We start from the raw sequence: 461373 nt of genomic DNA, 5'->3' as shown, positions 1-461373 counted from the left end.
CCGAAGAGATCAAACCACTCGCCAAAGAGAAGAAAGAAGGCGTAGTGCAGTACGCGCTGCGCGAACTTGATTTTGGCGAAACCATCACGAGCCTGACCACGCGCGAGACCGTCGTGAAGATGAACTTTGAAGCGGAAGTCATGATGATCAAGTACCTGTTCTTCGGCAACCGGGGCGGCAGCATGACCGATTTTGTGGTGCGCGACCTGGGCATGGTCAATTTCGAACGGCACGACGAAAGTAAGATGACGGCCCGCTTCCGCACCCGTAAAGAGGTGGAAGACAAACTGCTGATCTCGCTCACGAACGAGGAATTTTACCACCTCAAAGAAAGTGAGATCCCGGCCGAAGATGTGTATAACTGGTTTCTGAACTGGAACGAAACCCTGCCCGACCTCGCCCCTATTGCCCAGCCGGGGTACCAGAAACTGGTTTGCAAAGTAGGAGCCTATCTGGAGCGGCAAAAACTGCCTGAGCAGGCGCTGACGGTTTATGAACTCTCGGATCAGGTACCGGCGCGGGAACGGCGGGTGCGGCTGCTGTTTAAAAACGGCTCGGTCGATGAAGCGCTGGCCCTGTGTGATGAAATTGCGATGAGTCCCCTCAACGCCGAGGAGCGGTACTTTGCGAAAGATTTCCGCGACAAGATTCTGGGAATTGGCGAAAAAAAACGTACTCGCAAAGCCACGACCCGCTTTCTCTCCGACGCCGACAGCGTCGACATTCCGGCGGCCTACCGGCACCATGTTGAAGCGGGTGTCATGAATTACTATCTGGAGCGCGGCTACGACGCAGCTTTTACCGAGAATTATCCGTGGCGCGGCCTGTTTGGCCTGGTTTTCTGGGACATCATTTACGACACAACCGTATCAGCGATTCATCATCCGCTGCAACGGGCTCCGTCGGACTTTTACCTGCCCGATTTTTACCTCAAGCGCGAAGAACTGTTTAAAAAGCGGCTGGCCGAACTCCAGACGAAAGACGACTGGCGACGCCATACCGGACGCATGTTCAACGCGAAACACGGTATTACGAATGTGCTGGTCGACTGGTCAGATGAACTGCTGGCGCTGGTGCAGCGCATGATCGAACTGCTCGACGCGGAGCAACTCGGCCTGATCTTACTGGAAATGGCACGTAACGTTCGCGAACACAGCCGGGGTTTCCCTGATCTGCTGGTCTGGAACGAACAGGGCGATTATGATTTTGTCGAGGTCAAATCCCCTACGGATCACCTCGGCCCGCAGCAACTGCACTGGCTGGAGTTTTTCCAGACCATCGGCGTGCGCGGTAAAGTTGTGCGGGTTATCTGGGAGGCCTGAATCCCTACCTGGCGGTAGAAAATAAGGCGCTATTTCTTCGATACGTACGATTTTGGGTCCGTTGCGGTTGGCGACCATTGCTGCAGAAACTCAGCAACCAGCTTGGGGCTATGGCCTTTTCCTTCTTCCAGGTAGGCTGAGTTCTGGGTATGAATCCGGTTTCCTTTTCCGTCGAGCACCACAAACACCGGAAAGCCAAACCGCTGGGGGTAGCCGAGCTGTGCCAGCGTAGCTTCATTTTTGTTCTCGGGGCTATAGTTCACGTGCACTACTTCGTAGTTCTGCTTCAGCAACCGATTCAAAGTCGTATCCGTCGTGGTCAGGTTGTTGAACCGGATGCACCAGACACACCAGTTACCGCCCAGTTGAAGCAGGACGTGCTTACCCTCCTTATTGGCTTTGCTGACGGCATTTTTGATGTCCTGCTGGGCATCAGCCTGCGGGTTATAAATGTGGGGCGCGGGCACTTTGGCGGATTCCTGGGCCTGACTAACGCCGAATGAGGCCACCAGCAATGTAACGGCTAAGAATAGTGATTTCATTTGTCAGATAGGTTGATAGTGAAGTAATTAGTAACCCTGCAAATTAATCGCTTCCGATTCTAAGATTTCCACGCGCCTGCCCATTTTTTTCTGAATAATCTTAAAATGGTGTTCGTCGTCCGGTGTGATCAGCGAGATAGCATCGCCCGTGGCGTCGGCCCGACCCGTGCGTCCAATGCGGTGCACGTAATCTTTGGGCGAGCGGGGCAACTCGAAATTGATTACGTAAGGCAACAACTGAATATCGATTCCCCGGGCAATCAGATCGGTTGCCACCAGTACCGTCAGCCGGCCGGCTTTGAACCGGGCCAGCGCGTCGGTACGGGCTCCCTGCGTTTTGCCGCTGTGGATGGCTGCCGCCTGAATGCCGTTCTTGTTGAGTTTGACAACCAGATTGTCGGCGGTGCGGGTCGATGAAACGAACACCAAAACCTGTTTCATTTCGCCCGATTTAATCAGGTAACGTAACAATGGCCCTTTGCGCTCGGCTTCGACCCGGTAAGCACGCTGTGTAATCAGGTCCAGGTTCTCTTCCGGCTCGGCGATTTCTATTTTGACGGGATTTTTCAACAGGTTCTCGCGGATCGTCTGAATGGCGTCGCCCAGCGTTGCCGAAAACAGGATTGTTTGCCGATGGCGGGACACCTGCGCCAGTACGTTGTCCATCTCCTCCGCAAAGCCCAGTTCCAGCATCTTATCGGCTTCGTCCAAAACCAGGGTTTCTACCGATAGCAAATCAGTAGCATTCGACGCCAGCAGATCGAGCAGTCGGCCCGGCGTGGCCACCAGAATCTCCGCATCACGTAGCGCAATCATCTGCGGATTGATCGATACCCCACCAAACACGGCCACCGTTTTAGGCGGCTTCGGCAGGCGTTCACTGAACGTCAGGAATACCTCGGCTACTTGTCCGGCCAGTTCGCGGGTGGGCACCAGCACCAGTACCCGAACTTCTGGCCGGGAAGCAATTTTCCGGTTCAGAAACTGCTGGAGAATGGGCAACACAAAACTCGCCGTTTTTCCCGAGCCGGTTTTCGCAATGCCCAATACGTCCTTACCGGCCAGAATTGCCGGTATAGCCTGCTGCTGAATGGGGTACGGCTGTGGGTACTGCTGTCTGGCGACGGCATCGGTCAGGGCGCGGGACAGCCCGAGTTCACCAAAAGGGTTGGTCGTTGTAGTCAATGAAAAGAGTCGATAATCTATTTTCCTAAACGGTTTTAAAAGAAAATCGTGCGCAACTGGCGGGTAGAAGTTACCGGCATGCTGTTCTGAATGAGCATTCAGGTAGTCGAACGTGTTAACGCCTGAAGAACCATACCCGGATAAACCAATAGAGCATTACAAGGCCAAAACAAATCCAGGCAGCCACGCGGCCGTATAACCGTTGTCGAAACTGCGGAAATCGGGTACGTAACGAACTGTATTCTACCACGAAGCCAACGAGTAGATAAGGCAGCGACAACACCAGCAAAGGATTCAGCGCAAATGCCTCATCAACATGACCGTGCAGCAACTGATGCAGACAGCGCTGTGAACCACAACCAGGACACGGCAGACCCGTTAGTAAGCGAAACGGGCATGGAGGAAAGAAGGTTGCCACTGCCGGATTGACTTGATAATACAGCACCAGTGCGGCCCCAACTCCCGTCAAAATCAACAGGCGCTTCACCAGCATGTCGTTACTAATACTGATTGCTACCAATGCCCGCTACGATACCCAGGAAGATAAGCGCCATGTAGATAATCCAGCCGCCTATTGCCACAAAAAAGCCAATTTTGGTCCAGCGGCCAGCTTCATCGGACGCATGTCTGGCTCCCTGCATATCGCCCATCCGGAACCGGCTCTCTACTTTTGACGCATTAATGATCCCCACAATTCCGAAGGGCAGGCAGCAAAACAACGTAACCAGAATAGACTCGACCAGCCAGGTTTTGGGTGGTATATGCCCCATCGGCATACTGCCATAGCCCTGCTGCGGATAAGGCTGTTGATACCCCTGCGTCGGATATCCCCCTTGTTGTAGCGGATAGGCTGGTGGCGTAGTAGGCTGCTGCCCTAGAAACAAGGCATTTATTTCCGGCACATCGGTCCGGCGTTTCCAGTCAGGTAAGCCGTCGGCCCAGACGAGCGTATCAGGCCCAACGGGTTGTTTACTAAACTCTTCGGCCGGAAAAGGACCAATTTGCTGATTACCGTTCAGGTAATAATAGTTTTTCATGTATGGGTGGTAAATGAACGGATGCAAAGTAGTAAAAAGCCAATACCAACCTATTGACCGAGCTGAAGTTTTCAGGGAAAAATAAATTCCTGCTGAATTACCGTTGATACGCTGAAAAGGATTCATTCTCAGCGTATCAACGGCGGTCCGACAGGAATTTATTTTGTGCCTTTACTTCTCGCCCGTACTACTGTGCCAGCCAACCGCCGGTAAAACCGGCTTTAGTCAGTCCGCGACGGATGTGCGGATTTTTCTGCATCAGTTGCCAGATAAAGCCCGACCGCAGGTTCTCCGCCATCAGCAGGATTGGCCCCTGGTCGATACCCAGATAATCGACATCAAACCAGCCATTCGCTGTCGTTCCATTTGAAACGCGGGCCGGGTAGTGATACGTTGGGTTAAAGGCGTCGCGGAAACCGTACTCACCGTAGAGTTTTGCGCCGTATTTGCTTTTCATAGCCCGCAACGCGGGTACGCAAATCTCCGGGGCAAAGGCCATCGATCCACCGGCCGCCGTGGGTGCAATCGTGCCATCATCCACGATCTGCGTACTGGCAGCGCCACGGGCGCGGTAGGAAAAGAACTGTCGTCCATTGGCTAATGTATCACTCGGCCCATCGCAGGCGGTCAGGCCCCAGATCGTTGGGCCATAGTCCTGCCAGTTGGACGGATTAGCCACGCAGTAGGCCCGGTTGGCGTAAGTAGCCCGGCGCGAATTTTCGAAGTAGTCGATGCCCTTGCCGCGCATATACTCGTCTTTTATTCCCCGAAAATCAATCCAGACATGGGAATACTGATGACCGAACAGCGGATCGAAGTTCACGTGCGTCTGGTCGTAGAACGTAGCCCAGTGATATGATTTCGTCCAGGCGCTCCAGACGTCATTGCTGACCGGGTGCGTTGGCGAGCCAAGCGCCAGGACGTAGAGCAGCATCCCCTCGTTATAACCGGTCCAGTCGCTTTTAATAAAGCCGGATTCGGGATGCCAGCCCATTGACACAAATGGCTTGTGATTGGTGATCCATGCCCAGTCGACCCGTTCGTAGATCCGATCGGCCAGTTGGCGGATTTCGGCTTCGGTCGTGTTGTTCTGATCGAAATAACTTTGCGCGCTCAAAATACCACCTAGCAGCAGCGCCGTATCAATCGTCGATAATTCGACCTGCTTGAAGCGCTCACCGGTTTTCATATCCAGAAAATGGTAGAAAAAACCCTTATAGCCCGCTACACCCGTCGCCTTGTCGGACTGGGGCGCACTGGCGAAAAAGCGAAGCGTATTCAGCGTACGATCGGCGGCCTGTGCCCGAATGATGTAGCCCCGTTCAACACCCACCAGATACGACGTCAGGCCAAAACCAACAGCGGCAATACTCGCAAACGAGTTCGATGGCGCGCGATCGGGAACCAGGCCGTTCTCGGGGTTAGTCGTTTCCCAGAAATATCGGAACGTATCGCGTTGCAAACTATCCAGAAACGTCTGATCAGATCCCGACAGAGAGTAGGCTGCTGGAGCGGGTGTTACGGCCTGTTTTTTCGGCTGGCAGCGAACCGTGGTCAGACTGGCGACTAGCAGCGTTATGCCTAGTAAATATTTCATACGTTAAAGCGAGAAAAGGAGAAAGATGTGAGACGAAAGACACACAGTAGGTTGATCTTTCGTCTCACATCTTTCTCCTTCGTTTGATGAAATCAATTAATACCCCGGATTCTGGGTCAGTTGGCCACCGCTCAACTGAATCTGTGGCTGCGGAATCGGGAACAGTTCATGTTTGTCCGTTACGAAGTTTTTACCCAGCGCCTGGAACACGGCGGCTGCCCGGCCCTGACGAACCAGATCGAAATACCGATCGTGCTCAAACGCCATTTCAACCCGGCGCTCTTTCCAGATCGCCTGCCGTAGATCGGCCTGGGCGGTGGTCGTTACGTTCGGTAAAACGCCCGTTACGCCACCGCGCGCCCGCGCCCGAACCAGATTCAGCGACGTTAGCGCTTTGGTTGACTGGCCCAGTTCGTTGGCGGCTTCGGCGTTCATGAGCAGTACTTCGCCGTAGCGTAAAATCCGAACGTTTTTGTTCGTTTCCCAGGTGCTGCCGTTGTTGGTTTCCCGCGTCAGGCTCACATACGCTTTGTAATTGTAGTACGGATTTTCGGCGTTCGCGCTAACAACCCGGCCATCCCAAAGCGTCATTCCTTTGCGGATAATCGTGCCATCACGCCGGGTGTCACCGGTTTCGTAGGCATCGAACAGGTTCTGCGAGGGCGTATTGAAGCCCCAGCCCCAGCCGTTTTCACCCCGGGCACCCTGCGACTCGAAGTACCCCTGCACCCCTTTGTTCGGCGTTACACCCCGGCCCTGAATCTCGAAAATCGACTCGACGCCGTTCTCCGACGATTCGCGCCAGAGTTCGCCGTAGTTCGGCAGCAGCGAGTACTGACCCGACGCGATAATTTCGTCGGTAAGCTGCTGCACTACGTTCCATTTTTTCTGGTACATTGATACCTTCGCCAGTAGTGCTTTGGCAGCGCCTTTGGTTGCCCGGCCCAGATCGGCCGAGTTGTACTGCGATTTCTCGGGCAGATTATTGACCGCCGTTGCCAGATCGCTTTCAATCTGGGTATATACCTGTGCGGCCGTAGCGCGTACCCGACCGTTCTGGATGTCGTTCTGGTTCGTCGGATCAGCTACTTTAGTGATCAGGGGTACACCACCAAACGAGCGAACGAGGTTGAAATAACAGTAAGCCCGCAGGAAACTGGCTTCGCCAATGAGTCGATTTTTCAACGTATCGTTGATCGTGAGCGCGGGCAGGTTGTCCAGCGCCTGGTTAGCCCGGGCAATGGCTTCGTACTGCCCACCCCACACCTCGTTGAACGAAATACTGGAAGCCGAGAATGTGAAATTGTCCAGCTGGTCTTTGTCCGTACCTGTATCCCCCGGCGAACTGCCTTTATCAGCATCATCCGAGATTATACTGGTAACCCCATTCCAGGAAAAGGAGTGAAAATTCCAGTCAAGCATCTTCGAGTAAATGGCGTTTACCAGACTCGTTGCGGCATCGGCATTGCTGGAGAAGAAATCTGTTGGCGTCTGCTGCCCCTGGGGCGGTACATCCAGAAAGGATGTCGAGCAGCCACCGGCAGCAATCAGTCCGCTAACACACGTATAGGTGAGAAGTTTCTGTAAAGTTTTCATCTGCGTTGTTTACTTAAAAGCCAATATTCAGACCTGCCAGATACGAGGAAGCAACCGGATAGGTGCTCAGTTCGATACCGGCGTTGAGTGGGTTTGAACCCGGCAGTTCTGGTGTATAGCCCGAGAACGCCTTAATCGTCAATGCGTTCTGCGCCGTTACGTAGAACCGTACCCGACTCACTTTCAGACTCGACACGGCTGATTTTGGGAGTGTGTAGCCTAGCGTGATGTTATTCACCCGGAAGAACGAACCCGACTCGACGTAGTACGTCGACGAAATAGGCACGGCATTGCTGGCGCGGGGCTCTGTGTTACTGGGGTTTGTTGTTGTCCAGCGATCAGCGCGCGAGGCTTCGATGTTCTCATTCCCGAAGCGTTGCGCCTTCTTCCCGTTATAGACCTTGTTACCAAAATTGGCGTACCAGTCGGTCGAGAAATCGAAGTTGTGCACCGTAAAGCCACCGTTTATACCGAAGTAGAGTTTCGGCTGGTACGAGCCGACAAATACGCGGTCGTTGTCGTCAATGACGCCGTCGCCGTTTTGGTCCACGTAGCGGAAATCACCCGGCTTACTACCCTGAATTTTGGCCTGCGTGCTATTCACCTCTTCCTGCGTCTGGAAAATTCCGTTGGTCTGCCATACCCAGAAACTACCTACAGGCTGACCTACGGCCGTCCGGGTGGTATACTGACCGTTTCCGATACCGCCCTCGTTGATCGGCAAGCCGCCCTGTACGTCTTCCAGCCGGTTCCGGTTGATGGTCGCGTTAGCCCCTACGTTGTACTGGAATCCACTTTTCGAGCTGTTCCGCCAGTTCAGCGCAAATTCAAAACCCTGGTTCCGAACACTGGCGGCATTGGTCAGGTAGGCACCGTCAACGTCACCGAAAATGGCGTCGATGGGGCGGGTGAACAGGGCGTCGCTCGTGCGTTTGTTGTAGTATGTAAATTCCCCCGTCAGTCGGTTCTTGGCCAGGGCAAACTCCAGGCCGATGTCCGTCCCGGTCGTTACTTCCCAATGCAGATTGGGGTCGATCAGATTTGTGATGGTACGTCCCTGCTGCAGCGTCTGGTTTGGTCCAAACGCGTAATCCAGGCCGCTGGCGATGGTGTACAGGAAAGCACTCGGATCGATCCGGTCGTTCCCGGTTTTCCCCCAGCTCACCCGTGCTTTCAGTTGATCGAATGGCGTTTTACCGCGCAGGAACGGCTCTTCGCTCAGCACCCAGCCCGCCCCCAACGATGGAAAGAAGCCCCAGCGATTGTTGGCCGGAAATTTACTGGAACCATCGTAACGGGCCGTAGCCGTGAACAGGTAGCGATCCGAGTAATTGTAGTTTACCCGGCCGATGTATGACTGCCGCGTCTGGATGCTTCCTGACTCGCTATTAGTTGCCGTTGAGGCATTCCCCGTGTTTAGATAAAAATAATTGGACTGGGGCGGTACGTCCTGGCGGGTAGCCTGTAAAATATTGTTCTGGAACCGTTCGGCCACGTAACCGGCCAGCACTTTCAGGGTGTGTTTCTCGGCGAACGTGTTGCTGTACTCCGCCGTGTTGGTCCAGAGCCAGCGCGAGCTGAACGAGCGCCCTACGGATAGCTCGCTTGTCAGATTACGCTGGTTGGCAGATACCTGATAAACCGGATTGTAATTATACGCCCGGTTGGTGTTGCTTTCAATCCCAAAATTCGACAGCAGGATGATTTTCTTCAATACGGTCAGATTACCGTAGAACGATCCCTGCAGCCGCAGTCCTTTGGCGTTGTAGTTGGTGTAATCCAGTTGAGCAACCGGGTTCGCTACGTTATTGCGGGCCGTATAGCCGTACGAACCATCCGCATTACGAACGGGCACCAGGGGCGCCTGTTTGTACGCATTCGTGAACGCGCTATAGGCGGTTGTGCTCGGCAGCGCCGGATCAGTCGTGCTCGACAGGTTCGAGTTGTCGTTTGCCAGACTCAGATTATGACCCAGTTTCAGGACGGGCGACAGGATGTATTCGTTGTTCAGCCGCAGCGTCAGCCGGTTGTAGTCGGTACCTTTCAGAATCCCTTTTTCGGTGAAGTAACCGGCGCTGAACAGATACGTCGTTTTTTCGGTACCACCACTCACCGAGAGTGAGTGATTCTGCTGGAATCCCGTGCGGGTAATTTCCTTGAACCAGTCGGTGTTGGCCGTGTTCGCGGATGCCGCATCGAACGGCAGCGCACCCGTCGGGTTGTCGTACCGGAACGCTTCGTTGTTGTACTCGGCAAACAGCTGCGAATCCGCCATCCTGACCCGGTAGGCGGGCGTACGAATACCGAAGTAAGCATCGTAGGAAACGCTGGGAGCTCCCGTTTTACCCCGTTTCGTCGTAATCAGGACAACGCCGTTAGCCGCCCGAACCCCATAAATTGCCGTGGCCGACGCGTCTTTCAGGACATCAACCGACGTAATATCCGAGGTGTTGATGTTCCGGATGTCTTCGGTAATGATTCCATCCACTACGTACAGCGGATCGGCTCCCCCCAGCAGCGTACCCGTTCCGCGAATCCGAACAGTAGGCGCCTGACCAGGCGCTCCCGAGTTGATGATCTGCACCCCAGCCATTTTGCTTTGCAGGGCCTGCGTAGCAGATAGTACGGGTTGGCGAACCAGCTCTTCGCCCTTGATTTGCGCCACCGAGCCGGTTACGTCGATTTTGCGTTGGGTACCGTAGCCCACAACAACAACCTCTTCCAGCGCCCGGGCATCGTCGCCGAGTTCAACGTTGATCGTGGTTTGATTACCAACCGGCACCTCCTGACTGGTCATCCCGATCATACTGAATTGCAGCACCGATCCACTGGGAACGTTCAGCTGGTAGTTTCCTTCAACATCGGTAGCGGTTCCGGTCGTTGTTCCCTTCACCAGAACGCTAACCCCTGGCAGCCCCTGTTTGTCAGATTTGCTGACGACTCGGCCTGTAATCTGCTGATTTTGGGCGTAAACACTCCCGTAAAGACACAGCCATAAAATAGTTAGTAGGTAACTCAGTTTTCTCATAGTTGAGTTAAAATTTAATTTGGCGCACCAAAAATAAGAAGACTTACCCTAATACTATTTAAACCTTTTTTGATAACATTTTAATTAAAAATCTAATTATACAACTTTGTTCAGAATATTGTTTGCCGTTATTTATCATATAGTGTCACTTTTAAATCCAAAATCGAATTTTCTCTACTCTAAAATTATTTTCAGCCCGGCAAAAATTAATGAGGCTGAAAAGTTTTCTTGGCATTTGATTAAACGATTTTAAGAAACAATTGTCCAACAAGTGTTTTACTAGGAAAAAGCCGGGTTATCATTGGCTTATCGTGGGAAGAATCTATTTTTGTGCTTTTCGCCCGCATCCTGTTGTGTAACATTTACCAATTATTGCTTACCCGATTTCTCATGAAAAAAACATTCGGATTTCTGTTTGCTACAGCTACCCTAGCTTTGGCATCTTTTGACTCGAACGCTCAGGCGCCTACGGCTGATATTCCAGCTGACATGAATGCGTTGATGAGCAAATACACCTGTATTGCCTGTCACCGCCCAAATCAGCGACTGGTTGGTCCGGCTTACGCAGACGTTGCCAAGAAAAATTACTCGAACGAGGAGATCGTTAACCTGATCTACAATCCAGTTCCAAGCCACTGGCCGGGTTACCCACCAATGGCGCCGATGAAGCAGGTTCCTAAAGAAGATGCGATGAAGCTGGCCGTTTGGATCAACTCGCTGGATGGTGGCGCTAAGAAATCGTCAACCACGAAGAAATCAAGTACTACTACGAAGAAAACGACCACGAAAAAATCGTAAGGTCATCTTGTTGTTAAAAAAAAGCCCTTCTACACAGAAGGGCTTTTTTGTTGGGGTTAGGCACTAAGCTGGCCCTGTACTGTAGGGCGACTATCTTTCGTGTCCGGGTTGAGAATGGCCAGACTTTTCTTAAACTCGACCTGAACGGTGTCACCCTGGAAGGTACACGTAACACGCTCGTAGTGGGCGGTTTCAATGAATCGCCAGATCATACTGAACGTCTGGTCATCGAGCCAGGCTCCGGTTGCATAAAGCGTTGTCGTTTTCTCATTGGGTACGCTGGTCGGTACCAGTTTGAGCGGCAGTGGTGACAGGCCCGTCGTACTTTCCCGCCACTCGCCCAGCCCGCACAGTACGTCCCGGGGCCCTTGTTCATCTTGCATTGTAAACCGCACTTCGTTTGGTTTGAACTTCAGCAGTACACTTTTGATGTTTAGACTGTTGTCAGCAATCCGGTACGTTTTCCCGCTCACCCTGTCGACGGTCGCTTTCGGTTCCAGCGTAGTCGGGGGAATAAACGAAAGCGTCGCTAACTCCTGCTTTAGCTTTGCCTGTACGGCTTTTTTGTCGCTATCTATACCTTTCCCGTTTAGAGCGGGCAGAATATGGTTCCAGACCTGATCCAGAATCCCCTGCATGTCAGCAGTTTCGGACGTAATAGCAACCACAGCATCCTGATCAGGCATCACAATGCAGTACTGACCGAACGCACCGTCGCCCCGGTAGGCATTGTTCCGGCACCGCCAGAACTGATACCCGTAGCCTTGTAGCCAGTCGTTTTCTTCCGCCTTCCGCGATCCGCCTTTCGATTGAATGTGGGATTTGGTTGCGTCGGCAATCCAGGATTCGGCCAATAGTCGTTTGCCCTGCCAGACACCTTTCTGTAAATACAACTGACCGAACTTAGCGATGTCTTCGGTTTTTACCCGCAGTCCCCAGCCGCCCGTATCAACACCAGTTGGATCAACTTCCCAGTCGGCTCCTTTGATGTCGAGTGGATCGAACAAGCGTGGCTTCAGGTAATCCAGCACCGGCTGGCCGGTCTTTTTCTGCACGATAGCCGACAGCATATACGTAGCCCCGCTGTTGTACAGGAAGAACGTACCGGGCTTGTGGTCGACGGGTTGGGCCAGAAACGCTTTTGCCCAGTTGCCGTCCTTTGTGGTCAGCATACCCGACGTCGTATCCTTGTCGTGGCCGGTTGACATGGTCAGCAGATCCTGTACGGTCATGGCTGCCAGATTCGAGCTGACCGTAGCTGGTACGTCCTCCGGGAAGAAAGAAACGACTTTATCATTCAGCGTGAACTTGCCTTCACCGATCGCCATTCCGACGGCTGTTGACGTAAAGCTTTTACTGAGCGAGTAGAGCGTGTGTTTGTACTGAGCCGCGTAGGGTGCCCACCAGCCTTCGGCCACGACATGGCCGTGACGTAATACCATCAGGCTATGCAGATTAAGTTTGGCTTTCTCTACGGCATCGACAAAGTCAAGTAGCCCCTGCGAGGCCACGCCCTGCGTTTCGGGCAAACTACGGGGCAGACCAGCCGTTCGCGCGAACAGCAACGGATTAGCAGTTGTATATCCGGTCGACAGGCTCAGGCCCGCTGCACCCAGGCCAAGCTGTAAGATGAAGTCTCTACGAGTGATGCTCATGTCCAGCAAAGCGCCCTTCTGAGTAATTCTACCGTATCTCCAGCCTGGCCTAACAAAGATGGACGTATTAGTCGGCGAAAATCATTTTTTTGTTAACAAAACCTATAGACAAAGAGATTAATTAATAGCGTTTGCAAAGACGCTTCATTCAACGTTAACCGTTAATCAAATGTCACAGACAGAATCTCGTCCGACAGCCGAAGAGCTGAAAAGTGAAGTCCAGGAATTTCCGGCTATTCAGGCCAAAATGACCCCAGAACCCGATAGTGATTTATCCAATTATAAAGCAGCGGGTAAGTTAGCGGGAAAAGTAGCCATCGTTACGGGTGGTGATTCAGGAATCGGTCGCGCCGTTGCGATTGCCTTCGCCAAAGAAGGAGCTAATGTAACAATCATGTACCTGCCCGAAGAGGAAGAAGATGCGCAGGAGACCAAACGGCTGGCTGAACAATTCGGCACGACCTGTTTGACCATTGCGTCCGATGTACGGGTGAAAGCCAACTGCCAGGACGTTGTTGACAAAACCGTGAGTCAGTTTGGCCAGCTTGATATTCTGGTCAATAATGCGGCTTACCAGCACATCGAGAAAAAGATTCAGGATATTTCTGAGGAGCAGCTCCGGCGTACGTTCGACACCAATATTTTAGGTTATTTCTTCATGGTGCAGGCTGCCTTACCTCAGTTGAAAGAAGGCGCTTCGATTATCAACACCGGTAGCATTGTTGGTAAGCAAGGAGAGCCTCAGCTGGTCGATTATGCATCGACGAAAGGGGCCATTCATGCGTTCACAAAATCGCTCGCGACACAACTAGGCGAACAGAAAATTCGGGTAAACGCTGTACTACCAGGTCCTATTTACACGCCGTTTCTACCCGGCGCTGGTATGGGTCCGGACGGCGTTAAGCAGGCTGCTTCGAAAACAATTCTGCAACGCCCCGGCCAGCCCGAAGAACTCGCCCCTGCCTACGTCCTACTGGCGTCGGAAGACGGTAGCTACATTACTGGTAGCCTGCTTGACGTGAACGGTGGTAATGCCTAAATGAACCAACGTATCTTCTGAAGGCTATAGACCGTTCAGAAAGCCGCTCCTCTTGCTTGGGGAGCGGCTTTTGTTATTATGACCTGGATTCGCCCAAGTGAGATAGACCGGGTATTTCTTTTTGCTGATCGCTACGTTAGATCAGGCTTTCTTTTTGAATGTCCCTTATTGCAACGTCAGTACAAAAAAGATGAACTGCGTATTGTTTTTCCGTCATGTCTGCAACACAGCTGTATTCCAACTGGGGCGTTTGGTCCAAAGGAGGAGTCTTCAGTATACAAAGAAAGCCGACGATTTCTTGCAGGCTTATAATGGCAAAAATTTGACAAAGAAAATGACATGTTGCAAACAGCGACCAACGCATCATCCGCCCTCGATGGACTAAATCTGACTGTTTCTCCCGGCGAAATTTTTTGCCTGCTGGGGCAGAACGGCGCCGAATACCCACAGGAAACCAAAAATTTCTAGCTTACCCGCCCGAAACGATGCTGTTGTACCCGACCCTGAGTGGCTTGGAGAACCTGAATTTCTTTGCCTCGCAGGCAGGGTATTACCCCTGTCAACAGATGCTGCTCAGCCGTGTTAGCTTACAAGCCGACGCGTACACGCGCCTACTGGGAGGCTATTCTCCCCTGCCCACCGCCAATCTGACGGCCAACGAACTCGAAGCGATCTACCTGCAAACCGTCAAAAACGAGACAGGCACTCCGACAACGAATTGTATCAGAGTGCCTGCTTGATAGTCTCATCTTGGAAGTAGTTAACTAAAAAATTGGACCTATCGTCAATCTTTTTAATCAACTACAATTCCTCGCTTTTCCAGATAGGCCCCAACATTAAAATGCTGGCCATCCATCAATGTTATGTCCCGCATCCAGTCGATCGTTTCGATACGTTCTGTCGTGGCAACAATCACTACTTTAGCGTCGGTTAATACCCAGAAGACCGTTTCAACACCAAAGTCGAGCAGCTTACGGGTCTTTCGGTAAATGTAACTCGTCTCGCCGGTATCGGCCGCGTCAATGCTGATGTCTACTTCGATTGCGATGCGGGGTGGCACGTCGGCGTATTTCTTTGAAATGCTTGACGGTGGCAACACATCCTGACTATAGATCGCAATATCATTGGCTAAATTGCTGCGATGGTCAATATGCACACCCGGTTCGCTAACTAGCACGAAGAACTGCTCCTCGTCAATGAATTTGCCAATGAAGACAGTTAGGTAATATACGATTACCGGTTGCAGTGTGCTAGCACCCATGATCTCTTCCAGCGTTTTTTTCCCAGCTATAACTTCCCGATACCCTTTACGATACAAGGGTTTTCCATCGAGCGTCTCATAAACAAGCGCTTCAGGAATTTTTTTAGCCTTCGTGCGCGTCGTTGCCGGACGCGACTGGACTGTTTGCGAGATTGTAGCCATACTGCTGTTTACTGGTCAGGGCTTCCTATTCGTCTACTGATTGGCTCCGCTGCCGAACGGCTTCGTAAAGCACGACTCCCGTTGCGACCGATACGTTCAGCGAACCTACTTCACCCAACAGCGGAATTTTTACGTGCGTATCGACCATACGAAGCAGCTCGGGCGAGATACCATCCTCCTCTGAGCCCATAATCACGGCGATGGGTCCACGCAGATCTGTACTACGTTCGTAGAGATCCCGGCTCGATTTTTCGGTACAGGCGACAACGCTGATACCCGATTCCTGTAGGTACTTTACCGTCTCGGTCAGGTCAGGTTCCCGGCAAACGGAGATGTGATTCAGCGCTCCCGACGAAGTTTTCATGGCGTCAGAATTGATGGCAGCTGCGCCCCGTCCCGGAATGACGATGCACTGAACACCCGTACACTCAGCCGTCCGGGCAATGGCCCCAAAGTTCCGAACGTCGGTGATACGGTCGAGCAGCAAGAAAAACGGCGTTTCGCCCCGTTCGTACACATCAGCGATGACGTTCGAGAGCTTGACGTATTGTACCTGCGCAATCAGACAAACAACCCCCTGGTGATTCTTGCGGGTCAGGCGGTCAAGCCGTTCGGGCGGTACCCGCTGAATGGTTACCCGTTTTTGAAAAGCCAGATTCTGGATATCGGGGTTACTTAGCCCCTTCTCCATATACAGCTTATCAATCTGCTGATCGGAACGCAACGTTTCAAGAACCGACTGAATCCCAAACACCATTTCATCGGGTCCGGGACCGGTCTGTGCGGGACGGTTGTAATTTCTATGCTGATTGGGGCGATTTACTCGCGAATTGCGCCGGTTCTCCATGCTTCGACAATCGGGTACCAAACCGGCTGATACTCCATGTAGCGTACCAACTCGTAATGATCCTCGACAAATTGATTTTGTTTTCTGGTAAACGTAAAATTCACTTCCGAGGCATTAGCCCGGCGGTTATAAACCCAAACCTCGCGTTCGCGGTTCCGCTGCACCCGGTCTGGCGCTCCCAGAATGATATAAATCATGCCTTTATCGGTCTTCCAGCCTTCCTTGTAGGTTGTAAACAGGCGATTCGCTTCTTCAACCCGGTCAAAATACGCCCGAATCGTATTCTTTGCTACGTCCTGGTTACCCGCCATCAGGCTCAGCCAGTAGCGGTCGAACGCTTTTTTCGTATCCCGCGCCTGGCCTAATTCATTTATTTCCGAACTGGTGCTCATATACAGCACGGGCTTGATAAGTTTCTCCGGACGGGTCAGTTTGGGAAACCGTTTGTCGGTCACAACCAGACCAATACCCGAAGAAGCTGTCGTGTCTTCAACGAAGTAATAGAGTCCTTCCACGGGCAAGACAAAAGGTTGATTTGTTGTAATAGTCAGCGTTGAATCAACCGACAGGGAGCGGGCAACGGGGCGGGCACCGGTATTCATCGGCGACGAGGCCGCTTCAAAATCGTGTCTGTACCGAATGCCATACAGCTGCTTCCGGCTGTTGCTGGCGTCACCGATCACCACCGTATCGCCCGTGCTGACGTAGTGCCGGAGTTTGGGCTGTTGTCCGTCACGGTCAAACAGCGAGTACCGATCGCTCAATTGATTGTTTCCGAACCGGATCGTCAGGTCGTTACGGGCTTTGGTTCCACTGCCAATTTCGGTTACCTCCGTTAGCAGCACCGCCGTAGACAGGTCTTTGGGCCGTTTTATATCAAAAATCAGGCGTAGGTGGTCGCCCTGCCGACGTACCGACTGTTCATTGAGTGTAATATTACCGTACCCCAGCCGATCCCGGTTATTGTAGTCAGGATACATGATGTACGCGACCTGAAAGTGCTGCGCAAAGTCAGTTGTGCTGATCACGCTGCTGCCCGCTGGCGACTGAAAAGTCAGATCCATATACACCCGGGCATTGGTTGAATCCACAGCCAAAAACTTGCTTTTGATCGACGTAACGGCCCAGTCGCTGGCCGATTGCACGGGCATAGTCGCCTTATCAGCCGCCTGTACCGGCGCTGTTGTGCGTACCTGCGCAGGGGTTCCAGCGGGCTGATTTGGCAGATTGCCCGTTGGGGTGACCGAACCGCGCTGGGGACTATTGCGCTGTGCTTCCGTGCGGGCGTCGTAGGCGGCATTGACCCGCTCCTGCATTTCACGCCGACGGGTTTGTGGTGTCTGCTTACCTGTCGAACAGGCCGCCAGTAACGTAATGAGTAGTAGAGGAGATACTATCCGCATAAACAACAGATTTCTTGCGTTTTTTGGCTGAAGTCTACCTGATAGCAGGCTTGAGCTTCCTTACCAGATACTCGTTTTGGTTGCTTACTCATAACGAAAAAACGTCGGTGTTCTGCTTACCAGCGCTCTTCATTTTTCTTTACTTCTGCAAAAGACTAATTTTACTGTCCGAATTGCACACATAATGTGGCGAACGCATGTACAAAACCACTGAAATTACCTCCGCTGAAATTGCATCCGACAACCCGGTTCACCAGCGGTTATTGTTTCCCTATGTCGAAGCTGCCCAGATCGTTAGCGGCAACGTACTCGAAATTGGCTGCGGCTGGGGTCGGGGCCTCGAACTGCTGACCAAAGCGGCCAGTCATTACACCGGCATCGACAAAAACGAAGAACTTATTGCCGCACTAAGCGCCGAATATCCGAAATCGACATTCATTGCCGCCAATATCCCCCCACTGAGCAAACTAGCCGATAATACGTTCGATTACATCGTTACGTTTCAGGTAATTGAGCATATTCAGAACGACGACCTGTTCATCAAAGAAGCCCACCGCGTGTTGAAACCAGGCGGCAAACTACTGTTAACGACTGTAAATAAAACGTTTTCGCTGACCCGCAACCCCTGGCATGTCCGCGAATATTACGCCGATGGCCTGAAAGCGCTGATAGGAAACTATTTTCCAACGGTACATACACGCGGCATTCACGGCAACGGCAAAGTAATGACGTATTACGAACAGAATAAAGAATCGGTAAAAAAACTGACCCGTTTCGATATTTTCAACCTACAGTATCGCCTGCCCCGTCGTTTGCTCCAGGTTCCTTACGATCTGATGAACCGGCTGAACCGAAACCGGCTGCTGCAGGCCGACGGGATTGCTGCCGAAATCAATTACACCGATTATCTAGTAAGCAATGATCCGGCCGGTAGCCTGGATTTCTTCTATATCGCGACAAAGTAAACCAAATCACCTATATTTATAGTAGTTAACGCATTCAACCACACACAGCAGTTCTACTATGAAAAAATGGATGATTGTCCCTGCCCTGGCGTTTCTATCCGGGCTCTCCGGTTGTCAGCACAAGGATACAGGTTTCGCTTTTACGACCCAGCACCAATATCGCCATCGGCTGTTTACGGGTGGCTATGAATTCATCAAGTTCAAGCCAGACGGTACGGTGTATGTGGAGATGCGGCATGATGGTATTAACGTCAGAACCAACGGCACCTACGCTTTATTTAAGACGCAGCATGGTCCCTTCTATCGGGTCAATGTTGCCCTGGAAAGCGGTCCTCGCCGGAATATTGAGTTTTCCGGAATACCCGATAATACGCTGGTAGATGATCAAAAAAGCCAGGCATGGAAGCTACACCGGGTACTTAGTCCTACTTCTAACGAGTTGATGTAGCAGGTGCCGGTTAAGAACAGTTTATACGTTTTTCTGTCATCCCGGCCGGTCCGCCGGCGCGGCCGGGATGACAGAAAAATAAAACCAGAGACAGGTATTCCATTGACTATGTTGTAGCCGGGGTTACCGTAATAACGATTGATTTCGACGTGGGAGTCCGGCTTTTCTCGGCGATGGAATCGATTGGAATCAGTACGTTTGTTTCGGGGAAATAGGCGGCAGCACAACTCCGGGGAATGTTATAAGGCACAACGATAAACCGGTGGGCGGTACGTCGTTTGCCGTCGTAGTCGCTGTGCAGGTCAACAACCTGATTTTCCTGCAGGCCCTGGTTCTTCATGTCCTCTTCGTTCATGAATATGACCCGACGTTCGTTGTAAACGCCCCGGTAGCGGTCGTCGTTGGCGTAGATCGTTGTGTTGAACTGGTCGTGGCTCCGGACAGTCATCAGCAGCAGCTCACCGGTTTGTAGTTCGTGCTGCGTCGGCGCGTTGATCGTGAAGTGCGCTTTCCCGTCTGACGTCTTGAATTTCCGTTCGCGCGGTCCGTTCGGAATGTAAAACCCACCCGGCTGGCGTACTTTCTCGTTATAGTTCTCATGGCCTGGTACGGTTCGGGCAATCAGCGCCCGAATCTCGTCGTAGTTTGCCACCAGACGATCCCAGTCAACAACTGATTTATTACCGAGTGTCGCCTTGGCCAACCCGCCCAGAATGGCGACTTCACTTTTTAGCGAATCAGAAACAGCGTCGACGATTCCGTGCGACTGGGCTACTACGCCCGTGGTACTTTCGCAACTGACAAACTGTTCCCCACTGGCCTGCCTATCCCGGTCCGTCCGGCCGAGACAGGGAAGAATCAGCGCTGTCTCGCCATGAGTGAGATGACTGCGATTAAGCTTAGTCGATACGTGCACCGTCAGCTTACAGTTCCGCAGGGCCTCAGTGGTATAATCGGTATCAGAAACCGCCATCGCAAAGTTGCCACCCAGGCCAAAGAATACTTTGGCTTTTCCTTCGTGCATGGCTTTCACGGCAGAAACCGCGTCGTAGCCATGTTCGCGGGGTGGCTCAAAACCGAACTCTCGTTTCAGGGCATCCAGAAACTCCGGTTTGGGTTTTTCCCAGATACCCATCGTCCGGTCGCCCTGCACGTTACTGTGTCCACGAATCGGGCTGGCCCCTCCCCCTTCAATGCCAATGCTTCCTTTCAGGAGCAGCAGATTGATTATTTCGTTGATCGTATCGACCGAGTTCCGGTGCTGCGTCAGGCCCATCGCCCAGCAGATAACCAGCTTTGGCGTGTATTTGAACAGGTCGACTGCTTCCTGAATCTGAGCAATGGTCAGGCCGCACTGGGCCGCCAGGTCGTTCAGGTCAAACTGGTCGAGACTTTTGGTATACGCTTCATAGCCGCTGGTGTACGTCCTGACGAAGTCATGATCAACTACGCGACCAGGCTGTCCGGCGGCCGCGCTTTTGGCTTCTTCTGCCAGCAGCAGTTTGGCCATTGCTTTCAGCAGGGCCATGTCGGCATTGATACGTATCTGGAGAAAAATATCCGTCAGTTTTTCGCCCCCGAACAGCATATCACGCGGACTCTGCGGGTTTTTGAACGACAGCAGCCCCGCTTCGTGGAGCGGATTCACCGAAATGATCTTGGCCCCGTTCCGTTTGGCGGTTTCGAGGGGTGTCATCATCCGGGGCGCATTCGTCCCCGGGTTCTGGCCCATGATCATGATCACGTCGGCTTTTTCGTAGTCTTCGTATTTCACCGACGCCTTACCCAGCCCGAGCGTCTCAGCCAGTGCTACGCTGGTCGACTCGTGGCACATATTCGAGCAGTCGGGCATGTTGTTCGTGCCGTACTGCCGAACAAACAGCTGGTACAGAAAAGCGGCTTCGTTGCTGGTCCGGCCGGAAGTATAAAAAATGGCCTCATCGGGCGAATCGAGCGCATTCAACTGATCGGCAATGAGTTGGAAAGCATCCTCCCATGAAATGGCTTCGTAATGCGTAGCACCCGGCCGCAGAACCATAGGCTGTGTCAGCCGCCCCTGCTGTCCCAGCCAGAGATCGGGCTTCTGCAGCAGTTCGGCGACGGAATAACGCTGGAATAGTACCGGCGAGGCTGTGTGCTTGGTCATCACCTCATCGGCAACGGCTTTTGCCCCACTTTCGCAGTACTCGGCAATAACGGACCGGTGCCCGTCGGGATCGGGCCAGGCGCAGGACGGGCAGTCGAAGCCGTCCTTCTGATTCATGTTCACCAGCGCTTTCCAGCCGCGGGCGGGCCCCGTACCGTGCAGGACGTGCTCGAACGATTTAACGATAGCAATCATACCGGCAGCCTCGGTATAAGGTTTGCCGACTTCCAGATCGCCGGTCAGTTCTTCGGGTGGGGTATTCGGGTTCATAGTATGTTGATTTACCGGTCTATTTGATCAAGAGGCAACCAGGCCTGCCTGCAGAGAATGTTCGCGGGCGGTGCTGCTCTTTTCAAAGTAACAACAAGTTACACCCGCCTGTTGAATTTTATTCACGAGTTCCTCGGTAGCCGAATGATTGGCTTTATTGATCTGCCGAATATACACGCAGCGGATCTGCTTTGGGTAATGCCGCACCACTGTTTCGTAGATAGTCGGGTCCTGTTGAGAGTCGTCACCGAGCAGAATAAACTGCATGTCGGGATACGCTTCCAGAATATCGGCGATGCGGTCAAACTTGGTCAGGTGTTTGCTTTTCCCCGTCTGTAGCACCTGCGAGAGCCGTTTGATCTGATTCAGCAGATAAATTCCCTCCGGCAGGCCGTTTTTCTCCGAGAACTCCAGGATGTAGTCGTACAGATTCCATTCACTGCTCGATACGTAGAAAAATGGATTTCGCTGGTGGGGGCCGCTGTTGGCTTCGGCCAGCAGTTGATAATGTGCGACGACGCCCTCAAACGGCTCCCGGCTATGGGCATTTTCTGTCAGCAATACGAGCAGCCGTTTCGTAATGGTGGACGAGTGGGAAATCAGAAACGTATCATCAATATCTGAGATACAGCCGTAGGTTGTCGGCGACGGAATATACACCTGCCCGCTCCCCGTTCCCAGGATCGTTTCGGGGGTCAGGGTCTGGCTTAAAAACTCGGCCCGAACCGGATACTCTCCCGGCGGCAGTGGTTCATCAAGTTTAATTTCAATCCGAAAAAAACCATCCGCTTCGGCCTGCGTTTCCACTACGTGTCCAACGCAACGAATCCGAACGGACGCATGAGGCTGTGGCTTAACCAGAAATAATCGGATCACAGCCAGTACGTTTACCAGACCGTTGTCGCGGTAGCGTTTACGCGGCAGAGCGCTCCGGCGCAGCACATGCCCGAAAACAACCAGCTTGTTGGCATTGCCGAAACCGCGGTATAATTTAATAGTGGGCCGATTGGTAAGCCTCAGCCACGTCATGACGTAGTGTATCAGCTTACCTTTCAGACTCAGTGTTTGTTTTTTAGCGTATTTAGGTGGTGCCGTATCCATATATTGACCAGTACGATCTGCTACATAAAACTTATAATCAGCTAAGAAGTTGACCTTTTTATTCGCAATTAATCCCGCGTCCGGGGGCAAGACCAAAGACGACTGGATAACCGGGATCAAAAACTACTTTGCCAGCCTCCCCCACCAAGTTGAACTATTTGAGCTGGACGGTCAGACCGACGCTGACCAACTACCAAAAAAGATAAACGAAATTAAACCCGACCGGGTAGTCGCCGTGGGGGGCGATGGCACTATTAAATCGGTGGGCGAAGCGATTCTCAACACGGATCTGCCGCTGGGGATATTACCCGCGGGTTCGGCCAATGGCATGGCGCGGGAGTTGGGGATTCCAGCTGATCTGGCCACCAGCCTGGACGTATTGGTCAACGGCGACTTGAAGCCGATTGATCTGATTGAAGTCAACGACGGTGACTACTGCCTGCATCTGAGCGACATTGGGATGAATGCCCAGTTAGTCAAAAACTACCAGCAGAACAACCTGCGGGGCATGTCGGGTTACCTGCGCGGGGTGGTCAAAGTGTTGCGCAAACACCGGATGTTACGGGTCGAGATTAACCTAGGCGACGAATGTATTCAGCGGGCGGCTTTTATGATCGTGCTGGCCAACGCCCGCATGTACGGTACCGGAGCGGTAATTAATCCGGACGGTGATATGTCGGACGGGCAGTTTGAAGTAGTGGTGTTCCGGCGGTTGACGATTTGGGAGATCCTTAAAATGTTCTGGCATTTCAAACCCTTCGACCCCAAGAAAATCGAGATTTTCCCCGCTACATCAATTAGCATCGGTACGCACCGTAAAGCCTATTTTCAGGTAGACGGCGAATATCGGGGGCAGTTGACCGAGCTAAAAGCCCGGATTCGGCCCAGCGCCCTGACGGTCCTGGTTCCTAAGCCTGCTACAGCTTAAGCAGTAACGGCCTGTGTCGATTGAACACGGAAAAATTCGCTGTAAAGATTGAAACGATCATTTCGGACAAAACCAGCCAGCGTCATGCCTGCTTCCTGCGCCATCTGGACCGCCAGGCTAGATGGCGCACCTACAGCTGCCAGCAACGGAACACCCGCCAGCCAGCTTTTCTGGACCAGTTCAACCCCGATCCGGCCACTCAGGAAAATACCATGCTGACTCAGGGGCAGCCAGCCGTTCCAGAAAGCGGCTCCAATCACTTTGTCAAGCGCGTTGTGCCGGCCAATATCCTCCCGAACGAGCAGCAGTTTTCCCGTAGCGTCGAACAGGGCGGCCGCGTGAATGCCACCCGTATACGCAAAAGCCCGCTGTGTGTCGCGTACCCGCTCGGGCAGACTGTGCAGTATGTTCACACTCAGCGCAAAATCAGACGTAACGGGGCCGGGGGCCAATGCCTGAACGGCCTCGATCGTGGCCTTGCCGCACAAGCCGCAACTGGATGAGGTAAACGTGTTTCGCTCCAACCGCGCCCAGTCGACCCGCACATCGGGGTGCAGTTCAACGCGGATCACATTACCGTCCTTATCTGCTTCCTGTACGCAGTGGCGACAGGACACAATATCAGCCGGGTGCTGGATGATGCCTTCAGTGAACAAAAACCCCATCGCCAGTTCCTGGTCGTGGCCGGGCGTTCGCATAGTGACCGATACTGAGCGTTGCTGACGATCGTCAGCCGGGCCAAAGCCCAGCCGTATTTCCAGCGGTTCTTCAACCGCCAGTAGGTCCGGTGATTCGGCAGATGTCTCACCGGAAAATTTTCGAACCGTAACAGGAGCAACGAGCGACGTAGCCATAATCGATGGAGAACGCCCCGGAAACGAAAGCGGGGCTGTTTTAACACTAAACCAACCCCGTTCCGAAAAGATTAGCCAATCGGCTAAAAACTAAAGTTCGCTGAGCCTTTAATGACAAACTTGTCGACTGGAACTCCATTCCGGTTCGGCTCCAGATACGTCAGTCGGTGAATGGCCTGAATCCGGAAGAGTTTGAAAATATTATCGATACCGTAGCCTAGTTCCAGATACGGCCTAGCGCCGTTGAGCGCGCCAAAGTGCGTAGGTTTGAATCCGCTCGCCAGTGGTTTACCCGTTTCGAACGACCGGTTGTTTTTTGACAGGTTACCCCAGAGCGCATCGGCATTAGCAACCAGCCGCCAGTTCAGCTTGCGAATCAAGGGAATCCGGTTAAAGAAGAGTCCTTCAAACTTGTGCTGCATATGAATGGCCACAAACCGATCGCTCACAAACTCGTAGAACTGCATCCGGTTGAATGTATTAATTGTCAGCAGCGGGGTTGGATTCCCGATGTGCGGAAAGAGCAGGGGCATCGGTAACTGAGAAGGTGTGTACCCCGCCGACAGCAGGTACGACATGCGCCCCAGTACACCCAGCCGCAACGTCTGCTGTGCCCGCATGGTAATGCGTCCGTACGTATAATCACTGCCCAGCGCCTGTGTACCGTGCGTGTACCGGATCGTTAAAATGGGCGCGCGTTTGGTGCCCAGCGTAATACGCTCATTACCATCGATAATGTATTTCTCTTTCCGCGCAAACCGGGCTTCGACGGCCCAGTAGGCATCAGTAATGTCAGACCGTAAGGGAGATTGGTCATCCAGTTCGGGCTGCGTCCGAAAATGGAACGGGAAAATCGGATCGAAGGTCCGACTGCCCATCGTTGTTGTGATGACCACACCTTTAACGGGTTCGATACGAAAAAATAGTTCTTTCTGGTGACTGGCATACGCTCCCCGGTACTTACCAAACCGGCTCAGCGCGTAGAAAAGCCGATTGCCACCGATCAACTCGGGTGTTAGCCCCAGTCGCTCCAGGTCGTACGACATTCGCACCCCTACCATCGACCAGTACCGGCGCGAGAGGATGTAGTCAATTTCACCACCGTATTTATAACGCTTGTCCAGCGTACCGTACGCCAGGTATCCACGCAGAATCCAGTTTCGGCTGAAGTCCTCGTTTGTGCGGAAACCAATGCGAGTTCGTAGCCCTTCGACGGTATTATACGCAAACAGATAAGGATACGGCCCAATATCCACCGGCCCCGCTTTGTAGAAACCCGTAATGGCGACCTGACCAATAGCCTCTACCGCTTTGATGGCCGGCACCTGCCGCAACGTATCAATGAGCTGACGGGTTTTGAGATCTTCCCGGCTCAGCGAATCGTCGCCCGCCAGCGTTCGCTGCACGGTCTGCCAGTACGCTTTGTTATCTGTATTGGTCGAATCGTTTGGTTCCAGCGGTTGATCGAAAAAGGCAACCGGCAGCGGTCGATTTACCATGATATTGCTGTTGTGCAGGGTTACCTGCGCCCGAACGCCCACGGCATGTTTGCCGACGGTTGTCAGATCGGCGGTCAGGCGAACGCTGATCGGCAGCCAGCCCGTCGTAGCCAGCGATCCCGACGCCGAATCGACAGTAGGTTCTAACTCCTGCTCGATGGTCAGGTTGCGGACGTAGTTTAGATTAGCCCCCTTGCCGATACGGGCTTCAATTTCGCAGAGTGCAAACGAGGTTGTATCGATCCAGGCTTTTCCTGTGAACGCCAGATCTTCGGGGCGCTTGGGCTCGAACTCGATTACGTAACAGGTCCGCCCGCCCACCTGCGTGGTGTCGGCCAGGAAAAACTCGTACCAGCTTTTCCAGTTTTCGCCAACGGGCGACGCAAAGTCTTTGCCTAGAATAGGAATGTAGCTATCGAAGAAATTATGATTAACCAGGGTTGAGCCGCCCAGCAGTTGCGAGCTGATTTCGGTATCAACGACATCAATGCCTTTGATCCGGGTTTTCCGCACCTCCTCCCGCGTCCGTCTGGGATTAGCCCGGTAGTAATAACGCGACACTGACTCCGACGCCAGGATGGGCACCAGTCGGTTTCCCTCATCGTCCGTTGGCAGATCCTGCTTGCTCATGCCATCGCTGATCCGGCGAAACAATGGATTGGCGCGTACTTTATCCGACATCCGGCTCAGCGCAATATCGGTTTTTACGTAGCTGTCGCACTCATAACCGGCCAGACGACCGCGGTCGTTGAGCAGGCGATTTTTACGGAGCTGCCGCAGAATACCAAAAGCCGGATTTTCGCCCGCCCGAACGGTAATTTCCTGCAGTGCCGTGCCCGCTGGTATGAGCCGGAAATTGAAGGTTTGATTTAGGCGCTCTGGATCAATTTTCTGGCGCATCGTTGTGTAACCCAACGAGCTGACGGCTAGTGAGTCGGACAACGTTTTGGTAACGAGCGAAAACTGTCCTTTTTCGTCGCTCAATGTTCCTACCCGCCGACCTACCAGCGCTACGCTGGCAAACGGAATGGGTTCGCCTGTTTGTAAGTCGGTAACCTGGCCAGATAGGGTATAGCCAACCTGCGCCAGCGTTTCACCAGCGAGAAGAACAAACGTAAAAAGGATAAACGAGTGTAGATATTTCTTCATAGGCAAATTACGGACCACTAATTACCAAAATTATTTTAAGTAATTTCTACACCTACCAGCAAATTAATTTCCTTATAATAACACAGGAAGCCCAGCCTTACAAGCATCACTCTATCCTAACTCATCTGCTGATTAACAGAGCAGTAGTAGGCACTAGATCTATCTCTATTACAAAAAGATCAGACAGCGTATTTTTACCCTATGCGTATAGGCAAAAAAAAGGTCTGTCTCTAAAGCGAAACAGCCCCCAATTCTTTACTTATATTTTTGCAGAAATTTAACCGACCAGCCAGATACGGTCTTCGTCGGCTCCCTGCTCAGTCCATTCGACCAATACCCGCTGCGACTCCAGCGTATTTACCCGCCGACCGGTATAGTCGGGTTTGATGGGTAAATCACGGTTATAACGCCGGTCAACCAGCACCAGCAGTTCGACTTTGCGGGGGCGTCCGAAAGCCGTCATGGCATCCAGAGCCGCCCGGACCATCCGGCCCGTAGCCAGTACATCGTCGATGAGGATAACGCGTTTATCCTCGATCACAAACGGTACGTTCGTTGTATTAGGCCGAAGGGGCGTATCACGTCGGCGGAAATCATCGCGGTAAAAGGTCGCATCAAGCTGGCCAAATGGCACCTGAAACCCCAGAATACGGTCCAGCTCATTGGCAATACGAGCGGCAAAAAATACACCGCGCGGCTGCATGCCCAGAATAACCGTGTCGGCAAAGTCCTGATAATTTTCAATCAGTTGCTGCGCCAGGCGGCTAATGACAATTTCGAGCAGCGGACTGGACAGGATCAGTCGTTGTTGATTCATGGCGTAAACTTACGAAACACACCGGTTAACCCCTCATTCCGTTGGCAGATACCAACTTTGGAGGTGGGTAGCCGCAAAATAATTCCGAGTTTTGCCAGCAGATTCGATTACAAATCACCATGAACAAATTTTTGATTGTTGGACTGGGTAACATCGGTCCCGAATACGCACTCACGCGCCACAACGCGGGCTTTATGGTTCTTGACCGGCTGGCGGCCCAGCACGGCTTCACGTTTTCGCTAACCCGGCTGGCCTACACGGCCAAATGGCAGTACAAGGGTAAACAGTTTTTTTTCGTGAAACCTACTACGTATATGAACCTCAGCGGCAAGGCGGTGCTCTATTATATGAAGCAGGAAAACATTCCGGTTGAGAACATTCTGGTCCTCACCGACGATAAAGATCTGCCTTTTGGCAAACTGCGGATGAAACCCAAAGGGTCGCCGGGCGGGCACAACGGCCTGCGAAACATCGACGAGCTCCTTAACACTCAGGCTTATACCCGGCTACGGATTGGGATTGGCAACGATTTCGCCAAGGGGAAGCAGGTTGACTTCGTTCTCGGGCAGTTTTCGGAGGATGAAATGATTCAATTACCGGACTATCTGGACCGGCTTGGTGAGGTTGTGCTGGCTTTTTGCACTATGGGAATACAATTTGCCATGAACAATTACAACCAATGATATAACATTTTAAAGAATATTCAAATATAACTCAACCATATAAAACACAATATTGGACGAAATAAAGCCATATTTTATTCGGAATCAAATCCACAAAAACAGCTAAGAATCTGATTTAAAAAACTAATCCGTATTAAATTCGGAACATTATTTCGTTCAGTGCCTAAAAGAACACTTGTACTTTAAAAACTTCTACGGATATTTGTGTGTTCTTTAACTGAAACAAAAATAGAACAATACTATGAAATCGCGTGTTATATTTGCGTCGTTGATTCTTGCACTTGGAATGACGACATTGCAGGCAACCGCGGCTACCACCACCAACACTGATGATAGCCCGGCAGCCAAAAAGCCGGCAAGCGCTATGCTGGTTAACGGTTCGGAAAAGCAGTTCGCTGCTTATATTGAACGGAACGCTAGCCAATTTTCGCGTAACACCAACTGGCAAACTTATATGCGTGTTGTCTCGCTGTACAACCAGCATCCTGTAGCGGTTCTGTCCATCAGCCCCGCCGATCGGATCAAGTTCAACGAAGCCAGCACTCAGATCAATACATTACTGGCTAAACAGAAAAATGTTGATGCCAGCCGCTGGACGAACCAGGCCGATCTGACCACCCGGATGATTAATTTCCTCTGGAACTCGGATCAAGCTCCCAGCGAACCACTTGTCATTCAATAGATTAAAACAATCTATTAATTACTCGGGTTTTTGGAACAGAAAAGGGTAAAAGTTAGTTTTTCATGTAGAAAAGGTTAAGGGTTTAGGAATAGTCAGTATAGGGTTCTTCGCTTCGATCGAGGAACCTTATCTTTTTTTAGGGCAATCCCAGATAGTCAGGTGCATTATCAGATGTTTTCTTGATAGTGGTAACGCACAAAAAAGTCGTCCCTCAAAGCGGAGACGACTTTTTCCTTTTTTCTTAACCTAAACTACATTTAGTTTCCTCCTTTCATCCGGCCCTGTTCGGCCGAGGTTGCAGAGCTGCGATTGCGGGCACCTTTTACGTTCTGGTTACCGAAACGGTAAGTAAACGTCAGCATGATTCGGCGGCTCTCCCAGCGGGAATTCACCCGGAAATCAATATCCTGTACCATAGCCCGGCCTCTGAATCTGTTCATCCAGAACGGGTCGTTGATGTTTACTTTCAGATTGCCTTTGCCGTCCATTACTTTCTTCTGCACACCAAGGCTGAATGCCCCCTGCGGACGGGCCCGGTAGAAGCCATACTGCGACGCCGAGTTGTACCAGGCCGAGAGCTCGGCCGAGAGCGTTTTGCTCAGTGTAAAATTATTCGACGAATACAGGTTATACGCTACCAGTTTCACTTCGTAGGGAGTACCCGAATAGAATGTCTGATAGTGGCTGTAGTACGTACTGATGTTCGTCTGCATCTGCCACCACTTCGTGACGGGCAGCGGGAAGCTAACCCCCAGATTAATGTTATCCTGCATACCCTGGTTTTCGGGCGTTACGTAGGTAATGTTCTTCTCCGGGATTTGTCGTGGCGTTTCGTCGTTAATGAAATCAGTGGTTCGGCTGACACCCAGTGTAGTGATGATTGCGTTTTTATGCGTGTACGATAGTTCAACTGAATTCGTGTACTGCGGCCGCAGGAACGGGTTCCCCTGCTGATACGTGTACGGATCCAAGTAGAATACAAATGGGTTCAGATTCTGATAGTCTGGTCGCTGAATCCGGCGGCTGTACGACAGGTTCAGTACGTTATTGCTATCCAGTTGCCGCGACAGGAACAGCGTTGGAAAGAAATTCAGGTATTCCCGCTCCACACGTTGATCCAGGGTGATTGAGTGACCAATTGAATGCGTGTGTTCAGCCCGCAATCCCGCCTGTACCTTTGTTTTACTCCCTAGCTTACCGGCGTAGTTTACATAACCCGCGTTGATGTTCTCGTCGTATTTGAAGTGGTTGCTCCGGCTGGCATCGAATACCCATTGGCTTCCCTCCTGCCGCAGTGTATCGTAAATCGTGTTGTTGTCGGCGTTGACGAAGCTACTTTTCAGACCGGCCTCCCACTTACCATTTTTAGTCGGGTGCACATAATCCGTTTTGAACGCCATGATACTGATCGTCGATGGCATGCTGTTACGGACATCCTGGTTGGGACGGGTTACACCGTTGTCGGGGGTGTAGTAGATTGTGTTCAAATTGTTGCTGTTACGGCCGTTGTAGTGTACATAATCGGCATCGACCGTCCATTCCCGTCCTTTTCCGTCGAACTCATACTTGTAGTTCAGGTTTGAGGTTACGTTCGACAGCAGTTCCTGAGCATCCGTTTTTGTAACGGGTCTGCTAGTCAGTTGATAAGCATCGTTGCGGATAAACGTCTCGTTGACGCCCGCTGATCGCCAGTCGTTCCGGAAGCCATTGACCAATACGCCTACCGTACTTTTCTTGCTGACGAAGTAATCGAGACCTGCTTTGTAGGAATGACCAACAAATTCGCTGGGGCGGAATGACCGCTGATCGAAGTAGGTCGTTTTACCGTTGTAGGGAATCGAGCGGCCAATCTCGTTGCTGTTGTTGCTGTATCGATCCGCGTAGCTGTAGTTCCCGAATACGTTGAGTTTGCCTTCGCGGTGGTTCAGGTTCAGCGTTGTACCGTATTTTGGCCGGTTCAGCAGGTTGCCGTTCAGATCGCGCACCCAGCCGTAACCCGTGTTCAGAATTACCGAGCCATTCGTGCCGAAATTCTTATTCTTCTTCATCTTGATATTGATGATCCCCGAATTACCGGCCGCATCGTATTTGGAGCCAGGGTTTGAGATGATCTCGATCGACGCAATGTTATCGTTGGGTGTGTTCTTGAGCAGGTTAGAAATTTCCTGCTGCGACAGATACGTCTGTTTACCATCGATATACACAACCACGCCCGATTTTCCTTTCAGCTGAATCTGATCATTCTGGCGATCAATAGTTATGCCAGGCGCTTTTTCCAGCACTTCCAGGGCGGTATTACCGCTCGAAACAATACTGTTCTCCACATTGACAACTGTACGATCCACCTGCTGCTCAATGAATGGCTTTTTAGCAACGACGTTTACCTCAGCCAGACTTTTCGATTCATCGATCATCACCAGTTTTGGTACTTCTACCGCTGGCTGCACTTCGCTGATGACAAAAGAATTACTATATGTTTTGCGGAAACCCATCTGCTGGGCGATTACCCGGTAGTTTCCGGCGCCTACGTTTTCGAAGATGTATTTACCAGCGTCGTCGCTGATGGCGCCTTTCACCAGCGTGGAGTCGGCTGCTTTCACCAGCATCATCGTGGTGAATTCCAATGGTTTACCCGTTTCGGCTCCTACTTGCCCGCGGACGGTACCGCGGTCTATTGGCTGAGCAACGGCCGTTACCAGCGTTGTCAGCAACAGGATGATGGAAAAGAAGGTCGTATTCATGAGTGGTATATGTCTGACTAGTGTATTACCGTGTGCATTAACAAGTACTAAACAAAGGTAGGTAGTATGCATAACAAAGTACCTTATCTTACACAAGCGGTCTGATCGGAAGGATAAACGGATTCAAGGGGGAACTCTTTGGCGGAGAGCTTAACTGCCAGAAAGATGCAAGCCGGAGGTGTTACGTTGCACGAAGCCGAAAATTTTCTTTTGTTTACGGCTCAACCTTCCACTCTATGACTTTTCTTCACGCTGCCTGGGCTTTATTGAACCTGATTCTCATCGTAGGCGCTTTTGTTATTTCCTACCGAAATTACCGCGATTTCTCGGAGCGATTCGGCTGCCTGGCAAGCGCTTTACTTATTCTGGCCGTTGTCAGCACCTGCAATGGCGGACGTAACAAAGCCGTTACTAGTCCTACTAATTTTTTCTACGCCGATACGGTGTATTCAGCTGACAAAGGGCCACACAAGGAGCGCCGGATTGTCGTGTATGGCGATGACTTGTATAAAATCACCCAGTCAGTTGGTGTTAGCCCCGTACATAATACCGATTCGTTACGGCTAGAAAGCACAGTAACTGTGAGCGGTCTTACGTTAGGAACCCGCTGAGAACCCGAGCAAACAACTGCCAGCTTATTGTCCGGTCGACGGGCGTTTTACCAATCGACCGGAAGCCTGACGTGGTACCTCCTGGGAGTGCCCGTTTACACTCAATGGAAGCACTTCGAAGGGGAAACACCCCTGGATGAGCTATAACTTGATACCCACAGACCAGACGCTGGCGTCGGGTCCCAGACCGGGCCGGAAGATGCTTTGCGGCTCGTAACGGCCAAACAGTTTGGTGTGTCCACGGAAGCCCAGTTCAGCTGTTAATCCCCAGCGGAAGGGTTTCAGGTTGTAATCGCCATGATCGCGAACAGCTTTACCACCTTCAGGTTTCACTTTGGTGTAGCTGTCCAGCCGCATCCCGGCATAGGCCCCCGCGCTGAACGAAAACCCAGACCGCAGCGAGAGGTTGAGCAGGAGCGGTAGGTTAAGCTGCGTTGTCACGAGCTTCGAGCGGTGCAGATCAACGGCAGCGGATTCTATAACTAGTTGATTGTCGCGCTCGGTCAGTACGTTACGTCCTTCAAACATGAAGTTGTTCCAGGCGACTTCGGGGCCGGTAATCAACCGAAGTTTGGTTTTACCTCCGGAGATCAACGGAATTCGTTGCTGCCAGGCCAGCGCGATATACCGCGAGCCCAGGGGTTTCAGGTCGTAACCATCAGCCAGGTTACTCCCGAAGTTGTTCAGTCCCAGGTAGACAGTGAAGTTACTGGCTACCCGCTCAATGGCCTTTTTGGGTCTCGCACTGGTCGTTGTCGTGGTCGTCGTATCGCCGTTAGTTGACACGGTAATCGTAGTGGTTGTGGTTTGGGCAAACGTAGCGGTTGTTGTAGTGAACAAGCCAGCGATCAGGAAGTGTTTGAACGTTTTCATCTGATTAGTAGGATAAGGGTTCAGGAATAAACCTAATTGTTAATAGCCTGGGGCGTTTCCTGTGCTATTTGACCAGAAGATGACAGATTCGCCCCGGCGGGTTGCACGACGGATGAAAAAATTCTGCTTTTTCTTCTGATTGCCCCGAATCTAGGAATGATTACTACTATATCGGGGAGAAAATAGATAGCGTTCAGATGTATGAATGGCACAAATTATTTGTTCTCGAACAACCGTAAAATATCATCAGCATTGGTGTGACGTTCACTGGACGCTCGGGCATAAATCGACCTAACTATCTGATGATTAGAAAGCAACTGAACCTCATTTTCATGAAGAATACTTTTTAAAGTAGCCAGTGTATCGTTCCGATTGAGTAACCGAACAAACAGAGCCTCTAATTGTGAGAGGGCGTGCGGCATAAGAACGTCGGCTGATCCGAAAAGCGCTAGTATGTATTTACGGATGTCCACCTTGACGAAACTCTCAATGAGTGAAAACAGCTCCTCGACCGGTTCCATATTTCCATATACCGGATTATCGTCGATCAAACCATAACAAAGAGTTCGGATTACTGAGAAATCATTACCCTCGCCATATATGAGATGAATGGTTTCAAGATATTCCTCTTGCATATCATCGCTTAGTTGACGCAGGTGAATTAGTTTTCTTTGTTGCTCTTCGAGTTCCATAGTTTATAAATCAATGGTCTCAAATATAATGGACGCAACGTCCAGCAAGACACGATTGCTACTTAGTATAGCTATTCAACTCGTACACCGTCACGCCGGGCAGGGTACGTAGTATATCGACCATGATTTTGCGGTGATTGGCACCAACACCCACAACTACCCGTTTGGCCCCGGCGGCACGAGCGCGGTTAACTACATTATGTGCCATATCATCGTTACGTAGCTGCCACTGATGAAGCATTTCGTTAAGTGCAGCCTCGGGAAAGCCAGCCGTACCAAATAGCCGGCGAGCACCGTAGAAATTCACAATATTCAAATATTCATCCCCCTCAGGACTATTATAGGCAACAGTAGCCATGCCTGCTTTTTCCGCCTTGTCTCCGGCCAATGATAGTTCGTTTATTCGCTTATTCAGGGCCGCATATCGTTTTCCGTCAACCGACGTAGAGTCTAATCCTTTTTCCCAGTTACGGAATAGTGAATCTGCTTTGCTCCAGGCCGCGCTCCAGGCTCTATCATGCCGTTGGCTGTCCATGGGCAGTATTTTATCCTGTCCTAGCTGGTCGATCAGCGGAAAAAGAATGTTGTGGTACTCGCTCGAACGGCTGCGATACAGCGAGTCGGGCACACCCAGAATGGCGCTATAAGCCGCTTTCTCCTCGTTACCGAATGCAGGCCGGGCGATGTCGAGCCGGTACAGTTGATACGCAGCATTACCGAAATCGCGATTCAGATAGAGTGCCCGCGCCAGCTTCATGCGATCCTGGTGGAAATTAGGGTGTTGGCGCAGCAGTTGATACGTTTGCTTGATGAACTTGGTCGTGTTTTTAGGCGCGGGATAATTCAGTTTCTTCAGATAGGCCAGTCGTTTCTCAACATTAGCTTTGTTCCAGTAGGCAGGAATGGCGTCGTAATCTTCGCCGGAAAGCCATTCGCCAAACACGGCATCGGGTTTAAAGGCCACCCCCTTATTAATGATTTCATCGAAGTGCTCGACCGGTTTTTTGCCGTAGCTGTGCGATGTACCGATCATCAATACCTCGACGGGTTGCGTAGCGGTCGATTGGGCGAAACTTGCGGCAATCGTAAACAGGAAGAAAAGGAGGGCAGCGAGCGTTTTCATGAATCTGAATGTGTTTTGTGGTGATTGATGGGTCAAAGTTGCAGGCTGCTTCTACCCGCCAACGACTCAATTCGACCAACACGCGAGACATCTCGGCCAACGCCTTCACCGCCCGACCAACGCTTTCTCAGCCTCCGATTCTGGTTCGTCGGCCGAATTCGGGCGTTGGTCGAACAAAGTTGCGCCAGCAACAGCGTCTTCCGTATTTCGGCCAACTATTAACCTCTCCTGTTATGGCAATTCAACTCCCCTCCTTTGTCAACTCCCGCACCCGAGTACGCAGCGCTCTTTACGTACTGGTCTGGCTGGGTATTGTGCTGAGTAACGCGTACGATACCAAGAGTAATTCAATGATAGTCCCGGACTTTTCCATATCCTTCAACACGGCCTTCTGGCTCACAGTCTGGTTCGAGCATACGGTTGTACTCAACCGGTTTTTGACCCGGCAGCAATGGTTTTTGGCCGTACTGGGGTCAATGGTTGCCGTGCTGGTATTTATTGTCACCCGGTACGTTATCGAACAGGAACTGTACTGGCATCTGTTTGGCATTTCGAATTATCCCATCACTGTGTCGAAGCTGTATTTTGCCTACGACAATCTGTATTTCGGGATTCCCGCCATTTTGATTGGAGCGGCATTCAAATTGATTGAAGACTGGCTGGTCTACCAGCGGGAGCGCGAGGCACTGGTCAGCGAGCGGAACCAGGCCGAACTGGCATTTCTTAAATCGCAGGTCAATCCGCATTTTCTATTCAATACGCTCAACAACATTTATGCACTAACCTACGCCAAATCAGATGCGGCCCCCGGCGCGATTCTGAAACTATCGGAGTTGATGCGGTATATGCTGTACGACAGCGCCACGGGCCCCGACCGGGTTTCGCTTGCTAAGGAAGTAACGTACCTGAAAAACTTTATTGAACTCGAAAAGCTCCGGCTCACCCAGGCCCATGTTGAATTTATGGTTGACGGGAATATTGATCTGTTCCAGATTGAGCCTATGTTGCTGGTGTCGTTCGTCGAAAACGCGTTCAAGCATGGTGACCTGACCGACCCAAATCACCCGCTCGTGCTTGATTTAAGCGTTCAGAACGGTAGATTGCGCTTTGATACGTTAAATAAAAAAGCGATCCGGCAGACCGACGCGGTGGGTGGTATCGGGCTGGCAAATGTCCGGCGACGGCTGCAACTACTCTACCCAAATCGGCATACCCTTCGCATCACCGATGAGCCGGGCAGCTACGCCTGTTCGCTGGAGTTGAGTGTGTAGTCCTTACCCTTATGATGAGATTTTATGCGCTGCCTGATTGTTGACGACGAACCCTTAGCTCACACGATTCTGAGTGATTACGTCCAAAAAGTGCCGTTTCTCACCCTCGTTGGCGCAACAACCAGCCCCATCGAAGCGCTGACGCAGGTACAGCGGGGGGAGGTCGATCTGCTGTTTCTGGACATTCAGATGCCCGAGCTCACCGGCCTGCAGTTCCTGAATCTGTTACGTCGGGGCGTCGCTGGTCATAATTGCCGGGTGATCCTGACAACAGCGTATTCTGAATACGCCCTGGATGGTTATGAGCACGACGTAGTCGATTACCTGCTCAAGCCAATTTCGTTCGAGCGGTTTTACCGGGCTGTGCAGAAAGTTATGCCGTCGGCATCTGCACCCATTCTACCTACCGCCGACAGTCCGGTTTTGGCTTCTCCAGCTCCCCCAGCGGACATCGCCCGGGATTTTATTTTCGTCAAGACGGAGTATCGTCTGCAGCGGGTTAATCTCGGTGAGATTCTCTACGTTGAAGGGCTAAAAGACTACGTATCGATTTACACGACAAGCGAGCGGATTCTTGCCTTGCAGACCATGAAAACGATGGAGGAGAAACTACCGACGAGCCAGTTTGTGCGGGTGCACAAGTCGTACATCGTTGCCGTAAGCCATATCGAATCCGTTGAGCGGAACCGTATTTACATCGGCAAAACCGTTATTCCCATTGGCGATACGTACCGCGACGCTTTCTTCCGGCACATCGACGGATAAATTTCTTACCAGCGCGATAATGCCGTACGTCGGGCGTCCAGTTTCAAGAAGATGAACAGCAGAATGGAGAACGACCAGAGCGACGAGCCCCCATAGCTGAAAAATGGCAGTGGGATCCCGATGACAGGCATAAGCCCGATGGTCATCCCGATATTGACCATGACGTGAAAAAAGATGATCCCCGCTACGCAGTAGCCATAGACGCGGGCGAATTTACTTCGCTGCTTCTCGGCCAGAATAACGATTCGGGAGAGTAAGCCAATGAACAGCGCAATCACGATGGTGCTACCAATAAAGCCGTGTTCCTCGCCGATGGTGCAGAAAATAAAGTCGGTACTTTGTTCGGGTACGAAGTCGAATTTGGTCTGCGTGCCTTCTAGAAAACCTTTTCCTTCCAGCCGCCCCGACCCAATGGCAATCTTGGCCTGCGTTACGTTCCAGCCCACGCCCAATGGGTCAATCGTTGGGTCGACCAAGACTTTGATTCGGTTCCGCTGGTGTTTCTGCAATACGTCGTTCACGAAGAAATCGACGCCCGTTACCAGCAGCATCATGCCCACCCCTAGCAGACTCATGGACAGGATTGTACTCATGTTCCGGTTGTAGCGGGGCATCAGTAACACGATTAGTACCAACAGGACAACGATACCGATGAAGATGTAGAGTTTGGGAAAAACCAGCGCCAGCACAAACAGAATAATGACCGCAATGCCCAGCGACGGAATCCAGCCCGGCAGGCCCTCCCGATATAACATAATGGCAAATGACGCAAACACCAGTGTTGAGCCTGTTTCGTTCGACGCCAGAATCAGGATACAGGGCAGCAGGATAATGCCACCGATGTAGAGTAAGTCCTTTCCTTTCGAGAGGTTGATTCCCGGCACGTCCATGTATTTCGCCAGAGCCAGTGCCGTAGCTACTTTAGAAAACTCTGCCGGTTGTATCAGAAACGACCCGAGCTTAAACCAGGAACGCGATCCTTTTACGTTCGACCCTGCTACCAGTACCAGCAGCAGCATGAGAATCATAAAGGCGTAAATCAGGTACGCGAAGGAGTCGAAAAACTTATGATTGATTACCAGAATACAAATGATCAGGACAGCCGCTGTGCCAATCCACATCATTTGCTTGCCAGCATTGGTTGACATGTCAAACAGGCTGGTATGATCTTCCGGGCTGTACACAGCCGCATAGACATTGAGCCAGCCCAGCGTTACGCAGCCGAAGTACAAAATCAGGGTTATCCAGTCAATCGGCTGCTGTAGGGGATCGTTATTACGCGACATGGGCACTAGTTTCCCTGACTACTACCGCAGCCAGGCTTGATGAGGTACTGAAGAAAAAGAGCGTCTCCTAATTTCCGGTCGCGCCAACGGCAGGGTTCGCCTTGGCTGGCGTAACGGTCATATAAGGTTTTGGCGCGACTGGTTTCTGAGCCGAGTCGTTTTTAGGTGCCACGGGTTTTGGCTTCGCTGCGGGCTTCACCGCCATCATATAGTTTTTCGACTTCACGTACGTATCCAGTGCTTTGGCTTCGGTCTTACGTTTCAGGTAACGCTCGGCAACCAGGGCCGCCACTGATGCTGCCGCATCACCGCCCCAGCCCGCGTTTTCCACGAATACCGCTACGGCGATTTTAGGATCGTTCATCGGCGCAAACCCAACGAAGATAGAATGGTCAAACTTATGGCCAAACTTGGCGTTCTGAGCCGTACCAGTTTTACCACACAGGTCGATACCGTTGATGTTAGCCAGGGCTTTTACTGTTCCGCCCATAACGGCCCGACGCATGCCGTCAATGACCGGCAGGTAGTACTGCCGGTCAATGTCTGTTTCGTGCCGTTCCATATATTGGTTCGGTATGCCAACTCCAGATTTACCGAACCCTTTGATGTAATGAGGGGTAATGTACCAGCCCCGGTTCGCAATCGTAGCGGCCAGATTCACTAGTTTCAGTGGGCTAATCAGCAACTCGCCTTCACCAATACTCAACGACGCTACTGTTGAAAACTTCCAGGTATACTGGCCCTTGTAACGCTTATCATAATCTTCTGTTTCCGGTAGATTCCCTTTCAGTTCGCTAGGTAAATCAATACCCAGTTTGGACCCAATGCCAAACTTCTCTACCATATTATGCCATTCCTTCAAACCAACCGCAGACGCCTTGAACGTATTGGGGTGGCCATTGTGGTACACGAACTTCCGGAAAACCTGGTAGAAATACGGGTTACAGGAGTTCTGAATGGCTCCCCGCAGGTCATTTCCTCCGCGGCAGTGGCACCGCATAGGCGAACCGGCATGACCGTAATGCGTCTGGGGCAGCAACGTGCCCTGCTGCTGGGCAATCAGGGCCTGAATCAGTTTGAAGGTCGATCCGGGCCGATAGCTCGCCATGACCGGACGATTGATCAGCGGTTTATACGGATTCTTCAGCAGCATCCGGTAGTTCTTCGAAAAGCTCCGGCTCGACAGCAGGTTTGGATCGTAGGTAGGCGCCGATACCGACACGAGGATTTCCCCCGTCGATGGTTCAACCGCAATGACCGAGCCCACTTTGTTCTGCATCAGACTATCGGCGTATTTCTGCACCTCTACGTCGATGCCCGTAACCAGGTTCTGCCCGGATATGGCCAGCGTATCGAACTCGCCGTTTTTCCAGGATCCTTTGTTAACGCCGTGAACGTCATGCATCACGAATTTGACCCCGCGCCGGCCGCGTAGCTGTTCTTCGTATTGTTCTTCCAAACCGTTATGGCCAACGTAATCACCCTGTCGGTAGTAGGGAAATTCCTGGTTGTCCAGTTGCTTCTTGGTAATTTCACTGACGTAGCCAAGGGCATTGGCCATCGTATGTGCCGGATACGTCCGCATCGAGCTGATGACCGGCTCAAAGCCGTGGTAATCGACCAGAGCGTCCTGAATACGGGCAAAATCTTCTTTGGAAAGCTGCCGCACGAATAGTGACGGCTTGTTGACCGAGTAATTCTTGGCCAGCCCCATAATGCTGTCAAAATCCGACTGCGTAATGTTCAGCATTCGGCAGAAGGCCATTGTGTCGCCAACAACGGCTTTCTTGGGTGTTACGTACAGATCATAAACCGGTGTATTGTAGACCATGAGCTGATTATTGCGATCATAGATCTGCCCCCGGTATGGTATTTCGACGACCCGTTTAATGGAGTTTTTGGACGCACCCAGCGAGTAAGTATCATCCAGCACTTGTAGATAAAACAGCCGGGACAGATAAATCAGCCCGATCAGACAAAAGAAACCAATAATTGCGTACTTCCGATTCTCTAACATGAGAATATTCCTATAACCAAGCTACATAGCCTTCTCTACAAAGTTAACGATTTGTATTTAACCAAGTTCCTCGTCAGGGAATGGATGTAAATTTTTTATTCGGTTTATCTCGCTGACTTTACGGTCATTTGACATTCCCGACGATTAAAACTTGCCGGTAGTCGTCGTCCTGAGCCGGCACAGGTACATATCAGCGGTAATGTACAGCGTAGATCCATCGTCACCCCAGGCGCAATTAGCTGTAGCGCCCCCCAGGTTTATGTGTCCCAGAAACTCACCCGCTGGCGACAGAACCAACACCCCACCGCCCCCCGTAACCCAGAAGTTACCAGCCCGGTCTAGCTTCAGCCCATCAAAACCACCCGCCAGTCCCTGCTTTTTCATACCCTCCGCCCCGAACACGACCCGACCCTTTCCAACCGAACCGTCGGCCTGTACAGGATACGCCATCACTACGGGCTTATCAGGGTCTGACTGCGCTACGTAGAGCGTTTTTTCGTCGGGAGAGAACGCAATCCCGTTTGGTCGGGTCAGATCATTAACAATCAACGAAACAGCCCCTTTGCCGCTTTTGTCTCCTTTTGCCACCGGTGCAATACGATATACACCAAACACGCCCGTTTCCTGCGAGGGATCATTCTCCTTTTTAGGCATGCCATACGGCGGGTCAGTGAAATAATAACTGCCATTTGAATGGGCCACAACGTCGTTGGGACTGTTGAACCGTTTTCCTTCGTAGTTGTCGGCCAGGGTCATTTTGCCACCACTCCCGTCGAGGGGCAGGGCCGATATGCGCCGGTCACCGTGTTCGGCAGCAATTAGCCGCCCGGCTGCATCCAGGGTTAGTCCATTGGAACCCGGTTCATCGCTATAAGCACCCAGTCCCGTATAGCCGGAAGGCTTCAGAAACGGCGTTACGCCATCCTGGGCCGTCCACTTAAAGATAGTATTCTGTGGTACGTCCGAAAACAGTAGATAGCCTTGTTTCTCGTTCTTCGTCGGTTTGATCCAGAGCGGACCTTCGGTCCAGGTAAATCCGCTGGCCAGCACTTCAACACGGGCATCTTTGGGAATGAGTTTGTCGAGTCTGGGATCGGCCCGAACAATGGTTCCAATCGTTGGATAAGCCGGCATCTGAGCGTACATAACAGGACTACGTAATAGCTGATAAACAATACAAATCCAGAAGAGAGATGACCTCATGGCGGGTAACAGGTGATCACTGCTTTTATAGGAGCGCACTTTCATAAGATAAAATTTGTCTATATCCGATTTTGTTTAACTAGACTTCCTCTAACTTGCGCAACTCCCTACCCGCAAGCCGTATGATGACATCCACCAATAAAACAGCATTACTGATTGGCGCTACTGGCCTGATCGGCAACCTCCTGGCCCGTCAACTGGTTGATTCGCCTATCTACGAGAAAGTAAAAGTATTAGTTCGTAAGTCCTTACCCTGGCAACACCCCCGTTTGCAGGAAGTTCAGTTCGATTTTGATCATCCGAATGGTCTGGTAACGCAGGCTGATGATATTTTCTGCTGTTTGGGCACTACCATAAAAAAAGCCGGTTCGCAGGAAGCGTTCAGGAAAGTGGATTATCAGTATCCGCTCGATATTGCCCGGCTTGGGCTCGCCAACGGAGCCAAACAGTTTGCCATTGTTACGGCGATGGGGGCCGACTCAAAGTCGATGTTCTTTTACAGTCGGGTCAAGGGTGACGTAGAGCGTGACCTGGCCGCGCTTAACTACCCCACTTTATTGATTTTCCGCCCGTCGCTGCTTATGGGCAACCGACGCCAGGAAGACAGCCGCCTGGGAGAACGCATAGCCGAAAGCGTTATGGGTTTGCTGAATCCGCTGGTACCGGATAAATACAAAGGGGTTCAGGCGAGTAAGGTCGCGAATGCTATGCTCACAACGGCCCAGCAGGGGCTGACGGGTAAGCACGTTTTTGAATCCGACGCCTTACAGAAGTTTTAGTAATGGAGCACACCCCGTCCGGCCCGCTCACGATCCGCCCCGCAACAAGCGATGACCAGGACGTAGTATACGCGTTTCTCTGCGACCTGGAAGATGAAACGCTCAACCGGCCTCGGTTCGACGCCTGTTTCGCCTGTAATCTGGCCAATCCCATGGTTCACTACCTGATCGCTGAGTTGCCCGACGGACCGGTGGGTTTTGTCAGCTGTCACATACAATACTTATTGCACCATACCGGCAAGGTGGGCGAAATTCAGGAGTTGTTCGTCAAACCAGCATACCGAAGCCAGCAGATTGGGCGTCAGTTGGTGAACGCTCTTGTGGCACTGGCACGACAAGAGGAACTGGTTAATCTGGAAGTAACAACGAATCAGAAACGTAACGACGCCATTCGATTTTACGAACGAGAATCGTTTATCGCTACCCACCAGAAACTGGTTCGGATAATCAACTAGCCATAAAAAAAGCCGCTTCCTTTGGAGGAAGCGGCTTTCGTATGTTTACGTCTATTCCTAGTTCAGGAATTGAAGACGAATCTCATTCAGCTGATTCCGGATCGAACCATCGATTTGCTGATCGCCCAAGCGGAGAACATAACCTCCGATAAGTTTCGGATCGATTTTTTCGTCCAGTTCGACTTGCTTACCATTCGTATAGTCAAGCACAATCTGTTTGAACTTCTCCCGTTGGTCATCAGTCAGCGGAACGGTCGTAACCACCGTAGCGCGTTTAACGCCTTTGATTCGGTCGTACTGACTGATAAACTCGTCAGCAATGGCATCTACGATACCTTCCCGATTTTTCTTGCCGACAATATCAAGGAACGTCATCGTCAGCGTATCAACCCGGCCGCTGAAGATCTGCCGGACAACGGCGGTCTTTTTCTCAGCCCGGACAATCGGGTTCTTCAGCATGAGTCGCAGGGGACGGCTTTGCGTCAGCGTCTCCCGGAACATCAGCATGTCTTTGTAAATTGTCTCTGTCAGGCCTTTCTCCTGCGCCAAATCCAGCAGCGACTTGGCGTAGCGGGCCGCAACCGTAGCAACTGCCATAGTCGGTTAGTTTAAGCGTGAATTTGAGACCAGATCCGTAACCAGCTTCTCCTGGGTAGCTTTGTCACTCAGTTCTTTACGCAGTACTTTTTCGGCAATTTCCAGCGACAGCGTAACAACTTCTTTTTTCATCTGCATTACCAGAGCCTGCCGTTCGTTCTGCATGGCTTCCCGGTTCTGCTCCAGAATCCGGCGTCCTTCGCTTTCGGCCTTGTCGCGGGCTTCGGCCAGCATTTTATCCGCCGTTTCTTTAGCACCTCTCAGGATAACTTCACGTTCGGCGCGGGCTTCGGCCTGCAGTTTTTCGTTATTGGCTTTCAGCGCCGTCATTTCCGACCGGGTTTTTTCGGCCAGATCCAGTGCGCTCTGGATATTATCTTCCCGCTCGTGCAGGCTTTCGGTAATGGGTTTCCAGGCGAAGGCGCGGAGCAGCAGAAATAGAACTAGGAATACAACTACCTGCCAGAAGAGCAGTCCAAGGTCGGGAGTAAGTAAGTCCATATGTGTGTAATTATCAGAAAGTCGATGGAATCAATCTTTTGTTGATTGAAAAGCGCCCACCCGGCGGCAAACCCGACCGGACAGGCGATTCTCGAACATTAGCGAGCAGGGATGCCGATACCTAATGTACTCAGCCTGCTCAAAACGTACTACTGCGGGATGCGGGCGACTTAGGCAGCCGTTGCAACCAGCAGACAAATAACAGCTGCGAACAGCGCAACGGCCTCAATCAGAGCCGCGATAACCAGCATGGCCGTCTGGATACGAGCAGCCGCTTCTGGCTGACGAGCAATAGCTTCCATAGCGCTACCACCGATACGACCGATACCCATACCAGCACCGATAGCGGCCAGACCAGCGCCTAGAGCAGCACCGAATACAGAAATGCTACCCGTAGCTTCCAGCAGAAGAGCAAACAACATTGCGAACATGATATTCAAACAGATTTATTAAGTGAAACAAACAAAAGATTGCAAATCAACAATTGGACTAACTACCTACATTTTCCGATTAGCCCAGTTCGGAAACGGTACCGTGTGCTTCGTCGTGGTGGTGATGTTCCTCCACGGCGCTGCCGATATACATGGCGGTCAGCAGGGTAAAGATGAACGCCTGCAGGAACGCTACGATTAATTCAATGAAATTCAGAAACAGCGTAAAGAACATAACCACTGGGCTGATCGCCACACTCGTAGTTGCTCCCGCCAGGGCGTTAGCCATAAAAATCAGACCCAGCAAGCTCAAGATGATGATGTGGCCAGCGGTGATGTTGGCAAACAACCGGACCATCAGCGAAATAGGCTTCATGAATACGCCAACGATCTCAACCGGAATCATAATAGGCAGTACAAACCAGGGGACACCCGGGGGGCTGATGATGTGCATCCAGTAGTTTTTATTCCCGCTGAACGTAACGATCAGGAACGTCAGCACCGCCAGCGACAACGTAACGGCAATGTTTCCAGTCAGGTTGGCAGCCCCCGGCAGCAGACCCAGCAGGTTGTTGATCAGGATAAAGAAGAACAACGTCAGTAGGTAAGGCAGATACCGGCCGTGGTGGTGACCGATGCTTGGCTTGGCAATATCGTCCCGAACAAAAAGGATGATCGGCTCCAGCAACGACTGAACGCCTTTCGGAGCCTTGCCTTTGTTTTTTGCATACCCCCGGCTCACCGACGTGAACAGCAGCAGCATGATAACAGCACTCAGCAACAGCGATGCCGTGTTTTTAGTGATCGAGAAGTCATACAGTTTGACCCCTTCCTCCACCTCTCCGGCTTGGTTGACGCGATGGATTTTACCATGCTCCTGTTTGTAGCCATTGTAAACAGCATCGTGAGCCAGCCGTGCGGATGAGAATACTTCTACCCCCCGATCGTCTGAATACAGAATAACCGGAAGCGGAATTGTCAGGCCATGAGCCAGCTCCCAGCCGTGCTCATCTTTAATGTGGTGCATAATCATTTCACCCACATTAAATCCTTCTTTCTTGTGTGGCGCTTCGCCCTCATGTCCGTGCTCCTGCGCCTGAACAGACGCTAACGAACTAAAAACGAGACCAATAGCCAGTAAAAATTTATTTAAAACCGAACGCATCATATGATGAGAATGACCTTTATTTCGAATCGCGTCGCAAGTTACGATTAAGCCCCCAAATCTCAAAGCTTGTGTAACATATATATAGTACAAGAAATGTAACAACGAAAAGTAGGCGCTGCGTTACGTTCTGATAAAGGAAAAAGCCGACAAAGAGGAAGCTTAGTATCAGACGGACAACGGTAGCCGCCAGATACAGGGTAATAAACCGTTCTGAATTACTCTGTAAACCAGCCTCAACTAACCGGTGCAGCAGAAACGAAACGCTCAGAAAAAAGAGCAACAGCACTTTCCAGTGGTGGTGAACCCAGTTGGCGGCCAAATATCGTTCGGCTACGAAAAATACAATCGCCAGCAGGAGTGTAAATAGAAAGGTACGCAGCATAACTACTGTTGAACGGATCAGCCTCGATCAACACCATCGGTGAATGGTCACGATCGGGTCGAAATATTATTTTTGGGTGATTTGCCGAATGAACAAATACAGGGAGGCACCAATAGCCGTTAGAGCCAGTACGATAGTCCAGATGGGACGCTGGTTTTGCTGCCATTCGTCGAGTTTCATCCCGCCCCAGACGCCCAGTCCGATGGTGCCCAGCATCTGAAACGCAATGCCGCTGTATTGGGCAATCGACCGGCTTTTATCAGTAGCGTTCTCCAGTGAAGTTTTTTTTCCAGCCTCCCTGGAACGGTTTTTGTCGAATTGGTCAGACGAGTTTTCCATCGAATTGAGTTGGTATACACGCTAGAAAAATGCAAAATTCGTTAATTTGGCCTAACGTTCCATAATGCCAGCACAGCCTGGGTCGTTTTAATGCAAATGCCTACGCATTCTTTTCGCATGTCCCGCTTGCTTTTTTATCATATCCCGTCAATAGCAGCGGTTTTCGTGCTGGCTGTGGGCGGGTTAATTTCCTGCTCTCAGCATAGCTCAAAACCACTTAGCAAAGGCTATCACAATCTGAATGCGCATTATAACGCGTACGTCATTGCCCGTGAGCAGATTGATGGTGCCGAGCAGATCCTGTTCAAATCCCGGCAGGAAAATTACAATCAGCTGCTCCCGGTGCTGCTACCGGTCGATTCTATGCTGGCCCAACCGGTCAAGCCCCAGTTGGACGATGCCATAAAAAAAGCCTCGCTGATTCCCGAACGCCATCAGAACAGCAAATGGCTCGATAACGCCTATATTCTTATTGGCCGGGCGCGTTTGCTGAAGCAGGACCTGCCTAATGCCATCGAAGTATTCAAATACGTAAACACAAAAGGAACCAGCGAAGAAGATAAACACACCGCGCTGGTATACCTGATGCGAGCCTATACCGAAGCCGGTGATTATGCCAACGCCCAAAACGTGGGCGAATACCTTCGTACCCAGCCGTTAAACAAAATTAATACCCGCGACTTCTACCTGACCAAAGCGTACATGCATGAACGGGCAGGTGAATATCTGATCGCCGTTGGGGTGCTGGAAGCGACGTTCCCCCTACTGAAAAAAGGTGAGTCGACGGCTCGGTTGCACCTGATTGCGGGCCAGCTGTATGATTTACTGGGACAGCCCCGGAAAGCGCTTGAACAGTACACGAAGGTATCGAAGTCCCGCCCCAATTACGATCAGTCGTTTTACGCCAACCTGTACTCGATTCAGAGCAATGGCTTGCTAGGCGATTCGAAACGGACTTCAGAGTCGGCAGCTTTATTCAACCAGATGCTGAACGACCGCAAAAACGCCGATCTGAAAGATAAGATCTATTATACGATGGGCCTGCTCGAAGCCCGGAGCGGACGTATCGACCAGGCCATCAACTTTTACAAACTGTCCATTCAGGCAGCGGCTGGCAACACCACACAGGTGCCACAGACCTACGCCGAAATTGGCCGGCTGTATTTCGAGAAGAAATCGGATTACGTCCGGGCAAAAGCCTATTACGACAGTGCGATGGCGCTGTTGCCTCAGCAGTCGCCGAACTATGCGGCCCTGGCTGCCCGGAAGAAAATATTGGATGAGTTTGTGCTTTATAGCACAACAGTTCGCACCGACGATAGTCTGATTGCGTTGGCGGGTATGAAGTCCTCGGAACTGAACCGCATGCTGGATAACGTACTTGACAAGCAGGAAAAAGAAGAAAAGGAACAGCAGGCCATTGCCCAGCAGATTACGGATCAGGCAGCCAGCGGTACCATATCGAACGTACCGGGGGCTACCAACTCAAACCTGCCCCCCGCCGAACGATGGGTTCTTTATAACCCCATTGCCATGAGCCAGGGACGGCAGGAATTTTCAGTACGCTGGGGCAATCGACCGCTGGAAGACGACTGGCGCCGGAGCAACAAAGACGCATCGGCATCAGTGCCGGGCGTCAACAGCCCCCTGAACAACAACCCGGCGGCCAATGCGATCAACCCGAATGCGCCGTTGCAGCAGCCCGATGCGCCTAATGCTGTTGCCAACGTTGATAATTCGTCGGCGGCCCGGCAGGCCAAGAAAAAGGCAATGCTGGCAAAGATTCCGTTTTCGCCAGCCGCCCAGATCCAGGCCAGCCAGCGCATCGAAAATGCCCTCTATCAGTTAGGCAAACTTTATAAGTTTGAACTCGACAAACCCGCTGAAGCCATTACAAGCTTTGAGCAGCTACTTAGTCGCTACCCGAATACGTTACAAAAACCGGAGATTTACTACCTGCTCCACCTTTCGAACGAGCAACTGGGCAAAACGTCGGATTGGAAGGATAAATTGCTGCTTGAATTTCCCAATACGTCCTACGCCCGACTGGTTGGTCGGGGTGCCGGTCAGACCAGTGGGTCAGAAACGCAGGCAGTAGCAGCATACACGCAGATTTACGACCTTTACAAAGCGAACAACCCCACCGAAGCACTGGCCCGGGCAGACAACGCATTAAGTACTTTTGTAGGTACTCAGTTGGAAGATAAACTGGCGTTATTACGGATTATTCTGATTGGAAAGGTTCAGGGCGTCGATCCGTACCGGCAGGCGCTGAACGAATTTGTCCGCGATTATCCCGGTAGCCAGTTGCTGCCCCGCGTGAAAGAAATGCAAACGCTGGCCAATCAGTCTAACCAGTTGCCACCAAAATAAGTCCTGACGTACTGGTCAGCAGCCCATTGGCCAGGTAGTATTATTCGCGGGAAACCGCATCTGAATTATGTCTATATTCTCGCCCGGTACCTACCGGCCTTTTATTAAAACGCTCTGGCAACTCACGCTGACTGGCATTGTCATGCTGGTTCTGTATGTTCTCGCCGTCAGCTATAATTTTCTATGGTTGTTTGGCGGAATGCCCAGCCTGAAAGCACTCGAAAACCCGAAAAGCGAAGAAGCATCGGAAGTGTACACGGCCGATAATCAGTTATTGGGCAAATACTACGTCGAAAACCGAACTCCCATCGATATCTCGCAGGTATCGCCCAACGTTACGTCGGCGCTGCTGGCTACAGAAGATGCTCGTTTTATTAAACATGCTGGGATCGACCCCCGGTCGCTGTTCCGGGCGGTTGGCGGTCTCGTTACGTTTAAAGATGCATCCAGTTCGGGTGGTGGCAGTACGCTGACCCAACAGACGGCTAAGAACCTGTTCGATACCCGCCGGGAGGAACTACGGGGGCCCCTGGGCAATGTCCCCTTGCTGGGCCTGGTTATTGCCAAGACCAAAGAATGGATTCTAGCAGTGCGGCTGGAACGAAACTACACCAAGCAGGAGGTCATGATGATGTACCTCAACACAGTGTCATTTGGAAACAATACGTACGGAATCAAGACTGCGGCCAAGACTTATTTCAGTAAAGAACCCTGGCAACTATCGGTTGAAGAAGCGGCTCTACTGGTGGGATTGCTCAAAAACCCGACGCTTTATAACCCGCGTCTCTTTGAAGAACGGGCCAGGGAACGCCGGAATGTTGTTTTGAGTCAGATGCGGAAATACGGCTTCCTGACCGAAGACCAGTTCGTGGCGTACAAGAGCAAACCACTCAAACTCGATTTCAGCATTGAGAACCAGAACACGGGAATGGCGGCTTATTTCCGGTCGGTGATCCGGGATGATATCAAGCAGTGGATTCGGCAGTATAACGAAGAGAATCCGGGTGCTGACCTCGACCTTTACACCAGCGGTCTGAAAATATACACGACCATAGACTCACGCATGCAGGCCTACGCCGAGGAGGCTGTTATGGCTAACATGCGCGATCAGCAGAAGAAATTCTACGAACACTGGCGCGGCCGGAATCCCTGGGTCAAGCAGGACGACCGGACGAAGAAGTACGTCGAAATTCCTGGATTTATTGAGGAACGGGCGAAACGGACAACTCGGTACAAGCAACTCAAGGCGGGGTACGGTGACGACGAAGCCGCTATCTGGCGGGAGATGCGTCGCCCGATCAAGATGAAAGTCTTTGTCTACGGCGGCCGTCGAAACGAGAAAGATACCACCATGAGTCCGCTGGACTCAATCAAGTACTACAAACGATTGCTGAACACCGGCTTTATGTCCATGGACCCCCGTTCCGGCCACGTCAAAGCCTGGGTGGGTGGGATCAATTTTAAACACATGAAGTTCGATCACGTCCGGCAGAGTCGTCGGCAGCCGGGCTCGACCTTCAAGCCGTTTGTGTATCTAACGGCAATGGACCAGGGCTTTGTGACGCCCTGTAGCCATATTACTGATCAGCCAACAACCTTTGCCCACGGTGAGGACAACAACAATGGTCCGGCCTGGACGCCTAAAAACTCGACGGGGCGCTATAGCTTCCGGAGTTTGTCGTTACGGGAAGCACTAGGTCAGTCGATCAATACCGTTAGTGCTCAGTTGATAAAGAAGACCCGGGCGGGGGCGGTTATCAAATACGCCCACGAAATGGGCATTCAAAGTAATGACCTGCGTGAAGACCCGACGCTCTGCTTAGGAACCAGCGACGTATCGGTCTACGAAATGGTATCCGCTTACTGCGCCTTTGCCAACGGTGGTACCCGGGTTCGCCCGATGGTGATCTGGCGGATTGAGGACAAGAACGGCAACGTACTGAAGAAGTTTACGCCCGATGCCAACCAGGTTATCAGCGCCAACCGGGCCTATGAAATGCTTCACCTGATGCGGGGTGCCGTGGAAGAACCCGGCGGTACTGCCCAGCGGCTAAAATCGCAATACAAACTGCTGGAAGGCGGGAACGAAATTGCGGCCAAAACGGGAACGACTTCGAACTACTCCGACGCCTGGTTCATGGGTATGACGCAGAACCTGGTATCTGGACTATGGGTGGGTGGTGATGACCGATCTATTCACTTCCGGTCGATTGAACTGGGGCAGGGCGGTCGGATGGCCATGCCCGCCTGGGCGATGTATATGCAAAAAGTGTACAAAGACCCGACGCTGACGAATTACCGGCCCGAGCCTTTCCGCAAGCCGAACAACTTCAAGATCGACTGTGGCGGAGTTTATATCGATTCGGCCCAACGGTATATTCCACCCAAAGTAGCTCCTGAAGTTGAAGACGAAATGCTACAATAAGTTCATTTCATTGAAAAAGCAGAAAGGCGGCAAAACTCAGTGTAGAGTTTTGCCGCCTTTCTGCTACAAGAGAACCGGCAACCTTTAGCCCATAACTCTTGTTATTTTATTGGATAGACCAATGCCTTTTTTACGACATTTTCACGGTCTGTTCTCCCATTCATTTCGACTCATACCCTCGCTCCTGTGGCCGATTTTGATTACAAAAAAGAACTGGCGAAAGTGCCTCACGAACCGGGCGTCTATCGGTATTTCGACGCGACGGGTGAGGTGATTTATGTTGGTAAAGCCAAAGACCTAAAAAACCGGGTTAGCAGCTATTTCACCAATTCCCGGCAGCATGACCGCAAGACGCTACGGTTGGTCAGTCAGATTCGGAAGCTGGAATTTACTATTGTCCATACCGAATTTGACGCGTTATTACTGGAAAACCAGTTAATCAAACGCTATCAGCCCAAGTACAACATCCTGTTGCGGGATGACAAAACGTATCCGTTCGTTTGCGTAATGAACGAGCATTTCCCCCGCGTTATCACCACGCGCAGTGTCGACCGCAAGCTGGGTACGTTCTACGGGCCGTTTGCGAATCTGAAACCTATGTATACGGTGCTGGATATGTTCAGCCAGTTGTTCACGATTCGTACCTGTAATTACAACCTCGCTCCCGAGAATATTCAGGCGGGCAAGTACAAGGTTTGTCTGGAATACCATATTGGCAACTGCAAAGGTCCTTGTGAAGGCAAGCAGGAGGAAGCTGATTACAACAAAGACATTGAGCAGGTTCATCATATTCTGAAAGGAAATCTCAAACCGGCGCAGGAATATTTCAAAGGCCGCATGGTAGAAGCGGCCAACGACCTGGCTTTTGAGCAGGCACAGCAATACAAGGAACGAATCGATGTCCTACAGCGATTCCAGAGCAAATCGACCGTTGTCAACCCCAAAATTGCCGACGCTGACGTATTCTCTATTGCGTCTGACGAGACCTCGGCCTACATCAACTTCATGAAGGTGGTAAACGGGACAATTGTGCAGGCTCAGACGGTTGAGGTGAAAAAGAAACTCGACGAAACCGATACGGATTTGCTGGCCATGATGATTGTTGAGTTTCGAAGCCAGTACGGTAGCCAAGCGAAAGAAATCATTTCCAGTATTCCGCTCGACGTTGATCTACAGGCCGAAATTACGGTACCACAGATTGGCGATAAGAAGAAACTACTGGACATGTCGCTTAAGAACGTCCTATATTTCCGGCGCGAACGGCAGGAACGAGCCGCAGCTGAAGCAACAGCTAATGCCAGCAAGAAGGACCGGGTGCTTATCCGACTGAAGCAGGATTTGCAGCTAAAAACGCTACCGAACCGTATTGAGTGTTTCGATAACTCAAATATCCAGGGTACGAATCCCGTTTCGGCCATGGTCTGCTTCATCGGTGGCAAACCGGCCAATAAGGAATATCGACATTTTTCGATCAAGACCGTTATCGGCCCGAACGACTTTGCCAGTATGTACGAGGTTGTTACGCGTCGCTATACCCGAGTTCTGGAAGAAGCCACCGGCCTGCCCGATCTGATTGTTATTGACGGGGGCAAAGGCCAGCTTAGCGCTGCCTGCGATGCGCTAAAAGCGCTTGACCTATACGGTAAGGTCCCTATTATTGGTATCGCTAAACGACTGGAGGAAATCTACTTCCCCGAAGATACGTTACCCTTATACATCGATAAAAAGTCGGAATCGCTTAAGCTGATTCAACGCATCCGGGACGAAGCCCACCGCTTTGCCATTACGTATCACCGCGATAAACGGAGTCGAAACAGTCTGATCAGCGAACTGGAAAATGTGGATGGTATCGGTAAGAAAACAGCAGCTAAGCTGCTTAAGCACTTTAAAGGTGTCAACAAGATCCGCGAAGCACCGTTTGATGAGGTCGCTGAACTGGTCGGTAAGGACCGCGCGAACAAGCTGAAAACCTACTTCGAGACGCTACAGAGCGCATAAAAAAAGGAACTCTTCCATCGAAGAGTCCCTTTTTTTATGTTTATCGTTAGTACTCCCAAAGGCTGTGCTCGGTTTCCATCAGCTCATATTCGGTCTGGTATGACTTCATCAGACCTTCCCGATCGCCGTACATACCAACCAGATCCGTATCACCGGGGTTGGCCACTTTCGTAATCCGGCCGTAGAACAAACGGAGGTCAAACGCATCGGCCAGGTTTTTGTGCTGAGCCTGGTTTTGTGGGTTATACCAGATGAATTTCTTTGGATCGCTGCGGAACAGTTGGTCCAGATCTTTGTATTTGAACGTCGCCAGGGGCGTTTCAACACCAGCCGTATTCTTATCGGAAGGCAGGAAAATTGTCACCGTCTGAATATCGTAATACAGACGCGAACGCTTCCGGTCGAAAATCCAGTCTTCCTTTATTTCAAGAATATTAAATTCCTTCGCGAAGTACTCATCCCCCTGAAACGAAGGCGCTTTAGCTACCGTATCAACTTTAGGCGCTTCTTCAACTACGGGAGCCGCCTTAGCGCCTTTTTTACCTTTAGCGTTCTTCGCTACCGTTTTCTTTTTGGGCGCAGGTGCTCCCCAACCGTCATCAGCAGGCTGCGCTTTCTTAGCTGCGGGAGCACCCCAGCCATCTTCAGCGGCTTTTTTATCAGCAGGTTTTTTGGCATCGCCCCAGCCATCACCAGTTGCGTTTCCAGCGGCATCATTACCAAATCCTGCTGCAATCTCTTCCGCCGATAAGCCCCCGCCCGCGTTTGGAATCAAGAGCCGCTCGTGAAATTTCTCCGGTGTCAACTTAGTCGTAACCGAATCATTAACATAAGCATCAATCAAACCCGCTTTTACTGCGTCGATTAGATACTTTGTAATTTCGTTATTTTTGGAAAACATCGACTGATTCTGCTTTTCCTTCAGGTCGATCCGACGCCAAAGGGTCTTCTTCATCATGATGTCATTCTCGTCGACGGCACGAACAGACAGCGAATTTTTGCCGGTGCTCGCCTTTTCCTGCGCTATTGCTCCTCCGGCCACTGCCAACATCACAGTTGCGATAGCTGCCGTTCTAAACTGTATCATGTTATCTCTTTGTGTTTAACTATGACTCTACAACGACTTATCACTCAGTTTAGTGTCTTTGCGGTGAAATTACAGATTACATTTTAATCTCGTTTACCGCTAAGGACCAACTAGTTAAGTGGGATAATAAACGTTGGGCGTCCCATAGGAACATCACTAACGTTGCCTTGGAAGTTACGCCGTTGAACACCTTCTACTTCCACTACGTAACGATCACCGGGCTGAGCATCAGCAGCTAATGCCCCGACAGAACCACCACCCGCACCTAATGATACAGGACTGCCTACCCGCCGGCTACCACGGGCCAGTGATACAGTAATACCCGACACCCGGAAATTTGCGTCGTCCGGTGAATAGTTACGGAAACTTTCGTCCGCTACGGCATTAACACGAATGCTACGTACTGCCGATACAGACATTCCCCGACGCTCATCCACTTTGGATCCGCCTGCATACACTTCCAGTGTTGGTTTTGGTACCCGATTCACCCGAAAGTCGTTTTTACCCAACAAGCTGCCCGCGTTACTAACGTTCAGCGTTACACGGGCTGCATTTGGCACAATCGTAATCTTACCTTTTTCACCCGACTGAATAACTGACGCGCCGTCAGCTGAGAAACTTGGGCTCCAGAGGGCACCCAGCTGAGGGCTCTGAACACTCAGTTTGTTAGCGCAACCCAGGTACAGCGGAGGGAATGAACCCGATTCGATTTCGTACGATGGCTTGGCAACAAAATACTCACGGTTGAACGTAACGGTTTTGTTTTCACCATTTGGCTGCATATACGAGATCGAGCCATTCAGCGTACGTTTCGACAAACCATTTTTGTCATACGAACCACCTTGTGCTGTAAACTCAATGATGCCCTGTCCGTCCTGAACCCGCACCGGGCCACCGTTCAGGCTCATTCGTGGCTGAATACCCGATGAAGAGGCTGCCAGGAACATCTCACCTTTGAATTTCGTACCAGCAACGACCACTTTCGAGTCCATACTCAGCATGGCCAGAATCTTGTCGAACTTAACATCCTGCGCCCCTACTTTGCTGGCCAATGCGTCGAGTACTTCACCTTCAATCCGACGAACGTCCGTTTGGCGCTGGCTAAGTACGGCCAGGGCCGCTGGTACTGGCGTCTGGGCAAAGTTTAGTTCACTAAAGTCCTTAAGACGCTGGTCCGGAGACCGGTTTGTTATTGGATCGTCTTTACCATCCAGTGCCAGCGATGGATATTTCGCGTTGGTATATTTCGTCAAACCGCTCGTATAGTTATCCAGCTTGGTTTTGAGTGCATAAGCCTCGCCATTGCGGTTGCCACCGATCATGATCTGCGCGACTTTCTCTTCTTCGCTCATGTTCCGAATAACACCCGCTTCATCAACGCCCCCACCGGCTTCAGTGATGATACGTTCCTTCAGCGCGTCAATATCCGCAATCAGTTTCGAGGTCTGGTCACGAACCTGTGTGGCTTGTTGAACGATAGCCAGATCAGCAGCCCGGTTACCCGATTTTTCAACCGTCCCCCGAATATTATCAAGTGTAGCCTGGTTTACCCGGTTTGCGGCTCCGGTCGACTGCTCCAGGCTGTTATTTAAAAGGATGAATTTTTCCAGAATAGCGGAGGTGACCTGCAATGCCAGCAGAGCGGTCAATACCAGATACATCATCCCGATCATCTTCTGACGGGGTGACTCTTTTGTGCCTGCCATAAACTATGGTGGTGCTATGTAAAAATATGAGGTTAGTTCTTCTACAGAAGTAATAGCGTTCAGTCGCAACAGCAATGCTGCGACCGAACAGGAATTACAGACTGCTTATTTCGTGACGCTGCCACGCATGGCTGTCAGCATGCTACCGTATACGGTATTCAGCGAAGCCAGGTTACCTGTCAGCTTAGCCATTTCGTTTTTGAACTGCTGCGCATCACGGCTGGCATCGGCCATATTTTCCATTGCCGAAGTCAAGTTACCGTAGAAAGCGTTCATGGCTTTCAGGTGTTTGTTTGTATCCTGCAGTTCCAGTTCATAAACGGCGTTCAGCGCGCCCATGTTTTTGGTTACTTTCTGGAACTGATCGCGGTAATCTTTCGCGTCCGTCGTGGCGTCGGCCATTGAGTTCATGGCCGTAATTGCTGTACCGTACGACTTGTTCATTTCGCTAATTGACGAAGACGCTGATTTCACGTTACGGGCGTAATCATTTGTTGCCACCGTAGCGTCGGTCAGATCACCTAGTTTTGATACGGTATCATTCAGGTTACGGAAGCCCGAACCCAGTTTTTCGAAAACGTCAGGCGTAACTTTTGCCTGTGCCAGCATCTGATCCATGTTACCGGTCAGACCGTTTGCCTGTGGAGCCGGTTTGCGGGCTTCACCTTTATAATCGTCAGCCAGTTCTGGATAAACACGTTCCCAGGCGTAGCCTTCGCCCGATGCCGAAACAGGGAACAGGAAGCTCTGCATGGCGTAGAGTCCAAAAATAACAGCTTCGGTAATCAGACCGGCCGTAAGCAGCCAGCCCAGAGAATTGATGTGTTGAATTTTAGCCATTGCCCCCAATACGACGACGGCGGCCCCGGCACTATAAATGGTTGGTACTAAACGATCCCAAAAGAAATTCGTGGACTTTGCTGCTGCCATGATTAGCGATTATTGGATGGAACAGGAACTGATTGTGAAAGGGTTAACAAAAAATTACTGGACGCCAGACGCATACGAAGGCGGGCCAACGTCCAGTATCACTAACGTAACAGATTAAACTTTTTTCTCTTTGGCGGCTTTCTTACTGCCTTTGCTCTTAGAGCTGGCCGAACGACCACCACGTCCCGAAGCAGCCCGACCTTCCAGGTTATCCATTACGCAACGGAAACCGATGTACGAACGCTTCTGATTTTCGTCTTCGTAGTAACGCGTGCCTGTTTCGAGGTAATACGCAATGTCTTTCCAGGAACCACCCCGAACAACTTTACGTGGTTCGTCGGCATTCTGGTTGTCGGGGTTCATATCCCAGACAATAGCGTTGGCGTTGTCAGAATAGGCATCACGGCACCATTCAGCGACGTTACCGGCCATATTGTAGAGACCGTAATCGTTCGGGCTGTAGGCATTACCCGGTGCCGTGTATGGATAGCCATCGGCATCGAAGTTACCACGCTGTGGTTTAAAGTTAGCCAGGTAGCAACCTTTGCCGTTCGCTACGTAGGGGTTACCCCAAGGATATTTTGCGCCGTTCTTGCCACCACGAGCGGCCCATTCCCACTCAGCTTCCGATGGCAACCGGAAACCAAACGAGCGGTAACCACCTTCCTGCGTCCGGTAATCGTTGAGCGTGTTCGTACGCCATTGGCAGAAATGCCGGGCAGCAATCCAGCTCACCCCTACTACCGGATACGTATCGAAAGCAGGATGCCCATAGTAATGCTCCAGCATGGGGTCACCGTTGTGATAGGTGAAGTCGTTTTTCCAGACGGTGGTATCCGGATAATACTTTGCCATGATTTCTTCTTCACCCAGCGTCGAAACAGAATCCGCCAGCAGTGCATTTACGTACTGCCGGTATTCGTGGTTCGAGATTTCCGTATCGTCCATGTAGAATGAACTGATCGTCACCTGCCGGTTCATGTTGATCTGCGTAGCAGCAATATCTTCGTCGGCCTGACCCATGATGAACGAACCTGAAGGAACGAGTACCATGCCGTAAGGAGTTGGCTGTTTCCAGCCTTTACGACCGGTAGCCGTAATTTCCCCGTTTGTCACGCCTACTTCACCACCTTTGCCGCCACCACCAAATTTTGACTTCACAAATCCGCACCCCTGCATTAGCAGAACCACTGCCGCGACCATCACTCCACGGGTTGCATTGATTGTAAACCAGTTATACTTCATCATTATCGGCTATTTTACCTTCTTCTTGTGCGAAACCAGACTAAAAACGAAAATCTGTTTGGTTATTGTATGTTCCCGCAACTTCAAACAAAATTTCTACTGTATTGCGGCTTTTACTTAGTTTCTGGTTTAGCTTATTACCTTAACTGACCAGCTTATCTGGTCAAAAATAGGACTCTGCTAGCACACTGCCTAACAAGAATATTGCCAAAACAGAGCAATTAAGCCATATATGGTGCAAAACCTGCCCCTGCTACGCAATTAATAACGGAAACGTGGCGTGCGCACGATTGGCTTCTTACGGGAATCGAGAGCCGGGAAGGCGTATGCCAGTAGTATTTCGTACGACGTAGCGCTCTTAATCTGCGTACCGCCAATCACGAAATCAAAGGCCCCACCAAGCCGCAGCGAATTGTCACGTAGCAGGTTTATACCGGCTGTGGCCGTTAGCGCATCCTGCCACCGATAGCCAACACCTGCCCAGATGCGATTAGCATACGTACCGACCAGATTGAGCGATACGTTCGAGCTGGTTACGCCCCCTACCGTACTGTACTGTACCAGTACCGACGGTTGTACATCGATGTCATAGCCGATGCCCAGTCGGTAACCAGCCGTCAGGAAAGCGTTTCGGCTGAGCGGATTGACCGAACGATCCGTACCCAATACATAGCTCGCCTGGTTGATATGCTTCATGCTGACACCGATCCAGTAGTCGGTGGTATTATAATAAACTCCAGCGCCAAAATCAGGTCGGGCCTGGCTGATCTGTCCTGTAGGGATGAGTGGATCGGCTGGTTCACCGGGCCTCAGCTGCCCGTAATCGTAACCTTTGCTATAGAAGCCAGCCTGTACCCCCAGCGCCAATGTACCACTCTTAAGCGCTAGCCGGTACGCATAAGCCGCCTGAACCGTCTGGTTCGTTATAGGGCCGATACGGTCATTAAAGGCGTAGATACCGATACCACTTTTAATGCCTGCCAGGGGCATATTGAAGGAAATCAGCTGCGTACTCTGTGCCCCGCCATCACTGGTTATGGTAGGTGTGTATCCAACGTACTGAGTCCGCTGCACAAGCTGCAGCCTCGACACCCCTTCCGACCCGGCAGCCGCCGGATTGTAGTATACCGGATTGTACATGTACATGCTTAACTGAGGATCCTCGACCTGCGCTACAGCAGTTCGAACGCCAGTTAATAGTACCACCAAAGCAAATGCGTAAAATGTGCGAATCATACGGACTAAGCAATGAAAACAGGCATCGCCCCCGGAAAATAAGTGCCCGTTGATGGAGCTTCTTCTTCCGAATGGCTGCAGTTTACAATTAAACGCGCACAGCGGCAAAAATATTGGCCCAAAACAAAGGCTGAACACCAGAATTGAGGGTAAATCTCTTTCCTGGCATTCAGCCTTTCCAACTGGTCAACACTTACTGGTTGTTGGCCTTTTTAATGTATAAATCCAGCGCGCCAGTCATGGACGGAGCATTGGGTAGCGGTGCTTCAATATCAAGCATCAGACCGGCTTCGGTGATAGCTTTGGCCGTAGTTGGGCCGAAGGCAGCCATCCGTGCCCCATTCTGTTTATAATCCGGGAAGTTATGGAACAGCGACGTTACGCCCGACGGACTGAAGAACGCAATAATATCATACGATTGAATATCCAGATCCGACAGATCGGTAGGTAAGGTTTCGTACATCACGGCTTCCGTCAGATGAAGACTGCTGGTATCCATGAACTCCGGAATGTCGTTGCTCCGGATGTTGGAGCAGGGAAACAGAAACTTCTCGGTCTTGTGCTTTTTGATCAGATCGAACAGCTCGGTTGCCGTTTTATTGCCGTTGAAAATCTTACGTTTCCGGATAACGATGTATTTCTGCAGGTAGTTGGCCGTCTGCTCAGAGATACAGAAGTACTTCATATCGGTAGGTACCTCGATCCGACCTTCCTGACAAATCCGGAAGAAATGGTCGATGGCATTCCGACTAGTAAAGATAATAGCCGTGTGCGCCAGAATGTTAATTTTCTGCTTACGGAAATCTTTGAAGGATACGCCCTGTATTTCAATAAACGGTCGGAAGTCAATGTGCAGATTGTACTTGCTAACTAAATCGAAGTAAGGGGATTTTTCGTCGACAGGTCGGGATTGAGTCACTAACAGCCGGCTTACTTTCGTTTGCCGATCCTCGATCGATTGCATGCTGGTCTCGTTCATTGAATCTCTACTCATTTCAAGAACCGATTTTCGACTGGCAGGCATGTACCGTACGGCAACACAAATCCTGACGGGAAGCTGCTGGAGGTCTTATGGGCTACCGAATCGACTCATCACAGCACATAGCGCAGGCCAATGATAAGCGGGATCAATTCTACGAGGCAAAGGTAAGAAAATAAATAAAGATTCTTGATAGGTTCCACTGTCCGGATAACCAAATACAACAGAGCCAGCCGCAGCAGGTAAAAGCCGATCAGTGGAAACAACAGTACATTCTGGGACCAGCTCGCTGCGGACGTGTTATAGGCAATGACAGCCAGCAGCAGAGTCAGCAATGTAAAGAAGAGCAGCGACGACTGCTGAATTTTGAAAAAGTGAATGGCAACTGTATCCTGAAGTTTATATAATCCGCCAACAACCTCCAGCGCTACGTACTTACTCATTATCACCAGAAAGGCCCCTACGCCCAGCAGTAGAAATTCGCTGCTCAGCCACCAGAACCGCGGTTCGCCGGGTAAAACAAGCTGTGATGATACCAAATCGATGCCCTGGTGCTGGACAAACAAAGCCAGGTAGGCAATAACAAAACCCAGATTCAGGGTAAACAGGATGTTCGTGCCGCTCAGGGGGCGATTGATGAGAAACGATTCTTCCTGCGCTCGCAGTGATAGCAAATCACGCAGACTGTAGAACCGCTGAAAGGCGCGCCGGGAGAAGGCGTACAGAAAGGCATGGGTAGCCAGCAGAAACAGCAGACCAGCGCTCAGAAAACTCTCGTACGTGGTGCCGGGACGGGGCCGTACGCTCAGGTTGTCATCCCGTAGCACAACGAGTTTCTGCGTTGAAGCAGACTTTGAATACGCAACAAACAGCTGTTTGTCTTTTATGCCCGCGGCTCCGTAGAGGGTAAGGAAAATTTCCGGACGAACACCCAGCCCCTTTCGTCGGTTGGCACTTCGATAGACCTGGTAGAGACTGTCAATGCTCAGCACCTGCCACTGTCCCCCTATCAATTTCCGCTTGAGGGCGGCATTAATGAACAGGTAACCATCCTGTTTGGTCGATACCAGCAGATTGTAATGCCGGTTACTTTCAAGATCGACATACGTACTAAGCGCCGTCTCGGCGGCATGCTGTTCAGCAATGTAAGGCACGTAAGCCTGAGCGCCTTCGTCATAGACCAGAAAATCGTCTTGAAAATTATGGACGGGATAGTAGCGTCCTTCCGGACCGACCCCGTTGGTTTTTCGCTCCTGCTGGGCCGAAGCGGAAAAGACAAAAAGAAAGAGCGAAAGAATGAAAGAGCGAAAGAGTGGTACTGATGAGCGAACAACCCGTTGCAATAGCGTTGACGTTACGTCATTTACTACATCTATTCCGGCTCTTCGTCTCAGCAACGCTCTTTCACTCATTCGCTCTTTCGCTCTTTAATTTTTCCCCAGTGCTTTCAGCATGGTATCACCGATCAGCGCTGGCGATTCAACAACGTGAATACCACACTCACGCATGATAGCCATTTTAGCCGCAGCGGTATCGTCGGCACCACCCACGATAGCACCCGCGTGGCCCATCCGACGGCCTTTTGGCGCGGTCTGACCAGCGATAAACCCAACAACGGGCTTCCGGTTACCGTCGGCTTTGATCCAGCGAGCGGCTTCGGCTTCCATACCGCCACCGATTTCACCGATCATGACGATTGCTTCAGTATCCGGATCGTTCATCAGAAGTTCAACCGCCTGTTTCGTAGTGGTGCCAATGATTGGGTCACCACCGATACCGATAGCGGTGCTCTGACCCAGCCCAGCCTTACTTAGCTGATCAACCGCTTCGTACGTCAGGGTGCCGGATTTGGAAACAATACCAATGGTACCTTTTTTGAAGATGAAACCAGGCATGATACCTACTTTACATTCTTCGGCCGTCATTACGCCAGGGCAGTTTGGTCCGATCAGGCGGACGTCTTTGTCGGCAATGTAATTTTTAACGGCAACCATATCTTCCGTCGGAATACCTTCGGTAATACAGATAATCACGCCAATGCCTGCATCAGCAGATTCCATGATGGCGTCGGCAGCAAAAGCCGGTGGTACAAAAATGATGGATACGTTAGCACCTGCCTTATCGACAGCTTCCTGAACGGTGTTGAACACCGGCCGGTCGAGGTGCATCTGACCACCTTTGCCGGGCGTTACTCCGCCGACAACGTTGGTGCCGTATTCGATCATTTGCTGGGCGTGAAAACTGCCCTCCGAGCCGGTAAAGCCCTGGACGATAACTTTGGAGTCTTTGTTAACTAAAACAGACATGTCAGTTTGTAAATCGTTGGCAATTTGATAATTACACGAGCAGCCAACTGAGCCGATTCAGGCCGTTTTTGCGAAATAAAAAAACAGCAATTTTCGGCCATTCAGCTGACTGATACGCTTAATAAGTTGGGCAAAAGTAGCCGAATCTTCGTAAATTACGTGATGATTTTTTCACACATTCTATCTGGCTCAATTTTAGCCGGGGCCGGAATTGGTGTATTCTGGCATTTTTTCGGCCGTATTTCCTTATTCAATCAACTCCTCTGGGGATTTTTTCTGCTCACAAACTCGCTGGTGGCGCTTATTGGTGTTGTGCACTATGCCGGTAATGAGTCGCTGGAACCGCTGCACCAGTCCATGATGGTTCTATCCGACAGCCTGGGGGTCGTCTGCGTTGTAACGGCCGTATATGCCCTGCTGAATCAGCGTACATTATCTCTTTTTACGTTTGTAACCGCGGTCATTTTTGGCCTGTTTCTGTTCATCAGCCTGATGTTGCCGGAAGTTCGTGTCTTCACGCCTATCGTACCCTCAATGGGTATTCTGGTGCTGATGCTGCTGGCCGTATTTTCGCTGCTGCAACGTAATAAACGGGGGCTTTGGGTTGTTTTAGCTGCTATGATGATGGGGCTGGCGACCAAGGCGCGGGCTTTTGACGGCATTATGCACCCGACGGATTTTTACCACTATGCCAACGCGCTGGCGCTGTGGTTCTTTGGCAAGGCTGCCCAGCGCCGATAACGCATTACGGTGGGCTGGTGATAACTTATCGCCTTCCATTCCGGTTACTCACTCACTCAACGCTTAACGAACGTGAATTTACTGGAACTGGCCCACGACCCGGTCAAAGCCGCCCGGGCAGCCCGACTCATTTATACGAACGACACTATGCCCGGCATCCATCGGAAGCGCACGGGTGATACGTTCAGTTACGTCGATGAAAAAGGCGATCGCATCGACGACGAAACGACGCTGACCCGCATCCACAGCATGGCTCTCCCACCCGCCTGGGAAAACGTCTGGATCAGTGCCAGGCCAAACGGGCATTTACAGGCAACGGGAGTCGACACCAAAAACAGAAAGCAGTACCGTTATCACGCGAACTGGAACAAACTCCGCAGCGAAACTAAATTCTTCCGGATGGCTGCTTTTGGCAAGGCGCTGCCCAAACTGCGCGCCCGGCTTCATAAAGACCTCAACGGACGCGAGCTGACTCAGCAGAAGGTAACTGCGCTGGCGCTGAGCGTGATGGAGCAGACGCTTATTCGCGTGGGAAATGCGGCTTACGAGAAAGAGTACGGTTCGTACGGTCTAACGACGCTCAAAAACCGGCATGTCAAAGCGCAGGGCAGTACTGTTCGGTTCAGTTTCAAAGGGAAAAAAGGCATTTATCACGACATTACGCTGCAGGACCGACGACTGTCCAGACTGGTTAAAGCCTGCCGCGATATTCCAGGGAAAGAGCTGTTTCAGTACTACGACGACAGCGGCAACCGCCATGCCATCGATTCGAGCATGGTAAACGACTATTTGCATGAAACAATGGGGGATGATTTTTCGGCCAAAGATTTTCGAACCTGGGCCGGTACGGTCAATGCTTTGCGATTACTCATTGAGTTGGGCCCCTGCGATTCGGAAAAGGAGCGAAAAAAGAACGTCAATACGGTGCTGGACGAAGTATCGCACCAACTGGGTAACACCCGGACCGTCTGCCGAAAACACTACGTCCACCCGCAGGTGCTGGAGTCCTACGAATGCGAAGACCTCAACGCTTACATCAACCATCAAAACCGCTTCCGGCAGACGAGCCCACACGGGCTGGATGGCGTTGAAAAATTGCTGCTGAAATTTTTAAATGACCAGGTTAAGCAGGTTATCAAGAACCCGGCGGCCAGGAAAGCGGTTGCCTGATCGCTAGGACACGGCCTTGATCCACCCTTTCTGAAGGCAGTTGTCGCAGACTGGTTCGGGAACGGGATGAGTGAATGGCTGTACGCTACCGCAGGTACAACACGCATAATTGCCGGCTTCGTCGATGTTTATTGCTTTTTTGCTCAGTTCCCGTGGCAGAATTGACAACCCTGGTTTTGCATCGTCTGCCCCGAACTGAAAAACACTCAGCTGCCCGTTCGCTTCCAGGATAGCAATTCGCACCTGACCCAGTTGTTCAATACCTGCTACGCGCAGATCGGAGAACAATTCCTCCTGGCTCAAGTCCTCGTTACTAAAGTTGCGGATCAGAATACGCCCCTGCTCCACCACGTAGACCGCCTTGCCTTCTATTTTTTTACGGATAGATTCATTATGGTCACTAATGCGCGTTGCCAGCTTGTAACAAACCATCATGACGATAAACACAACTACCGCAGAACTGATCGGCACGTCATCGTAGAACATTGGATCGCCAGCGGCCGAGCCCAGTCCGATTACCAGTACCAGTTCATAGATTGAGAGTTGGCGCACTTCCCGCTTACCCGACACAGTCAGCGCCGTCAGCAGGATAATGAACATGCAGAGCGTGCGGAGGGCTACCTCACCCAGATACAACCAGGGGAACTGATCGATCAGAATTCGTTCCCAATCGAAGGGATCAACGGATGGGGCAGGCATAGCGGCTAGCGTAAATTTATCGGCAGCATCTATCCATTACCCAGTTCCTGCGTAATGGTACTACTGAGTCGAAACAGTTCAATTTCTGCCGCCTTGGCGTTAAACTCAGCATCAATCAGGCGGGTTTGTGCGTTGATGGCGTTACGTTGTACGTCGCGAAACTCCACAAATGTTGAATTCCCGATCCGGTAGCGGTCATACGCGATATCAACGTTCTGAACGGCCAGTTGATTGTTCAGTACTTCCAGATTGAGCAACTTCAGGCTATTCTGGTAGCTCTGATACGTTTGCGTCAGAGCCAGTTCCAGCTGAAGCCGCTGATCGTTCTCCTGATCTTTAGCGATGATGGTATTAACCCGCGCATTTTGAATCTGACGACGCAGGTTATAGCCGTTGAAGATAGGTATCGAAGCCGCTATGTTATAGGTCAGTCCACCCGCCCGGCCGGTACGAATACCGAAACCGCCCTGGTTATCGATTAACTGATAGTTATAGCCGGCGTTAGCCGTAACCAGTGGCAACTGAGCCGCCGACGCGACCCGTACAGACGCATCAGCCAGGGTACGGTTGAGTACCGCTGCTGACAACAGCGGGTTATTTGCGGCTAATGACTCCTGTAAAGGAGCCATCTGTAGATTCGCTCGTACAAGAATGGTATCACGAATGGCAAACTCCGTGGCCGCATCCCGGATCAGGAACGTATTGAGTTGGATTTTTGCATTTCGGAGTAATTGTTCCTGCGACAGTAAGGCAGCACTGTCGGTATTGTAATCAACCTGAGCGCTCAGGAAGTCCACTTTCGACCGGGTTCCTACCTCGTAATTGGCCCTGGCAAGTTCGAGCCGCTCCCGTGATACGTCGAGCGCCTGACTGAAGGCAATCAGTCGCTGCAACTGCCGGATTACGTCGTAATAACTGGTCGCTACGTTCGCTACCGTAGCTTCAATATTGGCGCGGGTGTTGCTCGAACTGATCTTGACCAATTGCTGCAGTTGTAAGTACAAGGCCGAGCGGGTGTAGCCGTTATAAACGACGTAGTTGATCGAGGCTCCTAGATTGGTCGTTCGGTTGAAGACGCCTTTGGCTTCCTGTGGAGGGCGCAGACCATCCAAGTAGGTTTGCCGAAAATTCTGCAGGTTCCCAGTCGTCGTTCCGTTGGCCGTTACCGTTGGTAAATAGCCCGCGTTCCCTCTTGTGTAGTTATTGCGGGCAATCTGCTCCTGCGACTGGTTAATTTTTATCTGGTAGTTTTTTTCTACGGCCTGCGAAATAGCCTGTGGCAAGGTTAACAACTCACCTGGCTGCGGCAGCGTAGCCAGCGTAAAGGCGCGTTGTTGAGCGCGTTGAACGGCATTAGGGGCTTGTTGAGCAAAGGTTGAAAAAGAAGAAAAAGCCAGAATAAGCCAGCAAAAATGTCTCATTGGTTCAGGGTTGACCACGAAGGGTTAGCAAAAATACGAGAAACTATGATTTACCCATTGCCGGGTTAAGTTTGGCTTTATTCGTATAATCGCCAAACTTTCTGCTATGAAGCGGTATTTTCACCTGCTGACCGCCTGTTTAGCCATGCTGGGCGGCTGCACCCAAAAAGAAAAAGTTGACCTGCTCGTCACCAACGCACGCGTGTACACGGCAGATTCAAGCTTTTCAATGGCCGATGCTTTTATGGTAAAAGACGGCAAATTTCTGGCCGTTGGCCCGGCTGATGAGCTGCTAAAAACCTACGAAGCGGACTCGACAGCCGACCTGAACGGGCAACCTGTCTACCCCGGCTTCTTCGACCCCCATTCGCATTTTTTGGGACTGGGTCAGATGCTCGATCAGGCCGATCTGGTCGGAACTGGGTCGTACGACGAGATCATTAATCGACTCAAGCAGTTTGCTCAGAAACATCCCGATGCGCTCTGGGTCATTGGTCGCGGGTGGGACCAGAACGACTGGACCGACAAGCAATTCCCGACCAAAGAAAAACTGGATGCGGCTTTCCCAAACACTCCGGTAGCGCTGACACGTATTGACGGTCATGCGCTGTTGGTTAACTCAAAAGCCTTACGGTTGGCGCAGGTAACAGCCGGATCAAAACTGGCCGGTGGCGAAGTCGTTCTTTCGGGGGGGCAGCCGACTGGCGTTTTAGTGGACAATGCCATGCAGTTGGTCAAACGAGTACTTCCCCGTCCGGATAACGCCGACAAAGCCCGGATGCTGCAGAACGCCGAAAAAGCCTGCGTGGCGCTTGGCCTAACCAGTGTTTCGGACGCGGGCATCAGCCCCGACGAGATCAATCTGATTGACAGCTTACACCAAAGCGGGAAACTGAAGATTCGGGACTACGCAATGGTTAGCCTCGGCGAACCTAACCTGAACTACTTTCTCAAACGAGGTCCTTTTCAAACTGACCGGCTGACAGTGCGTTCGTTCAAGCTCTACGCCGACGGAGCACTGGGCTCTCGGGGTGCCTGCCTGCGCAAGCCGTACAGCGACCGTCCTGAAACAGGTGGTTTTCTTTTGCTCAGCCCCGACGAGCTGAACCGCGTATCTACGTTGTTGTACAAGTCAGGTTTTCAGGCAAATACGCACTGCATCGGTGATTCGGCGAATCATCTCATGCTGGATATTTATGGCAAACTGCTAAAATCCAAAAACAACCGGCGCTGGCGGATTGAGCACGCGCAGGTTGTTTCAACAGCTGATTTCTGGAAGTTTGGCCGCTACTCAATCATCCCTTCGGTGCAACCCACTCACGCTACGTCGGATATGTACTGGGCTGCCGACCGGCTTGGACCTGTCCGCGTAAAAGGCGCTTATGCTTTCAAGGATCTGATGAAACAAAACGGCCTAATTGCTTTTGGCAGCGATTTTCCCGTAGAGTACGTCAACCCCTTGTTCGGCTTTCACGCGGCTGTAGCCCGGCAGGACAGCAAAAATTTCCCCAAAGGAGGCTTTCAGCCCGAAAACGCCGTTGATCGCAAATCAGCTTTGCTGGCCATGACGCGCTGGGCTGCTTACGCCAACTTTGAAGATCATCTGCGTGGCTGCATTGCGCCGGGCAAACAGGCCGACTTTGTTATCCTCGACCGGGACATTATGACCGTACCCAACGAGCAGCTCCGGGATACGAAGGTTCGACAGACCTGGATTGGCGGTGAGCGAGTATTTTAATCACGAAACGTTCTGCACCTGGTAGGTCATTCGGTTGAACGTGGCAGATTCACCAGCCCGTTTTCCGGCTAGTGCCAATCCGATTGGGGCAACTGATGAAATAGCGAAATAATCGATTCCATCGAGCGTCAGTTTACCGACGCTGGTACTGATGAAAAAAGTGCCCCGATCTGTTGTGACCAGACTGCCGGGCTGCACTGTTTCGTACGTCTTCTCTACGTTAATTTTTGCCAAATCCTGACTCAATTTGAGCGCTTCGGCGAGAAGCTGGGCGTGGCGATCCCGTTCCAATTGAGCCATTGCCCGGCCAGTTTCGTATTTGTCCCCCGCGCTACTTTTCTCTTCCATATTGGCGGACTCCTGGGCGGCCTGCATGGCCTGTTGAGCAGTATCGATACGTTGCTGAACGTAGTTTTGACAACGGTCAAACAAGCTTTCTTTAATCTGTAACTCTGTCACGCTATAAATTTCCTTTCTTCATTTCAGAAACGGCATAATTTGCCGCTCGCGCCGTTAGTGCCATAAAGGTGATAGACGGATTCTGGGTGCCGGTCGAGGTCATAGCGGCACCATCCGTAACGAATACATTCTTGACGGCATGTAATTGATTATGGGCGTTAAGCAAAGACGTTTTTGGATCTCGTCCCATCCGAACCCCACCCACTTCGTGAATATCCAGTCCCGGATTGCGGTGATCGTCGTAGGGATTGATGTTTTTGCACCCCGCTTTGTCTAGCATCTCGGCCCCCTGCTCCAGAAAGTCGTTCATTATTTTCAGATCGTTGTCGGTGTACCCAATAGACGTAACGAGCTGGGGGATACCCCAGGGGTCTTTCTGATCGGTACTGAGTCGAACGTGGTTTTCATAACGCGGAACGGTCTCCGCCTGCATCATCATAAAAACGCTCCAATTGCCGGGATCACTCAGCTTGTCTTTGAAATCAGCGCCAAAGCCTTCCTGCCCCGCCCCCCGCTGCCACCCCGCCCGACTCGCGCTGAACGCGACCATGTAGCCCCGCTGAAACCGGGACGCCGGGCCGCTCGTTTCCTGCTTGTTGACGTTCCGAAAGTTGGGCATAAAGGCCGTCGTCGGGCGACGGCCGTAGTAGTAGCCGTCTGCAAATCCTTCGTACGACGCCGAAATATTACCCCGGTAGTTATGAAACGCGACGTAACGACCCAGCAAACCGTTATCATTACCTAGTCCGTTCGGGAAACGACGCGATGTTGAGTTGAGCAGCACCAGATTCGTGTTCAGGCAGGCAGCATTAACGAAAATAATCCGGGCGAAGTAGTCGGTCATTTGCTTTGTATGCGTGTCGATTACCCGAACGCCCGTCGCTTTACCTTTTGCCTCATCGTAAATAATCGAGTGGACGACCGAGTCCGGACGTAACGTTAGTTTACCCGTTTTGGCAGCCCAGGGAATGGTGGATGAGTTACTACTAAAATAGCCGCCGTACGGACAGCCCCGATAGCATAAGTGCCGCGCCTGACAGGCCGCCCGGCCCTGATCGTAATGAATCTGTTGAGGTTCGGTCAGGTGAGCGCACCGGCCAATAATAACGTGCCGGTCTTTGTATGATTCAGCCACACGTTTCTGAATGTGTTTCTCCACGCAGTTCAGCTCCCAGGGCTTCAAAAACTCGCCGTCGGGCAAGGTTTCTAACCCATCCTTGTTGCCGCTGATACCCACAAATTTCTCAACGTGGCTATACCAGGGGGCGATGTCTTCGTAGCGGATGGGCCAGTCGACAGCTGCGCCATCGCGGGCGTTGGCTTCGAAATCAAATCGGCTCCAGCGCTGGGTTTGCCTTGCCCAGAGCAATGACTTTCCACCAACCTGATAGCCCCGAATCCAGTCGAACGGTTTTTCCTGCACGTACGGATGCTGGGCATCTTTCACGAAAAACTGCTGCGTTGCTTCGTCCAAGGCGTAACACTTGGTCGCGACGGGATTTTCCTTCCGAAATGTATCGGGCAATTTGTTCCGGTGCTGAAACTCCCACGGATTTAACGTAGCCGTCGGGTAATCGACAATGTGTTTAACGTCGCGGCCCCGTTCGAGCACCAGCGTCCGTATCCCTTTTTCGCAGAGCTCCTTTGCCGCCCAACCTCCACTGATCCCCGAGCCGATCACGATAGCATCGTAGGTATTCTGTTTAGCCGCGTCGCCGTTGATGTTCATACCCAATCTATTTGCACGAAGTAATAAAGGCGAATTTAACGCTATTATCACTCTTGACGCGTTCACATGTTTAACAATAAAAGTATTGCTAAAAAACTTAGCAATACTTTTATTGTTATTATATTTAACAAAAATTCTGTTGTCACATGAGAAACATCATTGGTCAGGCAGTTTCGGGAAACGATTTCTTTGAACGTCCCCAGATAGTACGCAAAATACGTCGCTCGATACGCGCTGGCAACTGGATATACCTGTCTGCGCCTAGACGAGTGGGGAAAACATCGATTATGAACCATCTTCAGGAAAATCCGGAAGATAATCAGCAATTCGTCTACGCAATTACTCAATCGATTGACTCAGTCGATGGCTTTTACAAAGAGCTAGCCAAGCAAGTGATTGACAGTCCGGCTTTCCGTACTATGTCGAAAGTATCGGACACGCTAAAAAAAGTGGCCGGTGGATTGCTCCAACGTATCAACTTGAAAGTCTCTGTTCCTTTCCTGGAAATTTCATTGGACAAAGGCGAGCCTATCAACTTTCAGACTGATTTTGAGAAGCTGCTGGAAGAGATTGATCTCAACGGTGACAGACTGATCATCATGGTCGATGAATTCACAGAGACGGTCGATAACATCCTACATAAACACGGCAACCAAGAAGCCAGACGCTTTCTACAACTATTTCGGGAATTAACCCACAATCGAAAGCTGACTGGCAAAGTGCAGTTCTTGCTGACCGGTTCAATTGGTTTGCAACCGCTGGTAAAGAAACTCGACGCTAGCGATCTTGTCAATCAATTACAGTATATAGACATTCCAGCCCTGACTGTTGATGAAGCTTGTCAACTCTTCCGGCAACTCATTAAACAGGAAGGAATCGACATTGATGACGAAACAATTCTTTTTATCATCCAGAAAATTGATTGGCTGATGCCTTTCCATGTTCAGTTACTCGTGCAGGAAGTCATTGATGTTTTCGAAAGTTCGGGCAATCCAATTGATCAAGCCAAAGCAAATAAAGCCTATGAACAGGTGTTTCATCAGCGTAATAAAATATACTTCGAGCAGTACTACGAACGTCTGAAAAAACGACTTGAGCCTGGAGCGGAATATCAATTTGTACACGACATACTGAATCGGTCTACAGCTGATGAACCCTTGGAAAAAGCTGTTGTGCATGACTTAGCCGTCAAACACGAGATTACCGATAGGTACAAAGCCATCGTCGAGTCATTGGAATACGATGGTTACTTACATCAAACAGCCGATAACACCGCCTACCGCTTCAACTCATCCATACTCAAAACCTGGTGGAAAAAATATGTCTGCTAATACTCAACCCCTCATAGCTACCATTTACAATCCACAGAATCAGAGCAAGGAAGCGCTGATTGCCGGATTTATTGCACGTAAGCAAAAATTTGAACGGATTTTCCGCGACATACGCGACGCCCCGATGATCAAGCCTGAACAGCATTATCTGATTCAGGGTATCCGAGGTATGGGCAAAACGACGTTGCTGTTACGTATAGCCTACGAAATCGATAATACCCCCGAACTACGTCAACGGCTTATCCCTATCATATTCAATGAGGAGGAATATGGTATCGGCACACTTTCCGATGTATGGGAACGAACAGCGCAATATCTTGGAGAAACAGACGCAACATTCGCTGATCTATATGAGGCTATAACGAAGCAATACGGAGAAGACGATTACGAACAGATAGCTTTCCAGACGCTCATCAATAGTCTCCAACAAAAGGGCAAAAAATTATTATTATTGATTGACAATATCGGCGACGTACTGAAAAAGCTGGATGATCAAGAGGGTAAACGTTTACGAGAAATTCTACTCACAACGCCCGAATTACGGCTCATTGGTGCCACATCGGTTGTCATTGAGCAAGTGCATGATTACACCAAGCCTTTCTACGAATTTTTTAAAATTATTCATCTAAACGGCCTTTCACGAGAAGAAGCTACTGAACTTTTTTTAAACCTGGGAGAGACATACCATACCGACGCCGTCAGAGAGCTGATTGAGCGGCAACCGGGCCGAATCGAAGCTATCCGGCGATTAACAGGCGGAGTAATTCGCACGATGGTACTCTTGTTCGAGATTTTGGTCGAGAATGATTCAGGCTCCGTTTTTCGGGACCTCAATGTTTTGCTCGATCGCGTTACCCCCCTCTATAAACACCGACTTGATGACCTACCGGCTCAACAGCAGAAAATTGTAGCCGCACTTGCCCAATCCTGGGACGCAGCTAGCGCTAAAGAGATTGCCCAAGTGGTACGTCTGGAAAGTAAAGTCGTATCAGCCCAACTAAAGCAGTTGATTAATAACGGCTTAGTTGAGAAAATAGAAACAAACACTAAGAACCACCTTTACCGGCTTGAGGAACGCTTTTTCAACATCTGGTACTTAATGCGTTTCGGCCGCCGTACCGATCAGCGAGTTTTGTGGTTGATCCGCTTCTTTGAAACGATGTTTGATGGTGACAACGAATGGATGCAAGAACGGATTGATGGACACTTGAAAGCAATGGAGATAGGCAAGATAGATCCTGAAGCAGCACTATATCTAACAACTGCGTTTGCTGGACTATTAAAGGATGAAGAGATAGAAGACTTATTAAAAAGAAAAACAGTAGTACTACTAACTCAACTAGATAGAAAAGATTTATTGAAAGATATATCCTCTAAATATGGAGATGTAGATGATTTAATCAAGAATAAGGAATACGATCGAGCTATTTCTTTACTAGAAGGTTTTAACAAGCGTAGTACAAGAGTAATACTGGATATTATCTCATGCTATATTAGCTTGAATAATTTTAGTAAAGCCAAAGAAGCACTAGTTGAATTATTTATTAGCCATAAATTTGACTATAGAGAATACTTGAAGCCAGGAACAGCCAATGTAGACAGTTCAAAAATAACTAAAATAAAGATACTTGTACCATTGCTTATATTTAGGGGGATATCTCTCATTCTCATCGTACCTAATCCTAAGTATTTGTCCGAAAACACTCTTGATATTGATACTGCAAAGGTCATATTTCCATCTAAAAATTTTAACAGTGACTTATTGAGTGAGGTTCTATTGAGGTATTTTGTAGCTATAGATAACAATAGAAAGGAATTTTGTTTGCAAATTTCAAATAACATTGTTGATCAAATTGAAAACTCAGAATCTTTTTCTATAAAAGCGTTATTATCAAAAAAAATCATACAAATGTGGAATAATATCTTCATGGGAGACAACTTAATTCCTCTAAATGAATCCACTTTGACAACATTTTCCCCTAAAGATGACAACGGTGTTGATGTAACAACGATATTTTTATATTTCCTCCTCGCAAAAAAACAATATCATACTGCTTACAACTATTTTCAGCAGGAGGAATGGCAATTGAAAGATAGATTTAAACCTCTTTACTACGCTACGTTGTATTTCTTAAAAGATGAGTACCCAACGGAGTACTTACGTATGGGGCCGGAGCTTAAAGAAACAGTCGATGACGTTTTGGCTGAAGTAGCGCAAATGGCTATTGACTACGCATAATATCACTTCCTCACAAACCCACTATCTTACTAGATTTCTCCAAACAACCGCCTTTGTTTTCGGCTTATTACAGCAGTTACAATCAAGAGCAACATTATGGAAACCAAGATTCCGCCCCAGCATCAGGATCTTCAGCCAGGCATTGAAGCCGAGCTGGACCCACAACCGAAAGTGATTCGGTATCTGTACAAAGGAGCGAACAAATTGAAAGACAAGGTCGCCTTGATCACCGGTGGCGATAGTGGCATTGGCCGATCAGTAGCCGTTCATTTTGCGCGCGAAGGAGCCGATGTAGCCATTTCGTATACCGACCGCGAAGAGGTTGACGCACAGAAGACAAAAGAATTGGTCGAAGCCGAAGGACGTCGGTGCTTACTGCTCCCAGGCGATATTCGTCAGGAAACGTACTGCCAGCAAATCGTTGATGATACGGTTCAGGAGTATGGCAAGCTGAATATCGTTGTCAACAACGCCGGTCTTCAATTGCAGCACAAGACGCTTGAATCTATTCCCGACGAAGCGCTGCTGGCAACCTACGAGACGAATATTTATTCCTTCTTTCGAGTAACGAAGGCGGCCATTCCACACCTGCACGAAGGCGACAGTATTATCAATACAACGTCGATTACGGCATACCAGGGTCGCGCTGATTTGCTTGAATACTCCTCGACAAAAGGCGCTATCATGACTTTCACACGGGCTCTCTCGACCAATTTGATTGAGAAAGGAATTCGTGTGAATGCCGTAGCCCCTGGCCCCATCTGGACCCCACTAAACCCAGCATCGGTGAGTGCCGAAGAAGTCGCCCAGTTTGGGCAGGACGTACCGATGAAACGCCCCGGTCAGCCCAGTGAGGTGGCTCCTGCTTACGTTTTTCTGGCGTCGGAGGATGCCTCATACATCACCGGCCAGGTTTTACACCCGAACGGCGGTACCATCGTCAACGCTTAAAAAAGACTCAACCGTTATGGATCAAATGGAACTAGAAACCAAGCCCCAGCATCAGAACGCACAGCCCGGGCTTGAGTATGAAATGGACCCGCAGCCGATTTATATTCGAGATAACTACCAGGGAGCCGATAAATTGAAAGATAAGATCGCCGTCATTACCGGCGGTGATTCGGGCATTGGCCGGGCAGTCTCCGTTCACTTCGCCCGCGAGGGTGCCGATCTGGCTATTATTTACCATCCCCGCGAGGAAGAGGATGCGCAAAAAACTAAATCGCTGGTCGAAGTCGAAGGACGCCGGTGCCTGCTTATACCCGGTGATCTGAAAAGTATTTCATTTATTCGGGAAGCCGTTGGCAAAATTATCAGTACGTACAACCACGTTAACGTATTGGTCAATAACGCGGCCAACCACGTTGAGCAGAAGGAATTTACCGATATGCCCGACGAGCAGATGCGTCAAACCTTCGAACTGAACATCCTGGCGATGTTCCGCCTGACGAAAAACCTGCTGCCACACATGCAGGCCTACGACTGTATTATCAACACTACGTCGGTGGTTTCATACCGGGGCAGCAAAGCCCTGATCGACTATGCCTCCACGAAAGGAGCCGTTACCGCCTTTACGCGGTCACTGTCGCAAAATCTGGTCGACCGTCAGATTCGGGTAAATGCTGTCGCTCCTGGCCCCATCTGGACGCCGTTAATCGTAGCGACAAAAACGCCCGAGGAGGTGGAGAAGTTTGGTTCTGACGTACCCATGAAGCGGCCTGGCCAACCAGCAGAACTTGCGCCCGCTTACGTTTTTCTGGCGTCGGAAGATGCGTCTTATTTCACCGGGCAGGTCATCCACGTGAACGGGGGCGAAGTAGTCAATTCGTAGGCTTCCTGCTACGTTCTTAGTATATTTATTGCCGTTCCAGCCCAACATCTGGAACGGTTTTTTTTATGAATACAGTCAGCCCAGTTACCCGCCCCATTCCCGTTCATCCCGGCCTGCCCCTGGTCGGTAACTCTCTGGAATACCTTCGTGATCCGCTGGCGTTTATGCGCCGGTTACTTCACCAGTACAGCGATGAACGTATTGTACAGATTAATGTAGGTGGTCGCGTAACGCACCTGATGCTTAAACCAGAAGAAACGAAGCAGGTGCTGCAGGAGAATAACCGGAACTACGGTCGTGGAAAATCATTTGCCATCCTTCGTGCCTTTCTGGGAGAAGGCTTACTAACGAGTGAGGGCGATTTCTGGCGTCGGCAACGGCGTCTGGCACAACCGGCTTTTCACCGGCAGAAGCTGGCTCTGCTGGCCAATACCATGATCGACGAGGCCGTTACCTGGGTTGATCGACTAGCGAAACTGGACCGGACAAAACCGGTTAACATCTCCGCAGCAACCACCGATGCGACCTTACGTATCGTCACGAAAACGTTATTTGGTGCCGGGCTTGGTCCCGAGCTGGATCAGATTTCAACGGCGCTCAACAACCTGAATTTTATCGCGAACCGGCGCGTTCTGAATCCGTTTAAACTGCCAAAGTGGATTCCTTCGCCCGATAACCAGGCTTTTGACAAAGCATACCAAACTGTCGATTCACTTATTTACGGCATTGTTGATGAGCGACGCCAAACAGGAGCAAATCACGACGACCTGCTGGATATGTACCTGCGAGCAACGGATGAAGAAACCGGCGAAGGCATGTCCAATAAGCAGCTTCGGGACGAGATGGTAACGCTGTTTGTCGCAGGCTATGAAACCACAGCGACCTCACTGGCGTGGACGCTACATTTATTGTCTCTTCACCCCGACATACTAACCAAAGCAAAGGTCGAAATCAAGCAGGTACTGGACGGACGAGATCGTCCCTCTCCCGACGATCTACGGTCACTTCCTTATCTATCGCAGATTATCAACGAATCTCTACGGCTTTATCCACCAGCCTGGATCATGAGTCGGCTCTCGTTTGGTCCTGACCAACTGGGGGACCACCGGTTGAATAGCGATCAGGGAGTATTACTCTGTCCTTATGTATTGCACCATGATCCGGCTAGTTGGCCGAACCCCGAACAGTTCAACCCGGACCGATTTGCGGGCGACTGGAGCAAAGATAAACATCCGTACGCCTTTCTACCCTTCGGAGCAGGTCCCCGACTTTGCATCGGTAATCAGTTCGCATTAATGGAAATGCATGCTATCCTGGCGACGTTGTTATCGCGCTTTAGTGTTCGCCCAGCGTCAACGACGTCTGTTGGGACCCGCCCCCTTATTACGTTGCGCTCCAAACGGCCAATTCAACTCTTTCTCGAGGGTAATTAACTTCAATTAGATTTTACGAAGAAGTTATGCAGGTGGCCGTTCCACGCTTTTCTGCAAATCGCTCTCGTTGTGTCCCCATCACCTTTTGAAAACAGTGACCCGTGAAACAAGGTTGTATCTTTCGTAGCCTGTATTGACTTTTTGGTCTATGTTACCAAACTTAGTCAATCCATTGATGTTCTGTTTCATTTCACTTAAAAGGCGACACAATGAGATTACAAATTAATGCCGTGCGATTCACGGCCGACCAGAGCCTGTTAGATTTTATCCAGGCAAAACTGAACAAGTTGGACACTTTTCACGACCGCATCATTGGCGGAGAAGTGTTTCTCAGGCTTGACGGAGCTGATTCCAACAAGGTTAAAGAGAAGATTGTTGAAGTTCGCGTCACGATTCCAGGGAAGGAGTTGTTCGTTAAAGAACATGACGACAAAAGCTTCGAATGCGCCATTGACAAAGTCATGGACGTATTGAAAGACAAGCTTGTCCGGATCAAACAAAAACGTAATGATATATCCAGTCCAACTATCTCCCAAGCCAAAACTCGCGTGGACGAAGAGGACGAAGTACTGGAAGATGAGTTATAAATCCTGATTTAGTCAAAAACGCGAAAGCCATTCCTCTGGGAATGGCTTTCGCGTTTTTCATATGCCTTGGCACTACAGGCTGAACGCCGATTTGATCTGATCAACGAAATCCAGCTTCTCCCAGGTAAACAGTTCAACTTCAACTTCCTTTACGTTGCCGTTCGAGCCGAAGGTTTTCTTAACGACTTCATTCTTCCGACCCATGTGTCCGTAGGCAGCCGTTTCCGAGTAAATCGGATTACGCAGTTTCAGGCGTTGTTCGATGGCATAGGGACGCATGTCGAAAATCTCCGACACTCTTTCCGCGATGGCACCATCGTGCATATCTACTTTCGATGTGCCATACGTATTGACATACAGACCGCAGGGCTTGGCAACGCCAATGGCATACGAAATCTGCACCAGTGCCTGGTCGCACAGACCAGCTGCTACCAGGTTTTTCGCAATGTGGCGCGTCGCGTAGGCCGCCGACCGGTCTACTTTCGAAGGATCTTTGCCCGAGAAAGCACCACCGCCGTGGGCACCCTTACCGCCGTACGTATCAACAATAATTTTCCGCCCCGTCAGACCTGTATCGCCGTGTGGCCCGCCAATAACGAACTTACCCGTTGGGTTGATGTAGTACGTAATATCGTCAGTGAATAGGCTATGCAGTTCTGCTTTCTGAGCTGCCTTAACCCGTGGAACTACAATGTTGATAATGTCTTCCTTGATCTTCGCCAGCATCGTTTCGTCATCGGCGAAATCGTCGTGCTGCGTCGATACCACGATGGTATCGATGCGAATTGGCTGATGATCGTCAGAGTATTCAATCGTTACCTGCGATTTAGCGTCGGGCCGCAGATAGGGAATCAGGTCACTTTCGTTATTACGGATATAGGACAGTTCGCGCAGGATGGCGTGAGCCAGATCCAGCGGCAACGGCATGTAGTTGTCGGTTTCGTTGGTCGCGTAGCCAAACATCATCCCCTGGTCACCAGCGCCCTGTGCTTCGGCTTTAGCCTCAAAGTCTTCATTGTCAACCTTCCGGTCAACACCCTGGTTGATGTCGGCCGACTGATCGTGCAGTGCTGAGAAGATACCGCAGGAGTTGGCTTCGAACATGTATTCACTTTTCGTGTAACCAATCTTCCGGATGACGTCACGCGTGATCTTCTGTACATCCAGGTACGTATCGGTCTTGATCTCACCAGCCAGCACAACCTGTCCGGTCGTTACCAGGGTTTCACAGGCAACTTTACTGGATGGATCGAAAGCCAGGAAATTATCAATTAAGGCGTCGGAGATCTGATCGGCGACTTTATCAGGGTGTCCTTCAGAAACGGACTCAGAGGTGAAAAGATATGGCATTACGCGATCGTATACTTATATTCTATACTTTGAGAATCGCAAAGCTACAGTTTTCCGAGCAGAGGTCAAGAGACAAAACCGTTAAGTTAGGTTGCGACTACTCCCTTGATTCCCAAGTCAGCGCCTGTTTCTGTTATCCAAACCATTTACGGCGCATAACAGCGAAAAAAGCGGACGTAAATGGCCACCAGGGCATGGTTGTAAAGAGCTTCAGCTCATCGAGAAAATGGGTATCCTCATCCAGAAACCGGAACACTCGCTCGGGATTCTTGACGTAGACACGGGTGAACACATCATCGGCCGGGTGGCGATGCTGTTCCAGTACGTTCAGGAAGATACTATCATACAGTTTGAACCGATGATCGAACCAGCCCGTCTGGCGGAAGGGTGTTCCCGACTGGGCCATGTTCTGGACCATCTCGCGCAGATAACGCTGGGTTCGCTGAAAGGTATAGCCCGTTGATGCTTTCGTAGCTCCCCCCGACGTACCGATCCGGACAATGTGCTTGGCTGGCTTTTCTTCTGTCCTGACGTCCGACATAGGGATGATGCCAAACTCCGTTTCTCGGATGATGTACCCGCCCGTTTCCAGGTACTGATCGACGTAGTGGCGAAGGACACGATCGTACTGGTCATCTGCCAGCAGTTGCTCGTTGAAGAGCGTAAATTCGATCAGCGCCGTTTTTTCGTCAAATGGTAGAACGTACACGAACCGGCAGTCACCGTGCTGTTCGATTCGAAAGTCCATAATTTCGGCTTTGTCAGGATCGAAACAGGGCTTTTCGGCCTCGATAATCCACCCTTTAAAATGCTGAAGTAAATTATGGTTCTTCCGATCATCCAGCGACAACTGAAACGTACTGTCGAACACATAATCCGCTTCGTATATTACCCCGTCTGCCTTAACTTGTCCACCCGTTGGCGTGTCACTGATCTGCTCGATCGTTACCTGTTTTCGCTCAATGGTTGGCCATTTTGCCAGTTCGTCCAGCACAAAGCGGTAAAAATCAATACCCCGTAACATCTTGTATTGATACGCTCCCATGCCTAATGGTCCGGCATAGGTAGTACCGTGAAACGTAACGGTTTCCCACTGGCGGAAAATGATCGACTCAAAGGGCCCGGCGGCATCACGATGTTCCCAGAAACACCAGGTCCGATCGTTGCGATTTTTGGGCTCCCGATCCAGAATCAGCACCGATTTATGGCGTAGTGAGGATTGCGTCAGGTAATACGCCAGACTTAGTCCCGCCATGCCCCCGCCCGCAATAATGAAGTCGTATCGTTTCATTCGTCAATAAAAAAGTCCGGGCGACTCGTCCGGACTTTCCTAGGTTAAGAAATAATGCTGTCAGTTTGTTTGCAAATTCTGACCAGACCTAGACGTTAACGTGTTTTTCGGCGTGGTAACTCGACCGAACCAGCGGTCCCGACTCCACGTATTTCAGGCCGCGTTGCAGACCTTCTTCCTTGTACATGGCAAACGTCTCTGGATGAATCCACTCGATTACTTCGTGGTGCATCTTGGTCGGCTGCAGGTATTGACCCAGTGTTAACACATCGAGGCCATTCTGCGCCAGGTCATCCATCGCTTTGAATACTTCGTCGTGGGTTTCGCCCAGTCCCAGCATGATACCGGATTTAGTCCGTTGACCATATTCTTTCGTCCGGCGAATCTGTTCCAGACTCCGTTCGTAACGCGCCTGCGGCCGAACCCGGCGATACAGACGCCCCACGGTTTCCATATTATGTGATACGACTTCCTGCCCGGCCGAGATCATTCGCTCAAGCGCTGGCCAGTTGCCTTTCGTATCAGGAATCAGGGTTTCGATCGTCGTTGTAGGCGAAGCTTCTTTGATCAAACGTACCGTCTGGTACCAGATCTCGGCTCCGCGGTCTTTCAGTTCATCCCGGTTCACCGACGTGATGACGGCGTGTTTCACCTTCATCAGCAAGATGGCTTCGGCCACACGCCGGGGTTCGTCGGTGTCATATTCGTTCGGGCGGCCCGTTGCTACGGCACAGAACGTACAACTCCGCGTACAGACATTGCCCAGAATCATGAACGTGGCAGTACCAGCCCCCCAGCATTCACCCATATTCGGGCAGTTTCCGCTTTCGCAGATGGTATGCAGTTTATGTTCGTCGACCAGCTTACGAACTTTAGCGTATTCAGGGCCAATCGGCAATTTAACGCGAAGCCAATCGGGACGTTTCGGGGCGCCCGCCCGGTTACGTTGTTGTTCGGAGGGTATTACAGGTAATTCAATCATGGCTCCTCGATCCTTTTCAACAGAATTCGTTTTTCGGGCGTAAAGTTCATCAGAAAGGAGGAAGGAGAAAAGGAAGAAAGGCGGAGAGTCAACTTCCTTTTCTCCTTCTTTATCTTATTTCTTGCTGCCAAAAAACAACGTAATGTAGCCCGACGTAAAGAAGCTGCGATTACCGTCAGACCGGCTTCCGCCCGCTACGGTGTTAGGAATGATAATGACCTTCTGAGGAAATATTTCGGACAGAAACCCAATCTCTACGCCCGTTGTGTTGTTCCGAAAAGCGCTCAGTTCAAAACTCAGGGCCGCTTTAACGTTCAGGCCAACCGTTAGTTTCGATTGTCCCAGCCCCTGAAAGAAGCCGCCGGCACCGATAACTGATTCGCCCGTAGCCGTAGCGAAGCCGTTCACCTGCGACGCGGGCACCGTCCGCGACGAGTTGCCGTACTGAACTTCAAGGTAGTATGGCTTGATGATTCCCAATGATGGACCAGCCGCCAGAATTCCGTTGACGGCAACCCCTTCGTCGGCCCCCCGCTGAAATAGCTTCACTTCGCGGCCGTACTGCGGACGCAGCACAAACAGATAGTTTTCTTTACCAGCAATGAATCGGGAACCTACCGAACTCACCGACGACTGAAGTTCTTTAGGATGTTTTACGTTAACAAGTTCAACGCTGATATAACGGTACTGGGGAAGTCCAAACAACGTACCACTCAACAGCCGGGCCTGCCGAAACACCAGCCCGCCAATAATGCCGGAGTTTGTGTTGGTCGTAATTCCATAGGTCGTCATCGACTGATAGCGGTCATCCTCATCGTCGTCAGTCACTCGCTGTCCGTAAACCTGCTGCCCTGCCAGCAGCCCACTGCACAAGGCAATGGTCAATAACCTGTATAGCGTTTGCATTTCGTCTAATTTGCTGACTTAAAATTACTTGTTTTACTGATTCGAGCAAAGTTATCCGGGCCACTAGCGTAACCAACCCATTATGCATAAGTTTGGGTTAACGGCAGGCGCTTGACCCTGGGTTCGCGCTCTGTTCTATAAACGACAAATTTCACGTTCACTTATAAGCAGTTTCCAAACAGTTTGCATGCTATGGCAACGATTCACATTGATTATCTGGGCGACTTACGTACCGACTGTACGCACCTCCAATCCGGCACGCACATTAACACGGATGCACCAACCGACAACCAGGGCCGGGGCGAAGCTTTTTCACCGACCGATCTGGTCGCCAACGCCCTGGGGTCCTGTATTCTGACGACGATGGCCATTTTTGCCCGTCGCGATGGTATTGAACTCAAAGGCAGTGAAATGGACGTAACGAAGGTCATGTCCAGTCAGTCACCCCGACGTATTGTCCGAATTGACGTTAACCTGACGTTACGTGCCGATCCGATGCCAAGTGCCGAAGCACGAGCGAACCTGGAAAAAATTGCGCATACCTGCCCAGTGGCCATTAGTCTCCACCCTGATCTTGAACAGGCTGTACAGATCAAATGGGCTGCTCCGGTTCTTAGCGCATAAAATATTGGTTTCTACTGATCCGATGGTTTCAAACTGTCGGATCAGGGAGATAATCCGGCTTTAGTTTGCTTTCCTGGCCTTACGTTGCTGGTGGCGCTTCCGCCAGCGTTTTATATCAGCCGTCATATTCTCGAGAAAGAAGGATGGGCCAACCGACACATAAAATCCGTTGTAGTTAATCTGACTTTCGGGAATGTCTTTCTTAAGAATATAGCGGTACCCGATCAGCATATTCAGGCCAAACCAGTGTATGGGAGTAAACCAGCGGATCGATGGAAATTGATAGGCAGCTGTTATACCCACTCCCACCGGAACAAAATTTCCACGGGCCAGAATGTAATCATTTGATTCGACGTCATTTCGTTCATATTTCGACGTACCGAAGCCGATCTCCAGCGGCATACTGATTTCAAACGACTTCCGACGCAGAAAATAGCGTTCGTAATAAACCGTCCCGTACCGTAGCCGGCGAGTGATCGACGCACGGGTGTTGGGCAGAAGTCCCGGCTGATCGATGTCCTGATTTAGAAAGTAAAAGCCAACACCGGCCTTAAAACTGGCCGTGCGTCCCCCCTTAAATCCTGCCCGTTCGTGCCGGGGCGGAAACAGAAAACCCGCCCGGACTCCGTATACGCTAATAGGTGTCAGTCGGTCGCGTTCGTTCCTGGTGTCGTTAAAAAAAAAGAAGCGCTGGTCGGTCGATGCTGTAAACGTCAGCGAACTCGGACTGCCTACCTCCGTCGTATCAATCAATCCCTTGCGGGGAATCTTCGTTGGTTTTTCAACCGACGCTCGCGTCTGCGCCAGTCCACGTTGACTCGCCAGGCATATTGTTAATAAAGTGATTAGCCAGAGCTGGCCCATAGTCATCCATTAGTAGTGATGACATAACAGGAAACCACCGCAATGGTTACAAAGACCGCCTGAGTGACCCGTACAGGGTTCAGGCGGCTCATCTTTTGTCAATAAAATGCAACTTATGACAGCCTTTAGCAGCAGTAAAAGCAAAAAGAAGCGTAACAAAGTCAGGGGGGCGTACTGTTATACCCGTACCGTGCGTTACTTTTTTTAGAGTTTTATCTAAATTCGTGTTGATACAATTAATTTTTCTTCTGATCGGTCTTCAAGTTGCAGATACACATCACCTTGTGACATATGAGCGACTTCTTAATCTCAAAACTGAATAAGTAGAAACCCTTACTCCCTTCTCTTTCCCCTCTAGTTAACAAACTAAATCGTGCTTCGTAAGCCTTACACCGTCTATACCGCGGAGGAGTTTGCCCTCGACGACCTCTTTGTACGCTGGGTGCAACACCCCGACGACGAAGAGGTAGCGGCTTTCTGGCACAGTTGGCTAACGAACAACCCGGGCAGTACAGACACGATTGATACCGCCCGAACCATCATCCTGGAAGCGGGTCGGCTACGCCTGACAGATGATGAGTTAGAACCTGACGAAATCTCGTCCGTCTGGGGGCGCATTCGCGTCTCACTGGAAACGATGGAAGATGTTCGCCCGCTGCAACCCGACGTGCGAACGGTAGTAGGCTGGTGGTACCTCTTCCGAACAGTAGCTGCCGTAGTTGGTATCATTGGTTTTATCAGCTGGGCCGTCTGGATGCAGTACGTCAATGGCGACTCGCTTCGAATGGTCAGTACCGGTCCGGCGCAGACTCGTCAACTGGAGCTACCTGACCAGTCCAAGGTGACGCTGTATGCCAACAGCTTGCTGAAGTACGCGCCAAACTGGTACGGCGACTCACCCAGAGCAGTCTGGCTGGAAGGCACAGCCGACTTTTCGGTTGTTCACCGGTCTGACACGTCCTCATCGCGTCTGTTCCGGGTCCATACCAATGGCCTGACGATTGAGGCTCTGGGTACGTCCTTTCAGGTACAGCAACGGCCACAAGGCGTTCGAGTCGGCCTACGATCTGGCCGGGTCAATCTGTTACTTGACCAGCAGCAGACGAGACAGCTAATGCCCGGCGACTCGGTCGACGTGGTCAATGGCTCTATTCAAGCATTACCCTGATTTCATATATTCCTATACCTTAATCTTTACAGACGATGTTTTCCACGATTACCCATCCTCCGGGGCGGCCCTGGCTGTCTCTGCTTGGGCTTACTGCGCTCACACTTTTGAGCCAACCAAGCCTTAGCTCTTCATTACCAATCACTTCTACAATCACCCAAGCTCAGGAACGTATTGTCACGGGGCGGGTTTTATCAGCCGAAGACAACAGCCCGCTGCCGGGGGTGAACGTAGCGATCAAAGGTAGTACGCGCGGTACAACCACCGATGCCGAAGGGCGGTATCGCATCCCAATTGTTGACGCGAAGACCGTTCTGGTGTTCTCCTCAGTGGGCGCACTTTCGCAGGAAATGGAAGTTGGTAACCAGTCTACCATCGATATTCGGCTGATAGCTGACGACAAAACCTTGAATGAAGTTATTGTCGTTGGGTACGGTACGCAGAAAAAGAGTCAGGTGACTGGTGCTATTTCGTCGGTAGGTGCCAAAGAGATCGCTGAGCTCCCTATTACCAATGCCCGCCAGGCCCTGCAAGGACGCGCGGCCGGGGTCGATGTAGTGCAGAACAGCAGTAAGCCAGGAGCGGGTCCTACGGTTCGAATCCGGGGACGGCGCTCGATCAACGCTAGTAATGATCCGCTTTACGTTGTCGACGGTATTCCGCAGGCAGGCAATATCGACGACATCAACCCAAACGATATTGCGTCGATGGAAGTCCTGAAAGATGCTTCAGCTACCGCTATTTACGGATCACGGGGATCGAACGGGGTCGTTCTTATTACAACCAAACGGGGTAAGCCCGGTAAATCAGTAGTGTCCTACGATGGCTATTACGGTCTGTCAGATCGACTGGGACAGATTGATGTATTCAACGGTCCTGAATTCGCCGAGTACAAACGCGAGTCACGACGAGCAGTCAATGAATACACGACCGATGCGCAACTTTTTGAACCAATCGAACTGGACGGTATTGCCCAGAATCGCACTACGGATTACCAGTCGTACCTACTTCGGCAGGGTTCTATCCAGAGTCATCAGATTGGCATACAGGGTGGTAGTGAAAAAACGCAGTTTGCCGTGTCAGGCAACTATTTTAAGGATGTTGGTATCGTCAAAAACCAGGACTTTACGCGCTATACCTTCCGTGTCAACCTCGACCACCAGATCAACAAACACATTCGGGTAGGTACGTCGACATTGGGCGTAATGAGCTTCCGAAACGGGGAAAACTTCAACCCACTGGGGGGAGCTTATAACGAAAATCCGCTGGGTAAACCTTACGACGATAACGGTAATCTGATCTTCCTGCCAACCGCCGACGGCTTACGTACAAATCCAATTGCAGAGATCACGCCTGGTGCCCAGGTTGACCTGACTAAACGGATGCGGATCTTCAATAGCATATACGGCGAGTGGAACATCATTGACGGCCTTAAATACCGAGTTAACTTCGGCCCTGATCTGAGTAATCGCCGAATTGGCCGATTTGTGGGTAGCCTTACTAACGCCCGCCGTTTTGCCGATCCGACTGCTTATTCCTTCAATGAATACCAGTTCAACTGGACACTGGAGAATATTCTGACTTACGTTAAAACGTTCAAACAGGTACACAACCTGAATCTCACGGCCTTGCACTCAGTGCAGAAAGACGATTACGAAACCAATGAAATCAGTGTAACGGGCGTCCCCGCCGAAACCCAGTTGTTCTACAATCTGGGCCAGGCCTCGCTCATCAACAGCGTTGGCAGTAATGTACGCCGGTGGGTATTGAACTCCTATATGGCCCGCGTCAACTACGATTATAACGACAAGTACTTACTCACGCTGACGGGGCGCTACGACGGCTCCTCCCGTTTCGGAGAAAACACCAAATACGGTTTTTTCCCATCGGCGGCTATCGGCTGGAACCTCAGTAATGAGTCGTTCATAAAATCCGCTACCTGGGTTGATCTATTAAAACTGCGGGCCAGCTACGGTACCATCGGCAGCACGGCTATTGACCCCTATCAGACACAGGCTCAGCTGGCTCGTACGACCTACGCCTTTGGTAACCTGGGTGCTTTTGGCTACCGTCCGTTTACCATCAGCAATCCTGACCTGCGCTGGGAAACCACTACGTCGGCTAACATCGGTCTTGATTTTAGTCTGTTCAAAGGCCGTCTGTCCGGTACGCTGGAATACTATCAGGCCGATACACGCGATCTGCTGCTGTTTGACCAGTTACCAGGTACTAATGGCTTCGACCGGGTACTACGTAACGTCGGCAAAACCCGGAACCAGGGGCTTGAAGTCACGCTCTCCGGCGTCAACATTGATGCACAAAGTGGCTTTCGTTGGACTACCGATCTACAGTTTACCCGTAACCGAGAATCGATTCTGGAGCTCTTCAATGGTAAAGTTGACGACGTTGGAAACTCCCGCTTCATTGGGCAGCCACTGACGGCCTATTTCGATTACAAGAAGATTGGTATCTGGCAGACCAGCGAAGCCGAAGAAGCCCGGAAATACCAGAGTGCACCGGGCCAGATCAAGATTCAGGACACGAACGGCAACGGCAGCATCGACGCAGCTGACCGGGTTATTCTGGGCTCGCAGGTACCGAAATGGAGCGCTGGTATTACCAACCGTTTTGAGTATAAAGGTTTTGATCTGTCGGTCTTTGTATTTGCCCGGGTAGGCTATATGTTCCGGAGTATTTTCCATCAGGATTTCCTGACGCTGGCGGGCCGGTATAACAGTCTGGACGTTGACTACTGGACTCCAAACAATCCGACCAACGAATTTCCCCGGCCGAACAAAAACCAGGAGTTCCCACCTTATCGCTCAACTCTCCTGTATTTCGATGGTACGTTCGTGAAGATCCGGAATATCAATTTTGGCTACAACGTCCCCAGCAAATTCACGCAGAAGCTAAAAATCAGCTCATTACGTCTCTTTGCCAGTGTCCAGCAGCCGTTCATTTTCTCAACTTACCGGAGCAAATACAAAGGTATTGACAGCGAAACCGATGGTGACGTGAATGCCGACCAATCGCCCGCTGTTCGCCAGACCACTTTTGGTATTAACCTGAAATTCTAGCATCTCTATTCAGGCGATCGACGTATCGATTTGCTTGTTCAAGACCGATATAATTATGAAAAAAACTCTTATTCTTCCCCTCTCCCGTTCGATGTTGGCCGTCAGTGCGCTTCTGTTTAGCACAACGGGTTGTAAAGATCTATTGCAGGAGGTACCTGTCTCGCAGGTAAGCAGTCAGTATGCGAACACTGCCACCGGTTTTGAAGCCGTTGTTAAGGCCGCTTATGCCTCACTCCGGGAGTATTACGGCCGTGAGTCGGCTATGACGCTGACCGTCTTTGGTACGGATACATATACCATGGGCGCCGATGGGGCCTATAAGTTCGTCAATCAATATACCTCGCAGATCAACCCTCAACTGGACATAACCCGCGACACCTGGAACGCTTTGTACCGGGCTATCAATACCATCAACGTCGGTTTGGAGGCAGCACCCAGTATTACGGGACTTGACGAGACGCTCAAAAAGCGACGGATTGCTGAGTTGAAGTTTCTGCGTGCCCACCACTATTTTTTGCTGGTGCAGACGTTCGGTTCAGTATCGCTGCTAACCAAGGGCAACCTCGTTCCTAGTAAGGAATACAGCCGGGCACCGATCAAGGACATTTATGCGCAAATCGTTTCAGACCTGGAGTCATCTCTGACAGATCTGACCCCGCCAACAACCGACTACGGCCGTGTGACGAAAGGGGCTGCCGAACACCTGCTAGCCCGCGTTTACTTGACTAAGGCAACAGACAAAGATGCCGCAGCTGCCGATGATTTTGTGAAAGCGGGAACATATGCCCAGAACGTGATAAAAAATTACTCCTACAGCCTTCTGCCCGATTTCGCGAGCGTGTTTGCGCAGGGTGGGGGCGAAATCAACAGCGAAGTAATTTTTGCTACGCAGTATACATCCGAACCACTGACCGACATAGGTAACGGATTCAACAGCACAACGACCAACACAGTTACGATTAACGGTAATCAGACGCACCTGTATTTCGGAATGGAGTACGATGTTCAGGCCGGTATGCAGCGTGACATTGCCAATGGGCGTCCTTTCAAACGGTTCCGCCCAACGGATTACATGCTGAACGTCGTTTTTGCTCAGAAAGACCGGGATAATGATTCACGGTATAAAAAGACGTTCAAGGATACGTGGCTATCAAACAACCCTAGTAAGACGACTCCTATCTTCGACAATTCGAAAACTTCTTTGAAGTTCACGGCTGGCGATACGGCGATCTTCATTCCGGGTTACGAAATGTCAGTGGCCGATCGGGCCAAACGCCGGTATCAGGTACTGGTACCCAGCTTATACCGGCCGAACCTGTTCCCAACGCTGCAGAAGTTCCTTGATCCATTACGGCCCAACGTCAGTTATGAGCCAGGCAGCCGCGACTTTATTATGTTCCGTCTAGCCGAAACGTATCTAATTGCAGCCGAAGCGCTGATTAAACAGGGTAAAGCCGCTGATGCAGTACCGTTTATCAATGCCGTTCGACGCCGGGCCGCCTGGCCGGGCAAAACAACAGCAATGGAGATCACAGCCGCACAAGCCACTATGGAGTTCATTATGGAAGAGCGGGAACGCGAAATGGCCGGTGAAATGCATCGCTGGTTTGACCTTAAACGCTGGGGTATCCTCATAGAGCGGGTAAAGGCTTACAACCCTGACGGCGCGCCGAACATCAAAGATTTCCATGTTCTGCGACCAATCCCACAGGATCAGATCGACCGCACAGCCGGTGGCCCTACCGCTTACCCGCAAAACCCAGGTTATTAATTTCGTTGACTTATCGCAAGGCTCTTTTCCGACAACAGGCTGGGAAAGAGCCTTGTGAATTTTACAGGTGAATAAGTAGAAGCGCCTTTTGAGTGTCTTCTTGTCCTGTCGACCAACCTTTCACGCTCAGTACTACGCGCGCCGTCTACTGACTAGTTATCTACCTTATGAACGAGCCCGTCAACAGACGACAGTTTCTTACCACAGCTGGTCTATCAACGCTGGCCTTGTCAGTCGGAGCGAATCAGCTGTTTGCGCAGTCCACCCAACGACAAAAAGCAGCGGGCCTCAAGATTGCCTATTCATCCATTACCTGGAATGGTAACGATGCGCAGGCCATTGCCGATCTGGCATCGCTGGGCTACAAAGGCATTCAGATTCGGGCCAATACGTTCGGGCCATATAAAGCTAAACCATCCGAATTAAAGGCGCTGCTTGATCAGCACAAGCTAAAGTTAGCGATGTTCTCGAGCGGTAACGTCGAAATCGACCCAGCCAAGGAACAAAGCACCATCGACATGCACGTAGCGCACGCCAGCTTTGTGAAGGCGCTGGGCGGCTCGGCTATTCAGTTGACGAACTCAGCTCGCCCAAAAGATCGTCAGCCTACAACCGAGGAGCTGAAACGTTTAGCTACGGTCATGAACGAGATTGGCAGGCAGACCGCAGACATGGGTATTCAGGCTACGTATCATAACCACATGCATCAGCTCGGCGAAACGCCCGAAGAGGTGGATGTAATTGTGCAGGCCATGAACCCGAAATACGTCAAACTTCTGCTCGACATTGCCCACTATAAACAGGGTGGTGGCGATCCGGCAAAAGCCGTAAAGCAGTACAAAGACATGCTCTACGCGCTGCACCTGAAAGACACTATGTCACCCCTGCCCGATAAACCGAATGATCCGAAAGCATATAAATTTGTTGAATTGGGCCGGGGTAATGTCGATGTAGCCGCCGTAGTCAAAGCGCTGGATGACATTAATTTCAAAGGCTGGGGCATCATTGAACTGGACCGGGTGCCGGAAGACAGCAAGACGCCCGCTGAGTGCGCCAAAATCAATAAAGACTATTTAACTCAATCGCTCAAAGTGGCCGTATAGCCATCTATTTCTTTATTCAACTACCCATGAAAGCATTATTTCTTAGCGGCTTTTTATTAACTATTTTGCTGGCTGCAGAAAAACCGCAAACACCAAACACGCTGACCGCCAAAGAAAAAAGTGAAGGCTGGCAGCTGCTTTTCGACGGTAAAACGACCAAAGGCTGGCGGGGTGCCTACAAAGAAACCTTCCCGCAGAAAGGCTGGGAGGTCGAGAACGGCATGCTGACTATTCAGAAATCGGATGGATCAGAATCACAGAGTTTTGGCGACATTGTCACCGACGGTGAATACAGCGATTTCGACCTGATGTTCGACTTCAAACTAACCGAAGGCGCGAACAGTGGCGTGAAGTATTTTGTCGTAGAGAACTATCCTAAACCCAAAGGATCGGCGTTCGGCCTTGAATTTCAGGTGCTGGACGACGACAAACACCCCGACGCAAAACTGGGACGTAACGGCAACCGCACAGTTGGTTCGCTCTACGATCTGATTCCGGCAAGCGGAAAAAAAGCTAACCCCATTGGTGAGTGGAATACCGGTCGCGTGTTGTCGAAAGGTAAACACGTTGAACACTGGCTCAACGGCAAAAAAGTGGTTGAGTACGAACGGGGCAGCGATGCTTTCCGCGAAGACGTTGCCATGAGCAAATACAAAGCGCCCGATTACAACACCAATGGCCGATTCGGTGAAGCACCCAAAGGGCATATTCTCCTGCAGGACCACGGCGACCGGGTGTATTACCGCAATATCAAAATCAAGGCGTTGTAGCCCTATTTCCTTATACTGACTCCCCTACTCCTTTCTTATTCTCATGGAAAATCGTCGCGATTTCATTAAAAAAACGGCTGCGGCCAGCTTTAGCCTGGCGGGTCTGGGCATGGGCTTTTCGGCGAGCAGTTACGCCCGGATTCTTGGCTCCAACGACCGGGTTCGGGTAGGTATCATTGGGTTTTCCGATCGGTTCCGGCAATCACTGGCCCCGTCGTTTATGAACCACGCCAAAGACCAGAACTTCGCGTTTGTAGGCGTATCTGACCTCTGGAACCGTCGTCGCGACGAAGCCGAATCATACCTGAAGGGCAAAGGCTGGAACGACAGTAGCTTCTTCAAAGCACGTAATAACGATGAACTGCTCGACCGCAAAGATGTTGACGCCGTGATTATCAGTACCGCCGATTTTCAGCACGCGTTGCATTGCGTCGATGCTGTAGAATCGGGACGTGACGTATACGTTGAAAAGCCATTCGCAGAATCGCTTGACGATGCTCGCAAAGCTGTCAAAGCCGTTGAGAAATCGAAACGTATCGTACAGGTTGGTTCACAGCGCCGGTCGGCCCCAAACTACCACGCGGCCAACGATTTCATTCGGTCTGGCAAATTCGGGGACATCTCTATGGTCGAAATGACCTGGAACGTTAACCAGCCTGGTCGCTGGCGCCGTCCTAAACTCGTCGCTGAAATACGTCAGGAAGATACCGACTGGACGCGCTACCAGCTCAACCGTCCAAAGACAGACTGGGACCCACGCAAATATTTAGAGTACCGGCTTTTTTATCCTTACTCATCGGGCATCCCCGGTCAGTGGATGTCACACCAGATCGACACGGTTCACTGGTTCAGCGGACTGGATCATCCCCGCAGTGTTGTGGCAAACGGCGGTGTGTATGTCTGGAAAGACGGCCGCGTCAACCCTGATACGTTCACTGCCGTATTTGATTACGGCCCGGACAACGATAAAAACAAAGGATTTCAGGTGCTTTATTCGTCCAGAATGCACAACGAAGCAGGCGGCACCAAAGAGTATTATTACTCAAATGGCGGCATGATCAACCTGGACACCAACAAGATCACTCCAGAGGGCGGCCTGACTGCCAGATTTGCTCAGGAAATGGACATGAAAGCGAATCTCTTACCGGAAATGTCGCTGGCCAGTGGTCCGAAACAAGAAACCAGCGCCAATACCGGTGCCGATCCGATGACGTCACTGCACATGCTGAACTGGATGAGTTGCGTACGTAGCCGCAAAGAACCTAACGCGCCCGCTCGTGTCGGCTTCAACCATTCCGTCGCTAACATCATGGCGACGATGGCCCTGCACACCGGCAAACGCGTGACTTGGGATTCAACGAAACAGGATGTGGTGGTAAGTTAGGAACAAGGTATAAACGGAACAAGGAGAAAGGATTAGGAAGGGGCTCACGTGAAGGTCCATCTGTTCCTTTCTCCTTGTTTCGTTTTAGCGTTCTCTTCTATCTCAACAGCCCCACCCCAATCTGGCAGTTGAGGCATTTTTTGTGGGCGCAGAACTCATTATGGAGTTCAATAGCAGCCTGCGAGTCGAAGGCCGTTTTGATGCCAAGTCCCAAAGCACTCCAGGCATCGGTCAGATGGTTTTTTTCGGCGGGAAGTTGTTCCAGTAAGGAAATGGCCCGGTCGATGTAAGCCGGTTGCCCCCGGTGATGGGCGTAGGCCGCCAGCAGGGGGACAACCGTATTGATTATGATAGTCACGGCCGACGTTTCACCCAGCGACGAAACTGTTTTCTGCGCTGACTTTCCAAATCGGTAATGCGTCTGCCAGTAAGCGGACGGTGTTATCTGCAATCCTTTCAGCAATAAGTCTGCATCTGTCGTACCAACAAAGAGTGAGAATAAACTGGCGTGCTGCGTAACCAGCCGGGCAAACTGCGCCAGCCGAAGCGTTGGAAAATTCGCAGGACGCAGTCGTCCCCATTTCCAGGCGTGAGCCGCCACTTCTTTGTCGCTTAGTTGATACTTGGCAGCCAGAAACCGATACTCTCGCTGCAGAATCCGAACGTAGTCGTCTGTGGTGTCCGTCTCTAGTAAACCGGCCGTTCCATACAGCATGGCCTCGACCTGCGCCATTACGTCCCGGTGTTTAAGTAAGGCTTTGAGCGGGACCGTCCGGGCGAGTTGTTCCATTGGAACGGCATTGATTCTAAAGCCCATATTTATCGCCAGCAGTCGATAGGCCACTTCCTCCCAGTCACCATTTGTCTGCTCGACAATAACCTGTACACCAGCCGCTTTTCGTTCCAACCGCTGTAACATGGCTTTGTCCAGCATGGACGTAATACGAAGCGGCTGCACGGTTCTGAACTGTCCGGCGCAGGGGATTGACTCCCGCGATTCGCTCAACGTAGCATAGCGGCTCAGTAAATCGGCCGTGGTGCGGGCATGAAGTTCCAGCGTAGGAATGGGCGTTCCATTGGTGCGGTTTATGCGTTTGCCGCTGCTCACCTGATCATCCTGCCAGACAACGTGCAGAATGACATTGTCATACGCTTTATCCTGCTGATGCCGGTGGGCCAGCCAGTCGGATGTTTTCAGGTGCATCTCGACGGTGCCGCCCCAGTCCACGTCATTTATCAATAAGCGCGCGTTGAAAAAATCTGGTCCTGCTTCGTGGTTTCGAAAACCAGGATGTACGATCTGCACCGATTCACCATCGGTAGTTGTCAGATGTATTCTATCAAAATACTGGTATTGCCAGAGAAAGTAGAGAAAAGCCTCGGTCACGACGGCAGAGAGAATAGAATTCCATTAAGGAAGTTTTTCGCGTCGTGAGTCAAGTGCCAACATACAGAAAATAGTTTACAAAGAGTTGATTGTCAACTTTGCGGTAGGATAAATGGGGGTCAACAGGATTTCCAAGATTTATTATATCCTGAAAATCCTGTAATCCTATCAATACAATTATCGCGTCAAGGCAGCGAGGTAGCCAGCCATTTCGGTTTGCAGCGCCTGTGCTTCAGCGCGGGCTTTTTCGGCGAAGTCCGTTCCGTTCGACGCGTACAGAATACTGCGGGATGCATTAATCAAAAGGCCACCATCGGATGTAAGTCCGTTCTTGGAGACCTCGGCCAGACTCCCCCCCTGGGCACCAACGCCCGGTACAAGCAAGAAATTGGTGGACGTAATTTCGCGGATGTGAGCAATTTCAGCGGCCTGCGTAGCGCCTACCACAAACATAAGCTGCTCTGGGCTGGCCCAGGTCTGCGCCGTTTGCATGACAACCTCGTATAACTCCTGTTCATCGGTGGGTTGTCGCTGAAAATCAGCACTGCCGGGATTGGACGTCAGGGCCAGCAAGATCACCCATTTTCCAGGGTAATCCAGAAACGGTATTACGGAGTCGCGGCCCATATAAGGTGCCACCGTAACTGAATCAAAGTTCAGCCCGGCTGCGTCGGGTTCGAAAAAGGTACGGGCATACAAGCCCGAGGTGTTACCAATATCACCCCGTTTGGCGTCGGCAATTGTGAAGCAATCCTTAGGAATATAATCCAGCGTTTTCTGAAGGCTCTCCCAACCACGCGGCCCCATCGCTTCGTAAAAAGCAATGTTAGGTTTGTAGGCTACCGCCAGATCGGCAGTCGCGTCAATAATGGCTTTATTGAAAGCAAAAACCGGATCTGTTTCACCGAGAAGATGCGGGGGGATTTTACGAAGATCGGTGTCCAGACCAACGCAGAGATAGGACTGCTTTCGGAAAATCTGATCGGCTAATTCGTTGTATGTCATGCCAGAAAATAAAGCCCATTTAGTAAGGATGGGTAAATAGGCTGGCCCCAAAGTTACGAACTCCAGTTCCGCTTTCGTAAATTTGCCGGCAAACTCCGGCTACACGCAGTAAAATCTATTTCCGTTTATGCAAGTTCGTAAAACCTCCATTGAGGGCCTCGTTGAGCTGATTCCACGCCTGTTCGAAGATGAGCGCGGCTATTTCTTTGAGTCGTATAACAAACCCCTTTTCACCTCGCTGGGCCTGCCAATGGATTTTGTTCAGGACAACCAGTCATTTTCCGTAAAAGGCGTACTACGGGGCCTGCATATGCAGCACGAGCCGTTTGCGCAGGGAAAACTGGTGCGGGTCATTACGGGTCAGGTACTCGATATCGCCGTCGACGTTCGGCCCGACTCACCTACCTTCGGGCAATACGAGACGTTTCTGCTGGATGCGTCGATTGCGAACATGGCTTATATTCCAGAAGGCTTTGCGCATGGTTTCGTAGCCTTGCAGGACAGCATTTTCAGCTATAAATGCACAAACGTGTATAACAAAGCGTCGGAGTCCGGCATCCGCTGGGACGATCCCGACCTGAATATCGACTGGGGCATCAACGACCCGATTGTTTCGGAGAAAGATCAGGAACTGAAGTTTCTCCGCGAAGTTTTCCCGGACGTAGCAGTCTAGTTCTCTCTGACGTCGGCAGAATCCAGGAAGGTTCTGCCGATTTATTTTTCGTACATCTCCTCCAGTACTTTCCGGCCTACCTTTCGGGCTGACAATGGGTTCTGACCTGTCACCAGGCGTTCGTCCATTTCAATATACGTAACGAACGGCAGCAACCCTTTGCTGTATAGCGCATTCTTTCCTTTCAGCGCATCTTCCAGCAGAAACGGGATCTCTTCTGCGACTCGGAGCAGTTTTTCTTCCATATTCGAGAATCCAGTCAGCTGACGGTTGCCAATTAATGGCGTTCCGTCCGATAACGTTACGTTCACCAGACCGCAGACTCCGTGTCCCACGGCTGCTATCATGCCTCCATTTTCGTAAACGTAACGCGCAATTCGGTGCACATCCGGGTTGTCCGGAAAATCCCATAGCGCGCCGTGACCACCTGAGAAAAAGACAATTTGATAGGCTGATGGATCGACGTCGCTCAGCGGTGTCGATTGCTCCAGTTTCTGCCGGAACGCCGGGTTATGGTACCATTTTTCGTTGGTTGTATCGCGCCGGTCGAAACTCTTCTCGTCGATAGGAACCGCTCCACCTTTCGGACTCGCAATGTCGTAGGGCAGATTACGGCTTGACAGTTCATCGTAGAAATGCGTTGCTTCGCTCAGCCATAAACCGGTCTTCTGCGATCTTCCCGGAAAATCGGCGTGGCTGGTACAGACGATAAGCGAGCGATAAATGGGATCCATACGGCAAAGCAATAACGTTGGTGATAGCCTACCAGACAAGGACCGGCCAGCTTCCGAACAACTGATGTTCAGTCACTCAATATTCGGTATTCAACCGTATTTTTTCAACTGTCAACTCATCGGTCTTGAGCAGCAAGACCGACTGAAGGCTTAAAAAGCTTACCGGTATATTTTTTATCAACAGAAAAAGTATTGGCAATACCCTGCAAACTCAGATTAAAATTTAACAGAAATTTATCTCTATCACTAGAATCATTGGCAGAAAAGGTATATTTGTTATAAACCGTTATGTACTAATCGTCATGAAAATTGCCACGTATGAATCGCTTCGGGCCGAGCACGCCTGGTACATTGTGTCAGATCAGCTCCAGCAACGTAACAATATTCTCGCTAAGGGAATCACGCACATGGAGCGCAATCCAGCCGAGCTGGAAATGGCCAGCCGGCTGATCATGTTGCGCTACCACCTTAAAATGAGCCTTCGTCAGCTAACCAAAGAGATTCGTCAGTACGATCCTGCTACCGAAAGCCAGACCCAGCTACACCGCCAGTGGCTGCACGTTCATCAGTTATTTTTCCTGCTCCGGCAGATCGATGCGGAAATGACGCGGGCGGCCTATGAGAACGATACGTTACGGACCTGGGTCGACTCGCTCGATGGACGGGTGTACCGCTCCGCACTGGTCCATTTAAACTAGTACTCACTTACTCAGCATAAACGGGTTTTCTGGAGAATCATAAAATCATCCAGAAAACCCGTTCTTTGTTTTGGACAATTCTCACCGCAACTGCGAGAATCGTTCTGCCTGCTCATTGAGCGCCTGTTTGGGCGACTCACCCGACTGAACAATGAGTTGGTACCGGAACGTGACCGACTGCCCGGCGGGAAGCTTGTAGTTCATGGGCATTTCTTTCCCATTACTGAAGACCGATGGAGCCATCGGATTGGCTGCAAACAACCCATACCCACGCGCGTGCCAGTACGTTGGATACCCTATGTTCTTCGGATGGTCCAGTAACGTAACGGCCAGCGGTTCGCCGTTAATTGTGCCGGTCAGGTTGACCCAGCGGGCGCGGGTTCCCCAAACAGCATCGCCTTCGACGCCTTCGCTGCTGTGATACATGCCTGTGATACCCGTGTTGTCCAGCGTTGGTACCTTCGTAGCCACGCCCTGTGCGTCGGTAAACACTTCGGGTTTTGTCGACGGATGCTCCAGTTGCCGGGCTAGCCGCAGGGCAATCATGCCTTCTTTATTGTCTTTGAACGTAACGTCGTTGGCCAGCGCTTTCAGAACCGCAGCCCGCTCGATTGTCCGTTTATTCCCCTCAGTCCGGAACGTATAGGTGGTCGTTTCCTGCAACATCGGTTTGTTGTCCTTATCCAGCCAGTCGGCCGTTACAACCAGTTCGGCCTTGCCTTTGCCGCTTTTCATGGACTTGACGCCGGTATGCACAATCGTACCGAAGGGACCTTTGTGCTCGGGGCCAACTTCGTTGGAATTATTCCAGAAGTCATGCCCGTTTACGTCGCCGTAGTTGAACCACATGCCCACGTGGTGTGGATGATCAACCCGCTCACCGGGCCGCGGATCCATAGGCCAGCCTCGGGTTATGGCATTTCCTCCCGCCGAAACGATGGGGTACAGCACCGGCTTTTTCAGAACGGTCGGGCCGGGGTAGATATACGCCGTAAAAGGCTTACCATCCACCGTCACGGAAACTTGCTTTCCGGCTTCATCGTGAGCTAGCTGGATTTGCTGCGCCCGGGTCAGCGTTGCAGTCAGGAGAAGAAACAGGCAAGAGAGCAGTTGGCGCATAAATCTAGTTAAGGTTGGTCATGAATTATCGACGGTAGGGCCATAAAAAAGCCCCGATCGTAAAAAGCCGGGGCATGTACAATGCTACTGTATTCACGAAGAAGTTACCCCTGGTCAGGTACTACTTACCGAGCAGGATCTTGTTCGTTACGTCCTGATCGATGGTGATGTAGCCGGGATAATTCACCTGACCACCAGCCAGATCCAGGGTTGGTTTGATTTTAATCGTCAGCTTGGACGGGCTTGTGTTAGCCGACCCCGACAGGTTCTGCACCAGTTGGGTAAAGGCGTCGCGGGTTTTGGCATCAGTCAGTAACTGGAAGGCATTAGTATTCAGCCGAACGGGTACCCGCGTTTTGCCGCCCCCCGGCTGCACTTCGATTCGCTGATTCAGGAAACCGTTAAACAACTCCTGTCCGGCCAGCAGAATCCGGTATTCCAGCTGGTTAATTCCCGCCAGTTTGTTGGTCGGATTCGTAATATCGAGATTGATCCGGGCATCCAGCGGTACGTTCCGGGTTAGCAGACCAGCGGCCAGACGGGGATACCGGGCGGGATTGATGTCTTCCAGTTTACGAAACTCCCGGATATCGACGCCGGCCAGAAACACGCTGTCGGCCGATGCAATAGAATACCGACAGTCGCCCAGCGCTTTTGCCTGCGAGATCTGTTTATTGATGCTGCACTGGCTAAATAGCAGCGGCAGGGCCAGGACAAGTACTAACAAGCTTTTCTTCATAGGTGAATCGAATTTATTGATACGTCTTCGGTATCAGTAGTCGTTTAATTTTTCAGATACGTCTTCTGCTGGCAGAACAACCGTTTTGCTAACCGAATCGTTTGACAACGCAAAAAGTGTTTCGTTTAACGGGCATTGGCATACCTTCTGCTCGGGATAAAGCAATCCTTTGGGTCAGGTTCGGTACGTATTCACCAAAACCCATATCTTTGCTTAGCTTCGGTTCTCACTTACACTCGCTCATGCTTACCGCCGACGACCTGATTTACGGGTATATTAACGGGATTTTCCCGATGGCCGACGCTGATGGAACCTTGTATTGGTACGCCCCCGATCCACGCGCTATCATCCCGCTTGATACCTACCAGCCAGCCCGTTCGCTTCGGCCAGTCCTGAATCAGAATCAGTTCGAAATACGGTTCAATACGGCCTTTACACAGGTGATGCGATACTGTTCAGAACCCCGCAACGATGAAGACAGCGTCTGGATTTCGGAAGAAATTATCGAGGCCTACACTGAACTGCATCATATGGGGTTGGCCCACAGCGTCGAAGCGTACCAAAACAATGAACTAGTCGGGGGGCTTTACGGCGTTTCACTGGGTTCGGCTTTCTTTGGCGAATCCATGTTTCACCGGGTCAGCAACGCATCGAAGGTGGCGTTTCACTACCTGATTATGCAGCTTCGGAAGCAGCGCTTTACCCTGCTTGATACGCAATTCATCAACGATAACGTCCGGCGGTATGGCGCTATAGAGATTCCGAAGGCCGATTACCTAAAGCAGCTCAAGGCCGCGCTGGTCAACGAAGCTCGTTTCGTGCCTACTACGCTTATTGATTAAAGCCGGCTTTACGGGGATTGCTCTATCTTTGCGGCCATGACAAAACCTGTTCTTGTCCTCAAATTCGGTACAGCTTCGATCACCAAGCCATCCGGCGAACCCAACGAGCCGGTCATGGTCGACATTGCCCGGCAGGTGGCCGCTCTGCACGCCCACTACCACATTGTCCTGGTTTCCTCTGGCGCCGTTGGTGCCGGGAAGGCGTTGATCAGCGATTATCGGGGTGACATTACGCAGCGAAAAGCCGCAGCGGCTGTGGGCAACTTACTGTTACTCAATCAGTATTCCCGGTTCTTCGCGATTTACGGCATCTCGATTGCGCAGAGTCTGTGCGAACGCCATCATTTTGCTAGCCGGGACCAGTTTCTGCAATTGAAGCAAACGTACGAAGAACTGTGGCATAATGGGCTTATTCCAATTGCCAACGAGAACGACGTGGTCAGCAACCGCGAGCTGAAGTTTTCGGATAACGACGAACTAGCCACCCTGATGGCTGTGGGTTTCGGCGCCAAAGCGCTTATGCTGTGCACGTCGGTTGGTGGCTTGCTGGACAATAACGGGCAGATTATTCGGCAGGTTGCTGCGTTCGACGAGCAGATTTTTGGGGTTGTTCGCACCGATAAATCCTCGCTGGGCCTGGGCGGCATGGCCTCTAAACTAACCTTTGCCAAGCTGGCTACGCGCATGGGTATTCGGGTGCTAATTTTCGGTTTGAACGAACCGGATAACATTAGCCGGGCGCTGAACGGCGAAACTGGTACCGAGTTTCTAGCGCAGCCCAGTTCGCTATCGGCCCGCAATCGCTGGCTGGGAAGCGGTAGTTTGGCCGTTGGACAGATACAGATTGATGCAGGGGCGGTGCGTGCCCTGCAACAGCGCCGGAGCCTGCTGGCCGTAGGAATCCAAAATGTTATCGGTGACTTTGCGGCTGGCGAGATGATTGAAATTTTGGACGAGCAACAATCGGCGGTTGCCGTGGCCCGCGTCCGGATCTCGTCGAATACGCTGGCACAACAGCTTAGCCATCAAAACGTTGAGGTGGCGAATGCGAATGATATTGTACTTTTGTAACCCGAATTAGCTGGGCGTTTGTCTGGCTAGCTAACGCATTCGACTATGGTGCAAGTAACGAAACAGGCGGTGCAACAATGGATGCTGCTGGACTATCTGGCGCAGAAGCATCGATTTCAAGAAAACGTTCGACTTTTTGAGCGTAAGTACGACATGCCTTTTGACGCGTTCGAGAAGTATGTCGCATCGGCACCAAAAGAGTTAATTAACGAATGGGATGATTATGTTGAATGGAAAGCAGACAACGAATTTCTGCACATGACTGAACAAAAAATTCGGGACGTCCAGGCAGGCAACATTGAATACATCGGCTAGCTATCACCACTCACTTGCCAGATGGAATACCTTGTTTGGTTGAATACACACCCGTTTGTGAGCCAGTACGACGTGCTACGGCTGGACCATATGGAGGATACATTTTTTGCTAAACTTCGCATCACACTTATCGACGGGTCAGTACTGCATACGAAAGAGTATTCCGACAGCACTACAAGAAAATACGCTTTTCATTGGCAAAAAACAGACCAACAATGGTTGGTTCGCTGGGATAATGCACCGCACTTTCCACAGTTGATTTCCTTCCCGAATCATCGACACGACTACCGACAAGCAACAGAAGTAATAACTGAAAGTTTTGACATTACGCTACCCGATGTACTCCGGTATATTCAGGAACAGCTAACTAATACAAAGTAATGACTCCAATCACTCCTCTTCTCCAAGCTACGCAACAGGCGGCTGCTGTGGTACGCCAACTAAACTCGGCGCAGAAAACCGACCTGCTCAACCGAATGGCTGACGTACTAACGGCTCACGTCGGCGAGATTGTAACGGAGAATCAGAAAGATCTCGACCGGATGTCGGCTGATGATCCGAAGTATGATCGGCTGAAACTGACAGAAGCGCGTGTTGCTGACCTGGCCAAAAGCCTGCGTGACGTAGCGGTACTGCCTGATCCGGCGGGCGAAGTGATTTTCGAACGAACGATTGAGCAGGGGTTACAACTCAAAAAAATCGCGGTACCGCTGGGCGTTGTGGGGGTCATCTACGAATCGCGCCCGAACGTAACGGTCGACGTTGCCTCACTCTGCCTTCGGTCGGGGAATGCCTGTGTGCTCAAGGGCGGGAAAGAAGCTGACTTTTCAAACCGGTATCTGGTTAATCTGATTCAGTCCGTATTGACCGAGTTTGGCGTACCCAAAGCAGCCGTATCACTGCTTCCCCCCGACCGTGCAGTTGTCAACGAACTATTGACCGCTACGCGTTACGTGGACATTATCATTCCGCGCGGCTCAGAGTCACTGATTCAGTTTGTGAGGAAAAACTCACTCGTACCGACGATCGAAACCGGAGCCGGCGTGTGCCACGCCTACATTGAAGCATCTGCTGACCTGACTAAAGCCGCGGCCATTGTGGTAAACGGCCGGGTATCCCGCCCGTCGGTCTGCAACTCGCTGGACTGCGCGCTGGTGGATGAAGCCATCGCCGAAAAATTCCTGCCAATGCTGATCGATGAGTTTCGGAAATGGAACGTCGATGTATTTGCCGATGAAACGGCGTACGGTATTTTCCAGCAGGCTGGTTACGAGCAATTACAGCACGCTCGTCCGGAAGATTTCGGCCGTGAGTTTCTGGATTATAAAATTGCGGTGAAAGTGGTAACCAACCCCGACGAAGCCCTGTCGCACATCCAGGCCTATTCATCGAAGCATTCCGAAGCGATCGTTTCGCAAAATCAGCCTCTCATTGATCGCTTTTTGCAGGAAGTAGATGCAGCGGCTGTGTACGCTAATGCGTCAACTCGCTTTACCGATGGTGGTGTTTTTGGGCTGGGTGCCGAGATCGGCATTTCCACCCAGAAGCTCCACGCACGCGGTCCCTTTGCGCTGGAAAAACTGGTGACCGAAAAATGGATCGTCACCGGCGATGGGCAGGTACGCTGGTAGGTAACGTTCTAATCACGAATATTAAGTATACTTACAAGTGCAAAAAGTGAATTTACCAGTATTCCAGCAACAAAGAAATTGCCCCCAAGAGACAGGATTTGAAAGGTCTCTGCTTCGGCAATAAGGCGAATTCCTCGATTAAATAATTGTACCCTATTAAGCAGCTTCTAGCCGACAGCAGAAACGCCCTAACAGGGTACGAAGAGCTTAGCCTTATGAGTAGCTGGCCTAATTTTTGTACTTTTGGCCACAAATAATGACCCATATTTGTTAACCTCACATGCCCGAACAAGATAAAGAAACTATTAATCTACAGGTAAGCGGAGAAGTTGGCAAATACAACTCTCTTCCGGTTGATTATTTGGTTGAAATAGCCAAAAACCTTCAAACGCTACTTCAAACGCTTGCCAAAGTCAATGTATCAGAAGGCTCTACAATTGATTTAAATAATTTCAAAATAGAACTTACTGGCTTTAAGTCCGGCAGTGCCGTTCCTCAATTTTCATTCACCCCTCGCCGGCAATTGACTCTAAATGGCAATATTGACAACCAACGAGAATTAGTTCGGGAAAAATTTGATGAATTAGTTGAGGCTTCTGGAAAAGGAAATTTTGGGAAAGTTAGAGAGTTATATCCAGATGCTTACCGGCGTAGTGAAGTTGTTGATGGTTTGTTCAATTTTGTTAATAGTTTTGGTGGCTCACCTGTTAACGTTGTTGACATAAAACAAAAGGAAGGTAGGGATAGTATCGTCCCGCTTTATCCTATTCGACCGTTTGCAAAAGAGGTTCGTGACCGGCTAGTAGTACATGTCATCGAAAACAAAGAATTAGAAACTGTTCAGGAAGTTAGTTTTAAAAAGGTAGTTACAACTTATCGGGGCGATAAAAAAGTCAATTCAAAAACCGTTGAAGAATATTCTGACAAGCAAGCCTCTTTATCACTTGCTCCTGACATAATTATATCTGCTACGCATGCTTATAAGCTGTTTGGCCCACTTCGGTGCTTACTCGAAAAAGAGGATGATTACTTTGTTATGACCTGTGAAATTCTTGATTTGGTTGGGACTGGCTCAACAATAGAAGAAGCAGAACAAAGTTTCGCACAGGAATTTGAGTATATCTACAATCGTTACAACTCACTGCCCGATGTTGAACTAACAAGACGGCTTCAGTCCATAAAAACAATCCTGAATGCCTTAGTTAAACAAGTTGATGACTATGCCCACGCTTGATGCAAAACTGACATACAAAAATTTGAAGAAGAAAGGTTTCGCGGATTCTTTAAACAGAAGTGATGACCATAAGTATTTGGAGTTTCGTCATAATGGAAAGGTCGTGCTATATACAAAAATAAGTCACGGCGAGAAGGAATTAGGCGACTCGTTAATTGGGCAGATGAAAAGACAGTGTAAGTTAGAAAAGTCTGATTTCATGGATTTGGCAAACTGTCCGTTGTCATTAGAAGATTATACTGCCAAATTGAGAGAGCAAGGGCTTCTTGACGCGGATGAGTAAGCAAATTATGTATCCGGCGATAGGTAGCTAGCTTCATCTATTATATACGGCTATACTTATATTCTTTTTCTACGTATATTCGTTCTACGTAGCTCATGGCTCTATTTCCTGTAAGCAGTTCGATTGTGTCCGCGACCGCGCTCGCCCCGTTTCTTGCCGAACAATATGGCTTGCGCAGTGAGGCAACATGCAAGTTACTAAAAGCGGGGATCAGCCATACGTATTTGCTCACCAACGGACCAACGCGATTCATTTTCCGGCTCTACACGCTGAATTGGCGTAGTCGGACAGAAATTCTGGAGGAAGTTCGGTTACTCTATCTACTTCAGGAAAAGGACATTCCGGTGTCGTACGCCATTCCGGACCAGACCGGCGAATACATTCAGGAAATAACGGCAGCCGAGGGGCTACGTTACGGGGTTATGTTCTCATACGCAACCGGCGAAAAGCTCTTCACCTTTACGACCGAGGTACACGCCCATATCGGCGAGGTTATGGCCCGTATGCACCAGCTAACGCATAAGCTGCACCTGAACCGGGAAACCTACACCCCTGAGCGGCTTCTGGTCGATTCGTTTGTGTACCTGCAGCAACGCCTGCCTGCCGATACCGATGAGATGCGGTTTATGCAGCGCGCGCAGACCTATTTGCTGCACGAACTTCAGCACGCCGATACCGCTCAACTCCGGCAGGGGATCGTGCACCTGGACATTTGGTTCGACAACCTGCATATTGATCGTGATCACCGCGTCACATTGTTCGATTTCGATTTTTGCGGGAATGGCTGGCTTTGCCTGGATGTCGCCTATTACATCCTGCAAATCCACAGTACCGAAAAAGTTGAGCAGGAGCGGGATCAAAAAGTCGCTTCCTTTTTGGCTGGCTACGAATCCGTTACGCCACTTACAGGCGAAGAAAAGCGGCTCCTGCCGATGCTGGGCGTTACGCTGTATTTCTTCTATTTAGGCATTCAATGTCAGCGGTACGAAAACTGGTCGAACGTCTTTCTGACAGAAACCCACCTCAAGCGTTACGTTAATTTCCTCGTTAAGAAGTATTTTGACGACCATGGACTAGGGTAACCCCTTCCCGTAAACCTGACAGTCTACCGAAGGACTTATTAAAACTTCGTCAAACCCGCTTCCCACTTTGCAAACGCCGTGCGGTAGATTTTGTACTGATCTGAGTTGGGTTCGTAGGTTTTTCCGAACGCAACTTTCTCGGCGGCTTCGTCCAGCGTTTTTACCATACCAATCGCTTTCATAGTCAGCAGAATACCCCCCATCGAGCCGCTTTCATTGCTGGCGTTGAGCCGGACGGGCCGGCCGGTCATGTCGGCCAGCATCTGCACCCAGAAATCGGACTGCGCGAAACCGCCGTTGGCGTGAATTACCCGCGCCGGTCCGGTGTGTTTTGTTAGCAGATTATTGATGCTGAGCAAATTGAACAAAACACCTTCCAGCGACGCCCGGACAAAGTGCGCCTGCGTGTGCAGCCAGTCGACGTGCATGTAAGCCCCTCGTACGTGGGCATCCCAGAGTGGAGCGCGCTCGCCCTGCAGGTACGGATAGAACAACAAGCCATCGGCACCGGCAGGCACCGTCTTCGCTTCGGCCAGGACAGCTTCGGTTTCTTTGTTCAAGAATTTCTCACTAAGCCATTCCAGTACGTTTCCGCCATTGTTTGTTGGACCACCAACAACGTAATGATTATCGTCAAGAATATAGCAGAACAGGCGTCCCTTTTCGTCGCGGAGCGGTTTGCGTACCGTCTGGCGGATGGCGCCACTCGTTCCAATCGTCAGCGTAGCTGTCCCGGCTTTGATGGCTCCCGCGCCTAAGTTGGCTAAGCAACCATCCGACGCGCCGATTACCAGCATTGTCTCGTTGGTCAGGCCAAGAATCGTTACGTCGGGGCGGGGGGTATAAGGACGAATGAACGTCGTGGGGACCGGCTTAGATAGTTGATCGGACCGGACACCGGCATAGTCCATGGCCAGTTCACTCCATTGCCGTTTGGCCTCATCAAACAGACCGGTTGCCGTTGCAATCGAATAGTCAACCTCAAACTGGCCCGTCAGGCGAAACCAGAGAAACTCTTTGATCGAGCCGAAATGAGCCGTCCGGTTTAGCAGCCGGGAATCATGTTCACGCAGCCAGGCCAGCTTGCACAACGGAATCATGGGGTGGATGGGCGTTCCAGTCTGCTCATAGATGGCTTTCCCCAGGTCAGCCTGTTCGGAACGTAACGTATTGGCCTGCGCTTCGGCCCGGTTATCCGACCAAAGAATCAAGTTACTCATGGGTTTGCCATTGCCATCCATCGCCACCAGACTGTGCATAGCCGTACTGAACGCGATATGTGTAATGACATGACCGGCTTTGGTTAGTTCGTCGTGAACTTCGCTCAGCACCTGGACAAGCGCGTTCCAGACCTCCACCGGATCCTGTTCCGCGTAGCCGGGTTCGGGATTAAGTGTTGTTACGGAAGCCGACGCATGGGCCAGGATCTCGCTCAGATCAGCGGGCATTGCCAGCGCTTTTACGTTAGTTGTACCGACATCAAGGCCAACAAAGCAGTTCATCAGGAATAGGGGCAACCGGTTACCCACGTCCGGTTCAATGAATGGTGACAGCCGAGTGTGGGCACTCGGGCTACAAATCTAAGCCAGTTCGTGACTTAATTGTTTTGAATCGTCTTTACCTGTTTCCAGCTCAACAGCTGGTTGAAGACATGGCTATCATCACCGATTTCGGTATCTTTGCCAAAAGAGCAAAGTATGTATTTTTTACGTTTGACTGTTATTTTTTTCAGTAGCGCTCTACTAGCGCTCGCCTGCAAAAATAAGTCATCCACTACCGAAGCTGCCCTGCCCGAGCCGACTCAATTAACTGGTCAACAACTTAGTCAGACGTATTGTGGGAGCTGCCACCTCACCCCCAGCCCCTCGCTGCTGAACAAAGATACCTGGAAACGTAGTGTGCTGCCTCAGATGGCCTTGTACATGGGTCAGTCCGGGAATCCGCTGTCTGAACTGACGCAATACACAGACCCAGAAGAACTGGCCCGTATTATCAAGGCCAACATTTTTCCGTCGACGCCCACGGTACATCCCACCGACTGGGAAAAGATTGTTACATACTACACCACCCAGGCTCCGGATTCTGTTTTGCCGCAACTGCCTCACCTCGCCGTGCGGGTTGGGTTGCCGCTGTTTCAAGTTCAGCAATCCGAGCGAGCCATTGACGGAGCTGTTACATTGCTTCAGTATGATACGCTGACAAAACGCATCTGGGCGGGCGATCAGCGGGGGCAATTGTTCGCGCTCGATCAGAATCTGCGCCGTACGGATTCGCTACGGCTGAAAAGCGCTCCGTCCGATCTGCGGGTTAACCACGATGGTAGTCTTGATATTTTAACGCTGGGTATGCTGAATCCCAATGACCTGACGGCTGGCGCCTGGAGCCGGTATATAAATCGGGCAGCAGCACCCATTCCACTAATTCTTAACCTGCAGCGCCCCGTTCAGGCAACGCTGACCGATATAAATCGGGACGGCCGCGAAGACGCCATTATCTCGCAGTTTGGCAATCATACCGGTAAATTGAGCTGGTATCAGGGCTTGAAACAGGGTTTTGCCGAGCACGAGCTGGACCCGGTGCCCGGCGCGCGACAAACACTGATTGCCGATGTAAACAATGATCAATGGCCGGATATTGTCGCTTTACTGGCGCAGGGCAACGAGCAGATTGCGGTTTACTATAACCAGCAGAACGGCTCCTTTCACAAAGAAATCCTGATGCAGTTTCCGTCAGTCTACGGCTCCAGCTTTCTGGAAATGGCTGATATTGACAAAGATGGCGATCAGGACCTGATTTACACCAACGGCGATAACGCCGACTACTCGACCGTTCTGAAACGTTACCACGGCATCCGAATTTTCCTGAACGACGGCAAATTTCATTTCCGGCAGGCGTTGTTTTACCCGCTGCACGGCGCTACGCAAACCGCCGTACGCGATTTCGATCAGGACGGTGACCTGGACATAGCGACAATTTCTTTCTACCCGGACTTTACGGAACGACCCAATAAAGGCTTTGTCTATTTTGAAAACCGGGGGGGACTTCGCTTTACGCCCCGCACCTTTCCGAACGCCGAACGGGGCCGGTGGTTGCGCATGGCAGTCGGTGATGTCGACCAGGATGGTGACGATGACATTTTGCTCGGCTCCTTCTTTCGGGCAACGGGCGCGCAGTCAGGTGACATGATGGACCAGTGGCGCAAACCGGGAACGGGTGTTACGTTGCTCCGTAATCAGCTCAGGCAGAACAAGCCGGTTCAGTGAGTTACAGCCCGTAAAACGAAACGGCGTTAGCGCCAAATATCTTCTCGCGGACTTCGTTTCCCCAAGGGTTGACGTACTCCTCAATCAGCGTTTTCACCTGGGTGTAGTTAGCCGCAACTAGGCAAACAGGCCAGTCGGAGCCAAACAGCAGCCGATCCGGGCCGAAATGCTCGAACGCTACGTTCAGATAGGGGAAAAAATCTTTTTTACTCCAGTTCTGCCAGTCAGCTTCTGTCACCATGCCCGACAGTTTGCAGGACACATTTGAACTTTTGGCAATCTGGGTCAGGAAGTTCGACCAGCGGTTGATTTCCTGTGTTTTGATGTAGGGTTTGGCCAGATGATCGATGACAAAGTTCACCTCTGGCACGGCCCGAACCAGTTGCAGAGCGGCTTTCAGCTGGCTGGGGTAGATCAGAATGTCATACGTCATGCCAAACTCCGCCAGTTGCCGAATTCCCTCAATCACCGCCGGACGCGCCAGAAAATCGTCGGGTTCGGCCTGGGCAATGTGCCGGAATCCTTTCAGATGTTTATACTGCGTCAGGTGTTCCAATCGCTGTGGCAGCGCTTCCGACTGCAAATCGACCCAGCCTACCACGCCTTTCACGATGTCGTACGTCTTCGCCATATTGACCAGAAACACCGTTTCTTCTTCCGACTGGGCGGCCTGTACCGCTACGCAGCCATCAATTCCGTTCTCCGCCAGGACAGGCTCCAGATCAGCGGGCAGGAAATCACGGCGAAGTACCGCCATATCATCGGTTATCCACGTATTGCGGTCTGCGTCAAAATACCAGAAATGTTGATGGGCGTCGATGGTCATGGGATTGTAAGGAGGAAAGGGAGGATGGAGAGAAAGGAACTACCGTAGTGCTATAAAAAGGGGGAGGCAGACGTTACCACCTCTCCCCCAATCAATTACTTTTTATCCGTGTAAGCGACGGCTTCCTGTCGCTGTTCGCCCAGGCCTTCGATACCTAGTTCTACTACATCGCCGGGTTTCAGGTAACGCTGTGGATTCAGGCCCAGTCCGACGCCGGCGGGTGTTCCCGTCGAAATAACATCGCCGGGGAGCAGCGTCATAAACTGGCTGATGTAGCTAACCAGGGTCGGCACGTTGAAAATCATGTCATCCGTGTTTGAATCCTGGAGCATTTCGCCATTCAGTTTCAACCATAAATGCAGATTATTCGGATCGGCAATCTCGTCTTTCGTGACGAGGTAAGGCCCCAGTGGGGCATAGGTATCAGCACTTTTTCCTTTCACCCATTGACCGCCCCGTTCCAGTTGCCAGGCGCGTTCGCTGTAATCGTTATGCAGAGCATAGCCAGCAATATAGTCCATGGCTTCGTCCAGTTCGACGTACGACGCCTTTTTGCCAATCACGATCGCCAGTTCAACTTCCCAGTCCGTTTTCTCCGACCGTTTTGGAATCACTACGTTGTCGTTAGGGCCAACAATGGCCGTTGTCGATTTATAGAACAGGATCGGTTCAGCGGGGATAGCCGCGTTGGTCTCGGCGGCATGTTTGGCGTAATTCAGGCCAACACACATGATCTTGGAGGGCCGCTTCACGCAGGGACCAAACCGGGCATCGGCCGGAACCTCCGGACAATTGGGCGCGTGCGATTCAAGCCAGTGCGCCAGTCGGTCAAGGCCGCCGGTGGCAAAAAAAGACTCGTCAAAATCTTCACCGAAATGAGTAACATCAATGGATTGACCGGTTGGCAATACCACACCGGGGCGTTCATGGTCGGCCGGGCCGAAGCGGAAAAGTTTCATGCGACAGAATAAGCTTTTGCCTCAAAAGTAAGGGTTGTTGCTGCTTTACACTACTTACCGACCAATCTTAATCCACCTGCTACTCTCTTTTCGCTCCCCAAACGGAAGCCTGAAAGTCTTTTCTGATCCAATAGTAACGGTAAACGCGTCTCTAGTAAGTTCATCAAAATGGCTTTTACACCAAAGGGCAGCCTGAAATTTCAGGCTGCCCTTTGGTGTAAAAGCTGACGTACTAACAGCAACTAGTTATTCAACCGAATGAAACCGCCGTCTAGTGGGTAGTCACAGCCCGTCACGAAGCCTGCTTCGTCGGAACAGAGATACAGCGCCAGTGCGCCAACTTCCTGCGGCTCGGCCATGCGGCCAATGGGTTGCGTTTTCGATAATTTCTCGAACATTTCGGCCTCCTGACCCGGATAGCTTTTCGCCAGAAATCCATCTACGAAAGGCGTGTGAACGCGCGCGGGTGAAATACAGTTGCAGCGGATATTATCGGCCAGGTAATCTTTCGCCACCGACAGCGTCATCGTCAGCACGGCCCCTTTACTCATCGAGTAGGCAAACCGGTCGGGAATGCCCACCGACGACGCCACCGATGCCATATTCAGGATAACGCCCCCACCATTTGCTTTCAGGTGCGGAATCGTCGCATACAGACAGTTGTAGACACCTTTCACGTTAATCCGAACGATCCGGTCGAAATCGGCTTCGCTGGTGGTATCGGCTTTCCCAACATGGGCCACACCGGCGTTGTTAACCAGAATATGAATCGGTCCCTGTGCCGCAATCTGACCGATTACCTCGACCACCTGCGCCTGGTTTGATACGTCCACGGCATGCGCCTGGGCTTTTCCTCCCGTTGCCGTAATCTCATCGGCAACTTGCTGCGCCTGATCAGCATTAATTTCCAGAATGTGAACACTTGCCCCCGACTGAGCAAACGTCCGGGTTATAGCCAGGCCAATACCGCTGGCCCCACCCGTAATTAATGCGGTTTTGTTTTGAAGAGAGAACATAGAATTGAAGGAGAAAGGAGGAGAGGGAAGAAAGGGAGAAAGGATGGAAGTACTATTCCTTTCCTCCTTCCTCCCTTTCCTCCTTTCTCCTCTTACAAAGATACCCCCCGCTTCCAGGGGATGAAGTCATCCTGGCCAAGTTGTTCGGCCTTGGTTATTTCGTTGCCGGACGCCAATTGGATAATGTATTCCAGCAGGGCATCAGCGTTTTGTTCAATACTTTGTTCACCGTCGATGATCGGGCCACTGTCAAAATCGATCACGTCGGGCATCCGATTTTTGAGCTTTGTGTTGGTCGAGACTTTCACAACCGGGCAAACTGGGTTTCCCGTTGGGGTACCCAGTCCCGTTGTGAACAGGATTACGTTCGTACCCGAACCGGCCATACCCGTCGTGGCTTCCACATCATTACCGGGGGTACAGAGCAGGTTAAGGCCAGGCTGTTTCGCCGGCTCGGCATAATCCAATACGTCGGTAACGGGAGCCGAACCGCCTTTCTTGGCAGCTCCGGCCGATTTGATAGCATCCGTAATCAGACCGTCCTTGATGTTTCCCGGCGATGGGTTCATGTCGAAACCCGACCCGGCGGCCTGCGCCTGCGCCGAGTAATCGCCCATCAGGTCGATAAACTTCTGCGCTTTGGCCTCATCGGCAGTGCGGTTGATGAGTTCCTGCTCCACGCCATTCAGTTCAGGAAATTCTGCCAGGACGGTTTTTCCGCCCAGCGCACCCACGACGTCCGACAGGTGCCCGAGCACGGGGTTGGCTGAAATACCCGAGAAACCATCCGAACCACCACATTTCAACCCCACAGTCAGCGCGCTCAGCGGAGCTGGTTTGCGCTCCAGTTTATTGATTTCCACCAGCCCCAGGAAAGTTTCTTTGACCGCCTGCGACATCAGTTGGTATTCCGTACCAGCCTGCTGCTCGTATACCAGTATTGGTTTATCGAACTTGGGATTCTGACGCTTGATATCCGCGACGATCATGTCGGCCTGCAGGTGCTGACAGCCCAGACTCAGGATTGTGGCGCCCGCTACGTTCGGGTTGTTGATGAAACCAGCCAGCAGCGACGACAGGTAATTTGAATCCTGCCGGGTGCCACCGCAGCCCATTTCGTGGGTCAGAAACTTGATGCCGTCGATGTTCTTAAACGGCCGTTTCTGCGCCGGGGCGTGGTGCAGCGTTTGATTCTGCGATTCGTCGACGAAGGGTTGAATTTTCCTGATCGTTTCCATTTCGCCTGCTTTGTACAAGCTCAGCAGTTCGTGCACCTGCTCGCGGTAGGTTTCCGGCTGTGCATAGCCAAGCTCGCGCTCAAAGGCATCTTTCAGAATCAGTACGTTCCGATTCTCGCAGAAAACCAGCGGGACTACCAGCCAGTAATTCCGCGTACCGACGCTGCCATCGGCCCGGTGGTAACCCATAAAACTCCGGCCCTGCCAGGTCGATACGTCGGGTGGCTGCCAGCTATAGGGTTGTTTTTTGTCCAGACCGTAGCGATCCGAATCGTGCTTGAGATTGAAGGTCGTTATCGGCTCTCCGCGACGAATAGGTTTCGTTGCTTTGCCAACCAGCACGCCATACATAGTAATTGACTCACCGGGCTGCCGGTCTTCGGTCACGAATTTATGCTTGGCAGCTACTGCGTAGGGTAGCTGGTAGGTCTCATTTTCAAACTCAATTTGCTCTCCTGCGGCTAAATCACGTAATGCAACGATGACATTATCGGCAGGATGCACTTTTAACACGCGGGCTGGCATCACTAGACTGTTTTTACGAGGTTCTGTCACTTCGGTCCGAAATATACCCCTTTGCCAAAAACTTTGTCCAATTTTAAGCCGAATACCATCCCAAACCTATCCCTTTTTCACCCTATGCCTGACTCGTTTTCTAACCCTTCCAGCAGTTTTCCGGTCGGTCGCTTGATGTCAATGGATGCTTATCGGGGCTTCGTTATGACCCTGATGGTAGCCGAATTGCTTCAGTTTCACCGGCTGCACGAAGCGTTTCCCGACAATCCCATCTGGGCGTTTCTGGCTTATCAGCAAAGCCATGTCGAATGGGCGGGTTGCTCACTGCATGACCTTATTCAACCGTCGTTTTCATTTCTGGTAGGCGTCGCACTCCCCTACTCGCTGGCCAGCCGGGAAGGTTTAGGGAAATCGTTCGGCGCTCAGTTTGGCCGGGCATTACGTCGATCACTTGTTCTGATTCTACTGGGCATTTTTCTCCGGTCTATTCATTCGGATCAAACCAACTTTACGTTCGAGGATACGTTAACCCAGATTGGTCTGGGTTACCCATTCCTCTTTCTACTTGGCAACGCCAGTTCCCGCACGACCTGGGTAGCGTTTACCGCCATTCTGGTTGGCTACTGGCTCGCCTTTATTCTCTACCCCGCCCCCGGTCCGGCTTTCGATTACGCAGCCGTGGGCGTCCCTGCAGATTGGCCTGAACACTACACCGGCTTGATGGCGCATTTCAATAAAAACAGCAACCTGGCTTGGGCTTTCGATACGTGGTTTCTAAACCTGTTCCCCCGCGAAACACCGTTTCTGTTCAATGGGGGCGGTTATGCCACACTGAGTTTCATTCCCACCCTCGGTACAATGCTGCTGGGCTTGCAGGCGGGGCGCTGGCTCCGTTCTAGCCTCACAACCAGCAACATGCTAAAGCGTCTTCTCATCGCGGGCGTTATTGGCTTAGCAGCCGGTGTCCTGCTGCATGTGCTAGGCATCTGTCCCGTCGTCAAGCGTATCTGGACGCCCGCCTGGGTGCTGTTCAGCGGGGGCTGGTGTTTTTGGCTGCTGGCCTTCTTCTATGGCATTATCGACGTAGCGGGGCACCGGCAATGGGCGTTTCCGCTGGTTGTGGTTGGCATGAACTCCATCGCGATCTACTGCCTGGTTCACCTGATCGACCGGTTCATTATCGATTCCCTGTACACCCATTTCGGTCACGGGCCTTTTCAATTCCTGGGTGCCAGCTACGAACCATTACTGGTAGGCATCGTTACAATGAGTATTTTCTATCTAATTCTTTGGTGGATGTACCGCCGGAAACTGTTTATTCGAATTTAACCTATGCCGACTGCTAACATTGTCAATCTCTTCGACGAAACCATTTTTTACGGAACAATAACGGTTGAGGACGGTCGTATCAGCCAGATCGAACACCTGGGGCCCGAGCGTACGGGTGAACCTTATATTTTACCGGGTTTCGTCGACGCGCACGTCCACGTTGAAAGTTCATTGCTGACTCCTCCTCAGTTTGCCCGGCTGGCGGTCGTTCATGGCACCGTTGCAACTGTTTCCGATCCCCACGAAATTGGAAACGTACTGGGCGTAGCGGGCGTCGAATACATGATTCAGGAAGGCAAGCGTGTGCCGTTCAAATTCATGTTTGGGGCACCCTCCTGCGTCCCGGCTACTGCGTTTGAAACAGCTGGAGCTGTCATTGGTGTTGAGGGGGTTGAGCATTTGCTTGGTCTGGAAGACGTGGGTTATCTGGCCGAAATGATGAACTATTCGGGCGTACTGAACCAGGATGCCGACGTACTGGCAAAGCTCGCGCTAGCAAAAGCCTTCAACAAACCAATTGACGGACACGCGCCTGCCCTAACCGGCGACGCGGCCCAGCAGTACATCGACGCGGGTATTACAACCGACCACGAGTGTTTTACCTACGAAGAAGGGTTGGACAAAGCCCGGCGGGGTATGCACATCCTGATTCGGGAAGGGAGTGCCGCCCGAAATTTTGACGCGCTGATTCCGTTATTGGCCGAATTTCCGGCGCAGATTATGTTCTGCTCCGACGATAAACACCCCGATACGCTGGCCGAAGGACACATTAACCAACTGGTGGTTCGGGCGCTGGAGCAGGGTCATACCCTATGGCACGTCCTACGGGCAGCCTGTCTGAATCCAGTTCTTCATTACCGGATGCCCGTAGGACTTCTCCGCCAGGGCGATCCAGCGGATTACATTGTTGTCGAAGATCTACAGCGTTTTACCGTTCAACAGACGGTTATCAACGGCGAAACGGTTGCCGATGGGGGTAAGTCAGCCATCCCGGACCTACGTAGCGACCACGTCAACCAATTCAAGTGTTCCCCGAAGAAACCCGAAGACTTCGCCGTTCCGGCCGAGCCTGGGCTCGCACAAATTCGTGTGATTGGCGCACTCGATGGGCAGCTCATTACCAACGAGCTACACTTGGAGCCTCTCGTCGAAGACGGCCTGATCGTTCCGGACGTAACACGTGACATCTTGAAACTAGTCGTTGTTAATCGCTACCAAGACACACCACCAGCCGTTGCCTTCATTAAAAATTTTGATCTGAAACACGGCGCTATTGCCTCCTCCGTTGGCCATGACTCGCACAACATTACGGCCGTTGGCTGCGACGACGAGAGTATTTGCCAGGCCATTAATCAGGTCATCGACGCCAAAGGAGGGCTGGCGGCCGTTAAGGGCGACGCTCCACACGAACATGATAAAGAAGTGATGAGCCGACGCGCTTTTCTTCATCTCGTCACAACAGCCGACACCCAGTTCTTGCCCCTTCCCGTTGCCGGCTTGATGACAGATGTTGATGGATATGACGTTGCCAATCAGTATTTCGCATTGGACAAATTTGTTAAAGACGATATGGGCAGTACCCTGTCGGCCCCTTTCATGACGCTGAGTTTTATGGCATTACTGGTCATACCAGCGTTAAAGCTGAGCGATAAAGGATTATTCAACGGTAACAGCTTCTCGTTCGATCCTCTTCAAATTGTTAAATAGCACCACAAAAAAATTTTATTTAAAAACTGTTTTAAATTCAATTCATTATCAATATGTTTACACAACCTAACGGCTACTCCAAACCCTTTCCTACTAACCATGGCTCGCTCACGTACAAAAAATGGTCCCGACGACGAAACATTGTGGAACCTGTTTCGCGAAGGAGATGAAAATGCGTTTGCCCAGTTATACCAAAATTATGTTCAGACCCTTTACCATTATTGTGCTCACTTCGCAGCCGACCGCGCGTTAATCAAAGATTGCATCCATGATCTGTTCGTTGAGCTCTGGAAACACCGGTCGACAATCGGTCCAACAACGTCAGTTCGTTTCTATCTGATGGCGTCCATCAAACGGAAACTGGTACGTCATCTCACGGCCGAGCAGAAACTCATCAGCCAGGACGATACGATGAACGGCCGGCGTCTGGGTGATACGCTGATTGATGCAGATCCGTCACACGAGAACCGGCTCATCTCGTTCGAAGAAGATCTGTTTGTCAACGATTGTCTGCAACAGGCGTTGGAGAAACTACCCCGTCGGCAGCGTGAAGCCGTTCACCTCCGTTTCTTCCAGAACATGAGCAATGAGGAAATTTCGACGCTGATGGAAATTAACATCCAGTCGGTTTATAACCTGATTTTTGGCGCAATGGGCAATCTGAAACGGTACATCACGCTTGAAAAAATTTACCTATAGTGCCTATTCCTAAACCCTCCCTTACGCCCGGTAACCCCACAGGTTACCGGGCTTTTTTATGGCTACCCAAATAGATTAAGGCCATGAATTGAGGTAACTTCGCCAGATGAATACGGACTCAACGCCCCTACCCGAGCGGGTTCGCCCGCAGACGATCAATGAAGTTATTGGCCAGCAGAAATTAATTGGACCAGGTGGCGCTTTACGTCGTGCTATCGATGCCGGACGACTACCTTCCATGATTTTATGGGGACCTCCCGGCGTGGGAAAAACAACCCTGGCGCTGCTCCTGGCCGAAGCCGTGAAGCGACCCTTTATTGCCTTGAGTGCCATCAACTCCGGCGTAAAAGAAATCCGGGATGTGCTGGGTCGTCCATCAGGTATGTTTCCACCGGTGGTTTTTATCGACGAAATTCACCGCTTCAACAAGAGTCAGCAGGATGCGCTGCTGGGCGCCGTTGAGAAGGGTCAGGTTACGTTAATTGGTGCCACTACCGAAAACCCATCGTTTGAGGTCAACGCGGCTTTACTTTCCCGCTGCCAGGTATACATTCTGAAAGCGCTCAGCCGCGACGAGCTGATTCAGGTTGTTGACCGGGCTATTGCGCAGGATAAATTCCTACAGTCAAAACACATTACCGTAGAATCCTACGACGCCCTGCTCCGCTTGTCGGGGGGCGATGGCCGGAAGCTGCTTAACCTGCTTGACCTGGTTGCTTCAGCACACGTATCGGCGGAACCGCTGGTCATTACGGATGAGGGAGTCATTACTGTAGCACAGCAGAACATTGCCCGGTACGACAAATCGGGCGAGCAGCATTACGACATTATTTCGGCTTTCATTAAATCGCTGCGTGGTTCGGACCCCAATGCGGCCCTGTACTGGATGGCACGGATGATCGTAGCGGGCGAAGATCCGGTTTTCATCGCCCGCCGGATGCTTATCATGGCGTCGGAAGATATTGGTAACGCCAACCCTACAGCGATGATCATGGCTTCTGAAGCCGTGCAGGCCATTAGAGCCATCGGTATGCCCGAAGGACGTATCATCCTGTCGCAGGTAGCCGTTTATCTGGCTACGTCGCCCAAAAGCAATGCCAGCTACGTTGCCATTGATGACGCCCTCGCGCTGGCCGAACAGACAGCGCATCTGCCCGTTCCGCTGCACCTGCGCAACGCCCCAACGAAGCTAATGAAACAGATTGGCTACGGAAAGGATTATCAGTACGCTCACTCCCACGAAGGCAACTTCGCTCAGCAGAACTTCCTGCCCGACGATCTGAAAGGGCGCAAACTCTATGAACCGGGCCACAACGCCCGCGAAGCCGAAATCCGTCGGAGTCTGCAAAAATGGTGGGGTGACTGGTACGGGTATTGATTACCGGTTGAAGGCCGCTTAGACAGAGCGGCCGCTTAGATTTACGCTGTACATCGAGCTTACCTTACCGTTAAACTGAATAGGTTTCTCGAAACGCAAACCCAGCTTTTCAATCAGCCGTATTGATGCCTGGTTCGCGGGATCACAGAAGGCCGTAATGCGGGCAAGGTGTAGCTGATTTTGTGCGTAGTTTAGCAGAGCAGACGCTACTTCATACCCATACCCTTTGCCTTCATAACCAGGTATGAAAGCAAAGCCCAGGTCGATATCGGGTAGCGTTTCGCGCCGGAACAGGCCACAAAGACCAATGGGTTGATGGCCTGCCTTCAACTGCACGAGATAACCGCCGAAACCAAAGTCCGTATAGCTTTTCATCGGTCCATTCTGGATATACTGCCGGGCATCGTCAATTGTGCGAACGCCCCGGTCGCCAATGAAGCGCAACCAGGGCGGACTCGTCAATAACTCCAGCATAAACGACGCGTCATCTGGCGTGAACTCTCTCAGCAGCAGCCGATCCGTTTGCAGAATGGTCATGTCGTCGTCGTTAGAACGCAACCGATTTCAGGCGTAAGCCCGTATCTTCGGGCAAGCCAAATACCAGATTCAGGTTTTGTACCGCCTGCCCGGAGGCACCTTTTGTCAGGTTATCGATCACGCTGGTAATCAGCAGTTGACCGTCGTGCAATTCCAGGTGCACAAAACACTTATTAGTATTCACGACCTGCTTTACGTCGATTGGCGCGTCGCTGAGGTGGGTGAACGGATGCCCAGCGTAGTACGTCCGGTACAGCTCTTTGGCTTCCTCGCGGGTGCCGCTGAAGGGTGTGTATACGTTGGCCATAATGCCCCGTGTAAAATCCCCCCGGTACGGTACAAAGTTGATCGCCGATTTAAAATCGGGATCAAGCGTTGTCAGGCTCTGCCGAATTTCGGCCAGGTGCTGATGCGTGAACGCTTTGTAGATCGATACGTTATTATTCCGCCACGAGAAATGTGTAGTTGGTGACAGAGCCTGTCCGGCACCGGTGCTGCCCGTTATGGCACTTACTTGTACATCGTCCGTCAGCAAACCTGCTTTCGCCAAGGGCAACAGCGCTAGTTCGATGCTGGTAGCAAAGCAGCCGGGGTTGGCGATACGTGTTGCTTCCTGAATCCGTTCGCGCTGCAATTCGGGCAAGCCGTACACAAAGTCATTGTGCTCATCGCGGAAATCGGCACTCAGATCAATGACCGTAATATCGTCTGATACGTCATTATCGGCCATGAACGTGACTGAGGCACCATGTCCCGAGCAAAGAAAAATAGCATCTACATTACCTGGGGTTAGCAGATCAGCCATAGCATCGCCCGTGAACAGCAGGTCTGTATCGCCCAGCAAATCCGTGTGTGTAGACCAGACAGGTTTGCCAGCCTGGCTGTTGCTGTGCACGAACGTAACGTTGACAAACGGATGATTAAGCAGGATACGAAGCAGTTCTCCGCCCGTGTAACCGGCTCCCCCGACGATACCAATGTTTATTTTTTCCATAATTCAGATGCTAGCGAAGCCCTGCGACTGGGTTTCGATAATTCGCTTGTATAGGGCAACGTGTTCTGCCGTGAATTTGTCCCATGAAAATTGCGCAGCCCGCTTTAATGACTTATCCGACATACCTCTCTGTACCGACGGTGAACCGGCAATCGTTAGCATGGCTTGGCACAGCCCATCAACGTCTTTGGGGGCAACCTGAATGGCAGCATCCCCCACGACTTCAGGCAACGACGATACGTTAGACGTAATAACGGGCAGGCCGCATTGCATGGCTTCCAGCGGGGGCAGTCCAAAACCTTCGTACAGCGATGGATAGGCAAACGCCAGCGCACCGGCATAAAGCGGAGCCAGGTCTTCATCCGGCACAAAACCCGTAAAAACCAACCGGGACATAAGCTCACTGTTACGTCCGGCCTCGGCCATGATGGCATCAAATTTCCAGCCTTTTGTACCTACTAGAACGAGCTTGACATCAGCCGACAATTCCTTACTGGCAACCAGTTGCCCAAAACAGCGGATCAGGTGATCAATATTTTTTCGGGGCTCCAGCGTTGCCAGACTCAGGAAATACGGTCCATCGCCCAGCTTTAGCCGCTGACGAATAGCCTGCTTTCTTTTTTCGTCAGTAACCGGATGAAACAAATCCGGCGAAGCTGCCAGCAGTATAGGCACAACCCGATCCGGATTGAAATTTGTATGGTTACAGAAATCGTCTTTGGTGGCCTGCGAGATCGTCGTGACCCAGGACTCCGGCAATAAACCGGCCAGCACCTGATGCACCGTCTGCTCCCCGTCTGTAAACCATTCAGGGTGCATAATCGGGATCAGGTCGTAGATGCTCTGTACGGTCCGGGACGCCTGGCGTTGTTGAACAACAGCGGGTACCGGAAAGAACGTAGCGTGGTAAACAGACTGAGCGGGAAACTGATCCGGCTGAAAGTGGGCGTACTCCGTTTTGGTCAGCCGGCGCGTCTGGTAACTAATCCGCCGAATCACTTTCGAGGGTACGCTTTCTGCCCCGAACGGCGACAGAAGCGCGTTTTCCAACCGGGCAACACCCCGTTCGCCCGCCGTGTGCACAAATGGAATAGCCGTCGGGAAGTTATCGGCTACGTAGCGCATGGTTTCGGGCAGGTGCGTCGGCGCGGCCAGCGATAACTGGCAATCCGGCGACCGACGCAACCCCGCCACCAACTGCTCGATCACCCGGCTGATCCCGGTTCGCGCGCGTCGGTGATAAAACCCTATTCCCAGCGGACTGGCATCAAGAATTACGTTCACGGATTTTCTCATAAATCATGACCTGATTCGACGCCACTTTCGAGAAGCCGCGTACGTCATCGCCCGTCCAGGCGTTGTTCATCTCGCCGTAGGCACCAAATACCGACGACATCAGATCATAATCAGACTCAATACCCAGCACCTGGAAACGATGAGGTGCCAATAATACGTGCACTTTACCCGATACATGGCCCTGCGTGTCGGCCAGGAACGTTTCGATGTTGCGCATCACGGGGTCCATAAACTGGCCTTCATGCAGCATAGTACCATACCAGTTAGCCAGTTGCTCTTTCCAGTAAAGCTGCCATTTTACCAGTACGTGTTTTTCCAGTGTGTGGTGCGCTTTCAGCAAAATCAGCGGAGCGGGTGCTTCGAAACCGACCCGGCCTTTGATACCGATGATTGTATCGCCCACGTGAATATCACGACCAATGCCGAACGGCCCTGCCAGTTCAGTCAACTTCTGAATCGCGTCGACTGGATTAGCAAATGTCTCGTCTCCGATGGCTTTGATTTCGCCGTGTTCGAACGTCAGGGTAATGGTTTCCGGCTCTGATTTAGTAACCTGTGTTGGCCAGGCGGATTCGGGTAGGAACTGATCAGAGGTCAGCGTTTCCTTGCCGCCAACCGACGTACCCCACAGACCTTTGTTGATCGAGTAGGCGGCTTTGTGCCATTCCTGCTCCACTCCTTTCGATTTCAGGTACTCGATTTCGGCTTCGCGTGATAAGCGCAGGTCACGGATGGGCGTAATGATTTCAGCATCGGGGATAATGATCCGAAACGCCATATCGAAACGAACCTGGTCGTTACCAGCGCCCGTCGATCCGTGCGCAATAGCCGACGCACCGATTTCACGGGCGTACTCAGCAACGGCAATGGCCTGGAAGATCCGCTCGGCGCTCACGCAAAGCGGATATGTATTGTTTTTCAGCACGTTCCCGAAAATCAGGAATTTCAGGCACTGCTGGTAATAATCGTCCGTCTTGGAGATGGTCGCGTGGGATTTCACGCCCAGCGAGTAGGCCCGTTCCTCAACGGCTTTGAGTTCGGCATCAGAAAAACCGCCTGTATCAACCAACACGGAGTGAACTTCCATGTCCCGGTCTTCGGACAAATATTTTACGCAGAAGGAGGTATCGAGACCCCCACTAAAGGCAAGAACTACTTTTTGCTGAGACATTTAGACAAGCGACGCCGGCCGAGTAAACCACCTGACGTCAAGTTGGTTTTGGCGGCACAAATATCGGTCATCCTTCGGTAAATTACCCAACGAAATGATTTTACTAGAGCAACACCAGCAGGCTCTCCGGCAGAATACGTATGTCAGCACGCCCGTTGGTTAGTACAAGCGGCTCCCCATCCGCATGAATCAGCAGGGGACCATCCACCTGAACCGTTGCCCTGGTTATTGATTTGCCCTGCCAGTAAGTTGATTGATCGAGACTCTTATTGAACAAACGCCAGGCCAGCATTCCCGCCATCTGCGCCGGAAATGGCCGTAGTTCGCACTGCTCCAGACGCCCGTCGGCAATGTTCGCCTTTGGAGCCATCCAGGCATTATTACCAAACTGCCCCGCATTGGCGAAGGTCAGGGAGAACAATTGCTTTTCCTGCCCATCAATGACGTACTGACCGGGTTTGTACGTTAAGAACGCCTGAAACGTCGTCCGGACGTAAGTAGCCAATCCACGCACCGGCTGCTTGGCAAACTCATGAGCTACGTAGGCTTCAAACCCCATCCCCGCCGTGCAGAAGAACGGATGCTCGTTAATTTCAGCACTATCGATGACAACGGGGTGGCCTCCCAGCGCCCGTTCTATAGCCTTCATAGGGTTAAGCGGAATACCCAGATGCCTCGCCAGTCCATTACCCGAACCAAGCGGGACAATGCCGAGTGCCGTTGCCGATCGACGTAGCGCCTGTGCCGTTTCATTAATAGTGCCATCGCCCCCAATCGCCAGCACCCGGCTAACGCCCCGCCTGACCGCTTCGGTAGCCAGTTCGGTAGCATGGGCAGGCGCTTCGGTGAAAACAGCTTCGGGTTCGTAATGCATTGCTTCGGCCCGGCGCAGAAAAGCATTTTTCAATACGGCTTTTTGTTCAGCCGAAGCCGTTCCCGACAAGGGGTTGATAATGGCCAGCACGGCCGGTAGATTGGCCACTCAGGAGAAGAAAATAAAGAGGACGAGAATAAACAGAATGATGAAGACGTAATACCAGCCATCCGAAAAAATATACGGCTTATACTCGTTGTAAAATTTTCGAACCTTGTTCATTGGTGCCGGAATAAATCGTCGCGCAAAGGTACGTAAACCGGGGCGTTCGGCGTAACTTGACTGGACTCAATTAACCAGGTATCCACCTTGCTGCGTCATAACTATGAAACTTGTCTACCTGATTGGTCTGTGTATCCTGTTGACGTTACCCAGCCGCGGACAGACGGCGGCCGACCGTCGGGCCATGCTGCAGATTTTAAAACAGCAAACTATCGACTGGAACGCTGGCCGCGTCGATCAGTTCATGCGTGCCTACTGGCAATCCGACTCTCTAACCTTTGTCAGCAAAACCGGTATTACGTATGGTTACCAGCCCACGCTTGCTAATTACCGGAAGCGTTACCCCACCCGCGAGAGTATGGGGACGCTTAAGTTCGATGTATTACAGTTGGACTTTCTGTCGCCAAACGTAGCGCACGTCATTGGTCGCTGGCACCTCACCCGGCCGAAAATCGGTGACGTAGGCGGGCATTTCAGTTTGTTATGGCGTAAGGTCAAAAAACGCTGGGTCATCATCAGCGACCATACGAGTTAACGTTGGAGCGCGATTAATTATCTACTTGCCCGTTCGCTCAGTCGCTCTTTCAGCAGTTCGGTCGGCTCTTTTCTCGACAGTCGCTCGCGCAGGGCCGTAACGGGTTTCTCGAAGTATTTGAACAGCAGCGTAGACAACGCCAGCACCAGTATCCAGAACACGCTTACTTTTATCCAGCCAACGGCCATAGACGTTGTGGGAAATCGCTCAATGACATTGATCATGATCGGTGTCAGATTGAGCAGGTACATGGAGTAGGAGATCAGACTGATATGGGTAATGGCGCGAGCGATACGTAGTCTGGTACGTCCACCAGCCGTTTCTACAGAGCCGACGGTTTTCCAGCCGTCCATATACGGCATAACCAGCATCATGCTCAGCCCGATCAGCGTAAAGTAAAAAGTACGTTTGTAAAAAACGTAAGCCGGATAAATCCCCGCGTCAACGTAGAATTTGAGAATGACGATGGATGCCGAAAACGAGACCAGCACAACAAACAGGATTCCAATGACCAGCAGGCGTTGCCGCAAGGCAGGATTCGTCCAACGGGTTGGAAAATAATGCTTACCATAGGCCGCCAGAACGCCATAGGAAATGGCGTCCAGCCGCGTCATGACGATACCCCGGTAGCCAAGTTCACCCTCTGAAATTGGGATCTGCAGCGCCATAATCAGTCGGTACGCATTGGAGGCTACAATAACCAGCAGGATAGAAGCCAGGACGATCCGCTGCCGCGACCAGCGCCCTGCCCAAAGCGCATGCATTCCCCATAACACCAACGGCAACGTAATGTACGACCACTCCTCAATAGCCAGGCTCCAGCTTTCTGGAAAAAAATCGGGAACGTACTGCGCGAAATTCTGAAGGAAAAAGAAATAATTGACCAGCGTTCCTTTATCCGGCAGCGTGTGATGCAATCCGCTTCGCCAGGCACGTAGCAACGCAAATACAATCAACCCAATCAGCACCAGGTAATAGTTGGGCAGCGTCCGAAACCAGCGACGCGTCCAGAAATTTGACAGGAGTTTACGGTCAAAGCCATTGTTCTGCTCATACGACCGGATCAGGATACCGCCAATGAGGAATCCACTCAACACAAAAAACAACTCGACTCCATCGGGCAGGAGATGATGCCAGAACCCACCGCTATAGTATTCTTTGAGCGCAATAGTTGCGTGTGCATCAACAACAATCAGAATAGCCAGCGCCCGCAGCAGGTCGAGCCCGAAGACACGTTTTTCGTACGATGCGCCGAGTGAAAACAGATTTTTGAGCATAATTCACCAGATCGGCAGCAAAGCTACGCGCAATCCATCAGATTCAGGACTGAAAATAGTTAATGGGATTTGTAGCTTTGCTGTATGACTCCTGATTTTGCACTAAACGCTGTTCATCGGTATGCGTTCCGGTTTACGCAGACCGACGTTAACGACTTTGCCCGCATCACGGGCGATACTAATCCACTACACCTCGACGCTGAGTTTGCCGCTCAGACGCCTTTCAAACGCCCTATTATCCACGGGATGCTGAGCGCTACGGTCTTCACGAAAGTGCTTGGTACCGAGTTTCCGGGCTACGGTTCGGTCTACTTAGGACAGACGCTGGAGTTTCTGCGCCCTATGTTTGTCGACACCGATTACGAGGCTACATTTACGGTCAAGGAGTTCAATACAGAGAAGCACACCGCCGAAATTCTGGGCGAAATCCGCGATGTACAGACGAAAAAAGTAACAGTGCGAGGTATGGCCACGCTCATGCACCGGGAGAAAATAGCGTAATGAAATTGATACAAGACGAATCCCCCGCCGACCAGTAGTCAGCGGGGGATTCGTCTTGTTCATTCGTTTAAAACCTCAGCTTCCTATTCGTCACCTTTGTTTTTGGTGTCCTGAACTTCAGACCGGATAGTTTGTGCCAGTGTCTTCAACTCCTGCATGCCCTTACGGACACGCGTACCAGCAGCCTGGTTGTTCTTGTCATAGAACTTTTCGAAGTCGCCTTCCAAAGACATTACGAGGTTCTTTATTTCGTCGAAACGTGCCATAGCAATGTATGGGTTTAAGTGAAAAATGCCCAAATTCCGCTAAAAACGCGGTTTTCGGGTGAAATTTACTCATTCTACCATACAGCGCAATAGCTAGGCCAAAAAAATAGAGCAAAAATGCAATTTTTACCTAAAAACTCTATTCACTGGCTGATTCGGCCGATACTTCAAGCGTTTCCGGAGCCACTGTAGTGGTACTTTGCCGATAAATACCGTTTTCCAGTTTTTCAGCTACTGCCGAGAAAGCATCCAGGGTAAACTGCACATCTTCCAGCGTGTGAGCCGCCGTCGGAATGATCCGCAACATGATAATATCTTTCGGCACGACGGGATAAACCACGATTGAGCAGAAAATCCGATGGTTCTCGCGCAGGTCACGAATCAGGGCCGTAATCTCGGGAATACCACCCTTCAGGTTCTGTAGCAACACAGGCGTTACCGGCGACTGGGTGTCACCAATATTGAATCCGCGTTCGATCAGACCGCTCTGCAGCGCCCGTACGTTTGCCCAAAGTTTTTCCCGGAACTGGTCAGACTGTCGAATCATCTCCAGCCGTTTCAGAGCACCGACTACGTATGGCATTGGCAGTGCTTTTGCGTAAGTCTGCGACCGCATGTTGTACTTGAGGTACATGATGATGTCGTGATCGGCAGCGATGAACGCACCAATAGCAGCCATCGACTTGGCGAAGGTTGAGAAGTACAGGTCGATTCCATCCTGGCAGCCCAGCATCTCACCAACACCCGCGCCCGTTGCTCCCATTGTACCGAAACCGTGGGCATCGTCAACCAGCAGACGGAAATTGTATTTTTCCTTCAGCGCCACGATCTTGTCCAGGCTACCAACCTTACCTGACATACCAAAAACACCTTCGGTAATGACCAGAATACTACCGCCTTTTTCTTCGGCTTTTTTCGTAGCACGCTGGAGGTTTTTCTCCAGGCTGGCCATATCGTTATGGTTGAACTTGTAGTATTCACCCATTTTCGCTTTATGAAGCCGGATTCCATCGATCAGACAGGCGTGGCATTCGGCGTCATAAACGATAACGTCGCGGTGATCAACAACAGCTTCAATCGCTGACATTACCCCCTGGTAACCGTAGTTCAACAGGAAAGCATCTTCTTTTCCAACGAACTCAGCTAATTCTTTTTCCAGCTTTTCATGCAGGTCGCTATTGCCCGACATCATCCGGGCACCCATTGGATACGCCAAGCCCCATTCTGCCGTAGCATCTGCATCAGCCTTACGGACCTCAGGATGATTGGCCAGACCGAGATAATTGTTCAGGCTCCAGTTCAGCATGTCCTGACCCTGAAAACGCATGTGGGGACCAAGCTCGCCTTCGAGTTTGGGAAACGCAAAATAATGGTGACCGTTGTACTCGCGGGACGAGGACCCGATAGGACCTAAATTGGTGCGCAGTTTCTCAAATAAATCCACTTTTTATAAACGTTTAGTGGGCTAAACCCTTGTTTTTTACGCGGTAAGTGCAAAAATAGCACTTAACTTCTGGGAGTTCAAATTGAACGGTAAAATTTCACTTTTTGCAGAAAGAGTACCTACCCGTACGGGCGAAAAAAAGGGACACCGGTTGGTTCCAGTATCCCTTTTCATAGGCAGAATTATCAGATATATTGTCGGATTTGCTGTGCCGTTTCGGCCAGTTCGTCCTGCGTTGGGTTCATTTTTTTGGTGAAATCCATGTTAGCCATCGAGTTGAGCGGAATCAAGTGAACGTGTGCATGGGGCACCTCCAGCCCAATAACCGATACGCCAATCCGTTTGCAGGGAATGGCCTGTCTGACAGCCGCAGCTACCGTTTTAGCAAACGACATCAGTCCCAGATAAAGGTCGTCGTTCAGGTCAAAGAGGTAGTCGACTTCTTTTTTGGGAATTACCAGCGTATGGCCTGTCGTTGTTGGCGTAATGTCCAGAAAAGCCAGAAAATCGTCCGTTTCGGCAATTTTGTGCGCTGGAATTTCACCGGCAACGATGCGCGAAAAGATAGAAGCCATACTTACCGGGAGATATCAATGATTTCGAATTCCAGCACGCCCGCAGGCACTTTGATTTCAGCATTATCGCCAACGTGTTTCCCCAGCAGCCCTTTGCCAATGGGCGAACCAACCGAAATGCGACCCGCTTTCAAATCGGCTTCTTCTTCCGAAACCAGTGTATAGTTCATGACGGCTCCGTTTTTTTTATTTTTGATCTTCACCGTCGACAGAATCGAGACCTGCGACGTATCAATCGTGGATTCGTCCAGTACGCGGGCATTGGCTACGACTTCTTCCAGTTTGGAAATTTTCAGTTCGTGCAGCCCTTGTGCGTCTTTAGCCGCATCGTATTCAGCATTCTCACTGAGGTCACCTTTATCACGCGCTTCGGCAATCTGACGGGCAATTTCAGAGCGGCCCTTCGTTTTCAAATCATTCAGTTCTGCCTTGAGCCGGTTTAATCCTTCTTCGGTGTAATATGAAATCTTTCCCATAATTCGATACGTAACTTCTTTAATCGTTTTTCACATTGGTTGGGGTCGCTCGATAAAACAAAAAAACGGTCCGCCGACCGTTCTGCAACCAAATTAGTTTTCTTTGCAGTCGCGTCAGTGTCTCTGTCGGCAAGCCGAAGTGAGTGGTTTAGGCGTGTACTTACTAGCTCGTCGCATTGACTTTATCTGCATTCTGATCGACCAAACGTAACAGACGCGCCTTTTCAGGTGCGTCGTGATGACAAAATTACGAATACTTCCGGGCTATATCAACAGATAGGTGCCTTACAAAACAGATTCATAACTTCATGTCCCAGCCTCTTCGCGTTGTGTTCATGGGTACGCCCGACTTTGCCGTGGCCAGTTTGCAGCGGTTACTAGGCGACGGCTGTCAGGTGGTTGCCGTTGTTACCGCTCCCGACCGCCCTTCGGGGCGGGGTCTGCAACTGACGCCATCTCCCGTCAAGAAAGCGGCTCTGGCCGCTGATTTACCGGTACTCCAGCCCGAAAAACTTCGTGATCCGGCCTTTCTGGAAATGTTGGCCAGCTACCAGGCCGATCTGCAGGTGGTTGTTGCCTTCCGGATGCTGCCCGAAGTGGTATGGGCAATGCCGACAATCGGTACGTTCAATCTGCACGGGTCGCTGCTTCCCCAGTATCGCGGTGCCGCCCCAATTAACTGGGCGATCATCAATGGCGAAACCGAAACCGGTGTAACGACTTTCTTCATTGAGAAAGAAATTGATACGGGGCAGATGATCTTTCAGGATCAGGAGCCGATTTATCCCGACGACACCGCTGGTACGGTGCACGATCGATTGATGGAACGCGGGGCTGATTTGGTTCTCAAAACCGTCCGGGCGATCGAAGCCGGTACGTACCCACGCACGCCCCAGCCAGCGTCTGACAATCTGAAAGCAGCGCCGAAACTCAGCCGCGAAACAACCGAAATTAACTGGAGTCAGCCCGCCACTCAGATTCGTAATTTTGTACGCGGTCTGTCGCCCTACCCAGCTGCATGGACAACGATAAACGGAAAGTTTTTTAAGGTATACGCCGTTTCTATTGCTAACGAGTCACCCTATGCCGCCGAGCCGGGCAAAGCTTACACGGACAATAGGAAAGTAATCATGGTAAAAGCCGATGATGGCTGGCTGGCCCTTGAATCGCTTCAGGCCGAGGGAAAACGGCGCATGACAGCCGAAGAATTTTTGCGGGGAAACAAACTATGAAAATCAGTCTTATCGCGGCAGTAGCGAAGAACGGCATCATCGGTGCCAACAATGACATGCCCTGGCACCTGCCGGACGACTTCGCGTTTTTCAAGCGAAAAACCAGCCATCACCCAATTATTATGGGCCGCAAATCGCTGGATGCGCTTGGCAAACCCTTGCCTAACCGTACCAACATTGTTATTACCAGAAATCCGGATTTTCAGGCTACAGGCGTAACCGTAACACACACAATTGACGCGGCTATCGAACAGGCCCGGCAGATTAATCAGGAGGAGATATTCGTAATTGGCGGGGCAGAAATTTATGCCATGGCGCTCCCTATTGCTACAACGCTTTATTTAACGGAGATCGACAAAGCCTATCCGGGCGATACGTACTTCCCAGCTTTTGACCGTAGCGAATGGCAGGAAATCAGCCGGCACGCTCACCCGGCCGACGAGCGCCACGAAACCAGTTTCGATTTTGTTGAGTACCAACGCAAAAACGACCAGTAGTCGGCTGATCGTTTTTGACTTGATTGTAGTGCTTCTCGCGCTACCGTAACACTGACAGCGAAAAGGCAAATTCAGGTAATACGTCCTCCCCCGATAATATATTATCAAATCCTTCGATAACGCTGACCGAACCGTTAGCCCTGTAAACTTTGCTGAGTTCAGTTTTCGGATCGAGTAACCACCCCAGCCGACAACCGTTGTCCATGTATTCCCGCATCTTCGCTTCGGTGTCTTTCATCGTGTCCGACTCGCTCATGAGTTCAACAACGAAATCGGGGCAGAGTGGTGGAAATTTGCGACGTTCGTCGGCAGTAAGTTGATTCCACTGTTCGTTGCTCACCCAGGCTACATCAGGGGAACGAGTCGCTCCATTGGGTAACCGAAATCCGGTCGATGAATCAAAGACAACGCCATTCGCTGTTTCTTCTGACCAAATATCAATCCGGCTTATCAGTTTCGTATTCCGTCGGCCCGTTTCTCCACCTGTTTGTCCCATCAGTTTTATTGTTCCATCTGCGTCGCGCTCAAATTTGTGCTCTGGGTTTTCCTGACAGAAGTAGAAAAACTCATCATCAGTCATGTGGCGCAGACGGTCGAGCATATCGATGCCCGGTTCAATCTCCAGGGGAAACACGATGTTGGTCATGACAGTAGCGGTCTGCTGTTGTTTAAAAATAGCAATTTACCCTTTCATAAAACGTACCATTCCTATTTCAAGCAGCAGGAATGCCAGCGACGCAATCAGGAAATATTTCCAGAGGCTTTTGCCCATGGTTTCTTCTTCGAGTACCTGCGCAAAATTGCCATCCTGAATACTGTCAAACACCTCAACGTTAGGCTGACTAGCAAATATCCGGCGCAGCTCGTCTGAAGTATAAAACTCCATTCGGGACTCATCGTTCCCATGATTAAACGCCAGCAGCCGTTCTGTTTGGCCCTGATTATTCTGAAGCTCGTAATAGCCTGCTTCGATTTCCTGTCCTGCCGCCAGCTCGTTGCTCTTAGGCATTTCTAAAAACAACTGATTGCCTACGACACGTTGCACCGGAATAATTTCCAGTTTATCCCGCTTCAGTTTGTACACCGCCCGATCGGCGGGATTGCTAATTGAAATCGTCAGTGAGTTGTCATCGAACGAATAAGCCGTTTGTTGAGCGCGTACGCTCAGAGCGGCCATTTTATACATAATCGGTACGAAAAGCGCGTGTTCAGCCAGATTCCCATACTGACTGGCTAATGGGTTCGCCAACACATAAACCGCCCCCGTTTTCGACGTACCGTTTCCTGCCCGAGAACGCGTCAGCAACGGATTGCCATCCCGAAGATTCAGCAAACGCTCACCCGCGTTCCAGCGCCAGACCGGTGCAACGTTAGGCATATTGACCGGATCAGACTGGTAACTCTGCTGAAAAACGTCCTGAAAGAACGGACTGCGCCGATCGGGCTCTGCCACGGGTAGTAAGGTAGGCGTAGCGGTTCCTTCCACCGCCCGCACCCCGCCAACGCCTAGTGTCAACAGGAATGGGCCATACGAAGCCAGATCAGGCTTTTCAGGCGGAATAATTGTCAGGCTTCCTCCCTGACGAACAAACTGTTCCAGTTCGGTACGTAACGTCCCGCTCACCTGCGTTACGCCTTCCAGCACCACCAGGTCGGTTGCTTTCAACTGACCAACGTCAAAATTCTGGGCGTTGAAACTTCGGCGAGTAAATAAACTATCGTTGGCATAGACCGCCTGTACGTAGTCGACCGGCGCTTTCTGCTCGTATAGGTGAAGCACCCGAACGGCAGGCGACGCTTCGATCACGAAGAAATACTGGTTGTCGAACGTAATTGGAAAATCCTCAAACACAATCCGGCCCCGATGATAGCCCTTCGACGTAACGTTAAAATTCAGTGATACCGTAGCCGATCCACCGGGGGCCAGCGTAGCCGAAGCCGTCGAGGTCTGCGCATCATCCAGATACAGCCGAACGGGCAGATTTTTTACGTTTTCCTGCCCGCCATTCGTCAGTTTGACGTTCAGGCTATTGTTCTGCATCTCGCGAATAAAGGGCGTACTCAGCCAGACTGAATCGACGAATACGTTCTTGGTGGACTGTGCATCCAGCGGCACGATAAACAACCGATCGCTGGAGTCAATTTTCAGTTTGTTCAAATCACCACCCGTACTTTTCTGAAAGTCGGAAAACCAGAATAATTGATTTCCCCCGGCCGGATTAATACCAGCCAGCAGGTTCCGCTGACGCCGATAAACGGCTTCTAACGCGCGGGGCGTATGCGCGTATCGGACCGATGTCACCCGATCCCGAATGGCCTCGGCGGTTCCCGTTTGTTGCTCATTCCCCGAAAAATCATTGGTCAGCAATTGCAGCGAACTGGCATTTCGAAACAGCGTCAGTAATTCATCCAGCTTACCGATAGCGATATCGAGGTAGCGCTTTTCGTTACGCTCATTCTGCATGCTGTATGAATTATCCAGATACAGACTCGTTACGCCTTTCTGCGTTATGCCGGGCGTATTTTTTCCGGCCAGCCGTGGGTTTGGAATAAAGGGCTGCGCAAACGCCAGCACCAGACAAGCCAGAAACAAACAGCGGGCCGCTAGTATGAGCCAGTGCTTCAGCCGACGGAACGACTTAGTTTCTGTCTGGACAGTACGCAGTAGCGCTACGTTTGTAAAGTAGACCCGGCGGGTTCGGCGAAAATTGAAAAGGTGAATGGCAATTGGTACCGAAACGGCCAATAACCCAAACAAAAATGACGGATATAGGAAATTCATTCAGACGGCGTGCTGCAAACGTTGATCCTGCCAATAGATAACGATCGGTTCCAAACCTTTCGTTTCTCTTCCGCCCAAGTTAGTGATAAGCCAGCAGGTTTACCTACGAATTAAACACGAAAAAGCCCCTATCAGTACTGATAGGGGCTCCCTCATCCTAGAAACTTATTGTTTGTCAGCCTTACAGCGTCCGTTTTACTTCTTTCAGTTCGAAGCTTTCGATCACATCACCCACTTCAATGTCGTTGAAGTTTTTGATGCTCAGACCACATTCGTAGCCAAACTTCACTTCGTTAACGTCATCCTTGAAGCGTTTCAGCGCACTGATCTCGCCCGTGTGGACCACGATGAAGTCGCGAATAATCCGGATTTTGTTGTTCCGTTTGATATTCCCTTCTGTCACGTAGCAACCCGCTACCGTACCGATTTTGCTGATCTTGAAGACTTCGCGTACTTCGATATTACCAACGATAACTTCTTCCACAGTCGGAGCAAGCAGCCCTTCCATAGCATCTTTCACTTCGTTGATCGCGTCGTAGATAATCGAGTACAGACGAATTTCGATCTGTTCCTGTTCAGCCAGTTTACGAGCACTGGCCGATGGACGAACCTGGAAGCCAACGATGACCGCATCCGAAGCCGAAGCCAGCAGAATGTCTGATTCAGAAATCTGACCCACTGCTTTGTGGATGATGTTCACCTGTACTTCTTCGGTCGACAGTTGCAGCAACGAATCCGAAAGGGCTTCGACCGATCCGTCCACGTCACCTTTCACAATCACGTTCAGTTCTTTGAAGGTACCGATTGCTTTCCGGCGACCGATCTCTTCGAGCGTAATGTGTTTGCGGGTACGCAGCGATTGTTCACGCAGCAGTTGCTCACGTTTGTTAGCAATCTCACGCGCTTCACGTTCGGTTTCCATGACGTTGAACTTGTCACCCGCCTGTGGAGCACCTGGCAGACCCAGAATCTGAACCGGCTTGGCAGGACCAGCTTCTTTAATCCGTTCGCCCCGGTCATTCGTCATAGCCCGGATGCGGCCGTAGTGGGCTCCCACGAGCATGATGTCGCCCTGACGTAGCGTACCGTTTTCAACCAGTACCGTCGATACGTAACCGCGACCTTTATCCAGCGAAGCCTCGATCACCGTACCCAAAGCACGACGATCCGGGTTAGCTTTCAGTTCGAGCAGTTCGGCTTCAAGCAACACTTTTTCAAGCAGATCGTCTACGCCCATACCGGACTTCGACGAAATTTCTTGCGCCTGATACTTACCGCCCCACTCTTCAACGAGCATGTTCATCGCTGCCAGTTCAGTACGGATTTTCTCCGCATCGGCGCCCGGCTTATCAACTTTCGAGAAGGCAAATACGATTGGTACACCAGCTACCTGAGCGTGGTTGATAGCTTCCCGCGTTTGTGGCATGATGCTATCATCAGCAGCAATCACAATGATAACAACGTCCGTTACTTTCGCACCCCGCGCCCGCATGGCCGTAAAGGCTTCGTGACCCGGTGTATCGAGGAACGTAATCATCCGGTCGTCGGCTGTTTTTACGCTATAAGCGCCAATGTGCTGCGTAATACCACCGGCTTCACCAGCGGCTACTTTCGCCCGACGGATGTAGTCAAGTAACGACGTTTTACCGTGGTCAACGTGACCCATGATCGTTACGATCGGAGCCCGTGATTGCAGGTCTTCGGGTTCGTCGGCGGCTACGTCTACACCAGCCTCCGTTTCATCTTCGGCCGATACGAACTGAACGTCATAACCAAATTCATCGGCAATAACCGTAATCGCTTCGGCATCCAGACGCTGGTTGATCGATACGAACATACCCAGATTTAGACAGACCGAAATAACTTCGTTGATCGACACGTCCATCAGTGAAGCCAGGTCATTAGCCGAAACAAACTCGGTTACTTTCAGCGTTTTTGCTTCCAGTTCCTCCTGTTCGTTCAACAGCCGGCGATCTTCTTCACGTTGATTCCGGCGATCACGTCGACGGTCGGCACCCCGGTTGGGCTGGTTACCCTGCATCCGGGCGTTCGTTTGCTGAATCGACTTACGAACGTCAGCCTGGGTAGGCGCTTCCCGGCGGTTTCCACCACCCCGGTTATTGTTATTGCCACCGCCCCGGTTGTTATTACCCCCGCTACGGTTATTGTTATTACCTCCCCGGTTACCCGACGCGTTATTATTGTTCGCGTTGTTGTTGGTATTCGTGTTGGGCGTACCCGAGTTGCTGGTCCGGTCACCTCGTCCTTGTTGCTGGCGATTGTCCTGATCACCGGCAGGCCGGTCAGTACGGTTAACCGGTCCGCGGTCGTTGTGACCATCACGTGGCCCGCGATCATTCCGGTTATTATTATTACCACCCTGGCCAGGTTGCCCTGGTGTGCCTGGCGTATTAACGTTAACCGCACCTTCACGGCCACGAATCCGCTTCCGTTTCTTTTTATCGGCGTTGTTACCACCACCGCCCTGACGCGGATTGTTGACAGGTAATTCTATCTTACCCAGAATTTTCAATCCACCCAGTTGATGGCTACCCGCTGCCCGGATTGTTTCCGTTGGCGCTGCGGCTTCGCTTTCCGAAGTACTTGGTGCTGCAGCCGGCGCTGCTGGCGCGGGAGTTTCTACCTTGGCTGGAGCTGGACTAGCTACGTTCGCTTTTGGCGGTTGTGACGTAGCTGGTGCAGGTTTGGGCTGCTCGGCAGGCGCAGTTACCGGTTTCGTTTCAGCAGCCGGAGCCGCTGGCGTAGCTGAGGCCGCCGGTTTTACGGGTTGTACCACTGCTTTTGCTTCAACAGGAGTGGGCGCTACGGGTACAGGAGCAGGCTGCTGCACGGGTTTAGCCGCTTCCGGAGCGGGAGCAGGCGTAACAGGAGCCTTCGCTGGTTCTGCAACCGGAGAGGGCTTAGGTGGCTCTACCGGCTTCACATCCTGCTGAACCGGCGCTTTCGCTGTGGGGGCAGGCTGCGGAGCGGGCTTCGCGTTCAAATCTATTTTACCAACTACTTTCAGACCCGGCAAACCCGTCTGAGCGGTTTGTGGTGCTGGTTTAGCTTCGGCAGCAGTTGGCTGAGGGGTTGTCGACCGGGGTGCATCTGCTTTGGGAGCGTCAGCTTTAGCGTCCGTAATAGGACGACCTGCGTCATCACGACGGTACAAAATAACATCCTCCTCCCGACGACGCGGTGACTCGGCGACGGCAACCTGCGGTTCAGCCCGGCGAGCTCCGTTCAGGAGTTCCGTAGATTTATACTCCTTCGCTAACACCTCCAACTGTTCTGTGTTGATTTTGGTGTTAGGATTAATTTCAACCTTAAACCCTTTGGCAGACAGACTATTCGCAACAGAGGATAATCCCTTGTTGAGAATTTTTGCCACTTGGCTTAGGCGCATTGACTTATCTTCTGCCATACGTTCGGTCTATATTCGGCAAATTTAATGGTTGTTGATATGGTATGAACAACAGTTAGTACAATAAAAATCCCGGTACTTATTTATTTAACCCAGGATAAGGGTCCGGCAATCGGTTTTGTCCAATTATTTTTCGCACTTACCCTAGCCTTTCGCCTTTATTCGAACTCCTGTTTCAGGATGCTCATAATCTCCTCAACGGTATCTTCTTCAAGGTCCGTCCGACGAACGAGTTCTTCTTTGCTGAGTGCTAGTACACTCTTGGCGGTATCAAGACCAACTTTACGCAGCTCCTGAATCATCCACTCGTCGATTTCGTCCGAGAACTCCATCAGGTCAACATCCTCGTCATCTTCCTGACCTTCGTTATCCCGGAATACGTCGATTTCCATATCAACCAGCCGACCGGCTAGTTTGATATTTTGTCCACCTTTACCGATAGCCAGCGACACTTGGTCCGGTTTCAGGAAGACCGACACCCGTTTGGCGTCGCGGTCGATATTCATCGAGCTAACTTTAGCAGGGCTGAGTGCCCGACTGATGAGCAGTTCCAGGTTTTCGGTATAGTTGATTACGTCGATGTTTTCGTTGCCCAACTCCCGAACAATGCCGTGAATCCGGGATCCTTTCATCCCTACGCAGGCGCCAACAGGATCGATGCGATCGTCGTACGATTCTACGGCAACTTTAGCGCGCTCACCCGGCTCCCGAACGATTTTGCGAATCGAGATCAAACCATCGTAAATCTCCGGTACCTCAATCTCAAACAAACGTTCCAAGAAGACGGGCGACGTACGGGACAGAACAATTTTAGGCGTTCCATTCAACATATCGACCCGGCTAATGACGGCCTTAACCGCTTCGCCTTTCCGGTACCGATCTTTTGAGATCTGCTCTGTGCGGGGCAGGCTTAGTTCGTTGCCTTCACCGTCCGTCAGGATGATTTCGTGCTTCAGCAATTGGTACACCTCAGCACTCACCAAATCCCCCACCTGATCTTTGTATTTCTGGTAGAGAACTTCTTTTTCCATATCCTTGATCCGCTGGATCAGGGTCTGGCGGGCCGTCTGCACCACCCGGCGGCCAAAGTCAAGCAATTTAACTTCCTCGGCGACCTGCTCACCCACTTCAAAGTCATCCTGAATTTTACGGGCTTCGGCGAGGGGAATTTTATCATAATCCCAGATATCCTCCGAATCGTCATCAACGATTTCACGCGTGCGCCACATTTCAAGATCACCGCTTTCCGCGTTGATGATGACGTCGAAATTTTCGTCGGTGCCGTATTTTTTGCGAATCATTGTCCGGAAGACTTCTTCCAGGATGGCGATCATGGTTGGCCGGTCAATATTTTTCGACCGGGCAAAATCAGCAAATGATTCGATTAGTAGTCCGCTGGTCATTTTCCTAAGTATGGTTTCAAGTTCAGGACTATTTCTGTCCGCAACTATTTGAAAGAAATTTCAACGTTTGATTTCTGAATCTGTTCGAACGGAACAGGCGTCGGTCCGACTATGGGCGCTTCGGTCTGCAGAAGCGCTTCCTTTTTCAGCTGGCTTTTCGATTTTTTTTCGGGTACGACATCCAGAATGATATGGGTTTCCTCGACGGCATCCAGCGTACCTTTCCAGACCCGGCCATCCGTTAACGTAACAGCTAGCTGACGGCCGATGTTACGTACGTATTGCCGCGAAAACGTGAGCGGAAAATCAACTCCGGGCGACGAAACTTCCAGCGTAAAGGGCGCTTCACCAAAAAAATTCATTTCATCCATCTGACCACCCAACTGGCGGCTGATGGATGCACACTCATCAATGGTAATTCCGGCATCGCTATCCAGCAGGATTGTCACTTTCAAACGCCCTCCCTGCCGGCCAGCCACTTGAATATCAACCACATAAATGCGATCATTATCCAGGTAAGGCTGCAGTAATTCTATTACCCGTTCCTTATCGTTCATAAAATAAGGCTAACAAAAAAGGGAGTCCGACTCCCTTTTTTTTCACCAATACTAGTTACCATTCCTGCTACAAAGCTAGCACATTCTTTCGTCATACGCAAGAATGCACGTCACGACCTATTAGGGGTTTGTAGTCGTAATCGCTTAATTTTGGCCACAAAAGGGCTTCCCCCAGTACACATGGCAGTATCAGCTTTTCGGATTGGTAACCTGATTTTTCAATTTTTTCGGTCGGTGTTCTGGTCGCTGAATATTCTGCTGGCACTTTATACCTTTTTTAGTTACTGGCTCCTCTACGATTTACCGACCCAGCACTGGTCGGCCGGGATGATTATGATTTCGATTCCAATTGCCTGGCTTTTTAATCTGGCCTGCGTAATTGCCTGGTTTTTCAGTCGTCCCTGGCGAAGCTGGCTTTCAGGTTTGGTCTTGCTGGTCGGCGTCATCTTATTCGGCGAACGTACTTTTTCGTGGGAGGCTCCTACTGCTCTTCCGGCGGGTGGGGTCCCGCTGAAAGTGTTTAGTTATAACGTCCAGGCGTTCGGGCTGGATAATCGGCTGGAGCGGGAACACAGCACGCCACGCGCCCGCCGGCTGATCAACTTTGCATTACGTTACGACGCACCTGTCAAATGCTTTCAGGAGTTTTACGTATCATCTCCCGTACCGGATTACGATATTGTGGACCGGTTCCAGCGAGCTGGTTACAGTCATTCGGTGCTGCTGAACCCGGCCAAAGCTCATGAACAGCTAGGGCAAATCGGTACAGCTATTTTTTCCGTTTATCCCATTATCAACTCCGGTCGGGAGCCCTTTAGCGGTAACAACGGTCTGCTCTGGGCCGACATCAAAGTGGGCAACGATACGGTCCGGGTAATCAATGTCCACCTCCAGTCAATGGGAATTCGGGTGGGCCGGGTGCTGAAACAACAGGAAATGGAAGGCGTCAAACACGAAACACGGGGAGTGCTGAGTGCGCTACGTAATGGCTTTATCGAACGCAAAGAGCAGGTGCAGCGTGTTATCTGGCATATTCAGCAGAGCGACTACCCAGTAATTGTTACGGGCGATCATAACGACACGCCCTATAGCGTTGTCTACGAAGAACTACGCCGAACCCTGCCAAACACGTTTGAAGAAGCCGGACGCGGGTTTGGCTTTACGTATAACAGGCCGCCAGGGTTCATCCGAATCGATCACCAGTTTCATGACCCGATCCTTTCCGCGCTGAACTTTGAAACGATTAACTACGTAAAGTATTCAGATCATTACCCCATCGTCGGCACGTACGATATTAGCAAATCGACCCGCAGACCCAAGCCCGTTCTGGTGCCCTGATCAGGGATGAGCGTTCACCCAGACCTCACCGTCGGTAAATACTTCTTTTTTCCAGATTGGCACAGTCTGTTTGATGGTATCGATGATATACCGACAGGCTTCGAACGCGTCGGCCCGATGCGCCGTGGCGACACCAATCAATACGGCCATTTCGCCGATCTGCAAGGTACCCTTGCGATGAACGATGACATATTTCAGGATAGGCCATTTTTCCTGAGCCTGGTCGGCAATTTTCTGCATCTCACTAACCGCCATCCGGTCGTAGGATTCGTATTCCAGCCGGTCCACTGAGCGTTCCTGGGTTTTGTTCCGAACAACGCCCAGAAACAGGTCCACGGCGCCCGCTTCGCCGGTATGCAGATAGGTAAGTGCCGCCGAAACATCAATCGGGTCAGAAACTAATTCGATCATCAGGAAATAAACAGTTAGATAAACGTATTGTCCAAACAAGCTGACTCCCTAACCACCACTCACGGGTGGAATCAGGGCCACTTCGTCAGTTTCTTTGATTACCTGATCTGATTCCGCGTATTCGCCGTTGACGGCTACCAGCAATGAACGGATCCCTTTCACTGCCGGATACTGCTGATGTATTTCCTGTAGCAGGTCGGTAACCTGCATATCCTGCCGGGCAGGAACGTTTAGTGAACTCTGCCCAATCAAATCCCGGGCAATCCCAAATAAAAGTACTGAAACAGCCATGATTACAAATTATGTCTGTAGTTACCCATCAATAAAAACTGTGCTACCATCAACGACAGTAGCACAGCCTGACATGTACCAAAAATCAAATACGGGTAACTAGTTCGAGTTATCCAGTTTTCGCTCGGCTTTTTTCATCTTACGATCTGCCTTATTGAGCGCCTTGTTTGTGCCGTCTTTAATATCCTCGCCGGTATTTTTAGCGGCTCTGGAGACTTTACGGCCCGCTTTTTTCGTTTCGCGTCCGGCTTTGTCAGCAGCAGCATCAACGGTTTGGCCCGCCTGCTTCGCCGTTTCTTTCGCGTTTTGTTTTGTATCCTGCGCTGAGACAATCGTCAGCGTCAAAGCCATAGCGGCCATGAGTGTCAGTACTTTTTTCATGCTCGTTGAGTGTTTAACCGCGGATATAACACCCAATAATTAAGAAATGTTAGCCCAACTGACTACTTTATTTTTTTACTCTTTGTGCTTGAACACTTTAACCTGATATACGTAGTCCTGTACCCGCTTGATTTGCTGTTTCCGGGACAGTTTTCCCAGTGCATTTTTGTGGTTTAGCCGAATTGGCTGCCCCTTCAGCGACTCGTTGGACAGTCCGTTCAGGGCTTCGAACAGATAGTTGGCTTTCACGGCAAAACTAACATCTTCGGCTGTTGTCTGCTTACCGCTGATAATGCCGATTACGTTCCCTTTTTCGTTCAGTAACGGTCCGCCTGAGTTACCTGGATTGACGCTGATAGCCACCTGATACGCCGTCGAGTCACCCCGGTAGCCGGTACCCGAACTCAGATAACCTTCGCCGTACACAATCTCTTCGCGAGGGTACCCCAGGGTGTATACGCGCTCGCCCAGATCAGACGCTTTCAGATCGAAACAGTACGGAACGGACGGTAAAGTTTTAAACGAGCTATCATCGCTGAGCTGCAGAATAGCCAGGTCATGCATCGTATCAGCATGAACGACCCGCGCCTTATAGACTTCACCTTTCGAGCTTTGTACGTAAACCGAATCGGCATTCTGGATAATGTGATTATTCGTCACAAAATAACCATCGGCAGTCAGCAGGAATCCCGTGCCGGCCACCTGCGCCGGGTTAATGCTTAGACCCTGGCCACGTCCGTTGATATCGTTAATGAGCCGACGCTGCGACGTTCTGACCGCCTGAATCTCTTTGCTCAACTGGCGATACTGCTGTACTTGCTGCTGGTGACCATCCTGATAAGCCCGGTACAGAAAGATGGATCCAAAGGTCGTGATCATCGCAGCCGATGCGGCAACGGCCAGCGTGGTGCGATAAGCACGCCATAGCGAACGTATTCGTCCTTCTTCAATAATTTCTGATGAAGCAGGCTGAACAGACTCGTACATGGCCTCCATGTTCAGTTGCTCCTGAACCGCTGTCAGTTGCTGCCGAAACCGGATACGATCTCCATAAGATCGCAGTGCCTGTTCAATGTCGATATCGTCGTTCGTTTCCATAGTCACTCTGGTTCGTTTCAGTAATCAGTACTACGGCTTACGTTGGGTTCGCGGGGCCGCTCCGATTCTGGAGGTTCGTTATCGTTTTTCTTTATACTCCGCAAAAAACAGTCGCTTCAACCGCATCAGGCATTTGTACTTCTGTGTTTTAGCATTGTCGGCATTGGTGTAGCCAAACTTCTCCGTAATCTCCTGCATAGTCAGGTGCTGAATGTAAAAGTCTTCCAGCAGCGTTTTGCAGGGTTCACCAAGTCGGCCCAGCGATTCAGCCATCAGATCGAACTGACGGTCTCGTTCTTCATGGTCGAACAAATCGTCACTCAACTGGCTAAGAGCGGCTTCTTCGTTGACGGGTTGTTCAACATCCCGAACCATGAACCGACTACGTTGCGCCAGATGCTTTAACCACAAACGCCGAACAACCGAATAGAGGTACGTTTTTAGCTGGGCCTGCAGTTCAAACGAGCCGCTCTTTGCTTTTTCATAAAGCAGTACCAGCGCTTCCTGATAGATGTCCTTTGCGTCATCTTCGCTACCGCTGTTGCTCGTTATAAAGTGAAGTACCATTGGGAAATAGCGCCGGTATAGTTGCAGCAATACCTCGTTAGATCCCTCGGCCAAGCCCACCAATAACTCCGTATCAGTCAACTCCAGCCGCTTACTTTCCTTCATTTTGTTGATTCATTACTTAATACGAATACGGTCGAAACGTAACCCAAAAAAAAAGTTAAAAAAAGTTGGGTTACCTTTTTCCCTATAGAGTATTAACGTTGACATTGTTCCAATAATCACTTAAACAAAAACGCTCCAAAACTATGAAAGCAATTACGAAATCTGCCTTCTTTTTCATGGCCATGATCGCCCTTGCAACTTCTTGCAGCTCGAAAAAGACTGAAACCGAAACGACCACGACCGAAGGTACGACCATGTCTAGCGATTCATCTTCGATGATGATGGGTGACTCGACTATGGCTAGCGATTCATCTTCGATGATGATGTCGGATAGCGCGAAGTAATTTAGCTAAGGCACAACTGCCGGTAATATTACCGACAACGCTATAAACGTATTGGGCCCCCTGTTTCGGCAGGGGGCCTTCGTTTTTTTATTCCTGTCTTTATGTTAACAATTCTTTCAGGCTATTCATTTCATTCGTCGGCGCGGCTCGTTCGTACAGGATGTTATAAACGGCATCGACGATGGGCATATTGACCTTGTACTTCTGATTGATCTCGAAAATACTTTTTACGGCATAATACCCTTCCGCAATCATGTTCATCTCGGCCTGGGCCGACTGAATCGTGTATCCCCGACCGATGAGCGTACCGAACGTCCGGTTCCGGCTGAAAGGCGAATACGCCGTTACGAGCAGGTCACCCAGGTAAGCCGATCCGCTCAGATCCCGGTGCTTGACGTGCGTAGCGTCGACAAACCGACGGATTTCCTGCATGGCATTCGACACCAATACCGCCTGAAAATTGTCGCCATACCCCAATCCACGCGTAATACCGCAGGCTAGCGCCACGATGTTTTTCATCACGGCGGCATACTCAATGCCGTAAATATCATCAACGGGCGTTGTTTGTACGAAGCGGCAACGTAGCAGGCTGGCAACCGTTTCGGCGCACTCCGCTCCCTGCGATGCGATGGTCAGATACGAATACTTTTCCAGTGCTACTTCTTCCGCATGGCAGGGCCCGGCGATGACCGACAATAATTCGGCGGGTACGTTGTAGCGCTCGCCGATCCAGTCTGTAACTAGCTGGTGCGTTTCGGGTATAATTCCTTTAATGGCCGAAACGACACATTTTCCCGCAAAGTGCTCGGGTCGGATGCCCGTGAGTGCGTCGGCAACGAAAGCCGCTGGAATGGCCAGTACGACGTAATCACTATCCTTAAAAGCCTCCCGGATTTTGGTACATACCTTTACTTTGCGGGTATTGATCTGCACGTCGCTCAGGTAGCTCGGGTTATGACCAAACGTTTTGATATGGTCGGCGTCGCTTTTTTTGCGGAGCCACCATTTTACGATCACATTGTTTTCGGACAGGATTTTGACGAGCGCCGTCGCCCAGCTCCCCCCGCCAACCATAGTAATTCGGGTCGGTTGTTGCACTTTCATGGGGCAAAGCTACAATGCGCCCTCCAATTTAAATACCCAGGCATACTGGCACGGAATGGTGGCCGGCGTTACTGACGGCATTGTCAGCCGCATCGATTTGCCGCTGGCCGTAGTCACTACGTTGCCTTTATATCCCAGTAATGACACCTTCGACGGTTTTTTGCTCAGACCGGCTACCAACAATGGCCCGTCAGGCCAAGCGGTTGTAATCACGTAGAGATCACTGCCTTTCTGCGTGAAGAACAGCTTCGTATCATTTGTCACCTTGGGTGCTTTATCCCAGGCTCGGGTTCCGTAAACAGCGTCTCCATTAACGGCCAGCCAGTCGCCGATGTCGTGTAGTCGCTGCTGCATAATAACCGGAATACGCCCGTCGGCCGTTGGCCCGATATTAAGCAACAGGTTTCCCCCGCGGGCTACTTTATTCACCAGAATATCAACCAGTTGCTTGGAGGTGGAATAGTCTTCCAGGTTTTCAGCCCGGTTGTATCCGAACGAGCCACCAATCCCCCGGCACTCTTCCCAGGGGCGGGAAAATTTAGTATTTTCAGATGTGCCTTCGTGTACCAGATCATATTCCGTTGTAAAGATACCACCGTGTTTCGAGCGGGTCTCTTTGCCCCAGCGGTCGTTGACAACTACGTCGTTCTTTACGGGGGAGTCATTATACAGCCAGGACAAAAACTGCGTACTTTTCCAGACGTCAGACGGATGATCCCATTCGCCATCTGTCCAGACAATATCGGGTTTATAGCGCGTCACTAAATCTTTCATTTGAGGAATCATGTGGTTGTCAACATAGGCGTTCACATCACTCTTATACAGCGGATTAAACCATTCGTAAAGCGAGTAATAGTACCCCATCCGCAGTCCTTTGTCCTTGACTGACTTGATAAGATCGCCGGCCAGGTCGCGGTGCGGGCCAACGTCCACTGCGTTCCAGTTCCACGACTGCGCGCTTGGCCAGAGAGTAAAACCTTCATGGTGTTTGCTGGTCAGCACTACGTATTTCGCACCTGACTGTTTGATTACGTCAGCCCATTCGTCGGGCTGAAAGAAATCGCAGGTGAAGTCTTTGACGAAATCCTGGTACTTAAATCCTTCGCCATATACCCGATCCTGAAACTTGGTAAAGAAGGGATACGTAGCACTTTTCGGATCGCGCACTTTCTGCCAGTACCACTCGGCGTAACGGTCATATACCCCCACCCCGTCGCGGGCTGTAGGTGCGTAGGCGGGCACCGAAAACAACCCCCAATGAATGAAAATACCAAACTTGGCATCCTCAAACCAGGTCGGTACGGGTCGGCTGTCGATCGAAGCCCAGTTCGCTTCATAACGAGTGGTTGATTGAGCCATCGTTTCTACTGAATGCTGCATACTAATAAGCAGGAAATACAGGTAAACAAGTCGGGCAAAGCGTTTCATCAGGATACGTATTTGCGGTAAAAGCAAAAACGCCCGGCAATATACCGGGCGTTTTCAGGCTGTGGACGAATACAAGGAGAGCTTATTCAGCCTCGTTTCCCGGTTTCTTCTTCGTTTTATTGGGATCACGTTTCACCACTACGTCGTTGTTTTTGAGCTTTTTCGAAACGGCAATAAATGGTCCGGCAATGATCTGTTCACCCTGTTTCAGACCGCTGACGATCTCAATATTTTCAAAATCACTAATACCGGTTTTTACTTCGCGCTGCACCGCTTTGCCCGCCTGATTCACGAAAACAATTTCTTTGGGCCTCTCTTTTTTGACCGCTTGATTAGCCACCTGATTACCAGACTCATCCTGATCTTTCTGAACGTTAGTTGAATCGGCACTCCGCGTTGTTACGGCAGCAATTGGCACTGCCAGTACGTTTGTTTTCCGGTCGGTAATAATCTCGACCGACGCGGTCATACCCGGTTTGAACGGATATCCTTTCTTATCTTTTTCGGCCAGCAGATCTTCATACGAGCTATTGAGGATTTTAACTTTTACTTCAAATTCGGTTACGGCGTCAGATGCCAGCGACGCAGCCGCTGCAGCCCCGGACGAACTGGTCAGACCGTTGGCCGTGTTGGCAATTTCGTACACAACACCTTTGAACTTACGACCAGCCATTGCGTAGGAGTCCACTTCGATATCGGCCGTATCGCCCAAGTTAACCCGCACAATATCATTCTCGTTGACATTAACCCGCACCTCCATGTTCTGCAGGTTTGCGATCCGCATGATTTCGGTACCTGCCATCTGCGACGTACCCACGACACGCTCGCCCAGTTCAATATTTAGCTTGGAAACGGTCCCGTTGACGGGCGCATAGATGGTGGTTTTCCGCAGGTTTTCGCTGGCGTCGCGCAGACTGGCCTGCGAACTCTGAATGTTGAACTGTGCAGCCCGGACGTTGGCTCTGGCGGCTTCAACTTCCTGCTTCGCTACGTTGAAATTCGACTCGCTGGTTTCGAAATCGGCGGTTGAGATCACTTTGTCGGCCAGCAGCTTCCGGTTCCGTTCGAAGTCGGCTTTAGCGCGGATCAGGCGGGCTTCGGACTGGGCAACACTGGCTTTCGCCTGCTCAAACTGGGCTTTGCTGGAATTAACCGTTGCCCGCGCCCGCGACATCAGCGACTCGTAATTGTCGGGGCGAATCCGGCACAGGAGTTGACCGGCCTTAACCGGATCACCTTCGTTGACATACAGCCCTATGATCTCACCCGATACGTCAGGACTGATTTTTACTTCAACCTGCGGCTGTACCCGTCCGGACGCACTAACGCGCTCGATGATACTTGCCCGGTTAACCGTTACAAAATCAACTTCGGTTGCTTCGGGTTTGCCAATGATGCCAGCTTGCTTGGCCGCAACGAAGCCAACGATTAGTAAAACGATAACGCCACCCAATATCCACCAGACGCGGTTCGACTTCTTTTTCATAGTTCGCAATGTACAACGAAGCACAAACACTAAAAAGTCCCACGGACTTTCCGGCGCTGTTGCTACCGTCTAAAAACCAAGGGGTTTATTTTGATAGAAATCCAGAATTTTTGTTCGGAATACGTAGTCGTATTTGGCCTGCACCAGACTGGCCCGCGCCCGGTCCAGATTCGTTTTCGCAATGCTGTAATCAGTAGCGTTAATTGCCCCTGCGTTCAGGCGGCTTTCAGCCGCCTGGAACGCCCGCTCCAACGAAGCCACCTGCGCCTGTGTAGCCCGGAACCGGTTAGCTCCGGCCCGCATGTTCGTATAGGCCGTTTCGATCTGCTGACGTAGCTGTAACCGCGTATTCAGGGCCGTCAGCTCAGCGTTCTGCTGCTGGATTTTGGCCGTTGTAATACGGTTCCGCGACAGGTTACCCTGGAAAATAGGGACCCGCAGGAATAGTGATACCGACCGGTTGAAGTTGTTTTCCAACTGGTTGAAATAACTAACCCCTTTAAAATCATAACCAGGTATGGTTGTATAAACTGGTGTCTGAGTGCCGTCCGGGTTTGGAATAAAACCAACCAGCTGTTGCGTTGAGGAACCATTCAACGACTGTTGATTGGCCGCGCTGGAATAGAGACTGCTCAAGTTACCGTTCAGAGTCAGCGTAGGATATAAACCTCCTTTAGCAACCTGCACGCCTAATGCGGCACTTTTCACCCGCAAATCCGCTCCTTTCACTTCGGGCAAATTCGTAGAGGCTACGTCGAAGATCTGCTGTACTTTTTCGGCGTATGGCGCCTGACCAGGATCGGGAACAGCAATCGCTTCGACATCAAAATCCTGATTGATCGGCACGTTCATTGCCTGCAGCAAAGCCACTTTGGCCAAATCGAGGGTGTTTTGAGCGTTGACAATATCCAGCTCGTTACTGGCGAGCGTAGCCCGTAACTCAAACAGATTTGCCTCGGGAGCCGACCCGGCATTGACCAACCGTTGTGTCCGGTCAAGCTGCGCCTGGGTCACTTCAAGCTGACGCTGGGCAATCGCCAGTTGCTCTTTGCCGGTCAGTACATTCAGGTAATTCTGAGCAACGCTCAGCGAGATATTGTTCTGCGTAGCATTCAGCTCCTGTTCACTGGCCTCCAGAGCTAGCTTGTTCTGCTTGATGGTATTACGCAGGGACATCCCGTTATAAAGCGTAGCCGATGCGTTCAACTGATAGCTTCCCGAATTAATACTCCGCTGGACAAACGCATTTGATTGCGGGTTAATACTACGTCCGCCATTTAGCGCCTGGTTGGCCTGAAAGAAGGTCGTAGGCAGTAGATTAAGCCGCGACTGGCGCAGGGCAAGCTCGCTATTATCAACAGTAAGCCGTCCCTGGCGAATCTGGATATTATTCTGCAACGCAACGTCTATGCACTGTTGAAGTCCCAGTACAGACGGGGTTGCGTTCGTATAGGCTGATGGATTGCTGGCGGGCGTAGCTGCCGCAGGTTTATTGGCCCCTGGTTGCGCTACGGCCATGGCGCCGACCAGACACAACAACAAACTCCCTGCATTCCGGTAAACCACGTTCATCATGTTATCTTTGAGATGTTAATAGTACGAATTTATCATCTACGCGAACTCCGTTTTGGGATAAACGGCGTAAACTGGGTATGTTTCTGGTTTATAATGGGGATTTTATCGCCGAAACTGACTTTTCACTGTCAGTCAACGATCGGGCATTTCAGTACGGCGACGGCTTTTTTGAAACCCTTCGCTACGAGCAGGAACAGCTTCAATCCTGGACTGACCATGCGGATCGTATTCAGGACGGATTACAGGCCCTACGGCTTATTCTCCCTGACAGGGCTCCCCTTTCGACGTTTCCCCAGCTGATCGAACAGCTACTAGCAGCGAATCAGCTTCGACAGCAGGTGGCTCGTATCAAACTGCAAATCTGGCGGCAACCGGGCGGATTGTATACCCCTAGTACGCACCAGGCTAATCTACTAATTACGACCCGGCCAGGCCAGCCTTTTACCGTATCACACCGGGGCCACGTCGGTATTTTTGATGCTGTTCGGCTGTTGGTTTCTCCGCTATCGGGAATAAAAACCTTGAACGCCTTACCCTACGTGCTGGCGGGGCTTGCTAAACAGGAAGGGCAGTATGATGATATGCTTCTGCTCGATCAGCACGGCCATCTGGCCGAGTGCATCGCATCTAACCTGTTCTGGTTTCGCGGTAACCAACTCGTTACGTCCTCGCTGTCTACCGGCTGCATCAACGGCATTACTCGCCGGAGGCTGTTACGTCTCTTTCCAAACGCCCTAGAGGGATTATTCACGCCGGATGCACTAGGCGATGCTGATGCTGTATTCGCGGCCAACGTAGCAGGGGTTCAGTTCTTTACCCAATGGGGCTCGTCTGAACGAATCCAATACTGGACGGCGACGCTCGAACGACTCCTGCTCAGCGCTGAGCCCTAACTTAATGAGCCAGCACCTGCGGTTCCAGCCAACCGTCTTTCAGGCGGATGATCCGAGAACCATACTCAGCATTGACTTCTGAGTGAGTTACCTGTACGATGGTGACGCCATCTTTCTGATTCAATTCATGAAAGAGTTCCATGATTTCCCGAGCCTGGTCAGAATGCAGGTTTCCGGTTGGCTCATCGGCGAAAATAACGCTTGGTTCCGCGGCTAGGGCACGGGCTATGCCAACGAGTTGCTGCTGCCCGCCCGATAACTGCGCCGGAAACAGGTCTTTCTTCGCGACAATATTGAACCGGTCGAGCAATTCAGCTACGCGACTTTTTCGCTCCGAGCTACCCGTACCTTTGTACAATAGGGGCGTTTCAATATTCTCATACACCGTCAATTCGTCGATCAGGTGATACGCCTGAAACACAAAGCCAATCCGCGTGCGGTGCAATTCAGTTCGTTTCTTTTCCGATAGTTTTTGTACCGGCTGCCCGTCGAACAGGTATTCGCCTTCCGAGGGTTCTTCCAGTAAACCCAGAATGTGGAGAAGAGTCGATTTTCCTGAACCCGACGGCCCCATGATGGATACAAACTCACCCGATTGGATATCGAGGTTGATAGTTCGCAGGACGTACGCCCGTCCAAAACCGGCCGGGTAATATTTTGATACATTTCGTAGCTGAATCATACGGGTATGCAGTTGAACACGCAGGTTATAGAATTCTAAGGTCAAGCGCCGTGCCACAATAGACAACTTTCTGTCTATCAATAATCTACCTCACTTTCATAGCACTACAGCCGTCCGTTCCCGGACAGTCGTTCGCTCAAAAGCGGACATTTTCAGACCGCTCATGCAACGAAACCGGCTTCTTTGGCATCTTCTTCCAAATTAACCACTTCTACCATGAAAACCCTTCTCCTGGCTACCGCCTTTTTTGTTACGAGCCTGCACGCAGCCGACGACTGGAAAAAATCCCGTCCCGTTTCGGACTTTACAGGCTTAAGTGTAAGCAGCGGTATTGATCTGTATCTGACGCAGGGCAGTTCCGAAAAACTCACGTTCGACGTCAAAGGCGTTGATGAGGAAGACGTCAAATCGGAGATCAAGAACGGTGTCCTCAAGCTCTATATCGAACGAAACGGTATGAATTGGGGCTTCAATTTCGGCCGAAGCAAGTACGTCAAAGCCTACGTTACATTCAAACAGTTGAGCAACCTGGCAGCTTCCGGCGGGGCCGATGTGTTTGGTGAAGGCAATCTGTCATTTAATAACCTGAATATGTCGGTTTCCGGCGGCTCGGACCTAACCATGAACCTGAAAGCGAACGACCTGAACGTATCGGTTTCGGGCGGGGCCGATGCGGTTCTGGAAGGATCGGCGAAAACGCTCAATGCCAGTAGTAGCGGTGGGGCCGATCTCGACGCTCGTAGACTGACAGCATCGGTCTGCACGGCTAATGCTTCGGGCGGGGCCGATGTGTACGTCAAAGCTACCCAGGAGCTGACGATGAAGGCATCGGGCGGCTCTGATATTTATTATTACGGCCCGGCTAAGGTGGTAACAAAGAGTAAGTCCGGCGGCTCAGACATCACGCAGAAAGATTAAATCGCTAACTCACGCAGCTTCTAAGCGTGGCAAACCAGGGATTTGCGGTAATTTTACCGTCAGATTCCTGGTTTATTACGTTTTTACTTTTTGTTTCGTGACTCCTACTATCGGTATTCTCGGCGGTGGCCAACTCGGCCTGATGCTGCTGCAAGCGGCCATTGACTGGAACCTGCGGGTTCATATCCTCGATCCTGACGCCGAAGCGCCCTGCCGTCACCTGTGTACCCAATTTACGCAGGGAGCCCTCACCGATTATGACACCGTTTACCAGTTTGGTCAGACAGTTGATGTGTTGACCATCGAAATTGAGAAAGTCAACGTCGACGCCCTGGAAGCCCTGGAGCGTGACGGCAAGAAAGTGTTTCCGCAGCCAGCCGTCATTCGTTTGATTCAGGACAAACGTTTACAGAAACAGTTTTACCGCGAACACAACCTACCAACGGCTGATTTTATTCTGACTGATAACCGGGCCGACGTAGCGCGATTGCTGGCGGAGCAACCCGATTTCTTTCCCGCCTTTCACAAATTGGGGCGCGACGGCTATGATGGTCGGGGGGTCCAGCGGATTAGTTCCACTGCCGATCAGGAGAAAGCCTTCGACGCGCCGGGCCTGCTGGAAAAAGCGGTCGATTTCGAGAAGGAACTGGCCGTGATCGTGGCCCGCAACGAGCGGGGCGAAACGCAGACATTCCCCACGGTTGAAATGGTATTTCACCCGGAACTGAACCTGGTTGAGTACCTGTTCGCTCCCGCGCAGATCACGCCTGAGATCGATCAGCAGGCACAGTCTGTTGCCCGAAAAACGGCAGACGCCTTCGGTATTGTGGGAGTCCTGGCCGTCGAATTATTCCTCGACAAGCAGGGTAATGTCCTGATCAACGAGGTCGCTCCTCGTCCGCACAACAGCGGACACCAGACCATTCGGGCTAACGTAACGTCACAGTTCGAACAGCACTGGCGGGCAATTCTCAATTTCCCCCTCGGTGACACCAGTGCCTATCAGCCAGCTGCCATGCTTAACCTGCTTGGAGAAGATGGCCATACCGGACCGGCCCTATACGAAGGACTCGAAACACTACTGGCTATGCCGGGTGTTTTTCCCTTCTTCTACGGCAAAGCCATCACCAAACCTTTCCGCAAAATGGGCCACGTTACCGTCATGGATGAGTCACTCGACGTTTTACGGACAAAGGTCGCGGACGTAAAAGCCGGAATTCGGGTTATCTCGACGGAATAGCCGACGCTACGTGTGGCTACGCTACCGTATTGGTCAATGTTCCAATTCCATCAATCGTGATGCTGATTTCGTCGCCGGAACGTAGTGTAAAATCATCAGGCGGCACGATTCCCGTACCGGTCATCAGATAACAGCCGACCGGAAATGAGCATTCACGGAATAAAAAAGAGGCCAGCTCATCGTGCTGACGCTTCATCTGATTGATGGCGATACTGCCCGTAAATGCAGCCTGGTCATCGCGAATGATCTCCAGACGGATTTCGGCTGTTGACTCAATGGGCGTTTCGGGTACGTATAGACAAGGTCCCAGCGCAGCGCTGCCATCATATGTTTTCGCCTGAGGCAGATAGAGTGGGTTTTCGCCTTCAATACTCCGCGAGCTCATGTCATTGCCGCAGGTGTAGCCGACAATCTTACCCGACGACGTCATGAAAAGGGTAAGTTCAGGCTCTGGCACATTCCAGGTTGAGTCGGCCCGGATTCGTACGTGCGCGCCCGGAGCGACAACGCGCATCGGAGTAGATTTGAAGAATAGTTCTGGCCGCTCAGCGTCATAAACCCGGTCGTAGAAGGCGGACGCGCCCCCGGTTTCCCCCCCTGCCTTTTTTGACTCTTCCATCCGGGCGTCACGGCTACGTAGATACGTAACGCCCGATGCCCAGACTTCCTGCTGACCAATGGGGGCCATCAGGTCGGTGGGTACCCAGTCAGTCAGCGGTTCCAGCGATGTCAGCATCATCTGCAACTCGCTGAACAGATTATCCTGATTGACTAAATCATCCCAGTTGGTAGCTGGCAGTTGGTAATAACGCTGCTGTTCTTCAAGAATGATACTGGAGTGGGTTTTGTAGAGTTTCATACGACGATCCGGTTGTACTTGCTAAGAGGTTCCTCGGCTAAAAGAGTTAAATTAGCTCGTTTATTACTCACCGCTATGTTACAAAAAACACGGGGCATTGCCCTTAGTTATATCCGATACCGCGAAACATCCATCATTGCCCGCGTTTACACCGAGGAGTTTGGCCTTCAGAGTTACATTGTGAATGGCGTGCGATCGGCCAAGAGTAAGAATAATCGCATTGCCCTTTTTCAGCCGCTAACCCTGCTTGATATGGTCGTTTACTACAAAAACGACCGCGACCTTCACCGGCTTTCTGAGGTCAAAACGCTCCATCCATTCCAAAGTATCCCATTCGAAGTTGCCAAGTCAACCATTGGGATGTTCATTACGGAGATGCTGAACAAAGTTCTGAAAGAGGAAGCGGGGAGTCCGATTTTATTTCGTTTTCTGATTGATTCAATCCTTTTTCTGGAGTCAGCCCAGTCAAATTTTGAGAACTTCCACCTCGCTTTCCTGCTCAAACTTTCCTTCTTTCTGGGCTTTGGGCCGGAGAGTGCCCGTGAGTTTGAAGACCAGCTCCGCGAAAACTCGTACGCATTTCTCCCCGATGATGAGATGGAGAAGGCGTTGAACATCATGGTACGCCAACCGCTGGGCACTCCTATTCTACTCGCCCGGTCGGCCCGCAACGAACTGCTCGATGCGCTGGTCGCCTACTACCAGATTCACGTTGATTCCGTGGGTGAGGTCAAGTCGTTACCGGTGTTGCGGGAGGTATTGGGATAGAAGCTACCTGCTGTTAAAAGCAGACGTATTAAGTAGTTTTTTGCCGATATATGCTTTTATATTCAAGTATAGAGCTAATACAGTATCAGTTACAAGTGTGTTGTTTTCAGATAAACCATTTGGGAGTCATTCAAAATAGCCACACGTACTGGTACAGTTAAGCCACTCCATCGTGCACCATTTTCAGGAATACTTTCTTTAAATGAAACTACTTGATCGAATCTCTTTAAAATTTGAACGACAGTTTTTCGGCCTCAAAAATCACGACTACAGCGAGTTAGAATCTTTTTTTACCAACAAAACAGGATTGGAAATTGGTGGTCCAAGCAGTGTCTTCAAAGCGGACAACCTGTTGCCCATTTATGCATACGCCAAACGCGTAGACGGAGTAAACTTTTCTAACTCTACGGTTTGGGAAAATACAATTCGGGAAGGTCTCACGTACGATTACGGCAACAGCCAGCCAGGTTACCAATTCATAGCCGAAGCGAGTCACTTACCAGCTATTGCAGACAATACGTACGATTTTCTGCTATCCAGCCACAGTCTTGAACACTGCGCGAATACCATCAAGACGCTGAACGAGTGGAAACGAGTAGTTGCGCCTGGTGGCTACATGATTATAATCGTTCCGGACAAGCGACTTACCTTTGATCATAAACGAAAGACCACTCAATTTGCTCATCTACTTGACGATTACCAGCAAGATGTCAACGAAAGTGACCTTACGCATCTGGACGAGATTCTTGTCGCGCATGATATTGATCGGGATCCGGGCGCCATTGATGCGGTTTATTTCCGGGAGCGTTCTCTCAGAAATCTTGAGAACAGGTGTCTGCACCACCACGTTTTTGATCGCCCGCTATTGATTCAAGCATTAAAGTATGCGAATCTGAACGTGCTATCAACTCATATAGCCTTTCCGATTCATATTATCGCCATTGTTCAGAAGCCATTGGTGTAAGCGCATCCACGCTAAATCTTCCGCTTCAGCTCGAAGTGCTGCCCCAGGTAAACCCGCCGAACCTGTTCATCATTGGCTAATTCTTCGGCAGAGCCCTGCTTAAGAATTTTCCCCTCGAACAGCAGGTAGGCCCGGTCGGTAATGGATAGGGTTTCGTTTACGTTGTGGTCGGTAATCAGAATACCGATGTTACGATGTTTGAGTTTGGCGACAATGCCCTGAATATCTTCCACGGCAATTGGGTCAACTCCGGCAAAGGGTTCATCGAGTAGGATAAAGTTGGGATCAACGGCCAGCGCCCGGGCAATTTCGGTGCGTCGGCGCTCACCACCCGACAGCACTTTGCCCTTGTTCTTTCGTACGTGCGTCAGACTGAATTCTTCCAGCAGTTCTTCAACTTTTTCTTTCTGCTGTCGTTTGGGCAGATCAGTCATTTCGAGAACGGCCAACACGTTTTCCTCAACCGTCAAATCCCGGAATACCGAAGCCTCCTGCGCCAGATAGCCCAGCCCCAGCCGGGCGCGTTTGTACATGGGTAGGTCCGTTACGTCCGTATCATCGATATAAACTTTACCGCTATTGGGTTTTACCAGACCTACCGCCATATAGAACGACGTTGTTTTACCCGCGCCGTTTGGCCCCAGAAGCCCCACGATTTCACCCTGTGCTACCTGATACGATACGTTGCTGTTCACATACCGGGAGCCGTATTTCTTAACTAAATTCTCCGTTCTTAAAATCATAAAGGCTATCCTTTTCTGAGTACATTCGTTACGTACGCCCTTACCCAATCAGGATCTATTAGCTGCATTTTATATCCTTCAACATCAGTTGCAGCGATACGTTGCCGTTGAAATGATTCTGCTCGACCTGATAACAGATGGAGAACGGTTCCCCGGATTGTAGCTGCTCTGCTACGTGCGCCATGCCAAAACCGATAGCGGTTAACGTATGTCCCGTTCGACGCTGGCGCAGGTTCAATTTCAGGTGCTTCTCCTTCATAATGATCGGATCGCTAGCCAGATACACGTCATCGGTCTTGAAGACAGGCTGCATATTGTGCGGACCAAACGGCCCCATCTGTTTTACGATCCTGAAAAGCTTATCGTTGATCTCGCTAAAATCAAGCGGCATATCGATGTCAACCAATGGTGTCAGGTGTTCTTCCAGAATTTTCCGCGACACGACGGCTTCAAACTTCGCTCGAAACGCATCAATATTATCGATCGGCATGGTCATCCCGGCTGCAAATGTGTGGCCTCCGAACTGTTCCAGCAGGTCTGCACACTCTTCGATAGCTTCGTACACATCGAAACCCGGCACCGACCGCGCCGACCCGGCCGCTTTGTCGTGCGACTGCGTCAGGATGATCGTTGGCCGGTGAAAATGCTCGATACAGCGCGACGCTACAATGCCAATGACCCCTTTGTGCCAGGTAGCATCAAAAAGCACCGTAGACTTCGCGTTTATCATCGCGTCGTTTTTCCGGATCATATCCAGCGCCTGCTCGGTCATGCTGCTGTCAAATTCGCGTCGGCTGTTATTGTGCTTATTGATCGCCATCGCGAATTCATCAGCTTCTTCCTCCGACTCTGCCAGCAACAGCTGCACCGCGGCTTTAGCGTGCTGAATCCGACCGGCCGCGTTAATCCGGGGTCCCAGACCAAACACGACATTTGTAATGTCCAGCTCGCTCTTGAAGCCCGCCACTTTGATTAACGCTTTCAAACCCGTTCGGGGTTGCGTATTAAGATTTTTTAAGCCGTAATAGGCCATTACCCGGTTTTCGCCCGTAATCGGAACGATGTCCGACGCAATGCTCACTGCCACCAGATCGAGATACGGATAGAGATCGTCCAGCGGAATATCCTTGTGGAGACAGAATGCCTGTAGAAGTTTGAAACCTACCCCACAGCCGCTGAGTTCTTTGTACGGGTATTGACAATCGCTACGCTTGGGATCAAGCACAGCGGCCGCATCGGGCAATGTATCACCAGGACGGTGGTGGTCACAAATAATGAAGTCTATACCGAGTTCTTTGGCCTCGGCAACCCGATCAACCGATTTTATACCGCAGTCGAGCGCAATGATCAGCGAGAAGCCATTCTCGGCCGCCCACTCAATTCCCTGCCGGGAGATACCGTACCCTTCCTTGTAGCGATCTGGAATGTAATGATCGATCTGATCGTGATAATTTTGCAGAAAGCCGTACACCAGCGCTACCGATGTTGTTCCGTCGACATCATAATCGCCGTAAATCAGAATTTTTTCCTGCCGTTCGGGCAGCATCGCCATCTGCAACCGGGTAATGGCCCGGTCCATATCCTTCATCGCAAATGGATTATGCAGGTGGTTAAGCTCCGGCCGAAAAAACAACCGAGCTTCGTCAAACGTTTGTATACCACGCTGTACCAGCAGCGATGCCAGAAACGGACTTACGCCCAATGATGTCGTTAGCGACGTAATAGCCTGCCGTTGTTCCAGTGAATCAGGGAACGGTTTGGTAATCCATCGTTTGGGCGGTACTGTCGGCTGCGCTATCATAATTGCAAGATAATCCCGTTTTAGGAAAAAACACCGCAGTCTATGCTCATTTTGCTTTCGCTTCTCAGTCTATTTATTGACACGCCCCACTCGACACCAGTGGCACCCAAAGTCACGTTAAGCGTTGAGGTACAAGACATCCAGTCGAAAGAGGGCACTGTTTTCGTAGCGTTGTTCAAACCGGGCAAAGACTTTCCGGAGGGAACACCATTTGAAGGAAAAAAATCGGCTGTCGGCGGGAAAAGTGCATTAGTCACGTTTTCCGTCGAGCCCGGTAATTATGCCGTTGCCGTCTATCACGACGAAAATAACAACGGCAAGATGGACAAACGGATGTTTGGTATTCCCAAAGAGCCCTACGGCTTCAGTCAGAACTTCAGGCCAACCGTAGCAGCCCCCAAATTCAGTGATTGTCAGTTTACGGTCGGGCAGGCTGATAAGAAGATCAGTATTCAGATAAAGTAGCAGTCCTATTTCGTCTTCAGTGTTAAGAATAACCAACCTATTTAACCGGCCCTAGCGGCCGGTTTTTTTGTTACCGTTATTCAGCTCCGTGAGTCAACCTCAATCCATTCTACCAGCTCTCTAATCAGCAGAGAGTGAGGGATTCGCACCCTCAGTACCTAAGCTAATACTTTACGAAGCGCGTTTGGTCGATGATAGATTGGTAATTAGATTAGCAACATTTTTCCATGCGTTAATCTACCTTAATCATCTCTTTATGAAACTACTTTACCGTAGCGTATTTAGTGCTGCTGTTCTGGCAGCGCTTAACTTTCCATCGTTGGCTCAAAATAACCTCGTAATCACGGGACCAGCATCCAGCACACCAGGCGAAGCAAACACAATAATTAGTGTAACTGGGAACAGTACTCTTACAGGAATTAAAAACGTATTTGTAGGTTATGGGACTGGTCAAGCTAACACCACTGGTCAACGCAACCTATTTATAGGCGCCGAAGCAGGGTATGCAAACAGAGGAGGAAACGGAAATGTGTTTTTGGGTCATCAATCAGGTTACAATAATCTGACAGGTATATCCAACGTGTTTACTGGAGAGTACACTGGTTATTCAAATACAGATGGCAGTTTCAACGTATTCAACGGTATCTATGCTGGGTATTCCAATACGAGAGGTGCAAATAACGTTTTCCTAGGATCAAATGCAGGATATCGTAATACAGAAGGTAACAGTAATACTTTCTTAGGCAGTGGTGCTGGCCTATCTAACACAACAGGCAGCAACAATACATTTACTGGTAAGTAATTAGACAAAATTAGGTTAATACAAGTATGTTTCGGTTCTTCGCTTTAAAAACAAGCTAGCTTTGGGAAAACCGCGCACTATCGAACTCCAACCCGCCGAACGGCAAGCCCTTGAACAAGCGTTTCGCAGCGACACCTCCCATGCCTTTCGCCAACGTTGCCAGATCGTCTTGTTCAAAAGTGAGGGCCGTACCTCCAAAGAAGTTGCTCAACTCGTTAAACAGCACTATGTCTCGGTCAATGCCTGGTTAAACCGTTATCAACAAGCGGGACTCAACGGCCTGCGGACCAAACCCGGACGAGGGCGTAAAGCCCTGCTTGACAAGCAAACCGATGCCACTTTAGTACGACAGGTAGTGCAGAACGAACGGCAGCGACTGAATCAGGCTAAAGCGCAGATTGAGTCTCGAACGGGTCGTTCCATGAGCCTAAAGACCTTGCAACGCTTTTTAAAAAACTTGACGGTTCTTACCGACGCATCAGACTGAGACCCAAAAGCAAACCAAATGCTGAGTTGTACCAGGTTCGTTACGAGGCTCTTAGCTTGCTGGAAGAGCAAAGTCAGGCCGGAGTTATTGACCTCTTTTACGGCGATGAATCCAGCGTCAGCGAAGAAGGATACGTGCCCTACGGTTGGCAGTTTAAAGATGAATCGGTGCATATTGAGGTCGCAAAGGGCCAACGGCTGAATTGTTTTGGGATGATTTCGCGCCAGAATCAGTTGCACTATGCGACCACAAATGGCTCTATTACATCAGCTTTTGTCGTCAACCAGTTAGAAGAACTGTCTTGGCGGCTGTCCAAACCAACGGTAATCGTACTCGATAACGCCCGGATTCATACGTCCGATAAAGTTCGCCAACGGCTTGGAGACTGGCACCAACGGGGCTTATACCTGTTCTATCTGCCGCCTTACAGCCCCCATTTGAACTTGGCTGAACGACTTTGGAAAGAGCTGAAAGCGCGTTGGTTACGGCCTGAAGATTATCAGACCAGTAACACGTTGTTTTATGCCGTCTGGTTAGCATTAGCCGCTGTGGGTCAGGAATTGTTCATTCGATTCAGCGATTTTTAGTCAAACTAATTTTGTCGCATTACTTAACGATGCTGGATCAAAGAATACAACTGGAGGGTCTAACGTTTTTACTGGTTACAGAGCAGGCTATGCTAATACAACCGGTTGGCTCAATACATTCACGGGTAATAATGCAGGTGAGATCAACACAATAGGGTATGGCAACGTATTTACAGGTTGTGCCGCTGGCAATCGTAACATAGACGGCATACGCAACGTGTTCACGGGTAACAATGCAGGATACTACAATTCCAGCGGCAGTAGTAACGTATTTATTGGTTATGCAGCCGGTTATAATAACTCGACAGCTTCCACAAATACCTTTGTAGGAGACTATTCCGGCTTCAGTAATAAGGTCGGAGCAAGTAATGTATTTATTGGCACAGAATCTGGCAGAAGTAATGAAGTGGGGGGGCAGAATACTTTTTTAGGGTATTACGCTGGTTACAGTACCAACGCATCAGCTAACACCTTTATAGGCTATCAGGCAGGACGTTCTAACACATCCGGTCAGTTCAATACGTTCATGGGCGTCAACGCTGGCATCTCCAACACCAATGGTAATTCCAATTTCATGCTGGGGACCAATGCTGGCAACAACAATACGTCAGGCACGGCCAACTTTTTTGTAGGAGACAATGCGGGCGGAGCTAACACCACCGGTGGCTTCAACGTCTTCCTGGGCACCAACGCCGGCGCATCTAATACCGTTGGCAACAACAACACCGCTATTGGCTTCGAAGCTAACGTAGAATCAGGGGCGCTGGTCAACGCTACGGCCATTGGCTTCCGGGCCGTTGTATCCGCTAGTAACAGTTTGGTACTAGGTAACAGTGCTAACGTGGGTATTGGTACCTCATCACCTTCCAGCAAACTACACCTGGTAACAGGTACGGCTAATCAGTCAGGTTTACGATTGGAGAATCTCACCAGTAACTCCCCCGCCAGCGCAACCGGCCAAACCAAATTCCTCACCGTCGATGGATCAGGCAACGTTGTACTGGGCAGTACGACCAGCGGTGGGCGCATCAGCGCTGATCTGTGGCAACGCAACGGTACGTATCTGCAAAGCATCGACGACAACGCGGTCATCATCGGCCAGGGGATTAGCAAGACACCTAACGACTACAACCTGTTTGTCTCTAAAGGTATTCTGACCGAAAAAGTGAAGGTAGCCGTCAAAAACGCCAGCGAGTGGAGTGATTACGTGTTTGCACCAGGCTATACGCTGACACCCCTGGCGGAGGTTGAACAACACATCAAACAGAAGGGCCACTTACCTGGCCTACCCTCGGCAAGCGAAGTAGTCGAGCAGGGCGTCGACGTAGCCAAGATGGATGCTAAGTTGCTGGAGAAGATTGAAGAGCTGACCTTGTACAGCATTCAACTGGAGAAAGAAAATAAGCAACAGCGTCAACTCAATCAGCAGCAGAATAACCGAATTGATGAGCTGGAAAAGTTGGTTAAGCAATTAATCGAGAGAAAATAAGATAAGCTATTTTCCAGTCAAAAATCCCTCAGGTATGTATAACTGCCTGAGGGATTTTTTGTACATATCCTGGACAAAAGCCCATCCAGGCATCGCTGAATGTTATTTTTCCATTAAGGCACGCTCAAATTAAATTTTTTCCGTAGTTTTGTCTGGCAAATAACACCTCTTGTTTATTTGCCATGAGCTTAGATACCAGCAAGTTTCTCTACGAGGCTCTCACCTACGACGACGTACTGCTATTACCTGCCTATTCGGAGGTTCTCCCACGCGATACGCAAACCACGACCAAACTTACCCGCAGCATCCAGCTGAATATTCCCCTGATTTCGGCGGCTATGGACACCGTTACCGAATCAGATCTGGCAATTGCGATGGCGCAGGAAGGCGGTATTGGTATTATCCACAAAAACATGAGCGTTGAAGCGCAGGCCGAGCAGGTCCGCAAAGTGAAACGCTCGGAAAGTGGGATGATCATCGATCCTATTACGCTGCTCGAAACAGCTACTCTCTCCGACGCGCTCAAGATTATGCGCGAGTTCAAGATTGGTGGTATTCCCGTCGTGGATAATGCTAACAAGCTCGTCGGTATCCTGACCAACCGCGACCTACGCTTCCAGAGTGATCTATCGCAGCCGGTTACGGGCATTATGACCAGTGAGAACCTGATCACGGCCAAAGCCGGATTCACGCTCGAAGAAGCCGAAAGCATTCTGCAGCAATACCGCATAGAAAAACTGCCAATCGTTAACGATGATTATCAGTTAGTTGGCCTGATTACCTACAAGGACATTCTGAAAAAGAAAAATCACCCGAACGCCTGCAAAGACGAGCTGGGCCGGTTACGCGTTGGTGCGGCCGTGGGCGTTACGCCCGATCTGACCCGGCGCATTGAAGCACTGGTGAAAGCCGGTGTTGATGTCATCAGCGTAGATACGGCGCATGGTCACTCAAAAGGGGTGCTAGACGCCGTTCGTAACATCAAACAGCAGTTTCCCAATCTCCAGGTAATTGCCGGTAACGTGGCTACGGGCGAAGGTGCCAAAGCCCTTGCCGACGCCGGTGCCGATGCCGTTAAAGTAGGTGTTGGTCCCGGTAGTATCTGTACCACCCGGATTATTGCCGGTATCGGGATGCCGCAGTTATCGGCTGTTTATGAAGCGGCCAAAGCGCTGCAGGGAACCGACGTTCCCGTAATTGCCGATGGTGGTATCCGCTTCTCGGGCGACATTACGAAAGCCATTGCGGGTGGTGCCAGCACGGTGATGATCGGTTCGCTGCTGGCCGGTACCGAAGAAGCCCCCGGCGAAGTGGTGCTGTACGAAGGACGCCGGTTCAAGACGTACCGCGGCATGGGCTCGGTGGAAGCGATGGAAGATGGCTCAAAAGACCGGTACTTCCAGGATGCCGAAGACGACATCAAAAAGCTGGTACCGGAAGGTATCGTGGGCCGTGTGCCATTCAAAGGGCGCGTCGGCGAAATCGTTTACCAGATGGTTGGCGGCCTGAAAGCGGGTATGGGTTACTGTGGTGCCGCCACCATTACGGCTCTGCAGGAAGCTAAGTTCGTGAAGATCACGACAGCCGGTTCGCGGGAGAGCCACCCACACGATATTTCGATTCAGAAAGAAGCACCAAACTATTCAGCTCGGTAGTATCTGATTGAGTCTGGATGAAAATGGGGCTGGCAGGTTATCTGCTGGCCCCTTTTTGTTCTCCGGAAAACCGTTCGTTGGCGGGGTTAGTTGTCATGTGTAGCGGCTCGCGCGCCGGGCCGCATTTATAACTTACTAACGCAATGGAAAAACGTACTCTTGGTAGCACGAATCTGTCGGTTGCTCCGCTGGCGTTTGGCGGCAACGTATTCGGATGGACGGCCGACGAAACCACCTCGTTTAAACTGTTAGATGCCTTTGTTGACGCGGGTTTCAACCTGATTGACACCGCCGATACGTACTCGCACTGGGTACCCGGGAATAAAGGAGGTGAGTCGGAGACAATCATTGGCAAGTGGCTCAAACAAAGCGGTAAGCGCGATCAGGTTATTATCGCTACCAAGCTTGGTTCGACGCAGACACCCGGCCGAAAAGGCAATTTGTCGAAGAACTACATGCAGAAAACCGTTGACGAATCGCTGCAACGGCTGCAAACAGATTATATTGATCTGTATCAGTCCCACTACGACGACCCACAGACGCCCATTGAAGAAACGCTGGCCAGCTTCGGCGATTTAATTGAATCGGGCAAGGTTGGCTACATTGGAGCGTCGAATTTCTCGCCGGAACGGCTCAAACAGTCACTGGAAATCAGCAGAAAGGAAGGTTTTCCTATTTACAAGACACTGCAACCGGAATACAACCTGTACGACCGGGAGCAGTACGAAACTCAATACGCGCCGATCGTGGCTGACTACGGCCTGAGCGTCATCAGTTACTATTCACTGGCCAGCGGTTTCCTGACGGGTAAATACCGATCGGAAGCCGACTTATCGAAAAGTCCGCGGGGACAAGGCGTTAAAAAGTACCTGGATGATCGCGGACAGCAAATTTTGAAAGCACTGGACGAAGTAGCCGACCAGTATAATGCAACACCGGCTCAGGTTTCATTGGCCTGGTTGATGGCCCAACCCAATATTGGCGCGCCCATTGCCAGCGCAACCAGCGTAAAGCAGGTGGAAGACATCACCAAAGCCGCTGACCTTAATCTGGATAAGGATGCGCTGGATAAGCTGACAACCGCCAGTGCTTACTAAGTATACTACGTAGTGAAAATGCCCAGGGACGTAATCATTACGTTACTGGGCATTTTACTTGTCGGCTAGACCAGTTGCCCATCTAGGTAATGCACCGTACTGTTAGTGCCGTGGTTGGTCAAATTCAGCTCACGAACGCCAATCCGGTAGTGGTCGACCGCGAACGTTGGCGAATCGTGCTTCAATTGATAAAATATCGAAGGAGTAATTAACGTCAGCAGGTTGCCGCGCTGCACCGTTTTCTCGACATGGTAATGCCCACAGACCACTGTAACATGACAGGGCAGATCTTTAATCACGTCCAGAAACTCATTACTCTGCCGAAAAGCGTACTTACCATCCATGAACGTTACGTCGGCCAGCAACGGTGGATGGTGCATAAAAATCAGTACGTTATTGTCCCGCAAAGCACTTAGACGCTCCTTCAGCCAATTGAGTTGTTCGACCGAAAAAACGCCCCGGGCGCTGTCCAGAAAAAGCGTCGGCCGGCCTTCCAGCGGCAGGGCATAGTAAAGCTCATTCCCGTGCAGATGGTGCGTTAGACTGAACGCCTTCGCCAGCATCACCGAGTCGTCGTGGTTACCCGGTATAACGTAATACGGATACGGCAGCGGGGCCAGTTGTTGTTTTACCCACTCGTAAATGGCCGTATCACCCACGTCGACACACAGGTCTCCACCAATAACCAGGCAATCCGGTTTTAGACCCGACAGGTAAGCCAGCGCATTTAAAAAGTTACGCCGGACGTCGACCCCCTGTGGTTTTTCGCCATTAGGCCCAATGTGAATATCGGTAATGAAAGCAATGCGCATTGTCGAACAAGTACTACCTACGTGGTATATCAGTAACTGACTTAATGCCGATAAGTTAGTCGGTGACGGCGGAAGATGGTACCAAAACCCGGAAACACGACCGGGACGAGTCGATTTTTTTGTGTATATTTGACTAGTACTTGTGCAGCCAATGACCCCCAACGACGCTTTTATCAGCGAACAGCCCCGTCTCCGCGAACCCGCTGATTATCTCAAACGCTACTACGGCTACGATCGCTTCCGGCCTATGCAGGAAGATATCGTCCGGTCGGTGCTGAGCGGACGGGATACGGTGGTGCTGATGCCCACAGGGGGCGGCAAGTCGGTCTGTTTTCAGATTCCGGCGCTGATGTTACCGGGGCTGACCGTTGTAGTCTCCCCCCTGATTGCCCTGATGAAAGATCAGGTCGGCGCGCTGCACATGAACGGGATTTCGGCGGCTTTTTACAACAGTACCCAAACCAGCCAGGAACAGCGCGCCATTGAAGACGATTGTATCAGCGGAAAAATCAAACTGCTGTACGTATCGCCCGAAAAGCTGCTGACCGATTCGTTCTTCTACATCCTTAAGCGGGCTACGGTTTCGCTGTTTGCCATCGACGAGGCACATTGTATTTCGTCATGGGGCCACGATTTCCGGCCGGAATACACGCAGCTGCATATTCTGAAGGAGCGCTTCCCAAACGTACCGACGGTTGCCCTGACGGCTACTGCCGACAAGCTCACCCGGCAGGACATCGCCACGCGGCTCGGCATGATTGACCCGGCCATCTTTGTGTCGTCGTTTAACCGGCAGAATCTGAGTTTACAGGTATTGCCCGGCCAAAACCGAATTCAGCAGATTATCCGGCTGCTACAGAAAAAGCCGGATACGTCCGGCATCATCTACTGCCTGAGCCGAAAATCGACAGAATCGCTGGCGGCCAAGCTGCAGGAGAAGGGATTCAACGCGGCTTTCTACCACGCCAAGATGGACCCCGACGACCGCGCCCGGACACAGGAAGCATTCCTGCGCGACGATGTGCGGATCATGTGCGCGACCATCGCCTTCGGGATGGGGATTGACAAATCGAACGTTCGCTGGGTTATCCACTACAACCTGCCCAAAAACATCGAAAGCTTTTACCAGGAGATTGGTCGGGCTGGTCGCGATGGGGCCGAAGCCCAGACGGTTCTGTTCTACAGCTTTGCCGACGTAGCGACTTACAAGGATATGCTGGCGGACAACAACCCGGCAAACCTCGGTCTGCAGCTGGCCAAACTGGAGCGGATGCAGCAGTATGCCGATGCGCATACCTGCCGTCGGCAGATTCTCCTCTCCTATTTCTCCGAAGATCTGCCCGAACCCTGCGGCAACTGCGACGTCTGCCGCGATCCGCGCGTTACGTTCGACGGGACCATTCTGGCGCAGAAAGCGCTGTCGGCCATTGTTCGGACGGGGGAGCGGGTTCCCATGAATCTGCTCATCGACATTCTGCGCGGCTCCCGGAGCCAGGCCATCATTCAGGGCGGGTACGACCAAGTCAAAACGTATGGCGCGGGTAAAGATCTACGTTTCGAGGACTGGCGCAATTACCTGCATCAGCTCATCAACATCGGCGTTATCGAGATCGCCTATGACCAGCACTACGCCCTACGGCGTGGTATCCTGGCCAGTCAGGTGCTGTACGAAGGGCGCAAAATTGAGCTGGTACGTCCCGACGATGCACCGAAGCCGGTCGTCGAAAAAGCGAAGCCCAAGACCGAGGTCAACCGCAACGAGCTGTTCGAAGAACTACGAATTCTGCGCAAGCAACTCGCCGATCAGCAGAACGTTCCACCCTACGTTATCTTTACCGATACGACGCTGGAAGATATGGCCCGGCAGCGTCCCACTACGCCCGACGCCTTACGGAACGTCAGCGGGGTGGGCGAACGGAAATTGCAGTTGTTTGGGCGACAATTTCTGGAGGTTATTCAGAACCACGTTCGGGGCCGGGTGCAGGCTGGCGAAAAACCGAAAGGATCGACCCAATTACTAACGCTGGATTTATTCAACCGGGGGATGTCGCTGGAGGAGATTGCCGCCGAACGGCAGCTTACCACGGGTTCTATCACCGGGCACCTTGTACAACTGGCCCGGGCCGGTTATGACATTGATCTGGAGGAACTTCTGGCCTCTCAGGTTAGCTCTGTAGAACGGTCTGAAATTGAGCGGGCTGTTGCGGTTGTTGGGCTGCCCGACGGGCGACTGAAAGCCGTTCACGAACATTTGAATGGACGGTACTCCTACGCCCAGCTGACCCTTGTAACCGCCTTATTGGAAAGGTAAAATCCAAATTTAACCTGGACCGTTGGATAATTCACAGATTACCCCGTAGGTTATTACGCCCTAGTCGCTTAATTTCGTTCTCAGTTAGTCGCCGAACCCGTTACGTCAGTACGGGTTTTGTCGTCTTAATGTACCACAACAAATACCATTATTTTGATTAAAGAAGTTAGTCTTTCACTGCTCCTGGCCGCTGTAAAGCCCGCCTTTGCTCTGGTAACGACCGGGGCCGATACGAGCCGAAATTTGTCGCTAGCGAACAGTCTGGACACGCCCTCTCTTCTGGTTGCAGATTCCTCAAAACGTATTTTCCCGATTTATTTCTGCGGGGAAGAAGTCCCGGTTCACGAACGTAAGGTTTCCCGCCGATGGACGCAGACGTTACGTACCTATGGTTCACAGACCGCATGTCTGATTGACATGCGGGAAAAAGCATCCAAGTTTTTTAAGATTATTGACCCCATTCTGGTTAAGTACCGCATTCCACGCGATTTCCGGTTTATGCCCTTGGTTGAAAGCGCGCTGGTCAACCACAGTACATCACGGAAAGGGGCTTCTGGCTACTGGCAACTGATGCCCGGTACCGCCCGCGAACTGGGACTGACCGTATCGAGCAAAGTCGATGAGCGGTACGACCTGGATAAATCAACCGTTGCCGTTTGCCGGTATCTGCACCAGCTTTACGGAGAGCTTGGCTCCTGGACGCTGGTAGCTGCCGCCTACAACGGCGGCATTACGCATGTCCAGAATAAAATGAGCCAGCAGAAGCAGTCAAATTATTACAAGCTGCGGCTGCATCGCGAAACGAGCCACTACCTGTTCCGGATTCTGGCCTACAAAGAATTGCTCAGTAACCCGCGTCAGTATGCCCTGCTGCTCAACGAAACTACTATCGCGGAGCTGACTAAGCCGCTGCCCAATTGGAACAAGCCACTGGCAACTCCCAAGAAAATCGATGACTCTCCAACAGTCGAATTAGTTGACGTCGACTACGCAGACCCAACCTGGGGACCTCGTCATAATACGTCACTGACCAGGCTGCCATCGGATACGCAGCAACTTATTGCCCGGGCCGCTTCACTCCGAAAAAGCCTATCAATGCCCGACGGGGATCTGGATACGCCCAGCACGAGCCTGCCTATCAAAAAGCTGATGATGGGCATCATGGTCCTTCGTTTCCGGCGACCGCGCTTCCTGAAACGCAAAAAAGACGCGGGTATGCGGCCAGTTCACATCTGGGACTGGATCTAATCAAGCAGCCTGTTTTATGCTTTGTTCCCAGGGATGTGCGTCGGTACCCGAGCAGTTAGTGGGTAAAATCTTTAATCCATCTTGTTACTATACTATTATTCTTTCGTCAAACAGGTAGCCGATTTGCAACCGTATCTACCGTTTGATGAAGTTAATAGTCATAGTCGCGTTACTAACGAAGCTATGTCTGATGGGGTTTTCAGCACTGGCTTTCGCCAACCCATCAGTCGATCCAGCGCTGTTAGCTGACGCTCCCCGTACTTTTCCACCCAGGCTGTCGCCCGTTTATTTCTGTGGCGAGTCGGTTCCTCTGCACGAAGAGGCCGTTGCCCGACGGCTGGTTTCGGCGCTGGTCCGGAACACGAACCAGGCGCAGGCGCTGATGCTGATTCGCCAGCGGTCGGCCGAGTTTTTCCCAGTTATCGAGCCTATTCTGGAGCGGCATCGTATTCCGCTTGATTTCAAATACCTTCCGCTGGTAGAGAGCGCGCTGCGTGGGTTTGCGGTTTCGCCCAAGGGTGCCGTGGGGTACTGGCAGTTCATGCCCGCTACGGCCCGGGAATTAGGGCTTTCTGTTAAGCCAGGCCACGACGAGCGGCAGAATCTGGTCAAATCCACAACAGCGGCCTGTCGGTATCTGCGCTATTTGCACGATCAGCTAGGTTCCTGGACCCTGGCTGCTGCCGCCTACAACAATGGTATCGGAGCGCTGTTGAGCAATATTCGTCGGCAGCAGCACCGGGATTATTATTCCCTGCATCTGAACGCCGAAACGGGGCAGTATCTCTACCGGATTCTGGCGTTCAAAGAGCTGCTGACAAATTATCAGCACTACGAAGGTATCATTCCGGAGCGACTGCTCGCTTTGCTGAATGGCCCGTTGGAGAAAGGGGCTTCACTGCCCGACAGCGAAGCCATTCTGCCAGAAGGTTTACTGGATGAATCGACGCAACTGGCCGATAATGTTGTCGATGCAGACGCGGGCAGGGTTAGTACCGATGACCTGGCAATAGCCCTGCCCAACGCAGCCGACGTTTTCAGAGGGGGTATTAAAGCGAAGCTGGTTGAAGCGGCAGCGCTGCAACGGGGACAAACGTGGGTGTTTCACCTCACCCGCGATGGGCTGGCCGACGGCAAAACGGTAGAAGAAGGCGATATTCTCTACGCTATTATTGAGGACATCGATCCCAAAACGAATCGTTTGTACCTGCGTGCCGACAAACTTTACTCGTCACTGGAGAAACACACGTACGAGCTGGCTTTAGCCGTCGTCGATGCGGCTACGGGCCGATTGGGCATTACGTTATCCGACGTTGAAAACGTCAAAACGGGCTGGATATTGACCTGGAAAACGCTGTAAATCATACACTCACGAACTAAAACGGCCAATTTTTCCGTTGTTCATGGGCTCAACAACTTGTTCATTAATTGATTCCCCTTCGCCACTATTCGCTTCGGTCAATACTTGCCGTACTTGCCTTGTGTATAACCAGTCTTGGGCAATCTGGCTTTGCGCAGAAAAAACCGTCGAAACTACCTCGTCGGCACCCGGCGACCAATCACGGGGTGTCTGCACTAGGCAACCCCGCCCGGCTGCATTTCTGCGGGGAGGTTGTCCCGACCGAACAGGGGACGGTTTCATCAAAACTCGCGCTGGCGCTGGCAGGCAGCTCGGGTTACGTTCGGCATGTGCGCGGCTTGAAAGCGCGGTCCGCTCCGTTTTTTACCGTTATCGAGCCAATCCTGCGCAAGCACAGCATCCCGAACGATTTCAAGTATCTGCCTTTGATTGAAAGTGCCTGGCAGGCAAACGCGGTATCCTCGGCGGGGGCGGTTGGTTACTGGCAATTCATGGATGAAACAGCCCTGGATATGGGGCTTTCTATCACTCCCAGTAACGACGAACGTACAGACCTCCGTAAATCGACTGAAGCGGCCTGCCGATACCTGAAATTCCTTCATCAGAAGCTGGGCTCCTGGACCCTGGTGGCTGCCGCTTATAATGGTGGCGTAGGTATGGTGCAGCGCAAGATCGTTCGGGCGGGCCACCGCAACTACTACGCCATGGCCATGAACCCCGAAACGGGTTACTACCTTTACCGAATCCTGGCTATGAAGGAGTTATTTACCAACCCATCTTATGGCGTTGGTTCTGTTGGGATGATGCTGGCCGATATGGGTAACCCCTACGAGCAGGAGCGCGAGCAGGCCCGGCGGATGGGGTGGCTCCAGGACGAAGATCCTGAACCGGTTGGTGTCCCGGTCGAGTCGCTAGCCGATAATCGACCTCCGCAACGCAGCGAAGCCGTTCTTATGGACAGTCTGCTCTCCGATCTGCTGAAGCAACGAGCCGCCCACCCCACTATTTTTATGGGCGACGTAACAGCGCGGCTGCTCAAAGCGGGTATGTTAAAAGTTGGGCAGAGTTGGGCGTTTACGCTGACAGAAGACGTACAGATTGACGAAACGCAGCTACACAAAGGGGATTTTCTGTATGCCCTGATTGACGATATTGACCGGCAGGGAAACATCTTCTTCCGCGCGACGAAAGCCGTAACAGCCGATACTAATGCTACGGTTTCTCTCTCTTTGCTTGCTATCAACCCGGCTACCGGGCTGGCGGGCGTCCCAAAACCCAGGACTATCCAGAAAGGCTGGCAGGTGGACTGGAAGTTATAATCAGGACTTTTTCAGGGCTTTCCGATACGCAGCGAGAGCTCTCTCCCTGGCTTTCGTATGCTCAACCATGGGTTCTGGATAATCAGACGTACCGAATTCCGGCACCCACTGTTTGACGTACGTCTTGTCAGGATCAAACTTTTTAGCCTGTTCCGTCGGGTTGAACACCCGGAAATAGGGGGCAGCGTCCGTTCCTGAACCGGCAGCCCACTGCCAGCCGCCGTTGTTGGCCGACAGATCATAATCCCGCAGTTTCTTCCCAAAATACGCTTCACCCCACCGCCAGTCAATCAGCAGGTGTTTGCAGAGAAAGCTGGCCGTGATCATGCGAACGCGGTTGTGCATCCAGCCAATAGTGTTCAGCTGGCGCATTCCCGCGTCGACAATAGGGTAGCCTGTTTTTCCCTGACACCACTTCTCAAAATCGTCCTCGTTATTGCGCCAGGCTATTTTATCGTAGTCGTATCGAAACGAGTGTTTTTCAACGTGTGGGTTGTGATCAAGCACCTGAAAATAGAAATCCCGCCAGCAAAGCTCGTTCAGAAACGTTTTGTCCTTTGCTTTTTGCGCCTGTCGCGCCAATTCCCGGATACTGATCGTGCCGAATCGCAGGTGCATACTCAACTGGCTCGTGCCCCGTTTCAGGGCCGGATAGTCGCGCGTATCGCCGTAGCTATTCAGGAGCTTTCCGGAAACCGTTCGGGGCGGAATGTTGTCGTCAACGGGTTCGAAACACATATCGTTCAACGTTGGTATGGGCAGTGATTTTGTTTGGTAGAGCCGATCGACGTATTTTTTGGTCGGGTACGATTTCAGATAGAACTCGTCAAGTTTCTTATGCCAGCTTTTACTGTAGGGCGTATAAACGGTGTAGGGCTTATTCGTTTTGGTCAATACCTCATCCCGATCGAAAATTGTCTGATCCTTGCTGCTGTGGAATCCGATGCCCTTTTTATCGAGCAGTTCGCCGATGGTTTTATCCCGCTCTTTAGCGTACACCTCATAATCATAATTGGTGAACACGTCACTAATCGTGTACTCCTTGATTAATTCGTTCCACACGTCGACCGGTTTGCCGTAACGCACGACTATGGACGAACCGTACTCAGCCAGTTCGTCGCGCAGTCGGTTGATTTCCTGAACAAGAAACGTAACACGCCGATCGGCTTTGTCGTCCAGCTGATCCAGAATGATTTTGTCAAATATAAAAACCGGTACTACGGGGTGGCCGCTTCGGAGGGCGTGGTAGAAGGCAGCGTTGTCTTCAAGCCGCAAATCGCGCCGGAGCCACACAAGCGATAACGCTTCAGACATACATGAACAGAGTATTTTCTGACTAACGGCGGGGCAAACGCAAATGTTTACGCACGAAAAAGCCGCTCAGCAATACGTTGCTGAGCGGCTCTTGAAATGTATTACTTATTCGGGCTGAAAACGAAGCCGGACCGTATGCAGTTCCTCTGAATCATCACCGTATCCAACCAGTTTCTTACCCACTAATTGTTTGACAATAGTTGAGTTGAGCTCCTCATTTTTACTGAACACTTTCAGATTATTCAGCTCATTGGCGTCGTTTACCCGAAACTGAATCACCACGACCCCGGCCTGATGCGTTGACTTCATGGCGTCGGGATACGTAATGTATCTGGAAAGTTGCTGCTCCATGCTCGCTTTAGGAGCTTTTGTTTTTCGGTTTTTTTCTGGCGTAGCGGAGGCTTGCGTTGCCAGGAAGCCTACCAGCGAAAGAAAAAAGAGTGTCTTTTTCATGACTTCGTATGCGTTAAGTTAAAACAATGCCCACTCGCCCAATCCCTTATTCAGTCGTCGGGACTAATGTTATGTCAATATTACCAAATTATTACGTAATTGTTAAGATTTCAATGTTAAGTTTTCACCTTTTGGCAAAAACTTAACATTGAAAAAGCCAATTCTTCTCTCTCAAACGTCCATAACATCCAAAAACAAGACAAGGAAGCTACTTTATCAGCAGCTTCCTTGTCCTTCGCATCAGTTTCAATGTTAAGCCAATGTTAAGAAGCGACTTACTTTCTTAACACAGGAAGTTCAATTCGGGACGGATGCTCCCCGTCGTGGTGCAGTTTGATGGTAGCTTTTTTATAATCTGCGGCTTCGGCGTTCCCTATATTCAGGAAGGTCTGCGGATTACGATCAACCAGCGGGAACCACGAGTGCTGCACCTGAACCATCAGTTTATGACCTTTCTTGAATGTATGCATCACATCGGGCAACTGGAAGTTTACGGGCGTTACCTCACCCGGTTTGAACGGCTCAGGCTGGCTAAAGCTATTCCGAAATTTACCGCGTAATACCTCCGCCCGAACTAGTCGCTGGTACCTGGCCAGCGTCATTCCTTTAGCAGGCCCTTCGGTTGGTGTCGCAACTGTATCGGGTAATACATCGATAATCTTAACGATAAAGTCAGCATCCGTACCGGTCGTTGATGCAAATAAGCGTACATCAACCGGTCCGGCTACGGTCATATCCTGCAACAGCGGTTCGGTTTCAAAAACAACCACATCCGGCCGGTTCGCCACAAACCGCTGATCTTCAATCATATACTGATTATTCCGGCGGGACTGAACGCCGTCCGTATAAGGTACTGGCTTCTGCGGGTCGCTGACATACTCTTCAAATGACTTATTACCAGCTGGTTTGGTTGTTGACAGCCTGCCCGCTGGCTGCAGATACATAGCTTCTGGCTGAGCCGCTTTGGGCGGCCAGGCGTCGAAGGCCTGCCAGGTGTTCGTACCCGTATCGAACACCGAAGCTTCCGGCGCATCAAACTCACCTTTACCTTTCAGATAGAAGGCAAAGAACTTATTTTCCAGATTGTCCCGGTAGTATTTAGCGGTGTTCTGGCCAAACGAGAGTGGACCGAACTGGCTCCAGTCTTCCCGAGACCAGGCGCCGTGTGTCCAGGGTCCCATCACCAGCTTATTACTGTTTCCCGACGATTGCTTTTCAATGGCTTCGTAAGTACGTAGCGCGCCGAATAGATCCTCAGCGTCAAACCAGCCGCCTACCACGAGGGTGGCGGGTTTGACGTCTTTCAGATGGGTGCGGATGTTCCGGCTTTGCCAGTATGCATCATACGTATCATGTTCGAGATACTCATTCCAGATTTTCGAGCGATTGTTAAAATACGGCGCTTTGTTCGTGTTTTTTAGCGGTCCCAGATCCAGGAAGAACTGGTACGCATCTTTCGGCCGCCAGTTGAACAGCAGGTTATAATTTTCTACGAGTCCTTTGCGGGGAGAATCAAAATAATTCGTGAACGAGAAGTTGTCGAGCAGAAAGAAGGCGCCGTTATGCCGGGCATCATCGCCCATAAACTCGTCCGTAACGGGGGCCTGGGGCGATACGGCTTTCAGGGCCGGATGCGCGCTGGGCAGGGCGGCCGACGCGTAGAAACCGGGATAAGAAATCCCCATCATGCCAACGCGACCGTTGTTGTTCGGTATATTTTTAAGCAGCCACTCAATTGTGTCATACGTATCGGTGCTTTCGTCGGTGCCCGTTGTCGATTTAAGAGCAGCGCTTTTCTTGCCCTTCATGGGTGGTTGACCGGTTCTGCTGGCTTGATTTAGACCTGGCGTCATTTCTTCAAACTGGCCTTCACTCATATAGCGGCCCCGCACGTCCTGATAAACGAAAATATACTTCTCCTGCGACAACGCTCTTCCGGGACCAGGGCCGCGTTTGGGGTAGTTCGCTTCGCCATAGGGGCCAGCCGAATACGGTGTTCGCTCCATCAGGATTGGGTAACGGTTACTCGCGCCCGCGTCGGTTGGTACGTAGATAAGCGTGTACAGCTTGGTGCCATCCCGCATCGTGATCTGCCGGTCGAGTTTGGTATAGTTCTGCCGAACGAAAAGCGAGTCGGCGTTTGGCGACTGGGCAACGGCTGAAAAGCTAACGAGTCCGGAAAGTAAGCCCCCGAAAAGTGCAGCAAAACGAATCATTGATTCCTGATTAATGGTCATTAAACTAACTACAACGTCAAAAATGGTCGTCTGGCAACGGCGTAGGTCTGTTTGGCCGGCACCGATACGAGTTGCCGTTCGGGATACCGCAGCGCCGTCAGTTTTCCGCCAAACACGCAGCCCGTATCGACGTCGATGGCATTATTGATCCAGACCGGCTCGCTCACGGGCGTATGGCCATAGACCACAACCGCCTTTCCCTGGTAACTGGATGCCCAGTTGATCCGCACCGGCAGACCCTGAGCATCAACCTCGCCAGTTGTCTCGCCGAACAGGCAGAACGCCCGCACCGACTCCCCGCTACGTCCCTGCAGGTCTTCGCGCAGGCCGGCATGAGCAACAATCAGCCGCTTGTTGTCCAGGCGAATATAGTACGGCGTCCGCTCCAGAAAAGTTAATACCTGCTGCCGGAAAGCGGGTGGTTCAGCGTCGAGCTGCGCTATGGTTTCGGCCAGTCCGTGGGTCATGTCTACGTTCCGGCCGAGCAGTTTCCGGCGGAGTTTGTCATCGTGATTGCCCAGAACGGCCAGTGCTTTTCCCTGATCGACCAGTTGCATCACCAGCCGAAGCACCGCAACTGAATCAGGCCCCCGGTCGACCAGATCGCCAACAAAAACGATTTTCCGGCCCGTAGGCGACTGAAATGTAGCGGCTTCGTAACCCAGCTTGGCAAGAAGTTCGAGTAACTCTTCGTAACAGCCATGCACATCGCCAATGATATCAAAGGGTCCATCGGTGCGGGAGGCTTTCTGATGGATAACAGTCTGTTCGATCTCGTCTGGAGAGTCCAGCGTGTATATCGCCTGGAAGCCCTCGAAAGGCAGATTCCGGTCCAGGATCGGCATCATCTCGATCTGACGCTGGAGGATATCGGCCGAAAAATTCCGATCGGGACGGGCCTGATGCCGCCCGTTAAGTACCGATGCCGGTAGTCGGAATACCAGAGCGATAGCAATTACCCCGTACTGACGAGCCATGTCGAGGTATTCCCGCCGGTCGGTTGCTTTAAGGTTTGTGGCGTCAATTACCGTCAGCAGGCCGCGTTGCAGTCGTTTTTCGACAATAATACGCACCAGCCGGAACGCATCGCCCGTTACAGTCTGGTCATTTTCATCATCCGTCAGCACAGCCCGGTAATGATCGGACGAAACAATCTGGGTGGATTTAAAATGCCGACGGGCAAACGAGGATTTGCCGGCACTGCTCACCCCAATTAGCAGGACAAGTGCACGATGAGGAATTTCTATTTCCATGGTAGGGCTGGCGTCGGAAAACGGTAAGGTACCACCACCGGCCCGCAAAATCCAAGAGCCCACCCAGAAATTCTCTGGATGGGCTCTTGCTATATATTGTAGGGCACTCGCGCAAACTGTTAGCTTAGTGGGCTGGTTCCAGCTCGCGCTCCTGCTTTTTTACGCGGTCGTGTTTAATACGTAACAGAATACGTTTTTTGATGCGCATCCAGCGCTCGTACAAGGACGACTCTTTCAGGAAGTTCCAGTTTTCTTTTTTCTCTTCCTGCTTATGCTCTTCCGGGTCGTACAGCATGCCCGTGCAAAGGCAGTGCTTCCGATTGGTACGAGTCAGAATGTCGTAGTTGACGCAGCTGGAGCACCCTTTCCAGAACGAATCATCGCCTGGCAGTTCGTTTAGCGTAACCGGCTGATAACCCAGATCCGAATTGATCTTCATCACGGCCAGACTGGTCGTAATACCAATGATTTTGGCTTCCGGAAATTTCGCGCGCGACAGCTCGAAAGCTTTGGCTTTGATCCGGGTCGCGATACCGCTCTTCCGGTAATCCGGATGAACAATCAGGCCAGAGTTCGCTACGAACTTACCGTGCTCCCACGTTTCGACGTAGCAGAAGCCAACCCAGTCGCCCGACATGGTGGTTGCAATAATTGCCTTCCCTTCGAGCATCTTCTCCATCACATAGATCGGCGAGCGCTTGGCAATGCCCGTACCCCGGGCCTTGGCGCTTTCCTCCATTTCGTGACAGATACTTTCAGCCAGCCGCAGGTGGTTTTCGTTGGCTACCTGAACAATGAACTGATCGTTAACTACTTCGGGCGTTATCATTGTCTTTATATAAGCGGCCTGAATTTTACCGCTGATAGGATACATTGCCAGCACAGGCAAGCAGTCCTGAGAGTTTGTTTGGAATAAGTAAACGGGAAAAAGGCGTAAAAGGTCTACCGCATGGGCAAACAAATTTGCATAGTCCTTTCGGACCTAAACCGAAATGGCGTAGTATGGAAGAAGGTCGGTATGTATACGAGCTTTGCCATTGGTTTTTGCGCGAAAACGCGGGCAATTTTAGACAGATTACGCGGGTCTTGCAATAGAATAACGGATTTTTTTTTAGATAGTTCGTCAGCGGAAAAACATAATACTTCGTTAGTCGGTCTACCGAAGTAACTACGCAACCCTGCCATCCTTAGATTGTCTTTCCCCCGAAATGTTTAATGGCCCTACATTTTCTTCTTACCCATTGACGCTCAGCCAAAGTCGCCCGCTTCGCTACGTCGTTTTCTTTTATCTGTACGTGATGCAGGGCTTACCAGCCGGGTTCTCCCTGACCGCGCTGGCAAATTATCTAACGGCCGAAGGCGTCAGTTCGTCAGCCATCGGATCCTTTGCGGCTGTGGTGGGACTGCCCTGGGCGTTTCAATTTGTCTGGGGACCGCTCATCGACCGGTATCAACAGTCGACTATGGGACGCCGGAAGCCCTGGGTACTGGGGGCTCAGCTGCTGGCGTTTCTGGCGTCACTCGGTCTCCTGCTGGTCGACAATCCCGTTACGGAGGTGAAAACGCTGGGCTGGTTCTTCTTCGGACATAGCGTGTTTGCGGCCATTCAGGATGCAAGTGTTGACGCAATGGCCATTACGGTCATCAGCGAAGAGGAACGTGGTCGGGTTAACGCGTTCATGCGGGTCGGCTTTCTGGTAGGCACTGGCGTAGGGGCCGCTGTATTTTCTCAGATTCTACGCAGTTACGGGTTTTATACAGCCGCCTTAACTTTGTCTCTCTGCCTGTTTACCCTAACGATCTTTACGTTCTTTATCCGGGAACAAACCCAGGACCGATTACTCCCCTCTTTTCGACGGGCCTCCTCGTCGGTATTTTCCCGTGGAAATAGCGCTCTTACTACTGCTGCCGCTCCGGACAACGATTTCCAATGGCTCTTTACGGAATTATTCCGGGGGTTGTTTGCCCGAAAAAGTTTGTTGCTGTTTGGTGCTACAGTGCTGGCCTATGTCAGCATCAGTTTGTTTTCCCGCGCCTATAACTATCACCTGATTAAAAAACTGGGCTGGGCCGACACGTCGGTTTCGCTCCTGACCGGTACGTATGGGATGCTGGTTGCCGCCATCGTTGCGTTTACGGGAGGCTATATTGCTGATCGGATTGGTGCCCGGCGGCTGCTGGTTATCGTTACGGGTATTGTCGCCCTCTACCTTTTTGGCTTTAATGCATCTTCGGCTGCCTGGGTAAAACAGGAAGTCGCACAGGTTGGTCTGGTCACGCTTTATTTTATGGACCCCAGCATCAGTATCTCGGCTATGCCGGTGCTGATGGCCATTTGTCGAAAGGGCGTAGAAGGATCACAGTTTACGACCTATATGGCGTTCGTAAACCTCTCCGACATAGCAGGTTCCTTCCTGGCGGGGCATGCCCTAGCGTATATTGCGGCTCCGCAGATTGGTTTGCTGGCAAGTGGACTGGCGCTCGTTGCTATGTTGATCTGCCTGTTCACACTACGTCGGTATCGGCAGCTTGGGGCGTAAATCTCGTTTGAAATCCGCCCCGGCTGTGTTAACTTTGAGTATGGAAAATTTTGTGGTTTCGGCCCGCAAGTACCGCCCCGCTACGTTCGATACCGTCGTTGGGCAGGAACACATCACGACTACACTCAAGAACGCAATCAAGACCAATCACTTAGCGTCGGCGTTCTTGTTCTGCGGACCGCGTGGCGTAGGGAAGACAACCTGTGCCCGTATTTTAGCCAAAACCATCAATTGCCAGGAGTTAACGGCCGAGGGAGAAGCCTGCGACCAGTGCGACTCCTGCGTTAGCTTCCGGCAGAACGCGTCCTTTAATATTCACGAACTGGATGCCGCATCGAATAACTCGGTGGAGGATATTCGGAACCTGATCGATCAGGTTCGCTACCCACCCCAGTCGGGCAAGTACAAGATCTATATCATTGACGAGGTGCACATGCTCTCGTCGGCGGCTTTCAACGCCTTTCTGAAAACGCTGGAGGAGCCACCCACCTACGCCATTTTCATTCTGGCGACGACGGAGAAACACAAGATTCTGCCAACGATTCTGTCGCGCTGCCAGATTTTTGATTTCAACCGGATTCAGCCCGGTCATATTGCCGGTCACCTGGCGCAGATTGCGGAGAAAGAAGGTATTACCGCCGAAGGCGAAGCCCTTGATCTGATCGCTCAGAAAGCCGACGGCGGTCTTCGGGATGCGCTGTCTATGTTCGACCTGAACGTTACGTTCGCAGCCGACCGGATTATCCGGTACAAGGAAGTGCTGGATAACCTGCACATTCTGGACTACGATTATTACTTCAAACTGACTGATCACCTGCTGTCGGGCAATCTCTCCCAGAGTTTGCTGACTGTCGACGAGATCTTGCGTAAGGGGTTCGACGCCCACCAGTTTGTAGTAGGGCTGTGTCGCCACTTCCGGGATTTGCTGGTGTGTAAAGACGGCGCTACGGTTCAGCTGCTTCAGGTTACGGAGAACGTTCGTCGGCAATACCTCGATCAGTCGGCGCGCGCGCCCATGTCGTTTCTACTGTCGGCGCTGAGCCTGGGCGGTCAGTGCGACATGAACTACAAACAGGCCAAGGATCAGCGGCTGCACGTCGAACTCTGGCTGATGAAAGTGGCGAATCTGCGTAACGTGCTCGACTGGGATTCAATGCCCGACCGTAGCAGCTCGCCAGCTCCGGGCTTGCCCAGCGTATCTCCGGATTCCAGTGCCTTAAACGGCGCCGAAAAAAAAAACAGCAGTCCAGCCCCCAATGGACACCCGCAGTCCTCAACTAGCATAGCGGCTCAACCCACCGAGCAGCATCCCATTACCAGCGAGCCCATTAATGGCTATCAGACACAGGCGGCTCCGGCAGTCAATCATCCGACGGTAGAAATCTCGACCGGCGTCGGCAAGCGGGAGCCTGTTTTGGCAAGCCAGCCAGTGGCTTCGTCAGTAGCCACTGCCCCCGAGCGGCCCCGGCCCGCGATGCCAGCCCCGACCCGTCCGGCCACCAGCCGCCTTCGGTCGACTGTGTCGCTAAACACCAGCGTTATGCAGTCGGGATCAGCAGACACGGAAACCATTACGGTAGCTGCCCCTACCCGACCCGACAAACCCTTTGCGATGGAAGATTTGCAGGCGACCTGGAATGCGTTCGCCCGGCTTCGGCATCAGCAATATGATTCAGCAACGGAGCAACTGGTGCTGAATCGATCCCTAGTTCTTGAGGGGACGACTATTCAAATCACCCTGGACAATACGTTACAGGTAGGCTACCTGACGGACTTAAAACCAGATTTGATGGGTTACCTGCGGGAGCAGCTGCAGAACAGCCAGATTCAGCTGGAGCACACGGTTACGGTGCAGGAGGTAAAGAAGATGATTTACAGCTCGCAGGACAAGTTCAACTTTATGGCCGAGAAAAACCCGGCGCTGCTTGAACTGCGCAAAGTCCTGAATCTGGAGGTGGACTATTAATACATTCGTAGGATCTAAGCTATTGCCGGCGGAGTGTGCGCCCGTTTTCTGCCGTAGACATTTGGCACGCGGGAACGTAGCGTAGTACGCAGCTTTTGGGGTTCGGCGATAATCCGGGCACCAGTCCAGGTGGCAGCAATCACCATCCCGGCGGCAATTAAAATGATGTCTTTCAGAATATACTGAGCGGCCAGGCTGGGTGCGTGTCCCGGCCCCGAAAAAAGCTCAGTTGGAAAGAGGACTATCGGCGCCATAGCTCCCGCCATCTGCACGGCCATCAACCACACGCCAACGCGCAGAAACCGTCCTGTTAGAAAGCAAATTCCGATAATGCATTCCAGACCAGCTACAAAATTCATGGCATTGTGGCCAGAGAATAGTCCCAGTGTTAGAATAACCGTTGTTCGGGTAGCTAACGATTCAATGGGACTGATGCCAGGGAAGAATTTCAGTACCCCAAAACCAAAGAAAACAAGGCCTAGGCAAATCCGAAGAATTGTAATGCTATGAGCCACCAGCCATATATTAATCCTGACATCCAGTCGCTCGAAGCGCTCAAATAAAGTGATCAGCGTTTTCATAACAATTCATTTACGGGTTTGTAAATTTCTTTGAAACTACTAACGGGGATACCCAAATAATAGATTGATAGTCAGGCATTAAAATATAGCAAACAAGCTACAGCCTGTCTGGGGGCCGATTCTCATCGAAAAATTATTTTATCCGGTATTCAGCTACTCTTTAAACGCTTTCCCTTCCTTAATCAACGATTTGTAAGCACCGACGTTGAGTGCTTTCCCGTAGTACGCCTTCGCCTGACTTCTGTTGTTTGAACGGGCGGCAATGCGGGCCAGCCCTGCATACGCCATAGCGTGGTATTCTTTCGTGTAAGCCTCGTTGAAAGGCAGTTTGAGGGCGGCTTGGTAGTTGGCGCTGGCGGTTTTATCATCCCGCTCATCCTGTTCGTCCAGGATGCCGTCGAAGACAAGCACTGCCATAGCGGCCATCTGATTAGTGCTCTGTTTGAGACGCTGCACATACGGTTTTGCCTCGCTGTAGCGCCCCGCCAGTAGTAAAGCCTCTGCATGGCGCATGACGTAGAGTGGATTGGCGGGGTATTTATCGACCAGATATTTCGAGTATAACGCGGCCTTCTGCGGGTTCATCTCATGCTTCAGGTAGATATGGGCCAGGTAGTAGTTGGCCCCCGCCCGCATCAGTACGCCTTTCCGTGACGCTACGTCCATTTGCTTTAAGCCCAGCTGCATATCTCCATCCTGAAAGAAAAACATGAACGGCCGAACCACAGCGTGATCCATTGGGTAGCGCTCTACGTAGTAATTGTACATGCCCGTTGTCAGGAAAAAATCCGGGCTTTGCTCCTGCATCCCAAACCCCTGTTTGAGGTACGGATACGCCTTCTTGGCTTCATTAACCGCTTTCAGCGACTCGTTTTTATTGGTGTACATGAGCGCCAGATAGCTATGTGCTGTCAATGCAAACAGTACGCCTTCCGGATCCTTTTCGTTACGTTCCAGCATTTTCCTGGCCAGTTCCAGTCCCTGATTGGCCGCCTGTATGTACAGACTAGCGGCAGTCGGGTTCTGCTCGACGGGAACGTACTGCTGTTCCAGCAGTGTAGCCCGAAGAATGGGTCCTATCGGATGCTGCGGATAACGGGTCTGAAGCTGGCGTATTAACGTATTAGCTTCGGCAAACTCCTGACCGTAAATAGCGTCGAGTGTTTTGACGACCGTTTGCTGGACGGCGGCATCGGTCAGCACCTGTGCCTGTCCAGAAACGGGCAGGCTGAACGATAAAATCAGGAAACTATACTGTAGAAGAAGTCTGAAGGATGTCAAGATGGGGCGTTTGATTCTATACGGCCATAACCGTACTTTTGTTAAGTGCGTATTACGTAACGAGGGCAATACGCAAAAGTTTTTCTATGATCCATTACGAACAATTTACGCTGGATAATGGCCTGCGGGTATTCGTCCACGAAGACGAATCGACCCCTATGGCGGCCGTTAATATTTTATACAACGTTGGCTCTCGTGACGAAGACCCTGACCGGACGGGCTTCGCTCATTTGTTCGAACACCTGATGTTTGGCGGCTCAACCCACATTCCAAATTACGACGAGCCACTGCAGAAAGTCGGCGGGGAGAATAACGCGTTTACCAGCCCCGATATTACAAATTATTACATTACGCTCCCGGCCGCTAACCTGGAAACAGCTTTCTGGCTGGAATCGGACCGGATGCTGAGCCTGTCGTTTGATCCGCAGGTGCTGGACGTCCAGCAGAAGGTTGTCATCGAAGAATTCAAACAGCGGTACCTGAATCAGCCGTACGGCGATGTCTGGCTGAAACTTCGTCCGCTGGCCTACAAAGAGCATCCTTACCGCTGGGCGACGATTGGTAAAGACATCAGCCACATCGAACATGCTACGCTGGGCGACGTTAAAGACTTCTTTTTCAAGTATTACCTGCCGAACAACGCCATTCTGGTCGTGGCAGGAAACGTAACGGTTGAGCAGATAAAGCAACTGTGCGATAAGTGGTTTGCGCCCATTCCGGCGGGTACCCCTTACGTTCGGCAGTTGCCGCAGGAAATGAAGCAGACCGAAGCCCGCAAGCTGGAAGCCAGCGCCAAAGTGCCGCTGGACAGCCTCTATAAAGCGTACCACGTACCGGGCCGGTTTGCGCCGGGTTACCATACCGCTGATCTGATCAGCGACATTCTGGGACGTAGCAAGTCGTCGCGTCTGTATCAGAAACTACTGCGCGACAATCCGTTGTTCAGTAATATTGGCGCTTACCTCACCGCATCGCTGGACCCTGGTTTGCTGGTGGTGCAGGGTACGCTCAATGCCGGTGTTACGCTGGAAGAAGCCGATGCCGCCGTGGAAGCTGTGATTCAGGAGCTGATTGACCAGCCTATTTCTGACGCGGAACTGAGCAAAGTAAAAAACCAGGCCGAGGCCTCGCTGGCTTTTGCCGAAGTTGAACTACTGAACCGGGCCATGAATCTGGCCTATGCCGCCAACGCGGGTGACCCGGAGCTGGTTAACCAGGAAGCAGCGCAGATTCAGGCCATTACGTCCGATGATTTGCAAACGATAGCGCAGCAGATTCTCCGCAAAGACAACTGCTCGACGCTATACTATCGCCGGGCCGAGGAAGAAGTAGCGGCCTAACGGTTAGCATTTGATCACTATGGAAATCACCTACGATCCCAAGCCGCTCACCGCCGAGCAGTTGCAGGCACTTTCGCAGGACGTGAAGAAGGTCTTAACCGAACTCTACGGCGACCGGCTCGACTGCGTTGTGCTGTTCGGTTCATACGCCCGGGGTGATTTCCATAACGAATCCGACGTCGATTATCTTGTTGTACTTCGGGATGAAATGGTCAATAGCGCCAGAGAGATCAGACTTATGGTCGACGTCACTTACGATTTATGCGATAAATACGACGCACTGGTAGCTGTAAAACCAGCCACGCTGACTAAGTATCAACAATCACCGTTGCCTTTTTACGAGAACGTTCGCCGGGAAGGGCATTTGATATGAATTCAGCGATCGCGTCATACATGTCGCTTGCCGAGCAATGCATACAAGATGCCCGGTCATTGTATAAAAACGGCAGTTATCGCAGTGCCGCCAACCGTGCCTACTACGCTTATTTCGACGCCGTTCGTGCACTGCTTGTTAGTAAAAACGTCATTATCAAATCGCATTCGGCAATCAGAGCACTTTTTGGCGAGCATTTCGTTAAGGAAGGGCCGTTCGAGAAACAGGACGCTAAAAATTTTCACGAGCTTTTTTTGCTTAGACAGCACAGTGATTACGAAATCGATGAAGACATCCCGTCAAGTGATGTCTTCGAGGCTATCGAGTTAGCCGCTGACTTTTTGATTCAAACCGAAGCCTATCTTCGGGAAAACCAGTTCTCTTCATGAAAATACGCGTAGGGCAAGGCTACGATGTGCATAAACTAGCCGAAGGGCGTCCATTCTGGCTCGGCGGAATTCTGATTCCTTCTTCGTTTGGGGCAGTGGGCCACTCCGATGCCGATGTGGTCTGTCACGTTCTGTGCGACGCGCTTTTGGGAGCCGCTAACATGCGCAATATCGGTTACCACTTCTCAGACAAAGACCCGCGCTGGAAGGGTGTGGACAGTAAACATCTGCTGACTGAAGTCCTCAAGATGGTACGTGGTGCTGGCTATGAAGTGTCGAACGTAGACGTAACGGTTGTTCTTCAGGAGCCTAAGCTCAACCCCCATATTCCAGCTATGAAAACCTGCTTGGCGGAGGTCATGGCCATTCCAGAAGAAGATATTTCCATTAAAGCCACTACGTCCGAACACATCGGATTTGTGGGGAGGGGCGAGGGCATTGCCGCTCACTGCGTCGCGTTGATTTACCGGGATTAATTGCTTACACTAAAACAACCTGCTCATGAAATATCTATCCTGCCTGGCTATCCTGTTACTGACGGGACTGACCGCCTATGGCCAGAATCAGAAACCTGCCGAGCCCCTCGGCTTCGAAGAATACGATCCCGTTTCGACGCTAAAGGTACCGGAGCATAAACTGACGCAATCGAAGTATCCGTTCATTGATGTACACAACCACCAATGGAACATGGACGAGGCTAACCTGAACCCGCTCATCGCGCAGATGGATAGCCTCAACATGGGTATCATGATCAACCTGAGCGGTCGGGGTTGGGGCAGTGTTGAGCAGGGAACCAAGTTTTTCGATCAGTCACTGGCCAACGCTCGCAAAACAGCCCCCAAACGGCTGGCGTTGTTTACGAACCTGAACTTTGAAGATATCGGCCGGAAGGGCTGGACGGAAGAAGCCGTTCAACTGCTGGAGCAGGACGTAAAGAAAGGAGCCAAAGGGCTTAAAATTTATAAGAACCTGGGCCTGGACAAAATGGACGAAAGTGGCCGGGTGCGGGTCGATGATCCACGACTGGACGCTATCTGGGACAAATGCGGGGAGCTGGGCATCCCGGTGCTTATCCACACGGCCGACCCTAAATCGTTCTGGGATCCAATGGACCGCTATAATGAGCGCTGGCTCGAACTCAAACTCCACGCGGGTCGCCGGCGATCGGCGAATAATCCCGTTCCCTGGGAAACGCTGCTGGCCGAGCAGCACAATGTATTCCGAAAACACCCTAAAACGACGTTTATTGCCGCTCATATGGGCTGGTTTCCCAATGACCTTAATAAACTCGACAGTCTGATGACGGTGTTTCCGAACATGAACGTCGAAATCGGGGCCGTTATCGCTGAGTTAGGTCGCCAGCCACGGGCGTCGCGTAAGTTCTTCGAGAAGTATCAGGACCGGATTCTATTTGGAAAAGATAGCTGGGTCCCATCCGAGTACGCCACGTATTTCCGGGTGCTGGAAACGGACGACGAATACTTCCCCTATCACAAGAAATACCACGCGTTCTGGCGCATGTATGGCATGGCACTACCGGATGAAATCCTGAAAAAGGTTTACTATAAAAATGCCCTGCGTATCATTCCCGGTTTGGATAAGAGTCAGTTCCCTAATTAATTTTTGCCCGGTGACGCTATATATTGCCCCGTCACCGGGCTTTTTGTATCCATGATTATCACCGCCATAACCCTCTATCAGTACAACATTCCGCTGAAGGCACCCATTGCTATTTCGCTGGGGACCATCGAGCACGCCCGTAATTTACTGGTCCAGATTCAAACGGATGAGGCTGTTACGGGCTGGGGCGAGGGTTCGCCGTTCTGGATGATCGTGGGTGAAACACAGGCCTCGGGACTGGCCGCAGCCGAGGACATGGCCCGGCTCCTGATCGGACAAAATCCGCTCGCTATCGAAACCTGCCTGGCTACGCTGACGCGTTATCTGCCCGGTCACCCCACGACGCGCTCAGCCTTCGACATGGCGTTGTATGATATTGCTGCCAAAGCCGCCAATATGCCTCTGTACCAGTTTTTAGGGGGAAGCAAACGGACGCTGGTTACCGACGAAACGATCTACATTAGTACGCCGGAGCGCATGGCCGATGATGCCCTACGGATACAGGCGCAGGGGGCCGAGGCAATTAAGGTCAAGCTGGGTACAAATCTGCGCGATGATGTCCATCGTATCGCAGCCATTCGGGAAGCTATCGGCGACGTAACGCCCATCCGTACCGACGCCAATCAGGGCTGGGATGTGGTGACGGCGCAGGGTGTGTTACGTACCATTGGCTCCTGGAACGTGCAGTACTGCGAGCAGCCCATCAAACGACAGAACGTAACAGGATTACGTCAGATTCGACAACAGTCGCCGGTGCCGATCATGGCCGACGAATCGCTGTTTGACGCTAGCGACGCGATCCGGCTGGTACGCGAAGAGGCCGTCGATTATTTCAACATCAAACTTTCAAAAAGTGGGGGCATTTTCGAAGCACTTAGCATCAATGCCATCGCCGAAGCAGCCGGTATCCCCTGCATGATTGGCTGCATGTCGGAGTCGCGGCTGGGACTGACGGCCAACGCTCATTTTGCTGCTGCCCGTCAGAATATCGTTTTTTATGACCTGGACGGCTGTTTTGAGCATGCCAGTGATCCGATTGAGGGCGGTATTACCTACACGGGTTACGTGATTAGTCTTCCCGATACCCCAGGCATCGGTGCCAGCATTGATGCTACGTTTTTGAAGCAGTGCTCCAGTAAGCTTGTTTCTCTTTCGTAATGATTACGATTACCACCGTCCAGTCACCAGCCGATGTGCAGGGAATCCTCACGCTGCAACAGGCCAACCTCCGCCAGCATTTATCGCTTGACGCCCAGATAGACCAGGGATTTGTGACGGTTAACCACGATCCCGAGGTTCTCACGCGCATGAATGCCGCTGCTCCCAGCGTTATTGCTAAAGACGGCGATACAGTAGTAGGCTACTGTCTGACAATGCTGCCCGAATTCGCGAACGACATTCCCGAGTTACTACCGCTGTTTGAGTCTGTTAATACGATTGTGTATCAGGGGAAACCCATGCGTAAACAGGCGTATTACGTCATGGGACAGGTCTGCGTTGGCGCGGGCTACCGGGGGCAGCAGGTTTTCGACCGGATGTACCAGCACCAACGGGAGGTGTACAGTGGTCAGTATCATTTGCTTATAACAGACATTTCGGAGAAAAATACGCGGTCCCAGCGTGCCCACGAGCGGGTCGGTTTCAAACCGCTGGAAACGTTTTATGACCCAACGCTGAGAGAGAACTGGATCGTTGTGGTGTGGGACTGGCAGGCGTAGCATAAACCCTTGCATCGCCGGTCCGTTTTTACGCGTAGGAGTGAGTTACTCGACCGTTTATTTCCTTTATTCATTTCCAACCAATGGGAAAGAAAATTGCTCTTGGTAGTATAGGTCTCTTACTCATTCTCATTGCCTGGCAATGGGAGCTGGTCAGCTACGGCTGGATGCAGGCCAAGGGGCAATTGACTATTTTATGGAACACCAAACCCGTAGCGGACGTACTGGCAGATCCGGCCTATCCGGACTCGTTGAAACAGAAAATTAAACTAATCCAGGAAATAAAGCGTTTTTCCATTGATTCCTTAGGGCTAGATCCGTCGGGAAGCTACGAGTCGTTCTACGATCAGCAGGGAAAACCAATCCTCTGGGTCATTACTGCCGCCCAGCCGTATCAACTGGTTGCCCAACAATGGCACTTCCCGATTCTGGGAACATTTTCGTACAAGGGTTTCTTCGAAAAGGACCGTGCCGACCAGCAGCTGGAGGAGCTAAAGACAGAGGGACTGGACACACGGGTCGGGGAAGTATCGGCCTGGTCGACGCTGGGCTTTCTGAATGATCCGATACTATCCAGTTTTCTGGCCCGTTCAGAGGGGAGTCTGGCCGAACTGATTATTCACGAGTTGACACATGGCACGCTGTTTGTAAAAAACAGTCTGGAGTATAACGAGAACCTGGCCGACTTTGTGGGAGAATACGGCGCGGCTCGCTTTCTGGCTCAGAAATACGGACCAGCGTCAGTTCAGTACAAGGACTACGAAGCTGCAAAGGTGTTCTACGGCCGGTATGATGAGCATGTGTTGAAGGGAGCTCAGTTACTCGATAGTTTATACAAATCGTTTAAACCGACAACGTCGGTAGCCATCAAAGATTCACTGAAGTGGCAAACGATCCGGCAGATTGTGGTTAGCTCCGATACGATCCGGGACGAACGCAGTCAGTCTAGGGTACGTTCAGTAAAAAAAGGGCGGCTGGAAAAACTAAAGCTGCCCAACAACGCGTATTTTATTGGTTATCTGACGTATCGGAAGCAGCAGAATCGCTTCCGGCAGGAATTTGAAAAACAATTTAACAGCGACTTTACCCGCTATCTAACATACCTGAAGCAAACCTATCCATCTTTTTAAAAGCCAGATTGGCGCGCTGCTTTTCTATGAAGAAGTTTCTGATTGGTCTGGGTATCATTGCCTTTTTAGGGTCCGGTTTTACGGCACTCAATTCGTATCGACGCGTCGTTAACAACAGCTTTGGCCCAGGCGAACATCTTGAATACCGTGTTCACTACGGCTTTGTCAACGCTGCCGAAGCCGTTATTGACGTTAGTCCATCCTTGTTCAAAGTTAATGAACGACCCTGTTACCGGGTGAACGTTGACGGCCGTACGGTAGGTGCCTTCGATCTGGTAACGAAGGTTCGTGATACGTGGCGCTCCTACATCGATACGTCGGCAATTTTACCCCAGAAATTTTATACCAACATCCGGGAAAACAGTTACCGGAAGGAAGAGAATATTACGTTCAACCATGACGCAAACACGGTAAAAGCTGAAGAGCGCACGGAACGGGACATTTTTAAAGTGCCCGAAAACGTCCATGACCTGATTAGTGGCTACTACTTTCTGCGCACGATCGATTTCAATCGTTTGACCAACGGACAGGTTATTGAAGTACCCGCTTTCTACGACGATACGGTGTATAACATGAAAGTTCGCTACCGGGGCAAGTCGGTTATCAAAGCCAAGGAAGGCAAAATCAACGTTATAAAACTTAACCCGGTTCTGCCGGCCAACAAGCTGTTCAAGCAAGAAGAGTCTATTCGTATCTTCGTGTCCGATGATCTGAATAAAATTCCGGTAAAGGTCGAAGTTGACCTTTGGGTTGGCTCAATGGTGATGGACCTACGCCAGAACAACGGTCTGAAACACCCCCTGCGGTATTTCTGATTACCTGATCAGGCTGTTTTTGATACGTAGTAACGTGCGTTCGATACGCGTCAGCCGATTCCAGGAAACTATCTGATACGGTTCGGCCGCGGCCCCGAAACTTTGATAAAACTGGGCGATTGACGCTTTTTCGGGGCTTTCGAAGTCGAGCACGAGCGGCTGCTGCGCCTGCTCCCGAACCAATTGATCGAGCAATAGAGTACGGGCATTGCCGGTACGTCCCTTAGTCGAGGCTGCATTGAAGAGGTAGATAATTCGATTACCCTCCTGCACAAACAGTACTCCTGCTTCAATCTGCCCATCCAGTAGCGCATAGCGCAATCTCGCCAGTTGGCGCAGACGTAACGCTTCATACAGCTTCGCCAGAATCACATAAGCCCACTCACCAACGCCCCCCTGCACACCGACGGCATGATGCACCCGGAACAGGGTGATCAAGCTGGCAATATCGTCTGATTCAACGATCTGCCAGCCCACAGACTGTGCCCGGCGCAGGTTTAACCGACGATCCCGATTATAATTGCCGGCAATTGTTTCGTACGAGTTACGCAGATCAAGCACATACGTATGCTGTGGCTCAATTCGCTCGAAACAGTTCGGAGCACTAGTTGTTTCGCCTAAGCTCAGCTTTGAACCGTACCGAAAGTGCTGTTGGACGACCCGGTAGAACGGTAACGGGTCAATAGTGGCTTCCTGAGCGAAAACGACCAGAAACTGGCAGAATAGCGGTTGGTGTACAACCCATTGGCCAAACTTTCGGCGCAGCGGTATCGGCATTACAGCCTGATACGTTCCAACTTCATTGGTCCCGACCAGCCCCATCCATTTCCAGCCAGGTTCGGACAAAACACTATCCAGATACCAGGAATAGCCGTACACAATATGATTTGGGGAGGCCGTGACGCATTTATCCCAGGCCACGGTATCCAGTTCGGAGCGGTTCAGCAGGCAGGGAGATGTTGCCACGACTTGTATAACGTAACGCTACGCCAACTGCGTTTTCAGCTTTTCGATCACATCGCGCGTTTCAGGATGCTTAGCAACCGCGTCGCTGATCGTTTGAATGGCGTGGATAACTGTGCTGTGATCGCGACCGCCAAAATGGTAGCCTATGGATTTGAGCGACAGGTCTGTTTTTTCCTTAGCCAGATACATAGCAACCTGACGGGGGTACACCAGCTCCCGCTTCCGGCTTTTCGCCTTCAGGTCGGCAATCGTTACGTTGAAATGCTGGGCCACCAGTTCCTGCACCGAGTCGATGGTCACCTCCCGCTCGGAATCAACGACGATGTTACGCAGGGTATGCTTGGCCAGTTCCAAGTCAATATCACGCCGGTTCAGCGACGCCTGCGCCATTAATGAAACGATGACGCCTTCCAGTTCCCGAACGTTCGTGTTAACACTATGGGCCAGGTATTCAATAACGGCATCTTCGATATAGATCCCTTCGGCCTGGAGTTTCTTCTGGATAATGGCAATCCGGGTTTCAAGATCGGGCGTTTGCAGATCGGCCGATAGTCCCCATTTAAACCGCGACAGCAGGCGATCTTCTAGGCCGTCGAGCGCACGGGGAGCCCGGTCGGAGGTCATAATAATCTGCTTACCTGACTGGTGCAAGTGATTGAAAATATGGAAGAAAATCTCCTGCGTCTTTTCCTTTTTCTGCAGAAACTGAACGTCATCAATCACCAGTACGTCGACCTGCATGTAGAAACTCGTAAAATCACGAATCCCATCTGTCCGGATGGCGTTCAGGAACTGATTCGTGAACTTCTCTGACGTTACGTACAGGACAAATTTGTTCTGGTTGTGATTCTTGATGTAGTTCCCAATAGCCTGCACCAAGTGCGTTTTTCCCAGTCCTACCCCACCGTGGATCATCAACGGATTGAACGACGTAACACCCGGCCGTTCAGCTACCGCATACCCGGCCTGACGGGCTAGCCGGTTGCAATCTCCCTCAACGTAATTATCGAACGTATAACTCGGATTCAGGTACGAATCCAGCGTTAGTGAGTCCAAGTCCTTAAGCTCAAATGGGCTTTTCAGGAGATTCGGGCTGACGTTGTCGGGCTTGGCGGTCTGGGGCGACTTGGTCGTCGGCATGTTCACCGTCAGCGGACGGTTCTGCGCGTTACCTTTATCGACAATGATTGAATATTCCAGCTGTCCATCGCGACCAATCGCTGTATCGAGCGCTTTCCGCAGCGCATGGACGAAGTTTTCTTCCAGCCATTCGTAAAAGAATTCACTGGGCACCTGAATGGTCAGCACCGATCCATTGAGCCGCAGGGGTACAATGGGTTCAAACCAGGTTTTGAAACTCTGATCGGGCACGATCTCACGAATCACGCTCAAACAGCGATTCCACACGGTTGTTACTTCGCGTTGCATTACTGGTGGGGTCGTTCCATTCACGGGTTACGTACTGCTTACGGGGTGTCGCTCAAAAAAGGGAGACAAAGGTAGCTAATTAATCCATCTGGCCCGTCCCTGGCGTCTGGTGTTTTTAGCGAACCTTCCGCTCGGCTTCTCTTTGTTAAGCTAAAATTAAGCCAATCCGGTAAAACCACCAACCCTTGCGCAGATCTCTCCCGACGAGAATTTGGGAATGATTGTCAGTGACCTACCTACACGCCTTCTCTTTACTAAACGGTTATTTTTTTTAATCTGAACCATCAGTCCAGTTCACGTCAACCAGGGCAGAAAATTTTCGGCCACAGCCTATAACGCCCGTCCTGTAATCAGTTCATACTCGTTCCAGTACCCTGTAGTCACAGAAAATCAAACACCGGAACCCTTACAGCGGTCGTGATTTGACGACCACTAACCTTCGACCGTAATAAGCTGACTATGGAGAAAATCGTAGAGGTCAATCAGCGCAGTTGAGCCATGCAGCAGGTCCTGCAAATCCAGCAGTTCGTCGTTGGAGAAACGAAACACCCGCCCACTGGTTTCGGGTGGATTGAGTAATCGGCAGTGGGAGTTGGGAGAAATCTCTGCTGATCTATGGATCAGTTGATCGACAAGTAAGGCGAGCCGACTCAGCGAGGCTGGGGTGTAACAGGTACGTAGTTCGCCAAACTCAATATAAACCTGTTGCATTAACCGCAGGTAGTGCGTTTGCCCGTAACGCGTGCGAAAGAGAGGATCGGTAACCGGTAGCATAGACAATGACACGTCTTGTTTTCTGACAGGAAAATTCAGCACCCCGGTTCAAGCCGGGGTACGAATCGGTCACGCCCGCATGGCGTTGCGGAATTGCTCCAACGAAAAGCACTTTAAACCAACCTGTTCAGAATCTGATCGGCCTGGACCAGCGGACTTACTTCGGCTAGTTTTTCCAGCAACTCGGTTAATTCGTCTTCCGAGAACAGGATAAAATAGTTCTGTAGTGGCGTAGGTACGTAAATTTCCTTGCCGTGAGTGGTATGGAACGACCCCAGGTGTTCCCGACTTAGCATCACCTCCCGAAACCATTCAAATTCGGCCGCTTTCAGGACGAACAGCGAGTTTTTGAAGGCTACGTTATAGGTTCCGCAGCAGCTGCAATGGCCAATGTAGCCGTTGTCCCATTCAACCAGACTCCGTAAATCATGCCGGTTATTCATACGAACGTTGGTTTAGTTTGTGCCTGCCAGGTTCAGTAATTGTCTTGACGGTTCTCGCCAAATCCGGCAGGGCTTAAGCTCTTTAAACGCTTAGAACAGCGTAGTGTCGAACAGCGACAGGACAAACGTAGCCCTTGTTTAGATTCAATCCAAATAACAGGGTAAATTATTTAGAAAATTTCTAAATAATTAAAATAACTAATGCTATTCTACGGGCGACCGTTGAGAGTCCACGAAACTGTCAGGAAGTTTTTAGTAAATTCAACCAAACGAACCTGATATGCTCACTGAACTAGTGGCTGATTTACTAGACGCTCCCGACGCTCAATTGATCATTGATCGCGTTCAGGCTGTATTGAACGATGAGAAAAAGCGCCGACAGGAATTTTATGAATGGCTTCAGGATGATATAAAAGCTGAGTTTATTAATGGGCAGGTCGTTATGCACTCGCCAGTAAGACGAAAGCATTTACGGGCAAGCAAGTTGCTGGCTAATCTGCTCCATAACTTTGTCGTGGCTCACAATCTGGGCGAGGTTGATACGGAGAAAGCACTCGTTACGCTAACTCGTAATGATTATGAGCCCGACATATGTTTCTGGCGTAGAGAAGTAGCCGACACGTTCGATGATGAAACAATGCAGCATCCAGCCCCAGATCTGGTCGTCGAAGTTTTGTCAAAAGGAACAGCCAAACGTGATCGAGGCATCAAGTTTGAAGATTACGCATCACATGGCGTTCGGGAATACTGGCTTATCGATCCAACCCGGCAAACTATTGAACAGTACCGACTAGATAACGAGTTTATGGCTTTTGACCAGGCAGGAAATTTTCACCTGACCGACAGTATCAGCGCTTACACAATTCCCGGCTTTACAATTCCGGTTCGGGCAGTTTTTGACAAAGAAACCAATCAGGAAGTCTTACAGCGGTTACTGGCCGAGCACTAACTTGAACTCCACAAAAAAACAAGGGCTGGCTTCTACCATAAGAAGCCAGCCCTTGTTACGTGAAAACGTTTCTATTAATACTTTCTAAGGATCGAATCGGGCAGCGCACGTACGTTGATACCGGTTGCTTTAGCCAGGTTGTCGCGGTTGTTTTGTCCGTCGACGTAAGCGGGGTTAACCACAGTTGACTGATTGTAGTAGTACGACGCCAGTTGCAGCTTCTGCTGGTTATTCTCGGCAAAGCCTTCGCCCTGGTAAATAACGCCCAAGTTATTGTAAGCGGGAGCGTAGGCATTGGCTGCCCGGATGGTTTGCTTGTAGTAATACTTTGCTGAATCGACGTTTGGCGTAATCTTCTGGAAGACATAGGCCATTGAAAAATAGGCCTCCCCGAAGCTGGGGTAGATCCGGGTCGACTCCTGCAGGTGATCCAGCGCCCAGCGACCATGTTTGTTCGCATGGGCAATGTTCGTGTCAATCAGCGCCTGGCCTTTCTTCACCTGTTCAAGTGTTGGCTTTGGCTTGATGCCGTTTACCGCAGCAGCAATTGAATCGGCCTTGGCCCGGTCTTTCAGCCCTTTCTGAATCCACTCGTTGGCAACGTGTCGCTGGACCTGACAACTGTTTGGCACGTATGGCAGGGCTGAATTAAACAGCACAAAGTTGTTCTCCCAGTCGCGGTTTCGCTCAACAGTTTTGAACGAGTAGAGTCCTACGACTACGGCCATCAGGCCCAGCACGGGCGCGTAACGTACCAGCACCGGTTTCGGCGAGTCAGGCGATTCGCGAACCAGCAGTTTTTGCAACGCCCAGATCAGCACAAAGGCAAAGCCCATAACGGCTGCGTACGTAAAACGCTCGGCGAAGATACCACCTCGGAAGTAAATGAAGCCCAGACCCGGTGCCATAGTGACGAAGAACCAGAAAAGTCCAAAACCCCACAGTGTCTTTTTCAGAAATCCTTTCCACGTTAGCCAGACAAAGGCAACGAACGTAAAGAAGCCCGCCCAGGTCAGCAGATCACCTTTACCACCCGATGGTATTACGTTGTAGGAGTAGTCATAGACCAGCGGGTGTGGCAGCACGAGCAGCCGGATGTAGTACATCAGGAACTTGAACATCGTCGACTTCTGCGTCTTCTCAATCGCATACGGATAGTTCGCCCAGTCGACCGGCGGGTTGCCGCTTAGTGTACCAATCATCCGCTGTTTCTGGAAGAAGAACAGCGCGGTAACGATCAGAAACGGCCAGAGGCTCACCAGTGACTGCCAGATGTTTCGTTTTGTAAACCAGTACTGTATCGCTGGAATAAGAGCCAGACTCACGATGGACGATTCCTTCGACAGGAAAGCAAAGTACAGGGAGAGGCAGGCGCTGGCAATCCAGCCTTTTTCATCCGTTTCCAGGTATTTCCAGTATGACAGCAGCATCAGCGAAATAAAGAGGAAGCTCAGAATTTCGTCCCGCCCTTTAATGTTCGCTACGATCTCCGTGTGGATTGGGTGGGCTATAAATACCAACCCGATCAGGAAAGCCGTAATGGTTTGTTTCGGCAGCCACTTCTGCAGCAACACGCCGATAACCAGCCCCGTCAGGGCGTACAGTACGGCGTTGATGATGTGGCTGATGTGTGGGTTGTCTTTGAAAAACTCCTGCTCAAGAGCAAACGTAATCAGCGACAGCGGGCGGTAATACCCCAGTGAGATATTGCTGAAGTGCCAGAACTCAGTACGCATCAGGTCCCGGATACCGGCTATTCCTTTTTTTACGAACAGATTCTGCTCAATGGCGGCAATATCGTCAAGGGCGTACTGGTGCCCGAAGGTATTGACGTACAACAGAGCGCCCAGCAAGGCGAGCACCAGCGGTGGCCACCATTCGACCGGCCGGACCTCGATGGGTAATGTCGCCGTTTGATCAGGAGTGGTTGGCCGGGTTGCCGAAGCCGTTACCGGGCGGCTGGCAGGCCGGGTTATCGGGTCAGAAGCCCGCACAGAGGTCGGGCGATTTACGCTATTTCCAGCGGTTGAAGCAGGTTTGGGAGATACCGGTCGTGTGACAGGGTCCTGTTTTTTTTTGGCCATACCAGCGAAAAACTCGTCTATTTTGGGTCAGTTGCGCGTTTACTCAGTAGCCCTATAGGCTAAGCCAGTTACTGGCTGTTTTTAATCTGTTGTAAAGTTCGTAACAATGTCAGTAAAATCAATTTCAGTACGTCGTCCGCTTCCAACAATTGTCTTTTCGGTGGTCTTGAGTTTGCTGCTGTCGGGCTGTTTCCGGGGAAGCACGCCCAAACCGTCAGCCAACTCAACGCAGCCCACCCGCGACGATCATCTGGCGCTGGGTAATCCAAGTGGCGCTTCGCTCAGCGACCCTGAAAACTACCTGCTAACCAAGTCAACGTACGTAGTGTCCTACAGCCGCCAGCGGGGTATTGCCAACTGGGTTAGCTGGCATCTGAGCACAGCCTGGAAAGGTGATGCCCGGCGCGCCAACGATTTCCAGCCTGACCCAACCCTGCCACCGGATTGGTTTGCCGTAAAGACATCGAACTATACAAACACCGGCTTTGACCGGGGGCACCTCTGCCCTTCCGACGATCGCGACGGATCGGCAGCAGACAATACGGCCACCTTTCTCCTAACCAACATCGTGCCACAAGCCCCGCGGCATAACCGGGAAGTGTGGAAAAATTTAGAAGATTACGAACGCGAACTCATCAATGGCGGTAACGAAGCCTACGTCATAGCCGGTACGTATGGCACAGGCGGTACGGGCAGTAACGGCTACGCCACAACGCTGGCCAATGGCCGATTGACTGTACCGGCTAGCCTCTGGAAAATTATTGTCGTCTTACCAACCGGCTCCAACGATGTCAGCCGGATAACAAACACAACCCGCGTCATTGCCGTCAACATTCCTAATACGCAGGCGGCTGCCGATAAAAACTGGCAGGCCTACGTAACGAGCGTTGATGAACTGGAACGACTAACGGGTTATGATTTTCTGTCTACTGTGTCCGGCAGCGTGCAGCGTCAGATCGAGGCACGTATTGACGGCCAGGTTAATTAGCCTACGCCGTTTGCAGCACACTGATTGGCTCCGCAACGGCAATCCGTTGTGTCCGGTAGCGCAGCAGGTCGATTGCATCCTGATCGTTGGCAAACGTACCGTCCAGGTTCACCATGTGCCGGGCCAGTTTGTCGTAGCGCTTGCGCATCAGGAAGTAGAAAATCTGCAGGAAATCCAGCCCGTCGAAGATAACAGCCCGGTTCTGGGCGTATTTATCGAGTGTCTTCTGGAAGAAGGTAGGGTGCTCGGTCCAGTGCATACCCGGGCGAACGTGGTGGCTGATGTGATAGCCATCGTTCCAGCATTTCTTGTTATACTTTACGTTGATGCACGTAATGCTGTTCTTGTAGGCATTACCCGGGTCTTCGCCATCCACAAACGCATGCTGCGTCCAGTTGCCCAGCATAGCGATAAGCCGGTAAATAAACATGGGCAGGATAAAAACCATGATTGTAGCCGGCGCATTAATGAACAGGAGAACCACGCAGCTGACAAAGAAAATGACTTCGCCCCGCATGGCCCGGGTTGCCAGTTTAGATCGGTTTTTCCGGCGTAGGTACCCAAGCAGGTTGTAAACGCCAACTACCAGAAACTGCCCGAAGTAAGACAGAAAGCTCCGGAAGCTGTCCCGCTGAAACGCCATAGTGCTGCTGTCGTCATCTTCCATATTGTTTTCGGGATGGTGCATACCAATATGGTGGCTGTAGTACGTTTCCGGGGTATGGCCGAAGAAAGGCGCCATAATCCATGGGATGTATTTATTCATCCAGTCGTACTCATTCTTGAAAAACTGCCGGTGGCTTGTGCAGTGCAGCATCAGGCCGAATGGACCTTTGAAAACGAAGTTGCTGATGTATAAATGCACAGCAGCCACAGCCCACCAGATACCGCCGTCAATGAAAGGCATAAACAGCAGGATGCTGAGCGGAATAAGCGTAAACGTAATTTTTAAGGTCAGGTAAACGAATGGTAGATCCCGCTCGTCTTTAATGTACCGGAGAAAAAACTGGTCGAGTCGGCTGTAGTTACGGTTGGTAAAAACGGGGTCATGAATACTACCTAGTACTTTCATAGAATAGACAAGTCGGTGATAAGAGATTGGGTTGGTTGTAAAAAAAGGTTCGGGAAGTCCGATTGTACACCGACAATCGAAACTGTCCGAACCTTTTCTAACGCAATAACGAAAAAAGTTAGTAAAGATTGGCTCTCTACTTATTTACCATACTATTATATTTTTCACAAAGCCATATTTGGCATAGGATAACCTGTATATTATTTAATAAATCGGCCAGCGATCCAGGCCAGCCCCAGTCCTATCGCTGTACCTACGCCGTCGGCAACGGCATCGATCAGATCGAAAGATCGGTTAAAGGGCGTGATGCCCTGCCAGACTTCAATCAGCAATCCGTAGAGCAATCCCGCGATCAGTGTCCACTGCCAGGACTTGCCAGCAAAGCGCCACAGAAAGGCAAAGGGAGCGAAAATGACAATGTGCATCCACTTGTCGCCGATGGTAACAACTTCATCAGGCAGCTTGTCGGTTGGCCACGAGCAGCCAATAAACATAACGATTGTCCAGCCCATAGCTGCGTAATACGCCAGTCTTGTCAGATTCATGCTAGTCATTCAGCGTGCCAGTCGGTTTACAGTTAGTAACAGAAACAACCCGATAATACTACAGAGATAAATAACATTGCGGGAGTCGATCAGCCCGCGTCCCAGCGCCCGGTACTGCTCGTCGAGCGCAAAGTAAGACAGGTAATAGGATAACCCGCCAAAAATGGATAAACCCGCCAGTGAACTCAGGCCCGCATACAGCAGCGCGCAGAAAAACACGCCGACAACGAACGCAACGACCTGGTTATCGTTCAGCGACGAGGTCCAGAGGCCAATGCTCACGAATACGCCCCCCAGCAATACCAGGCCAACGTAAGATCCGGCAACGCCTGCCGAATCGATATTGCCCACCGGCGACCCAAGCTGATACAGTGTTATGTAATACAACACCGTTGGCACCAGCGTCAGCACAACCAGCATCCAGCTGGCCAGAAATTTGCCGCCTACGATCTGCCAGCGACTAATGGGCTTTGTCAGGAGCCACTCCAGCGTGCCCGCCCGCACCTCATCGGCAATGGCGCGCATCGTGATGGCTGGTACCAGAAATAGCATGACGTAAGGCGTCAGGTTAAAAAACAATCCCAGATCAGCGTAGCCATTTTCGAGCAGGCTGGTATCGGGAAAGACCCAGAGCATCATTCCGACAGCCGTCAGAAAAACGCCCATAATGATATAGGCGATGGGTGACGAAAAAAACTGACTGATTTCCTTACGAAAAATGGCGAGCATGGAGGCTAATCGAATGGGTTGCTTTTCACGCGACGCATAAACGCGGCAATAATCAACGACAGAAACAGGCCGCCCAGTATCCAGGTAAGCACCCCGCCAATAAAGGCGATTCCGGCCATGCCTTTGGCGGGTTGATCGTCCATTTTCTCAACCTGCTCGTCGAACATGTCGAGTTGTTCGTCTTTCGCCCCCGAACGCTCCATCATGTTACGGGTTTGTTCAAGTACGGTTTGGGTATAGCTTGTATCAACGTAGCTCTGGTAGATCTGCTGGTACGTAGTATCCAGAATACCAATAACAGCAAACATCAGTAACCCCATCGAAAGTCCTTCACGGATCGATAACCAGCCACCGTTCGCCAGCCGTAGCTCCCGCATGGCGAGTATGGTTCCGGCTACCAGAATGACAAAAGTCATTCCCTGAAACGTAAAGTTGACATACTCGTGCATGGCGTACCGGATGGAGGTAACCAATAGTTCAACCAAGGCGGTCAGCAGGCCCCATTTCAGCGCTATCCGGGCGGGTGATGTGTCTTCGTTCATGTCAGTGAGGGAAAATACTGGCAAGGCCAGTTTTGGTCAATACGTTATCGCAGAATGCTGTAATCCTGCTTCCGGAAGATTAAGGAAACGATGAGTACGGGCAACACTGCCAGAGCCGTCTTTTTGGTTAGCTCGTCGGTAATCAGGACTTCCGGTTCCATCTGAGATACCTTCTGCCACTGTTCCTGAAACGTTTCCGGCCCGAACTGGTCGGTTATCTGGGCTTTTCCTTCCAGCAGGAGTTTTTTTGAGTTTGTTACGTATTCAACAAAAACCGCGGGGTCGACCTGAGTCACGAAGAAGTAAATCAGCCAGCCGGTCACCAGAGCGGCTACCGTGTTCAGGACGTAGCCAATCGTCAGCCCCTCCCACATGTGCAGCCAGCCATGCCGAACGTTTTTCCGGTAGTACCAGACCGTAGCGACGATCATAATAATGTGGATACCGTAATCCAGCACCCGGATATTACCCAGTGCTGGAACGCCCAGCGCGTACAGGGCCAGGAAGTACAGGAAACAAAGTACACCTGTTGTCAACCCTGCCAGCAACGGAAGTTTGAGCAACGGGTTATTAAAATAAGCGATGATGCTCTTCATGCCGTATGGTTAAACTGGCCTTTGTGTACCGTTCCGATCACCCGTCCCGTCAGGGTCTGATGCAGGAAGGGCGAATTTTTTGATTTCGATTTCGTCCGGTCAAACGTCCACTGCCCTTCCGGATCGAAGAGCGTTAAGCAGGCGGGCTGCCCTTCGGCGAGGTTCGTTGTGGGAAGCCGCAGAATCTGCCGGGGTCGGGTGGTGAATTTGTCAATGAGCTGCGCCAGCGGAATTTCCCGGTTATAGGTCATAACGGCCGCAAAGGCAGTTTCGAGTCCGGTGATACCGAACTCGGCCAGGTCGAATTCCAGATTTTTGCTCTCAGCATCCTGGGGCGTATGATCCGACACGATGGCGTCAATTGTTCCATCAGCCAGGCCCGCCCACAGCGCTGTTACGTCGGCTGGCCCACGGAATGGTGGGTTTACTTTCAGGCTGGTATCAAACCCCGCCAGGGCGGTATCATCAAAGACAAGCTGGTGGGCCGCTACGTCGCAGCTTACCGGTAAACCAGCCGCCTTTGCCTGCCGCATCAAGTCCACCGACCGCGCCGTCGAAATGGTTGAGAAATGGAGGGCTGGGGGTGTGGGGCTGAGGGTTGAGGGCGCGGGGTCGAGGGCGTGGGGTTGACCTTCCTCACCTCCATGCTCCAACCCCTCTGCTCCTACCCCTTCGCCTGATACCCCCTGCCCCTCGCCCTTCGCCCCCAGGACGTAGGCAAGCAGGCGAAGGTCACGCTCGATCATTAGTTCTTCAGCCAGGGATGGCATGCCTTTCAGGCCCAGTAACGTACTCTGAACCCCTTCGTGCATCTGCCCGAACTGGGTCAGCAGCATTTCCTCGGGGCGATTCATCAGCAGGCCCTCAATAGGAGCCAGGTATTGCAGTGTTTTCAGCAGCAGGTCAGGATTCTGTAAGGGGTGATGACCATCCGAGAACGCCACCGCACCTGCGTGGTGCAGATCGAGCATTTCGGTGAAGTCCTCCCCCGCGGCCTTTTTGGTAATAGCTCCAATAACGTGCACGTTGACGGGCTGTCCTTCGGCCATGCGCCGTACGTAACCCAATGTTCCTTTGTTGTCAACTACGGGCTGCGTGTTGGGCAGCACGGCCACATCCGTAAATCCACCCGCGGCTGCCGCCTGACACAGGCTGTCAATATCTTCTTTGTGTTCGAAACCGGGGTCCTGCGCTGTTGCCCGCAGATCGAACCAGCCCGGCGATACGTGCAGGTTTTCGGCTTCAACGACGCGAACACCATCACCGGCCGTCAGGTTCTGCCCTATTTGCCGAATCAGGCCGTTGTCAATCAGTAGATCGACACGCTGGCCGTTAAAGGGCGATGTCGTATCAACAACGTAAGCAGCACGAATGAGAAGTTGCATAATAGTTTTCCTGGCGCAACAGCAGTGATCTGTCGGCCCGGTTTAATTAAAGTCAGACGTTGGCGATACGCCCGACGGTGCATAAAAAAGGCCCCACGGGCAACAAGCCTGGCGGAGCCTTCTAAACAATTGTCAGAAACGAATCAGGCACCCACCAGTTCCTGATAGGCATCAGCGGTCATCAGATCATCCGACTGGTCGGCGCTGGCCGGCTTCAGGCGGATAATCCAGCCTTCGCCGTACGGATCGCTGTTCAGCAGTTCGGGGCTTTTCTCAATCGCGGGATTCAGTTCAAGCAGTTCACCATCGATTGGTAAAAACAAGTCTGATACCGTCTTAACGGCTTCAACAGAGCCGAACACATCGCCTTTTGTCAGCGACTGTCCAACCGTCGACACGTCAACGAACACAATATCACCCAGTTCGTGCTGGGCAAAATCGGTAATACCCACAACGGCGGTGCCATCGGCTTCCATCCGAATCCACTCGTGGTCCTGCGTATAGCTCAGTTCTGCGGGAAAATTCATTACAGCGTAAAAGATTTATTGGCAAAATACGGTAGCTCCGGCCGGATTTGCAAATGCAGCCGTCTGTCAACTACTGGCAAATTCCAGGAGCGATCCTTTCTTTTTCCGTCGGTTTACTTCGTTCCGTCCGATTGATTCGTTGTAAACGTATTCGCCCCCAGCCGGTCACCGCTCTGGCGATCAATCATCCATTGTGGATAGGGCTTTGGCCGACTACTAACTTCGTTTAATTGATCCAGTTGTTCGGTGGTCAGACTCAGTTCAGCCGCCTTGATGTTATCGGTCAGTTGATCAGTACTTTTAGCACCGATGATTACGCTGGTAACCCCCGGTTGCGCCAGCACCCAGGCCAGGGCGATTCGGGCTACCGAAACCCCGTGCGCTTCGGCAATGGACTGCATGACGTCGATGATATCATACGCGCGCTCCTGATCGACGGGTGGAAAATCGAACGACAGCCGCCGGGATCCGTCTTCGGGTTTGTTATTGCGCGTGTATTTTCCTGACAGGAAACCGCCAGCCAACGGACTCCAGGGGAGAATGGCCATCTGCTGATCCTGCACCATCGGCACGATTTCGTTCTCCAGGTCGCGTCCGGCAACGGAGTAATAGTTCTGGGTAGACACAAACTTCGTCCAGCCGTTTTTCTCAGCAATGCCATTGGCTTTCATCACTTGCCAGGCCGCCAGGTTCGAGCAACCGATGTAGCGTACCTTGCCGCTTCTGACGACGTCTTCCAGGCCGCGCATCGTTTCTTCCAGGGGCGTCAGGGGGTCGAAACCGTGAATTTGATACAGATCGACGTGGTCGAGTTGCAGGCGTTTCAGGCTGTCGTCCAGTTGCTGCATGATTTGCAGACGTCCCAGACCAACCTGGTTTTTGCCTTCTCCCATACGGCCTCTTACTTTCGTGGCGATAACAAGTTCGTTACGCGACAGGCCAAGGCTTTTTAGCGCCTGACCCAGCATTGTTTCGGACAGGCCATACGAGTAAACGTTAGCGGTATCGATGAAATTTATGCCGTTGTCAATCGACATTTTGACAATGTCATTAACGGCATCCTGGGGTAGTTCGCCAATTGCTTTCCAGTAGCCGTCGCCACCAAATGTCATGGTACCCAGGCAGATTTCTGAGACCAGTACGCCGGTGTTACCGAGGAGGTTATAATTCATGGGTTTGTTTGTTTTTCCTATGAACCCATAACACCGGCGAATGTTGCTTTGACTCCGATTGTTCTCTAAAAGGCTTCGCCCAGCGAGAAATAAATCCCCGTTCCTTCGGCGGTCACGCCAACGTCGCCCCGCAGATACACGTCCTTACGCTGGAAGAAGAGAAACCGAACCCCTCCGCCAACGGTCCAGCGTAGCTTGTCTTTCTGAAATTCAGCCAGCGTCGGCGCCACGGTCCCCAGTCCGGCAAACACCGTACCGCCCCAGCGACGACTGAATCCAAACGGCAGCCAGCGCAGTTCGCCCTGGATCGCCATCAGATTTTTGTCGCGGTAACGGCCCTGGTAATAGCCACGTAAGAGTTCACTGCCGCCCAGCATCGCGAGGTTGTTGAAGGGAACTGTACCATTCATAAATGTACCAAACACCTGCGCGGCCAATACGCGGTTGCGCCTGCCCAGCGGGCGGTAAATTCGCGCATCGATTAGGTACGAACGGAAGGGAAACGTACTCCCCAGCGCACCACTGTACGTCAGAAAACCAGCTTCCAGAAAATTACCCCGGCGGACATTCAATACGTTTTTCCGGTCGTCGTACACTAGGGCTGCCCCCACCCCGGAACTGGTCGATCCCTGGGCACCAACGGGAAAATCGTATTCACGACCGCTGTTCTCGAAATTCACCCGCCCCAGTCGCTGAAAATCGATCTCCAGGCCAGCGTACCAGTTCGTTACGAGGTTACGTAATACCCGCTGCCGAAATTGAAAATATTCGGACTCAACGGTCACCGGATTTGTGAGGGGTGCATCAGGACCAATGCCATAATACAGCAGCGGAAACTGCTGATACCGGGTTCGGCCCAGGAAAAAGTATTTGTTTTTGTTGGAATACACGGCGTTGTCCAGCACGCTACCAAACTGAAGCCGCGTTGTGATAAAGGAGTACAGAGCGATCTCGCTCAGGCGGTTCACCAACGTATCCTTATTCACATAAAACAGAGAAAACGCCCGCGCCCCGAACTCAGCGCTGGTTTCGGGAGAGTACCCAAACGTTGGCACGACCAGAATACGGGACGACTCTACCGACGACGTATCGTTCAGGAGTCCGTACACCCATCTGCCGACGGTATTCTGAGCTATTTTTGGTATTTTCTGCTGAGACAGTGCGGGTCCAGGTATCAGCAGCACAATCCAGATCCACCACCCCGCCCAATGCGTTCGCTTATCCACAGGTTGTTGTTAGCTATGTTGATAAATAAGACAAAACGGGATGAGTTAACCGATTTGCCGGTTCTCATCCCGTTTTTCTGTTTCTATTTCTTTCTGCTTATTCCGCCAGGTTAAATTTCAACTGAATCCCGCCCGCCGTTGTTGCCCGCCGGAACGAGTTCGATACCAGTGGATCGTTGAAGGTGCGGTCGAAATAGAAATTAAAGTTTAGTCGGCGACTGACCACGTAACTGATCTGCGGACGCAGCTGGAAGTTGATGTTACCGGCCGTTATGGTCTGTTCGGCATCCAGTTTCCGCTGAATGGTCCGCGTATCGCGCATGGTCAGATTACAGGAGAACGTCAGGTCATTTTTCAGCCGCTTGTAGGCTCCGTTAATTCGGAACGGAATCCGCACGTTCTGCCGGGTAAACCCGATTGAACCGGTCAGATCCTTATTGCTCAGTTCGGCTACCTGCGCGTTCGACAGGTTCAGTGCTACGTCGCGGTTCTGGTTGTATTCCAGCCGACCACTGATCCGGTTTTTGGTCTGGAACTGGATACCGATCAGGGGCGCAAACTTCTCCGACATGGTAATGGTACTCATCGCAAACACCGGCACGTACTGCCCAAGCTGGTTCACCGCCGACGCCAGCGGATACCCCTGCACCGACAGATTTACGAACGCAGCGCCGTAGTCCAGGTTCGAGATGAAGTTTCCGACGCTGTAATCCGCCGTGTAGCTGTGCGTAATGGTAAACGCACTAAACCGCTTCCGGATAAATTCCAGCCCCGACAGCCCATTGTAGTCCACGCGCCAGTTTGGCAGCGGGAAGTTATAGAACGGCGACAACTGCGCTTTTTCTACGGATTGTCCGCTATAGGCCGCGAAGAACGAGGGAATCAACACATCCTGCGAGTTCTTGGTGTAACCTGTGCCACGGCTATCCGGATTGGCCCGCGTCAACTTGTCCAGGAAGTACGTCCGGTAGGATTCAAAGCGGTCGAAAATGGGCGACGTACTGTTCGGGCCAAAGCCGGTAAACGCGGTTCGGAACGACCAGAACGACATACTAAACTGACCGTTACGTACGGGCGTCTGCGTTTCAAACGGACCACCCAGCGTGCTTGGCCGGTAGTACTCCTGGTACGCATCCGAGCGACGAAGTCGCCACTCCACCTGCATCCGTAAATCCTTGAACGGCTCCAGCGTGGTACGGGCGTTAAAGTTCTTCCCGATCGATTGCTGGAAAGCCGTATTCAGCACCGTACTGGGCGTGAGCCAGCCCCGCTCGGCGGCTTTGTAATGAATACTCCGATCCTGACCACCTAATACGAACCCAAGTCCCGGCGCATTTCCCGATGCGAGACCAAACATGGAAGGCGTCGGCAGGAAGCCCGGCAGAATGGTCGATTCCTGGATGGTGTACGTGAAGTTGATTCCCCGTACCGTTAACAAAGCCCGGGTAAAGTTTTTCAGGATCCGGCTCTCTCCCCGAACGATGTCCTCAATATCGCCGGGGTTACGGGCAAAGTTTTTCCGGACGGGCGCGGGTGTGTTTGCAAAACGCAGATACCGGATCTTGTTATAGAGCCGAATCAGGTCGACGCGCCCCGTCAGACCCCGCTCCCGGTTGTTGCGGATCACGTTCCCGAACGGCAGGCCATCTTCGTCCACAATACCGTAGGAATTCGCCTGGAACTGGTAGCCAATGTTGTAGACGGCATCGGCCGCCACCCAGTCCAGCAGCGGAATTTTGTCCAGCGGCAGCCGGTACGTTCCTTTGATATCCTGCACGAAATTCTTCAACCGGCCCAGGTGCTTCAGGCTCGTCAGGATAGAGTCGCGCTTGGCCTGCGAGTTTATGTCGCCCGCGGGCTCGTCGATCACCGAATTGGCAATGGCACTGTAGCGAAGGACAATACTGCGGGTCAGGTTCCAGGTCAGGTCGTAATAGCGGTTGAACAGGAAATACTTCTCGAACTGGGGCGCAATGCCATTCGTGGTCGGAATGCGATCCGGCGAGCTCAAATCCGAGCTCCGCAACTGGGTTTTGATGAAACTCCGGTCCATATCGGCCCGAATGGATACTACCGACGGCAACAGCGTCAGGTTGAAATCCTTGATCCAGCGCAGGTACGGGGCCTCCAGCGCGGCCCGGCTGCGGAATGGCTCAAACGCTTTGGGCTGCCCGCTGAAGGTGTAGGCAATCCCTCCCCGATACTGCTGCTGCAGGTACTCTTCGGTCAGAATATTGGTGCGTTTGCTGTCGTTGAACGCATAGGTAAAGGCCAGGTTTTCGACATCCCAGAAATGCGCCCGCGCGTTCGGATTGGTTTTCACCTTCCGCACGTTCGAGAAGTTGAATCCCCGCCGGGTTGTATTGTCCTGCACCAGCCGCCGGTAATTATTGCGCTCATCGGTGTTACCAAAGGTCGACAGTGATGTTTCCAGGGGTGTATCCGGATCAAGCGGGTCGAAGTGCGGATTGATGTTCCGGTGGTCGTAGTTGATGTAGAATGGAATCCGCAACCCCCAGTTGACCGGCAGAAATTTGTCCAGCGCCAGGGCCGACGAGATCCCAAATTCAGACGTTGTTTCGATGGCCCGTTCGCCAATCCGGGTTTGCACCCCACCAAAGCCAAAGGTCGTGATCCGGCCCGAAGCGGTCAGCGTTCCCAGATCCGCCAGCTTGATGTTTGCCGTACCGAGCGCACCAATGCCTGCCTGCTGGTCGTAGCCGTAGGCCCTGAGTTCGTCGAGCCAGACCGTAAACGATCGGGCCTGTTCGTCGTTCGTTTTTGGATTTCGCACCCCCAGCATAATTGACTGTATTGAGCTTAAATCCGGGTTACCCATAATAGTTAGCCTGTAGCGTCCATTGAGCGACAGAACGGAGTAGGGCAGCGACGTCCGACGGGACACAAGGCGGTTCCGTTCAGCTTTCAGATTAATCAGTTCCGATAGCGCCAGATCAAGCTCGTTGTTTGATGGCCATACCAGATCCGAACTGACATTTCCTTCCGGCGACGCGGTCAGATTGGCGATTTCGATCTCGTAATAGTTATCCGTATAATCGGTTCCCAGCCGCAGGAAGACTGCCGTTTGGCCATTTTCCCGCTGGGCATTATGCATGTGCACAAACATTTTGATCCGCTCCCGGAACAACAGGTTGTAGTTCACATTCCGGAAGGCCCCGCGCGAATCACCGTCGCGCAGGTTGGTTACCGTCATCCGGATCGACTGCTCGTTCAACTCCACATTGTTCACCTGGGTGTAATCGCGGTCACGTATGTAACCCGGTGGAATCGCGTAAATGTATTTACCGCTTGAGTCGGCAGTGGCCCGTTGTGAGCTGTTTTCTTCGATGTTGACGGCCGATACGGTGAACTGCGCATCGTACGGCTCGGGTACTTCCTGAAGCCCGCGCTGATTCAGGTCGCCGGTATATTTGCGGTACTGGTTGGCCTCCATCTGCAGCTGCGCAAACCGAAGCACGACCGGTTCCGCAAAGTCGGTCAGGTACATCCGCATGAAACGAATGGACTTGAAGCCGTTGATGCTTCCCACTTTGCGCATGTACTCCCGCACCGGAATCCGGAACTGATACCAGTCAACAGGCGTGCCCCCCGTTACGCCGGCCGCCGGGGGCACGGTTATTTTATCAACAATGTATCCCTGCCCCACCGCGAACTGCTCCGGACGCAGGTCCAGTTCGTATTCGTAATAGGCTTCGTTGTCGTTGATGGTATTATCGGCGTTCAGGTCCTCTATATCAGGCAGGGTTGTCGACGCCGGGGTCAGGAACTGGTTCGTCGTCGTGTTCTCCGGCGAGTTATTTTCCGTTCCCATGTACTGTTTATACCGCGCTACGATGTACCGCGCGCTGTCTGCCTGTTCGCCCAGGTAAAACCGGAAATCATCATTCGACGGATCCTGAGTAATCTGACTCAATGTAGTGCTGTTGACACCACGCTGAGTCAGACTGTTTATGTACGGCTGGAAGCGGGTCCGTTCGTCGGCATTTTTCAAACCGTCGAGACCAATATCCTGATTCTCGCGGCCTGAACTCTGAAAAGCGTTTGTCACAAACTGCTGCGTTGGGGCCCGTCCCCAGGCGGTTGTTTCCGTGCCGCCCAGCCGGATATCGGTTCCGGTCGTGTCACCGTTTATCGGGAATCCGTTCTCGAAGGTATAACGGCTGTCTTTCATGACGTCCTCCGAAATATCACCCAGGTTAAACAGCAGCTTTCCTCCGCTGGTGTTGTTCCGGTTTCTTGATTCGTCTGGACTACCGCGTACGACACCATTTTGTCCTTTGACGAAGGGGTCCATCAGCCAGAACGTAATGTTCTCGACGTTGGCATTATCGAAATCAATATCCGACGCCACCGCCCGCGTAACGGAGCCAAAGTTCTGGCGGGGGTTTGGCAGTTCACCGGCAGTTGTCAGGTTCGGGTTGTAGTTATACATCCCCCGCTCGGCCGGGAAATACGATACGTCCAGAATATTCTCTGGTAACTGAACGACCCTTGCCGAACGACCGGGAAACAGTTCGGTTGGCAGGAAGTACCGTTCGTACACGTTCCGGTTAGCTTCCGCCGGATCAATATTCGACACAACACCCTGTGCGCCGGGGGTGTACAAACTCGGATCGACCGAGTACACCGAAATACGGGCACGCCGGTAAGCCGACTCCAGCGGGTTCGAGAACGAGCCCTGTGGAAACTGCTGAGGGGTGGCCCCCAACCGCCAGCGGGTTGGTTGGCGGGTCAGGTCAAAGATGGTCCGGGTGGCCTCGAAGTCGTCCAGGTAGCTTTCGTTATTTGCTTGCTGATTTGTACCGGGCAGTAGTTGGGCCACTTCTAAGTTAGCCTGTACTGTCGACAGTTCTTTTGTCTGCACAAATGGCAGGCGATCCAGCAGGCGAGTCAAACCAGGCGAGTCCTTGCGGATGTTGGCGTGCAAACCCAGAATGGTGTTGTTAACCGGTTCGTTGCCCAGCGCCACGCGGGTGATATACCCAGCGGGCGTTTCGCGCATGTGCATGGCGGTCAGACCAAAGCTCACGTCTCTGCTCAGGTTATAATCCAGCCGCGTACCAATCAGCGAACGGATCTGGTTCTGAAACAGATCAGGCTGCTCGTAGCTGATCCGAATCTCCCGACCCGAGTTCGTTACGTTGGCGTTCGTGATCCGCAACCGGCCAATCTGCGCTTCCAGTACGTAGTCCTGGCCGGCTACCAGGGGCACTCCGCCAGCAGTTACCAAGACGGAGGTTTCGCTTACGCCGGGCGGCAGCGATACTTCGACGCCATTACCCGCCAGATACGCGCCCCGCAGAAAGAACTTGTTCTTGTTCGCAATCTGCTGCGCGTCGGCCAGGGTTCGGTCGTACAACTCGTTGAACACGTACTTCGTCCGCAGGTTATCTTCGCTGGGCAGAAACTGCTGGTTCAGATAGGAGCCAAAAGGCTCCAGCGTCGGGAAGATAATTTTTCCGTACCGGGTGTCGACCGTGTAATTTTCGACATAATCGAAGTTTCCATCGGGTTGGGCGTCGAGCTGCTGGTTGAGCCGGTCCATACCAAAGACCTGTACCAGCGGCCGGTTCTGAATCTGCGTTCCTTCCTGCAGCACCGGATTATCAATACCCGTCTGGTCGTCTTTGTAGATGATACGTAACTGGAAGCCCTGCCGGGTCAGGCTGGATGAACCCAGTGAGTAGATGTTTTTCATCATCAGGTCCCACATCGGTAACTGCAGGTTATTACGCAGCGTCGCCGATTTGAGCAGCTTCAGCACCAGCACCTCATCGTTGGCCCGCGCCTGGTAATCTTCGGTCAGCTCCCCTACCTTGTACCGCCGTCCCTGATACGTGTATTCGTAGGAAACGGCCAGCACCTCGTCGTTCCGCAGGGGCGTTACCAGTGAAATATACCCCAGATCGGGCTGCAGTTTAAATTCGGCGTCGGTCAGCCGCTTGGCGCCACGCAATACGTCGAAGTCAGTGCCTTTTTCGAGGCCGAACGTGCTTACCAGTACCTCGTTGGTCTGGTCGATCTGCCGGAACGGGTTGCTGGCGTTCGCCGTCAGCGCCCGGAATAGCCCATTGGCTTGGTTGTCGGCGGCCGAGCGGGGGCTCCCCGCAAACGGTTGTACGTTCGGATTATTCTGGCGGTAGGGAACGCCCTCGCCCAGATCCTGAAAACCGGCCAGGTTACGCAGGGTCGAGGTGGTATTCGTCCGGTTGGTGACGTACACCTCAACACGCGTTACGTTAACGCCCGACGTCACTTGCGGTAATGTCCGCAGCGACGATTCGTAGATATTCCGGAAAAACTGCGACAGGAAGAAGTGGCGGTTTTCATCGTACTGATCGGCGCGTACCTCGAACGGCCGACTCGACGACCCTCCCTGCAGGACGATCTCGTTCTTCCGCGACCGCTGCTGGGAAGCAACCACCGTAGCGTAGAGTTTACCGAAACGCAGCTGCGTTTTTACCCCGAACAGATTCTGTACGCCCGGAATTAACTGGCTGTTAACGGCCCAGCTGATGTTTCCGACCTCGAGTCCCTGGATGATGTTTTCGTTCTGGGGCGTAAAACCAGGAATGGAACCGGTCGCACCCGGCAGAGTTGGCAAGGTTGGCGCGGCCGGAGCGTTAGGTAGTCCTGGCAGTCCCGGAATGGCTGGTAACCCGCCACTGGGCCGGTAATTGACTTTCAGCGCATTTTCGAAGTTGAAAGCCGCTTTGGTGTCGAAGTTGGCTAAAACGCCCAGGTTCTCACCGACCTTCCCGTTGAAGTTGATGCTGATCTGTTCATTGAAAATAAAGTTGCCATTCCGGCGCTGCCGTACAGGAATGACTGGATTATCAATGAACTGATAGAGATAACCAAAGTCGAGCGTAACGAAACCGTTTGGCTTGAAATTGACTTCGCTACCGCCAAAAAGGCGGTCGATAATAGGCGGCAGTTCCAGTTTTGGGATCAGTCCCCGCCCGCTCAGCGCACTTTGTCCATCACTCCGGCTACCGTATTCGCGCCAGAGACTCCGCTCCACGCGCTGGTTCTGCAACTGATTGTAGGTCGAAAACGGAATCGTTTCGCCCGGCCGGTACGGCAATCCGTACTGCGATGGCGGTAACGTTCCGGTTGTACTGGTGGGCGTAGCAACTCCCGGCGTTGCTGTAGCGCTGGCAGGTGTTGACGACCGGCCCGCTACGTTGTTCGGCGTTGGCGGGCCTGACAGCGACACCCCGGAGCGAACCCGTTCAGTTACCGCAATCTGTCCGCCGGGCGACAGGCTGAAGTCGGTGGTTACTCCCTTTGGATCACGGAGAATAAACGGAGAAGTAGACGAACGCTCGGAAAAGCGGGTAGCTCGTCGGTCGGGCCAGTTTACGGTTGGGCGACGACCAGCACTACGGGCCGCCCGAATGCTGTCGTTACGTTCCTGAATAACCTGTTTGATAGAATCGGCCCGCATGGTTGCCCGCCGACGCGCTTCGGCCCGGGCCGAGTCGGCCGATACAGGCCGGTTGTTCTGCCGGCGACCGGGTTGGCGGGTAGGTTGTCCCTGCCCGAAGCCCATACCTAGTCCCAGGCATACCCAGCATCCCAGAATTAACCAAGCGTTCGACCTGAACGTCAATCGGTTAAGCAGGAATGATTTGTGGATTATATGGGTAGTGTGAACAGAGTAATGGTTCACCATTGATCGTCTGAAAAGTTCAAAAACTGTATCGTACGGTGTGTACTTCTTTCAAACGGCCAAAATCGGGCCAATCGTCTGCCAATGGAGTAGATTTTTTAAAAGCTTCTTAATGGTCCGCATACGGGTTATTTAATGGCCGTTTAATTTGTAAAACTACAGACAGAATAAATCCCGACAAATCAAATCTAGTAAGCGTACTGCCCGTTCTTTTACTATTTACTAGCCTGCTGCGTTTTTTTCCTATTTTATCGTTTCCTGACGGAGAGGTGTCATTTTTTTGTTACTTTTATGGTCGACCCGTGCACAGTCCGGTGTACGCAGCATACCGTAACAACTTTTCCTTCCTGGCAGCATGCATGCCGTTTCTTCCGCACCCCCCTCGATGCTGGCCTTCTACGAAACTGCCCTTCGGCACGCAGTTAATGCGATTGCGCTCTGCCAGGCGGTTCATAATCAGGACGGAACTGTTATCGACTTTCGGTTTTTGCTGACCAATCCACGGTACGACACGTTTATTAACAAACCCACTGATACCGTTCGTGGCCAGCTGGTATCAGAGCTCTTTCCGGGTCAGTCGGCCAGCGGAATCTGGCAGTGGGCAGCGGATGTTGTTTATACGCAACAGCCTTACCAGCAGGAGATTCACTGCACAGCTGAATCGGGCCAGTCTCATTGGTTCGATCTGACGATCAGCCACTGGGAGAATGAGGGCGTCATTATCTCGCTCACGGAGGTTAGTGACCAGAAAGCCCGTTTACTGGCTCAGCAAAAACAGGCAGAACTACTCCAGCAGATTGTCAGTAATTCACTGAATGGTATCCTGGTCCTGGAAAGTATACGCAATGCCAGTCATCAGTTGGTTGATTTCCGGATCATTCTGGCTAATCCGGCAGCCGCTACGCTCAACAGTAAAGCAAGCCCCCAGCTCAAGGGCGCTTCTTTTCTGGAGACCTACCCGGCAAGCCGACAGGTTACGTTTTCGGGTCCACGTGCTCAGCAGCAATCTATTTTTGACCAGTACGTAGCCGTTGTCAACAGCGGAGAGCCGCTTGTGTACGACTTGTATTACCCGCACGATGGGATCGACGGCTGGTTCTGGGGGTCCGCCCGAAAGCTGGGCGACGGACTAATTCTGACGTTTCTGGACATTTCGGACCTCAAACTGACCCAGCAGGAACTGGAGCAGACCATCCACAAGCTGAAGCAGACTAACCACAACCTGAATCAGTTTGCGTACGTAGCCAGCCATGACCTCCAGGAGCCTTTACGCAAAATCACGGCTCTGGGGGGCTTTCTGAACGAGCGGCTCAGCCAGGATACCGACGAAACGGTGCGGGATGTTGTAGCGCGAATGCAGAAATCGGCCCAGCGGATGCAGGAGTTGGTCAAAGATCTGCTCACCTACTCCCGACTGACCGCTCAGCCTAAGGGCTTCGACCGGGTGCCGCTCAGCTCTGTTCTGCAAAAAGCCCTGAAAGATCTGCAGCCATTGATTGACAAAACCGACGCTGTTATTAACGTAGAACTGTTGCCTGCTGTATCGGGCGATGCCCTTCAGTTACAGCAATTATTTTTCTGTCTGCTGAGTAATGCGCTCAAGTTTCATAAAACCGGACAGTCTCCGCGAATTATCATTTCGGCCGAACTTATAGCTTCCGACAGTGTCCCTACGGCGTTACAAAAAAGCCAGCAACCGTTCGTCGCCGTTTCGATTGAAGACACCGGGATTGGGTTCAACGAGAAATACCTGGACCGGATCTTCACAATTTTTCAGCAGTTGCACAGCCGGAACCAGTATGATGGTACCGGTATTGGACTGGCCATTGCCCGACGGGTGGCCGAAAATCACGGTGGTACGCTGACAGCCCGTTCAGAACCCGGCAAAGGTTCTGTATTCACGGCCTGGCTGCCCGTTTATTAAAAGGTTTTTTTGGACAGGATATAAAAGAAAATTTTGGACAGGATTAACAGATTTTTATTGAATCAAAAACCTGTCAATCCTGTCCAAAAACGGACTTAGTAACGCTCGTTACTTTCGTTTTCTTCTTCTGATAGCTCGGTTATTTCAGCGTCCAGTTCATCGTCGGAAAGGTCTTCCAGCAAGTCTTCGGGCAGGGCGTCCATATCTTCACCGTTCGATACTTCATCGGTTGCGTGCTTCGCCGTTAACGTATCGGTGTACAGTAACGTATCAGACGCTTCTTCGTCGCCGGGATTGTAGTTATCGGGTTCGTTATTCACGCCCAATCCCGCATAAACGATGTTGCCCGCTTCGTCGTTGTTTTCGGGCATATTCGTGTTCTGGGGCGACATACCTTCCAGTGGACCACCGGAATTCTGATCGACGCGCTGCTGATCGGAGTTATTTACATTTTCCATAACGTATCTGCGGTTTCCCGCCGGGATTAGTGATTCGACAGTAGTCAGCCCACAGGCGTTTCTGGGCCTGGCAGGCTGTCATGTATCTCTAACTCGGTCGATCCAAAAGAGTTTTAGCTATTTCCAGACAACAACTTTCTGGACCAGGTTGCATTCACAGTCATGTATTCGAACAAGTTCTGACAGCCTACTCCTCGTTAATACCGGCAGTAGTTTAATCCTCACTCGTTCAGTTAAACGTAATTTTAAGAATACCAGCCATGTTACCAACGAACAGATTTCCTTTAGAATCGAAAACCAAACTATAAGGGATCGTAAACTGTGCTTCCCGGCCGATACCATCACCAGTTACTGTGCTGACTATACCATCTGGAGATATCTTTCGAAGATACCGATCATCGCCAACGTATAGATTATCTCGCTTATCGATGGCCAAGCAATTGATCTCACCGAATAAGGCTGTTGTTCCAGGCCCATCCTCATGCCCTCGTGTTCCACCGCCAGCAAACCTGGTAATTCTCCCCTGAGGAGTCATTTTTAAAATTCCGTAGATATGATCGGCGATAAACAGGTTTCCTTTGGAATCGAACGCAAGCCCCTTAGGATAATTGACTGGTTCTGCCGAAGAATACTGACCGCTTTGCTGCGACGGCCCAAATGGTCGCCCTAGCAATGCGCTTATCGTCTGCTGGGGAGTTATTTTCAGAATGCGACGATAATAGGAGTTGTCTGCAACAAGAAGATTTCCGGATCGATCAACCAGCAATGATGGGCTGTCACCAAAAAGCGCGGAGTCTGGGTGAGTGGAGTTGAGCCAGCTAGGAGCTTTACCAGCAATAGTACTAACGATACCTGATGGCGTAATTTTACGTACTGCCCACTTTTGAGCCACGTATAAGTTTCCTAATCCATCAAAGGTCATCGCATTAGGAAAATAGAAGCTGGCGCTCGACGCTTTTCCGTCGACCAGACCGACTTCCCCGGTACCAGCAAATACGCTGATCTCTTTGGCTGGCGTGACTCTGCGAATGATCTGTTTGTTTGGGTCAGCTATATACAAGTTATCTGCCGCATCAACAGCCAGGCCTATCCCAAGATTTGCCGGTAGGAAGGTTTCTACAGTGACTGATTCGTCAGCAGGATCGAGGTCTTTATCCTGCCGACAAGCCTGCAAACCCAAGACGGAAAGTAGAGCAATGAGCGTAGCGTAAAGCTTTGTATTGATCGTCATTCGTAACACGAATTCATTGTGGAAGAGTGTGGTCTGCTTTGAGAAACCAGAAATTCGTCGGTATTATAACCGATAAAAGTATACCAATGAAGAATCACTACTTCCAGACGACAACTTTCTGGACCAGAACGGGTCGATTGTCGCCCGTTAACCTGAGCAGATACGTACCGTCGGTCAGGTTACCCAGATCCAGCGTCGTTTCAACATTAGCCGGAACGTACTGTTCCGGCAGAATCACCTGCCCGGATAGTGACAGTAATTCAACGCGTCCGGGGTAGGCTGGACGAACCGTCAGAAAGCGATCAGTCGGGTTGGGGTACGCCCAGGGACTGGTTACCTCTTCGGTCGTGCCTGTAACGATTACTTTCTGCGAGGTATTTTTCAGGTAACGCAGCCCGCCTGATACCGTGCCCAGCATGAGATCGGGTAGTTGGTCGCCGTCCAGATCGCCCACACTGGCAATCAGATTTTCGCCCGGCATTCCTTTCAGCGAATCCAGCAACACGGCCGTTTGCGTTGGCTGGTCCGGGAGTTGATACACCCGAACCTGGCCGGAAGCAGTGGCCGAAATAAGCTCCCGTTTCTGATCGCCATTCAGGTCGGTAACCACCAGCGAACGCAGACCGAGGTAGGCCGTACCGATTGAAAAGCCTCCATACGCCTGGGTCTGCAACTGAAAGGTCGGACTGCTGGCCGAGCCCGTATTGCGGTAATAGCTCACGGCCCCGTAATTATCTGCACTCACCAGCATATCGACTTTACCGTCCAGATCAATGTCGGTAAACGCAATCAAATTGCCTGCTCCTATTTCGGCGGGAAGTGTCCAGGCAGCAGCTTTAGCCAGATCGTACTGTACGGCTGCCCCCCGGGCAGCCGCATTGACAAAAACCCGTATATTAAGTTTCTGCCCGGTTCCTGTTCCTTTCAGCAGCAGATCAAGACTGCCATTGTTGTCCACATCGATAAAAGAAGGAACCAGGCTGGTCAGGCCAAGTGACTGCAGATTCAGATAGTCGGTGGAGATAAGGGCGAAAGCCGGATTCTGGGTTGTCCCGCGGTTTTCGTAGTAGTACAGACTTGCCCGGAAACCACTGCCGGTCTGCACACCCATGTGCCCCACCAGCATATCCAGGTCGCCATCGCCGTCGAGATCGGCCAGGGCCGGAGCCGTATTGGCTCCGATGTCGATCATGTCGCTTTGGAGAAAATCGGTCTGCACCAGTTGGAAATCGGGCTTCTCGTTCGTGCCGACATTTTTGTAATACCAGCCTGATTTCGTAAAGTCAAAGGCCTGGTTGCTCACATCGCTCACGTTGGGTGACGCCAGCAGATCTTTTTTGCCATCGCCATCCACATCCTCCCAGGAGGTCGATGGAAATTCCGGGAACAGGATTGAGTTCTGCGCCGGGTAAAGACTGTCAAAGCTGACAAAGTTAGCATTGACGTCGTTCGTTCCCCCGTTCTTCAACCGGGCAATATTGGGACAGGTCACGAACCCGAACAGCATGTCTTTTTTTCCATCACCGTCGGTATCGATAATGGTGATCGTGTTGCCCGAATGCAGGGGTCTGGCGTTGGGCGCTGACGGTTTCGGATCAATCAGGTTGGTGCCGGTTTCGCACTGAATCCCAAATGTGAAATCGTTGCAGAACTCCTTGTGGAAATGGCCCCAGCAGGTACCGCCAGCCCGCTTGAAATCCAGCCCTTTCTGACCGGTACGTTCAACGCTCATGTTCTGATTATAAGCAATCTGATTACCCGTCGGGTCGAACGCCAGAATATCGATATCGCCGTCATCATCAAAATCCAGAATGGCAGGCACGTCGTCACTATTGGCGTAGAGGGGAAGTCGGCTGCTGAAGCCTTCGGTAATGATTGGATCGGCCACAGAGCGGAACGTCGTCTGCCCGTTCTGCAGCTCATTCCGAAACAAACGAATACTGCCCGAGCCATGCGTAAACAGGTCTTTACGCCCATCGCCGTCGTAATCGACCAGGATGATCCAGTTGTAGACCGGCGGAAAAAGCAGCTCATACTCCGGCGCGTATTGCCAGGCCATGCCACTTCCCGATGGATTATCGATGGCAACAAACGTCGTGATTTTACTGCTGATCCGGTCGAATACGACCAGATCGTCCCGGCTGTCGTTGTTGAGACGGATTGTGGCGTACTGTGTTGCGTTGAACCCGCCCGCCCACGGATTCAGCAACGACCGGCCGTTTACCGTAACGGTGGGCTGCTGACTGTACTGAAAGGATATTTGGGCCTGAATGCTGCCGGCCAGCAAACAGGCCAAAAACGTAAATAGCTTTTTCATGTATCTTTGAGCGAATCCAGCCGCATCCTGCCCGGTCTGAACCAGGGGGTGCTTTGCTGACGCTGGCTACCAAAGAACGACGAACGTTATCCGTTTCTGATGCTGTCAACCGAACAACTGTATCATAAATTTCTGGAATGCAGCAGCGTATCGACCGATACGCGCCGAATTACCGCGGACTCCCTGTTTGTAGCCCTGAAAGGTGGCAACTTTGACGGGAATCAATTTGCCGAGCAGGCTATTGCCGCCGGAGCCCGGTACGCCCTGGTCGACGATCCAACCGTGGCCGAACGCGATGCCCGCTGCCTGCTGGTCACCGATGGGCTACTGGCCCTGCAGGACCTGGCCCGGTATCATCGCCGGACCTTTAACTTTCCGGTAGTTGCCCTAACGGGTTCGAACGGTAAGACTACTACGAAAGAATTGATGGCGGCCGTTCTGTCGAAAGAGTACCGGACCTACGCGACAATTGGCAACCTGAATAACCACATCGGCGTACCACTAACGCTACTGGCGATCCGGGCCGACGAGCCGGAACCGTACGAAATGGCGGTTGTGGAAATGGGCGCTAACCACCAGCAGGAAATTGCTCTGCTCTGCTCCATTGCCCAGCCCACCCACGGTCTGATCACCAACGTTGGCAAAGCCCACCTCGAAGGCTTTGGCGGGGTTGAAGGCGTTCGGAAAGGAAAAGGCGAACTGTATGATTACCTGGCTCAGCACGGTCAAACCGTGTTTATCAACTCCCGCGATACGGTGCTGACGGCCATGTACCGCGAACGGCTGAAAACGCTACGTAGTGAAACGACCTTCGCCGAAGCAATCTTCTATCCCGGCGATCCGGTCGAGTTGCTGCAGGAGTCGCCCGTAGTGTACCGAACTGCTGACGGAAGCGAGGTAACGACGCACATGCCGGGCCGGTACAACTTCGAGAACATGCTGGCGGCTATGGCCATTGGGCAGTATTTCGGCGTTACGCCCGAAGAAACGAATCGCGCCATTGCCGACTATAACCCGACCAATAACCGGTCGCAGGTTATCCATAAAGGTACCAACACCGTCCTGCTGGACGCCTATAACGCCAACCCCAGTTCGATGGCGGCCGCCGTTCGACAGTTTGCCGCCATGCCGGCCAAACGCAAGGTTGTGATTTTGGGTGATATGTACGAGCTCGGCCCCGAAAGCGAAGCCGAACACGAAGCGCTGGGCAAACTGATTGCGGAAAGTAAATTCGACCTGGTCGTCCTGGCCGGAAAAGACATGAAACACGCCCTTGGTGCACTGCCCAAAGCGTACTATTTCCCGGATAAATTCTCGCTGCACAACTGGGTCATGGACAATCCCATGACTGATACGCACATCCTGATCAAAGGATCGCGGGGCATGAGCCTGGAAACAGTAGTTCAGTTTATTTGAGCTTCATCACGCAGCGATTTAATAAACAGTAACGGTCTGGATACGACTTTCCAGACCGTTACCAGAAACTAGACCAGCTTCATGTTAATCGGGTCCCACTTAATGATCTTCTTGCTGAAATAGCTGGCATTGCAGGAGAGTGCCGGGGCTGCTGCCCGGAAACCGAATTCGGCATCTTCAACCACGGGTTTTCCCGTTCTGACCGAATCGAAAAAGTTGGTAAAATGATCCAGGTGATCGCTGTAGCCGGTTGGGGCTTTAAAGACAATATCTTCTTTAACCGTCTTCTTGCGCTGCTCAGGCGTCCATTTGGCATCATACTCCTGTTGCATTTCGTCCCGCATACTCTTCGAGAACGTGAACAGCGAATCGTAACCACCAAAGCCGGGTGCTTCGGGCAAGATGCTGTGCTTGACGATAATGTCGTTGCCGATCACGTCGATAACGCCTTCGGAACCAACCAGTCGGATTACCTCCTGCCCGCCCGTGCCACTGATGAAATTTACCTGCAGAGTCAGCAGAAACGCAGCGTGGTCTTTGGTATCAGGGTACTGCAGTACTCCCGACATCACATCGGGCAGGTTACGCCCGTCTTTCCAGTAGCTGAGCTGGCCGGTGCTATAGATATTTTTAGGCCCTTTTGAATTAGTTATGAAGTGCGTACCACTCAATAGGTGGATGAATAAATCACCCGCTACACCCGTTCCTACCTCTTTGAAGGCCCGCCACCAGAAAAACTTTTTGGCATCGAACGGCATCTTGGCCGTAACGGCGATGAACCGCTCCCAGTCGGTCGTCATGGCATTGGCATCTTTGGGAATTGTATACTCCCATGCCCCAATAGAGCTCTGCCGGTCATAAACGGCGTTTACCATATTCAGCTTACCAATTTCACCGGCCGCCAGCAGTTCTTTGGCTTTGGCATACCCAATGCTGCTGACCCGCTGGCTGCCCACCTGCAACACCTTACCCGCCTTTTTAGCGGCTGCCATGACCGGATAGCCTTCACTGATTTTATAGACCATCGGCTTTTCGCAGTATACGTGTTTACCCTTCGCCAGCGCGTCCAGCGTGATGCGCGAATGCCAGACATCGGTGGTCGCAATAATAACTGCGTCGATGTCTTTGCGGTCTAACAGCTCTTTGTAATTACGGGTAGTATAGAGTTCATTACCAAACTGTTCCCTGGCATTCTCCAGCCGACCTGTGTATAAATCGCAGATACCAGCCAGTTCAACGCCCGGTACTTTGAGCGCCGTACTCAGGTCGAAGTGGCCTTGTACTCCGTAGCCAATTACTCCCAGCCGGATGGTATCATTGGACGAAACCGGTTTTTCGTAATGCAGAATACGTTCTTCGGCGTTGGCCCGGGCCGCCAGCGACGACAGGGGTGAAGAGGCCGCCACCAGACTGGTCGCGCCAATCTGCTGCAGGAAAAGCCGTCTTGAGCTTGAATTATGCTTTTTCACAAAAAATAAAGTTTATAACGGGGTTTAGTTGACGGCGTAACTAACGAAGGCGATTTTCTGACTGTCGGGACTCCACGACGATACGTTGATCGCGCCCTGGCCGCCAAAAAATACGGGCGTGATATCGTTGATGGCTTTTGTTCTAAGATTCATCAGGCGGAGTTTTACTTGTTTGCCAAATAAGTGTTCCTGTTTTTCGTCCGACACATAAGCAATGTACACAATCAATTTGTTGTCTGGCGAGGGGTGAGCGAACCAGTTCGCATTTTCGTCGAAACTTAATTGCTCCGGGTTTCTTTTGCCCAATACGGTTGTAATGCGGGAAGTACAGGAATCATAGGAAGTCATTTATAACAGGTAGTTTGCCATCAACAATTTTCAGAAGAAAATCCTGAATCTGAACGAACTGGAACATCTGGCGAAGAAGTTTACCGGCGCGGCTAACAAGGCCCCCTTCTTATACAGAGTCAAGAAGTAGTTGTATCGTGTGGCAGCAGGCTGTTTTGTAACAGCCTTCCAGGCTTCACTTTATGAATTACTACGTCCTAAAGAATCTATCGGGTAAAAGCTGACCAGATATGAAGACGTTTTATGTTCTTGCAATCCTGCTGCTGCCTGTTTTGAGCGTAAGCTGCCGTCAGCCAATGGCGGAGTCGACAGACGTATCAGCTGATGATTATGAAGTGTACTCAGTCTTTCTCAATGGTGTTCTGAACTCTCTGTACAGACCGCCTTATGCCACCGTCGTTCTCTATGATTCGACTTCTATCCACGCGCATGGTCTGGCCCCAGAAACGACTTGGGACAACTACGCTGCCGAAGGAGAATGCTGTATTTACGACAAGGATACGTCCCGCTGCCGACAAGCTCGCGACAATGCCTGGAAGCCGATTTATGAAGAATTGAAGCAGGTTACCGACCAGAAGCACAAAAAGTTAGCCCCTAACTTCACCACGCATATCCCCGTAACGATACTGTCCCGCGAGAAAATACAGCAACTTTATAAACGGTATGACGATGAGACTGTAAATATTTACACCTTTCACGTATCAAACATCGCCTACAATACCACAAAAGATAAAGCTCTTTTCGTTAGTAGTTTTTTTTGTCAAGGTAACTGTGGTCGCGGTGAGCTAATTATGTTGAAACGTATTAACCACCACTGGGTTTTGATTGATACGTTCCAGATGTGGATTTCTTAATTCCTGATTTACAATGAAAAAATTAGTCAACCTGTTTCTTTTCTTTGCACTCACGTTCATCTCCTTTCGTTCACTGGCTCAGGCGCAGCCCCCTTTCGAGAACGAGATTCAGGCGTTTGAAGCGGCCGATAAGCAAACTCCGCCCCCGGCCAACCCAATTCTATTCACGGGTAGCTCGTCCATCCGGCTCTGGCCTGACTTACAGAGCTACTTTCCCGGCAAACCGGTGCTAAACCGGGGCTTTGGCGGTTCGCAGCTGAGCGACGTTCTCCGGTACGCCGACCGGGTTATTATTCCGTACAAACCAAAGCAGATTGTGCTGTACGCGGGTGAGAATGACATTGCCACGGGTAATGTAACGGCCCAGCAAACCTATGACCGCTTTGTTGATCTGTTTCAGTACGTTCGCAAGCAGTTGCCCGACGTACCGTTTCTGTTTATCTCAATCAAGCAGAGCCCGTCCCGGCGCAAATATTACCCGGTGGTCGATGAAGCCAATCAGTTGATCAAGGATTATCTGGCCAAACAGAAAAATACGCAGTTCGTCGACGTCCGTCCGGTTATGCTGCAACCCAATGGTCAGTCGCGGCCGGAGCTGTTTAGAGCTGATAGTCTGCACATGCTGCCAGCGGGTTATCAGGAATGGACACCGCTCATTGCACCCTATCTGAAGTAACACACAGGTAACGAACGGGCTACAGGCTAGAAAGTGCTTCGCGATTGGTAGGCTTTCTAGGCAATCCTGTTTAATTTTGTATTTTAGAAAGAAAACAACCACGTTGACAGGGATTTATCTGGTCCTGCTGCGTATATTATTTCATCCGAATGCAAACCTCCACGTACGTCCCCTACAAAGTAAAGGACATCGCACTGGCCGACTGGGGCCGCAAGGAAATTAAACTGGCCGAGGCCGAAATGCCGGGCCTGATGGCGCTACGCGCTGAATATGGCCCGTCGAAGCCACTGGCTGGTGCCAAGATCGCCGGCTGTCTGCACATGACCATTCAAACGGCGGTGCTGATCGAAACGCTGGTTGAACTGGGTGCCGACGTGACCTGGTCGTCGTGTAATATTTTCTCGACTCAGGATCACGCTGCAGCTGCTATTGCTGCGGCTGGCATTCCTGTTTACGCCTGGAAAGGCATGAACGAAGAAGAATTCAACTGGTGTATCGAACAAACGCTGTTTTTCGGCGAAGATCGTCAGCCATTGAACATGATTCTGGACGACGGTGGTGACCTGACCAACATGGTGTTCGACGTATACCCGGAACTAATCCAGGGTATCAAAGGTCTGTCGGAGGAAACGACGACGGGTGTTCACCGCCTGTACGAGCGGATGAAAAATGGTACGCTGCACCTGCCGGCAATCAACGTAAACGACTCCGTAACGAAGTCGAAATTCGACAACAAATACGGCTGCCGCGAATCGCTGGTTGACGCGATTCGTCGCGCTACCGACCTGATGCTGGCTGGTAAAGTAGCTGTTGTAGCGGGCTACGGTGACGTAGGTAAAGGCTCGGCCGAATCACTGCGTGGCGCTGGCTGCCGGGTCCTGGTTACCGAAATCGACCCAATCTGTGCCCTGCAGGCGGCCATGGACGGTTACGAAGTTGTTCCAATGGATGAAGCCGCTACGCGGGCCAATATCTTCGTGACGGCTACGGGTAACGTAAACATCATCAAAGAGCGTCACTTCAAAATGATGCGCGACAAAGCGGTTGTTTGTAACATCGGCCACTTCGACAACGAAATCGACATGGCATGGCTGAACAGCGCTTACGGTAGCTCCAAGAGCCAGATCAAACCACAGGTCGATATGTACGAAATCGACGGTAAGGAGATCATTGTCCTGGCCGAAGGTCGCCTAGTGAACCTGGGTTGCGCTATGGGTCACCCATCGTTCGTGATGTCGTGCTCGTTCTCGAACCAGACGCTGGCTCAGCTGGAGCTGTGGGCGAACTCGGACAAGTACGAAAACAAGGTGTACGTTCTGCCGAAGAAACTTGACGAGAAAGTGGCGGCTCTGCACCTGGCACACGTTGGCGCGAAACTCGAGCCATTGGAGCAGGAACAGGCTGACTACATCGGCGTAGCGGTCGAAGGTCCGTTCAAATCGGAAATGTATCGGTATTAATGGTTTAAGGAGGAAAGGAAGGAGGGAGGAAAGGAGAAAGGACGTGAGCATGCTTATTTCTTTTCTTCTTTCCTCCCTCCTCCCTTTCCCGCTACGGCGGACCGTTCCTTTCTCCTTTTACAAATACCTATGAAAAAACACCTGCTTTGGCTGGTACTTGCGGGGCTGACCGCCTGCCAGCCGGGTTATCATCTGACGAAGCGAACCGCTACACTAACGACCGTCGACTCGATGACGGCAACGTCGGACAAGAACGTAGCGCAGTTTCTGATTCCGTACCGGGAGGGAGTTGATAAACGAATGAACGAGGTGCTGGCCCAGTCCACCGCCCGGATTGAGAAGCGGCAACCGGATGGCCCGCTGAATGACTTACTCTGCGATGCTTTGTTGCAACAGGCAACCATTCGTTACGGCAAACCCATCGACTGTTCGCACCTGAACTACGGCGGTATTCGCAGCAACCTCCCCGAAGGCAACATCACGGTTGGTTCCATTTTCGAAGTTATGCCGTTCGACAATCAGCTGGTGATTCTGACGGTGACGGGCACCATGCTGCAGCAACTACTGGACCACTTTGCCAAAGGCGACAAGCTGGTGATTGGTGGGCTTCGGACCGTTGTCAAAAACGATAAAGTGCAGTCCGTTACGTTCACGAACGGCCGGACGCTGCAACCCAACGAGACTTACACCGTGGCTATGAGCGACTACGTGGCCGACGGTGGTGACTATGCCGGTTTCCTCAAGAACGCCGTGAAACGCGAAACACTAACGTATTTAATCCGCGACGCCCTGATCGACTATTTCCGGAAGCAGGGACAGACCGGCCAACCCATTACTCCCGCTTCTGATGGACGCGTTACAGTCGAATAGACGTCAGTTTCTCAAACTCTTCGGCACGGCGGCTGTTATTGGCAGCGTTGCCCCAGATCTGCTGGCACAGGCCCGAAAAGCCGTATCGGTTACTATCCTGCACACCAACGATGTTCACAGTCGTCTGGACCCCTTCCCGATGGACGGGAGCCGAAACGCGGGCCGGGGTGGTGTAGCCCGGCGTGCTACGCTGCTTAAGTCGATTCGGGAGCAGGAAAAGAACGTACTCTTATTCGACGCGGGTGACATTTTCCAGGGAACGCCTTACTTCAACCTGTACAAAGGTGAACCCGAAATTCTGGCGATGAACCAGTTGGGCTATGACGCCGGTACGCTGGGAAATCATGACTTCGACGGTGGCATCGACAACATGGTGACGCAGTTCGGTAAGGCGAAATTCCCGATGCTGATTGCCAATTATGACTTCAAGAACACCGTCATGGATGGCCGGACCCAGGCGTCCAAAATCTTTGAGAAAGACGGTGTACGCATCGGCGTGTTTGGCGTTGGTATCAAACCAGACGGCCTGATTCCGAAAGAAGCGTACAAAGAAACCAAATACCTGGACCCGATTGAGATCGGGAATGATATGGCGGCTAAGCTTCGCAGTGAGAACAAATGCGATTACGTCGTTTGCCTGTCTCACTTAGGGTTTAAATACGAGGGGCCAACCGTATCCGATAACGTACTGGCGGCTAAGACCCGGAATATTGATCTCATCATCGGTGGGCATACGCATACCTTTCTGAACGAACCCGTCGTCGTCAACAATACAAATGGGCACCCCGTCTGGATCAATCAGGTTGGTTTTGCGGGTATTAACCTGGGGCGAATTGATCTAACTTTCGATTCGGGTAAAGCAAACGTTAAAGGGCAGTCTATTGGCGTATAACCAACATGACTATACGCAATAGAAACGAAGTCCCGCTGAGCAACTCGGCGGGACTTCGTTTCTATACAGATATGCCTATTATAGACCGCTTCTTTCGAGAGCGGGATAATCTGTATAGCCTTTTTCGCCGGGGGTATAGAGCGTCGAGTAATCAGGCTGATTAAGCGGTGCCCCAGTCCGAAGCCGTTCAACCAGGTCAGGGTTTGCCAGCAAAGGACGACCAAACGCGATTAAATCAGCCCGACCATCTTCCAGATCTTTCTCGGCCCGCTCACCATCGTAACCACCACTGAGAATTAGTGTGTTGGTAAAAAACGCTCGGATTTTAGTTATCATTTCTTCTGGCACAGCCGGCGCCCCCATACTCTCGTGGTTAACCAGGTGCAGATAAACGACACCAATTGCCTTCAGTTCCTGGGCGATATACGCGTAAGTCCGATCGATATCTTCATACGTTTGCATATCATTAAAGGCGCCGTACGGAGACAGCCGGACACCAACCTTTTCAAAGCCGATAGCTTCGCCCGTTTTCCGAGCAATTTCCATCAGGAACCGGCTTCGATTCTCGATGCTTCCCCCATAATCGTCGGTCCGCTGATTGGTGTTGGGGTTGATAAACTGCTCGATCAGATACCCATTTGCACCGTGTAGTTCAACGCCATCAAAACCCGCTTCAATCGCGTTTCGGGCAGCTTCGACAAATTCTCGTATTGTCGAATGCACTTCTTCGGTAGTCAGTTCGCGGGGCAACGCATTCTGCTGCATACCTTCGGTGTCTGTGTACATTTCACCCTGAGCCCGAATAGCCGAGGGCGCGACGGGCTCCCCGTTCATATGCATATTGGCGGGGTGAGCAATACGCCCCGAGTGCATCAACTGCGCAAAAATATGACCTCCTTCGCGGTGAACGGCTTCTGTCACTTTTTTCCAGCCAGCAACCTGTTCAGCCGTATATAGGCCTGGAACACGTGCGTAGCCGTTCCCATTAGGCGACGGTGCCACTCCCTCTGTAATAATCAGACCGGCTGAAGCACGCTGGGCGTAGTACTCGGTCATGATATCAGTTACATCATGGTCGGTTGTTGCCCGGTTGCGGGTCATGGGCGACATAACGATACGGTTCCGCAGCTTTATTTTTCCGAGCGTAACGGCCGTGAATAATTTCTGTAGCATAAGGGTTATCTTTTGATACGTACTACCAACTACCAAACCCTCCAGAAGTTTGACCGCGACGAAGTAAAATCAGGCCAGCTCTTTCAGAAAATCAGACAGATCCTGAATCGATTGTTTGTTCAGGGTCAGATATAAATTGCGGCCTTCCTTGTGGGCATTGACCAGCCCACTGTCGGTAAGGAGCTTGACATGATGCGACACGCAGGGTTGCGACAGACCCGTCAGTTCCTGAACATCAGTATTGGTCAGGCTTCCCCGCTGTGACAACTCTTTCAGAATGGACAGGCGATACCGGTCGGCAATGGCACCGGTCGCTTTCTCCACAAAACATTTTTCCGTGCGTGTCATTAATGATATATACGGCTCGCGATCTGGCAAATAAACAAATTTGGCAGAAAAAGCGTGCAGAAAACGGGGCTTCCAGCGGTGGTTAACCTAATATTACCTGACCCGCTGGTGAGTTACGACGTCTGTGGGATTCTTTTTCGCGTAGTTTGTTGTTGTGGTGATACAAACTGTTCATAGCCCGAATGGGCTTATCGCATGAAAATCGGCATTGTGTGCTACCCGACCTTCGGGGGCAGTGGCGTTGTCGCCACCGAACTTGGTAAGGCACTGGCTAAAAACGGCCACCAGATTCACTTCATTACGTATCAGCAACCTCCCCGTCTTGATTTTTTCAATGAGAACGTTTTCTACCACGAAGTAAATATTCCCGCCTATCCGCTGTTCCAGCATGCCCCCTACGAGTCGGCGCTGGCCAGCGAGATGGTCAATGTTGTGCTGAATGAAAATGTTGATCTTCTGCACGTTCACTACGCCATCCCTCACGCATCGGCGGCTTACATGGCCAAGATGATTCTGCAGTCGCAGGGGCGACACGTTCCCGTTGTGACCACACTGCACGGCACCGATATTACGCTCGTTGGTAAAGATGCGTCGTACGAACCGGTTGTTACGTTCAGCATCAACCAGTCCGACGGCGTGACGGCCGTATCCGAAGATCTGCGCCGGGATACCTACGCCCATTTCAACGTTACCCGGGAAATTGACGTTATTCCTAACTTTATTGACCTGGATCGGTTCAAACGACAGAAGAAGGATCATTTCAAACGCGCTATTTGCCCGAACGGCGAAAAACTAATCGTCCACACGTCCAATTTCCGGCGGGTAAAACGCATCGACGATGCGGTCATGATGTTCTATCATGTTCAGCAACAGATACCGGCGAAGCTGCTGTTGGTCGGCGATGGCCCTGAGCGCGCCCGTATCGAACGACTCGTTCGAGAACTGGGCATCGACGAGCAGGTACGTTTTCTGGGTAAACTGGACGCCGTCGAGGAAGTGCTGTCGGTTGCCGATCTGTTCGTAATGCCGTCAGAAAACGAAAGCTTTGGTCTGGCCGCGCTCGAAGCGATGGCCTGCGAGGTGCCGTTGATTACGTCGAATGCCGGTGGGTTGCCCGAACTGAATATTCAGGGGGTGACGGGTTTCCTGAGCCCCGTTGGCGACGTAGCCGACATGGTTAAGAATGCCTTGTATGTACTGGACGATGCGAATCTGCCTACGTTCAAGGAAAACGCGCTGGCCCGGGCGAAAGAGTTTGAACTGTCCAAGATTCTGCCGTTTTACGAAGCGCATTACGAGCGCGTACTGCAGGAAAGCCGGGTTGCGTAAGCGCTGGTTTATTGTTTTCTAAAACTGCCCTGAAGATCATTCGGGGATGACTGATGAACCCAAACATACCTCAAACTGATCGGAAGCGCGTCGTTATTATTGGAGCGGGTTTTGGCGGCCTGCAACTGGCCCGGAAGTTATCAGCCCGGAAGGAATTTCAGGTTGTCCTGATCAACCGCCATAACTACCACGAATTTCAGCCGCTCTATTATCAGGTGGCCACGGCGGGTCTGGAAGCTAACGCAATCCTGTTTCCGCTCCGGTCGGTGTTTGGGAATTGTAAAAACGTCCATATCCGCGTAACGAACGTGACGGGTATCCGAACCACTGAGAAAACGGTCGATACCGAACTGGGGTCGGTTACGTACGATTACCTGGTTATTGCGACGGGTGCAGACACGAATTTCTTCAACCAGGAGAATATCATTGCCAATGCCCTGCCGATGAAATCCGTTTCGGAGGCTATTGCTTTGCGGAACCGGATGCTCCAGAACTTCGAAGATGCCCTCAGCGTCGAAACCGAAGAAGAGCGCGAAGGCTTGATGGACGTAGTGGTCGTAGGGGGAGGACCTACGGGGGTTGAGCTCTGTGGTACGCTGGCTGAGATGCGTAAGACGGTGCTGCCCCGCGATTACCCCGAGCTGGATTTCAAAATCATGGATATCTACCTGATCGAATCGGGCGGGGAGTTGCTGGGACCGATGTCGATTGATTCGCAAAAACACTCGCTGGAGTACCTGCAGGAATTAGGTGTCAACGTACGACTTAACACGCGGGTCAAGGATTTCGATGGGAAGGTGGTTACCATGAACGACGGCTCGTCGCTGCGGACCAATAACCTGATCTGGGCCGCAGGCGTTCGCGCCAATCCAATTGACGGTTTACCGGCCGAAACCATTGGACGGGGCAACCGCATACAGGTCAACCGCTACAATCAGGTACAGGGCTTTACAGACGTATTTGCCATTGGCGACGTAGCGCTGATGACTGAAGAGAAATGGCCAAACGGCCACCCACAGATTGCGCAGCCCGCCATTCAACAGGGGAAACACCTGGCTAAGAATCTATTGCGCTGGGTACGTAACGAACAACCGGCAGAATTTACCTACAAAGATCTGGGCACGATGGCCACAATTGGGCGCGGGCTGGCAGTCGTCGATTTGCCTTTCTTTAAGTTTCAGGGATTTTTTGCGTGGCTCACGTGGTTATTCGTGCACCTGATGGCAATCGTAGGCGTTAAGAACAGACTGGTAATCTTCCTGAACTGGATGTTTAACTACCTGACATTCAATAACTCACTTCGACTTATCATCCGTCCGAAGCTACCGAAAAACAGCATGCCGGTTTCCTTCGAAAAAATTGCGGATCAAATAGAAGTCGCGAATGGCTCGCCTAGATAGTAAAATAGGTTTACTATCTACTTACAATGAATGGGTTTTCATTGTATTTTTGCAGTATTACTTATAGTCAACGTAACTGATTATGGAATCAACCAAAGAACGCCTGCATACGTTAGCCGGTCATGGGAAAACCCGTCCGAAAAATAGCGGCACCAAGCAACTTTTTGACAATCCTATTCTGGAGGCTCTGTCACGGACACATATCATGGTTCCTATTACAATGTGGCTGACGCTGTCCGTCTTTCTGGGCTGGTATGCGTTTACTTATACCGAAATGAGTACGGGCATGATTGCAGCGCTGTTTGCAACGGGTCTGTTCGTTTTTTCCCTGTTTGAATACATCTTACACCGGTATATTTTTCACCTGGCCCCCACAACCCCACGTCGGGCTAAAATTCAATATACTGTTCACGGAGTTCACCACGAATATCCGAAAGACAAGACCCGGCTGGCCATGCCTCCAGCGCTGGCTATTTTCGTAGCGGCTTTATTTTTTGGCATGTTCTTCCTGGCCATGGGCGAAGCGGCTTATGCCTTTTTCCCTGGCTTCCTGGTCGGCTATTCGGGTTACCTGGCAACGCATTTCATTGTGCATGCCTACGCTCCCCCAAAGAATTTCTTCAAGGTACTGTGGATTAACCACAGTGTTCACCACTACAAGAATCCAGAAAGCAACTATGGCGTGTCGTCACCTTTCTGGGACTATATTTTCGGTTCGTTCCAGAAGTAATCGACGGTCTATATCAACAAAAATTCCCCGGATGGTCATCCGGGGAATTTTTGTTTTGGGGCTATTCGTTTCGCTACCGCAGCTTCTCGTTGTCCAGGTGCCGAGTTGCGTCGCGGATGTTTTTCTTCTCCAGGTTCTTCTGTAAAGCGTCGGTCAGGTCAATTCCTGTCTGGTTCGCCAGGCAGATCAGAACCCATAATACGTCGGCCATCTCATCACCCAGGTCTTTTGCTTTGTCCGATTCCTTTTCGGATTGTTCTCCATAACGACGGGCAACGATCCGGGCCACTTCGCCTACCTCCTCGGTGAGCATGGCCATGTTGGTTAGTTCATTAAAATACCGAACGCCGACGGTCTTTATCCATTCGTCAACGGTATCCTGGGCTTCGCGGATGGTCATACGGGCTTATTTTTCGGGAACAAAGGTGAGCGAACTGAACTGACTTTCATCGAATACATCCTGCGCCAGCGCCTGTAACTGATTAGCTGTTACGGACTTGATTTCGCCGAAAATATCGCTTAGCGACTCAACCCGGTCAATATCCAGCAGGCTTTTGGCCATCATCAGCATAAAGCTGTTGTTGCTTTCTTCAGCCATCGCCAGTTGGCCAATCAGCTGTTCTTTCGTCTGATGCAACTGCAGCGTCGTCAGCGGTTGTTCGCGCAGCCGCTTCAGTTCTTTCATAATGAGCGAGTGCGCCCTATCCACCTTCTTGGGATCGGTACCGAAGTAAATTCCCAGAAAACCTGTATCCAGGTACGGTGTGTAGCTGGCATCAATCGAGTAGACCAGCCCGTATTTTTCGCGCAGATTCAAATTCAACCGGGAGTTCATCCCAGGCCCGCCCAGCAGGTTAACCAAGATAAAAAACGGAAGCCGGCGCGAATCGGTCAGGCCATAGGCAGGTCGCCCTAACGCGCATTGTGCCTGCGTAATAGGGCGTTCGATCCGCGTTTGCTTCGGCACGTAATCGGTTGGCTGCCGACGCTGGCGAACTGAATGCTGCGCCGGTACGTCCCGAAAGTATTTTTCGGCGATTTTGACAACCTGCTTAAACGGCAGATTACTCACCGTAGCAAACACAATCCGACTCGTATCATAGTTCTCGGCAATAAACTGTTGCAGATCTTCGCGACGGAATGAGCCAACCGTTTGCGTAGTACCCAGAATGTTGCCGCCCAACGCGTGATTCGGGAAAATCAATTCATCAAAGTCATCCTGAATGGCATCTTCCGGCGAGTCGTAGTACATAGCCATCTCTTCCAGGATGACCCCCCGCTCCCGCTCGATCTGCTTCTCAGGGAAAACCGAATTGAATGTAATGTCGGCCAGCAGCTCAGTGGCTTTCTCGAAATGAGCGCCCAGCACAGACGCATGAAAACAAACTTTTTCTTTCGTAGTGTAGGCGTTCAGCTCCCCGCCTACCGTTTCCAGGCGGGTAATGATATGGTAGGCTTTCCGTTTCTCCGTACCTTTGAAGGCCATATGCTCCCAGAAGTGGGCCAGCCCCTGTTGTTCGGGTCGTTCATCACGGCTGCCAATATCGAGCATAATCCCACAGTGAGCAATTTGCGTATGTGGTATTTGTTTATGTGCTATCCGAATTCCGTTCGGCAGCGTATACACTTCGTAATCTTCCATTCTAAGTAATTGACGCGCCAGGCGTACTGATGATAACCGCAACCAAATCGCCCCGGTTCCTGATCAGCCAAACCGCTTTTATTGGCGATGTTATTCTGGCAACCGCGCTGCTTGAACAACTCCACCATGCCTATCCAGATGCAGTGCTGGACATGCTGGTACGTAAAGGTAACGAAGGTCTGCTGGCAAAGCATCCATTTTTAAACGAGGTACTGATCTGGGATAAAAAAGGAGGTAAGTACAAAGATCTGTGGCGGCTACTTGGGGTTATTCGTAGTCGCCAGTATGATGTTGTTCTCAATTTGCAGCGCTTTGGCGCAACGGGGGCGCTCACGGCCTTGTCCCAGGCCAAAACAACGATTGGTTTCGACAAAAATCCCTTTTCCCGATTCTTTACGTACCAGATCGAACACCGGATGGAGCCGGGCATCCATGAGATTGACCGAAATCTGGGTCTGCTACGTCCCCTTGGCGTTACAGGTCCGGCCAAACGCCCTAAGTTGTATCCCTCAGCCAGCGATTACGAAGCCGTTAAAGCGTATCAAATGCAGCCGTACGTCTGCATGGCTCCCATGTCGGTCTGGTTTACGAAGCAATACCCTGCCGAACGCTGGATCGAACTGATCAGAGCTTTCCCTGAAGAATACACTATTTTTTTGCTGGGGGCGCCCCCGGACCGGGCCGCCTGCGATCAAATACTGGCTCAATCGGGCCGACCGAATGGTATTAATCTGGCGGGAAAGTTAAGTCTGTTGCAATCGGCGGCCTTGCAACAAAGCGCCCGGATGAATTACGTGAATGACTCAGCCCCGCTGCACCTTTGCTCGGCCATGAATGCGCCAACAACGGCCATTTTTTGCTCGACAGTGCCGGACTTTGGTTTTGGACCGCTGGCCGACGTATCGCGGGTGGTGCAGACGCACGAGAATCTTAGCTGCAAACCCTGCAACCTGCACGGCCGAAAGAAATGCCCACTTGGCCATTTCCGCTGCGCCTGGGGCATTGAGCAGGATGAACTGCTGACGTTTTAACGGCGCTGATGGAGCGAGCTACAGGTATTTGTGCTGTCGGAACCAGGTGAAGGCTTCCTCCATAGCCAGTCGGACCGGCGTCTGGGGTAAATGCAGGTCTTTTACAGCTTTGGCCGCGTTGAAGTAATGAGAATCGTTTGCAACAGCCGTCATCGCCGAATTAAGCTGGGCCAGCTTACCCGTCAGTTTGTATTTCCAGTCGCTGAGCCGACCAATGGCCGACGCGATTGGAGGCAATACCGGCAAGGCCGGTGGCTGAACCTGCATGACATCGGCCATCAGCGAAAACGCTTCGCGGTAGCTCAGGTTCTGATTGCCCAGTATGTAGGATTCTCCTATTTCGCCTTCGGTCAGTGCGTTGACCGTTGCCGTTGCTACGTCGGCGACATGAATATAATTCTTGCCGCCCACGGGTATGCCTGCGACATCGCCCCGGTAAACAGCCAGCATCAGAGCATTCGACGAAATCTTGTAATCCAGAGGACCAATCATGAAAGTAGGATGCACCAGCACCACCGGCAGGCCATCTTCCTGAACCGCCTGCATAACCAGTTCCGTAGCCGCCCGCTTGCTGTCCATATAATCCAGCCCGTAGCGTTCGCCCATGTACGGCAATCCTTCGTTACCGGGCTTCTCCTTTGAGCCAAAACCGAATACATTCGCGGTTCCAACAAAGACGAATCGCTCTATTTTACCTTCGAGCGCAGCAGCCAGGACAGCGGCTGTTCCTTCAATATTTGTGTCGACAACGTCCTTCGAACGGGCGGGGTTGACCTGAGTAGCAGCCCCGGCATGAATAACGTAGTCACAGCCGTACACAGCAGCCCGAACATTATCCACATCACGCAGATCGCCCAGCCAGATGTCAAGGGACAGATCATCAAGTGCCCGACGGTCGCTGTCGGGGCGCACGAAGGCGCGAACGGCATAACCGCGCCGGAGCAGCTCCCGACACAGATGCCCCCCTAAAAAGCCGTTTGCACCGGTTAACAGTACCGTTTTCATGAGTGATTGGAAACGAATAAATAACCTCGTCTCCTTACGTGATCAGACTATACGATACGCGACGAGGTCGAACTATGCTGGTTGTAGAACCATCAAGAGTCGATTGATTAGAATATAGTTGGAATTATTATCTGCTCCAGGGCTGATTTGTACGCACGGGAAGCGGGCTGAAGCCGCTACGTAAGGAAGGAAATATCAACTGGCTAACGGATACAGCTAGTCGCTGTCCGAAACGGGCGGACGCTGTGTAGCAACGAAGAATACGGTCTTTCTCAACCAGTAGTGCTAACGTAATTGTTTCAATCATAACTGCACAATTTCATGGGTATAAACGGTCAGAAGCATATACGATTATTTTCCTGGATCAGATTTTCAAGTAAATAGATTTTGCTGGTTGCCTGGCTGCAATGTAACCCCGCTCATAACCGCTGAACAGGCTCCGATCAGCTTAGTCTTCCTGTCCTCTTGCTACTTGCTTTTTAAATGATTATGTTTTTAATATTTTGGTTATATATCTTTTTTTAAAATTTTATATTAAATTTTAATCATTATACATAATTAATTATTTTTTATTTCATTTTATACAGTATATTTGATCTGTAAAAACACACAAATAGAGTACTCGAATAACCCGCTGCTTCATCGGCCGAAAGAACGGAGCGGTTATTAATCAACAAACGAGTCATACTACTGTCGACGTCTTCTGCATGGGTTACAGCTAGGTAAGTTTACCGTGCTGTAATAACACCGATTGTGTCAGTTTTCGGCACAATGCTTCCGCTCATACTTATCGATCGCCCTGCCGCAATCAAATCAAATGCGGGTAAGGGATTTTATACCCGGTTTGCTCCGATCCTTCAAGTCGGACGGCCACTACTCGCAGGCAACGAGCGACCGGGTACAGCCAAACGTAATCCAGCTGTTACCGGGCCGCCTGGCTCGACTGACACTCATACTACGCTTGTTTAACCCCAAACTTTATGAAACAAAATTTACTCCTATGGGTATTCTGCTGGTGTTGTATCGGGTTGACCGCCCAGGCACAAAGCCGGCTGCTTAAAGGTACTGTCAGTTCCCCTACCGAGGGCGCTCTGCCGGGCGTAAACGTGGTTATTAAAGGCACTAACACCGGCACCACCACCGACTCCAAAGGGCAGTATGCCCTCAGTATCCCCAACGACGATGTTATCGTTACGTTCAGTTCAATCGGTTTTGCCACGCAGGAAACCAAAGTAGGTAATCGGTCGACGCTGGATATCGCCTTACAGTCCGACGAGCGGGCCCTGTCGGAAGTGGTCGTAACCGCTTTCGGGATCAAAAAGGAGGTAAAAGCGCTGGGTTATGGTGTCCAGGAAATAAAAGGACAGCAGCTGACCGAAGCCCGTACAACCAACGTTGTCAACAGCTTGTCGGGCAAGGTAGCCGGTCTGCGGGTTAGCAGCAATGGTGGTCCGGGCAGTGGGTCGACCATCCAGATTCGGGGTGCCTCGTCCGTGTCGGGCAACAACCAGCCACTGGTGGTGGTGGACGGCGTCCCCATTCAGCAGACATTCGATAAACAGTTCGGCTCGGGCTTATCCGAAATCAATCCCGACAACATCCAGGAACTGACCGTACTGAAAGGCCCGAACGCGGCCGCTTTATATGGCTCCCGGGCGGCTAATGGCGTTATTCTGGTGACGACCAAAACGGGCGCGGGCACCAAAGGACTTGGTGTTGAGGTAAACTCGAATGCAACGTTCGAGCGACCCTGGGTTAAACCAGGCTTTCAGAATACGTACGGCGGAGGCAATGGCTACCGCACCTGGTACACCGATGGCTGGAGCGGCAGCATCACTACGCCACTCGAAATCAGTCAGTATCGGGCGGCCTATGGCCCCAATGCGCCATTGAGCGGTACAGAAGGAACCGACGAAAGCTGGGGGGCTCCCATGGACGGGCGGCTCGTTCGGCAGTGGTGGACGGGCAACGAGGTGGCTCCACTGACTCCGCAACCCAATAACTACGATGAATACTGGGCGACCGGTAAAACGTTTACTAACAACGTAGCGATTTCAGGGGCCAACGACAAGGGTAATTTCCGGCTCAGCATTGGTCGGCTCGATCAGCAGGGAATCATGTACTACAATGATTTTCACCGCAATAATTTCAAGTTCAACTCAGGCTATAATTTCACGCCCAAATTAAGCGTCACCTTGTCGGGCGAGTACATCAAATCGGGTTCGAAAAACCGGGGCTATACCGAAGGACAGCAGTTTATCTGGTCGCACCGGCACGTATCATGGGCGCAGCTGCGGGATTACGAAAGTTATCAGAACATCAGCATTAACCGGGCCGTAGCAGGCAAACCCGCCGATACCGATCCACCAAACTGGCAGCATACTTTCTTCACCAACCCTTATTTCACCCAGCTCCGGCTTCCGTATGGCAACGACAAAGACCGGCTGGTAGGCAATATTGCCCTGAATTATAAAATCCTGCCATCACTAAGTCTGCTGATTCGTTCCGGAACCGATCTCTGGACGGATACCCGCATCAACATCCTCAACTTCGAGCGGGTTCGGAACGGCAACTCGACCCCAGGCTCGTACTCCGAAGAGGTACTTCGTCGGCAGGAAACCAACAGCGACTTTATCTTCACGTTTAACAAGAGTATAACCAGCGATTTTTCGATCAACGCCCAGGCTGGTGGTATTGCCCGTCAGAACTATTACAAACGGAATTACCTGCGGGTTGGTCAACTAGTTGTGGACGGGCTCTACAACGCCAGTAACGCCAACCCCAGCCAGAACGTAGCGGAGAGCGCCATCGAAAAATCGCAGGTAAACAGCGTATTTGGTTCGGTGGAATTTGGCTGGCGTAACGCCCTCTTCCTGAACGCGACGGCCCGAAACGATTGGTCGAGTACCCTGCCAGCCGCGGCCCGGTCGTACTTCTACCCCTCGGTTTCGGTGAGTGCCGTCCTGAGCGAGCTGATCAATCTGCAGAGTTCGGTACTGTCCTTTGCCAAAGTACGCGCCAGTCTGGCTCAGGTGGGCAACGACGCCGATCCGTATCAGCTTCTGCAAACCTTCCGGTCCAGTACATCGTGGAATGGCTCGGTCCCGGAATTCTACGAAAACACCCGCATTGCCAACTCGACGCTCAAACCGGAGATCACGACCGGCACGGAGCTGGGCCTGGACCTGCGTTTCCTAAAAGGCCGTCTAGGACTCGACCTGACGTATTACGATCAAACATCGCGCAACCAGATCCTGGGTGTCGAAATCTCGAAATCGTCCGGTTATAACTCCCGCATCCTGAACGCGGGCCGTATTTCGAACAAAGGACTGGAAGTTGTACTAACGGGCTCGCCGGTACGTCTGTCGAACGGCTTTAGCTGGGAAACCGCGCTGAACTTCGCCCGCAACCGAAACCGCGTCCTCGAACTGGCCGAGGGGCTATCTACTTACGTTCTCTACACCCGCCAGGGGCTTAACTCCGAAGCCCGTGTTGGGCAGCCGTACGGTACGTTGTTTGGCATTGGCTTCGAGCGCGCTCCCGATGGACAGATCATCTACGGTACCAATGGCTATCCGGTCGTATCGACGACACCCCGCATTCTGGGTAACGTACAACCCAAATGGACGGGCGGCTGGCAGAACACATTCAGTTTTAAGGGTATCGTTGTGTCGGCACTGGTTGATGTTCGTTACGGCGGCAGCCTATTCGACGAAGGAACGGGAACGGGGCGCTGGACAGGTCAGTACGCCGAAACCGCACTGGGCCGCGAAGAAGGAATTATCGGTAAAGGCGTTGTCAACATCGGCTCGGCCGAACAGCCTAACTACGTACCGAACACGACCATTGTCCCCGCCAACGCGCTCTATGGCTACAACAATCCTCGGCGCTACCACGAAGCCGCCATTTTCGATGCTAGTTATGTGAAACTGCGCGAGGTTACCCTGGGTTACCAGATTCCGGCCGTTCTGCTCAACAAGATCAAAATACGTTCGGCCAAGATCTCGCTGGTTGGCCGCAACGTGCTGATGCTGTTCAAAAACACGCCCCACATCGACCCCGAAGCCGATCGATACGGTAGCAACTCGCAGGGCTTTGCCTACGGCGAACTGCCTTCATCGCGCAGTATGGGCGTCAACCTCAATTTCTCCTTCTAACCAACGTCCGTGCTCCGCTGATGCTTTGGCGAATCACGAACCGGAATCTTCCTGTCTATGAAACGAATTCTTTCCATATTTTCTCTTTCCGCGTTGTTCGTGGTTGGTTCCTGTACGCAGAAATTCGACCAGATGAACGTAGATCCCAACAACCCAACGGCCGTTGGGCCACAGTATCTACTTCCGTTCGCGCTGGAAACCTCCATTGATCGCTACTGGGGCAGCAGTACCCGTTTCGAACGGCTCAACCTGGATGGAGCCATGTTGTGGATGCAGTATCTATCGCGGAATATCTACTCCAACGAAGGTGATAACTATGGCGTATCGGTAGCTTTTTATAACAACAACTGGCGCGGCTTTTTCAACGATGGCCTGCTGAACTACCAGCGAATCATTACGTTATCGCAGCCGGGCGGACGGTATCAGAATACCAATTATGAAGGCATTGGCCTGGTGATGCGTACGTGGGTGTATTCCATCCTCACCGATGTGTACGGGGCTATTCCCTATTCCGAAGCGCTGAAAGGTACGGCCGACGCCCCCATCTACACACCCGCTTACGACACGATGGAAACCGTCTACGCCGGTATGCTGGCCGACCTGAAAACGGCTAATGAGAAGCTCATCGTTGGTGGCCCTGCCGTATCGGGTGATATCCTGTACAACGGCGATATTCTGAAATGGAAGAAATTCGCCAACTCACTGCGGCTGCGGCTCGCAAATCGCCAGGCAGCCAAGAAGCCCGCTGAGTCGCGGGCCATTATGGCTGAGATTCTGGGTAACGCGACCACCTACCCTATTTTTACGAGTAATGCCGACAACGCCGTACTCAAAAATACGGCCACCCGCCCCAGCAATAACGAGTGGAATGAGGTATTTGTGTACCAGAGCCGGACGGACTGGAACATCAGTAAAACGCTGTCTGATAAGCTCACAGCCCTAAACGACGCCCGGCTTCGGGTCTACGCCCAGCCTAATTCGCAGGGGCAGTATGTTGGTCACGCGAATGGCCTGCCCGATGCCATTGCCACCACCTATCTGGCCTCCAGCTCCGTCATTGGTACGTATTTCTCGCAGCTAACGACGCCCAGCGTCCTGATGACCTTTGCCGAACTGAACCTGACGCTGGCCGAAGCCGCCGTCGACGGGGACATTTCGGGAAGCGCACAAACGTACTTCGAACGGGGCATCACCGCGTCGTTCGATCAGTACGGGCTTCAGGTCAGCAGCGCCTATCTGACCGGTGTTGGTGCCGCTACCAAGGCGAAGGTGATGGAACAGAAATGGATTGCCCTCTTTGGGCAGGGCGTCGAATCCTGGATCGAGTACCGTCGAACGGGCCTTCCTGTTCTGCCAGCGAAAGACCCCCGTGCCGTTTTTGAGAATAACGGCGTTCTGCCAACCCGCCTTCAATATCCCACCTCCGAATATTCACTGAACGAGGCAAACCTGCGTAAGGGTATAACCTTGAATGGCGGAGCCGATAACATGCAGACGAAACTCTGGTGGGCCGAGAACTAGGTATCAGAAGGCACAGATCAACGTAGCATATCGTGACTATACCTAAATTTTTGTTAGGCAAAAACTAATAAATAAAGAATTTATGTCTAAGTTATTTTCATTTTTCGTAATTTTGTTTGCCTCAAGCTTAACGGGTTGTATGAAAGTTGATGACCCTTTTGTGGATCGGGTCGTGACTCCGGTATTGGTACTGGTCGACAACGCAACCGGTGACGGGGGCGGCTTGACCGCGGAGCCGGTCGTTTCGCAGAAAGTAGCAGGTCCGGTAACGCTGGCCATCCGGATCTACGAACTGGACAAAAGTGGTCTTCTCGACCACCGGGTTGGCATCGACTCCATACCGGTACCGGCGCAGGCCATCCGGCTGACGACCCGTACCGGCACGGCGCTGGGTACGCTGACGACAGATGCTAACGGGCGGGCCAGTATTTCAAAAACCTGGGCCGAACTGGGCGTAGCAACCCCGCAGGCAGGCAGCAACGTATCGCTCACCTGGTCGGGCGAGTACAAAGGCCAGGCCTTTTCGCGCTTGTCGCGGGTGCAGGCCGTTAACTAACCGATTGTAATTCACCTTACTCAATACATACCTAACTAGAACGCTTTCAACTCCTTACAGACTCCGCTATGTCTCTCAATCGTCGTGACTGGCTCCGTGCCAGCGTATTATCTGGCCTGGGGCTGGCAGCCGCGCCAGCAGCTTTCTGCGAACCGGAACAACTTATCCCTGCTGGCTACAATCCACCGAAAGGCGGTGCCATCAAAGCCAGACTATCGGCGAATGAAAACCCGTACGGCCCATCACCCAAAGCGCTGAAAACCATTTCAGAAGCGGCTCCGGATGGATTCCTGTATGCAGGTGAGTATACTAAGAAATTTCGTAAGCAGATTGCCGACGAAGAAGGCGTTCCTGAAGAATACATCCTGCTCGGAGCGGGTTCGGGCGAGCTGCTAACGGCGGCTTCATTATGGGCGGCTTACCGCGCCAACGCGGGCCGTACTATTGTAGCTCCCGATCCAACGTTCGACGCACTGCCGCGCACCGCCGTTCGGCATGGCCTCACGATGGAGCGCGTACCGCTCGTGGCCGCCGATGGTTATGATATCAACCTGAACAAACTGAACGACCGGATTGGCAGCCAGACGGGCATGGTATACCTCTGTAATCCCAACAACCCAACGGCCATCATCGTTGACCCAGCCAAACTGCGGGCATTCTGCGAATCGGTTGGCTCAAAAACGCCAATCCTGGTCGACGAAGCCTATATCGACTACACGCCCAATCCGAAAGCGTACTCGATGGTCGATATGGTGAAGAAGGGTCATAACGTAATCATTACCAAGACATTCTCGAAAGTACACGGCTTTGCCGGCCTGCGGACGGGCTATATGGTGGCTAAACCAGAACTGCTGGAAGAGATCGCCAAGTTTTCGACCAACGGTGGCTGCCTGAGCATGACGACGGTACGGGCGGCTTCGGCCAGCCTGCAGGACAAAGAGTTCATTAAGTTCTCGCTGGGCAAAACACAGGAATCGAAAGATTTTCTGCACGCGGCCCTGAAACAACATGGCTACGAGCCACTGCCATCGGGCGCTAACTTCGTTATGTTTCCGATCCGGATGAAAGGCGAAGATTTCGTCGGGCGAATGATGGAACAGGGCGTCAGTGTCCGCCAGTGGAAGTTTGACGGCCAGTACTGGTGCCGCGTGAGTCTCGGCACTATGGACCAGATGAAAGCCTTCACGGATGGTCTGAAGGTGATTTCGTAGTCATCGATATAATGTAAATTTTTCAGCTCCGGTCAGTTCTCATGCTGATTGGAGCTTTTTTTCGTATGGGGTCATCCAATAGACGTGTAGGTCAGGCTTCCTCCGCTGTATCTTTGCCGCATGTCGACCGTAACCATTGCCCCCCTTGCCGAAAGCCTGCCCGCTTTCCTGTCCCAGTCTGATTTTTCGGCTCTTGCCGTCATTGTAGATAACCATACGTATCGGTTCTGTTACCCGGAGATAAAAGCGCTGCTGCCGAAGCACACGTTGATCCGGATCAAGTCTGGCGAAGAGCAGAAACACCTGGCCACCTGCGAACTGATCTGGGACGCCCTGACCCGTGCCAATTTCGACCGTCACGCGCTGGTGCTCAATCTGGGGGGGGCGTTATTGGCGACATGGGCGGTTTTTGTGCCGCTACGTATAAACGGGGGATTTCGTTCGTGCAAGCGCCTACTACGCTGCTCTCGCAGGTTGATGCCAGCGTGGGCGGAAAACTGGGCATCGATTTCCGAGGCTTTAAAAACCACATCGGCGTTTTTCAACTGCCCGATACCGTTCTGATCGATCCAGCCTTTTTGCAGACCCTCCCCGAACGCGAGCTACGGTCTGGCTTTGCGGAGGTGATCAAGCACTGCCTGATCGCCGATGCGTCTCAATGGGACGACATCCGTCGGCGCGACCTGCACGAGCAGGACTGGACGACGCTGGTGGCCCACTCAGTGGCGGTAAAACAACGTATCGTTGCTCAGGACCCGACGGAAAAAGGCCTCCGTAAAATCCTGAACTTCGGACATACCATCGGGCACGCCGTTGAAACATATTTTCTGACGCAGCCCCGCAAGCGACTCCTGCACGGCGAAGCCATTGCCATCGGTATGGTGGCCGAAGCATTTATCGCTTTTCAGAAAAAGATGATTGACGAAACGCTACTGACCCAGATCGAAGAGTATCTATTTGCCGTCTATGGTAAAGTCAAGCTCACCAGCGACGATATTGCTCCCATCCTGACACTGACCTTGCAGGACAAAAAAAATCGGGGGAGTCAGGTTCGGATGGCCTTGCTCGACGGTCCCGGCAGTTGTGCATTCGACGTACCGGTAACCTCGGCAGAAATGCGCGATAGTCTGCATTTCTACAGCGGTAATATCTGATTTATAAGCTCGCTTTTTTACGCGCCTGATCGACGCGGCAGTCTGAAACCATGTGTTTTCCAGGTTGCCGCGTCGCTGCGTTTACTGGACCTGCAACGATATTGGCAAGGCTCTCCGGCAACAGCTCCTGGGCGTACGGGCTGGGGTAGGAAACTACTCAGTAAATACGCCCCATTGGCTCAATAAGGCCCTCAGCTATTCAGGATTGGTTTTTTGTTAAAAATCGGCTGAACCTGTAAATCAATATATATATTAAAATTTGGTGATACTTGATTGTGTGCCAAACATTTGCGATTATATTTGACTTAATCCCGGACAAGTGTATAACTAAATTTAATCAGGCTTATTTATTAACAACTTTACTAATTTCAGTATGAAAACAATCATTGGGGCGTTAGTTGTATTCGCGGTCATCGGCTTATCGGCTTGCTCATCGGGTAAGCTGTTTGTCGAACACGATTACAGCTATGAGGGACACTTTAAAAATTACCAGTCATTCAACTTTCTGGAGTGCGAATTTATCGACTCAACACTGTTGTGCTCCGATATTCAGGATGCCATCCGGCACCAGATGGAAGCACGGGGGTACCGGGTCAGTAACCGAAGCCCAAACCTGCTGATCTCCTATAACATCTTCCGGTCAGATCTACGCTTCCGGGGCTACCAGCAGCCCGTTATCAAAGACTGGGTCGTGCGCGAGGATGATGATGCTACGTACAAACGAATTGACTACAACCTGGATGAAGGAACATTGATGATCTCATTGATCGACGCCGAGTCGTATCAGGTAATCTGGAAGGGTTACGCATCGAAAATGCTCCGCAACCAAAACTTCAAGAATAATTACTTCAAAGGTATTGTCCGGTCTATCTTCGATCAGTATCCACTGATGGCTACGGTGAAGTAGCCCGGTGGGCTTGAACAAACACAGAGCGGGGCGTTGATACTATCGGTAAATAGTATCAACGCCCCGCTCTGTATGTATTGATGCTACTTGGTTAATTCCTTGAATATGCCTTCCAGTGAGTTTTCCTGCTGGCGCAGTCCCACCAGCGTTAGCTGCTGATCCGCTGCTAGGCGAAAAATAGCCGCCCGAAGATCGACACTCGCATTAGCCGCAATCCGGTATTGTCCGCTCCCCAGCGGCTCAAACTGCTGCACACCCGGCAGCGCACGTAGCAGATCTGGATTGGCTAACTCGTCCGCAAACTCGGCCACCACCACTACGTCCGACGCGGCTGCACTGGCTCGCAGTTGATTCAGAGGACTATCGGCCACAATCTGTCCCCGGTTGATAATGACAACCCGATCGCAGATTGCTTCAACCTCCTGCATGATATGCGTCGAGAACAGCACCGTCTTATCCCGGCCAGCCTCCCGAATCACCTCTCGGATTTCGGCTAATTGGTTCGGGTCAAGGCCCGTAGTAGGTTCATCCAGAATAAGAACCGGCGGGTTATGCAGCAACGCCTGCGCGAGCCCAACCCGCTGACGGTACCCTTTCGATAGCTGGCCAATCCGTTTATGCTGCTCGCGTCCCAGCCCAACCCGCTCGATGATTTCGGCAATACGTCCGGATAAGTCTCTGCCACCCAGGCCGTGCAGCGCGCCCGCGAACCGCAGGAACTCGGTTACGTACATGTCCAGATACAGTGGATTATGCTCGGGCAGGTAGCCTACACTGCGTCGTACGTCCATAGGGCTCGTCCGCACATCGAAGCCGTTGACCTCAATGGTACCATCGGTGGGCAGCAGGTAACCCGTGGCAATTTTCATGGTGGTTGACTTACCGGCACCATTAGGGCCAAGAAACCCAACAATTTCTCCCGGCCGAACGGTCAGCGAAATATCGTTGACTGCTTTTTGGGCCCCATATTCTTTGATCAGGTTTTCTACCCGAATAGACATACTGAAACGAATGCTAGTGTTCTGTAACGCTCCGTCGTAGCTTTCCGATACGCAGCGAATACTCAAGTAACGAACAAAAAATCGGAAAGTATCCCTATTTTTAGCAGTTTAACGGCAATAAACGCATGCTGGCGTCGGATTTTCTGAAAAAACTTGGGTTACTTATTTCTTTCCTGTTACTAGTAATCGGTGCGCACGCCCAGCGCAGCAAGAGCACTTCGGCCAGTAAACCCCTTGACTGTGACGAGGCCATGTCGCAGACCGAACTGAACCGTTGCGCCTGGGAACGACTCGAACGTGCCGACCGCCAGTTGAACACCTTATACAAGCGTTTGATAGGCCAGCTTCCAGCCGATAGCCGCGCGCTTGTTGTGAAAGCCCAGCGACAATGGCTGCTTTATCGGGATGCACACTGCGCTTATTACGACAAAACGTACGAAGGCGGCAGTATGCAGCCTATGGTGGTTGCTCTCTGCAAAGAAGCGACAACCCTCAGCCGGATCAGGGAATTACAGGCCCTCCTCGAAGAACCTCATTAATCCTGTTGCCTGCTGGCAGGCATTACCAAATCACTTTATTCAGCTCACGAACGTATTTACCGGATGTCAATTTTTCGAAAAAAAACCGTTTCTCAGGCGCTTGGCGATGCCAATCAGCATAATTCCTCAAACCTGATGAAAGTGCTGGGGGTCCGGGACCTGACATCGTTAGGTATTGCCGCCATCATTGGCGCGGGAATATTCAGCACCATTGGTCGGGCCAGTTTTAATGGCGGACCGGCGGTATCACTGCTGTTCGTATTCACGGCCATTGCCTGCGTATTTACGGCGCTGAGTTACGCTCAGTTTGCCAGTACGGTTCCGGTGAGCGGTAGCGCCTATACCTACGCTTACGTATCGTTCGGCGAAATCTTTGCCTGGGTTATTGGCTGGGCTCTCATCCTGGAATACGCCGTATCGAACATGGTGGTTGCCATTTCTTGGTCTGAATACTTCACGTCCATGCTTACCGGATTCGGCATTAGTTTTCCCGGCTGGCTTTCTTCTGACTACGGGTCTGTGCACCGCGCTTACGAACAGGTGCAGGCGGCAGGAACAGCCACGGCCGATATTCCTGCCAATATACTGGCGCTGGCGCGAGCTTACGAAGCAGCTCCGGTCGTGGGTGGCTTACGAATCATCATGGACTTACCAGCTGGTTTAATCACGGTACTGATTACGTCCCTGGTTTATATCGGCATTAAGGAGTCGCGGAACGCAAGCAACCTGCTGGTGGTCCTGAAACTGATCGTTATCGGGCTGGTGATCGCCGTTGGTGCGTTCTACGTCAAACCCGAAAACTGGTCGCCGTTTGCTCCAAACGGGATGCAGGGCGTATTAAGTGGCGTAGCGTCGGTCTTCTTTGCTTTCATTGGTTTCGATTCCATTTCAACCACCGCCGAAGAGTGCCGCAACCCACAGCGTGACCTGCCCCGTGCTATGATCTACTGCCTGGTTATCTGTACGGTGCTGTACGTCATGATTACGCTCGTTCTGACGGGCATGGTCAACTTCAAGGAGTTGGGTGTCGATGCCCCCCTTGCCTACGTATTCCAGAAGCTGAACCTTAACTTCATGGCCGGTATTATCTCAGTTAGTGCCGTTGTGGCAATTACCAGTGCCCTACTGGCCTACCAACTGGGTCAGCCCCGTATCTGGATGACCATGAGCCGCGACGGGCTGCTGTGGCCCAAGTTCTCCCAAGTTCACCCCAAATACCGGACGCCATCGTTTGCGACCATTGTGACAGGGGTACTGGTGGCCGTACCATCGTTATTCCTGGACATGCAGTTCTTCATCGATCTGACCAGCGTGGGGACCTTCTTCGCCTTCATTCTGGTTTGTGGCGGTATCCTTTATCTGGATGCTACAGGCATTTCGGCGCAGTCCAAGTTCCGGGTTCCCTACGTCAACGGAAAATACCTGATCGGTATCGCCTTTATACTGACCTTCGGCTACGCTCTGCAGACTGGCCATGTACTGGACGCGGCCGAAGAGAAACCGCTGCTGTTTGTATTCTGGGCGACCTGGGCGGTGTTATCAGTGCTGGCGTTCTCGCGCAACTTCTCGTTGCTGCCCGTCCTTGGTATTCTCACCAACCTGTATCTGATGACCGAGCTTGGCGTAACAAACTGGCTTATCTTCCTGATCTGGCTGGCGATCGGCCTGGTGATTTATTTCTCATACGGATTCCGTAAAAGTAAGCTGAACCGTCAGTCGATTTCTGCGTAAACCTAGTCAACTGTAATTCCTCCAATTTCTCATCTTATGGAAGTGCGAGCGGAGGAATATCCTGTCTTCTCTGCGGAGGTACATACCCGGCCGATTGGCCTTTAGCTAATAAAATCACTTACCTTCTTATCAGAATTGCTCTTTTTAATGATTTACTAATCAGACTACCCGCTAACTACCCGTCTTTTTCTAGGCATCGTCTGGACTAATAGTTTACTTTGTGCAGATTTCGTTTATAGAACGACCACTTTGATAATGGAACAAGACGACTCGGTACGCGCAAACCTGAAGGAATCGTATCTCACTGGCGATGCGTCGGCTGATGATTCGTTCACCCAGCTCCTGGCTTTATACCGTAGCCGCGTGTATGAACAATACCATACCTTGTTTTTGACAGGCTCGCTGGAAGAAGGTGAAGACGCATAGTCTGTCACTGAGTTATTATACGTCTTCACGAATTATTCTCAGAACGTACACGGCAGTTCAGCCCCAGTCACGTTCGGCAGTTAGACATATGAGCTGACGACGTAGCCTACCCCCATATATTTTTGTTGGCTCCAGTAGTGCTTATCGACTCGCAAAGACCAGTCGCCGATACCCAGCAAACAGCAGTATTGCTACCAGCGCAACGTACACCGACAGCGATGACTCGATATGCAGCCACCCATAATCGGCGTAGGTCCGGGCGACAAAACGCGGAATGGCCTCGGCGTCCCGCACCGTAAATGTTCGGTAGGTTTGCTCGGTTGCCATTTTCGGGTAAAAAAATCGCTGAGTCTGAACCCGGAAATCGTCGACGTCGCGGCTGAACTGATTGAACTGGTGCCAATGCGTACCGGTCAGCCCCGCCAGCACTTCCTGCATCATCAGCGCCGGGCTAATGAACTGCAAGCGTTCGATCGCAGCCTGCTGACGCTCAATCTGCCCGAATAATTTCTGTTCGGCAACGTGAGCGGCCGCGTCTTTGATTTCCTGGCTTTTGTACACAATTACCCCGTAGCCGTACACCATGCCCGGCGTAACGACTGACGCCTGCCGAATCAGCGTACGGGGGCTGCTGAAGACGTCTTTAGTCAGCGCCTGCCCATCTTTCTCGAAGTACTTATTGATGGCGTTACGTTCTTCGTTGGTCAGGGAGATACGGCTCGGGATGGGGTACAGCCGGTTCAGCCCAATCTGGAGCAGATTCGGCACGAGCAGCCCCAGGAATAGCCACAGACCGATCAGCACCATCGCGTTCAGGTTCGAGCTGAGCGAAAAACTGTTGATCAGAAACGACAGGGCGAACCAGAAGCCGAAATACAGCGAGACAAAACCGACGATCCACCACCAGTTACCCGTCGCCAGAAAAGCCGGACTGATCAGGGCAGCCAGTACGGGCGTAACGATTAACCAGAAAAAACCAGTAAACAGACCGTACCGAATCCCGATACGGTACAACATCAGCCGGGCAATCGACTGATTGCTGGTTTTGAGCAATACCCACGTTCCCTGCTCCTTTTCGGAGGCCAGTACGTTGTAGGTAAACACGATGATCAGCAGCGGCAACAGGTAAATGACCACGAAGCCAAAATCGAAGGTGCCGATGAATTGTAACAGGCTGTTATCAATCTCCCCATCGAAAACCAGGTTCTGCTTTTTGTTAATGTATACTTTGTAATAGTAAGGCTGCACGTCACTTTGCCCCACCATCAGCGCCTGGAGCGCGAACGGCTGTTTGACGGCAAACTGCGGTCCTTCGTTGCGGGCGGTGTTGTAAGCAAAGGTCGGGTCGTCCCAGATAAAGCCGTTATACCGCATTTGGGCAGCTTCGATCCGCTCGATTCGGCTTTTCAGGCTATCGGCCATCTCGGTCTGATACATACCGATCTTGCCAATCGTCTGCTGCTGTTTGCGGAACATGCTGCTGCCAATCCATAGGCTGGCCAGCAGCACTAGTAAGATCAACGTAAACAAGCTGATCAGCACCCGATTACGGTACAGCAGTCGGAGTTCGTGGGCCATCATGACCCGAAATAAAGGCATGCGCATAGCAATTTCGATATATATTAATCCCTAAATCCCCTGAAGGGCGGTCGGCCGCTGCCGGACTTTTTTCGAGGGCAAGACAAGTCCCCTTCAGGAGTTGTTTGGGAAATCGTTTTTGTCATCCCGACGATAGGAGGGTCCTTCGCTAACAGGCGGTTTTTCTTGCTTTTAACGAAGATCCCTCCTATCGTCGGGATGACAAAAAAGGCATTTTTGACACGGAAAATACTTCCCCAAATAATCTCTCAGGGGATTTAGGGGTAAATAGACTCGTTAAGGACTAAATTTCAGACAGCTTCTTACACCCGGACGCGCCGGTACGATAGCACCATCATCACCAGCGCCAGCACGGTCCAGCCCAGCAGGATTCCTAGAGAGGCCACGGCATTACTCAATCGCCAGCCAACGCCCGGTGCCTGGTAGGCAAACTGCGGCACGGTTTTCCAGAAAGCGTTGGTCGCCACGGTATTGTTCTGGTAGAATGCATCGACCTGTTCGCCCACCCGCCGACGATGCTGCTCGGCCTTGGCGGCAAAGTCGTAGTGAGTGTTCATGTCTGTAGCCGTCAGGTGCATCGACAGATCGCGGAAGGCCAGAAACGGCGACAGCACCGCGCTCGCCAGCACCAGCCGATCCTGCCGGAATTCGTTGGCTTCGACGGCGGCATAAGCGCGATCCATGACCCGCCCGTCCGATTCTTCAAAGTACTCGATGGTGATAGGAATGAAAAAGACGGGTAGGTCCTCCAGCCGACTAACGCCGTACTGCTTCAGCGTCCGGGCTTCAAGCTGCGCCCGCCGGGCGTCTTTCGTTCCCTCGTCGCCAACGCCGTATTCTTTTTCCCGGAACGTTTGCCGATCGAAATCCGCCGACGTAACGGACGGGTACACCCGACGCGACAATTCAGCCGTCAGGCGGGGAATCAGAAAAACACCCAGCAACCAGAAGCCGGTCAGCCCTACCAGTGCTAGCGACGAAGAGCGCGTCAGCAGCGACACCGCTACTCCTAGAACTGTCAGCAGCAGCGCGTAGAGCAGCAGCCCGGCTACGTAACAGCCGTAGACCGGAAGCACCGTCGGCCAGTCGACCGGCTGCGGCTGGACGAGCAGCAATGCCAGCGGAATCAAAATAACCAGCGCCAGCAAGGCCCCCACCAGTAGCCCACAGGCTAGTAGCTTACCCACGAACAGTTGCCGGGCCGTCACCCGCGCACTCAGAACCATTTTGATCGTGCCGTTTTCCCACTCTTTGGCGAAGAGGTTGTGGCTCAGCAGGAAAATGAACAGGGGCAGAATAAACTGCACAAAATACCCTACGTTGAGAAAGCCGAAGCTACGTAACGCTGTCGAATCAGTCACTTCCCGGAACCGCACGATGCCCCGCTGGTGGGGTTCGAGGTAAAACGAGTTGCCCGTATAATCATCGATGCCGTTTTCGAGCAAGGCCAGCTCTGCCATCGGTTTGTAGGCGTAAAAACCGAAATGCGCGCCCAGGTGCGGGTTTTTGTCGCCCTGACTGATGAATTGCTGATACGTAACGCGTTGCGATTCGCTCAGCAGTTGCTGATGGTCGACGGCGTAGGTGTAACCGTTGTATAGCGCCAGCCCTACCAGCAGTGCCGTGCCAAGCAATAGCCAATTCATGCGGGTTGTGCGGATCAACTCGATCAACTCCTTACGAAAAATAAGACCGATCATCTCACGCAGTCTGTTTAACGGTGTCGATGTATAGATCCGTCAGCTCGGCGTAGGCGACTGCTTCCGAAAGCAACTCGTGCTGCAAACGCCCCTGGTGCATAATACCGATGCGGTGCCCCAGGTTCTTGGCCATCAGCAGGTCGTGCGTGGCCATCAGCGTGCTAACCCCCTGATCGCTGAGCCGGGTGATGACCTGGGCAAACTCGTTGCTGGCGTGGGGGTCTAGCCCGGACGTTGGCTCGTCGAGGAAGAGGGCTTTGGCCTGTTTAGCCAGGGCAATGGCAATACCAACTTTCTGGCGCATCCCCTTCGAGTACGACCCCACGCGCTTGTCGAGCGCCGACGCCTGTAACCCGGCCGTACGCGTAAAGGCAATGAGTTCATCGCGGGTGTAACGGTAGCCCGACAACCCGCTGAAGAAGGCGAGGTTTTCCAGCCCCGTCAGCGTAGGATACAAGTTGACGATTTCGGGGATGTAGGCGATCAAGTTACGGGTTTGCTGGTTATCGACCGACACTTCGATACCGTCGATCAGCGCCCGTCCGCTGGTGGCCGGTATGAAGCCCAGAAAGATGTTGATCGTGGTTGATTTACCGGCCCCATTCGAGCCCAGCAGGCAATAGATTTCTCCCGGACGAATGTCCAGATCCAGCTCGTTCAGGGCTACATGGGTCCCGAACTGCTTGGACAGTTTTTCAGCTTTAAGCATGCGATACGTGATTCAACGGTAGCCTTCGCGTGGCTCAGAAGGTGTAACTTACGCTCAACCGACCGTTGACAGGCGCCTGTGGTACCCAGTAGTAGAGTCCATTTCGGTACCAGGCCGTCGCAATCAGCGTTTTGTTGAGCAGGTTGTTCACCAGCAGATTCACTTTAAAGGAATTCCGTTGCCCTGCATTACGTTGCCAGCCGATTCCGCCGTCAAGCCGGAAGAAATCGGGGATCGCGTGCTGGGTTGCCGTAGCGTACCGCTCGCCACGCCCGCCCTGGTACTGGTAGCCCAGCGACAGGGTGAGGCCCGACAGCGATGCCAAGGGTAGTTCGTAGTTGAGCCAGGTATTCTGGATGTGCTTGACGTACATCGGCGTGGGCGTACCAATCAGCGCCGTGTTGACGTCATTATCAATTTTAGCGTCGGTGTATGCGTAGTTGATGACCGCGTTCAGGCCACGGACTACCTGCCCCACTATATCGAAGTCGATTCCCTGAGCGTGGTTAGCGCCCACCTGTATCCGGTACAGGCTATTGTTAGGATCGTTGGCAATGGCGTTGGAGCGGTTGATCCGATAGAAGGCCAACGTTGTGTTCCAGCGGCCGTTGAGCCAGTTTTTCTTGATACCGATCTCGCGATTAGTACCCTGAAGGGGCCGAATAGCGTCTCCGCCGATGGTTACTCCGGCCTGCGGCACCAGCGTCCGGTCGTAGAGCGCGTATACCGACAGGTCAGGGTGCAGGCTGTAACTGATTCCCAGTCGGGGGGTGGCCACGTTGTCGCTGGAGATCGTCGTTACGCCCGATACGTCGTTGCGAGTCTGCACGGACGTGTAGCGAAGGCCCAGTGTCAGCCGTAGTTTATTAGCGAACAGAGCCAGCTCATCCAGCGCGTAAAACGAGCGGTAATTAACGGTCTGCGTGGTATTGCGGTTGATCAGTCCACCCGGCGTGTGGTAGTTGGGTATTTCGGTGCCGTAAACGGGATTATTGATGTCGAGGGGATAGTATCGTAATTGCGTTTTACCCTGCGCGTCGGTATACGTATCGTACTGAACGTAGCTATCGGCCCGGAACCGTTTCTGATTCACGTCGACCCCAGCCAACAACTGGTGCTTCAGTCGCCCCGTGGTGAATTTACCGTTCACGAATGCCTGCTCAGAAAACACTTCCGTACGGTTCAGGTCATACTTGGGGTTACGTAGCAGTACGGTTGGATTAGCCGTATTCACGCCCGTCACCCACATATACGCGCCCTCGTTATCGTTGCGCATGAACGCCCCCCGCACCGTCAGCTGCCAGTTGGTGCTGAACTGATGCCCTACCGTCAGGAAACCCGTGTGATCACGAGATTGGATGGGATTTAAGGATGGTTCATGAATGGAAAAATCAATAGGCAGTGTAGCAAAACCAGCGGGCGAATCCACGCCGGGCGTCATCACAATCGGGCTGTACATCGCGTACCTATTTGACTGATACTGATACTCTGCCGATACGTAGGTCCGGTCGCTGATGCGGTATTTGAGCACGGGGGCCACCAAAAACCGCCGGTTATTGTCAAACTTCACGAACGAATTCGTGCGCATACCCATTCCGTTGAGTCGGTAGAGCAATTTACCTTTTTTATCAAGCTGCCCATCGAGGTCGACGGCCAGCCGGTAAAAATCGAAACTGCCCAGCATGGCGGTAGCCGAGTACCGACGCACACCCGTAGGCTGTTTGGTTACGACATTGAAGCTACCCGCCGGATCGCCGATGTTGTTCATAAAGAGCGATGGGCCCTTCACAAATTCAACCCGATCAATAATAGCCGCATCTTCGGGCGATGGTCCCCGGTAAATAGGAGTTAGATCAATACCGTTACGTAGGGTAGCAATCTGGCCACCCCGCATGAACAGATAAGGGCCCAGGTTATTCGACACTTCCTGCCGCACCACCCCGCTGACATTGCGGCTGACGCCCTCGGTCATGTTGAAACTGCCCTGATCGTAAATAATTTCGGGCGTAACGGTCTGGATGTTCTGCGGCAAATCGATCAGGGGCGTTTGCAGCCGCAGCGCACTGGAAATGGTGTTTGTCGCGTATTGTCGATAATATTTTGACTGAACCCTCACCTCCGCCAACTGTCGCGCATCATCAGGCACCAGCCGTATGGTCAGATCGGGATTATCGTCCTGAATCGATACCGTTTGCGGCTGGTAACCCAGAAAACTAATTCGAAGAAACGATACTGCCTGAGCCGGTCGAATCGAGAACCGACCGCTACTGTCGGTGACGGCACCCTGCTTACCCCCGGATAGTTGAACCGTGGCGCCCGCCAGTGGCGTATCAGGATGCTGCTCATCGACTACGCGGCCTTTAATGAGCTGCGCAATCGCCATCGAGGGCGAAACAAAGAACAGCAGTAGTAAACAAAAAATGCGAAAAACCGGCCGGGCAGCAGCCAGATCAACACGAGGCAGACTAAAGGTGACGACCGGGTTGATCGGTAACGGCAGGGCAAGTGATACGGGGTTCATTCGGGTAGTTACGACAGGCGCAAAAATACACTCACCAGCCCAAATTTATTTACGACTGGCAAAAAGTTGATCATTTTTGCGGGATCGCCAGCTGGTCCAGACCGCGAAGCAGGCCAGTATAACCAGCAGCCAGACGGCCCTGGTACGTTCCGATTCCAGCAGTTGGGTAATCGTATTCGGGTGCGCTGTCAGCCGTTCAATGATCCAGGCCGCAGCTGCTACGCCCGCAAGCAGCGCCCCACCAACGCGAACGTACCGATAAGCGGGGGTACGACTCAGCATGATCAGCCACGGGATTGTCAAGGTAATCACCAGTAACTGCATTAATTCAATTCCCAGGTTGAAGCCCAGAATGCTCAGCGCCATCGGCCCCGCGTCGAGTTGCAGATTCGTCAACGTATCCGCAAAGGCCAGACCATGAACCAGGCCAAAGCCGGTGGCGACCCAGGTTTCGCGCCCCGGGAACAACGGCCGGATGGCATGAACTGCCGACACCAAGATCGACACGGCAATCAGCACTTCAACGGGCTGCGACGGCAGTCGGACCCAGTTCAGCGATCCCAGCAGCAGCGTAATCGAATGGCCTACGGTAAAGGCCGTTACAATGCTCAACAGCCGGGTAAGGCTATAGCCAATTCCGCCAAAGTGCCCCCACCGGTTAGCCGCTACGAGCAACGGAGCGGGCAGCAGCAATACCAATAGAAACAGCAGGTGATCGGTTCCTTCGGCGATATGCCGGGTCCCCAGCTTTACCATTGACAGAAACCCCGTCCAGGAGCTGCCCTCATCCAGATTGACCGGCAACGGCAGGACTCGATCGTTAACGATGTCGAGGCTAATCTCGCCTACCTGAACCGGCTCGGCCTCGGCCAGTTGTCCCCGCCCCCAGTCCTGCCGTACCGATACCAGAATTTTATGCGTTCTTACCTGGTGCAGTACTGCGTCATAATAGAACGTAAACTGCCGTACATCTTCCTGCCCAGGTGGAATCATCTGCACCTGGGCTGTTAGTTCGCGGTACACCCCAACGATAGGGTTCTGGGTTTCGTGGACGAGTAGTTCGCCAACTGATACGCTCCAGAAACGACCATCGGGGCTCTGGGGACGGATATGATTTTTGAGATACGCGCGCAACTGTGGCCCTAGTCGTTCGATCAGACCGGTCGCCGAATCGTTGACCGCATGCCCCCAGGCTGATTGCAGTTCGACCAGCGGAATCTGAATTTCAGCATCAATCCGGTCGGCGTGGACATTGAGCAGTACGACCGAGTTCGGCATGGGGTGCGCTGTCGCCGTAATGGGCAGGCCAACGATGCCCCAAACAGTCATAAAAATCAGTAGCCACCCGGCTATGCGGCTTATAGGATCAAAAAGCTGATTCACACTTAACAACTTACCTGGTTCTTTCGCAATCCGTGGTACGCTTGTGCCAGATCGAGCGTACATGGTACGTAATCTGACTATGTTACTCACATCATCAGAAAACAATCTCTACCTCTGGTCCGTCAATGCGAATGTAATCATTCTGGGTGGTTACTTCTGTTTTCAGGGGCGGCCACTTGCGTCGTTCATCCTGGCAGTAAACTATCAGTTACCGCCGTAGTCCCCGGAATGATCACGCCAGACGGAGTGCGAGTGGGGCGTATTGCGGATGATGACTCCACCCTGGTAGGAAAACTCGATCCACACGCTTGGCCCATCGATCCGTACGTAGTCGTTCTGGCTGCTCATAGCCGTCGTGCCTGAATACGAAACATACGTATTGCTCAGCTCCGAGGTGTACTTGGTCAGCACCGTGGCCGCCGTCGTGGCATCCAGATCGTTGACGTACAGTTTGATGGCGTTCAGCACCAGCGCCTGTTTGTCCGAGCTCAGCGTACCTACCTGCAGGCCCGACTTGGTTGCTGGAAACTTGCCGTCCTGCCCCGGTCCCAGCACCAGATCCGAATACGTACCGGAAAGTTTAGCCGTGGTCTGCTCGGTGCTACTTAGCCCCGTCAGCATGGCCGCAAAAGCGAGTCGCTCCTGCTCAAACGCCTGATACGTCCGATTGGCAGCCGTAACGGCCGCTTGGGGTTCGGTCCCGCGGAAGGCGGGGGTAACGCCGGTGACAGCGCCCGCATTAAAGGTGTAGGACTGGGTATAGTGGTGGCCCGTGAACAGGATGGCCCACAAACCCGTAGTGCTCGGCGTGCCCAGAATCGAGATGTAGTAATTGCCCGCACCGTACGATGCCCCGCCCCCAATGGTGTTCAGGTAATCGTCGGCGACCAGGTTGCCGATCATTTCATCGTAGCCCTCGTTGGTCGTACCTAATACCAGTACTGCTTCCATCAGGTTACGAAACGCCACTAACTGCGCATCGGAAAGACTACCCAGACTGATACCATACCGGGCCGACATACCAGCTGGCAGGTTCGACCATTTCTGGGCGTTGGTCTTGCTGTATGTCAGTTGTGTGGCCGTCAGTTGGCTACTGCTCAGTGTAGCCTTGAAGGCTTCGGTCAGGGTCACGACCTGCGCCACTCCGCTGGCGGAAGAAGCGGTCGTCGCCGACAAGGTAGAGGTAATCGAGCTGGAATTGGTGCTGGAACCAGAGCTGGTTGACCCGGAACTGGTTCCACCGGCATCAATATCTGTCGATTTGCACGACTCCAGTATAGAGGTACCGTAAAGGCCGATTATCAGTAGAAAACCAGGTAAGCTGATTCGTTTCATGTGATTTGAAAAATCCGTGTGATCCCGTTTTCTGACTATACAAAGGCATCGTCGCTGTCGTTGCCCGGTTGGGGTAAAGAGCCGAAATGTTGTGGTGAATAACTAGCTAGATACCCTATAGATCTAGCATTCAGCCTTTAGCTCGTGTAGCAGCCTGTTCTCACAGACGCAAGATCAGCATCAGCAAGCGAACCTGGGAAGAAAGTGATCAACTTGGCCAGAAGGGTACGAAAGACCGGCGTTTGCGGTAAAGCTCACAAAAGCAGGGATGAATCGTCAGCGGGTGAATCGACTGAAAAACTCTTTTTCGTAGCTGCTGCCGATGGGCAGCTCATCGGCACCAATGAAGACCATTTTACTACGTATCGACTCTATTTTGTCGAGCGCCACAATGAACGACCGGTGGATTCGCACGAAATTGGTTGCGGGTAGTTTATCGAGCATGGCTTTCATCGTGAGCCGAACCACTAGCGGGTGTCCTTTGCTACGGTGGATTTTCAGGTAGTTGTCCAGCCCCTCCACAAACAGGATGTCGGCGACCATAATCTTGACCAGCCCGTAATCGACGCGAAAATAAAGACAGGCGGGTTCAGCCTCATCCGACCGGTCAACTCCGGTTTGCCGAAGCGTTTGCCAGCGGGCCTGAGCTCGTTGAATACTCTTTTCGAATCGCTCCATCGTGAACGGTTTCAACAAGTAATCGACAGCCTCAACCTCGTAGCTTTCAGCGGCAAATTCACTGTAGGCAGTGGTGAAAATAACCAGCGTTTGAGATGGTACCGACCGGGCAAACGCCAGCCCTGACTCGCGCGGCATGTTTATGTCCAAGAAGATAAGATCAACGGGATTACTTTCCAGATATAGTTTGGCTTCGCCGGTACGGGTAAACGTTTTCAGCAGATCAATCCCATCAACACGACCGCAGAACGCCTGAATGATGTCCAGCGCGGGCGACTCATCGTCGAGGGCGATGGCGGTCATCATGACAGAACAAGGTGAAGAGTAACGTGGAAGTGGGTACGCGTCTCGATGATACGCAGGTCGTGAACGTTGGGGTACAACAGATGCAGTCGCTGCCGGGCGTTCTGAATCCCAATACCGGTCGATTCCTCCAACTGGCTGATCTGCACTTTATTGTTCACAACTTCCAGACGAAGATTAGACGGTTGAATATCAATGTGAATCCGAATTAGCGAATCTTCTTCAGGATTCACCCCGTATTTGAAGGCATTTTCAATAAACGAAAATAATAGCAGGGGCGCAATCTGCACGCGCTCAACGGCACCGCTCAACTGGTAATCGACGGTAACTGCGTCGCGCAGCCGGGCTTTCTGCAGGTCAATGTAGTTTCGGATGTAATCGATTTCATTGGCCAGCGGCACCTTATCCCGGTGGGCATCGCGGATGGTATAGCGCATAAACTCCGAAAGCTTGACAATCGTATCGGGGGTTTTATCGTCCTGCCGGATTGCCAGTGCGTAGATGCTATTCAGGGTATTGAATAGAAAGTGCGGCTGAATCTGCGCCCGAAGCTGCCGCAGTTCGGCCTGTAACTGATTATTCTCGACCTGCCTCAGCCGACTGGCCGTCTGCACGGAGATGGAAATAAGCGTACTGACACTGCCCAGCAGGGAAAAAAGCAGTAGTTTGACCGGCAAAAGTAACGTACCAGGAGGTTTACCAAAGCGATCCAACCGCCGGGAAGGTCTGTCAGCCGATAGCTGGTGCTCCATTGGCTCAGGCGGCCCATCAAACCAGTGACGACCGGATTTCGGACGATCCCGAAAATCAGCGGGGCCAGCCAGCATCATTTCTTCAACAAAAATCTGCCGGACCCAGGCTACTGGCGTATTCTGCTGCGGTGGTTTAAAATACACCCACTGTTCAATCCGGTAAGGTAGATAAGCGGCCCCCAGTACGCAGCAGATGGCTATAACGAGGTAGGTTTTGTACTGTTTTGCCAGAAACCAGTGGGGTACAAAAAACGTGTGATTAACGTAGGAAAACGTGGTGAGAAACACGTAAGCCAGCCCGTTCTGAATCAAATGGTCATGTGGATTCAGGGGATTTACTGAAGCACCACTATATACAAAATAGAAGATAGGCAGGATCAGCAGGAGGAGGCCAATCAGTATTTTAAGCTTACGGTCTTTAAACCAGATCGCCATACCACGTGGTAGAGTTACACACAAAACTAAAAGAATGCATAGCTTAGGGCTGTGCAAACGTGGTCAATTCACCGAATTGTGGGGTGAATAGAGTTAGAAAATAAGAACTGTTTCGCCGGACATACATCCAGTCGTTACTTTCCAAAGAACATAATGTGCTGTTGAGGCAGCCGCTTGTCGTTTTTCAGTAGTTTCAAGCCAACCGCCTTCATTTCTTTAGTTGCCTGCGCTACGCTCAGTTTGTGCAGTTCCTTGATTGGTACACTCGGATCTTCGGCCCGGTATTCAACCAACACAATACGACCGCCGGGTTTTAGCGCCGATGCGATATGGGTTATCATCTCACGCGGATACGAAAACTCATGGTAGGCATCAATCATGATCGCCAGATCAATACTGTTGGCGGGCAGTTTGGGATCTGACTCGGTCCCCAGTACTGGCTGTACATTTACGGCCTTACGTTTAGCTTTTCCTTCGTTCAGGTACTCAATCATTTCGGGTTGAATGTCAACGGCCAGGACTTTACCCTGCGGTACTTCGGGGGCCATCAGAAAGGTAAAATACCCCGTTCCGGCACCAATATCGGCTACTACGTCGGTAGGCTTCAGATCCAGCGCTTTTAGTAGTAAGTCCGTTCGTTCTTCCTGCTCCCGCTCCGGACGTTCGAGCCACGACGCCCCTAGGTGCCCCATGACCTGGGCAATCTCCCGGCTTTGATAGACCTTGCCAATACCATCCCGGCTGGCTTCGCCAAAGCGGTATACTTTGGCTGAATCAGGCGGGGCTGTAGCAGTCGTTTGCTGCTGCGACGACCCACGTCCACAGGCCAATAGCGTTAGTAGAAAAAGAATAGTCAGTCGATACATGATAAATCTGTTAATACCTCTGGTAAAACCATCGCTAGCGGAAACAGTTGTTGAAAAGAACCACTTAAATCACTCTTTGTATGAATTTGATACTACACCTGCTGTTGGACGCGGCTGTCATTTTCGGGCTGGCTTACGTTATGCCGCAGATTGATGTCAAAAGCTTCGGCACAGCCCTGCTCATTGCCGTCCTGCTGGGGCTACTCAACTTTTTCATTGGCTGGATCATCCGCTTCCCGCTGAATCTGTTTACATTCTTTCTGCTGACGGGGCTGGTCCGCATTATCGTGACGGCGCTTCTGCTAAAGCTGATTGACAAATTCATGGACAGCTTCACCATTGTTGGCTTCTGGCCCGCCCTGCTCATTGCGCTGGCCGTTGCCGTTGCCGGTACGCTAATTGACCGCTCGGCCCCAACCGAAGAAATGGTCGAGTCGGGCTATGTAGCGTTGACTAATCTATCACTTAATCTACGCCTGGTCTAGCCTTGCCAAACGGTCAACAAAAAAGCCGCGCCCATTCGGGGCGCGGCTTTTTTGTATTTGAGATTTTACGGGATTAGTCGCTCCGACGGCCGCCCATCAACAGGCTGGCGTAATAGAGCAGCGTAGCCAGCGAACCCAGCGCGGCAACGACGTAGGTCATAGCAGCCCACCAGAGGGCGTCTTTTGAATAGCCGTATTCCTGCTGCGTAACGATATTATTGTTCTGCACCCAGGCCAGTGCCCGACGGCTGGCGTCGAACTCAACCGGTAACGTAACAAAGCTGAACAGCGTTGTCAGAGCGAACAAAGCTACCCCAATCGCCAGTGGGATTGGCGTGGTTTGCAGGAGTAAAATACCGGCCAGCAGTACCCACTGCATGTAGCGCGACGACAGCGTCAGCATTGGCACCATGGCCGAGCGAAACTTCAGCGGGGCATAGGCTACCTGGTGCTGAACAGCGTGACCACATTCGTGGGCCGCTACGGCAGCAGCTGCTACGCTCCGGCCATAATATACATCAGCACTAAGATTTACCGTTTTATCTTCGGGATTATAGTGGTCTGTCAGCATGCCTTCGACCGAAACGACGCGCACATCATAGATGCCGTTTTCCCGCAGCATCGTTTGGGCAATCTCCGCTCCGCTCATGCCATTGCTTAGGCCAATCTGCGAATACTCATTAAACTTGCTCCGTAACCGCCAGCTAACAAACATGCTGAGGCCGAAGATGACAATCATTAATAACCAGGGTGAAATCATTTCAGATGGTTAGGTTTGTGGTTTTCAAAAACAGGCAACATAATGTGCCACTGATAGTAAAACAACTCTTTTGGGTAAAAAGTATCCCGGCCCTACTACCATTTATCCGGCTTCGTGTCCGTTTATCCAGGCAAAAAAAGCCCGCCATTCGTCATGAACAGCGGGCTTCGTGGTTTCCGGTCAGGGCATTTATCAGTTTGCTTGCCGGGTCATATCGAATTTCTTATGCAGGAATTTGATGCCTTTATAGATCGTTACGGTTATCCGCTGTGGATCTGCCATATTTAGCTCCACATCCAGTTGGGTGCCCGTTTTTGGATGAATCAGTTCTCCGCCCGTCCACACTTTCCCGTCAAAAGTCAGGTTGCTAATCAGAATCTTATTCTTTTCCAGTCCGTAGTTCTGTACCCCCGCCTGATCAACTTCGGCAACGCGGGCGAAATACATTCCTCCGTTTTTAAATACATCAACACTTGATCCTCTGGTAGGAAACAGCCACCGGCCAATAAGCATGTCACCTGTTCGCTCAGTTGATGATTGACCTGACGATGGGATCAGAATAAGCAAAGCGAGGAATCCTCCTAGAAGTGTGTTACGGGTAGTTACTACGTTCATCGGTTCTTATAGTTTACAGCCTGAAAAATGTATTTTGCTGGACCAAGCTGGTCAACGTTTCAGTCGATAGTATTACTAACAAATTAAAACTATAAACTTCACGAACAAAATCCTATTAATAACGTAGAATAAGAACCAGATAGGCAAAAACTACCTGTTCAGCTGCAGGTTAGCCACTAACCCGATTCATAATTCTTTAGTAACTAGTTTTGATTCGTTCAATCAGTTTGGTGGTCGAATAGCCCGGTACCAGCGCTACGGTCTCTACTTTTCCTCCCCGACCCAGTACAAAATCAGCGCCAATAATAGTGGCGACCGTATAATCGTCGCCTTTCACCAAGATATCTGGCCGAACGGCTTCGATCAGCTCCAACGGAGTAGGCTCGTCGAACAAAACAACGAGATCGACGAACGCCAGTGCCGCCATGAGCCGCGCCCGGGCATACTCATTCACTACGGGACGTAGTGGCCCTTTGATCCGGCTCACCGACGCGTCGGTATTGAGACCCAGAATAAGCCGCTGACCCAGATTGTGCGCTTTTTCCAGATAATCGATATGACCGAGATGGACAATATCGAAACAGCCGTTGGTAAACACCAGCTGCTGTCCCTCCGCCCGCCATGCATCGGCCTGAGCGATGGCCTGCTCACGGCTTACTATTTTTGATTCTGTCACGGATATTCCCTGTTTTATTCAGTAATGAATTAACGCGCTACATTGATCGAGCGCGGATCGTCGAGTACGTCCTGCGTGTGGGTGACTTTATTACGGCGAAACAGCACAACCAGCAGACTCAGGACGCCCAGAATAATAATCATAATGGTCGACACGCCATGAATAAAGGTAGCCAGTACCTGACCGTCCTGACTGGTGAGGCCGTACAACAGCGCTACCTGACCAACAAGCAGGTGAAAGGAACCAATGCCACCCGGTGTCGGCGCGGCCATACCCAGCGAGCCAACAACCAGAATGGTCAGGCCCGCCAGCGGACCCAGATCAGCCGTAGCCGGCATGGCAAAAAACAGGGTGTATGACATCAGATAATACAACACCCAGATCAGAACCGTATGAAACAGGAACAGACCGGGTTTGCGGAGCTTACGTACGCTCAGCAGACCATCCAGCAGACCGCTCAAAAACGTACTGACTTTCTGGTACAGCGGATGCTGACCAAGGGCTTTCTGATAGCGCTTGAACAGGAACCAGCCGAGAAGGCCCAAACCAATAACCACGGCTCCCGCCAGCATCAGAATGCCAGACCCGCTCGTTCCTTTGGGCAATTTGTCGCCCAGGAAGCTGATAAAAAACTCGCTCAGTCGGTCAAATTCCAGCAGGAACGTAACGCCGAGCAGGATCAACAGCATCAGTACATCGAACAGGCGCTCGGCCACGACCGTACCGAAACTTACGTTGACCGGCACACCAGACAGGCGGTACAATGTACCACACCGGGCCACCTCACCCGCCCGTGGCAGCGCCAGGTTAGCCAGATAGCCCGTCAGCACGCTCGCCGTTGCGTCAATACTGTTTGGCCGCTGCGGAACCACGGGTTCCAGCAGGACCCGCCAGCGCTCGGCCCGGCTCCAGTGAGCCACAAACGTCAGCACGGCCGATACCAGCACCCAGCGGTAATCGGCTGCGCTGATTTTAGCCCAGAGGTCGGCCGCATCCAGGTGACTTTGCTGGAACGTAAACCAAAGTAATCCACCAGCGATGGCCAGTGAGATCAGATACTTGAACGCATTTTGAATAGTCATAGAAACGAAGCGTATCGAATCGAGCAGCCCGGTCTGGCGACACCAGGTAGGATGACCAGCAAGGCAGTTTTCAGTTAATTTCTAGTTGGCACAAAAAAAACTCCGCTACAAAGTAACGGAGTTTCGTGTAGATGGCGATACCGGTCTGCCGATTGCTCAGCCTTTCACCAGCCGATTGTTATCGTCCGGAAAAACGACAATTGGTTTGTGCATCCGGGCTTCATCGGTGCTCATCATCCCATACGCAATGATAATGATTACGTCGCCGACCTGCGCTTTTCGGGCCGCTGCGCCGTTCAGGCAGATCGTTCCCGATCCCCGTTCTCCTTTGATGACGTAGGTCACCAGCCGTTCGCCGTTGTTGTTATTTACAATATGTACCTGTTCGTTTTCGAGTAAATTAGCCGCGTCCATCAGATCTTCATCGATGGTGATGCTGCCAACGTAATTGAGTTCTGCCTGCGTCACCCGGACGCGGTGTAATTTCGATTTTAATACATTGATGAACATATCAACTAGCTGTTGCCGTTTGGGCGCGGCAAAGGTAAGGCAATTGCCGACTGTTTGCAGCAACTGCCCCCTAAAACAGTAGCGTACGCCTTGTGGTTCCGGGACGGCTTAACAAGAATAAGGGCTTAATAGACGGCCATGTCGGGCTCTACCTCACGCGCCCAGGCATTAATTCCCCCTTCCAGGTTATACAAATTCGTCAATCCTTCCTGCGTATACAGGTAGTTGACGACGTTCGCCGAGCGCATACCGTGGTGACAGTAAACAACCACGGGCCGGTCGGTCGGAATCCGTTTGCGGTTGTTGGGAATCATACTTACCGGAATCAGCACGGAATTATCCAGATGACAAAGCTCATACTCTGGTCGCTCCCGTACGTCGAGCAGGAAAATTTCCTCGCCCAGCGCCAGCCGATCTGACAGTTCCTGCACGCCCATTTTCTGCGGTCCCGACGCAGCAGACGCCGACCGATAACCGGAAGCGAGGCCCTGACGGGCGAGTTCGTCGGCGTCAGTCCGTCGCCGGGTTTTGATTTTCTGCTGACTCGCGTTCAGCAGGTCCAGCATCAGCAGTTGCTCACTCAGGAGCTGCCCGATGCCGGTAATTAGTTTGATGGCTTCGCTGGCCTGGTACGTACCAATCACGCCAGGCAGCACCCCCAAGACGCCGGTATCGTTGCAGTTCGGAATTTCGATATCGTTGGGGTATTCCGGGAACAGACACCGATACGTTGGGCCGCGCTGTCCATTTTCCAGCGTATTGTTCAGAACGGCCACCTGCCCTTCAAAGCGATGAATAGCGCCGTAAATGAATGGTTTCTGCTGCACTACGCAGACGTCATTCACCAGGTAACGGACTTTAAAATTGTCTGTACAATCGATTACAAGGTCGTAGTCCGAAATAATATTCCGGGCGTTGCTGACCTCCAGCGCTGTAGCGTAGCTGTTAAAAGTCAGCTCAGGATTGAGTCGTTTCAGGTGCCCTACCGCAGCTTTCACTTTAGGCTGTCCTACTTCGTCCGTTGTGTATAATACCTGTCGTTGCAGGTTGCTCAGATCCACCCGATCGGGGTCGATAATACCAATGGTTCCCACGCCGGCGGCCGTCAGGTACAGCAGCACCGGGCACCCCAGTCCGCCGGCGCCTACGACCAGCACACGGCTATTTTTTAATTTCAACTGACCAGCCGGGCCAAGCTCGGGCAGATTCAAGTGTTTCTGATAACGTTGTTTTTCGGCGGGTACTAACGTAGTTGCTTCCATAGCAGTAATCGGTACGTATTCCAAAAAGATGCTGCAATAATCCAACAGTATTAATCAGCCAAAAATTGCGTTATTAATAAAACACCCGTAATTATTTAGGTAACGTGCCCGGTGTATATTTTTTCCTTAGTATTGTCACGACAAAATCCTAACAATTCTCAACTATGAACTACGTTCGTCTTTCTGCCGCCGGTTTTCTGGCCCTGGCACTGACTCTAAACGTAACGCTTCCTCAGGCTACGGCCGCTGAAAAGCCTACCCCTGTTGCCTCCGTAAATCCACAGAAAAAAGGTAAGTGGGAAAAACTTTTCGATGGTAAGTCGCTGGAAGGCTGGCACATCTACCTCAAGTCGGGTATGCCAATGTCCGACAAATGGACCATCGACGACGGAGCGATTCATCTGTCATCAGGTGGAGCCGGAGACCTCGTTACCGATAAAGAATACGGTGATTTTGAGCTGGAACTGGAGTGGAAAATTGCCGAAGGCAGCAATAGCGGAGTTATCTATCACGTTCACGAAGACCCAAAATACCGCGCTACGTACCTGACCGGCCCCGAAATGCAGGTTCTGGACAACGACAAACACCCCGATGCGAAAAAAGGCCGGGACGGCAACCGTACAGCGGGTTCGTTGTATGACATTCAGAAGCCAATCACGATGAACACCGCCAAACCCATTGGCGAATGGAACAAAGCCCGGCTGGTTGTCAAAGATGGTCATGCCGAGCATTACCTCAATGGCAAGAAAGTAGCTGACTACCCAACCAGCGGTCCTGAGTGGGACAAAATGGTTTCGGAGAGTAAATTTAAGACCTGGGATGGCTTTGGTAAGTATTCAACCGGCCACATCGCGCTCCAGGATCACGGCGACAAAGTGTGGTACCGCAATATCCGGATTCGCGAATTGTAACCCTGTATACCGAGCACCGGTCGGCAACGCAAAATGATGTAGCAACCGGTGCTCTTTTTTTAACGACTATTCCGTCTATGAACTCCCGCCGAAAAGCACTGAAGACCCTAACCGGTACGGCCCTCACCCTGCCCGCTGTAACCACCTCTCTCGCTCACGCGGCTGCTCTGGAGCCGCAGGCAACTCTTGCCCTCAAAGGCAACATTAATCACTCTGTGTGCCGATGGTGTTACAACAAAATTCCGCTGGAAGAGCTGTGCAAAGCCGCTAAGGAGATGGGTATTAAGTCCATCGACCTTGTTGATCCAATAGAGTGGCCGGTCCTGAAAAAGTATGGTCTGACGTCGGCCCTGCCCCAGGGAGCCGGGAAAGGGATTGCCGATGGTTTTAATGATCCCAAGTTTCACGATGAGCTGGTAGCCAGCTACGAAGATATTTTTCCAAAACTGAAAGCCGCCGGACTCAGCACGGTCATCTGCTTTTCGGGCAACCGCCGGGGCATGAGCGACGAGCAGGGCATGGAAAACTGCGCCAAAGGTCTGAAACGCCTGATGCCCAGCGCCGAGAAACACGGCATCACCATGATTATGGAACTGCTGAACAGCAAGGTCAATCATGCCGATTACATGTGCGACCACACGGCCTGGGGCGCCGAGCTTTGCCAGAAGGTCGGTTCCGAAAACTTCAAGCTCCTTTATGATATTTACCACATGCAGATCATGGAGGGCGATATTATCCGGACTATTCAGAAATACCAGAAATACATCGGCCATTACCACACCGGCGGTAACCCCGGACGTAACGAGATCAACGATACGCAGGAGATCTATTACCCGGCCGTGATGAAGGCGATTGTGGCCACGGGCTACAAGGGCTACGTAGCGCAGGAGTTCATTCCTAAACTCGATCCGCTGAAAAGTCTGCAGGAATCCATTATGATCTGCGACGTGTAACGATTTATAATTCTAGAGCAACAAGAGACCGGACGTTATAAACCGGTCTCTTGTTGCTTTCCTGCGAAACGTCGACGCACTGACGTCAGGGAAAAAGCGTATTTTTGTTTAAAAACGGCTACGAGTGTGCGGCAGCCCATTTCTTCTTTAGCTTTTCTTTCAGGTTTCCTGCGACTGGTCCGGTTTCAGAATCTGCTGATTCTGGTACTGACGCAGTTGCTGGCGCGCATTTTCCTGATTGGTCCCCGTTCCAACTGGCCCTACCTGCTGCTCGAACCTGACATCTGGCTCCTGGCTATCTCGACGGCCTGTATTGCGGCCGCCGGGTACATCATCAACGATTATTTCGACATCAAGATAGACCTGATCAACAAACCTGACCGGGTTATTATCGGACGTTACCTGAAGCGCCGGGTAGCCATGGGGACGCACCAGATTCTGAGTGTGGTCGGCTGTCTAATCGGCTTATACATGAGCAAATGGGTGTTTGTAACCGATGTACTGGCCGTCTCGCTGCTGTGGTCTTATTCGGCCTGGCTGAAGCGCCAGCCGTTCATCGGTAATCTGGTCGTGTCATTACTTACGGCGCTGTCATTGATTATTCTGGCCGTATATTATCGGCAGCAGGCCGACATGCTCCTGATCTACGCCCTGTTCTCGTTTGGCATTTCGCTCGTTCGGGAAATTATCAAAGACATGCAGGACATTCGGGGCGACGCTCGGTTTGGCTGCCGGACACTACCTATTGTCTGGGGTCCCCGACGCACCAAATACCTGTTGTACGTATTACTCGGGGCTTTCATCGTCAGTCTTTTCCTCATTGCCGATATGCTGGGCAATTTTCGGCTCGGCTGGATTTTCGTCCTGCTGCTTATTCCGCTGGGCTGGCTGACGTATCGGCTGGTTGGCGCTGATACCCGACGCGATTTTGGCTATCTCAGTAATCTGTGTAAGCTAATTATGCTGCTGGGCATCGTCAGCATGGCGTGGGCTTAACTTTATATCCGTTCCCTCAAGCGTTTATAGTAGCTAAGTACTTGGTTTTTACCTTTGTTTTCCTGTAAAACCTTGTCATCGTCACTATGAAATTCCTGCTTGTTTCGCTGTTTTTTAGTATTGCCACCATGTTAGCAAGCCGGGCACAGGACTGCCTGGGTATTTCTCTCAAACAGGGCTCTGGATTCGAGATGCTTAATTATAATGCCAAAGACAAACCGATTGGCAAGGTAAAGTATCAGGTTACCAGCGTCAGCAAAGAAAATGGGGCAACAATAGTCAATATACAGGCGCAGATGGAAGACGACAAAGGCAAACAACAACCGCCCTATACGATAAAGTACACCTGTACCGGCAACGAGCTTATTGCTGATATGTCGGGCCTGTTTCAGTCGATGCAGCAAAGCAATCTGAAAAATTCAGAAATGAAGCTCAAAGCGAATCAACTGGTTTACCCCGGTAAACTGAGTCCTGGTCAGAAACTGGCTGACGGAACGATGGAAGCCGAAATGACGACCAATGGCAGTATGACCATGACCATGGTCATGAACATAACAAACCGGCTGGTCGACGGCAAAGAATCCATTACTACCCCGGCCGGTACGTTTGATGCGTATAAAGTCACGTCGGATATGAACACAGAAAGCCGAATCATGGGAATGCCAATCCGCGCGACGATGAAAACAGTGAGCTACCGGGCGAACAATCAGATTTTCGACGTCAAGACTGAGACCTACAACAAGAGCGGTAAGTTGATGGGATACAGTGTCTTGAGCAAAGTCATGTGAGCAGGGCAGGCGGTTCAGACGAACAAAAACGAATTTTTCGCAACTTAGTTGCAAAAAACCGGGTTAGGAGTGGATACAAATACTGGCTGCATCGTATTTTTGTACCACTGTATGAAAACTGATCTTCTGTCCCGCAAAGCTGATTACATCGGCATCACTGGCTCGGTGTTGTGCATTATCCACTGCCTGATCACACCTGTTTTACTGATGTCCACCGCCTTAATGAAGCACGACGAGCTTCGTTTTGGTTATCTCAGTCTGGATTATGTGTTCATTGTTGTCAACATCGTTGCTGTCTATTCGGCCACGCGTCATCATGCGTCGCCGGTGATCAAGCGGGCGTTGTGGGGTTTTCTGACGCTGTTTGCCGTAGCGATTATTCTGGAAGACGCGAACGAAATGTTTGAATACCTTGGCTATGCGGCATCGGCTGGATTGGTTGTTACGCACCTGATCAACATCCGGCAGCATCGTCTGCAACACGCGCATTAATTACGGGCGAAACGCTCTGTTATTCAAGAACGTATCATCGGTCAGCGTACGCAGAAAAGCAATGATATCCTGTTGATCCTGCTGGGTCAGAGCAAAGCCTGGCTTTCCATTTGTTTTCAGGAGTGGGTCCAGCGACGGGTTGTCGGCAACGCCGGTTGCGTAGTGATTCAGTACGGCTTCGAGCGTAGCAAAACGCCCGTCGTGCATGTAAGGCAGCGTAACGGCAATATTTCGCAGGCTTGGGACCCGGAATTTGTTCTTGTCCGACTCGATCAGCGTAATGCCGTACCGCCCCAGATCGGGTTTGGCAGCATTTGGATTAGGGAGCAGGCCGTTATTCCGGTAACTCTGATCAGTAAACAGCTCCCCGGTATGGCAACCCGCGCAGTTCGCCTTAAACAGAGCCAGTCCATTCAGCTCCTGGCTGGTCATCTCTCCGCCCGATTCTTTCCGAACGTATTTGTCGTATTTCGAATTGGCCGACACCAGTGTCAGCAGAAACTGCGACAGGGCTTTCAGAAAACGTTCCTGCGTTACGTCGGTTGAGCCAAACGCTTTATAAAACAGCGACGAATACTTACTGCTGTTCTGCACTTTCGCCAGCACATGCGTCAGCGTATCGCCCATTTCGACCGGATTCTGAACCGGCGAAATTGGCAATAGGTCCAGGTCATGAATGCCGCCATCCCAAAAGAATGCTTTACTCCACGCTACGTTCTGAATATTCAGGCCATTTCGCGGACCAAGCTGGTCGTTGATACCGTGGCTCAACACGTGGTCGGTATGCGCGAAGGCAGCTTCGGGAATGTGGCAGAAGGCGCAAGTGATCGTGCCATTCTGCGAAAGCAACCCATCATTGAACAGCGTTTTGCCCAGAGCCACGCCTTCATAGGTCAGTGGATTTTTCGTGAAATCGTAAACAGGGTCAGGGAAATTAGCGGGTTTCTGCCAGGGATAAGGCGTAGTCTGGTATGTTGGCGTAGTCGTAGGCGGCTCAGGCGTCGGCTCAACTGGATCGACCGTCGTTTTACCCGACTGGCAGGCCACGACCAGCGCGAACAGACCAACGCTACACCCCAAACCGATACGCTGCCAGAGTTGCATAACTAGTTGATCTGTGGGACGTACTGAAACATACCGGCGTAGTTCGTAGCAATGGTTGCCGAGAAGGGGGAAACCATCACCGTCGAATTCTGAGCAATACGCACTGGTGTTGTTCCTCCAAATACCTTTTGTATATCGGCTTTAATCCCGATCCGCGTAGTCTGTCCTTCCCGAACCGAGGGTTGCATAGCATCGAAGGGTACTGTTACGGTGCGCAGATTATTCAAGGTCCGGGTATCGTAACCGCCAAACAGCCCTACATGGTATTGGAACCGGCGCGCCCCCGTTGGGTCGATTGGCGCCTGGGGCGAAGTACCTTCAAGCTTAAAGAAAATATAACCCGAATTCCAATCCCAGTACATTCCCCCGTTCATGCCACCTGCGGGAGCCAGCACACCCGTCCGCCGACTTATGTCCATCGTGCTTCGCAGACTATCAACGCCAAGTACGTACGACATACTGACGTAATTGCCGGTCGGTACGTCTTTCAGGGTAATCGTTTGTGAGGCCGGTTCAGCCTCGCGAATCAGGAAATAGCTGCTGTCCTGCGGCACGATGTATTCGGTACCGTTGGCCTGCCGGAGCCGGATATTGCTCACAAAATAATTCAGTAGGGAAACCGAAAATTGCTCCCCAGCGGCATTTTGGTACGTACCGGTACCAAGCTGAAGATCCTGATTACCAACTACATTATCGAAGGCAATCGTCAGTGACCCCGTCCTGGGAATGGTGGGCGGCTCGTCGGGTTGACAGGCAATGATAACAATAGTCAGGCAACCCAAAAGACAAATTGCTGTAAACAATAAGGAACGCATAAGCCAGACGAATCGATACAGACTTGCCGCTTACGCTGATTCCCAGTAGCAGTCGGCACTCCTATAACGAACAAAACAGACTGGTATTTTCAACCAGTCCGCCGAGTTTTTACCGGTTTCACCGGGGTTCATTCCTGTCTGTACCGATCAAACAAAATAATGAGTGCCGCGCCCCCACCACTCACCAGTGCGATAAATAGCCAGATAATGCCATTGGTTGCACTGAACGGTCTTTGCAAGAACTCGTAGACCAGCCCGACGAAAGCACTCACGAAAATTCCGATCAGGCCAACAAAAATAAACAGAATAACCGATGGCAGACGACGAAACATGGTCAGTCTTTATAGTTGCTTCAGATAGGACAGGCTTTGAGGTACCTGTTGTTCGGCGGCCGGGCTTTCGTCTTCGATATACAGATGGTCGACCGCTGCTTTTTGGGCCGCTTTCAGAATAGCAGGCATATCCAGTTGACCCGTCCCAAGTGCTACCGAGTTTTCAGCGGCCAGTTTGCCTTCATCGTTCCCTGCTACGCCCTTGCGTACGTCTTTCAGGTGCATGAGCCGGAACCGCTTGGGGTATTTATTCAGCAGAGTAACCGGGTTTTGTCCGGGCAGATACGTCCAGGCAATATCCATTTCGAAGCTCACGTATTCCGGGTTGGTCTGCTTGGCGAGCAGGTCGAATAACGTACCGCCTTCATACGGTTGAAATTCGTAACCGTGATTATGGTAGCAGAACGTTAATCCCTGTTCCTTCGCCAGCTTACCGAATTTATTAAAATCAGTCGCCGTTTGCTGAATTAGTTCGGGAGTAGCTTTTCCCTGATGAGGAATCCAGGCAACCCGTACGTACTGCGCACCCAGCGTTTTAGCCCGTTGCAGTACCGAATCCGGCTGCTCGTTAATCAGCTTATAATCGATGCCGTAGCTGCTGCATTTAATACCCCGCTCGTTGAGCAACGCACGCATTTCAGCCGCTGTTTTCCCAAACAGGTTTGACAACTCCAGGTCGGTGATCCCCATAGCTTTGATCTTATCCAGCGTACCGGGTACATCTTTACCGAAGCTATCCCGCAGCGTGTAGGATACAATGCCAGGTGTTTTGCGAACAGTTTTCCCAAAGGGTTGCGCCTGCGTAGTCGAAACAATAGCTGCGCACAGAATCAGCACTTTTATAATACCTGATTTCATAGTGTAGGTTAGTTACATGAACTACATTGCCGGTGTTGCCCAACAGGAAACGGCACAACGCGCAGTTTTGTACAAACGTAAGGAAGCAGCGTCAGCGTTTCTACTGTATCTAATACATTCGTTGGGAGTTATTAACCAATACAGTCTACGATTTTCCAATACGTTTTGTGAGCCTATTTCTCGGCTGCCAACTGCTTAATTGTAGTCACCTCGTCTTTGCTATACGCAGAGCCATCGGGCCGGAAAATATCGTGGAACCAGACCTTCGGCTCCTTGCCGCTGGGAATCGGCGTATCCCAGGCAAAAATGGTATTTGTTTTGCCCTTTACCAGCCCCCAGTTGATAGCACCAACTTTGTATTTTTTAAAGACTGGCAAACAGTCCTGAAACGTACTCCCCTTGGGCCGGGCCATGTATTCGGTGCAGATGAGCGGCCGCCCGAATCGCTTTTGCAGATCCCTGATCTGCTCTTCCAGTTTGGAAGCTATTTCGTAATTATGAAAGGTGATGATATCTGACTTCTGGAAAATCAGCTGATTGGACGGGACATGATCATTCCACCAGCCAACCGTAATTGGCTGATTCGGCCGTACGGCGTGCGCCCACTGAAATGTTGCTGTCAACAGGGGTATTACGCCATCATTATAACCCCGGTTGCTGGGCTCGTTGTACAAATCCCAGATCAGTACGCGCTGATCGTTCGTGAATGTTGCCAGAATATCAGTTGTGTATTGCTCCAGAACGGGCCATGTGCGGGCATCAAAAACACGATCAGAGCCAGGCCCCCGAACCCAGCCAGAATTGTGTACCCCAGGTAAAGGCGCTGGCTGTTCACCTAATCTGGGATTATCATTCCAGCAGGAATCGAACAAGACAAAAATGATCTTGATATGATGTTTGTCGGCAATTACCAGAAACTCATTCATGCGTTTTTTCAAACCTGCTGCGTCCTGTTCCCACAGCAGGTTATGCAGAAAAACCCGCATTACGTTCATACCGATTCCTTCCGCATAGCCTAGCTCCCGATCAATGGTTTCCGGATCGAACGTATCAGCCTGCCACATTTCCAGTTGGTTAATGGCCGTACTCGGAATGAAGTTAGCACCTACTAAAAAAGGTTGTTTATCGTACCAGCTGTTCGCTTTTCGGACGGTCCAGCGTTGGGCTGTTGCCGAACTTAACAGACTGATTAATAGGATTAATACAACAATACTACGCTGAGCAATACTAGGCACCCTACTTGTCATAATGTTTGGATAAAAGCTTCTTAACGACTCTACACATAGGGACATTATCAGAAGAAGTGTTATAAGGACCGGCAATTTACCTTCGGCTACATCTAAGCAACTTGGACCATCTGACAAAAATTGTCTTTTTCGACTCAGCGGTCATTACCGTTTATACAGTTTTTCGGATCGGTTAAATCTAAACCAAAGTATTTCCGCGTAAGTCAGCCCGTTGATCGATCACACAAAAAGTACAAGCAGTCATAGTTTACACTACTTAAGAAGTAACAAAATGAAAGCGTTAAACGTAACATTTGCTCTGATTTTAGGACTGGCCGTGAGCCAGGTTTCATTTGCCCAGGAAAAAACCGTTACGGTTGGTGGCGCCCCCATGTACCCCTCGAAAAACATCATTGAGAATGCGGTGAATTCGAAGGATCACACCACACTAGTAGCAGCTGTAAAAGCCGCTGACCTGGTTGAAACCCTGTCGAGCCCCGGCCCATTCACGGTTTTCGCGCCAACGAATAAAGCGTTCGACAAACTGCCTAAAGGCACGGTTGAAACGCTGGTGAAACCAGAAAACAAGGAAACGCTGACGGGTATTCTGACCTACCACGTAGTACCAGGCAAACTCAGCGCCGAGGATCTGATGAAGCAGATTCAGGATGGTGGTGGCAAGGCTATGCTGAAAACAGCAGCTGGTGGTACGCTGACTGCCATGAAAAAAGGCAAGAAAATCGAACTGATGGACGCGAAAGGTGGTACCGCTACGGTAACTATTCCGGACGTATTCCAGTCGAATGGCGTTATTCACGTAATTGACACGGTTTTGATGCCGTAACAAAAAGTTATTCTAAAAGAAAAGCCTCTTGGTCGTCAGGAGGCTTTTCTTTTGATTTATCTGTTCGGCACTGTTCTACGCATCATAGTTCAGCACCGGCGCCAGCCATCGCTCGACGTCTTCGACGGGCATATTTTTCCTCTGGGCGTATTCGTGAACCTGGTCTTTGTTGATTTTACCCACGGCGAAATACCGGGATTCGGGGTGCGCGAAATAAAACCCACTCACTGACGAAGCCGGATACATCGCGTAACTTTCTGTCAGTTCGATGTCCGCTTTGCCGGCATCGAGCAGATCAAACAGAATACCTTTTTCGGTATGATCCGGGCAGGCCGGATAGCCCGGTGCGGGCCGAATTCCCTGGTAGTCTTCCTTAATAAGCTGGTCGTTGCTCAGTTGCTCATTGGCAGCATAGGGCCAAAACTCCGTCCGGACGCGTTCGTGCATCCGTTCGGCAAAGGCTTCGGCCAGTCGGTCGGCAATGGCTTTCAGCATGATGCTGTTGTAGTCGTCATGGTCACGCTCGTAAGCTTCCAGCAGTGGCTCGATACCGATACCGGTCGTTACGGCAAAGCCGCCAATGTAATCTTCCCGACCACTTTCCAGTGGAGCAATAAAATCCGACAGGCTGTAGTTGGGCAAGCCCGGCGCTTTCTGATTCTGCTGGCGCAGAAAGTGAAGCACCGTTTTTGTGTCGTACACCAGCTCACCGGCCGTGGCTACGTTAGCCGCCGTTTTCGCTAGGTTACCACGCGAAATTTTGTACTCAATATGCTGCTGGGAACCGTGCCGCTCGTCGGAAACGGGTAATACGTTTTCTTCGTATTCATGCAGCAATACGTCGTCATCAACCGAGTTGGCGGGGTAGAAGCCAACAACAGCCTTTGCCTTCAGCAATTTTTTATCAACAACTTCTTTCAGCAGGCGATTGGCATCGTCGAACAGTTGTTTCGCTTCCTGACCAACAACGGCATCGTTGAAAATTGCCGGGTATTTACCGGTCAATTGCCAGGTCTGGAAGAAAGGGGTCCAGTCGATGTAATCAACCAGTTCGGCCATCGGGTAGTCGTCGAAATAGCGATTCCCCAGGAAAGCAGGCTTGGTTGGTTCGAAGGTCGTCCAATCGATTGGCGTACGGTTCTCCCGTGCTTTGCCAATCGGTAACGACGCTTTGTCCTGCCGACGCCGGGCGTGGTCGTCACGCAGTTTGCTGTATTCCGCTTTTATATCCGTAAAAATCTTGTCGCGGGTACTTTCGGTTTCGCTGACAAGCCGTCCAGCCACGGGTACGCTTCGGCTGGCATCCAGTACGTGAACAACCGGCCCCGAGTAGTGCGGATCAATCTTCACGGCGGTATGCATACGTGAGGTCGTGGCTCCACCAATCAACAGGGGCAGCTTGAATCCTTGCCGTTCCATTTCCTTGGCGACACCCACCATTTCGTCGAGCGACGGTGTAATGAGGCCGCTCAGCCCAATAATATCAACGTTCTGTTTACGGGCCTCTTCCAGAATTTTCTGGGTTGGCACCATAACGCCCAGGTCAATAATTTCATAGTTGTTACAGCCCAGCACGACACCAACGATGTTCTTACCAATGTCGTGAACGTCGCCCTTCACCGTTGCCAGCAGGATTTTGCCGGCCGACGAAGACTCACCACCCGATTTTTCGGCTTCAATAAAGGGAGTCAGGTAGGCTACAGCTTTCTTCATCACCCGCGCCGATTTAACTACCTGTGGCAGAAACATTTTTCCTTCGCCAAACAGGTCACCCACGACGTTCATGCCGTCCATCAGTGGTCCTTCGATAACGTGCAGCGGTCGCTCAACCTGTTGCCGGATTTCTTCGACATCCTGATCAATGTAGTCGGTAATGCCTTTCACCAGCGCGTGTTTGAGCCGCTCACGAACGGGCTGTTCGCGCCAGCTATTATCCTGCACTACCGTTTTGCCTTTGGCTTTCACCGTTTCGGCAAACTCCACGAGCCGTTCGGTTGAATCGTCCCGGCGGTTGAGCAGTACGTCCTCGCAACGTTCCAGCAGGTCTTTGGGGATATTGTCGTACACTTCCAGCTGCCCGGCGTTTACGATACCCATGTCCATACCCGCCCGGATGGCATGATAGAGAAAGGCCGAGTGCATGGCTTCGCGCACAACATCGTTACCCCGGAAGGAGAACGAAATGTTCGACACCCCACCGCTCACTTTGGCCAGTGGCAGGTTTTCCTTAATCCAGCGTGTCGCGTTGATAAAATCGACGGCGTAGTTGTTATGCTCCTCGATACCCGTCGCAACGGTCAGGATGTTGGGATCGAAAATGATGTCCTGTGGGGCAAAATCGACTTTGTCGACCAGGATGCGGTACGCCCGTTCGCAGATTTCAATCCGGCGTTCGTAGGAATCGGCCTGACCGCTTTCGTCAAACGCCATGACCACCGCAGCAGCACCATAACGTTTCACCAATTTGGCCCGCTCGATGAAGGCTTCTTCACCTTCTTTCAGCGAAATCGAGTTGACGATGGCTTTTCCCTGCACACATTTCAGCCCCGCTTCGATCACTTCCCATTTCGAGGAATCGACCATGATGGGAACACGGGCAATGTCCGGCTCCGACGCAATCAGGTTCAGAAAGGTCGTCATAGCCTCTACCGAGTCCAGCATCCCTTCGTCCATGTTAACGTCGATCACCTGCGCTCCGCCCTCAACCTGACCCCGGGCAATACTCAGGGCTTCGTCGTAGTTCCCTTCTTTTATCAGTCGGGCAAACTTCTTCGAGCCCGTTACATTCGTGCGTTCGCCGACGTTCAGGAAGTTGGTCTGTTCGGTAATTTTCAACGGTTCCAGCCCGCTCAGTTTCTGATACGGTTCGGGCTCGGGAAGCTGGCGGGGTGGATATTTGGCCGCAACAGCCGCAATGGCCCGGATGTGGCTGGGCGTGGACCCACAGCAGCCACCAACAATGTTGATGAAACTGTTGCTGATGAAATCTTCTACCTGTTTCGCCATCATTTCCGGCGTCTCGTCGTATTCGCCAAACTCGTTCGGCAGACCCGCATTCGGGTAGGCCGACGTGAAGAAGGGCGATTCTTTCGCCAGCGTCTGCACGTATGGCCGCATGGGCTCAGCTCCTAAGGCGCAGTTCAAACCCACACTTAGTAGTGGCAGGTGCGAGACAGAATACAGGAATGCTTCGGTTGTCTGGCCGGAAAGTGTTCGTCCGCTGGCGTCGGTAATGGTCCCCGAGACCATAATGGGCAGCGACGTCGTTCCCTTGTCAGCAAAATACTTGTCGATGGCGAACAGAGCCGCTTTCGCGTTCAGCGTGTCAAAAATTGTTTCGACCAGCAGCAAATCGGCTCCCCCATCAACCAGGCCGCTTACCTGTTCGTAATAAGCGCCGACCAGTTCGTCGAACGTAACGGCCCGGTAGGCAGGGTTATTAACATCAGGCGAGAGCGAAGCTGTACGGTTCGTAGGTCCCATAGCCCCCGCTACGTAACGGGGCCGGTCGGGGTTTTCCTGCGTAACCGCGTCAGCTTCGAGTTTGGCAATTCGCGCCGACTCGTAGTTCAGTTCATAAACCAACGATTCCATGCGGTAATCGGCCATGGCGATGGTGGTCCCGCTGAACGTATTCGTTTCAATGATGTCGGCCCCCGCGTCCAGATATTGCCGGTGGATTTCCCGGATGACCGCTGGTTTGGTCAGAGACAAAAGATCATTGTTACCTTTCAGATCGTGCGGCCAATCCGCAAAACGCTCACCGCGGTAGTCATCCTCGGTAAGGTTGTATTGCTGGATCATGGAACCCATGGCGCCATCCAGCACCAGGATTCGTTCCCGGAGAAGTTCGTGTATAGTTTTCAAGGTAACTGTTGTTGGTGTATTACTTTAGTAAAGCAGGGTAAAAATACGTCCTGAAACCCTCATGCTCAAAAATCCGTTACTTTTGCCAGTAAGAGAACGAGCAAAAAGACGAATGAGTGACGAATAAACTACTCAAGTTCATCAACGTATACCGGGCTTACGCCCGACTCACAGGCAAGGCGGGTTACAAATTTTTTCGCTTTGCTCCGCTCTTTCCTGATTTCACACGTTCACTATCTCAGATGAAACTAGCAGCTATCGATATCGGTTCCAACGCAGCTCGGCTACAGATTTCAACAGTGCTCCACAACGATGATGTGGTTAGCTTTAAAAAAGTGGAGTACGTCCGGTTTCCACTTCGGCTCGGCCACGATGTTTTTAATTACGGCAAATTAACGCCCGAAAGTGAAGCCCGTACGGCCAAGCTTATGCAGGTCTATAAGCTCCTGATGGAATTGCACGAGGTGGAGGCTTATATGGCCTGCGCTACGTCGGCCATGCGCGAAGCCGAAAATGGCCCCGAAATTGCCAAACGCATCGAGGCATCGACGGGCGTGAAAATTCACATTATCGATGGCCAGAAGGAAGCCGAACTGATCAACGACGTCGTGGTGCAGGCGCTGGACGACCGGCAGTTTCTGCACATTGATGTGGGCGGAGGCAGCACCGAGCTGAACCTGTATATCAACCGCGAGAAGGTCAACTCCAAATCGTTCAAGATCGGCTCCGTCCGGCTGCTCGAAGGAAAGGAGACCAAAGGCGCCTGGCGGAAAATTGAGGACTGGGTGGAGGATAACGTCGATACATCGCGGGAGGTCATCGCCGTTGGTACCGGTGGTAACATCAGTAAACTGTTCAACCTGGCGTCGAAAACGTCGGACACGGAAACAAGCATCGACGAGATCGAACGGATACGTCATTACATTGCCGGTTACAGCCAGGAAGATCGCATCAACAAACTCCGCCTGAACGCCGACCGGGCCGACGTGATCATTCCTGCCGCCGATATCTATATTTCAGTAATGAAATGGGCGGGAGCCAAACAGATCATCGTGCCAGATCTGGGACTTAAGGACGGGATTATGCAGTTGGTTTACTCGCAGTTACAGAAGAAAAAGCGCGTGTAATTTCCCCTTATCCGCTCGATACGTCATTGTCACAATACACCATCGAACGACACACAAGCCCTGACGTAACGCCAGGGCTTCCTTTTTATCAGGCTGGGTTCTTTTTCAATGAACCAGTGCATCTCCGTCAGCAATATTCTGGGCCTTACTATCTGATGCTGGTTGTCAATCAGGCGACCCAGCAGATTGTGGCCCGGTGTGCTTTTTTTATCAAGAATGAAAAGGCCATAAGCCCCGGTGCGGCCCCGTTTGGCTCGGTTGAATTTGACGAATATCTCCCGGATGATGTCCTGGAAGTGTTCGTTAACCAGCTTTTTACCGAAGCAAAGCTGGCTGGCTGCCGGATGTTGACACTCGTTCATTACCCACGCTGTTACGCCCCCAGCCAGACCGATCGACTACTAACTCTGTTGCAGGCATCAGGTTGTTCATTAATCAAATCGCATCCGACGTTCTATCTTCCTATTACCAACCGATCTTTTGCTCAAGACATTACAGCTTCAGAACGTCGTCGCCTGCGAAAATGCCGGCGGGGGAATTTCCAGTTTGCGCACTGGCAACAATACGACTCAGCCATTGTCATCAACTTCCTGCTCGATACGTATGCTCAGCTTAGCTACCAGCTCAGTCTCCCACCGGAGCAGCTACTTCATCTGCTCGCTACGTTCCCCGATCAGTTTTTGGTTTTCACCCTGCGCGACGACGCCCAACTGATTGCCCTGACCATAACCGTTCGCGTTCGGCACGACATCCTGTATAATTTCCTGCCGGCATCGCTCCCGGCTTATCATGCCTTCAGCCCCATGGTTATGCTGCTGGACGGCGTGTATGCGTATTGTCAACGCGAAACGATTTCATTGCTGGACCTGGGTATGGCCCTCGACAGCACCCACCAGCCCAAAGCCAGCCTGGCCCGGTTCAAACAAAACCTGGGGGCAAAGGAGTCGCCCAAATACGTTTTCAGGAAAGCCCTTTAGGCCTGAAAACCAATCGATACGAGCCTGCCGTTTTTTTTCGTTCTTTTGTAGAAAAAAGGCCGCCCCGTTCGGTGGCCGATTCCATGCTGGAAACAGGTTTCAATTCTCTAAATAGATTTCTGAGCGAGCTGATTACCTCGCTGTTGTCGCTCATCAAAGCCGCTCTCCGAAGTCCTCATGCTACCCGGCTTCCGGTGCGGAAGGATGGTGTTTGCTCGGTGCTGGGTAATGGTCCTTCGCTGGCCGACTCGCTACGCGATCACCTGGATTTCATTCGCCAGACCGATATTGTGTGCGTCAATAACTTCGCGCACGCCGACGTCTTTATTCAGCTACAGCCCCAGCACTACGTCATTTCCGACCCGAACTATTTTGTTTTTACCGAGCAGACGACCGACCGCGAAGACATTCGCCGGACGCTGATGGTGTTCAGCGAGCAGGTTACCTGGCCCATGACGCTTTACGTACCGCATTTCGCGAAACAGTCGTACCTGCTCAGTCAAATCAGCCGGAACCCAAACATTAGGGTCGTCCATTTCAACTATACCGTTGTCAGTGGCTTCCGCTGGCTCACGTACTGGCTCTACGAAAAAGGGCTGGGCATGCCCCGCGCTCAGACAGTAATTGTTGCCGCGCTGACGCTGATGATCAATCAGCAGTTCCGGAAAATATACCTTTTCGGTGCCGATACGTCCTGGCACGAGCAGATCCGGCTGAACGAACAGAATCAGCTGCTGATCAAACAGATCCATTTCTACGACAAGCCCAAAGACGTCACGCACCAGCCCGTTTATTCCGACGCACAGCGGCAGCGCACGTTTTCGATGGCGGCCCAGTTTTTATCCTTACACAAAGTATTTCGTGGCTACGAAGTTCTGCGCGATTATGCCGATCATCGGGGCGTAACGATCCTGAACGCCAGCGCCAAAAGTTACATCGACGCGTTTGACCGGGCGACACCGGCCACGCTCACTACATCCAAAACTGGCTTTATCACAAGCCATTCATGACCAATAGATTATGCTTGATTTAACCGATAAATCGATTCTGATTACGGGCGGTACCGGCTCGTTTGGCAAGAAGTTCGTTGAAATGGTCTACCAGCGTTACCCCAACCTGAAACGCTTGGTCATTTATTCCCGCGACGAACTGAAGCAGTTTGAAATGGCGCAGTACTATCCGCAGTCGACCTACAAGTCCATTCGCTTTTTCATCGGCGACGTACGTGATGCCGAGCGATTGAAACGGGCCTGTGAAGGGATAGATATTATCATCCACGCGGCTGCGCTGAAGCAGGTTCCGGCGGCCGAGTACAACCCGATGGAGTGCATCAAAACCAACGTGTTCGGTGCCGAGAACGTGATCAATGCAGCTATGGACAACGGCGTTAAGCGCGTAGTGGCCCTCTCGACGGACAAAGCTGCGGCTCCCATCAACCTCTACGGGGCCACTAAATTGTGCTCTGATAAGCTCTTCGTAGCAGCCAATAACATGAAAGGCAGCCGCGATCTGCGGTTTTCGGTTGTGCGTTACGGTAACGTGATCGGTTCGCGGGGGTCGGTCGTGCCGTTCTTCCTGGAAAAGCGGAAAGACGGCATTCTACCTATCACCCACCCCGACATGACGCGCTTCAACATCTCACTGGAAGAAGGCGTTGAGATGGTACTGTACGCACTCGAACACGCCTGGGGCGGTGAGATTTACGTGCCCAAAATTCCATCATACCGCATCACCGACGTAGCCACGGCCATCGGTCCCGACTGCGAGCAGAAACTGGTGGGCATCCGGCCGGGCGAGAAATTACACGAAGAGATGATCACCGAAACCGACTCGCTGAACACCATCGAAACGGCCAGTTATTACGTCATCACGCCATCGACACCCACCTGGAGCATGGATGATTACATCAAGGCGTTCGATGGAAAGCAGGTAGACATGGGCTTCAAATATAATTCCGGCACTAACACCGACTGGCTTACGGTCGACGAATTACGGGATCAGGTTCGGGAACACGTTGACCCTACATTTACGATATAAAGAATTCATAGACTTCACGAGTTGGCTTTGGTAAAGCTCAATTCTGGAGCGTAAAATTATAAATCAAGATAATTTGTTTAGCTCAAACTAAACCCTCATGGCTATATTTACAGTTCGCAAAGTAGATGCTGTTCAAGCAAAACAGGAACTAGATGAACTGGAAATTGATGGGATAGGCCAGTTGACGGCTTTTGAGCAAACATTAGAAGAAACTGACAAACGCTCTTTTAGTGAATTCAGGACGTTGATCACGTACATGAATTACGTGAGCGACGGCAAATCGTTGCCTAACACGAAGTTTAGGGACGTGACTCCGGATGGCGAACGGGTAAAAGAATACGAGTTCAAATCGAAGCATCTGCGCATTTACGCTATAAAAAAAGAAGGCGGAAAGCTGATAATCTTGTGTGGCTTTAAAACAACGCAGAAATCAGACTTCAGACGGTTTCGTTCGCTGAAGCAACAATATCTTAACTCGATAGGGTCATGACACGGGATCAGCTTATTCAAAGTCGCGAATATTGGATCGCAAAAATTCAGCTTGATTTATTCAATCAAATTGAAAAGTATATGGGTGAAAATAATTTATCCCGTACACAACTAGCGGAGAAGCTTGGGGTTACCAAAGGATACGTATCTCAAATACTCAACGGTGACTTTGATCACAAAATCAGCAAATTAGTCGATCTTTCATTGGCGATTGGGAAGGGTCCAGATATTCAGTATACAGACCTCCACAATGATAATTCTGAAGAAACCATTACTTCTGACACAGTAGGGCCTCACCGTCCCTTCAAAGCCATTATTGCTGGAGATCAACTTCAATCCTTATCCTATACAAACGACTCAAGTGAGACTACTCTTAATTCGAAGCGACAGATAGCCTAACTCGTTTTATGGAAAAACACATCAACCTGCGGATAGAATCTATTAGAGACGTAGATTTTTACATTCAGTCAAACTATGAAATAAGCCCTACGCAATTAGGGATTCGTGTCGAGGAGAAAGATATGGTTGCTGATGGTGACACAAAAACAGTTACCCTGACAACAGTCGTTGAATTTGTACATGCCTACGAGACAGATAATGCTAATACTGTTCTTAGATATACAAACGAGACTTCCTTTTTTGTTGATAACTTCTCTGAGATTTTCAGGTTTGAAAGCGAGAAATACATTTTCGAGAAAAGCCTACTATCCTTTCTTTTCAACATCATAGTTCCAACTATTCGGGGAATCTTGGTTACAAAGACTACAGGTACAGGTTTAGCGAAGTGCTATTTACCGATCATTGATTCAAACCAAATAGTACTTAACAGTTTGACTAGTGCAAGAAAATAAGCCCATTCCTTACGGCCGCCAGCACATTACGGAAGAGGACATTGCTGCGGTGGCCGACGTACTGCGCGGTCCTTACCTGACGCAGGGACCGCATATCGCTCAGTTTGAAACGGCGTTTGCGCACTATGTAGGCAGTCAGTATGCTATAGCTGTGGCTAATGGTACGGCCGCGCTGCATCTGTGCTGCCTGGCACTGGGCGTAGCTGCTGGTACGCGGGTCATTACGTCGCCTATTACGTTCTCGGCCTCGGCCAACTGCGTCCGGTACTGCGGTGGCGAGGTTCACTTTGCTGACATCGACCCGGAAACGGCGTTGCTGGACGTTAACGCGGTTCGGGCGTTGCTGGAGAAACACCCGAAGGGCTATTTTTCGGGTATCATTCCGGTTGACTTTGCCGGTTATCCGGTCGATATGGCCGCTTTTCGAGAGCTAGCCGACGAGTATGGGCTATGGCTGCTGGAAGACAGCTGCCACGCGCCGGGTGCTTCCTTTACGGACGCAGCCGGAACAGTGCACCGCTGTGGCGATAGTTCGCTGGCTGACCTGGCGATTTTTAGCTTTCACCCTGTTAAGCACATTGCGGCAGGCGAAGGGGGCATGATTACTACCAACGACGAAAATTTATACAATCACCTGCTCCGACTCCGGACACACGGCATCACCAACAAACCCGGCGACTTTACCGAGCTATACCCCGGCGAACCCGAACGTGGTGGCTGGTATATGCAGATGCAGGAACTGGGCTACAACTACCGGCTGACCGATTTCCAGGCCGCGCTGGGCAACAGTCAGCTTCAACGGGCCGACGAGATGCTGGATCAGCGGCAGGCACTGGCAAAACGGTACGACGAAGCCTTTGCCGAGGCAAACGTAACGATCATTGTGCCGCCTGCGGGTGTTGGTCATGCCTATCACCTGTACGTTATTCAGGTAGCTGACCGGAAAGGTTTGTACGACTTCTTGCGGTCCCGTAACATCATGGCGCAGGTACACTACATTCCCGTTCATCTGATGCCGTACTACCGGGAGCAGGGCTGGCAGCCAGGTGACTTTCCCAAGGCGGAACAGTATTATGCGCAATGTCTAAGCCTGCCCCTGTTTCCGACGCTGACGCGCGATGAACAGGATTATGTCATTGCGTCGGTGAACGAGTTTATCGGCCAATGAACAACGTAGCGGTCATTACAGCGCGGGGCGGCAGCAAACGGATTCCCCGCAAGAACATCCGGCCATTTCTGGGTAAACCCATCATGGCTTACGGCATTGAAGCCGCGCTGGCGTCCGGTTTGTTTGACGACGTAATGGTCTCGACGGATGACGCCGAAATTGCCGATATAGCGCGGCAGTACGGGGCGTCGGTTCCGTTTATGCGTTCGGTTGAAACGGCTGATGATTACTCGTCAACGATTGACGTAATTCTGGAAGTGGTCGATGCGTACGAGGGTCTTGGCAAGACATTTCAGTCGCTGTGCTGCATTTACCCCACCGCTCCGTTCGTTAGTCAAGCACTGCTTACCGAAACCTATTCAGTACTTAAGAACAAGCAGGTCGATATCGTTTATCCGGTTCAGCCGTTTTCGTTTCCCATTCAACGGGCGTTTAAACTGAAAGACGATCTGCTGTCCTGGGCTCAGCCCGACTCATTTCTGCTCCGGTCGCAGGACCTGGAACCCATGTACCATGATGCCGGTCAGTTGTACTGGTTTAACGTAGCGCGGCTTCAGCAGGAGCGGCAACTGGCGGGTTTGACGGCGGGTGGCGTTGTGATCGACGAAATGCACGCGCACGACATCGATACGGAAACCGACTGGAAAGTCGCCGAATTCAAGTATCGCCTGCTGCATAACCTGATCCCCAATGACTGACAAGCGCATCGTTTTTCGCGCTGACGGTAACGCGCGAATTGGCTTAGGCCACGTAATGCGTTGTACCGCCATTGCCGAAATGGTTGGTACCGGCCGGACGCTGACGTTCGCCATTCAGCAGCCAACGCCCGCGGTCCGGGACTTACTACACCGATTCGACCTTATTGTTCTTCCCGAAACGACCGACTACCAGGCCGACGCGGCTCTGTTTGCCAGTCAGCTAACCAGCAGGGATGTAGTTGTACTCGACGGCTACTCATTTCAGGCTGCTTATCAGCGAGCCATTAAGCAAACAGGTAGTACGTTGGTGGCTGTTGACGATCTGGCAGCCTGGCATCAGTATGCCGACGTTGTCATCAATCACGGCGGTATGGCTACTCGGGAAGTCTACCAGGCAGAACCATATACCCAGTTTTTGCTTGGAACAGACTACGCACTACTCCGAAAACCAATTCTGGAGGCCGCTACCCATCGGTCCGGAGCGTCGGTTAGCCATTTTCGCCCGAAGACAATACTCGTCAATCTGGGCGGGGCCGATCCGGACAACTGCAGCCTGCGCGTTGTCAATAGCCTGCTGACGCAAGCGGCCATCGACGAGATTCATGTCATCCTGGGAGCAGCAAATCCACACAGAGCGAGCTTTGAGTCGTTACGTCAGCAGGGCGTTCGACTACTTGTCAATCTTTCCCCGCAGCAGATGGTTGACAGCATTCGGGCGTGCGATCTGGCGGTAGTTTCCTGTAGTACGGTTTCGTACGAGGTGGCCACCGTTGGGCGTCCGTTCGTGGGAATTATTACGGCTGATAATCAGATAGGTCTTCGCGACTTTTATAACGAGCAGCAAATTGCCTTACGGGTGCTGGAGAAAGATTTTGCCCCCGCCGATTTGACATCGGTATTGCAAATTTCGCCTTCCGAGGTCAACCAGAGTTTGACGAACCAGGCTCGCTTTTTCGATGGGCAGTCGGGCAAACGTATTGGTACACTTTTCGAAACACTGGCTGCCAGCTAGATATAACTCTTTACGACAATGGACATTAGTTTGATTCCTCTTACCAGCGACGATATTGAACTGGTACGTACCTGGCGTAACTCGCCCGAGGTGGCCCAGTACATGTACACCAGTAATGAGATTACAGCCGAGCAACAGGCGGCCTGGTTTGCCCAAGTTGAACACGACCCAACGTCCCGATACTGGGTCATTGAATACAATGATCAAAAGATTGGTCTGGCTTCGTTAACCGGTATTAGTAAGACGCTAAGCAGCTGTTACTGGGCTTTTTATCTAGGCGACACCAATATTCGCGGGGCAGGCCTTGGTGCCAAGATTGAATTTAACGTACTGGAATACGTCTTTAACGAATTGAAACTCAATAAACTTCGCTGCGAAGTACTGACGTTCAACGATAAAGTGATTGCCATGCACGAAAAGTTTGGTTTCCGGCGGGAAGCGTATTACCGGCAACACGTCAAAAAAGATGGCACCTGGCACGATGTGGTTGGCCTAGCGCTGCTCAAGCAAGAGTGGGACGTCTATCGCCCTAGTATGAAAAGCAAAATATACCGTGGCGAACTCCCCGCAGGAAGCTAAGTGGGGGACTAAACGGAACAGGTTGCTGTTCCAATTAGTAGATAGCCGTCTTAAGCGCTAATTTTGTCTTTTCTATTGGATGGTTTCTGCTTTCATGAACGATAGTAACGTTAGAGATCACTTACTCGGTGCCCGGCCTTTCGTCATTGCCGAAATGTCGGGAAATCACAATCAGTCGCTCGAACGGGCGCTGGAAATCGTGGATGCCGTCGCCGATGCGGGCGCCCACGCCCTCAAGCTGCAAACCTATACCCCGGATACAATAACGTTCAACGGCGCAGCCGAAGAGTTTTACATCCGCGACGCCAAGTCGCTCTGGGCCGACAAAAACTTATACAAACTCTACGCCGAAGCGTATACGCCCTGGGAGTGGCACAAGCCCATTTTTGACCACGCCCAAAAGCGGGGCATGGTGGCGTTCAGCTCGCCTTTCGACACGACGGCCGTTGACTTTCTGGAGTCGCTCGACGTACCCTTTTACAAAATTGCGTCCTTCGAAAACACGGATCATATCCTCCTCAAAAAGGTGGCCCAAACGGGGAAACCTGTCATCATGAGTACGGGCGTGTCCTCGGTTGCGGATCTGGACGAGTCGGTGAAGGTGCTGCGCGAACACGGTTGTAAAGACCTGATCCTGCTCAAATGCACCAGTACGTACCCGGCTACGCCCGAGACAACAAACCTGCTCACCATTCCACACATGCGGCAGCTGTTCGACGTACCGGTTGGTTTGTCTGATCATACGATGGGAATCGGTGCCGCCGTGGCAGCCGTGGCGCTGGGCGCTGTCGTCATCGAAAAGCACGTTACGTTACGGCGAGCCGATGGGGGTGTCGATTCCGCTTTCTCGCTGGAACCGGACGAGTTGAAGAGCCTCGTTATCGAAACCGAGCGTGCCTATCTGGCAATGGGACAAGTCAATTATACGCTGACACCCAAGGAATGCAACAGCCTCCAATTCAAGCGGTCGCTCTACGTTGTTAAGGACGTAAAAGCCGGGGAAGCCTTCACCGCCGAGAATGTGCGCAGCATCCGCCCCGCCAACGGTTTGCACACGCGCTACTACGACGACATCCTTGGCAAAACAGCCACCACTGACATCCAGGCCGGCACGGCGCTGGGGTGGAATTTAATTGCGAATGAGTGAATGAGCGAATGAGCGAATAGCTGGCGCAAGCTTCTTTAGCCGGACGGCTATTCACTCATTCACTCATTCACTCATTCGCTCATTTTAGCTGATGGGTATAATCAAACGCCAGACGATTCAGAGTTCCATCTACTCCTACGTGGGAGTAGGCATTGGTTTTCTGACGCAGGGGATATTTTTTCCTTATATATTCGGTGTAGCAGAAATAGGCTTATTATCACTGCTAATTTCGCTGGCGCAGGTGCTGGCCCAGGCCTCCAATCTGGGTCTGAACGGCGCGGGAGGACGTTATTTCCCGTACTTCCGCAACGCTGAGCGACAGCATAATGGCTACCTGCTGATTGTCAGCTTATCAACGCTTATAGGTTTCTGCATTTGTGCCCTAGCGCTGTGGCTAGCGCGTCCTTGGGTAGTTTCATACTATCAAAAACAGTCGGCGCTGTTCGTGGATTACTATTTTCTCTTGATCCCGCTGACACTGTTTACCGTCTATTTTACCGTCTTCGACAACTACGCCCGACTGCTTTACGACCCCGTTACGGGGACGATGCTCCAGCAGTTTGTGCAACGACTCCTCGTTCTGGTGGCTGGCGTTTTGTATTGGTTAGGCTGGGTTACGTTTCCGCAGTTTCTGGGCGTCTGGATGCTGGCGTTCTTTCTGCCGCTGGTTTTCATGATTGGCAGCGTCATCCGCGACGAAGCCCTGTTCCTAAGTCGTCGCTACGTTTCTGTAACGCCCGAACTACGCCGAAACATGATGCGCTATGCGGGTCTAACGTTCACCTCCGCCCTATCGACGCAGATTATCTGGACAATCGATAAAGTGATGGTACACGATGCACAGGGGTTGGCCGCAACGGGTATTTACAGTACTGCCTCCTATTTTGCCGCCGTCATTGCCATCCCGGCGACGGCCCTGTACAAGGTTTCAGGAACACTGATTGCCGAATCCTGGAAAGTGAACGATACCCAAAATATTATGAATATTTACCGCAAGAGCTGTTTGAATCAGCTCATTGCGGGCTGCCTGGTTTTTATCGGCGTAGCGGCCAACCTACCCAACGTGTTTGGCTTACTCCCTGCTGGCCGTGGCTACGAAGCGGGCTACTACGTCATTTTGTGGCTCGGCCTGGGTAAACTGATCGATATGGCAACGGGCGTGAACGGTACAATCCTCTACACGTCCCGTTACTACATTTATGATACGTTCTTTTTCGTTGCCCTTACGTTTATTACCATTGCCGTCAATTACTACCTGCTTCCGCGGTTTGGTATTAACGGAGCCGCTATCGGTGCTGCGTTGGCTACGTTACTTTACAACCTGGCCCGGACGCTTTTCGTCGGATTTGCGTTCAAGATGCAGCCTTTTTCGTGGCGAAATGGTGCAGTAATCGTTGTGGCTTTATTAGTCTGGTGGGCATCGGTACAAATTCCGTATCCGGCGACTGGGGCGCCTATCTGGCAAAAAATACTGGATATTACCTGGCGTTCAGCACTGATAACAGGTTCCTTTGGGGGATTAATTCTGCTGTTCAACGTATCGCCGGACATCAATCAGACCGTAACCGGTATTATTAACCGTTTCCGCAGACCTTAACGCTTATTTACCCATGTGGTTCTTTAAATTCCTGTTCACCGAAGCCGCCCGGCTTCTACGCTCGGCCGAAGGGCGCCGGCTGCTGTGGCTGGCCATACAGTACGGTGGTAAGCCCCGCAATCAGCTCACCGACGTTACGTTCGGTCGGTTTCAGTTCCGGGTACCCGATGCGCTGTCGTTTATGTGGCAGTTTCGGGAAATTTTCGTGGATGAGTTCTACCGCTTCTATACAACGCAGCAACAGCCTGTCATTTTCGACTGTGGTACGAACGTAGGAACCAGCATCGCGTATTTTCATCAGCAGTACCCCAGGGCACGTATCGTCGCGTTCGAGGCCGACGAGCCAATCAGCCAGATCCTACAGGACAACCTGCGCCGAAACCAGATCACGGGCGTTGAGGTCGTGACCAAAGCCGTCTGGACGAACGAAAACGGTATCATGTTCGGCAGTGACCAGGCCGATTCGGCGTCGATTTACTCCCTGACCGATCAGAAACTGGTTCCCTCCGTCCGGTTGCGTGATTACCTCCTGCGCGAAACCCGGATTGACATGCTCAAGATGGATATTGAAGGGGCCGAAACGGCGGTGCTGACCGACTGCCGCGACGCGCTGGCACACGTGCAGAATATGTTCGTGGAATTTCACGCCTACCTTGATCATCCGCAAACGCTGGCCGAAGTGATTCAGGTACTGGAGACCAGCGGATTTCGGTATTACATCAATACCAGCCAATACCGACATGCGCCCCTCGTCAACCATCGCTATCGGGGTAATGACAGCATGGATTTACAATTGAATATCTTTGCGTATAGAAATTAGTCATCACTAGCCTGATGACGTCTGCTGCATGATCGATACGATTCTTTCCCGTCCTGAATTTCAGACTGAACCACCCGTGCTGGTGGATATTGGCGCGTCGGGACAATTACATACCCGCTGGAAAACGTTTGCTAAATACGCCATCTGCATTGCCTTCGATGCCGATGACCGCGATTTCGGTTACGTTGAAAGCGAATCCAGCCATTTCCGGAAGCTGTACACGTTCAACCATATCGTTACCGAAAGCAGCCCGACGGGTACCGAGGCCGACACGCGAAATTTCTACCTGACCGTTTCACCCCACTGCTCCAGCCTGCTCAAACCCCGGCCCGATCTGATTCAGGAGTATGCGTTTGCGCCCAAGTTTGAGCCCACAAAAGTGGTGCAGCTCAAGACACGAAGCCTGCGCTCGACGCTCGATAGTCTGAACATCAACCGGGTAGACTGGTTCAAAACCGATTCTCAGGGAACAGACTTACGGCTGTTCCGCGACCTCGGCCCCGAACGCTCCAGACGTGTCCTCACGGCTGAGTTTGAACCAGGTATTGCGTCGATTTACGACGGCGAGGACAAACTATTCCGGGTGCTGCAATACATGGATGAAACGGGTAGTCACTGGCTGGCCGAACTACTGCCAAAAGGTTCTCCCCGCATTACGCCCGCCCTGCTGGATAGTTTCAGCAGCCAGCCGCTGATTAAGAAATTCGTTCTCTTCTCGCTCAGGAACAGCGCCGTTTGGGGCGAAATGACGTACCTGAACCAGTTTGCGGATGATACGCTACTTACCCAGCGCGATCTGTTGCTGGGTTGGGTGTTTGCTACGACGCTGAAGCAGCACGGCTTTGCGCTCATCCTGACGCAGAAAGCCAAAGCTCGTTTTCAGGACCCGATCTTTTCGGAGATGGAAACGTACTCCCGCCGTCGCATCTGGGGACGCGTGTTTGGGCTTGGTTTCTGGCCCGAAGTTGTGAAGAAATTTGATCAACTTCTGGGCCGGTGAGAGTCACACACCTGAGCACCTATCACCTCTTCGGTGGCGCGGCCGTAGCCGCCAAACGGCTGCATCAGGCGTTGCTGAACGTTGGTGTCGATAGTACCATGCTCGTCGGGACGTCGAACCGGCAGGAGAAGCACCGCCCCGCCGAGGGTGTTAGCTATCTGGCCAACAACATCCTGGCCGAACAGACCGCCTTTGGCCGGTTTGTGGCAGAACGGCTTTATTTTCTGCCCTTCGAGCGGGACAGTTCGGTGCGGTTTCAATTTTCGCCCGCTGTGTTCGGCACAAATCTGACCTTTCACCCCGCTGTCCAGCAGGCCGACGTACTGCATCTGCACTGGATCAATTTTGGGTATCTGGCCATGCCCGATATTCAGGCGCTGGCGGATCTGGGAAAACCTATGGTCTGGACGCTGCACGATCAGTGGGCGTTTACGGGGGGCTGTCATTATTCACGTGGCTGCGATCATTTTCTGACGCATTGCCACAATTGTCCTTACCTGAAGAAGCCGGGGCCACATGACCTGTCGTACCGGGTTTTTGAGAAGAAAAAGACGCTTTTTCAAAACTCACGTATTCATTTTACGCCCCCCAGCCACTGGCTGGCGCAATCCGGTCAGAATAGTGCCTTGCTGAAAGATGCACCGTTTACGGTTATTCCTTACGCCATCGATCAGTCCATTTTCTGCCCCGTCGATCGAAAGCAGGCCACTACGTATCTGGAATTGGCGGATACGGGTAAGCTTCGGATTCTATTCGGCAGCGCGAACGTAACAGACCTTCGCAAAGGCTTTGCCTATTTCGCCGAAGCGCTCACGTTACTCCACCGGCAACACCCGGAACTAGCGCCCGAAATTCTCGTCTTCGGCAAAGGACGCTCGTACCTGTTCAATGAACTACCCTACCCCATACGGCACCTGGGAATTCTGACGAGCGCCGATGATATTGTGGCTGCCTATAATGCCGCCGACGTGATGGTTGTCCCGTCACTGGAGGATAATCTACCGAACACGGTTATTGAGTCACTGGCTTGTGGCACACCGGTCGTTGCTTTCCAGACGGGCGGTATTCCCGAAATGATCGACCACGAACAGAATGGTTATCTGGCAGCCGTCGGCTCCGCGCAGGAGCTGGCCGATGGCCTGGCTTTCGTGCTAACTCACGCCAACTCGACCGTCATCCGTCAGAACGCCCGTCAATCCGCGGAAGCCCGCTTTTCGGAAGCAGTCGTCGCGGGGAAGCATATCATGTTGTATCAGAAATTAATGAGCGAAAGAGTGAATGAGTGAAGCCATCCGGAAAACCGCTCTTTCACTCATTCATTCTTTCGCTCTTTGACCTTCATGCCCACCGTTTCTATCATCACCATCACCTACAACGCCGGGCGTTTTCTGGAGCGCACGGTTGAGAGCGTACTGCGGCAAACCGCTACGGATTACGAGTACATCATCATTGATGGTGGCTCAACGGATGGGACGCTGGATATTGTCCAGCGATATGAGAAACACATTTCGCGCTGGATCTCGGAGCCGGACAGCGGACTTTATGACGCCATGAACAAAGGGCTCCATCTGGCGACGGGTGATTACGTCTGGTTCATGAACGCCGGGGATGAACTATATGACGAAGAAACGTTACAAGGTTTACTGGAACGCATTCAGCAGACAGGAGCCGGTGTCTATTACAGCGATGCTCTATTCGTTCAGAACGACGGTTCGCCGGTTGGGTTACGCAGCGTGGTTACGCCCCATATGCTTCCCCACAGCCTCAAATGGACTGACATGGCGCTGGGCATGAAAGTCTGTCACCAGGCATTTGTGGCGAAACGCAGTATAGCACCGGACTATGATATTCACAACCTCAGCGCCGATCTAGACTGGGAAATCCGCTGCCTGAAAAAGGCTGGACTGGTCGAATTTTTGCCGTTTGTTCTTTGCAAATATTTGGTTGGCGGTTTGTCGGTTCAGCAGCACCGGCGGTCGCTGACCGACCGATTCAAGGTACTCGTTACGCATTTTGGCTGGCTCCCGACGGTGTTCAATCATGGTCGAATTAGCTGGCGTGCCTGGCGTTTCAAGCGGCAGCTCCCCGTACGTCAGCTACCGCACAAAGCTGATAGCCGATAGTACGAATGCCCGGCATATCTTGAGGCAAAAATCTTCTTCGGCAGCCTGTTTTCAACAATGCTGCTCAATTTTATCATGTCACTAGTTGCATATGAGTAAGTGATAGCTTTTTTTTATTTTCCACTTTTTCATTCAGCCCAATGACCTACCGTTTACTGCTACTTTTTCTTTGTCTCAATACGTTTTTTACGTACTGTTTTGGTCAGGCCTCCAGCCAGTTGGTCGCCTGTTATACATTTTCAGGCAACGCTCAAGACGGTTTTGGCCCCAACAGCGGCACCGTTGTTGGAGCAACGCTGACCAACGACCGATTCGGGAATCCAAACAGCGCGTATTTCTTCGATGGAAGTTCATTCATCGACTTACCCGCGGCACCATTCACCAATCCTACGTATACGCTATCAGCTTGGGTAAAACCAGCTTCGTTTCCTTCCGCCTGGGAGGCTTATACCATCTTTTCGTTTGGCGAACCCAATCAGTGTCTGACATTAGCCAACAATCCCGACTACGGTGGCCCCGTCTGGAATTTTTTTTTGTATAATACGCCCGGTTCCATTATTACAACCCAGTCCGTTGGTACGAACGTATGGATTCATTTAACGGCTATCCGAGCCGCGAACGAGTTCATTCTCTACCTGAACGGTGAGCGCGTCAAGACGCTCGCGGTTACCCCTCCCGGTCCGCTGACGTACTCCGGCGAATTACGTGCCTGCATCGGAGCACGTCCTAATCCCAGATCGCTCATTCAGTTCTTTTCCGGAGCCATTGATGATGTACGCGTGTACCGGGGCGTCCTGTCCGACGCAGAAGTCCGGGTGCTGTATCAGGCAACCACCTGCCAGACCGATTTTACGCTGTATCCTATTACTTCCCAGCCTTATGTTTCGCTTCGGAATGGCAGCTGGAACGATCCCACGGTATGGTCCTGCGGCTGTGTTCCAACGGCAACTGATGCCGTTCAGGTACGGCACGAGATTACTGTTCCAGCCGCTTTCCATGCAAACGCGTTGCGGGTGTATATCGATAAAGCAGCTCGGTTGACTTACGGTGCGGGCGGGCGGTTATTGTTAGCTCCGCGTTAGAATTTCCTGTTGATCCAAAGGAGGGAGAAGCCTGATTTAACCGTTTTTTGTGCGAGAATTAGGTTAAGGTTTTTATAATTTGAGCGTTAAAAGTCGACTTGCATCGACTGATACCGGGCAATCCTGATAAATTTGCACCGGCAAACTGGTCCTTTTCGGAAAAGTGCAGTATTGAAGCGTGATAATTGTCCGTGGAATGCCTTAAGATTCTGAAATGCGGATAAATTTGCGCGATTTATTCCGCAGCTCTGGACCTTTTTGACAAAATTTTGCTAAAAAATTGACTTAACCTATGAAACGAATAGCTGTTTTCACCTCGGGTGGCGATGCTCCAGGTATGAACGCTTGTATCCGAGCCGTTGTTCGGGGAGCGGTCTACCACGGTATCGAAGTATTTGGTATCCGCCGGGGGTACAGCGGGATGATAAACGGCGATATTTTTCAGATGTCTTCCCATTCCGTCAGTAATATTGTTCAGCGGGGAGGAACCATCCTGAAGTCGGCCCGTAGTAAAGAATTCATGACGCCGGAAGGCCGCGCCAAAGCCCACGAGCAACTGCAGCGTTTTGGTATCGAAGGACTTATTGCCATTGGTGGTAACGGTACGTTTACTGGCGCTACGCTTTTCTATGATGAATACGGTATTCCAACCGTAGGCGCACCGGGTACCATCGACAATGACCTTTACGGTACCGACCATACCATTGGTTTCGATACGGCCGTTAACACCGCTCTGGAAGCTATCGACAAAATCCGGGATACGGCTGATTCCCACGACCGGGTTTTCTTTATCGAAGTCATGGGCCGTGATTCAGGATACATTGCTATTCAGTCGGGCATTGCGGGCGGTGCCGAGCTGGTTATGGTACCAGAAGTGCTGACACCCCTGTCGGAGGTCGTCGAAACGCTGAAAGCAGGCTGGAGCCGTCAGAAATCATCGTCCATCATCGTCATCGCCGAAGGCGAAGAAGCCGGTAACGGTACGGTGATTGCCGAAAAAATCCGTGAAGAAGTGGGGAAGGGCGTCGACATGCGGGTCACTACCCTGGGGCACATCCAACGGGGTGGTATTCCAACCGCCTACGACCGGATTCTAGCCAGTCGCCTTGGCCTTGGCGCCCTGGAAGGTCTGATGGCCGGGGAAAAGAACGTAATGGCGGGGGTTGTTAACAATGAACTGGTTTACACACCCTTTAAAGATACGATTCGTCTGCCGAAGCCGATCAGCGAGGATCTGCTACGTATGGTGAAAATTCTGAGCGTGTAAAAAAGAGCGATTTTATACACAGGGTAGTCAGGTAGGGAGTAGCTAATCACAACTCCGTACCTGACTACCCTTTCCTTTTTTCACGCCTATAGACTAGGCAGGTCATGATCAGCGTTTTCTAACCGATGAAAATCCGTTGCGAATCGCGTAAATTTGTTACTAGTCAGCTGCGCGATTATTTACCTGCCTGTATGAAAACCTTCTTATTGTCTGCCTTTCTGGGCGTCCTTCTGCTAACGACTGCTCATGCCCAATCGGGTGGGGCAAAAATAAGTGGCCACATCACGGGGCTGAAAGATACCACCTGCGTACTGGCCCACTATTACGGCTCAACGCAGTACATTCCTAAAGATACGGCCCGGGTCGATGGAGCTGGTAACTTCGTTTTTGAAACGTCCGATAAGCTTCCCGAAGGTCTTTACATTGCCGTAGCACCGAAAAACCGATATATCGAACTCATTCTGGACAGTGATCAGGAATTTTCTTTCTCAACCGATACGGCCAACGTGATTCAACACATGAAGGTGACTGGTTCGAAAGAAAACGAACTCTTTTACGCATACCAGCAGCAACTTGGCAAGATGTACGAGGGTATTCAGGCCATGAACGCGCAGAAGGGTATTGACGCCACTGCCCGTGCCAAGCAGATGAGCGATCTGCAGCAACAGGCGCAGACGTACCGCACGCAGTTCCTAAAAGACAATACGGGTACATTTGCCGTCAAGCTGCTCAAAGCAACGGCTGAACCTGAAGTGCCCACTGCGCCCAAAGCCGCCAATGGCCGGCCTGACTCGGTCTGGGTGTTTAATTACTTTAAGAAACACTTCTGGGATGATTTTGACTTCTCCGACGAGCGCTTTATTCGGTCGCCAGTGTTGCAGCGCAAGCTCGAACGTTACGTGAAAGAATTGACCGTGCAGCAACCCGACTCACTCATCAAAGAAGCGGACTTTCTAGTCGGCCGGGCCAAGGCCGGTAAAAACAAGGAGATCAAATCGTATATCATCTGGTACCTTACCAGTCAGTACGAACGCCCAACGGTGATGGGAACAGATGGCCTGTACGTTCACATGTTCGAGAAGTACTACGCTACGGGAGAAATGGAAGTGGCCGATCCCTCGGTGCTGAAACAGATTGGTGAACGGGTGGCTACGCTCAAACCGACGCTGGTTGGCAAAACAATGGTGCCGCCAACTGTCAGTGATACGTTAGGACGGCCGGTCTCACTGGCCAATCTGAAAGCAGACTACACCGTCGTGTATTTCTTCGACCCCCACTGCGGTCACTGCCGCGAGAGTGCTCCTAAACTGAAAAAGTTTGTGGACGATTACAAAGGCAAAGGCGTAGAAGTTGTGGCTGTCGCGACTGCGCAGACGCCGGAAGAATGGAAAAAGTTTATCCGGGAGTTTAAGCTGGGAAAAGCCATCAACGGGTATGACTACACCGCCAAGACCAACTACCAGAAGCAGTACGACGTGTGGACGACCCCTACTGTGTACATCCTGGACAAGAACAAGAAAATTCTGGCGCGCAAGTTACCCGTTGAGCAGATTGAGGATTTCATCCTCTTCCAGAAACGCCAGCAGCAGGCATCTGCTACGGCCAAGGCAAGTGTAAAGAAATAAACGAGAGAAGGTCTTGGTTCATGAACCAAGACCTTCTTCGCATTGAAGCAGTACTGTTGTCTTTAAAGCAGCTTCTGGATATCTTTCTCGATTGCTTCGGGTTTGGTAATAGGCGCGTATCGCTTGTAAGGCTTCCCGCTTCGGTCGATCAGAAATTTGGTAAAATTCCATTTGATCGCATCATTCAGGAAACCGCCTAACTCGTTTTTCAGGTATTTAAAAACGGGTTGCGTGTTGGGGCCGTTCACGTCGCATTTCTGGGTTAGCGTGAACGTAACACCGTGGTTGATCTTACAGACCTGCTCCATCGTCTCGTTAGTTTCCGGCTCCTGATCCCGAAACTGATCGCAGGGGAAGCCAAGTACCACCAGCCCCCGGTCTTTATACTTCTGGTGTAGAGCCTCCAGTCCTTCAAACTGCGGGGCCAACCCGCATTTCGTAGCCGTGTTGACAATCAGCACCGCCTTTCCTTCGAAATCAGCCATGGGCAGTTCAGCTCCCTGGGGCGTCCGGGCTGACAATTGATAAAATTCGCTTTCCATTTTCTAGTGTTTCAGGCGCCGGGCTAAAGCCCTTTAATGTCTGCTATAGAACAAAGAGTTATGAAGCATTTGATACGTAGCAAAGTGCTCTGGTTTTACTTCCTTTCCTCCATCCTCCTCTCCTCCCTTTGCTCCTATTTCATCTTTGTTCGCTTAACCAGGTACGCCGTCAGTATCTGGTCGAAGCCCTGGGCGATGTCGGCCTCAATGAAATCGATCTTGTATTGACCGCAACGCATTTTCAGATCCTGGAAATAGGATTTTACAGCCTGCTGGTACGTCTCCCGGATTTGGTTCGGCTGGGCTTTCACAATTTCACCCGTTTCCAGGTCAACGAATTCATAGGGCCGCTCGTCGAACGCGAAGTCTTCTTCGGTTTTTTTATCCGTTACGTGGAAAATCAGAACTTCGTGCAGATTGTGCCGCAGGTGTTGCAGCGCCGAGAAAAGCGCGTCTGATTTCTCAACGTTCTCGAACATGTCACTGAAAATGACAACCAGCGAGCGCTTATTAATTTTCTCCGCCACCTGGTGAATGACTTCAGCCGCCGACGTTTTGCGCAGCGGTTTGGGCTGCTGCATCAACTGATCGAGTTGCGTGAAAAGCTTATGAACGTGAGACGGGGTCGACTTAATAGGCGTTTGTACCTCAATTGAATCGGCGAAGGTAGTCAGGCTCACGGCGTCTTTCTGCCGCTGCAGCATGTAAGCCAGACAGGCGGCCGCCATCACGCTGAACGTCATCTTACCGTAGCCAGTTTCCGGGTAATACATCGACGACGACGTATCGATCAGCAGGTGGCAGCGCAGGTTCGTTTCCTCCTCGTAGCGTTTAACAAACAGCTTTTCAGTCTTGCCATATACCTTCCAGTCGATGTAGCGCGTGGTTTCGCCCATGTTATACAGACGGTGTTCGGCAAACTCAACGGAGAACCCGTGGAACGGCGACTTATGCAGCCCCGTAATGAATCCTTCGACCATCTGACGGGCTAAGAATTCGACATTCCCGAACGAACGTACCTGACTTAGATTTAAGGGCTCTTTCATTCTTTAAATGTTGTCAAAGTTTTGCCCTTTGTCAACCGTATTGCAAAAAAGAACCGCTCAATACATCCGGAGAATTGCGTAACGCCGGAACGTATTGAGCGGTTTTGCCGCGATGCTGCTGGTATTCGTTAGAGTACAGGCTGTAGCATAGGCTGATAATCGACAGGTGCATCGAATGTATTGGCAATGGGGGCCAGAGCAACGGCATTCCCTTTTCCAACAACCCGGAGCGACACATTAGCGACTCCCGATGAGATCATCCCCAGGGCGCGGGCGGCCGCGTGGGTCAGATCGATAACGCGGCCTTTGGCGAAAGGACCACGGTCATTGATTCGTACAATTACCGAACGCTGATTGTCGAGGTTTGTAACTTCGACCAAGGTGTTCTTCGGAAATGAACGGTGGGCTCCGGCCAGTGTTTCGGCGTCGACACGCTCACCGTATGCGGTCTTGCGACCATTGAATTTTTTGGAGTAAAAAGACGCTTTGCCTTTCTGTATGAGGCTCGGGAGAGCCTCCACCGACTTCATGCCGTTAAAAAACAGCATAAGGGATACGATTAAACTCATACAGCTTTTGGTTACGTTAGAGGAACAAAAAACAAGTGAGCAATAGACTGTTAGCACACTTGCAATCCCAAAAAAATGCAATTCCTATAAACAAAGATAAATTGGATAGCCCTAATAACCAAGCATTTATCGAAAAAAGTGTAGAATGGTCTCCACAGCTTTGTGGATTTATGCCATCATTTTTGTTCAAAAAAGAGTTCAATCTTTCTTTTTAATCTTATACGATTGCCCGTATTTTAGCGTTTGCGAATGCACTAAACTTCACCCATTGTGGACGAAAAAGATCAGGCAAAAATCTTCTCAAAACGAGTTCGGGCAGGCAAACGGACTTACTTCTTCGATGTCAAGTCTACACGGGCTAATGATTATTACCTGACCATTACCGAAAGTCGGCGACATCCTCAGGGCGAGGGGTTTGTATACGAAAAACACAAAATGTTTCTCTACAAGGAGGATTTTGGCAAGTTCATCGCGGCTCTGCAGGAAACGGTCGACCATGTCAAGCAGGAACTCATGCCGCATGTCGATTTCTCCCAGTTCGATCAACGCGAGCGCGATGAGCTCGATGACTTCGCCAGCGAATTGAAATGGGAGTAAGTTGTTCCTTCTTTTTCTCTACACAACGCGTTAGTTAATTTACTAAACGGACCCGCTTTCCATTCAGCCCTCGGCTCTTGCCGAAGGCTTTTTTTGCGGTCCGCCCTCGGGGGTGTATTTTTGCATAGATCAATGAGCGAATTGTGAATGAGTGAATGAGTGAATACCAACAAACGTCTATTCACTCATTCACTTATTCACTCATTTATAATTAACTATGGGTTTACAATGTGGAATTGTGGGTTTACCGAACGTGGGCAAATCGACACTGTTTAATGCTATATCGAGCGGAAAAGCCGAAGCGGCTAACTACCCGTTCTGTACGATAGAACCAAACGTGGGGGTCGTAACCGTTCCCGACGAACGACTTGATGCGCTGGAAGGCCTAGTAAAGCCGCAGCGCGTGGTGCCAACCATCATCGAGTTCGTTGACATCGCCGGACTCGTGAAAGGCGCGAGTCAGGGGGCTGGGCTAGGCAACAAATTCCTGGCCAACATCCGCGAAGTTGACGCAATCGTGCACGTGATCCGGTGCTTTGAGGATGACAATATCGTTCACGTCGAAGGGAAGGTCAATCCTATTGCCGATAAGGAGATCATCGACGCGGAGCTTCAGCTGAAAGATCTGGAATCTGTCGATAAGAAGATTCAGCGCATTGACAAAGCGGCTCGCGTGGGCGACGCAAAAGCAAAAGCCGAGCTGGAAATTCTGAAGCGGTATAAAACAACGCTGGAGTCGGGGAAGAGCGCCCGTACGGTGCAGGCATCACCCGAAGAGCAGGAAGCTGCCATTGGTGATATTGCGCTGCTGACGGTGAAGCCGGTGATTTACGTCGCCAACGTTGATGAAGGATCACTGCCAAACGGCAATGCGTATTCTGACGCTCTGCGCGAGGCTCTCAAAGACGAGGGTGCGGAGGTTATCATCATCAGCGCAGGCATCGAATCGCAGATCGCTGAAATGGAAGATCCCGACGAACGGGAGATGTTTCTGGGCGAGTACAGCCTGACCGAGTCGGGTCTGAGCAAGCTGATCAAAGCGTCGTACAAACTGTTGGGTCTGATTACGTACTTCACGGCGGGCGTCAAGGAAGTTCGGGCGTGGACCATTCACCGGGGCTGGAAAGCACCCCAGGCCGCGGGCGTTATTCACTCCGACTTTGAGCGGAAGTTTATCCGGGCGCAGGTGATGAAGCTTGCCGACTTCGAGCAGTTCAAAACTGAAGCCGGTGTCCGGGAAGCCGGTAAACTCTCCGTTGAAGGCAAAGAATACGTCGTGCAGGACGGCGACATCATGGAGTTCCTGCACAGCGCCTAGTTGAACTAGACGTAAGAGAAAAGACGTAAGAGAAAAGAGATTCCAAAGTGGAGCGTCTTTTGTCTTACGTCTTTTCTCTTTAATCTCTTTGGTATTTTCTTTTTCTTCCCATATTAATCTCTCCCCACTACTTTCGCTTGTTCACCCCTATTCGTTGATAGGCGATGAGCTGATCGGCGCGGCCGGCGGGAGGGCGGTTATAGATCAGAATCTCGTAATCGTTCTCAGTGGCCGAAAAATCGCCTTCGATGTAGCCTTCATCCGTTTTGGCAGGATTACCACTCGTCTGCGATACGTAGTCGTAATTGTACACCCCTTGCTTGAGCAGAATCGCGGCCCGGTAAGCGCCCACGTTGGAATCAAATGTCATCCGGTTGCGGTCGTCCAGCCGCCAGAGGTTAAACGCGCCATTCACAAATACGTCAGCACCAGTCAGGTTGGGAATACGCAACGTAAATATGGTTTCGATATAATCGCCGTTGATATCGCCATCGCCCGTTTCGCGCTGGTCGATTACGAACTGTCCGTTAAAATCGTCACTCTGGATGTAAGCCCCCCGGCTGCGGGGCAGATCGGCCTGAACGTATGCTACGTTCCGGTCGGCCAGCCGGTCGACGCGATCAATGTAGTTGCCGCGGGATAATACCGTCCGGGTATCGAAAAAGCGAAACTCATTGCCGCCTGGCATCAGATTACTCAGGTCGACCAGCCGGTATTCAAGCACCTGATCGAACACCTGCACATTCGTTGGGCGCAGGCCCGTAATCGTCCGGTCGTCGCGGTAGTTCTGCCGGATCACTACCTTAAAATCATCCTGGGGCGACACAACCTGATACCCCCGGTAATTGATCAGCAGGTCAATCTGCTGATGCGTGTACTGCCGGGCAGGATCGGTAGCAAACCGCACCCCCGCATTAACATTTACCAGGTTCTGGTACGTCATAAACCGGCGCGTAAACAGAATATTGTCGCGATTCCGCTCGTCGTACACGACCAGGACGTAATTCCCCGGCAGTTTTACTCGGGGCACCGTGAACCGGTAGTGGTAGTACGGAATCTTAGTGTTGATCGACACCGAATAGTCCGTGATGGGGTTGTCGTTATATTCATACGTAAACTCAATGTCGTTCAGGACCGAACGCTGCCAGTTGGCGTTGCAGTGCACCAGTTTGGCCCGGAATGACCGGTAGTTCGCCGTCAGATCGTCGAATTCGAGTTGCAGCGGTACGCCCTCATCCAGGGAAATTACCGGCGGGTTCAACGTCAGCGCCGGATCATTGGTGTTGGCGCTCACCACCGGAAAAAGCAGTACGGTCTGGATGTTCGGATCAAGAATCTGATCGATCGTTTGCACCTGCTGCGCGTCGGCAGTCAGTGCAGATGTCCATAAAAACAACAGGAAAAGTAATCGCGGGAAAACAGTCATTTAGTAGACTCAGTTACAAGAGGGACATTGAATAAACGACAGAAAACCGTTCTGGTTGTTGGAGAGCCGTAACTTTGTCCTGTTCGTTTATGGCTGCAACAACATATTGTGGCTATGTACTCTAACCTGTTCTATGGTCGATTATAACCCAAAAGATTGGTTTCGGTTCATTACTACCTACAACCGGGCCGACACCCTGCGCCAGTTGTCATTAGCCCTGCTTGCGATTGGCTTCTATTCGTTCCTGATTGCCTTTCTGATTATTCATGTCTTCAAACTGGACGATACGTCCCCGCTCCGGCACATTACGGTAATGCACACGCTGCTGGGTTTCGTCATTTCGATGTTGCTGGTGTTCCGGACCAACTCGGCCTACGATCGCTGGTGGGAGGGGCGTCGGTTGTGGGGCTCACTGGTAAATAACAGCCGGAATATGGCGCTGAAGATTAATCAACTACTCGATGACGATCAGGCAGAGCACCGGCAGTTTTTTCAGACCATGATTCCCAATTTTGCCTTTGCGCTGAAAAATCACCTGCGCGAACGACCGAATCCAGCCGAATTTGCGGACAGCAGTACGTTTCATTTTACCGATCTGCACGCTGCCGACCACGTACCAAACCAGATCGCTTCGGCCATTTTTGGGCGGGTAGCGACCTTACAGCGACAAGGCATTCTACTGCCCGAGCACATGCTGGTGCTCAACCCGGAACTCCTTTCCCTGATGGACATCTGCGGGGCCTGCGAACGGATCAAGAACACCCCTATTCCTTTTTCGTACAGCACGTTCATCAAGAAGTTTGTGTTCACGTTCTGCGTCACCCTGCCCTTCGGCTACGCTTTCACGTTGGACTATCTGGTTGTCCCCCTGGTGATGTTTGTTTTCTACGTCCTGGCCAGTCTGGAGACCATCGCCGAAGAAATTGAGAACCCATTTGGCGATGACGCCAACGATTTGCCGCTGGAAACCATCTGCACAACCATCAAAAAGACCGTTGTGCAGGCGTTCGACCAGAAATACGGCTTCGGAAGCGTAGCACGCTAACTGGCCTAAAAACGGAACAGCCGGGGCATCTACCCCGGCTGTTTTGTATAACCTATTGATGTATCGCTACACCAGCTTCTTTTCCCATTTTTCGGCTTCCAGCATGGCCGACTCCCATTCGGACTGGAGCTGATCAAGCTGTTTCGCTATTTTCTTGTACTCGTCGTTCTTGGCCTGCATTTTCTTGCTGTCGTTGTACGTCGTAGGATCCGCCAGTTCGACCTCGATTTTCTTCTTGCGCGCTTCCAGCTGCTCAATCTGCGTTTCGGCTTCTTCGGCTTGCCGGGTCAGATTCTTGAGCGTTTTCTGCCATTCACGCCGTTCGTCGTCCGATGCCTTCGCTGCTGGTTTTTCTTCTTTCACAGGAGCCGGAGCAGGTTGCACTTTTGAAGCGGGGGAAACGTAGCCCTGTTCGCGTCGGTCTTCCTGCCATTGTTCGTACTCATCGTACGTACCCGGATATTGCTTCACCTGTTCTTCTTCGATATACCAGATCTTGTTCGCGATCTGCGATACGAAGTAACGATCGTGGGAGACAACAATGTATGTGCCTTCATACTGTTGCAGCGCCTGAATCAGGATATTCACCGACTGCATGTCCAGGTGGTTGGTCGGCTCATCGAGCAGCAGGAAGTTGGCCTGTGAGAGCAGTACCTTTGCCAGTGCCACTCGCGATTTTTCGCCCCCCGATAATACCCGGATCTTCTTGAACACGTCGTCACCCGTAAACAGGAAACAGCCCAGTACGGTCCGCAATTCGGCTTCTGTTTTAGTTGGATTAGCCGCTTTCAGTTCCTCAACCAGGTTATCCTCCAGACTCAAGGATTCGAGTTGGTGCTGGGCGTAGAAGCTGAACGACACATTGTGTCCCAGCCGGCGTTCGCCGTCGACGGGTTCGGTACCGGCAATAATCCGCAGCAGCGTCGATTTACCTTTCCCGTTGGCACCAATCAGGGCCACATGGTCACCGCGCTCCAGCATGCCGGTGGTATGCGTCAGAATACGTTTCGGGCCGTACGCTTTGGATACGTTTTCAAGCTGTAGTACGTGCCGACCGGGCTGCGTCGAGAAATTAAACCGGAAATTCACCCGGGCATTCTCGTCGATGACATCGTCAATCCGATCCAGCCGGGCCAGTTGTTTTACCCGGCTCTGTGCTTGCTTTGCTTTGGTGGCCTGCGCTTTAAAACGTTCGATAAACCGCTCCGTCTGCCGGATTTTAGCCTGCTGGTTTTCGTAAGCTCCTTTCTGAATCTCGTTCCGCAGCGCTTTCTCTTCCAGATAGAATGAGTAATTACCAGAGTACGGATTCAGTTTCTGGTTGGCCACTTCAACCGTTACGTCGATAACGTTATCCAGGAAGTCACGGTCGTGGGAAACCACAATAACGGCTCCCTCATACGACTGAATATATTTTTCTACCCACTGAATGGACGGCAAGTCCAAGTGGTTGGTTGGCTCATCAAGCATGAGCAATGATGGTTTCTGCAGCAGCAGTTTGGCCAGCATCACCCGCATCCGCCAGCCCCCTGAGAAGTTTTTCAGGGGTTTGTGCAAATCATCCGTCGGGAAGCCTAACCCTTCGAGAATCTCTTCAGCCTTCGACTGCACCGTATAGCCGTCGAGCGCATCGAATTCCTCCTGCACCTTGCCGAGTTTATCGACCAGTTCATCGCGGTAGTTGGTTTCCATCTCATGCAGCAGCTCGTCGATCTGTTTTTGCAGTTCGTTCTGCCGCGCGAATGCCTGCATCGCCACCGACAGAATGGAATCTTCGGTCTGGTACGATAGCAAATCCTGGTTCAGAAAGCCGATCGTTACGTCGCCCGCTTTGGAGATCGTACCGCCGTCGGGCTGATACTCCCCGTTGATGATTCGAAGCAGCGTTGATTTACCAGTTCCGTTCAGACCGATCAGGCCGATTTTCTGGTTAGGCTTGATATGCAGCGACGCATTTTCGTAGAGCGCCCGGCTACCGAGATAGTACGAGAGGTTCGTGATGGAAATCATGGAGGCAAATTTACCAAAAATAGAACGGATACTTGCATTGTTAAATTCCGGACTCGTATATTTGCACCCGCAAAACAGGCAAAAAGCCTCCTTAGCTCAGCTGGTAGAGCGACGCATTCGTAATGCGTAGGTCGCAGGTTCGAATCCCGTAGGAGGCTCAAAAAATCAACTCCCCACTGCCCATTGCATCCTGAAGCTCGCTAACCGGCGGGCTTCAGGCATTTCTGCCCCCTACGCCCCCGTTGTAACCGGGTACATTTTTGTACAGCAAGGGTTTGCTGTACCTATATTATTCATGAAATATACTGAGCGGTAGGCCCTAGTTTGCATGGTTGTAATTAGAAGTTGACAGTTGTCTTCCCAAAGCAAACAGCGCTCGACCATGTATAATAGTCGAGCGCTGTTTGCTTTTATATGGTAGGTTTAATCGGACATGAGGGCAACCTCGATCATCAAAATGACCTGCCTCAGCGATTAAGAGCAACCTGCCGGCTTGGCTTGATGGGCTTAGCGGTGTTGATGGTGACCTGGTGGGTGGTGAGATGCTGGCCACTACTTAGCTCCAATGTATAAAGCCCGTCGGGCAACTCGTTCACGTCAAATACGTAGGTCGACTTACTCTGTTTTTTGGGCATGTATTGGGTAGCCACGATTTCGTTTTCACCTGAGCGCCGAAGGACGACGCTAACAATCTGGGGGGCGTTCTTGTCAATGGCCAGCTTGATTTGATTGGATTTGTTGACGTAGCAGCTCGAACGAAAGGGCGGTACTTGGTCAAGCTCGGGAGAGTCGGCTAGCAGCTCGGTTGAGGTAAGCGTGAAGAAAGCAAGTAGGGTTGGCAGAGCGATCAGATTGAGTTTCATGGCGACGTGTTATGGTTAATTGTCTACCATGCTGAATGCCAAGAAGTGTACCACACTAACATATTCGCTGTAAATCAATCTATTATGAAATATCATCCTCTGTCAAGATGTACGCTAATGGACATAGATAGCTCGAAAGCGGACAACGCCCCCAACTAGTCTAGTTGATCTTTGCGCCGAAACGCTTGACAGGAAATGCCGTTATTGAAAAAATAGAGAATCTAGACGCTCAAGGCATGCAACGAACCGACGAAAGAACGCATCCTTTGGTCGAACAATCATTTCCTCACAAGTGGTTGATCTAATTCCTACACCTAATACCCTAATGAATGGAGTCATTTGGAGCTAGATTAAAGAAAAAGCGAGTAAACAAAGGACTGACGCAAGATGAACTAGCCGAGTTAATGCAGAAGAGCGGTAAAGCGGTTATCTCGGCCTGGGAGAAAAACAGGACAGCGCCCTGCCTTTTGGATATACGGAAGTTAGCTAAGTTATTAGATACGACAGCCGCTTGGCTGGTCGATGGTGCGGGTGATGATACAACTCGAATTCCAATAGGTTTCACCCTAATACGCACGAAAGAACTCATCGAGTTACAAAGGCAGTTGATAAAAAAACAAGGTCAAGAGTTGCGGAAAGAAAAGTAGTCCTGCCACATGCCACCCGATTGGATTTGAACAACACATTGAAGGCTATTCTTCAAGCTGTAGTATGGGCATTGATGAGTATGATAACAGCATAGCCTACTCAAACCTTTCCATTAACTCAGAATCACTCTTATTTTCCAATCTGTCCCCCTCAAAAATATTCTGTTAATAATATTCTGTTTTTTAATAATGTACACTTATCAGTTCAAGTCCTGTAGGAAACTCAGCATAGAAAAAGCAAATTCCCCTTCTAAAATATTTTGGAAGGGGAATTTGCTTTTTCTATGCATATCTCTTCTTTGCTTGAACAGGTGATTAAAAGCGCCCGGCTCAGTAACGCCTTTCCCATCTCCTACAATGTCTACCTCAATATCAGGCAAACTTTCTGAACGAGGGTCAGTTAACAAGACAGTTTACGACTTGCCAAACCAATAACGTTATGAAAATCAAGCACACACTTCACTTACTGACGCTGGGACTGGCGTCAATAAGTCTGATTGGTATCGATCAGGCAGCTTCCGCTCAGTCTATGACGGGTGATACAACAAAACCGGCCCAGTCGACGCGCGAACAGCGCCGGGCGATGCGGGGCAACCGGGGTAATACGAACTCAATGAATCAAAATGCCAAGAACGGGACAAGCCCGGCTACGCCCCAGGAAGGACAGTACCGACAAAGTTCGTCAGCCGATGGCACGGCGATTAACAACAGTAATTCGACGAACTACAACAGCAACAACGTCACCAACGCTCCAACGGGTGTGGGTAGCAATCCGTCGGTTACCACGAATCCAACAACGTTGAGCGGTTCGTCTTCGTCGGGCGGCAACGCGACATCGGCCGGTTCAGCCGGTACGGAATCGACCGCTACGGGAGCGGCCGTTACCGGAGCCCGCACAACGAAAACTCCAGCCGACGTGGCTGGCAGTACCGAACGCACAACCAATATCCATGATTTTATTGCTTCCTCGCCCAACTACGTCACCCTTCAGAACGCCTTACAGGCAACCGACCTCTACGAGAAACTGAAGGCAAACGATACGTATACGCTGTTTGCGCCCTCGAACGCAGCCTTTAAAAAGTTACCGGCATCGGCTCAGAGCGGACTGCTGGAAGGCCGTAACCAGGATGCGCTAAAGCAACTATTGTCCTACCACCTCGTTAAAGGATCGCTGAATACGGCTGCCCTAAAAGAGCAGATCAAGTCGGGCAACGGTAAAGCACAATTGCAAACAGTAAGTGGCAATACGCTGACAGTACAGATGGGGACGAATGGCCAGATGACGATTACGGATGAGCAAGGCAAAAAAGCAACTGTTGAGGATTCGGAAAAAATGCAGACGAATGGGTTGGTCTATGGAATCGATGCCGTGTTGATGCCCAAAAACGTAACTTTTCGCTAGTTGCGCTGGGCATATTATCAAAAAGCAGCCCTCCTGCCAGAGAATAACACTGGCAAGAGGGCTGTTCTTTTGGGCAGCCATTCAGGGCACCCCAACGGTTATTCGCCTAAATCGGGAGACAAAACACATGAGGGCACTTTTATCCTGGCTGATGAAGGACGTTTGACAAACCATTTTTACAAAATACACCGACTCATGCTCGAGTCATTACACTTTACCCGTATTCCTTTCCACCGGAATTCATACGGCTTTTCACAGACAGTACAAAATATTAGATAGGCACGTCGACTTACTACGAGCTATTTATCCATCTATATATTGTCTTACCAAAATAACATTCGTACAACCAATAGAGGTTTCGGCGTAACTTGAGCACCGAATGCAACCTCTTTTCTAATGAAGAACCGTTTATTATTAGTCAGCCTGTTGCTAATGGGAGTCACTTCCCTATGGGCGCAGGTACCAGCCATCTCGGCTTTTACCAACGGTATGGAGCGCAATGCAGGCTTCATGACGTATTACTGGGACGCCAAAAAGGGCAAAGTCTGGCTCGAAATCGACAAGTTCGATACCGAGTTTCTTTACTACCCCACCCTGGCACAGGGCATCGGTTCCAACGACATCGGGCTGGACCGGGGTCGGCTCGGGCAGGAACACATTGTTAAATTTCAGCGCAGTGGCCCCAAAGTGCTGCTGATTGAACCCAACTATTCGTACCGGGCCATCAGCAAAGACCCACTGGAGCGGCAGGCAGTGGCCGAATCGTTTGCCAAGTCGGTTCACGCGGGTTTCGACGTAGCGGCCGAGAGCGACGGTAAAGTACTTGTCGACCTGACCCCCTTTCTGATGCAGGACGCCGTGGGCGCGGTTCAGAGCATTACCCAGACCAAACAGGGAAGTTTTCGCTTCGACGCCAGTCGCAGTGCGATGTACCTGCCCCGCACGAAAGCATTTCCACAAAACACCGAGTTTGAAACGATCATTACGTTGACGGGCGACAATCCAGGGTCGTATCTACGCGAAGTGGTGCCAACCCCAACGCTCGTAACGATGCACCAGCACCACTCATTTGTGCAGTTACCCGACAACAATTTCAAACCCCGTGTCTTCGACCCGCGCATTGGGTACGGCGGCATTGAGTACTTCGATTACGCCACCCCCGTCAGTCAGCCGATCATGAAACGCTACATTTCGCGGCACCGGCTGGAGAAAAAAGACCCGACTGCGGCTGTCAGCGAAGCCGTTAAGCCTATTATTTACTACCTCGACCCTGGCACGCCCGAGCCAATCCGGTCGGCCCTAATGGAAGGAACCGCCTGGTGGAATCAGGCATTCGAAGCGGCTGGCTACAAAAACGCCTTTCAGGTAAAGCTGCTGCCCGCCGACGCCGATCCGATGGACGTACGCTACAACCTGGTGCAGTGGGTTCACCGATCCACCCGAGGCTGGTCGTACGGCGCCAGCATCATCGATCCCCGTACCGGCGAGATTATTAAAGGGAAAGTAACCCTGGGTTCGCTGCGTGTCCGGCAGGATTATCTGATTGCCCAGGGTCTGGTGGGTGAGTTCCCAAACACCGCCCCTACCGGCGACTCTACAGCCGACAACTCGCCTATGATGACTATGTCGCTTGAGCGCCTGAGGCAGCTGGCAGCCCACGAAGTTGGCCATACGCTGGGGTTACCACACAACTACCTGGCCAGCACCCAGGATCGAGCGTCGGTAATGGACTATCCAACAATGGTGGCTAAACTGAAAGGAGCGTCAATTGATCTGTCGGACGCCTACGCCAAAAACATTGGCGCCTACGACAAATGGAGCATCCGGTACGGCTACGAACAGTTTCCGGCGGGGGCTAATGAAAAGCAGGAGCTCGATAAACTAGTGAAGCAAATGCACGCGGCTGGCCTATCGTTCCTGACCGATCAGGATGCCCGGCCCGAGGGCTCCCCTCACCCCGCTACCCACCTGTGGGACAATGGCGCCAATGCCGTTGACGAGCTGAAACGCCTGATGGACGTTCGGCGCGTAGCCATGGCGAACTTTACCGAAAAGAAAATTCCGGCGGGTATGCCAATGGCAACCCTGGAAGAAGTGTTCGTACCAGTCTATATGTTCCACCGCTACCAGATCGAAGCTGCGGCAAAGGTTGTCGGCGGTCAGGCCTATACCAACGCATTACGGGGCGATGGGCAGTCGGTGCTGTCAACGGTACCGGCCGCCGAGCAGAACCGGGCACTCAACGCGCTGCTGGCAACGATCAATCCAGCGTCGCTGGCGGTGCCGACGGCGGTGCTGACTATGATTCCGCCCCGTCCGTTCCGCTACCAGCCAAACCCACGGGAAGTGTTCAAACGCCATACCGGTATGACGTTCGACCCACTGGGGCCACCTGAAGCAATCACAGGTATGACTCTGCAGATGCTGCTTAACCCTGAGCGTTGTACCCGCTTACTTCGCCAGAAATCGATCGACTCCCGCTTACCGGGCCTGACCGACGTACTGAACCGGATGCGCGACTCGATTAGCAATTCACCCACCATTAACCGTACCGACTACCAGGGCGAGATTGCCCGGATGAACGAGCGACTTTTTATCGAGAAGCTGATCAAGCTGGCGTCGAATAAAAGCGTTGATGGTGGTGTTAGAGCGGCTGTTCATGAGCTGCTCCTGCGGATGAGTTCCGCTACGCCAACGGCTGCATCGGCGCGGCTACCGTACCTGAAATGGACGATCAACCAGTACCTGAGCGATCCGGAAAGAAACGTAACAACCAGCACACTAGCCGCCCCCGACGGCGCGCCCATCGATCCGGGGCAGGAATGGCTCAGCCCCGCCTGCGACTGGGAACAGCCCTGATCCACTACCTCACTTTTTTACAAACGGACGTATCATCTGATGGGTGGTACGTCCGTTTTTTTACGCTTCATAAACGGATCGAATTAGCAAAAACTTTTTATTTAAAATATTGGTTGATATATCTACTAATACTACTTTTGCGCCATGATTTTAACGGAAGAACTGCGGCAGGAGAAGAAAATGGAATTTGCAAAATCCATGGGGCACCTTGTCAGCTTCAACATACAGACACTGGCGTTAGGCATGACTCGCTATTCCAATCGCGAACTGGGCCGCATGGGATTTTCACTCCAACTGGAGCAACTGCCGATTCTGTTTATTGCTTACTTCTGCGCAGACGAGTCCCCCTCCCAGCAAAACATTGCTGACTTGCTGCAGAAAGATAAATCGGGCGTGCAACGCTCAATTAAAACATTAGAGCGGGATGGTTACTTACGAATTGTCAATGATCAGGATGATCGTCGGAAGAACCTGATTCAGTTGACACCCGCCGGGAGACTGGTTGTCGAAAAAGTACAGGAGGCCGCTAAGACTATGGATCATGTCGTAACGAAGCAGCTGTCTGAAGAGGAATTAACTCAGTTTTTGAGCGTTAGTCGAAAAATTTCTTTGTTTCTAGAACAGCAGTTCTAAGTTTTCCACAATTCGTTGATATATCAATAGTAGATATATCAACTACACAAAATGAATAAAAAAATTGCAATTATCCTATTTGCGGCACTAGGTCTGCTGCAGGAGAGTTACGCCCAGACCGGGGCCCGGTCGCTGAAAGAATGCATCGAGTACGGCCTCAAGAATTTTGGTACAGTTCGGATCGCCGAGTATCAAAAACAAACGGCAGATCAGCAGGCTCGTCAGGCAATTGGTCAGTATTTGCCGCAGGTATCGGCCAGTGGTACATTCACGAATAACATCAAGCTGCAGCGGTCTATTATTCCGGCGGGCGTATTTGGTCCTGAGCCGCAGGTGCTGATCATTGGGCAGAAATTTCAGAATAACGTTGTTGCTCAGGCAAGCCAGACAATTTATGATCAGTCGCTCCTGATCGGTATCAAGGCAAACAAGCCTAATCAACGGCTGGCCGATTTGAACGAACGGCAAACCCGCGAGGACATCATTTATAATATTTCCAGCAACTATTACCAGGTCTACGTAGCTCAGCAGCAGATTAGTTTGCTTCAGGACAATCTGAAACGAACACAGCAGGTCCTGGATGTGTTAAAGTTACAACGAGACAACGGCGTCATTCAGCCTATTGATTATTCAAACACAGAGGTCAGTTTCAACAACACCAAGTCGCAGTTGACACTGGCTCAGAACGATCTGGAACTGGCACTGAACCGGCTGAAGTACCAGATGGGTTTGTCGCAGGACGCACCGCTGGCCGTTGGTGATTCGATCACTGGAGACCGAATTCCCACGTTTGGGAAAGAGCCATTCGAAGCGCAGCGGTTGGTAAGCTTTCAACAGTCAGCGTCTAATCTGGATTTGCAGCGGCTTCAACTCCAGCGCATCCGGGCTGGCTATCTGCCTACGTTGAGCTTCACGGCGAACTATGGTACACTCAATTTCGCGCAGACATTTGATAAAGCTTTCTCCAACTTCGTGGGATTCGGTAGCTTCGGTTTACGAGTAAACCTGCCAATCTTCGACGGCTTACAACGCGATGCGCAGGTTCAACAGCAGAAACTGACGGTTCTGACCCAGGAAGAACAGCAACGACTGAATGTAGAAGCGTATCGGCTCCAGTTCAATAACTCGCAATCGCAGATTCAGAAAGCGCAGATCAACGCGCAGAACGACAGCCGGAACGTCCAGCTCGCGCAGGAGGTGTATAACATCACCACGCTGCAATACAAGCAGGGCACCAAATCAATCACGGATCTGATCAACGCCGATAACTCATACCGGCAGGCGCAGTTTAACTACATCAACTCGCTGATCAGTTTCTACCAGGCTCGTCTTGACCTGGAACAATCGCAGGGATCGCTCCTCAACTTTTACAACGAATTATAACAGAATACGCTCCATACAATGAAAAAGACAACCTTAGTCATCGTCGCAGTTCTGCTGGGTGTCACAGCGCTCATCGGCTTCCGGCTGGCTTCCAATAAAGAAAAGATCGACGAGCAGAATAAGCCGGTCGTCAATGCGAACGCGGCTATTCCAGTAACCGTAGCGCAGGTCGCCGAAGGTACCGTCAGTCAACAGTTGGTTAAAACGGGGAACCTGATTCCCTACCGCGAAGCCGACATTACGGCAACGACCGCCGGTAAAGTAACCCGCGTCAATTTCAACCTGGGTTCGCAAGTGAAACAGGGAGCTACGTTGGTGCAGTTAGACAACCGTCTGAAAGAACTGTCGCTGGAGGCAACGGAACTGAATATCAACAAGCTCAAAAAGGACGTAACGCGCTACAACACGCTGCTGGCGGGTAACGCCACGACCGAGCTTCAGGTGAACGATGTAAAGTTCAACTACGAAAACGCCGTTAACCAGGCTGAGCAGATCAAAAAGCAGATTCAGGACGCGAACGTGAAAGCGCCGATCAGTGGTCAGATCGTGAAGAAAAACATCGAGCCCGGTGAGTTCGTTGGCGCGGGTACCGTACTGGGCACTGTGCTGGACGTAGCCCGCCTGAAAGTACAGGTGCTGGTGAACGAAAGCGATGTGTACAAAATTCGGATGGGTCAGGCGGTTAAAGTGTCGGCGGACGTGTTTCCCGGCCGGACATTTACCGGCAACGTTACGTACATCTCGCCCCAGGGCAGCGACGAGCACAACTACCCGGTTGAAGTAACCATCGGCAGCAACAATAACCTGAAAGCCGGTACGTTCGTCAACGTCGACTTCTCGCAGAAATCGAATCAGCAGACGCTCCAGATTCCGCGGGCGGCTCTGGCCGAAAGCATCAAGAACCCTTACGTGTACGTAGTCGAAGGCAACGTAGCGCGTCGGCGCAGCATCCAGGTTGGTCGCGACTTCGGCGATACGGTTGAAGTGCTGGGCGGTCTGAACGCGGGCGATACGGTTGTTACCACGGGTCAGTTGAACCTGACCGACGGTAAACCAGTACAGGTGACCAAATAATTAATCCGTCGCTGGCGAAGGGAATCTTTTCCGTGCCAACGACCAATTCTGTATCCTTATGTCAATAACAGAAGTAGCCGTCAAACGGCCGTTGCTGATTCTCACCGTCTTTACGGTGTTGATTCTGTTCGGTTTTCTGAGTTACCAACAGCTGTCCTACAACCTGTTGCCTAAATTTGAGGCCAACGTGATCAGTGTGGTAACGACTTACCGGGGGGCAGCCGCCGATGAGGTGGAAACCAACGTGACCAAGCGGATCGAGGATGCCCTGTCGTCGCTGGAAGGGCTCGACCGGATGACCTCGACCTCGCAGGAAGGTGCCTCGAGCGTTATCGTTCAGCTGAAAAACGGCGTCGACGTAACACTTGCCCAGCAGGATGCGCAACGTAAAATTGAGCAAATTCTGAACCTGCTGCCCGACGAAGCAGACCGGCCAATCCTGAATAAATTCTCGACGGATGAGATCCCGGTTCTGCGGATGGGCGTCACGGCCAACATGTCGCCGTCGCAGTTGTATGACCTGATCGACAAAGACCTAAAACCACAGCTTTCGAACGTAGCAGGTGTGGGTCAGGTAACCATTATTGGTGGCAACGAGCGCCAGATTCAGGTAAACGTCAACGCCGAAAAACTACGGGCCTACGGCGTATCCATCGGGCAGGTATCACAGGCCATCAATGCCGCCAATACCAGCTACCCCGCCGGTCAGCTGGAGACACAGGAATCCCAGTTTTCAATTCGATTCGATGCGTCGGTTCAAACGCTGAACCGCCTGCGTTCGCTGATTATTGCCCGCCGGACCGACGGTAGTCAGGTACTGCTGCGCGACGTAGCCGAGGTTGTCGACGCAACGACCAAACCAACGGCTATTAACCACATCAACGCCAAGCCATCGGTTGGGGTACAGATTCAAAAGCAATCCGACGCCAACGCCGTATCGGTGAGTGAGCTGGTTCGGGCTCGAATCACCACACTGGAAAAACAATACAGCCGCTACGGCCTGAAATTCAATATTGCAGCCGACCAGTCGACCTACACGCTGGCCTCGGCCCACGCCGTCGTTGATGACCTGTTCCTGGCCGTTCTGATCGTATCGGTCGTGATGCTGCTGTTCCTGCACTCGTTCCGCTCGTCGCTGTTCGTACTGGTGGCCCTGCCATCATCTATGATTCCGACGTTCATTCTGATGTACACGGCCGGTTTCTCGTTGAACCTGATGACGCTGATGGCCCTTTCGCTGGTAGTTGGTATCCTGGTCGATGACTCGATTGTGGTCTTGGAAAACATCAATCGCCACCTGGAAATGGGCAAGGACAAACGGACTGCCGCCTTGGAAGGACGTAGCGAAATCGGTTTTACGGCCCTGGCCATTACCCTGGTTGACGTCGTGGTATTCGTACCGCTGGCGATGACGGGCGGTCTGATCGGGAACATCCTGCGCGAATTTGCGCTCGTGGTCGTATTCTCGACCCTGATGAGCTTATTGGTGTCCTTTACATTGACACCACTGCTGGCTTCCCGCTTCGGTAAGGTCGAAGTACTTAATCCAAATACACTTTGGGGTAAACTGAACCTGGGTTTTGAACATTTCCTGGAACGGCTCAGCACGATTTACGCGGGCATTCTTCGGTCGATCCTGCGTCATAAGCGTTGGGTATTCCTGGCGGTTATTGCCTTGCTGGTTGGCTCGATTGCCCTCGTTCCTGCCGGCTTCATAGGTGCGGCCTTCATGCCCCAGAGCGACATGGGTGAGATGAGCGTTCAGCTTGAACTGTCGCCAACGGCGTCAATCTACCAGACGAACGCCGTAGCCCAACGGGCCGAGCAGATCATTATGAAACACCCGGAAGTGACCAACGTCTTCACCAACGTCGGTTACACCAGCACCGGTCTGGCTACGGCCTCGAACAGTAACATCGCCGATCTGAACGTTAAGCTGAATGATAAAGAGCAGCGTTCCATCTCAACGGATGACTTCGGCTCGATGCTCAAGAAAGAAGTTAGTCAGATTCCGGGTATCAAAGTAACCGTTAGCCCGGTGGGGCTGGTGGGTGGTCAGCAGGCGCCAATTATGATTGCCGTCAAGGGTACGAACCTCGCCGACATTCGGAAAGCGGCTGCCGTTGTTAAACAGGTAACCGAGTCGACTCCTGGTACGCAGGACGTAAAATACTCGGTGAAAGATCCAAAACCCGAAGTAACGGTCAACCTGAACCGGGAACGGATGGCGCAACTGGGCATCAACGCGTCGGATGTTGGTCTTGCGCTGCAAAACGCATTCCGGGGTAACGATCAGTCGAAGTTCAAACAGAACGGAAACGAATACGATATCCTGATCAGCCTCGACCGGTTCGACCGGACCAACCCCGCCGACATCAGCCGTCTGACGTTCGTTAACAACCAGGGCCGCACCTTCGAGCTGTCACAGTTCGCTACGGTTCAGGAGCAGATCGGCGAGAGTGTACTGGAACGTATCGACCGTCTGTCGTCGGTAACCATCAACGCGCAGGTCGTAGGTCGTCCGGTGGGTACGGTCGGTGCCGATATTCAGGCGAAGATGGCGCAGGTTAAGTTGCCGGAAGGAGTCTCGATCCAATACCTGGGTCAGTTGCAGCAGCAGTCAGACGCCTTTGGTAGCCTGGGTCTGGCGCTGATCATCGCTATTGCGCTGGTGTATTTTATCATGGTAGCGCTGTACGAAAGCGTCGTGTATCCGTTCGTCGTTCTGTTCTCGATTCCCGTAGCTCTGATTGGTGCTTTGCTCGCGCTGGCGCTGTCGATGGAAAGCCTGACGGTATTTGCGATCGTGGGTATGATCATGCTGCTCGGCCTGGTAGCGAAGAACGCCATCCTGATCGTTGACTTTACCAATCAGCTGAAAGCCGAAGGGCTAGAAGTCGTCGACGCGCTGGTCGAAGCCGGTAAAGAACGGCTGCGCCCAATCCTGATGACAACACTGGCCATGATCTTCGGTATGTTGCCAATCGCCCTGGCGAGTGGTGCCGGTGCCGAAACCAAGAACGGTATGGCGTGGGTTATCATTGGTGGGCTGTCAAGCTCCCTATTACTGACGCTGCTGGTTGTACCGTCGATGTATTTGGTCGTTGACCGGATGATCGCCCGGTTCGGCCGCAAGAAAGTCGTCCCGCAAAAGCCGCAGGAACTGGAAGTGGCCAAAGCAATGGAATAGTATCCTCAATTACACAGCAACGCCCCGCATTTCGGTTGAAATGCGGGGCGTTGCTGTGTGTATCTGGTTGTTGAATTTAAGATATCCCGTATCCAGTAAAAGGTCGTTTGTAAGGAGCTTGAAATGCTAATACAATGTCGTTTTTAGCAACGCCCCTCCGTTCAAGCTCTCCAACTATATCAAAGTCAGTAGCATCTTCCTGAACCCAGATTTTCCCATTTCGAATGTCCAGATGAAATACAGGGTAATAAACTCGCTTTCCATTTTCCCAACCTATCGTCAAAATTTGATAATGATCGCGTTGAGTATCCAGAATTAGTTGTTCTTCTAAGTCTTCACCAGCCCCACCTATTGATGGTACACTGGCATACGACTCCAGCAAATTGATAATAATTTCGCGATAGGTAGCTACCGGGTTATCCATTGCGTGATGCGTTTAGTCGTTACATCGTAAACGAGCAACGAAATCAAGTCTTCTTCTACGATTTCGGCAATAAGCGATTTTTGAAAAAACGACTGAAAGACGTCGCTGTCAATAGCCAGGTACAATCTACGTTGCCCACCTTCTCGTAGCAAACCTCGACGGTAAACATCGTATTGGCCTTTGGCTTCGTAAAAATCATTAAGATTTGACTTTCCGACAAAGCTTTTTACTTCAACAGCGATCCGATCTGGTCCCTTTTCGGCAGCTAGCATCTGTTCAGCGGCTAGATCAATCTCCATTCGTAACCCACCTAATTTCAAAACAAGCGGATCATGATTGATAGACCAACCTTCAGCTTCTAGAGCTTCCCTAACTACCTGATGAAATAAGTCACGGGCCATGGCATAAAAATAGCGTTTCTTATGCTGTAACCAAGTCTATCTTGGCAAACTACCCATTGATGATGTACTAATCCCCCCCCCGGCCCCCTCCTATTTTTTTAGGAGGGGGCCGGGGGGGGTCAGATTCTTAATTCTCGTTTTTCAGCGACTGCATGTCGATGATAAAGCGGAATCGTACGTCCTCGTCCATCAATCGGTCGTAGGCCGTATTGATATCCTTAATGTCAATCATTTCGATGTCGGGCAGGATGTTGTGCTCAGCGCAGAAGTCCAGCACCTCCTGCGTTTCACGAATACCGCCAATCAGCGAGCCGGCTACCGTCCGGCGGTGCATGGCGATTTCCATATTATTAAGCGGACTTTTGTATTCTCCCAGCAGTCCTACTGTTACCAGTTTACCATCCCGTTTCAGCAACGTTACGTACGGGCTGACATCAAATGGGTCCGGGATCGTCACCAGAATTATGTCGAGCGTAAGCTCGTTCTCTTTCATGGCGTCTTTATCACTCGAGATAATAACCTGATGCGCCCCCAGTGCCTCGGCAGCAGCCTGCTTGTCTTTACTGGTTGTCAGGACGGTCACTTCGGCGCCCATGGCTTTAGCCAGCATGACGGCCATATGCCCCAGGCCGCCTAAGCCCGCAATCCCAACTTTATCACCGGGTTTTACGTCCCAGTGCCGCAGGGGCGAATAGGTAGTGATACCCGCGCAGAGAATAGGCGCAGCGGCCTTAATATCCAGCGTATCCGGAATCTTCAGTACGAACGACTCCTTCACAACAATGTTGGTGGAGTAGCCTCCGAACGTATTATAGCCACTGCCATCGGGTTTCATGTAGCCATTATACGTGGCCGTCCAACTGACGGGTCCTTCGCAGTACTGCTCCTCCCCTTCCTGACAAGAGTGGCAATTACCGCAGGAATCGACCATGCAACCAACGCCGACCGTATCGCCAACCGCAAATTTGGTAACGGCGCTACCCGCCTGCACAACTTTCCCGACAATCTCGTGGCCGGGCACGCAGGGGTAGATGGTATTAGCCCAGTCATTACGAACCTGGTGCAGATCCGAATGGCATACGCCACAGTATAAAATATCAATAAGTACCTCGTCTTCTTTGGGCGCGTTACGTTCAAATTCCATTGGCGCCAGTTTACTAAACCGGTCGATCAGGCTGGCCTTGGCCCCGTATCCCTTCGTTTTAATTTGCTCCATGATTTCCTGTTTACGTTCTGATGATTGGGCTTGTCTGATGTACGTACATCCTTCAGCTTTACTAGCTAGCAAACAGAATTGTTTGTCGGTAGACTAAGCAGCCGGGTTTACTTACTCACCGGTTTAGCCATCACGAAGCGGGTCACTGGAGAACGGAAAAAAGGCCGAAAAAGAAAAGCCAGTCCGAGTTTTCCCGGACTGGCTTTTCTTCAAGTATATGGCGTACCTACAACCGAATCGTTGCTGGCAAGTACTTCGCAATCAGATCTTCGTAATACGGTTTCAGCTCGCTCACGACGGGCGGCTTTGGACTCTTTGAGTACAGATCATAGGGGTTGAATTTGTTCACCCAGGGGAACATTGCCCGATCGTGATCGTCCAGCAGGTGATCGTAGGCGTGCTCGCGGTGCTGCGAATAGAACGAGTGGTACCGGATCATGTACAACGCTGGCTCAGGCAGGTAGTTTTTCGTGATCTGGTACAGGTATTCGTCGTGGCCCCACGACATATGCACGTTTTTCATACCGCAGTTCGGCTCATAAACGCCGTACTTCGTGTTGTACCGCTCGTCGTACGTATCAGGGTTAGCCGCGAAGAATTCAGGATAAACGATTTTATCCGAATGTTTGCAGCCCACCGGGAACGTATCGCCTACCACGGCCCACTGGGGTTCGCCAAATAGGCAAAGCACCTTTCCCATGTCGTGCAGGAAACCCGTCAGTACAAACCAATCCGGATGCCCATCGGCGCGAATGGCTTCGGCCGTCTGCAATAAGTGCTGGAGCTGGTCGAGGTCGGTGTCCGGATCGGAATCGTCGACCAGCGTGTTCAGGAACTCCATAGCGCTCCAGACCGGCATTTCCTTTTTGTCGAATTTCAGGAACTCCGCTTCTTTTTCCCGAACGAAATCAAAGGTCTGGTACCGGTGATTCAGGCGATAAAACTCCCGTACTGTATCGCGTTCCGGGCTGTCGTAGTTGCGGTATTCCTGTTTGGTTTTGTGCTCGGGCTGAACCGAAGCCTCTTCTTCCGGATAACGTAACAAGACATCATCTTCCCACTGTTCAATGCTGGCGAGTGGATTGATTTCTTGTGGGGTAAATGCTGTTTGTGTCTGCATAGTATTGTTCGACTGAGAGCAATAAAACACTAATATAAGTGCATTTTATTATCCAATAAGTTCATTTCGCGCTTACTGGCTTTAAATTAACTCAATTTCCATTTTATGGGCTATCTGCTGTTAATCAAAGCGCTACGAACCCGTTACCAAAATACGTAATACAAGCAGAACAGGATACCGGCAATGGCTACCGAACCAACGACAAAAGACGGCGTTACGTGAAACATCCGTCTGTCGATGGTTACGGCCTTTGGGTTATGCACGCTGGCCGGATCGGTCAATGATACAACGACCATGATCAATACGTCGATGCAGAATACCCAGGTTGTGCGGTGCAGAAACGGAATTTCGTCAACCTGCTGCCCAAAGAGGTCCATTACCTGCGGCCAGAACTTCAGCAGCACAGATAGCGGAATTGTCAGAATAGCAACCGTCAGGGCCGCCCGGTTGGTGGTCCGTTTCCAGAAGAAACCCAGCGCGAAAATGGCAAAGACGCCCGGCGTCAGGAAGTTGGTGTATTCCTGAATGTACTGATAGACCTGATCGAGCGATCGCAGCATGGGCGCAATGGCAATTGCGATGACAAACGACCCTACGACGGCCCACCGTCCCACGTTCACCAGCTTTTGATCCGAAGCCTCTTTGTCGAAAAACTTCTTGTAAATATCAAGCGTAAAAATTGTCGAGATACTGTTGCATTTGCCCGCCAGCGACGCCACCACGGCCGCCGTCAGGGCCGCGAACGCCAGCCCTTTCATACCCGTTGGCAACAGGTTCATCAGCACCGGATACGCCTGATCGGGTTTTACGACGCCCTCGGCATTGGTCATGGCATCATGAAACGTACCTTCCTGATACAGTACGTAGGCAGCAACCCCCGGAATAACGACGATCAGCGGGATCATCAGCTTCAGGAAGGCGGCAAAGAGAATGCCGCTACGGGCCGTCTTCAAGTCAGCCCCCAGCGCCCGCTGAACGATGTACTGATTGCAACCCCAGTAGTACAGGTTGTTGATCCACATCCCACCCAGCACCAGCGACATACCCGGCAGTTCGTAATAATGCGGGTGTCCTTCGGCGAAAAACAGGTGGAAATGGTCATCGGCCCGATCGCGTAACGTAACCAAGCCATTCCACACGCCATCCACACCCGATTTATCGGCCACGAGCTGCAGGGCCAGATACGTAACGACGAGCCCCCCGAAGATCAGGACAATCACCTGAATCACATCGGTATAGCCAATCACTTTCATCCCGCCCAACGTAATAAAAACGGAAAAGATAGCCAGCCCAATCGTGCAGGTCGTAAACGAAATCCCTGCCAGCGACTCAATGGCAATGGCCCCCAGATACAGAATCGAGCTTAGGTTGACCAGCACGTACACCACCAGCCAGAATACCGCCAGAATGGTACTGACCGTATCGCTGTACCGCTGCGCCAGGAACTGGGGCATGGTTGAGATACGATTCTTCAGGTAGATCGGAATGAAGAACGCGGCCACAATGACCAGCGTAGCGGCTGCAATCCACTCGTAGGACGAAATACCAAGCCCCATCGCAAAGCCCGATCCAGCCATACCGATAAAATGTTCGGCCGATATGTTGGATGCGATAAGTGAGGCCCCAATGGCCCACCAGGTCAGCGAGCCCTCAGCCAGAAAGAAATCGTTGGTGTTGGTTGCCCCCGACCGCTTGCTTCGGTAGATCCAATAGCCGTAGCCAACAACAATGATGAAATAAACAAGGAAGACTGCGTAGTCGGCAGCAGCGAGGTGATTCATACGTAGAAAAAGGTAGGTAAGAGGCAAAGCCGCGCTACCGTTCATTTTACCGCTTAGGTCATTGAGTTTATGTCCATATAGCGTTCTCGCTCCGTGAATATTCTAGAACACAAGCAGGTTGGAGTCAGTTGATTGCTCGATGAAACTGCACCGATGAATATAACGAACCGACCTAGTCAATAACACTCTGATCTATGCTTACAGCACTTGATGCCCATACTGCCCTGGTATTGATTGATCTACAAAAAGGAATTGTCGCGGGAGAAAAAGCCCATCCTGTAGAGACGGTGCTGGACAATGCGGCCCGACTGGTAGCCGCTTTCCGGCAAGCACAGTTACCCATTGTGATCGTCTATGTTGAGCCCATTGGTAGCCCGGCCTCGGTGGTCCGTTCGGAAAAAAACCAGTTCCCCAAGGACAAAGACGGACAGCAACGAGCGCTGAAAACGATGAACCAGGCCGGATTTTTCGACATCGTCGAAGCCATCCAACCGGAATCCGGCGACATTATGATTACGAAAGAAACCTGGAACGCGTTCTTCAATACGCCCCTCCACGAAGCGTTGCAGCAACGAAACGTAACGGGTATTGTGCTAGCTGGTATCTCAACCAGCATCGGCATCGACGGTACGGCCCGATCTGCGAACGAGTACGGCTACAACATAACCTTTGCGATTGATGCCATGACCGACACCATAGCCGAAGCGCATGACGTGAGTCTTAAATACATTTTCCCCCGCATTGGTGAGCTAGCAACAACGGACGAAATCATTCAGAAACTACGCAGACGGGAGTGAGCGAAACGCGGATCGTCAATAGCTTATCTTCTTCTGTATAGTTCTTCAAAATCCATTGGTGCCCAGGCCGGTAAACCCAGGGCCGGGCGCTCGATCAGAAAGCGCCCGGTCTGCGTATCTATGATGATTGTACGTGTGTCTTTGCCGGTAATTGCCTGATAGCGTTGGTTTGGCCAGCCCGATTGATTTTGTTGCGCCAATTCAGTATTTGGTTTATTAGCCATCAGCAGAACGGCTGATACCGTGAGTACACCCAGAAAAAATGATTTGAGGTCGATGGTGAACGTAATCGCTTTCATAGCTGAGTTGCCTTGATGGTTCAACTGATAACAGGCAAGGTGGGGCATTTTCTACCTATCTTCACGTATGATCTATCTGGACAACAACGCCACGACCCGCATCGACCCGCGTGTACTGGACACGATGATGCCGTTCCTGACCGACAACTTTGCCAATGCTGCCAGTACACATCCATTCGGCGTATCGGCAAGCAACGCCGTTAAGACGGCCCGGCAACAGATGGCGGACCTAATCCATTGCGATCCGCACGAGCTGGTCTTTACGTCGGGGGCTACCGAAGCGATCAATCTGGCACTCAAAGGCGTTGCCGAGGTGTATGGGCAAACCAAGAAGCACATTGTTACGGTGCAGACCGAGCACAAAGCCGTGCTCGACGTGTGTGTTTATCTGGAGAAACGCGGTTATGAAGTAACGTACCTGCCCGTTCAACCAACCCGGAACGCCGGCGCGGGGCTACTGGATTTGGCCCTGGTCAAAGAGGCCATTCGACCTGATACGCTGCTGGTATCGGTTATGTGGGCCAACAACGAAACGGGCGTCATCCAGCCCATCCGCGAGATTGCCCAGCTCGCCCACGATACCGGTGCCCTCTTCATGACCGACGCTACGCAGGCCGTCGGTAAATTGCCCATCGACGTAGACAAAGACGGAATCGATCTGCTAACGTTTTCGGCGCATAAATTCTACGGCCCTAAAGGCGTTGGTGGCCTCTATGTCCGGCAGCATAATCTAGCCGGTTCATCAATCCGAAAAGTAAAGCTGGAAGCCGTTTTACACGGTGGCGGTCACGAACGGGGTTTACGTAGCGGCACCTTGAACGTTCCGGGCATCGTTGGCATGGGCAAAGCGGCCGAGCTGGCTCCAATCGCTGACAGGCAGGAAATACAGAGACTTACGTCTCTTCGAGACCAATTGGAAAGCGAACTGCTACAAATTCCGGGTACGTCCGTAAACGGAGATCGGGAGCAGCGGCTTTACAACACAACCAATATCTGTTTTGAAAACTGCGACTCTGACGCCCTGATTATGGGTTTGGAGGGCATTGCCGTCTCGAACGGTTCCGCCTGTACAGCCGCCAGCATCGACCCGTCCCACGTATTGCTGGCAATGGGTCTGAGCGAAACGGAAGCCTTTTCCTGTCTGCGATTTAGCTTAGGGCGATTCAGTACGGAAGCCGACGTAATAGCTACAATCAATGCGGTGAAAGGTGTGGTGGAAGAGCTGCGGGCGTTGGTATGATAATCATCATGTACAAAAAAATCGGTTTTTTGTACATGATAAACCGCTCGTATGCATTTTGTGTACATGACTGTTATTCAAAGGATTGTAATCTTCAGCTTCGTGTGGTGCTGGATAAGCTGAAAGTCTGAACGGTTATACGTGTATAGCTCGGTACAGTATTCTTCCGCCACAGCTGTGTGTACGCAGTCACTCATATGACTAAAGCCAATTTTATAAGCAATTTCTGCCGCCCGTTGCACTTGTTCCAGTGTAACAGGTACCGGATTTAAGAGGTAAAAGTCATTCAAGTGTACTGTGATTTCATCGCGACTTACTTTCACTCTAACTTTAGTCAGCGCAAAAGCTAGCTCATTGAGCGACAAGGTAGAAATAAAAAACAGGCCATCAGTGATGGCCTGTTCGATAAGCTGAATGGCTTGTTGGTGCTTGGCAGCTTCTTGCTCAACGCAGTAGTTCACCAACACATCTGTATCGAAATAGATCATTTAGTGGTTTCCTTCCCAATACATTTCATCAATCAACTTATTAATATCAATGTCGGCGTCAATTTTCTTAGGGGGGTATTTCTGACGAGTCTCCTGCATACGTTTTAATAGCTCCTGAGGATCATAACGGGGGACGTCATCTCGCTTTAGAGTGACGGTTACTGGACGATCATCTCCCTCAAAGAACTGCTCAATCTTCTGTAGAAGTTGCTCTTTTAGTTCGCTTGGCTTTGCCACAAACGTCGCTTCCATATTCGTTCTGATTTTACCGTCAGCAAGATAACGAAATACACGGCATCTGAGTTGCTTACCTAAAATTGGCGAACTCACCTTTGATGTGTTACCACTCACGGACATCCAACAGACTCAGTTATTGACGGATGCTCTCTACATCATAGGGTTCCTGTTCCATGAGCCGACGCCGAATGAATACGACGAAATCAACTACCTCAATCAAGTATTATGCTGGTAAGCCTTTGATGCCTTCGGTAATCAGATGTTTTAAATCCGAGGCAGTATGCATAACTCTCTGGGTTGACTATCAGCAAGATAGCGATTTTCTACTTGCTTTGTGCTATTAGATATACTCGGTCGACACCCGGTCGAGGGCACTGATATACACGGGCATTGTTTCGTAATCAACGCCAAATCGTTTTTCGATCAGCTTCACCCCTTAAATATAAACTTTCGGTGCCACGCAAACGCGGTCAGATCGGGTAGGTATCGCTCATCGGAAGGTAGGCTGATGGGTTTGCCAATCAACGCGTTCAGACTGTAATCACTCTGTTCGTTTTCTGCGAACGTCGGCGATACCATCACTCGATAGTTATCGTCGACCGAAAGAGCCCCTTTATCGAACGCGCGGTGTAGATTCGGGCAAAGTGCGATACCGTTAGTCGGGTGGTTGTTGAACGTTTTGTAGAACGGAACAATGTGGCAGGCATCGACCATCGAAAACGAGTATGGAGCCGCCACGCGCAGGCCGGTAACACAACACGTGTCGTTATAAAGTCGCACGACCTCCTGGCGAAAGACGGCATCACGGGTATAGAGTTCAATCTCGTATGTTTCGCCATTGGGACGCTTCTTCGCACCCTTCGATCCAGTGCCGCTTCCGGCAGGTACTATTTCCTGCAACTCACGGCGAATCTGATCAATTTCCCCGTTGGCGTCTGGGCTCGCGGTGTTGCTCCGTCCCGAAAAGTAACTGTCCAGCAATGCCTGCCGAAGCACCGTGCGGGACGTCGCATCAAGCAGTAACTCCGTCAGATGGGCGTCCAGTTCTGCGTAGGCTACAGCATTACTCAGGCTGGAAAAATTCGACAGATCACCTGTTTGTACCCATAGTTCGCAACCAGATTTAGCGACCAACTGCCACCACGCGCCAGCTTCGTTTTTCAACCGAAAGAACGGCATGGCAAATCCCAGCGTGTGCCCCGTTGTCACGAGCGCATTCCAGTTTGCTTTGAAAATACTGATAAGTTCAGGCGAAATAACAACCCGGTTATCCGTTAGCAATCCACCCTCAAACGCCTGAATTACAGCCAGTAACACAATCGGCTTGTGAGGAGCCGCTTCTTTTATTCGCCCACCACCGGTGTTGAGGTTCGTGAACGCATGAATAAAATAAGGCAGCGTTTTTTCGATCATCGGTACAGGTTTCGGTATATAAAAAGCGTGACAGTCGCAAGAGTAAAGCTGACCGCGCCATAATTTACGGTGCGGGAGAAGTGATAAGACAACCTTCTGAACACAAAATTTCTATCTTGCTGATTCACACCCCACCACCTACCTGATGACTGAAAAAGACAAGCACGAACTGGATGTACTCAGGTTGCATATCCAGCAACTTCAGATTGACGCCCATCGGCGCGATCATGAGTTAATTACGCTGCAGATACACACAACGGAACAGCGGCATCAGCTCGACCGGCTAACCCGTCTGCTGGCGATGCTCGGTCTGCTCCCCGACGACCTCAATGCCCCCGGTGCGCTGACATCGAAAGCCACCCTCCTGCTGCGCCTGTCACGCCCGGAAAATTAGCTACTCATCTGCGTAGTCGATGTATGCCTACCTTTGCAGGGCTAAACTCGCTCAAACGTATGACTAAAGCATGGATTCTGGGACTTCTCCTGACGCTGGTGACACTGTCGCCGGCCGTGGCGCAGACGTCCCCGACGGCTGTTGCCGCACAAAAAAACACCTACACCAATCCGTTACCCGTTGAATTCGGCGATCCATACGTCCTCCACACGCAGGGCACTTACTACATGTATGGCACGGGGGGCGGGGCCAAACAGGGGTTTGCCGCTTATTCGTCCAAAGACATGGTTCACTGGAAGCCGGAAGGACAGGTCTATTTTCATGATAATAAAAACGGCTGGAGCGACCCGAACGCCAAGTGGGACGGGGCCTACTGGGCTCCTGAAGTGTACGAGGTAAAGGGAAAATACTATCTCTTTTACAGCGCCCAATGGCGTCATAATCCCACTAACGAAGTCGAAAATTTCCGCATCGGAGTCGCCGTCGCCGACAAGCCCACCGGCCCGTTCGTCGACCTGACCGACAAACCCCTCTTTGATCCCGGTTACCCCGTCATCGACGCTAACGTATTCATGGATAGCAACGGTAAAGCGTACCTGTACTATTCCCGCTGCTGCTACAAACACCCCGTCGACAGTGAAATTGCGGACATGGCCCGGCAGAAAGGCTGGTACAAGGAGATCGAAGAAAGCTGGGTGTACGGCGTTGAGTTGAAACCTGACTTTTCGGGTGTGATCGGCAAGCCGGTACTGCTGCTGCGTCCGCCCGTCAAACTGAGCGACAAACAGGCGGACTGGGAAAGTCGGTCGGTGACGGCCCATGAAGTAAACCGGCGCTGGACGGAGGGGTCGACGACGTTCAAGAAAGACAACCTGTACTACATCATGTACTCGGCCAATCATTTCGGGGGGCAGTATTATGCCATTGGCTATGCTACGGCCACCTCCCCGCTGGGACCGTTCCGAAAAGCGGCCAACAACCCGATTCTGGAAAAGAACAGCGACAAAGGCGGTTCAGTAACGGGGACGGGTCACAACAGCATTACGTACTCACCCGACGGCAAGGAAATGTTCTGCGTCTACCACGGGCGGACTGCTAAAACCGGTGATGAGCGGGTGGTTTTTATCGACCGGATGCGGGTGAAAGACGGCCAAATTACCATTGAAGGGCCAACTACGTCGCCCCAGAAACTTCCGTCGGGCGTACCAGCTACGGTCCATTCTCGTTAATTCTCTGTAAACCAACTATTTTACAGGCACGTCTATCACAACGATCGACAAACGTAACAGGCCTGGTTTTGACACTATCTAGCAATGCGAATGCTGAACTGTGTCAAAACCAGGCCTGTCACTTGTATCGTTTATTGCTTATTCGTTGGTCACCGCTTCCTCGCCGACGGTTTCAGTAACGGGGTAGCGGAAAATACCAGCTATCAACGCGCCAGAAGCCGGCATGGCTTCTTCATCGACCAGGTACACCGTACCGCCGTATTCTTTGGTTTTCTTGGCAGCCTCGTCGGTTAGGGAGTAATTATCGGGCGTTGCCTCCCCGTCGATTGTCAGCGTAAAGTTTTCGGCGTCGTACGTTCCCCAGATGTCCGTGCCGGGTTGCACGAACAACGTATCGACACCGCCACTGAGTGCCGTCATAATAACACTCTCCGGATCGCTATCGCCCTGCCCCCGCGACATAAATAGACTATATTCATCTTTACGTTCCTGCCGTTGCTGACGGAAGTGAGGTTCCATCAACTCCCAGGCTTCGGCTGACAGGCTAAGCATATCGCCGGCCGAGTAACTACCGCTCAGGTGTTCGTCAATGGTATACGGATAGTTACTGGCCTGCTTGTAAATTGGAATCAGGTACTCGACTCCCGCCAGTACCAGCGGAAGCGGGTTCTGGTGCAACAGTGGATCAAGATCGCTGCTAAGCCGGTGAAAGAATTGAAGAATGCGTTCTTTACGTTCCTCGTCGGAGCCACTGCCCTGCCCGTGGAAAATAGCGCCCGCCTGTCCGAATCCGCTCTGGTGCTGAAGCTGTTTCTGATTTTCGTATTCCTCAATGTCTTCCGTATAGGATGCATCAATCCCGTCGGGAAGATCAATGGCCTGGATGGTCGAGCGGGTCACCTCAAAAAGAGCGACCTCTTTCAGGTTAAGCGCCAGTACATAGAAATGGCCATCGTCGTTCAGTTCCGGAATGAGCGGCAGTAGATAGAGTCGCTCACCGATGTGCGTCTGTGGCGTCTCGATCGCTAACGGAAGGCTCAGTGTTGTTATTTCGCCATCGACGATAAAGCAGGCCAGCATATCGGACGCATGCTGCCAAAAGGACTGATCCTCGAGCAGGCGAAAGCCATCAGCCAATAACTCTTCGGCATCGGCCTGCGACATACCGCGTTGCTTCACTAGTTTGTTACGTACCTCAGTCAGCGCGTTTTTGAAGTGAAGTTTGCTGGCTCGGTACGCATCCGTCGACTGACGTTCCGTTGGTGAATAGATTGATACGCAAAGCTTACCCGACTGTTGGGCTAGCTCGTTGAATTGTTCGATGGTGAAGAGGTTCATAGCGTTGGGAGTTGAGTATTGATACACACAAATTCATTGGATTGCCGACAGCCGTTAATCGACGAACTGGCGACGTAGTTTCTCGCCAGCATCCCGGAGGCTCCCCGACCAGGAAGCCGACCGGGCTTCAGCAAACAGATCGTTGCCCGGCACACCCAGTCGCCAGCGGGCAACTTTGTTGTTCGTGGGATTGGCGCCGTCTTCACTCAGGTAAAAATCGGCCGCTACGATGTCCTGCCGGAAGCGCATCACCCGCCGTAATTCACGCTCTACGTCGGCAAGTAATTCGGGCGTTTCGTCAAAGCCAACAGTTTGAAGATCGATCTTAATGTCATCAACGGAATAGTTCATAAGTAACTGTTTCTTTGGTATCTACACCTTTATTAACCGCTCCCAACCCCTATTGTTTAATCTGCTTTTAATGCCAGGTTAATCCTATACCGGGCGACGAGCCATTAAATCTTAGGCACTGGATCAGATCAAAACCTCTATTGACTCGTCATTTTTGGTACACGTAACAGCGACCATCGGAAACATACCTTAGCCACCACAATACTGGTAATGAGAGAAATACACTGAATATCTTTTATCGAATCGAGAGAATTCGCCCAAAACGAATATCTTGCTTATTCCTGATACAGCGACATGATGCTGTATTACCCAACTGAATACAACCAACCGTCAATTTTATGCGTAACTTTTTCCTCTCTGCAGCGCTGCTGCTACCAACTCTGTTGTTGCCAGAAGGCAGCTTCGCCCAGTCAAAGAAGACCAAACCATCGTCGTCAGCAACCGCTGCTGACAAAGACAAACAAGCCGTTATCGCCGATCTGGACAAGCGTTTCCCGGAGTACGCCGACCTGTCGAAGCAGATCTGGAACTTCGCCGAACTTGGCTACCAGGAAGAAAAAAGCTCTCTATTGTTGCAGGAACAACTCAAAAAAGAAGGATTCGACGTACAGGCTGGCGTTGCGGGCATACCCACCGCGTTTGTTGCTACGTACGGGTCAGGTAAACCCGTTATTGGCATCTTGGGTGAGTACGATGCCCTACCCGGTCTGGCTACGGAAGCCAAGCCTGACTTTACACCCATCCAGGGGCAGAAAGGTGGTCACGGCTGCGGGCACAATCTGTTCGGCACGGCATCGGTAGCCGCTGCGGTTGAGGTGAAGGACTGGCTGAAAAAATCGGGGCACGGTGGCACGATCAAAATTTACGGTTGCCCAGCTGAAGAAGGTGGCTCCGGGAAGGTATACATGGTTCGGGAAGGCCTGTTTAACGATGTGGATGTGGTACTTCACTGGCACCCCGGTAATCAGAATGCCGCCGACGCCAGTACGTCACTGGCCAACAAGAACGCGAAGTTTCGTTTCCGGGGAATTGCGGCTCACGCGGCTGCCTCCCCAGAAAAAGGACGATCGGCGCTGGATGGCGTGGAAGCCATGAACTACATGGTCAACATGATGCGCGAGCACATTCCGTCGGACACCCGCATTCATTACGTCATCACAAAAGGGGGCGAAGCACCAAACGTTGTTCCCGCCTTTGCCGAAGTGTACTACTACGCTCGTCACAAAGACCGAGATATTCTGCAAAGCGTCTGGAAACGAATCGAAAACGCAGCTGAAGGAGCCGCTAAGGGTACCGGCACCAAAGTAGAATGGGAAGTGCTGGGTGGTGTGTATAACCTGCTCCCCAACACCACGCTGGCCGATGTCATGCACAAGAATCTGCAAGCCGTAGGTGGTGTCAACTACACACCCGAAGAAACCGCTTTTGCCAAAAAGATCAGCGAAACGTTCGGCGATGATCGTCCGGCTATCGAAGATGCCGCCAAGGTAAAAGATTTCCGCGAAGCGTCGGAAACCACAACCAGCAGTGCATCGACCGACGTGGGTGATGTGAGTTGGGTAGTACCGACCGTTGGTTTATCGACGGCGACCTGGGTACCGGGTTGTGCCGCCCACAGCTGGCAGTCGACGGCCACCAGCGGCATGAGCATCGGCCAGAAAGGTATGATCGTTGCCGCCAAAACGCTGGCCATGACCGCTCTTGACCTGTATAAAACGCCGACCCTCATCCAGCAAGCCCGCACGGAATGGAGCGCCAAGCGCGGTGCCGACTTCAAATACGAAGCCCTGCTCGGCAACCGGAAACCCGCGCTGGACTATCGGAAATGAGTGAATGAGTGATTGAGTGAATGAGTGATTGAGTGGGTCGCTGGCGCGGTGAATTGATCATCTACAACCGTTACATCCATTCGGGCAAACTCCCTACCTTTGCGGCAGGATTTCAATGAGCGAATGAACGGTCTATCGTTATAGTGAATGAGTGAACAAGCAGCCATTATATGACTGTTTTATTCACTCATTCGCTCATTCGCTAATTCACTCATTAAAAAAATCATGCTTCGTACACATACCTGCGGGGAACTCCGCCTGGCTGATGCCAATACAACCGCTACGCTGACCGGCTGGGTCCAGACCATTCGTGACAAGGGTGGTGTGCTCTGGATTGATCTCCGGGATCGCTACGGTATTACGCAATTGCTGTTGGAAGACGGACAGACAGCCCCCGAACTCTTTACCATCGCCCGGTCGCTGGGCCGCGAGTTCGTCCTGAAAGCGACGGGAATGGTGATCGAACGGAAGTCGAAAAATCCGAATCTGCCAACGGGCGACATCGAGCTGAAAGTAACCGCACTGAAAATTCTGAACCCAGCCAAGCTTCCTCCTTTCCTCATCGACGACGAAACCGACGGGGGTGATGATTTGCGGCTGAAATACCGCTATCTCGACCTGCGCCGGAATCCCGTCCGCCGGAATCTCGAACTGCGGCACCGGATGGCACAGCAGACCCGGCTATTCATGGACGGCCAGAACTTCATCGAAGTTGAAACGCCGGTTCTGATTAAATCAACGCCTGAAGGCGCCCGTGATTTCGTGGTGCCCAGCCGGATGAATCCGGGCGAATTTTACGCCCTGCCCCAGTCGCCCCAGACGTTCAAGCAGCTGCTGATGGTATCGGGCTTTGACCGGTACTACCAAATTGTGAAATGCTTCCGCGATGAAGACCTGCGCGCCGACCGGCAACCGGAGTTTACGCAGATCGACTGTGAGATGTCGTTCGTGGAGCAGGAAGATATTCTCCAACTGTTCGAAGGGCTGATTCGCCACTTGTTCAAAACCGTTAAAGGGTATGACCTGGCCGAAGTTCCTCGTATGACTTATGCCGACGCCATGCGGCTTTACGGGTCCGATAAGCCCGATACCCGTTTCGGAATGGAGTTTGTTGAACTGACCGATCTGGTGCAGGGCAAAGGCTTTGGCGTATTCGATTCGGCCGAACTGGTTGTTGGGATTAACGCGACGGGCTGTGCATCGTACACCCGCAAGCAGATTGACGAACTGACGGATTGGGTGAAGCGGCCGCAAATTGGCGCAAAAGGTCTGATTTACGTTCGCCATAACGAAGACGGTACGCTCAAATCATCGGTTGACAAGTTCTACTCAGAAGAAGACCTGAAGGGCTGGTCGGAACGACTCAATACCAAACCCGGCGATCTGATTCTTATCATCTCGGGCGACGCCAATAAAGCCCGGAAGCAACTGAACGAACTTCGTCTGGAAATGGGTAGCCGACTCGGACTGCGCGATCCAAACGTATTCAGTGCGCTTTGGGTGCTTGACTTCCCCCTGTTTGAGTACGGCGAAGAGGAACAGCGTTGGTTTGCCATGCACCACCCCTTTACGTCGCCCAAGCCCGAAGACATTCCGCTGCTGGACAGCGATCCGGGGGCGGCCCGTGCTAATGCTTATGACCTGGTCATCAACGGAACCGAAGTTGGTGGTGGCTCGATCCGGATCTTCAACCGCGAGCTACAGGCCCGCATGTTTAGCCTGCTGGGCTTCTCCGACGACGAAGCCAAAGCGCAGTTCGGCTTCCTGCTGGATGCCTTCGAATACGGCGCCCCCCCGCACGGCGGGATTGCATTCGGCTTCGACCGGCTGTGCTCGATTTTCGGCGGGGCCGACTCGATCCGTGATTTTATTGCCTTCCCGAAAAACAATTCGGGCCGCGACGTTATGATCGACTCACCATCGACTATTTCTCCGGCGCAAATGCAGGAATTGAGCATCACGACGACGGTTTCGAACAAGTAATTTTTGATGTTTATCTGTTGCCCCGCCCGCCCGGATTGATTAGCACCTGCTGATCGATTCGGGCGGGCGGGTTTGTGTTACTGGGCTCGCCCGAAATTGGTGCTATCGAATCAATTCAGGTACTCAATTCGGGCGTTAGTATGATCAGGTTACTAATCTGAACCAACTTCTGGTCAGGTGCTACCGGAGATTATACGTAACTTTGTTATCCGTGTACTGTTGATTTACTTTTTGCCAGCAACTTGTACAATTTTTCAGATCTAAAATTTATCCGTGTTTTTATTGAACAGTTACTCGTAGTTAGCCCTTTATAGTCTATTTACTTTATATGCGAGACTGTCTACTGCGGTTAGTTCTGCTATTGATCCTGGCTGGGTTTACGACAGGGTCGTATGCACAGATACGGGTAACCAGTCCGGTTGCCCGCATGGTGTTTCAGCGTAATCAGCAGAATGAGGCCTCGGTTGCTATTGCCGGTCAGGCCCCATCGGGTACGTCGAGTATTAACGTTCGTTTTGTTCCGTTGCAGGCAGGACAGAGCGCTCCTACTTCGTGGACATCCATTCCGCTGCTGGCCAACTCATCTACCTTCCGGGGACAGGCTACCGTACCCGCGGGTTGGTACCGGCTTGATGTACAGGCTCTCTCCGGTACAACCATCACGGCAACAACGTCCGTTAATCGGGTTGGGGTTGGCGAGGTCTTTGTCATAGCGGGTCAGTCCAATGTGTACGGTGGTTTCGAACATGTTCCGGCAGCCAGCGACGACCGGGTATCCTGCGTTGATTTCCGGCAGGACACCCTCGCCGACCAGCTGTTACCCCTTCGGTTCAGCCACGTCAGCGATGGAAGTAATATTGGTCCCAGTCAGCCTCCTCATCTCTGGGGTATGCTGGGCGACCGTCTGGCCCGTCGTCTGAACGTTCCGATTCTTTTTCTGGGAGCTGCTCTAGGAGGCACCAGTAGTACAAACTGGTACGTTTCTGCTGCTGGCGGGCCGGTTGCCAGTACAGATCCCCTCGACCAGGTGTACCGGCAACTCGGTACAACCCTTCGTCACTACGTAGCCCGGACAGGCGCACGGGCCGTACTCTGGCACCAGGGTGAAAAAGATACCGAAAACGGTACGTCCACCCAGAATTACGTCAATAATCTACAGTATGTTATTCAGAAAAGCCGGCAGCAGCTGGGTTCGGGGCAGTTACCCTGGGTTATGTCGCGGGTGAGTTACATTCGGGGGAATACCAGCCCCGCCGTTATTGCCGCGCAGAATCAACTGATCAGCACGGTCCCCGCCGTGTTTCCCGGCCCGGCTACCGATAGCATTGTAGGGCTCGACAATCGACCTGACAACCTGCACTTCCTAGGACAGGGTCTGGTTAAATTTACGAATACCTGGGATCAGGCGCTGAATCAGGCTTTCTTCGCGAACGCCATTCCAGTCCAGCCAACCGGCGATCCCGTTCTCATTACTGATGGGTATTCGGTGCCACTGGCCCGTCGTCCGGGCGAAGCAGTACTGGTTTCTTCAGTGCGTAATGACTCGACCGAAAGCGACAATCAATACATCGCTCAGTTGATCCACGCCGACAACAATGCTGTTGTTGCAGAATCGTCACCGAGCCTGGCGAACCCGATTCCACTGGTAATTCCGGCCGACCTACCCGCCGGTCAGTACCGGCTCCGCACCCGCTCCACGCATCCGGCCATTATCGGTACACCAAGTGAACCTTTTCTGATCAGCCAGTCGGTACCTGCCTCTTCATTACCACCTGTCATCCCCCCGCCCCTCACCGGCGGGACAGCTGACCCGGGCATTTACCGGATTGGATACCGCTTTGAGCCGTACAGCCATGGCTATTTTATCATGGTACAGGCCGATGGCCCGATGGAGGTACGGATGCAGCGGCTCGATGGTCAGGCCGTCGACTCCAACTGGTACGTAACGCCCCCTCGTTCGGAAGCACCCGACTACGCTGAATTTGCTGATTTTAACTATGTCCGCTTCTATCAGCCGCTGGCCTTCGGCGTGGGAGGCATACCCGCCGGCCGGTACCGACTTTCGGTTCGACGGCCCGGTACGTCGGGGGAGGGTATCTGGATTGAGACAACCCTTTTGACCGGCCGTAACATTGTTTATTACCCGATGGAGTCGGTTAGTAACGTACCGCCGGTGCTCGATATTCAGGCGGTTCCCTCCTCGACGTTCTGCCAGAGCAGACAATTTGAGGTAGCCGTTTCCCTGTCGGGTGGCAGCCTGAATACCGATAATGTATATTCAGTTAAATTATCGGACGCGACGGGTTCCTTCGCCAATGAAACGACCATCGGCAGTGGTACTGCCAGCCCCATTCTAGCCACCTTTCCGGCGGGGCAGACGATCAGCAGTGGTTATCGTATCCGGGTAACAGCCAGCAGCCCTGCCATTGTTAGCCCTGCTATTGCCCTGCCCGTGTGTGGCAGTGGCGCCGATTTGTCGCTGGCCTTACGGGTGAGTAATCGAATTGTAGCCGTAAATCAACCCGTAACGTTCACGCTCGTTCTTAGCAACGAAGGTCCACTGGCAGCCGAGGGAATTGTTCTCCAAAGCCGATTACCGGCGGGTCTGGATTTTGTCGATGCTCTTTCACCGGGTATCAGCGTAACAAACCGGATCATTACTATTAATGCCGGTGCGCTAGACAGCGTCAAAAGTCTATCGTTCGCTTTTCGAGCAAAGGCTACTCAGGTTGGTGGTTACATGCTAACGGCACAGGTGACCGCCAGCAACCAGTCCGATCCGGATTCGCAGCCAAATTCCGGTACCGGTGACGGTCAGGATGATATGGCCCAGATCGATATTCGAACCAGCACCGCCGGGGGAACGCTATCGGTGTCGCCAAACCCGAATCAGACCCCGCTCCCGACCACTCAGTCAAATCAGCCCACGCCCGACCCGGCTCAGGCGGATCTGAGTCTGTCCATTGCCAGCGATAAATTAACCCTCAATTTGCAGGAAGTTGCTACGTTGACGCTTACCGTACGGAACCGGGGGGGTGCCACAGCCAGCAACGTTACGGTTCAGGCACTTCTTCCCAACGGCTGGCAGATCGCCAACCCGGCGGGTCTCACCATTGACGGACAAACCGTGACGGGTACCATCGGAACAATAACTGCGGGAAGCACCGGCGTATTGACGATTCCCGTACGCATTGGTGCTGCCGGAACGGTACTCACCCAGATTGCAACAGCCTCCCCCAATGACCCTGATTCCACGCCCGGCAATGGCTATGACAAGGGCGAGGACGACGAAGCTTTGTTACTAATTCGGGTACGGTAGAAAGCAGGAAATTACAGCTTGAACAGGTTTGGCTATGTACAGACAATCATGTAATTTGTAGCCCGAAAATACCCGTTCAACCGTAACTATCTTCTATGCCCATTTCTACCGTCTGCCGACTGTTTGTCGGCTTAGTGTCTCTTTATTTTACCCTCCCCGCTTTTTCCCAGACTGCCCTTCCTGATTCGCTTCAGCCGGATACAACGTTCCGCCGAATCGCCGAAGACGAACGGAAGCGCCTGATCGACCCGGCCACCGGCACCGTTCCTTATGAGCGACTGGAAGAGGCTCGTCGCCTGCTGACTGAGCGGCAGAGCGAGACCAACGCCAGCATCCCAAACGTTACCTGGCAGGAACGCGGCCCCAGCAACGCCGGTGGCCGTACTTATACCCTCCTCTTCGACCCGAATGATCCAGCGCACAAGAAAGTCTGGGCCGGAAACTTGCTGAGCGGATTGTGATATACCAACGACATTACCGACAATAACGCTGGCTGGACACCAGTCAGTGAAGCCTGGGAAAACAGAACTGTAACCGCCCTGGCAGCTGACCCATCCAATTCCCAGATTATGTACGCTGGTACTGGTGATCGGTACAACTACCTATCTGGAGGTGGTATCTGGAAAACCACCAATGGAGGAACAACCTGGAGCAGACTAAGCAGCACTACTCCCAGTGGGAGTACGCCTTCGGTTAACCGGGCATTGGAATTTATTCAGCGCATTGTCGTCAATAGCAGTGGTCAGATTTTCGTCGCTACGCCGTATGGTGTCGTCAAGTCGACCGACGGAGGTAATAGCTGGAGCTATGCATTAGCCCCAGGACAGCTTATCGGTGCAGGTGGAAAGGCGTCAGATTACTATTACGATCAGGTAACGGATCTGGAAATTGGCACGGACGGCATTCTCTACGCAGCCTTTAACCCATCCCGAGTGTTTAAGTCCACTGATGCCTCGGGTAACGCCTGGCAAGAAATTACACCGCCGGGGGGAACTGGCAGCGAACGTACTGAACTGGCGCTGGCCCCCTCGACCAGCGGCACGTTGCAGGTGCTTTATGCTGTATCGAGAGCCTACAACGCGACGAACTATACACAGGACATTCGCTGGTTCAAGAAAAGCACCAACGGGGGAGCAACATGGAGCGACGTGGCTGTTCCGACAATAAATAGCTCGTCTTCAGGCCATTTTACATGGGGAATTGGCTCTTATGCACTAAGTCTGGCAGTCCACCCGACAGATCCCAATACGGTCTATGCCGGTGGTTATACCTGGTGTCGATCAACCAACGGGGGAACATCCTGGAGCACAGCCTTAAGCACGTATGCTTACCATCATAGACTCTATTTTCAACCGGGCAGTAACACCAGCGCAGCATTTTGCAGTATCGATGGTATTCGCTGGTCGCCGGACTGGGGTAATAATTCAGTAGACTATCCCAACCAGTCAATCCGGAATAATGGCTACCGGGCCGGTGAAGTAGGTGGCGTAGCGATGAAGACATCACCAGGTAGTTCATTCATACTGGCTAATGCTCAGCCTCAGGGCATTGTTCAACTTACATCGGCAGGCTTGTCATCCGGGCAGGTCATCTCCTCCAGTCCTATATCCCCAAATCCGAATTTCTTAGACCTGTCATTCATTGACGAAGACGAGCCTAATTTACAATTAGTCAGTTCTTCAGGTACGATTTACCGGATTGACAACTACACTCGAACTACAGTCTGCAGTCTAAATTCGTACAGTTCTATCATACCAATAGATTACGACAGCCAGGCAAACACCCTGTATACCGCCGATTATGATTATACCATCAATCAGACGATTCTTCGTAAGTCGACAAACGTAGCAACGACACCTACGAATACTACCGTATCGTTGGGAAACCTCTCTGGCTCGTCAACTTTCCTAAAGCTGAGTAAGGACCGAAGCGCTTTGTTTCTAGGAAACTCTGGTAAACTATACAAGATAACCAATCTGAGTCAATCGACGCCAACGGTCACTGCCATTGACAACAACGCGTTCCCGCAGTACACATCGATTTCCTCGATCGACGTTGGTGCTACGGATAACGAACTACTCGTTACATTGTCAAACTACGGTATTCAATCAGTCTGGTATACCAGCGATGGCGGAACAACCTGGACGGGAAAAGATCAGTCGAACTACGGCCTCCCTGATATGCCGGTCCGGCACGCGCTGTTCAACCCGCAAAACCGCAAACAGGTGTTTCTGGCTACCGAACTGGGTATCTGGTTGACTACGGATATCACCGCTGCTAATCCCGGCTGGGCCTTCACCAGCAGCGGTCTTGGTACGTACCGGGTTAATCAGTTACGCTACCGCGTTTCAGATGGGCTTCTGGTTGCCGCTACCAGCGGGAGAGGCATCTGGTCTTCCGATGCGCTGGCGATACCCTATACGGCACCAACCATCGCGATATCGAACATTTCCAGTACATCATTGTGCGCGGGTAGCACTTTCACCGTGTCGTTCACGCAGTCAGGCCCGGCTATGGGAAGTAGCAACAAATACGAGGTCTGGATTTCTAGTAATACTGGCTCATTCTATTATAAGCAACGTATCGGCAGCGGTACAATTAGTCCCGTCACGGCGACGCTACCGAGCGGCTATAACGCACTGCCATACAGCACCGACTACCGCATCAAGGTTATTGCGACTGATCCAGAACTGGAAAGCGAACAAAGCGTTAAGCTGGCGATCAGCGATCTAACAAGTGCTGTGGTCGCCGACCGTTTGGGAACTAACAATAGCTATAGTTCAACTGGTAGTATATGTGCTGGTAGTCGTGCGACACTACATTCAATCCCCCGCAACCCAGGATTTAACAACGTATCAGCGGAAGTTTTTCAATGGTCATTAAATGATGCTGACATTTCGGGGGCTACCGACTCCACATTCTCTGCGCAACAGCCGGGCACGTACAAAGTGACCTTGAAGCAGGCTGGCTGCTCGATTGTTAGTGGTAGTTACACACTATACAATACAAGCTCGCCTTATTCAACTGTACGATCGATAGCTATAGACGCCCCGCAATGCGATGACCATCTAACCACCATTTATTCGGATTATATTGGAGAAACGGCTACTTATCAATGGAAACGTAACGGAGCAAATATTTCGGGGGCTACTGCATACACATTAGCCACTAATCAGACTGGTGGATATTCGTATCAACTTACAGATGGTGCCTGCTCAAGCGTTTCCTGGCCAAAATATTTGCAGTTTGGTAAATCCCTGGCATCCACTATCAGACTTAGTAATTATAGAGATTCGGTCCTTTGTAATAACTCGCTGCACTACATGTCCCTTGATCAGGTCTATGCCGAACAAGTACGGGCTAACCTGTATACCATTCAATGGTACCGCGACAATGTTCCAGTGAATGGAGCATCTCAAAACTACTATACGGCTGATAAACCAGGCGCCTATTCTGTTCTCTTAAGTCAGGGCAACTGCCAAGCTCGCAGTAATACTATCGTTTTAAGCCAGGGCGATCGAATTCCTATTGCAATCAGTTACTCATACAAAAACAAAGCGGCCTGTGCGGGCGAAACCCGCACTTTATACGCAGAGCCAGCTATTGGAAATTTTCAATGGCAGCGCGACGGCGTTGACATTGCGGGAGCAACAAACAATAACTACCAGGCAAAACTGTCTGGCAGTTACACAGTGCGTATAACCCGGAACAGCTGTTCATCGGTATCAGACCCATTATCGCTTACGTTTAGTGATGCCCTTCAACCAAAAGTTTACTTTTATGAATCAACTCCCGAAAGTTGTAACGGTCTAAACATTTACACGGAGAACAGCAGTTCTCCTAGTGGCTTTACATACCAATGGTTTAAAGATGGAGTTGCCGTTAATGGTATTACCGGAAGCCCTAGTACCGACTTTAGTTTTTATGCCCGACAATCGGGTCTCTATTCAGTACGCGTAACCAACGGAGCCTGTACAGGCAAATCCAGAGACATCTATGTCCGAGTGGATCGGTTAGCCAAGCCAACTGTTTCTATTGATTATATTAGCAAGAATGGCTGTTCTAACAACAGTCTACGACTATATCTGTCTGGCGGCATTATCTCAGGCAGTGTGCAATGGAAACGAAATGGAGTTACCATTGCCGGAGCAACGTCGACTTACTATTATGCTACAGAAAGTGGAAGCTATTCGGCTATGCTTACGTATTCTGGCTGTACATCCGAATCTGACCCAGTTCAAATTACTATCGGCGAACCCACCACTGCCCGACTAGCCGGTAACGTCCTCGTCAGCGCGGGAAAATCAGCCCAGTTACCCGTTGCGTTTACCGGCGTAGCGCCGTGGTCATTTACGCTGTCGAACGGCCAATCGGTGCAGAACACGTATCAGAATCCGTATATGCTGGCCGTGACGCCAGCCAGCACCACGACTTATAGCCTGGCATCGGTTTCCAATGGCTGCGGGACTGGTTTGGTGTCGGGTTCGTCGACGGTGTCGGTGGCCAATGGCAGTGCCGATCTGGCACTTAACATGATGGTCAACAACCGGACGCCCAACGTCGGCGATGTAGTAACGTATTCGCTGATGCTGACCAACGAAGGCCAGAACGATGCTACGGGGGTTCAGGTCGCCAGCCGACTGCCAACAGGGCTCACTTTTGTGGATGCGCTATCACCCGGCGTTATGTTCGGCGACGGCACGGTGCGGGCCGATGCCGGAACAGTGATTGCAAACGGCACGACCAGAATTCAATTCCGGGCTCGGGTGACGCAGCCGGGTACGTTCGCGACGGCCGCGCAGGTCACCGCCTGCCAGACGCCCGATTCAGATTCGCAACCCAACTCCGGCACGGGCGATGGCGAAGATGATGCCGCTTCGGTCGACCTCCGTACAGCCAGCCAGTCGGGGCCACTACTGGCATCGGCCAACCCAGAGCAGGTAGCTCTTCCCAAACTAGCCGGCAATCAGCCCGTTGCCGACGCTAACTCCGCCGATCTCAGTCTCACGATGAGCACGAACGTTCTCTCCCCGAAGGTAGGCGATGTGATCACCGTTACGCTCCAGGTTAGCAACCGGGGTGGTTCATCGGCTTCGTCGATCGAGGTGCAGACGCAGTTGCCTGATAGTTGGTAGTTAGCCAGCACCGACGGACTGGTTGTCAGTGGTCAGACGATCAAAGGGTATATCAACCAGCTACCTGCCGGGAAATCGACAACGATTAATCTCTCGTTACGCGTTGGCAGCAGTAACAACACGCTACGCAGCCAGATCGCCGACGTTGCCGAGTCTGACCCCGATTCGACGCCCGGCAATGGTTTCGACAAGGGCGAGGACGACGAAGCCAGTATCACCGTTCGAGTACGCTAAACAAAAAAGAGAGGGCCAGTGATGGCCCTCTCTTTTTATCCGTTACGTAGTATTTCTTCCAGAAAGGTCCGGAACTTGTCGGCGAATTCAGGACGCTTGAGCGCAAACTCGACCGTCGTTTTCAGGAAGTCGAGCTTGTTGCCGATGTCGTGTCGCTTGCCTTCGATACGATGCGCGTAAAGGTTTTCGCGTTTGAGCAGCAACAGCATGGCGTCCGTCAGCTGAATCTCGTTGTTCTTACCCATGGGCGTCTGCTCAAGCATAGAGAAGATTTCAGGCGTCAGGATGTACCGTCCGGCAATGGCCAGATTGGACGGTGCTTCGGCTACGGCTGGCTTTTCAACCAGGGTAGTAAGCTCCATAATCCGGTCGCTCAGCGATTTGCCGCCCACAATGCCGTAGCGGTTTACCTTATCCTGCGGTACTTCCTCGACGGCAATGACCGAGCAGCCGTATTGCTGATACGTATCGATCAGTTGCTGCGTTACGGGAATGACCGAGTCCATGATCGTATCACCTAGCAACACGGCGAAGGGTTCGTTTCCTACATGGTGGCGGGCGTAGCGGATGGCATCGCCCAGGCCGTTGAGCTCACGCTGACGAACGTAGTGCAGATTCGCCATGTCTGATAGCCGACGCATCTCGTCCAGCAGGAGTTGATCTTCTTTTTCTTCCAGCCGGGTTTCCAGCTCGAAGTTCCGGTCGAAATGGTCTTCGATGGTGCGTTTACCCTTACCGGTAATGATCAGAATATCTTCAATGCCCGAATCAACGGCTTCCTGCACGACATACTGAATCGTGGGTCGGTCGATGATCGGCAGCATCTCTTTGGGCTGCGCCTTGGTAGCAGGCAGAAACCGGGTACCAAGCCCGGCAGCAGGAATAACGGCTTTCTTGATCATAAAGAGCGAAAGAATGAATGAGTGAAAGAGCGAAAAATGATCCAGCTATTCGCTCTTTCATTCTTTCGCTCTTTCGCTCTTTAAACTACGTATGGCTTAATAACGCGGGCGTTGATTTTCTTGAGTTCGACGTAGAGCCGGTTCAGCATGGCGTCGTCGCGGTAGAGGCCGATGATGGACCCGCCCGACCCGGTAAAGGAAGCCGATGCGCCACAAGCGCGCGCGGTATCGATCAGGCTCTGGTTTCGGTCGCTGATGGCGTAAATCTGGGTGCGCAGGTCGTAGTTTCGGTTCACCAGTGCATTAAGCGCGTCGGTGTCCTGCTGGAACAGGGCTTCGCGCCCCTGCCGGGCCACGTCGGCAATAGCGTTCATGGTGTCGATTACCAACGGTTCGCCCTTGAGCCAGCGCCCCCGAACGTCGTTGTGCACCCGCCCTGACTGTTTTCCCAGGTCAGTATTGTAGGCGATATATAGCTTTGGCAGCAGCCGGGCATCAAGTGGTTCATACTGCCCGTAGCCCTGACGGTCCATCGTTTCCCGGTCGAAATTCATGTACACGCAACCTTCGTAGCACTGGATTACCCGATCCTGCAGCCCCGCCGTAATGCCCAGTTCTTCGGCTTCGGTGGCCAGCACCAGATTCGGTAATATTGGCAGTGGAATCTCGATGTTATAAAACTGCATCAACGCCCGGAAAGTAGCCACAATAATGGCGCTGGAGCCCGATAAGCCAACCTGCCGGGGGATCGACGTACTATACCGGATCGAAAAATTGTGATTAGGCAGTCGGATCTGCTCGGTTTCGCAGTATTCGGCGAATTTCTTGATGGCCGCTTTCAGCAGCGGTACGCCACCATGATATCCCAGTGTGGCCACTGCGTCGCGCAGGTGGTGCATGCTGCGGAACGTATTCGTGTCCTGTTGCTGCGGTTCAATGGTCAGTTCGGGCGATCTGTACAGCGTGACAGACGCGCCAAAATTACGAACGGAGATTGCAATGGTTTTGCCGTAAAAGCCGTCGGACGGGTTGCCAAACAGGCCCGCCCGGGCGTAGGCACGAGTTTCAATAAGCAAGGTACTAGCTGGAAATACGTCCTGGTCTGATGATTTTCTGACTACCGTCGGTAAAACACCGCCCGGCAAGGTCGTCATTTAAAAGTAAAGAACGTTACCGACCTACTACAAAAAAAGCGACTGGATACATAATCCAGTCGCTTTTCTGCCAGAGAAAGGCCATTTACTTGCTTTCGTCTTCTGAATCGCCGGCGTCGTAACCCTTTTTGTGTGGGTCATACCCTTCATTCGGGTTATCGCCTTCTTCCAGGTACGTGGCATTGGCCCGGTGGAACAGCGCGTCATCCGATGGGTTATCAGCAATTTGCTCCAGCTTAGCGTTGGCCTCGTCGCTCATCATTTTACCTTTTGGTACGTCCTGATCGGCAATGGAGTCCGCATCAACGTCCCAGGCTTCGGTCGTACCGTATTTTTCACCGCGTGGTTCTTCGGGATTTCCTTCTCCAATGTGGCTCTCACGCGTTGCTTTGGTGTCTGCTTCCTGGTTAGTATCCATATCCATACCGGCCGTCGAGCTACCATATGTGTTATTTCCTACGCCTTCAGACACCCGGCCGTAGTCGGAGTCTCCGTGTTGTTCGGGATCTTTCGAATAGAACTCAGCGTCAACTTTATCTGGGTCAAATGGTGATGTAGTCGCCATAGCGTTAAGTGGTTTTTCGGAATATAACTTCCGAGAAGCAAGGGTTGTTTTATTTGTTTCTCCGCGTTTTTCACCAAAAAAAGCCATCAGGACATCTTCCTGTAACTCAGCTTTCCGTAGCCCGGCTTTTCATAGCCCGGCTTTCCGTAGCTCGATTCAACGTGGACCTGCTTCGCGCATGGCTGCGAGTTCGGCCAGCAACTGATCGTTGGTCTGCTGCAGCAGTTCCATGCGCTGGGTCAGCTGGAACAGCAGAAACTCCATATTCTGCAACCGCTCCTCTGTTGTAATGGCCGCCGAGGGGGAGTTCAGCGTTTTGAACATCAGTCCTTCACCCCGCAGCAGCCAGTCGCCATTGACCTGCGGATACACCACCAGAATTTTCTCGAGCGTATCATACCGCGGCTTTAGCCGCCCATGCAGAATATGATATACTTTTTCTCCCCGACGCTCGCCGAGCTGACGGGCAAATTCAAGTACGCTGATGTTAAGCGCGTCGATAAGTTGCTGAAGCCGGTCTTCGATCATGAAAAAAATGGAGAAAGGATTAAACGGAGAAAGGAACAAGGAGGCTGACGCGAACTTTCTCCATTTAATCCTTTCTCCTTGTTCCAGCCTTCTTTTTTACACCCTACTACGTAAAATTCAACCCAATTACTTCTGGAATGGGCTTGTTTTTTACACAAAACTGTGTAATTTTAAGTCAGTAAACACGACCCTTTAAAAAGGCAAAAGGGACCGCAAAACGGGTCCCCTGCTTGAACAGTAAACAACAAATACTAATGAACACACAAAACAAAAGCCAACTTTCGACAATTCAAAGCGACAACGCCTTGAAACCGCATCAAAAGATTCAGGAGTTGACGGGTGAGGTGGTCAGTAACGGGGCCGTCCGGCGGTATAAGTATCTGGAAGGGCACCCGCGCCAATACCGGTTCGACGCCAAGGAAGGTGTGTTCAACATCAATGGCGCCGAGAAACTTGGCCATTCCCTCACGTTCCAGCCTATTGCCTGGCGGATTTTCACGGACAATATCCTGAACATGGGTACCAAAAACTGGGCGGAGATCTTTTTTATCGATGAAAAAAACTGCGTCTCGGCGCTGCTTTTCCACGGGTACTCGGTCGACAATATTTTCCGGCTCATCGAACCGCTTTACTACGACGACCTGACGCTGGCCGACGTTGTGATCACGGCTACGGCGGAGAAGAAAGAAAATACGAAAATTCAGCCAAAGGGAGTATACTACATCGCCAACTTCACCTACAAGATGGGCGATGAAACCAAAACGGCCGAGCTGAAGCAGTTTGCGCAGGACAATAAAATCTTCCGCCAGGAAACGCTGACGGATATTGCCAATATCAAAACGGCCCTGAACTATTATAACCCCTTCGCTAATCCGGCCGAAGAGGATGCCGCGCAGGTCCTGCTCTCCGCCGGGCAGGTTTAATAGCTATTAAGGAGAAAGAAGGAGAGGAATAACGGAACAAGGAGATCACCACAATCTCCATTCTCCCTTTCCTCCTTTCGCCTTGTTCCAACCTTTTTCATATGCTCTCATCCTCCCATTTTCCCGATGATATGTATCGGGCGTTACCACGTATTTCAAACTCGGACCTGACCCGGCTCAAGGAAGAACACCTGGGCTACGGTGGTAGTCTGCCGGTGGTTCAGCAGCGAACGGAACGGGCTAAAGTTTTCGGCCGTACATTCCACCAGCATTTGCTCGAACCCGAACGTGTTGGTACGATTCTTCAGCAATTGTTACCGGATATGTTGCCCGGACCCGATTTGCTGGCACCGGCTCAGAGTAAACAACTCGCGACGCTGATGGAAACAATCCGGCAGGACACGTTCTGCCGGCGCTACCTGCGGTTATCGGAACGCGAGCGGGTAGTTTTATCAACTGATCCGGCAACGGGTCTGGCCTGTAAAGCCCGGATGGATATGCTCTACACCAGCCCTAAACGTAAGAACGCGCTGATTATCGACATAAAAACGACCTCAGCGCGAACACAAGCTCAGTTTCTGGATTCCTGCTACACGTATGACTACGACCGGCAGGCTGCTTTTTACCTGGACAGCCTACGTAACGCGGATAACAAGGAATGGGCCGATACAAGGCAGTTCCGGTTTGTGTTCGTGGGCATCATGAAACAAAGCCCTTATCGGCTGTTTGCGGTAGACGCTACGTCGATTCCGGGTTTTGTCGACTATGGGCGTAAGAAATACCGCTTCTGGCTGCGCAAATGGCGTGAAGAAATGCAACCAGCGCCAATGCCAACCGTTGCTACCGGGCTTCGACTAATGGCCTGATCACTAAACGAACCGATACGTATGAACGCTTCAATCATAACCCTGACCCCCGATCAGCTCCACTTCGACTGGGGTACCGACGGGCTGGTTCTCTGGATCGAAGAGCTGGACGGCCTTGGCAGTCTGGCAAATCAGATGGACGAAGTGCTGGACCGGATTGCGTTCGCCATCGAACTGCAAACCGGCTGGGACCACCGCACAGACGGGCGGACCCTGCACCCACTTTACGGCTACCGGCTGCTGCTGCGCGATGCATCGGGTTGCTGGAATGCTGTGCAGATAGACGAAACTGGCCATTTTACCGGCCTGACGCCCCTGCAGGAGTTGGATTACGAGATTGCCTACGAGAAAGTGATGTGGATCGACTGATTCATCTTACTCACTCAACTATACGCCAACGCCGAACCTACAATGGGTTCGGCGTTGGCGTTTTTAGGATTAGCCCAATCAGTAACTCAACGGATTAGCTTATGCCGTATTCGAAGCGTACTGGCTTTTACGCATCAACGCACGCTTCGCCTATCCGCCCACGAAAGCTAGGTAGCTGTTTAGCAGCAGTTTTGGCAAAAGCAGGTCGTTCGTGCAACCTTAGGCTCCCAATCCGCATCTTTGGTTTGAAACTGACTTTTGTAAGCCCATGAAAACGTTTGTTACGTCCCTCCTGTTTGCCTTTGCTGCCATAGCTCCTGCGCTGGCTCAAAAGAGTATCGACGCCAAAGAGATTATCGCGAAAATCAACCGAAAAGAAGCCGTCACGTATCAGAACGTAACGATCACTGGCGACCTCGACCTGACGAACCTAGCCAATCGGCGGGAAATAAGCGAGGGTAACTGGGGCAACCAGTCGCGGGAGTTTCTGAGCGTGGTTGAGGTGCCAATTACGTTCAGAAACTGCAGCTTCACCGGAAAAGTCCTGGCTTATCATACCGACGAAGAAGAAGGTAAGCGTCTGCTCAGCAAAAACAACACGGTCTACAACGCCAATTTCACCGAGGCCGTTACGCTGGAGAATTGCCAGTTTACCGATAATGCGGCCTTTAAATACTCTGTTTTTGAGCAACAAGCACGGTTTTCCGGCAACACCTTCCAGCGAGAAGCGCTGTTTAAATACGCTAAGTTTCAGGATGCGGCTACGTTCAATGGCTCAGCCTTCAAGGGCTACGCTGATTTCAAATACGCCAAGTTCGACGAAGCGTCGGCCTTTCAGGGGGCAAATTTTAGCAAGTCGGCCGATTTCAAATACACCAAGTTTTCTGAAGGGGTTGATTTCCGTCAGGCCCGCTTTACGGGTTTCACCGATTTCAAATACACCAAGTTTCCGAACGGCAGCACCTTTGACGACACACGTTTCGACGGCCCGACGGACTTTAAATACACGACGCTGGCCGGCCGGAAATTCTCGCCCAGCAGCCGCTAGTTTTCAGGTCAACGAAATCAGAACAGGTCGGTACTGGCTCAGGTAGTGGAGCTGGTACCGACCTGCTTCGTTAACCTCTATTATCGTTTTTGTGTTGTTTATCTCATACACCAATTAACGCAACGTTTTGAAACGCACCACGAAAGTTCTTTTTGCAGTCCTCATTCTGCTGATCGTCGCCCGTCTTCTGCTCCCGTATTTCGTCTTACGCTACCTTAACAAACAGCTAGCCGACATGGGCGAGTACACCGGCCATATCGAGGATGTTGATATTCAGCTGATCCGGGGGGCGTATCAGATCGATGATCTGCGCATCCGCAAGGTCAATGGCAAAATCAAGGAGCCGTTTTTATACATTCCTAAAACTGACCTATCTGTCGAGTGGAAATCGCTGTTCAAAGGCAAACTTGTTAGTGAGGTCGAGACCTACGAACCCGAACTCAACTTTGCGTTCAGCGACGATGAAGCCAGCAGCCAGACAGGGGCCGAAGTCGACTGGACAGCGTACCTGAAAGAACTGCTGCCGATCGACATCAACCGGTTTGCGATAATAAACGGCACTGTCAACCTGACCAGCCTGATTACGCAGCCCCGCGCCGACGTATCGCTGAAGAATTTCCAGGGCGAAATCCGGAACATTCGCAATGTGGAAGACAAGACCAATAAACTGCCGTCGCCCGTTGTCGCCACGGGAAACATTCCAGGTTATGGCGGATCGCTGAATTTCTCGGCAAACATGAACCTGCTGAAAGTCTTCCCGGACTTCGACTACAATATGGAGTTTACGGAAGTACAGCTGGTGAAGCTGAATACCCTGGCCCGTGAATACGCCAACGTGGATTTTGAGGGCGGTACCATGAGCGTTTTCAGCGAGATGGCTATGGTGGACGGTAAACTGAATGGCTACCTGAAACCACTGGCCAAGAGTGTAGAGGTGTTTCGGATCAACGAACACGAAAACCGATCTATAGGCCGGTTCTTCACCGAGTTACTGGCCCAGACCGGCGTTGCCATCTTCAAAAACCAGCGGCACGACCAGGTAGCAACCCGCATTCCCCTGAACGGTACCATCGATGACATAGAGACGGCAACCTGGCCAACCGTTTTTGGTGTCCTCCGCAATGCCTACGTTGAAGCGTTTAAAGGAGAATTTGATAATACCATCACGGCAAAAGATGCGCTCAAGAGCATCAAAGATGACTACAAGGCTAAGCGAGCCGAGCGAAAAGAAGAACGAAAACAGGAGCGGGCCGAACGGAAAGCTGAGCGGAAGGAAAAACGCGAAGAGAAAAAAGCCGAACGGAAGAAAGAGAAGTAAGACGCTAGACAATTAGAAGAAAGAGAAAAGACGCTAGACAGAAGATAAAAGAAGAAAGACGTTAGACGAAAGAACGGAGGCCATTCATTGTTCGTCTAACGTCTTTCTTCTTTTCGTCTATAATCTTACATCTAAAGATTCTCTATCCCATCAGCAGTGACTCGGCGCCATCAATCCAGATGGGCGTACCGGTAATGTGGCTGGCGCGGTCGGAAGCCAGGAACGACACCAGATCGGCAACCTGTTTGCTGGTGCCCGGTTCGCCGTCGGTGAGCGGAATTACTCCCTCCGGAAATTCAACCGGTTCTTTCGCCTGCTCCAGATTCCGCTTTTTCGTATTGTCGTCAATCGCTGTTTCAATAGCTCCCGGGCAGACGACGTTCACCCGGATGCGGTGCTTGGCCAGTTCCAGAGCGGCCATCTTCGCAAAGGCCACCTGAGCCGCTTTAGTCGACGAATACGCCGACGCACCGGTATTGCTGAAAATCCGGGTCCCATTCACCGAGGCCGTGATGATGATAGCCCCCCCTGCCGTTTCAGCAGCGGCAGGGCGTATTTGACGGTCAGGAACGTACCGGTCAGATTAACGTTGACCGTTTTGCTCCACTCCTCGGGGGTCAGATCGTCGATGGGCGCCCATACCCCGTTGATACCGGCATTGGCAAACACAATGTCCAGCCGCCCAAACTCCGCTTCGGTTTTGGCGTACAGCTGCTCCATCTGCTCAGGAACAGATATATCAGCGGTTACGGCTATGGCTTCCCCGCCTGCCTGTTTGATCTCCTCGACCGTCTGGTTGATTTCTTCGTCGGTATGGCTGACGGCCACAATTTTTATTCCTTCCTGGGCCAGCAGTAACGCTGTGGCTTTGCCAATTCCCGAGCCTGCGCCCGTTATGACAGCTACTTTTTTTTCCATAGGATCTGTTGATTTATGCCAGATAGCTACTTGACCAACCTCAGAATATCTGTTTTGTTAACGCATACCTTTTGACAAAAGACCAGTCCGGCAGAAAAGTGAGTGAACTTTATATTTTGCAACATAGTTGCATTTATAGTTTTCACGTTTTCTCTCTGCTACCAATTTCTACCGGCTCATGAATCAATCAGCCAGCAAATACGATGTCATTATTGTGGGAGGCAGCGCGGCCGGACTAAGCGCGGCCATGTTACTGGGCCGCTCACTCCGGAACGTACTGATTATTGACGGCGACAAGCCCTGCAATCGGCAAACCCCTCATTCGCACGGTTTTCTGACCCGTGATGGTGAAACGCCCGCTCAATTGATCGCCATTGCCAAAGAACAGGCGCTGGCCTATCCAACCGTTACGTTCCAGACCGACCTGGTTACTGATGCGTCGCAGACGGCCAGCGGCTTTGCCATCCAGACGGCCAGCGGTCAGCCGTTTACGTCACGCAAATTGATACTGGCGACCGGCGTCTACGACCTTATGCCAGCCATCGACGGGTTTGCTGACTGCTGGGGTCGATCAATTCTGCATTGTCCCTATTGCCACGGCTACGAAGTACACAGTCAGCCGCTGGGTATTCTGGCCAGGGGTGAGACAGCGAATCACCTGGTCCGGCTTATCTACCACTGGAGCAAAAACCTCACGCTGTTTACCAACGGCCCGGCCGAGCTTACCCCCGAACAACGGAGCTTTATCTCCCGGATCGGCGTTCCCATCGTGGAAGAACCGGTAGTCGCTGTCGAACACGAGCAGGGACAACTTCAAGCGCTCCGATTTCAGTCGGGCGAACGCCACGAACTCACCGCCATTTTCAGCCACGTACCGAACCGGCAGCATACCGATCTGGCCAGTCAACTTGGCTGCACCCTTACCGATACGGGGCTGATTCAGGTATCCTCATTCGGTCAGACCAGCGTGCCGGGCATCTATGCCGCCGGAGATTGTAGCTCGCCTATGCGGCAGATAGCAGCTGCAGTAGCCAGCGGCAGTATGGCCGGGGCTATGCTGAACCGGGAAATGATCGAAGAGGATCTAACAGCGTTGACAGCAGCAGTTTAGGGATTAAGACAGGATTACAGGATTTCAAAGACAGTAAAATCCTGTCTTAAAATTTCATACTCATCCTCCTAAATACGTAGCTTGGCGCTCAAACCACGTATTCCCATGTTGAACGATCAGACCAATTTCAGCGAGCCCGCCCAGTTTGATGCCATCTGGCAGGAAACCCTCGCGCAGCAGTTTGGCCAGCCATCCGACAAACAGACCGGCTCTCTGCTACGTACGCTGGTTTCGACTAAACCAGGTGGGCTCTTTCTGGAATTGGGTACCGGCACTGGTATGTCGGCCTGCTGGATGCTGGCCGGTATGGACACCGGCGCCCGACTCATTACGGTCGATAACGATGAGAAACCGCTATCTGTGGCCCGTACGTATCTGGGCAATGACCCTCGTCTGACCATCCATCTCGATCAGGGCGAGAACATTATCAACCAACTGGCTCCCGCCAGCGTCGATCTGATTTTCGCAGATTCCTGGCCGGGCAAGTACCATCATCTGGCCGAAACGCTGGCCCTGCTCAAGCCGGGCGGTATTTACTTAATCGACGATATGCTGCCCCAGCCTAACTGGCCCGAGGGCCACAGCAACAAAGCTGACCGGCTGATCGAAACACTGGACGCCGACGAAACCCTGAGCCTGACTAAACTAAACTGGTCAACGGGGATCATCATTGCCGTAAAAAAATAGCTCCTGCCTGCTCCCTCTTTTCTTGTAGGAAACTACGCTCCAGTATACGGCCCGCTTCCATAGGAAAGAACCCTGTTTTTAACGAACAGCTCATGAAATTTCACCCGTGCTCCTTTGTGCTTTTTCGTTGTTCTATTTTCAGTTAGTAACAACGCGCAGATACAATAAAAGATAGCATACTAGGAGCGATTGGCCAGGGCTAAGTTATGTTCATTGACTAACAGGATACTGGCCGTGTCAATGGCTCGTCCCGCATGATTGAGGTATTTCTGAATTAACGCATTCTTACAGAAATTCTCTCCCGACGACCTTCCTGATAAACAGGTCATCAGTGAATTCCGGGACTTCCGGCTGGAAACGGGCAAGGCCGATAGGGCTTTACCATGCTGAAGCATAGAATCCAGGGTAAGATCGCTCAACGAAAATACCTCATCGATTGTATTAACGTCTCGGTCGTTCAGGATCAACATTAGATCAATATCCCACTCTTCGTCACAATCTCCACGGGCATACGACCCATACAGAACCACCTACCGCAATCGGCTACCGTATAGGTAAAGCTGCTTTGAAATCGCGGGCGATTGGTTTGATGGCGGGGTTAACGAGCGTTTGCATAGTGAAAAATGTATCGGTGCTTATTCTCTCCTAATTCCGGCGATTTGCTAGCCTCACCTCAAGTACAATACATACCCAGAATTGACCTATTTCAAAATAAAATCATTAACCGAACGGTTGAAGGCGGATTGGGTCAGAAAACCATTTGGTGATTAACTATGTAGTCACGCAAATTTACCGTTATAATTGTGCAAATTTGCACCACACTTCTTAGTAGTCAATCATGAATACCTCTCAACGACCACACAAATTGGCAAACAGAACGTATCAGCGCCCTGTATCAGAGCTTATTCAACAGGCTCGTGAAGGCGTCTTACGCCGTCGTGTCGATGAGGTTGCCAGCCTTGTTGGTTTGACTGACAAAGAAATGGCGCATATTTTAGGTATGTCGGTTCGAGGGTTACATGGTAAACAGGTCGATGAGCTACTGACACTGTCAGCCAGTGAACGACTGTTGTTACTCGAACGACTGCTACGACACGGATTGGCCGTATTCGATGGGCGGTCTGACTTACTGAGTCGTTGGTTACGTACTCCCTTACAAGAGCTAGGATACCACGAGATTCCTGTTGAATTTCAACAGTTTACGTCAGTTCGCGACATGGGAGATTTTCAGGAGCCTAAGCCGACGTACGAGCGTACATCTACGTCTGTGGCGGCTGAAACAACTACCCCAATCATCCCTCAGTCGCCATTAGCGGTGCTGGATACGGTATCTGGATTTTCGTTAGTGGATGATGTGCTGGGCCGCATCGAATGGGGCATCGTTGGGTAAAGAGACATGGAAGTCTTTCGTATTAATAAAGAGCCATATCATACCGACCCTTTGTCCGTTATTGGCAGTCAACGATACGGCGGCCGATGGAATCCTAAAGGAACAGGTGTTCTGTATACCAGCCGCACGCCCGAGTTGTGCCTACTCGAAACGCTCGTTCATCTACCTCCACTGACGTTGGCAGAACTGCCTCAACTCTGGCTTAGTACCATTCGTTTACCCGACGAACTTAACAACGCGATTTTCTGGCTATCCCCCAACCGATTACCACCTTACTGGCGAACAGGCACGCTTGCCGAAACCCAGACTATCCTGGCTGACTGGCTTCTCGAACCGTTTTCTTTGGCTATTGCCGTTCCCTCCGTCATCATCGATACCTCATACAACTTGCTGTTACATCCTTTACATCCAGCGTTCGCCCAGATAGAAGTCATAGCTCAGCGTCCGCTACCATTGGATGGTAGACTAGCGAGGTAATTTTACAGAAGAGCAGTAATGATGCCGGTGATAGACTATAGACAGAAAGCTTGCTTTAATTCAACCAGTGTTCAACAACACTTTTGCTAACTCGTGAAGTCAGGGTCGAAAAATAGTCTGGTTGTGATAATCTAAAAACAGCTTCGAAGGCTGATTGATTTCGGCAGCAGGCAGAACCAACATACTTTTCCCATGATACTGGTAGTATTCTCGGCCGTTATTGAATTCTTCCTTAATACGTTGACTAATCTCAATTCGGTAGTCAGGTGTAATCGTGATATAGCCATTATCGAAGAGCTTATGCATGTCTGAGCGGAGCAATAAACCGTTTGTAACCCGATTCGGACCTGCTTCGGCAAACGGACGAATATGAGCGGCTTCTAGCACGGGTAATGTTTTCTCCCCTGTTATTGCGCATCGCTTTTGATAAGCGTCGATGACTGATAACCGAAAAGCCCCCTGCCCAATGCGCACCTTTCGAAGTACCGGATTTCCATATGCTGGCCGATCATCCGCTACGCTTGGCAACGTGTTTATCTCGGGCGTCTCGTCAAGATAATGCTTCAACAGTGATTCAACTCGTTGCCAGAGTGCAAGGCCTATCGCGTTATTGGTCGTATATGTTTTCCCCTGCACAATATTGGTACTCCAATCTTCTGGAACTGCTATCCAGTCTTCTCTCTTGAAAAATATAGGATTAGTGAGGGCAATACAACCTATAATTGGATTTCGCTCTTTGTCTCGACGGTAGTATTGAATAGCTGTTCGAAATTCGTCAATTGTATCGAACCCATTACGCCATTGGAACGTGTCCCAAGCTGTAGAAAGTGGTATTTGACTTTGAGCATTGTAGAAACCGACTCCTCCAATGGCATTATGGGGAATTTTTAGTTTAAGCAAGAAAGGTTCGCCTGGACGAAGCGCTCGGAACGCACTGTTCCCTCCGGGACGCCAAAAGTTTATATCCTCAGGCGATCGCTGCCTTAAGTAATCGTACCATTTCCAGTCTGTCTGCCCCAAATAGTATTAAAGCACTGCATGAAAGCTATCGCCTGCTAAAAAATAACCCGCCCCTAAACGATAGAGACGGGTTTGTGAAAATCATGAGATTGACCTACACCAGTGCGCCCTGAAATAGTTGAAGCCGCTCGCGCAGGACGTAGCTGCTGACGTCGGGGTTCCAGCCACCGCGGACGCTAATTAATCAACCCTTAATTGTTCTAGGATTTATCGGATGCTTCATCAATCCAAGACCATAATGGAGAGAAAGTCTGGAAATCACCAGAGTGATGCAGCACCGATTGGCAGTAAAGATTCAATCTTTAGAAAGAAATAGAAGAGGCTTTGGATCCTAGAACGGATTTCGGATAGTTAATACACCATCAATAAGTTGTTCAGCCTGCATGTCTTCTGAGTAAAGTACTGAACAGCCTGATTCCAGCGCGGCTGCTAATATCAATGAATCGTAGAACGAATAGCCGTAGCGATTGGCTAGCCGTATGGCATCACGGACTGTTGATTCCGTGTTTTTATGAACAATAAACTGGTTAACTATCTCCTGAAGCGTAGTATCAATTTCCAGCCAGTCCTTCTTGAATTTACGCCGTAATGTGTTAGCTATCTCCTGCAAAACCTGCGTCGAAATCTGCCTACCCTCGGAAGCAACAGCCTGCCACGCCTTACGTTGCTTATCTGGTTCGGTGACAGCGTAGCAATAAATCAGTACGTTCGTATCCACGAAATAGCTAGCGCTCATTGGCCTCTCCGCGGTTGAATGTAAACCCGTTTGTATCTAGCCGAGTAGCTTTAAAAGTAGGAGCATTATGGGTATAGTCTGCTTTTTCTGCCTCTTCCGCTCGCTGAATATGAACAAACTCAAATCGCTTTAATAGCGACGACAGGAATTCCCATTCAGAATCTTTCACCTCTAATGTAACACGCATATGTTTAACAGCTAATGGTGTAAGGCTGTAAGTCATTTTCTTCACTTACAGCCTTACAAAGGTCAGCATTTTATCATTTACGCCCTAGTCCCGTCATTCACAACTATTCTCAGGATGGATATACGGTTACCACTTCATTGCTAACGCACTCCCCTACACCAGTGCGCCCTGAAATAGTTGAAGCCGCTCGCGCAGGACGTAGCTACTGACGTCGGGGTTCCAGCCACCGCGGACGCTGATCGAGAAGGCGCGGACCGTTGGCGGCAACGTAGCGTACTTGTCCAGTGCGTTATACCAGACCGACCGGTCCCGGTAGGGAGCCAGCAACGCGCGAGCCCGGTTCAAAGCCCGGTGCTGACGGGGTGACCAGATGGGCCGTTGCTTGTACGCGCCCCCCTGACCGTTCAGCAGGTCAGGAAGCGAGTGAGGTGGGCAAAGTGGCAGCAGCTCGGCTAGTAGATACAACCCCAGCTCGACGTTCAGCATCCGGTTAGCCACCATACCCGGCAGGGCATGGCGATGGCGTAACCGGGTTGCCAGCGGCTCCTGCCAGTTCAGCAGACCGTGTAGAGCCGGGCGAGCAGTAGGATAGGCGGAGGTTAATACAGCGTTCATTAGTAGGTTGTTGTTCGTTGTTCAAATCAAAATTACATCCCACAGAACGTAACGTTTTTACGTTCTGCGCTGATCCGAAAATTTATTTTTTTGGATCAGCCAGTGGATTCTTTAGTGCGCTACGGCCGTGTACGTTGGCAGGCTGTACACCCGAAACATGCCGTTATCCGTAACCGTCCAGCCCTCTTCGGCGGCAGCATCGGCCAGCCAGCTAACCAGTTCGGACTGGTACGACCAATACCCGCGATTCCGCAGAAACTGACTGACCGTAATCGTCGTTGTACTGCCTTCAGCCTGAATCAGCGCAGTAGCTGCCTGCCGTACGGCCGATGGTGTAATTTGCGGGGTTGCTTTCTTTTTCGCGTTCATGAGTAAGTCAGGAGGGTATCAGCCTACCATTTGTTTGAGCGTGAAAATTCGGTTGCGAAAAAAACCGACTGACTTCTCCCGGAAGCGGCTGCGGTCGGTACTGATATCATACGCCTGCAAGCGCTCGGGTACGGCTACGTACGCGTCAAGCAGAGCCGCCCAGACGGTGTTTTGGCGAACGTGCGCCAGGAGCATCCGGCCCCGGTTCAGCAGCTTATGCTGTCGGGGTGTCCAGGTGGGGCGCTCCAGAAACGAACTGGCTTTGTCGGTAAGCAGGCTTGGCAGCACATCGGGAGAGGCCGTGGGAAGCAGCTGCGACAGCAGAAACAAGCCGACTTCTATATCCAGCAGTTGCTGCGCCGACAACGTAGCGCGCCGGGCCGATCGGTCGTTGGCTGGTGCAGCAGCAAGCGCTGGGGCTGCATACGGTTGCGCTACGAAAGGCGGAGCCATTAATTGGCCTGCGCCCGGTTGAGTGATTGATCGAAAGAAGGTGTTCATGAGTAGTGTTGTTTTAAAAAATTAACAGAACAAAGTTCTAGCGACCAGAACGTAATCTTTTTACGCCCTTCTTTTTTTGTGAAAATATTTTTCGGAAAATTGCATCGGTAGGAACAAGGAGAAAAAGGAACTTGGAACAAGTAGCCTTCAATCCTTTCTCCTTGTTCCCCTTCCTCCTGTCCTGTATTCCTATGCCCATCACCCGCTCTGCTTTCCAGCGTTATCGTCTGATTGACGAATTGATTAGCCGCTATCCGCGTCAGTATTCCAAGCAGAAGCTGTTTGATATCTGCCGGGACAAGTGCGGCATCCGATCGATGTCGTCGCTGGAAAAGGATATTCAGCGCCTGCGCGAAGACCACGACGCGCCTATCGCCTACGACAAACGGCGTAACGGCTACTACTACACCGATCCGCAGTTTCGACTGTTGCGGCTCATGCTCAGCCCCGACGATATGGAAGCGCTCGACTACGCCCGCGAGGTGCTGGCGGCAACGCAGGGGGCTACCGTCGCGAATGAGCTGACCAACGCGTTGCAGAAGGTGCGGCAAAGTCTGGATATTATCCGGGAGGTAAAACGCGACGGCGACGACGGCAATACGCTGACGCGCCGGGTCGTCTACGTCGAGGAGCGGATTCTGGGGCAAAACCGGCAGTACGTTCCTGTTCTGATCCGGGCCATCAACCAGAACCGGCAGATTACGTTTCGGTACAGCAAGCACGAAAACGCCGAACCCGAACGCCGGCTCCGGAACCTGCATCCGATCCTGCTGCGTGAAGTGGCCGACAGTTGGTACGTCATCGGGTACGACGCCGAGAGCCAGCGCGAGAAAACGTTTGCGCTGGACCGCATGAGCGATCTGACCCTGCTGGACGACGCCTGCTCTGTTCCTCCGAACGTACTGGAATACGTCAGTGAACTGTTTGAACATATCTACGGCATCACCGACAGCAATGGTCCGGTAGAGGAAATCATTCTGTCCTTTACGCCCCTGTTTGGTCGTTACGTCAAAGCCAAACCCATTCACCAGACGCAGGAAATTCTCAGCGATACGGAAACGGAGTGCATTGTCAAACTGCGTCTGGCGCCCAACCGCGACCTACTGATGCACCTCCGTAGCTACGGCGATCACCTGAAGGTAATGCAGCCACCAAGTTTGGTACAGGCCTTGATGGAATCCATGCAGACTGCACTGGCGCGGTACTGATTTCAATTCACATCTACACGCATGTACACCTTCACCGCATTACTCCAGCGCTTCGACGACAAAGGCGAGAAGACTGGCTGGACCTACGTAACAATTCCAGTCTCCGTCAGCGAAGCCATGAAACCTGGCCAGAAAACATCGTACCGGGTAAAAGGCACACTGGACAATTACGCCATTAAACAGGTCGCCCTGGTGCCAATGGGCAACGGGCAGTTCATCATTGCCGTTAACGCTACCATGCGCCGGGGTATTCGCAAGGAAGCGGGCGCAACGGTGCAGGTTTCGCTCGACATCGACGATGATCCGTTTCCGATCTCACCGGACCTGATCGCCTGTCTGGAAGACGAGCCTGCTGCGCGAGAGTTTTTTACAACACTCCCCAAGGGGCACCAGCAGTATTTCAGCAACTGGATTGAGAGTGCTAAAACCATTGATACCAAAGCCAAACGCCTTACGCAGGCCGTAACAGGTCTGGCGATGGGCCTGGGATACGGCGAGACGATCCGGCATTTTAAGCAATTACGGGACTAACCGCCCAATTCATTGCGGGTATGTTATGGATCAACCCAAGAGACTAAGTACATAATTCTAAAGAATTTATAGACTTCTGAAAAACCTTTCCCGTAGATCGTAGTAGCATGAGTATGAACACTACTACTGAACAGCAACGTCTTGAACGGCAATGGGAGAGACAGGAGAATTGGTATCAATGGGGACCTTACCTGAGCGACCGCCAATGGGGTACCGTCCGGGAAGATTACAGCGCTGATGGTTCCGCCTGGGATTATCTACCGCACGACATGGCCCGTTCGCGAGCGTACCGCTGGGGAGAAGATGGTCTGGCCGGTATTTCGGACGACACGCAGACCCTCTGCTTCGCGCTTGCCCTTTGGAACGGCAACGACCCGTACCTGAAAGAACGCCTGTTTGGCCTGACTAACGAGCAGGGTAATCATGGCGAGGACGTCAAGGAGTTGTATTATTACCTCGACAATACCCCCACCCACAGCTATATGCGAATGCTGTACAAGTACCCGCATGCTGCGTTTCCATACCAGAAGCTGATCGATGAAAACGGTCGGCGCTCGTTTCAGGATCGAGAGTACGAGCTGCTGGATACGGGCCTGTTTGACGACAACCGCTATTTCGACGTAGTGGTGGAATACGCCAAAGAGAGCCCCGATGATATGGTTGTTCGGATAACGATTCATAACCGCGCCAGTGAAGCCGCTCCCCTGCACGTATTGCCTACCCTCTGGTTCCGCAACCGGTGGACATTCGGCCTGGAGCAGGAAAGACCACGGATTGAGCGCATGGACAACAGCGCCGACGGTTTTCACCACGTCCGGGCCATCCATACCCGACTGGGCAACTATATTCTGAGTTTTCAGGAACCGGAGCGGGTCCTGATGACCGAGAATGAAACCAACCAGGAACGTGTGTTTGCCCGCGACAATAATAGCCCCTTCGTCAAAGACGCCTTTCACGGGGCCGTTACGTCCGGCAACTTTACACCCTTCGATCAGCATCCCGACGGGACTAAGTGCGCTCCCCTGTATAGTTTCACCATTGAGGCCGGCGCATCCGTCGAGCTACGCCTTCGCCTGCACCGCGAGCTGGCCGATTCACCCCTCTCCGGCAATTTTGACGAGTTGTTTGACAGTCGTCGGCGGGAGGCCGATGAATTTTATGCAGCCCTCACACCGGGCCTTACGCCCGAAGACATGCAGATCAAGCGGCAGGCCTGGTCAGGACTGCTCTGGTCAAAACAGTATTATAACTACAATATCGGCGACTGGCTACGCGGGGATATGGGCCAGCCGATGCCGCCCCCGGAACGATGGCACGGACGTAATTCTGACTGGCAGCATATCAACGCCGAGCATATTCTGCTGATGCCCGACAAATGGGAATACCCCTGGTTTGCCGCCTGGGATCTAGCTTTCCAGGCCACGGCGCTGGCGCCTGTCGATCTTCAGTTTGCCAAGGAGCAGTTGTATCTGCTGGCCGATCCGGCTTTCCAGGCCGCCGATGGCCGGCTACCAGCCTACGAATGGAATTTTTCGGACAACAATCCGCCCCTGCGCGGTGGTTTGTCGTGGCTGTTCTACGACCAGGAACTGAAGAGTACCGGCAAGCGTGACGTTGAGTTTCTGCGGATCATGCAGAACAGATTGCGGGCCAATTACGAATGGTGGACAACGCGGGCGGGCGGTCAGCGTGACAACCTGTTCCAAGGCGGCTTTCTGGGGCTCGACAATGTCAGCCTCTTCGACCGGAGCGAAGGAGTGCCGGGGGGCGGTACCCTGGATCAGGCCGATGCAACGGCCTGGATGGCGACCTATACCGTGTACATGATGCGGATATCGCTGGAACTGGCCCAGGACGATCCCGTTACGTATGAATCGCTGGCGGTGTACTACTTCGAACGCTATGTCCGGATTGCTGATGCCCTTCAGGAGATTGCTACACTCTGGATCAAAGGCGATGACGACGAGAGTAACAACGGGTTTTCATACGATGTACTGCACCTGCCCAATGGCGAGAGCATTCCGCTGGCGATCCGGTCGATGGTGGGTTTATCGAACCTGTTCTGCGTGATGACGATGGATCAGGACAAAGCCAAAGCGCTCCCGGCTTTCTACGCACGCGTGCAACAATACTACGCACGCGTGCAACAATACCTGGATGACAAGAAGGGAGAAAAACCCTGTTATGTTGTCGTTGAAGAGGACCCTGACAGAAACTGTATCCTCTTTTCGCTGCTGTCCTGCGATCAGTTAGAGCGGCTGGCTACCTATCTCTTCAATGAGGATGAGTTGCTCGCGCCGGGCGGCATTCGCTCGCTATCGAAAGTGTACAAAGAGCCGTTTGAGCAGGAACTTGCGGGTGATCACTACGAAATTCACTACGTCCCCGGTGAATCTGACTCGGGCATGTTTGGCGGCAATTCCAACTGGCGCGGTCCCGTCTGGCTCCCGATGAATTTTATGATCGTCAGCGCCCTGCGTGAATTCGGTAAGTATTACGGCGATCAGGTAAAAGCCGAACTACCCGTCGGCAGCGGTAACAAGGGGAACTTGACCCAGGCCGCCGATTTTTTGACGGAACGCATCTGGCGAATTTTCCGGCGCGATGAACAAGGCTGCCGCCCCGCCCACGGCCCCCATGATCAATACCGCGACGATCCGCATTTTAAAGACCTGCTGCTGTTCTACGAACATTTCGACGGCGATACGTCGCGGGGCCTCGGTGCCAGTCATCAAACGGGTTGGTCGGCGTTGGTAGCGGTGTTGTGATTTGAAGGGAGAAAGGAGGAAAGGGAGGAGAGGAGGAAGGAAGATGCCTTTGGCTATTTTTCCTCCTTATCTCTTTTTATAAAAGGAAGACATAGCCGTATTGATCCGGCTAGTAAAACCCTTTGTTGGCCATCGCTTGTTTATGAGCTAGACCAACGAACGACGCTATGGACCTTGAGAAAGTTTTTAGCTGGGTTACCCCGCTGATGTTGGGCGCATTGCTGGGCGCATACTGGATACTGGACGGGTTGTCGCACACGGTAAACGGTACAAAAGCCGAACAACGGGATTACGGGCTCTTGATTGTACTGGGATTACCGCTGCTGCTTGGCTGCGTAGGCACGCACTTTCTGATTCGCCGGCTGGCCAATCACAACACGCTGTATGTCTGGATCATTGAGGCAATGCTGGTTGGAGCTGTAGCCAGCGTGTTCATGCGTTCCTGACAGTATCTTTTCCTCGTTTTTTAGTAACGTTAATTCTGTCATCCCGACGCAGGGAAGGATCTTCAGTAACAAGCAATTTTTCTGCTACTGTCGAAGATCCCTCCTTGCATCGGGATGACTGAATATTGACACGATTCAACCCTCCTTTTCTATTGACTCCACTCCGTCGGAGTGCGATCCCAGCGGTGGCCTTTTAGTTCGTGCAGTAGTTCGGGGGAGAGACCACGACCATCACTAACCGCCGTATTGGCTTCCACGTTACGTAGCTGGCGCATACCGGGAATCGTCGTATGCACATCCGGATTGCTCAGGATAAACCGTAATGCCATTTCGGGCATCGTCATGCCCTCAGGAATAAGCGGCTTCAGTGCATCAGCGTGTTCGACGCTGCTGTTCAGGTTTTCGGGTACGAAATACGTCGACCGCCAGTCATCGGCGGGGAAGGTCGTTTCCTTCGTAAACGTACCAGTCAGCGTTCCTTCATCGAACGGTACACGGGCAATGATGCCCAGATTCAGTTCTTTACAGAGCGGAAAGAGGTTGTCTTCAGGGTTCTGATCGAAGATGTTATAGATAACCTGCACAGCATCGATCATGCCCGTACGTAGTGTGTTCAGCGAATTGTCCGGCTCCCAGCGGTTGATGCTGATGCCCCAGGCCTGCACTTTGCCCTGCTCGGTCAGGCGAGTAATGGCGTCCTGCCATTCATCCTGGTTGGCCCAGTTGTCTTCCCAGACGTGAAACTGCATCAGGTCAATCGTGTCGACGCCCAGGTTCTGCAGGCTCTTGTCAACGTACTCGACGATGTAGTCGTTCGGAAACACGTCTTCCAGTTTAAACTCCGGCTTTGACGGCCACGTACGGTTTTTGGGAGGAATCTTGGTGGCTACGTACAGCTTTTTATCAGCGTTCCGTTTCAGCAGTTCCCCCAGGATTCGTTCACTGAGGCCTTCGCCGTACCCCCAGGCCGTATCAAAGAAATTACAGCCTCGCTCCACGGCGAGGTCCAGTGCTTTGTCAACGGTTTCACGCTCGGAGCCGGTCCATCCTGCCAGCCCCCACATGCCATACCCAATTTCAGAAACGTCCCAGCCCGTCCGGCCAAATGTGCGGTAATTCATATATCAGGGTTTACTACTTTTACTTACTACAGAGACTCGGAGGTCACCGGGTTTACTCTATCAAAAGATATATCTTCGAGTTGTATGAAAGAAAATACATAATCTGACAACATAACCCGCAGTAGGCACGCTCTAAAGCTTCCTCTCGTACCCGCTCTCAGTCGATGCTTTTCCTTGTAACAACGACTTCAGCAAATCTTTCCCCATCGATGAAAACTATTGGTTTTATAGTCATGCGTCTTACAAGCACGATCAAATCGACCGTTGGTTTCAACGACGTCATGAATAAGGCTACGACCGACGAACTACGCGCGGCCAGGTTAACCAATTGGCCTGATCAAAAAAAACAGCCTACACTTATGTGAGTGTAGGCCGGTAACCTGCCAAGGTCGAAACATAAACGAAAAGAGACACTACGTCCGTTTCTCCCGCTTCATATAGGTAGAGGCTCCCATTCCGCGACGAGCGCCCATTTTACTTAATTGCTGTGCATCAGCCTGCGACATGATCTGCAGCGCCGAATACTCCGTTTTACCCGTAATCATCGGGAAGCCAGCTACGCGTTGCGCCTGCGAACAATGAACGCAGGTTTTGGCAGTAGGCAGCGCTTTCAACCGCGCTTCGGGGATCGGATTACCACATTTGATACAGTACATAACGTCGATTAGTTAGCTATTTATAAAACACAAAGAGGGTCTGTATAGTGCCATAAACGGCTACTAACGCCCACCCTTAACTAACACACAAATATCTGATTATCAAATAAATGTAAATAAATTAAGTAAATATCTTTCACGTAGTTATTCTTTATAAAAAGGAGAGAAATTCAGGCTTTTCTACGCAAAAAAACGGCCCCACGTTTCGGAAACGTAGGGCCGTTTTTTTAGTAAACTTTGGCAGTTAATCAGCGTCTACCTATTGCTCATCCGGATTCTTAGCCGGAGTAGGAGCCGCTTTCTTCTCTGTTGCCAGCGAGTTGATCCAGGCAGCAATCTTCAGCGCATCAGCTTTCGGTACCTGCGGCATAGGGGGCATCTCGGTAGCGTAGTCGGGCCAGTTCTGCGGCTTTGGGCTATGAATCAGCTCGACAATCTGCTCGTTCGTGTACCCCCGCTTGGCGACGTCCACATAAGCCGGTCCTATCTGCCGCTTGTTGGCCTGGTGGCAGGCCAGACAGGTGTGTTTAGTCAGCAGTCCTTTCACCATTTCGTAGGTCGGCGCAGCTTCGGGTTTCGCAGCAGCGGCTATCGGCGTTCCGCCCTTAACAGCTTTGGCCGTCGTCTTGGCTCCCGCTTTCGTTGCTGTGGCTTTCTTCGGCGCAGCCGCTGGTGCAGGAGTCGCAGCTTTGGTCGCTGAATTCGTCGTACTCAGTTCCGCTATCGTCAGCTTGGTGCCCTGTGGAATGTTATTCAGGGTGTAATAGGCCAGCGGATGAACCAGCGAATATGACCCCTCACTGCTCCGCACGCCATCCAGACGCAGGCCGTGGATGTAATACTGCCGCAGGTTATCAACAACGATACGTGCCTTCATACCATCAGCCGAGACTTTCACGCCTTTGATGCCGTTGTCTTCCCGGTTGATTGGTGGGCTACCGTAGACAGGGTGGTATTTGTAGACAAAGCTTTCCACCGTGTACGACGCGATATCCTCCGCCGATTTCCGGTCAACGGGCGACGTAAATTCGATTTCGAAACCGTCGGGCATGGCGCGCACCGCTTTCATATCAAACGGCGTTTTTTCGTTCCAGACCAGCCGCTGTAACCCTTCGGCCGCTTCACCCGCCGAGCCCCAGCCCCGGTTGGTTTCACCGACGAACAGCGAACCGTCGTTACCCCAGGCCATGCGCAGGACACCTGACTGGAAACCGCTGCGGAAATCAAAAGCTGCGCCCTGAAACTCGCCGTTCACTTTTTCCATGAAGACGCGCATGATCTTGCTCTGTCCCTGATCGCCAACCAGCAGTTGTCCCTCAAACGGACCGAAGTTTCCTTTCGGAATCTGCACGATTTCTGAGTTCGACACCCCAAAGATACCGTGAGGTAGCCAGACGGCGGGTAATTGCAACTCAGGAAACTCCTTCTTCATCTCGAACAGCGTCACCGGCGTTTCGTTGACGACGTTTTCGGGTTTGATGGCCCGTCCCTGCTCATCGCGCCGACGACGGGAATCGACTTTGGCGTACACCTGCTCGGGTTTGAGTTTTACCGGCGAATTTGCCGCGTCGGTCCAGCGAAGGCCCGCCGGGTGCCCAACCCAGGCTCCTTTTTTCAGGTGCCAGATACCGCCCGATCCGATCCAGTCGCCCTGGTTATCGGTGTAGAACAGTTCGCCGTCGATCATGCCCAGTCCGCACGGAGAACGAACACCGGTTGCCCAGGGCTCCATTTTTCCGTCGGGCGTAATGTGCATGACCCAGCCCCGCCAGGGGACGCGGCTTTCGCCCGCCCACCATTCTTCGTCACCGAACGCTACGTTGCCTGACACGAAAAACGAGCCATCCGGCGCTACTTTCGGACCGAAGCTGTACTCATGGTAGTGACCCGACAATGGCCAGGCGAACACCGTTTCGAGTCGGTCAACTTTACCGTCCTTATTCAGGTCAACCAGCTTCGTCAACTCGCCCCGCTGCGCGCAGTACAGAGCGCCATCCTTGTAAACCAGGCCCAGTACCTCATGCAGACCCGAGGCTACTTTCCGGAAAAACGGGCGTCGGCTGGTCGGGTTCTCAACCAGGAAAATGTCACCCCGGCGCGTGGCGATGCCCAGGTCGCCGTTAGGCAATACCGTCAGCCCGCCAACTTCGAGCAGGGTTCCTTCCGGCGCGGGCACCCGCATTACTTTGAAGAAATCTTCTTCTTTCGGCGACTCCTGCGCCTGACTGAACGGAGCCGCTCCGCCCAGCAGGATCGCCGTTGTCAGCAGCGAACCAAGCGTCTGCCGTAGTCGGCCTGTGTGTATAAACGTCATGGGTAGGTATAGTCAGAATAGGATCGAATAACTCAGCGTATTATTTTTCACGGGTACAATCAGCTCCTGCCGGTTCCCCATTTGCCGAACGGTAGGCTTGAGGCCCTTACTGTCGTCCAGCCGCAGGTAATACGCTTTTCCATCAATCAGGTAATTATTATCAGCCAGGGTTTCGATAGAACCTCCTTCGGCCAGCCGGGCAACTAGTCCATCCACTGGGCTCTTAAACGTCATCTCCCGCCGGATTCCTTCGCCGTTGGGCAGTACCCGAATGGCATCGTCTACGCTGACGCCATGTGCAGTGTACATAAACGTCGGCTGGTCGTTCTCGTCCAAGGCATATCCCAATGGCCGAAACGAGCTGCCTGCTGTGTCGGTAGCCCAGGCTGCCTGCGCGGAGGCCATCCGGCCAATCGCCAGGGCTGGAACGCCCAGTCGCTGTACCATACCCGTTGGCCGCGACGAACCATCGCCCCGGTTGTTCCACATGGGCGTAGCATCGAGAAACTGACCACGCCATACCTGCACGATAGCCCCTTTGTCCAGGTCGTACGTATAATGGACCTGCTCAGGACTACCCACCGATACCGCGTGCGTAACACGCACCCGGCGCCCTTGCCCATTTTCGTTCGGGACATCCATGAAACTACGCAAAACCGTCGTCTTCGGCGCATCGATTAAGATTGGGCCATCACCCCCAAATTCGACACTGTTATCGCCCACGATGAACTCACGCAGGCCGTCGCCCTGCAATGCCAGATTAATCGACGGGGTAGCCCGGGCCGACAGCTTCGAGTACAGGATCTCGACCGGTTGGTCACCAGCGGGCAGCGTCAACTGGACGCCCGGACGCCGACCGGCATTACTCCAGGGAACAACGACTTTGTCGCCGATCTTTAGCCGCGTAAACCCACCAGCTCCGTTCAGACTCAGGGTGTATGTACCGGCTTCCTTCACCCGCAGGGTACCGTTATAGCGAATCAGGAAGTTGTTTGCGTTACGAGTAACGCCCGCCGTCAGTCCGTTGGCCGGGCCCTTTGCTTCGGGCGGGTTGCTATCGTTGCCAGGTTCTTTGTCGAACTGACCACCGTACACGGCATAGGTCAGATCGACCAGTTCGGGCCGGGGTTTATCAAACGCTACGTAACGAATATTCCGGAACGCCACGGGGCCGTGATCGCCCTGAATCAGCAGCGGGCCCTTCGCGGTTTCGTCGTTTTTCAACGGACCACGGGTTGGGCCAGTCAACGTAACATTTTCGTGAATCGTTACGCCGTTCAGCTCAGCCCGGATAATCTTGGCATTTTCAATTTTGCGGCCACTGGCGTCGAAGCGAGGAGCCAGGAAGGAGATCCGCATGTGCTGCCACAGACCGGGTGCCCGGCTGGCATTCTGGCGGGCGGCCTGCCCTTCGTAGCCCTGCTGGCCGGCCGGCCGATTGTCGTCCCAGCGCTGGTAGATGGAGCCATTGTCACCAACTTTGGCGGTTTTGCTACCCCAGCTATCCATGAGCTGAATTTCGTATCGTCCCTGCAGATAGACGCCCGAGTTGGAGCCTTTCGCCATCAGGTAGTCAAATTCGAGATCGATATCGCCGTGTTCGAACTTCGTCAGCAGGTTACTGTTGTTTTTGCTGTCGTTCTGATTGACCAGTACGCCCGTTCCGGCTTTGGTCGTTATGGTGTTCTCGCGACTCAGATCGGCGTTGACATCGCCAACAATACGCCAGTTTTTACCCGGTGCTGCGTCGCCAGATGATGCCCCGCCAGCTTGTCGAAATGACTGCAGATCCGTCAGCGGTATTGTACCGGGCTGCGCTCCCGTCGGTTGTGGCTGGCCTGATACCGAACCGAGCAGACCACTCAGGAGTAATCCGCCAAGTCCAATCGTCCGCGCCTGGGCGGCAATGAGGTAAAACATTATGTGAAAGGGTTAAATAAAATAGCTGGAGTAACCGGACAGAAGTTCTATCCAACTGTCCTAAGAAAATTACCAACGATTCTTACTGATTGGCATCGGCAACAAATCGTTGGTAATTAAGTATTTATACAGACTACTGCGCTGGATAACCAGGATTCTGCTTTAGATTGGGATTGGCCGCCAGCTGACGCTGTGGAACAGGGAACAGCCGCTTCGTTGGGTCGCTGGGCTGATGATCCCACCAGCTCGTAGTTGTGAAGGCCCCAAACCGGATCATATCCGTCCGCCGTTTCCCTTCGAAAATAAACTCGCGTCCGCGCTCGGCCAGCAGTTCGTTTAGTGTCAACGTAGTCGGCGTATACGCTTCTTTGGTGAAGTCAGCCGCGCTGAACGCCCGCTTCCGGCAGTCGTTGATCAGTTGTACGGCTTCGGCCGTGGCGGCTCCGCCGTTTTTCCGCATCAGCGCTTCGGCTTTGGCGAAGTAGATCTCCGTCAGCCGGTACAGCGACCAGTCGTTGCTCCAGTATTTGGCTTCCGTCTGCCGACCGGGCCGGTATTTGTTGAACCGGGCTCCGCTGTTTTCTTCCCCGTCAACCATCGTTGAGCTGGTTTTCCCCTCGCTGGCCCGCCGGATTTCCTTCACGAATACCAGTTGCTTATCACGATATTCCTCGGTACCCAGTACAGGCTGCGTAGGGTTAAGCGCCTGGAACTGCGGTCCGATCAGCATCCAGGTCGATTTGCGCAGATCGTTATCTTTGAAGGCATCATAGGCGCTCGGAATAACGACTACCCCATTATTCCCGTTGGCATCTCCGCCGTAGATAAGCCGCTGCTGAAAATGGTAGAAATCACTGTTCCAGCCGCAGCGCGTTGGCGTTTGCTGGAAGTCGTAGACCAGCTGAAACAGAATCTCCTTCGAGTTATCGTTGGTGTTGCTGTACGTAGCCAGCAGGTCGGCATCCAGCGCGGGCGTGCCGTTCAGGCCGCCTGTTTCGCCCCGCATAATCTTATCGCAGGCTGCGATACAATCATCCCAGCGGGCGGTTCCCGACCATACTTCGGCGTTCAGGTACAGCTCGGCCAGCATAGAATAACCGGCCGCCTTCGTGATACGTCCGATCAGACTTTTGCTCAGGTTTGGGAGCAGATCGACGTTTTCCTTCAGCTCTTTCTCGACAAAGGCAAACACTTCGGCCCGGGGGGCAGTGGCCGGACTGAGGGGCGTACCCACCGCCGTCACGATAGGAATGTTGCCATACATATCCATCAGCCGCATGTAGTGATACGCCCGGAAGACCTTTAGTTCGGCGATAAAAGCCGCTTTTTCCTGCTCACTTACGCCAGCGCGGGCGAAGTCAACCCGGCTGAAATCGCCCAGCGTACTGTTGCAGAAACCAACCCCCGTGAACAGCAACGACCAGGGGTTCCACATGTTATTCTCCGTAAATACCCAGCTATGGCCGTGCAGTCGAATCCACTGCGCATCGTCATAGCCGTGACGACCTTTCTGCGGCCAGGCCAGCTGGTCGGCCGACAGTTCGTTCATACGCCAGGAACCCTGCTGCCCGGTTGGTGCTGCCCAGGCGTTGGCGTGGGTGTAGGGACGTAGCACACCCGACAGGATTTCCTGGCGGTTGTTATAAAACGCGTTGGCGTTGATGGAACTGTACAGGGTTTCGTCCAGATCTGTGCAGCCGTTCATTCCCAGCGACAGGGTTAGCAGGCCACCCAATAAAAGTCCTTTATGTAATCGTTTCATGGAAATTCGTATTAGAAGCCAATGTTAAGACCTGCCGTGAACGAGCGTGTGCGTGGGTAGAAACCACGACCATCGATACCCGGTGCCAGACCGGTATCGTCCACTTCAGGGTCTGTGCCCCGGTAGCGGGTAATAGTCAGCAGGTTACGCCCGGTGAGGTACAGCCGCAGGTTGCGGATCAGGGGCGTCTTGAATTTGAAATTGTAGCCCAGCGTTACGTTATCAAGCTTCACAAAACCGCCCGGCTCCAGGTAATAATCGGAGTACTGCAGCGCGTCGTTGATCTGGTTGTTGCGCGTGATAGCATCCAGCAATACGTTGTTTGGCAGGTAAATCTTGTTGCCGAAGAACACCTGCTGCAGGTTCAGAATGTCGTAGCCAAACTTACCCCGGAAGAAAGCCGTCAGGTCGAAGTTTTTGTACTGAAACCGGTTCGTCCAGGACAGGTAGTATTTCGGAATGCCGTTGCCGATGTATGCGTAGTCATCGTTCGGAACGATTTTGTCGGCGGTAACCGCTTCGCCCGTGGCTTTGTAGAACAGCCATTTGCCTTCGGGCGTGAACCCGGCAAATCGTTTACCGTAGAAGCTGCCCAGCGGGCCACCTTCAATGGTCCGGATGGCATTTCCCAGTGCGCCAAAACCACCGATATCACCAAAGTTCAGGAAGGTTACTTTGAACACATCATCCGAGAAGGACACCAGTTTATTATTCTGTGTGCTGGCCGCTACGTCCATGTCCCAACGGAAATTCTCTTTCTGCATGACCGAACCGCTCAGGGTAAGTTCAACCCCTTTGTTATCGATCACGCCCACGTTCGTGTACAGAGTCGACTGCACAAACGGCGGCAACTGCGTGTTGAAGCTGCCTAGCAGGTCAGATGTCCGGCGCTGGTAGACTTCGATAGCCCCCGTCAGGCGGTTGTTGAACAGACCAAAGTCAAGACCAACGTTTACCTCCTGTTTGCGCTCCCAGCGCAGGTTCGGGTTTGGGTTGTTGCTCGGACCGTAAGTCTGCCGCCATACGCCGTCGTCGTTCAGGTAGAAGTTACCCGTGCTCAGCCGTACTACCGACTGGTAGTTCGGAATACCCTGGTTACCCGTTACGCCATACCCAACGCGCAGTTTCAGCGTGTTCACGAACTGCACGTTGCTCATGAAGTTCTCTTTGCTGATGGTCCAGCCAACCGAGGCCGCCGGGAAGTTACCGAACTTGTTATTAGCCCCGAAACGCGACGAGCCTTCCCGACGCAGAATGAACTGCGCGATATACTTGTCTTTGTAGGCATAGTTCAACCGACCGAAAAACGCAACCAGCGTGTTGTCTTCTTTGAAGCTACCCAGTGATGATTTACCCAGCGTCAGGAAGTTACCCGCACCCAGGTTATTTTCTTCAAAGGCGTCGTTCAGGAAACCACTGCTTGCTCCGGAAAATTCTTCTACGACACCGTACTGGTAGCTATACCCAACCAGCGCGCGCAGGCTATGGTCCTGTTTGACCAGCCGTTCGTATTCCAGCGTTGACTCAAAGGTGTAGTTGTTAGCCAATCGGTTGTATTTGCGGCCATAGCCTGTTCCGGCTACGGCAGTACCGTTCAGCGTACCGATCTGCGAGAAACGCGACGCCCGGGAGCGGTATTCATTATCGTTCCAGGAATCGCGGACCACAGCTCCGAAAGCCGACGCCCTTAGGCCATCGATCGGCTCCAGTGTCAGTCGGAAATCGCCCGAAGTTGTTTGCTGATTACGCAGGTTTTTTTCCTGATTTAACCGGCCAATCGGGTTCGTCGTCGATCCCTCTTCGTAATACGTACCATTCGGATTGAACACGGGTTGCGTTGGGTTACGGCCCAGTGCATTCTCAAAATCACCGGCCTGTCCACCCAGTAGATTGGCGTTGCTGATGTTCGTAGCCAGGTTCATTTGGGCCGATAGCCGGTTGTCCAGTCCGCGCTGGTTGAAGCTCAACCGGCCGCCGTACTGCTTCCGCCAGTTCTGCAGCGTGATAGGATCAGCACCGTTATAATATACCGACGCTCGGTAGCTGCCATTTTCGCCACCACCCGACATAGCCAGATTGTGGTACTGGCTCAAGTTATCTCGGTTAATAAGCTGGCCGTACCAGTCGGTCGATGCGCCCAGGTCCAGCATTTGCCCGGCCTTTACGTTGGTCGGATCGTTCCGGTACGAACGCCATTCTTCCGGTGTCAGGAAGCGGGGCTGCTTCGCTACAGACTCGTGCTGAAAATAAGTAGAGTAATCATAACGGGCGGGGCCAGACTTCCCTTTTTTCGTGGTGATCAGGATTACACCAGCGTTACCCCGGGTACCGTAGATAGCAGCCGCTGAACCGTCTTTCAGCACGTCGAATGACGCAATATCATCCTGCTGCAACAGATCCAGGTTACCCCCCGGAATTCCGTCAATAACGATCAGTGGCGATAAAGAGCCGTTGATCGATGTAATCCCCCGCAGCTGAATCGCTGGGCTCGAGTTGGGGTTGTTACCCTGCGTCCGGGTGATCTGCAGACCGGCTACTTTACCTTGGACCAGGTCCAGCGCGTTCCGGGTACCACCCTGGTTGAAGTCTTCTACCTTAACCGTCGATACGGCAGACGTCACTTCCGACCGTTTCTGCGTACCATAACCGACAACGACTACTTCGTTCAGCGATTTTACGTCGGTCGCTAAGGTCACGTCGACAGTTGCCCGCCCTTTGAGCGCCACTTCCTGCGACGTAAAACCAATCGACGAAACGACCAGCGTTACGTTGCCATCCGATACGTTCAGCGTATAGGCTCCGTTCGCGTCGGTTACAGTACCAGTGTTCGACGTTCCTTTGACCAGTACCGTCGCGCCCGGAATGGGTTTTCCCAGCTCATCCAGTACCCGTCCTTTAACCGTTACTGGTGGCACACTAGCCGCAATGGCTACCGACGTGGGCGCTGCTGCCGACTGGTTCAGTGCTTTTTCCGGCAACCGGGTCAGCACCAACCGGCTCCCCACCGGTTCGTATTTAATCTGCAGGGGAGTCAGCAGCGTATTCAGTACCTGCGAAAGTGGTTCGTTAGTTGCGGCAATCGACACCCGCCGGTCGGCCTGAATCAGGTCAGGGCTGTAGGAAAACTTAACGTCGGTCAGCTTTTCAATACGGCTCAGTACGTCGCTGATGGGCCGATTGGCGAGCTGGATTGTAATTTTGTTACTTAGTACGTCCTGCGCCCGGCTGTCGGCCGCGAAAGAACCGGAGGTTAAGGCGATAGTTAATACCAGTTGAAGCAGCATCCATCGCATCACTTCCCATCTGGTACTAATTCTTGATACACGGTTACTCATATTACGTTATCGAAGGTTTGTTACTAAAAATGCGTAGATAAGAACCAGCCGACTTCGGCTGTAATACGTCAGCAGGCAGCGTTTTTCGTTTTCATAGCCAAGGGGTTAAGTGATAATCATTTTTATTGAGGGCGGGGATGAAGGAAAGTAGCTTCGGGAACGGATTACCGCCAGAGTGGCGCATCCGAAAAGGATACGGGCCCATCGAACGGTACACTTTCATAAGCAATTGGCAGAAAGTGGCCCGTTCAACTCACTTGTCTACGTATTTTTTTGCCTTTCTTTTTTGAAAAGATCCTACCCGGAGCAAAGGTGGGTTTAGTGAAATGAAATTCGCTGCGCCTAATAGCCCGCTGCGCTTATGCAGGCTTTATTTTGTTTTCCTGTTGAGAACCCCGTAAGGATCAACGGCAGCCCGGTCCTACTACCACTACGCTATCCTGACGAAAGGAATGACTAGCTTCAATGCTTTTGCAGATGATTGCCAGTTTATTGGTCAGCGTTTCGTCGGTCAGATCGGCGGTCAGGCGGCAGTTGCCCAAAGCGGCCTTATCGTAGGCGATCCGGACACCATATACTTTCTCCAGTTCGGTAAAGACGGTCGACACGGGTGTTGCCTCAAACACGAAACTGGCCGGACTGAAAGCCGGAACCTTACGGGCCAGAATCATCGGTGTAATTCGTTTGGGGGAAATCAGCCGCTCTTCGTGGCGGGCAAAGACGATCTGCTGGTTAGGGTTCAGGACTGTTCCTTCCAGCGACGGAGAGTTTATGTTCTGTTTCCGGGCTTCTTTCAGCGTAAAAACCGCTACCCGGCCCGATCGTACCGTAACCGTTACGTCTTTGTCGTTGGCGTAGGCCCGGATATTGAAACTAGTGCCCAGCACTTTTGTCCATAGTTCATTGGCATGCACCAGAAACGGGCGCTGGCGATTCTTGGCCACTTCAAAGAAAGCCTCGCCCTGCAAATAAACCGTGCGCTGGGCTTTATCGAATGCTCGTTCGTAGGTGAGCTGGCTGTTGGTTTGCAGGATTACCGAACTACCATCGGGCAGGTTGACCAGCAAGGGTTTGCTCCCTGTATTCTTTTGCTTGACATACCGACTTTCCAGGGCAACCGGTGCCTGTTGAATGGCCTGCTCTTTGTTCACCCGCAGCCCCCACCAGCTCAGACCCGCAATCAGGCATACCGAAGCGGCAATGTATAACCAGCCCCACAAGGGTTGATTGCGATTCAGTAAAGGATTCGTTTGCCCGTCGGCCCCAATCCGTTGGCGGATAGCCAGCCAGGCAGCATCCTGTTCGGCCTTGGTTACGGGTTCGGCCAGTTGTTCCGTAGCCGCTGCGAGCGAACGTAATACGTCCGCAGCCTGCGCCATACTGGCGCTATGCTCCGGATGCTCGGCCAGGAACGTTTGCCAGTAAAGCGTCGAGGCTTCGTCGGGCTGTTTTATCCACTGCCGAAAGTAGGAGTCTGCTAAAAAATCTTTGTACGTATAGTACTGGTCGTCCATAGTCAACGAGGCTTCTCATGAGTAAGTGGCGAGAATCGTCGTTTCCAACTCAACACGTTTCTGATTTTTTTCGATTTTTTGATGGAATCTGGCTAAACCGGCCAGAACGAGCTTTCTGCCAGTGTATTCAGCAGAACGGCCAGCAACGCTGGCAGGTTGGCCAGCAGATCACGCAGCGTGGTTAGCCCCCGGTTCAGGTGGTTGATCACCGACTGGTGGTTGATGCCCATAATTCCGGCAATCTCTTCGTTGCTGAAGTTATCGTAGAAAGCCAGTATGATAGCTTCGCGCTGCCGCCCCGGCAGCTGGCGAATTGACTGCTGCAGCCGGGCTACCTGCTCGGCACTGGTTTCCTGCTGCGTGATCAGATCATCGACAGCCGGGCTGAACAGGCGCTGAAAATCGAAGGACAGTTCATCGTCGTGAACCAGCACAGCCGCCTTCTGATGCAGCCGCGCCAGCTTGTTGCGCATAATCCGAAACAGGTAATACTTAATGGTATGCAGATTACGGAGCGTAGCCCGCCGTGTCCAGATTTCGACGAAAATATCCTGAACTGTATCCTGAACCAGATCGTGGTCGGCACACAAACGTTTTCCATACGCAAACAGTGGTGCCGAATGAGTCCGGTAGATTTCCTCAAAAGCATTTACGTCACCACGCTGAAACGCAGTCCAGAGAGCAGATTCGGTTAAAAACATTGAGCGTCGAGGTGCCAGCCCTGCTAAACGGAAGGACCAGACTAGCGAATAACAAAGATATAACCATATTGAGATAATATAGACATACTCGCTGGTTTTCGTAAACTGGGGTGGTCGAGAGCATGGGCCATCATTTGCCCGCTTTACCAGTCACCCGGCGGTGTAGCCGGTTCCGAAGACAGCCTGCAGCGCTACTTCAGGTTTTTTTCCAGTTCTTCGATTTTGGTGCGGAGCTGCTGCACTTCCTTGATGAGTGTCTGTAGTTCACTTTCCTTTGGCTCCTGGTCTTCTTCCACAAAAAAATTGGCTACGTAGCCCGTAAACGTTCCGAACAACCCTACCCCCACAACCATTAGTACGGCAGCAATTAATCGGCCAGCGGTCGTAATGGGATAACGATCGCCGTACCCAACCGTCGTGATGGTCACGAACGCCCACCAGAGCGCATCGGCTGGGGTTTTGATGTTGGCACCCAGCACGCGCTCCACTGACAGGATGGCGATAGCGCCAAAAATCATCAGGAGCAGGGCGCTGAGCAAAACAACGGTGAGCGTACCGTTGGCCCGGTTGTGGAAGAAGTAGCGCACAAACTCCTGCGTTGTCCGGAAGACCCGAATCATCCGCATCAACCGGATAATTCGCACCACCTGCCCCAGTCGTAACCAGGGCACTACCGGAATGCTGGCCAATAAATCAATCCAGTTCTGTTGAACAAACGGCCATTTGTGAGCGCTTTGGTAGAGTCGAAGAAAGAAATCATACAGGAAATACAGGCAAATCCCCGTATCGACGTAATTGAGCAACTGGTGCGTGTCTTCGTGTAACGGCACCAACTCGCGCAGGAGCAATCCCAGCACCACGCCGATGGACAGTACCAGCATGATGATCTGATGCAGGCTTGGCTTTTCGGAAGCAGACGGCTTCATGCTAGTTCGGCAACCGGGGTTTGGGCGGATGCAGGGGGGAAATACGGTCTTTTTTGGTAAAAAACCGCCAGAGGTCGGTCAGAAGGGCGGGATAGACAGTAGCCCCTACACTGTAATACGTCCCATTGAAATGCTGATCGATGGCTGTTTGAAAGACGGAATACCGGTAACCGATCTGGGCGCTCAGGCCCACCCAGCGGGTGGCTTTCCACTGTCCATAAACGCCAACCTGCGCAGGGACGAAAAAGCTACGCTGCGTTCGGTCGATCTGCGCATCCTGACGCAGATTATGCGGAATGGCGTAGGCAATTCCCCCACCAATCTCCACGGGTAAACTGACCATCCACCGTTTATTGTTAATGAAGTTGTGCCAGTAAAGCAGGCTCATAAACCACAGATCGGTCTGGGTATAATAATCCAGGTTGATCCGTCGGGCAGCATCGCGTCGCCAGTCGATCAGGCGGAGGTACGTAGCATACGTCAGCCAGTAATACCCCAGTGTAAGCTGGTGCCGCTTGACGCCAAACTCGATACCCGCGTTGACACCCCACACATTGACATGCTGTTTCTGCAGGAACGAATCCCGAAAATCAAGGTTGAAAGCCGGAATGAGCCGGTTATTCGGTAACGCGCCTATCGGACGGACTGCAGTCGTATCGGCTGCAGGCAGACTATCCGGCGGCACTAGAAGAGACAGGGCGAGTAAAGCGGTAGTAATCATCCTTTTCGGATAACCTCAAATAGGCATATACAGTTGTGCACGCTTTTTTAATTACAAGTTTACGGCATTTTAACTCGCTTTAAATGGGCTACCAGAACTGTTCACCCGTCATCCTGATTAAGTAAATATACCATAAACCAACTAAGCATTTATAGCTATTTTTAAGAATCACTTAATGAGGCTTTAACAACGAATTAACAAACGGCCTACAATTTGCGGCCCGAATCGATCAGATACTCTTTTCCGCAACCATTGTTCAGTTTATTACAATGTCGCATCAATCAATAGCCAGCCGCCCCTGGATGGGTATTTTGCTAAGCTGGTTTCTTATCCTCCCGGCGCTACATGCGCAATCTACCTTACCGACGCCCGCGCCAGCCCCGGATACCCTGCGTCAATCCTTATCGCAACTGGATGCGCAGTTTCTGGAGCGTAATTTTCAGCTACTGGCCCAGAAATACCAGGTTAACGTTGCCGAAGCCAACATTGTCCAGGCCGGTCTGCGCTATAACCCGAACGTTTTTTTCCAAACCAACTTCTTCAATCCGCAAACGGGCAAGTTTTTTCAGTACGGTCAGAACTCTGCTGCTGATGTGGCCAACAGCCAGTTCAACAAAGGCGGCATGACCATTCAGGTGCAGCAGTTGCTGATGCTGGCTGGCAAACGAAGCAAGCTGGTGGCGGTAGCCGAGAGCAATCGCAATCTGGCCAGCCTGGCTTTCCGGGACGTACTGCGGACGTTGCGGTACCAGTTGTACACGACCTACGCCAACCTGTTTTATGATCTACAGGCGACTGCCCTGCTGCGCGACGAAGAAGTTCGTCAGGGTCAGTTGATCGAATCGTACCGGATTGCACAGCGAACGGGCGGGGTCGCTCCCTACGAAGTTACCCGTCTGGAAGCGGCTCTGCGCGATCTACGGGCTAACATCGCCGATTATCGGGGTCAGATCGCCGACGAGCAGGCAACCCTTCGTGTTTTACTGCGGCAAACGGCTAATAGTTTTATCCTGCCAACGGACGTACCGGTTGTTACGCCAGCCATGCCCCAGATCAACGTAGCTATTGACTCGGCCCTGGCGAACCGCCCGGACGCGGCCATCGCACAGGAACAGGTCAACTACGCCCAGCGCAGCCTGACGCTCGAAAAAGCCCGGCGTACACCCGACCTGCTGGCCGGGGTTATCTTCGATAAGTACGGTAATGCCTTTAACAATTTTACGGGTCTGTATACGTCAATAGACCTGCCAATCCGGAACCGGAACCAGGGCGCAATCAGAGCCGCGGAGTTCAACCTGAAAAGCGCTCAGGCTGGTACGGATAATCAGCAGACCATCGTTCAGAGCGACGTTCTGAACGCCTATGAGAAGCTGAACACGTATTATAACCTGTACAATACGCTGCCTGCCGATTACATCGCCCGGATTCAGAATATTTCGGTAGAAGCCACCCGTAGCTACAACGCACGAACAATTGGCCTGCTCGATTACCTCGACAAAATACGGACGTATCAACAGGCCCAGCTTAACCTGATCAATCTTCGGAATAATCTGTTCCAGTCGCAGCAGTTGTTAAACTTCACCACCAACACGAAATTTTTCTAAAGAGTAAAATCGGACCGCCGAAGCGGAGCGAAAGAAGGGAAGAATGATAAAGCTACGCTTCGACAGTCCAATTTCAGATCACTCTTTCATTTCTCACCATTCGCTCATTCACTCATTCGCTCTTTGTTCTATGCGACAGCTTCCTTTCATACTTTTGGCTGGCCTTACGCTGGCCGCCTGCGGGCACTCGGAAAAGCAAGACGAACAAGCGCCCACGTCAGCCGCCGATTCGTCCAGCAGCTTCCTGACCGACTCAGTTCGGCGAATGAATCCCGAAGATGAGCTGACATTGAACGGCACCGTTACGTTCGATCAGGATAACGTCGTTCGGGTATTCCCGCTCGTGAGTGGAAACGTCGAGAAAACGACAGCCACTCTGGGCGCTTACGTACAAAAAGGGCAGGACCTGGCCCTGATCCGCTCGGGTGATATTTCGAATTACACCAACGATTACCAGGCCGACAAATCGGATCTTGAAGTGGCCCAGCAGAATTTTAAAAACACCGAAGCGCAGTACAAATCCGGATTTGCCTCGCAGACCGACTTTCTAACCGCAAAAAACAACCTAAAGAAAGCGCAGGAAGAACTGGGCCGATCGGCCAATATTCTGCGGGTGTACGGCGGCAGTACGGCCGGAACGGGGCAGCCTTACTTCTCCGTCAAAGCGCCGATTGCAGGGTACATCGTCGAGAAGAACGTCAACGCCGGGCAGGACCTGCGCTCCGACAACCAGAACCCGCTGTACACGATTTCGAGCCTGCAAAAAATCTGGGTGCTGGCCAATGTCTATGAAGAAGACATCCCTGAGGTGAAACAGGGCGAATCGGTCGATATTCAGGTACTGGCCTACCCCAACAAAACATTCCGGGGTACCATCAGCAACGTCAGCAGCGTACTGGACGAGCAGGCCCGCGTTCTGAAAGTTCGGATCGTGCTGGACAACCCCGACGGCTTGCTCAAGCCCGATATGTTCGCAACCATTCACGTGCATCTGCCCAACCGCAGCACGCCCGGCTCCGATCAGGCGCTGGCCGTGGCCCAGAAAGCCGTCGTTTTCGACCGTGATCACTACTACGTCATCGTCCAGACTGGACGCGACAAATACGAAGCCCGCGAGGTGAAAGTGCTTAAGAACACAACGCGTTACGCCTTCGTCACCGGCGGCAATCTTAAGCCCGGCGACATCGTCGTCACAGAGGGAAGTTTGCTGCTGTACAATGATCTCACCGATTAAATTCAAAGAGCGAAAGAATGAAAGAGCGAAAGAGCGGCTTCCAGTCCCTGTTCCTCTTGCGATTTAGATATCACTCAATCACTCATTCGCACAATCACTCATTGATATTATGAACAAGTTCATTCGCAGCATCATCACCTTTGCGTTGACGAATCGCTTTGCCGTTTTCTTCGGCATCGCGCTGATCGTCGTGGCGGGGGTAGTGAGCTTTCTCAATACACCCGTCGAGACCTTTCCCGACGTAACGAATACCAACGTCATTGTCATTACGCAGTGGCCCGGCCGCTCGGCCGAAGAAGTAGAGCGCTTCGTTACGTTACCCCTCGAGACCGAACTAAACTCGGTTCCGCGCAAGAGCACCTTGCGCTCGGTATCGCTATTCGGCCTCTCAGTCGTAACCATGATCTTCGAGGATGGCGTCGACAATTTCACGGCGCAGACCAACGTAGCGAACCGTATTTCGGGCGTTGATCTACCGGATGGTGTCGCGGCCGAAATTCAGCCTCCCTACGGCCCTACCGGCGAGATTTACCGCTTTACGCTGGAAAGCAAAACCAAGGACATCACGGAGCTGAAAACGCTGCAGGACTGGGTGATCGAGCGCCAGATCAAAAGCGTGCCGGGGATCGCCGACGTTGTTAGCTTTGGTGGTAAGGTCAAAACCATCGAAGTCAGCCTGAACCCAACCCTGCTGGCGAACTACGGCTTTACGGCCCTGGATGTGGACGACGCCATCAGCAAAAGCAACATCAACGTGGGTGGTGACGTCATCAAGCAGGGGAATCAGGCGCTGGTTGTTCGAGGGATTGGCCTGCTGACCAAACCCGAGGACGTAGCAGGTATCATCATTGACAACGTAAACGGGGCTCCAATCCGGGTGCGCGACGTCGGTACCGTGCGGGAGGGCTTTCAGCCCCGCCTGGGAATCGTTGGCCGCGACAAGCAGGAGGACGTAGTGGAATGTATCGTCGTGATGCGCAAGGGCGAAAACCCCAACGACGTTATTCCGGCGCTGAAAGCAAAGATCGACGAACTGAACAATCAGATCTTGCCGAAGGACGTCAAGATCAAAACGTTCTACGACCGAACCACGCTCAACAACTACACCCTGCACACGGTGGGGGAAAACGTGGGTATGGGCATTTTCCTGGTCACGGTCATTCTGCTGATCTTCCTGGCCGACTGGCGGACGACACTCACGGTGGCCATCGTCATTCCGCTGGCGCTGCTGTTCGCGTTCATCTGCCTGCGCCTTCGGGGCATGACGGCTAACCTGCTCAGCATCGGGGCGCTTGATTTCGGGATCATCATCGACGGCGCGGTGGTGATGGTGGAAGGCTTGTTCGTGATGCTGGCCGTCCGGGCCGAGCACACGGGCATGATGAAATTCAACGGACGGGCCAAGCTGAGCTGGATTGCTTCCACCGCCACGGAACTGGGCAAATCCATTTTTACGTCCAAGATCATCATCATTACGGCCCTGCTTCCAATTTTCACTTTCCAGAAAGTAGAGGGGAAATTATTTAGTCCACTGGCCTGGACGATTGGTTTTGCCCTGCTGGGCTCGCTCATCGTCAGCCTGACGCTGATTCCGCTGCTGTGTAGCATCCTGCTGAAGAAGAACGTCCGGGAGCGGCATAACCCCATTGTTGAAGGATTAGAGAAAGGGTATATCCCGGCGCTGAACTGGGCCGTTCGGAAACCGAAAGCCATCATCGGTATTGCGCTGGGTTCACTGGCGTTCTCAATCTATCTCTTTGTGTTCCATATTGGTTCTGAGTTTCTGCCGCAGTTGAACGAAGGTTCGATCTATGTCCGGGCCAGCCTCCCCTACTCTGTATCGCTGGATGAAAGCTATGCCTACACGCGCAAATTTCGGGCGATCTTCGACGAATTTCCAGAGGTGCGTGGGGTAATCTCACAAACGGGCCGTCCCAACGATGGAACCGACCCGACGGGCTTTTTCAACAACGAGTTTTTCGTAGATCTTTATCCCAAAGAGGAATGGAAGCGGGAAATCACAAAAGATGAACTGATCGCGCAGATGCAACAGAAGCTGGCTCGTTTCAAAGGGGTATCGTTTAACTTCTCGCAGCCTATCTCTGATAACGTAGAAGAAGCCGTCTCGGGCGTAAAAGGATCGATGGCCATTAAAATTATCGGCCAGGACCTGAACGTGCTGGACAAGGAAGCGACGAAGGTCTACAACGTCATGAGCAAGATTCAGGGGGTAAGCGACCTTGGCGTCTTCCGCAACCTCGGCCAGCCCGAATTCCGTATCGAACTTGACCAGCAGAAACTGGCGCTTTATAACGTTCCTACCGACGTAGCCCAGTCCGTTATCGAAACGGCTATCGGGGGTAAAACCGTTACGCAATACTACGAAGGCGAACGCCGGTTCGACGTCAAAGTACGCTACGGCGAGCAGTTCCGCTACTCACCCGAGCTGATCGAAAACCTGCTGGTTCCCACCCGGTCGGGCAGTAAAATTCCGCTGAAGGAACTGGCGTATATTGGTATCCGGTCGGGTCCGGCGTTTATCTATCGGGAGAATAACGCCCGGTTTATTGCCATCAAGTTCTCGGTACGGGGCCGTGATTTGGGTAGCACCATCGACGAAGCGCAGAAAAAAGTGGCCCAGCAGGTGAAACTGCCGCAGGGCTTCCAGATGCGCTGGGCCGGTGAATTTGAGAACCAGACCCGCGCCGAACGACAGTTGGCCATCGTCGTGCCCATCAGTATCACGGTTATTTTCCTGATCCTGCTCTTTACGTTCGGCAGTGCCATTGACGCCACGCTGATTATCCTGAACGTACCATTTGCGCTCATCGGGGGTATGCTGGCACTCTGGATCACGGGGATCAACTTCAGTATCTCGGCGGGGGTTGGTTTTATCTGTCTGTTCGGCGTATCGGTACAGGATGGGGTTATCTTGATCAACCGATTTAAGGAAAATCTGCACAACAACGTACCGTTGCTGGAAGCCGTGCGCGAAGGGGCTCAGACAAGAGTCCGCCCGGTGGTGATGACAGCCCTGATGGCCTCGCTGGGCCTGTTACCGGCCGCCCTCTCAACGGGTATCGGCTCCGAAACGCAGAAACCACTGGCGACGGTCATGATCGGTGGGCTGATGACCTGTACAGTCCTCTCCCTGCTGATTCTGCCTGTTACGTACGAACTGATTTATAGCCGTCGGGAACGGAAAGAAGAGGCTCGAAAATTTGCGCAGGCCAACCCCGCTCGGCGAGTTTAAGGAAATTTATTGTTTGGCCGGGGGTAAAGGGTCAAGGGCATGGGGAGATCGACCCATACCCCCGGCCCCACCCCCTCTGCCCATTACTTCTCATCCCCCGGCCCGGCGTGGCCCGGCCTTTCGTGGCCCGGCCCCATCAACAGTTGCCCTGGGCGCTGCCCGTTGTGTTTACTATTTTCGACCACGGGTGTCCCGTTAACGATTACCCAGGAAATACCGGCTGTATAGGCATGGGGCTTCTCGTAGGTCGCTTCGTCGGCAATAGTTTTCTCATCGAACAGCACGATGTCGGCGGCATAGCCGGGACGTAACAGACCGCGATCCGTCAGGCGGAAACGCTGGGCGGGTAACGACGTCATCCGGCGAACAGCTTCCTCCAGCGGAATGATTTTGCGTTCGCGGACGTAACGACCCAGCACCCGGGCATTGGTGCCGTATGCGCGGGGGTGCGGCATATCCGAACCGAGTTTGGCCACACCCGCATCCGACGCGATCATGGTATTTGGATAGCGCAGAATGTTCTCCACATCGGTTTCCGACATGGTGTGGTACACCATCTGAATTCGTTTCAGCTGGGCGCGTTCCATCAGGTCCATGACCAACTCCGCTTCTGTTTCAGCGCTATCGTGCCGACCCAGCTTTTTGTTGATCTGGCTAATGCTCATGCCGTTGAAGGTCGTGTCGGGTTGGTAGCTGGCGACGACGGCGTATTCGTAGTTCTTGCGCAGATTTTTCTTTAACGTTTCCAGCATTTCCGTCCGGATTTTAGCGCGGGTTTCCGGATTGTGAAAGCGGGACAGCACCATCGAGTCGCCCTCGGCCAGCGCCCACGACGGCAGGATACTTTCCAGCGACGTACTGGATGCCGTGTATGGATACTGGTCGACCGTTACGTCCAGACCCTCACGCCGGGCCGCTTCAACTAGTTCGACGGTTTCGGTGCTTTTTCCCCAGAGTGGCTTACTCGCTACTTTGAAATGTGAAATCTCAACCGGAATATTCGCTTCCCGGCTGATCTGGATCGCTTCGTTGACAGCCGTTTTCACATTCTGTCCTTCGTTTCGAATATGCGATGCATACAGCCCGCCGTATCGAGCCGCCACTTTAGCCAGATTCACTACTTCGGGGGTACGCGCGTACGTACCGGGCGTATAGATCAAACCCGTCGACAGGCCAACGGCACCCTCTTTCATGGCCTGCTCAACGAGGGCATCCATCTGAGCTTGCTCACGGGCTGTTGGATCGCGAAAAGCCATCTTCATGACTTTCATCCGCACGGAGTTGTGCCCGATCAACGAGCCTACATTTATGGAAGTTTGCAACGTGCGCAGCGTGTCGAAATACGTTTTCAGGCTGGTGCTTGAACTACCGCAGTTACCGGTAATCACCGTCGTTACGCCATCATAAATGAAATTGGGTGCGGTAGGCTGGCTATTTAGGTTTCCTTCAACATGGGTATGAACGTCAATGAAACCGGGCACCACAAGCAGGCCAGCCGCATCGATAGTACGTTTAGCGCTATTGGCCGGGACTTTTCCGACGTGAACAATACGTCCGTTTTTCACCGCCACGTCAGCATACACCCACGGGTTGCCGGTCCCATCGACTACCCGCCCGTCTTTAATAACGAGATCGTAGGACTGGGCGTGAGTCAGGCAGGCTGTAAACAGCACAGTCCATAAGCTGTAGACGATAAAACGCATACGTAGTACGGGGGTTGGTTGACAAAGCAATCAGCATTGAAGATGCCCGTTTTTCCGGCAAAATCAAACGAATCTCCCCAAGTACGTTCCTTTCTGTACCCTGCTGACACAGAAGCGGCCGTAACACTATCTGTTACGGCCGCTTCTCCATGATTCAGGAACAGGGCGTTTGCCTAGTTGGCTTTGAGCAACTTTATTGTCTCACTTTGTGGCCCGGCTACAGCTCGCAGCAGCAACATCGTAGCCGTATGCCGTCCAACGTCGAACGTCTGCTGTTCCACGGATTTAGCAGTTTCTACCGAACGGGTTTCCAAGATTGCACCCCGGCTGTTAACGAGTTGAAACTGTAGCCGTTGTCCTTCAATACCAGTAACTTCCACCACGGCCTCCGTGCTCACGGGATTTCCCAGCACCCGCATCTTTAGTTTGCCTGTAGCCTCAACAGCCGCTACCCGCGCCGACCGGCCACAGGCCGCCTTCAGATCCCAGGTGTACGTAACGACTCGCCCACTCTGACGGGCCGTCAGCGTAAAGGGTTGCACGTCGTTTGCCGTTCGGGAGTCTTTATCCACAAACTGATCTGGATTGGTTGTCCAACCAGTAATGCCCGGCGAAGATAACTCAATCGCGGTCCCATCGCCACCACTGGTGTTGAAACGAATGGCACCAGAAGCACAGTCGTACGTTGGGGCCAGCAGGGTTAGGGCACCGGTCGTAGGCGGAACAACAACAGGCGGTGTAGTACAGTAAGCCTTGAAGTCGAACGTATAGCTAGTCGTATAGCCGCTCTGTGTAGCCTGAATCGTAATTGCTTTTGGATCGTTACGTAGCTCCCACTCAACATAACCGGTACTGATGGTTGGCGAGTAGCGGGTAACGCCCGGCGCGGTGTAGGTGATTGGTGAACCATCGCCACCGCTGGTATTGAACGCAATGGCCCCCGATCCGCAGTCATACGTTGGTGCCAGTATGGTCAATGCCCCTCCGGGAGCAGGGGAAGTTGGCTGGTTAACCGCCGTAATAGTAAACGTAGTTGTTGTGGAGAACTCCCGAGGATCGTTCGATACGTAGGCAACGACTGTTACGTTAAACACACCCGTTACGGTTGGCGTCCCGGCAAGGTAGGCCAGCGTAGAGGACTCAGTACTGTATCCCTCCTTCCACATTCCGGGCGGCAGTCCAGTGATTCGAACGTCCATAACAGGCCGAAATGATTTTGAACCACCTGGCTTCTGAAAATAGCTACCAATATCAATCAGACCGCCTGGCCAGAGCGACTTGTTGACAAGGATTGTCTGATCCGGGATGGGCTTAATTAGTTTGGGAGCTAAATTCTCTCGGCAGTAAGCGCTGAAATCGAAGGTTGCGCTAGCCATAGCCTGGCCATTCTGGATAGCTGTGATTGTTAGTGGTTTAGGGTCGTTGCGCAGCCCCTGCTCCACCACACCTGCCGTGCTACTAAGAGATGAACGAATGATACCAGGGGCAGTAAATATGATTGGTGAGCCATCTCCTCCGCTAGTTTCAAATGTGGTAAATCCTGTTGTGCAATCGTACGCTTTGACATAAAGCTGCAATGCTGATGATTGCGCGTTGGCAATACTGCCTGACACTAACAGCAGCAGTAGTAATTTCCAGACGAGGAATATTGTGTAGTTTTTTTTCATACAAGCGAGTAATTGACAAAAGGTTGAACCTGAATAAAACAGGCATGATGGGCCTGCTCTAGTTTAGATTCCTCGTCCTGCAAAAGGGATGTAACGCTGTTAAAAAAAACGGGGTAATTGTATAAACGGTACCCAATCTTCACCATTGCTTTTACTTAGCTTCTGAAACAGGTCTGTATTTACTGCTGCTTACTAACGGCAGACAGCCTCCGCTCTGTTTTGCCTAAGTAAATAACCTTGATTCCGTAAATGTCTGCACGAATACAACTACTTCCTTTGCACGTTATTTAAATTAATTCTAAATTTGTGCACTATTTAAATTTAATCTAAATAAATCCAGCACTTACGTATGTTCAGACTTGCCTATTTTTTGTTCGCACTGGCAACCTTCCTGAGCGGTTGTCCTTCACGAAGTCAGGCTCAATCCAGCCAGCGGATCGTTTCGCTGAATGGTACAGTTACGGAAATTCTCTGCGAACTGGGCTTACAGAACCAGATTGTTGGTACGGATGTAACAAGTACGTATCCAGAAGCCATGGCTAAAAGCCCGAAAGTTGGGCATAATCGGAACATTGGCGCCGAGGCCGTACTGGCACTCCGCCCGACGATCATCATTGGCACCAAAACCAATGGTAGCATGGACGTAAAACCCGAGGTGATTCAGCAATTCCGGAGTGCGAGTGTAAAGACGGTATTCCTCGATCAGACTTCTACTGTTGCCGGTGCCAAAGACCTTATCAACAAAGTAGCGGCTACGTTTGGCGTATCCGCAAAAGCACCGGCTTTAGTTAAGAAAATCGATGCCGATCTGACCAAGGTTCGTAAGCCAGCCAAAGTGCAGAAAGTCCTGTTCATCTACGCCCGCGGAGCTGGAACGTTGATGGTTGCCGGACAGGATACACCCATCGAAAATATCATCAAACTGGCGGGGGGTACTAATGCCGCAACGGGCTTCACCAGTTTCAAACCACTGACCCCCGAAGCACTATTAGCGGCTAACCCCGACGTATTGCTGTTATTTACCAGCGGTCTGGAAAGCCTGGGTGGCATCGATGGCCTGTTGAAAGTGCCCGGTATTGCTCAGACCAACGCTGGGCGGAATCGCAACGTCATCGACATGGATGGTCAGCTACTGACGGGTTTTAGTCCGCGACTAGGTCAGGCAGTACAGCAGTTGAGCCAGAAACTGACGGCCGAACTGAGTATGAACAAATAACGCTTTCGATTATACCTAACCCTCCCTTATGTTACCCACCGTTCAGGAACCACCTACCGCTACGCAGCGCCCTCAGTCATCAACTCGCCGGTCTCGGGCGCGTGGCTGGTGGTTGATGGGGGCGCTGTCAATCGCACTGCTCGGGGTAGTCATCTGGTCGGTGGGCGTTGGAGCCATGACGATTGCCGTACCCGATGTAATCACCATTCTGCTGCGTCAGCTGGGGGTATCTACGCAGGCCGTTGAGCCGCAGCAGGAAGCCGTTCTGACCGTAATCCGCCTGCCCCGCGTGTTGCTGGGCGTGCTGATCGGCGCGGTCCTGGGCGTATCGGGGGCTTCTTTACAGGGTTTGTTTCGTAACCCGCTGGCCGATCCGGGCCTGATTGGTATTTCGTCGGGAGCGTCGCTCTTTGCCGTGCTTACCATCATGTTCCAGGTCAAACTGGCGCAGAGCATTCCGCCCCAGCTGGGTCTATACATGCTGTCCATTGCGGCTTTTTCGGGCGCAACAATCACGACGTTTCTTGTGTATCAGCTTTCTCGTCAGGGTGGCAAAGCCGTAGTAGCAACGATGCTGCTGGCGGGTATCGCTATTAATGCGCTGTCAGGGGCATTGACGGGCCTGATGACGTACCTCGCCGACGACGCGCAGCTACGGTCTATCACGTTCTGGGGGCTGGGCAGCCTGGGTGGCGCTACCTGGGAAACCATCACCGTAGCCGCGCCTTTTCTGCTGCTTCCTGTGCTACTCCTGCCCCGGCTCGGTAAAGCCTTAAACGCCTTTGCCCTCGGCGAAAGCCAGGCTGGGCACTTGGGCATTAACGCTACGCAGCTCAAACGGTGGGTCATCCTGCTGTCGACGCTGGGCGTTGGGGTGGCGGTAGCTATTTCGGGCGTAATTGGTTTTGTTGGGCTGGTAATTCCCCACCTGATTCGGCTGATGGCGGGGGCCGATCACCGACGGGTCCTGCCGGCTTCGGCTCTGCTGGGCGCAATTATTCTGACGCTGGCCGATCTCCTGTCGCGGACCATCGTTGCCCCCGCCGAACTTCCGATTGGCATCATTACCGCCATGCTGGGCACGCCCTTGTTTCTGTACATTCTCATCACCAGTAAATCGAACGGAAGCGTTTAACTTTATGCTGGAAGCGCGTCATATTACGTATCAGCTCGGCCGGAAGCAACTGCTCGCCAACGTATCGCTGTGTGCCCGGCCGGGTGAGTTTGTGGCCATTGCCGGGGCCAACGGGGCCGGCAAATCCACTTTACTCAAAACCCTGAGCCGCGAATTGACGCCAACCAGTGGCCAGGTCCTGCTCGACGAAAAATCACTGTCCAGCTACAGCGCACTCGATCTGGCACGTCGGCGGGCGGTGCTTGCCCAGCAAAACCCATTAGCCTTTCCCTTTCAGGTGCGTGAGCTGGTCATGATGGGCCGGTACCCGCATTTCAGCGGCCACCCTGGTCCCACCGACGAAGCCGTTGCTACGTATGTTCAGAAACTGACAGCTATCGATCACCTGACAGATCGCTCCGTTCCTACGCTCTCGGGGGGAGAGCAGCAGCGCGTTTATCTGGCTAAAGTCCTGGCGCAGCTGATGACTGCGGATGATCTGAACGGTCGGGTGGTATCGGGCACAACCAGCCGGTATTTGTTGCTCGACGAACCAACTACCGGGCTTGATCTTTATTTTCAGCATAGTTTGCTCAAACTGGCTCGCTATCTGACCACGCGAGGTTACGGCATCGTGGCGATTCTGCACGACCTGAACCTGATTATGCAGTACGCCGATCAGGTGCTGCTGCTTAAAGAAGGACAACAATTGGCAATGGGGCTACCGGCTACGGTTCTGACGCCTGGTGCTATCATGGACACGTTCGGGCTGGCCGTTCAGGTGGTTGATGAACCGTCGCTCAGTTACCCGATTATTATTCCCGATCAACAAAAAGCAACCCACTTTTTCTCGACTCAAACGGCTTAAGCCTATGACACCGACAACAGCAGATCTAAAAAATCAATACGCGGCCTTCAAAGCCGAAAACCCAAAATCCCGCATCCGTGATGCAGCCGCTCAACTGGGCGTCAGCGAAGCCGAGCTGGTCGCTACGTCCATCGGCGACACCGTGACACGGCTCGACGGCGATTTCCGGGAGGTGCTCAAGCAGGTTCCGACACTGGGTTACGTCATGGCACTGACCCGTAACGACAGCGTAGTTCACGAACGCAAAGGCGAGTACAAAGACGTATCATTCAACGGTCACGTAGGGCTCGTACTGGGTGAAGACATCGACCTGCGGCTGTTTATGATGCACTGGAAATACGGTTTTGCGGTCTCCGAAAACGGCCGACAGAGTCTCCAGTTCTTTGCTGGCGACGGTGAGGCTGTTCATAAAATCTACCTGACCGATCAGAGTAACCAGGTCGCTTACGACACGCTGGTAACGACATTCCGAGCCGCCGATCAGTCGGAAGAGCTACCGATTGAACCAAGCCCTGAAGCAGCTGTTGTCGCAGCCGACGACAGCATCGACGTAGCGGCTTTCCAGCAAGGCTGGTTGGATTTGCAGGACACGCATGAGTTCTTTGGCCTGCTGCGGAAACACAACGTAGCCCGGCTACAGGCCATGCGGCTCGCGCCAAAGGGCCATGCCATCCCTACCACGATGGAAGCGGTGAAACAAGTTTTTGCGCGGGTATCGGAAACCGCCCTGTCGATCATGATTTTTGTCAGCAGTCGGGGCAGTATCCAGATTCATACGGGACCGGTGCACAAGCTGGTACCGATGGGGCCCTGGTTCAATGTGCTCGACCCCCAGTTCAATCTGCACCTGCGCGAAGATCACGTAGCATCGGCCTGGGTCGTCAAAAAACCAACGGCCGATGGCGTAGTCACCAGCCTTGAACTGTTCGATGCGGCTGGCAATCAGATCGCGCTCATTTTCGGCAAGCGCAAACCGGGCATTCCCGAGCAGCAAGCCTGGCGCGACGTCGTGGCTGAGTTTGCTGAGTGATTGGTCGTTTTCGCTGAATCAGTACAAATAAAATTTTTTGTCATTCCGACGCCAGGAGGAATCTTAACGTATCCTCACTTGAGCGTTAACAAACATTAAGATTCCTCCTGGCGTCGGAATGACAGAAAACCCAAATGACAATGTGGAGTAAATCAGCCTAATAGCTCTGAGAATACCATTAGGCACAATCTTTCTTTTAGAATTAAACTAAATAAAAATGCTTTCTCTGTACGCGCTTAGCTGCCTTATAGCCTTTCAACAAGCCGACTCGACCGGTCAGCGGGCTGACAGTCTGAAAGGGCGCGCGCTGAATGAGGTTGTCGTAACGGCGACGCGTACCGAACGCCCGATGGGTTCGTTGCCGATGCCGGTAACGGTCATCAATAAAGCGCAGATTCAACAGATGGGCTCGCTTCGGCTGAACGATGTGTTACGGGAGCAGACGGGCCTGGCGCTGGTAACCGACCATGGACAGGGTATTCAGGTACAGGGTTTCGGCCCCGAATACACGATGATCCTGCTGGACGGCGAACCGCTGGTTGGCCGCACCGCCGGGACGCTTGACCTGACCCGACTGGCCGTGGGTAATATCAAGCAGATCGAGATCGTCAAAGGACCATCGTCCAGCCTGTACGGTTCCGAAGCCCTGGCTGGCGTTGTCAATATCATCACCGATAACGCCAACCGGACGATGGCCTCGCTGTCGGCCCGCTACGGGGCCAACCGGACCAGTGACCTGACGGGTGACGTTAGTCTCAAATCCGGTAAAATTGGTCTCTACGCCTTCGCAAACCGCTACCAATCGGCGGGCTATGACCTGACACCTGAAACCGTCGGCCAAACGGTTTCGCCTTTTCTGAATCACACATTCAGCGGACGGCTCACCGCCGACCTAAGCAGCAAACTTAAACTAAGTGTATCAGGACGATATTTTACCGAAAACCAAAATAACCGCTACGATGTAACGAATGATATAATCACCGGTCTGGGCAAGGTGCTCGACTGGAATTTTAACCCAGTCCTGACCCACCGCCCGTCGGATCGCTGGAAGATTACGTACCGTTACTACCGAACCGGCTACCGCACCGACTCTGACCTGCGTTACCAGCGCACCGGCGAGGGGTACGATCAGAGTTATTTCCAGCAGACCTTCAACCGGCCCGAGATTCAGGTAGACCGGTACATCGGGCAAAAGCAGATTTTGACTCTTGGTACGGGTTACCTCGCCGAAAGCGTTAACGCCACCCGTTACACCGAGTTGAAACGCTTCAACGACAAGTATGTGTATTTTCAGTATGAATGGCTGCCCACCAGCCGCTGGGACGTTATCGTTGGCGGCCGTTATGATGCGCACTCGCAGTATGCCAGTCAGTTCAGTCCCAAGCTATCGGCGCGGTACGAACTCTCCCAGACGCTGGCGCTACGGGGTAGTGTGGGGGTTGGTTTCAAAGCACCAGACTTCCGGCAGTTGTACCTAAATTTCGACAACGGCGTCGTGGGTTACAGTGTCTTCGGTACGCAGGAACTGGTCAACAGCCTGGCGCGGCTGCAACAAGCCGGACAGATTGCGGAAGTACTGGCCGATCCGGCTCGTTTTTCCAACATCCGGGCTGAGAGTTCGCTGGCGTATAACCTGGGATTGGTGGCCAACCTCGACCGTAAATACAGTCTGCCCGTTACGTTCAGCCTGAACCTGTTCCGCAACAACATCCGCGACCTGATCGAAACCCAGGCCGTAGCCCTGAAAACCAACGGCCAGAGCGTATTCAGTTACCTGAACTTAAGCCGGGTCGTGACGCAGGGGGCCGAGCTGGAAGGCCAGTATCGGCTAAACGTCGGATCGGGCAAGCTGACGATTAGTGGCGGTTATCAGTACCTGCAGGCACTGGATCAGTCGGTACTGGATCAAATCAAAGCGGGTACACTCTACAAACGCGACCCAAGTACGCTGATCACGACACTGGTGAAACGTAGCGACTATGGCGGGCTGTACAACCGCTCACGGCACATGGCCAACGTAAAGGTTTTTTACGAACTGCCCAAACAGGGGCTGTCGGCCAACCTGCGCGGTATTTACCGGGGACGCTACGGGTTTGCGGATCGCAACGGCAACGTCGTGCTGGATGCCGACAATGAATACGTACAAGGCTATATGCTGTGGAATGCGGCCGTGAGCAAACGAATGAACGCCGTCCTGCTTCAACTGGGTGTCGACAATCTCCTGAGCCATACCGATCCGCAATATATTCCGAATCTGGCCGGGCGGCTGTGGTACGCATCGCTGCGCTGGACCCTTCAGACCAAATCCTGACGGTTATGAACGTACTGCTCTTTCGCACCGATATCAACACCAGTCAGCGAGCGCACCGGGCGGCCTGCCGGTTGTGTACGCTCCGAAACGTCTGCCGATGGAGCCTTGATCTGGAAGATAAAGATTGTTTGCTGCGGATCGACTCCGGGGCGAACGCCCAGCAAGAAATCGATCCGCAGGCTATTATCCGAGTACTGACAAAAGCCGGACTGAGTTGTCAACTGATCAGTATTCAACCGAACTAGAACCAGCTAAACCGCAATGAACAATACCTGTCAAATCCTCGCTACGTCGCTCCGGGGGCGTATTGCCCAGCACGACGTTGATCCTTCACAGACCCATCCGATTTCCTTTCAGTTCAATAACATCACGCAGTGGCTTCCTTACGAAGACCTGCTGCATCTGGAGTGGGTCGTGCGGCACATCGACATGAAAACCTATTTTCAGCACTACGCTGACGAAGGACGGATTCACCTGAAAACCTCATCTCCGAATCTGTTTTTCAGCTTCGCGCCCGACGAGCTCACCGAACTCCGCAGCCTGCTGGGTAACGCTGTCGTGCAACTGCACTGGCGGGATAACGTATCAAAATCTGTAAACTAATCCTCCATATACTACTCAATTTTTAACTATGCTTTCGCTTAAAAACACCCTTTGGATTGCTGCTCTCTCGCTTGCTGCTCTAACAAGCTGTTCTGACGACAGTACTACGCCCGCCGTTCCCGTTCAGTCCCGCACGGTACGTAATCTACCCGCTGATCCAACGGCCACGCCCGTTTCTACAACGGGTACCTCGACGACCGCTACGCAACCGGCGGCCGCCACGAATAAATACACGCTCTATCGCCTGAGTGACAGTACAGTTGTGGCGAATTCTGATTCGGCCAGCAACCGCTGGGACATCGGCTTCCGGGCCACAAATATTATTGTGAACGGCGGAGCCATTCGCTCCGGTCAGGGCGGTGCTTACGTTCATTCCGGTACGTTCGACGCGCTGACGACGATTCCCGAAAGCGCTACGTTTGCCACGGACCAGAGTGCTTCGCAGCTGGCAGTTCCAACGGGCTCGGGTAACGGCTGGTATAACTACGCCAACACTATTATCACGCCGATTCCGGGTCGGGTGCTGGTTGTCCGGACGGGCGACGGGAAATACGCAAAAGTGGAAATCCTGAGCTATTACCGCGGTGCCCCCGCAACGCCATCCGCCACCAGCGTTGGCCGGTACTACACCTTCCGGTACGTATACCAGCCAAACGGCAGTAAGACGCTGAATTAAAAACAATCTACGTTTACAGGGCAAAGGCCCGGTTATCCATTGAGATGATCGGGCCTTCGTTATTGTGGTATATCTAGTATCTAACTCCCAGACCAGGGCGAAGTTCTGCACGCAGGCCATGCAGCGATCCCTTTCACGGGCAGAAAAAAAGAAACGTTTCGATCAGTCGCGGGCGGGGCGCTCAGAACAGTCTGGCCTCCTGTTTATAGGATGGGCACTGTCACCGGAAAGCCGGTTGGTAGTAGCGAATGACCACTACGATGAAAAGAACGAGGCCTACTACCAAAGCCGCTCATGATTAATTCTTCGAAGAGAATAATCCCACAGTGTCTTACGAAAGGTTCTCAGTTCTCCCACTCAAACGCCATAAAATGCGTCAGTTCCTGATTGACCGTAAAGAGCGGAGTTATCTGAATATTACACCAGTAAGGCTCACCATTTTTCCGGTAGTTAACAAGCTTTCCTTCGAAAGGCTGCTGGGCCTGCAGGCTGCTCTGCACTTCCCGGCGGGTGTCGGACGACGTATCGGTACCCTGCAGAAAATCCGGTCGGCGCCCCAGCACTTCCTCCCGCTCATAGCCCGTCATTGCCACAAACCCCTGATTGACGAACTGGATCTGTTCGCGCAGGTCGGTTACGAGCAGAGCATGTTGCGGATTGCGCAGAAAGGCCGCCACCCGCTGGTAGTCGAATTGCCACTGCTGCCGATGGGCCAGCCGCATAAACTGCTGAAAATCCGGCTGGGTGGCCGCAGGAAGGCGAACCGGCCGGGGTATGAACTCAAAACCGATCAGAGCGGGTCGGGCGCGCGACGGGGCGAACGTATCGCACCAGGAAGCTGGAGTCAGATCAAACATGGTACGCCGGAGCTTGGTAATCAGAACGATAATGAGCCTGTAAATCAAGGAGACAGTTTACGCACAAGCAACTGCCGTCGTAGTCGAACTCGGTCAGATTCCGAATATACTCGACCTCCCGTTGCGTCAGCTGCACCTGCATGCAGTCGCATTTCAGAATCGAGTTAACTTTACAGATAAAAATCTGCCCACAGCGGGGACATCCTTCGGCCGCGTGTTTGCTCATAATCTCATCTGTTTAAGACGCCTTTGGTACGTATCGATCTGCCTAGATCACAGGTATATCATTTAGTACCCGAACCGGCTGCTTATTGTTATCAATTGCCACAAACGTAAACGTTCCGGTGATGGCCAGCTCCCGACCATCTTTGTACATTTCTTCCACATAAACGTCGACGGCCACCTGCAAACTGGTTGTACCTACCCGGGCTACCCGGCCAATAAGTTCGATCAGCGTACCGGCCGGAATAGGCATTTTGAAGTCGATCCGGTCGCTCGATACCGTCACAACGGGTTTTCGGCACAGACGGGTAGCAGCAATGAAAGCCACTTCGTCCATGAGCTGCATGGCAGCCCCACCAAACAGGGTTTCGTAATGATTCGTCGTGCTGGGGAATACGGCTTTAAAAACGCGGGTCTCGGCCGCCTGAATACGTTCTTCGAGTGTCATAAAAGTGGGATCAATCGCCTGAATCTGTCGGGGCAACTATCCAATATCGTCGGTACACGGGTGCCTGCCTTCTCGACCAACTTGCTTAGTTTCGTTTGGTTAGCGAAACGTTGCAAATACGGCTGGCAGTTCCATCAGTGAGCGCCTGACGTTGGTCCACACCCCATAGCCAGCCCCTCTTTTCCGGATGATTTCACTGATCTGATCGTACTGGCTCCGCGAGGCATACGAGCTTTTTCACCTACGGGTAACCAGCTATTTTTCGGGCGAACCCGTGAAAAATCAGCCCGGCGATTTACCTTTGTCCTAAGAATTAGTCTAAATTACCAACGACAACTCCTCATAGCTATTGGTTTATGACCATGACGGGCAAACAACTCATTGGCAAACTTCATCTCTGGCTGGGCATGACATCCGGCCTGATTGTGTTTGTAATCGCCGTTACTGGCTGTATTCTGGCCTTTGAGCAGGAAATCAAAAACGTAACCCAGCCGTATCGTTTTGCCGAAGCACCCGCTACTGGTAAACTTCTGCTCCCGTCGGAGTTGAAAGCGAAAGCCGAGGCTGTCCTGCCGGGGAAGACCGCCAACGGTGTTCTCTATAACGAGCCGGGACGCAGTGCCGATGTGGGTTTTTACAACGCCGATCCAGAGTACTACTACGTCGTTTACCTGAATCCCTATTCGGGCGAGGTCCTGAAGATCTGGAATGAAGACGAAGATTTTTTCCACTTCATCCTGCATGGTCATTATTACTTGTGGCTTCCGCCTACGATTGGGCAGCCTGTTGTGGCGTCGGCTACGTTGATTTTCCTGTTTCTGCTCATCAGCGGCATGGTTCTCTGGTGGCCCAAGAACAAGTCGGCGGCAAAACAGCGTTTCAGCATCAAATGGAATGCCGCCTGGCGCCGGAAAAACTATGATCTGCATAACGTACTGGGGTTTTACATGCTGGCCGTCGGCCTCATGTTTGCCATTACGGGGTTGGTCTGGGGCTTTCAGTGGTTCTCCGAGGGACTGTATAAAGTGACGGGGGGCGAGGGCTCTCCGGCTTATGTCATTCCTCCTTCCGACACCACCGCAGCTCGGCTCAATACGTCCGTAGCGAACGCGGTCGACAAACTCTGGCTCAAGCTACGTCAGGAGAACCCCACGCAGCAGGGCATCAATCTGTCTTTCCCGAAACTACCCGCCGAGTCGATCTACTCGTACGTAAACTACCGCCCCGGCACATACTACAAGGTTGACTACCACTATTTCGATCAGCATACGCTGAAAGAGATCAAACATAAAGGTCCTTATACGGGTAACTACGCCGATGCAGGCGTTGCCGACAAGCTACGCCGGATGAATTACGACCTGCACGTTGGCGCAATCTGGGGGCTACCCGGCAAGATCCTGGCGTTTCTGGCCAGTCTGATCTGTGCCAGCATGCCCGTTACAGGGTTCATTATCTGGTGGGGACGCCGGAAAAAGGCGAAGAAAAGTGCCAGGTCACGACCTGCGTCCAGAATCGCGACTCATACTGCCCCTAAACCGGCACCGGCGTACCTGATGCGCAACCGCGTGTAGCATAAACGAGTACTAACAAAAGCGACGTAGCTGGAGTTACGTCGCTTTTTTGTTGCTCAGCCAAGCAGTTTATCCGGTGTAACGGTATGAGTTTGGCAATTGATATTCAGCTAAATAAGTAGCCCCCCTCACCTTCAACCGACCATCAACGCGGTCGGCCTGGTCACCAACGAAGCTATCTTTCGGCTTGTTTGTCATACAATCAGGCATTACGGCCAGCTGCCAATCGTAATGCTTAGACAATTGCATTCGGAGCCATCACCAGCTTAAATTTATTATCATTCGCCTTTGGGTCACGTCACGTACACAGTCGCGTCGAGAGCAGCCGATGCTACGTACATATCGCTGGGGTGTACCGTAGTGCATTTATCTGTTCCGACGCATCAACACCGAAGATGGCGTGCATGCGACGATCGGGCGGCCTGTTCAGAACGAGTTTTCTGCTCTATCGAATACTGGCTGATCGTTTCTTGGTATCGATCAAAACAGCGCGGCTTCGGTTGTATCATTGCAGCAGGAACTGCCGGGTGTCGAGCCTGCCTGTTACTCCGCCTATGCTTACCACTTTGACCAACCGAATTGCCAGACTGGATTCGCACCACCGGGTTTTAATTGCCCTGGCGATGGCCGTCATCATGTTCTTTTTTTTCTCGGCAAATACCAGCCTGATCGTTCGTCTGATTCTTACGTGGCTCGTCTTCGCAGGTGCTACGCTGGGTATGATGTGGCTGAGTATTGTGCTGGTTCATCCCCGGGACTCTCCGCGCTTATCCCAGCTGGAAGATTCAAGCCGGACGTTGATTCTGGTCTTGGTGGTCTCGGCTGCAGTAACCAGCCTGCTTGCCGTAATAGCCATGCTAGGGCACTCGACCGATACGAACCAGGCAGCGCATACAACGCTGGCCATATTCACCGTGATTGGCTCGTGGGCACTGGTCCATACGATTTTTACACTGCGCTACGCTCATTTGTATTACGGCAGCGATCTGGACCCGGCAAAACGCCCCGGCGGGCTCGACTTTCCCCATGAGCCCGAACCGGACTATCTGGATTTCGCTTATTTCTCGTTTGTGATCGGCATGACCAGCCAGGTTTCCGACGTAGCCATCGGGTCAAAGCCCATGCGCCGAACTGCCCTGATTCACGGCGTGCTGTCGTTTGCCTTCAACGCCGTAATCATCGCGCTGACCATCAGCGGCCTTTCCAGTATGCTTTAGTTCCGGCGACTACTACGGCCTTGTTTCTTGGCCTTCTCAGCCTGTTCTTTTTCGTATTCGTCGCGCTGTCGCTTATCAGAGATGAGGGTACGATACAGACCATTCAATACGTAGATGTCATCAACTTCATCAATCAGCAGATGGAGTTGCTCACGGACTTGATTAATATTCATTGCAAAAATCTGGATTGTATTTTATACCTGAAACAACTCATCCAGTGTCATTACAGTTGCAAAACCTTCTTGGCGAAGTCCCATAGCCAGCGGTTTATCGCGCGTGAGCAATGGAACATTCATCTCGATAGCCAACGCAACGTAGCTTACGTCTTTGGGGTCAATGAACCGGCATAAACGGAAAGCCTGGTAATAACTCTGCGTGGATACGAGCATGTTTGGCACAATCGTAAGATTGTTAAAGATGGCCAATGTGAACCTGCTAAACGTATCCTTATCCAATCGGGTCCGCTTCATAATGCGTTCCTGATAAAGCTGAACTTACTCTAGAGCAAAGTCAGGTAGATAGATTTGATTATCGGTGATGAAATGCAGATAGTGGTCGTGCCCGCTTATCAGGAATGAGAAAAGTACGTTCGCATCAATAACAAACGTACGAGCCGAAGAAGTCATGCGTCAGGGGTCAATAGTCGTTGATCAGTCGAACGCTTCGGGAGGTAGCTTATCCCGAATTTTATATTTGTACTTGTCCCAGGAGGCCTGTCTGGCTTCTTCTGCTACCTCTTCCCAATCAACACCTGCTTCCTGAATAGCCTTATGAATTTCCTGCGCCTGAATACTCAGTTCTTCAAGAAGCAGGAGTCTTTCCAGTTTGGCAGCAATGGCCTTTGGATCACCGTACCGGGCGATCGTTTCGTCGCTGACGCTGATCTCGATCGTTCTCATAAGGCTCTATTATTGTCGTTTACCAAATATAACGTAACCAGGCTCTTTTTTGCTCAATGAAAAAAGAAATACCCCAGCCCGATGCCAGCAATGACGCCAATCAGATCGGCCAATAGACCGGCGACAATGGCATAACGGGTTTTTTTGATACCGACCGAGCCGAAATACAGCGCCACGATGTAAAACGTTGTATCGGCAGCGCCCTGAAAAATGCAGCTCAGGCGGCCGACGAATGAATCCGGGCCAAACTCTTTCATGGCGTCGATCATGAGTGCCCGCGACGCACTGCCGCTTAGCGGACGCATCAACGCAACGGGCAGGGCATCCGTAAAGTCCGTGTTGACGCCCGTCAGTCCAATGACGTATTTCATGCCATCAACTACGTAGGTCATTGCTCCCGAATTGCGGAAGGCGCCAATCGCGACCAGCATACCTACCAGGTACGGAATAATGCGCACAGACGTTTCAAAACCGGCTTTGGCACCTTCAATAAACGTATCAAACACGTCGATACGCTGCCGGATCGCTCCGATCAGAAACGTCACGACGATACTCATTAAAACAACATTCCCCGTCACTTTGGAAAAGGTTTCCAATTGTTCTTTCGGCAACTGACCCAGGTACCAAAGCGCCAGGCCGAGGAAAGCTGTTACGCCCCCAATGCCACCCAGCACGGTCAGGTTAAACAGGTTGAGCCGCTGCTTAATCCCCACGATCAGAATGCTCGCAACAGTGGCTACGTATGTCCCGATGAGGCAGGGAATAAACACATCCGACGGATCAGCAGCCCCCAAAATGGCCCGTTGCGCCATGATGCCGAGCGGAATAATCGTCAGGCCCGACGTGTGCAGCACCAGAAACATGATCTGCGCATTGCTGGCCGTGTCTTTGGTTGGGTTTAGCTCCTGTAAGCTTTGCATAGCTTTCAGACCAAAGGGCGTGGCTGCATTGTCCAGACCAAGCATATTGGCCGAAAAGTTCATGATCATTTGCCCGTTGGCAGGATGATCTTTCGGCACTTCCGGGAAGAGTTTATTGAAGAATGGCCCGATTATGCGCGCTATCGCGCCGATAGCGCCAATTTTTTCGGCAATATTCAACAGGCCGAGGAAAAAGGTCATGACACCCGCTAGGGGCAGTGCTATATCCATCACCGCCACTTTCGACGAATCGAACAACCCTTCGACAATAATCCTGAAAATTTCGGTGTCGCCGAAAACAATCAGCTTAAAAAGCGCTACAATGAACGCCACAACAAAAAAAGCAACCCAGATGTAGTTTAACGCCACGGTCTAAAAAGCGAGTGAGCAAACGAGCGATGGCCTTTACGATCGCCAAATGCTGTAAGTTTACGCATCATCCGCTAGAAAATGTACATCTGAATCATCTAAACGCATGAAGTTCCTATTTCTGATACGACCCAATCGCCTGCTGATGCGTGTTTCATTGGCCTCGCTCTTTCTATCTTTCGCTCTTTCAACGATTGCCCAGCCCAAGCTTGAAAAGGCGATGATTAAACAGGGACTGGTTGATGTGCAGACCGTTGACCCCAGTATTCTGGTGGAGTTGAAATATTCCACAACCGATAATTTCGTCGGCAAGGATGTGTACGACGACCTGACGCGGGCTTATCTACAACCTATGACTGCCAGGAAGCTCGCCAACGCCAGTAAGTATCTGCAGGAGAAGCACCCGAACCTTCGGTTACTGGTATATGATGCCGCCCGGCCCCGGGAAGCCCAGTGGAAACTCTGGAACGCCCTCCCCAACATGCCGGAATCGGAGCGTCAGAAATACGTAGCCGATCCACGCAAAGGTTCTATTCACAACTACGGCTGCGCCGTTGACCTGACGGTCGCCAATAAAGATGGAGGCCCGCTGGATATGGGTACCAAGTACGATTTCTTCGGCGAACTGGCTTACCCTTCGCGGGAAAAAGAATTACTGGCTGCCGGCAAGCTCACGCAAAAGCAGATTGACAATCGCCAGATCTTACGTGATGCAATGTTGAAAGCCGGTTTCAGCCGCATCGAATTCGAGTGGTGGCATTTCAACTCGATCTCGCGCGAGAAAGCCAAAATGGCCTTCCGGATTGTTGAGTAGGAAACGAAGGGGTACGCTGGTTCTCTAAAACCACACCCTCATCATTTGCTGGTTCAGTTCAATCACCTGGGCATTTTCCAATTCTGATAAGTGAGCCAGTTGTGCTGCATATTCCAGGCACGCTTGTATGTCTTCGGTTTCAAGGCCGGGGTAGTCTTCCCGCAGTTCAGGCCATGATGCTCCACCAGCGAGCAATTCTAGCACAGTCGTGACAAGCAACCGGGAACCCCTAGTCGTTGGCTTACCATGACAAACTGTTGGGTCGATCGTAATACGGGAAGACGTAGACTTTTCTTTTTCTAAAATTACCTCAAAACACCAGGTTATCAATCAGCCGTGTCTGGCCCAGGTACGCAGCAATACAGATGGCGGTCTGACCGGGAGCCAGGACTTCAACAACGGGCTGTAAGGTTTCGGCATTAACGGTTTCGACGTATTCCAGTCGGAAACCAGGTCGGCTACTGAAATACCCGGTCACAGACGCCCGAGCCTGCGCCGGACTTTGCCCTTCCAGCAGCAATTCATGCGCCATTGTCAGGGCCGCGTAGATGGCCGGTGCCTGTTCCCGTTCTTCGGCGGTGAGGTTCCGGTTTCGCGACGAGAGGGCCAGGCCATCGGCTTCACGTACCGTTGGGCAGACAACCAGTTCAATCGGAAAACTCAGGTCGCGAATAAGCCGGCGAATGACAGCGACCTGCTGCAGATCCTTTTGACCAAAATAGGCCCGGTCGGGCTGGACTAGATTGAACAGCTTCGCCACCACGATACCGACGCCGTTGAAATGCCCCGGCCGGAAGGCACCTTCCATCACCGTTTCCAGGTCACCAAAACTCAGTTTCATTATGGGCGACTCAGGATATATTTCCTCCACCGCCGGCGCAAAAACAATATCGCAGCCGGCCGCTTCCAGCTTCTGACAATCGTCTTCCAGCGTACGCGGGTAGCGTGCCAGGTCGTCAGGGTTGTTAAACTGCACCGGGTTCACGAAGATGCTACTCACTACACTATCGTTCTCCTGCCGGGCTTTCTGGATCAGGGCAACGTGGCCTTCATGCAGCGCGCCCATAGTTGGAACGAGGGCAATTTTCTGGCTTGCACGGTCGGTGCTCAGGTGCTTACGCAGGTCGGCTATAGTCGAAAAGCGAATCATAAAGTTGTTGATAAAGCTCAATTCGGCAACATACGGAAGTAACCGTACGGTTCACAGGGTATGCATCCAATTATTGCCTTTTTTTGAGCTTTTTTGCACAAATCTTATTGAAATACGGGATTTTTTTGTATAATTTTGCAAGTTTTTTAGGTCTCTCAGACAACACACTCCTCCCGTTTTATGAGCAAACTTCGTATCCTTTACGTTGCCAGCGAAATTAATCCTTTCCTGAAAACGTCCGACGTCGCCGATTTCGTCCGCAAACTGCCACAGGCTATGCAAGAGCGGGGCATGGAAATTCGTATCCTGGTGCCGCGATTCGGGCTGATTAATGAACGCAAAAACCGGTTACACGAAGTAGTGCGGTTGTCAGGTATTAATATTGCCGTGGGTGACGAAGAGAAGCCACTCATCATTAAGGTTGCTTCGATTCCAACGGCCAAGTTACAGGTCTACTTTATCGATAATGAGGACTACTTCCAGCGGAAGTATGTTTTCCACGACAAAGAAAACCGGTTTTACGACGATAACGACGAACGGGCTATTTTCTTCTGCAAGGGAGCGCTCGAAACCGTCAAGAAATTAGGCTGGGCACCCGACATCGTTCACTGCAACGACTGGATGACGGCGCTGATTCCGCTCTATCTGAAAACAACCTACAAAAACGACCCAATGTTCAAGGACACCAAGTCGGTTTTCACGGTGTATAATAACGCATTTGAGCACCGTTTCGAAGGCGATATCCTCGAAAAGGCGCGCATGATGGACATCGACGATTCGATGCTGGCCGAACTGAAAACGGCTGATTTCCCCGGCTTCATCCGGATTGGCTGTACGTATGCCGATGCGGTTGTCCGGGCGGAAGAAGAATCGAGCGAGAGCCTGAACGCTATCCTGAATGACCTGCCCGAACACAAGTTTGAGGCCGAAGATGAGGACGTTACCGAACGGTATTACAATCTCTACACGCAACTGGCTGGTTAATCGGCTTTCGCCTGAATTTATCACCGCGTATTTCGCAGCAACACAACCACACAAAAAGCCGGACATCCGGCTTTTTGTGTTTCTTTACCTACCGTAAAACTCGTTTACGTTTAAACCTATGATCTGCCCTGTGCAGACACCTAAAAACTATGTGTGGTATTGTTGCATACGTCGGACACCAGGACGCCTGTCCGCTAGTCCTGAAAGGCCTGAAACGGCTTGAATACCGGGGCTACGACAGCGCGGGCATCGCGCTGATGAACCGGGGCGGCCTCCGGGTCTACAAAAAGAAAGGCAAAGTAGCGGCCCTGGAACAGGAGCTGGTCAACAAAGAAACCAGTTCCACGATTGGGATGGGCCACACCCGCTGGGCCACCCACGGCGAACCAAACGATGTGAACGCCCACCCGCACTATTCGTTTCACCGCAAACTGGCCATCATTCACAATGGCATCATTGAGAACTACGCGGCTATCAAGCAGGCGCTGCAGAAAAAAGGGCATACGTTCCAGAGCGAAACCGATACGGAAGTTCTGGGCCAGTTTATCGAGGACATCTGGGAAAACAACCCTGGCAGTTCGCTGGAGGACGCCGTTCGGCTGGCCTTGCAGGAAGTTGTTGGTGCCTACGCCATCGTAGTCATGAGCGAAGCCGATCCAACCCAGCTGATTGCGGCCCGGAAAGGCTCACCGCTGGTGATTGGTGTGGGCGAGAACGAGTTCTTTCTGGCATCCGACGCTACGCCCATTGTTGAGTACACCAAGGACGTCATCTACCTCAACGATTACGAAATTGCGGTCATCAACAACGGCGTTCTCAAAGTCGTTACGCTTGATAACACGACCACAACCCCCTACGTCCACAAGATCGAGCTGGAGCTGGAAGCCATCGAAAAAGGCGGCTTTGACCATTTCATGCTCAAGGAGATTTTCGAGCAGCCCCGTTCCATCGCCGACTCCATGCGCGGACGCGTACAGGCCGACGCCGGTACCCTGCAATTGGGTGGTCTGCGCGATTACCTGGACAAACTGGCAAAATCGCAGCGGATCGTTATCGTTGGCTGTGGTACGTCCTGGCACGCGGGCCTCGTTGCCGAGTACATTTTTGAGGAACTGGCCCGGATTCCGGTCGAGGTGGAGTACGCATCTGAATTTCGCTACCGCAACCCGATCATTAACGAAGGCGACATTGTCATTGCCATTTCGCAATCGGGCGAAACGGCGGATACATTAGCGGCTATTGAACTCGCCAAATCGAAGGGGGCTACCATCTTCGGCGTTTGCAACGTAGTGGGTTCATCCATTGCCCGCGCTACCCACGCCGGAGCTTATACGCACGCGGGTCCGGAAATTGGCGTAGCCAGTACGAAAGCCTTCACCGCGCAGGTAACGGTTCTGACGCTGATGGCACTGGCGGCTGCCCGGCGGAGAGACATGATCTCCGAGTCGCTGTTCCGGCAGTTGCTGGTTGAGCTGGAGAGTATTCCGGCTAAGGTAGAGAAAGTACTGCAGGCGGCCGACAGGATTAAGGAGATTGCCTACATCTTCACCTACGCCCGTAACTTCATCTACCTGGGTCGTGGGCTTAATTTCCCGGTAGCGCTGGAGGGCGCCTTGAAGCTGAAAGAAATCAGCTACATCCACGCTGAAGGGTATCCGGCCGCCGAGATGAAACACGGCCCCATTGCGCTCATCGACGAAGATATGCCCGTGGTTGTGCTGGCCACGAAAGATTCGTCCTACGAAAAAGTCGTGTCGAACATTCAGGAGGTGAAAGCGCGGAAAGGTCGCGTCATTGCCATCACAACCGAAGGCGATACGCACCTACCCAGTATGGTCGATTTCACCATCGAAATACCGAACGTCCACGAAATGCTGATGCCGCTGGTATCGGTCATCCCATTGCAGTTGCTGGCGTACGACATTGCCGTGATGCGCGGGCGTAACGTCGATCAACCCCGCAATCTGGCCAAGTCGGTTACGGTTGAATAAACACGACATGCTTATTGGCAGGCCTGGGCTTCGGTCCAGGCCCTGTCCGATAACTTCGCTGAAAGCTGACCAATAGACTGGGGTAATCTCTCACCAGATCCAAATGCGAACGAACCCCACTCCCGGTGATACGTCTTCTTGCCAGTAGTAATATCCAGACTATAAGCAAACATATCGCAGCATTCCGGCTCCGCTTTTTCCGGCAGGCGTTTATAATCCGTTGCGTTGAAATCAGCGAGTAGGGTTCGCCAGTCAGTATACGAGATTACTTTCTCGCATTGATACGATTGAAAGCGTTGCTGCGTATCATTCAGCGTGAGCTTATAGGAAACTCCGGCAAAGCCGCCACTCTGCCCATAGACCAGTTGCGTAACAGCTTCGGGGTTTACGTCGTCGGGGCGGCAGCTCAACAGACCAACGAGCAGGATCAGTATCGGAACAACTTTCATTATGCGTATTTTTCTCTGTAAGACCCCGCTCAATTCCAAACAGTTGGTAGCCTCAGGAACAAAAAAACGCGCGGCTCCAACTCCATTAAATTGAGCTTCTTTTTCGCTGGTTCCCTGCCCCGATTACGTGCTTTTTTACGCTAGTGTTATTAATCCGTCCGGCAGCCTAAAATCATCACCAACCTCTTTGGCGTTCAGTGCTTTATTGCGTATCTTTATTACCCTTTTACAGCAACAAACACTTACTAATGACATCAAGTACATGACCATTGGTCATTACATTGGTGCCTGATCTTTATGAAGCGAGGACGTAATAATCCCAGTCAATTACAGATTGATTTTCTGGCGGCTTTCCGGCGTATGCTGGTCAGTCTGGGAAGCGCGAACAATCTTCCCGTTAATGAGAGCCTGTTCATGCGCATGACCGATCAGTGGGAGCGCGCTCAGGTTATTCCCGCCGACTTACTGTTCCAGAAAAGCCCCGTCGAAGCGGTGGTTTTTCGCCTGAAAAAGAGTGAGCAGGAAGCCGGGACCGAGCGATTCCGTTTCCCGAACGAACTCATTGCCGGTGAGATTCGGGGTGAGCAGGGCCTGACGGGTTTCTCGGCCATGTTCCGGGAGCAGGGCTGGCTGATTCTGCCCGCCGAACTATCGCCGATGTACAAGAATCTTTTCCTGAACATTCTGACAGCGGCCATCGGTCTGGAACACCTGTATCCAACCCGGTCAGAATTACTGATTGAAGCGGAACGGGCGGCTCTGGCGGCTATGCTGCCCGAGGACGAGATTCGTAAATTCTTCGGCCTGAAACTATCCCGTTTCCCGGACAGCTTCCGCAACGAAGTGTCAACTTATTTCAACCTCCCGTTCGACTACGTATTGAAACGGGCTCATCACGCCGGTTTTGTTTCGGATCAGGTCATGGACGATTTCCGCACCAATGCAGCAGCGCCCCGCACCACTACGTTACGTCGGGCGCAGAGCAATCGAGCAGCCTGATTCAGTCATCAACAAAATGTCAAAACGCCGACCTGTCTACTTGATAGGTCGGCGTTTTGGCGTCTGCTGGTAGCATCTGTTATTAGTTGCCCTCACCGGCGTCGATGCCGTGAGATATGCTTGTTCGGCCAGGCAACTCATTTTAAATGAAACTCATACGATAAATTAGTAACTTGTAAGTGCCGACAGTCTGGACGGCTGCCCGTTCGTCAATCATCAGAAAAACAGGGGATTTATGAACACACAGCCGTTTTTAGCCATTTAGCTAAGGACGCTTGTAATTCGTGCCCGGCGATTAATTTTGTTTTTTAAACGGTCCCTGCTCGTTTAGTCATACTTTTTGCTACGGCTAAAAATACCCGAATCAGGTAGTTATAATACCGTTTCGTAACCCATTCTATGAAGCAACTGTCTATTCTTTTTTTCCTGCTTGGCAGCCTGGTCGCCCATGCTCAGATCAATATGGCCGGACTGGTTGTCGACGAGCAATACCAGCCCATCAAGGGGGCAACAATTACCATTCGGGGACTGCCAACGAGTACACAGACTGACGCTGATGGGCGGTTTATGCTGACGACATCGGCTAGTTTACCGCTAACGCTTTTTGTCTCCTACACCGGCTACCGCCGGCAGGACATCAGCGTTCAGGGGAGTAATTTCCGGAGCATTTCGGTGCGAATGGTGAAGGATATTGACGTAGAAGGCAATCTGGTTACCGCTGCCAGTCGCGTTCCGGAAGAATTACTTTCGGCCCCTGTTACAATTGAAAAACTCACTTCGCAGGATTTTGCCAATTCTCCCTCGCCAAGCTCGTTTGGCACTCTGCAGTACACGAAAGGCGTTGATTTGATGACGAATAGTATGCTGTTCAGTTCGGTCAACGTGCGGGGTTTTGGCTCGCCGGGTAACACCCGACTGGTGCAGCTCACCGATGGCATGGATAATCGGTCGCCGGGGCTGGGCTTCGGCTTTGGCAACGTAGCGGGCCTGCCCGATCTGGATGTTGAAACTATCGAGTTGGTTTCCGGTGCGGCCTCGGCGCTTTACGGTCCCGACGCTATGCAGGGGCTGCTTTCGACTACGAGTAAAAGCCCGTTTACGCACCAGGGTCTGAGCGCTCAGATGATGGTTGGCATGAACAATCTGAGCAAGGGAAATTTTGGTCCCAAAGGGTACGCCAATTATGGTTTTCGCTACGCGACCCGGCTGGGCGAGCGGTTTGCGTTCAAGGTAAACTTTCAACGTATAACCGGTACCGATTTCATTGCCGACGATTATGCCGATCGTTCCGTCCGCTCCCGGCCCGGCTTTTTCAGCACCAACCCCGACCAGGGTGGGCTGGCAACCGGCGTCAGCTACGTACCTAATAACAACGCGATTACCAACTTCCAGTTCGACGCCGTTAACCGCTACGGTGACGACATCAATGCGGGCGGTTTGTACACCTTCCCCCCCAACTACGCCAACGCCCTGCTACGGAATCAATCGGTTACGCGATCGGGCTATAGCGAGATCGATCTAATAGGCAATAACGGGAAGGTATTTAATAACCGTGCCAATGCTTCGCTGCATTACAAACTGGGACGTAGTGTCGAAGCATCGCTGGGCTGGTATTACGGCAACGGCAACCTTATCAGCACTGGAAACTACCGGAATTATTTTCCCAGCTACGAGCGGCATCAGTTCAAGGCCGAACTGAAAGGCAACAATTTCTTTCTGCGGGCCTACACAACCCAGCAGCAGGGCGAAGGCTGGAATATTGGTCAGACGGCCGTCGCAATCAACAATGCCTGGAGCCCGCTGAACCAGTGGGCGTCGCAGTTCGGTCAGGTATACGTCGAGAACAAAGTGAGCGTTGGCGAAGCCCGTAACCAGGCCGATCGAAACCGTTACCTGCCCGGCTCTGCCAATTTCCGATCGGCGCGCGACGGCATAACGAGCGTGTACAACACCGAACGAAGTGCGCTGCTCGATACGACCGGCACCCGCTTCCGCGACAACTCGGCGCTGTATCACTACGAGGGCATGTATAATTTCTCGTCCCTGTTCAACGATGCCCTCGACCTGACCATCGGTGGCAACATTCGGCAGTACTCGCTGTACACGGGCGGCACGCTCTTTGCGCTCCAGCCCGACGGCACCGAGTACACAGTCAGCGAACAGGGAGCCTATATCCAGGCAGGTAAAGCGCTGGAGTTTGGCGAAACGATTACGTTCAAACCAATGGCGTCGATCCGGTACGACAAAAACCAGTACGTTGAGGGTGTGTTTTCGCCCCGCTTATCCGGAGTGCTGAGCCTGGGCAATCATCATTTTCGGGGATCCTGGCAATCGGCTTTCCGGAATCCAACGCCGGTTGAACTGTTTGCCTTGCCCGCCACGGGTATTTCTGGAGACGTTGGTGGTTTGCCCTCAACTGCGCAGGCAGCCCGGTTACTGGCAAGCCCCGGCTACCTGCCTGCCGACGTAACGAGCTACGTATCTGGTACGCTTACGGCCAGCCAGCTCCAGAGCCGGGCGTACGTACCAGCGCCGTTTAAACCCGAGCGACTCAATACCTGGGAAGTTGGCTACCGTACGCAGCTTGACGACAAACTGTACGTTGATGCGTACTACTTCGCCAGTCGCTATACCGACCTGATTATGCAGCAAACGATTTATCAGCTCAACACGGGCAGTCAGTTAACGGCCTTTCGCAGTACAACCGCGGCTCAGGCCTATCGCACCCTGCAGGTCTATCAAAACAGTCCCAACAATGTGTTTGTCAATGGCGGTGGAATCAGCCTCTCGTATAAGCTTGGCGCCGATTTTACGCTGAGTGGAAATTACGCATTTCAGAAGGGCTCTATTACGTTACGCGATGTGCAGGGCAACGTTCTACGGGATCAGTCGGGTACGCCGGTTGTGAAACGGAGTCTGAATGATGCTGCAGTGATGCAGACCGGCCGTACTTATTTCAATACACCTGATAGCCGATACAGCATTAGTCTGAGCAACCCACACCTGACCAACCGGCTGGGTGCATCACTCGTCTACCGCTGGACCAGCCGCACCTGGTATGAGCAGGGGATTACGCAGGGAGACGTCTGGCTTCCCGCCTGGTCGACTCTTGATGGGCAGATCTCCTACCGCGTCCCCGCGCTTCAGTCAACGCTTAAACTCGGCGCTACGAATATGCTGAATACGTACTACGCGCAGGGCTACGGCCTCGCCCGGATTGGTGGACTCTATTACCTGAGCTGGACTTTTGATGAACTGATTCGGTAATCCTGGCTACTGATTTCGGCGACGCCCGGTTTCAAATCCGCCATTATCTACCAGATTTATCGCTGTAGTTTCAATCACCATGATGGTGTAGGAATACGTCAACTATCTGCCGCAAATTCAACCGAAACTTCGTCGCCGTGACTCGACTACGGGTTACTGGTTGGCTTTCGGAGCACACTGGTTATACAGACGGATACGGGGGTGGAGTGCCTGATAGCCCAGGCCAGTTCGTACGAAATGACGTTTTTACGTTTCTCGAACAAGTTGACCCTAACGCGGCTATTCGCTCAACATTGCGGCTACGTCCGCGCGTTAGCCAGGTCGCGTCCCCATAACTCATATTCCGCGACCGCCGTCTGCTGCTTCTTTGGGCTCAACGAGCAAAACACCTGCTCATACGAGCCAATCGGTCTGTAGATCGAAACCGGCAACACTCGTTTTCAGCTCAGATGAGCAGCCAACGACCCCGAGAGTGCAAGATTGCTGAAACGGGCAACAACTCGCCCACCTTTCCCCCCTGCCGGTTGGGATGCTTTGCGTACCTGAGCGGCCTGCCTACTGTCACCCGAAAGCGAAGCTCTTAAGCTCTTATTCTACTACTATGTTTGTCGCTTGTCGAGCTGTTAACCGCCAACCATCCTTTGTCTTAATCCATACGTCGGTATAGCGTCGGGTTACTTTCTTGCCGGCGTTGTTGGTAGCCTTCTCTGGCGTAACAATCTCCTTACCCATAGCAATACCTAGATTCTGGGTCAGGGTAACTTTTTCAACGATCCGCTCAACGCTGGAGTAATCAATCTTACCTTCTTTGATGAAGCCTATAATCTGATTTACCGTCACAACCTGATTGTAAGGATTATTGACCACATAATCTTTTGACCAGAGTTTAAACAGCGTAGCGGTATCCCCTTTATGAACAGCTTCTAATTCCAGCTGCTCTAATTGTCTGATTTCAGTTTCTGTCCGCGACTGACTAAATGATTCAGTTGCGAGCAGGAGGAAAAAGATGGCAAGTAGTTTTTTCATTGTAAAAGAAGATAGAAGATATACAAAATAAAAGCCCAACATCAGCAGGTATCAGTGGTGGGCAAGCTGATCGAACGCAGGTGGGCTAAATCTTTATAGACCTATTCGGTTCAACTGCGTACCAGATACTAATCTGGACAGTGCGAAGCCAAACTACGTACCTAATCGATGAAGATCAATTCAGTTTACTGATCGGTTGAGTTATCGAGGAGCGGGGCCTATCGGACGGAACGTACCTGACTGGTTGGCTGTCCTGCTGAAAAGTGCGGGGTGTCAACCGAAGCCACCTAACGTAGCAAAGCTAGCCTTGTCAACCAAGTGCGGGGTGTCGCATGAAGCCGCCGAACGCGCACTGCATTGAAGACCACCTAACCCCGCTAGGGGTCGATGGCTGCAGAGACCGCTTCAAACAATAAACGAGTTGCCTGCCTTTACACCCCTGTCTGGATGTACTGTTAAATTGCAACCAATTGATAATCAATTACCGTTCAAAAAGGCAATTTGACAGTTCTTCTGGGTTCGTTCGTGAGCAAACACGGTAGCGGTTGGGCTGCACCTCTCCTCCAGGGGCGAGCAACCTGTCGCCCGACAAACCGCAATGAACGACAGATAGCAAAGAAAGCCAAAAAATTGTAGCTTCGTGGAAACGTTCATTCATGATGGAAGAAAATCTTCTGGCTCGTGTCACACTTAATCCCGCCGTTAGTCAAGGCAAGCCAACCCTGCGCAATATGCGCTTCACGGTGGCCCAACTGCTCGAACTGCTGGCTGCGGGTATGACCCATCAAGAAATCTTAGCTGATTATCCTTACCTGGAAGAAGCTGATATTCAAGCCGCTTTACTCTATGCGGCTCATATTGCCAACGCCCGTAGTATCGTAGCGTTGCCATTAGCGTCTTAATCACTCGTGTTCAAGTTTCTGGTCGATACCCAGCTACCGCCCATGCTGGCAACTTATCTGCGCTGGAAGGGCGCGGACGCCATTCACACGACCCACTTTCCCGAAGGTCATCTGTTGCAGGATGCAGACATTTCCCAGATAGCTCTGCAAGATGATCGTATTATTGTGACTAAAGACTCCGACTTTCCCGATGCGTTTTTTCTCAAAGGGGCACCGCCCCGGTTGGTTTATCTGCGCTTAGGCAACATGCGTAATCGGGAGTTGACCGCTTTTCTTGAAACTCGCTGGGCTTTACTGGAAGAATTGTTAGCTCAAAATGTCGGTATGCTGGTCGTGAGTCAGCAGCAACTAATCAGTTATTAATGAAAGCTGACCCACTTGGGGCGATTCACGTGTCAACCGAAACTGGCCAACGAACCTAAACCGTCCTAACCGGGGCGTCTGCTCTGTCAACAGAGACCCACGAATGGAAGCCCAAAGTATCCTGTCGAACCGTGCTGACTGTCGACCGAAGCTCGACCACTACGTTGTCTTTTAGCCTGTCTTTTTCACCCAGCGAACACGAAGGTTGATGGCGAAGAAGTTACTCACAGTTACGAACGTACTCTCGACCTTTACACCCCTGTCTGGATGTACTGTTAAATTGCAACCAATTGATAATCAATTACCGTTCAAAAAGGCAATTTGACAGTTCTTCTGGGTTCGTTCGTGTGCGAACACGGTGGCGGTTGGGCTGCCAGCTTTCCTCACCGGCGAGCTTCCTGTCACCGGGAAGCTGCCTTGCACGAAGTGCATTCAGTGGGACAATGATTCTTACGTTGGTATTCCTAATCTAACGAACTAATAATAAGTTTTTTTTCATTGTCGCTAAACGGTCGCCAAAGTTGTTTAAAGTTATCCCAAGAAAAATTTTGTTCCTCTAAGCAATGATTATATTCGGTTACTAAACGTTCAGTGACAATCTCGATTGTCTTGCCTAAACCTGAAGCATTTTGTGTAATATAAAGCGTTTTTTCGCCGTCAGATTTACTGAATGAAGTTTCTTTTGATAGATAACGCATACAAAAATCTTTACGATCTAAACCAACAACGTACTGATAAATATTCGGACATAATTGAATCACGGCAACTTGATCCAATTCAGAATTTATAATGTTTGCAAGTAATGTTTCAATGCTATCTTTATCTAATTGGAAAGAATCATCGATTAATGAATTGGCACCCAGTATATAGGGAATGGTTAAACCGAAATCTATCAATCGTTTTTGCTTATAATTTCTAATCAGTTTATACCAAAAATCAGGGTAAACATCTGTCATATTTAAAAACATTTACATGTTGCCGCCAACATCTTGAAGACCCGCGCGAAGCTTTCTGCTACGTTCCAAAAAATTATTCCTTCAACTCGCCTGATAGGGACGCTTCTCGTGTCGCACGCTACGCTCTAAACCCACTTTTTGCTTCCTAATCAGGGCGTTTCCCGTGTCAACCGCGCCACTAAAAGCGGCCTAACTCAAGCATGCCCTTTATCAACCGAAGCTGACCAACGAACCAAACAGTTCGCCTGTCGAGACGTGAAAGTTGTCGCACGGAGCCTGCAAACACGCTTTTCGACCTGTCTGGCGCACCCAACGCCCACACGAGGGCTAATAGGTGATGAAACCACTTCAAACCACGAACTAAGTGTCATCCTTTTCACCCTCGCCTTTGTTGGGCTGTCAGCCTAGCTTGGCGGCCTTCTTCCTGTCGCCAAAAAGCCAGCCCACTCAGAGCGAACGAATTACATATTGTCGATGGTAGGACATTTGGAAAACGTCAGGCAAATATTTGTACAAATGCCAAGTAGAATTATAAATGTCGAGTTTAGGACTGTCAGCCACACTATTACCAGTACTATGTTAGCAGGTGACATTTTATTCCTTTTTGCCAAGTTTGTCCTTAATCTCTTTGATAAATTCAGAGTATGATTCATTGTCAAAATATTTTGAGATATACTCTTTTAGTAAGTTTTGCCTTTGTATAGGTGAAACCTTTCTCATGAGAATCATCTCAACATCAAAATATAGTTTATCCGTCACCTCCATTCCTTGTGTTGCTTCAATTAATTGCTTGTCTGATTTTTCTGATTTAATAATCTCTTTAATTTTAAAGAAGCCAAAAATATTAGGTCTTAAAAGTACTATTTTTAAATTTTCGTAATGTTCTTTATTTAATATCTGTTTTGTATGAAGGTCATCTTCAAAGACAAATATTTGCTCTTGAATTTCACTTTGTAATTTAGAAATCAGGCTCTTTGACATAACAGCACCACCTAAAGCAATAATATTAACTTTATCATACCCAATTCTTTCAGGCAATTGCTTTTCTTGTATTAAAAGGTCGAATAATATTTCTTCCATTTTACCTTCTACATAAATAGAAAGTTCGGTAGCTGTCGTCTGAACTGCTGGCGATTTGTCCCTCTTTACTTTTTCAAATTGTTTATAGTAAGAGTTTATGCCGTTAATTCTACGTGCTCGTTTAAATAATGGTATCCAAGAATTTGCGTCGCTCCATATTATAGGCAATGTCGTATTTGGTGTATTGAAGTCAAATGCAATTAATCCACCAATTTGTCCAAACCCGAAAGGTTGTTTTGGGTAGGCGATTTTTCCATAATACTCAATTCGTGACTTTAATCTTTCCCTTTCTTCATATGTCAATCCTTGAAAAAATCTACCATCTAAATCTATAGCTGTGTCTTTAGTTGAATATTCGATCGCTGAAAATGTGTACGCTTTTGTTTCTTCTTCAATTTTTCTAATTCCATCTTTCATTCCGCATACTGTCAATAGAAATATATTTTTTACTCCAAATGGTGTTACTTTTTCAGTAAGTTTTGTAATTTCCTTTGTAGCCTGAAAGCCTGTTGAGAGTATATCGTCCATTAAAACAATGTTTTCAATATCACCTGTTTCTATCAATTCATCATTTTCGTTGAAATTTTCTTCAGATAGTTCATTGATTACTCTGAAATGATAACTTATCATTGAACCACTTTTTCCATTATTGCCAAGGCCTGCAAAGAGAGTGTTTTTATGAGTTATTTTTGTCCCTTTCTCAATTGATTTGCGAATAAGTTTTGAATATGCAATTGTCAAAGCATTTTTAACATCACCAAAATTGAGAAAGTTAATATTAGCAATTATTCTAATGGCCAAATCATAATCTTCTGCGTCAAATTGCAGAATCCACTTTACAACATCATCAAATGGGATAGAACTTTTCCAAGAGTTATGAATTTCTTTAACTTGGTCCAATTTATCTATTAATCTTTCTGGGTATCTCATTGTAACTTTTATTTTTTATGTGGCGATATGCTTGCTACTAACTCGCAGATTGCCTTACTTTTAATACAAAATACGCATTTCTCGTTTTATATTGCTGAAGTATTTTACGCTTCTGCACCAGGTCGTTTGCCCTGTCGTCGAGTACCAGACCTTGAAACCAAAACCTCACCTTGTCAAGCGTTTACCTTGTCACCAGGAAGCTTAACTTGAAAGCTTGGACCCGCCTAATCTCGACGGGTCTTCTGTCGACCGAAAGCCACCTTATATGCCCGTTTTAGTGATGCACCCAACGACCCCATGTGTTGATGGCGAGGAACGAGCTTTTACACACATGGCCGGTTGGGCTGAAAATGCTGACCTCGTGGCCTGCTTCCTGTCGCCCGTGACCTGCCCACGCGGAGCGGACTACAACGCACTTATCCATTTTGACAAATGTTCTGTTGTAAAAATCACTCTGTTAACCAAAACTTTGCTTTCCATGTCGCCAGCAACCGATAGCACTCATTTTAGCGTTGAACACGCCGACTTTCACTCAATTGACCACTTAAAATTTGTGTTTAGCCAAGCTGACAAACGATTGGATGATAGCCATAAAACATTTGATGCGACCACTACAAAAACTATTACGCTCATCACATTGGCAGTTGCCTTGTTGTCAGGAATGGCAGCCTATTTTTTTGCCAACAATGATTTTTCCGGCTCGTTCAGCCCAAAATTGGGGACAGTGCTAATTCTATGCGCCTATATCTACTACATTCTGGCGGTGCTGATTAGAAATATTTTGCCGCATAATTACCAGCCCAGTGGCAGTTTGCCCAGTTTACTTTTGACTAAAAGCCCCTTTGAAGAACAAACGAAGGAAAACGAAGAATTACACTTAAAAGACGTTTACTACTCTGAACTGCTAAACTACGACTTCAGAATTAAACATAACTTTTCTATCAATGCACCTCGTTTAAAGCGTATTGGTTTAGCAATTTGGCTTTTTGCCGGATTCCCTTTATTGGGACTATTGCTTTACGGTGTTATCTCCGCTCTGTCTGCGTAGACTTCTCGCTTTTCTGTTCCTGTTGACTTGTATCAACACGAACCCGTTGCCTGTCAGGTTGCGGTTGAATGGTTTGTGGTGTCGGTGGTGGGGCTTGCTGTTGACCTTGATTGCCTGAGTTTGATTCGTTGTTTTGCATTTGTTTATCCCACAGGGGCGTTTGTATTGTCACATGAAACCTACTGAACGAACAAAAAAGCCTAACTTCTGAGATGCGCTTCCTGTCGACGAGAAACGACTCCACGCGGAGCGGCTAATTAATTTATAAGTCGTCTCCATTTGTTCATATAGTCGTAGTTCGACCAGTAATCTTGTAAAGTAGAAGGCGATAACGTTGTTGGGTTTTCAGCAAAGCTCCACAGCTCTTCAGGATGATCTTCTAAAATCTTTAATGCTCGATAAAAAATATTTGAGCTTCTGATTTCGATTCCTGTCTCTTTGTTATTATCAATGCGCCATTTGGAAGCTTTATCTGAGTTCCATATATCAGTATGGCCTGCTACTATAATAAATCTGAATCGACCAACCGCGCCAAAAATCCTTCTTTTTTCAGCAGGATTTTCATCGAAATATCTACGCCAAGATTTTACTTGCTCAAATGCATGATTGAGTTTCTGTGTCGGTTCATAATCTCTGGTGAAGAGTTCAATATTTGGTTTTTCTATCTCTACTAACACCCATTCAGGGCCGTCAGAATTATCGTTTAACCAAGCAAAATCACATCGAAGCCCGCCACCAAAATTAACTTCATGAAATACTGGCTGAATACCGTATTTACGGCTATACAGCTCATAAAACATGAAGGAATTGTTCTTCAATGTTGCTAAAAGTTTCAATTCCGAGTTCTCATCAAACGCAACATTAAGATCATTGCACGATTTCTCTAAATCCCAAGTCGCTAAAATTTCCTCTTTTTCCATTTAGAATTTCGTCTCGCCAAACTAATTTAGTGCTTACCCTGTCAGCCGTAAGTTACCCTACTTGTCAGGCTAACTTGCTCAGGCGTTTGGCCTGTCAAAGGGAGTTGCCTAATAAGCATAAACTGCTCAGTCGCGAGACGTACAAGTTGTTATACAGACGACCGCACACGGGCTTTTTTAATGCTTCAGCCGGATCACCCAACATATTATTATACGCAAAGTCGCGGAACTACAAAACGTTCACTGTGAGCATTTTTTAGTTCCGTGATAGGTCTAATGCTCAACTGAATTGGTAGGCTTGTGGTTATCGTTCAAAGTAAACCCAATGGGTCATCGTTTCCAAACGAGAATCGCATTTTTACGTCATGAACAGAACGGTTGTTGACCCTGAATTGATTATCCGGTGCTAGGACATTGACGGCTATCCGAACTATTTCTTTGGGCTGATAAATACCTGTTTTACATTGACTCACGGGGCCGCTAAAACCGGTGTCGACTCGTGATGAAACCTACACCGAGGGGTACATGCTTAAAGAACCGCTTTCTCAGCCTGTCGCAGCTTCGCTTACTGCTCCGGCGGCATAGCCCGGCTACAGATTACTGGGCGGCTTTCCAGACAGGCTAAATACGTCTACGCGCTGAACATTGGGGCTACGTTCGTGTGTTAATCAGGTCACGTCTCTATAGTCTATGTTTCGCGACCGCCGTCTGCTGCTTATTTACGCCATTATTCTTATCGATGTCATTGTCGGATCGGCGGTGGGGCCCATTTTGCCGGAGTTTGTCAAGGGGATGGAGCGCCCTCAATTGTGGCTGGCGGTAGGTACGGCGTTGTTTCTAGGGATGCAGTTGTTCTCGGCGCCGTTACTGGGTAAGCTGTCGGATGGGTACGGTCGACGTCCAATTTTCATTGTTTCGGCCATTGGTACGTTCCTCGCCGACTGTTTTCTGTTGCCCGTTCGGGTTGGTTATTACTTTGCCAATCGGCTCAGCGATGGCGTAACCAACGGCATGTACGCAACCGTTCGATCGGCCATCACCGACATTTCGCCCAAAGACCAGCTGTTCCGCAATCTGGGTATCGAAGGGGCCATTATTTCCCTGGGTTTTGTCATTGGTCCGGCCGCGTCGGGCCTGCTGCTGACTACCCTGAATATTGTCGAGGGTGAACAGGCCAAGGCCGTGGCGCTGATGGCCGTCCTGCTCTCCAGCGTCAATATTCTGCTGAGCTGGCTCCTGAAAGAAACGCACGCGAACCCACCCGGTGTTGACACCACTACGCTGAAACAGGAATTAGTTCAGGCGCTCAATGTTCACCTGCTCTGGATGCGCCTGGTCGGTAAAAACCAAAAACACCCGGGTCTGCAGCAGCTCGTACTGATGCAACTGGCACTTACGCTCAGTACGGGGTACTACAACTACATGGTAGCTTTTGTCAGTCTGGGCGAGCTGCACCTAGACGCGAAAGGCATTTCCTATTTTTTCATGTTTTTCGGGGCGTTGAGCATCGTGATCAGCTACGTGTTCTACGCCCGCATTGCCGACCACATCAACCAGGTACGCGCTATCTTCTGGTTTGCTCTGCTGGGAGCCCCTACTCTGGTTGCGTATGGCCTGGTCGGGAAATCGGTGGTCGCGCTGTACGTCGTGGTTGCAATTGACTGCTTTACGCTCTCGCTGATTCAGGGTCTGATCGAAGGGTTGATGGCGCAGCGGACGACGGACGACGACCGGGGCGAAGTTTTTGGTATAAACCAGGCCATGCAGGGATTCGCCAATTTCGTTACAACGCTGATTTTTGGCCTGCTCTCGCTGGTCGACCTTCGACTGCCTTACCTCTGGTTCGGCTTGTGCATGGCTGCTGTAGCCTGGCAGGCGTGGCGGTTCGAACGACAGCCGCAGGTGACGACAGCACCAGAACAGGGCGAACGCGCCTGAGCCAGGCCGGCCTTTTTTCCCTGACTCCCACAAAACAGACGTACCGCCCCGAAGAATTCAGAACGGTACGCTGTATACGTTTGCTTAAATCCGGCTGCGTTAGTTCACGGGAACAAACTGGTCGGCTACGTTCCAGCCTTCCAGCGAGACCATTGTCGTACCGCTGGTGGTTGGGGTATACTCCATCGTGATGGTTTTCTGCTGACCGGGCGCTACCGTTACGTAGTTATCACTGTAGAACACAGGCAGCAACCGCGTTTTTGTCTGGCTGTCGACCAGCGACAGTCGGTTGAAGAACGCAACGGGGCCACCGGCAGGGTTCGTCAGCGTCACTTCTACCTTTCCCTTACCCGCCTGCCGAGCTTTCAGTTGCAGGGGCGCTTTCGCTATCTGCTGCAGCCCCGAATGTTCACCTTTCGCGTCGGGCAGCCAGTACGTGTTTTCGCTGATGGGTTTCTTGTCGAGGTCGAGCAGTTGGAGCACCAGGAAGCCGCCTTTGTCTTTAGTCAGTTGCTTCAGCGCCCGGCCAATGGGGACGTACGGCCGAACCAATGACGGCCCAATCTCCGAGAACACCTGCGTCAGGGTCGTTTCCTTGCCGTCCATGTCGTACAGCTTCACGACCATCATCATATCGCGGTGGAACTTGAACGTATTGTTCACCACCATCACCATGCTGTCGATGGGGTTGTACATGATGTGCAGCGGCTCGCTGCCACTGTGCAGACCGTACAGCCCGGCGTTGGGGTCAAGGTAGTAGTCGTACATCTGGCCGCGCATGGCCGTCCAGGGGTTCTGCGTTTTCCAGATGATGGTGCCGGTGTACCAGTCCCACATGTGCGAACTGAACCCTTCCATCAGGGCGCGGTACTGGTCGTAGTTGACAAGCTGGGCTTTTTTCGCAAAATCGCGCACGTCCTTGGCTTTGCCGTAGGGATCGATAGACGCATCGTAGCCAATGTACTTGTGATAATCCCAGACGGAGTCCACCTCGCTCTTGTTATTCTTGAAGACCGGCACGACCATGTTCTCTTTCGGAATAAACCGCTCCAGCGAGGTATAATCGCTCACCCCGACCGAGCCAACTTCTGAGTTGAACGGCCAGGTTCGGTACGACCAGAACTTGCTGATCGGCTGAATGCCGTATGGACCATCGCCGTTGCCACCCAGAAAGTTATACGACATTTCGTCGGAGTTCGAGTAGTCGATAAACCAGCGGGTGCCGTCGAGTTTAGGCAGGATCGAATCACGTAACGGATTCATGATGTCCTGCGGCAGGGTAATCTCGTTGCCACCGCACCACATCGCCAGCGACGCGTGGTTCCGAATCATCTTGATCTGGTCAGCCGCCGAGGTCAGAAACAGGGAATGATCGTCCGGGTATTTCCGGCGCGTCCACTGATCGTCTTTCTTCATCGGGTCGACCCAGCGCCCGTTGCAGTCGCCCGAACCCCAGAAGTCCTGCATCACCAGCAGCCCATATTTGTCGCAGGCCTGGTAAAACTCGGGCCGCTCCGTCAGCGCACCGCCCCAGATCCGAATCAGGTTCAGGTTCATGTCGCGGTGGTACCGCATTTCGGCATCGTAGCGCTCGGGGGTAAACCGCAGCATGGCGTCGGAAATGATCCAGTTGGCCCCTTTGATAAACACCTTTTGTCCGTTGACCAGAATCTGACGACTACGGGTCGTGGTGTTCCACTCCGTCTGAATCTCGCGTATGCCAACAATCAGCTTTTCCTCGTCCGAAACAGTTTTCGCGCCGGTCTGGAATTTTACTGATGCGGGGTACAGGTGCTGCTCCCCGTAACCGCTTGGCCACCACAGTTTCGGATTGGCAACGGTCAGCACGGGCAACTCAATCGTGGTCGTGGTACGTGGGGGCAGGCTTACTTTTTTCGTAACGGTCTGCCCGTTCATCGTGTATGTAAGCGTCCCCTCCTGCTTCGTTGCCGACGCATTCTCCAGCTCGGCCGACACCGTAACGGTGGCCGTTTTTTGAGCGCCTTCCGGTTGCCGGATGCCCGGTACGCTGGTGACCACGTGTGGGTTCTTTACGTTCACAGCCCCCGTTTTTTCGATGGTCACCTTATCCCAGATTCCCGTGTTCCGGTCGCGGATCGGCTGAATCCAGTCCCAGCCCGCGACGTACTGATGCGCGACGTTACGGGCAATGGTACCATCGCCACCTTGACCACCGTTGGGATTCCCTACCGGATCGGGTGGGTACACGATAACGGCCAGCCGGTTCTTACCATCTTTCTGCAGAAAGGGCGTGACGTTGAACGATTTTCGCAGGAACATACCCGTGTAGGGCTTGCTGTTTAGTTTGTGACCGTTCAGAAACACATCACAGCTGTAGTTGATACCCCGGAAGTTCAGCCACACCTGCTCACCCGCTTTGTTGCTTTCCTGGAAATCCTTGACGAACCAGTAGGTGTAGTAATCCCGGCCGGTGTTGAAAATGTCCGGAATCTTGTTGTTGTTCATGCCGTAGAACGGGTCCGGCACTTGCTTGTTGGCGAGCATGGTAGTCAGCACCGTACCGGGTACAACGGCGGGCTGCCAGCCGGTCAGTGCGTAGGATGGTACCGAAATAGCAGTTCCCTGATCCTTTGTTTTGCCGATGGGACTGCATTGCCAGCCCGAGTTGAGTTCGTACTGCGTCTGCCCGTACGCCCAGGTCGAAATGACCAGCAACAGTGCAGCTAGTTGGTAAGTAAGACGATTCATTTACGTTCAGGTTGTAAAATTCTAGTTGGATTGGGGGGAGAAAACGAGACAAGACGTGAGACTAAAGAACTTTTTTTTGTCATCCCGACCGAAGGAGGGATCTTAAAACGTCCTGACTCTCAGGATAGGATACTCTGAGATCCCTCCTTCGGTCGGGATAACAAAATCTTCTTCCCCGTCTTTCTTCTTTTCTCTCACTTTAATATACCGACTTCGCGCGGTCGGCGGGGGCGGTTCCCCAGGTTGGACTGGGTTTGTCACCCATATCAATAACCAAGTCTCCTCCGTTCTGGATGGTCCGGTGAAGCAGGTACGATTTCGTGTAGGGTTTACCGTTCAGCATCATGCTCTTGATGTAGCGGTTCTTGGCGCTGTTCCCTTTTGTCCGCATCCGGAACGACTTGCCACCTGGTAAACGCAATGTAGCTTCGTCGAAGACCGGACTACCAAATACGTACGCGCCATTGGCCGGATTCACCGGGTAGAAACCTAACGACGACAGGACGTACCAGGCCGACATCTGGCCCACGTCTTCGTTGCCAATCAGGCCGTCAGGTCGGGTAGTGTACATACTGTCGAGAATGAAGCGCACTTTCTCCGCTGTTTTCCAGGGCTGACCGACGTAGCCGTACAAATACGTAATGTGGTGGCTTGGCTCGTTGCCGTGGGCATACTGACCAATCAGGCCCGTAATGTCGTTGGATGCTTCGTTGCCCATGTCGCCTTTGGCCGTAAAGAGCGAATCAAGCTTCAGGGTAAACGCTTTCTCGCCCCCCATCAGACCAATGAGCCCTTCGACATCCTGCGGCACCAGCCAGGTATACTGCCAGGGATTACCCTCGGCGAAATCGTCTTTCATGTGCCGCGACACAAACGGGCTGAACGGAGTCCGACGCTCGGTATCCGACAGGCGACCGCGTACGAAGCGCGTCTCCGGATCAAAGTAGTATTGATACGCCTTGCCGCGCTTGCTGAAGTACTCGTAATCGGCCTGCTTACCCAGTTTCTTCGCGACCTGCGCCACCGCCCAGTCGTCAATGGCGTATTCCATCCCCTGCGCCACACTCTCAACCAGACTATCGCCCGGAATGTAACCCCGCTCTTTTACGAATTCAAGCCCACGTACGTCGAGCATGGCGCTCTTTTTCATGGCGTCAAATGCCCGGTTTACGTCGAATCCGCCAATGCCTTTCAGAATGGCATCAGCAATAATGGGGAATGAGCTGTTGCCAGGCATGGTGTTCGTTTCGTTACCAACCAGGTGCCAGATGGGCAGTTTTCCCTGCTGATCGCAGATCGCCAGCATCGAGTTGACCATATCACCTACGCGCTCGGGCTGGGTCAGCGTAAAGAGCGGATTAGCCCCCCGGTACGTATCCCAGAGCGAAAAGGTCGTCAGGTTGTTGAAGGGCGCTTTAGCATACACCTGCTTGTCCGTACCCCGGTAGTCGCCGTTGTGGTCGTTGAACAGCGAGGGCGCTACCAGCGTGTGGAACAGGGCCGTGTAGAAAATCTTGAGCCGGTCGCGGTTGTCGGTCTTCACCGTCACTTTGCCCAGTTCGTTGTTCCAGGTCGCATCGGCGTCGGCGGCTACTTTGCCAAAGTTCCAGTGCGGCAGTTCGGCCCGGATATTGGCCAGGGCATTGACCGAGCTGACGGGTGAGATTCCCACTTTCACCAGTACTTTCTCGTTGGCTTTGGTCGCGAAACTCACCACGCCTTTCACCCGAACGCCCTTCACCGACGCACCAGAAACCAGCGTCTGGTCATTGTAAAGATCAAGTTTACTGATCGGTTTGGCGAAAACGGCCGCGAAATATAGCCGCTGATCGGGTGCCCAGCCTTTGGAATACCGGTATCCTACCAGTGTGGAGTCGTTGAGCTTTTCCAGATAGGTATCCGTAGGCCGGTCACCCACGCCCTCGCCCAGATCAAGGATGATGTGTGCGTCACTGCTTTGTGGAAACGTGTATTGGTGTAAGCCAACGCGCTGGGTAGCCGTGAGTGCTACGTCGATGTTGTACCGTTGCAGCTTCACACCATAATAGCCCGGCTGTGCGGTTTCGTCGGTATGCGAGAACCGGGACGCGTAGCCACTTTTACTGTCTTTGATCGTACCGCGGGTTAGTTTAACCGGCCCGGTGGTGGGCATCAGCAGGACGTCACCCAGATCGCCGATGCCGGTACCGTTCAGGTGCGTATGGGCGAAACCCACAATCAGCGAATCCGAATAATGGTAGCCCGAACACCAGTCCCAGCCCGTCGACATCTGCGTTGGACCGAGTTGGACGGCTCCGAAGGGTACGTTGGCCCCCATGAACACGTGCCCGTGGAAGCCCGTCCCGATAAAGGGGTCGACGTGACGGGTCAGGCCGGTTGGTTTACGAACCTGGGCCGTACTAACCAGCGGTTGCATCAGCAGCGCAGCACTGCCCCAGAGGAGCAGGCTGCGGATGAATGAATTGGATGATTGTAAACGCATACTAGTTGGAATAAAGCACTGTCGTAGCGATTACCGGCTGGCTTTCAGCCGGACGTCGTCCACGTAAAAAATGGTTGGGCTTGCCTGTTCGTCGGCCCCCGCCAACGGAGGATCGTTGGTTTCGTTCGGCGTCTGCCGGTTGGGCAGATTTCGGTAAGGCCCGGTCCGTAACGACAGGCGTTCGACGGATTTCACGGCTTCGGCCAGTTTGGCCCCGGTCAGCGCTTTCTTGCCGTTGATGGCCAGATCGAATTTCCCGTCTGGACGGGCATCGACCGTCAGCGAAATCGTGTACCACTGCCCCGGCTGATACGTCTGCACTACTTTTTCGGTGCCGCCATCAGTTGCCACGAGTTGATACTGTTTGTCGAAACGCAGCCGCACCGGGCGATTCCCGTACCGATCGGTCAGGTCAATCTCCAGTTCGCCGGTATTCTTCGGGTCTGCAAAAACGCGCAACTCCGCCGTTGCGCGACTGCCTTCTTCAAATACCCGAATGGCCCGGGCGTAGTCGTACGGATCGGTATCGCGCAGTTCGAGGCAGTTGCCTGAGCCAGCGGGCGAATCCACGCCGGGCGTGGCGACGCTCGGCGAGCTTACCAGCGTAACGGGTGCCCATTTGGGTGCGTAGATGTTCCAGTCGGGCACGATGCCGTCGGGCGTCAGTTTATCGAAATCATCCCGAACAGGTCCCGTTACGGCGTACCGAACTGGCGTCGGAATCCGGGCTACCCACATGTCCTCCTTGTTCATGCTGTAGGTCATCCACATATCCGTGCCGGGCGGGTTACCGTTTCCTTCCACGATGCCGCGCATGTAGCAGGGGCCAAAATCCTTCCAGCGGCCCGTAAAGCGCCGGGGTGGTAGTTCGCCCTGCACGACCAGCAGGTTGTCGAAAATGACACCATCGTCGCCCGTGATAATCGCCAGCGGATAGCGGTACTGCGTCGTTTCGATGGGATTGTACGAAATGGCGTAACGTCCGTCGTCGGTTTTCTGCCCCCACACCTTTCCGCCCGACATGAGCAGCGTGGGCACTTTCACCGGCGCCGAGAATGTCTTACCTCCGTCCGCTGAAAGTCCCGTCAGCGACTTTTTCCAGAGCGCCACTACCTGACCGTCCTTGCGATGGTAGTACGACAGGGCCTGACCAGCTTTGTTGTCGCCGTAGAAACCGTCTTTGCCGCTGTCTTCATCCCACCACTGAAACGTCATCAGCTTGTCGGCCAGCAGGGCGTCGCAGGCTTTCACAAACCCGGCATCCGTCGATTTTTTGTAGAACGGATAGCTCGTATTGGTCTCGTCCCAGTCGTTGTAGCTGCTGTAACGGATGAAGTAGATCGGACCATACGTACCGTCTTTGTGCATTTCGCGCACCACCCGGCCAATGCCGCCTTTCCCAAACGGGTCATCGGTATGGCCGTAGAACGCCAGCACCAGCAGACGCCCGTCCGGCGCTACGTAGAAACCCATGCGCTGGTGCATCATGTAGCCCTTATACCCTTCGGGAATTGTCACCCCCGCCGGGGCTTTGTACGGCGGAAACACCACCTGCGGTTTATTCCAGTGCCGCCCATCTTCCGACGTAACGAGCAGCGTCTGCCCCGGTGCTACGTGTTCATCGGCGGGGTTGCTCAGGTACTGCTGATAGAATCGTCCGTTCCAGTAACACAGGTTCGACGCATGGTTGTAGGTCCATCCGTAGTCCTCCGCCTGTTCCGGGTGGGTTCGGTTGGCCCGCAATGTCTGACGGTTCTCCACGCCGATGGCATACCGAAGCCGCCCTTCGTGCAGGGTCGGGTCAACGGTTTCGCCACCAATGTACCGTACCGGTTCGGCCGGACTGCCCGTCTGCGCGTAGCTGGCAAAGACGGACACTGTCAGCAAAAAAGAAATGGCTAATCTTCGCATGACTAGCTCAGTTTAAAGACCCAGACGGGCTGGTTGGTGAGCTGTTTCCGCACGGCTTCGGGAATGGCCACCGTAGCGCCGTTGCCCGCTTTCTTCCATTTCAGGCTGGGTTTGGTGCCCAGCAGCGTCAGCGTTTTACCGGGCGCTATTGGTACTGTTACGTTGGCAGGTAATTGATTCTCGCCTTCGGCAGGCAGGTACGATACGTAGGTAACGTCTCCTTTTTTGGTGAACGCCCACTTGTCCTGGCGGTAGGGTGCCAGCGGTTTCGTGCCGTAAATCGACTCGCCGTTCACGTCGAGCCATTTGCCGATTTCAGCCAGACGACTGTAGGCTTCGTCGTGCCAGTCGCCTTCGGGGCTGGGGGCTACATTCAGCAGCAGGTTGCCGTTTTTGGCCACAATGTCGACCAGAATCTGTACCAGCTTACGCGACGATTTAAAGTTCTCTTTCGGAATGTACGACCAGCTGTCGCCCATCGTCATGCAGGTTTCCCAGGGGATGGGCATGTAGTGATCCGGAATCTGGTGCTCGGGCGTTACGTAGTTTTCGTACTCGCCCGTTACCGTCCGGTCCACCACCAGCAAACCGGGTTGCTTCTGCCGGGCTTCACGCGCAATCCGGGCCATATCGATATCCTGGTTGTACGGGATCGACCGCTGCCAGCTGATGGTCGAGTCGATGGTGTTGAACGGCCGGACCCAGCCGCCGTCGAGCCACAGAATGTCCACCTTGCCATAGTCGGTCATTAGCTCCTGAATCTGCCCGTTGGTGAAGTCGGCAAACTTCTTCCACTCGTCGGGGTATTTTTTCGGGTCGTAGTTCACGTTCCGATCTTTGGCGGGCCAGTACGGTTTCCAATAGCTGTCGATGTGCCAGTCGGGTTTCGAGAAGTACGTACCAACCATGAAATCCTGCTTTCGGAACGCGTCCAGCACTTCTTTCGTGATGTTGCTGCGTGGGTTCTTGGCGAAGGCTGTTTTTGGGTCGGTAATTTTGTAATCCGTCAGCTTCGTGTCGAACATGCAGAAGCCGTCGTGGTGCTTGGTCGTGAAGACCATGTATTTCATTCCGCCCTTTTTCGCGGCTTCGGCCCAGCGTTCGGGATTGAATTTGACGGGATTAAACTCGGTGCGGATATTCTCGTAGGCCCGTTTGTAATCGTAATAGTTGGCCGAGTACGGTCCCCGACGTTCGCACCAGCCCTCATCTTCGGGACAGAGCGACCAGGATTCGACGATCCCCCACTGGCTATAGGTGCCCCAATGCATAAGCAGACCGAATTTTTTATCCTGCCACTGATCGAGTTTCTCCTTCACCGGGGCATCTTTCGGCCAGACGTATTTGCTGTGGTTTTGTTCCGAGTGTTGTTGACCGAAGCTGGGTAAGGCCAGCGTCAGGGCCGCAACGAGCGTTAGGTAGGTACGATTCATAGAACTTATTGAATAAAGAAATGCGTCGTTAAAACAATCGCCGTTGGCAGCGCCAGGCTTCCGATCAGGAACGCGCGGCACTGCCAACGGCGAGATTATACTAGCAGGCAGTTACCGCTTTTCTGTCGAGAACGAATAGGGGAAATCGGCGGGTTGCGTACCCCGTTCTTTGTTTGGTTCGTCAACCATTTTGAACTCCAGCTTGCCACCCTGCAGCAGCTCAGCGTGGCTCAGCCAGTTTTTTTCGTAGTTCTTCCCGTTCAGCTTCAGTTTACCAACGTAGCGGTTCTGATCGCTGTTGTCCGGAGCGTTGATCACCAGCTTTTTGCCGTTTTCCAGGCTCAGCGTAGCTTTTTTGAACAGGGGTGTCCCGATTACATACTGATCCGTTGCCGGACAAACGGGGTAGAAACCGAGCGCCGAGAACACATACCAAACCGAGGTCTGTCCGTTATCCTCATCCCCACAGTAGCCATCTGGCGTGGGTTTGTAAAGCCGGTTCATCACGTCGCGGACCCAGTACTGCGTTTTCCAGGGCTCGCCCGCAAAGTTGTACAGGTAGGTCATGTGCTGAATCGGCTGGTTGCCGTGGGCGTAGTTGCCCATGTTCATGATCTGCATCTCGCGGATTTCGTGAATGACCGAGCCATAGTACGAATCGTCAAAGATCGGCGGTACGACAAACACCGAATCCAGCATACCGACGAACGATTTCCGGCCGCCCATCAGGCCAATAAGGCCCTCCACATCGTGGAAAACCGACCAGGTGTAGTGCCAGCTGTTGCCTTCTGTAAACGCGTCCCCCCACTTGAACGGATTGAATGGTTTCTGGAACTGACCATCCTTGTTTTTGCCGCGCATCAGTTTGTGTTCAGGATCGAACAGGTTGCGGTAGTTCTGGCTGCGTTTGGCAAAGCGGTCAATCTCCGCCTGAGGGCGTTTCAGGGCTTTGGCGAGTTGGTAGATCGTGAAGTCGTCGTAGGCGTACTCCAGCGTTCGGGCCGCGTTCTCGTTGATTTTTACGTCGTACGGAACGTAGCCCAGTTTGTTATAGTAGTCTACTCCAGCCCGACCCAGCGTCGACATAGGGCCGGCATTTTCCGAGTTTTTCAACACGGCTTCGTACAGGGTGTTGATATCGTAGCCACGAGCGCCTTTCAGGTAGGCATCCGCCACGATCGACGCCGAGTTCGATCCAATCATGACGGGCCGGTGACCGGGGCTTGCCCACTCGGGCAGCCAGCCGCTTTCTTTGTACGTATTGACCAAACCTTCCTGAATGTGGCTGTTCAACGTCGGGTACATCATGTTCAGAAACGGGAACAGTGCCCGGAACGTATCCCAGAAACCCGTATCCGTGAACATATATCCCGGCAACGTCTGCCCGTTAAACGGACTGTAGTGGACAACCTTGTTGCTGGCGTCCATCTCGTAAAACTTGCGGGGGAACTGTAACGAACGATACAGGCAGGAGTAGAACGTCTGCATCTGCTCCACCGAGCCACCTTCAACGGCTACCCGTTTCAGTTCGGTGTTCCAAGCCTGCTTGGCCTTTTCTTTAACCGTTTCGAAATTATCGTTACCGATCTCGCCCAGGTTGCGTTCGGCCTGTTCGAGACTGATGAACGACGAAGCCACCCGCGCCTGTACCTGCTCGCCCTTACGGGTTTTAAAGCCGACGATGGCTCCGGCGTGATTATTAGTCAGCTCCATCTGCTGGCTCGCAATCAGCGAATCGCTCCAGACAGCCGTCCGGGCGAAAGGTCGGTCGAACTGGATAACAAAGTAGTTCTTGAAGTTTTGTGGTACGCCACCGCTGTTGCGAGTCGTGTAGCCAACGATTTTGTTCTGACCGGGAATGATCTTAACAAACGAGCCTTTGTCGAACGCATCGATGATGACGAACGCGCTGTCCGTTTGGGGAAACGTAAACCGGAACCGGGCAGCCCGTTCGGTAGGCGCAATCTCGGTCGTTACGTCGTGATCGGCCAGGTAAACGCTGTAGTAATAGGGCTTGGCAACTTCAGCTTTGTGCGAGAACCAGCTGGCCCGGTCGTCTTCTCTGGGTTTCAGCTTACCCGTAGTAGGCATGATGGAGAACTGACCATAGTCATTCATCCAGGGTGAGGGCTGGTGCGTCTGTTTAAATCCGCGAATTTTATCCGCAGCGTAAGTGTAGGCCCAGCCGCTGCCCATCTTACCGGTTTGTGGCATCCAGGTGTTCATGCCCCAGGGCATAGTGATGGCTGGATACGTATTGCCGTTCGACAGACTGGGTTTCGAATCGCTACCCATTAGCGGGTTCACCCATTCGACCGGATCATCTATTCGGTCAACTTGCTGGGCACTCGTTTGAGACACGGAAGCCAGCAGGCCCGCGGCCAGTGTCATAGCGTTGAGAAATGAAATCTTCACTTGTTAGATAAATTAGGGGATTTGTTCGTATTCAAGCAGGTTTTGCAGGACATAGGCCTGGGTGCCGTAGAGTTTCGCCATTTCGCCTAGTTCCGACAGTTCAATGGTCAGGTTATCACGGTAGTTGAGCAGACAGTATTTATCCAGTGCCTGCTCGATGGGGCGCGTAATGGCTTTGGCCGCCCGCGCCAGGACACCGTTAACAATGATCAGTTCCGGGTTGAACAGGTGCACAGCCGTTGCCAGTCCACGCCCTAACTCGTTGCCGACGTCGCTCAGCAGGTCGATGCAGAACGCATCGCCAACGTTGGCTTTGGCAATGATCATTTCAATCGTTACGTTCTCAGGCCCTTCTTCGGCCAGCAGCGACACCCGCCCCTGCGTGAGTCCGGCTTTTGCCCGCCGAATCAGCGCCGATGCGGATGCCAGCGTTTCCAGACAGCCTACTTTGCCGCAGAAACACAGCTCTCCGTCGGTTTTCATCTGGATGTGGCCCAACTCACCGGCAAACCCCGCCATCCCCTGCAGAATCTCGCCATTGATAATAACACCCAGTCCGATCCCCCAGTCGATATTGATCGATAGTACGTGCTTCTTACCCTGCGCCAGTCCGAAATGGTGCTCGCCTAGGATGGTCGCTTTCGTATCGTTGATGAAATAGATCGGTGCGTCAAACAGCGACGCGATGAGCAGACTCAGCGACTGACCGGGCAAACTCAACTCGGGGTACGTGTGGTTCAGGCTGAGCATGGGGTTGACCAGCCCCGGCATGGTTGCTCCAATCCCAACGACCACCCGATCTTCCTGCCGGACATAATCTGCCAGTTGTTCCAGCGGTTCACGCAGGTTATCAATTAGCTGTAGAGACTCGCCCAACCGCAAGTTCAGATCCATCCGGTGCACAACCTGATTTTTCAGGTTGAATACCATCAATTTTGTGTCGTGCACATTGACATCGACGACGATGGTAACGTAGCAGTTGGGGTTAAGGGCAAACAGAGAGGGCTTACGGCCAAACTGGGCCGTTCCCGTACCGATGCCCCGAACCCATTTCGATACGTTCAGCTCTTCGATCAGGGCCGTGATGGATGGTACGCTGCTGTGCAACGTATTCGCCAGTTGAGCAATTGTCCGTGATTCAGCTCGGTAGAGTTCGGCAATAATATTCCGTTTAAGTTTGTTCTTCTTCGTATCGATGACGGAGATGACAACATTATCCTGCATGACAATTGGTTTACTCCCCGCCAGTCAGATCGGTATGATCCATGCATGGGGTATAGTGAAAAGGGCTAGGTATCTGATAACAACTCACTTTTTTTATGCGTAGAATCGCAATTCTTGCTCTGCGATCTGCTTTTAGGTTAAGTATTTCTCTTAAAAGACCATGAATGAGCGACTTACTACTCATCGTTCGCCCAATCGCTTACTTTTCTTTCCGGCTGGCGTAGTTTTCGCCGACAGACCCAGCTTTTTCAGCACAAACTGGCCTACCTGTTCTCCCTGCCAGACGCCCTGGTCAATCGAGTCGCGAAAGTGAATCCCGCCGTACAGCCGGGAAATAGCAGCCTCGCGGGCGGCATGGGTAAAGGATCGATACGTCCGGGCCGGGACGCCAAATTCCACTTCGATTGTGTCGGTATAGCCAATCGGCTCTCCTGCCAGTGCCGTTAATACGGTGGCGACCGCCTGCGACATAACGCTGTGACCGCTGGTGTACTCCGGGAAAGGCGGGGTTTGCAGCATGGGCCGCCAGGTTCGGTCAATGTGCTGATTGATGTACGTTTCCGGCCGAATCCGGTCGCTATTGTATTTTTCGTTCCAGCAGGAGATGAACGCATCAGCCATTGCCAGTCCTACCAGCGCATGCCAGCGAACGGTTTCGGCCAGCGACAGGTTTTGCTGGACGCTGACCAGACTGGTAATGCCCATCCAGTGACCACTGGGTGAGATTTTTTTAGTCCCGAAACTAACGTGGCCTTTCTGGTTCAGGAAGAAAGGGTTACAGTCCCAGAAGTTGGCAATGTGCCGCTGGTCGGCGGTCAGGGTCCGGCTAGTGTCGTACACTTCGTTGGCCAGGCGATAAAAATCAGAGTCTTTTTCTTCGCTGTAGGCTACGGGGCGAGCGGGCTGGAACTGCGCAGCGCTGTCGAGCAGAAATGGCCGTACCACGGCCCAATAAGGCTCGTAGGCTTCCGAATAAGCGGGTGGCGTTGGCTGCCACGAACCCGGCTTGTCGGAGGGGGTATAGCGCACATAGCCGCTGGTTTTTACGTAGCCATCTTTGGCCGCGTACCGAACCAGCGTTTTCACCAGGCTATCGGCGTAAGCGCGGGTCTGATCAAGCAGGGCCGGACTGAGGTGACGTTTGTCGCGGCTGTCGCTGATCAGTTGATTGCGGTGTTCTTCGAGAATGTAGCCCGATGGTAGTAACTCCTCGCCCATTCGCAGCAGGATATACTGCGTTCCGAACTCAACGTCGATTTTGGGATCGGTGCTCTTCGGTGCGGGCAGTGAGTAATCGCGCAACAAACCTGCCAGCGGTACGTAGCCCGCCGGTTTTTGCTGGCGGTACATCAGCTCGTAGGCTGCCAGGTTGGCGTAGGCGTAATAGCGGGCGGCACCACAGGGGCCTGTTACGTCCGTTACCATGACATCGGTCAGTTGCTTCAGCGCTTTAGTATAGGCCAGCGTTGCCGACGCCCCCTCCGGCTGGGCGATGAGCCCCCGGAGCGTCAGACAGTATAGCAGAAAAAGCAGCCCAAACCGTTTCATCGTATGTTTAGTTTCGTCGGTAAAGTTGAATCGTTCCGTTGTTCCGACCGAACAGAATCTGTTGTTTAGTCCCTTCGCCAAGTACCAGAATGTCGCGTACGTCGCCCTTTACCGTGAATCCGGATTTGGCCTGCGGCACGTAGCTGAACTGGCAATTGCCATCGTTATGGAAAACCTGGCCGTAATTGGCGTCCATTTTCCCGATCTTGATGCGGGTGTTCAACTGATTTCCCCCCAGTAGCAGGTCTTTCTTCCCATCCTTGTCTACGTCAAGAAACGCAATGGCATAAACGGGCGCAAACTGGGCCTCTACGGGCAGTTCGTGCCAGTCGAAACTACCGTTCCCTTTGTTCTCAAGAATGCCCGATGCAAACTGCGTAGCCTGCAGGGTATCGGCCTGTTTGAGCTGCTCCGGCGTTAGTATCTGCCCCAGACTCGCTTCCGAGTAGGCGCCATACGTGGTAAACTTCCGGCGGAGGGAATACATCTGATTCAGGGCTTCGTCGCGGGTAGCCAGGGGGTACTCTTTCCCTTGAATATAGTAGGTCAGAAAGGGGTCGACGGATTCGTTCTGGTCAAAGTCGCCGTAGGTTACCCGTACAGGTTCTTTGTCGGACGGCTTCATCTGACAGTTCTTACCGAAATTGCCCAACACCAAGTCCTCATCGCCATCGCCGTCCAGGTCCGCTTTTTCAACGCGGTTCCACCATCCTTTGGCGAATGAGTGAATGAGCGAATGAGTGAATGCTTTACCTTGCTCGTTCTTGAGTAAGGTGACAGGCATCCATTCGCCGACGAGGACAAGGTCTTCCCAGCCATCTTTGTCCATATCCATCGCTACGGCGTCGGTTACCATGCCGATTTTGTTCAGGAAGGGTGCCCACTGGGCCGTATTGTCGATGAACTTACCCGTACCGTCGTTGAGCAGGAGTCGGCTGCTGGCGGGCTCCGGATAACGACCGGGAATTACGCGTCCGCCAATGAACAGATCTTTGTCGCCGTCTTTGTCCACGTCGAGTGCCACGACGCAGGCATCGCTGCCCCGGTCGCCGGGCAGTCCCTCGGTCGAGCGGGTGAAGTTGCCTTTACCGTCGTTCAGATAGAGTCGATCCCGGAGGAGCAGATCGTCGGGCAGATACGCGTACCCGCCACTCACGACGTACAGATCCTGGTCGCCATCGCCGTCGGCATCGAAGAACAGCGCATCCGTATCTTCGCTCATTTTGTCGGCCGTAAAAGCAGCCTGTTCGGTTGGTTGCCAGCCCCCGTTTGCCTGTCCCAGAAGAAGCGAACCCGATTGTCCTTTGGCGCCGGGCATGTACAGATCGATAAATCCATCGCCATTGATGTCGGCCTGCGCCAGGTGCGGTCCCTGGTTGGAGAGCATGTTCGGCATCAGTGGCTGACGTTTGAAATCGTTGTAGACATCCTCTTTGTGTCGGTACAGTGCTGTATCTTTTTCTATCTCCGTAAAGAGTGGGGCTGTGGCCGTTACATAGCGGTAGGTTTCTTTCGCGTCTTTGGGCCGGAGCGTCAACTGCTGATCAACCGTTACGTTCCGGAGCAGCTGCGTTTTATTATCAGACCAGACTACGCGAACACTGTCGATGCCAGTCTGTTTGCCCAGGCCGAAATGCAGGGGCATATAGGTTCCCGACTGAAACCCGCGCGATGGCACGAACTCCTGATACTGGAGCATGCTACCCGCGTACACCCAGACTTTGGCGTTAGTAGCCAACACACTGGAATTTTCGCCCAACTGTACCGTCAGGTAGTGCTGCTGCGGGTTATCGTTCCGGTAGATGGAAGCCGGTACATTGATGTTGTTGGTGATGATTTCCAGATCGCCATCGCCGTCCAGATCAGCGGCTACGGCCCCGTTTGACAGCATATCCTGATCGAAACCCCAGTCCTTGACTTTATTGTCGAAGGTCAGCTTACCGGAGTTGCGGAAGATGTAGTTCTTGGTGGCCGTTGAAGGCATCTGTTTCAGAATGTCCATCATGGCCGTCGGGTTGCCCTGCGATTCCTTGAGCCGGGCGTCCGCGTAATACTTCATGAAGTCCATGTTGGTATAGTCGCGGAGGTAACCGTTGGTTACGAACAGGTCTTTCCAGCCATCGTTATCGAAATCGGCGACGAGGGGCGTCCAGCTCCAGTCGGTATTGGAAATACCCGCCAGCTGCCCGATTTCGCTGAAGGTCGGTATGTTTATACCCGCCGTTTTCTGACCCGTATTGCCGTTGTTGAGCTGCAGCATGTTCCGCATCAGCTGGTGCGAGAAGCCATTCCGCAGCATATTCTGATACGTCTCGTAGTTCTCAGGTCCGTAGAGCAGTTTCTGCCGCCGGTTGTCCTCGGGCAGCATGTCGAGCGTAAAAATATCGGGCCAGCCGTCGTTGTTCATATCAATCACTTCGTTACCCATGGAGAAGTAACTCAGGTGACCAATGGCCTTGTCGAGCTGGTCGATGAAATGGCCTTTGCCGTCGTTCAGGTAGAAATAATCCTGCTCGATGTAATCGTTCGATACGTAGAGATCCGGCCACCCATCGCGGTTGATGTCGGCCACGGCCACTCCCAGGCCAAAACCAATGGGGTTGCCTTTTATACCGGCGGCTTCGCTCACATCGACAAACGTATTGTTGTCGTTGCGGAAGAGTTTATCGCCGGCAAATTCGTCGCGTAGCGCCTTCGTGAGGGCCGCGTCGAATCGTTTAAAATCTTTGATGTTATGGTTGAGGAGAAAGCAATCCAGATCACCGTCTTTGTCATAATCGAAAAAGACCGCCTGGGTACTGTGGGCCGGTGAGTCCAGTCCATACTGGGCCGCCTGTTCGCTGAAGGTTAGCTGGCCCTTCTTGTTGAGGTGATTGTTGATGTAAAGTCGGTTCCGGTGAACGGCTGCGTCGCCATTGCCCGAGTAGCAGACGTAAATATCAAGCCAGCCATCCCGGTTAATGTCGACCAGCGTAACGCCCGTTTTCCAGCCCGGCCCCCGACCGATTCCCGCTGACGACGATACGTCCGTGAAATGCAGGTTGCCGTCGTTGAGGTACAGCCGGTCGGGCGTCATATTGCCCGTGAAATAGAGATCGGGTTTGCCGTCGTTGTTCAGATCACCAACGGCGACTCCACCCCCGTTGTAGAAATATTCGTACGCCAGTACATTCTGTTCCTCCGTTTCAACCAGCTTATTGGTAAACTGAACCCCTGTCTGTTCGGCGCTGAGCCGCGTAAACTGAGCCATTGCTCCGAACGGAGCCAGGCATGCAGTCAGGCTAAGCAACCGGAACAGGTATTGGAGCGAATAATATGAGGAACTAATGATACGCATCTAAAAAAGAGTTACGGGTTAATGAACCGTCGCAGTGAACCGTCCATTAACCCGTAATTTACGTAGATTAACTGAGAACCTTACTGCTTATCCCACCAGATACGAGTAGTGAACAGGTCAGGACCCTGTACGGCAATAGCTGCGTTGTACTGAGCCGCGTTCTTACTACCCTCTGTTGATGGATACCGCAGACGGCGGGGAATAACACCGTTCGTTTCGTTACCCACATAGTTCGTAGGAGTCAGGGTTGGGTAACCCGTCCGACGCCAGTTCGCATAGGCTTCGTACGAGTTCAGAAAGTTAACCGCCCAGTACTGCGTACCGATCTGCTCCATCTGCTGCGCCTGTGTCCCCGTTGCCACGTAAGGGTGAGCCGTCAGGTAAGCCGTGATCGCAGCGGGGGTAACCGTGCCGCCGTACAGCGACATCATGTTCATAGCTGCCGTCACACCTTTGTTGTAGTGCGAAGCCGCCTGGCCATCGCCCCAGCCCCGCAGAGCCGCTTCGGCCAGCAGGTACTCAACTTCAGCATAGCTCTGGAACACGGTTGGTGCCGCATTACTAGCGATTTTGTTCAGGTTCGCTTCGGAATACAGCGACAGCGAGTCCGTCGTTCCCCAGCCGGGAATAGCCTGGCGGATCGTCTGTGCGTCGTAGCCGTTCGGCAAGCCTTTTTGCTTAGCCGGGTCCGTAGCCGTTGCTTCCTGCGCGGGGTTAGCGTTACCCTGCCACAGCGTAGCGATGAAGGGCAGACGTGGATCGTTGTTGTTCTTCAGGAAGTTAACAAACGTCCGGCTCAGTTTGCTGTTCGCCCGGCCCCGCAGGTTGGCAGCATCGTACTCCTGCGTACGCAGGGTGTTGCCATCCAGGTTCCGGGTGTTGTCGTTCCCTTCAGCGTGCACCACTTTCGCGATGTCGGCGTTGCTCGTCATGACACCACTAGCGATAGCCTTCTTCACGTAGGTTTCAGCTTTAGCCGCATCGACTTTCGTCAGACGCATACCCAGCCGTAGCATCATCGAGTAGGCAAACTTCTTCCACTTCGTCAGATCGCCGGCGTAAATAACGTCAGCAGCACCGTAGCCCGTTTTGTTGGCATCCAGGGCAGCAGCCGCCAGATCCAGCTCGTTCAGCATATCAGCGTAGATATCCTGCTGCTTGTCGTATTTCGGCGTATAGATATTGTTCAGGTAGCCTTTACCCGCTTCCGAGTAAGGAATATCACCATACAGATCTGTAATCCGGTGGTATACAAACACGCGCCAGATACGAGCCACGTTATACAGGTTCGACTGCGTAGCGTCGTCTTTCGTCAGCGCAATGATCTGCTCTACGTTCTTCACGTGTTCGCCGTACGCCGTTTCGAAGTAAGCGCCAGAATATTCTGAACTGTACAGATACTTATCACCTGACCAGTAAGTCTGCAGCGACGCAAAGTGCTGCACAATAGCGCCGGCGTAGATTAGGTTACCCCGGTGGTTTTCAAAACCCGTACCCGCCGTTTTCACGATGCTGTACGACAGCAGGTTTGGAATAACGGGTGAGGTAAGCGCATTAGGGTTCGTGTTGAGTTCTTCAAACCCCTTATCGCAGGACGACAGCATCAGCCCGGCCGTCAGGACGGTTGCCAGTGCTGAAAGTCTATTTTTCTTAAAGTAACGTAACATAGTTAAGTCGTTAAAAGCGGTGAGTTAGAAACGAATATTCAGGTTCAGACCGTAGCTACGAGCTGGTGGTACACCAAACATTTCTAAACCCTGTGCATTACCGCTGTTGAAGTTTGATTCTGGATCAACGTTTGGTACATTTTTGTACAGAATCAGCAGGTTACGCGCCACAAGCGATAGGCTAGCCGCCTGAATTGGCGTTTTACCCAGAATTGACCGTGGCAGGTTGTAACCCAAGGTGAACTGACGCAGTTTCACGAAGCTGCCATCATACACAAAGTTTTCGGTGATGTTCCGGTAACCGCTCGACCCGTAGTAGTTCTGCGCCGTCAGTGTGCGGGTAAAGGCGTCGCCGTTTTGCGTAACCCCCGTAACCGTTACGCCATTTTCACGTCCGTCCAGCGTCAGTTTCGTCAGACCGTTAGCCGTTGCGTAGTAGTTGGTAGCGCTGTACAGTTTCGAACCGAATTTGCCGTCTACTAAGAAACTAAACGAAAAATTCTTGTAATTAAATGTGTTCGTCAGACCCATAGTTAACGGAGGAACGCCACGGCCCAGTGGTTGCAGCGCGCTTTGAATGGGCAGACCCGTTGCCGAGTTGTACACAACATTACCGTTGGCATCACGCAGCGCACGATAACCCGTGATCATACCATAAGGCTGGCCTGTGAAATGGTAAATGTAGGCGCTCTGAGTCCGCGACTGATCGACCTGGAAGGTCGTTAGGTCGTCCGTAATTTTAACGACTTTGTTGTCGTTGTAGGCCATATTGTACGATACGTCCCACGTGAAGCCGTTCGCCTTTTTAATGGGCGTACCTGTCAGTAACAGCTCGATACCTTTGTTTACGACTTTACCAACGTTCAGTAGTACGCTACCGTAGCTACTTGCTGACGAGGTCGACGCCGTAACCGCATCGTTCGTGGTTGTCCGGTTGTACAACGTCAGGTCAACACCCAGTTTGTTGTTGAACAGTTTCGTTTCGAAACCAACTTCCGTCGTAGTCGACGTGTTCGGCTGCAGCTGCGAGTTCGGAATTGTACCACCGTTAACCGACATCAGCGCGATATCACCAATGTAGTTGTTGGTCTGTAGGTTGTAAGTCAGGTTCAGCGCGTATGGGTTTGGATAACCACCACCCACTTGAGCAACCGATGCCCGTACTTTACCATAGTTCAGCCAGTTAGGACGGCTGTCCATTACGTCCGAGAACACAAAGCTCAAACCGGCCGATGGGTAGAACAGGCTGTTGTTAGCTTTAGCCAGCGTCGAGAACCAATCCTGGCGACCCGTCAGGGTCAGGAACAAGACGTTTTTGTAACCAATATCAGCCGAACCAAATACGGAGTTAATACCCAGTGCATTGTACCCGTAACTTGGGGTTTTCGTTACCGTGTTGTCCAGGTAGTAGTTGAATGGAACAACGAAGTACTGGCCGTTATAACCCATGTTTTCCGTTGCCCGGTTCATTTTGTTTCCACCGACCAGGGCGTTCACCGAAATTGGACCAAAATCTTTGTTGAAGCCAAGCAGCAGTTCAGAGTTGGTTTCACCGATTTGCGTGTTCGACCGGCTCATAGAACCACGTGTAGCGTAGGCCAGACCCGTTGGTTCGATGTTTACGAATTTCGTGTAGTTGTAATCCGTGCCAACCCGACCGCGCAGGTACAGATAGTCAGTAATGTTATACCGCAGCGAGAACTGACCGATAAACCGGTTCCGTACGTCGCTGTTCTGCACTTTGTTCACCGCAAAATATGGATTGGTCGAATACTGGTTGCTATTCCATAACACTTCGTATCCACGGCTGTCGTAGCCTGGGTCCAGCGTCCGGATATCGACCGTGTTCGCGATCAACTGAGCACCGTAGTTCGGGTTTTTCGGGGTATCCGACAGGAAGGTCCGGTTCGTACCGGTTTCAACGTTGTACTGAGCAACGCCTTCGAAAACAACTTTCTTCGACAGGTTCGCGTTAGCGCTCAGGTTAAACGATTTCCGGTTGAAACCCGAGTTTGGCACAACGCTTTTCGAGTTCAGATCCGACGCCGAAAAACGGAACGCGGCCGCTTCGTTACCACCCGATACAGCGACCGTGTTGGTGAACGTGCTACCTACGTTATAGAAGTTTTTTACGTTGTTACGCTGTGCTGCGTATGGACGCGACACCCCGTCGAACTGGATTACGTTCGTACCGTCAATTTTAGCACCCCACGACTGCGCACCCGTCTGGATTGCTTCAGCCTGCGTGGTTGGTTTCGCCCCCTGCGTACCCTGACCGTATTCATACTGCCAGTCGTTCAGTGAGTAAGGCTGATCCATGGTGTAGGTACCGTTGTATTCAACGCCAATACCTTTCTGACCTTTACCCGATTTGGTCGTGATCAGAATAACACCGTTCGATGCGCGCGAACCGTACAGAGCGGCCGCTGTACCACCCTTCAGTACCGACATCGTTTCGATATCGTCGGGGTTGATACTGTTCAGACCATCGCCCGAATCGGTACCACCCCACATACCAGCCGAGTTCACGTTGGTATTGTCAATGGGGACACCGTTTACAACGTACAGGGGCTGGTTGTTACCGCTCAGCGAACCGTTACCACGGATAATCACCCGGCTCGAACCGCCAGGACCCGTTGCGGTGCTGGTTGCATTCAGCCCGGCAACCCGACCCGACAGGGCGTTACCCAGGTTAATTTCCCGGGCTTTGATCAGGTCATTCCCTTTTACTTCCGACACGGCATAGCCCAGCGCTTTTTTGTCTTTGGCGATACCAAGCGCCGTTACGACAACTTCGTCTAGCGTTTTGTCGCTGACAGCCAACGTTACGTTGATGGTGGTTTGATCGCCGACGGTAACTTCTTTGGACGTGAAGCCCAGCGACTGGATAACCAGTACGCTGCCTTTTTCGGCACTAATTGAGTACTGACCATCGGCATCCGTCACCGTACCCCGGGTGGTACCTTTGATCAGCACGTTGGCGCCTGGGATTGGCGCATTGGCATTTTCAGAAACCTTACCCTGGATGGTTACCTGCTGTGCCATCGCAACGCAGCAACTCAAACAGAAGAAGGCAATAAACAAGGTAAACTTGTTTCTACATTGTCTCATTGTTCTTTAGGTTATGTTAAGATTTACAACGCACGGTACAAAGCTGGTAGGCTCGGTACACACTCTTTCGCCCTGCGGCATATCATTAGTCGGATGACTTCTTTACTAGTTGGTACTTCTGATGTCGTTCAGCAAACAATTAAGTCGAACTACTCATTAACAGTCACTCTGAAATCAGCCCGTTAGTCAATTGGATTTCTGACTGTTATCTGCTTCATGTCAGTTCATTTGGCATTTATTTGGCCTATATGGTGTTTCGGTTAGAAACGCAAGGATTATTAAATTAAAACACTTAATATTCGTTGGCTTAGCTAAATCTTATAGCAAAGATATTTGTTGTTCTTAAAAAAATTTAAAATCGAGCCGATATGGACTCTTTTTTTTCATTTTCCCAGAATAGTACCGTTAATTAATTATTAATTCTTATTCAATAGGAAACCGACTTTTCGGGTTTCGAAAAGAAATTGTAGAAAGCCTATAATCAGTATGGATTATGGAGGAAACAGGTAAGTAGTATTACCAGAAATCGCCTGGTAAACTAATAGCGCTCTGTACCCCCAAATCATTAATCAGTGTGCTGATTCAGCAGAATCACGAGTTTGTAGTCGACGCTATTCCAGGCCTGCTGGAGAGCCGGGGGAACAGGAACGGGTGAATAAGCAAATTGACCGAGAATCAGATCCATGTCGCCGTCGTTATCAACGTCGGCCTTTTCGAGCGTCAGCGATTTAATAGGTACCATCGTCCGGGCCACGTGCGCTACGAATCGAAATTTCTTCTCGTTTCGGTTTTCCAGGTACATAAAACTCTCGGCGGATAACGTAGTCAGTTCCGGAAAGAACGACGAGATAGCAAAGTCAATGTCGCCGTCCTGGTCAAAGTCATCAGCCTGGAGCCGGGTAGCCCCATAGATGGGATAGAAGAAGGCATCTGTGTACGCCTGATTTTTGTCGCCCAGAAACAGATGCAGGCCGTGGTAGGGTTTCAGACAGTAGGAATAATCGGCATTATCGCCGTGAACGACGGCAATATCATTAATGCCGTCGTGGTTGTAATCCAGCAGAATAAAATCGCTGGTGCCGTATTGAGGTTCAAACTGAAGGACTTTCTTCGAAGAAAATTTGAGATTATCAGTCTGGTAGAAGATGTAGATCGACTCCTGATTCTGGGCAAACAGGGCAACAATATCCTTACGGTTGTCGCCATTCATATCCTTTACGTAGAACTTCACCGCTCCCGGGGAGTTGAACAGAATCGTTTCGGTATAAGTCGAATCGGTACTTTTTTGCTTAGTGTAAAGCGATAGCGAGCCTGATCGATGTCCATAATTTGCGCAAAGTATCTCCGTCTGCCCATCATCGTTCAGGTCGGTGATCATCGAATAGACCGGCCGGTGAATCTGGGTTTTCATAGGTACCAGGTCATCGTTTGCCAGCGAAAACAACGTTCCCGTTGAGAGATCGGAGGGCAATAACGTACCGACATCGGTCAGCAACGACCGGTTTTTCTCGAACTTGATGTCGACAACCGTACCGACCAGATCATAGTTGTGGGTCAGCCCTTTTTTCGAGTTCCAGCGGTAGAGTTTGTCCGGTTCGGCCACCCAAAGCTGCTGCTGAGCAGTGTCATACGCAATAGCCGTAACCGACGAACCGATTTTCTTTCCCAGTGGGACAAAGCTGACAGTAAATTGGTCGAGCGACCGGTCCCGCTCCTGCCGGGCTGAATCCAGGGGGAGACTAGCGGGGGCGTTATCCAGGTAATAACTGACCAGCTTTTGCCAGGCTTTCTCATCAATCACCGGCTCGTCGGGATACAGATGCTGCTCTTTGAGCAAAGCGGCCTCCTGCGGATTCAGGTTGCTGTACGGATCGTATCCCATGTAGGCAACGCCCAGGTAGCGTCCCATAATGGGCAGTACGTTCAGTTGCCAGATGTATTTCGTCAGGCTTTTGGGGTTAGGGGTCAGATGGCAGGAGCCGCAATACTGGTTGGCAAGTTGTTGGCCGTCCTCAACAGAAGCACTGTTGAACGATAAAAACCCAACCAGCACAAACGCCAGTAAAATCAGTTGCTTCCCCCCTTTCGCTTTCATACCCAAATGCCACTGGGTGCGGCCTGGTCGGCAGCGTCGATTGTCACTGCGACCAGGCCGCACCCAGTGGTCTGTTTTACGCTTTATTCTAATACGTTCCTAACCGACTCCTGGTTTGACAGCGACCAGTTATTGTCGAAAAAGCCCGCAGTCAGGACACCGGTTATTCCTTTGGTCAGCATGTCCGTCCGGAAAAGCATGAAATCCGGGAAACCGCTGCCGCCCGCAAAATATTGGTTGGCATCGGCTGCTTTCATACCCGATACCCCCGTTCCCGTGATCACCGCCACCGAAGCCGTCTGGCTGTCCGGGCGGGGCCAGACAAAATACGCCCCCAGATCATTGCCCGAATGGCGCTCGTTGCCAACAACGACCTCACCCCGCCGGACCTGAATTGGGCAGGTTGCCAGCAGAGAGTTCCACGCCCTGTTCGTTGTCGCATTTCCGTAAAGAACAACGCCCCGATCAGCATATTTCTTTGGATCAAACGCTTTGTCGCTAACAATATCAACGGCGCCATTGCCCCGATAGTACCAGGTTTCGGCATCATAGCGGGCTTTGTTCTCGGCCCAGCTGTTTTCGTCCGCCGTGCCGGACGTAGCGTACACGAACACCATCCGGTTGTTGAAGGGTTCTTTGAACGTACCGTTTCGATGTTTACCTTTTTGAGCCGGGGCCGGTTTCGCGCCGATCTCCCATTGAGCGCCCCGTTTCAGATAAACGACTTCGCTAGGGGCTTTCACCGCGTACCGAACGGCGTTCAGGCTGTCGAGCGTAATGGAAATAGTTTCGCCCGGCGCGAAATCGCTGAGTTCAAGCGCCAGATTGCCAACGTTTTCGGTACGTCCCGTAATGGTTCGGCCGGCTTTGCTGCGCGTCAGCTGCACCCGGCTGAATTGCAACGGATGCTGTTGCTGCTCGATTGTTGCCCAGCGCATCGAAGCCGAGATCGCAGGATTTGCCGTTTTGAAATCGATGGTACTGACGGCGCTATCCCGTGGGATTTTGTGCCACCGGAAATAATCGAAGATGGGTTGCCAGTCTACACTATGATCGCCGTACCAGTGCGAGCCACCGGGGTATTCGTAATGCGTAAAGTCGGGATGGAACGTACCGAGCAACTGCCGCATCTGCCGGGCGTACTCGACAGAAACGGTACGATCGGCGTCGCCGTGCAGGATATATACGCCCAGCGGTTTGTAGTTGGACGCCAGCGCCAGTACGTTACTTGGGTTGCTGGCCCGAAGCAGCAGACGCTCCATGTCGGTGCCGCCCGTTTCCGGAATCTTACCGTCGTGGGAGCCATAGGCCGCCAGACTTGGGTAACCCGCGCAGGGTGCAATGGCCGCCCAATTGCCGGGGAACGTAGCGCCCAGGTACCAGGTACCATGGCCTCCCATTGAGTGCCCCGTCAGGTAAATTCGATCGGGATCGGGGGCAAACTGCTTTTTCGCCAGACCAAATACTTCCAGCGCGTCCAGCCGTCCCCAGTCCTCCCAGTTAAAGCCGCGTGGCCGCCGGTTGGTGGGCGTCACCACAACACCCCAGTCTTTGGGTTTGTAGGCCCGTGCCTGGTTGATGGCTTCAACACCGGCGCCGTGTACCGACAGAAAGAGAGCGGGCGCTTTGCCATCTACGTTACGTTGGGGCGCTACCGAGAAATACTGCACACTGCCATCAATGTTGCTGACGAACGTCTGGCTGTACTGCTGCTCGGGTTTTCCAACGGACAGGCTTACTTCACTGGCATCTAGTAGTTTTCCTGCCTGCATCAGTTGCAACTGCACTGAAACTTTCTCCGCCAGCTGAACCGCCGATGGATCCAGCCGAAAACCAACTTTACGCGTTGTCAGAGCGGGGATCGCCGGTACATCAGTCACCAGTGTTTTACCCGCCAGTTGGCTGCGTATCTGGACATTCGTCAGCGGTTTAGCCGACGCATTGATAACAACTACCGCACCCCAGGTGGGCTCAATCGTCTGCCCCGGCACGATGCTGGGCAGCGTTGGGTCTTCGACATTGAGCGCAACGGGCTTATCCGGAAAAATTAATTCGGCCTTGATCCCCTGGTACCGTACCGAGGCCGCCGTGCGTACATACAGTTCATTTTCACCCTTCCGCAGCCGGACTGGAACGTACTGCCAGCCACTCGCATAGGGGTCGCCGAAGTGCGGCACGCCGTTGACGTAGGCCATCGAGTGACCCGTTGCGTGGAGCAGAGCAACCTGCTCGCTGGGAGACTGATACGTCAGATATAGGTAGCCGTTCGCCAGCATCCCCTCTCTAAACTGGCCATTTCCGTTTGCGGTAACCGGCGTCCAGTTCACCTTACTCAGTTCATCTTTGCCAACGGGCTGACCGGATACAGGTTTGGGCAACCCCTTCTGGATCATCTGATAGGCCAGTTGGTCGGTGTACAGCGCTTCGCGCCCGTACTGATGGCAGGGACCGGCTACCAGCCCCTGCGTAAACGGATGGCGCTGCTGCGCCCGGACCTGTAATGTCCAGCACAGCAGCGCCATCAGCCATATGCCTTGTTTTTTCATTCCTGTGTCAGCAAGTAACCGGCTTATTTCGACGCCGTAGCATCCTGCGGCATCTGGTACTGGAAATTCCCGTTGATAGGCGCCCCGAAATAATTGACGTTCAGCAGATCGAGCCGCTTTTTGTGCACATCAAGCCGCTTCATGAAATCGTCGACGTTCTTGCGGTCTTTCGCCGTCCAGCCTACTTCGGCCAGTGCGATGGCCCGGGGCCAGACCATGTATTCGACGTATTCCGGCGTCCGCATGTATTCGGTCCAGACGTTGCCCTGTACACCAATGATGTGCTTGGCTTCTTCGGCACTCAGGCTGTCAGGCGTTGGCTCGTAGGAGTACGATTCTTCAACTGGCGTTAGTCCACCAATAGCAATAGGCTGTCCTTTAGGATCGGTCTGATAATGATCCAGGTAGCAGAAGTTACCCGGTGTCATAATCGCGTCGTGTTTCTGACGGGCAGCCGCAATCCCTCCCTCGGTACCGCGCCAGCTCATCACGGTTGCGTTCGGTGACAGACCGCCTTCCAGAATCTCGTCCCAGCCGATCATCTTACGTCCTTTACCCGTAATGAACTTGTCGATGCGCTGGATGAAATAGCTCTGCAGCTCGTGCTCGTCTTTCAGGCCATTCTTCTTCATCAGATCTTGGCAGAAACGGCTTTCTTTCCACTGCACTTTAGGGCATTCGTCCCCACCGATGTGAATGTACTGGCTGGGGAACAGCTCCATTACTTCCGTTAGTACGTCCTGCAGAAACGTGAATGTTTCTTCGCGGGGAAACAGAACGTCCTCAAACACGCCCCATTTCGTCGCCACCGGAACAATCTTGTCGGGATTACTGCCAAACTGTGGGTAACCGGCCAGGATCGCCATCGAGTGCCCGGGCATTTCAATTTCAGGGATAACCGTCACAAAGTGATCCTGAGCGTATTTGACCACTTCGCGAACTTCGTCCTGGGTGTAGAAACCGCCGTAGGGTTTGCCGTCGTACTTGTTGTCCTTATACCGACCGGCCATCGTTTCTTTCCGCTTGGAACCAATCTGAGTCAGCAGCGGGTATTTCTTGATCTCAATCCGCCAGCCCTGGTCTTCGGTCAGGTGCCAATGAAAGGTGTTCTGCTTGTGCAGGGCAATCAGGTCGATGTATTTCTTGATAAAGCTAACGGGGAAAAAGTGCCGACCCACGTCCAGGTGCAGTCCCCGGTAGGCGTAACGCGGCTGGTCTTCTACCGTGCAGCAGGGCACCGACCAGTCTACGCCCGTAACCGTCGTTGGACTGAAGATTTCGGCCGGCATTAGTTGCAGCAGCGACTGCACCGCGTAGAAAGCTCCCTTGGGTTGGGCAGATGTGATCGTTATCTGCTTGGGCGTTACTTTCAGACCATAGCCTTCAGCCCCCAGCTTTTCGCTTTTCGCCGAGGTGAAATAAATGGACTGACCCGACGCTTTCCCCGTCTTGATTTGTGGGCGCGTACCCGTAGCGGCCGCGATCCGATCAGCGAGTTGCGTCGCTACCCGGCGCAGGTCTGCATTGTCTTTGTCGAGCACCAGAGTTACGTTACTGGCGAGTTTAAAGGTGCCTTTTTGTTCGACTAGTTTGGCGGGTTTAGGCAGAATTGCGTAAGTCGCCGTCTGGGCATGCGCTAGTTGAGCCAGCAGCAACAGACAGCCGAAAATTAGTTTTTTCATGCGTTTATGTAGGGTATCTGGTTTTAGGGTTAAAAGGTACGAGTTAATTTTTAAATTTTTTTAATAATACCCTTTCTACGATGTATTTTGCACTACTTTTGACAGCAGGACCAAACTTATTTGCTATCAACTAGCCATTGACAGCGATTCAGTCTTGTTCTGTTTGAATCGACCCTAAGAGACTTCTCTGCGTTTTATCTATGACTAAATCCGTTTTATCCTTATTTCTGGCCGCTGTCTGTCTGTTTGCGGCCAGCCTGACAGTCCCCGTTTTCGCTCAGAAATCGAAGCTGGTTATTATTGGTTACGTAACAGGTAACGGCTGGACCAAAGAGCAGATTCAGGCTAACAAACTAACGCATATTAATTACGCGTTCGCGGTCCCTTCCGCCGACGGGACGCTGGAGCCTATGAACGCCCGTGACTCGGTGAACATGGCCAATCTGACCTCGCTCCGGTCGGTGAATAAAGACCTGAAAATTCTGTTATCGATTGGCGGCTGGGGTGGTTGCAAGTATTTCTCGGATGCGGCTCTGACCGATGCCTCCCGAAAAAAATTCGCCGATGCCGCTGTTGACCTGTTAAAAAAGCACAAGCTTGACGGCATTGACATTGACTGGGAATATCCGGCACAGGTTGGGGCGGGTAACATTTACCGTCCGGAAGACAAACAGACGTTCACTCTGTTCCTGAAAGCGCTCCGCGACCGGCTCGACGAGCAGGGCAAACAGGACAAACGCCCGGCGTCGAATCATTACCTGCTGACGGCCGCGACGGGTGGCGATACGGCGTTTGTGAACCATACCGAATTGGCCAACGCGCAGAAGTACCTGGATTACGTCAACATCATGACGTATGATCTTTATCACGGCAACGACAAAGTATCGGGACACCACAGTCCGCTGGGTCAGTCGAAAATGGGCGGTCAGTCGCGCACAAACTCGATCTCGGCGGTGGAGGGTCATATCAAAGCGGGCGTTCCGGCGAACAAAATTGTGCTGGGCATTCCCTTCTACGGCCGCGGCTGGACCAATATCGTGAACACCGAAGCCGCTACGAAGGCCAAAGGACTTTATCAGCCATCAACTGGCAAGCACCTCTTTATTGGGTATGATGAACTGGCGGAGAAATACATCAACAAAAACGGCTTTACCCGCTATTGGGATGCCGACGCAAAAGCGCCTTACCTCTGGAATCCAACAACGCGTACGTTCATTTCCTACGCCGACGAAGCGTCGTTTGAGCCCAAGGTGGCTTACGTAAAAGAAAAAGGTTTGGCGGGCGTGATGTTTTGGGAATACATCTACGATTTGAAAGAGCAGCAAAAGCTGTTTAATAAACTCGTCAGCGACGTGCGGAAATAATCAGAATGATTCCCCTTTGCCTGGACGTAATCTTCTAGCAAGGAGTATTCTGACCACCCCGGCCCCCTCCTAAAAGTAGGAGGGGGCCGGGGGGTGGTAACTAGTGGCCAAATAAGCCCTATTTATATCCTCGTGAAGCTCATGTAAGACTAGTTACTATACAACGCCCCCGACCCGGATCGCTACGTAGCAATTCAGGCCGGGGGCGTTTTTCAGGCCAGCAGCGGCTTTATCACTTTACCGTGCACATCGGTCAGGCGGTACCGACGGCCCTGACTTTTGAAGGTCAGTTTTTCGTGATCAAGTCCCATTAGGTGCAGCACCGTCGCCTGAAAATCGTGCACGTGGACGGGGTCTTTCACGACATTATAGCCGAACTCGTCCGTTTCGCCGTACACCAGCCCTTTCTTGACTCCGGCACCAGCCATCCAGATCGAGAAGGCGCGGGGGTGGTGATCCCGACCGTAATTGTCGCGGGTGAGTTTGCCCTGGGAGTAAGCACCCCGGCCGAACTCACCGCCCCAGATTACGAGCGTATCGTCGAGCAGACCGCGCTGCTTCAAATCCATAATCAACGCAGCCGACGGCTGATCGACGCTCTTTGCCTGGGTCTTGATATCCTTCGGCAGGTCGCCGTGCTGATCCCATCCCTGGTGATAGAGCTGCACGAACTTGACGTCTTTCTCGATCAGCTTCCGGGCCAGCAGGCAGTTAGCTGCGAACGTACCGGGCTTCCGGCTTTCGGGGCCGTACAAATCGAAAATGTAGTCAGGTTCCTTCGAGATGTCAAGTGTTTCGGGCACGGAGGTCTGCATTCGGTACGCCATTTCGTACTGCGCCATGCGGTTGTTTATTTCCGGGTCCAGTACGTGTTTGTACTGCTCCTGGTGCAGTTTGGTCAGATAATCCAGCATGCGCCGACGGCTGGTTTTGTCGACGCCCGGCGGATTGTTCAGGTAATAAACCGGGTCCGGCCCCGACCGGAATACGACGCCCTGGTGCACGGAGGACAGGAAACCATTGCTCCAGAGTTTGGCGTAGAGCGGCTGATCGCCGTCGCGTCCTTTGGACAGCAACACCACAAACGCAGGCAGGTTCTGGTTGTCGCTGCCCAGTCCGTAGCTGATCCACGAGCCGAAACTGGGCCGCCCTGCCTGCTGGCTGCCTGTCTGGAAGAATGTAACGGCCGGATCATGGTTGATGGCTTCGGTATGCATCGACCGCACAAAAGTCAGGTCGCTGACGATACGTTGGGTATGCGGCAGGAGTTCGCTCATCCACATCCGCCCCGGCCCGTACTGCGCAAATTTGTAGCGCGATGCCGCCAGCGGAAACCGGCTCTGCCCGGCCGTCATGCCCGTCAGACGCTGCCCTTTCCGCACCGACTCCGGCAAATCCTGTCCCCACATGGTTTCGAGCCGGGGTTTGTAATCGAACAGTTCTAGCTGCGAGGGCGCTCCGCTCTGAAACAGGTAAATAACTCGTTTGACTTTGGGCGGGAAATGAGGTTTCCCCACGGCAGGGTTCTCGTCCAGTGACGAGACTGTTCCGCCAAACAAATTGGATGGATTCAGTAGTGACGCCAGCGCAATCGCGCCCAGGCCAGCACTGGTCTGGCCCAGAAATGTCCGGCGGCTCAACTGATCGTGGATCTGATCCTGAATATCCATAACGCTGCTGTTTAAGCTGACCACGGGCGGCCAGAAATGTCTATCGCTTGATAATGGCTTCGTCAAAATTCATGAGCGTACTGGCGACTACCGTCCAGGCGGCCAGCTCCGTCGGGTCGATCTTTGGGTCGAGTGGGTACTCTCCAACCCGAAGTAGCTCCTGCGCCCGTTTGGGATTCCGCCTGAAATCCGCCAGTTCTTCGCCGTAAAGCTGTTTCATCAACGCAAGTTCCTGCGGACGGGCAGGTCGGCTGATCACAGCTTTGAAGAAATAATTAATTGGTTGCTCCACACTTTGAGACCCCTGCCCAATACCCTTCGCTTTCTGCGCCAGCACCCGAGCGGCTTCTACAAACTGCGGGTCGTTCAGCGTGACCAGCGCCTGTAAGGGTGTACTGGTTTTCTGACGTTTCACAATGCAGGTATGGCGTTCGGCCGCGTCGAAATTGAGCATCATCGGCGGGGGTGAACTCCGTTTCCAGACCGTGTACATCGACCGCCGGTAGAGACTGTCGTTGTGGTTCTGCACGTATTTGACGGCATTCCGCGTAGCCAGAGCCTCCCAGATTCCATCGGGCTGATACGGCCGGACACTTGGCCCCCCAATGTGTCGGTTAATCAACCCACTGGCGACTAGAGCATTGTCGCGCACCTGTTCTGCCGAGAGCCGGTAGCTTGGGCCGCGCGTCAGAAAGATGTTGTCCGGATCGGCCTCGCGTCGCTTTTCCGACACTACCGACGACTGCCGGTACGTAGCGGACATGACGATCAGCTTATGCATGGCTTTCGTATTCCAGCCCGACTCCCGGAATCGTACGGCCAGGTAATCCAGCAGTTCAGGATGGCTCGGCAATGCACCCTGGTTCCCGAAATCGTCGCTATTTTTGGCCAGCCCCTGCCCGAAATACTGCTGCCAGAAACGGTTGACCATCACCCGGCTAAACAATGGATTTTCGGGCGTCAGTAACCAGCGCGCCAGATCGAGTCGATTAAGTTGTCCCTTTTCTTTAGCGGGTAATTGCGGCAAACTATGCAGCACGGCCGGTTGCACCACTTCGCCGGGCGCGTCGTACACACCCCGGTTCAGCAGATGTGTTTGTCGGGGTTGGCTACGTTCGTGCATGATCATGACCTGATTGGCGTTGGTATAGAGCATGAGCTGCTCACCGCGCAGTTTCCTGGCAGCCGTGAAGGCCTGCCGGTACGTCGAATCCTGCGTGCTGACGTAATACTGGTACAAACCGGCTCGTTGCGCAGGGCTACGCGCGGGATTTTGCCGGGCCTCTGTTAGTGCATCAGGCCCTCCTGCCAGCCGGGGCAGTTCAAGGGGAGTCAGGCAGCGGTTGTAGATACGCAGTTCATCGACCGCAAAGTCTTTGTAAAAATAGTCATGCATACGACCAACGTAGAACGGGTGCTGCGCCCAGTGGGTCTTGTCTTTGCCATACACGATGCTGTGTTGCAGGTTGTCCGTGATGATTCGGACTGGCGTCGGCTTCCCGTTCAGGTACAACGTTAGCCCCTTTGCCTGTCCGCTACCGTCGTACGTAAACGCCACCTGAAACCACTGATTAACGGGCACCTTTCCAGCCGACTCAATATCAATTGCGTTCGCTGGCCAGACATGACTTAGCGTAGCTTTCAGACGGCCATCGGCCAGCAGGTCGAGTTGGTAGCCGCGCTGGCCATCCATCGGCCCCGTTGTGCGGCCCAGTAAGGTCGCGGCCGTACCGGATTTCGCCAGTTTAAACCAGCTGCTGATAGTAAATGGTTGGTTTTGCTCAAAGACCGCGAACGTAGACGGCAGGCTGATGTAACTGTCGCCGGGCAGGAAACGCGCTTTACCAAACCGACCCGCTACGCTGTACGGCAGGTTATCCGAATCGCCCCCCAACCAGGCCGGGATGGTGTCATTGACCTGATTCATGAAAGCGTTACGTGGGTCTTTCAGCAGTTCTTCCTTCGATTTCCGTTTGGCAATCTCGTTCTTCTTAGGCTCAGGCTTATCCGATTTTGGCTTCTTCGACTCGGCTAGTTTTTTGGCTGCGTCCTCGCGTTTTCGCTGCTCGTTCTGCGCTTTCACAAAGGCCCGGATGTCACCCCGATCGGCTTCGTCGAAGGTGTAGTGGGCAATAAGTCCCAGGTCGGGGTTGGTAACTGGTTGTTTGTTCAACCACTGACTAAACCGCTGCTGGTAGTCGGGCCGGTTGCTGTTTAGCTGCTGCCGCAACGGCGTCAGTTTCTCCCGGATATACGCCAACTGCGCATCGACCTCGGGGGTTGTCAGCGTTAGCGTGGGTGATGCCTCGCCGTTGTATGGGATCTGCCCCCGCTCGTTGTTGCTGTTGAAGAAGGCGAACAGCGAAAAGTAATCTTTCTGACTGATGGGATCATACTTGTGATCGTGGCAACGGGCGCACTCGGTCGTCAGGCCCAAAAATGCTTTCCCGAACGTATTGACCCGATCGGCGACGTACTCCACCCGGTATTCTTCATCCACAATGCCCCCCTCCTGACTCTGCTGGTGATTGCGGTTGAAGGCCGTGGCGATAAGTTGATTTCGGTTGGGGTTAGGCAGTAAGTCCCCGGCAAGTTGCCAGGTCACAAACCGGCCAAACGACAGGTTGTGGTTGTAGGCTCGAATAACCCAGTCGCGGTAGGGCCAGACCGTTCGCATACCATCGTCCTGGTAGCCGTGGGTATCGGCATAGCGCGCTACGTCGAGCCATTCGGCGGCCTGCCGTTCGCCATAGTGCGGGCTTTTCAGCAGTCGGTTCACTACTTTTTCATAGGCGTCGGGCGAGGTGTCAGCCAAAAACGCGTCAACTTCGGCTGGTGTTGGCGGCAGGCCCGTCAGGTCCAGGCTGACCCGGCGCAGCAAGGTTGCCTTGTCGGCTTCGGGATTGTGGGGCAGTTGGCCCGCTTCCTGTTTAGCCCCCACAAAGCGATCGATGTCGTTACGTACCCACGCATTATCCTTAACCGTCGGTAGTTCGGGGCGCGTTGGTGCAATCAGCGACCAGTGTTGTTTGTACTCCGCCCCCTGCTCAACCCAGCGCAGCAAAATGGCTTTCTCTTCTGAACTCAGACTCAGGTGCGACTCCGGCGTCGGCATCATTACCTCCGGGTCGTTGCTGACGATACGATGGTACAGTTCGCTCCCGGCTAGATCACCCGGCACAATGGCCCGTTTTCCAGACTCGGCCAGGGTTTCGTAAGCACCTTCGGGCGTGTCCAGCCGCAGCCCCGCCTGTTGTTTGGCCTTGTCGGGACCGTGGCAGGCAAAGCACCGATCCGACAGAATAGGTTTGACATGCAGATTGTAGTCGATCTTTTCGGGCAACTTTGCTTCGGCCACCAGAACGTCTTCCGGCTTTTCCACCGACGACTGGCAGGCAGTCAGCCACACCGACGCACCGAATGCCACCACCGCAGCGCTACTCAGTATATGCCTATATCGTATGTCAGACCAGTTAATCATCCCGTTTTGGCTCTCGGCTTCTACCCAAACGCACCCCCTTTTACACCACAAAACACAAATTTAACCATAAAAAAGCCAATATACTTACCAAAAGTTGGCAAATCATCCGCTGACTTACTCGTTTTCTTTCTTCTCTTCTGGCGAAGTCGTTTTTACAAAATCGGCGACCTCCTGTTCGTTAATGCCCCCAATTATAGTAAGCTGTGGACGGGCTTTCTGTAAGGTGGCAATACCTGACGGGGTCACCTTTGTCTGCCACAGGTAAACCGTTTTCAAGCTTTTCAACCCGCTTAACTGAACCAGACCGGCATCGGTAATGGACGTACCGTATAAGTTCAGGTATTCCAGGTTGGTCAGATCGGTCAGGTATTTCAGGCCCGCATCGGTCACCTTCGTTTGTTCCAGATGCAGCTTCTGCAGGTTTTTGAGTTTTCCTATCTGAGCCAGTCCAGCGTCAGACAGGTTGGTTTCGCCCAGTTTAAGCCAGACGATCTGCTCGCCAAGTTTCGTCAGTTCAGCTGCCTGCGCATCCGTAAACGAGCGGACGTTTACGGCACTTACTTCCAGTTGATTTTTTGTTTCGGAGAGCGGCAACACGATCAAGCCCATTTTTTTCAGTTCGGCCACTACGATTGGATTTGCCGCGGGTACGTTCATAGCCAGGACCGGTGAATCTGCCGCAGGTCCGTCTGGCTTGTCGGAAGCCGTATTTGGTACGGTTTGCCTCGTTTCCAGCGACGCCAGCGCCGGACGTACCGTCTCGCTAACCGTCAACTCGGCCACTTTTTTGGTAAACGGTGCACCCTCATCAATCCACCAGGTCAGCAAGGCCAGTTGACTGTCGGTTAGCTGGGACTTTCCTTTGGGTGGCATGTGGTGTTTGTCGTCTTCGGGCAACAGACACACTTTTATTAGTGTACTTCGTGCCCCGCTGCCAGCAACCAGAACGGGTCCTTCTTTTGCTCCTTTCGTAATCTGCTCGGGATTATCCAGACGTAAACCGCCCTTCGACTTGTCGGCGTTGTGGCACTGCACGCACCGGCTTTGCAGAATCGGGCTGATGATCTGTTCGTACACCATCGCCTGATTCACATCGGTAATCGGTTTGGCCGGTGTTACTGACTCGGCAGGCGACAGACCAGCCAATTGTCGGATAGGATCAGGGGCATATTGCGTCAGGTAGTCAGAACCGTGGGTGAGGTTCCCGCCCTGATGCCCAGCCGCGAGCAGCAGCACGATCGCAACACTTAGTATGGGCAGATACAGCCGCTTTACGACGGGGAGCTTCTGTCCCAGGTTCTCCCGTTTGACGGCCCAGGCCAGCCAGGCAAAGACGGCCACACCAATCCCCAGCCATTGATGACTCACCAGCGTGTCGGCCTCGTACTCACCACCCAGCGATAGCAGATAGCCCAGCACGCAGGCTAGTGTCGCACTAACCGCCGACCAGAAAAGAATCAGGGTAATCGTGTGTGAACTAACGGTATTGCGACGCGTGATCCGGTCGAGTTCGAGCAGGCCAGCGATTAGGAGAAAGCCAATGGGCAGGTGAACAACCAGCGGATGAAAATGCCCCAAAAACAGCATCCAGTCGGCGGGTTGTACGGGTTCGGCTAATAAGCAGATTGATCCATTCATGCCTGATCCGCTTAGCCAACCCGTTCCAGTTTGACGGGGTACGTTTTTTTCGAACTCCACTGCGCTACGTACAGGTTTTCGTCTTCATCCACCAGCACATCGTGCGGGTGCAGAAAAGGCGAACCTGCCAGTTCTTTGCGTTGCTCCATGAGTTTTCCCGCCTGATAGACTGGCTCGGAGCCGCCGGGCGTGGAAACGACCTTATCATTCTTATCCAGAATCTGCACGTACCCCGACTCGGCGTACTGTTCGGACGTACTCCGGTAAACCGCTCCGTATAAGTGATCGCCATGAATGACCGGCCGGCAGATGAACGAACCCGGCAGGGCAATGGTCGACAGATATTTTCCGTCGAGGGTGAAGCGTTTGAGGGCATTCCGTCGCCGGTCGGTGATGATCAGCGTGGGCGTTGCCTGCCGTCGGTCGACAACGATCCCGTGACAGCAATCGAAGTTGGCGTCGCCCTGCCCACCACCCCCAAACTGACGGATGAGTTTACCGCTGCTGTCGTACTGCGTAACGTAATTCAGGCCGTATCCATCAACCACATAGATGTCACCGTTAGCCGGATTGATGGCCGATTCGGTTGGTTTGAACTGCGTTGGATAGGCATACGTACCCGTTTCGCGCGGGTAATCAATCTTCATCAGCTCCCGCCCGTTGAGGTCCGTTTTGATCACCTGATGCCGGTCGGTATCGCAGATGATTAAGTATTGCTCATTCCCTTCTCCACCAATGGTCAGTCCATGCCCGCCAGGGTAATCGTGTCCCCAGGTACCGAGCAGCTTGCCCGATTTATCGTACATCAGCACGTTATTTTTTGTCTCGTTGGTCAGCAGAATGATCCGACCTTTGGCGTCCTGCACCATCTCGTGGCAGTCGTTGACCGGATTTTTTCCCGCATCCAGAACGCCCCAGCCCGGCACCACCCGATACCGGAAGCCATTATGCCCAAGAATAACCGGTTCGTTTTTTCGGGGTTCTGCACGTGCCGGTAA

General features: G+C 51.9%; 396 protein-coding genes, 1 tRNA gene and 3 pseudogenes (2 of these 400 running past the window's edge). 187 read left to right on the top strand and 213 right to left on the bottom strand.

The annotated features are described in order from the left end of the window. Nucleotides 1-1322 carry the 3' portion of a VRR-NUC domain-containing protein gene (locus HU175_RS07545; RefSeq protein WP_176566010.1) on the top strand. The gene continues 367 nt to the left of window position 1, outside the view, so only the last 1322 of its 1689 coding nucleotides appear in the window; its start codon lies beyond the left edge, outside the window; its stop codon occupies nucleotides 1320-1322. A gap of 29 nt (nucleotides 1323-1351) precedes the next feature. On the opposite strand, the gene HU175_RS07540 is transcribed toward HU175_RS07545, so the two are convergent. The 7 genes from HU175_RS07540 to HU175_RS07510 form a co-directional block, all read right to left on the bottom strand. Further along, the gene (locus HU175_RS07540; protein WP_176566009.1) at nucleotides 1352-1864 is read right to left on the bottom strand and encodes a thioredoxin family protein; all 513 of its coding nucleotides are present in this window, start codon (nucleotides 1862-1864) and stop codon (nucleotides 1352-1354) included. A 27-nt stretch (nucleotides 1865-1891) separates the two neighbouring features. Next, a complete protein-coding gene (locus tag HU175_RS07535) occupies nucleotides 1892-3049 on the bottom strand; it encodes a DEAD/DEAH box helicase (protein ID WP_176566008.1) in 1158 nt (385 codons plus the stop codon). A gap of 115 nt (nucleotides 3050-3164) precedes the next feature. After that, nucleotides 3165-3542, bottom strand: a complete 378-nt coding sequence (locus tag HU175_RS07530) for a DUF2752 domain-containing protein (protein WP_176566007.1) — start codon at nucleotides 3540-3542, stop codon at nucleotides 3165-3167. Between the two features lie 7 nt (nucleotides 3543-3549). Then, entirely contained in the window at nucleotides 3550-4086 is a 537-nt protein-coding gene (locus HU175_RS07525; RefSeq protein ID WP_176566006.1) for a CD225/dispanin family protein, read from the bottom strand. Between the two features lie 187 nt (nucleotides 4087-4273). Further along, nucleotides 4274-5683 (bottom strand): glucoamylase family protein, encoded by a 1410-nt coding sequence (locus HU175_RS07520; protein WP_176566005.1) that lies wholly within the window; start codon nucleotides 5681-5683, stop codon nucleotides 4274-4276. A 96-nt stretch (nucleotides 5684-5779) separates the two neighbouring features. Next, nucleotides 5780-7279 carry a RagB/SusD family nutrient uptake outer membrane protein gene (locus HU175_RS07515; protein WP_176566004.1) on the bottom strand — a complete coding sequence of 500 codons (1500 nt, stop codon included), beginning with the start codon at nucleotides 7277-7279 and terminating at the stop codon, nucleotides 5780-5782. A gap of 13 nt (nucleotides 7280-7292) precedes the next feature. After that, nucleotides 7293-10307 (bottom strand): SusC/RagA family TonB-linked outer membrane protein, encoded by a 3015-nt coding sequence (locus HU175_RS07510; protein WP_176566003.1) that lies wholly within the window; start codon nucleotides 10305-10307, stop codon nucleotides 7293-7295. Nucleotides 10308-10697: 390 nt separating this feature from the next. On the opposite strand from HU175_RS07510, the gene HU175_RS07505 reads away from it, so the two are divergent. Beyond that, nucleotides 10698-11105 (top strand): c-type cytochrome, encoded by a 408-nt coding sequence (locus HU175_RS07505; RefSeq protein ID WP_176566002.1) that lies wholly within the window; start codon nucleotides 10698-10700, stop codon nucleotides 11103-11105. Between the two features lie 56 nt (nucleotides 11106-11161). On the opposite strand, the gene HU175_RS07500 is transcribed toward HU175_RS07505, so the two are convergent. Next, on the bottom strand, nucleotides 11162-12760 hold the full coding sequence (locus HU175_RS07500; protein ID WP_176566001.1) for a serine hydrolase domain-containing protein: 1599 nt from the start codon (nucleotides 12758-12760) through the stop codon (nucleotides 11162-11164). Between the two features lie 169 nt (nucleotides 12761-12929). On the opposite strand from HU175_RS07500, the gene HU175_RS07495 reads away from it, so the two are divergent. The 3 genes from HU175_RS07495 (at nucleotide 12930) to HU175_RS07490 (ending at nucleotide 14539) form a co-directional block, all read left to right on the top strand. Next, nucleotides 12930-13799, top strand: a complete 870-nt coding sequence (locus HU175_RS07495; protein WP_176566000.1) for a glucose 1-dehydrogenase — start codon at nucleotides 12930-12932, stop codon at nucleotides 13797-13799. A 339-nt stretch (nucleotides 13800-14138) separates the two neighbouring features. After that, nucleotides 14139-14267, top strand: a complete 129-nt coding sequence (locus HU175_RS24945; RefSeq protein ID WP_255433119.1) for a hypothetical protein — start codon at nucleotides 14139-14141, stop codon at nucleotides 14265-14267. Nucleotides 14268-14284: 17 nt separating this feature from the next. Continuing rightward, on the top strand, nucleotides 14285-14539 hold the full coding sequence (locus HU175_RS07490) for a hypothetical protein (RefSeq protein WP_176565999.1): 255 nt from the start codon (nucleotides 14285-14287) through the stop codon (nucleotides 14537-14539). A gap of 53 nt (nucleotides 14540-14592) precedes the next feature. On the opposite strand, the gene HU175_RS07485 is transcribed toward HU175_RS07490, so the two are convergent. Genes HU175_RS07485 through HU175_RS07475 form a run of 3 tightly spaced genes read right to left on the bottom strand, consistent with a single transcriptional unit; the run spans nucleotide 14593 to nucleotide 17472 of the window. Continuing rightward, on the bottom strand, nucleotides 14593-15222 hold the full coding sequence (locus HU175_RS07485; protein ID WP_176565998.1) for a Uma2 family endonuclease: 630 nt from the start codon (nucleotides 15220-15222) through the stop codon (nucleotides 14593-14595). Between the two features lie 25 nt (nucleotides 15223-15247). Continuing rightward, complete coding sequence (gene rlmB, locus HU175_RS07480; protein WP_176565997.1) at nucleotides 15248-16069, bottom strand: 23S rRNA (guanosine(2251)-2'-O)-methyltransferase RlmB; 822 nt, start codon at nucleotides 16067-16069, stop codon at nucleotides 15248-15250. Beyond that, a complete protein-coding gene (locus HU175_RS07475) occupies nucleotides 16042-17472 on the bottom strand; it encodes a GWxTD domain-containing protein (RefSeq protein ID WP_176565996.1) in 1431 nt (476 codons plus the stop codon). Before HU175_RS07475 ends, rlmB begins: the two co-directional genes overlap by 28 nt. 197 nt (nucleotides 17473-17669) lie before the next feature. Here HU175_RS07475 and HU175_RS07470 point away from each other — a divergent pair, with 197 nt between their 5' ends. Continuing rightward, nucleotides 17670-18437 (top strand): class I SAM-dependent methyltransferase, encoded by a 768-nt coding sequence (locus HU175_RS07470; RefSeq protein WP_176565995.1) that lies wholly within the window; start codon nucleotides 17670-17672, stop codon nucleotides 18435-18437. Nucleotides 18438-18495: 58 nt separating this feature from the next. Beyond that, a complete protein-coding gene (locus HU175_RS07465) occupies nucleotides 18496-18885 on the top strand; it encodes a hypothetical protein (protein ID WP_176565994.1) in 390 nt (129 codons plus the stop codon). 106 nt (nucleotides 18886-18991) lie between these two features. Here the strand turns inward: HU175_RS07465 and HU175_RS07460 are convergent, their stop codons facing one another. Together HU175_RS07460 and HU175_RS07455 are read right to left on the bottom strand one after the other, a co-directional pair. Beyond that, nucleotides 18992-21301: an FdhF/YdeP family oxidoreductase gene (locus HU175_RS07460; protein WP_176565993.1), complete on the bottom strand. Its 2310-nt coding sequence runs from the start codon at nucleotides 21299-21301 to the stop codon at nucleotides 18992-18994. Nucleotides 21302-21328: 27 nt separating this feature from the next. Further along, nucleotides 21329-22402: an App1 family protein gene (locus HU175_RS07455; RefSeq protein WP_176565992.1), complete on the bottom strand. Its 1074-nt coding sequence runs from the start codon at nucleotides 22400-22402 to the stop codon at nucleotides 21329-21331. Nucleotides 22403-22451: 49 nt separating this feature from the next. Here HU175_RS07455 and HU175_RS07450 point away from each other — a divergent pair, with 49 nt between their 5' ends. After that, nucleotides 22452-23330 (top strand): diacylglycerol/lipid kinase family protein, encoded by an 879-nt coding sequence (locus tag HU175_RS07450; RefSeq protein WP_176565991.1) that lies wholly within the window; start codon nucleotides 22452-22454, stop codon nucleotides 23328-23330. Here the strand turns inward: HU175_RS07450 and fdhD are convergent. From fdhD to pyrR, 3 genes are all read right to left on the bottom strand, one after another. Then, entirely contained in the window at nucleotides 23327-24184 is an 858-nt protein-coding gene (gene fdhD / locus HU175_RS07445; RefSeq protein ID WP_176565990.1) for a formate dehydrogenase accessory sulfurtransferase FdhD, read from the bottom strand. The two genes, HU175_RS07450 and fdhD, sit on opposite strands and share 4 nt — an antisense overlap. Nucleotides 24185-24267: 83 nt before the next feature. Then, the gene (locus HU175_RS07440; protein WP_176565989.1) at nucleotides 24268-26832 is read right to left on the bottom strand and encodes a DUF5686 and carboxypeptidase-like regulatory domain-containing protein; all 2565 of its coding nucleotides are present in this window, start codon (nucleotides 26830-26832) and stop codon (nucleotides 24268-24270) included. Nucleotides 26833-27109: 277 nt separating this feature from the next. Next, on the bottom strand, nucleotides 27110-27649 hold the full coding sequence (gene pyrR, locus HU175_RS07435; RefSeq protein WP_176565988.1) for a bifunctional pyr operon transcriptional regulator/uracil phosphoribosyltransferase PyrR: 540 nt from the start codon (nucleotides 27647-27649) through the stop codon (nucleotides 27110-27112). Nucleotides 27650-27768: 119 nt separating this feature from the next. On the opposite strand from pyrR, the gene pth reads away from it, so the two are divergent. After that, a complete protein-coding gene (gene pth / locus HU175_RS07430) occupies nucleotides 27769-28332 on the top strand; it encodes an aminoacyl-tRNA hydrolase (protein WP_176565987.1) in 564 nt (187 codons plus the stop codon). Nucleotides 28333-28618: 286 nt separating this feature from the next. After that, a complete protein-coding gene (locus HU175_RS07425; RefSeq protein ID WP_317167799.1) occupies nucleotides 28619-29014 on the top strand; it encodes a hypothetical protein in 396 nt (131 codons plus the stop codon). Between the two features lie 257 nt (nucleotides 29015-29271). On the opposite strand, the gene HU175_RS07420 is transcribed toward HU175_RS07425, so the two are convergent. After that, nucleotides 29272-31755, bottom strand: a complete 2484-nt coding sequence (locus tag HU175_RS07420; protein WP_176565985.1) for an outer membrane beta-barrel protein — start codon at nucleotides 31753-31755, stop codon at nucleotides 29272-29274. 236 nt (nucleotides 31756-31991) lie between these two features. Here HU175_RS07420 and HU175_RS07415 point away from each other — a divergent pair, with 236 nt between their 5' ends. Further along, a complete protein-coding gene (locus HU175_RS07415; protein WP_176565984.1) occupies nucleotides 31992-32366 on the top strand; it encodes a hypothetical protein in 375 nt (124 codons plus the stop codon). A 141-nt stretch (nucleotides 32367-32507) separates the two neighbouring features. Here HU175_RS07415 and HU175_RS07410 read toward each other — a convergent pair whose 3' ends face one another. The 3 genes from HU175_RS07410 to HU175_RS07400 form a co-directional block, all read right to left on the bottom strand. After that, the gene (locus tag HU175_RS07410; RefSeq protein ID WP_176565983.1) at nucleotides 32508-33239 is read right to left on the bottom strand and encodes an outer membrane beta-barrel protein; all 732 of its coding nucleotides are present in this window, start codon (nucleotides 33237-33239) and stop codon (nucleotides 32508-32510) included. A gap of 215 nt (nucleotides 33240-33454) precedes the next feature. Beyond that, the gene (locus HU175_RS07405) at nucleotides 33455-33931 is read right to left on the bottom strand and encodes a hypothetical protein (RefSeq protein ID WP_176565982.1); all 477 of its coding nucleotides are present in this window, start codon (nucleotides 33929-33931) and stop codon (nucleotides 33455-33457) included. A gap of 58 nt (nucleotides 33932-33989) precedes the next feature. Next, on the bottom strand, nucleotides 33990-35054 hold the full coding sequence (locus HU175_RS07400) for a hypothetical protein (RefSeq protein WP_228724356.1): 1065 nt from the start codon (nucleotides 35052-35054) through the stop codon (nucleotides 33990-33992). Nucleotides 35055-35287: 233 nt separating this feature from the next. Here HU175_RS07400 and HU175_RS07395 point away from each other — a divergent pair, with 233 nt between their 5' ends. Both HU175_RS07395 and HU175_RS07390 read left to right on the top strand, forming a co-directional pair. Beyond that, nucleotides 35288-36325, top strand: a complete 1038-nt coding sequence (locus tag HU175_RS07395) for a sensor histidine kinase (RefSeq protein WP_176565981.1) — start codon at nucleotides 35288-35290, stop codon at nucleotides 36323-36325. A 24-nt stretch (nucleotides 36326-36349) separates the two neighbouring features. Continuing rightward, nucleotides 36350-37090 carry a LytR/AlgR family response regulator transcription factor gene (locus HU175_RS07390; protein ID WP_176565980.1) on the top strand — a complete coding sequence of 247 codons (741 nt, stop codon included), beginning with the start codon at nucleotides 36350-36352 and terminating at the stop codon, nucleotides 37088-37090. A 5-nt stretch (nucleotides 37091-37095) separates the two neighbouring features. Here the strand turns inward: HU175_RS07390 and rodA are convergent, their stop codons facing one another. The 3 genes from rodA to HU175_RS07375 all read right to left on the bottom strand — a co-directional run bounded on the left by rodA (nucleotide 37096) and on the right by HU175_RS07375 (nucleotide 41539). Then, complete coding sequence (gene rodA / locus HU175_RS07385) at nucleotides 37096-38376, bottom strand: rod shape-determining protein RodA (protein WP_176565979.1); 1281 nt, start codon at nucleotides 38374-38376, stop codon at nucleotides 37096-37098. A gap of 67 nt (nucleotides 38377-38443) precedes the next feature. Beyond that, nucleotides 38444-40393, bottom strand: a complete 1950-nt coding sequence (locus HU175_RS07380) for a peptidoglycan D,D-transpeptidase FtsI family protein (protein WP_176565978.1) — start codon at nucleotides 40391-40393, stop codon at nucleotides 38444-38446. 144 nt (nucleotides 40394-40537) lie between these two features. Then, nucleotides 40538-41539 (bottom strand): SMP-30/gluconolactonase/LRE family protein, encoded by a 1002-nt coding sequence (locus HU175_RS07375; protein ID WP_228724355.1) that lies wholly within the window; start codon nucleotides 41537-41539, stop codon nucleotides 40538-40540. A 179-nt stretch (nucleotides 41540-41718) separates the two neighbouring features. Between HU175_RS07375 and HU175_RS07370 the strand changes: the two genes are divergently transcribed. Both HU175_RS07370 and HU175_RS07365 read left to right on the top strand, forming a co-directional pair. Then, nucleotides 41719-42375 carry an oxidoreductase gene (locus HU175_RS07370; protein ID WP_176565976.1) on the top strand — a complete coding sequence of 219 codons (657 nt, stop codon included), beginning with the start codon at nucleotides 41719-41721 and terminating at the stop codon, nucleotides 42373-42375. Between the two features lie 2 nt (nucleotides 42376-42377). After that, nucleotides 42378-42830, top strand: a complete 453-nt coding sequence (locus tag HU175_RS07365) for a GNAT family N-acetyltransferase (RefSeq protein WP_176565975.1) — start codon at nucleotides 42378-42380, stop codon at nucleotides 42828-42830. A 57-nt stretch (nucleotides 42831-42887) separates the two neighbouring features. Here HU175_RS07365 and atpH read toward each other — a convergent pair whose 3' ends face one another. The 6 genes from atpH to HU175_RS07335 form a co-directional block, all read right to left on the bottom strand. Continuing rightward, nucleotides 42888-43427, bottom strand: a complete 540-nt coding sequence (atpH, locus tag HU175_RS07360; RefSeq protein WP_176565974.1) for an ATP synthase F1 subunit delta — start codon at nucleotides 43425-43427, stop codon at nucleotides 42888-42890. 6 nt (nucleotides 43428-43433) lie between these two features. Then, nucleotides 43434-43928, bottom strand: a complete 495-nt coding sequence (gene atpF / locus HU175_RS07355; protein WP_176565973.1) for a F0F1 ATP synthase subunit B — start codon at nucleotides 43926-43928, stop codon at nucleotides 43434-43436. A gap of 170 nt (nucleotides 43929-44098) precedes the next feature. Beyond that, a complete protein-coding gene (gene atpE, locus HU175_RS07350) occupies nucleotides 44099-44350 on the bottom strand; it encodes an ATP synthase F0 subunit C (RefSeq protein ID WP_410528597.1) in 252 nt (83 codons plus the stop codon). Between the two features lie 88 nt (nucleotides 44351-44438). Beyond that, on the bottom strand, nucleotides 44439-45527 hold the full coding sequence (gene atpB / locus HU175_RS07345; RefSeq protein WP_176565971.1) for a F0F1 ATP synthase subunit A: 1089 nt from the start codon (nucleotides 45525-45527) through the stop codon (nucleotides 44439-44441). A 16-nt stretch (nucleotides 45528-45543) separates the two neighbouring features. After that, nucleotides 45544-45909, bottom strand: a complete 366-nt coding sequence (locus HU175_RS07340) for a hypothetical protein (RefSeq protein WP_176565970.1) — start codon at nucleotides 45907-45909, stop codon at nucleotides 45544-45546. A gap of 66 nt (nucleotides 45910-45975) precedes the next feature. After that, the gene (locus HU175_RS07335; RefSeq protein WP_176565969.1) at nucleotides 45976-46248 is read right to left on the bottom strand and encodes an AtpZ/AtpI family protein; all 273 of its coding nucleotides are present in this window, start codon (nucleotides 46246-46248) and stop codon (nucleotides 45976-45978) included. Between the two features lie 117 nt (nucleotides 46249-46365). On the opposite strand from HU175_RS07335, the gene HU175_RS07330 reads away from it, so the two are divergent. From HU175_RS07330 to uvrC, 3 genes are all read left to right on the top strand, one after another. Continuing rightward, nucleotides 46366-48621 carry a tetratricopeptide repeat protein gene (locus tag HU175_RS07330; RefSeq protein WP_176565968.1) on the top strand — a complete coding sequence of 752 codons (2256 nt, stop codon included), beginning with the start codon at nucleotides 46366-46368 and terminating at the stop codon, nucleotides 48619-48621. Between the two features lie 67 nt (nucleotides 48622-48688). Next, complete coding sequence (locus tag HU175_RS07325; protein ID WP_176565967.1) at nucleotides 48689-51046, top strand: penicillin-binding protein 1A; 2358 nt, start codon at nucleotides 48689-48691, stop codon at nucleotides 51044-51046. 186 nt (nucleotides 51047-51232) lie between these two features. Next, a complete protein-coding gene (gene uvrC, locus HU175_RS07320; protein WP_176565966.1) occupies nucleotides 51233-53044 on the top strand; it encodes an excinuclease ABC subunit UvrC in 1812 nt (603 codons plus the stop codon). 46 nt (nucleotides 53045-53090) lie between these two features. On the opposite strand, the gene gldN is transcribed toward uvrC, so the two are convergent. From gldN to sucD, 8 genes are all read right to left on the bottom strand, one after another. Beyond that, nucleotides 53091-54131, bottom strand: coding sequence for a gliding motility protein GldN (gldN, locus tag HU175_RS07315; protein ID WP_176565965.1), 1041 nt, complete (start codon nucleotides 54129-54131; stop codon nucleotides 53091-53093). A gap of 110 nt (nucleotides 54132-54241) precedes the next feature. Next, the gene (gene gldM, locus HU175_RS07310; RefSeq protein ID WP_176565964.1) at nucleotides 54242-55837 is read right to left on the bottom strand and encodes a gliding motility protein GldM; all 1596 of its coding nucleotides are present in this window, start codon (nucleotides 55835-55837) and stop codon (nucleotides 54242-54244) included. A gap of 105 nt (nucleotides 55838-55942) precedes the next feature. Then, nucleotides 55943-56767, bottom strand: a complete 825-nt coding sequence (gene gldL / locus HU175_RS07305) for a gliding motility protein GldL (RefSeq protein ID WP_176565963.1) — start codon at nucleotides 56765-56767, stop codon at nucleotides 55943-55945. 114 nt (nucleotides 56768-56881) lie between these two features. After that, nucleotides 56882-58015 (bottom strand): SUMF1/EgtB/PvdO family nonheme iron enzyme, encoded by a 1134-nt coding sequence (locus HU175_RS07300; RefSeq protein WP_176565962.1) that lies wholly within the window; start codon nucleotides 58013-58015, stop codon nucleotides 56882-56884. Between the two features lie 258 nt (nucleotides 58016-58273). Then, a complete protein-coding gene (locus HU175_RS07295) occupies nucleotides 58274-59248 on the bottom strand; it encodes a type IX secretion system membrane protein PorP/SprF (protein WP_176565961.1) in 975 nt (324 codons plus the stop codon). A gap of 193 nt (nucleotides 59249-59441) precedes the next feature. Then, a complete protein-coding gene (locus tag HU175_RS07290) occupies nucleotides 59442-60227 on the bottom strand; it encodes a uroporphyrinogen-III synthase (RefSeq protein ID WP_176565960.1) in 786 nt (261 codons plus the stop codon). Between the two features lie 113 nt (nucleotides 60228-60340). Continuing rightward, nucleotides 60341-61570: a DUF4271 domain-containing protein gene (locus HU175_RS07285; protein ID WP_228724354.1), complete on the bottom strand. Its 1230-nt coding sequence runs from the start codon at nucleotides 61568-61570 to the stop codon at nucleotides 60341-60343. Between the two features lie 84 nt (nucleotides 61571-61654). Next, nucleotides 61655-62533, bottom strand: coding sequence for a succinate--CoA ligase subunit alpha (gene sucD / locus HU175_RS07280; RefSeq protein ID WP_176565958.1), 879 nt, complete (start codon nucleotides 62531-62533; stop codon nucleotides 61655-61657). A 162-nt stretch (nucleotides 62534-62695) separates the two neighbouring features. Between sucD and HU175_RS07275 the strand changes: the two genes are divergently transcribed. Then, nucleotides 62696-63274, top strand: coding sequence for a DUF6962 family protein (locus HU175_RS07275; protein WP_176565957.1), 579 nt, complete (start codon nucleotides 62696-62698; stop codon nucleotides 63272-63274). A gap of 72 nt (nucleotides 63275-63346) precedes the next feature. After that, nucleotides 63347-64444, top strand: coding sequence for a DNA topoisomerase IB (locus HU175_RS07270; protein WP_176565956.1), 1098 nt, complete (start codon nucleotides 63347-63349; stop codon nucleotides 64442-64444). Nucleotides 64445-64447: 3 nt separating this feature from the next. Here HU175_RS07270 and HU175_RS07265 read toward each other — a convergent pair whose 3' ends face one another. Together HU175_RS07265 and HU175_RS07260 are read right to left on the bottom strand one after the other, a co-directional pair. Beyond that, the gene (locus HU175_RS07265; RefSeq protein WP_176565955.1) at nucleotides 64448-65143 is read right to left on the bottom strand and encodes a DUF421 domain-containing protein; all 696 of its coding nucleotides are present in this window, start codon (nucleotides 65141-65143) and stop codon (nucleotides 64448-64450) included. A 29-nt stretch (nucleotides 65144-65172) separates the two neighbouring features. Continuing rightward, complete coding sequence (locus tag HU175_RS07260) at nucleotides 65173-66564, bottom strand: TolC family protein (protein ID WP_176565954.1); 1392 nt, start codon at nucleotides 66562-66564, stop codon at nucleotides 65173-65175. A gap of 106 nt (nucleotides 66565-66670) precedes the next feature. Here HU175_RS07260 and HU175_RS07255 point away from each other — a divergent pair, with 106 nt between their 5' ends. Next, nucleotides 66671-68302, top strand: coding sequence for an amidohydrolase (locus HU175_RS07255; protein ID WP_176565953.1), 1632 nt, complete (start codon nucleotides 66671-66673; stop codon nucleotides 68300-68302). Here HU175_RS07255 and HU175_RS07250 read toward each other — a convergent pair whose 3' ends face one another. Both HU175_RS07250 and HU175_RS07245 read right to left on the bottom strand, forming a co-directional pair. Next, on the bottom strand, nucleotides 68303-68761 hold the full coding sequence (locus HU175_RS07250) for a 3-oxoacyl-ACP synthase (protein WP_176565952.1): 459 nt from the start codon (nucleotides 68759-68761) through the stop codon (nucleotides 68303-68305). Nucleotide 68762: 1 nt separating this feature from the next. Then, nucleotides 68763-70490 (bottom strand): GMC oxidoreductase, encoded by a 1728-nt coding sequence (locus tag HU175_RS07245; RefSeq protein ID WP_176565951.1) that lies wholly within the window; start codon nucleotides 70488-70490, stop codon nucleotides 68763-68765. A gap of 146 nt (nucleotides 70491-70636) precedes the next feature. On the opposite strand from HU175_RS07245, the gene HU175_RS07240 reads away from it, so the two are divergent. The 6 genes from HU175_RS07240 to HU175_RS07215 all read left to right on the top strand — a co-directional run bounded on the left by HU175_RS07240 (nucleotide 70637) and on the right by HU175_RS07215 (nucleotide 77911). Further along, entirely contained in the window at nucleotides 70637-71821 is a 1185-nt protein-coding gene (locus HU175_RS07240) for an ATP-binding protein (RefSeq protein WP_176565950.1), read from the top strand. Next, nucleotides 71733-74060, top strand: a complete 2328-nt coding sequence (locus tag HU175_RS07235) for a hypothetical protein (protein ID WP_176565949.1) — start codon at nucleotides 71733-71735, stop codon at nucleotides 74058-74060. Before HU175_RS07240 ends, HU175_RS07235 begins: the two co-directional genes overlap by 89 nt. Nucleotides 74061-74156: 96 nt before the next feature. Then, on the top strand, nucleotides 74157-75011 hold the full coding sequence (locus HU175_RS07230; protein WP_176565948.1) for an SDR family oxidoreductase: 855 nt from the start codon (nucleotides 74157-74159) through the stop codon (nucleotides 75009-75011). A gap of 16 nt (nucleotides 75012-75027) precedes the next feature. After that, a complete protein-coding gene (locus tag HU175_RS07225; RefSeq protein WP_176565947.1) occupies nucleotides 75028-75891 on the top strand; it encodes an SDR family oxidoreductase in 864 nt (287 codons plus the stop codon). Between the two features lie 65 nt (nucleotides 75892-75956). Further along, on the top strand, nucleotides 75957-77324 hold the full coding sequence (locus tag HU175_RS07220; RefSeq protein ID WP_176565946.1) for a cytochrome P450: 1368 nt from the start codon (nucleotides 75957-75959) through the stop codon (nucleotides 77322-77324). Nucleotides 77325-77533: 209 nt separating this feature from the next. Beyond that, nucleotides 77534-77911: an HPF/RaiA family ribosome-associated protein gene (locus HU175_RS07215; protein ID WP_176565945.1), complete on the top strand. Its 378-nt coding sequence runs from the start codon at nucleotides 77534-77536 to the stop codon at nucleotides 77909-77911. Between the two features lie 72 nt (nucleotides 77912-77983). On the opposite strand, the gene metK is transcribed toward HU175_RS07215, so the two are convergent. The 4 genes from metK to HU175_RS07195 all read right to left on the bottom strand — a co-directional run bounded on the left by metK (nucleotide 77984) and on the right by HU175_RS07195 (nucleotide 82440). After that, nucleotides 77984-79261 (bottom strand): methionine adenosyltransferase, encoded by a 1278-nt coding sequence (metK, locus tag HU175_RS07210; protein WP_176565944.1) that lies wholly within the window; start codon nucleotides 79259-79261, stop codon nucleotides 77984-77986. A 133-nt stretch (nucleotides 79262-79394) separates the two neighbouring features. Beyond that, complete coding sequence (locus tag HU175_RS07205; RefSeq protein WP_176565943.1) at nucleotides 79395-80552, bottom strand: lycopene cyclase family protein; 1158 nt, start codon at nucleotides 80550-80552, stop codon at nucleotides 79395-79397. An 88-nt stretch (nucleotides 80553-80640) separates the two neighbouring features. Further along, nucleotides 80641-81534 (bottom strand): lipoyl synthase, encoded by an 894-nt coding sequence (gene lipA, locus HU175_RS07200; protein WP_176565942.1) that lies wholly within the window; start codon nucleotides 81532-81534, stop codon nucleotides 80641-80643. Nucleotides 81535-81648: 114 nt separating this feature from the next. Next, a complete protein-coding gene (locus tag HU175_RS07195; RefSeq protein WP_176565941.1) occupies nucleotides 81649-82440 on the bottom strand; it encodes a hypothetical protein in 792 nt (263 codons plus the stop codon). A gap of 192 nt (nucleotides 82441-82632) precedes the next feature. Between HU175_RS07195 and HU175_RS07190 the strand changes: the two genes are divergently transcribed. Next, nucleotides 82633-83064, top strand: a complete 432-nt coding sequence (locus tag HU175_RS07190) for an OsmC family protein (RefSeq protein WP_176565940.1) — start codon at nucleotides 82633-82635, stop codon at nucleotides 83062-83064. A gap of 60 nt (nucleotides 83065-83124) precedes the next feature. Here HU175_RS07190 and HU175_RS07185 read toward each other — a convergent pair whose 3' ends face one another. Beyond that, entirely contained in the window at nucleotides 83125-83928 is an 804-nt protein-coding gene (locus tag HU175_RS07185; RefSeq protein ID WP_228724353.1) for a hypothetical protein, read from the bottom strand. A 373-nt stretch (nucleotides 83929-84301) separates the two neighbouring features. Here HU175_RS07185 and HU175_RS07180 point away from each other — a divergent pair, with 373 nt between their 5' ends. The 6 genes from HU175_RS07180 (at nucleotide 84302) to HU175_RS07155 (ending at nucleotide 93201) form a co-directional block, all read left to right on the top strand. After that, a complete protein-coding gene (locus tag HU175_RS07180) occupies nucleotides 84302-85096 on the top strand; it encodes a FecR family protein (RefSeq protein WP_176565939.1) in 795 nt (264 codons plus the stop codon). Between the two features lie 35 nt (nucleotides 85097-85131). Beyond that, nucleotides 85132-88173, top strand: coding sequence for a SusC/RagA family TonB-linked outer membrane protein (locus HU175_RS07175; RefSeq protein ID WP_176565938.1), 3042 nt, complete (start codon nucleotides 85132-85134; stop codon nucleotides 88171-88173). A gap of 55 nt (nucleotides 88174-88228) precedes the next feature. Next, entirely contained in the window at nucleotides 88229-89944 is a 1716-nt protein-coding gene (locus HU175_RS07170) for a RagB/SusD family nutrient uptake outer membrane protein (RefSeq protein ID WP_176565937.1), read from the top strand. A gap of 167 nt (nucleotides 89945-90111) precedes the next feature. Next, the gene (locus tag HU175_RS07165) at nucleotides 90112-91047 is read left to right on the top strand and encodes a sugar phosphate isomerase/epimerase family protein (RefSeq protein WP_176565936.1); all 936 of its coding nucleotides are present in this window, start codon (nucleotides 90112-90114) and stop codon (nucleotides 91045-91047) included. 26 nt (nucleotides 91048-91073) lie between these two features. Further along, the gene (locus HU175_RS07160) at nucleotides 91074-91817 is read left to right on the top strand and encodes a DUF1080 domain-containing protein (protein WP_176565935.1); all 744 of its coding nucleotides are present in this window, start codon (nucleotides 91074-91076) and stop codon (nucleotides 91815-91817) included. Nucleotides 91818-91860: 43 nt separating this feature from the next. Next, nucleotides 91861-93201, top strand: a complete 1341-nt coding sequence (locus HU175_RS07155) for a Gfo/Idh/MocA family protein (protein ID WP_176565934.1) — start codon at nucleotides 91861-91863, stop codon at nucleotides 93199-93201. 97 nt (nucleotides 93202-93298) lie between these two features. Here the strand turns inward: HU175_RS07155 and HU175_RS07150 are convergent, their stop codons facing one another. Further along, complete coding sequence (locus tag HU175_RS07150) at nucleotides 93299-94588, bottom strand: DUF2851 family protein (protein WP_176565933.1); 1290 nt, start codon at nucleotides 94586-94588, stop codon at nucleotides 93299-93301. 177 nt (nucleotides 94589-94765) lie between these two features. Further along, nucleotides 94766-95593, bottom strand: a complete 828-nt coding sequence (pyrF, locus tag HU175_RS07145) for an orotidine-5'-phosphate decarboxylase (RefSeq protein ID WP_176565932.1) — start codon at nucleotides 95591-95593, stop codon at nucleotides 94766-94768. 127 nt (nucleotides 95594-95720) lie between these two features. Here pyrF and rfbC point away from each other — a divergent pair, with 127 nt between their 5' ends. Then, on the top strand, nucleotides 95721-96266 hold the full coding sequence (rfbC, locus tag HU175_RS07140; protein ID WP_176565931.1) for a dTDP-4-dehydrorhamnose 3,5-epimerase: 546 nt from the start codon (nucleotides 95721-95723) through the stop codon (nucleotides 96264-96266). A 41-nt stretch (nucleotides 96267-96307) separates the two neighbouring features. On the opposite strand, the gene HU175_RS07135 is transcribed toward rfbC, so the two are convergent. Then, the gene (locus HU175_RS07135; protein WP_176565930.1) at nucleotides 96308-97000 is read right to left on the bottom strand and encodes a type 1 glutamine amidotransferase domain-containing protein; all 693 of its coding nucleotides are present in this window, start codon (nucleotides 96998-97000) and stop codon (nucleotides 96308-96310) included. 302 nt (nucleotides 97001-97302) lie between these two features. On the opposite strand from HU175_RS07135, the gene HU175_RS07130 reads away from it, so the two are divergent. Continuing rightward, on the top strand, nucleotides 97303-97698 hold the full coding sequence (locus tag HU175_RS07130; protein ID WP_176565929.1) for a hypothetical protein: 396 nt from the start codon (nucleotides 97303-97305) through the stop codon (nucleotides 97696-97698). An 81-nt stretch (nucleotides 97699-97779) separates the two neighbouring features. Here the strand turns inward: HU175_RS07130 and HU175_RS07125 are convergent, their stop codons facing one another. Both HU175_RS07125 and HU175_RS07120 read right to left on the bottom strand, forming a co-directional pair. Continuing rightward, nucleotides 97780-98817, bottom strand: a complete 1038-nt coding sequence (locus tag HU175_RS07125; protein WP_176565928.1) for a PmoA family protein — start codon at nucleotides 98815-98817, stop codon at nucleotides 97780-97782. A 121-nt stretch (nucleotides 98818-98938) separates the two neighbouring features. Further along, nucleotides 98939-99556 carry a hypothetical protein gene (locus HU175_RS07120; protein WP_176565927.1) on the bottom strand — a complete coding sequence of 206 codons (618 nt, stop codon included), beginning with the start codon at nucleotides 99554-99556 and terminating at the stop codon, nucleotides 98939-98941. Between the two features lie 242 nt (nucleotides 99557-99798). Between HU175_RS07120 and aat the strand changes: the two genes are divergently transcribed. The 8 genes from aat (at nucleotide 99799) to HU175_RS07080 (ending at nucleotide 106014) form a co-directional block, all read left to right on the top strand. Further along, nucleotides 99799-100398, top strand: a complete 600-nt coding sequence (gene aat, locus HU175_RS07115; protein WP_176565926.1) for a leucyl/phenylalanyl-tRNA--protein transferase — start codon at nucleotides 99799-99801, stop codon at nucleotides 100396-100398. Between the two features lie 36 nt (nucleotides 100399-100434). Continuing rightward, on the top strand, nucleotides 100435-101469 hold the full coding sequence (gene proB / locus HU175_RS07110; RefSeq protein WP_176565925.1) for a glutamate 5-kinase: 1035 nt from the start codon (nucleotides 100435-100437) through the stop codon (nucleotides 101467-101469). A gap of 45 nt (nucleotides 101470-101514) precedes the next feature. Continuing rightward, complete coding sequence (locus HU175_RS07105; RefSeq protein ID WP_176565924.1) at nucleotides 101515-101784, top strand: hypothetical protein; 270 nt, start codon at nucleotides 101515-101517, stop codon at nucleotides 101782-101784. A gap of 21 nt (nucleotides 101785-101805) precedes the next feature. After that, entirely contained in the window at nucleotides 101806-102165 is a 360-nt protein-coding gene (locus tag HU175_RS07100) for a DUF6516 family protein (RefSeq protein ID WP_176565923.1), read from the top strand. Continuing rightward, nucleotides 102165-103415 (top strand): glutamate-5-semialdehyde dehydrogenase, encoded by a 1251-nt coding sequence (locus tag HU175_RS07095; RefSeq protein ID WP_176565922.1) that lies wholly within the window; start codon nucleotides 102165-102167, stop codon nucleotides 103413-103415. Before HU175_RS07100 ends, HU175_RS07095 begins: the two co-directional genes overlap by 1 nt. 280 nt (nucleotides 103416-103695) lie before the next feature. Then, nucleotides 103696-104649: a hypothetical protein gene (locus tag HU175_RS07090; protein ID WP_176565921.1), complete on the top strand. Its 954-nt coding sequence runs from the start codon at nucleotides 103696-103698 to the stop codon at nucleotides 104647-104649. Further along, entirely contained in the window at nucleotides 104636-104932 is a 297-nt protein-coding gene (locus HU175_RS07085) for a hypothetical protein (protein WP_176565920.1), read from the top strand. Before HU175_RS07090 ends, HU175_RS07085 begins: the two co-directional genes overlap by 14 nt. 95 nt (nucleotides 104933-105027) lie before the next feature. Continuing rightward, the gene (locus tag HU175_RS07080; RefSeq protein ID WP_176565919.1) at nucleotides 105028-106014 is read left to right on the top strand and encodes a phosphotransferase enzyme family protein; all 987 of its coding nucleotides are present in this window, start codon (nucleotides 105028-105030) and stop codon (nucleotides 106012-106014) included. A 38-nt stretch (nucleotides 106015-106052) separates the two neighbouring features. Here the strand turns inward: HU175_RS07080 and HU175_RS07075 are convergent, their stop codons facing one another. Continuing rightward, the gene (locus HU175_RS07075) at nucleotides 106053-107516 is read right to left on the bottom strand and encodes a gluconokinase (protein ID WP_176565918.1); all 1464 of its coding nucleotides are present in this window, start codon (nucleotides 107514-107516) and stop codon (nucleotides 106053-106055) included. A gap of 210 nt (nucleotides 107517-107726) precedes the next feature. Between HU175_RS07075 and HU175_RS07070 the strand changes: the two genes are divergently transcribed. Further along, nucleotides 107727-109277 (top strand): FG-GAP repeat domain-containing protein, encoded by a 1551-nt coding sequence (locus tag HU175_RS07070; protein ID WP_176565917.1) that lies wholly within the window; start codon nucleotides 107727-107729, stop codon nucleotides 109275-109277. A gap of 1 nt (nucleotide 109278) precedes the next feature. On the opposite strand, the gene HU175_RS07065 is transcribed toward HU175_RS07070, so the two are convergent. From HU175_RS07065 to HU175_RS07050, 4 genes are all read right to left on the bottom strand, one after another. Further along, entirely contained in the window at nucleotides 109279-110103 is an 825-nt protein-coding gene (locus HU175_RS07065; RefSeq protein WP_176565916.1) for an amidohydrolase family protein, read from the bottom strand. Between the two features lie 95 nt (nucleotides 110104-110198). After that, complete coding sequence (locus HU175_RS07060) at nucleotides 110199-111062, bottom strand: fumarylacetoacetate hydrolase family protein (RefSeq protein WP_176565915.1); 864 nt, start codon at nucleotides 111060-111062, stop codon at nucleotides 110199-110201. Between the two features lie 242 nt (nucleotides 111063-111304). Further along, nucleotides 111305-112078: an SDR family NAD(P)-dependent oxidoreductase gene (locus HU175_RS07055; RefSeq protein ID WP_176565914.1), complete on the bottom strand. Its 774-nt coding sequence runs from the start codon at nucleotides 112076-112078 to the stop codon at nucleotides 111305-111307. A gap of 92 nt (nucleotides 112079-112170) precedes the next feature. Continuing rightward, complete coding sequence (locus HU175_RS07050; RefSeq protein ID WP_176565913.1) at nucleotides 112171-113841, bottom strand: UxaA family hydrolase; 1671 nt, start codon at nucleotides 113839-113841, stop codon at nucleotides 112171-112173. A 114-nt stretch (nucleotides 113842-113955) separates the two neighbouring features. On the opposite strand from HU175_RS07050, the gene HU175_RS07045 reads away from it, so the two are divergent. The 4 genes from HU175_RS07045 (at nucleotide 113956) to HU175_RS07030 (ending at nucleotide 118945) form a co-directional block, all read left to right on the top strand. Further along, complete coding sequence (locus tag HU175_RS07045) at nucleotides 113956-115161, top strand: acyltransferase family protein (protein WP_410528590.1); 1206 nt, start codon at nucleotides 113956-113958, stop codon at nucleotides 115159-115161. Nucleotides 115162-115164: 3 nt separating this feature from the next. Then, nucleotides 115165-116868, top strand: a complete 1704-nt coding sequence (gene ade / locus HU175_RS07040; RefSeq protein ID WP_176565912.1) for an adenine deaminase — start codon at nucleotides 115165-115167, stop codon at nucleotides 116866-116868. A 99-nt stretch (nucleotides 116869-116967) separates the two neighbouring features. Further along, nucleotides 116968-117567 carry an RNA polymerase sigma factor gene (locus HU175_RS07035; RefSeq protein WP_176565911.1) on the top strand — a complete coding sequence of 200 codons (600 nt, stop codon included), beginning with the start codon at nucleotides 116968-116970 and terminating at the stop codon, nucleotides 117565-117567. A 106-nt stretch (nucleotides 117568-117673) separates the two neighbouring features. Further along, nucleotides 117674-118945 (top strand): replication-associated recombination protein A, encoded by a 1272-nt coding sequence (locus tag HU175_RS07030; RefSeq protein ID WP_176565910.1) that lies wholly within the window; start codon nucleotides 117674-117676, stop codon nucleotides 118943-118945. 18 nt (nucleotides 118946-118963) lie between these two features. Here the strand turns inward: HU175_RS07030 and HU175_RS07025 are convergent, their stop codons facing one another. The 5 genes from HU175_RS07025 to HU175_RS07005 form a co-directional block, all read right to left on the bottom strand. Beyond that, entirely contained in the window at nucleotides 118964-119482 is a 519-nt protein-coding gene (locus HU175_RS07025; RefSeq protein ID WP_176565909.1) for a GNAT family N-acetyltransferase, read from the bottom strand. A gap of 10 nt (nucleotides 119483-119492) precedes the next feature. After that, nucleotides 119493-120476 carry an N-acetyl-gamma-glutamyl-phosphate reductase gene (gene argC / locus HU175_RS07020; protein WP_176565908.1) on the bottom strand — a complete coding sequence of 328 codons (984 nt, stop codon included), beginning with the start codon at nucleotides 120474-120476 and terminating at the stop codon, nucleotides 119493-119495. A gap of 3 nt (nucleotides 120477-120479) precedes the next feature. Then, entirely contained in the window at nucleotides 120480-121772 is a 1293-nt protein-coding gene (locus tag HU175_RS07015) for a glycosyltransferase family 4 protein (RefSeq protein ID WP_176565907.1), read from the bottom strand. Further along, nucleotides 121744-122943 (bottom strand): argininosuccinate synthase, encoded by a 1200-nt coding sequence (locus HU175_RS07010; protein ID WP_176565906.1) that lies wholly within the window; start codon nucleotides 122941-122943, stop codon nucleotides 121744-121746. The genes HU175_RS07015 and HU175_RS07010 overlap by 29 nt, the downstream gene beginning before the upstream one ends. Before the next feature lie 103 nt (nucleotides 122944-123046). Further along, nucleotides 123047-123925 carry a diacylglycerol/lipid kinase family protein gene (locus tag HU175_RS07005; RefSeq protein ID WP_176565905.1) on the bottom strand — a complete coding sequence of 293 codons (879 nt, stop codon included), beginning with the start codon at nucleotides 123923-123925 and terminating at the stop codon, nucleotides 123047-123049. 217 nt (nucleotides 123926-124142) lie between these two features. Between HU175_RS07005 and HU175_RS07000 the strand changes: the two genes are divergently transcribed. Further along, nucleotides 124143-124574 (top strand): YybH family protein, encoded by a 432-nt coding sequence (locus HU175_RS07000; RefSeq protein WP_176565904.1) that lies wholly within the window; start codon nucleotides 124143-124145, stop codon nucleotides 124572-124574. Between the two features lie 17 nt (nucleotides 124575-124591). Here the strand turns inward: HU175_RS07000 and HU175_RS06995 are convergent, their stop codons facing one another. Then, on the bottom strand, nucleotides 124592-125851 hold the full coding sequence (locus tag HU175_RS06995) for an acyltransferase family protein (RefSeq protein ID WP_176565903.1): 1260 nt from the start codon (nucleotides 125849-125851) through the stop codon (nucleotides 124592-124594). Between the two features lie 84 nt (nucleotides 125852-125935). Here HU175_RS06995 and HU175_RS06990 point away from each other — a divergent pair, with 84 nt between their 5' ends. Then, nucleotides 125936-126352: a MaoC family dehydratase gene (locus HU175_RS06990; protein WP_176565902.1), complete on the top strand. Its 417-nt coding sequence runs from the start codon at nucleotides 125936-125938 to the stop codon at nucleotides 126350-126352. Between the two features lie 83 nt (nucleotides 126353-126435). On the opposite strand, the gene HU175_RS06985 is transcribed toward HU175_RS06990, so the two are convergent. The 4 genes from HU175_RS06985 to greA all read right to left on the bottom strand — a co-directional run bounded on the left by HU175_RS06985 (nucleotide 126436) and on the right by greA (nucleotide 129113). Continuing rightward, nucleotides 126436-126618, bottom strand: coding sequence for a histone H1 (locus HU175_RS06985; RefSeq protein ID WP_176565901.1), 183 nt, complete (start codon nucleotides 126616-126618; stop codon nucleotides 126436-126438). Nucleotides 126619-126757: 139 nt separating this feature from the next. Then, nucleotides 126758-128062 (bottom strand): aminotransferase class I/II-fold pyridoxal phosphate-dependent enzyme, encoded by a 1305-nt coding sequence (locus HU175_RS06980; RefSeq protein WP_176565900.1) that lies wholly within the window; start codon nucleotides 128060-128062, stop codon nucleotides 126758-126760. Nucleotides 128063-128247: 185 nt separating this feature from the next. Then, nucleotides 128248-128637, bottom strand: a complete 390-nt coding sequence (locus HU175_RS06975; protein ID WP_176565899.1) for an HIT family protein — start codon at nucleotides 128635-128637, stop codon at nucleotides 128248-128250. Between the two features lie 2 nt (nucleotides 128638-128639). Next, the gene (gene greA / locus HU175_RS06970; RefSeq protein WP_176565898.1) at nucleotides 128640-129113 is read right to left on the bottom strand and encodes a transcription elongation factor GreA; all 474 of its coding nucleotides are present in this window, start codon (nucleotides 129111-129113) and stop codon (nucleotides 128640-128642) included. Between the two features lie 308 nt (nucleotides 129114-129421). On the opposite strand from greA, the gene fmt reads away from it, so the two are divergent. Together fmt and HU175_RS06960 are read left to right on the top strand one after the other, a co-directional pair. After that, the gene (gene fmt, locus HU175_RS06965; protein WP_228724352.1) at nucleotides 129422-130345 is read left to right on the top strand and encodes a methionyl-tRNA formyltransferase; all 924 of its coding nucleotides are present in this window, start codon (nucleotides 129422-129424) and stop codon (nucleotides 130343-130345) included. Beyond that, a complete protein-coding gene (locus tag HU175_RS06960; RefSeq protein ID WP_176565897.1) occupies nucleotides 130342-130842 on the top strand; it encodes a dihydrofolate reductase in 501 nt (166 codons plus the stop codon). The genes fmt and HU175_RS06960 overlap by 4 nt, the downstream gene beginning before the upstream one ends. Nucleotides 130843-130882: 40 nt before the next feature. Here the strand turns inward: HU175_RS06960 and HU175_RS06955 are convergent, their stop codons facing one another. The 5 genes from HU175_RS06955 to rimP all read right to left on the bottom strand — a co-directional run bounded on the left by HU175_RS06955 (nucleotide 130883) and on the right by rimP (nucleotide 139011). Then, nucleotides 130883-131488 carry a Uma2 family endonuclease gene (locus HU175_RS06955; protein WP_176565896.1) on the bottom strand — a complete coding sequence of 202 codons (606 nt, stop codon included), beginning with the start codon at nucleotides 131486-131488 and terminating at the stop codon, nucleotides 130883-130885. Between the two features lie 36 nt (nucleotides 131489-131524). Further along, on the bottom strand, nucleotides 131525-133624 hold the full coding sequence (locus HU175_RS06950; RefSeq protein ID WP_176565895.1) for a BatA domain-containing protein: 2100 nt from the start codon (nucleotides 133622-133624) through the stop codon (nucleotides 131525-131527). A 181-nt stretch (nucleotides 133625-133805) separates the two neighbouring features. Beyond that, nucleotides 133806-137051: a translation initiation factor IF-2 gene (gene infB, locus HU175_RS06945; protein ID WP_176565894.1), complete on the bottom strand. Its 3246-nt coding sequence runs from the start codon at nucleotides 137049-137051 to the stop codon at nucleotides 133806-133808. A gap of 158 nt (nucleotides 137052-137209) precedes the next feature. Continuing rightward, nucleotides 137210-138454, bottom strand: coding sequence for a transcription termination factor NusA (gene nusA, locus HU175_RS06940; RefSeq protein ID WP_176565893.1), 1245 nt, complete (start codon nucleotides 138452-138454; stop codon nucleotides 137210-137212). A 44-nt stretch (nucleotides 138455-138498) separates the two neighbouring features. Beyond that, nucleotides 138499-139011: a ribosome maturation factor RimP gene (gene rimP, locus HU175_RS06935; protein WP_176565892.1), complete on the bottom strand. Its 513-nt coding sequence runs from the start codon at nucleotides 139009-139011 to the stop codon at nucleotides 138499-138501. A gap of 180 nt (nucleotides 139012-139191) precedes the next feature. On the opposite strand from rimP, the gene HU175_RS06930 reads away from it, so the two are divergent. Then, nucleotides 139192-140349, top strand: coding sequence for an endonuclease/exonuclease/phosphatase family protein (locus HU175_RS06930; RefSeq protein ID WP_176565891.1), 1158 nt, complete (start codon nucleotides 139192-139194; stop codon nucleotides 140347-140349). On the opposite strand, the gene HU175_RS06925 is transcribed toward HU175_RS06930, so the two are convergent. The 5 genes from HU175_RS06925 to HU175_RS06905 form a co-directional block, all read right to left on the bottom strand. After that, entirely contained in the window at nucleotides 140350-140760 is a 411-nt protein-coding gene (locus HU175_RS06925; RefSeq protein WP_176565890.1) for a molybdenum cofactor biosynthesis protein MoaE, read from the bottom strand. Nucleotides 140761-140808: 48 nt separating this feature from the next. Continuing rightward, entirely contained in the window at nucleotides 140809-141051 is a 243-nt protein-coding gene (locus tag HU175_RS06920; RefSeq protein ID WP_176565889.1) for a MoaD/ThiS family protein, read from the bottom strand. A gap of 99 nt (nucleotides 141052-141150) precedes the next feature. Next, the gene (locus tag HU175_RS06915; RefSeq protein WP_176565888.1) at nucleotides 141151-141432 is read right to left on the bottom strand and encodes a hypothetical protein; all 282 of its coding nucleotides are present in this window, start codon (nucleotides 141430-141432) and stop codon (nucleotides 141151-141153) included. Nucleotides 141433-141507: 75 nt separating this feature from the next. Then, complete coding sequence (locus tag HU175_RS06910) at nucleotides 141508-142530, bottom strand: S1C family serine protease (RefSeq protein ID WP_176565887.1); 1023 nt, start codon at nucleotides 142528-142530, stop codon at nucleotides 141508-141510. Nucleotides 142531-142608: 78 nt separating this feature from the next. Continuing rightward, nucleotides 142609-143202, bottom strand: coding sequence for an RNA polymerase sigma factor (locus HU175_RS06905; RefSeq protein WP_176565886.1), 594 nt, complete (start codon nucleotides 143200-143202; stop codon nucleotides 142609-142611). A gap of 143 nt (nucleotides 143203-143345) precedes the next feature. Here HU175_RS06905 and HU175_RS06900 point away from each other — a divergent pair, with 143 nt between their 5' ends. Further along, nucleotides 143346-143546, top strand: a complete 201-nt coding sequence (locus HU175_RS06900) for a hypothetical protein (protein WP_176565885.1) — start codon at nucleotides 143346-143348, stop codon at nucleotides 143544-143546. Nucleotides 143547-143645: 99 nt separating this feature from the next. Here the strand turns inward: HU175_RS06900 and HU175_RS06895 are convergent, their stop codons facing one another. The 4 genes from HU175_RS06895 to HU175_RS06880 all read right to left on the bottom strand — a co-directional run bounded on the left by HU175_RS06895 (nucleotide 143646) and on the right by HU175_RS06880 (nucleotide 149139). Further along, nucleotides 143646-144650: an NAD(P)H-dependent glycerol-3-phosphate dehydrogenase gene (locus tag HU175_RS06895; protein ID WP_176565884.1), complete on the bottom strand. Its 1005-nt coding sequence runs from the start codon at nucleotides 144648-144650 to the stop codon at nucleotides 143646-143648. Between the two features lie 9 nt (nucleotides 144651-144659). Then, nucleotides 144660-146078: an alpha-L-fucosidase gene (locus HU175_RS06890; protein ID WP_317167797.1), complete on the bottom strand. Its 1419-nt coding sequence runs from the start codon at nucleotides 146076-146078 to the stop codon at nucleotides 144660-144662. 82 nt (nucleotides 146079-146160) lie between these two features. Continuing rightward, complete coding sequence (locus HU175_RS06885) at nucleotides 146161-147564, bottom strand: efflux RND transporter periplasmic adaptor subunit (RefSeq protein WP_176565883.1); 1404 nt, start codon at nucleotides 147562-147564, stop codon at nucleotides 146161-146163. A gap of 69 nt (nucleotides 147565-147633) precedes the next feature. Then, the gene (locus HU175_RS06880; RefSeq protein ID WP_228724351.1) at nucleotides 147634-149139 is read right to left on the bottom strand and encodes a TolC family protein; all 1506 of its coding nucleotides are present in this window, start codon (nucleotides 149137-149139) and stop codon (nucleotides 147634-147636) included. A 77-nt stretch (nucleotides 149140-149216) separates the two neighbouring features. On the opposite strand from HU175_RS06880, the gene HU175_RS06875 reads away from it, so the two are divergent. Then, nucleotides 149217-150032, top strand: a complete 816-nt coding sequence (locus HU175_RS06875; protein WP_176565882.1) for an aminotransferase class IV — start codon at nucleotides 149217-149219, stop codon at nucleotides 150030-150032. A gap of 1 nt (nucleotide 150033) precedes the next feature. Here the strand turns inward: HU175_RS06875 and HU175_RS06870 are convergent, their stop codons facing one another. Next, nucleotides 150034-150714, bottom strand: a complete 681-nt coding sequence (locus HU175_RS06870; protein ID WP_176565881.1) for an ABC transporter ATP-binding protein — start codon at nucleotides 150712-150714, stop codon at nucleotides 150034-150036. Between the two features lie 216 nt (nucleotides 150715-150930). Between HU175_RS06870 and HU175_RS06865 the strand changes: the two genes are divergently transcribed. Both HU175_RS06865 and HU175_RS06860 read left to right on the top strand, forming a co-directional pair. After that, entirely contained in the window at nucleotides 150931-151632 is a 702-nt protein-coding gene (locus HU175_RS06865) for a head GIN domain-containing protein (protein ID WP_176565880.1), read from the top strand. Between the two features lie 142 nt (nucleotides 151633-151774). After that, on the top strand, nucleotides 151775-152872 hold the full coding sequence (locus tag HU175_RS06860) for a 5-(carboxyamino)imidazole ribonucleotide synthase (RefSeq protein WP_255433128.1): 1098 nt from the start codon (nucleotides 151775-151777) through the stop codon (nucleotides 152870-152872). A 16-nt stretch (nucleotides 152873-152888) separates the two neighbouring features. Here HU175_RS06860 and HU175_RS06855 read toward each other — a convergent pair whose 3' ends face one another. Then, entirely contained in the window at nucleotides 152889-153731 is an 843-nt protein-coding gene (locus HU175_RS06855) for a fumarylacetoacetate hydrolase family protein (RefSeq protein WP_176565878.1), read from the bottom strand. A gap of 75 nt (nucleotides 153732-153806) precedes the next feature. On the opposite strand from HU175_RS06855, the gene recO reads away from it, so the two are divergent. Next, nucleotides 153807-154499, top strand: coding sequence for a DNA repair protein RecO (recO, locus tag HU175_RS06850; RefSeq protein WP_176565877.1), 693 nt, complete (start codon nucleotides 153807-153809; stop codon nucleotides 154497-154499). A gap of 202 nt (nucleotides 154500-154701) precedes the next feature. Further along, nucleotides 154702-155463: a methyltransferase domain-containing protein gene (locus HU175_RS06845; RefSeq protein WP_176565876.1), complete on the top strand. Its 762-nt coding sequence runs from the start codon at nucleotides 154702-154704 to the stop codon at nucleotides 155461-155463. An 11-nt stretch (nucleotides 155464-155474) separates the two neighbouring features. Here the strand turns inward: HU175_RS06845 and lptB are convergent, their stop codons facing one another. Next, nucleotides 155475-156206 carry an LPS export ABC transporter ATP-binding protein gene (gene lptB, locus HU175_RS06840; protein ID WP_176565875.1) on the bottom strand — a complete coding sequence of 244 codons (732 nt, stop codon included), beginning with the start codon at nucleotides 156204-156206 and terminating at the stop codon, nucleotides 155475-155477. Between the two features lie 58 nt (nucleotides 156207-156264). Beyond that, a complete protein-coding gene (gene recJ, locus HU175_RS06835) occupies nucleotides 156265-158007 on the bottom strand; it encodes a single-stranded-DNA-specific exonuclease RecJ (protein ID WP_176565874.1) in 1743 nt (580 codons plus the stop codon). 42 nt (nucleotides 158008-158049) lie between these two features. On the opposite strand from recJ, the gene HU175_RS06830 reads away from it, so the two are divergent. The 7 genes from HU175_RS06830 (at nucleotide 158050) to HU175_RS06800 (ending at nucleotide 164589) form a co-directional block, all read left to right on the top strand. Next, nucleotides 158050-158472, top strand: coding sequence for a DUF2141 domain-containing protein (locus tag HU175_RS06830; RefSeq protein WP_176565873.1), 423 nt, complete (start codon nucleotides 158050-158052; stop codon nucleotides 158470-158472). A 256-nt stretch (nucleotides 158473-158728) separates the two neighbouring features. After that, the gene (locus HU175_RS06825; RefSeq protein ID WP_176565872.1) at nucleotides 158729-159274 is read left to right on the top strand and encodes a hypothetical protein; all 546 of its coding nucleotides are present in this window, start codon (nucleotides 158729-158731) and stop codon (nucleotides 159272-159274) included. Between the two features lie 61 nt (nucleotides 159275-159335). Further along, nucleotides 159336-159761, top strand: coding sequence for a helix-turn-helix domain-containing protein (locus HU175_RS06820; protein WP_176565871.1), 426 nt, complete (start codon nucleotides 159336-159338; stop codon nucleotides 159759-159761). Further along, nucleotides 159752-160348, top strand: a complete 597-nt coding sequence (locus tag HU175_RS06815; RefSeq protein ID WP_228724414.1) for an IS630 family transposase — start codon at nucleotides 159752-159754, stop codon at nucleotides 160346-160348. The genes HU175_RS06820 and HU175_RS06815 overlap by 10 nt, the downstream gene beginning before the upstream one ends. A 217-nt stretch (nucleotides 160349-160565) precedes the next feature. Next, nucleotides 160566-161837, top strand: a complete 1272-nt coding sequence (locus HU175_RS06810) for a bZIP transcription factor (RefSeq protein ID WP_228724350.1) — start codon at nucleotides 160566-160568, stop codon at nucleotides 161835-161837. Between the two features lie 182 nt (nucleotides 161838-162019). Continuing rightward, on the top strand, nucleotides 162020-163492 hold the full coding sequence (guaB, locus tag HU175_RS06805) for an IMP dehydrogenase (protein WP_176565870.1): 1473 nt from the start codon (nucleotides 162020-162022) through the stop codon (nucleotides 163490-163492). A 143-nt stretch (nucleotides 163493-163635) separates the two neighbouring features. After that, entirely contained in the window at nucleotides 163636-164589 is a 954-nt protein-coding gene (locus tag HU175_RS06800) for an aldo/keto reductase (RefSeq protein ID WP_176565869.1), read from the top strand. A 65-nt stretch (nucleotides 164590-164654) separates the two neighbouring features. On the opposite strand, the gene HU175_RS06795 is transcribed toward HU175_RS06800, so the two are convergent. Beyond that, entirely contained in the window at nucleotides 164655-165401 is a 747-nt protein-coding gene (locus tag HU175_RS06795; RefSeq protein WP_176565868.1) for a metallophosphoesterase, read from the bottom strand. A 151-nt stretch (nucleotides 165402-165552) separates the two neighbouring features. On the opposite strand from HU175_RS06795, the gene recQ reads away from it, so the two are divergent. The 4 genes from recQ to HU175_RS06775 all read left to right on the top strand — a co-directional run bounded on the left by recQ (nucleotide 165553) and on the right by HU175_RS06775 (nucleotide 171639). Then, nucleotides 165553-167712 (top strand): DNA helicase RecQ, encoded by a 2160-nt coding sequence (gene recQ, locus HU175_RS06790; protein ID WP_176565867.1) that lies wholly within the window; start codon nucleotides 165553-165555, stop codon nucleotides 167710-167712. Nucleotides 167713-167895: 183 nt separating this feature from the next. Next, nucleotides 167896-168960, top strand: a complete 1065-nt coding sequence (locus tag HU175_RS06785; RefSeq protein ID WP_410528596.1) for a lytic transglycosylase domain-containing protein — start codon at nucleotides 167896-167898, stop codon at nucleotides 168958-168960. A 145-nt stretch (nucleotides 168961-169105) separates the two neighbouring features. Beyond that, nucleotides 169106-170320, top strand: a complete 1215-nt coding sequence (locus HU175_RS06780) for a lytic transglycosylase domain-containing protein (protein WP_176565865.1) — start codon at nucleotides 169106-169108, stop codon at nucleotides 170318-170320. 68 nt (nucleotides 170321-170388) lie between these two features. After that, nucleotides 170389-171639 (top strand): lytic transglycosylase domain-containing protein, encoded by a 1251-nt coding sequence (locus HU175_RS06775; protein ID WP_228724349.1) that lies wholly within the window; start codon nucleotides 170389-170391, stop codon nucleotides 171637-171639. On the opposite strand, the gene HU175_RS06770 is transcribed toward HU175_RS06775, so the two are convergent. The 5 genes from HU175_RS06770 to HU175_RS06750 form a co-directional block, all read right to left on the bottom strand. Then, nucleotides 171640-172953: a cryptochrome/photolyase family protein gene (locus tag HU175_RS06770; protein WP_176565864.1), complete on the bottom strand. Its 1314-nt coding sequence runs from the start codon at nucleotides 172951-172953 to the stop codon at nucleotides 171640-171642. Nucleotides 172954-173058: 105 nt separating this feature from the next. After that, entirely contained in the window at nucleotides 173059-173406 is a 348-nt protein-coding gene (locus HU175_RS06765) for a hypothetical protein (RefSeq protein WP_176565863.1), read from the bottom strand. A gap of 275 nt (nucleotides 173407-173681) precedes the next feature. Continuing rightward, nucleotides 173682-175622 (bottom strand): CocE/NonD family hydrolase, encoded by a 1941-nt coding sequence (locus tag HU175_RS06760; RefSeq protein ID WP_176565862.1) that lies wholly within the window; start codon nucleotides 175620-175622, stop codon nucleotides 173682-173684. Nucleotides 175623-175651: 29 nt separating this feature from the next. After that, the gene (locus HU175_RS06755; RefSeq protein ID WP_176565861.1) at nucleotides 175652-176896 is read right to left on the bottom strand and encodes an AAA family ATPase; all 1245 of its coding nucleotides are present in this window, start codon (nucleotides 176894-176896) and stop codon (nucleotides 175652-175654) included. A gap of 124 nt (nucleotides 176897-177020) precedes the next feature. After that, a complete protein-coding gene (locus HU175_RS06750; RefSeq protein WP_176565860.1) occupies nucleotides 177021-177725 on the bottom strand; it encodes a GNAT family N-acetyltransferase in 705 nt (234 codons plus the stop codon). A gap of 412 nt (nucleotides 177726-178137) precedes the next feature. On the opposite strand from HU175_RS06750, the gene HU175_RS06745 reads away from it, so the two are divergent. Continuing rightward, a complete protein-coding gene (locus tag HU175_RS06745) occupies nucleotides 178138-179436 on the top strand; it encodes an MFS transporter (protein WP_228724348.1) in 1299 nt (432 codons plus the stop codon). 40 nt (nucleotides 179437-179476) lie between these two features. After that, complete coding sequence (locus HU175_RS06740) at nucleotides 179477-181402, top strand: DNA polymerase III subunit gamma/tau (protein WP_176565858.1); 1926 nt, start codon at nucleotides 179477-179479, stop codon at nucleotides 181400-181402. A gap of 14 nt (nucleotides 181403-181416) precedes the next feature. Here HU175_RS06740 and HU175_RS06735 read toward each other — a convergent pair whose 3' ends face one another. Then, on the bottom strand, nucleotides 181417-181983 hold the full coding sequence (locus tag HU175_RS06735; protein WP_176565857.1) for a DoxX family protein: 567 nt from the start codon (nucleotides 181981-181983) through the stop codon (nucleotides 181417-181419). Between the two features lie 153 nt (nucleotides 181984-182136). Further along, the gene (locus tag HU175_RS06730; protein ID WP_228724347.1) at nucleotides 182137-183264 is read right to left on the bottom strand and encodes a hypothetical protein; all 1128 of its coding nucleotides are present in this window, start codon (nucleotides 183262-183264) and stop codon (nucleotides 182137-182139) included. 86 nt (nucleotides 183265-183350) lie between these two features. Here HU175_RS06730 and HU175_RS06725 point away from each other — a divergent pair, with 86 nt between their 5' ends. The 9 genes from HU175_RS06725 (at nucleotide 183351) to HU175_RS06685 (ending at nucleotide 190649) form a co-directional block, all read left to right on the top strand. Then, nucleotides 183351-184604, top strand: coding sequence for a M16 family metallopeptidase (locus HU175_RS06725; RefSeq protein WP_176565856.1), 1254 nt, complete (start codon nucleotides 183351-183353; stop codon nucleotides 184602-184604). Between the two features lie 19 nt (nucleotides 184605-184623). Then, nucleotides 184624-184977 (top strand): nucleotidyltransferase domain-containing protein, encoded by a 354-nt coding sequence (locus HU175_RS06720; protein ID WP_176565855.1) that lies wholly within the window; start codon nucleotides 184624-184626, stop codon nucleotides 184975-184977. Nucleotides 184978-184997: 20 nt separating this feature from the next. After that, nucleotides 184998-185366: a HEPN domain-containing protein gene (locus HU175_RS06715; protein ID WP_176565854.1), complete on the top strand. Its 369-nt coding sequence runs from the start codon at nucleotides 184998-185000 to the stop codon at nucleotides 185364-185366. Next, on the top strand, nucleotides 185363-185842 hold the full coding sequence (gene ispF / locus HU175_RS06710) for a 2-C-methyl-D-erythritol 2,4-cyclodiphosphate synthase (protein WP_176565853.1): 480 nt from the start codon (nucleotides 185363-185365) through the stop codon (nucleotides 185840-185842). Before HU175_RS06715 ends, ispF begins: the two co-directional genes overlap by 4 nt. A gap of 25 nt (nucleotides 185843-185867) precedes the next feature. After that, nucleotides 185868-186986: an amidohydrolase family protein gene (locus tag HU175_RS06705; protein WP_176565852.1), complete on the top strand. Its 1119-nt coding sequence runs from the start codon at nucleotides 185868-185870 to the stop codon at nucleotides 186984-186986. A 51-nt stretch (nucleotides 186987-187037) separates the two neighbouring features. Continuing rightward, on the top strand, nucleotides 187038-188144 hold the full coding sequence (locus tag HU175_RS06700; protein ID WP_176565851.1) for a mandelate racemase/muconate lactonizing enzyme family protein: 1107 nt from the start codon (nucleotides 187038-187040) through the stop codon (nucleotides 188142-188144). Beyond that, nucleotides 188144-188704 carry a GNAT family N-acetyltransferase gene (locus HU175_RS06695; RefSeq protein WP_176565850.1) on the top strand — a complete coding sequence of 187 codons (561 nt, stop codon included), beginning with the start codon at nucleotides 188144-188146 and terminating at the stop codon, nucleotides 188702-188704. Before HU175_RS06700 ends, HU175_RS06695 begins: the two co-directional genes overlap by 1 nt. An 83-nt stretch (nucleotides 188705-188787) precedes the next feature. After that, on the top strand, nucleotides 188788-189834 hold the full coding sequence (locus HU175_RS06690) for an aminopeptidase (RefSeq protein WP_176565849.1): 1047 nt from the start codon (nucleotides 188788-188790) through the stop codon (nucleotides 189832-189834). 26 nt (nucleotides 189835-189860) lie between these two features. Next, nucleotides 189861-190649: a DUF3108 domain-containing protein gene (locus HU175_RS06685; protein ID WP_176565848.1), complete on the top strand. Its 789-nt coding sequence runs from the start codon at nucleotides 189861-189863 to the stop codon at nucleotides 190647-190649. On the opposite strand, the gene HU175_RS06680 is transcribed toward HU175_RS06685, so the two are convergent. The 4 genes from HU175_RS06680 to HU175_RS06665 all read right to left on the bottom strand — a co-directional run bounded on the left by HU175_RS06680 (nucleotide 190650) and on the right by HU175_RS06665 (nucleotide 194260). Further along, a complete protein-coding gene (locus HU175_RS06680) occupies nucleotides 190650-191615 on the bottom strand; it encodes a GNAT family N-acetyltransferase (RefSeq protein WP_228724346.1) in 966 nt (321 codons plus the stop codon). It abuts the gene before it with no gap. A gap of 18 nt (nucleotides 191616-191633) precedes the next feature. Next, entirely contained in the window at nucleotides 191634-193043 is a 1410-nt protein-coding gene (dnaA, locus tag HU175_RS06675; RefSeq protein WP_176565847.1) for a chromosomal replication initiator protein DnaA, read from the bottom strand. A gap of 432 nt (nucleotides 193044-193475) precedes the next feature. Beyond that, a complete protein-coding gene (locus tag HU175_RS06670; protein WP_176565846.1) occupies nucleotides 193476-193817 on the bottom strand; it encodes a hypothetical protein in 342 nt (113 codons plus the stop codon). 113 nt (nucleotides 193818-193930) lie between these two features. Further along, entirely contained in the window at nucleotides 193931-194260 is a 330-nt protein-coding gene (locus tag HU175_RS06665) for a DUF6686 family protein (protein ID WP_176565845.1), read from the bottom strand. Between the two features lie 280 nt (nucleotides 194261-194540). Here HU175_RS06665 and HU175_RS06660 point away from each other — a divergent pair, with 280 nt between their 5' ends. Then, nucleotides 194541-195209, top strand: coding sequence for a Uma2 family endonuclease (locus HU175_RS06660; protein ID WP_176565844.1), 669 nt, complete (start codon nucleotides 194541-194543; stop codon nucleotides 195207-195209). 74 nt (nucleotides 195210-195283) lie between these two features. Here HU175_RS06660 and HU175_RS06655 read toward each other — a convergent pair whose 3' ends face one another. Continuing rightward, the gene (locus HU175_RS06655; protein WP_176565843.1) at nucleotides 195284-197293 is read right to left on the bottom strand and encodes a tetratricopeptide repeat protein; all 2010 of its coding nucleotides are present in this window, start codon (nucleotides 197291-197293) and stop codon (nucleotides 195284-195286) included. A gap of 106 nt (nucleotides 197294-197399) precedes the next feature. Between HU175_RS06655 and HU175_RS06650 the strand changes: the two genes are divergently transcribed. Next, nucleotides 197400-198281 (top strand): DNA/RNA non-specific endonuclease, encoded by an 882-nt coding sequence (locus tag HU175_RS06650; protein ID WP_176565842.1) that lies wholly within the window; start codon nucleotides 197400-197402, stop codon nucleotides 198279-198281. A gap of 1 nt (nucleotide 198282) precedes the next feature. On the opposite strand, the gene HU175_RS06645 is transcribed toward HU175_RS06650, so the two are convergent. From HU175_RS06645 to sprA, 10 genes are all read right to left on the bottom strand, one after another. Continuing rightward, nucleotides 198283-199353 carry a fatty acid desaturase family protein gene (locus tag HU175_RS06645; RefSeq protein ID WP_176565841.1) on the bottom strand — a complete coding sequence of 357 codons (1071 nt, stop codon included), beginning with the start codon at nucleotides 199351-199353 and terminating at the stop codon, nucleotides 198283-198285. A 200-nt stretch (nucleotides 199354-199553) separates the two neighbouring features. Next, nucleotides 199554-199898, bottom strand: coding sequence for a VanZ family protein (locus HU175_RS06640; protein WP_176565840.1), 345 nt, complete (start codon nucleotides 199896-199898; stop codon nucleotides 199554-199556). A 9-nt stretch (nucleotides 199899-199907) separates the two neighbouring features. Beyond that, a complete protein-coding gene (gene gldF / locus HU175_RS06635; RefSeq protein ID WP_176565839.1) occupies nucleotides 199908-200627 on the bottom strand; it encodes a gliding motility-associated ABC transporter permease subunit GldF in 720 nt (239 codons plus the stop codon). 5 nt (nucleotides 200628-200632) lie between these two features. Continuing rightward, nucleotides 200633-201169, bottom strand: a complete 537-nt coding sequence (locus HU175_RS06630; protein ID WP_228724345.1) for a DUF4199 domain-containing protein — start codon at nucleotides 201167-201169, stop codon at nucleotides 200633-200635. 44 nt (nucleotides 201170-201213) lie between these two features. Next, nucleotides 201214-201765, bottom strand: coding sequence for a DUF4199 domain-containing protein (locus HU175_RS06625; RefSeq protein ID WP_176565838.1), 552 nt, complete (start codon nucleotides 201763-201765; stop codon nucleotides 201214-201216). After that, on the bottom strand, nucleotides 201762-203150 hold the full coding sequence (locus tag HU175_RS06620; RefSeq protein ID WP_176565837.1) for a dihydroorotase: 1389 nt from the start codon (nucleotides 203148-203150) through the stop codon (nucleotides 201762-201764). Before HU175_RS06620 ends, HU175_RS06625 begins: the two co-directional genes overlap by 4 nt. Nucleotides 203151-203293: 143 nt before the next feature. Next, entirely contained in the window at nucleotides 203294-203677 is a 384-nt protein-coding gene (gene gcvH, locus HU175_RS06615; protein WP_176565836.1) for a glycine cleavage system protein GcvH, read from the bottom strand. A 113-nt stretch (nucleotides 203678-203790) separates the two neighbouring features. Continuing rightward, entirely contained in the window at nucleotides 203791-204849 is a 1059-nt protein-coding gene (locus HU175_RS06610) for an aldo/keto reductase (protein ID WP_176565835.1), read from the bottom strand. 65 nt (nucleotides 204850-204914) lie between these two features. Then, complete coding sequence (locus HU175_RS06605) at nucleotides 204915-206075, bottom strand: BamA/TamA family outer membrane protein (protein WP_176565834.1); 1161 nt, start codon at nucleotides 206073-206075, stop codon at nucleotides 204915-204917. 97 nt (nucleotides 206076-206172) lie between these two features. Further along, nucleotides 206173-213774, bottom strand: a complete 7602-nt coding sequence (sprA, locus tag HU175_RS06600) for a cell surface protein SprA (RefSeq protein ID WP_176565833.1) — start codon at nucleotides 213772-213774, stop codon at nucleotides 206173-206175. Between the two features lie 352 nt (nucleotides 213775-214126). On the opposite strand from sprA, the gene HU175_RS06595 reads away from it, so the two are divergent. Beyond that, complete coding sequence (locus HU175_RS06595; protein ID WP_176565832.1) at nucleotides 214127-215695, top strand: sensor histidine kinase; 1569 nt, start codon at nucleotides 214127-214129, stop codon at nucleotides 215693-215695. 95 nt (nucleotides 215696-215790) lie between these two features. Here HU175_RS06595 and HU175_RS06590 read toward each other — a convergent pair whose 3' ends face one another. The 3 genes from HU175_RS06590 to HU175_RS06580 form a co-directional block, all read right to left on the bottom strand. After that, nucleotides 215791-216153 (bottom strand): hypothetical protein, encoded by a 363-nt coding sequence (locus HU175_RS06590; protein ID WP_176565831.1) that lies wholly within the window; start codon nucleotides 216151-216153, stop codon nucleotides 215791-215793. A gap of 229 nt (nucleotides 216154-216382) precedes the next feature. Beyond that, entirely contained in the window at nucleotides 216383-217384 is a 1002-nt protein-coding gene (locus HU175_RS06585) for a hypothetical protein (protein WP_176565830.1), read from the bottom strand. Nucleotides 217385-217481: 97 nt separating this feature from the next. Next, nucleotides 217482-219701 carry an FG-GAP-like repeat-containing protein gene (locus tag HU175_RS06580; protein WP_176565829.1) on the bottom strand — a complete coding sequence of 740 codons (2220 nt, stop codon included), beginning with the start codon at nucleotides 219699-219701 and terminating at the stop codon, nucleotides 217482-217484. Nucleotides 219702-219800: 99 nt separating this feature from the next. On the opposite strand from HU175_RS06580, the gene HU175_RS06575 reads away from it, so the two are divergent. Continuing rightward, complete coding sequence (locus tag HU175_RS06575; protein ID WP_176565828.1) at nucleotides 219801-221117, top strand: UDP-N-acetylmuramoyl-tripeptide--D-alanyl-D-alanine ligase; 1317 nt, start codon at nucleotides 219801-219803, stop codon at nucleotides 221115-221117. A gap of 68 nt (nucleotides 221118-221185) precedes the next feature. On the opposite strand, the gene HU175_RS06570 is transcribed toward HU175_RS06575, so the two are convergent. Both HU175_RS06570 and HU175_RS06565 read right to left on the bottom strand, forming a co-directional pair. Continuing rightward, nucleotides 221186-222586: a Gfo/Idh/MocA family protein gene (locus HU175_RS06570; RefSeq protein ID WP_176565827.1), complete on the bottom strand. Its 1401-nt coding sequence runs from the start codon at nucleotides 222584-222586 to the stop codon at nucleotides 221186-221188. 24 nt (nucleotides 222587-222610) lie between these two features. Further along, the gene (locus tag HU175_RS06565; protein WP_176565826.1) at nucleotides 222611-222934 is read right to left on the bottom strand and encodes a TolB family protein; all 324 of its coding nucleotides are present in this window, start codon (nucleotides 222932-222934) and stop codon (nucleotides 222611-222613) included. A gap of 230 nt (nucleotides 222935-223164) precedes the next feature. Between HU175_RS06565 and HU175_RS06560 the strand changes: the two genes are divergently transcribed. The 5 genes from HU175_RS06560 to HU175_RS06540 all read left to right on the top strand — a co-directional run bounded on the left by HU175_RS06560 (nucleotide 223165) and on the right by HU175_RS06540 (nucleotide 227686). Beyond that, nucleotides 223165-223788, top strand: a complete 624-nt coding sequence (locus tag HU175_RS06560) for a hypothetical protein (protein ID WP_176565825.1) — start codon at nucleotides 223165-223167, stop codon at nucleotides 223786-223788. Nucleotides 223789-223801: 13 nt separating this feature from the next. Continuing rightward, nucleotides 223802-224464, top strand: coding sequence for a GDSL-type esterase/lipase family protein (locus HU175_RS06555; RefSeq protein ID WP_176565824.1), 663 nt, complete (start codon nucleotides 223802-223804; stop codon nucleotides 224462-224464). 149 nt (nucleotides 224465-224613) lie between these two features. Further along, complete coding sequence (gene ahcY / locus HU175_RS06550) at nucleotides 224614-225924, top strand: adenosylhomocysteinase (protein WP_176565823.1); 1311 nt, start codon at nucleotides 224614-224616, stop codon at nucleotides 225922-225924. A 129-nt stretch (nucleotides 225925-226053) separates the two neighbouring features. Beyond that, complete coding sequence (locus tag HU175_RS06545; RefSeq protein ID WP_176565822.1) at nucleotides 226054-226794, top strand: 5'-nucleotidase C-terminal domain-containing protein; 741 nt, start codon at nucleotides 226054-226056, stop codon at nucleotides 226792-226794. Beyond that, nucleotides 226772-227686 carry a metallophosphatase gene (locus HU175_RS06540; RefSeq protein WP_176565821.1) on the top strand — a complete coding sequence of 305 codons (915 nt, stop codon included), beginning with the start codon at nucleotides 226772-226774 and terminating at the stop codon, nucleotides 227684-227686. Before HU175_RS06545 ends, HU175_RS06540 begins: the two co-directional genes overlap by 23 nt. 78 nt (nucleotides 227687-227764) lie before the next feature. Here the strand turns inward: HU175_RS06540 and HU175_RS06535 are convergent, their stop codons facing one another. Both HU175_RS06535 and HU175_RS06530 read right to left on the bottom strand, forming a co-directional pair. Further along, nucleotides 227765-228859: an alkene reductase gene (locus HU175_RS06535; protein ID WP_176565820.1), complete on the bottom strand. Its 1095-nt coding sequence runs from the start codon at nucleotides 228857-228859 to the stop codon at nucleotides 227765-227767. 69 nt (nucleotides 228860-228928) lie between these two features. After that, nucleotides 228929-229207, bottom strand: coding sequence for an ArsR/SmtB family transcription factor (locus HU175_RS06530; RefSeq protein WP_176565819.1), 279 nt, complete (start codon nucleotides 229205-229207; stop codon nucleotides 228929-228931). Between the two features lie 195 nt (nucleotides 229208-229402). Between HU175_RS06530 and bshA the strand changes: the two genes are divergently transcribed. From bshA to HU175_RS06515, 3 genes are all read left to right on the top strand, one after another. Next, nucleotides 229403-230536, top strand: a complete 1134-nt coding sequence (gene bshA, locus HU175_RS06525; protein WP_176565818.1) for an N-acetyl-alpha-D-glucosaminyl L-malate synthase BshA — start codon at nucleotides 229403-229405, stop codon at nucleotides 230534-230536. 53 nt (nucleotides 230537-230589) lie between these two features. Further along, complete coding sequence (locus HU175_RS06520) at nucleotides 230590-231936, top strand: NAD(P)/FAD-dependent oxidoreductase (protein WP_176565817.1); 1347 nt, start codon at nucleotides 230590-230592, stop codon at nucleotides 231934-231936. An 82-nt stretch (nucleotides 231937-232018) separates the two neighbouring features. Then, entirely contained in the window at nucleotides 232019-232666 is a 648-nt protein-coding gene (locus HU175_RS06515) for a sterol desaturase family protein (protein ID WP_176565816.1), read from the top strand. Between the two features lie 73 nt (nucleotides 232667-232739). Here HU175_RS06515 and HU175_RS06510 read toward each other — a convergent pair whose 3' ends face one another. Beyond that, a complete protein-coding gene (locus HU175_RS06510) occupies nucleotides 232740-233066 on the bottom strand; it encodes a nucleotide pyrophosphohydrolase (RefSeq protein WP_176565815.1) in 327 nt (108 codons plus the stop codon). Between the two features lie 6 nt (nucleotides 233067-233072). Next, nucleotides 233073-234308, bottom strand: coding sequence for a M16 family metallopeptidase (locus HU175_RS06505; RefSeq protein WP_176565814.1), 1236 nt, complete (start codon nucleotides 234306-234308; stop codon nucleotides 233073-233075). 29 nt (nucleotides 234309-234337) lie between these two features. Here HU175_RS06505 and HU175_RS06500 point away from each other — a divergent pair, with 29 nt between their 5' ends. Continuing rightward, on the top strand, nucleotides 234338-235339 hold the full coding sequence (locus tag HU175_RS06500; RefSeq protein WP_176565813.1) for a glycosyltransferase family 9 protein: 1002 nt from the start codon (nucleotides 234338-234340) through the stop codon (nucleotides 235337-235339). Nucleotides 235340-235357: 18 nt separating this feature from the next. On the opposite strand, the gene HU175_RS06495 is transcribed toward HU175_RS06500, so the two are convergent. Then, entirely contained in the window at nucleotides 235358-236344 is a 987-nt protein-coding gene (locus tag HU175_RS06495; protein WP_176565812.1) for an NAD-dependent epimerase/dehydratase family protein, read from the bottom strand. Nucleotides 236345-237324: 980 nt separating this feature from the next. On the opposite strand from HU175_RS06495, the gene HU175_RS06490 reads away from it, so the two are divergent. From HU175_RS06490 to HU175_RS06465, 6 genes and pseudogenes are all read left to right on the top strand, one after another. Next, on the top strand, nucleotides 237325-240501 hold the full coding sequence (locus tag HU175_RS06490; protein ID WP_176565811.1) for a SusC/RagA family TonB-linked outer membrane protein: 3177 nt from the start codon (nucleotides 237325-237327) through the stop codon (nucleotides 240499-240501). Nucleotides 240502-240558: 57 nt separating this feature from the next. Further along, nucleotides 240559-242022, top strand: coding sequence for a SusD/RagB family nutrient-binding outer membrane lipoprotein (locus HU175_RS06485; protein WP_176565810.1), 1464 nt, complete (start codon nucleotides 240559-240561; stop codon nucleotides 242020-242022). 139 nt (nucleotides 242023-242161) lie between these two features. Continuing rightward, nucleotides 242162-242578, top strand: coding sequence for a hypothetical protein (locus tag HU175_RS06480; RefSeq protein WP_228724344.1), 417 nt, complete (start codon nucleotides 242162-242164; stop codon nucleotides 242576-242578). A gap of 68 nt (nucleotides 242579-242646) precedes the next feature. Continuing rightward, on the top strand, nucleotides 242647-243789 hold the full coding sequence (locus tag HU175_RS06475; RefSeq protein WP_176565808.1) for a pyridoxal phosphate-dependent aminotransferase: 1143 nt from the start codon (nucleotides 242647-242649) through the stop codon (nucleotides 243787-243789). Between the two features lie 120 nt (nucleotides 243790-243909). Continuing rightward, nucleotides 243910-244943: pseudogene (locus HU175_RS06470) on the top strand (3-dehydroquinate synthase family protein). Nucleotides 244944-245316: 373 nt separating this feature from the next. Further along, nucleotides 245317-245850 carry a DUF4136 domain-containing protein gene (locus tag HU175_RS06465; protein ID WP_176565807.1) on the top strand — a complete coding sequence of 178 codons (534 nt, stop codon included), beginning with the start codon at nucleotides 245317-245319 and terminating at the stop codon, nucleotides 245848-245850. An 83-nt stretch (nucleotides 245851-245933) separates the two neighbouring features. Here HU175_RS06465 and gldA read toward each other — a convergent pair whose 3' ends face one another. Then, complete coding sequence (gldA, locus tag HU175_RS06460; protein WP_176565806.1) at nucleotides 245934-246851, bottom strand: gliding motility-associated ABC transporter ATP-binding subunit GldA; 918 nt, start codon at nucleotides 246849-246851, stop codon at nucleotides 245934-245936. Between the two features lie 125 nt (nucleotides 246852-246976). Here gldA and HU175_RS06455 point away from each other — a divergent pair, with 125 nt between their 5' ends. The 3 genes from HU175_RS06455 to HU175_RS06445 all read left to right on the top strand — a co-directional run bounded on the left by HU175_RS06455 (nucleotide 246977) and on the right by HU175_RS06445 (nucleotide 249547). Beyond that, on the top strand, nucleotides 246977-247390 hold the full coding sequence (locus HU175_RS06455; RefSeq protein ID WP_176565805.1) for a lysozyme inhibitor LprI family protein: 414 nt from the start codon (nucleotides 246977-246979) through the stop codon (nucleotides 247388-247390). Between the two features lie 63 nt (nucleotides 247391-247453). Beyond that, nucleotides 247454-249121 carry an amino acid permease gene (locus HU175_RS06450; protein ID WP_176565804.1) on the top strand — a complete coding sequence of 556 codons (1668 nt, stop codon included), beginning with the start codon at nucleotides 247454-247456 and terminating at the stop codon, nucleotides 249119-249121. Nucleotides 249122-249376: 255 nt separating this feature from the next. Beyond that, nucleotides 249377-249547, top strand: coding sequence for a hypothetical protein (locus tag HU175_RS06445; RefSeq protein ID WP_176565803.1), 171 nt, complete (start codon nucleotides 249377-249379; stop codon nucleotides 249545-249547). 141 nt (nucleotides 249548-249688) lie between these two features. Here the strand turns inward: HU175_RS06445 and HU175_RS06440 are convergent, their stop codons facing one another. The 9 genes from HU175_RS06440 to HU175_RS06400 all read right to left on the bottom strand — a co-directional run bounded on the left by HU175_RS06440 (nucleotide 249689) and on the right by HU175_RS06400 (nucleotide 261828). After that, a complete protein-coding gene (locus HU175_RS06440; protein ID WP_176565802.1) occupies nucleotides 249689-251152 on the bottom strand; it encodes a DUF3526 domain-containing protein in 1464 nt (487 codons plus the stop codon). A 296-nt stretch (nucleotides 251153-251448) separates the two neighbouring features. Then, nucleotides 251449-252846, bottom strand: a complete 1398-nt coding sequence (locus HU175_RS06435; RefSeq protein ID WP_176565801.1) for a DUF3526 domain-containing protein — start codon at nucleotides 252844-252846, stop codon at nucleotides 251449-251451. Between the two features lies 1 nt (nucleotide 252847). Next, a complete protein-coding gene (locus HU175_RS06430) occupies nucleotides 252848-253555 on the bottom strand; it encodes an ABC transporter ATP-binding protein (protein WP_176565800.1) in 708 nt (235 codons plus the stop codon). A gap of 34 nt (nucleotides 253556-253589) precedes the next feature. Next, entirely contained in the window at nucleotides 253590-256076 is a 2487-nt protein-coding gene (locus tag HU175_RS06425) for a TonB-dependent receptor (RefSeq protein WP_176565799.1), read from the bottom strand. A gap of 45 nt (nucleotides 256077-256121) precedes the next feature. Beyond that, a complete protein-coding gene (locus tag HU175_RS06420) occupies nucleotides 256122-257405 on the bottom strand; it encodes a HupE/UreJ family protein (protein WP_228724343.1) in 1284 nt (427 codons plus the stop codon). Between the two features lie 258 nt (nucleotides 257406-257663). Further along, the gene (locus HU175_RS06415; protein WP_176565798.1) at nucleotides 257664-258794 is read right to left on the bottom strand and encodes a DUF3500 domain-containing protein; all 1131 of its coding nucleotides are present in this window, start codon (nucleotides 258792-258794) and stop codon (nucleotides 257664-257666) included. A gap of 276 nt (nucleotides 258795-259070) precedes the next feature. Then, a complete protein-coding gene (locus HU175_RS06410) occupies nucleotides 259071-259778 on the bottom strand; it encodes a LytTR family DNA-binding domain-containing protein (protein WP_317167796.1) in 708 nt (235 codons plus the stop codon). After that, the gene (locus HU175_RS06405) at nucleotides 259775-260962 is read right to left on the bottom strand and encodes a sensor histidine kinase (protein ID WP_176565797.1); all 1188 of its coding nucleotides are present in this window, start codon (nucleotides 260960-260962) and stop codon (nucleotides 259775-259777) included. The genes HU175_RS06410 and HU175_RS06405 overlap by 4 nt, the downstream gene beginning before the upstream one ends. A gap of 134 nt (nucleotides 260963-261096) precedes the next feature. Beyond that, on the bottom strand, nucleotides 261097-261828 hold the full coding sequence (locus HU175_RS06400) for a class I SAM-dependent methyltransferase (protein WP_176565796.1): 732 nt from the start codon (nucleotides 261826-261828) through the stop codon (nucleotides 261097-261099). 80 nt (nucleotides 261829-261908) lie between these two features. Between HU175_RS06400 and HU175_RS06395 the strand changes: the two genes are divergently transcribed. Then, on the top strand, nucleotides 261909-262313 hold the full coding sequence (locus HU175_RS06395) for a phage holin family protein (protein ID WP_176565795.1): 405 nt from the start codon (nucleotides 261909-261911) through the stop codon (nucleotides 262311-262313). 73 nt (nucleotides 262314-262386) lie between these two features. On the opposite strand, the gene HU175_RS06390 is transcribed toward HU175_RS06395, so the two are convergent. From HU175_RS06390 to moeB, 6 genes are all read right to left on the bottom strand, one after another. After that, nucleotides 262387-263052 (bottom strand): zinc metallopeptidase, encoded by a 666-nt coding sequence (locus tag HU175_RS06390; protein ID WP_176569144.1) that lies wholly within the window; start codon nucleotides 263050-263052, stop codon nucleotides 262387-262389. A 213-nt stretch (nucleotides 263053-263265) separates the two neighbouring features. Continuing rightward, entirely contained in the window at nucleotides 263266-263688 is a 423-nt protein-coding gene (locus HU175_RS06385; RefSeq protein WP_176565794.1) for a DUF2147 domain-containing protein, read from the bottom strand. A 196-nt stretch (nucleotides 263689-263884) separates the two neighbouring features. Then, nucleotides 263885-264364: a D-glycero-beta-D-manno-heptose 1-phosphate adenylyltransferase gene (rfaE2, locus tag HU175_RS06380; protein WP_176565793.1), complete on the bottom strand. Its 480-nt coding sequence runs from the start codon at nucleotides 264362-264364 to the stop codon at nucleotides 263885-263887. A gap of 29 nt (nucleotides 264365-264393) precedes the next feature. After that, entirely contained in the window at nucleotides 264394-265446 is a 1053-nt protein-coding gene (locus HU175_RS06375; protein WP_176565792.1) for a lysylphosphatidylglycerol synthase transmembrane domain-containing protein, read from the bottom strand. Between the two features lie 156 nt (nucleotides 265447-265602). Next, nucleotides 265603-265956, bottom strand: a complete 354-nt coding sequence (panD, locus tag HU175_RS06370; protein WP_176565791.1) for an aspartate 1-decarboxylase — start codon at nucleotides 265954-265956, stop codon at nucleotides 265603-265605. Between the two features lie 125 nt (nucleotides 265957-266081). Continuing rightward, nucleotides 266082-267218 (bottom strand): molybdopterin-synthase adenylyltransferase MoeB, encoded by a 1137-nt coding sequence (gene moeB / locus HU175_RS06365; RefSeq protein WP_176565790.1) that lies wholly within the window; start codon nucleotides 267216-267218, stop codon nucleotides 266082-266084. A gap of 164 nt (nucleotides 267219-267382) precedes the next feature. Here moeB and HU175_RS06360 point away from each other — a divergent pair, with 164 nt between their 5' ends. From HU175_RS06360 to HU175_RS06340, 5 genes are all read left to right on the top strand, one after another. Continuing rightward, entirely contained in the window at nucleotides 267383-268129 is a 747-nt protein-coding gene (locus HU175_RS06360; RefSeq protein WP_176565789.1) for a DUF1080 domain-containing protein, read from the top strand. A 77-nt stretch (nucleotides 268130-268206) separates the two neighbouring features. After that, nucleotides 268207-269082: a hydroxypyruvate isomerase family protein gene (locus tag HU175_RS06355; RefSeq protein WP_176565788.1), complete on the top strand. Its 876-nt coding sequence runs from the start codon at nucleotides 268207-268209 to the stop codon at nucleotides 269080-269082. Between the two features lie 126 nt (nucleotides 269083-269208). Next, nucleotides 269209-270078, top strand: coding sequence for a geranylgeranylglycerol-phosphate geranylgeranyltransferase (locus tag HU175_RS06350; RefSeq protein WP_176565787.1), 870 nt, complete (start codon nucleotides 269209-269211; stop codon nucleotides 270076-270078). An 86-nt stretch (nucleotides 270079-270164) separates the two neighbouring features. Further along, entirely contained in the window at nucleotides 270165-270866 is a 702-nt protein-coding gene (locus HU175_RS06345; protein WP_176565786.1) for a hypothetical protein, read from the top strand. Between the two features lie 111 nt (nucleotides 270867-270977). After that, nucleotides 270978-271358 (top strand): MerC domain-containing protein, encoded by a 381-nt coding sequence (locus HU175_RS06340; protein ID WP_176565785.1) that lies wholly within the window; start codon nucleotides 270978-270980, stop codon nucleotides 271356-271358. Here HU175_RS06340 and HU175_RS06335 read toward each other — a convergent pair whose 3' ends face one another. The 5 genes from HU175_RS06335 to HU175_RS06315 form a co-directional block, all read right to left on the bottom strand. Next, nucleotides 271359-272462, bottom strand: a complete 1104-nt coding sequence (locus HU175_RS06335; protein WP_176565784.1) for a cytochrome-c peroxidase — start codon at nucleotides 272460-272462, stop codon at nucleotides 271359-271361. 2 nt (nucleotides 272463-272464) lie between these two features. Then, nucleotides 272465-273277, bottom strand: coding sequence for an MbnP family protein (locus HU175_RS06330; RefSeq protein WP_176565783.1), 813 nt, complete (start codon nucleotides 273275-273277; stop codon nucleotides 272465-272467). Nucleotides 273278-273405: 128 nt separating this feature from the next. After that, nucleotides 273406-273609 carry a hypothetical protein gene (locus HU175_RS06325; protein ID WP_176565782.1) on the bottom strand — a complete coding sequence of 68 codons (204 nt, stop codon included), beginning with the start codon at nucleotides 273607-273609 and terminating at the stop codon, nucleotides 273406-273408. Between the two features lie 9 nt (nucleotides 273610-273618). Continuing rightward, on the bottom strand, nucleotides 273619-274467 hold the full coding sequence (locus tag HU175_RS06320; protein ID WP_176565781.1) for a sugar phosphate isomerase/epimerase family protein: 849 nt from the start codon (nucleotides 274465-274467) through the stop codon (nucleotides 273619-273621). A 173-nt stretch (nucleotides 274468-274640) separates the two neighbouring features. Then, nucleotides 274641-275714 carry a cellulase family glycosylhydrolase gene (locus tag HU175_RS06315; protein ID WP_176565780.1) on the bottom strand — a complete coding sequence of 358 codons (1074 nt, stop codon included), beginning with the start codon at nucleotides 275712-275714 and terminating at the stop codon, nucleotides 274641-274643. A gap of 271 nt (nucleotides 275715-275985) precedes the next feature. Between HU175_RS06315 and HU175_RS06310 the strand changes: the two genes are divergently transcribed. Next, nucleotides 275986-276537: a fasciclin domain-containing protein gene (locus HU175_RS06310; RefSeq protein WP_176565779.1), complete on the top strand. Its 552-nt coding sequence runs from the start codon at nucleotides 275986-275988 to the stop codon at nucleotides 276535-276537. Nucleotides 276538-276612: 75 nt separating this feature from the next. On the opposite strand, the gene metH is transcribed toward HU175_RS06310, so the two are convergent. After that, entirely contained in the window at nucleotides 276613-280404 is a 3792-nt protein-coding gene (gene metH / locus HU175_RS06305) for a methionine synthase (protein ID WP_176565778.1), read from the bottom strand. Between the two features lie 242 nt (nucleotides 280405-280646). Here metH and HU175_RS06300 point away from each other — a divergent pair, with 242 nt between their 5' ends. The 20 genes from HU175_RS06300 to HU175_RS06205 all read left to right on the top strand — a co-directional run bounded on the left by HU175_RS06300 (nucleotide 280647) and on the right by HU175_RS06205 (nucleotide 300003). Further along, a complete protein-coding gene (locus HU175_RS06300) occupies nucleotides 280647-281531 on the top strand; it encodes a Ppx/GppA phosphatase family protein (RefSeq protein ID WP_176565777.1) in 885 nt (294 codons plus the stop codon). Between the two features lie 26 nt (nucleotides 281532-281557). After that, nucleotides 281558-282508 (top strand): GNAT family N-acetyltransferase, encoded by a 951-nt coding sequence (locus HU175_RS06295; protein ID WP_228724341.1) that lies wholly within the window; start codon nucleotides 281558-281560, stop codon nucleotides 282506-282508. A gap of 83 nt (nucleotides 282509-282591) precedes the next feature. Continuing rightward, entirely contained in the window at nucleotides 282592-283518 is a 927-nt protein-coding gene (locus tag HU175_RS06290; protein ID WP_176565776.1) for a hypothetical protein, read from the top strand. Between the two features lie 10 nt (nucleotides 283519-283528). Continuing rightward, complete coding sequence (gene pseB / locus HU175_RS06285; protein WP_176565775.1) at nucleotides 283529-284545, top strand: UDP-N-acetylglucosamine 4,6-dehydratase (inverting); 1017 nt, start codon at nucleotides 283529-283531, stop codon at nucleotides 284543-284545. Between the two features lie 97 nt (nucleotides 284546-284642). Then, entirely contained in the window at nucleotides 284643-285035 is a 393-nt protein-coding gene (locus HU175_RS06280; protein ID WP_176565774.1) for a hypothetical protein, read from the top strand. Beyond that, nucleotides 285032-285433 (top strand): helix-turn-helix domain-containing protein, encoded by a 402-nt coding sequence (locus HU175_RS06275; RefSeq protein ID WP_176565773.1) that lies wholly within the window; start codon nucleotides 285032-285034, stop codon nucleotides 285431-285433. Before HU175_RS06280 ends, HU175_RS06275 begins: the two co-directional genes overlap by 4 nt. Nucleotides 285434-285441: 8 nt before the next feature. Beyond that, nucleotides 285442-285885, top strand: coding sequence for a hypothetical protein (locus tag HU175_RS06270; protein WP_176565772.1), 444 nt, complete (start codon nucleotides 285442-285444; stop codon nucleotides 285883-285885). Further along, nucleotides 285872-287053: a UDP-4-amino-4,6-dideoxy-N-acetyl-beta-L-altrosamine transaminase gene (pseC, locus tag HU175_RS06265; protein WP_176565771.1), complete on the top strand. Its 1182-nt coding sequence runs from the start codon at nucleotides 285872-285874 to the stop codon at nucleotides 287051-287053. Before HU175_RS06270 ends, pseC begins: the two co-directional genes overlap by 14 nt. Continuing rightward, nucleotides 287050-287751 (top strand): pseudaminic acid cytidylyltransferase, encoded by a 702-nt coding sequence (gene pseF / locus HU175_RS06260; RefSeq protein WP_176565770.1) that lies wholly within the window; start codon nucleotides 287050-287052, stop codon nucleotides 287749-287751. The genes pseC and pseF overlap by 4 nt, the downstream gene beginning before the upstream one ends. Beyond that, complete coding sequence (gene pseG, locus HU175_RS06255; RefSeq protein WP_176565769.1) at nucleotides 287744-288763, top strand: UDP-2,4-diacetamido-2,4,6-trideoxy-beta-L-altropyranose hydrolase; 1020 nt, start codon at nucleotides 287744-287746, stop codon at nucleotides 288761-288763. The genes pseF and pseG overlap by 8 nt, the downstream gene beginning before the upstream one ends. A gap of 18 nt (nucleotides 288764-288781) precedes the next feature. Then, nucleotides 288782-289342, top strand: coding sequence for a UDP-4-amino-4,6-dideoxy-N-acetyl-beta-L-altrosamine N-acetyltransferase (gene pseH, locus HU175_RS06250; protein ID WP_176565768.1), 561 nt, complete (start codon nucleotides 288782-288784; stop codon nucleotides 289340-289342). Between the two features lie 94 nt (nucleotides 289343-289436). Next, nucleotides 289437-290489 carry a pseudaminic acid synthase gene (pseI, locus tag HU175_RS06245; protein ID WP_176565767.1) on the top strand — a complete coding sequence of 351 codons (1053 nt, stop codon included), beginning with the start codon at nucleotides 289437-289439 and terminating at the stop codon, nucleotides 290487-290489. 91 nt (nucleotides 290490-290580) lie between these two features. After that, the gene (locus HU175_RS06240) at nucleotides 290581-292086 is read left to right on the top strand and encodes a lipopolysaccharide biosynthesis protein (RefSeq protein WP_176565766.1); all 1506 of its coding nucleotides are present in this window, start codon (nucleotides 290581-290583) and stop codon (nucleotides 292084-292086) included. 13 nt (nucleotides 292087-292099) lie between these two features. Next, entirely contained in the window at nucleotides 292100-292906 is an 807-nt protein-coding gene (locus HU175_RS06235) for an FkbM family methyltransferase (protein WP_176565765.1), read from the top strand. Between the two features lie 28 nt (nucleotides 292907-292934). Then, nucleotides 292935-293906 (top strand): hypothetical protein, encoded by a 972-nt coding sequence (locus tag HU175_RS06230; RefSeq protein ID WP_176565764.1) that lies wholly within the window; start codon nucleotides 292935-292937, stop codon nucleotides 293904-293906. Then, nucleotides 293903-295192 carry a glycosyltransferase family 4 protein gene (locus tag HU175_RS06225; protein ID WP_176565763.1) on the top strand — a complete coding sequence of 430 codons (1290 nt, stop codon included), beginning with the start codon at nucleotides 293903-293905 and terminating at the stop codon, nucleotides 295190-295192. The genes HU175_RS06230 and HU175_RS06225 overlap by 4 nt, the downstream gene beginning before the upstream one ends. A gap of 54 nt (nucleotides 295193-295246) precedes the next feature. Then, nucleotides 295247-296029 carry a glycosyltransferase family 2 protein gene (locus HU175_RS06220; RefSeq protein ID WP_176565762.1) on the top strand — a complete coding sequence of 261 codons (783 nt, stop codon included), beginning with the start codon at nucleotides 295247-295249 and terminating at the stop codon, nucleotides 296027-296029. Nucleotides 296030-296169: 140 nt separating this feature from the next. Continuing rightward, complete coding sequence (locus HU175_RS06215) at nucleotides 296170-297111, top strand: LamG domain-containing protein (protein WP_176565761.1); 942 nt, start codon at nucleotides 296170-296172, stop codon at nucleotides 297109-297111. A gap of 292 nt (nucleotides 297112-297403) precedes the next feature. Continuing rightward, nucleotides 297404-298378 carry a 6-phosphofructokinase gene (pfkA, locus tag HU175_RS06210; protein ID WP_176565760.1) on the top strand — a complete coding sequence of 325 codons (975 nt, stop codon included), beginning with the start codon at nucleotides 297404-297406 and terminating at the stop codon, nucleotides 298376-298378. A gap of 191 nt (nucleotides 298379-298569) precedes the next feature. Then, nucleotides 298570-300003 (top strand): TlpA family protein disulfide reductase, encoded by a 1434-nt coding sequence (locus HU175_RS06205; RefSeq protein WP_176565759.1) that lies wholly within the window; start codon nucleotides 298570-298572, stop codon nucleotides 300001-300003. A gap of 62 nt (nucleotides 300004-300065) precedes the next feature. On the opposite strand, the gene HU175_RS06200 is transcribed toward HU175_RS06205, so the two are convergent. The 3 genes from HU175_RS06200 to HU175_RS06190 all read right to left on the bottom strand — a co-directional run bounded on the left by HU175_RS06200 (nucleotide 300066) and on the right by HU175_RS06190 (nucleotide 302160). Continuing rightward, nucleotides 300066-300545 (bottom strand): glutathione peroxidase, encoded by a 480-nt coding sequence (locus HU175_RS06200; protein WP_176565758.1) that lies wholly within the window; start codon nucleotides 300543-300545, stop codon nucleotides 300066-300068. Nucleotides 300546-300679: 134 nt separating this feature from the next. Continuing rightward, a complete protein-coding gene (locus HU175_RS06195) occupies nucleotides 300680-301591 on the bottom strand; it encodes a DUF58 domain-containing protein (protein WP_176565757.1) in 912 nt (303 codons plus the stop codon). Between the two features lie 128 nt (nucleotides 301592-301719). After that, nucleotides 301720-302160, bottom strand: coding sequence for a septal ring lytic transglycosylase RlpA family protein (locus HU175_RS06190; protein ID WP_176565756.1), 441 nt, complete (start codon nucleotides 302158-302160; stop codon nucleotides 301720-301722). 270 nt (nucleotides 302161-302430) lie between these two features. Between HU175_RS06190 and HU175_RS06185 the strand changes: the two genes are divergently transcribed. Together HU175_RS06185 and ychF are read left to right on the top strand one after the other, a co-directional pair. After that, a complete protein-coding gene (locus HU175_RS06185; RefSeq protein WP_176565755.1) occupies nucleotides 302431-302757 on the top strand; it encodes a DUF3276 family protein in 327 nt (108 codons plus the stop codon). 217 nt (nucleotides 302758-302974) lie between these two features. Beyond that, nucleotides 302975-304075, top strand: coding sequence for a redox-regulated ATPase YchF (gene ychF / locus HU175_RS06180; RefSeq protein ID WP_176565754.1), 1101 nt, complete (start codon nucleotides 302975-302977; stop codon nucleotides 304073-304075). A gap of 127 nt (nucleotides 304076-304202) precedes the next feature. Here the strand turns inward: ychF and HU175_RS06175 are convergent, their stop codons facing one another. Next, the gene (locus HU175_RS06175) at nucleotides 304203-305501 is read right to left on the bottom strand and encodes a DUF5103 domain-containing protein (protein ID WP_176565753.1); all 1299 of its coding nucleotides are present in this window, start codon (nucleotides 305499-305501) and stop codon (nucleotides 304203-304205) included. A 133-nt stretch (nucleotides 305502-305634) separates the two neighbouring features. Here HU175_RS06175 and HU175_RS06170 point away from each other — a divergent pair, with 133 nt between their 5' ends. Further along, a complete protein-coding gene (locus HU175_RS06170) occupies nucleotides 305635-306546 on the top strand; it encodes a bestrophin family protein (protein ID WP_176565752.1) in 912 nt (303 codons plus the stop codon). A gap of 66 nt (nucleotides 306547-306612) precedes the next feature. Here HU175_RS06170 and HU175_RS06165 read toward each other — a convergent pair whose 3' ends face one another. Then, nucleotides 306613-308556, bottom strand: a complete 1944-nt coding sequence (locus HU175_RS06165; RefSeq protein ID WP_176565751.1) for an ABC-F family ATP-binding cassette domain-containing protein — start codon at nucleotides 308554-308556, stop codon at nucleotides 306613-306615. A gap of 85 nt (nucleotides 308557-308641) precedes the next feature. On the opposite strand from HU175_RS06165, the gene HU175_RS06160 reads away from it, so the two are divergent. Continuing rightward, nucleotides 308642-308714 (top strand) — tRNA-Thr (locus HU175_RS06160). Between the two features lie 309 nt (nucleotides 308715-309023). Here the strand turns inward: HU175_RS06160 and HU175_RS06155 are convergent. After that, nucleotides 309024-309419 (bottom strand): hypothetical protein, encoded by a 396-nt coding sequence (locus tag HU175_RS06155; RefSeq protein WP_176565750.1) that lies wholly within the window; start codon nucleotides 309417-309419, stop codon nucleotides 309024-309026. Nucleotides 309420-309748: 329 nt separating this feature from the next. On the opposite strand from HU175_RS06155, the gene HU175_RS06150 reads away from it, so the two are divergent. The 7 genes from HU175_RS06150 to HU175_RS06120 all read left to right on the top strand — a co-directional run bounded on the left by HU175_RS06150 (nucleotide 309749) and on the right by HU175_RS06120 (nucleotide 320607). Continuing rightward, the gene (locus HU175_RS06150; protein ID WP_176565749.1) at nucleotides 309749-310066 is read left to right on the top strand and encodes a helix-turn-helix domain-containing protein; all 318 of its coding nucleotides are present in this window, start codon (nucleotides 309749-309751) and stop codon (nucleotides 310064-310066) included. 439 nt (nucleotides 310067-310505) lie between these two features. Then, on the top strand, nucleotides 310506-311468 hold the full coding sequence (locus HU175_RS06145; protein WP_176565748.1) for a fasciclin domain-containing protein: 963 nt from the start codon (nucleotides 310506-310508) through the stop codon (nucleotides 311466-311468). A 396-nt stretch (nucleotides 311469-311864) separates the two neighbouring features. Beyond that, entirely contained in the window at nucleotides 311865-314327 is a 2463-nt protein-coding gene (locus tag HU175_RS06140) for a zinc-dependent metalloprotease (protein WP_176565747.1), read from the top strand. A 144-nt stretch (nucleotides 314328-314471) separates the two neighbouring features. Continuing rightward, on the top strand, nucleotides 314472-314960 hold the full coding sequence (locus tag HU175_RS06135; protein WP_176565746.1) for a MarR family winged helix-turn-helix transcriptional regulator: 489 nt from the start codon (nucleotides 314472-314474) through the stop codon (nucleotides 314958-314960). A 51-nt stretch (nucleotides 314961-315011) separates the two neighbouring features. Next, a complete protein-coding gene (locus tag HU175_RS06130; RefSeq protein WP_176565745.1) occupies nucleotides 315012-316343 on the top strand; it encodes a TolC family protein in 1332 nt (443 codons plus the stop codon). Nucleotides 316344-316361: 18 nt separating this feature from the next. Further along, entirely contained in the window at nucleotides 316362-317417 is a 1056-nt protein-coding gene (locus HU175_RS06125; protein WP_176565744.1) for an efflux RND transporter periplasmic adaptor subunit, read from the top strand. A 58-nt stretch (nucleotides 317418-317475) separates the two neighbouring features. Beyond that, nucleotides 317476-320607 (top strand): efflux RND transporter permease subunit, encoded by a 3132-nt coding sequence (locus tag HU175_RS06120; RefSeq protein ID WP_176565743.1) that lies wholly within the window; start codon nucleotides 317476-317478, stop codon nucleotides 320605-320607. Nucleotides 320608-320683: 76 nt separating this feature from the next. Here the strand turns inward: HU175_RS06120 and HU175_RS06115 are convergent, their stop codons facing one another. From HU175_RS06115 to HU175_RS06095, 5 genes are all read right to left on the bottom strand, one after another. Next, on the bottom strand, nucleotides 320684-321031 hold the full coding sequence (locus tag HU175_RS06115) for a XisI protein (protein ID WP_176565742.1): 348 nt from the start codon (nucleotides 321029-321031) through the stop codon (nucleotides 320684-320686). Continuing rightward, nucleotides 321016-321432 (bottom strand): XisH family protein, encoded by a 417-nt coding sequence (locus HU175_RS06110; protein ID WP_176565741.1) that lies wholly within the window; start codon nucleotides 321430-321432, stop codon nucleotides 321016-321018. The genes HU175_RS06115 and HU175_RS06110 overlap by 16 nt, the downstream gene beginning before the upstream one ends. 127 nt (nucleotides 321433-321559) lie before the next feature. After that, nucleotides 321560-322648: an NAD(P)-dependent alcohol dehydrogenase gene (locus HU175_RS06105; protein WP_176565740.1), complete on the bottom strand. Its 1089-nt coding sequence runs from the start codon at nucleotides 322646-322648 to the stop codon at nucleotides 321560-321562. Between the two features lie 226 nt (nucleotides 322649-322874). Next, nucleotides 322875-323768, bottom strand: a complete 894-nt coding sequence (locus HU175_RS06100; RefSeq protein WP_176565739.1) for an inositol oxygenase family protein — start codon at nucleotides 323766-323768, stop codon at nucleotides 322875-322877. A gap of 143 nt (nucleotides 323769-323911) precedes the next feature. Continuing rightward, the gene (locus HU175_RS06095) at nucleotides 323912-325549 is read right to left on the bottom strand and encodes a sodium/sugar symporter (protein ID WP_176565738.1); all 1638 of its coding nucleotides are present in this window, start codon (nucleotides 325547-325549) and stop codon (nucleotides 323912-323914) included. A 194-nt stretch (nucleotides 325550-325743) separates the two neighbouring features. Here HU175_RS06095 and HU175_RS06090 point away from each other — a divergent pair, with 194 nt between their 5' ends. Further along, on the top strand, nucleotides 325744-326346 hold the full coding sequence (locus tag HU175_RS06090; RefSeq protein WP_176565737.1) for an isochorismatase family protein: 603 nt from the start codon (nucleotides 325744-325746) through the stop codon (nucleotides 326344-326346). 23 nt (nucleotides 326347-326369) lie between these two features. On the opposite strand, the gene HU175_RS06085 is transcribed toward HU175_RS06090, so the two are convergent. Beyond that, nucleotides 326370-326645, bottom strand: a complete 276-nt coding sequence (locus HU175_RS06085; protein ID WP_176565736.1) for a hypothetical protein — start codon at nucleotides 326643-326645, stop codon at nucleotides 326370-326372. A 67-nt stretch (nucleotides 326646-326712) separates the two neighbouring features. Between HU175_RS06085 and HU175_RS06080 the strand changes: the two genes are divergently transcribed. After that, a complete protein-coding gene (locus HU175_RS06080) occupies nucleotides 326713-327885 on the top strand; it encodes a cysteine desulfurase family protein (protein ID WP_176565735.1) in 1173 nt (390 codons plus the stop codon). Between the two features lie 77 nt (nucleotides 327886-327962). On the opposite strand, the gene HU175_RS06075 is transcribed toward HU175_RS06080, so the two are convergent. The 3 genes from HU175_RS06075 to HU175_RS06065 all read right to left on the bottom strand — a co-directional run bounded on the left by HU175_RS06075 (nucleotide 327963) and on the right by HU175_RS06065 (nucleotide 330023). After that, nucleotides 327963-328373: a PIN domain-containing protein gene (locus tag HU175_RS06075; protein ID WP_176565734.1), complete on the bottom strand. Its 411-nt coding sequence runs from the start codon at nucleotides 328371-328373 to the stop codon at nucleotides 327963-327965. Further along, nucleotides 328374-328625 (bottom strand): hypothetical protein, encoded by a 252-nt coding sequence (locus tag HU175_RS06070; protein WP_176565733.1) that lies wholly within the window; start codon nucleotides 328623-328625, stop codon nucleotides 328374-328376. A 414-nt stretch (nucleotides 328626-329039) separates the two neighbouring features. After that, the gene (locus HU175_RS06065; protein WP_176565732.1) at nucleotides 329040-330023 is read right to left on the bottom strand and encodes an HNH endonuclease; all 984 of its coding nucleotides are present in this window, start codon (nucleotides 330021-330023) and stop codon (nucleotides 329040-329042) included. Nucleotides 330024-330168: 145 nt separating this feature from the next. Here HU175_RS06065 and HU175_RS06060 point away from each other — a divergent pair, with 145 nt between their 5' ends. Together HU175_RS06060 and HU175_RS06055 are read left to right on the top strand one after the other, a co-directional pair. Continuing rightward, nucleotides 330169-330417: a hypothetical protein gene (locus HU175_RS06060; RefSeq protein ID WP_176565731.1), complete on the top strand. Its 249-nt coding sequence runs from the start codon at nucleotides 330169-330171 to the stop codon at nucleotides 330415-330417. Between the two features lie 59 nt (nucleotides 330418-330476). Then, nucleotides 330477-331646 carry a glycoside hydrolase family 43 protein gene (locus HU175_RS06055; protein ID WP_176565730.1) on the top strand — a complete coding sequence of 390 codons (1170 nt, stop codon included), beginning with the start codon at nucleotides 330477-330479 and terminating at the stop codon, nucleotides 331644-331646. Nucleotides 331647-331784: 138 nt separating this feature from the next. On the opposite strand, the gene HU175_RS06050 is transcribed toward HU175_RS06055, so the two are convergent. Next, nucleotides 331785-332984, bottom strand: coding sequence for a hypothetical protein (locus HU175_RS06050; protein WP_176565729.1), 1200 nt, complete (start codon nucleotides 332982-332984; stop codon nucleotides 331785-331787). 54 nt (nucleotides 332985-333038) lie between these two features. Continuing rightward, nucleotides 333039-333335: an HPF/RaiA family ribosome-associated protein gene (locus HU175_RS06045; protein ID WP_176565728.1), complete on the bottom strand. Its 297-nt coding sequence runs from the start codon at nucleotides 333333-333335 to the stop codon at nucleotides 333039-333041. Between the two features lie 338 nt (nucleotides 333336-333673). Between HU175_RS06045 and HU175_RS06040 the strand changes: the two genes are divergently transcribed. The 5 genes from HU175_RS06040 to HU175_RS06025 all read left to right on the top strand — a co-directional run bounded on the left by HU175_RS06040 (nucleotide 333674) and on the right by HU175_RS06025 (nucleotide 345601). Then, a complete protein-coding gene (locus HU175_RS06040; protein ID WP_176565727.1) occupies nucleotides 333674-335164 on the top strand; it encodes an amidohydrolase in 1491 nt (496 codons plus the stop codon). A gap of 225 nt (nucleotides 335165-335389) precedes the next feature. Next, nucleotides 335390-337147: an aspartate--tRNA ligase gene (aspS, locus tag HU175_RS06035; RefSeq protein WP_176565726.1), complete on the top strand. Its 1758-nt coding sequence runs from the start codon at nucleotides 335390-335392 to the stop codon at nucleotides 337145-337147. Between the two features lie 328 nt (nucleotides 337148-337475). Beyond that, nucleotides 337476-340466: a sialate O-acetylesterase gene (locus HU175_RS06030; RefSeq protein WP_176565725.1), complete on the top strand. Its 2991-nt coding sequence runs from the start codon at nucleotides 337476-337478 to the stop codon at nucleotides 340464-340466. 95 nt (nucleotides 340467-340561) lie between these two features. Beyond that, a complete protein-coding gene (locus HU175_RS24775) occupies nucleotides 340562-340927 on the top strand; it encodes a hypothetical protein (RefSeq protein ID WP_228724340.1) in 366 nt (121 codons plus the stop codon). A 108-nt stretch (nucleotides 340928-341035) separates the two neighbouring features. Beyond that, nucleotides 341036-345601 carry a DUF11 domain-containing protein gene (locus HU175_RS06025; RefSeq protein ID WP_228724339.1) on the top strand — a complete coding sequence of 1522 codons (4566 nt, stop codon included), beginning with the start codon at nucleotides 341036-341038 and terminating at the stop codon, nucleotides 345599-345601. A gap of 269 nt (nucleotides 345602-345870) precedes the next feature. Here the strand turns inward: HU175_RS06025 and galU are convergent, their stop codons facing one another. From galU to HU175_RS06005, 4 genes are all read right to left on the bottom strand, one after another. Beyond that, the gene (gene galU / locus HU175_RS06020; RefSeq protein WP_176565724.1) at nucleotides 345871-346737 is read right to left on the bottom strand and encodes a UTP--glucose-1-phosphate uridylyltransferase GalU; all 867 of its coding nucleotides are present in this window, start codon (nucleotides 346735-346737) and stop codon (nucleotides 345871-345873) included. 80 nt (nucleotides 346738-346817) lie between these two features. Continuing rightward, complete coding sequence (locus tag HU175_RS06015) at nucleotides 346818-347813, bottom strand: mevalonate kinase (RefSeq protein ID WP_176565723.1); 996 nt, start codon at nucleotides 347811-347813, stop codon at nucleotides 346818-346820. Between the two features lie 163 nt (nucleotides 347814-347976). Further along, nucleotides 347977-348456, bottom strand: coding sequence for a hypothetical protein (locus tag HU175_RS06010; protein WP_176565722.1), 480 nt, complete (start codon nucleotides 348454-348456; stop codon nucleotides 347977-347979). A 156-nt stretch (nucleotides 348457-348612) separates the two neighbouring features. Further along, a complete protein-coding gene (locus tag HU175_RS06005; protein WP_176565721.1) occupies nucleotides 348613-348984 on the bottom strand; it encodes a helix-turn-helix transcriptional regulator in 372 nt (123 codons plus the stop codon). A 254-nt stretch (nucleotides 348985-349238) separates the two neighbouring features. Between HU175_RS06005 and HU175_RS06000 the strand changes: the two genes are divergently transcribed. The 5 genes from HU175_RS06000 (at nucleotide 349239) to HU175_RS05980 (ending at nucleotide 353508) form a co-directional block, all read left to right on the top strand. Beyond that, nucleotides 349239-349907 (top strand): hypothetical protein, encoded by a 669-nt coding sequence (locus HU175_RS06000; protein ID WP_176565720.1) that lies wholly within the window; start codon nucleotides 349239-349241, stop codon nucleotides 349905-349907. A gap of 101 nt (nucleotides 349908-350008) precedes the next feature. Beyond that, the gene (locus tag HU175_RS05995) at nucleotides 350009-350773 is read left to right on the top strand and encodes a PD-(D/E)XK nuclease-like domain-containing protein (protein ID WP_176565719.1); all 765 of its coding nucleotides are present in this window, start codon (nucleotides 350009-350011) and stop codon (nucleotides 350771-350773) included. 21 nt (nucleotides 350774-350794) lie between these two features. Beyond that, complete coding sequence (locus tag HU175_RS05990; protein ID WP_176565718.1) at nucleotides 350795-351142, top strand: hypothetical protein; 348 nt, start codon at nucleotides 350795-350797, stop codon at nucleotides 351140-351142. Between the two features lie 268 nt (nucleotides 351143-351410). Continuing rightward, nucleotides 351411-352190, top strand: coding sequence for a pentapeptide repeat-containing protein (locus HU175_RS05985; RefSeq protein ID WP_176565717.1), 780 nt, complete (start codon nucleotides 351411-351413; stop codon nucleotides 352188-352190). Nucleotides 352191-352317: 127 nt separating this feature from the next. Then, the gene (locus tag HU175_RS05980) at nucleotides 352318-353508 is read left to right on the top strand and encodes a DUF748 domain-containing protein (protein WP_176565716.1); all 1191 of its coding nucleotides are present in this window, start codon (nucleotides 352318-352320) and stop codon (nucleotides 353506-353508) included. 142 nt (nucleotides 353509-353650) lie between these two features. On the opposite strand, the pseudogene HU175_RS05975 reads toward HU175_RS05980, so the two are convergent. Then, nucleotides 353651-354426: pseudogene (locus HU175_RS05975) on the bottom strand (SDR family oxidoreductase). 178 nt (nucleotides 354427-354604) lie between these two features. Between HU175_RS05975 and HU175_RS05970 the strand changes: the two are divergent. Then, a complete protein-coding gene (locus HU175_RS05970) occupies nucleotides 354605-355537 on the top strand; it encodes an NAD(P)/FAD-dependent oxidoreductase (RefSeq protein ID WP_176565715.1) in 933 nt (310 codons plus the stop codon). 105 nt (nucleotides 355538-355642) lie between these two features. Further along, a complete protein-coding gene (locus HU175_RS05965; protein ID WP_176565714.1) occupies nucleotides 355643-356224 on the top strand; it encodes an O-methyltransferase in 582 nt (193 codons plus the stop codon). Between the two features lie 179 nt (nucleotides 356225-356403). Here HU175_RS05965 and HU175_RS24770 read toward each other — a convergent pair whose 3' ends face one another. Continuing rightward, nucleotides 356404-356619, bottom strand: a complete 216-nt coding sequence (locus tag HU175_RS24770) for a hypothetical protein (protein ID WP_228724447.1) — start codon at nucleotides 356617-356619, stop codon at nucleotides 356404-356406. Nucleotides 356620-356709: 90 nt separating this feature from the next. Next, a pseudogene (locus tag HU175_RS24940) lies at nucleotides 356710-356754 on the bottom strand (hypothetical protein); the annotation flags it as partial. Nucleotides 356755-357062: 308 nt separating this feature from the next. Between HU175_RS24940 and HU175_RS05955 the strand changes: the two are divergent. Continuing rightward, a complete protein-coding gene (locus HU175_RS05955) occupies nucleotides 357063-357614 on the top strand; it encodes an MbcA/ParS/Xre antitoxin family protein (protein ID WP_228724338.1) in 552 nt (183 codons plus the stop codon). A 6-nt stretch (nucleotides 357615-357620) separates the two neighbouring features. Next, a complete protein-coding gene (locus HU175_RS05950) occupies nucleotides 357621-358091 on the top strand; it encodes an RES family NAD+ phosphorylase (protein ID WP_176565713.1) in 471 nt (156 codons plus the stop codon). Nucleotides 358092-358190: 99 nt separating this feature from the next. Here HU175_RS05950 and HU175_RS05945 read toward each other — a convergent pair whose 3' ends face one another. The 6 genes from HU175_RS05945 to HU175_RS05920 all read right to left on the bottom strand — a co-directional run bounded on the left by HU175_RS05945 (nucleotide 358191) and on the right by HU175_RS05920 (nucleotide 361519). After that, on the bottom strand, nucleotides 358191-358991 hold the full coding sequence (locus HU175_RS05945; protein ID WP_176565712.1) for an HNH endonuclease: 801 nt from the start codon (nucleotides 358989-358991) through the stop codon (nucleotides 358191-358193). 451 nt (nucleotides 358992-359442) lie between these two features. Then, entirely contained in the window at nucleotides 359443-359847 is a 405-nt protein-coding gene (locus HU175_RS05940; RefSeq protein ID WP_176565711.1) for a PIN domain-containing protein, read from the bottom strand. Continuing rightward, nucleotides 359837-360034, bottom strand: coding sequence for a hypothetical protein (locus HU175_RS05935; RefSeq protein ID WP_176565710.1), 198 nt, complete (start codon nucleotides 360032-360034; stop codon nucleotides 359837-359839). Before HU175_RS05935 ends, HU175_RS05940 begins: the two co-directional genes overlap by 11 nt. Before the next feature lie 153 nt (nucleotides 360035-360187). Then, a complete protein-coding gene (locus HU175_RS05930; protein ID WP_176565709.1) occupies nucleotides 360188-360649 on the bottom strand; it encodes a hypothetical protein in 462 nt (153 codons plus the stop codon). A gap of 111 nt (nucleotides 360650-360760) precedes the next feature. Then, nucleotides 360761-361018, bottom strand: a complete 258-nt coding sequence (locus HU175_RS05925) for a hypothetical protein (RefSeq protein ID WP_176565708.1) — start codon at nucleotides 361016-361018, stop codon at nucleotides 360761-360763. 18 nt (nucleotides 361019-361036) lie between these two features. After that, nucleotides 361037-361519, bottom strand: coding sequence for a hypothetical protein (locus HU175_RS05920; protein WP_176565707.1), 483 nt, complete (start codon nucleotides 361517-361519; stop codon nucleotides 361037-361039). A gap of 191 nt (nucleotides 361520-361710) precedes the next feature. Here HU175_RS05920 and HU175_RS05915 point away from each other — a divergent pair, with 191 nt between their 5' ends. The 4 genes from HU175_RS05915 (at nucleotide 361711) to HU175_RS05900 (ending at nucleotide 366472) form a co-directional block, all read left to right on the top strand. Further along, complete coding sequence (locus HU175_RS05915; RefSeq protein WP_176565706.1) at nucleotides 361711-362727, top strand: helix-turn-helix transcriptional regulator; 1017 nt, start codon at nucleotides 361711-361713, stop codon at nucleotides 362725-362727. Between the two features lie 21 nt (nucleotides 362728-362748). Continuing rightward, nucleotides 362749-363258, top strand: coding sequence for a YdeI/OmpD-associated family protein (locus tag HU175_RS05910; protein ID WP_176565705.1), 510 nt, complete (start codon nucleotides 362749-362751; stop codon nucleotides 363256-363258). Between the two features lie 113 nt (nucleotides 363259-363371). Further along, nucleotides 363372-366026 carry a glucosidase gene (locus tag HU175_RS05905; RefSeq protein ID WP_176565704.1) on the top strand — a complete coding sequence of 885 codons (2655 nt, stop codon included), beginning with the start codon at nucleotides 363372-363374 and terminating at the stop codon, nucleotides 366024-366026. 167 nt (nucleotides 366027-366193) lie between these two features. Then, nucleotides 366194-366472 (top strand): hypothetical protein, encoded by a 279-nt coding sequence (locus HU175_RS05900; RefSeq protein WP_176565703.1) that lies wholly within the window; start codon nucleotides 366194-366196, stop codon nucleotides 366470-366472. Between the two features lie 149 nt (nucleotides 366473-366621). Here the strand turns inward: HU175_RS05900 and HU175_RS05895 are convergent, their stop codons facing one another. The 10 genes from HU175_RS05895 to HU175_RS05850 all read right to left on the bottom strand — a co-directional run bounded on the left by HU175_RS05895 (nucleotide 366622) and on the right by HU175_RS05850 (nucleotide 381442). Continuing rightward, nucleotides 366622-367593, bottom strand: a complete 972-nt coding sequence (locus HU175_RS05895; RefSeq protein WP_176565702.1) for an aldo/keto reductase — start codon at nucleotides 367591-367593, stop codon at nucleotides 366622-366624. A 413-nt stretch (nucleotides 367594-368006) separates the two neighbouring features. Further along, nucleotides 368007-368249 (bottom strand): TraR/DksA family transcriptional regulator, encoded by a 243-nt coding sequence (locus HU175_RS05890; protein ID WP_176565701.1) that lies wholly within the window; start codon nucleotides 368247-368249, stop codon nucleotides 368007-368009. A gap of 259 nt (nucleotides 368250-368508) precedes the next feature. After that, entirely contained in the window at nucleotides 368509-370563 is a 2055-nt protein-coding gene (locus tag HU175_RS05885) for a c-type cytochrome (RefSeq protein WP_228724337.1), read from the bottom strand. Nucleotides 370564-370575: 12 nt separating this feature from the next. Next, nucleotides 370576-372483, bottom strand: a complete 1908-nt coding sequence (locus HU175_RS05880; protein WP_176565700.1) for a family 16 glycoside hydrolase — start codon at nucleotides 372481-372483, stop codon at nucleotides 370576-370578. 133 nt (nucleotides 372484-372616) lie between these two features. After that, entirely contained in the window at nucleotides 372617-374245 is a 1629-nt protein-coding gene (locus HU175_RS05875; protein WP_176565699.1) for a RagB/SusD family nutrient uptake outer membrane protein, read from the bottom strand. Between the two features lie 11 nt (nucleotides 374246-374256). Beyond that, complete coding sequence (locus HU175_RS05870) at nucleotides 374257-377580, bottom strand: TonB-dependent receptor (RefSeq protein WP_228724336.1); 3324 nt, start codon at nucleotides 377578-377580, stop codon at nucleotides 374257-374259. A gap of 404 nt (nucleotides 377581-377984) precedes the next feature. Continuing rightward, nucleotides 377985-379094, bottom strand: a complete 1110-nt coding sequence (locus tag HU175_RS05865) for a FecR family protein (protein WP_176565698.1) — start codon at nucleotides 379092-379094, stop codon at nucleotides 377985-377987. Between the two features lie 92 nt (nucleotides 379095-379186). After that, complete coding sequence (locus HU175_RS05860) at nucleotides 379187-379795, bottom strand: RNA polymerase sigma factor (protein ID WP_176565697.1); 609 nt, start codon at nucleotides 379793-379795, stop codon at nucleotides 379187-379189. Between the two features lie 191 nt (nucleotides 379796-379986). Further along, complete coding sequence (locus tag HU175_RS05855; RefSeq protein WP_176565696.1) at nucleotides 379987-380721, bottom strand: potassium channel family protein; 735 nt, start codon at nucleotides 380719-380721, stop codon at nucleotides 379987-379989. 1 nt (nucleotide 380722) lies between these two features. After that, nucleotides 380723-381442, bottom strand: coding sequence for a hypothetical protein (locus HU175_RS05850; RefSeq protein ID WP_176565695.1), 720 nt, complete (start codon nucleotides 381440-381442; stop codon nucleotides 380723-380725). Nucleotides 381443-381711: 269 nt separating this feature from the next. Between HU175_RS05850 and HU175_RS05845 the strand changes: the two genes are divergently transcribed. From HU175_RS05845 to HU175_RS05835, 3 genes are all read left to right on the top strand, one after another. Continuing rightward, a complete protein-coding gene (locus HU175_RS05845; RefSeq protein ID WP_228724335.1) occupies nucleotides 381712-383046 on the top strand; it encodes a TolC family protein in 1335 nt (444 codons plus the stop codon). A gap of 130 nt (nucleotides 383047-383176) precedes the next feature. Further along, nucleotides 383177-384280: an efflux RND transporter periplasmic adaptor subunit gene (locus HU175_RS05840; protein ID WP_176565694.1), complete on the top strand. Its 1104-nt coding sequence runs from the start codon at nucleotides 383177-383179 to the stop codon at nucleotides 384278-384280. A gap of 109 nt (nucleotides 384281-384389) precedes the next feature. Beyond that, nucleotides 384390-387533: an efflux RND transporter permease subunit gene (locus HU175_RS05835; RefSeq protein ID WP_176565693.1), complete on the top strand. Its 3144-nt coding sequence runs from the start codon at nucleotides 384390-384392 to the stop codon at nucleotides 387531-387533. 83 nt (nucleotides 387534-387616) lie between these two features. Here HU175_RS05835 and HU175_RS05830 read toward each other — a convergent pair whose 3' ends face one another. Together HU175_RS05830 and HU175_RS05825 are read right to left on the bottom strand one after the other, a co-directional pair. Then, nucleotides 387617-389236: an N-acyl-D-amino-acid deacylase family protein gene (locus HU175_RS05830; RefSeq protein ID WP_176565692.1), complete on the bottom strand. Its 1620-nt coding sequence runs from the start codon at nucleotides 389234-389236 to the stop codon at nucleotides 387617-387619. A gap of 173 nt (nucleotides 389237-389409) precedes the next feature. Further along, complete coding sequence (locus tag HU175_RS05825) at nucleotides 389410-390903, bottom strand: hypothetical protein (RefSeq protein WP_176565691.1); 1494 nt, start codon at nucleotides 390901-390903, stop codon at nucleotides 389410-389412. A gap of 349 nt (nucleotides 390904-391252) precedes the next feature. Between HU175_RS05825 and HU175_RS05820 the strand changes: the two genes are divergently transcribed. The 8 genes from HU175_RS05820 to HU175_RS05785 all read left to right on the top strand — a co-directional run bounded on the left by HU175_RS05820 (nucleotide 391253) and on the right by HU175_RS05785 (nucleotide 398721). Beyond that, a complete protein-coding gene (locus HU175_RS05820; protein ID WP_176565690.1) occupies nucleotides 391253-392119 on the top strand; it encodes a hemin ABC transporter substrate-binding protein in 867 nt (288 codons plus the stop codon). 28 nt (nucleotides 392120-392147) lie between these two features. Beyond that, nucleotides 392148-393254, top strand: coding sequence for a FecCD family ABC transporter permease (locus tag HU175_RS05815; protein WP_176565689.1), 1107 nt, complete (start codon nucleotides 392148-392150; stop codon nucleotides 393252-393254). Nucleotides 393255-393258: 4 nt separating this feature from the next. Continuing rightward, nucleotides 393259-394101: a heme ABC transporter ATP-binding protein gene (locus HU175_RS05810; RefSeq protein WP_176565688.1), complete on the top strand. Its 843-nt coding sequence runs from the start codon at nucleotides 393259-393261 to the stop codon at nucleotides 394099-394101. 4 nt (nucleotides 394102-394105) lie between these two features. Beyond that, complete coding sequence (locus HU175_RS05805) at nucleotides 394106-395131, top strand: hemin-degrading factor (RefSeq protein ID WP_176565687.1); 1026 nt, start codon at nucleotides 394106-394108, stop codon at nucleotides 395129-395131. 217 nt (nucleotides 395132-395348) lie between these two features. Next, nucleotides 395349-397442, top strand: coding sequence for a TonB-dependent receptor plug domain-containing protein (locus HU175_RS05800; RefSeq protein ID WP_176565686.1), 2094 nt, complete (start codon nucleotides 395349-395351; stop codon nucleotides 397440-397442). Nucleotides 397443-397447: 5 nt separating this feature from the next. Next, complete coding sequence (locus HU175_RS05795) at nucleotides 397448-397687, top strand: hypothetical protein (RefSeq protein ID WP_176565685.1); 240 nt, start codon at nucleotides 397448-397450, stop codon at nucleotides 397685-397687. Between the two features lie 16 nt (nucleotides 397688-397703). Then, nucleotides 397704-398045, top strand: a complete 342-nt coding sequence (locus tag HU175_RS05790) for a DUF6686 family protein (RefSeq protein ID WP_176565684.1) — start codon at nucleotides 397704-397706, stop codon at nucleotides 398043-398045. Between the two features lie 28 nt (nucleotides 398046-398073). Continuing rightward, a complete protein-coding gene (locus HU175_RS05785) occupies nucleotides 398074-398721 on the top strand; it encodes an HmuY family protein (protein WP_176565683.1) in 648 nt (215 codons plus the stop codon). A 344-nt stretch (nucleotides 398722-399065) separates the two neighbouring features. Here the strand turns inward: HU175_RS05785 and HU175_RS05780 are convergent, their stop codons facing one another. The 3 genes from HU175_RS05780 to HU175_RS05770 are packed head-to-tail and all read right to left on the bottom strand — an operon-like array spanning nucleotide 399066 to nucleotide 400248. After that, nucleotides 399066-399578, bottom strand: coding sequence for a PAS domain-containing protein (locus HU175_RS05780; RefSeq protein ID WP_176565682.1), 513 nt, complete (start codon nucleotides 399576-399578; stop codon nucleotides 399066-399068). Continuing rightward, on the bottom strand, nucleotides 399571-399804 hold the full coding sequence (locus HU175_RS05775) for a cysteine-rich CWC family protein (RefSeq protein ID WP_176565681.1): 234 nt from the start codon (nucleotides 399802-399804) through the stop codon (nucleotides 399571-399573). The genes HU175_RS05780 and HU175_RS05775 overlap by 8 nt, the downstream gene beginning before the upstream one ends. 42 nt (nucleotides 399805-399846) lie before the next feature. After that, entirely contained in the window at nucleotides 399847-400248 is a 402-nt protein-coding gene (locus HU175_RS05770; protein ID WP_176565680.1) for an acyl-CoA thioesterase, read from the bottom strand. Nucleotides 400249-400610: 362 nt separating this feature from the next. On the opposite strand from HU175_RS05770, the gene HU175_RS05765 reads away from it, so the two are divergent. Both HU175_RS05765 and HU175_RS05760 read left to right on the top strand, forming a co-directional pair. Further along, nucleotides 400611-401819, top strand: coding sequence for a PepSY-associated TM helix domain-containing protein (locus tag HU175_RS05765; protein ID WP_176565679.1), 1209 nt, complete (start codon nucleotides 400611-400613; stop codon nucleotides 401817-401819). A gap of 554 nt (nucleotides 401820-402373) precedes the next feature. Beyond that, entirely contained in the window at nucleotides 402374-403036 is a 663-nt protein-coding gene (locus HU175_RS05760; protein WP_176565678.1) for a DUF1345 domain-containing protein, read from the top strand. On the opposite strand, the gene HU175_RS05755 is transcribed toward HU175_RS05760, so the two are convergent. From HU175_RS05755 to HU175_RS05740, 5 genes are read right to left on the bottom strand one after another with little or no spacing between them, the layout of a single operon-like run. Further along, nucleotides 403033-403209, bottom strand: coding sequence for a hypothetical protein (locus HU175_RS05755; RefSeq protein WP_176565677.1), 177 nt, complete (start codon nucleotides 403207-403209; stop codon nucleotides 403033-403035). The two genes, HU175_RS05760 and HU175_RS05755, sit on opposite strands and share 4 nt — an antisense overlap. Nucleotides 403210-403230: 21 nt before the next feature. Next, the gene (locus HU175_RS05750; protein ID WP_176565676.1) at nucleotides 403231-403506 is read right to left on the bottom strand and encodes a PIN domain-containing protein; all 276 of its coding nucleotides are present in this window, start codon (nucleotides 403504-403506) and stop codon (nucleotides 403231-403233) included. Between the two features lie 24 nt (nucleotides 403507-403530). Next, nucleotides 403531-403662, bottom strand: a complete 132-nt coding sequence (locus HU175_RS24935) for a hypothetical protein (RefSeq protein ID WP_255433117.1) — start codon at nucleotides 403660-403662, stop codon at nucleotides 403531-403533. Between the two features lie 24 nt (nucleotides 403663-403686). Then, the gene (locus HU175_RS05745; protein WP_176565675.1) at nucleotides 403687-403935 is read right to left on the bottom strand and encodes a hypothetical protein; all 249 of its coding nucleotides are present in this window, start codon (nucleotides 403933-403935) and stop codon (nucleotides 403687-403689) included. A gap of 53 nt (nucleotides 403936-403988) precedes the next feature. Further along, on the bottom strand, nucleotides 403989-405224 hold the full coding sequence (locus tag HU175_RS05740; RefSeq protein ID WP_176565674.1) for a nucleoside recognition domain-containing protein: 1236 nt from the start codon (nucleotides 405222-405224) through the stop codon (nucleotides 403989-403991). Nucleotides 405225-405330: 106 nt separating this feature from the next. Here HU175_RS05740 and HU175_RS05735 point away from each other — a divergent pair, with 106 nt between their 5' ends. Beyond that, nucleotides 405331-406038, top strand: a complete 708-nt coding sequence (locus HU175_RS05735; protein ID WP_228724334.1) for a M15 family metallopeptidase — start codon at nucleotides 405331-405333, stop codon at nucleotides 406036-406038. Between the two features lie 24 nt (nucleotides 406039-406062). Here HU175_RS05735 and HU175_RS05730 read toward each other — a convergent pair whose 3' ends face one another. Both HU175_RS05730 and panC read right to left on the bottom strand, forming a co-directional pair. Next, entirely contained in the window at nucleotides 406063-406257 is a 195-nt protein-coding gene (locus HU175_RS05730; RefSeq protein WP_317167808.1) for a DUF433 domain-containing protein, read from the bottom strand. Nucleotides 406258-406348: 91 nt separating this feature from the next. Beyond that, nucleotides 406349-407188: a pantoate--beta-alanine ligase gene (gene panC, locus HU175_RS05725; protein ID WP_176565673.1), complete on the bottom strand. Its 840-nt coding sequence runs from the start codon at nucleotides 407186-407188 to the stop codon at nucleotides 406349-406351. Nucleotides 407189-407368: 180 nt separating this feature from the next. Between panC and HU175_RS05720 the strand changes: the two genes are divergently transcribed. Both HU175_RS05720 and glmS read left to right on the top strand, forming a co-directional pair. After that, a complete protein-coding gene (locus HU175_RS05720) occupies nucleotides 407369-408172 on the top strand; it encodes a glycogen/starch synthase (RefSeq protein WP_176565672.1) in 804 nt (267 codons plus the stop codon). A 149-nt stretch (nucleotides 408173-408321) separates the two neighbouring features. Then, nucleotides 408322-410163 carry a glutamine--fructose-6-phosphate transaminase (isomerizing) gene (glmS, locus tag HU175_RS05715; protein ID WP_176565671.1) on the top strand — a complete coding sequence of 614 codons (1842 nt, stop codon included), beginning with the start codon at nucleotides 408322-408324 and terminating at the stop codon, nucleotides 410161-410163. An 11-nt stretch (nucleotides 410164-410174) separates the two neighbouring features. Here glmS and HU175_RS05710 read toward each other — a convergent pair whose 3' ends face one another. Next, nucleotides 410175-410612 (bottom strand): hypothetical protein, encoded by a 438-nt coding sequence (locus HU175_RS05710; RefSeq protein WP_176565670.1) that lies wholly within the window; start codon nucleotides 410610-410612, stop codon nucleotides 410175-410177. A gap of 297 nt (nucleotides 410613-410909) precedes the next feature. Here HU175_RS05710 and HU175_RS05705 point away from each other — a divergent pair, with 297 nt between their 5' ends. Beyond that, nucleotides 410910-411611 carry a hypothetical protein gene (locus HU175_RS05705; RefSeq protein ID WP_176565669.1) on the top strand — a complete coding sequence of 234 codons (702 nt, stop codon included), beginning with the start codon at nucleotides 410910-410912 and terminating at the stop codon, nucleotides 411609-411611. 399 nt (nucleotides 411612-412010) lie between these two features. After that, the gene (locus HU175_RS05700) at nucleotides 412011-414878 is read left to right on the top strand and encodes a TonB-dependent receptor domain-containing protein (protein ID WP_176565668.1); all 2868 of its coding nucleotides are present in this window, start codon (nucleotides 412011-412013) and stop codon (nucleotides 414876-414878) included. A gap of 588 nt (nucleotides 414879-415466) precedes the next feature. Here HU175_RS05700 and HU175_RS05695 read toward each other — a convergent pair. Then, nucleotides 415467-415904, bottom strand: a complete 438-nt coding sequence (locus tag HU175_RS05695; protein WP_176565667.1) for a nuclear transport factor 2 family protein — start codon at nucleotides 415902-415904, stop codon at nucleotides 415467-415469. 656 nt (nucleotides 415905-416560) lie between these two features. Between HU175_RS05695 and HU175_RS05690 the strand changes: the two genes are divergently transcribed. Together HU175_RS05690 and HU175_RS05685 are read left to right on the top strand one after the other, a co-directional pair. Beyond that, on the top strand, nucleotides 416561-416806 hold the full coding sequence (locus tag HU175_RS05690) for a DUF433 domain-containing protein (protein WP_317167794.1): 246 nt from the start codon (nucleotides 416561-416563) through the stop codon (nucleotides 416804-416806). A 6-nt stretch (nucleotides 416807-416812) separates the two neighbouring features. Beyond that, nucleotides 416813-417169 (top strand): DUF5615 family PIN-like protein, encoded by a 357-nt coding sequence (locus HU175_RS05685; protein ID WP_176565666.1) that lies wholly within the window; start codon nucleotides 416813-416815, stop codon nucleotides 417167-417169. 464 nt (nucleotides 417170-417633) lie between these two features. On the opposite strand, the gene HU175_RS05680 is transcribed toward HU175_RS05685, so the two are convergent. Both HU175_RS05680 and HU175_RS05675 read right to left on the bottom strand, forming a co-directional pair. Beyond that, the gene (locus HU175_RS05680) at nucleotides 417634-418125 is read right to left on the bottom strand and encodes a hypothetical protein (RefSeq protein ID WP_176565665.1); all 492 of its coding nucleotides are present in this window, start codon (nucleotides 418123-418125) and stop codon (nucleotides 417634-417636) included. Between the two features lie 594 nt (nucleotides 418126-418719). Next, nucleotides 418720-420135: a hypothetical protein gene (locus tag HU175_RS05675; protein ID WP_176565664.1), complete on the bottom strand. Its 1416-nt coding sequence runs from the start codon at nucleotides 420133-420135 to the stop codon at nucleotides 418720-418722. A gap of 265 nt (nucleotides 420136-420400) precedes the next feature. Between HU175_RS05675 and HU175_RS05670 the strand changes: the two genes are divergently transcribed. Beyond that, a complete protein-coding gene (locus HU175_RS05670; RefSeq protein ID WP_176565663.1) occupies nucleotides 420401-421183 on the top strand; it encodes a hypothetical protein in 783 nt (260 codons plus the stop codon). Nucleotides 421184-421440: 257 nt separating this feature from the next. Here HU175_RS05670 and HU175_RS05665 read toward each other — a convergent pair whose 3' ends face one another. After that, on the bottom strand, nucleotides 421441-422103 hold the full coding sequence (locus tag HU175_RS05665; protein WP_176565662.1) for a Shedu anti-phage system protein SduA domain-containing protein: 663 nt from the start codon (nucleotides 422101-422103) through the stop codon (nucleotides 421441-421443). A 690-nt stretch (nucleotides 422104-422793) separates the two neighbouring features. Between HU175_RS05665 and HU175_RS05660 the strand changes: the two genes are divergently transcribed. After that, the gene (locus HU175_RS05660) at nucleotides 422794-424041 is read left to right on the top strand and encodes an MFS transporter (RefSeq protein WP_176565661.1); all 1248 of its coding nucleotides are present in this window, start codon (nucleotides 422794-422796) and stop codon (nucleotides 424039-424041) included. A 99-nt stretch (nucleotides 424042-424140) separates the two neighbouring features. Here HU175_RS05660 and HU175_RS05655 read toward each other — a convergent pair whose 3' ends face one another. From HU175_RS05655 to HU175_RS05595, 13 genes are all read right to left on the bottom strand, one after another. Beyond that, nucleotides 424141-426771, bottom strand: coding sequence for a glycoside hydrolase family 2 protein (locus tag HU175_RS05655; protein WP_176565660.1), 2631 nt, complete (start codon nucleotides 426769-426771; stop codon nucleotides 424141-424143). 199 nt (nucleotides 426772-426970) lie between these two features. Continuing rightward, a complete protein-coding gene (locus HU175_RS05650) occupies nucleotides 426971-429253 on the bottom strand; it encodes a GH92 family glycosyl hydrolase (protein WP_176565659.1) in 2283 nt (760 codons plus the stop codon). A gap of 30 nt (nucleotides 429254-429283) precedes the next feature. Next, a complete protein-coding gene (locus HU175_RS05645; protein WP_176565658.1) occupies nucleotides 429284-431164 on the bottom strand; it encodes a hypothetical protein in 1881 nt (626 codons plus the stop codon). Nucleotides 431165-431166: 2 nt separating this feature from the next. Beyond that, on the bottom strand, nucleotides 431167-432597 hold the full coding sequence (locus tag HU175_RS05640; protein ID WP_176565657.1) for an alpha-L-fucosidase: 1431 nt from the start codon (nucleotides 432595-432597) through the stop codon (nucleotides 431167-431169). Between the two features lie 111 nt (nucleotides 432598-432708). Continuing rightward, nucleotides 432709-434988 (bottom strand): GH92 family glycosyl hydrolase, encoded by a 2280-nt coding sequence (locus tag HU175_RS05635; RefSeq protein WP_176569135.1) that lies wholly within the window; start codon nucleotides 434986-434988, stop codon nucleotides 432709-432711. A gap of 36 nt (nucleotides 434989-435024) precedes the next feature. Continuing rightward, nucleotides 435025-436236: an ROK family protein gene (locus HU175_RS05630; RefSeq protein WP_176565656.1), complete on the bottom strand. Its 1212-nt coding sequence runs from the start codon at nucleotides 436234-436236 to the stop codon at nucleotides 435025-435027. A 180-nt stretch (nucleotides 436237-436416) separates the two neighbouring features. After that, a complete protein-coding gene (locus HU175_RS05625) occupies nucleotides 436417-437784 on the bottom strand; it encodes a vanadium-dependent haloperoxidase (RefSeq protein WP_176565655.1) in 1368 nt (455 codons plus the stop codon). Nucleotides 437785-437791: 7 nt separating this feature from the next. Further along, nucleotides 437792-441121, bottom strand: a complete 3330-nt coding sequence (locus HU175_RS05620; protein ID WP_176565654.1) for a VCBS repeat-containing protein — start codon at nucleotides 441119-441121, stop codon at nucleotides 437792-437794. 80 nt (nucleotides 441122-441201) lie between these two features. Beyond that, nucleotides 441202-442788, bottom strand: coding sequence for a SusD/RagB family nutrient-binding outer membrane lipoprotein (locus HU175_RS05615; protein ID WP_176565653.1), 1587 nt, complete (start codon nucleotides 442786-442788; stop codon nucleotides 441202-441204). A gap of 24 nt (nucleotides 442789-442812) precedes the next feature. Then, nucleotides 442813-445899: a SusC/RagA family TonB-linked outer membrane protein gene (locus tag HU175_RS05610; RefSeq protein ID WP_176565652.1), complete on the bottom strand. Its 3087-nt coding sequence runs from the start codon at nucleotides 445897-445899 to the stop codon at nucleotides 442813-442815. A gap of 565 nt (nucleotides 445900-446464) precedes the next feature. Next, nucleotides 446465-447994 (bottom strand): FG-GAP repeat domain-containing protein, encoded by a 1530-nt coding sequence (locus HU175_RS05605; RefSeq protein ID WP_176565651.1) that lies wholly within the window; start codon nucleotides 447992-447994, stop codon nucleotides 446465-446467. Nucleotides 447995-448077: 83 nt separating this feature from the next. Then, nucleotides 448078-450540, bottom strand: coding sequence for an alpha/beta hydrolase-fold protein (locus HU175_RS05600; protein ID WP_176565650.1), 2463 nt, complete (start codon nucleotides 450538-450540; stop codon nucleotides 448078-448080). A gap of 23 nt (nucleotides 450541-450563) precedes the next feature. Next, on the bottom strand, nucleotides 450564-452222 hold the full coding sequence (locus HU175_RS05595) for a beta-N-acetylhexosaminidase (RefSeq protein WP_176565649.1): 1659 nt from the start codon (nucleotides 452220-452222) through the stop codon (nucleotides 450564-450566). A 200-nt stretch (nucleotides 452223-452422) separates the two neighbouring features. On the opposite strand from HU175_RS05595, the gene HU175_RS05590 reads away from it, so the two are divergent. Continuing rightward, the gene (locus tag HU175_RS05590) at nucleotides 452423-453586 is read left to right on the top strand and encodes a glycoside hydrolase family 18 protein (RefSeq protein ID WP_176565648.1); all 1164 of its coding nucleotides are present in this window, start codon (nucleotides 452423-452425) and stop codon (nucleotides 453584-453586) included. 212 nt (nucleotides 453587-453798) lie between these two features. Here HU175_RS05590 and HU175_RS05585 read toward each other — a convergent pair whose 3' ends face one another. The 4 genes from HU175_RS05585 to HU175_RS05570 form a co-directional block, all read right to left on the bottom strand. After that, complete coding sequence (locus HU175_RS05585) at nucleotides 453799-455256, bottom strand: DUF1501 domain-containing protein (protein ID WP_176565647.1); 1458 nt, start codon at nucleotides 455254-455256, stop codon at nucleotides 453799-453801. Nucleotides 455257-455296: 40 nt separating this feature from the next. After that, nucleotides 455297-458737 (bottom strand): DUF1553 domain-containing protein, encoded by a 3441-nt coding sequence (locus tag HU175_RS05580; protein WP_176565646.1) that lies wholly within the window; start codon nucleotides 458735-458737, stop codon nucleotides 455297-455299. A 114-nt stretch (nucleotides 458738-458851) separates the two neighbouring features. Then, a complete protein-coding gene (locus tag HU175_RS05575; RefSeq protein ID WP_176565645.1) occupies nucleotides 458852-460375 on the bottom strand; it encodes a c-type cytochrome domain-containing protein in 1524 nt (507 codons plus the stop codon). An 11-nt stretch (nucleotides 460376-460386) separates the two neighbouring features. After that, a protein-coding gene (locus HU175_RS05570) for a 6-bladed beta-propeller (RefSeq protein ID WP_176565644.1) crosses the window boundary here: on the bottom strand, nucleotides 460387-461373 show its 3' portion. It continues 78 nt past the right edge of the window; only the last 987 of its 1065 coding nucleotides appear in the window; its start codon lies off the right edge, out of view; it ends in the stop codon at nucleotides 460387-460389.

The organism is Spirosoma sp. KUDC1026, from assembly GCF_013375035.1.
Taxonomy (GTDB): Bacteria; Bacteroidota; Bacteroidia; order Cytophagales; family Spirosomataceae; genus Spirosoma.
This window is presented reverse-complemented; position numbering and strand designations above follow the sequence as displayed.

What these genes read in the sequence shown, in the direction of transcription:
- HU175_RS07540 (WP_176566009.1), bottom strand. Translation starts at nt 1,864, where the DNA reads ATGAAATCACTATTCTTAGCCGTTACATTGCTGGTGGCCTCATTCGGC.
- HU175_RS07530 (WP_176566007.1), bottom strand. Translation starts at nt 3,542, where the DNA reads ATGCTGGTGAAGCGCCTGTTGATTTTGACGGGAGTTGGGGCCGCACTG.
- HU175_RS07525 (WP_176566006.1), bottom strand. Translation starts at nt 4,086, where the DNA reads ATGAAAAACTATTATTACCTGAACGGTAATCAGCAAATTGGTCCTTTT.
- HU175_RS07520 (WP_176566005.1), bottom strand. Translation starts at nt 5,683, where the DNA reads ATGAAATATTTACTAGGCATAACGCTGCTAGTCGCCAGTCTGACCACG.
- HU175_RS07515 (WP_176566004.1), bottom strand. Translation starts at nt 7,279, where the DNA reads ATGAAAACTTTACAGAAACTTCTCACCTATACGTGTGTTAGCGGACTG.
- HU175_RS07510 (WP_176566003.1), bottom strand. Translation starts at nt 10,307, where the DNA reads ATGAGAAAACTGAGTTACCTACTAACTATTTTATGGCTGTGTCTTTAC.
- HU175_RS07505 (WP_176566002.1), top strand. Translation starts at nt 10,698, where the DNA reads ATGAAAAAAACATTCGGATTTCTGTTTGCTACAGCTACCCTAGCTTTG.
- HU175_RS07500 (WP_176566001.1), bottom strand. Translation starts at nt 12,760, where the DNA reads ATGAGCATCACTCGTAGAGACTTCATCTTACAGCTTGGCCTGGGTGCA.
- HU175_RS07495 (WP_176566000.1), top strand. Translation starts at nt 12,930, where the DNA reads ATGTCACAGACAGAATCTCGTCCGACAGCCGAAGAGCTGAAAAGTGAA.
- HU175_RS24945 (WP_255433119.1), top strand. Translation starts at nt 14,139, where the DNA reads ATGTTGCAAACAGCGACCAACGCATCATCCGCCCTCGATGGACTAAAT.
- HU175_RS07490 (WP_176565999.1), top strand. Translation starts at nt 14,285, where the DNA reads ATGCTGTTGTACCCGACCCTGAGTGGCTTGGAGAACCTGAATTTCTTT.
- HU175_RS07485 (WP_176565998.1), bottom strand. Translation starts at nt 15,222, where the DNA reads ATGGCTACAATCTCGCAAACAGTCCAGTCGCGTCCGGCAACGACGCGC.
- rlmB (WP_176565997.1), bottom strand. Translation starts at nt 16,069, where the DNA reads ATGGAGAACCGGCGCAATTCGCGAGTAAATCGCCCCAATCAGCATAGA.
- HU175_RS07475 (WP_176565996.1), bottom strand. Translation starts at nt 17,472, where the DNA reads ATGCGGATAGTATCTCCTCTACTACTCATTACGTTACTGGCGGCCTGT.
- HU175_RS07470 (WP_176565995.1), top strand. Translation starts at nt 17,670, where the DNA reads ATGTACAAAACCACTGAAATTACCTCCGCTGAAATTGCATCCGACAAC.
- HU175_RS07465 (WP_176565994.1), top strand. Translation starts at nt 18,496, where the DNA reads ATGAAAAAATGGATGATTGTCCCTGCCCTGGCGTTTCTATCCGGGCTC.
- HU175_RS07460 (WP_176565993.1), bottom strand. Translation starts at nt 21,301, where the DNA reads ATGAACCCGAATACCCCACCCGAAGAACTGACCGGCGATCTGGAAGTC.
- HU175_RS07455 (WP_176565992.1), bottom strand. Translation starts at nt 22,402, where the DNA reads ATGGATACGGCACCACCTAAATACGCTAAAAAACAAACACTGAGTCTG.
- fdhD (WP_176565990.1), bottom strand. Translation starts at nt 24,184, where the DNA reads ATGGCTACGTCGCTCGTTGCTCCTGTTACGGTTCGAAAATTTTCCGGT.
- HU175_RS07440 (WP_176565989.1), bottom strand. Translation starts at nt 26,832, where the DNA reads ATGAAGAAATATCTACACTCGTTTATCCTTTTTACGTTTGTTCTTCTC.
- pyrR (WP_176565988.1), bottom strand. Translation starts at nt 27,649, where the DNA reads ATGAATCAACAACGACTGATCCTGTCCAGTCCGCTGCTCGAAATTGTC.
- pth (WP_176565987.1), top strand. Translation starts at nt 27,769, where the DNA reads ATGAACAAATTTTTGATTGTTGGACTGGGTAACATCGGTCCCGAATAC.
- HU175_RS07425 (WP_317167799.1), top strand. Translation starts at nt 28,619, where the DNA reads ATGACGACATTGCAGGCAACCGCGGCTACCACCACCAACACTGATGAT.
- HU175_RS07420 (WP_176565985.1), bottom strand. Translation starts at nt 31,755, where the DNA reads ATGAATACGACCTTCTTTTCCATCATCCTGTTGCTGACAACGCTGGTA.
- HU175_RS07415 (WP_176565984.1), top strand. Translation starts at nt 31,992, where the DNA reads ATGACTTTTCTTCACGCTGCCTGGGCTTTATTGAACCTGATTCTCATC.
- HU175_RS07410 (WP_176565983.1), bottom strand. Translation starts at nt 33,239, where the DNA reads ATGAAAACGTTCAAACACTTCCTGATCGCTGGCTTGTTCACTACAACA.
- HU175_RS07405 (WP_176565982.1), bottom strand. Translation starts at nt 33,931, where the DNA reads ATGGAACTCGAAGAGCAACAAAGAAAACTAATTCACCTGCGTCAACTA.
- HU175_RS07400 (WP_228724356.1), bottom strand. Translation starts at nt 35,054, where the DNA reads ATGAAAACGCTCGCTGCCCTCCTTTTCTTCCTGTTTACGATTGCCGCA.
- HU175_RS07395 (WP_176565981.1), top strand. Translation starts at nt 35,288, where the DNA reads ATGGCAATTCAACTCCCCTCCTTTGTCAACTCCCGCACCCGAGTACGC.
- HU175_RS07390 (WP_176565980.1), top strand. Translation starts at nt 36,350, where the DNA reads ATGCGCTGCCTGATTGTTGACGACGAACCCTTAGCTCACACGATTCTG.
- rodA (WP_176565979.1), bottom strand. Translation starts at nt 38,376, where the DNA reads ATGTCGCGTAATAACGATCCCCTACAGCAGCCGATTGACTGGATAACC.
- HU175_RS07380 (WP_176565978.1), bottom strand. Translation starts at nt 40,393, where the DNA reads ATGTTAGAGAATCGGAAGTACGCAATTATTGGTTTCTTTTGTCTGATC.
- HU175_RS07375 (WP_228724355.1), bottom strand. Translation starts at nt 41,539, where the DNA reads ATGTACGCTCAGATGCCGGCTTATCCAACGATTGGAACCATTGTTCGG.
- HU175_RS07370 (WP_176565976.1), top strand. Translation starts at nt 41,719, where the DNA reads ATGATGACATCCACCAATAAAACAGCATTACTGATTGGCGCTACTGGC.
- HU175_RS07365 (WP_176565975.1), top strand. Translation starts at nt 42,378, where the DNA reads ATGGAGCACACCCCGTCCGGCCCGCTCACGATCCGCCCCGCAACAAGC.
- atpH (WP_176565974.1), bottom strand. Translation starts at nt 43,427, where the DNA reads ATGGCAGTTGCTACGGTTGCGGCCCGCTACGCCAAGTCGCTGCTGGAT.
- atpF (WP_176565973.1), bottom strand. Translation starts at nt 43,928, where the DNA reads ATGGACTTACTTACTCCCGACCTTGGACTGCTCTTCTGGCAGGTAGTT.
- atpE (WP_410528597.1), bottom strand. Translation starts at nt 44,350, where the DNA reads ATGTTGTTTGCTCTTCTGCTGGAAGCTACGGGTAGCATTTCTGTATTC.
- atpB (WP_176565971.1), bottom strand. Translation starts at nt 45,527, where the DNA reads ATGATGCGTTCGGTTTTAAATAAATTTTTACTGGCTATTGGTCTCGTT.
- HU175_RS07340 (WP_176565970.1), bottom strand. Translation starts at nt 45,909, where the DNA reads ATGCTGCGTACCTTTCTATTTACACTCCTGCTGGCGATTGTATTTTTC.
- HU175_RS07335 (WP_176565969.1), bottom strand. Translation starts at nt 46,248, where the DNA reads ATGGAAAACTCGTCTGACCAATTCGACAAAAACCGTTCCAGGGAGGCT.
- HU175_RS07330 (WP_176565968.1), top strand. Translation starts at nt 46,366, where the DNA reads ATGTCCCGCTTGCTTTTTTATCATATCCCGTCAATAGCAGCGGTTTTC.
- HU175_RS07325 (WP_176565967.1), top strand. Translation starts at nt 48,689, where the DNA reads ATGTCTATATTCTCGCCCGGTACCTACCGGCCTTTTATTAAAACGCTC.
- gldN (WP_176565965.1), bottom strand. Translation starts at nt 54,131, where the DNA reads ATGATACAGTTTAGAACGGCAGCTATCGCAACTGTGATGTTGGCAGTG.
- gldM (WP_176565964.1), bottom strand. Translation starts at nt 55,837, where the DNA reads ATGGCAGGCACAAAAGAGTCACCCCGTCAGAAGATGATCGGGATGATG.
- gldL (WP_176565963.1), bottom strand. Translation starts at nt 56,767, where the DNA reads ATGGCAGCAGCAAAGTCCACGAATTTCTTTTGGGATCGTTTAGTACCA.
- HU175_RS07300 (WP_176565962.1), bottom strand. Translation starts at nt 58,015, where the DNA reads ATGATGAAGTATAACTGGTTTACAATCAATGCAACCCGTGGAGTGATG.
- HU175_RS07295 (WP_176565961.1), bottom strand. Translation starts at nt 59,248, where the DNA reads ATGATTCGCACATTTTACGCATTTGCTTTGGTGGTACTATTAACTGGC.
- HU175_RS07290 (WP_176565960.1), bottom strand. Translation starts at nt 60,227, where the DNA reads ATGAACGAGACCAGCATGCAATCGATCGAGGATCGGCAAACGAAAGTA.
- sucD (WP_176565958.1), bottom strand. Translation starts at nt 62,533, where the DNA reads ATGTCTGTTTTAGTTAACAAAGACTCCAAAGTTATCGTCCAGGGCTTT.
- HU175_RS07275 (WP_176565957.1), top strand. Translation starts at nt 62,696, where the DNA reads ATGATTTTTTCACACATTCTATCTGGCTCAATTTTAGCCGGGGCCGGA.
- HU175_RS07265 (WP_176565955.1), bottom strand. Translation starts at nt 65,143, where the DNA reads ATGCCTGCCCCATCCGTTGATCCCTTCGATTGGGAACGAATTCTGATC.
- HU175_RS07260 (WP_176565954.1), bottom strand. Translation starts at nt 66,564, where the DNA reads ATGAGACATTTTTGCTGGCTTATTCTGGCTTTTTCTTCTTTTTCAACC.
- HU175_RS07255 (WP_176565953.1), top strand. Translation starts at nt 66,671, where the DNA reads ATGAAGCGGTATTTTCACCTGCTGACCGCCTGTTTAGCCATGCTGGGC.
- HU175_RS07245 (WP_176565951.1), bottom strand. Translation starts at nt 70,490, where the DNA reads ATGAACATCAACGGCGACGCGGCTAAACAGAATACCTACGATGCTATC.
- HU175_RS07240 (WP_176565950.1), top strand. Translation starts at nt 70,637, where the DNA reads ATGAGAAACATCATTGGTCAGGCAGTTTCGGGAAACGATTTCTTTGAA.
- HU175_RS07235 (WP_176565949.1), top strand. Translation starts at nt 71,733, where the DNA reads ATGGTTACTTACATCAAACAGCCGATAACACCGCCTACCGCTTCAACT.
- HU175_RS07230 (WP_176565948.1), top strand. Translation starts at nt 74,157, where the DNA reads ATGGAAACCAAGATTCCGCCCCAGCATCAGGATCTTCAGCCAGGCATT.
- HU175_RS07225 (WP_176565947.1), top strand. Translation starts at nt 75,028, where the DNA reads ATGGATCAAATGGAACTAGAAACCAAGCCCCAGCATCAGAACGCACAG.
- HU175_RS07220 (WP_176565946.1), top strand. Translation starts at nt 75,957, where the DNA reads ATGAATACAGTCAGCCCAGTTACCCGCCCCATTCCCGTTCATCCCGGC.
- HU175_RS07215 (WP_176565945.1), top strand. Translation starts at nt 77,534, where the DNA reads ATGAGATTACAAATTAATGCCGTGCGATTCACGGCCGACCAGAGCCTG.
- metK (WP_176565944.1), bottom strand. Translation starts at nt 79,261, where the DNA reads ATGCCATATCTTTTCACCTCTGAGTCCGTTTCTGAAGGACACCCTGAT.
- HU175_RS07205 (WP_176565943.1), bottom strand. Translation starts at nt 80,552, where the DNA reads ATGAAACGATACGACTTCATTATTGCGGGCGGGGGCATGGCGGGACTA.
- lipA (WP_176565942.1), bottom strand. Translation starts at nt 81,534, where the DNA reads ATGATTGAATTACCTGTAATACCCTCCGAACAACAACGTAACCGGGCG.
- HU175_RS07195 (WP_176565941.1), bottom strand. Translation starts at nt 82,440, where the DNA reads ATGCAAACGCTATACAGGTTATTGACCATTGCCTTGTGCAGTGGGCTG.
- HU175_RS07190 (WP_176565940.1), top strand. Translation starts at nt 82,633, where the DNA reads ATGGCAACGATTCACATTGATTATCTGGGCGACTTACGTACCGACTGT.
- HU175_RS07185 (WP_228724353.1), bottom strand. Translation starts at nt 83,928, where the DNA reads ATGGGCCAGCTCTGGCTAATCACTTTATTAACAATATGCCTGGCGAGT.
- HU175_RS07175 (WP_176565938.1), top strand. Translation starts at nt 85,132, where the DNA reads ATGTTTTCCACGATTACCCATCCTCCGGGGCGGCCCTGGCTGTCTCTG.
- HU175_RS07170 (WP_176565937.1), top strand. Translation starts at nt 88,229, where the DNA reads ATGAAAAAAACTCTTATTCTTCCCCTCTCCCGTTCGATGTTGGCCGTC.
- HU175_RS07165 (WP_176565936.1), top strand. Translation starts at nt 90,112, where the DNA reads ATGAACGAGCCCGTCAACAGACGACAGTTTCTTACCACAGCTGGTCTA.
- HU175_RS07160 (WP_176565935.1), top strand. Translation starts at nt 91,074, where the DNA reads ATGAAAGCATTATTTCTTAGCGGCTTTTTATTAACTATTTTGCTGGCT.
- HU175_RS07155 (WP_176565934.1), top strand. Translation starts at nt 91,861, where the DNA reads ATGGAAAATCGTCGCGATTTCATTAAAAAAACGGCTGCGGCCAGCTTT.
- pyrF (WP_176565932.1), bottom strand. Translation starts at nt 95,593, where the DNA reads ATGACATACAACGAATTAGCCGATCAGATTTTCCGAAAGCAGTCCTAT.
- rfbC (WP_176565931.1), top strand. Translation starts at nt 95,721, where the DNA reads ATGCAAGTTCGTAAAACCTCCATTGAGGGCCTCGTTGAGCTGATTCCA.
- HU175_RS07135 (WP_176565930.1), bottom strand. Translation starts at nt 97,000, where the DNA reads ATGGATCCCATTTATCGCTCGCTTATCGTCTGTACCAGCCACGCCGAT.
- HU175_RS07130 (WP_176565929.1), top strand. Translation starts at nt 97,303, where the DNA reads ATGAAAATTGCCACGTATGAATCGCTTCGGGCCGAGCACGCCTGGTAC.
- HU175_RS07125 (WP_176565928.1), bottom strand. Translation starts at nt 98,817, where the DNA reads ATGCGCCAACTGCTCTCTTGCCTGTTTCTTCTCCTGACTGCAACGCTG.
- HU175_RS07120 (WP_176565927.1), bottom strand. Translation starts at nt 99,556, where the DNA reads ATGAAGAAAAGCTTGTTAGTACTTGTCCTGGCCCTGCCGCTGCTATTT.
- aat (WP_176565926.1), top strand. Translation starts at nt 99,799, where the DNA reads ATGCTTACCGCCGACGACCTGATTTACGGGTATATTAACGGGATTTTC.
- proB (WP_176565925.1), top strand. Translation starts at nt 100,435, where the DNA reads ATGACAAAACCTGTTCTTGTCCTCAAATTCGGTACAGCTTCGATCACC.
- HU175_RS07105 (WP_176565924.1), top strand. Translation starts at nt 101,515, where the DNA reads ATGGTGCAAGTAACGAAACAGGCGGTGCAACAATGGATGCTGCTGGAC.
- HU175_RS07100 (WP_176565923.1), top strand. Translation starts at nt 101,806, where the DNA reads ATGGAATACCTTGTTTGGTTGAATACACACCCGTTTGTGAGCCAGTAC.
- HU175_RS07095 (WP_176565922.1), top strand. Translation starts at nt 102,165, where the DNA reads ATGACTCCAATCACTCCTCTTCTCCAAGCTACGCAACAGGCGGCTGCT.
- HU175_RS07090 (WP_176565921.1), top strand. Translation starts at nt 103,696, where the DNA reads ATGCCCGAACAAGATAAAGAAACTATTAATCTACAGGTAAGCGGAGAA.
- HU175_RS07085 (WP_176565920.1), top strand. Translation starts at nt 104,636, where the DNA reads ATGCCCACGCTTGATGCAAAACTGACATACAAAAATTTGAAGAAGAAA.
- HU175_RS07080 (WP_176565919.1), top strand. Translation starts at nt 105,028, where the DNA reads ATGGCTCTATTTCCTGTAAGCAGTTCGATTGTGTCCGCGACCGCGCTC.
- HU175_RS07075 (WP_176565918.1), bottom strand. Translation starts at nt 107,516, where the DNA reads ATGAACTGCTTTGTTGGCCTTGATGTCGGTACAACTAACGTAAAAGCG.
- HU175_RS07065 (WP_176565916.1), bottom strand. Translation starts at nt 110,103, where the DNA reads ATGACCATCGACGCCCATCAACATTTCTGGTATTTTGACGCAGACCGC.
- HU175_RS07060 (WP_176565915.1), bottom strand. Translation starts at nt 111,062, where the DNA reads ATGAAACTTTTCCGCTTCGGCCCGGCCGACCATGAACGCCCCGGTGTG.
- HU175_RS07055 (WP_176565914.1), bottom strand. Translation starts at nt 112,078, where the DNA reads ATGTTCTCTCTTCAAAACAAAACCGCATTAATTACGGGTGGGGCCAGC.
- HU175_RS07050 (WP_176565913.1), bottom strand. Translation starts at nt 113,841, where the DNA reads ATGCCAGCCCGCGTGTTAAAAGTGCATCCTGCCGATAATGTCATCGTT.
- HU175_RS07045 (WP_410528590.1), top strand. Translation starts at nt 113,956, where the DNA reads ATGCCTGACTCGTTTTCTAACCCTTCCAGCAGTTTTCCGGTCGGTCGC.
- ade (WP_176565912.1), top strand. Translation starts at nt 115,165, where the DNA reads ATGCCGACTGCTAACATTGTCAATCTCTTCGACGAAACCATTTTTTAC.
- HU175_RS07035 (WP_176565911.1), top strand. Translation starts at nt 116,968, where the DNA reads ATGGCTCGCTCACGTACAAAAAATGGTCCCGACGACGAAACATTGTGG.
- HU175_RS07030 (WP_176565910.1), top strand. Translation starts at nt 117,674, where the DNA reads ATGAATACGGACTCAACGCCCCTACCCGAGCGGGTTCGCCCGCAGACG.
- HU175_RS07025 (WP_176565909.1), bottom strand. Translation starts at nt 119,482, where the DNA reads ATGACCATTCTGCAAACGGATCGGCTGCTGCTGAGAGAGTTCACGCCA.
- argC (WP_176565908.1), bottom strand. Translation starts at nt 120,476, where the DNA reads ATGGAAAAAATAAACATTGGTATCGTCGGGGGAGCCGGTTACACGGGC.
- HU175_RS07015 (WP_176565907.1), bottom strand. Translation starts at nt 121,772, where the DNA reads ATGAGAAAATCCGTGAACGTAATTCTTGATGCCAGTCCGCTGGGAATA.
- HU175_RS07010 (WP_176565906.1), bottom strand. Translation starts at nt 122,943, where the DNA reads ATGTCTCAGCAAAAAGTAGTTCTTGCCTTTAGTGGGGGTCTCGATACC.
- HU175_RS07000 (WP_176565904.1), top strand. Translation starts at nt 124,143, where the DNA reads ATGAAACTTGTCTACCTGATTGGTCTGTGTATCCTGTTGACGTTACCC.
- HU175_RS06995 (WP_176565903.1), bottom strand. Translation starts at nt 125,851, where the DNA reads ATGCTCAAAAATCTGTTTTCACTCGGCGCATCGTACGAAAAACGTGTC.
- HU175_RS06990 (WP_176565902.1), top strand. Translation starts at nt 125,936, where the DNA reads ATGACTCCTGATTTTGCACTAAACGCTGTTCATCGGTATGCGTTCCGG.
- HU175_RS06985 (WP_176565901.1), bottom strand. Translation starts at nt 126,618, where the DNA reads ATGGCACGTTTCGACGAAATAAAGAACCTCGTAATGTCTTTGGAAGGC.
- HU175_RS06975 (WP_176565899.1), bottom strand. Translation starts at nt 128,637, where the DNA reads ATGGCTTCTATCTTTTCGCGCATCGTTGCCGGTGAAATTCCAGCGCAC.
- greA (WP_176565898.1), bottom strand. Translation starts at nt 129,113, where the DNA reads ATGGGAAAGATTTCATATTACACCGAAGAAGGATTAAACCGGCTCAAG.
- fmt (WP_228724352.1), top strand. Translation starts at nt 129,422, where the DNA reads ATGTCCCAGCCTCTTCGCGTTGTGTTCATGGGTACGCCCGACTTTGCC.
- HU175_RS06960 (WP_176565897.1), top strand. Translation starts at nt 130,342, where the DNA reads ATGAAAATCAGTCTTATCGCGGCAGTAGCGAAGAACGGCATCATCGGT.
- HU175_RS06955 (WP_176565896.1), bottom strand. Translation starts at nt 131,488, where the DNA reads ATGACCAACATCGTGTTTCCCCTGGAGATTGAACCGGGCATCGATATG.
- HU175_RS06950 (WP_176565895.1), bottom strand. Translation starts at nt 133,624, where the DNA reads ATGAATTTCCTATATCCGTCATTTTTGTTTGGGTTATTGGCCGTTTCG.
- infB (WP_176565894.1), bottom strand. Translation starts at nt 137,051, where the DNA reads ATGGCAGAAGATAAGTCAATGCGCCTAAGCCAAGTGGCAAAAATTCTC.
- nusA (WP_176565893.1), bottom strand. Translation starts at nt 138,454, where the DNA reads ATGACCAGCGGACTACTAATCGAATCATTTGCTGATTTTGCCCGGTCG.
- rimP (WP_176565892.1), bottom strand. Translation starts at nt 139,011, where the DNA reads ATGAACGATAAGGAACGGGTAATAGAATTACTGCAGCCTTACCTGGAT.
- HU175_RS06930 (WP_176565891.1), top strand. Translation starts at nt 139,192, where the DNA reads ATGGCAGTATCAGCTTTTCGGATTGGTAACCTGATTTTTCAATTTTTT.
- HU175_RS06925 (WP_176565890.1), bottom strand. Translation starts at nt 140,760, where the DNA reads ATGATCGAATTAGTTTCTGACCCGATTGATGTTTCGGCGGCACTTACC.
- HU175_RS06920 (WP_176565889.1), bottom strand. Translation starts at nt 141,051, where the DNA reads ATGGCTGTTTCAGTACTTTTATTTGGGATTGCCCGGGATTTGATTGGG.
- HU175_RS06915 (WP_176565888.1), bottom strand. Translation starts at nt 141,432, where the DNA reads ATGAAAAAAGTACTGACACTCATGGCCGCTATGGCTTTGACGCTGACG.
- HU175_RS06910 (WP_176565887.1), bottom strand. Translation starts at nt 142,530, where the DNA reads ATGGAAACGAACGACGATATCGACATTGAACAGGCACTGCGATCTTAT.
- HU175_RS06905 (WP_176565886.1), bottom strand. Translation starts at nt 143,202, where the DNA reads ATGAAGGAAAGTAAGCGGCTGGAGTTGACTGATACGGAGTTATTGGTG.
- HU175_RS06900 (WP_176565885.1), top strand. Translation starts at nt 143,346, where the DNA reads ATGAAAGCAATTACGAAATCTGCCTTCTTTTTCATGGCCATGATCGCC.
- HU175_RS06895 (WP_176565884.1), bottom strand. Translation starts at nt 144,650, where the DNA reads ATGAAAGTGCAACAACCGACCCGAATTACTATGGTTGGCGGGGGGAGC.
- HU175_RS06890 (WP_317167797.1), bottom strand. Translation starts at nt 146,078, where the DNA reads ATGAAACGCTTTGCCCGACTTGTTTACCTGTATTTCCTGCTTATTAGT.
- HU175_RS06885 (WP_176565883.1), bottom strand. Translation starts at nt 147,564, where the DNA reads ATGAAAAAGAAGTCGAACCGCGTCTGGTGGATATTGGGTGGCGTTATC.
- HU175_RS06880 (WP_228724351.1), bottom strand. Translation starts at nt 149,139, where the DNA reads ATGATGAACGTGGTTTACCGGAATGCAGGGAGTTTGTTGTTGTGTCTG.
- HU175_RS06875 (WP_176565882.1), top strand. Translation starts at nt 149,217, where the DNA reads ATGTTTCTGGTTTATAATGGGGATTTTATCGCCGAAACTGACTTTTCA.
- HU175_RS06870 (WP_176565881.1), bottom strand. Translation starts at nt 150,714, where the DNA reads ATGATTCAGCTACGAAATGTATCAAAATATTACCCGGCCGGTTTTGGA.
- HU175_RS06865 (WP_176565880.1), top strand. Translation starts at nt 150,931, where the DNA reads ATGAAAACCCTTCTCCTGGCTACCGCCTTTTTTGTTACGAGCCTGCAC.
- HU175_RS06860 (WP_255433128.1), top strand. Translation starts at nt 151,775, where the DNA reads ATGCTGCTGCAAGCGGCCATTGACTGGAACCTGCGGGTTCATATCCTC.
- HU175_RS06855 (WP_176565878.1), bottom strand. Translation starts at nt 153,731, where the DNA reads ATGAAACTCTACAAAACCCACTCCAGTATCATTCTTGAAGAACAGCAG.
- recO (WP_176565877.1), top strand. Translation starts at nt 153,807, where the DNA reads ATGTTACAAAAAACACGGGGCATTGCCCTTAGTTATATCCGATACCGC.
- HU175_RS06845 (WP_176565876.1), top strand. Translation starts at nt 154,702, where the DNA reads ATGAAACTACTTGATCGAATCTCTTTAAAATTTGAACGACAGTTTTTC.
- lptB (WP_176565875.1), bottom strand. Translation starts at nt 156,206, where the DNA reads ATGATTTTAAGAACGGAGAATTTAGTTAAGAAATACGGCTCCCGGTAT.
- recJ (WP_176565874.1), bottom strand. Translation starts at nt 158,007, where the DNA reads ATGATAGCGCAGCCGACAGTACCGCCCAAACGATGGATTACCAAACCG.
- HU175_RS06830 (WP_176565873.1), top strand. Translation starts at nt 158,050, where the DNA reads ATGCTCATTTTGCTTTCGCTTCTCAGTCTATTTATTGACACGCCCCAC.
- HU175_RS06825 (WP_176565872.1), top strand. Translation starts at nt 158,729, where the DNA reads ATGAAACTACTTTACCGTAGCGTATTTAGTGCTGCTGTTCTGGCAGCG.
- guaB (WP_176565870.1), top strand. Translation starts at nt 162,020, where the DNA reads ATGAGCTTAGATACCAGCAAGTTTCTCTACGAGGCTCTCACCTACGAC.
- HU175_RS06800 (WP_176565869.1), top strand. Translation starts at nt 163,636, where the DNA reads ATGGAAAAACGTACTCTTGGTAGCACGAATCTGTCGGTTGCTCCGCTG.
- HU175_RS06795 (WP_176565868.1), bottom strand. Translation starts at nt 165,401, where the DNA reads ATGCGCATTGCTTTCATTACCGATATTCACATTGGGCCTAATGGCGAA.
- recQ (WP_176565867.1), top strand. Translation starts at nt 165,553, where the DNA reads ATGACCCCCAACGACGCTTTTATCAGCGAACAGCCCCGTCTCCGCGAA.
- HU175_RS06780 (WP_176565865.1), top strand. Translation starts at nt 169,106, where the DNA reads ATGAAGTTAATAGTCATAGTCGCGTTACTAACGAAGCTATGTCTGATG.
- HU175_RS06770 (WP_176565864.1), bottom strand. Translation starts at nt 172,953, where the DNA reads ATGTCTGAAGCGTTATCGCTTGTGTGGCTCCGGCGCGATTTGCGGCTT.
- HU175_RS06765 (WP_176565863.1), bottom strand. Translation starts at nt 173,406, where the DNA reads ATGAAAAAGACACTCTTTTTTCTTTCGCTGGTAGGCTTCCTGGCAACG.
- HU175_RS06760 (WP_176565862.1), bottom strand. Translation starts at nt 175,622, where the DNA reads ATGATTCGTTTTGCTGCACTTTTCGGGGGCTTACTTTCCGGACTCGTT.
- HU175_RS06755 (WP_176565861.1), bottom strand. Translation starts at nt 176,896, where the DNA reads ATGGAAATAGAAATTCCTCATCGTGCACTTGTCCTGCTAATTGGGGTG.
- HU175_RS06750 (WP_176565860.1), bottom strand. Translation starts at nt 177,725, where the DNA reads ATGATAACGCCCGAAGTAGTTAACGATCAGTTCATTGTTCAGGTAGCC.
- HU175_RS06740 (WP_176565858.1), top strand. Translation starts at nt 179,477, where the DNA reads ATGGAAAATTTTGTGGTTTCGGCCCGCAAGTACCGCCCCGCTACGTTC.
- HU175_RS06735 (WP_176565857.1), bottom strand. Translation starts at nt 181,983, where the DNA reads ATGAAAACGCTGATCACTTTATTTGAGCGCTTCGAGCGACTGGATGTC.
- HU175_RS06725 (WP_176565856.1), top strand. Translation starts at nt 183,351, where the DNA reads ATGATCCATTACGAACAATTTACGCTGGATAATGGCCTGCGGGTATTC.
- HU175_RS06720 (WP_176565855.1), top strand. Translation starts at nt 184,624, where the DNA reads ATGGAAATCACCTACGATCCCAAGCCGCTCACCGCCGAGCAGTTGCAG.
- HU175_RS06715 (WP_176565854.1), top strand. Translation starts at nt 184,998, where the DNA reads ATGTCGCTTGCCGAGCAATGCATACAAGATGCCCGGTCATTGTATAAA.
- ispF (WP_176565853.1), top strand. Translation starts at nt 185,363, where the DNA reads ATGAAAATACGCGTAGGGCAAGGCTACGATGTGCATAAACTAGCCGAA.
- HU175_RS06705 (WP_176565852.1), top strand. Translation starts at nt 185,868, where the DNA reads ATGAAATATCTATCCTGCCTGGCTATCCTGTTACTGACGGGACTGACC.
- HU175_RS06700 (WP_176565851.1), top strand. Translation starts at nt 187,038, where the DNA reads ATGATTATCACCGCCATAACCCTCTATCAGTACAACATTCCGCTGAAG.
- HU175_RS06695 (WP_176565850.1), top strand. Translation starts at nt 188,144, where the DNA reads ATGATTACGATTACCACCGTCCAGTCACCAGCCGATGTGCAGGGAATC.
- HU175_RS06690 (WP_176565849.1), top strand. Translation starts at nt 188,788, where the DNA reads ATGGGAAAGAAAATTGCTCTTGGTAGTATAGGTCTCTTACTCATTCTC.
- HU175_RS06685 (WP_176565848.1), top strand. Translation starts at nt 189,861, where the DNA reads ATGAAGAAGTTTCTGATTGGTCTGGGTATCATTGCCTTTTTAGGGTCC.
- dnaA (WP_176565847.1), bottom strand. Translation starts at nt 193,043, where the DNA reads ATGCAACGCGAAGTAACAACCGTGTGGAATCGCTGTTTGAGCGTGATT.
- HU175_RS06670 (WP_176565846.1), bottom strand. Translation starts at nt 193,817, where the DNA reads ATGCTACCGGTTACCGATCCTCTCTTTCGCACGCGTTACGGGCAAACG.
- HU175_RS06665 (WP_176565845.1), bottom strand. Translation starts at nt 194,260, where the DNA reads ATGAATAACCGGCATGATTTACGGAGTCTGGTTGAATGGGACAACGGC.
- HU175_RS06660 (WP_176565844.1), top strand. Translation starts at nt 194,541, where the DNA reads ATGCTCACTGAACTAGTGGCTGATTTACTAGACGCTCCCGACGCTCAA.
- HU175_RS06655 (WP_176565843.1), bottom strand. Translation starts at nt 197,293, where the DNA reads ATGGCCAAAAAAAAACAGGACCCTGTCACACGACCGGTATCTCCCAAA.
- HU175_RS06650 (WP_176565842.1), top strand. Translation starts at nt 197,400, where the DNA reads ATGTCAGTAAAATCAATTTCAGTACGTCGTCCGCTTCCAACAATTGTC.
- HU175_RS06645 (WP_176565841.1), bottom strand. Translation starts at nt 199,353, where the DNA reads ATGAAAGTACTAGGTAGTATTCATGACCCCGTTTTTACCAACCGTAAC.
- HU175_RS06640 (WP_176565840.1), bottom strand. Translation starts at nt 199,898, where the DNA reads ATGAATCTGACAAGACTGGCGTATTACGCAGCTATGGGCTGGACAATC.
- gldF (WP_176565839.1), bottom strand. Translation starts at nt 200,627, where the DNA reads ATGCTCGCCATTTTTCGTAAGGAAATCAGTCAGTTTTTTTCGTCACCC.
- HU175_RS06630 (WP_228724345.1), bottom strand. Translation starts at nt 201,169, where the DNA reads ATGAACGAAGACACATCACCCGCCCGGATAGCGCTGAAATGGGGCCTG.
- HU175_RS06625 (WP_176565838.1), bottom strand. Translation starts at nt 201,765, where the DNA reads ATGAAGAGCATCATCGCTTATTTTAATAACCCGTTGCTCAAACTTCCG.
- HU175_RS06620 (WP_176565837.1), bottom strand. Translation starts at nt 203,150, where the DNA reads ATGCAACTTCTCATTCGTGCTGCTTACGTTGTTGATACGACATCGCCC.
- gcvH (WP_176565836.1), bottom strand. Translation starts at nt 203,677, where the DNA reads ATGAATTTTCCCGCAGAACTGAGCTATACGCAGGACCACGAGTGGATT.
- HU175_RS06610 (WP_176565835.1), bottom strand. Translation starts at nt 204,849, where the DNA reads ATGAATTATAACCTCCTCGGTAACACCGGCGTACTGGTCTCAGAAATC.
- sprA (WP_176565833.1), bottom strand. Translation starts at nt 213,774, where the DNA reads ATGGTGAACCATTACTCTGTTCACACTACCCATATAATCCACAAATCA.
- HU175_RS06595 (WP_176565832.1), top strand. Translation starts at nt 214,127, where the DNA reads ATGCATGCCGTTTCTTCCGCACCCCCCTCGATGCTGGCCTTCTACGAA.
- HU175_RS06590 (WP_176565831.1), bottom strand. Translation starts at nt 216,153, where the DNA reads ATGGAAAATGTAAATAACTCCGATCAGCAGCGCGTCGATCAGAATTCC.
- HU175_RS06585 (WP_176565830.1), bottom strand. Translation starts at nt 217,384, where the DNA reads ATGACGATCAATACAAAGCTTTACGCTACGCTCATTGCTCTACTTTCC.
- HU175_RS06580 (WP_176565829.1), bottom strand. Translation starts at nt 219,701, where the DNA reads ATGAAAAAGCTATTTACGTTTTTGGCCTGTTTGCTGGCCGGCAGCATT.
- HU175_RS06575 (WP_176565828.1), top strand. Translation starts at nt 219,801, where the DNA reads ATGCTGTCAACCGAACAACTGTATCATAAATTTCTGGAATGCAGCAGC.
- HU175_RS06565 (WP_176565826.1), bottom strand. Translation starts at nt 222,934, where the DNA reads ATGACTTCCTATGATTCCTGTACTTCCCGCATTACAACCGTATTGGGC.
- HU175_RS06560 (WP_176565825.1), top strand. Translation starts at nt 223,165, where the DNA reads ATGAAGACGTTTTATGTTCTTGCAATCCTGCTGCTGCCTGTTTTGAGC.
- HU175_RS06555 (WP_176565824.1), top strand. Translation starts at nt 223,802, where the DNA reads ATGAAAAAATTAGTCAACCTGTTTCTTTTCTTTGCACTCACGTTCATC.
- ahcY (WP_176565823.1), top strand. Translation starts at nt 224,614, where the DNA reads ATGCAAACCTCCACGTACGTCCCCTACAAAGTAAAGGACATCGCACTG.
- HU175_RS06545 (WP_176565822.1), top strand. Translation starts at nt 226,054, where the DNA reads ATGAAAAAACACCTGCTTTGGCTGGTACTTGCGGGGCTGACCGCCTGC.
- HU175_RS06540 (WP_176565821.1), top strand. Translation starts at nt 226,772, where the DNA reads ATGGACGCGTTACAGTCGAATAGACGTCAGTTTCTCAAACTCTTCGGC.
- HU175_RS06535 (WP_176565820.1), bottom strand. Translation starts at nt 228,859, where the DNA reads ATGCTACAGAAATTATTCACGGCCGTTACGCTCGGAAAAATAAAGCTG.
- HU175_RS06530 (WP_176565819.1), bottom strand. Translation starts at nt 229,207, where the DNA reads ATGACACGCACGGAAAAATGTTTTGTGGAGAAAGCGACCGGTGCCATT.
- bshA (WP_176565818.1), top strand. Translation starts at nt 229,403, where the DNA reads ATGAAAATCGGCATTGTGTGCTACCCGACCTTCGGGGGCAGTGGCGTT.
- HU175_RS06520 (WP_176565817.1), top strand. Translation starts at nt 230,590, where the DNA reads ATGAACCCAAACATACCTCAAACTGATCGGAAGCGCGTCGTTATTATT.
- HU175_RS06515 (WP_176565816.1), top strand. Translation starts at nt 232,019, where the DNA reads ATGGAATCAACCAAAGAACGCCTGCATACGTTAGCCGGTCATGGGAAA.
- HU175_RS06510 (WP_176565815.1), bottom strand. Translation starts at nt 233,066, where the DNA reads ATGACCATCCGCGAAGCCCAGGATACCGTTGACGAATGGATAAAGACC.
- HU175_RS06505 (WP_176565814.1), bottom strand. Translation starts at nt 234,308, where the DNA reads ATGGAAGATTACGAAGTGTATACGCTGCCGAACGGAATTCGGATAGCA.
- HU175_RS06500 (WP_176565813.1), top strand. Translation starts at nt 234,338, where the DNA reads ATGATAACCGCAACCAAATCGCCCCGGTTCCTGATCAGCCAAACCGCT.
- HU175_RS06495 (WP_176565812.1), bottom strand. Translation starts at nt 236,344, where the DNA reads ATGAAAACGGTACTGTTAACCGGTGCAAACGGCTTTTTAGGGGGGCAT.
- HU175_RS06490 (WP_176565811.1), top strand. Translation starts at nt 237,325, where the DNA reads ATGAAACAAAATTTACTCCTATGGGTATTCTGCTGGTGTTGTATCGGG.
- HU175_RS06485 (WP_176565810.1), top strand. Translation starts at nt 240,559, where the DNA reads ATGAAACGAATTCTTTCCATATTTTCTCTTTCCGCGTTGTTCGTGGTT.
- HU175_RS06480 (WP_228724344.1), top strand. Translation starts at nt 242,162, where the DNA reads ATGAAAGTTGATGACCCTTTTGTGGATCGGGTCGTGACTCCGGTATTG.
- HU175_RS06475 (WP_176565808.1), top strand. Translation starts at nt 242,647, where the DNA reads ATGTCTCTCAATCGTCGTGACTGGCTCCGTGCCAGCGTATTATCTGGC.
- HU175_RS06465 (WP_176565807.1), top strand. Translation starts at nt 245,317, where the DNA reads ATGAAAACAATCATTGGGGCGTTAGTTGTATTCGCGGTCATCGGCTTA.
- gldA (WP_176565806.1), bottom strand. Translation starts at nt 246,851, where the DNA reads ATGTCTATTCGGGTAGAAAACCTGATCAAAGAATATGGGGCCCAAAAA.
- HU175_RS06455 (WP_176565805.1), top strand. Translation starts at nt 246,977, where the DNA reads ATGCTGGCGTCGGATTTTCTGAAAAAACTTGGGTTACTTATTTCTTTC.
- HU175_RS06450 (WP_176565804.1), top strand. Translation starts at nt 247,454, where the DNA reads ATGTCAATTTTTCGAAAAAAAACCGTTTCTCAGGCGCTTGGCGATGCC.
- HU175_RS06445 (WP_176565803.1), top strand. Translation starts at nt 249,377, where the DNA reads ATGGAACAAGACGACTCGGTACGCGCAAACCTGAAGGAATCGTATCTC.
- HU175_RS06440 (WP_176565802.1), bottom strand. Translation starts at nt 251,152, where the DNA reads ATGCGCATGCCTTTATTTCGGGTCATGATGGCCCACGAACTCCGACTG.
- HU175_RS06435 (WP_176565801.1), bottom strand. Translation starts at nt 252,846, where the DNA reads ATGATCGGTCTTATTTTTCGTAAGGAGTTGATCGAGTTGATCCGCACA.
- HU175_RS06430 (WP_176565800.1), bottom strand. Translation starts at nt 253,555, where the DNA reads ATGCTTAAAGCTGAAAAACTGTCCAAGCAGTTCGGGACCCATGTAGCC.
- HU175_RS06425 (WP_176565799.1), bottom strand. Translation starts at nt 256,076, where the DNA reads ATGAACCCCGTATCACTTGCCCTGCCGTTACCGATCAACCCGGTCGTC.
- HU175_RS06420 (WP_228724343.1), bottom strand. Translation starts at nt 257,405, where the DNA reads ATGACTGTTTGGGGCATCGTTGGCCTGCCCATTACGGCGACAGCGCAC.
- HU175_RS06415 (WP_176565798.1), bottom strand. Translation starts at nt 258,794, where the DNA reads ATGAAACGAATCAGCTTACCTGGTTTTCTACTGATAATCGGCCTTTAC.
- HU175_RS06410 (WP_317167796.1), bottom strand. Translation starts at nt 259,778, where the DNA reads ATGATGACCGCCATCGCCCTCGACGATGAGTCGCCCGCGCTGGACATC.
- HU175_RS06405 (WP_176565797.1), bottom strand. Translation starts at nt 260,962, where the DNA reads ATGGCGATCTGGTTTAAAGACCGTAAGCTTAAAATACTGATTGGCCTC.
- HU175_RS06400 (WP_176565796.1), bottom strand. Translation starts at nt 261,828, where the DNA reads ATGTATCGACTGACTATTCTTTTTCTACTAACGCTATTGGCCTGTGGA.
- HU175_RS06395 (WP_176565795.1), top strand. Translation starts at nt 261,909, where the DNA reads ATGAATTTGATACTACACCTGCTGTTGGACGCGGCTGTCATTTTCGGG.
- HU175_RS06390 (WP_176569144.1), bottom strand. Translation starts at nt 263,052, where the DNA reads ATGATTGTCATCTTCGGCCTCAGCATGTTTGTTAGCTGGCGGTTACGG.
- HU175_RS06385 (WP_176565794.1), bottom strand. Translation starts at nt 263,688, where the DNA reads ATGAACGTAGTAACTACCCGTAACACACTTCTAGGAGGATTCCTCGCT.
- HU175_RS06375 (WP_176565792.1), bottom strand. Translation starts at nt 265,446, where the DNA reads ATGACTATTCAAAATGCGTTCAAGTATCTGATCTCACTGGCCATCGCT.
- panD (WP_176565791.1), bottom strand. Translation starts at nt 265,956, where the DNA reads ATGTTCATCAATGTATTAAAATCGAAATTACACCGCGTCCGGGTGACG.
- moeB (WP_176565790.1), bottom strand. Translation starts at nt 267,218, where the DNA reads ATGGAAGCAACTACGTTAGTACCCGCCGAAAAACAACGTTATCAGAAA.
- HU175_RS06360 (WP_176565789.1), top strand. Translation starts at nt 267,383, where the DNA reads ATGAACTACGTTCGTCTTTCTGCCGCCGGTTTTCTGGCCCTGGCACTG.
- HU175_RS06355 (WP_176565788.1), top strand. Translation starts at nt 268,207, where the DNA reads ATGAACTCCCGCCGAAAAGCACTGAAGACCCTAACCGGTACGGCCCTC.
- HU175_RS06345 (WP_176565786.1), top strand. Translation starts at nt 270,165, where the DNA reads ATGAAATTCCTGCTTGTTTCGCTGTTTTTTAGTATTGCCACCATGTTA.
- HU175_RS06340 (WP_176565785.1), top strand. Translation starts at nt 270,978, where the DNA reads ATGAAAACTGATCTTCTGTCCCGCAAAGCTGATTACATCGGCATCACT.
- HU175_RS06335 (WP_176565784.1), bottom strand. Translation starts at nt 272,462, where the DNA reads ATGCAACTCTGGCAGCGTATCGGTTTGGGGTGTAGCGTTGGTCTGTTC.
- HU175_RS06330 (WP_176565783.1), bottom strand. Translation starts at nt 273,277, where the DNA reads ATGCGTTCCTTATTGTTTACAGCAATTTGTCTTTTGGGTTGCCTGACT.
- HU175_RS06325 (WP_176565782.1), bottom strand. Translation starts at nt 273,609, where the DNA reads ATGTTTCGTCGTCTGCCATCGGTTATTCTGTTTATTTTTGTTGGCCTG.
- HU175_RS06320 (WP_176565781.1), bottom strand. Translation starts at nt 274,467, where the DNA reads ATGAAATCAGGTATTATAAAAGTGCTGATTCTGTGCGCAGCTATTGTT.
- HU175_RS06315 (WP_176565780.1), bottom strand. Translation starts at nt 275,714, where the DNA reads ATGACAAGTAGGGTGCCTAGTATTGCTCAGCGTAGTATTGTTGTATTA.
- HU175_RS06310 (WP_176565779.1), top strand. Translation starts at nt 275,986, where the DNA reads ATGAAAGCGTTAAACGTAACATTTGCTCTGATTTTAGGACTGGCCGTG.
- HU175_RS06300 (WP_176565777.1), top strand. Translation starts at nt 280,647, where the DNA reads ATGAAACTAGCAGCTATCGATATCGGTTCCAACGCAGCTCGGCTACAG.
- HU175_RS06290 (WP_176565776.1), top strand. Translation starts at nt 282,592, where the DNA reads ATGCTGGAAACAGGTTTCAATTCTCTAAATAGATTTCTGAGCGAGCTG.
- pseB (WP_176565775.1), top strand. Translation starts at nt 283,529, where the DNA reads ATGCTTGATTTAACCGATAAATCGATTCTGATTACGGGCGGTACCGGC.
- HU175_RS06280 (WP_176565774.1), top strand. Translation starts at nt 284,643, where the DNA reads ATGGCTATATTTACAGTTCGCAAAGTAGATGCTGTTCAAGCAAAACAG.
- HU175_RS06275 (WP_176565773.1), top strand. Translation starts at nt 285,032, where the DNA reads ATGACACGGGATCAGCTTATTCAAAGTCGCGAATATTGGATCGCAAAA.
- HU175_RS06270 (WP_176565772.1), top strand. Translation starts at nt 285,442, where the DNA reads ATGGAAAAACACATCAACCTGCGGATAGAATCTATTAGAGACGTAGAT.
- pseF (WP_176565770.1), top strand. Translation starts at nt 287,050, where the DNA reads ATGAACAACGTAGCGGTCATTACAGCGCGGGGCGGCAGCAAACGGATT.
- pseG (WP_176565769.1), top strand. Translation starts at nt 287,744, where the DNA reads ATGACTGACAAGCGCATCGTTTTTCGCGCTGACGGTAACGCGCGAATT.
- pseH (WP_176565768.1), top strand. Translation starts at nt 288,782, where the DNA reads ATGGACATTAGTTTGATTCCTCTTACCAGCGACGATATTGAACTGGTA.
- pseI (WP_176565767.1), top strand. Translation starts at nt 289,437, where the DNA reads ATGAACGATAGTAACGTTAGAGATCACTTACTCGGTGCCCGGCCTTTC.
- HU175_RS06240 (WP_176565766.1), top strand. Translation starts at nt 290,581, where the DNA reads ATGGGTATAATCAAACGCCAGACGATTCAGAGTTCCATCTACTCCTAC.
- HU175_RS06235 (WP_176565765.1), top strand. Translation starts at nt 292,100, where the DNA reads ATGTGGTTCTTTAAATTCCTGTTCACCGAAGCCGCCCGGCTTCTACGC.
- HU175_RS06230 (WP_176565764.1), top strand. Translation starts at nt 292,935, where the DNA reads ATGATCGATACGATTCTTTCCCGTCCTGAATTTCAGACTGAACCACCC.
- HU175_RS06220 (WP_176565762.1), top strand. Translation starts at nt 295,247, where the DNA reads ATGCCCACCGTTTCTATCATCACCATCACCTACAACGCCGGGCGTTTT.
- HU175_RS06215 (WP_176565761.1), top strand. Translation starts at nt 296,170, where the DNA reads ATGACCTACCGTTTACTGCTACTTTTTCTTTGTCTCAATACGTTTTTT.
- pfkA (WP_176565760.1), top strand. Translation starts at nt 297,404, where the DNA reads ATGAAACGAATAGCTGTTTTCACCTCGGGTGGCGATGCTCCAGGTATG.
- HU175_RS06205 (WP_176565759.1), top strand. Translation starts at nt 298,570, where the DNA reads ATGAAAACCTTCTTATTGTCTGCCTTTCTGGGCGTCCTTCTGCTAACG.
- HU175_RS06200 (WP_176565758.1), bottom strand. Translation starts at nt 300,545, where the DNA reads ATGGAAAGCGAATTTTATCAATTGTCAGCCCGGACGCCCCAGGGAGCT.
- HU175_RS06195 (WP_176565757.1), bottom strand. Translation starts at nt 301,591, where the DNA reads ATGAAAGAGCCCTTAAATCTAAGTCAGGTACGTTCGTTCGGGAATGTC.
- HU175_RS06190 (WP_176565756.1), bottom strand. Translation starts at nt 302,160, where the DNA reads ATGAGTTTAATCGTATCCCTTATGCTGTTTTTTAACGGCATGAAGTCG.
- ychF (WP_176565754.1), top strand. Translation starts at nt 302,975, where the DNA reads ATGGGTTTACAATGTGGAATTGTGGGTTTACCGAACGTGGGCAAATCG.
- HU175_RS06175 (WP_176565753.1), bottom strand. Translation starts at nt 305,501, where the DNA reads ATGACTGTTTTCCCGCGATTACTTTTCCTGTTGTTTTTATGGACATCT.
- HU175_RS06170 (WP_176565752.1), top strand. Translation starts at nt 305,635, where the DNA reads ATGGTCGATTATAACCCAAAAGATTGGTTTCGGTTCATTACTACCTAC.
- HU175_RS06165 (WP_176565751.1), bottom strand. Translation starts at nt 308,556, where the DNA reads ATGATTTCCATCACGAACCTCTCGTACTATCTCGGTAGCCGGGCGCTC.
- HU175_RS06155 (WP_176565750.1), bottom strand. Translation starts at nt 309,419, where the DNA reads ATGAAACTCAATCTGATCGCTCTGCCAACCCTACTTGCTTTCTTCACG.
- HU175_RS06150 (WP_176565749.1), top strand. Translation starts at nt 309,749, where the DNA reads ATGGAGTCATTTGGAGCTAGATTAAAGAAAAAGCGAGTAAACAAAGGA.
- HU175_RS06145 (WP_176565748.1), top strand. Translation starts at nt 310,506, where the DNA reads ATGAAAATCAAGCACACACTTCACTTACTGACGCTGGGACTGGCGTCA.
- HU175_RS06140 (WP_176565747.1), top strand. Translation starts at nt 311,865, where the DNA reads ATGAAGAACCGTTTATTATTAGTCAGCCTGTTGCTAATGGGAGTCACT.
- HU175_RS06135 (WP_176565746.1), top strand. Translation starts at nt 314,472, where the DNA reads ATGATTTTAACGGAAGAACTGCGGCAGGAGAAGAAAATGGAATTTGCA.
- HU175_RS06130 (WP_176565745.1), top strand. Translation starts at nt 315,012, where the DNA reads ATGAATAAAAAAATTGCAATTATCCTATTTGCGGCACTAGGTCTGCTG.
- HU175_RS06125 (WP_176565744.1), top strand. Translation starts at nt 316,362, where the DNA reads ATGAAAAAGACAACCTTAGTCATCGTCGCAGTTCTGCTGGGTGTCACA.
- HU175_RS06120 (WP_176565743.1), top strand. Translation starts at nt 317,476, where the DNA reads ATGTCAATAACAGAAGTAGCCGTCAAACGGCCGTTGCTGATTCTCACC.
- HU175_RS06115 (WP_176565742.1), bottom strand. Translation starts at nt 321,031, where the DNA reads ATGGATAACCCGGTAGCTACCTATCGCGAAATTATTATCAATTTGCTG.
- HU175_RS06110 (WP_176565741.1), bottom strand. Translation starts at nt 321,432, where the DNA reads ATGGCCCGTGACTTATTTCATCAGGTAGTTAGGGAAGCTCTAGAAGCT.
- HU175_RS06105 (WP_176565740.1), bottom strand. Translation starts at nt 322,648, where the DNA reads ATGGAGCAAATTAAAACGAAGGGATACGGGGCCAAGGCCAGCCTGATC.
- HU175_RS06100 (WP_176565739.1), bottom strand. Translation starts at nt 323,768, where the DNA reads ATGCAGACACAAACAGCATTTACCCCACAAGAAATCAATCCACTCGCC.
- HU175_RS06095 (WP_176565738.1), bottom strand. Translation starts at nt 325,549, where the DNA reads ATGAATCACCTCGCTGCTGCCGACTACGCAGTCTTCCTTGTTTATTTC.
- HU175_RS06090 (WP_176565737.1), top strand. Translation starts at nt 325,744, where the DNA reads ATGCTTACAGCACTTGATGCCCATACTGCCCTGGTATTGATTGATCTA.
- HU175_RS06085 (WP_176565736.1), bottom strand. Translation starts at nt 326,645, where the DNA reads ATGAAAGCGATTACGTTCACCATCGACCTCAAATCATTTTTTCTGGGT.
- HU175_RS06080 (WP_176565735.1), top strand. Translation starts at nt 326,713, where the DNA reads ATGATCTATCTGGACAACAACGCCACGACCCGCATCGACCCGCGTGTA.
- HU175_RS06075 (WP_176565734.1), bottom strand. Translation starts at nt 328,373, where the DNA reads ATGATCTATTTCGATACAGATGTGTTGGTGAACTACTGCGTTGAGCAA.
- HU175_RS06070 (WP_176565733.1), bottom strand. Translation starts at nt 328,625, where the DNA reads ATGGAAGCGACGTTTGTGGCAAAGCCAAGCGAACTAAAAGAGCAACTT.
- HU175_RS06065 (WP_176565732.1), bottom strand. Translation starts at nt 330,023, where the DNA reads ATGATCGAAAAAACGCTGCCTTATTTTATTCATGCGTTCACGAACCTC.
- HU175_RS06060 (WP_176565731.1), top strand. Translation starts at nt 330,169, where the DNA reads ATGACTGAAAAAGACAAGCACGAACTGGATGTACTCAGGTTGCATATC.
- HU175_RS06055 (WP_176565730.1), top strand. Translation starts at nt 330,477, where the DNA reads ATGACTAAAGCATGGATTCTGGGACTTCTCCTGACGCTGGTGACACTG.
- HU175_RS06050 (WP_176565729.1), bottom strand. Translation starts at nt 332,984, where the DNA reads ATGAACCTCTTCACCATCGAACAATTCAACGAGCTAGCCCAACAGTCG.
- HU175_RS06045 (WP_176565728.1), bottom strand. Translation starts at nt 333,335, where the DNA reads ATGAACTATTCCGTTGATGACATTAAGATCGATCTTCAAACTGTTGGC.
- HU175_RS06040 (WP_176565727.1), top strand. Translation starts at nt 333,674, where the DNA reads ATGCGTAACTTTTTCCTCTCTGCAGCGCTGCTGCTACCAACTCTGTTG.
- aspS (WP_176565726.1), top strand. Translation starts at nt 335,390, where the DNA reads ATGCTTCGTACACATACCTGCGGGGAACTCCGCCTGGCTGATGCCAAT.
- HU175_RS06030 (WP_176565725.1), top strand. Translation starts at nt 337,476, where the DNA reads ATGCGAGACTGTCTACTGCGGTTAGTTCTGCTATTGATCCTGGCTGGG.
- HU175_RS24775 (WP_228724340.1), top strand. Translation starts at nt 340,562, where the DNA reads ATGCCCATTTCTACCGTCTGCCGACTGTTTGTCGGCTTAGTGTCTCTT.
- HU175_RS06025 (WP_228724339.1), top strand. Translation starts at nt 341,036, where the DNA reads ATGTACGCTGGTACTGGTGATCGGTACAACTACCTATCTGGAGGTGGT.
- galU (WP_176565724.1), bottom strand. Translation starts at nt 346,737, where the DNA reads ATGATCAAGAAAGCCGTTATTCCTGCTGCCGGGCTTGGTACCCGGTTT.
- HU175_RS06010 (WP_176565722.1), bottom strand. Translation starts at nt 348,456, where the DNA reads ATGGCGACTACATCACCATTTGACCCAGATAAAGTTGACGCTGAGTTC.
- HU175_RS06005 (WP_176565721.1), bottom strand. Translation starts at nt 348,984, where the DNA reads ATGATCGAAGACCGGCTTCAGCAACTTATCGACGCGCTTAACATCAGC.
- HU175_RS06000 (WP_176565720.1), top strand. Translation starts at nt 349,239, where the DNA reads ATGAACACACAAAACAAAAGCCAACTTTCGACAATTCAAAGCGACAAC.
- HU175_RS05995 (WP_176565719.1), top strand. Translation starts at nt 350,009, where the DNA reads ATGCTCTCATCCTCCCATTTTCCCGATGATATGTATCGGGCGTTACCA.
- HU175_RS05990 (WP_176565718.1), top strand. Translation starts at nt 350,795, where the DNA reads ATGAACGCTTCAATCATAACCCTGACCCCCGATCAGCTCCACTTCGAC.
- HU175_RS05985 (WP_176565717.1), top strand. Translation starts at nt 351,411, where the DNA reads ATGAAAACGTTTGTTACGTCCCTCCTGTTTGCCTTTGCTGCCATAGCT.
- HU175_RS05970 (WP_176565715.1), top strand. Translation starts at nt 354,605, where the DNA reads ATGAATCAATCAGCCAGCAAATACGATGTCATTATTGTGGGAGGCAGC.
- HU175_RS05965 (WP_176565714.1), top strand. Translation starts at nt 355,643, where the DNA reads ATGTTGAACGATCAGACCAATTTCAGCGAGCCCGCCCAGTTTGATGCC.
- HU175_RS24770 (WP_228724447.1), bottom strand. Translation starts at nt 356,619, where the DNA reads ATGCTTCAGCATGGTAAAGCCCTATCGGCCTTGCCCGTTTCCAGCCGG.
- HU175_RS05955 (WP_228724338.1), top strand. Translation starts at nt 357,063, where the DNA reads ATGAATACCTCTCAACGACCACACAAATTGGCAAACAGAACGTATCAG.
- HU175_RS05950 (WP_176565713.1), top strand. Translation starts at nt 357,621, where the DNA reads ATGGAAGTCTTTCGTATTAATAAAGAGCCATATCATACCGACCCTTTG.
- HU175_RS05940 (WP_176565711.1), bottom strand. Translation starts at nt 359,847, where the DNA reads ATGAGCGCTAGCTATTTCGTGGATACGAACGTACTGATTTATTGCTAC.
- HU175_RS05935 (WP_176565710.1), bottom strand. Translation starts at nt 360,034, where the DNA reads ATGCGTGTTACATTAGAGGTGAAAGATTCTGAATGGGAATTCCTGTCG.
- HU175_RS05930 (WP_176565709.1), bottom strand. Translation starts at nt 360,649, where the DNA reads ATGAACGCTGTATTAACCTCCGCCTATCCTACTGCTCGCCCGGCTCTA.
- HU175_RS05925 (WP_176565708.1), bottom strand. Translation starts at nt 361,018, where the DNA reads ATGAACGCGAAAAAGAAAGCAACCCCGCAAATTACACCATCGGCCGTA.
- HU175_RS05920 (WP_176565707.1), bottom strand. Translation starts at nt 361,519, where the DNA reads ATGAACACCTTCTTTCGATCAATCACTCAACCGGGCGCAGGCCAATTA.
- HU175_RS05915 (WP_176565706.1), top strand. Translation starts at nt 361,711, where the DNA reads ATGCCCATCACCCGCTCTGCTTTCCAGCGTTATCGTCTGATTGACGAA.
- HU175_RS05910 (WP_176565705.1), top strand. Translation starts at nt 362,749, where the DNA reads ATGTACACCTTCACCGCATTACTCCAGCGCTTCGACGACAAAGGCGAG.
- HU175_RS05905 (WP_176565704.1), top strand. Translation starts at nt 363,372, where the DNA reads ATGAACACTACTACTGAACAGCAACGTCTTGAACGGCAATGGGAGAGA.
- HU175_RS05900 (WP_176565703.1), top strand. Translation starts at nt 366,194, where the DNA reads ATGGACCTTGAGAAAGTTTTTAGCTGGGTTACCCCGCTGATGTTGGGC.
- HU175_RS05895 (WP_176565702.1), bottom strand. Translation starts at nt 367,593, where the DNA reads ATGAATTACCGCACATTTGGCCGGACGGGCTGGGACGTTTCTGAAATT.
- HU175_RS05890 (WP_176565701.1), bottom strand. Translation starts at nt 368,249, where the DNA reads ATGTACTGTATCAAATGTGGTAATCCGATCCCCGAAGCGCGGTTGAAA.
- HU175_RS05885 (WP_228724337.1), bottom strand. Translation starts at nt 370,563, where the DNA reads ATGACGTTTATACACACAGGCCGACTACGGCAGACGCTTGGTTCGCTG.
- HU175_RS05880 (WP_176565700.1), bottom strand. Translation starts at nt 372,483, where the DNA reads ATGTTTTACCTCATTGCCGCCCAGGCGCGGACGATTGGACTTGGCGGA.
- HU175_RS05875 (WP_176565699.1), bottom strand. Translation starts at nt 374,245, where the DNA reads ATGAAACGATTACATAAAGGACTTTTATTGGGTGGCCTGCTAACCCTG.
- HU175_RS05870 (WP_228724336.1), bottom strand. Translation starts at nt 377,580, where the DNA reads ATGAGTAACCGTGTATCAAGAATTAGTACCAGATGGGAAGTGATGCGA.
- HU175_RS05865 (WP_176565698.1), bottom strand. Translation starts at nt 379,094, where the DNA reads ATGGACGACCAGTACTATACGTACAAAGATTTTTTAGCAGACTCCTAC.
- HU175_RS05860 (WP_176565697.1), bottom strand. Translation starts at nt 379,795, where the DNA reads ATGTTTTTAACCGAATCTGCTCTCTGGACTGCGTTTCAGCGTGGTGAC.
- HU175_RS05855 (WP_176565696.1), bottom strand. Translation starts at nt 380,721, where the DNA reads ATGAAGCCGTCTGCTTCCGAAAAGCCAAGCCTGCATCAGATCATCATG.
- HU175_RS05850 (WP_176565695.1), bottom strand. Translation starts at nt 381,442, where the DNA reads ATGATTACTACCGCTTTACTCGCCCTGTCTCTTCTAGTGCCGCCGGAT.
- HU175_RS05845 (WP_228724335.1), top strand. Translation starts at nt 381,712, where the DNA reads ATGTCGCATCAATCAATAGCCAGCCGCCCCTGGATGGGTATTTTGCTA.
- HU175_RS05840 (WP_176565694.1), top strand. Translation starts at nt 383,177, where the DNA reads ATGCGACAGCTTCCTTTCATACTTTTGGCTGGCCTTACGCTGGCCGCC.
- HU175_RS05835 (WP_176565693.1), top strand. Translation starts at nt 384,390, where the DNA reads ATGAACAAGTTCATTCGCAGCATCATCACCTTTGCGTTGACGAATCGC.
- HU175_RS05830 (WP_176565692.1), bottom strand. Translation starts at nt 389,236, where the DNA reads ATGCGTTTTATCGTCTACAGCTTATGGACTGTGCTGTTTACAGCCTGC.
- HU175_RS05825 (WP_176565691.1), bottom strand. Translation starts at nt 390,903, where the DNA reads ATGAAAAAAAACTACACAATATTCCTCGTCTGGAAATTACTACTGCTG.
- HU175_RS05820 (WP_176565690.1), top strand. Translation starts at nt 391,253, where the DNA reads ATGTTCAGACTTGCCTATTTTTTGTTCGCACTGGCAACCTTCCTGAGC.
- HU175_RS05815 (WP_176565689.1), top strand. Translation starts at nt 392,148, where the DNA reads ATGTTACCCACCGTTCAGGAACCACCTACCGCTACGCAGCGCCCTCAG.
- HU175_RS05810 (WP_176565688.1), top strand. Translation starts at nt 393,259, where the DNA reads ATGCTGGAAGCGCGTCATATTACGTATCAGCTCGGCCGGAAGCAACTG.
- HU175_RS05805 (WP_176565687.1), top strand. Translation starts at nt 394,106, where the DNA reads ATGACACCGACAACAGCAGATCTAAAAAATCAATACGCGGCCTTCAAA.
- HU175_RS05800 (WP_176565686.1), top strand. Translation starts at nt 395,349, where the DNA reads ATGCTTTCTCTGTACGCGCTTAGCTGCCTTATAGCCTTTCAACAAGCC.
- HU175_RS05795 (WP_176565685.1), top strand. Translation starts at nt 397,448, where the DNA reads ATGAACGTACTGCTCTTTCGCACCGATATCAACACCAGTCAGCGAGCG.
- HU175_RS05790 (WP_176565684.1), top strand. Translation starts at nt 397,704, where the DNA reads ATGAACAATACCTGTCAAATCCTCGCTACGTCGCTCCGGGGGCGTATT.
- HU175_RS05785 (WP_176565683.1), top strand. Translation starts at nt 398,074, where the DNA reads ATGCTTTCGCTTAAAAACACCCTTTGGATTGCTGCTCTCTCGCTTGCT.
- HU175_RS05780 (WP_176565682.1), bottom strand. Translation starts at nt 399,578, where the DNA reads ATGTTTGATCTGACTCCAGCTTCCTGGTGCGATACGTTCGCCCCGTCG.
- HU175_RS05775 (WP_176565681.1), bottom strand. Translation starts at nt 399,804, where the DNA reads ATGAGCAAACACGCGGCCGAAGGATGTCCCCGCTGTGGGCAGATTTTT.
- HU175_RS05770 (WP_176565680.1), bottom strand. Translation starts at nt 400,248, where the DNA reads ATGACACTCGAAGAACGTATTCAGGCGGCCGAGACCCGCGTTTTTAAA.
- HU175_RS05765 (WP_176565679.1), top strand. Translation starts at nt 400,611, where the DNA reads ATGACGGGCAAACAACTCATTGGCAAACTTCATCTCTGGCTGGGCATG.
- HU175_RS05760 (WP_176565678.1), top strand. Translation starts at nt 402,374, where the DNA reads ATGCTTACCACTTTGACCAACCGAATTGCCAGACTGGATTCGCACCAC.
- HU175_RS05755 (WP_176565677.1), bottom strand. Translation starts at nt 403,209, where the DNA reads ATGAATATTAATCAAGTCCGTGAGCAACTCCATCTGCTGATTGATGAA.
- HU175_RS05750 (WP_176565676.1), bottom strand. Translation starts at nt 403,506, where the DNA reads ATGAAGCGGACCCGATTGGATAAGGATACGTTTAGCAGGTTCACATTG.
- HU175_RS24935 (WP_255433117.1), bottom strand. Translation starts at nt 403,662, where the DNA reads ATGACTTCTTCGGCTCGTACGTTTGTTATTGATGCGAACGTACTTTTC.
- HU175_RS05745 (WP_176565675.1), bottom strand. Translation starts at nt 403,935, where the DNA reads ATGAGAACGATCGAGATCAGCGTCAGCGACGAAACGATCGCCCGGTAC.
- HU175_RS05735 (WP_228724334.1), top strand. Translation starts at nt 405,331, where the DNA reads ATGAAGTTCCTATTTCTGATACGACCCAATCGCCTGCTGATGCGTGTT.
- panC (WP_176565673.1), bottom strand. Translation starts at nt 407,188, where the DNA reads ATGATTCGCTTTTCGACTATAGCCGACCTGCGTAAGCACCTGAGCACC.
- HU175_RS05720 (WP_176565672.1), top strand. Translation starts at nt 407,369, where the DNA reads ATGAGCAAACTTCGTATCCTTTACGTTGCCAGCGAAATTAATCCTTTC.
- glmS (WP_176565671.1), top strand. Translation starts at nt 408,322, where the DNA reads ATGTGTGGTATTGTTGCATACGTCGGACACCAGGACGCCTGTCCGCTA.
- HU175_RS05710 (WP_176565670.1), bottom strand. Translation starts at nt 410,612, where the DNA reads ATGAAAGTTGTTCCGATACTGATCCTGCTCGTTGGTCTGTTGAGCTGC.
- HU175_RS05705 (WP_176565669.1), top strand. Translation starts at nt 410,910, where the DNA reads ATGAAGCGAGGACGTAATAATCCCAGTCAATTACAGATTGATTTTCTG.
- HU175_RS05700 (WP_176565668.1), top strand. Translation starts at nt 412,011, where the DNA reads ATGAAGCAACTGTCTATTCTTTTTTTCCTGCTTGGCAGCCTGGTCGCC.
- HU175_RS05695 (WP_176565667.1), bottom strand. Translation starts at nt 415,904, where the DNA reads ATGAAAAAACTACTTGCCATCTTTTTCCTCCTGCTCGCAACTGAATCA.
- HU175_RS05690 (WP_317167794.1), top strand. Translation starts at nt 416,561, where the DNA reads ATGATGGAAGAAAATCTTCTGGCTCGTGTCACACTTAATCCCGCCGTT.
- HU175_RS05680 (WP_176565665.1), bottom strand. Translation starts at nt 418,125, where the DNA reads ATGACAGATGTTTACCCTGATTTTTGGTATAAACTGATTAGAAATTAT.
- HU175_RS05675 (WP_176565664.1), bottom strand. Translation starts at nt 420,135, where the DNA reads ATGAGATACCCAGAAAGATTAATAGATAAATTGGACCAAGTTAAAGAA.
- HU175_RS05670 (WP_176565663.1), top strand. Translation starts at nt 420,401, where the DNA reads ATGCCCGTTTTAGTGATGCACCCAACGACCCCATGTGTTGATGGCGAG.
- HU175_RS05665 (WP_176565662.1), bottom strand. Translation starts at nt 422,103, where the DNA reads ATGGAAAAAGAGGAAATTTTAGCGACTTGGGATTTAGAGAAATCGTGC.
- HU175_RS05660 (WP_176565661.1), top strand. Translation starts at nt 422,794, where the DNA reads ATGTTTCGCGACCGCCGTCTGCTGCTTATTTACGCCATTATTCTTATC.
- HU175_RS05655 (WP_176565660.1), bottom strand. Translation starts at nt 426,771, where the DNA reads ATGAATCGTCTTACTTACCAACTAGCTGCACTGTTGCTGGTCATTTCG.
- HU175_RS05650 (WP_176565659.1), bottom strand. Translation starts at nt 429,253, where the DNA reads ATGCGTTTACAATCATCCAATTCATTCATCCGCAGCCTGCTCCTCTGG.
- HU175_RS05645 (WP_176565658.1), bottom strand. Translation starts at nt 431,164, where the DNA reads ATGCGAAGATTAGCCATTTCTTTTTTGCTGACAGTGTCCGTCTTTGCC.
- HU175_RS05640 (WP_176565657.1), bottom strand. Translation starts at nt 432,597, where the DNA reads ATGAATCGTACCTACCTAACGCTCGTTGCGGCCCTGACGCTGGCCTTA.
- HU175_RS05635 (WP_176569135.1), bottom strand. Translation starts at nt 434,988, where the DNA reads ATGACACTGGCCGCGGGCCTGCTGGCTTCCGTGTCTCAAACGAGTGCC.
- HU175_RS05630 (WP_176565656.1), bottom strand. Translation starts at nt 436,236, where the DNA reads ATGCAGGATAATGTTGTCATCTCCGTCATCGATACGAAGAAGAACAAA.
- HU175_RS05625 (WP_176565655.1), bottom strand. Translation starts at nt 437,784, where the DNA reads ATGAAACGGTTTGGGCTGCTTTTTCTGCTATACTGTCTGACGCTCCGG.
- HU175_RS05620 (WP_176565654.1), bottom strand. Translation starts at nt 441,121, where the DNA reads ATGCGTATCATTAGTTCCTCATATTATTCGCTCCAATACCTGTTCCGG.
- HU175_RS05615 (WP_176565653.1), bottom strand. Translation starts at nt 442,788, where the DNA reads ATGTTACGTTACTTTAAGAAAAATAGACTTTCAGCACTGGCAACCGTC.
- HU175_RS05610 (WP_176565652.1), bottom strand. Translation starts at nt 445,899, where the DNA reads ATGAGACAATGTAGAAACAAGTTTACCTTGTTTATTGCCTTCTTCTGT.
- HU175_RS05605 (WP_176565651.1), bottom strand. Translation starts at nt 447,994, where the DNA reads ATGAAAGCGAAAGGGGGGAAGCAACTGATTTTACTGGCGTTTGTGCTG.
- HU175_RS05600 (WP_176565650.1), bottom strand. Translation starts at nt 450,540, where the DNA reads ATGAAAAAACAAGGCATATGGCTGATGGCGCTGCTGTGCTGGACATTA.
- HU175_RS05595 (WP_176565649.1), bottom strand. Translation starts at nt 452,222, where the DNA reads ATGAAAAAACTAATTTTCGGCTGTCTGTTGCTGCTGGCTCAACTAGCG.
- HU175_RS05590 (WP_176565648.1), top strand. Translation starts at nt 452,423, where the DNA reads ATGACTAAATCCGTTTTATCCTTATTTCTGGCCGCTGTCTGTCTGTTT.
- HU175_RS05585 (WP_176565647.1), bottom strand. Translation starts at nt 455,256, where the DNA reads ATGGATATTCAGGATCAGATCCACGATCAGTTGAGCCGCCGGACATTT.
- HU175_RS05580 (WP_176565646.1), bottom strand. Translation starts at nt 458,737, where the DNA reads ATGATTAACTGGTCTGACATACGATATAGGCATATACTGAGTAGCGCT.
- HU175_RS05575 (WP_176565645.1), bottom strand. Translation starts at nt 460,375, where the DNA reads ATGAATGGATCAATCTGCTTATTAGCCGAACCCGTACAACCCGCCGAC.